The organism is Marisediminicola sp. LYQ134 (assembly GCF_046599635.1).
In the GTDB taxonomy this organism is placed as follows: Bacteria; Actinomycetota; Actinomycetes; order Actinomycetales; family Microbacteriaceae; genus Marisediminicola.
In genome coordinates this window covers 1,020,174-1,473,768 of the sequence record NZ_JBKIWP010000001.1, presented here as the reverse complement: position 1 = coordinate 1,473,768, position 453,595 = coordinate 1,020,174, and the positions used below count along the sequence as shown (strand labels likewise).

422 protein-coding genes, 3 tRNA genes, 3 rRNA genes, 1 pseudogene and 1 riboswitch (2 of these 430 only partly in view) are annotated in these 453,595 nt (G+C 68.3%); of the genes and pseudogenes, 289 read left to right on the top strand and 140 right to left on the bottom strand.

Annotation, left to right across the window (positions count from 1 at the left end):
* Positions 1–299, top strand: partial view of a chromosome segregation protein SMC gene (smc, locus tag ACLHIH_RS07120; RefSeq protein ID WP_411316006.1) — the end only. 3,310 nt of this gene lie to the left of the window's left edge; only the last 299 of its 3,609 coding nucleotides appear in the window; its start codon lies beyond the left edge, outside the window; it ends in the stop codon at positions 297–299.
* 182 nt (positions 300–481) lie between these two features.
* Here smc and ACLHIH_RS07115 read toward each other — a convergent pair whose 3' ends face one another.
* Both ACLHIH_RS07115 and ACLHIH_RS07110 read right to left on the bottom strand, forming a co-directional pair.
* Positions 482–2,149 (bottom strand): alpha-amylase family protein, encoded by a 1,668-nt coding sequence (locus tag ACLHIH_RS07115; RefSeq protein ID WP_411316005.1) that lies wholly within the window; start codon positions 2,147–2,149, stop codon positions 482–484.
* Positions 2,146–3,135 (bottom strand): TIGR03885 family FMN-dependent LLM class oxidoreductase, encoded by a 990-nt coding sequence (locus ACLHIH_RS07110; protein WP_411316004.1) that lies wholly within the window; start codon positions 3,133–3,135, stop codon positions 2,146–2,148. Before ACLHIH_RS07110 ends, ACLHIH_RS07115 begins: the two co-directional genes overlap by 4 nt.
* Before the next feature lie 269 nt (positions 3,136–3,404).
* On the opposite strand from ACLHIH_RS07110, the gene ACLHIH_RS07105 reads away from it, so the two are divergent.
* Positions 3,405–6,317 (top strand): M14 family zinc carboxypeptidase, encoded by a 2,913-nt coding sequence (locus tag ACLHIH_RS07105; RefSeq protein ID WP_411316003.1) that lies wholly within the window; start codon positions 3,405–3,407, stop codon positions 6,315–6,317.
* A gap of 37 nt (positions 6,318–6,354) precedes the next feature.
* On the opposite strand, the gene ACLHIH_RS07100 is transcribed toward ACLHIH_RS07105, so the two are convergent.
* Positions 6,355–6,921 carry a histidine phosphatase family protein gene (locus tag ACLHIH_RS07100; protein WP_411316002.1) on the bottom strand — a complete coding sequence of 189 codons (567 nt, stop codon included), beginning with the start codon at positions 6,919–6,921 and terminating at the stop codon, positions 6,355–6,357.
* A gap of 54 nt (positions 6,922–6,975) precedes the next feature.
* Here ACLHIH_RS07100 and ftsY point away from each other — a divergent pair, with 54 nt between their 5' ends.
* Both ftsY and ACLHIH_RS07090 read left to right on the top strand, forming a co-directional pair.
* Positions 6,976–7,854, top strand: coding sequence for a signal recognition particle-docking protein FtsY (gene ftsY / locus ACLHIH_RS07095; RefSeq protein ID WP_411316001.1), 879 nt, complete (start codon positions 6,976–6,978; stop codon positions 7,852–7,854).
* The gene (locus ACLHIH_RS07090; RefSeq protein WP_411316000.1) at positions 7,854–8,165 is read left to right on the top strand and encodes a hypothetical protein; all 312 of its coding nucleotides are present in this window, start codon (positions 7,854–7,856) and stop codon (positions 8,163–8,165) included. The genes ftsY and ACLHIH_RS07090 overlap by 1 nt, the downstream gene beginning before the upstream one ends.
* A gap of 31 nt (positions 8,166–8,196) precedes the next feature.
* On the opposite strand, the gene ACLHIH_RS07085 is transcribed toward ACLHIH_RS07090, so the two are convergent.
* The 3 genes from ACLHIH_RS07085 to ACLHIH_RS07075 all read right to left on the bottom strand — a co-directional run bounded on the left by ACLHIH_RS07085 (position 8,197) and on the right by ACLHIH_RS07075 (position 10,817).
* Complete coding sequence (locus tag ACLHIH_RS07085; RefSeq protein WP_411315999.1) at positions 8,197–8,706, bottom strand: gamma carbonic anhydrase family protein; 510 nt, start codon at positions 8,704–8,706, stop codon at positions 8,197–8,199.
* Positions 8,703–9,614: an LLM class flavin-dependent oxidoreductase gene (locus tag ACLHIH_RS07080; RefSeq protein WP_411315998.1), complete on the bottom strand. Its 912-nt coding sequence runs from the start codon at positions 9,612–9,614 to the stop codon at positions 8,703–8,705. Before ACLHIH_RS07080 ends, ACLHIH_RS07085 begins: the two co-directional genes overlap by 4 nt.
* Positions 9,615–9,701: 87 nt before the next feature.
* The gene (locus ACLHIH_RS07075; protein ID WP_411315997.1) at positions 9,702–10,817 is read right to left on the bottom strand and encodes a glycoside hydrolase family 6 protein; all 1,116 of its coding nucleotides are present in this window, start codon (positions 10,815–10,817) and stop codon (positions 9,702–9,704) included.
* Between the two features lie 136 nt (positions 10,818–10,953).
* On the opposite strand from ACLHIH_RS07075, the gene ACLHIH_RS07070 reads away from it, so the two are divergent.
* From ACLHIH_RS07070 to ACLHIH_RS07060, 3 genes are all read left to right on the top strand, one after another.
* Positions 10,954–11,370, top strand: a complete 417-nt coding sequence (locus tag ACLHIH_RS07070) for a GNAT family acetyltransferase (protein WP_411315996.1) — start codon at positions 10,954–10,956, stop codon at positions 11,368–11,370.
* Positions 11,371–11,435: 65 nt separating this feature from the next.
* Entirely contained in the window at positions 11,436–13,016 is a 1,581-nt protein-coding gene (gene ffh, locus ACLHIH_RS07065; RefSeq protein ID WP_411315995.1) for a signal recognition particle protein, read from the top strand.
* A gap of 60 nt (positions 13,017–13,076) precedes the next feature.
* The gene (locus ACLHIH_RS07060) at positions 13,077–13,874 is read left to right on the top strand and encodes an LLM class F420-dependent oxidoreductase (protein ID WP_411315994.1); all 798 of its coding nucleotides are present in this window, start codon (positions 13,077–13,079) and stop codon (positions 13,872–13,874) included.
* 135 nt (positions 13,875–14,009) lie between these two features.
* Here ACLHIH_RS07060 and ACLHIH_RS07055 read toward each other — a convergent pair whose 3' ends face one another.
* A complete protein-coding gene (locus ACLHIH_RS07055) occupies positions 14,010–15,140 on the bottom strand; it encodes a glutamate--cysteine ligase (protein ID WP_411315993.1) in 1,131 nt (376 codons plus the stop codon).
* Positions 15,141–15,394: 254 nt separating this feature from the next.
* Between ACLHIH_RS07055 and rpsP the strand changes: the two genes are divergently transcribed.
* Genes rpsP through trmD form a run of 4 tightly spaced genes read left to right on the top strand, consistent with a single transcriptional unit; the run spans position 15,395 to position 17,477 of the window.
* Positions 15,395–15,856, top strand: a complete 462-nt coding sequence (rpsP, locus tag ACLHIH_RS07050; RefSeq protein ID WP_411315992.1) for a 30S ribosomal protein S16 — start codon at positions 15,395–15,397, stop codon at positions 15,854–15,856.
* A gap of 3 nt (positions 15,857–15,859) precedes the next feature.
* Positions 15,860–16,096, top strand: a complete 237-nt coding sequence (locus tag ACLHIH_RS07045; RefSeq protein ID WP_411315991.1) for an RNA-binding protein — start codon at positions 15,860–15,862, stop codon at positions 16,094–16,096.
* Between the two features lie 25 nt (positions 16,097–16,121).
* Complete coding sequence (gene rimM, locus ACLHIH_RS07040; RefSeq protein WP_411315990.1) at positions 16,122–16,763, top strand: ribosome maturation factor RimM; 642 nt, start codon at positions 16,122–16,124, stop codon at positions 16,761–16,763.
* Positions 16,764–16,772: 9 nt separating this feature from the next.
* Positions 16,773–17,477, top strand: coding sequence for a tRNA (guanosine(37)-N1)-methyltransferase TrmD (trmD, locus tag ACLHIH_RS07035; RefSeq protein ID WP_411315989.1), 705 nt, complete (start codon positions 16,773–16,775; stop codon positions 17,475–17,477).
* Positions 17,478–17,490: 13 nt separating this feature from the next.
* On the opposite strand, the gene map is transcribed toward trmD, so the two are convergent.
* Positions 17,491–18,261 carry a type I methionyl aminopeptidase gene (gene map / locus ACLHIH_RS07030; protein WP_411315988.1) on the bottom strand — a complete coding sequence of 257 codons (771 nt, stop codon included), beginning with the start codon at positions 18,259–18,261 and terminating at the stop codon, positions 17,491–17,493.
* A gap of 38 nt (positions 18,262–18,299) precedes the next feature.
* Between map and ACLHIH_RS07025 the strand changes: the two genes are divergently transcribed.
* The 10 genes from ACLHIH_RS07025 (at position 18,300) to ACLHIH_RS06980 (ending at position 26,533) form a co-directional block, all read left to right on the top strand.
* Positions 18,300–18,821: an MFS transporter gene (locus ACLHIH_RS07025; protein WP_411315987.1), complete on the top strand. Its 522-nt coding sequence runs from the start codon at positions 18,300–18,302 to the stop codon at positions 18,819–18,821.
* Between the two features lie 161 nt (positions 18,822–18,982).
* Positions 18,983–19,324, top strand: a complete 342-nt coding sequence (gene rplS, locus ACLHIH_RS07020; protein ID WP_411315986.1) for a 50S ribosomal protein L19 — start codon at positions 18,983–18,985, stop codon at positions 19,322–19,324.
* Positions 19,325–19,387: 63 nt separating this feature from the next.
* Complete coding sequence (lepB, locus tag ACLHIH_RS07015; protein ID WP_411315984.1) at positions 19,388–20,155, top strand: signal peptidase I; 768 nt, start codon at positions 19,388–19,390, stop codon at positions 20,153–20,155.
* A gap of 1 nt (position 20,156) precedes the next feature.
* A complete protein-coding gene (locus tag ACLHIH_RS07010) occupies positions 20,157–20,837 on the top strand; it encodes a ribonuclease HII (protein WP_411315983.1) in 681 nt (226 codons plus the stop codon).
* 65 nt (positions 20,838–20,902) lie between these two features.
* On the top strand, positions 20,903–21,226 hold the full coding sequence (locus ACLHIH_RS07005) for a DUF2469 family protein (protein WP_411315982.1): 324 nt from the start codon (positions 20,903–20,905) through the stop codon (positions 21,224–21,226).
* 119 nt (positions 21,227–21,345) lie between these two features.
* Entirely contained in the window at positions 21,346–21,711 is a 366-nt protein-coding gene (locus ACLHIH_RS07000) for a YraN family protein (RefSeq protein ID WP_411315981.1), read from the top strand.
* On the top strand, positions 21,711–23,252 hold the full coding sequence (locus ACLHIH_RS06995) for a YifB family Mg chelatase-like AAA ATPase (protein ID WP_411315980.1): 1,542 nt from the start codon (positions 21,711–21,713) through the stop codon (positions 23,250–23,252). The genes ACLHIH_RS07000 and ACLHIH_RS06995 overlap by 1 nt, the downstream gene beginning before the upstream one ends.
* Entirely contained in the window at positions 23,249–24,571 is a 1,323-nt protein-coding gene (gene dprA / locus ACLHIH_RS06990) for a DNA-processing protein DprA (protein ID WP_411315979.1), read from the top strand. Before ACLHIH_RS06995 ends, dprA begins: the two co-directional genes overlap by 4 nt.
* A 25-nt stretch (positions 24,572–24,596) precedes the next feature.
* Positions 24,597–25,544: a phosphodiesterase gene (locus tag ACLHIH_RS06985; protein ID WP_411315978.1), complete on the top strand. Its 948-nt coding sequence runs from the start codon at positions 24,597–24,599 to the stop codon at positions 25,542–25,544.
* Positions 25,545–25,582: 38 nt separating this feature from the next.
* Positions 25,583–26,533 carry a tyrosine recombinase XerC gene (locus ACLHIH_RS06980; RefSeq protein ID WP_411315976.1) on the top strand — a complete coding sequence of 317 codons (951 nt, stop codon included), beginning with the start codon at positions 25,583–25,585 and terminating at the stop codon, positions 26,531–26,533.
* A gap of 5 nt (positions 26,534–26,538) precedes the next feature.
* Here ACLHIH_RS06980 and ACLHIH_RS06975 read toward each other — a convergent pair whose 3' ends face one another.
* Positions 26,539–27,123 (bottom strand): M23 family metallopeptidase, encoded by a 585-nt coding sequence (locus tag ACLHIH_RS06975; RefSeq protein ID WP_411315975.1) that lies wholly within the window; start codon positions 27,121–27,123, stop codon positions 26,539–26,541.
* Positions 27,124–27,409: 286 nt separating this feature from the next.
* On the opposite strand from ACLHIH_RS06975, the gene rpsB reads away from it, so the two are divergent.
* The 9 genes from rpsB (at position 27,410) to ACLHIH_RS06930 (ending at position 34,146) form a co-directional block, all read left to right on the top strand.
* Positions 27,410–28,462: a 30S ribosomal protein S2 gene (rpsB, locus tag ACLHIH_RS06970; protein WP_411315974.1), complete on the top strand. Its 1,053-nt coding sequence runs from the start codon at positions 27,410–27,412 to the stop codon at positions 28,460–28,462.
* A gap of 10 nt (positions 28,463–28,472) precedes the next feature.
* Entirely contained in the window at positions 28,473–29,300 is an 828-nt protein-coding gene (gene tsf / locus ACLHIH_RS06965; protein ID WP_411315973.1) for a translation elongation factor Ts, read from the top strand.
* A gap of 99 nt (positions 29,301–29,399) precedes the next feature.
* A complete protein-coding gene (gene pyrH / locus ACLHIH_RS06960; protein ID WP_411315972.1) occupies positions 29,400–30,116 on the top strand; it encodes a UMP kinase in 717 nt (238 codons plus the stop codon).
* 45 nt (positions 30,117–30,161) lie between these two features.
* The gene (gene frr / locus ACLHIH_RS06955; protein WP_411315971.1) at positions 30,162–30,716 is read left to right on the top strand and encodes a ribosome recycling factor; all 555 of its coding nucleotides are present in this window, start codon (positions 30,162–30,164) and stop codon (positions 30,714–30,716) included.
* A complete protein-coding gene (locus ACLHIH_RS06950; protein ID WP_411315970.1) occupies positions 30,717–31,703 on the top strand; it encodes a phosphatidate cytidylyltransferase in 987 nt (328 codons plus the stop codon).
* A gap of 49 nt (positions 31,704–31,752) precedes the next feature.
* Entirely contained in the window at positions 31,753–32,307 is a 555-nt protein-coding gene (locus ACLHIH_RS06945; protein WP_411315969.1) for a DivIVA domain-containing protein, read from the top strand.
* A gap of 76 nt (positions 32,308–32,383) precedes the next feature.
* Positions 32,384–33,079, top strand: a complete 696-nt coding sequence (locus ACLHIH_RS06940; RefSeq protein WP_411315968.1) for a lytic transglycosylase domain-containing protein — start codon at positions 32,384–32,386, stop codon at positions 33,077–33,079.
* A gap of 22 nt (positions 33,080–33,101) precedes the next feature.
* A complete protein-coding gene (locus tag ACLHIH_RS06935; RefSeq protein WP_411315967.1) occupies positions 33,102–33,407 on the top strand; it encodes a hypothetical protein in 306 nt (101 codons plus the stop codon).
* 28 nt (positions 33,408–33,435) lie between these two features.
* Positions 33,436–34,146: an alpha/beta hydrolase gene (locus ACLHIH_RS06930; protein ID WP_411315966.1), complete on the top strand. Its 711-nt coding sequence runs from the start codon at positions 33,436–33,438 to the stop codon at positions 34,144–34,146.
* Positions 34,147–34,152: 6 nt separating this feature from the next.
* Here ACLHIH_RS06930 and ACLHIH_RS06925 read toward each other — a convergent pair whose 3' ends face one another.
* A complete protein-coding gene (locus ACLHIH_RS06925) occupies positions 34,153–35,202 on the bottom strand; it encodes an AI-2E family transporter (RefSeq protein WP_411315965.1) in 1,050 nt (349 codons plus the stop codon).
* A 19-nt stretch (positions 35,203–35,221) separates the two neighbouring features.
* Positions 35,222–37,171: a DivIVA domain-containing protein gene (locus ACLHIH_RS06920; protein ID WP_411315964.1), complete on the bottom strand. Its 1,950-nt coding sequence runs from the start codon at positions 37,169–37,171 to the stop codon at positions 35,222–35,224.
* 258 nt (positions 37,172–37,429) lie between these two features.
* Between ACLHIH_RS06920 and ACLHIH_RS06915 the strand changes: the two genes are divergently transcribed.
* Both ACLHIH_RS06915 and ACLHIH_RS06910 read left to right on the top strand, forming a co-directional pair.
* Complete coding sequence (locus tag ACLHIH_RS06915; RefSeq protein ID WP_411315963.1) at positions 37,430–39,223, top strand: hypothetical protein; 1,794 nt, start codon at positions 37,430–37,432, stop codon at positions 39,221–39,223.
* On the top strand, positions 39,220–40,143 hold the full coding sequence (locus ACLHIH_RS06910) for a tetratricopeptide repeat protein (protein WP_411315962.1): 924 nt from the start codon (positions 39,220–39,222) through the stop codon (positions 40,141–40,143). Before ACLHIH_RS06915 ends, ACLHIH_RS06910 begins: the two co-directional genes overlap by 4 nt.
* Positions 40,144–40,228: 85 nt before the next feature.
* Here the strand turns inward: ACLHIH_RS06910 and glgB are convergent, their stop codons facing one another.
* Both glgB and ACLHIH_RS06900 read right to left on the bottom strand, forming a co-directional pair.
* Entirely contained in the window at positions 40,229–42,439 is a 2,211-nt protein-coding gene (gene glgB / locus ACLHIH_RS06905; protein WP_411315961.1) for a 1,4-alpha-glucan branching protein GlgB, read from the bottom strand.
* Positions 42,436–44,415, bottom strand: coding sequence for an alpha-1,4-glucan--maltose-1-phosphate maltosyltransferase (locus ACLHIH_RS06900; RefSeq protein ID WP_411316337.1), 1,980 nt, complete (start codon positions 44,413–44,415; stop codon positions 42,436–42,438). The genes glgB and ACLHIH_RS06900 overlap by 4 nt, the downstream gene beginning before the upstream one ends.
* Before the next feature lie 636 nt (positions 44,416–45,051).
* Here ACLHIH_RS06900 and ACLHIH_RS06895 point away from each other — a divergent pair.
* From ACLHIH_RS06895 to ACLHIH_RS06880, 4 genes are all read left to right on the top strand, one after another.
* Positions 45,052–45,606 (top strand): alternate-type signal peptide domain-containing protein, encoded by a 555-nt coding sequence (locus tag ACLHIH_RS06895; protein ID WP_411315960.1) that lies wholly within the window; start codon positions 45,052–45,054, stop codon positions 45,604–45,606.
* Between the two features lie 206 nt (positions 45,607–45,812).
* The gene (locus ACLHIH_RS06890) at positions 45,813–46,406 is read left to right on the top strand and encodes a hypothetical protein (protein ID WP_411315959.1); all 594 of its coding nucleotides are present in this window, start codon (positions 45,813–45,815) and stop codon (positions 46,404–46,406) included.
* Positions 46,406–47,659, top strand: a complete 1,254-nt coding sequence (locus ACLHIH_RS06885) for an RICIN domain-containing protein (RefSeq protein ID WP_411315958.1) — start codon at positions 46,406–46,408, stop codon at positions 47,657–47,659. Before ACLHIH_RS06890 ends, ACLHIH_RS06885 begins: the two co-directional genes overlap by 1 nt.
* Positions 47,660–47,666: 7 nt before the next feature.
* Positions 47,667–48,287 carry a signal peptidase I gene (locus tag ACLHIH_RS06880; protein ID WP_411315957.1) on the top strand — a complete coding sequence of 207 codons (621 nt, stop codon included), beginning with the start codon at positions 47,667–47,669 and terminating at the stop codon, positions 48,285–48,287.
* A gap of 16 nt (positions 48,288–48,303) precedes the next feature.
* On the opposite strand, the gene glgX (ACLHIH_RS06875) is transcribed toward ACLHIH_RS06880, so the two are convergent.
* Entirely contained in the window at positions 48,304–50,382 is a 2,079-nt protein-coding gene (gene glgX, locus ACLHIH_RS06875; RefSeq protein WP_411315956.1) for a glycogen debranching protein GlgX, read from the bottom strand.
* 58 nt (positions 50,383–50,440) lie between these two features.
* On the opposite strand from glgX (ACLHIH_RS06875), the gene ACLHIH_RS06870 reads away from it, so the two are divergent.
* From ACLHIH_RS06870 to ACLHIH_RS06830, 9 genes are all read left to right on the top strand, one after another.
* Positions 50,441–51,598 (top strand): cysteine desulfurase family protein, encoded by a 1,158-nt coding sequence (locus ACLHIH_RS06870; protein ID WP_411316336.1) that lies wholly within the window; start codon positions 50,441–50,443, stop codon positions 51,596–51,598.
* The gene (locus tag ACLHIH_RS06865; protein WP_411315955.1) at positions 51,591–52,196 is read left to right on the top strand and encodes a hypothetical protein; all 606 of its coding nucleotides are present in this window, start codon (positions 51,591–51,593) and stop codon (positions 52,194–52,196) included. The genes ACLHIH_RS06870 and ACLHIH_RS06865 overlap by 8 nt, the downstream gene beginning before the upstream one ends.
* An 86-nt stretch (positions 52,197–52,282) precedes the next feature.
* Positions 52,283–53,413 (top strand): tRNA 2-thiouridine(34) synthase MnmA, encoded by a 1,131-nt coding sequence (mnmA, locus tag ACLHIH_RS06860; RefSeq protein ID WP_411315954.1) that lies wholly within the window; start codon positions 52,283–52,285, stop codon positions 53,411–53,413.
* A 41-nt stretch (positions 53,414–53,454) separates the two neighbouring features.
* On the top strand, positions 53,455–55,755 hold the full coding sequence (gene ligA, locus ACLHIH_RS06855; protein WP_411315953.1) for an NAD-dependent DNA ligase LigA: 2,301 nt from the start codon (positions 53,455–53,457) through the stop codon (positions 55,753–55,755).
* Positions 55,756–55,909: 154 nt separating this feature from the next.
* Positions 55,910–57,322, top strand: a complete 1,413-nt coding sequence (locus tag ACLHIH_RS06850) for an alpha/beta hydrolase (RefSeq protein ID WP_411315952.1) — start codon at positions 55,910–55,912, stop codon at positions 57,320–57,322.
* Positions 57,323–57,403: 81 nt separating this feature from the next.
* Positions 57,404–57,703: an Asp-tRNA(Asn)/Glu-tRNA(Gln) amidotransferase subunit GatC gene (gatC, locus tag ACLHIH_RS06845; protein ID WP_411315951.1), complete on the top strand. Its 300-nt coding sequence runs from the start codon at positions 57,404–57,406 to the stop codon at positions 57,701–57,703.
* Positions 57,703–59,241, top strand: coding sequence for an Asp-tRNA(Asn)/Glu-tRNA(Gln) amidotransferase subunit GatA (gene gatA / locus ACLHIH_RS06840; protein WP_411315950.1), 1,539 nt, complete (start codon positions 57,703–57,705; stop codon positions 59,239–59,241). The genes gatC and gatA overlap by 1 nt, the downstream gene beginning before the upstream one ends.
* Entirely contained in the window at positions 59,241–60,755 is a 1,515-nt protein-coding gene (gene gatB / locus ACLHIH_RS06835; protein WP_411315949.1) for an Asp-tRNA(Asn)/Glu-tRNA(Gln) amidotransferase subunit GatB, read from the top strand. Before gatA ends, gatB begins: the two co-directional genes overlap by 1 nt.
* Positions 60,756–60,765: 10 nt before the next feature.
* Positions 60,766–60,996, top strand: a complete 231-nt coding sequence (locus tag ACLHIH_RS06830) for a hypothetical protein (RefSeq protein WP_411315948.1) — start codon at positions 60,766–60,768, stop codon at positions 60,994–60,996.
* Here ACLHIH_RS06830 and ACLHIH_RS06825 read toward each other — a convergent pair.
* Positions 60,993–61,412, bottom strand: a complete 420-nt coding sequence (locus ACLHIH_RS06825; RefSeq protein WP_411315947.1) for a VOC family protein — start codon at positions 61,410–61,412, stop codon at positions 60,993–60,995. The two genes, ACLHIH_RS06830 and ACLHIH_RS06825, sit on opposite strands and share 4 nt — an antisense overlap.
* Before the next feature lie 127 nt (positions 61,413–61,539).
* Here ACLHIH_RS06825 and ACLHIH_RS06820 point away from each other — a divergent pair, with 127 nt between their 5' ends.
* The 3 genes from ACLHIH_RS06820 (at position 61,540) to ACLHIH_RS06810 (ending at position 64,064) form a co-directional block, all read left to right on the top strand.
* A complete protein-coding gene (locus ACLHIH_RS06820) occupies positions 61,540–62,451 on the top strand; it encodes a zinc-ribbon domain-containing protein (RefSeq protein WP_411315946.1) in 912 nt (303 codons plus the stop codon).
* Between the two features lie 42 nt (positions 62,452–62,493).
* Positions 62,494–62,907, top strand: a complete 414-nt coding sequence (locus ACLHIH_RS06815) for a DUF3054 domain-containing protein (RefSeq protein ID WP_411315945.1) — start codon at positions 62,494–62,496, stop codon at positions 62,905–62,907.
* A gap of 320 nt (positions 62,908–63,227) precedes the next feature.
* On the top strand, positions 63,228–64,064 hold the full coding sequence (locus ACLHIH_RS06810) for an aldo/keto reductase (RefSeq protein WP_411315944.1): 837 nt from the start codon (positions 63,228–63,230) through the stop codon (positions 64,062–64,064).
* A 91-nt stretch (positions 64,065–64,155) separates the two neighbouring features.
* On the opposite strand, the gene ACLHIH_RS06805 is transcribed toward ACLHIH_RS06810, so the two are convergent.
* Positions 64,156–65,628 carry an MDR family MFS transporter gene (locus ACLHIH_RS06805; protein WP_411315943.1) on the bottom strand — a complete coding sequence of 491 codons (1,473 nt, stop codon included), beginning with the start codon at positions 65,626–65,628 and terminating at the stop codon, positions 64,156–64,158.
* A 112-nt stretch (positions 65,629–65,740) separates the two neighbouring features.
* A complete protein-coding gene (locus tag ACLHIH_RS06800; RefSeq protein WP_411315942.1) occupies positions 65,741–66,727 on the bottom strand; it encodes an LLM class F420-dependent oxidoreductase in 987 nt (328 codons plus the stop codon).
* 80 nt (positions 66,728–66,807) lie between these two features.
* Here ACLHIH_RS06800 and ACLHIH_RS06795 point away from each other — a divergent pair, with 80 nt between their 5' ends.
* On the top strand, positions 66,808–68,907 hold the full coding sequence (locus tag ACLHIH_RS06795; RefSeq protein ID WP_411315941.1) for a S9 family peptidase: 2,100 nt from the start codon (positions 66,808–66,810) through the stop codon (positions 68,905–68,907).
* Positions 68,908–68,913: 6 nt separating this feature from the next.
* Here the strand turns inward: ACLHIH_RS06795 and ACLHIH_RS06790 are convergent, their stop codons facing one another.
* The 3 genes from ACLHIH_RS06790 to ACLHIH_RS06780 form a co-directional block, all read right to left on the bottom strand.
* On the bottom strand, positions 68,914–69,354 hold the full coding sequence (locus ACLHIH_RS06790) for a nitroreductase family deazaflavin-dependent oxidoreductase (RefSeq protein WP_411315940.1): 441 nt from the start codon (positions 69,352–69,354) through the stop codon (positions 68,914–68,916).
* Positions 69,355–69,381: 27 nt separating this feature from the next.
* Positions 69,382–70,266, bottom strand: a complete 885-nt coding sequence (locus tag ACLHIH_RS06785; RefSeq protein WP_411315939.1) for an EamA family transporter — start codon at positions 70,264–70,266, stop codon at positions 69,382–69,384.
* Positions 70,267–70,372: 106 nt separating this feature from the next.
* Positions 70,373–71,038, bottom strand: coding sequence for a hypothetical protein (locus ACLHIH_RS06780; protein ID WP_411315938.1), 666 nt, complete (start codon positions 71,036–71,038; stop codon positions 70,373–70,375).
* A 107-nt stretch (positions 71,039–71,145) separates the two neighbouring features.
* Here ACLHIH_RS06780 and ACLHIH_RS06775 point away from each other — a divergent pair, with 107 nt between their 5' ends.
* Positions 71,146–71,469, top strand: coding sequence for a spore germination protein GerW family protein (locus ACLHIH_RS06775; protein WP_411315937.1), 324 nt, complete (start codon positions 71,146–71,148; stop codon positions 71,467–71,469).
* 59 nt (positions 71,470–71,528) lie between these two features.
* Here the strand turns inward: ACLHIH_RS06775 and ACLHIH_RS06770 are convergent, their stop codons facing one another.
* Positions 71,529–72,023 (bottom strand): FBP domain-containing protein, encoded by a 495-nt coding sequence (locus ACLHIH_RS06770; protein WP_411315936.1) that lies wholly within the window; start codon positions 72,021–72,023, stop codon positions 71,529–71,531.
* A 150-nt stretch (positions 72,024–72,173) separates the two neighbouring features.
* Here ACLHIH_RS06770 and ACLHIH_RS06765 point away from each other — a divergent pair, with 150 nt between their 5' ends.
* Complete coding sequence (locus ACLHIH_RS06765; RefSeq protein WP_411316335.1) at positions 72,174–73,691, top strand: sugar porter family MFS transporter; 1,518 nt, start codon at positions 72,174–72,176, stop codon at positions 73,689–73,691.
* Between the two features lie 34 nt (positions 73,692–73,725).
* Positions 73,726–75,342: a methyltransferase gene (locus tag ACLHIH_RS06760; protein WP_411315935.1), complete on the top strand. Its 1,617-nt coding sequence runs from the start codon at positions 73,726–73,728 to the stop codon at positions 75,340–75,342.
* A 1-nt stretch (position 75,343) separates the two neighbouring features.
* Here ACLHIH_RS06760 and ACLHIH_RS06755 read toward each other — a convergent pair whose 3' ends face one another.
* Both ACLHIH_RS06755 and ACLHIH_RS06750 read right to left on the bottom strand, forming a co-directional pair.
* A complete protein-coding gene (locus ACLHIH_RS06755) occupies positions 75,344–75,562 on the bottom strand; it encodes a DUF2945 domain-containing protein (RefSeq protein ID WP_411315934.1) in 219 nt (72 codons plus the stop codon).
* Positions 75,555–75,737, bottom strand: a complete 183-nt coding sequence (locus tag ACLHIH_RS06750; protein WP_411315933.1) for a hypothetical protein — start codon at positions 75,735–75,737, stop codon at positions 75,555–75,557. The genes ACLHIH_RS06755 and ACLHIH_RS06750 overlap by 8 nt, the downstream gene beginning before the upstream one ends.
* Before the next feature lie 130 nt (positions 75,738–75,867).
* Here ACLHIH_RS06750 and ACLHIH_RS06745 point away from each other — a divergent pair, with 130 nt between their 5' ends.
* Positions 75,868–76,899 carry an aldo/keto reductase gene (locus tag ACLHIH_RS06745; protein ID WP_411315932.1) on the top strand — a complete coding sequence of 344 codons (1,032 nt, stop codon included), beginning with the start codon at positions 75,868–75,870 and terminating at the stop codon, positions 76,897–76,899.
* Positions 76,900–76,909: 10 nt separating this feature from the next.
* Here ACLHIH_RS06745 and ACLHIH_RS06740 read toward each other — a convergent pair whose 3' ends face one another.
* Positions 76,910–77,887: an LLM class F420-dependent oxidoreductase gene (locus ACLHIH_RS06740; protein ID WP_411315931.1), complete on the bottom strand. Its 978-nt coding sequence runs from the start codon at positions 77,885–77,887 to the stop codon at positions 76,910–76,912.
* A 120-nt stretch (positions 77,888–78,007) separates the two neighbouring features.
* Between ACLHIH_RS06740 and ACLHIH_RS06735 the strand changes: the two genes are divergently transcribed.
* The 3 genes from ACLHIH_RS06735 (at position 78,008) to ACLHIH_RS06725 (ending at position 78,911) form a co-directional block, all read left to right on the top strand.
* Positions 78,008–78,181, top strand: coding sequence for a hypothetical protein (locus tag ACLHIH_RS06735; protein ID WP_411315930.1), 174 nt, complete (start codon positions 78,008–78,010; stop codon positions 78,179–78,181).
* 227 nt (positions 78,182–78,408) lie between these two features.
* Positions 78,409–78,645 (top strand): DUF3072 domain-containing protein, encoded by a 237-nt coding sequence (locus ACLHIH_RS06730; protein ID WP_411316334.1) that lies wholly within the window; start codon positions 78,409–78,411, stop codon positions 78,643–78,645.
* Entirely contained in the window at positions 78,642–78,911 is a 270-nt protein-coding gene (locus ACLHIH_RS06725; RefSeq protein WP_411315929.1) for a hypothetical protein, read from the top strand. Before ACLHIH_RS06730 ends, ACLHIH_RS06725 begins: the two co-directional genes overlap by 4 nt.
* 101 nt (positions 78,912–79,012) lie before the next feature.
* On the opposite strand, the gene ACLHIH_RS06720 is transcribed toward ACLHIH_RS06725, so the two are convergent.
* The gene (locus tag ACLHIH_RS06720) at positions 79,013–79,216 is read right to left on the bottom strand and encodes a cold-shock protein (RefSeq protein ID WP_411315928.1); all 204 of its coding nucleotides are present in this window, start codon (positions 79,214–79,216) and stop codon (positions 79,013–79,015) included.
* Positions 79,217–79,458: 242 nt separating this feature from the next.
* Between ACLHIH_RS06720 and ACLHIH_RS06715 the strand changes: the two genes are divergently transcribed.
* Positions 79,459–80,304 (top strand): DUF3097 domain-containing protein, encoded by an 846-nt coding sequence (locus ACLHIH_RS06715; protein WP_411315927.1) that lies wholly within the window; start codon positions 79,459–79,461, stop codon positions 80,302–80,304.
* Between the two features lie 29 nt (positions 80,305–80,333).
* Here the strand turns inward: ACLHIH_RS06715 and ACLHIH_RS06710 are convergent, their stop codons facing one another.
* A complete protein-coding gene (locus ACLHIH_RS06710) occupies positions 80,334–81,335 on the bottom strand; it encodes an NADP-dependent oxidoreductase (RefSeq protein ID WP_411315926.1) in 1,002 nt (333 codons plus the stop codon).
* An 88-nt stretch (positions 81,336–81,423) separates the two neighbouring features.
* Between ACLHIH_RS06710 and ACLHIH_RS06705 the strand changes: the two genes are divergently transcribed.
* The 7 genes from ACLHIH_RS06705 to ACLHIH_RS06675 all read left to right on the top strand — a co-directional run bounded on the left by ACLHIH_RS06705 (position 81,424) and on the right by ACLHIH_RS06675 (position 86,759).
* Positions 81,424–81,717, top strand: coding sequence for a hypothetical protein (locus ACLHIH_RS06705; protein ID WP_411315925.1), 294 nt, complete (start codon positions 81,424–81,426; stop codon positions 81,715–81,717).
* Positions 81,718–81,738: 21 nt separating this feature from the next.
* The gene (locus ACLHIH_RS06700; protein ID WP_411315924.1) at positions 81,739–82,359 is read left to right on the top strand and encodes a hypothetical protein; all 621 of its coding nucleotides are present in this window, start codon (positions 81,739–81,741) and stop codon (positions 82,357–82,359) included.
* The gene (locus tag ACLHIH_RS06695) at positions 82,359–83,045 is read left to right on the top strand and encodes a DedA family protein (RefSeq protein ID WP_411315923.1); all 687 of its coding nucleotides are present in this window, start codon (positions 82,359–82,361) and stop codon (positions 83,043–83,045) included. Before ACLHIH_RS06700 ends, ACLHIH_RS06695 begins: the two co-directional genes overlap by 1 nt.
* Complete coding sequence (locus tag ACLHIH_RS06690) at positions 83,032–83,559, top strand: GNAT family N-acetyltransferase (protein ID WP_411315922.1); 528 nt, start codon at positions 83,032–83,034, stop codon at positions 83,557–83,559. The genes ACLHIH_RS06695 and ACLHIH_RS06690 overlap by 14 nt, the downstream gene beginning before the upstream one ends.
* A gap of 67 nt (positions 83,560–83,626) precedes the next feature.
* On the top strand, positions 83,627–84,703 hold the full coding sequence (locus ACLHIH_RS06685; protein WP_411315921.1) for an acyl-CoA dehydrogenase: 1,077 nt from the start codon (positions 83,627–83,629) through the stop codon (positions 84,701–84,703).
* Positions 84,700–86,055 carry a PIG-L family deacetylase gene (locus ACLHIH_RS06680; protein ID WP_411315920.1) on the top strand — a complete coding sequence of 452 codons (1,356 nt, stop codon included), beginning with the start codon at positions 84,700–84,702 and terminating at the stop codon, positions 86,053–86,055. The genes ACLHIH_RS06685 and ACLHIH_RS06680 overlap by 4 nt, the downstream gene beginning before the upstream one ends.
* The gene (locus ACLHIH_RS06675) at positions 86,052–86,759 is read left to right on the top strand and encodes a glycosyltransferase (RefSeq protein ID WP_411315919.1); all 708 of its coding nucleotides are present in this window, start codon (positions 86,052–86,054) and stop codon (positions 86,757–86,759) included. Before ACLHIH_RS06680 ends, ACLHIH_RS06675 begins: the two co-directional genes overlap by 4 nt.
* Here the strand turns inward: ACLHIH_RS06675 and ACLHIH_RS06670 are convergent.
* From ACLHIH_RS06670 to ACLHIH_RS06655, 4 genes are all read right to left on the bottom strand, one after another.
* The gene (locus ACLHIH_RS06670; protein WP_411315918.1) at positions 86,753–87,286 is read right to left on the bottom strand and encodes a metallophosphoesterase family protein; all 534 of its coding nucleotides are present in this window, start codon (positions 87,284–87,286) and stop codon (positions 86,753–86,755) included. The genes ACLHIH_RS06675 and ACLHIH_RS06670 overlap by 7 nt on opposite strands.
* Positions 87,283–87,975, bottom strand: a complete 693-nt coding sequence (locus ACLHIH_RS06665) for a DUF998 domain-containing protein (RefSeq protein ID WP_411315917.1) — start codon at positions 87,973–87,975, stop codon at positions 87,283–87,285. Before ACLHIH_RS06665 ends, ACLHIH_RS06670 begins: the two co-directional genes overlap by 4 nt.
* A gap of 103 nt (positions 87,976–88,078) precedes the next feature.
* A complete protein-coding gene (locus tag ACLHIH_RS06660) occupies positions 88,079–88,636 on the bottom strand; it encodes a YceI family protein (protein ID WP_411315916.1) in 558 nt (185 codons plus the stop codon).
* A 111-nt stretch (positions 88,637–88,747) separates the two neighbouring features.
* A complete protein-coding gene (locus tag ACLHIH_RS06655; protein WP_411315914.1) occupies positions 88,748–89,758 on the bottom strand; it encodes an aldo/keto reductase family protein in 1,011 nt (336 codons plus the stop codon).
* Positions 89,759–90,045: 287 nt separating this feature from the next.
* On the opposite strand from ACLHIH_RS06655, the gene ACLHIH_RS06650 reads away from it, so the two are divergent.
* Genes ACLHIH_RS06650 through dinB form a run of 3 tightly spaced genes read left to right on the top strand, consistent with a single transcriptional unit; the run spans position 90,046 to position 93,080 of the window.
* A complete protein-coding gene (locus ACLHIH_RS06650; protein WP_411315913.1) occupies positions 90,046–90,783 on the top strand; it encodes a M23 family metallopeptidase in 738 nt (245 codons plus the stop codon).
* Positions 90,784–90,827: 44 nt separating this feature from the next.
* Entirely contained in the window at positions 90,828–91,751 is a 924-nt protein-coding gene (locus ACLHIH_RS06645) for an oxygenase MpaB family protein (RefSeq protein WP_411315912.1), read from the top strand.
* 51 nt (positions 91,752–91,802) lie between these two features.
* On the top strand, positions 91,803–93,080 hold the full coding sequence (gene dinB, locus ACLHIH_RS06640; RefSeq protein ID WP_411315911.1) for a DNA polymerase IV: 1,278 nt from the start codon (positions 91,803–91,805) through the stop codon (positions 93,078–93,080).
* 23 nt (positions 93,081–93,103) lie between these two features.
* Here dinB and treZ read toward each other — a convergent pair whose 3' ends face one another.
* Genes treZ through glgX (ACLHIH_RS06625) form a run of 3 tightly spaced genes read right to left on the bottom strand, consistent with a single transcriptional unit; the run spans position 93,104 to position 99,374 of the window.
* Positions 93,104–94,855, bottom strand: a complete 1,752-nt coding sequence (gene treZ / locus ACLHIH_RS06635) for a malto-oligosyltrehalose trehalohydrolase (protein ID WP_411315910.1) — start codon at positions 94,853–94,855, stop codon at positions 93,104–93,106.
* On the bottom strand, positions 94,852–97,185 hold the full coding sequence (gene treY, locus ACLHIH_RS06630; RefSeq protein ID WP_411315909.1) for a malto-oligosyltrehalose synthase: 2,334 nt from the start codon (positions 97,183–97,185) through the stop codon (positions 94,852–94,854). Before treY ends, treZ begins: the two co-directional genes overlap by 4 nt.
* Positions 97,185–99,374, bottom strand: a complete 2,190-nt coding sequence (glgX, locus tag ACLHIH_RS06625; protein ID WP_411315908.1) for a glycogen debranching protein GlgX — start codon at positions 99,372–99,374, stop codon at positions 97,185–97,187. The genes treY and glgX (ACLHIH_RS06625) overlap by 1 nt, the downstream gene beginning before the upstream one ends.
* Positions 99,375–99,505: 131 nt before the next feature.
* Positions 99,506–99,617, top strand: a riboswitch (TPP riboswitch).
* A 58-nt stretch (positions 99,618–99,675) separates the two neighbouring features.
* Between glgX (ACLHIH_RS06625) and ACLHIH_RS06620 the strand changes: the two genes are divergently transcribed.
* From ACLHIH_RS06620 to ACLHIH_RS06600, 5 genes are read left to right on the top strand one after another with little or no spacing between them, the layout of a single operon-like run.
* A complete protein-coding gene (locus tag ACLHIH_RS06620; RefSeq protein WP_411315907.1) occupies positions 99,676–100,305 on the top strand; it encodes an ECF transporter S component in 630 nt (209 codons plus the stop codon).
* Positions 100,306–100,352: 47 nt separating this feature from the next.
* Complete coding sequence (locus tag ACLHIH_RS06615) at positions 100,353–101,843, top strand: ABC transporter ATP-binding protein (RefSeq protein ID WP_411315906.1); 1,491 nt, start codon at positions 100,353–100,355, stop codon at positions 101,841–101,843.
* Positions 101,840–102,625: an energy-coupling factor transporter transmembrane component T family protein gene (locus tag ACLHIH_RS06610; protein ID WP_411315905.1), complete on the top strand. Its 786-nt coding sequence runs from the start codon at positions 101,840–101,842 to the stop codon at positions 102,623–102,625. The genes ACLHIH_RS06615 and ACLHIH_RS06610 overlap by 4 nt, the downstream gene beginning before the upstream one ends.
* Positions 102,612–103,208 (top strand): AAA family ATPase, encoded by a 597-nt coding sequence (locus ACLHIH_RS06605; RefSeq protein ID WP_411315904.1) that lies wholly within the window; start codon positions 102,612–102,614, stop codon positions 103,206–103,208. The genes ACLHIH_RS06610 and ACLHIH_RS06605 overlap by 14 nt, the downstream gene beginning before the upstream one ends.
* On the top strand, positions 103,205–104,122 hold the full coding sequence (locus ACLHIH_RS06600; protein WP_411315903.1) for a sulfurtransferase: 918 nt from the start codon (positions 103,205–103,207) through the stop codon (positions 104,120–104,122). Before ACLHIH_RS06605 ends, ACLHIH_RS06600 begins: the two co-directional genes overlap by 4 nt.
* A 48-nt stretch (positions 104,123–104,170) precedes the next feature.
* Here ACLHIH_RS06600 and ACLHIH_RS06595 read toward each other — a convergent pair whose 3' ends face one another.
* From ACLHIH_RS06595 to orn, 5 genes are all read right to left on the bottom strand, one after another.
* Positions 104,171–104,452, bottom strand: coding sequence for a metallopeptidase family protein (locus ACLHIH_RS06595; protein WP_411316333.1), 282 nt, complete (start codon positions 104,450–104,452; stop codon positions 104,171–104,173).
* 71 nt (positions 104,453–104,523) lie between these two features.
* On the bottom strand, positions 104,524–105,027 hold the full coding sequence (locus ACLHIH_RS06590; protein WP_411315902.1) for a DUF2017 family protein: 504 nt from the start codon (positions 105,025–105,027) through the stop codon (positions 104,524–104,526).
* Positions 105,028–105,037: 10 nt separating this feature from the next.
* Positions 105,038–105,328 carry an ATP-dependent Clp protease adapter ClpS gene (clpS, locus tag ACLHIH_RS06585; RefSeq protein WP_411316332.1) on the bottom strand — a complete coding sequence of 97 codons (291 nt, stop codon included), beginning with the start codon at positions 105,326–105,328 and terminating at the stop codon, positions 105,038–105,040.
* A 99-nt stretch (positions 105,329–105,427) separates the two neighbouring features.
* Positions 105,428–105,503 (bottom strand) — tRNA-His (locus tag ACLHIH_RS06580).
* A 107-nt stretch (positions 105,504–105,610) separates the two neighbouring features.
* Positions 105,611–106,234: an oligoribonuclease gene (gene orn, locus ACLHIH_RS06575; RefSeq protein ID WP_411315901.1), complete on the bottom strand. Its 624-nt coding sequence runs from the start codon at positions 106,232–106,234 to the stop codon at positions 105,611–105,613.
* An 89-nt stretch (positions 106,235–106,323) separates the two neighbouring features.
* Between orn and ACLHIH_RS06570 the strand changes: the two genes are divergently transcribed.
* From ACLHIH_RS06570 to ACLHIH_RS06560, 3 genes are all read left to right on the top strand, one after another.
* Complete coding sequence (locus ACLHIH_RS06570; protein WP_411315900.1) at positions 106,324–106,602, top strand: oligoribonuclease; 279 nt, start codon at positions 106,324–106,326, stop codon at positions 106,600–106,602.
* A gap of 21 nt (positions 106,603–106,623) precedes the next feature.
* The gene (locus ACLHIH_RS06565) at positions 106,624–106,884 is read left to right on the top strand and encodes a thioredoxin domain-containing protein (RefSeq protein WP_411315899.1); all 261 of its coding nucleotides are present in this window, start codon (positions 106,624–106,626) and stop codon (positions 106,882–106,884) included.
* 71 nt (positions 106,885–106,955) lie between these two features.
* Positions 106,956–107,031 (top strand) — tRNA-Arg (locus ACLHIH_RS06560).
* A 31-nt stretch (positions 107,032–107,062) separates the two neighbouring features.
* On the opposite strand, the gene ACLHIH_RS06555 is transcribed toward ACLHIH_RS06560, so the two are convergent.
* The 3 genes from ACLHIH_RS06555 to ACLHIH_RS06545 all read right to left on the bottom strand — a co-directional run bounded on the left by ACLHIH_RS06555 (position 107,063) and on the right by ACLHIH_RS06545 (position 109,468).
* Complete coding sequence (locus ACLHIH_RS06555) at positions 107,063–108,007, bottom strand: hypothetical protein (protein ID WP_411315898.1); 945 nt, start codon at positions 108,005–108,007, stop codon at positions 107,063–107,065.
* A gap of 117 nt (positions 108,008–108,124) precedes the next feature.
* Entirely contained in the window at positions 108,125–108,364 is a 240-nt protein-coding gene (locus ACLHIH_RS06550; RefSeq protein ID WP_411315897.1) for a hypothetical protein, read from the bottom strand.
* 102 nt (positions 108,365–108,466) lie between these two features.
* Complete coding sequence (locus tag ACLHIH_RS06545; RefSeq protein ID WP_411315896.1) at positions 108,467–109,468, bottom strand: aldo/keto reductase; 1,002 nt, start codon at positions 109,466–109,468, stop codon at positions 108,467–108,469.
* A 108-nt stretch (positions 109,469–109,576) separates the two neighbouring features.
* On the opposite strand from ACLHIH_RS06545, the gene msrA reads away from it, so the two are divergent.
* The 6 genes from msrA (at position 109,577) to ACLHIH_RS06515 (ending at position 113,848) form a co-directional block, all read left to right on the top strand.
* Complete coding sequence (msrA, locus tag ACLHIH_RS06540; protein ID WP_411315895.1) at positions 109,577–110,104, top strand: peptide-methionine (S)-S-oxide reductase MsrA; 528 nt, start codon at positions 109,577–109,579, stop codon at positions 110,102–110,104.
* 47 nt (positions 110,105–110,151) lie between these two features.
* Positions 110,152–110,370, top strand: a complete 219-nt coding sequence (locus ACLHIH_RS06535; RefSeq protein WP_411315894.1) for a methyltransferase — start codon at positions 110,152–110,154, stop codon at positions 110,368–110,370.
* 95 nt (positions 110,371–110,465) lie between these two features.
* On the top strand, positions 110,466–111,014 hold the full coding sequence (locus ACLHIH_RS06530; RefSeq protein WP_411315893.1) for a single-stranded DNA-binding protein: 549 nt from the start codon (positions 110,466–110,468) through the stop codon (positions 111,012–111,014).
* Between the two features lie 86 nt (positions 111,015–111,100).
* Complete coding sequence (locus ACLHIH_RS06525) at positions 111,101–111,601, top strand: DUF6993 domain-containing protein (protein WP_411315892.1); 501 nt, start codon at positions 111,101–111,103, stop codon at positions 111,599–111,601.
* A gap of 83 nt (positions 111,602–111,684) precedes the next feature.
* Positions 111,685–113,367 carry an energy-dependent translational throttle protein EttA gene (gene ettA / locus ACLHIH_RS06520; protein WP_411315891.1) on the top strand — a complete coding sequence of 561 codons (1,683 nt, stop codon included), beginning with the start codon at positions 111,685–111,687 and terminating at the stop codon, positions 113,365–113,367.
* Positions 113,368–113,371: 4 nt separating this feature from the next.
* On the top strand, positions 113,372–113,848 hold the full coding sequence (locus ACLHIH_RS06515; RefSeq protein WP_411315890.1) for an acyl-CoA thioesterase: 477 nt from the start codon (positions 113,372–113,374) through the stop codon (positions 113,846–113,848).
* 89 nt (positions 113,849–113,937) lie between these two features.
* Here the strand turns inward: ACLHIH_RS06515 and ACLHIH_RS06510 are convergent, their stop codons facing one another.
* Positions 113,938–114,852: an acyl-CoA thioesterase gene (locus ACLHIH_RS06510; protein WP_411315889.1), complete on the bottom strand. Its 915-nt coding sequence runs from the start codon at positions 114,850–114,852 to the stop codon at positions 113,938–113,940.
* Positions 114,853–114,935: 83 nt separating this feature from the next.
* Between ACLHIH_RS06510 and ACLHIH_RS06505 the strand changes: the two genes are divergently transcribed.
* On the top strand, positions 114,936–115,652 hold the full coding sequence (locus ACLHIH_RS06505) for a hypothetical protein (RefSeq protein ID WP_411315888.1): 717 nt from the start codon (positions 114,936–114,938) through the stop codon (positions 115,650–115,652).
* Positions 115,653–115,667: 15 nt separating this feature from the next.
* Here the strand turns inward: ACLHIH_RS06505 and ACLHIH_RS06500 are convergent, their stop codons facing one another.
* Entirely contained in the window at positions 115,668–116,405 is a 738-nt protein-coding gene (locus tag ACLHIH_RS06500; protein ID WP_411315887.1) for a maleylpyruvate isomerase family mycothiol-dependent enzyme, read from the bottom strand.
* A 38-nt stretch (positions 116,406–116,443) separates the two neighbouring features.
* On the opposite strand from ACLHIH_RS06500, the gene ACLHIH_RS06495 reads away from it, so the two are divergent.
* Positions 116,444–117,721 carry an MFS transporter gene (locus tag ACLHIH_RS06495; protein ID WP_411315886.1) on the top strand — a complete coding sequence of 426 codons (1,278 nt, stop codon included), beginning with the start codon at positions 116,444–116,446 and terminating at the stop codon, positions 117,719–117,721.
* 60 nt (positions 117,722–117,781) lie between these two features.
* Here ACLHIH_RS06495 and ACLHIH_RS06490 read toward each other — a convergent pair whose 3' ends face one another.
* On the bottom strand, positions 117,782–118,714 hold the full coding sequence (locus tag ACLHIH_RS06490) for an ROK family protein (RefSeq protein WP_411315885.1): 933 nt from the start codon (positions 118,712–118,714) through the stop codon (positions 117,782–117,784).
* Between the two features lie 159 nt (positions 118,715–118,873).
* On the opposite strand from ACLHIH_RS06490, the gene ACLHIH_RS06485 reads away from it, so the two are divergent.
* The 8 genes from ACLHIH_RS06485 to ACLHIH_RS06450 all read left to right on the top strand — a co-directional run bounded on the left by ACLHIH_RS06485 (position 118,874) and on the right by ACLHIH_RS06450 (position 127,131).
* Positions 118,874–119,473, top strand: coding sequence for an SRPBCC domain-containing protein (locus ACLHIH_RS06485; RefSeq protein ID WP_411315884.1), 600 nt, complete (start codon positions 118,874–118,876; stop codon positions 119,471–119,473).
* The gene (gene deoC / locus ACLHIH_RS06480; protein WP_411315883.1) at positions 119,436–120,449 is read left to right on the top strand and encodes a deoxyribose-phosphate aldolase; all 1,014 of its coding nucleotides are present in this window, start codon (positions 119,436–119,438) and stop codon (positions 120,447–120,449) included. Before ACLHIH_RS06485 ends, deoC begins: the two co-directional genes overlap by 38 nt.
* A 2-nt stretch (positions 120,450–120,451) precedes the next feature.
* Entirely contained in the window at positions 120,452–121,927 is a 1,476-nt protein-coding gene (locus tag ACLHIH_RS06475) for an aldehyde dehydrogenase family protein (RefSeq protein ID WP_411315882.1), read from the top strand.
* Entirely contained in the window at positions 121,924–122,778 is an 855-nt protein-coding gene (locus ACLHIH_RS06470; protein ID WP_411315880.1) for an aldehyde dehydrogenase family protein, read from the top strand. The genes ACLHIH_RS06475 and ACLHIH_RS06470 overlap by 4 nt, the downstream gene beginning before the upstream one ends.
* A 60-nt stretch (positions 122,779–122,838) precedes the next feature.
* Positions 122,839–124,320 carry an SDR family oxidoreductase gene (locus ACLHIH_RS06465; RefSeq protein ID WP_411315879.1) on the top strand — a complete coding sequence of 494 codons (1,482 nt, stop codon included), beginning with the start codon at positions 122,839–122,841 and terminating at the stop codon, positions 124,318–124,320.
* 100 nt (positions 124,321–124,420) lie between these two features.
* Complete coding sequence (locus ACLHIH_RS06460) at positions 124,421–125,056, top strand: GDSL-type esterase/lipase family protein (protein WP_411315878.1); 636 nt, start codon at positions 124,421–124,423, stop codon at positions 125,054–125,056.
* 21 nt (positions 125,057–125,077) lie between these two features.
* Positions 125,078–125,434, top strand: a complete 357-nt coding sequence (locus ACLHIH_RS06455; protein WP_411315877.1) for a DUF6804 family protein — start codon at positions 125,078–125,080, stop codon at positions 125,432–125,434.
* A gap of 113 nt (positions 125,435–125,547) precedes the next feature.
* Positions 125,548–127,131 carry a stealth family protein gene (locus ACLHIH_RS06450; protein WP_411315876.1) on the top strand — a complete coding sequence of 528 codons (1,584 nt, stop codon included), beginning with the start codon at positions 125,548–125,550 and terminating at the stop codon, positions 127,129–127,131.
* 62 nt (positions 127,132–127,193) lie between these two features.
* On the opposite strand, the gene ACLHIH_RS06445 is transcribed toward ACLHIH_RS06450, so the two are convergent.
* Positions 127,194–128,141 carry a phosphodiesterase gene (locus ACLHIH_RS06445; RefSeq protein WP_411315875.1) on the bottom strand — a complete coding sequence of 316 codons (948 nt, stop codon included), beginning with the start codon at positions 128,139–128,141 and terminating at the stop codon, positions 127,194–127,196.
* 324 nt (positions 128,142–128,465) lie between these two features.
* Here ACLHIH_RS06445 and ACLHIH_RS06440 point away from each other — a divergent pair, with 324 nt between their 5' ends.
* Entirely contained in the window at positions 128,466–130,625 is a 2,160-nt protein-coding gene (locus ACLHIH_RS06440) for a DEAD/DEAH box helicase (protein WP_411315874.1), read from the top strand.
* Between the two features lie 64 nt (positions 130,626–130,689).
* Here ACLHIH_RS06440 and ACLHIH_RS06435 read toward each other — a convergent pair whose 3' ends face one another.
* The 3 genes from ACLHIH_RS06435 to ACLHIH_RS06425 are packed head-to-tail and all read right to left on the bottom strand — an operon-like array spanning position 130,690 to position 134,605.
* Positions 130,690–132,081: a maltokinase N-terminal cap-like domain-containing protein gene (locus tag ACLHIH_RS06435; protein ID WP_411315873.1), complete on the bottom strand. Its 1,392-nt coding sequence runs from the start codon at positions 132,079–132,081 to the stop codon at positions 130,690–130,692.
* A gap of 40 nt (positions 132,082–132,121) precedes the next feature.
* Positions 132,122–132,397, bottom strand: coding sequence for a mycoredoxin (locus ACLHIH_RS06430; protein WP_411315872.1), 276 nt, complete (start codon positions 132,395–132,397; stop codon positions 132,122–132,124).
* Positions 132,398–132,406: 9 nt separating this feature from the next.
* Positions 132,407–134,605 (bottom strand): S9 family peptidase, encoded by a 2,199-nt coding sequence (locus ACLHIH_RS06425; protein WP_411315871.1) that lies wholly within the window; start codon positions 134,603–134,605, stop codon positions 132,407–132,409.
* A 90-nt stretch (positions 134,606–134,695) separates the two neighbouring features.
* Between ACLHIH_RS06425 and ACLHIH_RS06420 the strand changes: the two genes are divergently transcribed.
* The gene (locus tag ACLHIH_RS06420; protein ID WP_411315870.1) at positions 134,696–136,258 is read left to right on the top strand and encodes a CHAD domain-containing protein; all 1,563 of its coding nucleotides are present in this window, start codon (positions 134,696–134,698) and stop codon (positions 136,256–136,258) included.
* 84 nt (positions 136,259–136,342) lie between these two features.
* On the opposite strand, the gene ACLHIH_RS06415 is transcribed toward ACLHIH_RS06420, so the two are convergent.
* The 6 genes from ACLHIH_RS06415 to ACLHIH_RS06390 form a co-directional block, all read right to left on the bottom strand.
* Positions 136,343–137,086, bottom strand: coding sequence for a hypothetical protein (locus ACLHIH_RS06415; protein WP_411315869.1), 744 nt, complete (start codon positions 137,084–137,086; stop codon positions 136,343–136,345).
* Positions 137,087–137,140: 54 nt separating this feature from the next.
* On the bottom strand, positions 137,141–137,338 hold the full coding sequence (locus ACLHIH_RS06410) for a hypothetical protein (RefSeq protein WP_411315867.1): 198 nt from the start codon (positions 137,336–137,338) through the stop codon (positions 137,141–137,143).
* Between the two features lie 81 nt (positions 137,339–137,419).
* Positions 137,420–138,448 (bottom strand): glutathione S-transferase family protein, encoded by a 1,029-nt coding sequence (locus ACLHIH_RS06405; RefSeq protein WP_411315866.1) that lies wholly within the window; start codon positions 138,446–138,448, stop codon positions 137,420–137,422.
* Positions 138,449–138,537: 89 nt separating this feature from the next.
* Positions 138,538–138,726 (bottom strand): hypothetical protein, encoded by a 189-nt coding sequence (locus tag ACLHIH_RS06400; RefSeq protein ID WP_411315865.1) that lies wholly within the window; start codon positions 138,724–138,726, stop codon positions 138,538–138,540.
* Between the two features lie 81 nt (positions 138,727–138,807).
* Positions 138,808–139,254 (bottom strand): Hsp20/alpha crystallin family protein, encoded by a 447-nt coding sequence (locus ACLHIH_RS06395; RefSeq protein ID WP_411315863.1) that lies wholly within the window; start codon positions 139,252–139,254, stop codon positions 138,808–138,810.
* Positions 139,255–139,397: 143 nt separating this feature from the next.
* Entirely contained in the window at positions 139,398–139,694 is a 297-nt protein-coding gene (locus tag ACLHIH_RS06390) for a tryptophan synthase subunit alpha (RefSeq protein WP_411315862.1), read from the bottom strand.
* Positions 139,695–140,328: 634 nt separating this feature from the next.
* On the opposite strand from ACLHIH_RS06390, the gene ACLHIH_RS06385 reads away from it, so the two are divergent.
* Positions 140,329–141,774, top strand: a complete 1,446-nt coding sequence (locus tag ACLHIH_RS06385) for an aspartate ammonia-lyase (RefSeq protein ID WP_411316331.1) — start codon at positions 140,329–140,331, stop codon at positions 141,772–141,774.
* A 33-nt stretch (positions 141,775–141,807) separates the two neighbouring features.
* Here the strand turns inward: ACLHIH_RS06385 and ACLHIH_RS06380 are convergent, their stop codons facing one another.
* The 3 genes from ACLHIH_RS06380 to ACLHIH_RS06370 form a co-directional block, all read right to left on the bottom strand.
* Entirely contained in the window at positions 141,808–142,344 is a 537-nt protein-coding gene (locus ACLHIH_RS06380) for a hypothetical protein (RefSeq protein WP_411315861.1), read from the bottom strand.
* A gap of 66 nt (positions 142,345–142,410) precedes the next feature.
* Positions 142,411–143,160 carry a glycosyltransferase family A protein gene (locus tag ACLHIH_RS06375; protein WP_411315860.1) on the bottom strand — a complete coding sequence of 250 codons (750 nt, stop codon included), beginning with the start codon at positions 143,158–143,160 and terminating at the stop codon, positions 142,411–142,413.
* A 4-nt stretch (positions 143,161–143,164) separates the two neighbouring features.
* Positions 143,165–145,714, bottom strand: a complete 2,550-nt coding sequence (locus tag ACLHIH_RS06370; protein ID WP_411315859.1) for an ATP-dependent DNA ligase — start codon at positions 145,712–145,714, stop codon at positions 143,165–143,167.
* 134 nt (positions 145,715–145,848) lie between these two features.
* Here ACLHIH_RS06370 and ACLHIH_RS06365 point away from each other — a divergent pair, with 134 nt between their 5' ends.
* Positions 145,849–146,907 carry a Ku protein gene (locus ACLHIH_RS06365; protein WP_411315858.1) on the top strand — a complete coding sequence of 353 codons (1,059 nt, stop codon included), beginning with the start codon at positions 145,849–145,851 and terminating at the stop codon, positions 146,905–146,907.
* A gap of 5 nt (positions 146,908–146,912) precedes the next feature.
* Here ACLHIH_RS06365 and ACLHIH_RS06360 read toward each other — a convergent pair whose 3' ends face one another.
* Positions 146,913–148,442 (bottom strand): AlkA N-terminal domain-containing protein, encoded by a 1,530-nt coding sequence (locus ACLHIH_RS06360; RefSeq protein WP_411315857.1) that lies wholly within the window; start codon positions 148,440–148,442, stop codon positions 146,913–146,915.
* A gap of 93 nt (positions 148,443–148,535) precedes the next feature.
* Between ACLHIH_RS06360 and ACLHIH_RS06355 the strand changes: the two genes are divergently transcribed.
* The 5 genes from ACLHIH_RS06355 (at position 148,536) to ACLHIH_RS06335 (ending at position 155,658) form a co-directional block, all read left to right on the top strand.
* Positions 148,536–149,477 carry a ribokinase gene (locus tag ACLHIH_RS06355; RefSeq protein WP_411315856.1) on the top strand — a complete coding sequence of 314 codons (942 nt, stop codon included), beginning with the start codon at positions 148,536–148,538 and terminating at the stop codon, positions 149,475–149,477.
* The gene (locus ACLHIH_RS06350; protein WP_411315855.1) at positions 149,474–150,925 is read left to right on the top strand and encodes an FAD-binding oxidoreductase; all 1,452 of its coding nucleotides are present in this window, start codon (positions 149,474–149,476) and stop codon (positions 150,923–150,925) included. Before ACLHIH_RS06355 ends, ACLHIH_RS06350 begins: the two co-directional genes overlap by 4 nt.
* Positions 150,922–152,118: a PrsW family intramembrane metalloprotease gene (locus ACLHIH_RS06345; RefSeq protein ID WP_411315854.1), complete on the top strand. Its 1,197-nt coding sequence runs from the start codon at positions 150,922–150,924 to the stop codon at positions 152,116–152,118. The genes ACLHIH_RS06350 and ACLHIH_RS06345 overlap by 4 nt, the downstream gene beginning before the upstream one ends.
* A 93-nt stretch (positions 152,119–152,211) precedes the next feature.
* Positions 152,212–154,476 (top strand): HelD family protein, encoded by a 2,265-nt coding sequence (locus ACLHIH_RS06340; RefSeq protein WP_411315853.1) that lies wholly within the window; start codon positions 152,212–152,214, stop codon positions 154,474–154,476.
* A gap of 18 nt (positions 154,477–154,494) precedes the next feature.
* Positions 154,495–155,658 carry an acyl-CoA dehydrogenase family protein gene (locus tag ACLHIH_RS06335; protein WP_411315852.1) on the top strand — a complete coding sequence of 388 codons (1,164 nt, stop codon included), beginning with the start codon at positions 154,495–154,497 and terminating at the stop codon, positions 155,656–155,658.
* On the opposite strand, the gene ACLHIH_RS06330 is transcribed toward ACLHIH_RS06335, so the two are convergent.
* A complete protein-coding gene (locus tag ACLHIH_RS06330) occupies positions 155,659–156,597 on the bottom strand; it encodes a DMT family transporter (protein WP_411315851.1) in 939 nt (312 codons plus the stop codon).
* On the opposite strand from ACLHIH_RS06330, the gene ACLHIH_RS06325 reads away from it, so the two are divergent.
* Positions 156,596–158,008 (top strand): PLP-dependent aminotransferase family protein, encoded by a 1,413-nt coding sequence (locus ACLHIH_RS06325; RefSeq protein ID WP_411315850.1) that lies wholly within the window; start codon positions 156,596–156,598, stop codon positions 158,006–158,008. The genes ACLHIH_RS06330 and ACLHIH_RS06325 overlap by 2 nt on opposite strands.
* A 51-nt stretch (positions 158,009–158,059) precedes the next feature.
* Here the strand turns inward: ACLHIH_RS06325 and ACLHIH_RS06320 are convergent, their stop codons facing one another.
* Complete coding sequence (locus ACLHIH_RS06320) at positions 158,060–158,953, bottom strand: EamA family transporter (protein WP_411315849.1); 894 nt, start codon at positions 158,951–158,953, stop codon at positions 158,060–158,062.
* Complete coding sequence (locus tag ACLHIH_RS06315; protein ID WP_411315848.1) at positions 158,950–159,528, bottom strand: helix-turn-helix domain-containing protein; 579 nt, start codon at positions 159,526–159,528, stop codon at positions 158,950–158,952. The genes ACLHIH_RS06320 and ACLHIH_RS06315 overlap by 4 nt, the downstream gene beginning before the upstream one ends.
* Before the next feature lie 313 nt (positions 159,529–159,841).
* On the opposite strand from ACLHIH_RS06315, the gene ACLHIH_RS06310 reads away from it, so the two are divergent.
* Complete coding sequence (locus tag ACLHIH_RS06310) at positions 159,842–160,405, top strand: adenine phosphoribosyltransferase (protein ID WP_411315847.1); 564 nt, start codon at positions 159,842–159,844, stop codon at positions 160,403–160,405.
* Positions 160,406–160,664: 259 nt separating this feature from the next.
* On the opposite strand, the gene ACLHIH_RS06305 is transcribed toward ACLHIH_RS06310, so the two are convergent.
* Genes ACLHIH_RS06305 through ACLHIH_RS06295 form a run of 3 tightly spaced genes read right to left on the bottom strand, consistent with a single transcriptional unit; the run spans position 160,665 to position 163,041 of the window.
* On the bottom strand, positions 160,665–161,558 hold the full coding sequence (locus tag ACLHIH_RS06305) for an NYN domain-containing protein (protein WP_411315846.1): 894 nt from the start codon (positions 161,556–161,558) through the stop codon (positions 160,665–160,667).
* A gap of 39 nt (positions 161,559–161,597) precedes the next feature.
* Complete coding sequence (locus ACLHIH_RS06300; protein ID WP_411315845.1) at positions 161,598–161,951, bottom strand: protealysin inhibitor emfourin; 354 nt, start codon at positions 161,949–161,951, stop codon at positions 161,598–161,600.
* Positions 161,952–161,964: 13 nt separating this feature from the next.
* Positions 161,965–163,041, bottom strand: coding sequence for a M4 family metallopeptidase (locus tag ACLHIH_RS06295; protein WP_411315844.1), 1,077 nt, complete (start codon positions 163,039–163,041; stop codon positions 161,965–161,967).
* Between the two features lie 147 nt (positions 163,042–163,188).
* Between ACLHIH_RS06295 and ACLHIH_RS06290 the strand changes: the two genes are divergently transcribed.
* Together ACLHIH_RS06290 and ACLHIH_RS06285 are read left to right on the top strand one after the other, a co-directional pair.
* Positions 163,189–164,637: a phytoene desaturase family protein gene (locus tag ACLHIH_RS06290; RefSeq protein ID WP_411315843.1), complete on the top strand. Its 1,449-nt coding sequence runs from the start codon at positions 163,189–163,191 to the stop codon at positions 164,635–164,637.
* A 1-nt stretch (position 164,638) separates the two neighbouring features.
* Positions 164,639–165,088 carry an SRPBCC family protein gene (locus ACLHIH_RS06285; protein ID WP_411315842.1) on the top strand — a complete coding sequence of 150 codons (450 nt, stop codon included), beginning with the start codon at positions 164,639–164,641 and terminating at the stop codon, positions 165,086–165,088.
* Between the two features lie 51 nt (positions 165,089–165,139).
* On the opposite strand, the gene ACLHIH_RS06280 is transcribed toward ACLHIH_RS06285, so the two are convergent.
* Positions 165,140–165,982 (bottom strand): SDR family oxidoreductase, encoded by an 843-nt coding sequence (locus tag ACLHIH_RS06280; RefSeq protein ID WP_411315841.1) that lies wholly within the window; start codon positions 165,980–165,982, stop codon positions 165,140–165,142.
* A gap of 64 nt (positions 165,983–166,046) precedes the next feature.
* The gene (locus ACLHIH_RS06275) at positions 166,047–166,793 is read right to left on the bottom strand and encodes an RNase H family protein (protein ID WP_411315840.1); all 747 of its coding nucleotides are present in this window, start codon (positions 166,791–166,793) and stop codon (positions 166,047–166,049) included.
* Between the two features lie 433 nt (positions 166,794–167,226).
* On the opposite strand from ACLHIH_RS06275, the gene ACLHIH_RS06270 reads away from it, so the two are divergent.
* From ACLHIH_RS06270 to ACLHIH_RS06260, 3 genes are all read left to right on the top strand, one after another.
* On the top strand, positions 167,227–168,312 hold the full coding sequence (locus ACLHIH_RS06270; protein ID WP_411315839.1) for a quaternary amine ABC transporter ATP-binding protein: 1,086 nt from the start codon (positions 167,227–167,229) through the stop codon (positions 168,310–168,312).
* Positions 168,309–169,268 (top strand): ABC transporter permease, encoded by a 960-nt coding sequence (locus ACLHIH_RS06265; protein WP_411315838.1) that lies wholly within the window; start codon positions 168,309–168,311, stop codon positions 169,266–169,268. Before ACLHIH_RS06270 ends, ACLHIH_RS06265 begins: the two co-directional genes overlap by 4 nt.
* 112 nt (positions 169,269–169,380) lie before the next feature.
* A complete protein-coding gene (locus tag ACLHIH_RS06260) occupies positions 169,381–170,268 on the top strand; it encodes a glycine betaine ABC transporter substrate-binding protein (RefSeq protein WP_411315837.1) in 888 nt (295 codons plus the stop codon).
* 66 nt (positions 170,269–170,334) lie between these two features.
* On the opposite strand, the gene ACLHIH_RS06255 is transcribed toward ACLHIH_RS06260, so the two are convergent.
* Positions 170,335–170,895: a hypothetical protein gene (locus ACLHIH_RS06255; protein ID WP_411315836.1), complete on the bottom strand. Its 561-nt coding sequence runs from the start codon at positions 170,893–170,895 to the stop codon at positions 170,335–170,337.
* Between the two features lie 90 nt (positions 170,896–170,985).
* Positions 170,986–172,155, bottom strand: a complete 1,170-nt coding sequence (locus ACLHIH_RS06250; protein WP_411315835.1) for a MarP family serine protease — start codon at positions 172,153–172,155, stop codon at positions 170,986–170,988.
* A gap of 370 nt (positions 172,156–172,525) precedes the next feature.
* Between ACLHIH_RS06250 and ACLHIH_RS06245 the strand changes: the two genes are divergently transcribed.
* Genes ACLHIH_RS06245 through ACLHIH_RS06235 form a run of 3 tightly spaced genes read left to right on the top strand, consistent with a single transcriptional unit; the run spans position 172,526 to position 177,124 of the window.
* Complete coding sequence (locus ACLHIH_RS06245; protein ID WP_411315834.1) at positions 172,526–174,322, top strand: glycosyltransferase; 1,797 nt, start codon at positions 172,526–172,528, stop codon at positions 174,320–174,322.
* Positions 174,319–175,050, top strand: a complete 732-nt coding sequence (locus tag ACLHIH_RS06240) for an HlyD family efflux transporter periplasmic adaptor subunit (RefSeq protein WP_411315833.1) — start codon at positions 174,319–174,321, stop codon at positions 175,048–175,050. Before ACLHIH_RS06245 ends, ACLHIH_RS06240 begins: the two co-directional genes overlap by 4 nt.
* 4 nt (positions 175,051–175,054) lie before the next feature.
* Positions 175,055–177,124, top strand: coding sequence for a glycosyl hydrolase (locus ACLHIH_RS06235; protein WP_411315832.1), 2,070 nt, complete (start codon positions 175,055–175,057; stop codon positions 177,122–177,124).
* Positions 177,125–177,152: 28 nt separating this feature from the next.
* Here ACLHIH_RS06235 and ACLHIH_RS06230 read toward each other — a convergent pair whose 3' ends face one another.
* On the bottom strand, positions 177,153–177,950 hold the full coding sequence (locus ACLHIH_RS06230; protein WP_411315831.1) for a lysophospholipid acyltransferase family protein: 798 nt from the start codon (positions 177,948–177,950) through the stop codon (positions 177,153–177,155).
* A gap of 100 nt (positions 177,951–178,050) precedes the next feature.
* Complete coding sequence (locus ACLHIH_RS06225) at positions 178,051–179,178, bottom strand: hypothetical protein (protein ID WP_411315830.1); 1,128 nt, start codon at positions 179,176–179,178, stop codon at positions 178,051–178,053.
* A 186-nt stretch (positions 179,179–179,364) separates the two neighbouring features.
* On the opposite strand from ACLHIH_RS06225, the gene ACLHIH_RS06220 reads away from it, so the two are divergent.
* The 3 genes from ACLHIH_RS06220 (at position 179,365) to rpsO (ending at position 180,592) form a co-directional block, all read left to right on the top strand.
* Positions 179,365–179,652 carry a Fe-S cluster assembly protein HesB gene (locus tag ACLHIH_RS06220; RefSeq protein ID WP_411315829.1) on the top strand — a complete coding sequence of 96 codons (288 nt, stop codon included), beginning with the start codon at positions 179,365–179,367 and terminating at the stop codon, positions 179,650–179,652.
* Between the two features lie 27 nt (positions 179,653–179,679).
* Entirely contained in the window at positions 179,680–180,216 is a 537-nt protein-coding gene (locus ACLHIH_RS06215; RefSeq protein ID WP_411315828.1) for a DinB family protein, read from the top strand.
* Between the two features lie 106 nt (positions 180,217–180,322).
* A complete protein-coding gene (gene rpsO, locus ACLHIH_RS06210) occupies positions 180,323–180,592 on the top strand; it encodes a 30S ribosomal protein S15 (RefSeq protein ID WP_411315827.1) in 270 nt (89 codons plus the stop codon).
* Between the two features lie 71 nt (positions 180,593–180,663).
* On the opposite strand, the gene ACLHIH_RS06205 is transcribed toward rpsO, so the two are convergent.
* Genes ACLHIH_RS06205 through ACLHIH_RS06195 form a run of 3 tightly spaced genes read right to left on the bottom strand, consistent with a single transcriptional unit; the run spans position 180,664 to position 182,356 of the window.
* Positions 180,664–181,377: a CDP-alcohol phosphatidyltransferase family protein gene (locus ACLHIH_RS06205; RefSeq protein ID WP_411315826.1), complete on the bottom strand. Its 714-nt coding sequence runs from the start codon at positions 181,375–181,377 to the stop codon at positions 180,664–180,666.
* The gene (locus tag ACLHIH_RS06200) at positions 181,374–181,784 is read right to left on the bottom strand and encodes a DUF5684 domain-containing protein (protein ID WP_411315825.1); all 411 of its coding nucleotides are present in this window, start codon (positions 181,782–181,784) and stop codon (positions 181,374–181,376) included. Before ACLHIH_RS06200 ends, ACLHIH_RS06205 begins: the two co-directional genes overlap by 4 nt.
* Positions 181,781–182,356, bottom strand: a complete 576-nt coding sequence (locus tag ACLHIH_RS06195) for an HdeD family acid-resistance protein (protein ID WP_411315824.1) — start codon at positions 182,354–182,356, stop codon at positions 181,781–181,783. Before ACLHIH_RS06195 ends, ACLHIH_RS06200 begins: the two co-directional genes overlap by 4 nt.
* 76 nt (positions 182,357–182,432) lie before the next feature.
* Here ACLHIH_RS06195 and ACLHIH_RS06190 point away from each other — a divergent pair, with 76 nt between their 5' ends.
* The 7 genes from ACLHIH_RS06190 to ACLHIH_RS06160 all read left to right on the top strand — a co-directional run bounded on the left by ACLHIH_RS06190 (position 182,433) and on the right by ACLHIH_RS06160 (position 189,295).
* Positions 182,433–183,263, top strand: coding sequence for an aldo/keto reductase (locus tag ACLHIH_RS06190; RefSeq protein ID WP_411315823.1), 831 nt, complete (start codon positions 182,433–182,435; stop codon positions 183,261–183,263).
* Positions 183,264–183,274: 11 nt separating this feature from the next.
* The gene (locus tag ACLHIH_RS06185) at positions 183,275–184,102 is read left to right on the top strand and encodes an aldo/keto reductase (protein ID WP_411315822.1); all 828 of its coding nucleotides are present in this window, start codon (positions 183,275–183,277) and stop codon (positions 184,100–184,102) included.
* A gap of 84 nt (positions 184,103–184,186) precedes the next feature.
* A complete protein-coding gene (locus tag ACLHIH_RS06180) occupies positions 184,187–184,381 on the top strand; it encodes a hypothetical protein (RefSeq protein WP_411315821.1) in 195 nt (64 codons plus the stop codon).
* A 57-nt stretch (positions 184,382–184,438) separates the two neighbouring features.
* The gene (locus ACLHIH_RS06175) at positions 184,439–184,930 is read left to right on the top strand and encodes a VanZ family protein (protein WP_411315820.1); all 492 of its coding nucleotides are present in this window, start codon (positions 184,439–184,441) and stop codon (positions 184,928–184,930) included.
* Between the two features lie 14 nt (positions 184,931–184,944).
* Positions 184,945–185,718: a fructosamine kinase family protein gene (locus ACLHIH_RS06170; RefSeq protein ID WP_411315819.1), complete on the top strand. Its 774-nt coding sequence runs from the start codon at positions 184,945–184,947 to the stop codon at positions 185,716–185,718.
* Between the two features lie 388 nt (positions 185,719–186,106).
* Positions 186,107–188,380, top strand: a complete 2,274-nt coding sequence (locus ACLHIH_RS06165) for a polyribonucleotide nucleotidyltransferase (protein WP_411315817.1) — start codon at positions 186,107–186,109, stop codon at positions 188,378–188,380.
* A 183-nt stretch (positions 188,381–188,563) separates the two neighbouring features.
* Positions 188,564–189,295 (top strand): glutamine amidotransferase, encoded by a 732-nt coding sequence (locus tag ACLHIH_RS06160; protein WP_411315815.1) that lies wholly within the window; start codon positions 188,564–188,566, stop codon positions 189,293–189,295.
* Here ACLHIH_RS06160 and ACLHIH_RS06155 read toward each other — a convergent pair whose 3' ends face one another.
* The gene (locus ACLHIH_RS06155) at positions 189,296–190,993 is read right to left on the bottom strand and encodes a long-chain-fatty-acid--CoA ligase (protein ID WP_411315813.1); all 1,698 of its coding nucleotides are present in this window, start codon (positions 190,991–190,993) and stop codon (positions 189,296–189,298) included.
* A gap of 468 nt (positions 190,994–191,461) precedes the next feature.
* Between ACLHIH_RS06155 and ACLHIH_RS06150 the strand changes: the two genes are divergently transcribed.
* On the top strand, positions 191,462–192,466 hold the full coding sequence (locus tag ACLHIH_RS06150) for an aldo/keto reductase (RefSeq protein WP_411315812.1): 1,005 nt from the start codon (positions 191,462–191,464) through the stop codon (positions 192,464–192,466).
* 148 nt (positions 192,467–192,614) lie between these two features.
* Positions 192,615–193,673, top strand: a complete 1,059-nt coding sequence (locus tag ACLHIH_RS06145) for an aldo/keto reductase (protein WP_411315811.1) — start codon at positions 192,615–192,617, stop codon at positions 193,671–193,673.
* A 43-nt stretch (positions 193,674–193,716) separates the two neighbouring features.
* Here ACLHIH_RS06145 and ACLHIH_RS06140 read toward each other — a convergent pair whose 3' ends face one another.
* The gene (locus ACLHIH_RS06140; protein WP_411315809.1) at positions 193,717–194,349 is read right to left on the bottom strand and encodes a TetR/AcrR family transcriptional regulator; all 633 of its coding nucleotides are present in this window, start codon (positions 194,347–194,349) and stop codon (positions 193,717–193,719) included.
* Between the two features lie 248 nt (positions 194,350–194,597).
* Here ACLHIH_RS06140 and ACLHIH_RS06135 point away from each other — a divergent pair, with 248 nt between their 5' ends.
* Together ACLHIH_RS06135 and ACLHIH_RS06130 are read left to right on the top strand one after the other, a co-directional pair.
* Complete coding sequence (locus ACLHIH_RS06135; protein ID WP_411315808.1) at positions 194,598–195,944, top strand: M16 family metallopeptidase; 1,347 nt, start codon at positions 194,598–194,600, stop codon at positions 195,942–195,944.
* Positions 195,945–195,950: 6 nt separating this feature from the next.
* Entirely contained in the window at positions 195,951–196,553 is a 603-nt protein-coding gene (locus ACLHIH_RS06130) for a histidine phosphatase family protein (protein WP_411315807.1), read from the top strand.
* Between the two features lie 48 nt (positions 196,554–196,601).
* On the opposite strand, the gene ACLHIH_RS06125 is transcribed toward ACLHIH_RS06130, so the two are convergent.
* On the bottom strand, positions 196,602–197,102 hold the full coding sequence (locus ACLHIH_RS06125) for a GNAT family N-acetyltransferase (protein WP_411315806.1): 501 nt from the start codon (positions 197,100–197,102) through the stop codon (positions 196,602–196,604).
* 61 nt (positions 197,103–197,163) lie between these two features.
* On the opposite strand from ACLHIH_RS06125, the gene dapB reads away from it, so the two are divergent.
* Both dapB and ACLHIH_RS06115 read left to right on the top strand, forming a co-directional pair.
* Positions 197,164–197,904: a 4-hydroxy-tetrahydrodipicolinate reductase gene (gene dapB, locus ACLHIH_RS06120; RefSeq protein ID WP_411315805.1), complete on the top strand. Its 741-nt coding sequence runs from the start codon at positions 197,164–197,166 to the stop codon at positions 197,902–197,904.
* 23 nt (positions 197,905–197,927) lie between these two features.
* A complete protein-coding gene (locus tag ACLHIH_RS06115) occupies positions 197,928–198,344 on the top strand; it encodes a hypothetical protein (protein ID WP_411315804.1) in 417 nt (138 codons plus the stop codon).
* A 3-nt stretch (positions 198,345–198,347) separates the two neighbouring features.
* Here ACLHIH_RS06115 and ACLHIH_RS06110 read toward each other — a convergent pair whose 3' ends face one another.
* The gene (locus tag ACLHIH_RS06110; protein WP_411315803.1) at positions 198,348–199,274 is read right to left on the bottom strand and encodes a TIGR01777 family oxidoreductase; all 927 of its coding nucleotides are present in this window, start codon (positions 199,272–199,274) and stop codon (positions 198,348–198,350) included.
* Between the two features lie 160 nt (positions 199,275–199,434).
* Between ACLHIH_RS06110 and thyX the strand changes: the two genes are divergently transcribed.
* The 13 genes from thyX to dapF all read left to right on the top strand — a co-directional run bounded on the left by thyX (position 199,435) and on the right by dapF (position 212,521).
* Positions 199,435–200,133, top strand: coding sequence for an FAD-dependent thymidylate synthase (thyX, locus tag ACLHIH_RS06105; protein WP_411316330.1), 699 nt, complete (start codon positions 199,435–199,437; stop codon positions 200,131–200,133).
* Positions 200,134–200,418: 285 nt separating this feature from the next.
* On the top strand, positions 200,419–200,874 hold the full coding sequence (locus tag ACLHIH_RS06100; protein ID WP_411315802.1) for an endonuclease domain-containing protein: 456 nt from the start codon (positions 200,419–200,421) through the stop codon (positions 200,872–200,874).
* Positions 200,875–201,019: 145 nt separating this feature from the next.
* The gene (gene dapA, locus ACLHIH_RS06095; protein WP_411315801.1) at positions 201,020–201,997 is read left to right on the top strand and encodes a 4-hydroxy-tetrahydrodipicolinate synthase; all 978 of its coding nucleotides are present in this window, start codon (positions 201,020–201,022) and stop codon (positions 201,995–201,997) included.
* Positions 201,998–202,064: 67 nt separating this feature from the next.
* Entirely contained in the window at positions 202,065–204,923 is a 2,859-nt protein-coding gene (locus ACLHIH_RS06090) for a DNA translocase FtsK 4TM domain-containing protein (protein WP_411315800.1), read from the top strand.
* Positions 204,924–204,927: 4 nt separating this feature from the next.
* Positions 204,928–205,557, top strand: coding sequence for a CDP-diacylglycerol--glycerol-3-phosphate 3-phosphatidyltransferase (gene pgsA / locus ACLHIH_RS06085; protein ID WP_411315799.1), 630 nt, complete (start codon positions 204,928–204,930; stop codon positions 205,555–205,557).
* A complete protein-coding gene (locus ACLHIH_RS06080) occupies positions 205,554–206,105 on the top strand; it encodes a CinA family protein (RefSeq protein ID WP_411315798.1) in 552 nt (183 codons plus the stop codon). The genes pgsA and ACLHIH_RS06080 overlap by 4 nt, the downstream gene beginning before the upstream one ends.
* Before the next feature lie 167 nt (positions 206,106–206,272).
* A complete protein-coding gene (locus ACLHIH_RS06075) occupies positions 206,273–206,581 on the top strand; it encodes a helix-turn-helix domain-containing protein (RefSeq protein ID WP_411315797.1) in 309 nt (102 codons plus the stop codon).
* Positions 206,582–206,677: 96 nt separating this feature from the next.
* Positions 206,678–206,899, top strand: coding sequence for a DUF3046 domain-containing protein (locus ACLHIH_RS06070; protein WP_411315796.1), 222 nt, complete (start codon positions 206,678–206,680; stop codon positions 206,897–206,899).
* Positions 206,900–207,221: 322 nt separating this feature from the next.
* A complete protein-coding gene (recA, locus tag ACLHIH_RS06065) occupies positions 207,222–208,313 on the top strand; it encodes a recombinase RecA (RefSeq protein WP_411315795.1) in 1,092 nt (363 codons plus the stop codon).
* A gap of 60 nt (positions 208,314–208,373) precedes the next feature.
* Positions 208,374–209,108, top strand: coding sequence for a regulatory protein RecX (locus tag ACLHIH_RS06060; RefSeq protein ID WP_411315794.1), 735 nt, complete (start codon positions 208,374–208,376; stop codon positions 209,106–209,108).
* Between the two features lie 64 nt (positions 209,109–209,172).
* Complete coding sequence (gene miaB / locus ACLHIH_RS06055) at positions 209,173–210,711, top strand: tRNA (N6-isopentenyl adenosine(37)-C2)-methylthiotransferase MiaB (RefSeq protein ID WP_411315793.1); 1,539 nt, start codon at positions 209,173–209,175, stop codon at positions 210,709–210,711.
* A complete protein-coding gene (gene miaA, locus ACLHIH_RS06050) occupies positions 210,711–211,646 on the top strand; it encodes a tRNA (adenosine(37)-N6)-dimethylallyltransferase MiaA (protein ID WP_411315792.1) in 936 nt (311 codons plus the stop codon). Before miaB ends, miaA begins: the two co-directional genes overlap by 1 nt.
* Positions 211,643–212,521 carry a diaminopimelate epimerase gene (dapF, locus tag ACLHIH_RS06045; RefSeq protein WP_411315791.1) on the top strand — a complete coding sequence of 293 codons (879 nt, stop codon included), beginning with the start codon at positions 211,643–211,645 and terminating at the stop codon, positions 212,519–212,521. Before miaA ends, dapF begins: the two co-directional genes overlap by 4 nt.
* 26 nt (positions 212,522–212,547) lie before the next feature.
* Here the strand turns inward: dapF and ACLHIH_RS06040 are convergent, their stop codons facing one another.
* Positions 212,548–213,174 (bottom strand): class I SAM-dependent methyltransferase, encoded by a 627-nt coding sequence (locus tag ACLHIH_RS06040; protein WP_411315790.1) that lies wholly within the window; start codon positions 213,172–213,174, stop codon positions 212,548–212,550.
* Between the two features lie 41 nt (positions 213,175–213,215).
* On the opposite strand from ACLHIH_RS06040, the gene hflX reads away from it, so the two are divergent.
* Positions 213,216–214,778 (top strand): GTPase HflX, encoded by a 1,563-nt coding sequence (gene hflX / locus ACLHIH_RS06035; protein ID WP_411315789.1) that lies wholly within the window; start codon positions 213,216–213,218, stop codon positions 214,776–214,778.
* Here the strand turns inward: hflX and lexA are convergent.
* Positions 214,730–215,422, bottom strand: a complete 693-nt coding sequence (gene lexA / locus ACLHIH_RS06030) for a transcriptional repressor LexA (protein ID WP_411315788.1) — start codon at positions 215,420–215,422, stop codon at positions 214,730–214,732. The genes hflX and lexA overlap by 49 nt on opposite strands.
* Before the next feature lie 319 nt (positions 215,423–215,741).
* Here lexA and ACLHIH_RS06025 point away from each other — a divergent pair, with 319 nt between their 5' ends.
* From ACLHIH_RS06025 to ACLHIH_RS06000, 6 genes are all read left to right on the top strand, one after another.
* Positions 215,742–216,125 (top strand): LysM peptidoglycan-binding domain-containing protein, encoded by a 384-nt coding sequence (locus ACLHIH_RS06025; RefSeq protein ID WP_411315787.1) that lies wholly within the window; start codon positions 215,742–215,744, stop codon positions 216,123–216,125.
* Between the two features lie 46 nt (positions 216,126–216,171).
* A complete protein-coding gene (locus tag ACLHIH_RS06020; protein ID WP_411315786.1) occupies positions 216,172–217,263 on the top strand; it encodes a histidinol-phosphate transaminase in 1,092 nt (363 codons plus the stop codon).
* A 54-nt stretch (positions 217,264–217,317) separates the two neighbouring features.
* A complete protein-coding gene (gene hisB / locus ACLHIH_RS06015) occupies positions 217,318–217,923 on the top strand; it encodes an imidazoleglycerol-phosphate dehydratase HisB (RefSeq protein ID WP_411315785.1) in 606 nt (201 codons plus the stop codon).
* A 2-nt stretch (positions 217,924–217,925) separates the two neighbouring features.
* Positions 217,926–218,567, top strand: a complete 642-nt coding sequence (hisH, locus tag ACLHIH_RS06010; protein ID WP_411315784.1) for an imidazole glycerol phosphate synthase subunit HisH — start codon at positions 217,926–217,928, stop codon at positions 218,565–218,567.
* A 131-nt stretch (positions 218,568–218,698) separates the two neighbouring features.
* Positions 218,699–219,448: a bifunctional 1-(5-phosphoribosyl)-5-((5-phosphoribosylamino)methylideneamino)imidazole-4-carboxamide isomerase/phosphoribosylanthranilate isomerase PriA gene (gene priA / locus ACLHIH_RS06005; protein WP_411315783.1), complete on the top strand. Its 750-nt coding sequence runs from the start codon at positions 218,699–218,701 to the stop codon at positions 219,446–219,448.
* Positions 219,448–220,221: an SseB family protein gene (locus tag ACLHIH_RS06000; RefSeq protein WP_411315782.1), complete on the top strand. Its 774-nt coding sequence runs from the start codon at positions 219,448–219,450 to the stop codon at positions 220,219–220,221. Before priA ends, ACLHIH_RS06000 begins: the two co-directional genes overlap by 1 nt.
* Before the next feature lie 42 nt (positions 220,222–220,263).
* On the opposite strand, the gene ACLHIH_RS05995 is transcribed toward ACLHIH_RS06000, so the two are convergent.
* Positions 220,264–220,632 (bottom strand): DUF1844 domain-containing protein, encoded by a 369-nt coding sequence (locus ACLHIH_RS05995; protein ID WP_411315781.1) that lies wholly within the window; start codon positions 220,630–220,632, stop codon positions 220,264–220,266.
* 269 nt (positions 220,633–220,901) lie between these two features.
* Here ACLHIH_RS05995 and infC point away from each other — a divergent pair.
* The 19 genes and pseudogenes from infC to ACLHIH_RS05900 form a co-directional block, all read left to right on the top strand.
* Positions 220,902–221,456: pseudogene (gene infC, locus ACLHIH_RS05990) on the top strand (translation initiation factor IF-3); the annotation flags it as partial.
* Positions 221,457–221,981: 525 nt separating this feature from the next.
* Positions 221,982–222,176, top strand: coding sequence for a 50S ribosomal protein L35 (gene rpmI / locus ACLHIH_RS05985; RefSeq protein WP_411315780.1), 195 nt, complete (start codon positions 221,982–221,984; stop codon positions 222,174–222,176).
* 31 nt (positions 222,177–222,207) lie between these two features.
* A complete protein-coding gene (gene rplT / locus ACLHIH_RS05980) occupies positions 222,208–222,594 on the top strand; it encodes a 50S ribosomal protein L20 (protein ID WP_411315779.1) in 387 nt (128 codons plus the stop codon).
* Positions 222,595–222,669: 75 nt separating this feature from the next.
* The gene (locus ACLHIH_RS05975; protein WP_411315778.1) at positions 222,670–223,500 is read left to right on the top strand and encodes a TrmH family RNA methyltransferase; all 831 of its coding nucleotides are present in this window, start codon (positions 222,670–222,672) and stop codon (positions 223,498–223,500) included.
* Between the two features lie 78 nt (positions 223,501–223,578).
* Complete coding sequence (locus ACLHIH_RS05970; protein ID WP_411315777.1) at positions 223,579–224,334, top strand: amino acid ABC transporter ATP-binding protein; 756 nt, start codon at positions 223,579–223,581, stop codon at positions 224,332–224,334.
* A 70-nt stretch (positions 224,335–224,404) separates the two neighbouring features.
* A complete protein-coding gene (locus ACLHIH_RS05965) occupies positions 224,405–225,280 on the top strand; it encodes a glutamate ABC transporter substrate-binding protein (protein ID WP_411315775.1) in 876 nt (291 codons plus the stop codon).
* A gap of 96 nt (positions 225,281–225,376) precedes the next feature.
* Entirely contained in the window at positions 225,377–226,024 is a 648-nt protein-coding gene (locus tag ACLHIH_RS05960; protein ID WP_411315774.1) for an amino acid ABC transporter permease, read from the top strand.
* On the top strand, positions 226,021–226,947 hold the full coding sequence (locus ACLHIH_RS05955) for an amino acid ABC transporter permease (protein WP_411315773.1): 927 nt from the start codon (positions 226,021–226,023) through the stop codon (positions 226,945–226,947). The genes ACLHIH_RS05960 and ACLHIH_RS05955 overlap by 4 nt, the downstream gene beginning before the upstream one ends.
* An 18-nt stretch (positions 226,948–226,965) precedes the next feature.
* Entirely contained in the window at positions 226,966–228,006 is a 1,041-nt protein-coding gene (gene pheS, locus ACLHIH_RS05950; protein WP_411315772.1) for a phenylalanine--tRNA ligase subunit alpha, read from the top strand.
* Complete coding sequence (gene pheT, locus ACLHIH_RS05945) at positions 228,006–230,537, top strand: phenylalanine--tRNA ligase subunit beta (RefSeq protein ID WP_411315771.1); 2,532 nt, start codon at positions 228,006–228,008, stop codon at positions 230,535–230,537. The genes pheS and pheT overlap by 1 nt, the downstream gene beginning before the upstream one ends.
* Positions 230,534–230,689, top strand: coding sequence for a hypothetical protein (locus tag ACLHIH_RS05940; RefSeq protein ID WP_411315770.1), 156 nt, complete (start codon positions 230,534–230,536; stop codon positions 230,687–230,689). Before pheT ends, ACLHIH_RS05940 begins: the two co-directional genes overlap by 4 nt.
* A 65-nt stretch (positions 230,690–230,754) precedes the next feature.
* Entirely contained in the window at positions 230,755–231,801 is a 1,047-nt protein-coding gene (gene argC / locus ACLHIH_RS05935) for an N-acetyl-gamma-glutamyl-phosphate reductase (protein WP_411315769.1), read from the top strand.
* Positions 231,798–232,943, top strand: coding sequence for a bifunctional glutamate N-acetyltransferase/amino-acid acetyltransferase ArgJ (argJ, locus tag ACLHIH_RS05930; RefSeq protein ID WP_411315768.1), 1,146 nt, complete (start codon positions 231,798–231,800; stop codon positions 232,941–232,943). Before argC ends, argJ begins: the two co-directional genes overlap by 4 nt.
* Entirely contained in the window at positions 232,943–233,872 is a 930-nt protein-coding gene (argB, locus tag ACLHIH_RS05925; protein ID WP_411315767.1) for an acetylglutamate kinase, read from the top strand. Before argJ ends, argB begins: the two co-directional genes overlap by 1 nt.
* The gene (locus ACLHIH_RS05920) at positions 233,869–235,110 is read left to right on the top strand and encodes an acetylornithine transaminase (RefSeq protein WP_411315766.1); all 1,242 of its coding nucleotides are present in this window, start codon (positions 233,869–233,871) and stop codon (positions 235,108–235,110) included. The genes argB and ACLHIH_RS05920 overlap by 4 nt, the downstream gene beginning before the upstream one ends.
* Positions 235,107–236,057 (top strand): ornithine carbamoyltransferase, encoded by a 951-nt coding sequence (gene argF / locus ACLHIH_RS05915; RefSeq protein ID WP_411315765.1) that lies wholly within the window; start codon positions 235,107–235,109, stop codon positions 236,055–236,057. Before ACLHIH_RS05920 ends, argF begins: the two co-directional genes overlap by 4 nt.
* Positions 236,047–237,531: an argininosuccinate lyase gene (argH, locus tag ACLHIH_RS05910; protein WP_411315764.1), complete on the top strand. Its 1,485-nt coding sequence runs from the start codon at positions 236,047–236,049 to the stop codon at positions 237,529–237,531. The genes argF and argH overlap by 11 nt, the downstream gene beginning before the upstream one ends.
* Positions 237,528–237,671 (top strand): hypothetical protein, encoded by a 144-nt coding sequence (locus ACLHIH_RS05905; protein WP_411315763.1) that lies wholly within the window; start codon positions 237,528–237,530, stop codon positions 237,669–237,671. Before argH ends, ACLHIH_RS05905 begins: the two co-directional genes overlap by 4 nt.
* Before the next feature lie 15 nt (positions 237,672–237,686).
* Entirely contained in the window at positions 237,687–238,310 is a 624-nt protein-coding gene (locus ACLHIH_RS05900) for a DNA-3-methyladenine glycosylase (protein WP_411316329.1), read from the top strand.
* On the opposite strand, the gene ACLHIH_RS05895 is transcribed toward ACLHIH_RS05900, so the two are convergent.
* Positions 238,297–238,869, bottom strand: a complete 573-nt coding sequence (locus ACLHIH_RS05895; RefSeq protein WP_411315762.1) for a hypothetical protein — start codon at positions 238,867–238,869, stop codon at positions 238,297–238,299. The genes ACLHIH_RS05900 and ACLHIH_RS05895 overlap by 14 nt on opposite strands.
* Entirely contained in the window at positions 238,866–239,486 is a 621-nt protein-coding gene (locus ACLHIH_RS05890) for a DNA-binding protein (protein ID WP_411315761.1), read from the bottom strand. Before ACLHIH_RS05890 ends, ACLHIH_RS05895 begins: the two co-directional genes overlap by 4 nt.
* Positions 239,487–239,599: 113 nt before the next feature.
* Here ACLHIH_RS05890 and tyrS point away from each other — a divergent pair, with 113 nt between their 5' ends.
* The 19 genes from tyrS (at position 239,600) to cmk (ending at position 260,928) form a co-directional block, all read left to right on the top strand.
* The gene (gene tyrS / locus ACLHIH_RS05885) at positions 239,600–240,916 is read left to right on the top strand and encodes a tyrosine--tRNA ligase (protein ID WP_411315760.1); all 1,317 of its coding nucleotides are present in this window, start codon (positions 239,600–239,602) and stop codon (positions 240,914–240,916) included.
* Positions 240,917–241,525: 609 nt separating this feature from the next.
* Positions 241,526–243,046 (top strand): 16S ribosomal RNA (locus ACLHIH_RS05880).
* 446 nt (positions 243,047–243,492) lie between these two features.
* A 23S ribosomal RNA gene (locus ACLHIH_RS05875) occupies positions 243,493–246,614 on the top strand.
* A 106-nt stretch (positions 246,615–246,720) separates the two neighbouring features.
* A 5S ribosomal RNA gene (gene rrf, locus ACLHIH_RS05870) occupies positions 246,721–246,837 on the top strand.
* The 16S, 23S and 5S rRNA genes sit together here, the layout of an rRNA operon.
* A gap of 64 nt (positions 246,838–246,901) precedes the next feature.
* Entirely contained in the window at positions 246,902–247,852 is a 951-nt protein-coding gene (locus ACLHIH_RS05865; protein WP_411315759.1) for a hypothetical protein, read from the top strand.
* A complete protein-coding gene (locus ACLHIH_RS05860) occupies positions 247,852–248,850 on the top strand; it encodes an HAD-IIA family hydrolase (RefSeq protein ID WP_411316328.1) in 999 nt (332 codons plus the stop codon). The genes ACLHIH_RS05865 and ACLHIH_RS05860 overlap by 1 nt, the downstream gene beginning before the upstream one ends.
* A 35-nt stretch (positions 248,851–248,885) precedes the next feature.
* A complete protein-coding gene (locus ACLHIH_RS05855; RefSeq protein ID WP_411315757.1) occupies positions 248,886–249,029 on the top strand; it encodes a hypothetical protein in 144 nt (47 codons plus the stop codon).
* Positions 249,026–249,868, top strand: a complete 843-nt coding sequence (locus ACLHIH_RS05850; protein ID WP_411315756.1) for a TlyA family RNA methyltransferase — start codon at positions 249,026–249,028, stop codon at positions 249,866–249,868. The genes ACLHIH_RS05855 and ACLHIH_RS05850 overlap by 4 nt, the downstream gene beginning before the upstream one ends.
* 17 nt (positions 249,869–249,885) lie before the next feature.
* Entirely contained in the window at positions 249,886–250,809 is a 924-nt protein-coding gene (locus ACLHIH_RS05845; RefSeq protein WP_411315755.1) for an NAD kinase, read from the top strand.
* Entirely contained in the window at positions 250,806–252,503 is a 1,698-nt protein-coding gene (gene recN, locus ACLHIH_RS05840; protein ID WP_411316327.1) for a DNA repair protein RecN, read from the top strand. Before ACLHIH_RS05845 ends, recN begins: the two co-directional genes overlap by 4 nt.
* 59 nt (positions 252,504–252,562) lie before the next feature.
* Entirely contained in the window at positions 252,563–254,260 is a 1,698-nt protein-coding gene (locus ACLHIH_RS05835) for a CTP synthase (RefSeq protein ID WP_411315754.1), read from the top strand.
* Entirely contained in the window at positions 254,253–254,942 is a 690-nt protein-coding gene (locus ACLHIH_RS05830; RefSeq protein WP_411315753.1) for an NUDIX domain-containing protein, read from the top strand. The genes ACLHIH_RS05835 and ACLHIH_RS05830 overlap by 8 nt, the downstream gene beginning before the upstream one ends.
* A complete protein-coding gene (gene xerD, locus ACLHIH_RS05825) occupies positions 254,939–255,871 on the top strand; it encodes a site-specific tyrosine recombinase XerD (RefSeq protein WP_411315752.1) in 933 nt (310 codons plus the stop codon). The genes ACLHIH_RS05830 and xerD overlap by 4 nt, the downstream gene beginning before the upstream one ends.
* Positions 255,872–255,978: 107 nt before the next feature.
* Positions 255,979–256,869, top strand: coding sequence for a ParA family protein (locus ACLHIH_RS05820; protein WP_411315751.1), 891 nt, complete (start codon positions 255,979–255,981; stop codon positions 256,867–256,869).
* A complete protein-coding gene (locus ACLHIH_RS05815; protein ID WP_411315750.1) occupies positions 256,853–257,713 on the top strand; it encodes a segregation and condensation protein A in 861 nt (286 codons plus the stop codon). The genes ACLHIH_RS05820 and ACLHIH_RS05815 overlap by 17 nt, the downstream gene beginning before the upstream one ends.
* Positions 257,703–258,299 carry an SMC-Scp complex subunit ScpB gene (gene scpB / locus ACLHIH_RS05810; protein ID WP_411315749.1) on the top strand — a complete coding sequence of 199 codons (597 nt, stop codon included), beginning with the start codon at positions 257,703–257,705 and terminating at the stop codon, positions 258,297–258,299. The genes ACLHIH_RS05815 and scpB overlap by 11 nt, the downstream gene beginning before the upstream one ends.
* A gap of 133 nt (positions 258,300–258,432) precedes the next feature.
* Positions 258,433–259,188 (top strand): pseudouridine synthase, encoded by a 756-nt coding sequence (locus ACLHIH_RS05805; protein WP_411316326.1) that lies wholly within the window; start codon positions 258,433–258,435, stop codon positions 259,186–259,188.
* Positions 259,181–260,272, top strand: coding sequence for a prephenate dehydrogenase (locus ACLHIH_RS05800; RefSeq protein WP_411315748.1), 1,092 nt, complete (start codon positions 259,181–259,183; stop codon positions 260,270–260,272). Before ACLHIH_RS05805 ends, ACLHIH_RS05800 begins: the two co-directional genes overlap by 8 nt.
* Entirely contained in the window at positions 260,269–260,928 is a 660-nt protein-coding gene (gene cmk, locus ACLHIH_RS05795; protein ID WP_411315747.1) for a (d)CMP kinase, read from the top strand. Before ACLHIH_RS05800 ends, cmk begins: the two co-directional genes overlap by 4 nt.
* Here the strand turns inward: cmk and ACLHIH_RS05790 are convergent.
* Entirely contained in the window at positions 260,925–261,512 is a 588-nt protein-coding gene (locus ACLHIH_RS05790; RefSeq protein WP_411315746.1) for a hypothetical protein, read from the bottom strand. The genes cmk and ACLHIH_RS05790 overlap by 4 nt on opposite strands.
* Before the next feature lie 155 nt (positions 261,513–261,667).
* On the opposite strand from ACLHIH_RS05790, the gene ACLHIH_RS05785 reads away from it, so the two are divergent.
* The 4 genes from ACLHIH_RS05785 to der all read left to right on the top strand — a co-directional run bounded on the left by ACLHIH_RS05785 (position 261,668) and on the right by der (position 266,282).
* The gene (locus tag ACLHIH_RS05785) at positions 261,668–262,519 is read left to right on the top strand and encodes a class I SAM-dependent methyltransferase (RefSeq protein WP_411315745.1); all 852 of its coding nucleotides are present in this window, start codon (positions 261,668–261,670) and stop codon (positions 262,517–262,519) included.
* 70 nt (positions 262,520–262,589) lie between these two features.
* Positions 262,590–263,795: an MFS transporter gene (locus ACLHIH_RS05780; RefSeq protein ID WP_411315744.1), complete on the top strand. Its 1,206-nt coding sequence runs from the start codon at positions 262,590–262,592 to the stop codon at positions 263,793–263,795.
* Positions 263,792–264,535 (top strand): MerR family transcriptional regulator, encoded by a 744-nt coding sequence (locus ACLHIH_RS05775; protein ID WP_411315743.1) that lies wholly within the window; start codon positions 263,792–263,794, stop codon positions 264,533–264,535. The genes ACLHIH_RS05780 and ACLHIH_RS05775 overlap by 4 nt, the downstream gene beginning before the upstream one ends.
* A gap of 223 nt (positions 264,536–264,758) precedes the next feature.
* A complete protein-coding gene (gene der / locus ACLHIH_RS05770; protein WP_411315742.1) occupies positions 264,759–266,282 on the top strand; it encodes a ribosome biogenesis GTPase Der in 1,524 nt (507 codons plus the stop codon).
* A 134-nt stretch (positions 266,283–266,416) separates the two neighbouring features.
* Here der and ACLHIH_RS05765 read toward each other — a convergent pair whose 3' ends face one another.
* A complete protein-coding gene (locus ACLHIH_RS05765) occupies positions 266,417–266,989 on the bottom strand; it encodes a TetR/AcrR family transcriptional regulator (RefSeq protein ID WP_411315741.1) in 573 nt (190 codons plus the stop codon).
* A 117-nt stretch (positions 266,990–267,106) separates the two neighbouring features.
* Positions 267,107–267,844, bottom strand: a complete 738-nt coding sequence (locus tag ACLHIH_RS05760; protein WP_411315740.1) for a glucose 1-dehydrogenase — start codon at positions 267,842–267,844, stop codon at positions 267,107–267,109.
* Positions 267,845–268,043: 199 nt separating this feature from the next.
* On the opposite strand from ACLHIH_RS05760, the gene ACLHIH_RS05755 reads away from it, so the two are divergent.
* The 3 genes from ACLHIH_RS05755 (at position 268,044) to ACLHIH_RS05745 (ending at position 270,928) form a co-directional block, all read left to right on the top strand.
* Positions 268,044–268,532: an NUDIX domain-containing protein gene (locus ACLHIH_RS05755; RefSeq protein ID WP_411315739.1), complete on the top strand. Its 489-nt coding sequence runs from the start codon at positions 268,044–268,046 to the stop codon at positions 268,530–268,532.
* A gap of 138 nt (positions 268,533–268,670) precedes the next feature.
* Positions 268,671–270,740 (top strand): bifunctional metallophosphatase/5'-nucleotidase, encoded by a 2,070-nt coding sequence (locus ACLHIH_RS05750; protein WP_411315738.1) that lies wholly within the window; start codon positions 268,671–268,673, stop codon positions 270,738–270,740.
* A 114-nt stretch (positions 270,741–270,854) separates the two neighbouring features.
* A tRNA-Pro gene (locus ACLHIH_RS05745) sits at positions 270,855–270,928 on the top strand.
* A gap of 97 nt (positions 270,929–271,025) precedes the next feature.
* Here the strand turns inward: ACLHIH_RS05745 and ACLHIH_RS05740 are convergent.
* Complete coding sequence (locus ACLHIH_RS05740) at positions 271,026–271,769, bottom strand: SDR family oxidoreductase (protein WP_411315737.1); 744 nt, start codon at positions 271,767–271,769, stop codon at positions 271,026–271,028.
* A 57-nt stretch (positions 271,770–271,826) separates the two neighbouring features.
* On the opposite strand from ACLHIH_RS05740, the gene ACLHIH_RS05735 reads away from it, so the two are divergent.
* Positions 271,827–272,402 carry a TetR/AcrR family transcriptional regulator gene (locus ACLHIH_RS05735; protein ID WP_411315736.1) on the top strand — a complete coding sequence of 192 codons (576 nt, stop codon included), beginning with the start codon at positions 271,827–271,829 and terminating at the stop codon, positions 272,400–272,402.
* A 664-nt stretch (positions 272,403–273,066) separates the two neighbouring features.
* On the opposite strand, the gene ACLHIH_RS05730 is transcribed toward ACLHIH_RS05735, so the two are convergent.
* The 5 genes from ACLHIH_RS05730 to rhaI all read right to left on the bottom strand — a co-directional run bounded on the left by ACLHIH_RS05730 (position 273,067) and on the right by rhaI (position 279,352).
* Positions 273,067–273,348 carry a hypothetical protein gene (locus ACLHIH_RS05730; protein WP_411315735.1) on the bottom strand — a complete coding sequence of 94 codons (282 nt, stop codon included), beginning with the start codon at positions 273,346–273,348 and terminating at the stop codon, positions 273,067–273,069.
* 8 nt (positions 273,349–273,356) lie between these two features.
* Positions 273,357–274,595, bottom strand: coding sequence for an alpha-hydroxy-acid oxidizing protein (locus ACLHIH_RS05725; protein WP_411315734.1), 1,239 nt, complete (start codon positions 274,593–274,595; stop codon positions 273,357–273,359).
* 38 nt (positions 274,596–274,633) lie between these two features.
* Complete coding sequence (locus ACLHIH_RS05720; RefSeq protein WP_411315733.1) at positions 274,634–276,061, bottom strand: rhamnulokinase; 1,428 nt, start codon at positions 276,059–276,061, stop codon at positions 274,634–274,636.
* Positions 276,058–278,094 (bottom strand): bifunctional aldolase/short-chain dehydrogenase, encoded by a 2,037-nt coding sequence (locus ACLHIH_RS05715; RefSeq protein ID WP_411315732.1) that lies wholly within the window; start codon positions 278,092–278,094, stop codon positions 276,058–276,060. The genes ACLHIH_RS05720 and ACLHIH_RS05715 overlap by 4 nt, the downstream gene beginning before the upstream one ends.
* 85 nt (positions 278,095–278,179) lie before the next feature.
* The gene (gene rhaI, locus ACLHIH_RS05710; RefSeq protein ID WP_411315731.1) at positions 278,180–279,352 is read right to left on the bottom strand and encodes an L-rhamnose isomerase; all 1,173 of its coding nucleotides are present in this window, start codon (positions 279,350–279,352) and stop codon (positions 278,180–278,182) included.
* A gap of 237 nt (positions 279,353–279,589) precedes the next feature.
* Between rhaI and ACLHIH_RS05705 the strand changes: the two genes are divergently transcribed.
* The 7 genes from ACLHIH_RS05705 (at position 279,590) to ACLHIH_RS05675 (ending at position 289,378) form a co-directional block, all read left to right on the top strand.
* Positions 279,590–280,606 (top strand): LacI family DNA-binding transcriptional regulator, encoded by a 1,017-nt coding sequence (locus ACLHIH_RS05705; protein ID WP_411315730.1) that lies wholly within the window; start codon positions 279,590–279,592, stop codon positions 280,604–280,606.
* 86 nt (positions 280,607–280,692) lie between these two features.
* Positions 280,693–282,951, top strand: coding sequence for a family 78 glycoside hydrolase catalytic domain (locus ACLHIH_RS05700; protein ID WP_411315729.1), 2,259 nt, complete (start codon positions 280,693–280,695; stop codon positions 282,949–282,951).
* Positions 282,952–283,124: 173 nt separating this feature from the next.
* Entirely contained in the window at positions 283,125–284,444 is a 1,320-nt protein-coding gene (locus ACLHIH_RS05695) for an ABC transporter substrate-binding protein (RefSeq protein ID WP_411315728.1), read from the top strand.
* A gap of 71 nt (positions 284,445–284,515) precedes the next feature.
* Complete coding sequence (locus ACLHIH_RS05690) at positions 284,516–285,454, top strand: carbohydrate ABC transporter permease (protein ID WP_411315727.1); 939 nt, start codon at positions 284,516–284,518, stop codon at positions 285,452–285,454.
* Positions 285,451–286,284 carry a carbohydrate ABC transporter permease gene (locus ACLHIH_RS05685; RefSeq protein ID WP_411315726.1) on the top strand — a complete coding sequence of 278 codons (834 nt, stop codon included), beginning with the start codon at positions 285,451–285,453 and terminating at the stop codon, positions 286,282–286,284. The genes ACLHIH_RS05690 and ACLHIH_RS05685 overlap by 4 nt, the downstream gene beginning before the upstream one ends.
* Before the next feature lie 62 nt (positions 286,285–286,346).
* Positions 286,347–287,807, top strand: coding sequence for a threonine/serine exporter ThrE family protein (locus ACLHIH_RS05680; protein WP_411315725.1), 1,461 nt, complete (start codon positions 286,347–286,349; stop codon positions 287,805–287,807).
* Positions 287,808–287,935: 128 nt separating this feature from the next.
* Entirely contained in the window at positions 287,936–289,378 is a 1,443-nt protein-coding gene (locus ACLHIH_RS05675; RefSeq protein ID WP_411315724.1) for a DUF222 domain-containing protein, read from the top strand.
* A 124-nt stretch (positions 289,379–289,502) separates the two neighbouring features.
* On the opposite strand, the gene ACLHIH_RS05670 is transcribed toward ACLHIH_RS05675, so the two are convergent.
* Together ACLHIH_RS05670 and ACLHIH_RS05665 are read right to left on the bottom strand one after the other, a co-directional pair.
* The gene (locus ACLHIH_RS05670) at positions 289,503–290,093 is read right to left on the bottom strand and encodes an excalibur calcium-binding domain-containing protein (protein WP_411315723.1); all 591 of its coding nucleotides are present in this window, start codon (positions 290,091–290,093) and stop codon (positions 289,503–289,505) included.
* 306 nt (positions 290,094–290,399) lie between these two features.
* Positions 290,400–291,248, bottom strand: coding sequence for a helix-turn-helix transcriptional regulator (locus ACLHIH_RS05665; protein ID WP_411315722.1), 849 nt, complete (start codon positions 291,246–291,248; stop codon positions 290,400–290,402).
* 101 nt (positions 291,249–291,349) lie between these two features.
* Between ACLHIH_RS05665 and ACLHIH_RS05660 the strand changes: the two genes are divergently transcribed.
* A complete protein-coding gene (locus tag ACLHIH_RS05660; protein WP_411315721.1) occupies positions 291,350–292,108 on the top strand; it encodes an SDR family oxidoreductase in 759 nt (252 codons plus the stop codon).
* A gap of 263 nt (positions 292,109–292,371) precedes the next feature.
* On the opposite strand, the gene ACLHIH_RS05655 is transcribed toward ACLHIH_RS05660, so the two are convergent.
* From ACLHIH_RS05655 to ACLHIH_RS05635, 5 genes are all read right to left on the bottom strand, one after another.
* Entirely contained in the window at positions 292,372–293,556 is a 1,185-nt protein-coding gene (locus ACLHIH_RS05655) for an adenosine deaminase family protein (protein ID WP_411315720.1), read from the bottom strand.
* Between the two features lie 187 nt (positions 293,557–293,743).
* Positions 293,744–294,823 carry an extracellular solute-binding protein gene (locus ACLHIH_RS05650; RefSeq protein ID WP_411315719.1) on the bottom strand — a complete coding sequence of 360 codons (1,080 nt, stop codon included), beginning with the start codon at positions 294,821–294,823 and terminating at the stop codon, positions 293,744–293,746.
* A gap of 105 nt (positions 294,824–294,928) precedes the next feature.
* Positions 294,929–295,984 (bottom strand): ABC transporter ATP-binding protein, encoded by a 1,056-nt coding sequence (locus ACLHIH_RS05645; RefSeq protein WP_411315718.1) that lies wholly within the window; start codon positions 295,982–295,984, stop codon positions 294,929–294,931.
* Positions 295,981–296,778, bottom strand: a complete 798-nt coding sequence (locus tag ACLHIH_RS05640) for an ABC transporter permease (RefSeq protein WP_411315717.1) — start codon at positions 296,776–296,778, stop codon at positions 295,981–295,983. Before ACLHIH_RS05640 ends, ACLHIH_RS05645 begins: the two co-directional genes overlap by 4 nt.
* A complete protein-coding gene (locus tag ACLHIH_RS05635) occupies positions 296,775–297,599 on the bottom strand; it encodes an ABC transporter permease (protein WP_411315716.1) in 825 nt (274 codons plus the stop codon). Before ACLHIH_RS05635 ends, ACLHIH_RS05640 begins: the two co-directional genes overlap by 4 nt.
* Before the next feature lie 206 nt (positions 297,600–297,805).
* On the opposite strand from ACLHIH_RS05635, the gene ACLHIH_RS05630 reads away from it, so the two are divergent.
* Positions 297,806–298,759, top strand: a complete 954-nt coding sequence (locus ACLHIH_RS05630) for a LacI family DNA-binding transcriptional regulator (RefSeq protein ID WP_411315715.1) — start codon at positions 297,806–297,808, stop codon at positions 298,757–298,759.
* Positions 298,760–298,796: 37 nt separating this feature from the next.
* Here ACLHIH_RS05630 and ACLHIH_RS05625 read toward each other — a convergent pair whose 3' ends face one another.
* Entirely contained in the window at positions 298,797–299,888 is a 1,092-nt protein-coding gene (locus ACLHIH_RS05625; protein WP_411315714.1) for an NAD(P)-dependent alcohol dehydrogenase, read from the bottom strand.
* A gap of 173 nt (positions 299,889–300,061) precedes the next feature.
* On the opposite strand from ACLHIH_RS05625, the gene ACLHIH_RS05620 reads away from it, so the two are divergent.
* From ACLHIH_RS05620 to ACLHIH_RS05575, 10 genes are all read left to right on the top strand, one after another.
* Positions 300,062–301,591, top strand: a complete 1,530-nt coding sequence (locus tag ACLHIH_RS05620; protein WP_411315713.1) for an ABC transporter substrate-binding protein — start codon at positions 300,062–300,064, stop codon at positions 301,589–301,591.
* Between the two features lie 81 nt (positions 301,592–301,672).
* The gene (locus ACLHIH_RS05615; protein WP_411315712.1) at positions 301,673–302,614 is read left to right on the top strand and encodes an ABC transporter permease; all 942 of its coding nucleotides are present in this window, start codon (positions 301,673–301,675) and stop codon (positions 302,612–302,614) included.
* Positions 302,611–304,542 carry a dipeptide/oligopeptide/nickel ABC transporter permease/ATP-binding protein gene (locus tag ACLHIH_RS05610; protein WP_411315711.1) on the top strand — a complete coding sequence of 644 codons (1,932 nt, stop codon included), beginning with the start codon at positions 302,611–302,613 and terminating at the stop codon, positions 304,540–304,542. The genes ACLHIH_RS05615 and ACLHIH_RS05610 overlap by 4 nt, the downstream gene beginning before the upstream one ends.
* Positions 304,539–305,603: an oligopeptide/dipeptide ABC transporter ATP-binding protein gene (locus tag ACLHIH_RS05605; RefSeq protein WP_411315710.1), complete on the top strand. Its 1,065-nt coding sequence runs from the start codon at positions 304,539–304,541 to the stop codon at positions 305,601–305,603. The genes ACLHIH_RS05610 and ACLHIH_RS05605 overlap by 4 nt, the downstream gene beginning before the upstream one ends.
* Positions 305,600–306,493 (top strand): alpha/beta hydrolase, encoded by an 894-nt coding sequence (locus ACLHIH_RS05600; protein WP_411315709.1) that lies wholly within the window; start codon positions 305,600–305,602, stop codon positions 306,491–306,493. Before ACLHIH_RS05605 ends, ACLHIH_RS05600 begins: the two co-directional genes overlap by 4 nt.
* 45 nt (positions 306,494–306,538) lie before the next feature.
* Positions 306,539–307,285: an arylmalonate decarboxylase gene (locus tag ACLHIH_RS05595; RefSeq protein ID WP_411315708.1), complete on the top strand. Its 747-nt coding sequence runs from the start codon at positions 306,539–306,541 to the stop codon at positions 307,283–307,285.
* Positions 307,286–307,316: 31 nt separating this feature from the next.
* Positions 307,317–308,504, top strand: coding sequence for an FAD-dependent oxidoreductase (locus tag ACLHIH_RS05590; protein ID WP_411315707.1), 1,188 nt, complete (start codon positions 307,317–307,319; stop codon positions 308,502–308,504).
* Entirely contained in the window at positions 308,501–309,205 is a 705-nt protein-coding gene (locus ACLHIH_RS05585; RefSeq protein ID WP_411315706.1) for a GntR family transcriptional regulator, read from the top strand. Before ACLHIH_RS05590 ends, ACLHIH_RS05585 begins: the two co-directional genes overlap by 4 nt.
* Position 309,206: 1 nt before the next feature.
* Positions 309,207–310,448 (top strand): MFS transporter, encoded by a 1,242-nt coding sequence (locus ACLHIH_RS05580; protein WP_411315705.1) that lies wholly within the window; start codon positions 309,207–309,209, stop codon positions 310,446–310,448.
* The gene (locus tag ACLHIH_RS05575) at positions 310,445–311,077 is read left to right on the top strand and encodes an isochorismatase family protein (protein ID WP_411315704.1); all 633 of its coding nucleotides are present in this window, start codon (positions 310,445–310,447) and stop codon (positions 311,075–311,077) included. The genes ACLHIH_RS05580 and ACLHIH_RS05575 overlap by 4 nt, the downstream gene beginning before the upstream one ends.
* 59 nt (positions 311,078–311,136) lie before the next feature.
* On the opposite strand, the gene ACLHIH_RS05570 is transcribed toward ACLHIH_RS05575, so the two are convergent.
* Positions 311,137–311,994: an SDR family NAD(P)-dependent oxidoreductase gene (locus ACLHIH_RS05570; RefSeq protein WP_411315703.1), complete on the bottom strand. Its 858-nt coding sequence runs from the start codon at positions 311,992–311,994 to the stop codon at positions 311,137–311,139.
* A gap of 110 nt (positions 311,995–312,104) precedes the next feature.
* Here ACLHIH_RS05570 and ACLHIH_RS05565 point away from each other — a divergent pair, with 110 nt between their 5' ends.
* Positions 312,105–313,592, top strand: a complete 1,488-nt coding sequence (locus ACLHIH_RS05565; RefSeq protein WP_411315702.1) for an aldehyde dehydrogenase family protein — start codon at positions 312,105–312,107, stop codon at positions 313,590–313,592.
* On the opposite strand, the gene ACLHIH_RS05560 is transcribed toward ACLHIH_RS05565, so the two are convergent.
* The gene (locus ACLHIH_RS05560; protein WP_411315701.1) at positions 313,577–314,632 is read right to left on the bottom strand and encodes a LacI family DNA-binding transcriptional regulator; all 1,056 of its coding nucleotides are present in this window, start codon (positions 314,630–314,632) and stop codon (positions 313,577–313,579) included. The genes ACLHIH_RS05565 and ACLHIH_RS05560 overlap by 16 nt on opposite strands.
* A gap of 104 nt (positions 314,633–314,736) precedes the next feature.
* Between ACLHIH_RS05560 and ACLHIH_RS05555 the strand changes: the two genes are divergently transcribed.
* The 6 genes from ACLHIH_RS05555 (at position 314,737) to ACLHIH_RS05530 (ending at position 323,829) form a co-directional block, all read left to right on the top strand.
* Positions 314,737–315,663, top strand: a complete 927-nt coding sequence (locus tag ACLHIH_RS05555) for a carbohydrate ABC transporter permease (RefSeq protein ID WP_411315700.1) — start codon at positions 314,737–314,739, stop codon at positions 315,661–315,663.
* A 3-nt stretch (positions 315,664–315,666) separates the two neighbouring features.
* Entirely contained in the window at positions 315,667–316,599 is a 933-nt protein-coding gene (locus ACLHIH_RS05550; RefSeq protein ID WP_411315699.1) for a carbohydrate ABC transporter permease, read from the top strand.
* Positions 316,600–316,663: 64 nt separating this feature from the next.
* Entirely contained in the window at positions 316,664–318,004 is a 1,341-nt protein-coding gene (locus ACLHIH_RS05545; RefSeq protein WP_411315698.1) for an ABC transporter substrate-binding protein, read from the top strand.
* 86 nt (positions 318,005–318,090) lie between these two features.
* Positions 318,091–319,401 carry an ABC transporter substrate-binding protein gene (locus ACLHIH_RS05540; RefSeq protein ID WP_411315697.1) on the top strand — a complete coding sequence of 437 codons (1,311 nt, stop codon included), beginning with the start codon at positions 318,091–318,093 and terminating at the stop codon, positions 319,399–319,401.
* A gap of 124 nt (positions 319,402–319,525) precedes the next feature.
* On the top strand, positions 319,526–321,598 hold the full coding sequence (locus ACLHIH_RS05535; RefSeq protein ID WP_411315696.1) for a beta-galactosidase: 2,073 nt from the start codon (positions 319,526–319,528) through the stop codon (positions 321,596–321,598).
* The gene (locus ACLHIH_RS05530) at positions 321,595–323,829 is read left to right on the top strand and encodes an alpha-galactosidase (RefSeq protein WP_411315695.1); all 2,235 of its coding nucleotides are present in this window, start codon (positions 321,595–321,597) and stop codon (positions 323,827–323,829) included. The genes ACLHIH_RS05535 and ACLHIH_RS05530 overlap by 4 nt, the downstream gene beginning before the upstream one ends.
* Here the strand turns inward: ACLHIH_RS05530 and ACLHIH_RS05525 are convergent.
* Positions 323,826–326,915, bottom strand: coding sequence for a DUF2207 domain-containing protein (locus tag ACLHIH_RS05525; RefSeq protein ID WP_411315694.1), 3,090 nt, complete (start codon positions 326,913–326,915; stop codon positions 323,826–323,828). The genes ACLHIH_RS05530 and ACLHIH_RS05525 overlap by 4 nt on opposite strands.
* A gap of 176 nt (positions 326,916–327,091) precedes the next feature.
* On the opposite strand from ACLHIH_RS05525, the gene ACLHIH_RS05520 reads away from it, so the two are divergent.
* The 7 genes from ACLHIH_RS05520 to ACLHIH_RS05490 all read left to right on the top strand — a co-directional run bounded on the left by ACLHIH_RS05520 (position 327,092) and on the right by ACLHIH_RS05490 (position 334,445).
* Positions 327,092–327,649, top strand: coding sequence for a PadR family transcriptional regulator (locus ACLHIH_RS05520; protein ID WP_411316325.1), 558 nt, complete (start codon positions 327,092–327,094; stop codon positions 327,647–327,649).
* Positions 327,650–327,654: 5 nt separating this feature from the next.
* A complete protein-coding gene (locus ACLHIH_RS05515; protein WP_411315693.1) occupies positions 327,655–329,367 on the top strand; it encodes an ABC1 kinase family protein in 1,713 nt (570 codons plus the stop codon).
* Between the two features lie 48 nt (positions 329,368–329,415).
* A complete protein-coding gene (locus ACLHIH_RS05510) occupies positions 329,416–330,108 on the top strand; it encodes a GntR family transcriptional regulator (RefSeq protein WP_411315692.1) in 693 nt (230 codons plus the stop codon).
* 132 nt (positions 330,109–330,240) lie between these two features.
* Positions 330,241–331,230, top strand: coding sequence for a sugar phosphate isomerase/epimerase family protein (locus ACLHIH_RS05505; protein ID WP_411315691.1), 990 nt, complete (start codon positions 330,241–330,243; stop codon positions 331,228–331,230).
* Positions 331,231–331,270: 40 nt separating this feature from the next.
* Positions 331,271–332,980 carry a dihydroxyacetone kinase family protein gene (locus tag ACLHIH_RS05500; protein ID WP_411315690.1) on the top strand — a complete coding sequence of 570 codons (1,710 nt, stop codon included), beginning with the start codon at positions 331,271–331,273 and terminating at the stop codon, positions 332,978–332,980.
* The gene (locus tag ACLHIH_RS05495) at positions 332,977–333,441 is read left to right on the top strand and encodes a ribose-5-phosphate isomerase (protein WP_411315689.1); all 465 of its coding nucleotides are present in this window, start codon (positions 332,977–332,979) and stop codon (positions 333,439–333,441) included. Before ACLHIH_RS05500 ends, ACLHIH_RS05495 begins: the two co-directional genes overlap by 4 nt.
* Positions 333,442–333,491: 50 nt before the next feature.
* Positions 333,492–334,445, top strand: coding sequence for a 3-hydroxyacyl-CoA dehydrogenase family protein (locus tag ACLHIH_RS05490; protein WP_411315688.1), 954 nt, complete (start codon positions 333,492–333,494; stop codon positions 334,443–334,445).
* A gap of 80 nt (positions 334,446–334,525) precedes the next feature.
* On the opposite strand, the gene ACLHIH_RS05485 is transcribed toward ACLHIH_RS05490, so the two are convergent.
* Positions 334,526–335,929, bottom strand: coding sequence for a GntP family permease (locus ACLHIH_RS05485; RefSeq protein WP_411315687.1), 1,404 nt, complete (start codon positions 335,927–335,929; stop codon positions 334,526–334,528).
* 323 nt (positions 335,930–336,252) lie between these two features.
* On the opposite strand from ACLHIH_RS05485, the gene ACLHIH_RS05480 reads away from it, so the two are divergent.
* Positions 336,253–336,807, top strand: a complete 555-nt coding sequence (locus tag ACLHIH_RS05480) for a dihydrofolate reductase family protein (RefSeq protein WP_411315686.1) — start codon at positions 336,253–336,255, stop codon at positions 336,805–336,807.
* A 15-nt stretch (positions 336,808–336,822) separates the two neighbouring features.
* Here ACLHIH_RS05480 and ACLHIH_RS05475 read toward each other — a convergent pair whose 3' ends face one another.
* From ACLHIH_RS05475 to ACLHIH_RS05460, 4 genes are all read right to left on the bottom strand, one after another.
* Complete coding sequence (locus tag ACLHIH_RS05475) at positions 336,823–338,454, bottom strand: ABC-F family ATP-binding cassette domain-containing protein (RefSeq protein ID WP_411315685.1); 1,632 nt, start codon at positions 338,452–338,454, stop codon at positions 336,823–336,825.
* A gap of 224 nt (positions 338,455–338,678) precedes the next feature.
* A complete protein-coding gene (locus ACLHIH_RS05470; RefSeq protein WP_411315684.1) occupies positions 338,679–339,263 on the bottom strand; it encodes a YdeI/OmpD-associated family protein in 585 nt (194 codons plus the stop codon).
* A gap of 59 nt (positions 339,264–339,322) precedes the next feature.
* A complete protein-coding gene (locus ACLHIH_RS05465) occupies positions 339,323–339,979 on the bottom strand; it encodes a peroxiredoxin-like family protein (protein WP_411315683.1) in 657 nt (218 codons plus the stop codon).
* 158 nt (positions 339,980–340,137) lie between these two features.
* Complete coding sequence (locus tag ACLHIH_RS05460; RefSeq protein ID WP_411315682.1) at positions 340,138–342,180, bottom strand: DUF262 domain-containing protein; 2,043 nt, start codon at positions 342,178–342,180, stop codon at positions 340,138–340,140.
* Between the two features lie 158 nt (positions 342,181–342,338).
* Here ACLHIH_RS05460 and ACLHIH_RS05455 point away from each other — a divergent pair, with 158 nt between their 5' ends.
* From ACLHIH_RS05455 to ACLHIH_RS05430, 6 genes are all read left to right on the top strand, one after another.
* On the top strand, positions 342,339–343,112 hold the full coding sequence (locus ACLHIH_RS05455; protein WP_411316324.1) for a hypothetical protein: 774 nt from the start codon (positions 342,339–342,341) through the stop codon (positions 343,110–343,112).
* Positions 343,113–343,398: 286 nt separating this feature from the next.
* Positions 343,399–344,259 carry an SDR family NAD(P)-dependent oxidoreductase gene (locus ACLHIH_RS05450; RefSeq protein ID WP_411315681.1) on the top strand — a complete coding sequence of 287 codons (861 nt, stop codon included), beginning with the start codon at positions 343,399–343,401 and terminating at the stop codon, positions 344,257–344,259.
* A gap of 66 nt (positions 344,260–344,325) precedes the next feature.
* Positions 344,326–344,787, top strand: a complete 462-nt coding sequence (locus tag ACLHIH_RS05445) for a thioredoxin family protein (protein WP_411315680.1) — start codon at positions 344,326–344,328, stop codon at positions 344,785–344,787.
* Positions 344,771–345,376 carry a DUF4395 domain-containing protein gene (locus ACLHIH_RS05440; RefSeq protein WP_411315679.1) on the top strand — a complete coding sequence of 202 codons (606 nt, stop codon included), beginning with the start codon at positions 344,771–344,773 and terminating at the stop codon, positions 345,374–345,376. Before ACLHIH_RS05445 ends, ACLHIH_RS05440 begins: the two co-directional genes overlap by 17 nt.
* Before the next feature lie 4 nt (positions 345,377–345,380).
* The gene (locus tag ACLHIH_RS05435; protein ID WP_411315678.1) at positions 345,381–346,394 is read left to right on the top strand and encodes a PHP domain-containing protein; all 1,014 of its coding nucleotides are present in this window, start codon (positions 345,381–345,383) and stop codon (positions 346,392–346,394) included.
* Between the two features lie 67 nt (positions 346,395–346,461).
* Positions 346,462–347,169, top strand: a complete 708-nt coding sequence (locus ACLHIH_RS05430) for a spermidine synthase (protein ID WP_411315677.1) — start codon at positions 346,462–346,464, stop codon at positions 347,167–347,169.
* A gap of 24 nt (positions 347,170–347,193) precedes the next feature.
* Here ACLHIH_RS05430 and ACLHIH_RS05425 read toward each other — a convergent pair whose 3' ends face one another.
* Complete coding sequence (locus ACLHIH_RS05425; RefSeq protein ID WP_411315676.1) at positions 347,194–347,865, bottom strand: HAD family hydrolase; 672 nt, start codon at positions 347,863–347,865, stop codon at positions 347,194–347,196.
* A gap of 304 nt (positions 347,866–348,169) precedes the next feature.
* On the opposite strand from ACLHIH_RS05425, the gene ACLHIH_RS05420 reads away from it, so the two are divergent.
* The 3 genes from ACLHIH_RS05420 to ACLHIH_RS05410 all read left to right on the top strand — a co-directional run bounded on the left by ACLHIH_RS05420 (position 348,170) and on the right by ACLHIH_RS05410 (position 349,872).
* Positions 348,170–348,454, top strand: coding sequence for a hypothetical protein (locus ACLHIH_RS05420; RefSeq protein ID WP_411315675.1), 285 nt, complete (start codon positions 348,170–348,172; stop codon positions 348,452–348,454).
* 457 nt (positions 348,455–348,911) lie between these two features.
* Positions 348,912–349,106, top strand: a complete 195-nt coding sequence (locus ACLHIH_RS05415; RefSeq protein ID WP_411315674.1) for a hypothetical protein — start codon at positions 348,912–348,914, stop codon at positions 349,104–349,106.
* Positions 349,107–349,485: 379 nt separating this feature from the next.
* Positions 349,486–349,872 carry a hypothetical protein gene (locus ACLHIH_RS05410; protein WP_411315673.1) on the top strand — a complete coding sequence of 129 codons (387 nt, stop codon included), beginning with the start codon at positions 349,486–349,488 and terminating at the stop codon, positions 349,870–349,872.
* A gap of 98 nt (positions 349,873–349,970) precedes the next feature.
* On the opposite strand, the gene ACLHIH_RS05405 is transcribed toward ACLHIH_RS05410, so the two are convergent.
* From ACLHIH_RS05405 to ACLHIH_RS05395, 3 genes are all read right to left on the bottom strand, one after another.
* On the bottom strand, positions 349,971–350,579 hold the full coding sequence (locus ACLHIH_RS05405; RefSeq protein ID WP_411315672.1) for a S41 family peptidase: 609 nt from the start codon (positions 350,577–350,579) through the stop codon (positions 349,971–349,973).
* Between the two features lie 953 nt (positions 350,580–351,532).
* Positions 351,533–351,766, bottom strand: a complete 234-nt coding sequence (locus ACLHIH_RS05400) for a hypothetical protein (RefSeq protein ID WP_411315671.1) — start codon at positions 351,764–351,766, stop codon at positions 351,533–351,535.
* A gap of 206 nt (positions 351,767–351,972) precedes the next feature.
* Complete coding sequence (locus ACLHIH_RS05395) at positions 351,973–352,527, bottom strand: TetR/AcrR family transcriptional regulator (RefSeq protein WP_411315670.1); 555 nt, start codon at positions 352,525–352,527, stop codon at positions 351,973–351,975.
* A 68-nt stretch (positions 352,528–352,595) separates the two neighbouring features.
* Here ACLHIH_RS05395 and ACLHIH_RS05390 point away from each other — a divergent pair, with 68 nt between their 5' ends.
* Entirely contained in the window at positions 352,596–353,456 is an 861-nt protein-coding gene (locus tag ACLHIH_RS05390; RefSeq protein WP_411315669.1) for an enoyl-CoA hydratase/isomerase family protein, read from the top strand.
* 369 nt (positions 353,457–353,825) lie between these two features.
* On the opposite strand, the gene ACLHIH_RS05385 is transcribed toward ACLHIH_RS05390, so the two are convergent.
* On the bottom strand, positions 353,826–354,584 hold the full coding sequence (locus ACLHIH_RS05385) for a hypothetical protein (protein WP_411315668.1): 759 nt from the start codon (positions 354,582–354,584) through the stop codon (positions 353,826–353,828).
* Between the two features lie 106 nt (positions 354,585–354,690).
* Between ACLHIH_RS05385 and ACLHIH_RS05380 the strand changes: the two genes are divergently transcribed.
* Entirely contained in the window at positions 354,691–355,386 is a 696-nt protein-coding gene (locus ACLHIH_RS05380; protein ID WP_411315667.1) for an HAD family hydrolase, read from the top strand.
* A 790-nt stretch (positions 355,387–356,176) separates the two neighbouring features.
* Complete coding sequence (locus ACLHIH_RS05375; protein ID WP_411315666.1) at positions 356,177–356,386, top strand: hypothetical protein; 210 nt, start codon at positions 356,177–356,179, stop codon at positions 356,384–356,386.
* 620 nt (positions 356,387–357,006) lie between these two features.
* Here the strand turns inward: ACLHIH_RS05375 and ACLHIH_RS05370 are convergent.
* Complete coding sequence (locus tag ACLHIH_RS05370; RefSeq protein WP_411315665.1) at positions 357,007–357,330, bottom strand: hypothetical protein; 324 nt, start codon at positions 357,328–357,330, stop codon at positions 357,007–357,009.
* A gap of 162 nt (positions 357,331–357,492) precedes the next feature.
* On the bottom strand, positions 357,493–357,645 hold the full coding sequence (locus tag ACLHIH_RS05365; RefSeq protein ID WP_411315664.1) for a hypothetical protein: 153 nt from the start codon (positions 357,643–357,645) through the stop codon (positions 357,493–357,495).
* A gap of 210 nt (positions 357,646–357,855) precedes the next feature.
* Between ACLHIH_RS05365 and ACLHIH_RS05360 the strand changes: the two genes are divergently transcribed.
* The gene (locus ACLHIH_RS05360; RefSeq protein ID WP_411315663.1) at positions 357,856–358,353 is read left to right on the top strand and encodes a hypothetical protein; all 498 of its coding nucleotides are present in this window, start codon (positions 357,856–357,858) and stop codon (positions 358,351–358,353) included.
* Positions 358,354–358,694: 341 nt separating this feature from the next.
* Here the strand turns inward: ACLHIH_RS05360 and ACLHIH_RS05355 are convergent, their stop codons facing one another.
* Positions 358,695–360,491: a DEAD/DEAH box helicase gene (locus tag ACLHIH_RS05355; RefSeq protein WP_411315662.1), complete on the bottom strand. Its 1,797-nt coding sequence runs from the start codon at positions 360,489–360,491 to the stop codon at positions 358,695–358,697.
* Positions 360,492–360,588: 97 nt separating this feature from the next.
* On the opposite strand from ACLHIH_RS05355, the gene ACLHIH_RS05350 reads away from it, so the two are divergent.
* Both ACLHIH_RS05350 and ACLHIH_RS05345 read left to right on the top strand, forming a co-directional pair.
* Positions 360,589–361,968, top strand: coding sequence for a DUF2254 domain-containing protein (locus ACLHIH_RS05350; protein ID WP_411315661.1), 1,380 nt, complete (start codon positions 360,589–360,591; stop codon positions 361,966–361,968).
* Positions 361,965–362,756 (top strand): alpha/beta fold hydrolase, encoded by a 792-nt coding sequence (locus ACLHIH_RS05345; protein WP_411315660.1) that lies wholly within the window; start codon positions 361,965–361,967, stop codon positions 362,754–362,756. The genes ACLHIH_RS05350 and ACLHIH_RS05345 overlap by 4 nt, the downstream gene beginning before the upstream one ends.
* 42 nt (positions 362,757–362,798) lie before the next feature.
* Here ACLHIH_RS05345 and ACLHIH_RS05340 read toward each other — a convergent pair whose 3' ends face one another.
* The 4 genes from ACLHIH_RS05340 to ACLHIH_RS05325 all read right to left on the bottom strand — a co-directional run bounded on the left by ACLHIH_RS05340 (position 362,799) and on the right by ACLHIH_RS05325 (position 365,750).
* On the bottom strand, positions 362,799–364,400 hold the full coding sequence (locus ACLHIH_RS05340; protein ID WP_411315659.1) for a MinD/ParA family protein: 1,602 nt from the start codon (positions 364,398–364,400) through the stop codon (positions 362,799–362,801).
* A gap of 177 nt (positions 364,401–364,577) precedes the next feature.
* Positions 364,578–365,135, bottom strand: a complete 558-nt coding sequence (locus ACLHIH_RS05335) for a hypothetical protein (protein WP_411315658.1) — start codon at positions 365,133–365,135, stop codon at positions 364,578–364,580.
* Between the two features lie 53 nt (positions 365,136–365,188).
* Positions 365,189–365,320 carry a hypothetical protein gene (locus tag ACLHIH_RS05330; protein WP_411315657.1) on the bottom strand — a complete coding sequence of 44 codons (132 nt, stop codon included), beginning with the start codon at positions 365,318–365,320 and terminating at the stop codon, positions 365,189–365,191.
* 37 nt (positions 365,321–365,357) lie between these two features.
* Positions 365,358–365,750: a hypothetical protein gene (locus ACLHIH_RS05325; protein ID WP_411315656.1), complete on the bottom strand. Its 393-nt coding sequence runs from the start codon at positions 365,748–365,750 to the stop codon at positions 365,358–365,360.
* Between the two features lie 117 nt (positions 365,751–365,867).
* Between ACLHIH_RS05325 and ligD the strand changes: the two genes are divergently transcribed.
* On the top strand, positions 365,868–366,887 hold the full coding sequence (ligD, locus tag ACLHIH_RS05320) for a non-homologous end-joining DNA ligase (RefSeq protein WP_411315655.1): 1,020 nt from the start codon (positions 365,868–365,870) through the stop codon (positions 366,885–366,887).
* A gap of 55 nt (positions 366,888–366,942) precedes the next feature.
* On the opposite strand, the gene ACLHIH_RS05315 is transcribed toward ligD, so the two are convergent.
* The gene (locus ACLHIH_RS05315) at positions 366,943–368,001 is read right to left on the bottom strand and encodes an ATP-dependent DNA ligase (protein ID WP_411315654.1); all 1,059 of its coding nucleotides are present in this window, start codon (positions 367,999–368,001) and stop codon (positions 366,943–366,945) included.
* A 211-nt stretch (positions 368,002–368,212) separates the two neighbouring features.
* Here ACLHIH_RS05315 and ACLHIH_RS05310 point away from each other — a divergent pair, with 211 nt between their 5' ends.
* The 5 genes from ACLHIH_RS05310 to ACLHIH_RS05290 all read left to right on the top strand — a co-directional run bounded on the left by ACLHIH_RS05310 (position 368,213) and on the right by ACLHIH_RS05290 (position 375,732).
* Positions 368,213–369,289: an alkene reductase gene (locus tag ACLHIH_RS05310; protein WP_411315653.1), complete on the top strand. Its 1,077-nt coding sequence runs from the start codon at positions 368,213–368,215 to the stop codon at positions 369,287–369,289.
* A 187-nt stretch (positions 369,290–369,476) separates the two neighbouring features.
* On the top strand, positions 369,477–370,499 hold the full coding sequence (locus tag ACLHIH_RS05305) for a 3-oxoacyl-ACP synthase III (RefSeq protein ID WP_411315652.1): 1,023 nt from the start codon (positions 369,477–369,479) through the stop codon (positions 370,497–370,499).
* Between the two features lie 68 nt (positions 370,500–370,567).
* Positions 370,568–373,279, top strand: a complete 2,712-nt coding sequence (locus ACLHIH_RS05300) for an alpha/beta fold hydrolase (protein ID WP_411316323.1) — start codon at positions 370,568–370,570, stop codon at positions 373,277–373,279.
* Positions 373,276–374,244 (top strand): NAD-dependent epimerase/dehydratase family protein, encoded by a 969-nt coding sequence (locus ACLHIH_RS05295; protein ID WP_411316322.1) that lies wholly within the window; start codon positions 373,276–373,278, stop codon positions 374,242–374,244. Before ACLHIH_RS05300 ends, ACLHIH_RS05295 begins: the two co-directional genes overlap by 4 nt.
* A gap of 72 nt (positions 374,245–374,316) precedes the next feature.
* Entirely contained in the window at positions 374,317–375,732 is a 1,416-nt protein-coding gene (locus tag ACLHIH_RS05290; protein ID WP_411315651.1) for an SPFH domain-containing protein, read from the top strand.
* Positions 375,733–375,758: 26 nt separating this feature from the next.
* Here the strand turns inward: ACLHIH_RS05290 and ACLHIH_RS05285 are convergent, their stop codons facing one another.
* Positions 375,759–376,388, bottom strand: coding sequence for a DNA-3-methyladenine glycosylase I (locus ACLHIH_RS05285; RefSeq protein WP_411315650.1), 630 nt, complete (start codon positions 376,386–376,388; stop codon positions 375,759–375,761).
* A gap of 119 nt (positions 376,389–376,507) precedes the next feature.
* On the opposite strand from ACLHIH_RS05285, the gene ACLHIH_RS05280 reads away from it, so the two are divergent.
* Both ACLHIH_RS05280 and ACLHIH_RS05275 read left to right on the top strand, forming a co-directional pair.
* Positions 376,508–378,721, top strand: a complete 2,214-nt coding sequence (locus tag ACLHIH_RS05280; RefSeq protein WP_411315649.1) for a glycosyltransferase — start codon at positions 376,508–376,510, stop codon at positions 378,719–378,721.
* Entirely contained in the window at positions 378,718–380,052 is a 1,335-nt protein-coding gene (locus tag ACLHIH_RS05275) for a nucleotide disphospho-sugar-binding domain-containing protein (protein WP_411315648.1), read from the top strand. Before ACLHIH_RS05280 ends, ACLHIH_RS05275 begins: the two co-directional genes overlap by 4 nt.
* Here the strand turns inward: ACLHIH_RS05275 and ACLHIH_RS05270 are convergent.
* On the bottom strand, positions 380,045–382,066 hold the full coding sequence (locus ACLHIH_RS05270; protein ID WP_411315647.1) for a choice-of-anchor I family protein: 2,022 nt from the start codon (positions 382,064–382,066) through the stop codon (positions 380,045–380,047). The two genes, ACLHIH_RS05275 and ACLHIH_RS05270, sit on opposite strands and share 8 nt — an antisense overlap.
* A gap of 210 nt (positions 382,067–382,276) precedes the next feature.
* Here ACLHIH_RS05270 and ACLHIH_RS05265 point away from each other — a divergent pair, with 210 nt between their 5' ends.
* Positions 382,277–383,101, top strand: coding sequence for a Pr6Pr family membrane protein (locus tag ACLHIH_RS05265; protein ID WP_411315646.1), 825 nt, complete (start codon positions 382,277–382,279; stop codon positions 383,099–383,101).
* Here the strand turns inward: ACLHIH_RS05265 and ACLHIH_RS05260 are convergent.
* On the bottom strand, positions 382,985–384,385 hold the full coding sequence (locus ACLHIH_RS05260) for an FAD-dependent oxidoreductase (protein ID WP_411315645.1): 1,401 nt from the start codon (positions 384,383–384,385) through the stop codon (positions 382,985–382,987). The genes ACLHIH_RS05265 and ACLHIH_RS05260 overlap by 117 nt on opposite strands.
* A 381-nt stretch (positions 384,386–384,766) precedes the next feature.
* On the opposite strand from ACLHIH_RS05260, the gene ACLHIH_RS05255 reads away from it, so the two are divergent.
* Positions 384,767–387,202 carry a right-handed parallel beta-helix repeat-containing protein gene (locus ACLHIH_RS05255; protein WP_411315644.1) on the top strand — a complete coding sequence of 812 codons (2,436 nt, stop codon included), beginning with the start codon at positions 384,767–384,769 and terminating at the stop codon, positions 387,200–387,202.
* Between the two features lie 85 nt (positions 387,203–387,287).
* Here ACLHIH_RS05255 and ACLHIH_RS05250 read toward each other — a convergent pair whose 3' ends face one another.
* The 3 genes from ACLHIH_RS05250 to ACLHIH_RS05240 all read right to left on the bottom strand — a co-directional run bounded on the left by ACLHIH_RS05250 (position 387,288) and on the right by ACLHIH_RS05240 (position 389,389).
* Complete coding sequence (locus ACLHIH_RS05250; RefSeq protein ID WP_411315643.1) at positions 387,288–387,731, bottom strand: adenylyltransferase/cytidyltransferase family protein; 444 nt, start codon at positions 387,729–387,731, stop codon at positions 387,288–387,290.
* Between the two features lie 106 nt (positions 387,732–387,837).
* Entirely contained in the window at positions 387,838–388,506 is a 669-nt protein-coding gene (locus ACLHIH_RS05245) for a hypothetical protein (protein ID WP_411315642.1), read from the bottom strand.
* Positions 388,469–389,389 (bottom strand): glycosyltransferase family 2 protein, encoded by a 921-nt coding sequence (locus ACLHIH_RS05240; RefSeq protein WP_411315641.1) that lies wholly within the window; start codon positions 389,387–389,389, stop codon positions 388,469–388,471. The genes ACLHIH_RS05245 and ACLHIH_RS05240 overlap by 38 nt, the downstream gene beginning before the upstream one ends.
* A 152-nt stretch (positions 389,390–389,541) precedes the next feature.
* On the opposite strand from ACLHIH_RS05240, the gene ACLHIH_RS05235 reads away from it, so the two are divergent.
* Positions 389,542–390,507, top strand: coding sequence for a glycosyltransferase family 2 protein (locus ACLHIH_RS05235; protein ID WP_411315640.1), 966 nt, complete (start codon positions 389,542–389,544; stop codon positions 390,505–390,507).
* On the opposite strand, the gene ACLHIH_RS05230 is transcribed toward ACLHIH_RS05235, so the two are convergent.
* Positions 390,462–391,409 (bottom strand): glycosyltransferase, encoded by a 948-nt coding sequence (locus ACLHIH_RS05230; protein WP_411316321.1) that lies wholly within the window; start codon positions 391,407–391,409, stop codon positions 390,462–390,464. The genes ACLHIH_RS05235 and ACLHIH_RS05230 overlap by 46 nt on opposite strands.
* Positions 391,410–391,612: 203 nt before the next feature.
* Here ACLHIH_RS05230 and ACLHIH_RS05225 point away from each other — a divergent pair, with 203 nt between their 5' ends.
* On the top strand, positions 391,613–393,049 hold the full coding sequence (locus tag ACLHIH_RS05225; RefSeq protein WP_411315639.1) for a polysaccharide biosynthesis tyrosine autokinase: 1,437 nt from the start codon (positions 391,613–391,615) through the stop codon (positions 393,047–393,049).
* On the opposite strand, the gene ACLHIH_RS05220 is transcribed toward ACLHIH_RS05225, so the two are convergent.
* A complete protein-coding gene (locus ACLHIH_RS05220) occupies positions 393,046–394,332 on the bottom strand; it encodes a hypothetical protein (RefSeq protein ID WP_411315638.1) in 1,287 nt (428 codons plus the stop codon). The two genes, ACLHIH_RS05225 and ACLHIH_RS05220, sit on opposite strands and share 4 nt — an antisense overlap.
* Before the next feature lie 147 nt (positions 394,333–394,479).
* Between ACLHIH_RS05220 and ACLHIH_RS05215 the strand changes: the two genes are divergently transcribed.
* From ACLHIH_RS05215 to ACLHIH_RS05205, 3 genes are read left to right on the top strand one after another with little or no spacing between them, the layout of a single operon-like run.
* Positions 394,480–395,619, top strand: coding sequence for a glycosyltransferase family 4 protein (locus ACLHIH_RS05215; protein WP_411315637.1), 1,140 nt, complete (start codon positions 394,480–394,482; stop codon positions 395,617–395,619).
* On the top strand, positions 395,616–396,962 hold the full coding sequence (locus tag ACLHIH_RS05210) for a lipopolysaccharide biosynthesis protein (RefSeq protein ID WP_411315636.1): 1,347 nt from the start codon (positions 395,616–395,618) through the stop codon (positions 396,960–396,962). Before ACLHIH_RS05215 ends, ACLHIH_RS05210 begins: the two co-directional genes overlap by 4 nt.
* The gene (locus tag ACLHIH_RS05205) at positions 396,949–397,977 is read left to right on the top strand and encodes a glycosyltransferase family 4 protein (protein ID WP_411315635.1); all 1,029 of its coding nucleotides are present in this window, start codon (positions 396,949–396,951) and stop codon (positions 397,975–397,977) included. The genes ACLHIH_RS05210 and ACLHIH_RS05205 overlap by 14 nt, the downstream gene beginning before the upstream one ends.
* Before the next feature lie 80 nt (positions 397,978–398,057).
* On the opposite strand, the gene ACLHIH_RS05200 is transcribed toward ACLHIH_RS05205, so the two are convergent.
* The 7 genes from ACLHIH_RS05200 to ACLHIH_RS05170 all read right to left on the bottom strand — a co-directional run bounded on the left by ACLHIH_RS05200 (position 398,058) and on the right by ACLHIH_RS05170 (position 410,102).
* Positions 398,058–403,304, bottom strand: coding sequence for a PKD domain-containing protein (locus ACLHIH_RS05200; RefSeq protein WP_411315634.1), 5,247 nt, complete (start codon positions 403,302–403,304; stop codon positions 398,058–398,060).
* Between the two features lie 336 nt (positions 403,305–403,640).
* The gene (locus ACLHIH_RS05195; RefSeq protein WP_411315633.1) at positions 403,641–404,228 is read right to left on the bottom strand and encodes a hypothetical protein; all 588 of its coding nucleotides are present in this window, start codon (positions 404,226–404,228) and stop codon (positions 403,641–403,643) included.
* Positions 404,229–404,333: 105 nt separating this feature from the next.
* The gene (locus ACLHIH_RS05190) at positions 404,334–405,119 is read right to left on the bottom strand and encodes a CDP-alcohol phosphatidyltransferase family protein (RefSeq protein ID WP_411315632.1); all 786 of its coding nucleotides are present in this window, start codon (positions 405,117–405,119) and stop codon (positions 404,334–404,336) included.
* Positions 405,119–406,414: a glycosyltransferase gene (locus ACLHIH_RS05185; protein ID WP_411315631.1), complete on the bottom strand. Its 1,296-nt coding sequence runs from the start codon at positions 406,412–406,414 to the stop codon at positions 405,119–405,121. Before ACLHIH_RS05185 ends, ACLHIH_RS05190 begins: the two co-directional genes overlap by 1 nt.
* Positions 406,411–407,574: a DUF1972 domain-containing protein gene (locus ACLHIH_RS05180; RefSeq protein ID WP_411315630.1), complete on the bottom strand. Its 1,164-nt coding sequence runs from the start codon at positions 407,572–407,574 to the stop codon at positions 406,411–406,413. Before ACLHIH_RS05180 ends, ACLHIH_RS05185 begins: the two co-directional genes overlap by 4 nt.
* Positions 407,575–407,612: 38 nt before the next feature.
* Entirely contained in the window at positions 407,613–409,160 is a 1,548-nt protein-coding gene (locus tag ACLHIH_RS05175; protein WP_411315629.1) for a sugar transferase, read from the bottom strand.
* A gap of 447 nt (positions 409,161–409,607) precedes the next feature.
* Positions 409,608–410,102, bottom strand: a complete 495-nt coding sequence (locus ACLHIH_RS05170) for a hypothetical protein (protein WP_411315628.1) — start codon at positions 410,100–410,102, stop codon at positions 409,608–409,610.
* A 120-nt stretch (positions 410,103–410,222) separates the two neighbouring features.
* Between ACLHIH_RS05170 and ACLHIH_RS05165 the strand changes: the two genes are divergently transcribed.
* From ACLHIH_RS05165 to ACLHIH_RS05150, 4 genes are all read left to right on the top strand, one after another.
* Complete coding sequence (locus tag ACLHIH_RS05165; protein WP_411315627.1) at positions 410,223–410,840, top strand: CDP-alcohol phosphatidyltransferase family protein; 618 nt, start codon at positions 410,223–410,225, stop codon at positions 410,838–410,840.
* Between the two features lie 12 nt (positions 410,841–410,852).
* A complete protein-coding gene (locus tag ACLHIH_RS05160) occupies positions 410,853–411,329 on the top strand; it encodes an FHA domain-containing protein (RefSeq protein WP_411315626.1) in 477 nt (158 codons plus the stop codon).
* Positions 411,329–412,027, top strand: a complete 699-nt coding sequence (locus tag ACLHIH_RS05155) for a MerR family transcriptional regulator (protein ID WP_411315625.1) — start codon at positions 411,329–411,331, stop codon at positions 412,025–412,027. Before ACLHIH_RS05160 ends, ACLHIH_RS05155 begins: the two co-directional genes overlap by 1 nt.
* A 131-nt stretch (positions 412,028–412,158) precedes the next feature.
* Positions 412,159–412,707 (top strand): MerR family transcriptional regulator, encoded by a 549-nt coding sequence (locus ACLHIH_RS05150; RefSeq protein WP_411315624.1) that lies wholly within the window; start codon positions 412,159–412,161, stop codon positions 412,705–412,707.
* Positions 412,708–412,866: 159 nt separating this feature from the next.
* Here ACLHIH_RS05150 and ACLHIH_RS05145 read toward each other — a convergent pair whose 3' ends face one another.
* Entirely contained in the window at positions 412,867–413,682 is an 816-nt protein-coding gene (locus ACLHIH_RS05145; protein ID WP_411315623.1) for a ParA family protein, read from the bottom strand.
* 75 nt (positions 413,683–413,757) lie between these two features.
* Between ACLHIH_RS05145 and ACLHIH_RS05140 the strand changes: the two genes are divergently transcribed.
* The 3 genes from ACLHIH_RS05140 to ACLHIH_RS05130 all read left to right on the top strand — a co-directional run bounded on the left by ACLHIH_RS05140 (position 413,758) and on the right by ACLHIH_RS05130 (position 419,052).
* On the top strand, positions 413,758–417,162 hold the full coding sequence (locus ACLHIH_RS05140) for a pyruvate carboxylase (protein WP_411315622.1): 3,405 nt from the start codon (positions 413,758–413,760) through the stop codon (positions 417,160–417,162).
* 101 nt (positions 417,163–417,263) lie between these two features.
* Positions 417,264–418,547 carry a MinD/ParA family protein gene (locus ACLHIH_RS05135; RefSeq protein WP_411315621.1) on the top strand — a complete coding sequence of 428 codons (1,284 nt, stop codon included), beginning with the start codon at positions 417,264–417,266 and terminating at the stop codon, positions 418,545–418,547.
* Positions 418,548–418,560: 13 nt separating this feature from the next.
* Positions 418,561–419,052 (top strand): peptide deformylase, encoded by a 492-nt coding sequence (locus tag ACLHIH_RS05130; RefSeq protein WP_411315620.1) that lies wholly within the window; start codon positions 418,561–418,563, stop codon positions 419,050–419,052.
* A gap of 33 nt (positions 419,053–419,085) precedes the next feature.
* On the opposite strand, the gene ACLHIH_RS05125 is transcribed toward ACLHIH_RS05130, so the two are convergent.
* The gene (locus tag ACLHIH_RS05125; protein WP_411315619.1) at positions 419,086–420,912 is read right to left on the bottom strand and encodes an AMP-dependent synthetase/ligase; all 1,827 of its coding nucleotides are present in this window, start codon (positions 420,910–420,912) and stop codon (positions 419,086–419,088) included.
* A gap of 183 nt (positions 420,913–421,095) precedes the next feature.
* Between ACLHIH_RS05125 and ACLHIH_RS05120 the strand changes: the two genes are divergently transcribed.
* The 3 genes from ACLHIH_RS05120 (at position 421,096) to ACLHIH_RS05110 (ending at position 424,284) form a co-directional block, all read left to right on the top strand.
* Positions 421,096–422,046 (top strand): ROK family glucokinase, encoded by a 951-nt coding sequence (locus ACLHIH_RS05120; protein ID WP_411315618.1) that lies wholly within the window; start codon positions 421,096–421,098, stop codon positions 422,044–422,046.
* Between the two features lie 45 nt (positions 422,047–422,091).
* Positions 422,092–422,781, top strand: a complete 690-nt coding sequence (locus tag ACLHIH_RS05115) for a lysophospholipid acyltransferase family protein (protein WP_411316320.1) — start codon at positions 422,092–422,094, stop codon at positions 422,779–422,781.
* A 171-nt stretch (positions 422,782–422,952) separates the two neighbouring features.
* Complete coding sequence (locus ACLHIH_RS05110) at positions 422,953–424,284, top strand: class II 3-deoxy-7-phosphoheptulonate synthase (protein WP_411316319.1); 1,332 nt, start codon at positions 422,953–422,955, stop codon at positions 424,282–424,284.
* Positions 424,285–424,325: 41 nt separating this feature from the next.
* Here ACLHIH_RS05110 and pknB read toward each other — a convergent pair whose 3' ends face one another.
* Both pknB and ACLHIH_RS05100 read right to left on the bottom strand, forming a co-directional pair.
* Positions 424,326–426,257, bottom strand: a complete 1,932-nt coding sequence (gene pknB, locus ACLHIH_RS05105) for a Stk1 family PASTA domain-containing Ser/Thr kinase (protein ID WP_411315617.1) — start codon at positions 426,255–426,257, stop codon at positions 424,326–424,328.
* Between the two features lie 73 nt (positions 426,258–426,330).
* On the bottom strand, positions 426,331–427,608 hold the full coding sequence (locus ACLHIH_RS05100) for a LysM peptidoglycan-binding domain-containing protein (protein WP_411315616.1): 1,278 nt from the start codon (positions 427,606–427,608) through the stop codon (positions 426,331–426,333).
* A gap of 215 nt (positions 427,609–427,823) precedes the next feature.
* On the opposite strand from ACLHIH_RS05100, the gene ACLHIH_RS05095 reads away from it, so the two are divergent.
* Positions 427,824–428,165, top strand: coding sequence for an Rv2175c family DNA-binding protein (locus tag ACLHIH_RS05095; protein ID WP_411315615.1), 342 nt, complete (start codon positions 427,824–427,826; stop codon positions 428,163–428,165).
* 38 nt (positions 428,166–428,203) lie between these two features.
* Here the strand turns inward: ACLHIH_RS05095 and ACLHIH_RS05090 are convergent, their stop codons facing one another.
* Positions 428,204–429,328: a polyprenyl synthetase family protein gene (locus ACLHIH_RS05090; RefSeq protein WP_411315614.1), complete on the bottom strand. Its 1,125-nt coding sequence runs from the start codon at positions 429,326–429,328 to the stop codon at positions 428,204–428,206.
* Positions 429,329–429,406: 78 nt separating this feature from the next.
* Here ACLHIH_RS05090 and ACLHIH_RS05085 point away from each other — a divergent pair, with 78 nt between their 5' ends.
* The 22 genes from ACLHIH_RS05085 to hisD form a co-directional block, all read left to right on the top strand.
* On the top strand, positions 429,407–429,814 hold the full coding sequence (locus ACLHIH_RS05085; protein WP_411315613.1) for a DUF3040 domain-containing protein: 408 nt from the start codon (positions 429,407–429,409) through the stop codon (positions 429,812–429,814).
* 237 nt (positions 429,815–430,051) lie between these two features.
* Positions 430,052–430,483 carry a division/cell wall cluster transcriptional repressor MraZ gene (gene mraZ, locus ACLHIH_RS05080; RefSeq protein ID WP_411315612.1) on the top strand — a complete coding sequence of 144 codons (432 nt, stop codon included), beginning with the start codon at positions 430,052–430,054 and terminating at the stop codon, positions 430,481–430,483.
* A gap of 101 nt (positions 430,484–430,584) precedes the next feature.
* Positions 430,585–431,538, top strand: coding sequence for a 16S rRNA (cytosine(1402)-N(4))-methyltransferase RsmH (gene rsmH, locus ACLHIH_RS05075; RefSeq protein WP_411315611.1), 954 nt, complete (start codon positions 430,585–430,587; stop codon positions 431,536–431,538).
* Positions 431,535–432,155 (top strand): hypothetical protein, encoded by a 621-nt coding sequence (locus ACLHIH_RS05070; protein ID WP_411315610.1) that lies wholly within the window; start codon positions 431,535–431,537, stop codon positions 432,153–432,155. The genes rsmH and ACLHIH_RS05070 overlap by 4 nt, the downstream gene beginning before the upstream one ends.
* A 112-nt stretch (positions 432,156–432,267) precedes the next feature.
* A complete protein-coding gene (locus ACLHIH_RS05065) occupies positions 432,268–434,007 on the top strand; it encodes a peptidoglycan D,D-transpeptidase FtsI family protein (RefSeq protein WP_411315609.1) in 1,740 nt (579 codons plus the stop codon).
* A complete protein-coding gene (locus ACLHIH_RS05060) occupies positions 434,001–435,563 on the top strand; it encodes a Mur ligase family protein (RefSeq protein WP_411315608.1) in 1,563 nt (520 codons plus the stop codon). The genes ACLHIH_RS05065 and ACLHIH_RS05060 overlap by 7 nt, the downstream gene beginning before the upstream one ends.
* Positions 435,564–436,988, top strand: coding sequence for a UDP-N-acetylmuramoyl-tripeptide--D-alanyl-D-alanine ligase (locus ACLHIH_RS05055; RefSeq protein ID WP_411315607.1), 1,425 nt, complete (start codon positions 435,564–435,566; stop codon positions 436,986–436,988).
* On the top strand, positions 436,985–438,088 hold the full coding sequence (mraY, locus tag ACLHIH_RS05050) for a phospho-N-acetylmuramoyl-pentapeptide-transferase (protein WP_411315606.1): 1,104 nt from the start codon (positions 436,985–436,987) through the stop codon (positions 438,086–438,088). The genes ACLHIH_RS05055 and mraY overlap by 4 nt, the downstream gene beginning before the upstream one ends.
* Positions 438,085–439,605 (top strand): UDP-N-acetylmuramoyl-L-alanine--D-glutamate ligase, encoded by a 1,521-nt coding sequence (murD, locus tag ACLHIH_RS05045; RefSeq protein ID WP_411315605.1) that lies wholly within the window; start codon positions 438,085–438,087, stop codon positions 439,603–439,605. Before mraY ends, murD begins: the two co-directional genes overlap by 4 nt.
* Positions 439,562–440,827: a putative lipid II flippase FtsW gene (ftsW, locus tag ACLHIH_RS05040; protein WP_411315604.1), complete on the top strand. Its 1,266-nt coding sequence runs from the start codon at positions 439,562–439,564 to the stop codon at positions 440,825–440,827. The genes murD and ftsW overlap by 44 nt, the downstream gene beginning before the upstream one ends.
* Positions 440,824–441,915 carry a UDP-N-acetylglucosamine--N-acetylmuramyl-(pentapeptide) pyrophosphoryl-undecaprenol N-acetylglucosamine transferase gene (locus tag ACLHIH_RS05035; RefSeq protein ID WP_411315603.1) on the top strand — a complete coding sequence of 364 codons (1,092 nt, stop codon included), beginning with the start codon at positions 440,824–440,826 and terminating at the stop codon, positions 441,913–441,915. The genes ftsW and ACLHIH_RS05035 overlap by 4 nt, the downstream gene beginning before the upstream one ends.
* Positions 441,912–443,324, top strand: coding sequence for a UDP-N-acetylmuramate--L-alanine ligase (gene murC, locus ACLHIH_RS05030; RefSeq protein ID WP_411315602.1), 1,413 nt, complete (start codon positions 441,912–441,914; stop codon positions 443,322–443,324). Before ACLHIH_RS05035 ends, murC begins: the two co-directional genes overlap by 4 nt.
* Positions 443,321–444,391, top strand: coding sequence for an FtsQ-type POTRA domain-containing protein (locus ACLHIH_RS05025; protein WP_411315601.1), 1,071 nt, complete (start codon positions 443,321–443,323; stop codon positions 444,389–444,391). Before murC ends, ACLHIH_RS05025 begins: the two co-directional genes overlap by 4 nt.
* Before the next feature lie 128 nt (positions 444,392–444,519).
* Positions 444,520–445,689, top strand: coding sequence for a cell division protein FtsZ (gene ftsZ / locus ACLHIH_RS05020; protein WP_411315600.1), 1,170 nt, complete (start codon positions 444,520–444,522; stop codon positions 445,687–445,689).
* A gap of 6 nt (positions 445,690–445,695) precedes the next feature.
* Complete coding sequence (locus tag ACLHIH_RS05015) at positions 445,696–446,451, top strand: YggS family pyridoxal phosphate-dependent enzyme (protein WP_411316318.1); 756 nt, start codon at positions 445,696–445,698, stop codon at positions 446,449–446,451.
* A 33-nt stretch (positions 446,452–446,484) separates the two neighbouring features.
* On the top strand, positions 446,485–447,000 hold the full coding sequence (locus ACLHIH_RS05010; RefSeq protein WP_411315599.1) for a cell division protein SepF: 516 nt from the start codon (positions 446,485–446,487) through the stop codon (positions 446,998–447,000).
* A gap of 57 nt (positions 447,001–447,057) precedes the next feature.
* Complete coding sequence (locus ACLHIH_RS05005; protein ID WP_411315598.1) at positions 447,058–447,351, top strand: YggT family protein; 294 nt, start codon at positions 447,058–447,060, stop codon at positions 447,349–447,351.
* Between the two features lie 135 nt (positions 447,352–447,486).
* A complete protein-coding gene (locus tag ACLHIH_RS05000; protein WP_411315597.1) occupies positions 447,487–448,188 on the top strand; it encodes a DivIVA domain-containing protein in 702 nt (233 codons plus the stop codon).
* A complete protein-coding gene (gene lspA, locus ACLHIH_RS04995; protein ID WP_411315596.1) occupies positions 448,178–448,786 on the top strand; it encodes a signal peptidase II in 609 nt (202 codons plus the stop codon). The genes ACLHIH_RS05000 and lspA overlap by 11 nt, the downstream gene beginning before the upstream one ends.
* A 4-nt stretch (positions 448,787–448,790) precedes the next feature.
* Positions 448,791–449,711 carry an RluA family pseudouridine synthase gene (locus ACLHIH_RS04990; protein ID WP_411315595.1) on the top strand — a complete coding sequence of 307 codons (921 nt, stop codon included), beginning with the start codon at positions 448,791–448,793 and terminating at the stop codon, positions 449,709–449,711.
* 103 nt (positions 449,712–449,814) lie between these two features.
* Positions 449,815–453,276, top strand: coding sequence for a DNA polymerase III subunit alpha (gene dnaE / locus ACLHIH_RS04985; RefSeq protein WP_411316317.1), 3,462 nt, complete (start codon positions 449,815–449,817; stop codon positions 453,274–453,276).
* 44 nt (positions 453,277–453,320) lie between these two features.
* Positions 453,321–453,595 carry the 5' end (the start) of a histidinol dehydrogenase gene (gene hisD, locus ACLHIH_RS04980; protein ID WP_411315594.1) on the top strand. 1,036 nt of this gene lie beyond the right edge of the window, so 275 of the gene's 1,311 nt are visible here — the first part of the coding sequence; it begins with the start codon at positions 453,321–453,323; the stop codon falls past the right edge of the window.

Sequence of the window (453,595 nt, the reverse complement as noted above, 5' to 3'; positions counted from 1 at the left end):
GTGGTGAGCGATCCCTCGCGGCCGTCGCCCTCCTCATCGCGATCTTCAAGGCGAGGCCGAGCCCGTTCTACATCATGGACGAGGTGGAGGCGGCGCTCGACGACGCCAACCTCGGCAGGCTCCTCACGATCTTCGAAGACCTGCGCGAGACCTCCCAGCTCATCGTCATCACGCACCAGAAGCGCACGATGGAGATCGCCGACGCGCTCTACGGCGTCTCGATGCGCGCCGACGGCATCAGCGCCGTCGTCGGTCAGCGCGTCGCGCGGGACCGCGCCGACGACCGCGAGGCGAGCTGAGCGGAGGCTGCGGGGTCAGCGGTCAGCGGTCAGCTGCGCGTTCGCGGTGCTGCAGGAGTTTCGGGTGCCGCGAGCCCCGAAACTCCTGCGGGCGCTGCGGGTTCAGCAGAGACTCCCGCGATTCCGCGCGGCGTGAGCTGGGTGTCGCGGGCCGCGCGGCGGGCGACACAGCGCTCCGCTCCTCAGAACTGCGCGGTGTCGTGGTCCGCGACGATGCGCAGCCAGCGGTAGCCGTAGCCGTCGAGGTCGAGGGTGATGCCGTCGGCGGTGGCCGAGACATCCGCTCCCGACATCATGTCGACGACCCTCCTGCCCTCTCCCACGTCGAGCGCGACCGTGAGGTCGACGGCGTCGGCCGCGAAGTTGTGGGCGACGACCACGCGGCCCTCGCCCCACGTGAGCGAGTGCACGAGCACCGCGGGGGTGTCGTGCGCGACGACCGCGAAGTCGCCCCATCCGAACTCGGGCGAGTTGCGATAGTGCCGCACGAGCTCGCGCATGAAGCTCAAGAGCGAGTCGGGGTCGCGACGCTGGCTCGCGACGTTCACGTGCCGGGGTCCGTAGGCGCCGTCGACCACGGGGTTGCGCAGTTTGCGCCGCGGCGCCGACGAGAAGCCGCCGCTCTCTCCGGAGTTCCACTGCATCGGGGTGCGCACGGCCATGCGGCCCTCGAGGTCGAGATTCTCGCCCATGCCGATCTCCTCGCCGTAGAACAGGACGGGAGTGCCGGGCAGCGAGAAGAGGAGGCTGTAGACCATGCGGATGCGGCGGGGGTCGCCCTCGAGCATGGGCGGCAGTCGCCGCACGAGTCCGCGCCCGAACACCTGCATCCTCTCTTCGGGGCCGAAGGCCGCGAAAACCTCCTCGCGCTCCGCGTCGTTGAGCTTGTCGAGGGTGAGTTCGTCGTGGTTGCGCACGAAGTTGGCCCACTGGGAGTCGGCTCCGCCTCCCGTGCGGGATTCGAGAGCCTCGACGAGCGTCGCCGGGTCGTTGCGGGCGAGCGTGAGGTAGAGCTTCTGCATCGAGATGAAGTCGAACTGCATCGTGAGTTCGTCGCCGTGACCGTCGCCGAAGAAGATCGCCTGGTCGTCGCGCTCGAGGTTGACTTCGCCGAGCAGAACGCCGTCGCCCGTCCTCCGGCCGAGGAAGGCGCGCAGCGACGCGAGGTAGGCGTGGGGGTCGGGCAGCAGGTCGGGGCCACCCTCGACGGGCTCGGTCTCGAGGAGGAACGGCACAGCGTCGACCCGGAACCCCGAGAGTCCGAGCTGCAGCCAGAACCCCATGATGCGGGCGATCTCGTCACGCACGACCGGGTTCGTGATGTTGAGGTCGGGCTGGTGCTTGTAGAAGACGTGCTGGTAGTACTGGCCTGTTTTCGGGTCGAGCTCCCAGTTGCTGTCTTCCTGATCGGGGAAGACGGGTTCGCCGTCGTCGGCCGGCGGTTCGTCGCGCCACACGTAGAAGTCGCGATACGGCGAATCCCGGTCGCCGAGAGCGGACTTGAACCACGGATGCCGGTCGGACGTGTGATTGATCACGAGGTCGGCGATGACCCTCATGCCGCGATCGTTCGCCGTGCGGATGACCTCGACGAGGTCGCCGAGGCTCCCGAGGCGGGAGTCGACGGCGTAGAAGTCGGTGATGTCGTAGCCGTCGTCGCGGTCGGGGGTCGGATAGAACGGCATGAGCCACAGGCACGTGACCCCGAGCTCGGCGAGGTAGTCGAGTCTCTGGGCGAGTCCGGCGAAGTCGCCGATGCCGTCGCCGTTCGCATCCATGAAGGTCTCGACGTCGAGGCAGTAGACGACGGCGGTCTTCCACCACAGGTCGCCCGTGTCGGTGATCTTCACGCGTCGAATCCGATCGGTGCTTTCGTCGTCGGCGAGAGCGCGGGCAGCACTCGATCGCCGAAGACGTCGAGAAACTCGTCTTGCGTCGGTCCGACGTGGTGCAGGTAGATCTCGTCCGCGCCGAGTGCGATGTATTCCTCGATCTGGGCGATGTGGACGGACGGGTCGGATGACACGACCACCGAGTCGCGCATGTGCTCGGGTGTCACGTGCTTCGACGCCTCGTCGAACGCCTCGGGTGTCTCGAGATCCCAGGGGATGGGGGGCGAGAACACGTTCGTGCGCCACTGGTCGTGGGCGATCGCGAGGGCCTCGTCGTCGGTCTTCGCGTAGCTCAGGTGCACTTGAACCGCCACGGGACCGGTGCCGCCCGCGTCGCGATAGCTGCCGATCACGCGGCGGAGGGCCTCGGCGGGTTGCGCGATCGTGGCAAGGCCGTCTGCCCACCCGGCGACCCAGCCCGCCGTCTCGGCGCTCACGGCGGCGCCGATGATGGCGGGTGGGTGCTCGGCGCGGGTCCACAGCCGGGCGCGATCGACGACGACGTGCCCGTCGACGCTCATCTCTCTGCCTTCGAGCATGCCGCGGATGACCTCGACGCTCTCGAGCAACCGCGCGTTGCGGATGTCTTTGCGGGGCCAGCCGTCGCCCGTGATGTGCTCGTTCATCGCTTCGCCCGACCCGAGGGCGGCCCAGAATCGTCCGGGGTACATCGTCGCGAGCGTCGACATGGCTTGCGCGATGATCGCGGGGTGGTAGCGCTGGCCCGGGGCGTTGACGACCCCGAAGGGGAGGGTCGTGCTCTGCATCGCGGCACCGAGCCACGCCCACGCGAATGCCGAGTGCCCCTGCCGCTCGCTCCACGGCGCGAAATGGTCCGAGCACATCGCGGCGGTGAACCCCACCTCTTCGGCGCGCTGCACGGCGCGGAGCAGGTCGGAGGGGTGCAGCTGCTCGTGGGACGAGTGGAAGCCGATGACAGTCATCCCCCGACCCTAGGCAACTTCGGCGTTCCGCGCCCGGCCGACGTGAAGTCGGTCGCTCGACGGACGGCGGTGGTGAGCCCGACTCGGAAACTCGGGAGATACGCCGCGGATACATCCGGTTAACACCGCGCGCATAGCGTCGGCTCAGGCACCTGAGCATCGTGTGGTCCTCCGACCGCACTCGCGGGCACAACCCCGTCTTCCGTGATCGCGCGAGCGACATGCGCGCCTCGTCCTGCACGTCACGATCACGAACAGAGAAGGAACGAATGACGTTCACCCGTGTCGTCGCAGCAACCGGTGGCATTGCCGTCGCCGTTGCCGCGGTCACCATCAGCCCGCTCGCCGCCCAGGCGGACCCGAACACCTCGGCGACGCCGATCGTCCGGGCCACCTCGAGTTACATCGACATGCCCGAGAGCTACCCGTTCCAACCGGCGCTCGAGATCACGCCCGACCTGCCCACCGATGCCTCGCTCTCGCGAGGCCTCACCCCCTACGACGAGATCGCCCCGCAGCTCACCGAGTGGATGGCCGAGAGCGACCTCATCTCGGCGCAGGTCGTGGGCAAGTCGGGCCTCGGTCGCGACATCCACCTCGTGACGATCACGGCGCCCGAGACCGCCGAGCAGACCGCTCAGCAGGATGCCTGGCGCGACGAGGTCAAGAACGATGCGGCCGCTGCGGCCGATGACGCCGAACTCGCCGCGGGCTACAAGGTGCCGCTGTGGTTCAACAGCAACATCCACGGCAACGAGTGGGAGGGCACCGACTCGAGCCTCAACTACATCGACGACCTGCTGAGCGACGACTCGACCGAGACGGCCGAGCTGCTTGCCGGGCACCGCATCTACTTCACCCTCTCGACGAACCCCGACGGTCGCGCACTCGGGCAGCGGGCCGTGGCCGCGGGGTTCGACCCCAACCGCGACATGATCACGGGCGCGACGGCCGAGTCGGCGATCATCCGCGACCTCGCGAGCATCCTCCAGCCGACCAACTTCATCGACATCCACGGCTACACCAACGTGCTGCAGGTCGAACCGTGCGGCCCGCCCCACGGCGAGAACTACGAGTACGACCTGTTCCTGCCGTACGCCTACGACGCCGCGCTCGACATCGAAGCCGCCGTCGCCGCCGCCGACATCGAGGGCAACACCTACCTCGCCGCCGACGGCTCGGTGACGACGACGAACACCGGTCAGATCCGGATCCCCTACCGCGACATCCGCGCGGGCTGGGACGACTGGCCGCCGATCTTCGCCCCGCAGTACGTGGCCTTCCAGGGTGCGATCACCAACACCGTCGAGCTTCCGCTCGGTCGCGTGAACGACAACGTCCCCGAGGGCACCCGCCGCGGCGTCGTGAACACGGCCGTGGGCGAGGTCGTCATCGACTCGACCGTGCAGTACGTCGTCGAGAACGGCGACGCGCTCCTCGAGAACCAGATCGAGATCTTCCGCCGCGGAGACGCCGGAGAGCCGCTCCAGACGATCCCCGCCGACGTCGACCCCGCTTCAGTGCCCGAGCCCAACCAGTGGGCCGAGATCTGGGACGAGACCGACGTCTACCGCGCCGAGTTCCCGCGCGCCTACGTGATCCCGATGGGTGAGGGCCAGCGCTCGGACACCGACGCCTCGACCCTCGTCGACCAGTTGCTCGTCAACGACATCGAAGTGCAGCGCACGACCGCCGACCTCACCGTCGACGGGGTGACCTACGCATCCGGGTCGTACTTCGTCGACATGCACCAGCCCCTCCGAGGCCTCGCGAACGTGTTGCTCGCCGACGGGACCGACATCTCCGACCGCGTGCCCGACATGTACGACATCTCGGCGTGGAGTCTCTCGCTGCTGTGGGGGGCGGATGTCGCGGCCCTCGGCTCGACGACCGACCCCGCCATCGCGGTCACCTCCACCCCGATCGTCGACACCCCCGTCGACGCGACACTGCCCGCAGCCGGCGAGTACCTCGAACTCGAGCTGCGCGGTGTCGCCGAGTTCCAGGCGGTCAACGAGATGCTCTTCGACGGCATCCCCGTGTCTCAGTTCGACGACGGAACCGTCATGATCGGCCCCGACGACGCATCACGCGCCTCGGCGGCGAACGTCGTCGCCGAGTACGGCGTGACCTTCACGGTGGGCGACGGTTCGAGGCTCGACTCCGAGGAGAACGTCGGGCTCGCGTCGCTCACGGTCGGCTACTCGGGCCCCGCCTCGGGTGCGCAAGACGAGAGGGTGACGCTCGAGAAGCTCGGGTTCCGCTCACCCGTTCTCGTGAGCGCGGCGTCGATCACCTCGGGGGCCACCGACCTCTCGCAGATCGATGTGCTCTTCGTCGGGGGATCGCTCGTTTTCGACCCCGCGACACAGGGGGCCGGGATCGCGGCGGTGAACGACTACCTCGCCGCGGGCAAGGGTGTCGTCGGCCGAGCGGGCGCGGGAGCGACCTTCGCCAACACCTTCTCGCTGCTCGCGGCGACGACGGTCAACGGCACGAGCGGATCGAACGGCATCGTGAACATCGAGACGCCCGACGACGCGCTGCTGTCGACCTTCGCGCAAGACACGGCGTTCGTGTCGCCCGCGACGTGGTTCACGACTCTCGGTGCCGACGTGACGGTGGAGCAGAGCTACGCGGAGTCCGATCCCTTCGTCTCGGGCCACTGGTCCGACTCGGTCGGCCAGTCGCGCGCGTCGTCTGCGGGCCAAGCGGCGGCCGTCTCGTCGATCGCCCCGAGCGGATCGCGCACCTTCCTGTTCGGCACCACGCCGACCTACCGCACGCACCCCGTCGGCGCGTTCAGCGACGTCGCCGAGGCGCTCCTGTGGGCGGGGCCCGAGGGAGCCGCAGTCGCCGCGCCCGTCGTCGTGGAGCCCGAGCCGGAGCCCGAGCCGAGCCCGGGAGTGCCGGCACCCGGCGACCCCGCACCCGGCGACCCGAGCCCCGAGGCGCCGCCGGTCGACGGCGGCGTCGGATCGGTCGACGATGAGAGTGGCCCCGCATCCGATTCGGCGGGCGACGCGAGCGGCCCCCTGGCCGTCACCGGGGTCGACGAGGCGGGACTCGCGGGGCTCGCCACCCTCGCGGCGTTGCTCCTCGCCGCGGGCTTCGCGGCGATGGCGGTGGCGCGTCGCCGCGGTCGCCGCAACACCGGCGGAGTCGAGGTCACGGAGGGCTGACCCCGCTCTTCGATCAGCTCGGCGACGGGCCGTCCGCTCAGGCGGGCGGCCCGTCGTTGATCGAGACGACGTGCCAGCCGGTCTCCGTGCGCTCGATGACGCTCGAGGCGGCGTTGAGGATCGGCGGCACCTCCGCCCCCGAGAGCCTGCGCAGAACCTCGCGGATGAGTGTGCCGTGCGCCACGACGATCGCATCGCCGGCGCCGGGCTCGGCTGCGACATCCGCGGCGATCGCCTCGATCGCGGCGAGCCCGCGTGCGGCGACCGACTCCCGCGGTTCGAGCCGCGGATAGTCGAGGTCGGGCCACGCGACAGCGGCGTCGGCGAGCGTCATCCCCTCGGCGTCTCCGTAGTCGCGCTCGACGAGGTCGGGGTAGCTGCCGCGGTAGTCGAGCCCCGCCCCCGCCGCGATGATGCGGGCCGTCTCAGCAGCACGGGAAAGCGGTGACGAGACCACGGCCACCCACTCGCCCCCGTCGAAACGCTCGGCAGACGCCACCGCTTGAGCTCGCCCGGTGTCGTTGAGGGGGATGTCGCTCACACCCTGCAGGCGTCCGGTTCGGTTCCACTCGGTCTGGCCGTGTCTCGTTAGCGCGATTTTCACCCGTCGAGCCTAGGGCAGGCGGCCCGGTCGGCCGCGCCCGCTTAAGCTGGGGGCATGGCAGAGCGTTCGACACCGTGGTCCCTCGGCGGAGCCCTTCGCGGCATGTTCCAGAAGCCGACGATCGACGAGACCACGTGGGACGACCTCGAAGACGCCCTCATCACCGCCGACTTCGGCCCCGCGATCACCGAAGAGGTCATCGAGCACTTGCGCGCCCAGGTCAAACGCTTCACCACGACCGACCCCGTCGACCTCAAGCGGATGCTGCGCGAGACCCTCGAGGAGCGCCTCGCGCGACTCGACCCGACGCTCCACCTCAGCGCACGCCCCGCCGTCGTGCTCGTCGTCGGCGTCAACGGCGTCGGCAAGACGACGACGATCGGCAAGTTCTCGAAGTTCCTCGTCAATTACGGGCGCACGGTCATCGTGGGCGCGGCCGACACCTTCCGCGCGGCGGCCGTCGAGCAGCTCGCGACGTGGGCCGAGCGCGGGGGTGCCGCGATCCAGCGTCCGCAGCAGCAGGGCCAGGACCCCGCATCCGTCGCCTACCAGACCGTCGATCGCGCGATGCGCGAGGGCATCGAGATCGTCATCATCGACACCGCGGGCCGCCTGCAGACCAAGAGCGGGCTCATGGACGAGCTCGGCAAGATCAAGCGCGTGGTCGAGAAGCAGACCGAGATCGCCGAGGTGCTGCTCGTGCTCGATGCGACGACGGGCCAGAACGGTCTCGCCCAAGCCGAAGCCTTCATCCAGCACGCGGGGGTCACAGGCCTCGTCATCACGAAGCTCGACGGCTCGGCCAAGGGCGGTTTCGTGCTCGCCGTGCAGGAGAAGACCGGCATCCCCATCAAGCTCGTCGGCCAGGGGGAGCGCATCGGCGACCTCACCGGATTCACGCCGCACGTCTTCGTCTCCCACCTCGTCGGCTGATGCCCGTCGCGCGCCGGGACCCGAGTCCGCAGACCGCGCTCACGCGCACGGTGTCACTCGCGGCCGTCACCTTCGCGATCCTCGCGCCGCTGTTCTTCGTGATCATCTTCTTTCTCGCGAGCATCGGCTATTCGACCGCCGGTGCGACCCTCTCGCCGTTCGCGATCCTCTCGACGGGCCTCGGAACGATCGCGGCCGTGTGGGCCGTGTGCCTCGCCCGCACGCGCGTCGTCGGCATCACGACGCTCCTCGTGATGGTGCCGTGCCTGTTCCTCGCGTCGATCGCGTTGCTCACGCTCCTCGCGGGCTGAGACCGGAGGGTCGCGAGAGCATTTGCCGACGTCAGCTCGCGGCGTGCCGCCGGGCGATGCTCACGTAGCGCGTCGCGTTGTCGGCGATGTGCGCCCGCTCCTCGGCGGTCAATTCGCGCCGCACCCTCGCGGGCACCCCCGCGACGAGAGACCCGGGCGGAACCACCGTGCCCTCGAGCACGACGGCTCCCGCCGCCACGAGTGACCCCGCGCCGATGACGGCACCGCTCAGCACCGTCGAGTTCATGCCGATGAGGCAGTCGTCTTCGATCGTGCACCCGTGCACGACGGCGCCGTGCCCGACGCTCACGCCGTCTCCGATGACCGCGGGAGACCCGCCGTCGCAGTGCACGACGCAGTTGTCCTGGATGTTGCTTCTCCGGCCGATCGTGATCGTGTCGACGTCGGCGCGCACGACGGCACCGTAGAACACGCTCGAGTCGGCGCCGAGAGCGACCCGACCGACGAGAGTCGCGGTCGGTGCGATCCACGCCGTCGCATCGAGGTCGGGGGAGTGCCCGTCGAAGGGGAGTGCGGTCATCGGGCCGGCGCCGTCAGTGCGCGGAGGGTCGGGAGTCTCGCCGCGACCGCCTCGAGAACGTCGACCGACCCCGCGTACACGCCGTCGCGCCGCGGCCAGTGCACGACGACATCCGTGAAGCCGAGGGAGGCCGCGCGCGCCGTCGCGTCTTCGAACGCCGCGACACTCTCGAGGGCGAACGACCCTCCGCTGTCGAGCGAGAGGTAGCGATCGATCGCCGCGGGATCGCGCCCGGTCGCGGATGCCGCGGTGTCGAGTCTCTCCGCGAGCGCGGCGACGGCGTTCCACCAGTCCTGTCCCGTCGCCCCCTCCGGCCCCGTCGTGACCCACCCGCTGCCGTGTTGGGCGACCACACGGAGCCCCTTCGGCCCGTTGGCTGCGAGCACGAACGGCACGCGCGGCAGTTGAGCGGGTGTGCCGACCATGCGCGCGCCGTGCGCCTCGAACCACTCACCGGTGAGCGTGATGCCCTCCGCCCACGCGGTGGGCTCATGCCGCAGCAGAACGTCGAGGTGCTCGACGAACTCCGCGAACCGCTCGTGCCTCTTTCGCGCCGAGAGCTCGGGCTGCCCGAGCACCGTCGCGTCGAAGCCCGTTCCGCCCGAGCCGACGCCGAGGATGACGCGGCCCCCCGCGATGTCGTCGAGGGTAGCGATCTCCTTCGCGAACGGCACGGGGTGACGGAAGTTCGGCGACGACACGAACGTGCCGAGACCGATCGTCGACGTCACGGTCGCGGCGGCCGTGAGCGTCGGGATGGTCGCGCCCCACGGCTCACTCGCGAGCGAGCGCCACGACAAGTGGTCGTAGGTCCACGCGTGGTCGAACCCGAGTTCTTCGGTGGCTGCCCAGTGACGCCGGGCGACCGCCCACGGCTCCTGGGGGAGGACGACGATGCCGAAACGCATGCGTCGAGCCTATGCCGCTCATCGGTGTTCGGGGGCGGTGCTGGTCGGGGTCGGGGCCGATCGGGCTCGGAGCCGATCGGGCTGGCGTTAGCCGCGGGCGTGCGGCTGATTGCGCACGAGCGCGAGGGCGTAGTCGTCCCACCACTCGCCGGCGGGCGGGCCCCCGTTGCACGTTCCGTCGCTCTGACCCGGGTGCTTGATCCACAGGAGGGCGTCGAGAGCGGAGACCCCGGACGCGACGGACGGCGCGGCGCCGATAGCCGCGCCCGCGGGGTTGCACCAGGTTCCGCGCCATCCGGTGCCGTTGCGCGAGATGTCGATCACGTAGCGCTTGCCTCCGAGCAGCTGCGACACCGTGTCGGCGTAGCGGGTCTCGTCTGCCGTGGTCTTGAAGTTCGAGACGTTCGTCGCGAAACCGCGCGCGTCGTGCACCCCCGCGTCGACGAGGAGCGCGGCCATCTCCGTCGGCGGCACCCAGTTCGAATTGCCGGCATCGAGGTAGACCGAGAGTCCCGCGGCCCCGAGGATCTCCACCGCGTGCTTCACGAGGGGGATGCGGCGTGGCGCCTCGCCGGGGCACCGGTCGCCCGACAGCATCGCGAGAGCATCCGGTTCGACGATGACCACCGCTCCCGAACCCCGCAACGCGTCGGCGACGTCGCGGTTCCACTGCAGATACTCGGTGGGGGTGAGACCCCCCGCCGAGTAGTTGCCGCAATCGCGATTGGTGATGGCGTAGGTCACGAAGACGGGCGTCGTTCCCTGGGCCGCCGCCGTCGCGACGTGTCGCGTGATCCGCGAGGTGAGGACCGCGCCCCGGTACCACTCGCCGAGCCAGATCGCGGTCGGCCGGTCGCTGATCTGCGCGATGAGCTCCGCAGACGCGGCGTCGCCCGCGGCGAGGAAGCGCTCCTTCGCTCTCACCGCGCTCGAGTCGGTCTGGCGCATCGGGCCGCCAGGGAATATCTCCGACGGGGTCTTCATGTCGAGCGGTGACACGGGTCCGACGAACGACACGGCTGTTCCCTCTCCGACGACGGTCGCGGCCGGGGGCGTCAGGATCGACGGCGCGAGCGGGTTTCCCCCGCTCGCGGTGGCGGGCGGAGTAGCCGCCGTCGCCCCGAGCGTCGCCGCGAGAGCGGTCGCGACCGCGAGAACGACGGCGGATCGAATGGCCTTTCCGCGCAGTGCCGTCACGCGCATCGCGAGTCCCTCCCCCGAAGAACCGGGTCGCGCGCCACCCCCGTGGCGCGACCGGTCTCAGCAGGATCGCACGGCGTGAGCCGTGAAGACGGGGTTTGACCCGCTCTGGGGGTGCGGCGCCGATAACGTGGGAGCCGTGATCATCCGCAGCTACCGCACCGACGACACCGAGGCCGTCGTGGCCCTCTGGCGCGAGACCGACCTCACCCGCCCGTGGAACGACCCCTACCGCGACATCGAGCGGAGCGTCGCCGAGAGACCCGAGCTGTTTCTCGTCGGATCGCACAACGGTGCGGTCGTGGCCACGGCGATGGGGGGATACGACGGGCACCGCGGCTGGGTCTACTACTTCGCCGTGTCGCCCGCCCACCGCGGTTCGGGATTCGGACGCCGCATGATGGCCGAGCTCGAGCGACGGCTCACGGCTCTCGGATGCCCCAAGCTCAACCTCCTCGTGCGCGCCGACAACCCCGACGCCGTCGGGTTCTACGAGGCGATCGGCTACAGCCCCGACGATTCCGTGAGCCTGGGGCGCCGCCTCATCGAGGAGTGACCCCGGTCGAGGGCTCCCGGCACCGGGTGACCGTCGCACCGCGACGGGGTTAAACTCGACTCACCATGGCCACCTTCGGAAACCTCACAGATCGCCTCGCCGATACCTTCAAGAACCTCCGCGGCAAAGGAAAACTGAGCCCCGCGGATGTCGACGGAACCGTGCGCGAGATCCGTCGCGCTCTGCTCGACGCCGACGTCGCCCTCACGGTCGTCAAAGACTTCACGGCGCGCGTGCGCGAGCGCGCCCTCGGAGACGAGGTCTCGAAAGCGCTCAACCCGGCCCAGCAGGTCGTCCAGATCGTCAACGACGAGCTCGTCACGATCCTCGGCGGTGACCTCGACGGCGGCGAGCAGCGCCGCATCCGGTTCGCGAAGACGGCCCCGACGATCATCATGCTCGCGGGCCTCCAGGGGGCCGGAAAGACCACGCTCGCGGGCAAGCTCGCCAAGTTCCTCGCGAAAGACGGCCACACCCCGATGCTCGTCGCGGCCGACCTCCAGCGCCCCAACGCCGTGACCCAGCTCCAGGTCGTCGGCGAACAGGCTGGCGCCCACGTGTTCGCACCGGAGCCGGGCAACGGAGTCGGCAACCCCGTGCGCGTCGCGAAAGACGCCGTCAAGTACGCGCGAGATAAGCAGTACGACGTCGTCATCGTCGACACGGCCGGGCGCCTCGGAGTCGACGCCGACCTCATGAAGCAGGCCGCAGACATCCGCAAGGCCGTCGACCCCGACGAAGTCTTCTTCGTCATCGACGCCATGATCGGTCAAGACGCCGTCGCCACGGCCAAGGCGTTCCAAGACGGCGTGGACTTCACCGGGGTCGTGCTCTCGAAGCTCGACGGCGACGCGCGCGGAGGAGCGGCCCTGAGCGTCGCCTCCGTCACGGGTCGCCCCATCATCTTCGCGTCGACGGGAGAGGGGCTCGACGACTTCGAGCCGTTCTATCCCGACCGCATGGCGAGTCGCATCCTCGACCTCGGTGACATCCTCACGCTCATCGAGCAGGCGCAGCAGAACTTCGACGAAGAAGAGACGCGCAAGGTCGCCGAGAAGCTCGCGACGGCGACCTTCACCCTCGAAGACTTCCTCGCGCAGATGCAGCAGCTCAAGAACATGGGTTCGCTCAAGAACATGCTCGGCATGCTCCCCGGAGCCAAAGGCATGCGCGAGCAGCTCGACAACTTCGACGAGTCGGAGATCACCCGCACCGAGGCGATCATCCAATCGATGACCCTGCAGGAGCGACGCCAGCCGAAGCTCCTCAACGGGTCGCGTCGCGTGCGCATCGCGCGAGGGTCGGGAACGACCGTGACCGAGGTCAACGCCCTCGTGCAGCGATTCGACCAGGCGGCCAAGATGATGAAGACCGTCGCCAAGGGCGGAGTGCCGCAGGTGCCGGGGATGGGCCCCATCCCGGGAGCGGGGTTCGGCGGTGGCCGCGGCAAGAGCCAGCCCAAGAAGAAGGGCTCGAAGTCGGGCAACCCGGCCAAGCGTGCGGCCGAGAACGCCGCACTCGCGGCGGGGACCAAGCCGTCGGGAGCCCCCGCGGGCACCGGGTTCGGGCTCGGCGGCGGCACGGGGTCGTCGGGCGGCCCGACCGAAGAGGAGCTCGCCTCGCTGCAGAAGTTCCTCGGGCGCTGATCTTCGGCGCTGACTTCGGGCGCTGACCTGCCCTGCGGGTCGCGCGCCTAGTATGCGGGAATGACTTCAGCTCAGCGTCCCGTCCGCATCGGCGTGCAGATCGCGCCCCAACACGCGTCATACGAGAAGATCCGCGACACCGCGGCCGCCCTCGAAGACGCGGGCGTCGACATCCTCTTCAACTGGGACCACTTCTTTCCCCTCTTCGGCGAACCCGACGGCCTGCACTTCGAGTCGTGGACGATGCTCGCGGCGCTCGCCGAGCAGACGAGCCGCGTCGAGCTCGGGGCGCTCGTCAACTGCAACAGCTACCGCAACGCCAACCTCCAGGCCGACATGGCCCGCACGATCGACCACATCAGCGCGAAGGGCGGCACGGGCCGCTTCATCTTCGGCACGGGGTCGGGCTGGTTCGAGCGCGACTACGAGGAGTACGGCTACGAGTTCGGCACGGCGGGCCAGCGACTCGATGCCCTCGCTGCGGGGCTTCCCGTGATCGAGGAGCGCTGGGCCAGGCTCAACCCCGCACCGACCCGCGACATCCCCGTGCTCATCGGCGGCGGGGGAGAGAAGAAGACCCTCAAGATCGTCGCGACGCACGCCGACATCTGGCACAGCTTCGCCGACGTGCCGGCGCTCGAGCACAAGCTCGGCGTGCTCGGTTCGTGGTGCTCCGAGGTGGGCCGCGACATCCGCGACATCGAGATCTCGAACGAGCTCAAGGGGCGCACCGTCGAGACGGCCGACGAACTGCACGATCGCGGCACGACGCTCTTCACGATCGGTCTCTCGGGCCCCGACTACGATCTGGCTCCCGTGCACGACTGGCTCGCCTGGCGCGACGCGAAGAACGCCTAGCACCCCCCTGTACGCAGTTTCCGCGAGCGTACGCCGGATCCGGCGCACGCTCGCGGAAACTGCGTACATCGGCGGGGCTCGGCGGGGCTGCTCGGGTTGGAGCCGGGCGGGGCTGCGCGGGATTCGCGGCGCGCGTCAGAGGCCGTCGCGCAGCTCGCGCACGAGCGAGGCGACCACGGCCTTGAGGCTGCCGCCACTGCTCTCGGCGACGGCGAGCTGGCGCTGGTAGCTCGCGCCCCGGTCGAGGATGCGTTCGACACAGCGCAGCTCCTCGAGACACCCGAGCCTCTCGGCGATCGGCTCGAGGCGGGGGAGCATGGCGCGGATGTCGTCGGTCACGAGCGCTTCGTCGCCGGACGCGTTGCGGATGATGATCGCGTCGAGGCCGTACCGCGCCGCACGCCACTTGTTCTCGCGAACGAACCACGGAGGCATCGTCGGGATCTCGTGTCCGTCGTCGAGAGTCGTCGAGAACTCCTCGACGAGGCACTGTGTGAGCGCGACGATCGCGCCGACCTCCTCGAGGGTCGCCATGCCGTCGCACACGCGCATCTCGATCGTTCCCCAGCGCGCCGACGGGCGGATGTCCCACCGCAGCTCGTTGTAGTGGTCGATGACCCCCACGTGCGTCATGTCGTCGACCATGGCCTCGTAGTTCGCCCACGCCTGGAACTGCGGGGGGAGACCCGCGGTCGGCAGCTGCTGGAAGAGCATCGCGCGACTCGACGCGTAGCCCGTCGATTCGCCCGTCCAGTAGGGGCTCGAGGCGGAGAGCGCTTGAAAGTGGGGGATGTACGCGAGCAGCCCGTTGATGATCGGAAGCACTTTTTCGCGGTCTTCGACACCCACGTGCACGTGCACGCCCCAGATCATGAGCTGGCGGCCCCACCACTGCGTGCGGTCGATGAGGGTCGCGTAGCGCTCCTTGTCGGTCACCTGCTGCGCGAACCACTGGCTGAACGGGTGGGTGCCCGCGCACATGACGTCGACGCCCATCGGCTCCGCGATGGTGCGGACGGTGTCGAGGCTGCGCGCGAGGTCGGCGACGCCGGACCCCACCGTGCGATGAACGCCCGTGACGATCTCGACCGTGTTGGTGAGCAGCTCGGCGGTGATGTGCGGGTTCGCGGTGCCGTCATCCGGTTCCACGGCAGCGAGGATCTCGGGCGCCGCGGGGGCGAGTTCGCCGCTTGCGTGGTCGACGAGGGCGAGCTCCCACTCGATGCCGAGAGTGGAGCGGTCGGACCTCGCGAATTCGATCTGCACCAGCGTGCCCTCCGTCGTGACTGCGACCGATCGGTCGCGAGCGGTGCCCTCATCCTGACAGTCGCGCGGCGGTTTGCGCGTCGCCCGACGATCGTGTTCGGCGGTGTCGTCGTTTTTCTGACAGAATGGTCAGTCGAGTCCTCGCCCGCCCGACCCTCTAATCAGGCGGCGAATGGATTCCCTCAGAGCTCGTGTCGAGTGTGCCCCCACGCTCACGCCATCAGTTCGATCACTCAAATCGATTCAGGAGAATTGTGGCTGTAAAAATCCGTTTGAAGCGCATGGGAAAGATCCGCGCTCCTTACTACCGCATCGTCGTCGCCGATTCGCGCACCAAGCGCGACGGCCGTGTCATCGAAGAGATCGGCAAGTACCACCCGACCGAAGAGCCTTCGGTCATCCAGGTGGACTCCGACCGCGCGCAGTACTGGCTCGGCGTCGGCGCTCAGCCGACCGAGCAGGTCGCCGCGCTTCTCAAGCTCACGGGCGACTGGGGCATCTTCAAGGGCGACAAGAGCGCCTCGGAGAGCACCGTCAAGGTCAAGGAGCCCAAGGTCGGTTTCCAGGCCGACGAGAAGAAGAAGGCCGTGCTCAAGCCCAAGGCTGAGGCGCCCGCGCCCGCGCCCCAGGCCGATGAGGCACCCGCTGCACCCGCCGAGGCCGAAGCGGAGACCGAGTCGGTCGACGCTCCCACCGGCGACGCCGACAAGGCGTAGTCAGTGCTCGCTGGCGCACTCGAGCACCTCGTCAAGGGGATCGTCGATCACCCTGACGAGGTGCGCGTGGTCGAGAAGAATTCCCCCCGCGGAGATGTGCTCGAGGTGCGCGTGCATCCCGAGGACCTCGGTCGCGTGATCGGTCGCGCCGGTCGCACGGCGAAAGCGCTGCGCACCCTCGTCTCGGCTATCGCCGACGGCAAGCGAGTGCGTGTCGACGTGGTGGACACCGATTTCTAGTCCAGCGCCGTCGAACAAGACCCAGTTGCGGGTCGGTCGCCTCACAAAGGCCCACGGGCTCAAGGGCGCGATCAAGGTCGAGCTTTACACGGATGCCCCGGAACGACGTTTCGTTCCGGGCGCCGTGTTTCAGCTGCAAGTGCCCACGAGCTCCTCGTGGCACGGCAAGACCATCGAGCTCGTCGAGCTCAAGTGGTACAACTCTCACGCCGTCGCATTCTTCAAGGATGTTCCCGACCGCGATGCCGCCGAGTCTCTCGTCAAAGCCATCCTGTGGGTCGACCAGGACCTCGCCGAGAGCCCCGACGAAGAGGATGCGTGGTACGACCACCAGCTCGTCGGGCTCGCGGTCGTGCGTGATGGTGTGACGATCGGTCGAGTGACGCTCGTCGACCATCTGCCCGCGCAAGATCTGTTGCACGTGAAGACGGAGTCGGGCGACGTTCTCGTGCCGTTCGTCAAGGCCATCGTTCCCGCCGTCGACATCGCCGCGGGCACCGTGACCGTGACACCGCCTCCCGGTCTCTTCGAGGAGCTCCCTGACGAGCCGGAGCACGAGCCGGAGTCGGAGTCGACCGCCGAGCCTGCCGAGGCGGCAGCCGTCGAAGCGGCACCGGTCGAAGCGGCACCCGTCGATACGGCACCTCCGGCCGACCAGCCCACCTGATCGCTCGCGATGCGCATCGACATCGTCACGATCTTTCCCGAGTTCTTCTCGGTGCTCGACGTCTCGCTCCTCGGCAAGGCTCGCAAGGCGGGCCGGATCGAACTCGGCGTGCACGACTTGCGCGACTACGCCTACGACCGGCACCGCACCGTCGACGACACCCCCTACGGCGGGGGAGCGGGCATGGTCATGCGCCCCGAGCCGTGGGGCGACGCGATCGACAACATCCTCTACGCGAGCGAGGGACGCGGCATCGCCGACCCCGTCATCATCTTCCCGTCACCCGCGGGGGAACGCTTCACTCAGGCGATGGCAGTCGAGCTCGCGACGGAGCACCAGCTCGTCTTCGGTTGCGGCCGATACGAGGGCATCGACCAGCGCGTCGTGGACTACGCCTCGACGCGGGCGCGCGTGCGGCTCGTGAGCATGGGCGACTACGTGCTCAACGGCGGGGAGGTCGCATCCATGGCCATGATCGAGGCCGTCGGCAGGCTCATCCCCGGTGTCGTCGGCAACCCCGCGAGTCTCGTCGAAGAGAGCCACAGCGACGGCTTGCTCGAGTACCCGAGCTACACGAAACCCGCCGAGTGGCGTGGTCGAGCGGTGCCGCCCGTGCTCTTGAGCGGCAATCACGGGGCGATCGCGCAGTGGCGGCGCGACCAACAGCTCGAGCGCACTCGGAGGGTGCGTCCCGACCTGCTTCCGCCCGAGTAGAGCCCCTACCCGCCTAGCTCGAGCGGGCGGTCAGAACGACGGGGCCGTCATCCGTGATGGCCACGGTGTGCTCGGCGTGCGCGGCGCGTGATCCGTCCATCGACCGCAGCGTCCAGCCGTCGGGATCGGTGAAGATCTCGCCGGTCGACTGCATGAGCCACGGCTCGATCGCGAAGACGAGGCCCGCCCGCAGGGGAAACCCGCGCCCCGGGCGACCGTCGTTGGCGATGTGCGGGTCGCCGTGCATCGTGCGACCCACCCCGTGTCCACCGAAATCGGTGTTGACCTCGTAGCCCGCACTTCGCCCGACGGCGCCGATCGCCGCAGAGATGTCGCCGACGCGATTGCCGACGACCGCGGCCGCGATGCCGGCGTCGAGCGACTTCTGCGTGACGTCGATGAGCCGGAGGTCTTCCTCTTTCGCGGTTCCGACGACGAACGACACGGCGCTGTCGGCGACCCAGCCGTCGACCGAGACGGCGAAGTCGAGGCTCACGAGGTCACCGTCGCGTATGACGTAGTCGAAGGGGAGACCGTGCAGGGCGGCGTCGTTGACCGACGTGCAGAGCACCTTGCCGAACGGGCTCGCGCCGAACGACGGGTGGTAGTCGATGTAGCAGCTCTCGGCACCGCGCTCAGTGATCCTGCGGTGCGCGAGGCGGTCGAGGTCGAGCAGGTTCGTTCCGACGGCGGTCGCCGCGGTCAGCTCGGTGAGGACGTCGGCGACGAAGGAGCCCGCGGCCCGCATCTCGTCGATCTCTTTCGGTGTGCGCAGCTCGATCATCCCCCCATTCTCCCCGCTTCGACGCGTACCCTGGCACCATGTGGCTTCGTCGAGCGTTCTACTACGTGCAGATTGCCGCGATCGTCGCGGTTCCGCTCTGGATCGTCGTCGCCCGATCGATCGCGACCGAGGGGGTCGGCGCCATCGGCGCCCTCGTCTTCGTCATCTGGCCGACCCTCGCGATCGCGATGGTCGCGGTCCTCTTCCTCACGTGGGGTCGCAAGTCGGTGCGATCGACACGAACACTCTCGTGGATCGATGTCGGCGCCCTCTCGGCGTGGTACCTCACGGCGATCGGCTACGGCGTGGCGATCGCCGTCGCCGACTCCCTCTTCGCGGGCCTCCTCGCCGGCGTGCTCTTCCTCGTGACGGTCGCCGTGTTCTGGGTCGCCGTGTGGCAGCTCATCACCGCGGCGCGCAAGAGGGTCGAAACGGTTCTCGCGTCGCTCGATCAGACGGCGGTGCCCGCGGGGGAGTATCAGGCGACCCGATTCGCGCGGGGTGACGGCGACGTCATCCGCATCGACCCGCCTTCGGGATCCAGCAGCTCGCGTTCGTAGCGGTGCAGCGCGGTTCTGTGGCAGAATAACCCCTTGTGCCATTGCTCGGCCCTGCCACAGGGGGGTCCGCGCTGACGGTCGAACCGTCACTGCACACTCACACACTCCAGCTTCACCTGAACAGTGATCGACCCGTGGCGGTCACAGAGAGCGAATCAGCCATGCACATTCTCGACCACGTCGACGCCGCGTCACTGCGCAACGACATCCCCGACTTCCGCGCGGGAGACACCGTCAAGGTGCACGTGAACATCGTCGAAGGCACGCGCTCGCGAATCCAGGTCTTCCAGGGCGTCGTCATCGGCCGCTCGGGCGAGGGCATCCGCGAGACGTTCTGCGTTCGCAAGGTGAGCTTCCAGGTCGGCGTCGAGCGCACGTTCCCCGTGCACTCGCCCGTCATCGACCACATCGAGGTCGTCACCCGCGGCGCCGTCCGTCGCGCGAAGCTGTACTACCTGCGCGACCTGCGCGGCAAGAAGGCGAAGATCAAAGAGAAGCGCTGACGCTTCCCCCAGCATCACCCTGAGCTCCCCTCCGCGTACGATGGAGGGGAGCTCAGGGGTTTAATGACAGATACAGATCCTTCGTCGCGGCCCGCGGGCGCGACCCGGGATGACGAGGCGGCCGATCGCCCATCCGACAGTCGTTCGCGAGGCGTGTTGCTCTTCGTGAGAGACATCGCCGTCATCTTCCTCATCGCGATCATCGTCTCCGTCGGCATCAAGACGTTCCTCATCCGGTCGTTCTACATCCCCTCCTCGTCGATGCAGAACACCCTGCAGATCAACGACCGCATCATCGTCAACCAGCTCGTGCCCGCAGCCATCGACATCGAGCGCGGCGACGTCGTCGTCTTCCGCGATCCGGGCGGGTGGTTGCCCGATCGCCCCGAGCCCGAGGTCAACCCCGTCGCGGGTGCCGTCGACTGGTTCTTGACCCTCGTGGGGCTCAGCGCCTCCGACAGCAACGACCACCTCATCAAGCGAGTCATCGGTCTGCCCGGCGACGTCGTCGCGTGCTGCAACGAGCTCGGCCAGATGGAGGTCAACGGGGTCCCCCTCGACGAGCCCTACCTCGATCTGCCCGACGGCGTGACCAAGGTCTCGTTCGACGACTTCGAGGTGACGGTGCCCGAGAACTCGCTCTGGGTCATGGGCGACAACCGCTACAACTCGCGCGACTCGCGCTACAACCCTCAGCCGCCCGCACTCGGGTTCGTGCCGATCGACAACGTCGTGGGGCGCGCCTTCGTCGTCTCGTGGCCGATCAGTCACTGGAGCTGGCTCGACAACTACCCCGACACCTTCCGCGGCGTCGACCCCGCAGGCGACTGACGTGGCGGTGGCGGATCCGACCCTCGACCTCGAGGCTCGACTGCACTCCGACGGCCACCGCTTCGTGATCGGTTGCGACGAGGTCGGTCGCGGGGCACTCGCGGGCCCCGTCGCCGTCGGCTTCGCCCTCGTCGACACGGCGGTCGACCCCATCCCCGCGGGCCTGCGCGACTCGAAGATGCTGAGCGAGAAGCGCCGAGAAGAGCTCGCCCCGCTCGCGCACGCGTGGGCACGCTATTGCTCGGTCGGCATGGCTACGGCCCGCGAGGTCGACGAGATCGGTCTCTCGGCCGCGCTCGGCCTCGCCGGGCGGCGCGGGCTGCTCGAACTCCACGCTGCCGGAGCCGACATCTCGTCGTCGATCGTGCTTCTCGACGGAGCCTTCGACTGGCTCAACCCCGCCCTTCGAGCGCCGGTGCTCGTGGAGCTCTGCGTCAAAGCCGACCGCGACTGCGCGTCGGTCGCCGCGGCATCCGTCATCGCGAAGGTCGCGCGAGACCGGCTCATGATCGAGGCGGATGCCCGGCACCCCGGCTACGAGTGGGCGGGAAACAAGGGCTACGGTTCCGCCCGTCACCTCGACGCGATCGCACGGCTCGGTGCGACGGACCTGCACCGCCGCTCGTGGCTCAAGTCGGCGGCGCCCACGACCGCGCCCACGACCGTGGCTCTCGCGTCCTGAGCGATTCGCGAGGCGTTGCGGGCGCGGCGGTCGACGTGCTGCGCGAAGCGTAGGATTGCCGCAGCATGGACGACGACGTATTCGAGGATTACGACCGCGAGGTCGAGCTCGCTCTCTACCGCGAGTACCGCGACGTCGTCTCGCAGTTCCGCTACGTCGTCGAGACGGAGCGCCGCTTCTACCTCGCCAACGACGTCGCGCTCGTGAGGCAAGACACCGAGCACGACTTCTACTTCGAGCTCACCATGAACGACGTGTGGGTGTGGGACGTCTACCGCTCCGACCGCTTCGTGAAATCGGTGCGGGTCTTGACGTTCAAAGACGTCAACGTCGAGGAGCTCTCGTCGAAGGAGCTCGAGTTGCCCAAGGATCTCGCGCTCGACGAGTAGGGCGCACGCCGATCGTTCCCTTCCTCCCCAGGTCGGCCTAGCCCGGCGGATGCCTCCGCTGCGAGTTCGGCGCCGCCAGGCGCGCCGCACCTCCGCCACGCTCGATCGCGGAGGTGCTCATGGCGGCGAAAGACGAGCTCGGCAGGCGGGGTGAAGACCTCGCGGCAGCCCACTTGAGCGGCAAGGGGCTCACGATCCTCGAGCGCAACTGGCGGTGCCCGCTCGGCGAGATCGATGTCGTTGCGAGAGACGGTTCGACGATCGTGTTCGTCGAGGTCAAGACGAGGTCGAGTTCGCTCTTCGGGCATCCGCTCGAGGCGATCACGACCGTCAAGCTCGCGCGGTTGCGCCGGCTCGCGGGAGCATGGTGCGAGGCGCACCCCGGTGCGGGCGGCCGAGGCGCGCACGTCCGCATCGACGCCGTCGCGGTCATCGCGCCCTCGGGGGCCGAGCCCGTCGTCGACCACCTCGAGGGGGTGTTCTGATGGCCGTCGCGCGCACGAGGGCGGTGTCTCTGCTCGGACTCGCGGGAGCGATCGTCGACATCGAGGCCGACATCTCGAGTGCGCTGCCCGCGTTCGTGATCATCGGACTGCCCGACAGTGCCCTGTCCGAAGCCCAGCATCGGGTCCGCGCGGCCGCGGCCAACTCGGGGCTCGAGCTCACCACCCGCAAGCTCACGATCAACCTCTCGCCTGCCGCCCTGCCGAAACACGGGTCGGCGTTCGATCTCGGCATCGCGCTTGCGGCCCTCGCCGCCGGTCAGACGGTGTCTGCCGAATCGGTCGAGCGGGTTGTGCATCTCGGCGAGGTCGGGCTCGACGGACGACTGCGGCCCACCCCGGGCATCCTGCCGGCCGTTCTCGCGGCCGCGCGAGCGGGCGCCGAGACGGTCATGGTGCCGAAGGCGAACGCCGACGAAGCGAGCCTCGTTCCCGGGGTGCGCGTGGTCGGGGTCGCCTCGCTGCGCGACGCCGCCATCTGGCACGGGGGAGAGTTCGACCCCGTCCCCGTCGAGGCGGTTCCGCTCTCCGTCGACACCGGGCCTCCGAGCGACGACGACTCGCTCGACCTCGCCGACGTCATCGGCAACGACGACGCTGTCGAAGCACTGCTCGTCGCGGCGGCGGGTGGCCACCACATGTTCATGCTCGGCCCGCCGGGCTCGGGCAAGACGATGCTCGCCTCCCGGCTGCCCTCGATCCTCCCCGACCTCGACACCGACGCTGCCCTCGAAGTCAGCTGCCTGCGGTCGCTCGTCGGGATGCCCGTGGGCACGTCACTGCGCACGCGGCCCCCGCTCGAATCCCCGCACCACACGGCTACCGCCGCCTCCATCATCGGGGGAGGGAGCGGCACGATCCGTCCGGGCGCTGCGGCCCGCGCCTCCCACGGTGTGCTCTTCATGGACGAAGCCCCGGAGTTCGCGTCGTCGGTTCTCGACGCCCTGCGTCAGCCCCTCGAGAGCGGCGTCATCAGCATCCACCGGGCCAACTCCGTCGCGCACTTCCCGGGCAGGTTCCAGCTCGTGCTCGCCGCCAACCCCTGCCCGTGCGGTCACTTCGGAGACCGCGACGCCGAGTGCACGTGCCCACCGCACTCGCGACGCCGCTACCTCGCGAGGCTCTCCGGCCCGCTCCTCGACCGCATCGACATCCAGTTGCGCGTGCACCGCATCACCTCGGCGCAGCTCCGCCTCGTCGACGACGCGCCGCGGTCCCGCTCGGCCGACGCTCGAGCGCGCGTCGTGACCGCGCGAGCAAGCGCCCGTGAGCGCCTCGCCACGACAGGGTGGCAGCTCAACAGCCACGTACCCGGCGCGTGGTTGCGGTCGCCGCGAATGAGGCTCGGCACCACGACGACGGCGCCGATCGATCGCGCCCTCGAGCGCGGCGGGCTCACGATGCGCGGATACGACCGCGTCTTGCGCGTCGCCTGGACGTTGAGCGACCTCGACGGATCCCCCCTCCCCGGCGCCGACCACATCGGGCGCGCGCTCTACTTGCGAAAGGCCATGGCGTCATGACGATGTTCGGACTCACCGAGGCTGTCGTCGCACCCCTCGTGCGCGCGGTCATCCCCGACAACGGACTCGATGCGGATGCCGCGGTGCTGCGCTCTCCCGACCGCGACGAGATCGCCGACAGGTTCGCTCGCGCGACCTGGACCGGCATCGCCGAACCCGGCGACCGTGTGGCCGGCGTGCTCGTGAGGGTGCTCGGTGCGGCTCCCGCCCTCACCGCCGTCGTCGACGCGTGGCCCGTCGAGAAGCTAGCCGAGAGGCTCGCCGACCGTGCCGCCGAACGCGCCGCCGTCGCGGATTCCGCCGCACCCAGCTCGGTGTCGACGGACGACCTCGCGGCGGCCCTCGCCCGCTGGCGGCCGCGCGTCGTGTCGGCGACCGCTCTGACCTCCCTCACGCAAGCGCAACGCTACGGCGTGCGCCTCGTCCGCCCGGGAGACGCCGGTTGGCCTACGGGAGTCGACGACCTCGGCGACCACGCCCCGATCGCGCTGTGGATGCGGGGAAGGGAGACCACCCTCGAGACCCACGCCTCATCCATTTCCCTCGTGGGCGCGCGTGCCGCGACGAACTACGGCGAACACGTGACGATGGAGGCATCCGCGGGGCTCGTCGATCGCGGATACACGATCGTCTCCGGAGCCGCCTACGGGGTCGACGGGATGGCGCACCGAGCCGCGCTCGCGAGTTCGGGCGAGACGATCGCCGTGCTCGCCGGGGGAGTGGACCGGTTCTACCCGAGCGGACACGACGCCCTCCTCGCACGCATCGTCGAATCGGGGGCGGTCGTCTCCGAGCTCCCGTGCGGGTCGTCGCCCACGAAGTGGAGGTTTCTGCAGCGCAACAGGATCATCGCGGCGATGAGCGGCGCCACCATCGTGCTCGAGGCGGGCTGGCGGTCGGGCTCCCTCAACACGGCGGGCCACGCGGCCGCCCTCGGTCGGCCCCTCGGAGCGGTGCCCGGGCCCGTCACGAGTGCGGCGTCTGCGGGGTGCCACCGACTCATCCGCGAGTTCGACGCCGTGTGCGTCACGAGCGCGGAGGAGATGGCCGAACTCGCGCCCCTCGAGTCCCAGCTGCACTCCGAGCCCGACACGGCTACGGCCGGCGAGGCGCACAGCCGTCGGGGCCGCCGCAGCGACGGAGACCGACCGTCGGCCGAGCAGACCCGCGTGCTCGACGCTGTCACCTCGAGGTCGCCGCGCACCGTCGACGACATCGCCGCGCGCAGCGGCCTCGCGGTCGACACGGTTCGCGGAGTGCTCGGCACCCTCGACCTGGAGGGAGTCGTGCGCCGCGTCGAGCGTGGTTGGGTGCGGTGACGGCGGCCGCGTCTACTCTGGTCGCGTGACCAGCATCGGACAGCACCCCGCAACGCCAGCCGCTCCCGCGCACGTCATCGCCCACTTCAGCGACACCCACTTCCTCGGTGGCAACCGCCCGCTGCACGGGGCCGTCGACACGCAGAGCACCCTCGAGCTCGCGCTCAGCCAACTCGAGAGATCCGGAACCGCGCCCGAAGCGATCGTCTTCACCGGAGATCTCACCGACCTCGGCGAACCCGAGGCCTACGACCGACTCCGCAGCATCGTCGAACCGGCGGCCGCGCGCCTGGGTGCCGAGATCATCTGGGTCATGGGCAACCACGACGAGCGCCACCTCCTGCGCTCCCACCTCCTGAACGACTCGGGCGCCACCGATCCCGGCGCACCCTACGACCGCGTGCACACCCTCGGCGGGCTCCGCGTCATCGTGCTCGACACGACAGTGCCCGGCTACCACCACGGTGAACTCGCCGCCGATCAGCTCGCGTGGCTCCGCGGACAACTCGCGACTCCCGCAGCGCACGGCACCCTGCTCGCCCTCCACCACCCGCCGATCCCGACATCCATCGACCTCATGAGCGTTCTCGAACTGCAGCGGCAGCACGAACTCGCCGACGTCATCCGCGACACCGACGTGCGAGGCATCCTCGGGGGCCACCTGCACTACACGACGCACAGCACCTTCGCCGGGGTGCCCGTGAGTGTCGCCTCGGCGACGTGTTACACCCTCGACTTGAGTGCCCTCGCCGGCACCTTCGCGGGAGTCGACGGCGGGCGCGCGTTCAACCTCGTGCATGTCTACGACGACCGCGTCGTGCACTCCGTCGTGCCGATCGGCGACTCGCCCATCGTGAGCGGGTTCAGCGAGACCTTTCTGCGCAACATCGCGGCGATGACCCCCGACGAGAGGGTCGAGGTCTTCTCCAACAAGGCATCCACCGTGACCGTCGCCGACATCGAGAACCGGTGAGCGCGCCGTGACGACAGACCGATGATGCGCGGCACCCGATGACCGTCGAGCGGGAACCGAAGCGCGCGACCGCCCTCGAGCGCACCGTCGACGAATTCGCCACCCATCTCGTGGTCGAGCGCGGTTTGAGCGAGAACACCGCGCGCGCCTACCGATCCGACCTCGCAGACCTCGTGGACTTCGCCGCCGAACACGGCGTCGCGAGCGCGAGCGACGTCACCCTCGAGGTGCTGCGCGACTGGTTGTGGCGGGCATCGGAGCGGGGGCTCACGAGCGCGACCCTCTCGAGGCGATCCGCGTCGGCTCGAGCCCTGACCGCGTGGGCGATGCGAGCGGGGCACACGCCGACCGACGCGGGTGTGCGACTCAAAGCCCCGCGCGCCGACAACCACCTTCCGCGGGTGCTGACTCGCGATCAGGTCGACGCGTGCCTCGAGGTGCTCGAGCAGCGCGCAGCGACGGGCCACCCCGAGTCGATCCGCGACGTCGCGATCGTCGAACTGCTCTACGCGTCGGCGCTGCGCGTGAGCGAGCTCGCCGGTCTCGACGTGCGCCACGTCGACATGGCGAGGCTCACGGTGCGCGTCACCGGCAAGGGCTCGCGCGAGCGCGTCGTTCCGTTCGGCGTGCCGGCGAAGTCCGCCGTCGAGCGCTACCTCGTCGACGCGCGCCCCACCCTCCTGCCCGAGGCGAGCGATCGCCCCCGCATCGAGCCCGCACTGTTCATCGGATCGCAGGGGCGCCGCCTGGGAGTGCGCAGCGTCTATCGCGTCGTCGCCCGGATGCTCGCCGACCTCCCCGGTTCCGGATCGTCGGGGCCGCACACGCTCCGTCACACCGCGGCGACCCACCTCCTCGACGGCGGTGCCGACCTCCGCGCCGTGCAGGAGATGCTCGGACACGCGAGCCTCGGCACCACCCAGATCTACACGCATGTCTCCACTGAACGACTCAAAGACAGCTACCGTTCCGCGCACCCCCGGGCGTAGCGGGGTCACTCGAGCGGGCGGGTCGGCAGGAGCACGGCTCTCGGAATCCCCGTGAGATAGAGGAGCGGCGAGACGTATGCTCCGTCGAGCCTCGCCCCCAGGTGCAGGCAGGGTGCCGCGCAGTGGCCGGCCTCGAGCGTGCCGATCTGCTGCCCCCGCGCCACGATGTCGCCCTCAGACACCGACGGGTCCACGGGCTCGAAACTCGACACGAGCCCGTCGGCGTGTCTGATCGACACGACGGGTCGATCGACGACGACGCCGGCGAAGTGCACGGTTCCCGCTTCGGGTGCCGTGACCTCGGCCCCCTCGGCAGCCCCGACATCGATGCCGCGGTGCCCGGCCGAGTATGCCGTCGCCGGCGCGACGAACTCGCGCACGATGACGTGGGGGGAGGGCGCCGGCCACGCCCACCTCCCAGGCTCGCCCCGATTCGACGGGTCCGAGCCCGGCACGGTGAGGGAGACAGCCTCTCCCGCCCCGCCGCGCACCGACGGGGGCGGTGAAGCCCCCACGATCGCGAGGCACACGAGTGCCGTCGCGGCGAGGCTGAGCCGGGATACCTCGGCGAGGCGGGACGGGAGCGACATGGCACCGAGTCTCGGCCCGGGCGGCCGTCGGAAGATGCTCGCGGCGTCCGTCCGTGGATACCCGGCGACCGCGCCGGTTCTGCAGGACCGGTGCTAGTATTACTCTCGCAGCGCGCGTGCGCGCTGACTACGCGTGCCCATCCGGCCGCCACATCCACTCAGTCACTCTCCGACGGACTCGTCCGTCGCCGGTGCGGATGTGCGCCAGGGCACCAGGGATCGCGCCACACGGCCGCGACGACAAACTGAGTTGGCGGGCTTCGCCCTGCCGGAAAAGGAGACGGCCATGGCCGTTGTCACCATTCGCCAGCTGCTCGACAGCGGTGTCCACTTCGGACACCAGACCCGTCGCTGGAACCCGAAGATGAAGCGCTTCATTCTGACCGAGCGCTCGGGCAGCCACATCATCGACCTGCAGCAGTCGCTCGCCCACATCGACAAGACCTACGACTATGTCAAGGACACCGTCGCCCACGGCGGAACGATCCTCTTCGTCGGAACGAAGAAGCAGGCTCAGGGCTCCATCGCCGAGCAGGCTCAGCGCGTCGGCCAGCCCTACGTGAACCAGCGCTGGCTCGGTGGGCTCCTCACCAACTTCCAGACGGTCTCGAAGCGCCTCGCGCGCATGAAGGAGCTCGAAGAGCTCGACTTCGACGACACCACGAAGGGCTTCACCAAGAAGGAGCTCCTCATCAAGAAGCGTGAGCTCGTGAAGCTCAACCGCAGCCTCGGCGGAATCCGCAACCTCACCAAGACCCCGTCGGCGATCTGGATCGTCGACACCAAGAAGGAGCACCTCGCGATCGACGAGGCGCACAAGCTCGGCATCCCGGTCATCGCGATCCTCGACACCAACTGCGACCCCGACGACGTGCAGTACCCGATCCCGGGCAACGACGACGCCATCCGTTCGGTCGGACTCCTCACCCGCATCATCGCGGATGCTGCGGCCGAGGGTCTCATCCAGCGTCACCAGAAGCCCGACGAGGCCGACGCTCCCGTCGAGCCCCTCGCGGCGTGGGAGGCTGAACTGCTCGGACAGGCCGACGCGCCCGCCGCCGACGCTGCTCCCGCGGCCGACGCCGCAGCGACCGAGGCCCCCGCAGCGACCGAGGCTCCCGCAGCCGAGGAGCCCGCCGCCGACCTCCCGGTCGAAGAGAACGACGCCGACGCGGTCGCCGCGGAGAACGAAGCCGCCGCCGACGACACGATCGTCCCCGAGCACACCGTCGAGTCCGACGCTGAGACCGAGGCGAAGATCGAAGCCGAAGCGAGCGACGAGGAGAAGACCCCCGCCGCCCCCACGAAGCCCGCAGCTTCCGCTGCGTCGAGCAAGTAAGGACACCCAGATGGCAAACGTAAGCCTCGCTGACGTCAAGACCCTCCGCGACCGCCTCGGCACCGGGATGGTCGACACCAAGAACGCCCTCGTGGAAGCCGACGGCGACCTCGACAAGGCCACCGAGCTCCTCCGTCTCAAGGGAGCGAAGGGCAACGCGAAGCGTGCCGACCGCTCCACGAGCGAGGGGCTCGTCGCGGCGACTCAGGCATCGGGTGCGACGACAATGATCGAGCTCGCGTGCGAGACCGACTTCGTGGCGAAGGGCGACCGCTTCGGCGCGCTCGGCCAGAACGTGCTCGACTTCGTGTCGACCGCGGGTGCGACGACCGTCGAGGAAGCCCTCGCGGCTCCCGCCGGCAAGCAGTCGGTCGCCGAACTCATCGGTGACGAGGCCGCGGTGCTCGGAGAGAAGATCGAGCTCCGCCGCGTCGCCGTCGTCACGGGTGACAACTTCGAGGTCTACCTCCACCGCACGAGCAAGGACCTCCCGCCGCAGGTCGGCGTGGTCGTCGGCTACACGGGTGACGACGCCGAGACCGCTCGCGGTGTCGCGCAGCACATCGCGTTCGCCGACCCGCAGGTGCTCAGCCGCGACGACGTTCCGGCCGACGAGGTCGAGCGCGAGCGAGCGATCGTCACGGAGATCGCGAAGGGCGAGGGCAAGCCCGAAGCCGCTCTTCCGAAGATCATCGAGGGGCGCATCACGGGCTTCTTTAAGCAAGTGGCACTGCTCGAGCAGGACTACGCGAAGGACAACAAGCAGTCCGTCGCGAAGGTGCTGGAGAGTGCCGGCGTCACCGTCACCGGGTTCGCCCGCTTCAAGGTCGGCGCGTAACACCACGTGTGTCGAGGGGTCCGAGTCGCGTGAGCGGCTCGGACCCCTTTTCGATGCCCGACCCCCTACCCTGTAACGAGCCGCACGCGAGGAGCCCCCATGACATCAGACACCGGTAGACGTCGAGTCCTCCTGAAACTCTCAGGCGAATCCTTCGGCGGTGGCTCCCTCGGGGTCAACCCCGACGTCGTGAGCGCCCTTGCGCGAGAGATCGCCGAGGCCGCGCAGGATGTCGAGGTCGCGATCGTCGTCGGCGGAGGCAACTTCTTCCGCGGCGCCGAACTGAGCCAGCGGGGCATGGATCGTGGCCGCGCCGACTACATGGGCATGCTCGGCACCGTCATGAACGCGCTCGCCCTGCAGGACTTCCTCGAGCAGGCCGGTGCCGCCACGCGCGTGCAATCCGCGATCTCGATGACCCAGGTCGCCGAGCCGTACATCCCGCGTCGCGCCGAGCGACACCTCGAGAAGGGGCGAGTCGTCATCTTCGGTGCGGGAGCGGGGCTCCCGTACTTCTCGACCGACACCGTCGCCGCGCAGCGTGCCCTCGAGATCGATGCCGACGTCGTTCTCGTCGCCAAGAACGGGGTCGACGGCGTCTACTCCGCCGACCCCAACAAAGACTCCTCCGCCGAGCGGATCGACACGATCACCTACCAGGAGGCCCTCGTGCGCGGTCTCAAGGTCGTCGATTCGACGGCGTTCAGCCTGTGCATGGACAACGGCATGCCCATGGTCGTCTTCGGGATGGCCCCCGAGGGCAACGTCGCGGGCGCGATCCGCGGCGACCGCATCGGCACCCTGCTCTCCAACTGATCTGCCGCGACTAAACTCGACTCAAGCCCCACCGAAGGAGACAGCGTGATTGCCGACGTCATGACCGAAGCCAGAGACAAGATGGACAAGTCGGTCGAGGCCGCGAAAGACGACTTCAGCAACGTGCGGACCGGCCGGGCCAACCCCGCGCTCTTCCAGAAGATCCTCGTGGACTACTACGGCTCGCCGACCCCCCTCGCGCAGCTCGCGGGCATGCAGAACCCCGAGGCGCGCACGCTCCTCGTGACGCCCTACGACAAGAGCGCGCTCAAAGACATCGAGCGGGCCCTCGTCAGTGCGCCGAACCTCTCCGCGAACGTCGGCAACGACGGCGAAGTCATCCGCGTGACGCTCCCCGAGCTCACCGAGGAGCGCCGCAAGGAGTTCGTCAAGATCGTGCGCAGCAAGGGCGAGGACGCCAAGGTGTCGATCCGCAACATCCGCCGCAAGGCCAAGGACGATCTCGACGCACTCAAGAGCGAGGTCGGAGACGACGAGGTCAGCCGCGGGGAGAAGGAACTCGAAGCCGTGACCAAGGCGCACATCGACGCGATCGACGACGCGCTCAAGAAGAAGGAAGCCGAGCTGCTCGAGGTCTGAATGTCGGACTCTCCGGAAGGCCCCCAGACACCTCTCGCGAACAACCGCCCGCCCAGGCGTCGCGACGAGTTCGAGGCTCGAGCCTTCGCGACGCGCGACGACATCGTGGCTCAGGTCGCCGCGAGACGCGCGCAATTCGATCAGGCAAACGAGAGGCTCGAGGAGCGCACGGGGCGCAACCTCCCCCTCGCGATCCTGTTCGGGCTCGTTCTCGGCGTGAGCATGCTCTTGAGCCTCATCGTCGTCAAAGAGCTCTTCATGCTCGTGGCCTCGGCCCTCGTGGCGTTCACGGCGCTCGAGCTCGCGAGCGCGCTCCGTTTCGCGGGCCGCGATGTCCCCCGGTTCGCGGCCGTCGCGGTGTCGGTCGCGATGGTGCCCGCGATCTTCTACTTCGAGGGAGAGGGCCTGTGGTTCTCGTTCCTCGCGGCGGTCGTCCTGCTCGCCCTCGCGCGCACGGCCCAACTCGCGACCCCCACCGGGCGCGTCCCCGCCAAGCAGTTCTGGAGTGACATCGGGGCGGGAACGCTCATCGTCGCCTATGCGCCATTCCTCGGCGGGTTCGGGGTTCTCCTCACCGCTCAAGACGGCGGGGAGTGGTGGACTCTCGCCTTCCTGATCGTGGTCATCTCGACCGACACGGGGGCGTACGCAAGCGGACTGCTCTTCGGCAAGCACCCCATGGCCCCGCGCATCAGCCCCAAGAAGACGTGGGAGGGATTCGCCGGATCCGCCCTCGTCGCGGTTCTCGCTGGCGTGCTCCTCGCACTCTTCATGCTCGGGCAGCCCTGGTGGTTCGGGCTCATCTTCGGTCTCACGATGGTCGCGACGGCGACGGTCGGCGACCTGACCGAATCGCTCATCAAGCGCGACCTCGGCATCAAAGACATCAGCACGTGGCTCCCCGGGCACGGGGGCTTCCTCGACCGACTTGACTCGGTGCTCCCGAGTGCCGCGGCCGCCTACGTGCTCTACCTGCTCTTCGCGTGACCGTCCGCGGGGTTACGGCCCTCGTCGGGGCGTGCGGCAGAATGTCTGCGTGAGCACAACATTCCCCCGCACCCGTCGATCCGTTCTCGGTTACGACGTCGAGCAGGTCGAGGACTTCCTCGAGGATGCTCGACGCGCCTACGGGGCCGAGCCCGGTGAGCTCACGGTCGTGACCGCCGCGAGCATCCGCAACACGGCGTTCGCGATGCAGAAAGGCGGCTACTCGCCCGCGAGCGTCGATGCCGCCCTCGAGAGGCTCGAGGATGCGTTCGCCGTGCGTGAGCGCGAGGCCGCCGTGCAGGCGCTCGGAGACGAGGAGTGGTTCTCGCGCGCTCGGGAGCGCGCACAGGAGATCCTCGATCGACTGGCCCGACCCGAGGGGGCGAAGTTCGATCGCGCCGGTCGGTTGACGACGGGATACGACGTGCGCGACGTCGATGCGTTCGCCGAGCGTCTCACGAGGTACTTCCAAGACGGCGCGAGCGTGACCGTCGACGACGTGCGCACCGTCGCGTTCCGGTCGGTGCGACACGGCTACCGCGAGGCCCAGGTCGACATGGTCCTCGACGCCGTGGTCGACGTCATGCTCTCGGTTCGCGCGTGACGTGACCGACCTTCCGGGGCACCGGAAGCGGTCTCGATGCGGCGAATCCGACACTATGGTCTAAAATGTTATAAATATGGCCCGTCACACTGATCTCGTGTTCTCCACGCCGTCGCTCTCGACCGCAGGAGACTCCGCTCAACGACGAAAGATGCGTCGGCGCGGAACGACCCTCCCGATGTTCGCCTCCTTCGCGGCCCTCGCGTTCGTGCTCGTCTCGGTCACCTCGCCGATGTCGCAGAACGACGCCGCCGCGGCCGCGGTCATGGCGCAGATCGAGCAGGGAACGACTCAGAACCTCGCTGTCGGCACGGTCGAGACCGCGACGGTGTCGCGCGACTCCTACGGCGTCACCGGCAAGCCCGAGCCCGTCGAGGTCGCTGCTGCTCCCGAAGAGGCCGAGAGCGACGACGTCGTGTCTGCCGAGCCGGAGGCTCCTGCGACCGCTCCCGTCGCTGGCACGCCCGATCCCGGGTCCGCGCAGGCGATAGCCCACGACATGGTTCTCGCCCGCGGATGGGGTGAAGGCGAATTCTCCTGCCTCGTCTCGCTGTGGAACAAGGAGTCGGGCTGGAACACCTTCGCCGCCAACCCGAGCAGCGGTGCCTACGGCATTCCGCAGTCCCTCCCCGGCAACAAGATGGCGTCGGCCGGCGGCGACTGGGCGACGAACCCTGCGACTCAGATCACCTGGGGTCTCGGGTACATCGCGGATCGCTACGGAAGCCCGTGCGGTGCGTGGGGTGCGAGCCAGGCCCAGGGCTGGTACTGACCCTCCGCCGTACACTGGACGGATGCCCCGCAGCAACCGCCCTCGCTCAGCGCGAGGTCGCGGCAACGGGGGCGGCGCGAGCGATGAGGAGTACGACATCGCGAACGCATTGCGCGGTCGCGCGACCGTCGAGTCCAAGCGCGGTCGCTCCTTCACCGTGCAGCAGGTTCCCGCATCGACCAAGACCTACGTGTGCCCGGGGTGCTCGCTCGCGGTGACACCGGGAACGGCGCACGTCGTCGTCTGGCGCGCCGACGGACTCATGGGCGAAGCCGACGACCTCGCCGCGCGCCGTCACTGGCACACGCACTGCTGGCGGATCTCCTAGGGTCCGCGACAACGAGAGAGAAGACCCCGTGGAGATCAAGAGTTCTGTCGTGCTACCGGCGCGTCGAGAAGACATCGAACTCACGACGGCCGACGGGCTGACTCTCGTCGGAGAGCTCGCTCTGCCGGAGAGCGCGGAGCCCGTCGCCACGATCGTCGCCCTGCATCCGTTGCCGACCGCGGGCGGCTTCATGGACTCCCACATCATCCGCAAGGCAGCAGCGCGGCTCCCGGCCCTCGCCGACATCGCGGTGCTCCGATTCAACTTCCGGGGGGTGACGTCTCCCCGCGGAACCTCCGAGGGGGAGTTCGGCGAGGGCATCGCCGAACAGCACGACCTCGCAGCCGCACTCGACTTCGTCGCCGCCCGGGGTCTCCCCGCTGCATGGCTCGTCGGCTGGTCATTCGGAACGGAGGTCGCTCTCAAGCACGGGCGCTCCGCCGACGTCGAGGGAGTCATCCTGCTCTCGCCCCCGCTGCACCGCACGTCCGACGCGGAGGTCGCCGCGTGGGCCGACAGTGGCAAGAGGGTCGTCGCGCTCATCCCCGAACTCGACGACTATCTGCGTCCCGAGGCAGCCATCGAACGCTTCGCGAGCATCCCCGACGCCGAGATCGTGGCGGTCGAGGAGGGCAAACACCTGTGGGTCGGCGAGAATCAGACGAGGCGCGTGCTCACCGAGATCGTCGCGCGACTGAACCCCGGTGTGCTCCCGCTGCCCGAGGAGTGGAACGACTAGGGCTGACTAAAGCTCGTTCTGCCGTGGCACGACGACCTGCCGGATGACGAGCTGGATCGAGGCCGCGACGGGGATGGCCACGAGCGCCCCGAGGATGCCGAGCAGGGTTCCGCCGGAGAGAGCCGCGATGACGACGATGACGCCGGGCACCTGCACGGCCTGGGTCATGATGCGCGGATTGAGCACGTATGCCTCGATCTGCATGTAGACGAGGTAGTACCCGGCGACATAGAAGACCTCGGGGGTTCCGTTGAAGAGCCACACCGCGAGGGTGATCGTGATGGAGGCCGTGATGGTTCCGACGAGCGGGATGAGGGATCCGAGGAACGCGATGAAGGCGAGGAGCGCGGAGTACTCGACCCTGATCACGAACGTGAGAACGATGAACGACAGCACACCGTTCACGAGGGCGAGGGTGCCCTGGCCGACCACGTAGCGACCGACCGAGGCGCTGATCTGCTCCGTGATGTCGATGAACGCCGGTCGCTTCGACGCCGGCACGAGCGTGTAGATGCCGCGCTTGAGGTTGGCGAGCGAGGCGATGAAGTAGAGCATCAGGATGATCACGATGAGCGCGCCCGTGACTCCTGTCGCGATCGTGATGCCCGCCTGCAGCACTCCGCCGCCGAGGTTTCCGATGAACTGCGGATCCTGCACGGCGCTCGTGATCTCGTTGAGCACGAGGTCCACGTCGAGCCACGGGAAATTCTGCTTGACCTCGTCGATGAGCGACTCGTCTTCGATGCCCGCGATGAGGATGGGCACCTGCACGATGAGGGTGTCGACCTGATCGACGATCACGGGGACGATGGCGAGGACGAGTCCCGCGACCACCGAGAGCACGCCGACGAGAACGATGAGGATTGCGAACGGCCGCCTGATGCCCTTCTTCTCGAGCCACGTGACGAATGGATCGAATCCGAGGGCGAGGAAGATGGCCGCACCGATGTAGGTGAGGATCGTCGCGAGCGACGTGATGGCCGCCCCGATCGCGACTGCCACGAGCACGCCGAGTGCACCGAATAGACCGAATCGGAACGCGTTGTGGATCTTCACGGGGCCCCTCGATTTCCGCTCAGTCGGCGGAGGCTTCTTCCGCGTGATTCAACATGCCGCGGAGCCCCTGGAAGTAGCCGGCGACCGCTTCGCGCTCAATCCTAATCTTGGCCAGTCGCTCTTCCGCGTCGGACACGAGCGCCTGCGCGCGCGTCTCCGCCTCCGAGATCATCGCGCGTGCTCGCGCCTCGGCCGTCGAGATGACCTCGTTCGCCGTGGCGTCGGCCTCGGCCCGCGCCGCCGCCGCCCTCTCGCGGGACTCCCGTTCGAGCTCGTCGGCTTCGGCGCGCTGGTCGGCCACGCGCGCGGTGGTCTCGGCGAGCTGGCGGTCCGCTTCGTCCTGGAACTTCGAGAGCTGGGCGACGGCCTCCTGGTGCTTCGCGAGGAACTCCTGCTCCGCCTCGCCTCGCCTCGCGGTCAACTCGACGTCGAGGTCGATCCTCGCCTGGTCGGTGTCGGCGACGATGCGAGTGCGCGTCTCGTCGAGTTCGAACGCGAGAGCGGCGCGGGTCTCGTCTGCCTCGCGCCGCAGGTCGGCGCGCTCCTGAGCGACCTCGCGTGCGACATCCGCTCGCTGCTGATCGATGTCGTGCTCGAGCTGGGCCCGCGCGGTGGCGGTGTCGGCCTCGAGGGTCGCTCTGGCCGTCGCGATCTCGGCCGCGAGTTCGGCGCGAGCCTTCTCGGCTTCGGCGTCGACACGCGTCGTGGTCGCGGTCGTGGTCTCGTCGAGCACCGCGTAGGCCGCAGTCGTGCGGGCGTCGAGCTCAACTCGCTTGGCCTCGAGTTCTCGGTCGAGTTCGGCCCGTCGGTCGGTGACCTCGCGATCGAGCGCCGCTCTGCCGTCGAGGATGTCGCGCTCGAGTGCGGTGCGCTGCTGCTCCGTCTCGGCGGCGAGCCTCGCGTGTGCGTCCTCCATCTCGCGCGCGAGAGCGGCGCGGCCCTCGTCGATCTCGCGAGCGAGTTCGGCCTCCTGATCGGCCTTCGCCGCGGCGAGAGCCGCCCACGCATCGGCCGTCTCCCGCTCGAGCGTCGCTCGCGTCGTCGTCTCGTCGCGGTCGAGTTCCGTACGCCTCGTCGTCGTCTCGAGTTCGAGCGCGGCGCGCGTCTCGGTCACGTCGGCGTCGATGTCCGCTCGCGTCGCCTCGACCTCGCGAGCGAGCTCCGCCGTCACGCGAGCGACGGTCGCTTCGAGCTCGGCCGTCGTGGTCTCGACGTGCCGGGTGAGGTCGGTGGTCTTCTGCTCGACCTCGCGGTCGAGGTCACCCCGGCGCTTCGCGTCGATGCTCTCGAACTCCGCCCTGCCCTTCGCGGTGTCGCGTGCGAGGGCCGCAGCGTGCTCGCGAGCCTCGCTCGTCTCGCGTGCCGCGACGGCGCGGATCTCTGCGGCATCCCTGTCGGCGTCGGCGCGAACGGTGGCGACCTCGCGTCGCACGGTCGTTCTCGATTCTGCGGCTTCCGTCGCAACCGCTCCGCGGATGGCGGCGGCCTCGCGCACAGCGTCGTCGGTCAGCCGCTGTGCCTCGGCGGCGGCGCGCTCGAGCGTGTGCTGCGCCTCGTTCTCGGCGTCGTCGATGATCGCCGCGGCGCGCTCCTCGGCGCGGGCGACGAACGCCTCCGACGATTCCATCGCCTCGACGCGCAGGGAGTGCACCTCGTTCTGCACGCTCGTCCGCATGCGTTCGGCATCGACATCCGCTTGACCGATGAGCCGAGTCGACTGCTCCTCGGCGACCCGGAGCATGTTCTCGAGCTTCGTGCCGAGACCGCTGTATGTGGGGGCGCCGTTCTCCTCGATCTCCGCTTCGAGCTGGCTCACCGAACCCTGCAGTCGCTTGACCTCGGTGACCGCCTCGGCCTTGTCGCTGTTGGCCTTGATGAGCTCTCGGCGCAGATCGCCGAGCGCCTTGTCGACCTCGTCGCGGTTGTATCCGCGCATCGCGGTCGTGAAAGTCTCGTCGTCGCTCGCCACGGTATCTCCTTGCAGTTCGGCTCGACCCGGGTGCCGTCGAATCAGTCACGAGTGTAGCGACGGCGGCGTTTTCGTTGCCCGGTCAGCGAACCCTCGGCTACCGTTCGCGCGTCTTCGGCTATTCTTGACTGTCTTTGCCTGTTGCCTTCCGGTCGTCATCGGCCGGATCGACCCCCCACCGCTCCGCGCGCGACGCGTGCTTCGATGAGCGGACCGGGGTTCCGCTGTGCGGGTTCGGCAACACGAGAGGAGTAATCCGTGCGTTTTGTTCTGGCCATCGTGAGCCTCGTCATCGCGGTCGTGCTCGCGGGCTACGGGGTCGCTCAGCGCACCGTGCTCGCCGACCCCGACTCGCTCACCGCCTCGGTGCAGACGACGGGAGACGCAACCGTCACCGTCATCGACGGGGCGACCCTCGACGCCCTCGAGGGGCGCCAGTCTGTCGCTCTCGCCGGGTCGGACACCGTCTTCGCCTCCTACGGCCGCACCGGCGACGTGCTCGCGTGGATCGGCGACACCTCCTACAACACCGTGGCGTTCGACGCCGAGACCCAGTCGCTCGAATCGTCGGTTGTCGAGGGGGAGGAGATCGAGGTCCCGTCTCCCGCCGGTTCGGACCTGTGGTTGCGCGAGTACGAGGGGGAGGGATCCCTCGACATGCAGATGAGCCTCAACGACGAGCTCTCGCTCCTCGTCGTCTCCGACGGCGTCGCCCCCGCCCCGACGGATGTCTCGATCACCTGGCCGCTCGACAATCGCACGCCGTGGGCCGGTCCCCTCATCCTCGCGGGAGCCTTCATGCTCCTCCTCGCGCTCGTCTTCCTGCTGTGGGCCCTCCTGCACCAGCGTCGATCCCGTGGCCCGCGACGCAAGAGCATCGCCCCGCCGAAGCAACCGCGCATGCCGAAGCTCCCGAGACAGAAGAGCTACCGCGTGCGCAAGCCGAAGGCGGTCACGCAGACGAAGGGGCGCAGATCGATCCGCCGCATGACCGTCGTGCTTCCGACCGTGCTCATCGGTTCGCTCGCTCTCGGGGGATGCTCGACCGACCTCTTCGACGACTTCAATGCCGAGGATCTGCTTCCGTCGCCCTCCGCGAGCCCGTCACCGTCAGCGGTGACCGTCGAGGAGATCCAGCCGCCGACCGTGACGGTCGGGCAGATCGAGTCGATCGTGCGCGACGTCTCGGAGGTCGCGGAGAACGCCGACGCCTCGCTCGACGCCGACGAGCTCGCCGAGCGATTCGCCGGACCCGCGCTCGAGCTCCGCGCGAGCAACTACGAGATCCGCTCCGACGACAGCTCGTTCGCCGCTCTTCCCGTGATCCCCTCGGGCCCCGTCGAGGTGAGCCTTCCCCAGCAGCTTCCCCGCGACGCGGATGCCTGGCCGAGAACGGCTTTCGCCGTCGTCTCGGGAGCCGACGATGACGAGAACGCCGCGCCGATCGCGCTCACGCTCATCCAGGAGACCCCGCGCTCGATGTACAAGGTGCACTACGCCGTGACTCTCGAGCCCGACGTCGTCATCCCGCCGCTCGCCCCCGAGGGGGTCGGTGCGCCGCGACTCGGCCCCGAATCGCGATTGCTCTCGCTCGCCCCAGGTGAGTTGCTCCCCGCCTACATCGACGTTCTCAACTCCGGTGCCGACAGTGACTCGTTCGACCTCTTCGACGTCGAGAACGACGGGTTCGTCGCCAACGTCGGTGTCGAGGCGCGCGAGGCGCGCGAGGAGGCTCTCGACGAGGATGCCGCCATCGAGTTCTCGGTCGAGGCGGGCGACGCCGAGACCATCGCCCTCGCGACCAACGAGTCCGGCGCCCTCGTGTCGGTCTACGTGACCGAGACCGAGACGGTCACCCCCGTCGAGGACGGCGCGACGATCAACCCCGAGGGCGCGACCAAGACGCTCTCGGGAGTGACCGGCTCGGAGACGGGCGTCACCGCGACCTACGGTGACCAATTGCTGTTCTCCGTCCCCCCGGTCGGCAGTGACGAGAAGATCGTTCTTCTCGGTTTCAGTCAAGGCCTCATCAGCGCACAGGAGATTCCATGACCAACGTCCCGCCGTCTGCCGCGAGCCTCCGCGGCGCCGTCGACCTCTCATCTCTCGTCCGCCCGCCCGCGGGCTCCGCGGCGCCGGCCCCGGCGGGTGGCACGGCGGCGCCCTCGGGTCAGCAGCTCGTCGTCGAGGGCTCGGACGCGAGCTTCACGAGCGTTCTCGAGCTCTCGAAGACGGTGCCCGTCATCGTCGAGCTCTACGCGGGCGCCCCGAGTGAATCCCTCTCGACGCTCGTCACGTCGTTCGCGGGGCGTCTCGTGCTCGTGCGCGTGGATGCGACGGCGAACCCGCAGCTGCAGCAGGCGTTCCAGGCCCAGGTCGCCCCGACCGTCGCCGCCGTCGTGGGCGGACGCCCGCTCTCGCTCTTCGAGGGGGAGCTCCCCGAGGCCGAGGCACGCAGCGTGTTCGACCAGGTCCTGACCCTCGCCGCGCAGAACGGGGTGACCGGAACGGTTCCCGCTCCCGACGAGAACGACGCCGCGGAGCCCGTCGAGGAGCCCCTCCCGCCTCACCACCAGGAGGCCTACGACGCGATCGACCGCGGTGACTACTCCGCGGCGATCGCGGCGTATCGCACGGCGATCGCGCAAGACCCGCGCGATCAGCTCGCCGTCGCGGGGCTCGCGCAAGTGTCGCTCCTGCACCGCCTGGGCTCGCAGTCGGCCGAGAGCATCCGGTCTGCCGCGGCATCCGCTCCCGGTGACGTCGATGCCCAGCTCGCGGTCGCCGACCTCGACGTCTCGGGCGGTCACCTCGACGACGCGTTCGACAGGCTGCTCTCGCTCTTCCCGGATCTCGACGCTGCGGGCAAGAACGCCGTGCGCACCCGATTGCTCGACTTCTTCGAGATCGCGGGTGCCGACGACCCGCGGGTCACAGCCGCGAGGCGCCGCCTCACGATGCTGCTCTACTGAGCACCCGCCACGACGTCAGTACGAGCACGACGAAGCCCGGGAGTCATGTCGACTCCCGGGCTTCGTCGTTCCCGAGTCTCGTGCCTCAGGGCTCGCGTCGGAGCTTGAGCCACAGCCCCGCGAGGGGAGGCAGAGTCAGATCGGCGCTCGCGGGGCGACCGGCCCACGGCACGTCGGTCGCCGTGACGGTGCCGAAGTTGCCGACCCCCGAGCCTCCGAACTGCTCGGCGTCGGTGTTGACCACTTCTTCCCACACCCCGGCGAACGGGAGAGCCAGTCGATAGGGGCCCACGGGCGCACCCGAGAAGTTCATCACGACGGCGATCGGTTGACCGTCGGACGACCACCGGAGGAACGAGACGACGTTCTGGTCGGCGGCACCACCGTCGATCCACTCGAACCCCGTCTCGGCGTTGTCCTGCTCCCACAGAGCGGCCTCATCGCGGTAGACGCGGTTGAGCTCGGCGACGAGGCGCTGGAGTCCGCGGTGCACGGGCTGGTCGAGGATCCACCAGTCGAGACCCCGCTCCTCCGACCACTCGGACGGCTGACCGAACTCCTGGCCCATGAAGAGCAATTGCTTGCCGGGGTGCGCCCACATGAACGAGAGGTAGGCCCGCAGGTTCGCGAGCTTCTGCCACTGGTCGCCCGGCATCTTCGCGAGCAGCGACCCCTTGCCGTGCACGACCTCGTCGTGACTGATCGGCAGGAGGAAGTTCTCGGTGTACTGATACACCATGCTGAAGGTGATCTCGTTGTGGTGATAGGCCCGGTACATCGGGTCGGTCTGCATGTACGAGAGCGTGTCGTGCATCCAGCCCATGTTCCACTTGAGGCCGAACCCGAGACCGCTCACGGATGTCGGCTTCGTGACGCCCGGCCACGCGGTCGACTCTTCGGCGATGACGATGACGCCGGGGTTGCGCCGGTAGGTCGTCGCGTTGACCTCCTGGAGGAAGCTGATCGCCTCGAGGTTCTCCCGGCCGCCGTAGACGTTGGGGAGCCACTCGTCCGCCTCGCGCGAGTAGTCGAGGTAGAGGATCGACGCGACGGCGTCGACGCGGAGCCCGTCGATGTGGAACTCTTCGATCCAGTAGAGCGCGTTCGCGACGAGGAAGTTGCGCACCTGGGAGTCGCCGAAGTTGAAGATGTAGGTTCCCCAGTCCATCTGCTCGCCCCGGCGGGGGTCGGAGTGCTCGTAGACCGCTTCGCCGTCGAATCGGCCGAGGGCCCACTCGTCTTTGGGGAAGTGGCCGGGAACCCAGTCCATGATCACGCCGATGCCCGCCTGGTGCAGGCGGTCGATGAGATAACGGAGGTCGTCGGGGTGGCCGAAGCGGCTCGTCGGGGCGAAGTAGCCGGTGACCTGGTAGCCCCACGAGCCGCCGAAGGGGTGCTCGGCGAGCGGCATGAACTCGACGTGGGTGAACCCGAGGTCGATGACGTAGTCGATGAGCTCGTCGGCGAGTTCGCGGTATCCGAGTCCGGGACGCCACGACCCGACGTGCATCTCGTAGACGCTCATCGCGGAGTTGTGCGGGTCTTTCGCGGCGCGAGCGGCGAGCCAGTCGCCGTCATTCCACTCATAGTCGCTCACGCCGACGCGGGATCCGGTCGCGGGGGGCACCTCGGTGTAGCGAGCCATCGGGTCAGCCCGCGAGACCCACTCCTCGCTCTGCGTGAGGAGCTCGAACTTGTAGGTCGCACCGGGCTCGACGCCCGGGACAAAGAGCTCCCACACGCCGTTGTCGTCGAGTCGGCGCATGGCGTGCCCGACGCCGTGCCAGCCGTTGAAGTCTCCGAGAACCCTCGCCGCTTTCGCATGCGGAGCCCACACGCTGAACGACGTTCCCGCGACACCCTCGTGAGGGCGGTGGTGAGAACCGAAGACGGTCCACATCTGCTCGTGGCGCCCCTCGCCGAAGAGGTAGAGGTCGAGGTCGCCGACGGTCGGCGAGAACCGGTAGGGGTCGCCCGCTATCCAGTCGGGTCCGTCGGAGTACGACGTCTCGAGCTCGTATGCCGACGCGGGTGCCGGGGCGAAGCCCTGCCACAGCCCGTCGGAGACGTGGGTGAGCGCGATGCGTGAGCCGTCGGCCCGCACCGCCGTCACGCCTTCGGCGAGGGGCCGCAGGGCGCGGATGACGATGCCGCCCTCGAAGGCGTGCTGGCCGAGGGTGTCGTGCGGACGAGGATGTCTGCCCTCGACGATCGAGGCGACGAGGCCCGGGTGCAGGTCGGGGAGTGCTGGTCCGCCCGACGGTGTCGGGGGAGTGAGGTCGAGCGATCCGGTCATGGAGTGCCTTTCGGGAATTCGACGCGCAGGATGTGCGCGGGCTCGGTGAAGGCGTCGAGGCGCACGAAGTTGTCGAGGCCCCACGTGAATGTCTCGCCGGTGACGAGGTCGGTGACGTCGAAGAGCGAGGCGGGGTCGACGCCGAACCTCGTCGGGTCGAGGTGCACGGTCGTCTCGCGCACGGAGTGCGGGTCGACGTTCGCGACGACGATGATCGCGTCGCTCTCGCCCGACGCGGTGAACTCGCCGTCGATGAACTTGCTGAACACGAGGATCGAGTCGTCGTCACTCCAGTGCACGTCGAGGTTGCGCAGTTGGGCGAGAGCCGGATGCTGCGCTCTGATGCGGTTGAGGAGGGTCAGGTAGGGAGCGAGCGTGCGCCCTTCGGCCTCGGCTGCCGCCCAGTCGCGCTGCTTGAACTCGTATTTCTCGTTGTCGATGTTCTCTTCCGACCCGGGGCGAGCGATGTTCTCCATCAACTCGTAGCCCGAGTACACGCCCCAGGTCGGTGACGCGGTCGCGGCGATCGCCGCACGCACCTTGTAGGCCGCTTGGCCGCCGAACTGGAGGTAGGGCGGGAGGATGTCGTGGGTGTTGACGAAGAGGTTGGGGCGCAAGTAGTCGCTCGTCTCTTTCGACAGCTCGACGAGGTACTCCTCGAGCTCGACCTTGGTGTTGCGCCACGTGAAGTAGGTGTACGACTGCTGGAAGCCGACCCCCGCGAGGGAACGCATCATCGCGGGGCGGGTGAACGCCTCGGACAGGAAGATCACGTCGGGGTCGTCGTCGAGGATCTCCGCGATGAGGCGCTCCCAGAACTGCAGGGGCTTCGTGTGCGGGTTGTCGACGCGGAAGATCTTGATTCCGTAGCCGAGCCAGACCCGGAAGATGCGGAGCATCTCCTGGTAGATGCCCTCGGGGTCGTTGTCGAAGTTCAGGGGGTAGATGTCCTGGTACTTCTTCGGCGGGTTCTCGGCATAGGCGATCGTGCCGTCGGGAAGGGTCGTGAACCATTCGGGATGCTCGGTCACCCAGGGGTGGTCGGGGGATGCCTGCAGCGCGATGTCGATCGCGAGCTCGAGTCCGCTCTGCTTGCACGCGCGCACGAAGAACGCGAGGTCCTTCTCGGTGCCGAGCTCGGGGTGGATGGAATCGTGACCGCCGTCGGCCGAGCCGATTCCATAGGGGGATCCCGGATCGCCGGGGCCCGCGGTGAGGGTGTTGTTCGGTCCCTTGCGATTGGTCGTGCCGATCGGGTGGATCGGGGGGATGTAGACGACGTCGAAGCCCATGGACGCGATCGCGGGGAGGCGCTTGGCGGCGGTGCGGAAGGTTCCGCTCACCCACGAGCCGTCTTTCTTCTGCTTCGCCCCCTCGGAGCGGGGGAAGAACTCGTACCAGGCGCCCACCCCGGCGCGCTCGCGCTCCACCCTGATGGGGCGCGGTCCACTCTCGGTGATGAGGCTGCGGAGCGGAGCGGTCGCGAGAGCGGCGGCCACGCGGGCATCCGTCGCGACGCTGAATCGAGCCTCGACGGGGAGCCTCTCGCTCGCCATGCGAGTCGCCGCGTCGGCGAGCACGGTCGAAGCGGGGGTCGCCGCAGCGGCACGCGCGAGCAACTCCGCACCCATCGTGAGCATGAGGTCGACGTCGACTCCCGCCGCGATCTTGATCTCGGCGTTGTGGAGCCAGGTCTCCCAGTCGTCGAGCCACGCGCTCACGCGGTAGGTCCATTCACCCGACTCGTCGACGATCGCGCTCGCGTGCCAGCGGTCGGTTCCCGGCGCGCCCGGGCGCATCCGGTGCACGGTCTCGACGCCGCGAGGTGTCGTCAGAACGACGTCGACGCCGAGGACATCGTGGCCCTCTTTGAAGACCGTCGCCGCGAACGGGACGACCTCGCCGACGTAGGCCTTCGCCGGCCAGAGATTCTCGGGCTGTTGGGGGGACAGGTGTCTGATGGGAATACGGCCCATCTTCGTTTCGAGTGAGGTGGCCACCATTCGACCGTACCCGCTTATCCCGGCGCACGCGCCCTTCGCCCGACCTTGAGGGTGCCCCTATACCGCGGCGGGGGAAAGCGATAGGGCGATTGCGCGGCCGGGAGGGAGCACGTCGCGATCGCACCGCGGTCGGGTGGAGGGTCGCGAGATCTGCCGAGCACGCAGAGAACGCCGATAGACGACTCTGTCTAGTGCGCGAATGGTTTTGTACCCCATTGCCCGTCGCGTTGCTGTATGCAAACGCATATACAGAATGATTGCCTCGTTGCCCACGTCTCGAAGCGAAGAATCCGTTGATTGGCGTCGCAAAATCAACGATATCCGCACATTGATCACGCGGCCCGAGGGGCACATCCCGGCCCCCGTAGTGGGGGTCTTGTGTGGATAGACAGGGCGGTCTGTCCGTTCTACGGTTGAGTCATCGGGAAACGATGCGCTTGCATGAGATCGCTGAGATCGCAGCCACCCACTCTCCCCGGTCGGCACGACCTCACCACCCGAACATCCCCACCACCCGAACACCGCGACGCTGCGGGCATCGCGGCGATTGCTGCTGCGTGCCCGTAGCGCGGATCAGCGGCGCCGTCCTGCGCCACGAAAGGATTCACCATGAACAAGCTCGTCAAAGGCTCGATCGCCGGAGCTGCCGGAATCGCCCTTCTGCTCGGTGGCGCGGGAACCTTCGCGCTGTGGAACTCGACCGAGACCATGAACGTCGGTGCCGTCTCGGCCGGCACGCTCACCATCGACGCCGCGGCCGCGGGCACCTGGAAGAACGTCTCGAGCGACGCACCCGCCGGTGGCGAGGCCATCGCGAACATCGCGGACTACCGCATCGTTCCGGGTGACCGACTCGAGTTCGTCCAGACGGTCACGATCGACGCGACCGGCGACAACCTCGACGCGACCCTCACGCTCGTCCCCACGAGCATCAGCGGCGCCCTGCTCCCGTTCGTCGACATCGACGTCGCGGTCGCCGGCGACACGATCGACGAGGCGACCGCCCCCGGCGTCTACACGATCTCCGCAGACTCGGCGACGCCGTCGACCGCGACGATCACCGCGACCGTCGAGCTCCCCGCCGATGTGACCGGAGAGACCGCGCAGGGCGCGACTCTCGACCTCAGCGCCATCCAGTTCGCGCTGCAGCAGACCCGCGCCTAATCCGCGCGCGATCCGACGGTCGCGCTCGGCCCGAACCGAGCGCGACCGGCCGGATCCCCTCCCTCACGGGACACCGAGCCTCCTCCCCCCGAGGATGACGCAACACCCCGCACGACCCGCACCGCCCGAACGGTGCGGCACCCGAAGAGCACGACCCGCACCGCCCGAATGATGCGGCGCTTCGTGCGTCACCGAGAGGAGATCCCATGGCCAGGCACCGCGCGACCACGGCGATCTCCTCTCGGCCCCGTCTCTCCGCGATCCGCGCGCTTCTCGCCGCCGTCGTCGTCGTCCTCATCGCGGTCGTCATCGCCCTCGCCGCGACGGGCACGAGCTACGCGCTCTGGACCTCGAGCACCTCGGTCGACGCGTCCGTCGTCTCGTCGGGTTCGACCGCCGTCACCATCGACGGGTCGACGACCCACGACCTCGCGAGCCTCGATCTCTCGACCATCGGTCCCGGCCAGTCGGTCGCGGCGCCGCTCACCCTCCAGAACACGGGCACGACCCCCGTCGCGGCGAGCGTCGCGACGACCACGATCATCGCGCAGACCAACGCTCTCGCGAACGAACTCGCCGTGACCCTCGTCCCGACGGCCTCGTGCACTCCCGCCGTCACCGGAGGCATGACGGGTCGCCTCGTCGGCTTCACCACCTCGGCGTCGCCCGTCGTCCTCCAGCCGGGACAGTCGATGGCTCTGTGCCTCAAGGTCACGGTCGACCTCGACGCGCCGGCGTCGACCCAGAACAGCAGCGCGACGTTCCGCATGGACGTCTCGGCGACGCAGGTGCGTTCCTGATGCGGCCTACCCGCCGCATCGCGGTCATCGCCGGTCTCGTGGTCTTCGCCGTTCTCGGTGGCACGGGGGCGAGTCACGCCTACTGGAGCAGCACCGCGACGACATCCGGAACCGTCGCGACGGGGGCGGTCGGCGTCGGCCAATCCGGTTTCTCCTCGCTCGCCCACACCTACACCGCGAGCGCCCTCGCGCGCACCGTGCCCGTGACCCTCACCAATACGGGAAGCGTCGAGTCGACCCTGTCGATGACCTACAAGAGCGAGACGGGAAACAATCTCGCCCGCGCCGTCGACACGCAGACCTGGCCCGTCGCGGCCGCGAGCGCGTGCACCGCGAGCGCCCCCGTGCCCGCGACCGCGACCGCCTCGGCCAAACTCGAGCGCGGCGCAACCGTCTCGGCGACCGTCAAGGCCGGCGCGACGGCCGTCTACTGCGTGCGCACGTCGCTCACGGCGTCGACCGCCTCGGGGCTCTCGACCGATTCGACGCGAGTGCTCGCCACTATGACCGCCACCCTCGGGTCGTGGACCAGATCGGTCTCGGCGAACGCGACCCAGACGTCGACCGACTCGGCCGCCCCCTCGGCTCCCGGATCGTTCACGGCGAGCGCGACCACGCGCACCCAGACGACCCTCTCGTGGGCGGCGTCGACCGACAACGTGGGCGTCACCGGCTACGAGCTGCGACGGGACAACGTCGTCGTGTACTCCGGTAGCCCCGCGGCCGCTCCGTCGTACCAGATCACCAACACGTCGCTCACCGCGGGCACGACCTACCGCTACGACCTCCGCGCGCGAGACGCCGCGGGCAACTGGTCCGCCGTGTCGACGGTCACGATCACGACCCTCCCCGTGACCGAAGGGCGCTGGATGCGTCTCGCCAACCCCTCGACGGGCGTGTGCGTGACGACGACGAGCGGCAACGACGGAGCGCTGCTCTACGGCGCGTCGTGCTCCACGTCGACCGCGCAGCTCTTCCAGTTCGTGCAGCTGAACGACGGCACCTTCCGAGTGCACTCGGGCGTCAACACGAGCCGCGTGTGGGACGTCAACACCAACTCGCGCGGAATGCAGCTGTGGTCGCAGACCGGTGGAGCCAACCAGGCGTTCACTATCGTCTCCGCAGCGGGTGGGTACACCATCGTCAGCCGGGTGAATAATCAGTGTGTGACGTCAACCGGATCGGGATCGCAGATGAACACCGCGCCGTGCTCGGGTGCGGCCAACCAGCTCTTCACGATGACACCCCGCTAGGGCAGTGATGACGGACTCACCCCAGGCGCCGAACGACACCGCGCCCGTGCGAGGCGAGCGGCGAGCCAGGCGTGACGAGTCGCGTGAGCGCGGAATCGGCCACTACATCGGTCTCGGCGCGAGCGTGGGTCTCCTCGCCCTCGTCGTGGCGCTCGCCGCGATCCTCATCGTCGTTCCGAAGCTCGCGGGGGCGACTCCGCTCACCATCCTCACGAGCTCGATGGAACCGGGACTCCCGCCCGGCACACTCATCGTCGTCGAGCCCGTCGACCCCGACGAGCTCGTCATCGGAGACGTGGTGACCTACCAGATCCGTTCGGGGGACCCCACCGTGATCACGCACCGCATCATCGGTATCACCGCCGTGACCGACGGAACGCGCACGTTCCAGCTGCAGGGTGACAACAACTCCGACCCCGACCCCGAGGCTGTCCTCGAGGAGCAGGTGCAGGGTCGCGTCTGGTACTCCGTGCCCTACGTCGGCTTCGTCAACTCGGTCGTCAACGGGGAGAATCGTGCGGTCATCATCCCCGTCGTCGCAATCGCCCTCCTGGGATACGCCGCGGCCACGATCCTGCTCGGCATCAGGTCGAGCATCGTCGCGAAACGCGCGCGCTCGACGGAGTGAGTCCGACGCGCCCCGCTCACGCCGCCCGGTACAGCTGTATCGACGTGCCCGACACCTCGCGAGTGTCTCCGGGCGATGCCGTGCGGCCCTCATCGTCCTCCGGCTGGTCGCTGGGCCACGCGCTGTCCCACAGCAACCGGTACGACGCCACGCCCTCGTGACGGGGGAGCACGACGGTCGTCGGCGACGTCCGCCCGTGCACCACGAGGAGGATGCGGTTGAAGTCCTCGTGCTCCGGGGTCGACGAGGCGAGGTACTGCAGCGTGCGTGAGCCCGGCGCATCCCAGTTCTCACTCGACATCGCGGCGCCGTCCGAGCCGAACCAGTCCATCTCCGTCGCCGACGGCGTCGATTCGCCCAGGACACCGAACCGCACGGGCCGCAGCGCGGGATTCTCCCTTCGCAGCCTCAAGAGCGTCCGCGTGACCTCGGCGAGGTCGCGCTGCCACGGTTCGTGATCCCACGAGAGCCACGTGAGGTCGTCGTCGTGGCAATAGCCGTTGTTGTTGCCGTGCTGGCTGCGCCCGAACTCGTCGCCCGCGGTGAGCATCGGCACACCGGCCGAGAGCGCGAGGGTGCCGAGCAGGTTGCGCATCGTGAGGCGTCGCGCGTCGGTCACCGCGGGGTCGTCGGTCGGCCCCTCGACCCCGTGGTTGTGCGAGTGGTTGTCGTCGGTGCCGTCGCGATTGCCCTCGCCGTTCGCGAGGTTGTGCTTCTGGTTGTACGCCGTCAGGTCGGCGAGGGTGAAGCCGTCGTGCGCGGTCACGAAGTTGACGGATGCGAGCGGCCCCCGCTCGTGCGCGAACGCGTGCGCTGAGCCCGCGAGCCGTCTCGCCATGCCCCCGATGCCGTGCGGCGCCTCGCCGTGCGCCCTCTCGGCCGCGATGTCGGTGAGCCAGAAGTCGCGCATCCGGTCGCGGTATCCGTCATTCCACTCCGACCACCCCGTCGGGAACGAGCCCGTCTGCCATCCGCCCATGCCGACGTCCCAGGGTTCGGCGATCATCTTCACGCCCGCGAGGGTGGGGTCGGAGACGATGGCGGTGAGGAGCGGATGCCGGGGGTCGAAATGCACGTCGGTGTCGCGACCGAGGGCGGGCGCGAGGTCGAAACGGAAGCCGTCGATCTGCACGTCGTTCGCCCAGTAGCGGAGCGAGTCGAGCACGAGCCTCTGCGTGATCTCGCGGGAGAAATCGAGGGTGTTGCCGCACCCGGTGACATCGATGTAGTCGCCGTCGGGCATCTGCCGGTAGTAGTGGGCGTTGTCGAGGCCGCGAAAACTCGTGGTCGGGCCGTTCGGGCCCTCTTCTCCCGTGTGGTTGAAGACGACGTCGAGGATGACCTCGATGCCGGCCTCGTGCAGCAGCTTGACCATCCCCTTGAACTCGCGCAGCACGGCGCTCGGTCCGGAGAGCCTCGCACCGGGCGAGGCGTAGTCCGCGTGGGGCGAGAAGAAGCTCAGGGTGTTGTATCCCCAGTAGTTGCGCAGTCCCTGCTGCACGAGGCGCTCCTCGCTCGTGAACCGGTGCACGGGGAGGAGTTCGACGGCGGTCACCCCGAGGTCGCGCAGGTATGCGATCGAATTCTCGTGCGCGAGTCCCGCGTAGGTGCCGCGCAACTCGGCGGGCACGGCGGGGTTGAGCTTCGTGAACCCCGCGGCGTGCATCTCGTAGATGACGGTGTGATCGAGGGGGGTTCCCGGCTTGCGGGCGCCGTTCCAGTCGAATGCCTCGTCGGTGACGACGGACCGCACTCCGCCGTCTCGCGACTCGACGACACCGCGCGACCACGGGTCGAGCAGGTGGCGTTCTCGGTCGAAGCGGTGGGTCGGCCCGCTCGGGCCGTCGGCGCGGACAGAGTAGGTCGCCCCGACGGCGAGCCCGGGCGAGAAGCCGCTCCACACCGAGCCGGGCCCGGGCTCGAGGGTGATGCACTCGGCGACGTGCTCGGCCCCGCTGTCGGAGAACAGACACACCTCGACGCTCGTCGCGGTCGCCGACCACGCCCGGATCGTGCCACCGTCGATGGTGGCCGTCACTCCGAGGTCGCGCAGCGGGTCCTGAGAGGCGGGGGCGGAAGGCTCGGTGTCAGGCATGCGCCTTACAGTAGTGATTCCGCCGTCGACCACCGCGTCGCGCTTCCAGGAGAGTCTCATGCCCGTCTACCTCGATCACGCGGCGACGACGCCGATGCTCGGCGAGGCGATCGAGGCCTACACGGGGGCGCTCGGCATCGTCGGCAACCCCGCGTCCATCCACTCGCAGGGGCAGAACGCGAAACGACTGCTCGAGGAGGCGCGCGAACGCGTCGCGGCATCCGTCGGTGCCGACGCGATCGAGGTCGTCTTCACCTCCGGCGGAACGGAATCGATCAACCTCGGCGTCAAAGGTCTGTACTGGTCGAGGAACGCCGACGGGTCACGGCCCCGAGTGCTCGTACCGCGGGGCGAGCACCACGCGACCATCGACGCGGTCGAGTGGCTCGAGACCCACGAGGGTGCGACGATCGAGTGGATCGCCGTCGACGACGAGGGGCGCGTGCGCATCGACGTTCTCGAGGCCGCGCTCGGCGACGACGTCGCACTCGTGACGATGCTCGCCGCCAACAACGAGGTCGGGACCATCCAACCGGTCGCCGAGGTCGCGACGCTCGCCGCGGCCCACGGGGTGCCCGTGCACGTCGACGCAGTCTCGGCCTACCGCCACATGCCCATCGACTTCGCCGAGTGGGGCGTCGCCGCTCTGAGCGTGTCTGCGCATAAGATCGGCGGCCCGCTCGGCATCGGTGCCCTCGTGCTCGCGCGCTCCGCCACGGTCGAGCCGCTCATCCACGGCGGCGGTCAGCAGCGTCGCGTGCGATCGGGAACCCAAGACGCGCCGGCCGCGATCGCCTTCGGCGTCGCCGCCCGACACGAGCACGCGTCGCTCGTCCGCCTGCGCGATCGCGTCATCGCCGGGGTGCTCGAGCGGGTGCCGAGCGCGATCCTGCGCGGGTCGCGTCACGATCGCATCGAGAACAACGCGCACTTCACCTTTCCCGGGTGCGAAGGGGATTCACTGCTCTACCTCCTCGACGTCGCGGGGGTCTCGGTGAGCACGGGGTCGGCGTGCCAAGCGGGAGTCCCCGAGGCATCCCACGTGCTCATCGCCATGGGGCTCGACGAGGCGGACGCGCGCGGCGCCCTGCGCATCACCGTCGGCCACACGACGACGGATGCCGACGTCGACGCGATGCTCGACGCCCTCCCGGCCGCGGTCGAGCGTGCCCGTCGCGCGGGATACGCCGATCGTGCGGTGGGCTCTCGTGGCTGACCGCGGGCGCCGGGTCGCCGCGGCGGTTCGCGCGACGGCGCTCGCCGCGGTCGTCGCGCTCGGTCTCGCTGCGTGCACGTCCGACGAGATCGAGATCGCCGACCCCTCGCCCACGCAGACGACCCAGCCGGTGCCCGAGGGCACGGGGGATTCCGACGACGGGGAGCCGTCTCCGCTGCTCCCGGTCTTTCCCGACGGCGGAGAGCCGTGGACGATCGTCGCGGCGCAATCGGAGACCGAACGTGTCGCCGACAGGGTCGCGGGTCTCGTCGCGATCGCGGGTCTGCTCAACGACGATCTCGTGTCTCAAGAGGTCGAGGCGGCGACGGGCGGCACTTACTGGGGAGTCATCCACACGCTCACCCTCCAACCGACGGTCGACTCCGCAGGGCAAGCGGGCGATGTCGTCTCGGCCCTCGAGGGGGAGGGGTGGCTCGTCGAAGACGTCTCCGACACCGACGAGAGCTACCTCGCCGCCCTCTCAAGCGGCGAGGACGCGGACCGCGCCTGGTTCCTCGTCGTCGGCGCCGACTTCTCGGTGCCGGGCCAATCGGTCGTCACGGTGCAGCTCGCGAGCCCTCTGCTGTCGGAAGGCTGACCAGCGGTAGCGACCGCGCGGGGTGATTCCGCCGGCGGGGCTCCGCCGCGTGAGGCCGCCCAGCCGACCGCGCGTACCCTGGACTCATGAGAGTTCTCGCGGCGATGAGTGGTGGCGTCGATTCGGCGGTCGCGGCAGCGCGCGCAGTCGATGCCGGTCACGAGGTCGTCGGCGTGCACCTCGCGCTGAGCCGCATGCCAGGCACCCTCCGCACGGGAAGCCGCGGGTGTTGCACGATCGAAGACTCGATGGATGCCCAGCGTGCGGCGAACATCATCGGCATCCCCTATTACGTGTGGGACTTCTCCGAGAGGTTCAAGCTCGACGTCGTCGACGACTTCATCGCCGAGTACAGCGCGGGCCGCACCCCGAACCCGTGCATGAGGTGCAACGAGCGCATCAAGTTCGCGGCCCTCCTCGAGAAGGCGCTCGACCTCGGTTTCGATGCCGTCGTCACCGGTCACTACGCGAGTGTGCGCACGGATGCCGCGGGCAATCGCGAGTTGCACCGCGCCGCCGACTGGGCCAAAGACCAGTCCTACGTTCTCGGGGTATTGACGGCCGACCAGCTCGACCACAGTCTCTTCCCGCTCGGAGCGACGCCGTCGAAGGCCGAGGTGCGTGCCGAGGCCGCCGCGCGCGGTTTCAGCGTCGCGTCCAAGCCCGATTCCCACGACATCTGCTTCATCCCCGACGGCGACACCCGCGGGTGGCTCGCCGACCGGGTCGGGGCCGAGAAGGGTGTCATCCGCGATCGCTCCGGCGACGTCGTCGGCAGCCACGACGGCGCGACGGCGTTCACCGTCGGTCAGCGCAAGGGGCTCCACCTCGGGGTGCCGAGTGCCGACGGCCGCCCCCGGTTCGTGCTCGAGGTCAAGCCGTCGTCGAACGAGGTCGTCGTGGGCCCGAAAGAGGCCCTCGATCTCGCGCTCGTCGCCGGGTCGACATTCAGCTGGGCCGGCCTCGACCCGGTCGCCTCGGGAATCGTCGAGGCCGAGGGCGACGCGTTCGCGTGCACGGTTCAAGTGCGCGCGCACTCCGACCCCGTGCCCGCGACGGCGGCCGTTCGCGACGGCGAACTCGTCATCACGCCCGACTCGCCCCTCAACGGGGTCTCTCCCGGCCAGACGGCCGTCGTCTACGTCGGCACACGCGTGCTCGGACAGTGCACGATCGACCGCACGGTCAGCGCGGTTCCCGTTCCCGCGGGGGTCTGAACCTCTCGGGCGGTGTCGGGGGCCGTCCGTACACTGAGCGGGTGGCAGACACGAGCACGACAGACGCATTCGACGCGGCCAAAGACGAAGCGCAGCGCCTGACCGCGCGCATCCTCGAACTCCGCGACGCCTATTACGGGGCTGATGCGTCGACAGTCACCGACGACGACTACGACCGGATGGTGCGACGACTCGGTGAGCTCGAGCTCGAGCACCCCGAGCTGCAGTCCCAAGACAGCCCCACGCAGACCGTCGGCGGGCGGGCCGAGACGACGCTCTTCGCGCCCGTCACCCACGCCGAGCGCATGCTGAGCCTCGACAACGTCTTCAGCACCGAGGAGCTCGAGGAGTGGGCCGCGAAGGTCGAGCGCGACGCGGGCAAGTCGCGCGTGCGATATCTGACCGAGCTCAAGATCGACGGCCTCGCGATCAACCTCCGCTACGAGCGCGGTCGGCTCGTCACCGCGGCGACGCGCGGCGACGGCGTCGTCGGCGAAGACGTCACGCGCAACGTCGAGCTCATGGGCTCGATCCCCTTCCACCTCGAGGGGGACAACCACCCGGAACTCGTCGAGATCCGCGGCGAGATCTTCTTTCCCGTGGCGGCGTTCGACGAGCTCAACGCCAAGCAGGCGGCCGCGGGGGAGCGACTGTTCGCCAACCCCCGCAACGCCGCGAGCGGCTCGCTCCGTCAGAAGGAGGAGGGCAAGAGCGAGGAGAAGCTCGCGCTCATGCGCGACAGGTTGAGCCGCTTGCGCATGCTCGTGCACGGCATCGGGGCCTGGCCCGTGCGCGAGATCGAGAGCACCACTCCCGTCACGGCGCAATCGGAGGTCTACGGGCTGCTCGCGACGTGGGGTCTTCCGATCTCCACGCACTTCGAGGTGTTCGACGACATAGCGTCCGTCGCCGACTACATCCGGCGGTTCGGAGCGGCACGAGGCGGGGTCGAGCACCAGATCGACGGCATCGTCGTCAAGGTCGACGATCTCGACCTGCACCTCGAGCTCGGCTCGACGAGTCGTGCGCCGCGGTGGGCGACCGCGTTCAAATATCCGCCCGAAGAGGTGCACACGACGCTGCTCGACATCGTCGTATCGATCGGGCGCACCGGTCGCGCGACCCCCTTCGCCGTCATGGAGAAGGCGCTCGTCGCGGGCAGCGAGGTGCGTCAGGCGACCCTCCACAACCAGGACGTCGTCAAGGCCAAGGGTGTTCTCATCGGAGACACCGTCGTCTTGCGCAAGGCGGGCGACGTCATTCCCGAGGTCCTCGGGCCCGTCGTCGAGCTGCGCGACGGGTCAGAGCGTGCCTTCGTGATGCCGACGGACTGCCCCGAGTGCGGCACACCCCTCGCGCCCTCGAAAGAGGGAGACGTCGACTTGCGCTGCCCCAACGCGCGCAGCTGTCCAGCGCAAGTGCGCGGTCGCGTCGAGCACGTCGGCAGCCGCGGTGGTCTCGACATCGAGGGGCTCGGCGAGGTCGGTGCCGCCGCGCTCACTCAACCCGAGTATCCGGAGCAGCCTCCCCTCGTGACCGAAGCGGGGCTCTTCGAGCTCGCTCTCGAAGACCTCTTTCCGATCAGGGTCGTCGTGCGTGACAGCGAGACGGGGATGCCCAAGCTCGGTGACGACGGCGAGCCGAAGCGCGAGACACCGTTCCGTCGTCGTCGGCAGAAACGCGACGGCGAGTGGGATGCCTCGGCGCCCGGCTTCGGCGGTGACGCCCTCTTCGTGCCGTCGTCGAGCGCGACGCGGCTCGTCGAGAACCTCGAGCGGGCGAAGACCGCCGACCTGTGGCGTTTTCTCGTCGCGCTCAGCATCCGGCACGTCGGTCCGGTCGCGGCGCGCGCCCTCGCGACCTACTTCGGGTCGATCGCGGCTATCCGGGCGGCGTCGCGCGACGAGCTCGCTGCGGTGGACGGGGTCGGAGGCATCATCGCCGACGCTCTCATCGACTGGTTCGCCGTCGACTGGCACGGCGAGATCGTCGACAGGTGGGCCGCCGCGGGCGCTCGCCTCGAGATCGTCGGGCACGCGGGGCCGGGCGCCGCGGTCGGGGTCGGGGGAGTGCTCGACGGAGTGACGGTCGTCGCGACCGGGAGCCTCGAGGGCTTCACGAGAGAGGGGGCGCTCGAGGCGATCATCGCAGCGGGGGGCAAGGCGGCGAGCAGCGTGAGCAAGAAGACCGATTTCGTCGCGGCAGGCCCCGGAGCGGGCTCCAAACTCACGAAAGCGGAGACGCTCGGGGTGCGGATCATCGACGCCGCCGAGTTCGCCGTGCTCGTCTCGGAGGGGCCCGCGGCACTCGAGGCGACAGGCGACGACGTCGGGGAGAATTGACCGGTTCGTCGTCCCCCGAAGCGAACAGTGTGTTAAGCCTGCCCGTTCGCCTGGATCGCGGCGTGTCGACCCCCCTATCATGGGGGACAGATCAACACCACGCGTTCGCCCCCTGACCAGGATGCGGCCGCCCTGAACAGGGAACCATCCACGCTTGCTGATTGATGTCGCTGCGATTCTCGTGACCTCGGTCGCCCTGACGGGGCTCACCGGGGTGTCCGGCGCGCCTGAACGCCCGGTGTCGAGCGTCACCGGATCCCGGGTCCTCGCGACCGCCGACTCGACGGCGACGGCGACCGCGAGCCCCGAGCTCGCACGCGTCACGGGGTCGACCCTCGCCACGGTGACGGCCCGCGTCGATGCCGATGTGCTCCCGACCTTGCGGGGGCGCATGCTCCTCGACCAGTTGACCCTCATGACGTCGCGCGACATCGAGGCGTTCCTCGAGGGCGAGCCCGCCGCGGTGGCGGCACTTCTCGACAACCAACCATCCGCCCGCAGTGTCGCGACCTGGTGGTCGATCGCTCCCCGCTCGGCTCAAGCGCGATTGCTACAGAGCGCCCCCGAAGTCGTCGGCAACCTCGACGGCGTGCCCCCGAGCGTTCGAGACAGCGCGAACCGCCGTCATCTCTCCGAGTCGATCGACCGGGTGGAGAGCCTGCTCGACGGTCTCGGTCGCACCGAGCGGGCGGAAGCGTCGCAACAGCTCCACATGCTCCGGCAGATCGAGATGGCGATCGTGCCGAGCTCGAGCGGACCCGATCGTGACCTGCTCTCGGTCGACACGGAGTGGCCCGGCCGCGCCGCCGTCGTCGTCGGCGACCTCGAGAGCGCCGATTACGTGAGCTACATGGTTCCGGGGATGTTCTTCACGACCGATCGCCTCATCGTCGATTGGACGGTCATCGCCGAGGATCTCAACACCGAGCAGACGGCGTGGATCGACCGGTTGTCTGCCACCGACCCCGCACTCCTGGGGGCGACCGCGGCGACGGTCGCATGGATCGGCTACGAGACCCCCGGCATCCTCGACATCACCTCGCTCGATCTCGCGGAGGAGGGGGCGAAGCGCATCGGTAGCGCCGTCGACGGCCTCGAGGTCACTCGCGCGGGTGATGAACCCTTCATCACGCTCAACACCCACTCCTACGGTTCGACGGCGACGCTCATGGCGCTCGCCGACGGGAGCGTCGAGGCCGATGCGCTCGTCATCATCGGGTCACCGGGCGGCGCCGCACAATCCGTCGACGATCTCGGGATGTCGTCCGACAGCGTCTTCGTCGGCGAAGCCGCGTGGGATCCCGTCGTGCACACCGCCTTCTTCGGAAGCGACCCGGGCTCCGACTCGTTCGGCGCGAGCTCGATGAACGTCGGCGCCCAGCGCGACCCCGTGACGGGGCAGGCAACCGCGGCGGCGTTCGGTCACCTCGGATACTTCGACGCGGGATCGACCGCGATGCGCAACATGGCCCTCGTGAGCATCGACAGGGGAGACCTCGTGACGGATGATCGCGGCGAGACCCCGGTGCCGGGACGCCGCGAAGGGTCGGTGCGGGCGAGCGGGTGATCGCTCGCGTGACGAGTCGGGCACGCCGGGACCGGCGAATAGACTGGGGTGCCGAACACCGCCTCGATCGCACGGAGCCGCATGTCTGAAATCACCACCGAGCAGGTCGCGCACCTCGCGAATCTCGCGCGCATCGCTTTGACACCCGACGAGATCGCCAAGCTCACGGGTGAACTGGGCACGATCGTCGACGCCATCGCGAAGGTCTCCGAGGTCGCCGGTGACGACGTCCCCGCGACGAGCCACCCGATCGCCCTCTCGAACGTGTTCCGACCGGATGTCCCCGGCGACACCCTGTCGACGGAGGAGGCGCTCTCAGGCGCTCCCGAGCACGACGACTCGAGGTTCCGCGTGTCGGCGATCCTCGGTGAGGAGCAGTGATGTCGGTCACCCGTATGCCCGCGTGGGAGCTCGCCGAGAAGCTCACCGCTAAGGAGATCTCGAGCGTCGAGGTCACGCAAGCCCACCTCGACCGCATCGAGGCGGTCGATGGAGACGTGCACGCGTTCCTCCACGTGTCGCAGTCCGCCCTCTCGACCGCGGCGGGCATCGACTCACGACGCATCGCCGGCGAGGAGATGGGCCCGCTCGCGGGCGTGCCGATCGCCATCAAGGACGTGCTGTGCACGTTCGACATGCCGTCGACCGCCGGTTCGCGCATGCTCGAGGGCTGGGTGCCTCCCTACGACGCGACGGTCGTGCGCAAGCTCCGCGAGGCGCACCTCGTGCCGCTCGGCAAGACCAACATGGACGAGTTCGCGATGGGCTCGTCGACCGAGCACTCCGCGTTCGGCCCCACCCACAACCCGTGGGATCTCGAGCGCATCCCCGGAGGATCGGGCGGAGGGTCGGCGGCCGCGGTCGCGGCGTTCGAGGCGCCCCTCGCGCTCGGCTCCGACACCGGTGGTTCGATCCGCCAGCCGGCCGCCGTCACGGGCTCGGTCGGCGTCAAGCCGACCTACGGGGGAGTGTCGCGCTACGGCGCGATCGCCCTCGCGTCGTCGCTCGATCAGGTCGGCCCGGTCTCGCGCAGTGTCGTCGACGCCGCCCTCCTGCACGACGTCATCGGCGGTCACGACCCTCGCGACTCGACGTCTCTGCGCGACGAGTGGCCGTCGTTCGCCGATGCCGCCCGCACGGGCCGCGCCTCGCGATCCCTCGCGGGGGTGCGCGTCGGCGTCGTGAAGGAGCTCCAGGGCGAGGGGATGCAAGCGGGGGTGCAGCAGCGCTTCACCGAATCCCTCGAGATCATGGCCGCCGCGGGCGCCGAGATCGTGGAGGTCTCCGCACCCCACTTCGACTACGCGATCGCGGCGTACTACCTGATCCTCCCCGCGGAGGCGTCGAGCAACCTCGCGAAGTACGACTCCGTGCGCTTCGGCCTGCGGGTCAACCCCGACGGTGGCGGAACCGTGGAGGACGTCATGGCCGCGACGCGCGAAGCCGGTTTCGGCGACGAGGTCAAGCGCCGCGTCATCCTCGGCACCTACGCCCTCTCGGCGGGCTACTACGACGCGTACTACGGGAGCGCGCAGAAGGTGCGCACGCTCATCCAGCGCGACTTCGACGCGGCGTTCGAGAAGGCGGATGTTCTCGTGTCGCCCTCGGCACCGACGACCGCCTTCAAACTCGGCGAGAAGCTCGACGATCCGCTCGCCATGTACCTCAACGACATCACGACCATTCCCGCAAACCTCGCGGGGGTGCCGGGGATGGGACTCCCGATGGGTCTCGCGCCCGAGGACGGACTGCCGACGGGGCTCCAGATCATGGCGCCGGCGCGGCAGGACGCGCGCCTCTACTCGGTGGGAGGGGCGTTCGAAGCCCTCCTCGAAGACCGTTGGGGTCGCACACTCAGCAGCATGGCTCCCGACCTCGCTCCCGCCGAGATGACCGCAGCACAGGAAGGACGAGTCTGATGGCCAAGCCTGAACTCATGGACTTCGACAGGGCTCTCGAGATGTTCGAGCCCGTGCTCGGCTTCGAGGTGCACGTCGAACTCAACACGAAGTCGAAGATGTTCTCCGACGCGCCCAACCCCGCGACGCCCGAGGGCCACGGTGCTCCGCCGAACACCCAGATCACGCCCGTCGACCTGGGCCTCCCCGGCGCCCTTCCGGTGGTCAACGAGCAGGCCGTGAAGCACTCCATCAGCCTCGGGCTCGCCCTCGGGTGCTCGATCGCGCCGAGCTCGCGGTTCGCGCGCAAGAACTACTTCTACCCCGACCTCGCGAAGAACTACCAGATCAGCCAGTTCGACGAGCCCATCGCGTTCGACGGTCGGGTCGAGGTCGAGCTCGAAGACGGTCGGGTCTTCCAGATCCCGATCGAGCGGGCCCACATGGAAGAGGATGCAGGCAAGCTCACACACGTCGGAGGGTCGACCGGTCGCATCCAGGGCGCCGAGTACTCCCTCGTCGACTACAACCGCGCGGGCGTGCCCCTCGTCGAGATCGTCACGAACATCATCTACGGAGCCGAGAAGGATGCCCCGGCTCTCGCCAAGGCCTACGTCTCGACGATTCGCGACATCGTGCGTTCGCTCGGCATCTCGGATGCGCGCATGGAGCGGGGAAACCTGCGATGCGACGCGAACATCTCCCTGTCGCCGCGCGGGTCGGGAAAGCTCGGAACCCGCACCGAGACCAAGAACGTCAACTCGCTGCGCTCGGTCGAGCGCGCCATCCGCTACGAGATCCAGCGCCAAGCGGCGATCCTCGCGGCGGGCGGCACGATCGTGCAGGAGACGAGGCACTGGCACGAGGACACCGGTCGCACGTCGGCGGGTCGCCCCAAGAGCGACGCCGACGACTACCGCTACTTTCCCGAGCCAGACCTCCTCCCGGTCGAGCCGAGCGTCGAGCTCATCGACGAGCTGCGCGCGGCCCTCCCCGAGTCGCCCGTGCTGCTGCGTCGACGACTCAAGGCGGAGTGGGGTTTCGGTGACATCGACTTCCAGTCGATCGTCAACGCGGGGCTGCTCACCGAGGTCGTCGAGACCGTCGAGGCCGGGGCATCCCCGGTCGCTGCGCGCAAGTGGTGGATGGGCGAGATCAGTCGCACCGCGAACGACCGGGCCGTCGACGCCGCGAGTCTCGTGACGCCGGCCCAGGTCGCGGCGCTCGTCGCGATGGTCGACTCCGGAGAGCTCACCGATCGACTCGCTCGCCAGGTTCTCGAGGGGGTCATCGCGGGCGAGGGGACACCCGCCGAGGTCGTCGCCGCTCGCGGACTCGCGGTCGTCTCCGACGACACCGCGCTCATCGCGGCGATCGACGACGCCCTCGCGTCGCAACCCGACGTTCTCGCGAAAATCAAAGACGGCAAGGTGCAAGCGGCGGGAGCGGTCATCGGCGCGGTCATGAAGGCCATGAAGGGGCAGGCCGACGCGGCTCGCGTGCGCGAACTCGTGCTCGAACGCGCGAGCGTGTGACGGAGCCCGCGTGAACGACCGACATGACCCCCGCGAGGCGTCACCGCACGACTCGCGCGGAACGCCGTGGAGGCTCGTCGGCATGGTCGCGCTCGCCGTCGGTCTGCTCGGGCTCGCGACATCCTGGTCGACGATCTCGGCCGACTGGACGGGCGAGGGAGTGCCCTATCTCGTGATCAACGGGCTTCTCATCGGCGCCGGGGTCGCGTGCCTCGTCGCGTCCCTGCGCCGCACCGGCTAGTCCGCGCCGCCCTTCTCGGTCGCGTTGACCATCCACGTGACGCCGAATCGGTCTCGACAGATGCCGAAGGTGTCACCCCACGGTGCGGCAACGAACGGTTCGATCTCGGTGCCACCCTCGGAGAGACCCGTCCAATAGCCGGTCAGTTCGTCGAGGTCGTCCCCGCTGAGCGAGATCGAGATGGAGTCCCCGACGGTGAGGGGAGTGCCGCTCGGGGTGTCCGACACCATGAGAACGAGACCCGCCGGTGTCGTCAACTGGGCGTGCATGATCTTGTCGGCCTCGTCGGCGTCGCCCATGCCGTAGTCGCCGTAGGTGCTCAGCTCGGGGTCGCCCCCGAGAATCCGGCGGTAGAACTCGATGGCCTCGCGGGCTCTGCCGTCGAAGGCCAGGTAGGGATTGAGTGTCGTCGTCATCGTCGATGCTCCTTCGTCGTGCGCTCTCGCCGCGGGAGCGGGCCGCTCCCACGGGGCGTCGCCCACCCATCGTGGCACTCTCGCGCGGGTGTCGGTAGAGCGGATTACCGTGCTCGCGGGAGGATTCATGCCGGAGCAGATCGAGGCGTGGTGGCAGCGGCGTCAGAGGTCGAAGGGCACGGCGGTGCCCTACCCGATCGGTCGGTACCGCGACGCGTGGAAGACCTTCCCCGCGCTCGTGAGGCAGTACCACCCCGACCTCAACCGCGGGATCGTGCTGAGTCAGATTCCGCCCGCGGCCGATGTCTACGTGCAGTGGCAGTGCGATTCGGGTCACCTCTTCGTCGCGACCCCCGACGAGCAGCGGAGTCGACCCGGTTGCAGCAGACGCAAGTCGTCGTGGTGCCCGGAGTGCTCGGAGCTCGCTCGCGGCGGCGCTCGACCCCCGGTGTCGCGAGCGGTGGTGCCCGAAGCAGCGTCACCGCGAGCCAGGCCGTCGTCCCCCGCGGCGGGCAGCCCGCTGTGCTCCCGATCACCCGCGCCCTCTCTCGCCGTGGGAGAGGCGTTCTCGAGCCCGTGCGCTCCCCGTCCCGCGTCCGCCGTCGAAGGGTCGTTGCGATCTCGGCTCTTCGCGCGCCTCGACGTGCACGAGGGGTTCACCGCGGTGCGGCTCGCAACCCCCTTCTTCACCCACCTCGAGGCGTGGCCCGACCTCGTGATCGACGAACTCAAGATCGCGATCGAGCTCGACACCGTCGGGCGGGACGGCCTCGAGCACGTCGGTGCCCGCGAGACGGTGGATCGCCGCAAAGACCGTGCCCTGCGGTCGACGGGGTGGGAGGTCATCCGCGTGCGCCTCGCCCCGCTTCTCGCGATCGGTGAGCACGACATCCTCGCTGCGGGCGTCTCGGCGAAGCTCGTCGATCGCATGATCGACGAGATGGCGGTGATACGCGGAGACCTCATCGTGCGCTCTTACCTGCGGCCGACGAGCGCCCCCCGCGCGTCGGGCGCGGGCACGATGCTTCCAAGGTCCTGAACGCCGGCCCGGTCGCGCCACGGGGCGACCTACGCTGTGTCGATGACGACGAAGCGAGCGCGGATGTTCGCGGCCATCGCCTACCTCGTCGTCGACCTCGTCGTCATCGGACTCTTCATCACCGCCGGGCGGGAGACACGGCGAACCGATGTCGGGGGTTTCGTGCTCGAAGCACTGCCCTTCGTCACGGGCGCGCTGCTCGGCTGGGCGGTCGCGCGCGGGTGGCGCGCCCCGCGCGGGTTCATCCCGACCGCGCTCGCCGTGTGGTTGTCGACGAGTCTGGGAGGGCTCGCGATCCGCGTGGCAGTCGGAGAGCCGACCGACACGCGCTTCATGTTCATCACGACGATCGCGCTCGGCGCGTTCCTCTTCGGGTGGCGTGCCCTCGCCTGGGCGATCGACGCCGTCTTCGGGCCAGGCGTGCCCCGGGTGGTCGACGACAAGTACCGCAAGTGAGCGCGACCCCGACGGGCTGACGCAGCCCAGGCGAAACCCAGTCCTAGCCGGGGGGCGAGGGCCGGGCCGCGCCAGGGGAGATCTTTACCCGAAGACCTCCCCGACGCTCACGAAGCGGCTCACCCGAAGAGCTGGCTCCGTTGGGAGGACCGTACTCCTGCCGGGGGCACCGTGGGGGCCAATGGGGTGAACACCCAGGTGGGGGCACCACAGTGGGCCGAATCGGCCGAGTCAGGAACAATCCGCGCCTCGAGCGGCTTACTGTCCTGGTCGAGACGCCCGCGTTCAGCGCGGCGTCGACCCATCGAAGGAGAACCCGAATGACGTCCGTTCCCACCATCACCCTCAACAACGGTGTCGAGATCCCCCAGCTCGGCTTCGGCACGTACCAGATCGACCCCGCAGACACGAAGAAGGCGACCCTCGAGGCCCTCGAGGTCGGCTACCGCCACATCGACACCGCCGAGATGTACGGCAACGAGAAGGAGGTCGGTCAGGCCGTCGCCGAGTCCGGCCTCGACCGCGCCGACGTCTTCGTCACGAGCAAGCTCAACAACGGCTTCCATGACCGTGACGACGCTCTCACCGCGTTCGACGGCACCCTCGAGGCTCTCGGGTTCGACTACCTCGATCTGTTCCTCATCCACTGGCCGCTCCCGGCCGTCGGCGACTTCGTCGACACCTGGAAGGCACTCGAGGAGATGCACGCCTCGGGTCGCGTCAAAGCGATCGGCGTCTCGAACTTCCAGGCACACCACCTCGAGCGCGTGATCGCCGAGAGCGGCACCGTGCCCGCCGTCAACCAGATCGAGGTGCACCCGTACCTCACGCAAGACGCGCTCCGAGCCGTCAACACGAAGCACGGCATCGCGACCGAGGCCTGGTCCCCCATCGCCCAGGGCAACGTGCTGCACGAGGCGGTCCTCGGCGAGATCGGGGAGCGCTACGGCAAGACCCCCGCGCAGGTCACCCTCCGCTGGCACCTCGAGCGCGGCGACATCGTCTTCCCGAAGTCGGTCACCCGTTCGCGCGTCGAAGAGAACTTCGCCCTCTTCGACTTCGAGCTCACGGGAGAAGAGGTCGCGGTCATCGGCAACCTCAACAAAGACGAGCGCACGGGACCGGATCCCGACGAGTTCAACTACATCCCGGCGTAGCCGGTCCATCGGCGTCGTCGGGCGCCGAGACGACGAAGGGCGGATGCGACAGCATCCGCCCTTCGTCGTTCACTGCACGCGCAAGCGGGGATCAGTGCATCGCGACGGGACCGGTCGGCGCATCGACGGGCTTGCGCACGAAGAACGCGGCGGGGATCGCGAAGAGCGAGATGATCGCGCCGTAGAGGAAAGCGGTCTGGATTCCCGACGCCGTCGCGATGATCTCCGAGGTTCCGCCCGCGGTCAGGCGCTCGATCTGACCCGACATGACCGCGATGAAGAGCGCGGTACCCGCGGCTGCCGCAACCTGCTGCACCGTTCCGACGATCGCGCTCCCGTGGGAGTAGAGCGAGGGGCGGAGCGAGCCGAGGGCCGACGTGAAGAGCGGGGTGAAGAGCAGCGCGAGCCCGACGCTCAGCACGACGTGGGCGACGAGCACCATCCACACGGCGCTCGACTCGTCGAGCATCGTCATCGACCAGAGCACGGCGCTCACGATTATCGAGCCCGTGACGAGGAGGGTCGTCGGCCCCATGCGGTCGTAGATGCGCCCGACGAACGGCGCGAGCAACCCCATGGTGAGCCCGCCCGGGGCCATGAGCAGTCCGGCCCGGAGGGAGTCGAGGCCGAGCACGGTCTGCGTGTAGATCGGCAGCAGGATGATCGTTCCGAAGAGGGCCATCATGCTGATCGCGAGCATCGCGATGGCGAAAGCGAAGGTGCGTGACGAGAAGGTGCGCAAATCGAGCAGGGCTCGGTCGGCGCGCTGCAGGGTGCGCTGGCGCAGAACGAAGAGCGCGAGGGAGAGCACCCCGATCGCGAGGGCCGTGCCGCCGACGACGGGGCCGCCGCCCGCACCCTCGCCGAAGTTGCTGAGCCCGAAGACGATGCCGCCGAAACCGAAGGCCGACAGCACGACGGAGACGACGTCGACCTTCGTGGCGCGCGGGGTCGTCACGTTCTGCACGCGAGCGGCGCCGAGTGCGAGCGACCCCACGGCGATCGGGAGCACGAGGATGAATAGCCAGCGCCAGTCGAGCACGCTCAGAATGAGGCCCGAGATGGCCGGGCCGACCGCGGGCGCGACCGAGATGACGATCGAGATGTTTCCCATCGTGCGGCCGCGCGAGGCCGGAGCGACGAGCGTCATGACCGTCGTCATGAGCAGCGGCATCATGATCGCCGTGCCCATCGCCTGCACCACTCGACCGGCGAGCAGGACCTCGAAGCCGGGGGCGACGGCTGCGATGAGAGTCCCGACGCTGAAGAGCGCCATCGCCGTCACGAAGATCGGCCGTGTGTTGAACCGCTGGAGGAGGAAGCCCGTGATGGGGATGACGATCGCCATCGTGAGCATGAACGCCGTCGTGAACCACTGGGCGGACGTCGCCGTGATCGACAGGTCGTCCATGAGCCGCGGGAGGGCGACCCCCATGATCGTCTCGTTCAAGATCACGACGAATGCCGAGACGAGCAGGAGGCGGATGACGAGGGTGTTGCGCCTCGAGTTGTCGGCCGGAGACTCCGCCTCCGGAGGGGTGATCGTGGGGATGGTGTCGGTCACGAGTCGGTGGGCCTTCCGTCGGCGCGGTCTGGAGATCGGGCGCAGCGAAGGCGCACCGCGTCAGTCAACGGACGATGCGCGGCGGGTATTCCCGACCCGGCGGGATCGACTCCTAGGACAGTGCGGGGAGCACGGTGCGCTCGAACAGTTCGATGCCCGATCGGTCGTACGCGGCCTCGGGGAAGTAGAAGATGCCGTAGGTCATTCCGCGGCTCTGCATGTCGGTGAGGCGCTCGATGATCTGGTCGGGAGTGCCGACCGCGAGTGCGCCGTCGGTGTACTCGGCGATGAAGGCATCCGTCTTCTCTCCGAGGTACGGCGTGACGCGGGTGCGGATCGCTTCGATGCGCTCGTCGACCTCGGCCTGAGTCTCGGCGATGACCACGTTGTAGTTGGAGGAGCGCACGATCGAGTCGAAGTCGGTACCGAGCGCCTCGCAGTGCCCGCGGAGGATCGAGCTCTTGTGGTCGAACTCCTCGGGGTCGCCGGCGAAGTTCGTGTAGCTCGCATACTGCGCCGCGATCTTCAGCGTGACCTTCTCGCCGCCGCCGGCGATCCAGAACGGGATGCCTCCGTCTTGCAGGGGCAGAGGGCGCACGATCGCCCCGTCGACCTGGTAGTGCTTGCCGTCGAGTGTCGCCGAGCCCGTCGTCCAGGCCTGTTTCATGATGTCGACGCCTTCGCGGAGCATGCTGAGCCGTGTGCCCGCGGTGGGGAAGTCGTAGCCGTAGGCGCGCCACTCGTGTTCGTACCATCCGCCTCCGATCCCCATCTCGGTGCGCCCACCCGAGATGACGTCGATGGTCGCCGCGACCTTCGCGAGGTAGGCGGGATTGCGGTATCCCATGCACGTGCACATCTGCCCGAGACGCACGCGCGAGGTCGTCACGGCGAAGGCCGACATGAGGGTCCACGCCTCGTGGGTCGCCTCCTCGCTCGCGACCGGCACGGTGTGGAAATGGTCGTAGACCCAGATCGACTCCCACGCGCCCGCGTCGGCGTGCTCCGCGAGACCCTTCATCACGGCCCACTGCTCCGCGGGATCGATGTCGACGAGGTCGTGGCGCCAGCCCTGGGGAATGAAGAGTCCGAATCTCATGAGCCCAGCTTACGAACGGACGGGGTCGACGGTCGGTGCAAGGGGGTAGTGAGTCGGCGCAAGCGCGAAAGAATGGGGGCATGACGACAATCGCTCCCTACGGAACCTGGCGTTCACCCATCACCGCTCACGATCTCGCCGCGAGCGGGCACCCCGTGAGCGGGGCCCAGTGGGTCGGCGACGACGTCTGGTGGTTGGAGTCTCGCCCCGGCGAGGGCGGCAGGCTCGCGGTGCGCACCTCGGGGGCCGACGGGGAGCCCGTCGACATCCTGCCCGCGCCGTGGAACGCCCGCACGCGCGTGCACGAGTACGGCGGAGGCGCGTGGGCGGTCACCGACGCGGGGCTCCTCGTGTTCAGCGAGTTCACCGATCAGCGGGTGTACTGCCTCGACGCCGGAGCCTCGACGCCCATTCCGCTCACGCCCGAGAGTGGCGGCTTCCGGTTCGCCGAGCTCGCGGTGCGCGGCAGCGAGGTCATCGCGGTCCGTGAGACCCACGACGTAGGCGCATCGGGCGACCCCGTCGTCTCGCGCGACATCGTCGCCATCCCTCTCGACGGGAGCGCGGCCGCCGACGCCGCACGCATCAGGTCGATCGTCGCCGGCTCCGACTTCCTCGCCTACCCGCGCTTCTCGCCCGACGGCTCGCGTCTCGCGTGGATCGCCTGGGATCACCCGCAGATGCCGTGGGACGGCACCCAGTTGCGCGTCGGCGAGCTCGATGCCGACGGCCGGGTCGTCGCTCTCGGCATCACGGGGGAGACCGCGGGACCGGAGGGGACCGCGTCGGCGCCGTCGGTCGCCGCGGCGTTCGGATGGCGCGTGCTCGCGGGGTCGACGACCGAGTCGGTACTCCAACCCGAGTGGGTCGACGACGAGTCGCTCATCGCCATCTCCGACCGTTCCGGGTGGTGGAATCTCGAGACGGTCGGGCTCGACGGGTCACGCAACCCCGCGTTCCTCGAGGAGGCCGAGTACGGAGGCGCGCTCTGGATGCTCGGCTCCCGCTGGTTCGATCAGCTCGACGACGGTCGGCTGCTCGCCGTGCGCTCGAGCGGCGACGACACCCTCGTCGTGGTGAATGCGGAGAAGCACGACGCGGCGCGCATCCGGACGCCCCTCACGACCATCACTCTGGGCGCTCGCCGTCGCGGACGGGTTCTCGTGATCGGCGGGTCGTCGTCACTCGCGTCCGGGGTGCGCATCCTCGACCTGTCGTCGGGCGACCTCACCGATGTGCGTCTCGGAGTCGAGGCCCTCCCGGATGCCGACTACCTCCCGGTCGCGCGAGCGCGCACGTTCCGCGCCCGCACGGGCTCGGCCGCCTCGGCGTCGCTCGCGTCGGAGGCGACCTCGTCGCCGCAGCAGTTCCGCCCCGTTCTCGATGAGCCCGAGGAGCGACGCGACGTGCACGCGTTCGTCTACGCGCCGCGCAACCCCGATTTCTCGTCACCCGAGGGGGAGCTGCCGCCCTACGTCGCGTTCGTGCACGGCGGACCGACGTCGAAGGTCTCCGCGACACTCAACCCGACGATCGCCTTCTTCACGAGTCGGGGCATCGGGGTCGTCGACATCAACTACGGCGGGTCGACGGGGTACGGCCGGGTCTACCGCGAGCGGCTGCGGGGGCAGTGGGGCGTCGTCGACGTCGAGGATGTCGTCTCGGCCGTGCTCGGGCTCGCCGACGCGGGACTCGCTGACCGCGACCGCCTCGCCATCCGCGGGGGCTCGGCGGGCGGGTGGACGGTGCTCTCGGCGCTCACGAGTTCGACGGTGTTCGCCGCGGGAACGTCGTACTACGGCGTCGCCGAGCTCGAGAAGTTCGCGGAAGACACGCACGATTTCGAGTCGCGCTACCTCGACGGCCTCGTCGGGCCGCTCCCCGAGGCCCTCGACCTCTATCGATCGCGCGCCCCCCTCAACAACGTGAGCAGGCTCGCGACGCCCGTGCTTCTTCTCCAGGGTCTCGACGATCCGATCGTGCCGCCGTCGCAAGCCGAGATGTTCCGCGACGCCCTCGCGCACACATCGATACCGCACGCCTACATCGCCTACGAGGGGGAGTCGCACGGCTTCCGTCGCGCCGAAACCATCATCCACGCCGCCGAATCCGAGCTGTCGTTCTACGGCCAGACCATGGGGTTCGACCCCGTCGACATCGCGAAGCTCGACCTCAGCTGATCGGCGCTAGTCGGCCATCGGGGTGAGCACGAAGAGGGGGATCTCGCGCTCCGTCTTCGCCTGGTAGTCGGCGTAGTCGGGATACGCGGCGACCGCGCGGGCCCACCACTCGGTCTTCTCCTCGCCCGTCACCTCGGTCGCGGTGTAGTCGCGCTTGACGGCTCCGTCCTGCAGCTCGACGTGGGGCTGCGCGACGATGTTGAAGTACCAGACCGGATGCCGGGGTGCCCCGCCGAGCGACGCGACCGCGGCATACCGCCCCTCGTGTTCCACGCGCATGAGCGCCGTCTTGCGCAGCTTCCCGCTCTTCGCTCCCACGGTCGTGAGGATGATGACGGGCATACCGCGCATGGTGCCGCCTTCGGCGCCTCCCGTGGCTTCGTAGAGTTCCGCTTGTTCGCGGGCCCAGTCCGACGTGCTCGGTTCGTATTCTCCGGTGAGTGGCATGGGAGCTACAACGCGAGTCGAGCGGGTTTATTTCGCCCGGCTCGTCGGCGGACCGAAACTCCACCTCGTGATGACGGCGACGGCGAGGCCCCCGAGCATGACCGCTCCCCCCGCGAGTTCGGTGAGCGAGGGGGATTCGTCGAGGACGAGCCACGCCGTGAGGATCCCGATGACGGGAACGAGGAGGGTGAAGGGCGCGACCGCGCTCGTGGGGTAGCGCGCGAGGAGCGAGTTCCAGATCGTGTAGCCGATGAGCGAGGCGCCGATCGCGGTGTAAAGGGTGCTCGCGATCGCGACGAGCGAGAGGTTCGTGATGGCCGTGACGACGGTGTCGGGGCCGTCGAGCACGAGCGCGAGCGCGAGACTCGGCACCGGCACGACGAGAGCCGACCAGACCACGAGCGAGAGTCCCGACGCCGCTTTGGCGCGCCGACTGAGCACGTTGCCGATCGACCACGAGAGCGCCGCCGTGAGGGTCACGACGATGGGCAACCAGGGCGCCGTCGCCCCGTGCCCGACCACGACGATCGCGAGGCCGACCATGCCGATGACGATGCCGAGCAATTGCCGCCTCGTGGGGCGCTCGCGGACGACGATCGCCGAGACGAGCACGGTCAGGATGACCTGGGTCTGCAGCAGGAGGGACGCGAGCCCCGCGGGCATCCCGAGATCGATCGCGATGTAGAGCAGGGCGAACTGCGCGAAGCTCAAGAAGAGCCCGATCATCACGATGTTGCGCCAGCCGATCGCGGGAGGCGGGATGAAGAAGATCGCCGGGATGATGACGACGACGAACCTCAGCGCGAGGAACACGAGGGGCGGGACGTCGGCCTGCCCGAGGTCGATCGCGACGAAGTTGAACCCCCACAGGAGAACGACGACGAGCGCGAGAAGGGTATGGCGTCTCGTCACTCGCCTACTCTGGCACGCCGCAGGCCCGCCTCCCGACACCGCGGAACGAGCTCGAGCCGGCGCCCTCGATCGAGGGCGCCGGCTCGAGCGGTCTAGCGGTTCGCGGTCAGCGCCCGAGACCCGCTCGGTCGACCCTGCGGTGGAAGCGCATGCCCGCGATGCCTCCGACGACGGCGCCCACGAGGCTCGCGATCACGACGAGCACGAGTGTCACGATGCCCGCGACGGTGAGGTCGCCCTCGTTGAGCGGCACGCGCGGGAAGGCGTTGAGCCCGGCGAGGACGTCGAACTGGCTTCCCGCGATCGCGCCGACGACGGCGACGACGATCGCGATGATGAGCGCCCAGAGCCACACGGCGATGCCTTGCTTCACCCCGTCGAAGCGGGCCATCCGACCGGCGACGTAACCTCCGCAGAAGTAGGCGACGAAGATCACGACGAAGAGCACGATGCCTCCGACGATGCCGATCGTGCTCGCGTTGTCTGCGGCCTCGTCGATGTCGACCTCGGTTCCGAGGCCGATCGCGGTGCCCGCCCCCGCCACGAGCGCGGTGAGGATGACGGCGGCGCCGAACGACGCGAGCCACCCGAAGAAGGCCGCCCCGAACTTCATTCCGCCGAACTCCTGTTTCTCGCGTCCGACGACCTCGTCTCGGAGGGTCGCATCCGACGTGGAGCGAGCGCCGGGAGTGGCGCTCGTGTCGGCGTGGGCGGCTCGAGTCGACGCCGGGTCGTCGCCGGCGGCCGGGTAGGGGGGTGGTGTGTTCGTCATGAGGGTCTCCCTTGTGTGTCCTCCCACACAAAGCCCTGCGTCCGTTCGGCTCAAGGGGGTTGCGTTCGGGGGTTCTCTCCTGGTGGCTCGCGGGCTAGGGTCGGCGCATGGCTAACCTCGTAGAGAAGATCGCAGACTCCGTCACCTCGATCGGTGCCAAGCGCAGTTACGGTGACCCCGTGACCGTCGACGGCGTCGAGATGATCCCCGTGTCGCTCGTGTGGTTCGGCTTCGGTGCCGGAAACGACGAGAGCGCCGAGGCCGGCGGTGGCGGGGGAGGCGGCACCATCATCCCGATCGGCGTCTACACGAAGGGGCGCGACGGTCTCGTGTTCGAGCCCAACATCATCGCCCTTCTCGCCGTATCGATCCCTCTGACGGTCGTGGCGGGCAAGGCGCTCTCGAAAGTCATCCGCGCCCTCAAGAAGTAGTCGCGACCGCACGCGACCCGCCACGTCGTCGAGACCGTCCGGTCGGCACGATCGCCGTCTCAGGCGGTCTTCATGACCCCCGCGGTGAACGACTGCACTCGCGCGAGCAAGGCGACCGCGCGCGCTTCGACGACGGCTGCCGGGTCGGGCTGGATGGGCGACGCCGGCGGGGTGATGCGGATGATGATCGAACACGCGAGATCGGCGCAGATGTAGGTGCCGACGGTGTTGCCCTCCCTGCCGGCCTGGCCCGCGCGCGGCGCCGAGAACAAACGCACCTGGTCGCCGGGCTGAGCGGTGCGGCACAGGGAGCACATCGCCGAGATGCCGGGGTTCATCCGACTCGTCGACGCCCGGAGGGTCACGCCGACGGGGCCGTTCTCCGTCCAGTGCACGAGGTACCCGCGGCCGGGCGCTTGCGGATCGAGCCAGCCGAGGTACTCGCGCGACTCCCACATGACCTCGTGGAGTCCGGGGAGCGGCATCCGTTCGATCTCGCCGTGCGAGGCGTTGACGATGCTGCCGCGGATGTCGCGTGGATCGAGCGGTTTCACGGTCTCCTCGGGGATGGGGTCATCCAGCGTAACCCGCTGCGGCCGCGAGGACGAGGGGGCTGTCGACCGACGACGTCACGGCCCCGAGCGGGCGTAGGGTCGTCGTGACGAGAAGTCAGGACCGACAGTTCACGACCGACTCACGACCGAATCACGACCGAGAAGTCACGACCGAGGAGCACCATGGCAGACGACACCCGGCAGACGAGCACCAACGGCCGGGTCATCGGCCTCGCGATCGCCGGCGCGCTCGGCGGGTTCCTGTTCGGGTTCGACTCCTCCGTCATCAACGGCGCCGTCGACGCCATCCAGGGCCAGTTCGGGCTCACCGAGACCCTCACGGGGCTCGCCGTCGCGAGCGCTCTCCTCGGGTGTGCGGCCGGGGCCTACCTCGGCGGCTCGATCGCCGATCGGTTCGGTCGCATCCCCGTCATGCTCCTCGCGGCGGTGCTCTTCTTCGTGAGCGCGCTCGGGTCGGCCCTCGCGACGGGTGTCGTCGACCTCATCATCTGGCGTCTCATCGGGGGGCTCGGCATCGGCATCGCGTCGGTCATCGCTCCCGCGTACATCGCCGAGATCTCCCCGCGAAAGCTCCGCGGGCGTTTGGCCTCACTCCAGCAGCTCGCGATCACGATCGGCATCTTCGCCGCCCTGCTCTCCGACACGGTCTTCGCCGAACTCGCGGGTGGGGCGAGTGAGCCCTTCTGGTTCGGTTTCGAGGCCTGGCGGTGGATGTTCGCGGCCGAAGCCGTTCCCGCGGTCGCCTACGGACTCATCGCCCTGAGACTCCCGGAGTCTCCGCGCTTCCTCATCCTCAAAGACCGCGAGGAGGACGCCCGTCGGGTGTTCGCCCGGATCTGGCCCGCAGACGACGTGGATCGCGGCATCCGCGACATCTACACCTCGATCGAAGAAGACCGTCGAGCCAAGCGCACGGGGTCGCTGCGCGGGTCCGCGTTCGGGCTCAAACCGATCGTCTGGATCGGCATCACCCTCTCGGTGTTCCAACAGTTCGTCGGCATCAACGTGATCTTCTACTACTCGACGACCCTCTGGCAGGCCGTCGGATTCGAGGAGTCCGATTCGCTCGTCTACTCGGTCATCACGTCGGTCACGAACGTTCTCGTGACCCTCATCGCGATCGCGCTCGTCGACCGCATCGGGCGCCGACCGATCCTGCTCGCCGGGTCGATCGGAATGGCGGCGTCTCTCGCGACGATGGCTCTCGCGTTCAGCCAGTCGCAAGTCGTCGACGGCGAGCCCAACCTGCCCGGCGCGTGGGGGATCGTGGCCCTCATCGCGGCCAACGTGTTCGTCGTGAGCTTCGGAGCGTCGTGGGGTCCGCTCGTGTGGGTGCTCCTCGGCGAGATCTTCCCGAATAGCATCCGCGCCAAGGCGCTCGGTGTCGCGGCGGCGGCACAGTGGATCGCGAACTTCGCGGTGACCGTGTCGTTCCCGCCGCTCTCCGCGGCGTCGCTCACCTTCACCTACGGCATGTACGCCTTCTTCGCCGCCCTCTCGTTCGTCTTCGTGTTCTGGAAGGTGCCCGAGACCAACGGGATGTCGCTCGAGGAGGCGAACACGCTGCTGCCCCAGAAGGGGAGCGCGAAGGGGAGCGCGAAGAGCGGCGCGAAGGGCAGCGGCTCGTCGACGACCGCGGCGCGCTGACTGCTCGGCCCCGCGAGTGGCGTTGAATAGACGGATGTCCGCATCGCCCGCCTCCTCACCATCTGCACCCGCGTCGACGTCGGTGCCACATCTCGTCGAGGCCCTGCGCGCGGATCTCGCCGCCGCCGGTTTCGGGGTCGACACGCTCACGACGCTGTGGGGTGACGCGGCGGCGGCGGCGCTGCATCGCGGTCACCGCGTTCCGTGTCTGCGAGCGGTCGATCGTCTTCTCGACGACTCGGGCTCGGGCAACCGGCTCGCGGTGCTCGCTCGACTCCTCGTGCTCAACAGCGCCGTCTCCGAGGTCGCCCTCGCCGCGGCGCTCCCCACGCTCACGGTGCCGGGAGCGGTGACCCTCGGCATCGTCGCCGAGCCCGTCGGAGGTTCGGTGAGTCCGCTCGTCGATTTGCGCCCCTACTCGTTCGTCGACAGCACGGGGGTCGGTGGCTGGTGGATCGCCTCCGACCTCGGCGAGGTCGCCGTCGGCCGCCCTCTGCGCGAGGACCACGTGCTCGGAGTCGGCGGGGCGTCCACGACGCTCAGCGGTCTCATCGTGCACCGTCCCGTCGAGGCGGCCCTGGATCTCGGCACGGGGTGCGGCATCCAGGCACTGCATCTCTCGCGTCACGCCGCGCGCGTCGTCGCGACGGACATCTCGACTCGCGCCCTCGACTTCGCTCGATTCAACGCGGCCCTCAACGGTGTCGACTCGATCGAGTTCCGCCACGGGAGCCTCTTCGACCCGGTCGAGGGGGAGGTCTTCGACCACATCGTGTCCAACCCGCCGTTCGTCATCACCCCTCGGGCTCCCGGTGTGCCCCGATACGAGTACCGCGACGGGGGTCTCGACGGCGACGCCCTCGTCGAGAGTGTGCTCTCGAACGCTGTGCGCCACCTCCGACCGGGAGGGATAGCCCAGATGCTCGGCAACTGGGAGTACCGCGATCAGAACGCGGACGAGAACTTCAGCGGCGACGCCTTCGATCGCATCCGGTCGTGGGTCGCCTCGCCCGGAGCCGAACCCGTCGACGTGTGGGTCGTCGAGAGGGAGAGGCAAGACCCCGCGGCCTACGCGGAGACGTGGATCCGCGACGGCGGCACGCGGACCGGTGACGCGGCCGACGCTCTCGAGAACGCGTGGCTCGACGATTTCGCGACCCGCGGCGTCGTGACGGTCGGGTTCGGCTACGTCACCCTGAGACGGCCCGACGCGATCGCGTCGCCGCCGATCGTGCCGGGTGAGCGGTTCGAAAGGCTCTCGCGGCCCGTCGGTGCGGCGGGATCGCTCGGCGGGCACCTCGAGCATGCGCTCGAGGCTCGCGCGCGCATCCGCTCGATGGACGACGACGAGGTGCTGGCGACCGCCTTCGTCGTCGCGCCCGACGTGACCGAGGAGCGGCACTACTGGCCGGGAGCCGACGACCCCACGGTCATGACCCTTCGCCAGGGCGGCGGGTTCGGTCGGACGACCGACCTCGCCACCGAGACGGCGGCCTTCGTGGGCGCGTGCGACGGAACCCTCACGACCGTGGCGATCATCGCGGCGCTCGCCGAGATCCTCGATGCCGACGACGCCGGACTCCGCCACGTGATGCTGCCGCTCGTGCGGGAACTCGTCGAGACCGGGGTTCTCCTGCTCCCCGTGGCGTGAGCTACTTCTTCGCGAGTTTGCGCAGCGCGCTGCCCTTGTGAGCCGCTTCGGCCCCGGTCTTCTCCGACTCGACCACGAAGGCGGGGTCGTCGTCGCTCGCCGTGAATTTCTGACCGGCGAGCTGGAAGTCCTTCGTCTTGCGCTCGGTGACGGTGCCCTGGGTGCGGCCCTGCGGGGTGCTCCAACTCACGCGGTCGCCGACGGAGAGGGAGTCACTCATGAGCCGCCCCCTCGGTCGCGTTTCCGTCGGCGTCGTCTCCGGTGTCACGCCCGGTGCCGCGCTCCCCGATCGCGTGGATCGAGCGGACCATGTCCTCGAGTTCGGGGGAGGCGTTCGTCGAGGTGGTGTCAGGTGGGGTGGGCGAAGCGGATGCCGCGTCGTTGTCGGTGCTCATCGTTTCACGCTAGCCAGTGCGGGCCGCAGAATCGACCCCCGCCGGGAACACACAGAATTCCCCCGAGACGGCACCGGGGGGCTTACCGTCGAGTGCCGCCTCTCGACGAGGTGAGCGAGAAAGGACCATCATGCGATATCGCACCATGGGCAACAGCGGCACGATCGTGTCGGTGCACGCCCTCGGAACAATGACCTTCGGCGCCGAAGCCGACGAAGCGGCGTCGCACGCCGTGCTCGACGCCTACGCCGAGCGCGGCGGCAACTTCATCGACACCGCCGACGTGTATTCGGCGGGGGAGTCGGAGAGCATCATCGGTCGGTGGCTCGCGGTGCACCCGACCGAGGCGGCGAACGCCGTGCTCGCGACGAAGGGGCGCTTCCCCCGGGGCGAGGGGCCGAACGATCTCGGCACGTCCCGCCGCCACTTGAGAGTCGCGCTCGAGGCATCGCTCCGGAGACTCGGGGTCGATCACATCGATCTCTACCAGATGCACGCGTGGGACGCCCTCACGCCCCTCGACGAGACCCTCCGGTTTCTCGACGACGCGGTGACCGCGGGGCACATCGGCCACTACGGGTTCTCGAATTACCTCGGGTGGCAGCTCACGAAGGCGGTCCACGTGGCCGCGGCCGCGGGATACACGCCGCCCGTCACCCTCCAGCCGCAATACAGCCTCCTCGTTCGCGACATCGAGCACGAGGTCGTGCCCGCCGCGCTCGACGCTCGCATCGGGCTCTTGCCGTGGTCGCCGCTCGCGGGCGGATGGCTCACGGGCAAGTACCGCCGCGACGAGCACCCGACGGGGGCGACTCGGCTCGGCGAGGATCCGAAGCGCGGAATGGAGGCGTGGGAGGCCCGCAACGCCTCCGAGCGCACGTGGGACGTCGTCGACGCGGTCACCTCGATCGCCTCCGATCGCGGTGTCACCGCGTCGCAGGTCGCACTCGCGTGGCTCGATTCGCGCCCCGCGATGACCTCGATCGTGCTCGGGGCCCGCACGGTCGATCAGCTCGTCGACAACATGGGCGCCGTCGACGTCGACCTGTCGAGCGCCGAGCTCGACGCGCTCACGAGTGCGAGCGCGCCGAGCGTCGACGACTATCCCTACGGAACCGCGGGGGTCGCTCAGCGCCACCGCAAGATCGAGGGCGGTCGCTGACCGCGAGCGATCACGACGGGCTCGCGGCCCGCAGCTTCTCGAGAAGCGGTGCCGCGGCCTCGTCGAGAAAACGCTGCTGCAGCTCGTCGCCGACCTGCACGAGGGCGATGTCGGTGAAACCGGCCTCCCAATAGGCGCTCACCGATTCGACGATCGCGTCGAGGTCGGGGCCGCACGGGATGCTCTCGGCCACGTCTTCGGGGCGCACGAACTGGGTCGCTCCCGAGAAGCCCGCGGTCGTCGGGAGATCGGCGTTGACCTTCCACCCTCCCGCGAACCAGCGGAACTGGTCGTGCGCTCGGGCGATCGCCTCGTCTTCGTCCGGACCCCAGCTGATCGGGATCTGCCCGATCTTGCGAGACCCGCCTCCGGGGTGGAGTGCATCCCACTGGGAGACGAGATCGGCGTCGGGGTCGACCGCCACGAGGTGGTCGCCGAGCGGCGCGAAGCGCTCGACCGATTGCTCGCCCGAGACGGCGAGAGCGATCGGCACTCCGTCGTCGGGAAGATCCCACACGCGAGCCGAGTCGACCCGGAAATGCTGACCCTCCCACGTGACCAGTTCGCCCGCGTGGAGCTCGCGGATGATCGTCACGGCTTCCTCGAGCATGTCCTGTCGCACAGCGACGGCGGGCCAGCCCTCCCCGATGACGTGCTCGTTGAGGTTCTCGCCCGAGCCGAGCCCGAGGGTGAACCGCCCGTCAGAGAGGAGGGCCATGGTCGCGGCTTTCTGCGCGACGACGGCGGGGTGATAGCGCATGGTCGGGCACGTGACGTAGGTCATGAGGCCCACCGTCGTCGTGGCCTGAGCAACGGCCCCGAGCACGCTCCAGGCGTAGGGCGCGTGGCCCTGCGACACGAGCCAGGGGGAGTGGTGATCGCTCGAGACTTCGAAGTCGAAGCCGGCTTTCTCGGCATCGACGGCATATCCGACGAGCTCTTTCGGCCCGCTCTGTTCGGTCATGAGGGTGTATCCGAATCGTGTCATGCGGCCACGATGCCAGCAGGAGTGGGCGCGCTCAACCGCTTGCGCTCGGCACCCGGGGGGTACTAGCTCCGCGGGCGGCTAAACTCGACCGAGCGCACTTTCGACCCGCAGAGGAAACCCATGAACGTCGTCGCCTTCGTCATCGCCGCCATCCTGTTCGTCGGCGGGATCCTGCTCTTCGGCTATGCCTGGGACGGCCTCGCGTTCGACGGCATCATGTTCTCGGCCGGTCTCGTCGCGATCACCGGGAGCATCGTCATCCCGTTCCACATCCTCAAGCGCACGGATGGATGACATCGCCCGGTGATGCGGTCGGTGGACACCGGATCCACCTGGGAGTACAACCCCTGGTCGATGTCGGACCCTCGGTCTAGCGTCGGAGTATGTCAGACACATCAGACCAGAAAGCCCCGGACCAGATCGAGTCCGAACAAATCGTCACCGAGCAGACGCTAGCCGAACGCTCCGACGCAGACCCGAACGAAGGCGCCCCGACCGTGGGCGGAACGAGCGGCGACACCCTGGGGTCGTCCGGAGACACCCTCGGAGACGCGAGCGCTCCGGCCGGCAACACCGCAGAGAAAGATCCGTCCGACTGGGTCACGGGCGACGAAGCCATGACGGGCGCGCAGCGCAGCTACCTCGACACTCTCGCGCGCGAGGCGGGCGAAGAACTGCCCGCCGACCTCACGAAGGCCGAGGCCTCCGAGCACATCGACCGCTTGCAGTCGAAGACCGGTCGGGGCCAGGGCTCGTGAAGGCGGCAGACATCCGCTGGAACGACGAGGCGCGGGCGAAGATCCTCGACGACTCCGACGCGGTGCTCCGCGGCGCCGTGCTCGATGCTGCGACGACGATGAAGGGTGAGCCGTGGGAAGACGTCTTCGCCCACCTCAACGCGGCCATGAAAGACCGGTTCATCGACTTCGAGCCCGGCCCCGACATGCGCAAATACGCCGAAGCCGTCGCCGCGGGCGAGATCGAGGCAGACGACATCGAGTCTTCGGGCGAGCCGACGAAGTAGTTCGCACCGCAGAACCACGAATGGCCCGGTTCCGAGGAACCGGGCCATTCGTGTCGTGAGTCGGATCAGTGCGATCCGATCAGCTGACGTGAGTCAGAAGATCAGAGCGAACGGATGTTCTCAGCCTGGAGACCCTTGGGGCCCTGGGCGACGTCGAACTCGACCTTCTGGTTCTCGTCGAGCGACTTGTAGCCGTTGCCCGAGATGGCGGAGAAGTGCGCGAACACGTCGGCGCTTCCGTCGTCGGGAGAGATGAAGCCGAAACCTTTTTCAGCGTTGAACCATTTGACAGTACCGGTAGTCATTGCAAGCTCCTCCTGGAGTGCTATGCGGGACCCGAACGTCGGGGCCTCGCGCCGAGGAGCCCGCAAGTCGCCCTCACTGTGAGACGCCCCAGGGGATACCCGAGGCGATTGCGACGTGCGATGCACATCAACTTCTCAGTCAAGCGTAGCCCCATCCGGACGTTTTGCACCACACCCCGACGAACACACAGTTTTCGGGGTGTCGCGAGCACGGCCACCACCGGGTCGCTTAGCCTCGCCGGATGAACGACGACAGGTACGGCAGCGACGTGCTCGCCGGGTTCTCACGCAGGCCCGCGCCGCGAATCCTGCGCGAGGTCGCCGCCGACCGCGATCTCGTGGTCGAAGAGACCGCGACCGGATTCTGCGGTGCCGTCGTGCGACTCGAGGGCAAGCTCGTCTCGCTCGAGGATTACCGCGGAGCCGTGCGCGTCTTCCCGCTCGGTCCCGGGTTCCTGCTCGAGGGCGAGCCCGTGACTCTCGTCGCCCCGCGTCGCGCCCCGACCGGCACGGCGAGGTCGGCGTCGGGCTCGTTCGCCGTCGCCGACGTTCCCGCGCGAGTCGCGTCACCGAGCCGCATCTTCGTCGAGGGTCGCCATGACGCCGAACTCGTCGAGAAGGTCTGGGGCCACGACTTGAGGGTCGAGGGCGTCGTCGTCGAATACCTCGAGGGCATCGATGATCTCGACACGATCGTGCGGGACTTCGCTCCCGGGCCCGGTCGCCGCGTCGGCGTCCTCGTCGACCACCTCGTGCCGGGGTCGAAGGAGTCTCGCATCGCCGAGGCCGTGGCGCGCGGACCGCACGGTGCGCACGTGCTCGTCGTGGGGCATCCGTTCGTCGACGTCTGGCAAGCGGTGAAACCCGCGAGAATCGGGCTCGCGGCGTGGCCGGAGGTGCCGCGCTCGATCGAGTGGAAGCACGGCATCTGTGCGGCTCTCGGATGGCCGCACGAGGACCAGGCGGATATCGCGAGGGCGTGGCAGCGCATCCTCGCCTCGGTGCGCATGTACGCCGACCTCGAGCCCGTGCTCCTGGGCCGGGTCGAAGAGCTCATCGACTTCGTCACGGTGCCGTCGAGAGCGTGACGCGCCCGCGTCGCTGATCGCGCGCGAGCTCAGGTGTTCTCGTGCAGGTCGCGGGACTTGCGGCCGCCCATGCCGTGGAACGAGTTGTCGACCGGGCGCATGCCCAGCACGATCTTTCCGCGAGCGTGGCGCTGCTCGAGATCCTCGAAGGCATCCGTGACCCTGTCGAAGGGGTAGAAGCCCGAGATGAGCACGTCGATCGTGCGCTCAGCGGCGAGTCCCGCGAGTCGGGCGAGCACGCGCGTGTGCTCGATGGCGACGTCGGCCGGCGGCCTGATGGCGCGCAGTTCGATCTCGCGGCGGTTCTCGCTCGATCGGAAACGAGTGGGCGAGACGCCGAGTTCGGCGGCGACATCGGGATTGTCGCGCCCGAAGTTGTCGATGTACGCCGTGACACCCTGCGGCGCGAGCTCGCGGATCCTCTCGGCGAGACCGTCTCCGTAGACCACGGGCTTGACCTTGATCTGGCGCAGGTAGTCGAAGTTGCGCTCGCCACACGTGCCGATGACCGTCGCGCCCGCGTGCCGCGCGAGGTGTGCCTCGATACTCCCGACCCCGCCCGCTGCCGCCGAGATGACGACGGTGTCGCCCGCCCCGACGCCGACGGCGCGCACGGCATCGTCTGCCGCGAGGCCCGCGAGGAAGAGGCTGCCTGCGACCTCCCAGGAGAGGGCCGCGGGCTTCGCGACGAGATTCGCCGAGGGTACGACCACGAAGTCGGCGTGCGAGGCCATGACCGCGTGTCCGAGCACTTCGGCGCCCCGCGCGAAGGAGGCCACCCCCTCGCCCACCGCGACGACGAGACCCGCGAAGTCGCTGCCCTGACCGACGGGGAAGTCGACGGGGAACTCGTCCCGATAGTCGCCCGCACGGAGATACGCCTCGACGTGGTTGATGCCCGCGGCGAGCACTTCGACGAGCACTTCACCCGGCCCCGGGGCCGGTCTCTCGACCTCGACGACCTCGATTCTCTCGAGACCGCCGTATTCGGCGATGCGGACTGCCCTGTTCGGTCGACGTCGAGCGCTCATAGGCGACATCCTGGCCTCCAATCCTGAGTATCCCGAGAGACATCGCAACTCGGTTCGCACTCGGCGGCCGACGTGGTTGACTTCGATCATGTCGAGTGCCTCTATCGCTGCGGTCGGAATCGGCGCACAAGTGCACGTGCGCGATGCATCCGCCGCCGACGTCTGCCCCTGGCCGGGCGAGCCGACCGGGATCGTCGTGCGGTCGGCGGGCTCGGCCCTCGCGGGAGTGTGGGGACGCAGTGTCGGCCGGGTGTGGTGGGTCGAGTTCGACGAGCCGCAGACGCGCTCCGACGGTGAGGGACCGTTTCTCTCGGCCCCCGTGCACGAGAAGTACCTCGAGCTCGCACCCCCGCTGCTCGGCGACGCGTGGGCGCTCTCCTGAGCGCAGAAACGGAGAAATGACATGGGTTTCCTCGACAGACTGCTCGGCAGAGACGAGTCCGAATCCCCCCGCACCTCGGCGACGGCGTCGCCGGCAGCGGCGCGATCGGATGACGAGATCGCGGTCGAGCGCTACCGGTACCTCTTGCGTACCGCACCGCCCGAGACGATCGAGAGCGTGCACACCGAGGCCTTCGGAAAGCTGACGTCGGAGCAGCGCGATCTGCTCTTCGCCCAGTTGAGTGCGAACGCGACCGAGTCGGAGCGTCCCGCCGACGCCGCGCCCGCGAGCCTCGCGAAGGCCGCCACACGATCAGAGCTCCGCGAGCCCGGCTCTCTCGAGCGGGCGTTCGGCGGAGCAAACGGTTCGGCTCGCGACGGAGCGGGTCGCGCGCAGAACGGCCCCGGTTTCGGGTCGATCGTCGGCGGCTCGCTTCTCGGGTCCGTCGCGGGCTACGTGATCGGCTCCGCCCTCGTCGGCGCATTCCTCCCGCCCATCGACCCCGCGACGGAGGCGGGAGCCGACGGTGGCACCGAGAGCGGTGCCGAGTCGGGTGATGCCGCGGGCGACTCGGGCGGTGACTTCGGAGGCGGTGACTTCGGAGGCGGCGGCGACTTCGGTGGGGGAGACTTCGGCTTCTGATGCATCCGCTCTTCCTCCTCGCATCGTCGTCGTCGGCGGCGGCGGACGACCTCTCCGGTCTCGTCGGCATCGCGGCGCGCATCATCGCCGCGCTCGGTGAAGTGGGTGTCGGCCTCCTGACCCTCGTCGAGACGGTCTTCCCTCCCATTCCGAGCGAGGTCATCCTGCCTCTCGCGGGGTTCCTCGCCAACACGGGGGATCTCGACTTCGCGCTCGTGCTCGTGAGCGCGACCGCCGGGAGTTATCTCGGAGCACTCGCCCTGTACTACCTCGGGCTCTGGGTCGGTGAGGAGCGCACGATCCGCGTGCTGTCGCGATTGCCTCTCGTCGATCGGGAGGATTTCGAGCGGGCATCCGGCTGGTTCTCGCGGCACGGTCGTTCGGCCGTCTTCTTCGGCAGGCTCATCCCCGGCGTCCGTAGTCTCATCTCTCTGCCCGCGGGTGCCGCGCGCATGCCGGTCGGGGTCTTCTCCGTGTTCACCGTCGGCGGCAGCCTCGCGTGGAACGCCCTCCTCGTGGGGGGAGGGTTCGCTCTCGGGACGCAGTACGAGCTCGTGGATCGGTATTCCGGCGTGCTCGACGTCGTCGTGATCGCCGCGATCGTGCTCGTCGTCGTGCTCCTTATCGTGCGCAGGGTGCGCAAGGGGCGCGCGGTGACAGCGGGGGGCGACGATGCGCATTCGTGAACTCGTCGACACCGACCTCGAGCGCATCACGGCGCTCAACAACGCGGCGGTGCCGGCGGTGCCCCTCACCGACGTCGACGAGATGCGCGGGCTCGTCGCCCGGAGCGACCACGCCTTCGCGGCGGTCGACGACGAGAGCCCCGACCTCGTCGCCGGTTTCGTGATCGGGTTCGAGCCCGGGCGCGACTACGCGAGCGAGAACTACGTGTACTTCGATGCGCGATCGCGCGACTTCACCTACGTCGACCGCATCGTCGTGGATGCCGCGGATCGCGGTCGTGGCGTGGGGCGCGCGCTCTACCGGGAGGTGTTCGATCGCGCGCGCGCCGCCGATCGCCGGGAGGTGACGTGCGAGGTCAACGTCGAGCCGCCCAACCCGTCGTCCCTCGCCTTCCACGCCGCGCGAGGGTTCGTCGAGGTCGGTCGTCAGTCGACGAAGGGCGGAACCGTCGTCGTGGCGCTTCTCGCCGCGCGCGTCGGCGACGGCGCCTCCGACGCCCTCCCGCTCGCGTGACCTAGCTCACTCCGGGCTCGCCCGCAACGGCGCGCGCCCGCGCGATGTCGTCCGTTAGATTGACGACGTGATCGACGACGCCCTCTCCCGCAGGGCTGCGCTCGGTGTCGCCCTTCTCCCTGGTTCGCCTCTCGACTCCGCGGATCTCGACCGCCTCGTGCGCTGGCGCGACGACGCGCGGCTCCGGGCCGGCGACGCGGCGGAAGCCCTCGCTCTCGCCCGTGACATCGCACCGCACGTCGGCGGGGGCGTGTCGACGGCCACGCGGTGGAGCGCTCTTGCGACGATCGCCCGGGCCGACCTGACCGTCGCGCGCGCCGTCGAACCCCACCTCGACGCCCAAGACATCCTCGCGACCGCGACGGCCGTCGACCTCGCGGCGATCGGCGCCGGACCGTCGAGCACGTGGGGGGTCTTCGCCGCCGAGTCACCCGACACGCGGCTCGAGGCGCAGGACCGACCGCCCGCAGCCCGGCTCTCGGGCACGAAGCCGTGGTGTTCTCTCGCCGGTCGGCTCAGCCACGCTCTCGTGACGGCGCACACCGACCGCGGTTCGCGCGCGCTCTTCGCCGTCGCTCTCGGATCCGCCGCCATCACCGTGCGCGACGACGCCTGGGTGGCGCGCGGACTCTCGGGAGTGCCGAGCGGCCCCGTCGACTTCCACGACGTTTCCGCGGTGCCCGTGGGCGCCGACGGCTGGTATCTCGAGCGGGCGGGGTTCGCGTGGGGTGGCATCGGTGTCGCGGCGATCTGGTGGGGCGGGGCCCTCGGGCTCGCCGACAGTCTCGCGCGCTCGGCGTCGACGCGAGAGCCCGACCAGATCGCCCTCTCCCATCTCGGTGCCGTCGACGCCGCTCTGCACGCGGCAGGGGTCTCGCTCGCTCACGCCGCGGCGATCGTCGACGCGGGGGGCGCGACGAGGTCGGAGGCGCGCATCCTCGCTGCTCGCACGCGGTCGATCGTCGCGAGGGCGGTCGAGGAGACCCTCTCGCGGTGCGGGCACTCGCTCGGCCCCGCGCCCCTCGCCCTCGACGCGGAGCACGCGCGTCGGGTCGCCGACCTCACCCTGTATGTGCGCCAGCATCACGCCGAGCGGGACGACGCGGCACTCGGCCGCGCGCTCGTGACCGAGGGAGCCCGATGATGGATTTCGACCACCGCACCGAGGGGACCGCCGACGAGGTGTGGCTCGCGGCGCCGCAGTGGGCCGAGGTCCCCGCCCTCGTGCTCACCGACCTCGCGAGGCTCGTCGTCGTGTCGGCGCACCCCGACGACGAATCACTCGGCGCGAGCGGGCTCATCATCCACGCGGCCCAGCTCGGCGTGCCCGTGCACGTCGTCGTCGCGACGAACGGGGACGCCTCGCATCCCGACTCTCCGTCGACGACACCGGCCGAGCTCGCCGCGGTGCGTCGCGCCGAGCTGCTCTCGGCGGTGCAACACCTCGCCCCCGGGGCATCCGTCGATTTCCTCGAGCTCCCGGACGGTCGATTGAGGGAGCACGTGGACACCCTCGCGGCGCACCTCGGGTCGCTCGAGCTCGGGCCGCGCGACCTCATCGTCGCGCCGTGGCGCGGGGACGGCCACGGCGACCACGAGGCGGCGGGCGCGACGGCAGGCAGGATCGCACGCAATCGCGGCGCGCAAGTGCTCGAGTACCCCGTGTGGATGTGGCACTGGGCGACACCGACGGATGCCCGCGTGCCCTGGTCGCGGCTCGTGACACTCGCGCTCACCGAGGAGCAGCAGGAGCGCAAAGAACTCGCGATTCGCGCCCACACGAGCCAGAATGCTCCGCTCTCCGACGCGCCGGGAGACGAAGTGCTCCTCGGCGACCGATTCCACGACCACTTCTGCCGACCGTTCGAGGTCTTCGTCACCCCGCTCGGGAGCGCGACCCTCTCGAGCAGCTTCTTCAGCGATTTCTACGAGGGCAAGAGCGACCCGTGGGGATTCGAGACGCGGTGGTACGAGATCCGCAAGCGCCAGCTGACGGTCGCGTCGCTCCCGCGCCCCCTCTTCGCGTCGGGGCTCGAGATCGGGTGCTCGATCGGCGTGCTCACCGCCGACCTCGCCGGGCGATGCGCGAGCCTGCTCGCGACGGACATCGCCGAGCAACCGATCGCGACAGCGCGGGCGCGACTCATCGAGCAGAACCACGTCGAGATCACGCGAGCAGACGTGCCGACCGAGTGGCCTGACGGACAGTTCGATCTCGTCGTCGTCTCCGAGGTCGCCTACTACTGGAGCGCCGAGGATCTCGATCGGGTGCTCGAACGCATCGCCCTCGCTCTCACGCCCGACGGGGTCGTCGTCGCGTGCCACTGGCGCCACCCCGTCGAGGGCTACCCGCAGCGCGGTGACGACGTGCATCGCGCGTTCCGCGAGCACCCCGCGCTCGCGCTTCTGTCGGAGCACCGTGAAGACGACTTCCTCCTCGACGTGTTCGTGCGGCCCCCCGCTCTCTCGGTCGCGGCCGAGACGGGGCTCGTGTGAGCGCTCGCGCGACAGGCATCCGATCGGTCGCCGTCGTCGTGCCCGTGCGCAACGAGGAGGCTCTGCTCGGAGCGAGTCTCGACGCGATCGACGCGGCCATCGACGAGGTGCGGCGGTCGCCCACATGGCGATCGGTCGAGATCGTCGTCGTCGTCGTGCTCGACGACTGCACCGACGGATCAGCGTCGATAGCCCGCGAGCGTGAGGGTGTCGTCGTCGTCGAGGTCTCCTTCCGCTGTGTCGGCGCGGTGCGGGCTCACGGCACCGCGCACGCGCTCGGTGCCACCCGCGTCCACCCCGCGGCACTGTGGCTCGCGCACACCGACGGCGACTCGCGCGTTCCGCGCGAGTGGATCACGAGCCAGCTCGATCACGCCGCGACGGGCGCGACCGTCGTGCTCGGCTCCATCCGTCCCGATCCCGCCGACCTCACGCCGGCGCAAGTGCACACCTGGCAGCTGCGGGCAGAGTCGGATGACGCGCTGCACGTCCACGGAGCGAACCTCGGGGTGCGAGCCGACGTCTACCTCGAGGCGGGCGGATTCCACGCTCTCGCCGAGCATGAAGACGCCGACCTCGTCGACCGGCTGCGCTGCGGCGACGCGCGCATCGCGCGAGCGGCGGGAGGGCCCGTCGTCACGTCGGCACGCACGTCGGGGCGAACGCCGGGAGGGTTCGCGGCCTACGTGCGCGAGAACTACTGAACCGGAGCGGCAGCCGCGACGCCGACTCGGGGCACGATGTGCACCGCGACATCCGCGATTACGCCATCGTGCACGGTCGCCGACATGTACGTGCAGTGCGGTTGCCGTCGTCGGTCGGTGGGGGAGCCGGGGTTGAGGAGCCGGAGACCGTTCGGCGTCGTGGTGTCCCACGGGATGTGGCTGTGGCCGAAGACGAGCACGTCGGTGTCGGGGAAGGCGAGGTCTGCGCGGGTCTCCCGCCCCTCACGAGCTCCCGTCTCGTGGGTGACGGCGAAGCGCACCCCCTCGACCGCGAATCGCGCGGTCTCGGGCAGTCGCGCGCGCAGCTCGGCGCCGTCGTTGTTGCCCCACACCCCGACGAGTCGGGTCGCCGCCGCCTCGACCCGATCGAGGGTGGCGACATCCACCCAGTCACCCGCGTGAACGACGAGGTCGGCAGCCCGGATCGCGGTCCACAGCGGTTCGGCGAGGTCGCGCGCGCGCTTCGGCAGGTGGGTGTCGGAGAGGAGCACGAGCCTCACGCTCACGACTCCGCCGCGATTCGGGCGCGTGCCCGACGCTCGAGGGAGCCTCGCACGAGAAGCCCGACACCCGTGCCGATCGTGAAGGTGTTGAGCGGGTAGACCGCGACGCGCTCGACGAGCCCGATGCCGATGCCGAGCGGGTCACCGAGCGCGAGGGCGACCGCAGCGACGATGCCGATGACCGCGATGACGATCACCCCGATCGCGTAGCCGCGCCATGCGGGGAGGGCGAGGGCGAAGATGCCGAGGAGGAGGATTCCGACGTTGCCGGGGCCGATCGCGAGGGTCGCCGCGAGCACGTGCAGTCCGTTGAGCCCTGCGTCGTAGAGGGCGAGACTCTGGTGGAAGACCCCGACGAAGAAGGTTCCGACACCGGACACGACGAGCAACGAGGCGACGAGCACGCGTTGTGCCGCCTCGGCGAAGAGGATGCGTGCGACGAGAACGCCGCCGATCGTGAAGACCGTGCCCTGCACCATGAATCCGGCGTTCATGAGCGGATGCAGCGGGGAGCACAGTCTGTCGCCGTCGACGGTCGCGCAGTCCGCGAAACCGAGATCGGAGATGTAGTTGCGCACCCAGTCGTAGGGCGGATCGACCCACGCGGCTGCGGAGACGAACTCGAACACGAGGTAGACGAGACCGAACAGGAGAACGACGCCCGCGGTGCGTTGGCGTCGGGCGGGAGTCATCTCCCCACTGTAAGTGTGACGAGAGCACCGACTCGCTGCCCGGGAGGGCGGAGTCGGTGCTCTCGGGTGCTGCCTCGGATGAGGCGAGCGGGAGTGCGCGAGGTTACGCCTGGAGGGCGACCTGAGCGTCGATCGAGATCGTGACCTTGTCTCCGAGGGTCAGTCCGCCGGCCTCGACGGCCGCGTTCCAGCTCACACCGAAGTCGTGACGGTTGATGTCGGTCGTGAACTCGGCACCGGCGACGGTCTGGCCGTATCCGTTGACGATGACTCCGCCGAACTCGCCGCGGAAGGTCACGGGCTTGGTGACGCCACGGAGGGTGAGGTCGCCGTCGATGAGCCACTCGTCGCCGTCGTTGCGCACGCCGGTCGAGACGAACTCGATCGTGGGGTACTGGTCGATGGCGAAGAAGTCGCTCGTGTGGAGGTGGCCGTCGCGGTCCTTCTGGCCGGTCGTGACCGAGGCCACGTCGATCGTCGCGGTGAGCGTCGTGTCGAGCGGGTCGTCGGTCGTCACGACCGTGACGTCGAAGGTGCCGAAGGAGCCCTTGACCTTGGAGATCGCGAGGTGGCGCACCGAGAAGGTGATGGCCGAGTGGGTGGGGTCGAGCTTCCAGGTTCCGGCGACGTATCCGGGAATCGATTCTGCGGTGATGGTCATGGTGACTTCTTTCTCGAAGGGGACAGGGGCGGCGCTGAGCGCACGATTCTATGCAATCGCATCGACCGCGACTCTATTCCCACACGAGCGCGACTCGTGCACGCGCGGCCGTCAGGAGGGGCGCGATGTCGGCGCGGTGTCGCGCGTGCGCTGCGGGTCGTACTCGGCGAGCGAGCCGATGACCGAGTCGATTCGCTCTTGCGTCTCGAGCGAGAGGGGGACTCCCGCGGCCTTGACGTTCGACGTCACCTGCTCGGGTCGCGAGGCCCCGATGATCGCCGACGCGACGTTCGAATTGCGCAGCACCCACGCGATCGCCAGCTGGGCGAGATCGAGCCCGACATCCTTCGCGATGGGCTTGAGGCCCTGCACAGCCGAGAGCACGTCGTCGGTCATGAATCGCTTGATCATGTCGGCCCCGCCCTTGGAGTCGGTCGCGCGTGACCCCTTCGGGAGCGACCCTCCCGGCTTGTACTTGCCGGTCAACACGCCCTGAGCGATGGGGGACCAGACGATCTGGCTGATGCCGAGTTCGCGCGAGGTCGGTTCGACCTCCCCCTCGATCACGCGCCAGAGCATCGAGTACTGGGGCTGGTTCGAGATGAGCTGGAAACCGAGCTCGGTCGCGAGCGCGTGGCCCGCGCGCAGCTGGTCGGCGTCCCACTCCGACACACCGATGTAGAGCGCCTTGCCTTGGCGCACGACGTCGGCGAAAGCCTGCATGGTCTCTTCGAGAGGCGTCTCGGTGTCGAACCGGTGCGCCTGGTAGAGGTCGACGTGATCGGTCCTGAGCCTCGAGAGCGATCCGTCGATCGACTCCATGATGTGTTTGCGGGAGAGACCCGAGTCGTTCGGTCCCTTCGGACCGGTCGGCCAGTAGACCTTCGTGAAGATCTCGAGAGACTCACGACGTTCGCCCTTGAGGGCCTTGCCGAGCACCTTCTCGGCCGCGGTGTTCGCGTAGGCGTCCGCGGTGTCGAAGCTCGTGATACCCGAGTCGAGGGCGGCGCGCACGCACTGCAGGGCGGTGTCGTTCTCCACTTGCGAGCCGTGGGTCAGCCAGTTGCCGTAGGTGATCTCCGAGACTTTGAGTCCGCTGTTTCCGAGGTATCTGAATTCCATGGGTCAACGTTACGCGCCGGTCCCGCCTTCCGCTCCGCTCTCGCGTGGCCTACTGTGGGGAGGTCGGCGCACCACGATGGCCGGCACGCTCGCCCCCGCCAGCGATGAGATGCCCCGCTCTCGTCTGGCGCACGAACCGTGTGCGCCGACTACCAGAAACCGGTCCCGTTCTGCCTTCCCACCGCTCCACGTCACTCGTTCCGAAGAGAGCCGCCGCCACCCGCCGCGCGGCAGATCACGCCGCAGGCGCTCGCGCGCACCGGCCGGAGCGCTCGACCCTCGGTGTCATGCGTGCGGGGCGCAAGGTCCTCGCGATGATGGCCGTCGGTGCCGCGATGGCGATGTCGGTCTCGTACGTCATTCCGAACGCCGCGACCGTCGCGACCGCGAACCCCGCCGAAACCGCCTACGACGGAGCGGACGCGCAAGTCGCCGCGCCCGTCACTCCCGGAGCCGCCGGTGCCGCGATCGCGCGCGACTCCTACGGGGTGACCGACAAGCCCGAACCCACTCCGCCGCCCGTCGTGGCCGCCGAAGCTCCCGTGGCCGCCGCCGAAGCGCCGCCCGCAGCCGAGGTGTCCTACGCCCTCTCCCCGTCGACGTCGTCCGCCGAACTGCAGTGGCCTGTGCCGCCGAGCACCGTCATCGCGAGCAGCTACGGCCCGCGCAGTTGCGCGATGTGCTCGAGCTTCCACGAGGGCGCCGACTTCAGCGCTCCCGCGGGCTCGCCCGCATTCTCGATGGCCGCGGGAGTCGTGACCGTCATCAACGCCCCCAACTGGAGCGCCCTCGGAACCCACGTTCGGGTTCAGCACGTGATCGACGGCCAGCAGGTCGAGTCGGTGTACGCGCACTTGCAAGAGGGTTCGCTGCAGGTGTCGGTCGGAGACTCGGTGACCGCGGGGCAGCCCCTCGGAGCCGTCGGATGCACGGGCCGATGCTCGGGAACCCACTTGCACTTCGAGATCCGCCCCGGCGGCGCGGCCGTCGACCCGGTCGCGTGGCTCTCCGCGCGGCTCGGATAGCCGTTCGGGGACGACGCTCAGCGTCACGGGGCTAGCCTCGGCCCATGGGTCGATTCGCAGACAGCTGGCGGTCTCACCTGCTGACCACCCTCTCGGGCAACGACGAGGGTCGACCGCACTGGGTCGCGAAGATCGAGCAGGGCGACGACGCGGGGTTCTTCGGTCCCGGTTCCGCCGCCTGGGCCGTGCACGGCGGTATGCCGACGATGGTCGCGGGAATCCGCGCGCTCCTCATGCAGACCCTCCACCCCGGGGCGATGGCCGGCGTGCACGACTGGTCCCGCTACCGCGACGACCCCCTCGGTCGGCTCTCGGGCACCATCCAGTGGCTCATCACGGTGACCTTCGCCGACACGACACTCGCGACGGTCGAGTCGGGGCGGGTGGGCCGCTTCCACGATCGCGTCGTCGGCACGTACCTCGACGCGAACGGGGTCGAGAAACCGTATGCCGCGGGCGACCCCGAACTGCTCTCCTGGGTGCACGTCGTCTTCACCGACGCGTTCCTCTCCTCGCACGAGCTGTGGGGAGGGCCGATTCCCGGCGGTGCCGACCGCTACGTGTCCGAGTGGTCGAAGGCGGGGGAGCTCGTGGGAGTCTCCGACCCGCCGCGATCGCGCGCCGAGCTCGCGTCGCAACTCGACTCGTTCCGCGACCGCGGCATCCTCAAGACCGACGAGCGCGTCGCGGAGGCCGTGCGATTCATCCGCAACCCTCCGCTCCGGCCGACGATGATGCCGTTCTACCGCATCATGTTCGCGGGTGCCGCCGCCTCTCTCCCCGACCACTATCGCGAGATGCTCGGTCTCCGACGATCGCGATTGCCGGCCGTCTGGGCGACCGGAGTCATCCTCCGCCTCGTGCGCGGGCTCCTCGGGGAGTCGTCGACCTCGGAGGATGCCGCTCGAGCGCGTATCGCGCGCATCCGCTCGTCCCGACGCGAGCCGAGTGACGGTAGCGGCGGCTAGGGTCGTCAGCGTGGCGCGCGGCTCGGCAGCGCGCTCGACAGGAGGAGATCGGTGAGTCGGCAGGACGGCAGCGATCGCCAGGTGAGCGACGAGTCCGTCGACAGCTCGACCGCGACCATCCTGCACGTCGACCTCGACGCGTTCTTCGCCTCGGTCGAACTCCTCGACAGGCCGGAACTCGCCGACCGCCCGGTCGTCGTCGCGGGCAGGTCGATGCGATCGGTCGTGACCGCCGCCAACTATCCCGCGCGCAAGTTCGGGGTCCGCTCGGCGATCTCCCTCGCGCAAGCGATGCGCCTGTGCCCGCACGCCGTCGTTCTCGAGCCCCACCGGGAGAAGTACACGCACTATTCGAAGCTCGTGATGTCGATCTTCGACGACGTCACGCCTCTCGTGCAGCGCATCGGCATCGACGAGGCCTTTCTCGATGTGGCCGGGGCTCGCGGGTTGCTGGGGTCACCCGCCGACATCGGCCGCCTCATCCGGGCGCGCGTGCAGTCCGAGACTCGGCTCACGTGCTCGGTCGGCGCCGCGTCGACCAAGTTCGTCGCCAAGATGGCGTCGCAACGCGCGAAACCCGACGGCCTCCTCGTCGTGCCCGCCTCCGACACTCTCGCGTTCCTGCACCCTCTGCCGGTCGGCTCGCTCTGGGGAGTGGGGGAGACGACGGAAGACGCTCTCGTGTCACGCGGCATCCGCACGATCGGCGACATCGCGGCGACGCCCATCACGGCTCTCGAGCGCGCCGTCGGCGTCGCGGCGGGGGCGAAGCTCCTGGCCCTCGCGAACGGTCGGGACGGCCGCTCTGTCGTGCGGGAGGTCGACGAGAAGAGCGTCGGGCACGAGGTGACGTTCGAGGTCGATGTCGACGACGCCGAGACACTCAGGCGTGAACTACTGCGACAGTCGGATGCCGTCGCCGTGCGTCTGCGGCGTGCGGGGTTCGTCGGCCGCACGATCGTTCTCAAGCTCCGGTACAGCGACTTCCGCACCATCACGCGATCGCGCACGATCACGGAGCCGACCGACCTCGGCCGACGCATCTACGAGGAGGTGCGGGGCATCTACGACGCCCTCGGTGCGCACGACCGGGTGCGACTCATCGGCGTGCGGGTCGAGCAGCTGTCGCCGGCCGAGGCGCAAGTGGCCTCGCTGTGGGACGACGACGAGACCTGGCGTGAGACCGAGAAGGTCGTCGACGGGGTCGCCGAGAGGTTCGGCCGCTCGGCCCTCCGGCCGGCGTCGCTCCTCGGCCCCGCGACCCACCTCGTGAAGCGGGGCAAGCTCGGCGATGCGCGGCAGCGTCGAGTCGACCCCGACGAGGGGTGACCCGCGCCGCCGGCGTCACACCCTCAGCCGAGGATGACCGCGCTGTGCCCGGGGAGCGTCGTGGAGTCGGCGGAGACGTCGGCCGCGGCATCCGTCGACAAGAGCGTCGTTCCGCCCACCGCGAGAGTCACCGGTGACTCGCCGAAGTTGACGGCGATCGTCGTCGCACCGCGACTGATGATCATCGTCCGCTGCGCGTCGGTGTCGACGTGCTCGACCGACAGCTCGGCGAATCGCGGATCGGTGAGGTCGGGAACGGTGCGGCGCACGATCGCGAGTTCGCGGTAGAGCGCGAGAAGTCGCGCGTGATCGCCCGACTCCGCCTCTGCCCAGTCGAGCTTCGAGTTCTCGAACGTCGCCGGATCCTGAGGGTCGGGCACGACCGCGGGGTCCCACCCCATCTTCTCGAACTCGCGGATGCGACCCTCCGCCGTCGCGGTGCCGAGCTCGGGCTCGGGGTGCGACGTGAAGAACTGCCACGGCGTCGACGCCCCCCACTCCTCGCCCATGAAGAGCATCGGTGTGAAGGGACCTGCGAGCGTGAGCACGGCGGCGATCGCGAGCTCGCCCGTGTCGAGTGTCGCCGCAAGGCGATCACCCACGGCACGGTTGCCGATCTGGTCGTGATTCTGGTTCGCGACGACGAGACGCCACGTGGGCATCGACTCGGTGTCGATGGGCTTGCCGTGGTCGCGCTCGCGGAACGACGAGTAGGTGCCGTCGTGGTAGAAACCGCGCGTGAGCACCTTTTCGAGCGACTCGAGCTTCGCGAAGTCGCCGTAGTACCCGGTCGTCTCGCGCGAGAGCGCGACGTGCACGGCGTGGTGGAAGTCGTCGCTCCACTGCGCGAGCAGACCGTAGCCCCCCGCCTCACGCGGGGTGATGAGCGTGGGGTCGTTGAGGTCGGATTCGGCGATGAGGGTGAGCGGCTTGCGCAAGTGGGCCGAGAGCGCATCCGTCTCCTCCGCCATCTCCTGCAGGATGTGCGTATCGGAGGTGTCGACGAGCGCGTGCACGGCGTCGAGGCGCAGACCGTCGACGTGATAGTCGGCGAGCCAGAGTCGCAGGTTGTCGAGGATGTAGCGGCGCACGACGGGCTCGTCGAGGTTGACCGACGACCCCCACGTGTTGGCGCTCGCCTCGTGCAGGAAGGGACCGAACCGGGGGAGGTAGTTGCCGCTCGGGCCGAGGTGGTTGTAGACGACGTCCTGGATGACGGCGAGCCCGCGCGCGTGGCACGCGTCGACGAAGCGGCGGTAGGCCTCGGGGCCGCCGTAGCTCTCGCTCACGGCATACCAGAGCACCCCGTCGTAACCCCAGTTGTGCGTTCCGTTGAAGCCGTTGACCGGCAGCACCTCGACGAAGTCGACACCGAGAGACACGAGGTGGTCGAGTTTCTCGATCGCCGAGTCGAGGGTGCCACCGGGCGTGAAGGTGCCGATGTGGAGCTCGTAGATGACTCCGCCGCCGAGCTGCCTGCCCGTCCAGTCGGAATCGGTCCACGCGAAAGCGCCCGGGTCGTCGACGCGCGAGAGCGCGTGTACGCCGTCGGGTTGACGCCGCGAGCGGGGGTCGGGCAGAACGGTCTCGTCGCCGTCGACCCGGTAGCCGTAGTCGGCGCCGGGGGTCGCGTCGACCTCGCGCGCCGTCCACCATCCGCCGTCGGCCGAGACCATCGGATGCTCGGTGCCGTCGACCACGAGGGTCATCGCCGAGGCGAGGGGAGCCCAGATGTCGAACGGGTGTGCGGGGGACGACATCGGGGTCGAGGTCATGGCTGAACCGTTTCTGCGGGGACGAGCAAGGCGACGGGATAGGTGGCGAGGAGCTCGGAGAGCGGGATCGTGCCGCCGTCGAATCGACGGTTCGTGAGCACGTCGACGACGGGGCGACCGGCGAGCTCGATGATCGTGTCGTCCCAGCCGCCGTCGCGCGCGAGCCCGAGCGGCAGTCGAGTGGCGACGGTGATGGCGCCGCCGCGGTCGAAGGCGACGACGTTGTCGGCGCGAGCACCGAACGCGGGCACCCCGACGTAGCGGGTGAAGAGCTCGGGGTGGTCACGCCGGGTGCGCAGCGCGCGTGACACGACGAGGAGCTTGGCGACACCCGTCTCGTCGACCTCGGGCATGCTGCCGCCGTCGATCGCCGCGAGGTAGAGCGCGCGCAGACCGAAGTCCACCTCGCGCCTGTTGTCGGGGTCGACGAGCGAGGTCTCCCACAGCTCGCTGCCCTGGTAGACGTCGGGGACGCCGGGGGCCGTGAGCTGGAGGAGCTTGGCGGCGAGCGAGTTGCTCCACCCGGCCGCGGTGATGCGACCGAGAAGGCGATCGAGAACCGCCGCCACGCGCTCGTCATCGAACGCGCTGTCGATGAGCGCGTGCATCCGCGTCTCGAAGTCTTCGGCGGGCGCCGTCCACGCCGTCGAGTTGCCCGCTTCGCGCGACGCCTTCTCGGCGTAGGCGTGCAGTCGCTCGCGTGACGCCGGCCACGACCCGATGATCGCTTGCCAGAGGAGCGACTCGAGGGGACCGTCTCCGAGAGGCGAGAGTTCGCGCAGGTCGCCGAGCGCCCCGGCCCACTCGTCGGGGATCTCGGCGAGCACGCTCAGTCGGGCACGCACGTCTTCGCCGCGCTTGGTGTCGTGAGTCGAGAGGGTCGTCATCGAGGCGGGGTGATTCGCGTGGCGGCGTGCCTGCCTCGCGTGGAACTCCTCGGGTGCCACGGCGAACTCCGAGGGGTCGGCGCCGACCTCGGTGAGGGTTCCGAGCCTCGTGTAGCGGTAGAACGCCGTGTCTTCGACGCCCTTGGCCATGACCATCCCGGAGGTCTGCTGGAACCGCCGAGCGGCCGGGTGGCCGGGATTCTCGAGCACCGGAAGGAGTCGCCCGACCTCGTCGGCGAGGTCGGGCCGGTGGTGACGCGCGAGCTCGGCAGCCTCGTGGAGGTGGTGCAGACCGAGAGGCAGGTAGGAGCGGTAGACCGGGAAGCACGTGAGGACTTCGGCGATCGCGTCGGCCGTGACCCCGCCGACCTCGTCGGGGGCGACGCTACCGAGGTCGCGTTCGATGCGGAGGACTTCCGAGCGCAGGATGCCGTCGGCGATCGACCGCTTCGTCGTGTGGATGAGGGCGGTCCACGAGACCGTGTCGCCGCCCCCACGCAGCCTCGAGTCGAGCTCGTCGAGGCGCTCGCGCCCCGCGGGGTCGACGAGAACGCGGTCGATCTCGGCGAGAGCGTCGTAGCCTGTCGTTCCCGAGGTCGCCCACGAGGTGGGGAGGGGCTCGTCTCCCTCGAGGATCTTCTCGACGAGCACGTAGGCGTTCGCCGTCACGCCCGCGAGGCGATCGAGATAGCCGCCGGGGTCGGCGAGGCCGTCGGGGTGGTCGACCCGGAGCCCGTCGGCGAGCCCCTCGCTGAACCAGCGGGCGATCTCGACGTGCGACTCGTCGAAGACCCACGGGGTCTCGACCCGGATGCCCGCGAGAGTGTTGACGGCGAAGAAGCGGCGGTAGTTGAGCTCGGCGTCGGCGCGACGCCAGTTCATGAGCTCGTAGTTCTGCCGCGCGTGCACCTCGGCGGGCGAGGCTCCGTCGTCGGCGGTGCCGGGGGCGATCGGAAAGCGGTTGTCGAAGTAGCGCAACTCGCCCGCAACGATCTCGAGCTTGTCGAGCTCCGACGCGCCCTCGGTGTCGTCACCGAGCACGGGGATGCGCACCTTGCCCCGGCCGAACTCCCAGTCGACGTCGAACGCCTCGGCGTAGCGCGACTCGCGCCCGTGGGCCAGGAGGTCCCACCACCACACGCTCTGCGCGGGGGTCGCGACACCGACGTGGTTGGGGACGATGTCGACGAGCACCCCGAGCCCGACCTCGCGCGCGGCGGCCGATGCGGCCGCGAACCCGTACGCCCCACCTCGCGCGGGATCGATGCTCGCGTGGTCGGTCACGTCGTAGCCGTGATCCGAGCCCTTCTCCGCGGTGAGGATGGGCGAGAAGTACACCCAGTCGGCACCGAGGTCGTGCACGTAGCGCGAGACTGCCGCAGCCGACCGCAAGTCGAAGGACTCGCGGATCTGCAGCCGGTAGGTCGAGACGGGAACGCGCATCAGAGGCTCGACGGGTCGATCACCGGGATCGACTGGGTCATCGCGAGAGACGCGGCGACCGAGTGGTCCGGTTCGGCTTCGGGCTCGGTGAACGCGCGCAGGACGACGAGCGATTTGGCGCCGATCGGCACCATCGCGCCCGCAGCGAGCGGCGGACTGTCGGCGCCGGCGCCCGCGGTGTCGACGACCGTCTCCCACTGCCCCGAGTACTCGTCGGCCGGGAGCTGGAACTCCACGACGTCGTCGTGAGCATTGAAGTAGACGAGGAAGTTGACGTCGGTGATGCGCTCGCCGCGAGCATCCCGCCCGCGGATTCCGCTGCCGTTGAGGAACACGCCGATCGAGCGGCCGAAACCGGAGTCCCAGTCCTCGGGCTCCATGACGCCGCCGTCGGGTGTGAGCCACACGATGTCGGGGAGCGGCTCACCCTCGGTGCGTCGCACGGGGCGGCCGTCGAAGAAGCGAGCCCGGCGGAAGGTCGGGTGCTCGCGACGCAGCTTGGTGACGGCGGAGACGAAGTCGCTCAGCGGCTTGTCCGCACGATCCCAGTGCACCCACGAGATCTCGCTGTCTTGCGCGTAGGTGTTGTTGTTCCCGCCCTGGCTGCGCCCGAGCTCGTCACCGTGGAGCACCATCGGCACACCCTGCGAGAGCAGGAGAGTCGCGAGGAAGTTGCGCTGTTGACGCGCGCGCAGCGTCTGGATGCGCGGATCGTCCGTCGGCCCCTCGACCCCCATGTTCCACGAGCGGTTGTGCGATTCGCCGTCGTTGTTGTCTTCGCCGTTGGCGTCGTTGTGCTTCTCGTTGTACGACACGAGGTCGGTGATCGTGAAGCCGTCGTGCGCCGTGACGAAGTTGATCGACGCGACCGGGCGGCGGCCATCCTGCTCGTAGAGGTCGGCCGAGCCCGTGAACCGTGAGGCGAACTCGCCGAGCGTCGCGGGCTCGCCGCGCCAGAAGTCGCGGACGGTGTCGCGGTACTTACCGTTCCACTCGGTCCACTGCGGCGGGAAGTTGCCGACCTGGTATCCGCCGGGCCCGACATCCCACGGCTCGGCGATGAGCTTGACCTGAGACACGATCGGGTCTTGCTGCACGAGCTCGAAGAATGTCGAGAGCTTGTCGACGTCGTAGAACTCGCGGGCGAGCGCCGACGCGAGGTCGAAGCGGAAACCGTCGACGTGCATCTCGGTGACCCAGTAGCGGAGCGAGTCCATGATGAGCTGGAGCGAGTGCGGGTGGCGCACGTTGAGGGTGTTGCCCGTGCCGGTGTAGTCCATGTAGAACTGCTCGTCGTCTTCGACGAGGCGGTAGTACGCCTCGTTGTCGATGCCGCGGAAGCTCAGGGTCGGGCCCATGTGGTTGCCCTCGGCGGTGTGGTTGTAGACCACGTCGAGGATGACCTCGATGCCGGCGTCGTGCATCGAGCGCACCATGCCCTTGAACTCCTGCACCTGCTGGCCGAGATCGCCCGTCGAGGCGTACTCGTTGTGCGGGGCGAAGAAGCTGATCGTGTTGTAACCCCAGTAGTTGCGCAGACCCTTGTCGAGCAGCGTGGAGTCTTGAACGAACTGGTGAACCGGCATGAGCTCGATCGCGGTCGCACCGATGCGCTGGAGGTGCTCGATGATGACGGGGTGCGCCAGTCCCGCGTAGGTGCCGCGCTGCTCCTCGGGAACGTCGGGGTGCAGCTGCGTGAGCCCCTTGACGTGGGCCTCGTAGATGACGCTCTCGGCGTAGGGCACCTTCGGGTGACGGTCGCCCGCCCAGTCGAAGAACGGGTTGATGACGACGCCGAGCATCATGTGCGCGGCGGAGTCGTCGTTGTTGACCGAGAGCGGGTCGCCGAAGTTGTAACTGAAGAGCGACTGATCCCAGTCGAAGGTGCCGCATGTCGCCTTGGCGTAAGGGTCGAGGAGGAGCTTGTTCGCGTTCGCGCGCTTGCCCGATTCGGGGTCGTATTCGCCGTGCACGCGGTATCCGTAGCGCTGACCCGGCTGGATCTGCGGCAGGTAGCAGTGCCAGACGTAGGCGTCGACCTCGTGCAGTTGCACGCGGGTCTCGGTGCCGTCCTCCTCGAAGAGGCACAGCTCGACTTTCTCGGCCGCCTCGCTGAAGAGGGCGAAGTTCGTTCCGCTGCCGTCAAAAGTGGCGCCCAACGGGTAGGCGGATCCAGGCCAGGTTTCCATGCGTTTCCTTCGATGAGGGGTCGCCTAACCGTAACCGGTCCCCGCGTCGACGGCAGCGCGACCACGGGTGCTTGACACGGGGGCCGCGGAGGACATCGAAAGTGCCCGCGGCGGCGATCGCGTCGTATGCTGGTCGAGAACACGGGAGTCCGGTGAGCCGGGCTGAGAGGAAGCTTCTCCAAGCTTCGACCGTCGAACCTGATCTGGATCATGCCAGCGCAGGGAGGCAGATTCTCTCCGGGTCGTGGCAACCGCCGCGCCCCACACCCGTGCCCGCTTCAGAGACTGAAAGGGCACGACAGTGCACACCACAACACCAGGAACATCCACCCCCACCGGTCGCCGCATCACCTTCCGGTGGCGCGTCGTCGATATCGTCGTCGCGAGCGTTCTCGGAGTCGCCGCCGCCCTCGTCTTCTTCGCCTGGAATCAGCTCTACACCCCCGTCACCGCGCCGTTCGAGGCCTTCCTCCCCGGATCACAGGCGCTGCTCTACGGTGTCTGGCTCTTCGCGGGCGTTCTCGGCGCCCTCGTCATCCGCAAGCCGGGTGCCGCGCTCTACACCGAGCTCGTCGCCGCGGTCGTCTCGGCGCTGCTGGGTGCGCAGTGGGGCGGGTTCGCGACCATCCAGGCGGGCCTCGTTCAAGGCCTCGGGGCCGAACTGGTCTTCCTCCTGTTCTTCTACGCGAACTGGAAGGTCGGAGTCGCGATCCTCGCCGGTGCCGGCGCGGGCGTCGCGATGGCCATCAACGACCTCCTCCTCTGGTACCCCGGTGTCGGCTTCAGCTTCCAAGCCATCTACGCGGTCTCGGCCGTGATCTCGGGCGCGGTCATCGCCGGGCTCGGATCGTGGCTGCTCGCACGGGGACTCGCGAAGACGGGAGCGCTCGGCCGATTCGCCTCCGGCCGCGAGGCCACGGAACTCGTCTGAGCCCGCGAATCCATGCGTGAGGACGACCAGCGGATGACGGCGCCCGGATGACGTCGGCGGACGACGATCGAGGTGCCAGCGTCGATATCGCGGGGTGGGGATGGCGGCACGCCGGGCGCGCCGCCTGGGCGCTGCGCGGGGTGGACCTGCGCATCGAGCCCGGGGAGAGGGTGCTTCTGCTCGGAGCGTCCGGCGTGGGCAAGTCGACGCTCGTGCACGCCCTCGCGGGCGTTCTCGGGGGCGACGACGACGGCGAGAGCGAGGGGTCGCTCCTCGTCGACGGACTCGCCCCCGACGCGGTGCGCGGCACGGTCGGTCTCGTGCTCCAAGACCCCGATGCGAGCGTCGTTCTCGCGCGCGTCGGCGACGATGTCGCGTTCGGGTGCGAGAACCTCGGGGTGCCGCGCGCCGAGATCTGGCAGCGGGTCGACCGCGTTCTCGAGGCCGTCGGACTCGATCTGCCTCTCGCGCACCCGACAGCGCAACTCTCCGGCGGGCAGAAGCAGCGCCTCGCTCTCGCGGGAGTGCTCGCGATGCGGCCCGACCTCCTCGTGCTCGACGAACCGACCGCCAACCTCGACCCCGACGGGGTGCTCGAGGTGCGCGGCGCCGTCGACAGGGTGCTCGAGTCGACCGGGGCGACCCTCGTGGTCATCGAGCACCGCGTCGAGGTCTGGTGGAACCTCGTCGACCGCGTCGTCGTGCTCGGGCCGGGAGGGTCGGTGATCGCGGATGCCGCGCCCGACGTGATTCTCGAGACCGCAGCCGACGCGCTGACCGACATCGGGGTGTGGATTCCGGGGCAGAAACCCGATCGCGCCGAGCGGGAGCAGGCACCCGACGACGTCGTGCCTCTCCTCCGCGCCGCAGACCTCGCGGTCGGCCGGGCGAAGACCGTCGTGCACTCCGCTCTCGACGTCGAGGTGCTCGGCGGTCGGTGTCTCGCGATCACCGGACCGAACGGCGCGGGCAAGTCGACCCTCGGCCTCACCCTCGCCGGGCTGCTCGCCCCGGTCTCCGGAACGGTCTCGGCCACTCCCGCGCTCGCCGGATCACTCGCAGCGTCTCCCCTCTCGTGGCGATCGAGCGACCTCGTGGGCCGTGTCGGCACCGTCTTCCAAGACCCCGAGCACCAGTTCGTGACCGCGACGGTGCGCGAGGAGCTCGAGGTCGGCGCCCGCGCGACCGGGCTCGACGAGGCATCCGCCACCTCTCGCGTCACCGCTCTGCTCGACAGGCTCAGGCTCACCGCTCTCGCGCGAGCCAACCCCTTCACGCTGTCGGGCGGCGAGAAGCGGCGTCTCTCGGTCGCGACGATGCTCGTCACGGCACCGCGCGTGCTCGTTCTCGACGAGCCGACCTTCGGGCAAGACGCCCGCACCTGGCGCGAACTCGTCGACCTCCTCGCCGAGCTGCTCGATGCCGGCACCGCGGTCGTGTGCATCACGCACGACCGGGATCTTGTCGACGCCCTCGCCGACGTCGAGCTGCGGATGAGCGCGGACGGCCACATTCTCGCGACCGCGAGTTCGTCGTGAGCATCCTCACCCCCGTCGCGGGGCCCCAGGCGGTGTACCGCATCAATCCCGTCGCGAAGCTCGGGGCGGCGGCGATCGTCAGCATCGTTCTCGTTCTCAGCATCGACTGGGTCTCGGCGTCGGTCGCGCTCGCGTGCGAGGCCGTGCTCTTCCTCTTGGCGGGCCTCACCCCCCGCCGCTTCTTTCTGCGCACCCTGCCGATCTGGATCGCCGCGCCGCTCGGGGGCATCACGACCCTGCTCTACGGGCGCGAAGACGGCGAGGTCTTCGCGCGTTTTCTGCTCATCGTCGTGAGTGACGGGTCGATCGAACTCGCCATCGCGACGACCCTGCGCGTGCTCGCGATCGGGCTCCCGGCCGTCGTGCTCTTCGTCACCGTCGACCCGACCGACCTCGCCGACGGACTCGCGCAGGTTCTGCGGCTCCCGGCTCGCTTCGTGCTCGGGGCGCTCGCCGGCCTCCGACTCGTCGGCCTCTTCGCCGACGATTGGCGCTCGCTCGAGCTCGCGCGCCGGGCGCGCGGCATCGGCGACACGGGCAGGCTCCGGCGCTTCGCCGGGCAGGCGTTCGCGCTGCTCGTGCTCTCGGTGCGACGGGGCACCAAGCTCGCGACCGCGATGGAGGCGAGAGGGTTCGGATCGTCGACCCCGCGCACGTGGGCACGCGATTCGCGCTTCTCCTGGCCCGAGTGGACGCTCATCGCGATCGCCGTGGTCGTCGCGACCACGGCGACGACGGTGTCGGTCGCGCTGGGGGAGTGGAACTTCATTGTCGGCGGCTGAGGGTCACGCGAGTGCCGTCGAGGTCATTCTCGGGCGCGACGCCGCGCAGCACTCGCACGTCGAGGGGCTCTCCGGGCGTCCGCCGGTGGTGCTCATCGACGGCCGGTCGGGCGCGGGCAAATCCACGCTCGCCGAAGCACTCGTCGCCCGATGGCGCGACTCCCGCGTCGTCGACCTCATCCGGCTCGACGACATCTACCCCGGCTGGTCGGGGCTCCGCGCCGCGAGCGAACACGTCACCGAGCACGTGCTCGAACCGCACGCGCGAGGCGTCGACGGTCGCTGGAGACGCTGGGACTGGAAAGCGGATACCGCGGCCGAGTGGCACGGCGTCGACGCGGGATCGGCGCTCGTCGTCGAGGGCTGCGGCGTCGCGAGCGCGGCCAACCGGGCGCTCGCGACGACGACCGTGTGGGTCGAACTCGACGAACCCGAGCGCCGACGCCGCGCCCTCGAGCGCGACGGCGACACGTTCGCCCCGCACTGGTCGGCGTGGGCGCGCGACGAAGCCCGCTTCATCGCGCTCGAGTCGCCCCAGACATCCGCCGATCTCGTGATCGACGGCCGTACCATTGCGCCGTGACGACCGCAGCCCAGACCACCGCGCCCCCGACGATCTCCGCGCCGCAACTCGTCGCCCAGCTCGCGGGCCCCACCCCGCCCGTCGTGCTCGACGCGAGCTACCTCCTCGAGCACCCCGAGTTCGACGGCGACTACCGCTCGACCGACGCTCGTGAGGGCTTCGAGCGGGCCCACGTTCCCGGCGCGCTCTACGTCGACGTCGCGCGCCAGTTCTCCGACCCTCGCGGGTCGACGCACTACACCCACCCCTCGCCCCAGGCCGTCGTCGACGAACTCGCGCGGCTCGGCATCGGGGAGGGCGCGCCTGTCGTCGTCTACGACACGACGCAGACGATCTTCGCCGCGCGCCTCTGGTATCTGCTGCGCTGGGTCGGCGTCGACGCGCGCGTGCTCGACGGCGGGCTCGCCGCATGGACGACGGCGGGGCAGGACGTCGAGACCGGCCCGACGGCGCCGCCCGCCGCCGTCGCCCCGTGGTCGGCGCGCGAGACCCGCGCGGCCTGGGTCACGCGGACCGAGCTCGTCGCGCGGGCGACCGCCGACGAGCGCCCCCTCGTGTGCGGTCTGCCCGCGGGGAGCTTCGCGGGAACCGCCGTCAGCCGCTACTCGCGCCGCGGTCGCATCCCGGGGAGCGTCAACGTCTCCGCTCGCGCCCTCTTCGCCCCCGACGGCACAATGCTGCCGGCGGCCGAGATCGCCGAGGCCTACCGTGCGGTGGGCGTCGACGGCTCCGAGGAGGTGCTGCTCTACTGCGGAGGCGGCATCTCGGCGTCGGCGAACGCACTCACCCTCGCCGCGATCGGCATCGACTCGGTGCGCATCTACGACGGCTCGCTCGAAGAGTGGTCGACAGACGAGAGCCTGCCACTCGAGACGGATGCGGAGACACCCGGGACCGCGCACGCGGAACGCTGACCGCGCGCGGGCTCGCACCCGCACCCGCGCCGGCGCTCGGGGCGAAGCTCAGGCCCAGCCGAGCTCGTGCAATTGGTCGTCGTCGATGCCGTAGAAGTGGGCGATCTCGTGCACGAGGGTCACGTGGATCTGGTCGCGCAGCTCCTCGAGGTCGGCGCACGCGGCGAGCAGAGGCTCCCGGAACAGCACGATCCGGTCGGGCAACTCCCCGAAGCCGTAGGTGCCCCGCTCGGTGAGGGCGACACCCTCGTAGATTCCGAGGAGGTCGAGCGAACCGTCGTCGGGGCGATCCTCCGTGACGAACACGACGTTGTCGAGTCCGTCGACCATCTCGTCGGGGAGCTCGTCGAGCTCGGCGACGACGAGCCTGTCGAACTCCTCGCCGTCCACATCGTCGGGGCTCACGGCTCGTCCACGGCGTCGACGAGCGAATCCTGCACCCAGCCGAGCCAGTCGTAGATGTCGCCGAGCATGAGCAGCTCGTCGCTCGGAGGCGCGGGGTCGTCGACATCCGAATCCGAGATCCCGAGTCGCACGGCGAGCATGAGACGGATGTCGGTGAGCGAGCGCAGCCAGGCCCCGACCGCGGCCTCGTCGAGCAGCACGGCGGTCTCGGTCTCGGCCGTCAGGCACTCCGCGACGTCGGCGATGATGCGCTGCGCGTTGCCGATCTTGCGCGCGCCCAGGCCATCCGCGGTGAACCGACGGAACTCCGCGGCATCGTCACTGTCGGCGTAGGCGTCGGGCAGGAGGCGCGCGAGGACCGGATCGGCGGGCGCCGCGTCGTCGCGACGAGTGCTCAGCACCCCGGCGACCTGGCTCGCGAGCTGCGTCAGCAGGGCCGCCTCGACGGGCTCGAACTCGGCGGAGACCAGTCCGCGGTCCGCGCGCGTGAACGCCTTCACGATGCGGTGCTCACGAGTCGTCCCGCTCGAGGGTCGCCCAGAGGCCGAAATCGTGCATGGCCTCGACGTGGCGTTCCATCTCCTCGCGGGAACCGGTCGCGACCGTCGCGCGCCCGTCGTTGTGCACCCCGAGCATGAGGCGCTCGGCACGCTCGCGCGAGAAACCGAAGTAACTGCGGAACACCCACGAGACGTAGGTCATGAGGTTGACGGGGTCGTTCCAGACGACCGTCGACCAGGGCGGCGCCGTGCGCGGGGCCTCGACGACCTCGGGGTCGAGCACGCCGACGGGAGACGAGATCGTCACGACCGCTCCCTTCCTCCATGGTCACACCCGGCCGAGCCTCCAGCAGGCGGGACCCCCAACAGAAAGGCCCCGCCGAAGCGGGGCCCACTGTATTGGGGTGAACGACGGGGCTCGAACCCGCGACATCCGGCTCCACAAGCCAGCGCTCTACCAACTGAGCTACGCCCACCACGAGTCGCAACCGCAGAACTGCGACGACGACAACCACACCATCGTAATACACGAACGCCGACCGCGGCGAACGCGCCTGATGCGGCGAACCCAGACGCGGCGCTATCAGCCCAGGCGCGGGGCGAAACTCTCGACGACCGACGACGCGACCGCGGCTGCCTCGTCGCTCGACGGCCCGGGGTCGGCCACGAACGCGGCGAGACGGTAGTACTGCAACTCGCGAATCGACTCGAGGATGTCGGCGAGAGCGCGGTGGCCGCCGTTCTTCGACGGCGCATTGAAGTACACGCGCGGGAACCACCGCTTCGCGAGCTCCTTGATCGACGAGACATCCACCGAGCGGTAGTGCAGGTGACCGTCGACGCGCGGCATGAACTTGGCCAGAAACGCCCGATCGGTGCCGATCGTGTTTCCGGCGAGCGGAGCGAGCTGACCCGACGGCACGAACTTGAGGATGTACTCGAGCACCGCGAACTCGGCGTCGGCGAGGCTCACGCCGTTCGGCACCTCGTCGGCGAGGCCGGACGACGCGTGCATCTCGCGCACGAAATCGCCCATGTTGTCCCACGCAGACTGGTCGGGCCTGATGACGACCGAGAATCCATCGTCGACCGGCTCCAGATCGAAATCGGTCACCACCACCGCGACCTCGACGAGCTCGTCGACAGCGAGATCGAGTCCCGTCATCTCGCAGTCGATCCAGACGAGACGATCCGCAGCAGTACCCATGGGCCGAGTCTAACGTCGAGCCCCCGACGCCCCGGCCGAGCAGCAGGGTGGGGAGGAGACGGCGCATCGGAGCGTGGTAGGACTGGACTATGACAGAAACCACACCCTCCATCGAGCGCGGCGACGAATACCTCGTCATCTACGTCGGCGGACCCTACGACGGACAGACCGACCAGCGAATCAGCACCGACGGCTCGTGGGACACCACGGTGACCGCCATCGCGGCCGTCGACGGCAAAGAGACCCTCGAGAACTACGACATCGTCTCCGCCACCGAGGTCGACGGCAAAGTGCACGCCACCTACCGCTGGGACAAAGCCGACAGCGAGCCCGCCGAAGACCCCGAAGACCGCGGCGGCCGGCAGTAGCCGGCACACCCTCCGCGCGGCATGACACTGCTGTTCTTCTCCTCGGCGTTCTGCGACCCGTGCGCTGAAACGCGCGCCGTGCTCGTCGACGTGGAAAAGCTCGTGCCGGCCGTGCGCATCGTCGAGCTGGATGTCGCCGCCCACACCGCCGAAGCGGAGCGCGCCGGCATCCGCTCGACCCCCACCATCGTGGTGCTCGACGCGAGCGACGCCGAAGTCTTCCGCGCCGAAGGCGTGCCCACGCGCGACCACGTGCTCGTCGCCCTCGCGAAAGCGATCTGACCCCGACGACCGCTCGCGAGCGTCACGACCGCGCGCCACACGCGCTGAGGTATCGTGGGACCGCCCTCCGCGCCTCCGTAGCTCAGGGGATAGAGCAGGAGCCTTCTAATCTCTTGGTCGCAGGTTCGAATCCTGCCGGGGGCACCATCCCGCCGACGCGGGCCGCCCAGCCCTGCGCTTACCGGCCGTCGTCGCCCACGTGCGGCGGATTGATGCGCTTGCTCACGCTGTTCGCGTTGACGGGAGGCGAGTAGATGTCGTCGCCGCGGTCCTCCGCGAGATCGTCGTCCTCGCCGGCGGGCGACGGTCCCTGCGTCGGCGGCGTCGATGCGGACGCCGGACGCGGCGCCCCGGTCGGCTCAACGAGCTCGGGCGACGCCGGCATCGCGACAGTCGTCGCGGGATCGTTCTCGATGACGGCGGCGGGCGACTGAGCCGACGGCGCGCTCGCGACCGGGGGGGTCAGCGGAACCGGGTTCGACGCTCCCGCGCGAGGAGCAAGACTGCGCGGGGCAGCGGCGGGCGCGGTATCCGCGGGAGGAGGTGTCGCCGCTGAGCCCGAGCCGCTCGACGCCTGCCCGGCCGCCCACGCCTCCTGCTGTGTGACGAGATCCTTCGAGTTCTTGGAGTCCTCGTACGCCCACAGCTCGAGGTCGTTCTTGAAGAGCTTCTTCGCGCGCGACGGCTTCGCCTGCCACGTGACCATCCGGTCGCGGAACTCGAGGAGCGATTGCTCGGCCTGGAAGCTGAACGAGATCGAGTCGTTCTTCATGGACGCGATCTGGTGCGCGGCCCAATCGGCGGCGAGACCCGAACCGGGAACGGCGAGGAGTCGCACGCGCACATCGGCTTCGCTCGCCACGTGGTCGGCGTGCTGCTGCTCGGGCACGCTCAGGGTGTTCCACACCGACGCCTTGCGCGCGGCGCCGATCATCGTCGCGACGGCGGCGATGCGGTTCTCCCGGTCGTTGAGGGTGATGAGACGCTTCGTCGACCCGCGCCCGATGAGGGCCGCCACGAGGCCGGCGACGACGATCGCCACGAACGGGATGATCGCGCTCACGACGACGGTCTGCCCGTCATTCGAACCGAACCACTCGAGAAAGTCATTCCACCACTGCATAGGGGCAAGATAGCCCGCCGCGGACCCGCCGCGTCGGCCATCGCCCGAGTGTCACGACAATGCGGGTCGGATGAGGCTGCGGCTAGCGCCAGCGCAGGCGAGGGCCGCGCGTCGTCGTCAGCCGCGGAAGCACGCGAGAGCGTCGTTCATCGCCCAGAACTCGCCGTCGACCATGAATCGGCGTTGACGCGCGAGGAACCTCTTGGCACGGAACCGTTGGCCTGCCGGGGCCGTGAACCGCTCGACGTATCCGAGCACGTCTCCATCGGCGGTCGTGACCCTCCAGAGTTCGTCGTGCAGTTGCACGACGCCGAGGCCGGTCGGGCGGCGGATGTCGACGAAATCGAGAGTGGGCATCATTCCTCCTGTCGCGCCGCCGGCCCGGCTGCTGTGTCGACTCGACGCTAAACGCGACGGGCGACATTCAGGAGTGCGCGAACATCCGCCCGCGTCTGCGGGTCAGCGCGCGGTGCCGTCGACGGCGAACTCGTCGATCGCCGTCACCTCGTCGTCGGTGAGCGCGGCGCCGTCGAGGGCCCCGAGGCTGTTCTCGAGCTGCGTGACACTCGACGCGCCGATGAGTGCCGAGGTGACCTGAGGCTGACGCAGAACCCAGGTGAGCGCGAGCTGCGCGAGGGTCTGCCCGCGACCGCGGGCGATCTCCTCGAGCCCGCGGGCGCGCTCGAGGTAGGTGTCGCTGATGGTCTCCGAGTTGATCCATCGACCCTCGGCCGCGCGGGAGTCGGCCGGAATGCCGTCGAGGTAGCGGTTCGTGAGCAGCCCCTGGGCGAGCGGCGAGAAGACGATGCTGCCCATACCGAGGTCGTCGAGCACGGGGAAGAGCCCGTTCTCGATGTGCCTGTCGAACATGTTGTAGCGCGGCTGGTGGATGAGCAGGGGGATCTTGTGCTCGGCGAGAGCCGCGTGCGCCGCGGCCGTCTGCTCGGGGTCGTAGTTCGAGATGCCCGCGTAGAGCGCGCGGCCCGACTGCACGGCCGTGGCGAGAGCACCCATGGTCTCCTCGATGGGAGTCTCGGGGTCGGGGCGGTGGTGGTAGAAGATGTCGACGTAGTCGAGCCCCATGCGGTCGAGGCTCTGGTCGAGCGACGAGAGCAGATACTTGCGCGAACCGAAGTCGCCGTAGGGGCCCGGCCACATGTCGTACCCGGCCTTCGACGAGATGATCATCTCGTCGCGGTAGGGGCGGAAGTCGCGCGCGAACACCGTGCCGAAGTTGGACTCGGCGGCGCCCGCATCCGGTCCGTAGTTGTTGGCGAGGTCGAAGTGGGTGATGCCCAGATCGAAAGCGCGGCGGAGGATCGCCCGCTGGGTGTCGAGCGGTCGGTCGGAACCGAAGTTGTTCCACAGGCCGAGGGAGATGGCGGGGAGGCGCAGACCGCTCCGGCCCACTCTCGGGTAGTCGACGGACTCGTAGCGATTCTCTGCAGCGACATAGCTCATGCTGCCAGCCTAGGGCGGCGCGGGCACCGGGGAATGGTGGAGCGGCATCCGGTGTTCAGGTGAGAGGCCGCACAGGAGATCCCGCGGCCGGGAAAGTAGGGTCGAACCATGCAGACTTTCGTACTCGCCGGTGGATGTTTCTGGTGCCTCGACGCGGTTTACCGCGTACTCAAGGGAGTGGAGTCGGTCGTCTCCGGCTACACGGGAGGCGACACCGCCTACCCGAGCTACGAGGCGGTCTGCACCGGTCGCACCGGCCACGCCGAAGCGGTCGCCGTCACTTTCGACCCCGACGTCATCCCCGCCGACGTCATCCTCGACGTCTTCTTCACGCTCCACGACCCGCGCCAACTCAACCGCCAGGGAGCGGATGTCGGCACGCAGTACCGCTCGGCGATGTTCTACACGGACGACGCGCAGCGCGCTCTCTTCGAGTCCGCTCGGGACCGCGCATCCGAGATCTGGGACGGCGGAATCGTCACCGAGATCTCACCCCTCGGCGAGTGGTTCGAGGCCGAGTCGTACCACCAGGACTTCTTCGCCAAGAATCCCGGGCAGGGGTATTGCATGGCCGTCGCGCTTCCCAAGGTCAATAAGGTGCGCAAGTCGTATTCTGAATACATCCTCGCGTCCTGACGCTCCTCGCGTCGGTCGCCGAGGGTCACGAGAGAAGGGGCTCAATGATGAGCAACGACAACTTGACGATGGAGCGCCACACGTGGGTCGCGTTCGGCTCGGCCGGGGCGATCGGTTCGGTCCACCGGGTCGTGGGTGGTTACACGTTCCGCTTGCTGCGTGACGAGCGCGAGCGCGCGACCTACCCGTCGCTCGAGGTCGCGAAGCGCGCGCTGCACGCGAGCCTCGTGCCCGGGTCGGAGTGGCCGGAGTTCCGCGAGCACTGACTCGTCTTCCCCGCCCCAGGGCGGTGCGAGGGCGCAGCATCCACGGATGCGGGCGACCTCGGTTTCTCGCGAGCCCGGGCGCCGAGACTCTCGGCATGACAGACACCATCACCATCGCCGGCGTAGTCGGCACCGTTCCGCGTCACGTGCTCACGGGCGCGGGACTCGCCATCACGAGCTTCAGGCTCGCCTCCACACAGCGCCGCTTCGATCGCGCTCAGAACAAGTGGGTCGACGGAGACACCAACTGGTTCACCGTCACGACCTTCCGCCAGCTCGCGCTCAACGTCGCGACATCCGTGAGTAAGGGTGACCGCGTCGTCGTGCTCGGCAGGGTGCGACTGCGGGATTGGCGGGCCGACGACAAGTCGGGGACAACGGTCGAGATCGAGGCCGATTCGCTCGGCCACGACCTCGCGTGGGGGTCGGCGGTGTGGTCGCGCTCGACGACGAATTCGGGCGCGGGCGAGTCCACCCCATCCGCGGCGCCCCACGCTTCGGCGGGAGGGGGTGGCGCACCCCAGAGCGCGGCCGCGCACGATGCCCCGGCGAGCGTCGGTAGCGGCTCAGGCGAGGGCGCGGCGCAGAGCGAATGGGCGACCGCGTCGCTCGGTGACGGCGAGGTCTCCGAACCGCCGTTCTGAGTGAGCACGGCTCTCGGTCTCGAAGGTGAGAGCCCCACTACACTCGACCCGACGCGATCGCCTCCGATCGTGAGAGTCGGGAGTGCGTGGTGCGTCGCAGAGTCAACGAGAGTGGTCGGCGCGCGGTCCGAGGGCTCGCCCTCACGGGACTGATCGTCGCCGCGACCCTCGCCCTCGCGGGGTGTTCGACCGAGTCGCTCACGCCCGAGCCGTCGGCGAGCGCGGAGCCGACTCCGAGCCCGTCGGCGCCCGAGTCCGCCCCCGAACTCGTGCCCGACGGTTCGGCCGCCGACAACCGCGCCTACTTCGATCTCGTCAACTCCGATCTTCTCGACGACGGCGCACGCCCCGGAGGGCGACCCATCATCGACAATCTCGTCGAGGCGGGTTTCGACAAAGACCTCATGCAAGTGACGCCCGACGGCACGGTCACGGGCCTCGAAGCCGACTCCGTGCAGTTCTCGGTGCGGTTCGGCGATGAATGCCTCATCGGCCAGTCGAGCGCCTCCGGCTACTCGAGCAGCGTCGGTCCCGTCGTCGCCGAAACCCGATGCCTCCTCGGAGTGACCCGCGCCATCGACTGGTGACGACGCGCGGCGTTCGCGACGAGCGCGCGGCGAGATCGGAGCCGTGGGTCGGTGGCGAGGCTTCTCCCAAATAGACTGGGCAGATGGCCGAATACATTTACTCGATGGTGCGCGCCCGCAAGGCGGTCGGCGACAAGCTCATTCTCGACGACGTCACGATGTCGTTCCTCCCCGGAGCGAAGATCGGGGTCGTCGGGCCCAACGGTGCCGGAAAATCGACGATCCTCAAGATCATGGCGGGGCTCGACACCCCGAGCAACGGCGAAGCCCGACTGAGCCCCGGTTTCACGGTGGGCATCCTCATGCAGGAACCCGAACTCGACGAGTCGAAGACCGTGCTCGAGAACGTGCAAGAGGGCGTCGGGCCGATCAAGGCGAAACTCGACCGCTTCAACGAGGTCTCGGCCGCCATGGCCGACCCCGACGCCGACTTCGACGCGCTCCTGGCCGAAATGGGCACTCTGCAAGAAGAGATCGACGCGGCAGACGCGTGGGACCTCGACTCGCAGCTCGAGCAAGCGATGGATGCCTTGCGAACCCCTCCGGGCGACGCCTCCGTCACTAGCCTCTCCGGTGGAGAGAAGCGTCGCGTGGCCCTCACGAAGCTCCTGCTCTCGAAGCCCGACCTGTTGCTCCTCGACGAGCCCACCAACCACCTCGATGCCGAGAGTGTTCTGTGGCTCGAGCAGTTCCTCTCGAAGTACCCCGGCGCCGTGCTCGCCGTCACTCACGATCGGTACTTCCTCGACAACGTCGCGGAGTGGATCGCCGAGGTCGACCGCGGTCACCTCTACCCCTACGAGGGCAACTACTCGACCTACCTCGAGAAGAAGGGTGCCCGCCTCGAGGTGCAGGGCAAGAAAGACGCGAAGCTCGCGAAGCGCCTCTCGTCGGAACTCGAGTGGGTGCGGAGCAATGCGAAGGGCCGACAGGTCAAGTCCAAGGCGCGACTCGCGCGCTACGAGGAGATGGTCAACGAGGCGGAGAAGACCCGCAAACTCGACTTCGAGGAGCTCGTGATCCCCGTCGGGCCCCGCCTCGGCGCTCAGGTCATCGACGCGAAGAAGGTGCACAAGGCCTTCGGTGAGCGCGTGCTCATCGACAACCTCACCTTCACCCTTCCCCGCAACGGGATCGTCGGCGTCATCGGGCCCAACGGTGTCGGAAAGACGACCCTCTTCAAGACCATCACGGGCATCGAGCCCCTCGACGGCGGCGACCTGAAGGTCGGCGAGACCGTCGACATCTCCTACGTCGACCAGGATCGCGGCGGAATCGACCCGAACAAGACGCTGTGGGAGGTCGTCTCCGACGGCCAGGACTTCATCCAGGTCGGCAAGACCGAGATCCCGTCGCGCGGCTACGTCTCGCAGTTCGGGTTCAAGGGTCCCGATCAGCAGAAGAAGGCGGGTGTGCTCTCCGGTGGTGAGCGCAACCGCCTCAACCTCGCGCTCACGCTCAAGCAGGGCGGCAACCTCCTCCTGCTCGACGAGCCCACCAACGACCTCGACGTCGAGACTCTCGGCAGCCTCGAGAACGCGCTCCTCGAGTTCCCCGGATGCGCCGTGGTCATCACTCACGATCGGTGGTTCCTCGACCGCATCGCGACGCACATCCTCGCCTACGAGGGCACGGCGGAAGACCCGGCCAACTGGTACTGGTATGAGGGCAACTTCGAGGCGTACGAGCAGAACAAGATCGAGCGGCTCGGGCCCGACGCGGCGAAGCCGAGCCGCGCGACCTACCGGAAGCTCACGCGGGACTGACGGCATGACCCGCATCCACGTCGACATCCCGCTCCGCTGGTCGGATTTCGACGCGTACGCCCACGTCAACAACGCCGAGATGCTGCGCTTGCTCGAGGAGGCGCGCATCCAGGCGTTCTGGCGACCCGACTCGGGGGCGGCACCCGCTGTAGCCACGGCCATCCTCGACGCTCGCCCCGGAGCCGAACTCATCAGCCTCATCGCGCGTCAGGAGATCGAGTACGTCGCCCCGATTCCCTACATGCGCGCGCCCATCGACATCGAGATGTGGATCGGACGCATCGGGGGAGCGAGTCTCGAGATCTGCTACGAGCTCTACTCGCCGAGCGGCGTGACCCCGCGCATCCTCTTCACCCGGGCGGCGACCACTCTCGTGATGGTCACGGCCGCGACGGGCAAACCGACGCGCATCAGCGACGAGCTCCGTGACGCGTGGAGTCCCTACCTCGAGGAGCCCGTCGTCTTCACCAAGCGCTCCTAGCCCAAAGAACGCAGTTTCCGCGAGCGTGCGCCGGATCCGGCGCACGCTCGCGGAAACTGTGTTCGGTGGGGGCGGTGGCAGGGGCGGGGTCAGGCGCGCGGGGGGCGCACCATTCCCTCTTGCGCGACGCTCGCGAGCAAGCGACCCGCGCGGTCGAAGATGCGCCCGAGCGAGAGCCCGCGTCCTCCGATCGCGTTGGGTGACTCCTGCACGTAGAGCATCCACTCGTCGACCCTGCCGAACCGGTGCCACCACATCGCGTGGTCGAGGCTCGCGGCCTTGAGCCCCGGGGTCACCCACGCGAGACCGTGGCGCCGGAAGATCGGTTCGAGGATGGAGTAGTCGCTCGCGTAGGCGAGGGCGGCCCGGTGCAGGTTGGGGTCGTCGGGCAGCGTGCCGACCGACTTGATCCACACGGCCTGGTGCGCCACGTGAGCGCCCTCGACGCTCAAGAAGATGGGCGAGGGGACATGCCTCATGTCGAAGGGGCGATCGTTGGCCCAGTACTTGGCCACGGGGTGGTCGAGCGCGCCGAGCACCTCGGCGGCACTCGGCAGCGATTCGGGGTCGGGGAGGTCGGCGGGCATCTCGACCTGGTGCTCGAGGCCGGCATCCTCGATCTGGAACGACGCGATCATCGAGAGGATGGGGCTGCCGTCCTGGTAGGCCTGCGTGCGCCGCGTCGAGAACGAGCGGCCGTCGTGGATGCGGTCGACCGAGAACGTGATCGGCAGCTCGACATCCCCGGGGCGCAGGAAATACCCGTGCATCGAGTGAACGAAGCGGTCGTCGGGGATCGTGCGCATGGCCGCGACGAGAGACTGGGCGAGCACTTGGCCACCGAACACCCGACCGAGCGGAACCCACTGGCTCGGCCCCGTGAAGATGTCTTCGCTCGTTCGCGCCCCCGTGTCGGTGAGGTCGAGGGCGGTCAGGAGCCCGGCGAGCGGATCGGCAGCGTGCTCAGCGGTGTGCGGCTGATCGGTGTGTGGCTGATCGGTCATGGTTCTCCCCGACTGTCGATCGTGCGTGTGCGATTGTGCGCGTGGAGGGCGTGCTCCCCCGCGCAGAGTATTTTAGAGGGCACATGAGCCGTGACTTCTCTCTCACTGATTCGCTTTCCCTCGCAGACCTCCAGGTCTTCCTCGGCCGGGCGGGTCGCGTCGACGACGGTTCCGTGCGCCTCACGGCGAGCGGTCGCGTGCTCGCGGCCTACGTCGCGGTGCTGTATCCGAGCGGGCTGCTCGACGAGTCCCCGACGGTGCTCGGGTTGCGTACCTTCGCTCTCACCGAACCCGCCGAGTTCGACGCCGTCGTGCCCGTGCGGGGGCTCCTCGACCGCATCGTGCGGCTGCAGAACGAGTCGGTCGACGCCACGGCCGCCGTGCGGGTGTCGGTTCCCCCCGAGGTTCTCACCGCCACGTGGGCGGCCATCTCCGCCCCTCGCGGAGGGTGGTCGTCGATCGGATCGACGTCGAGCTCGGCACTCGAGGCGGCTGCTCGCGCGGGGATCGACGAGGTCGCTGCGGCGATCCCGTCCGGCACGGGCGAGCAGATCGTGCAGCGCGTGCGATCCGAGGTGTGGGGTCGCCCGCTCCCCGACAACGAGAGGGTCACGACGGGCGCGGCTTTCGCGGCATACTCGCTCGGTTTCCTCCCCGCCGTCGAGGGTCACGCCGCGGGGGATGTCGCTCCTGCCGCCGCGAGCGATGTCGCCGTGTTCGAGGCGGGACCGTGGACGCGACTCTCGACCGATCGCGGCCACGTGCTCGTCAAGCGGAGGACGCGCTTGGGTCTCGCCTGAGCCTCTCGTCGGCTTTCACCCGGTCGGTGGTGCAGCCGGCGCCGGGCCGACGCCGGGGGGAGCCGCCCGCGCGTCGTCGGCGTCGAGGGCGATGCGTCCGAAGAGGAAGAGGATGATCGTCGCCGCGGGCGCCGCGATCGCCTCGCCGCGCCCGACCGTCCAGTCGGCGTCCGTCGCTCGCAGGGTGCGCCTCGTGACGATGGGTTTGACGGTGCTCGGGGCATGGAGTGAGCGCGCGACGGCGACCGCCCCCGACGCGACGGCGGGGACCGTGAGGGGCAGGCCGAGGGCGTGCGAGATGTCGTAGCCGTGCACGACCGCTTCGGTGAGCTCGGCCAGATGCCCGCGACCTCGCCCTCGACCCTGACCGCTCTCGCTCGCCGTGACCCGTTCGCGAGCGAGGGAGCGGATGCTCGCGACGAGCTCCTCGGGCGTCGACCGCGCGGCTCGGCGGCTCAACTCGTCGACCACCCTCGAGGGCGGGATCCTCTCGCGGAACACCGCTCGAGCGCTCGACGTCGCGAGCTGAGTGACCGAGCTGCCGAGTCGCCACACAAGGTGACCGGCGACGTCGCGCACGCGCCATCCCTCGCACCTGCTGGGGGACTCCCACTCGGCGGGCTCGAGGCCCTCGAGGAGGTCGGCCACGACGTCGAGTGTCGACGCGGTGAGAGGCCGCCAGTCGCCGGTCACCCCGGTCTCGTCTGCGCCGCCGCTCTGACTGAACGGGAGGTGTCGGGAGATGTCGTTCATGAGCCCTCGATCGCACGTCGGTCGGTACACTCAGCCTAATGCGCACCCCCCGCCCGCTTCCCGTGTGGGCGGGCCGCACCGCGGTGCTCATCGGCATCGTCCTCGTCGCGCTCAACCTCCGCACCGCGGTCGCCGCGATCTCGCCGATCGTCGCCGACATCCGCGCCGACATCGCGATCGACAGCGTCGGTCTCGGCCTCATCGGGGCGCTTCCGCCTGTCGCGTTCGCGATCTCCGGTCTCGTCGGCGGCTCGCTCGCGCGGCGCGTGGGTCTCGAGCGCCTCCTCGTGCTCTGCATCCTCGCGATGGCTCTCGGTCACGTCGCTCGGGGGCTCGCGCCGTCGTACGGCGGTTTGCTCGCCGGGAGCGTCGTCGCCTTCGCGGGTATCGGCCTCGCGAACATCCTCTTGCCGCCCCTCGTGAAACGCTATTTCCCCGATCGCATCGGGCTTCTGACGACCGTCTACGTGTCGATGATGTCGATCAGCACGGCCGTCTCGGCGTCTCTCGCGGCGCCGCTCGCCGACGCGGCGGGCTGGCGCTGGTCTCTCGGCGTGTGGGCGGCGCTCGCCGTGGCCGCGCTCGTGCCGTGGGTCGCCGTGCTCGCGTCGAATCGCGGCGAGCGGATGTCGTCGCGCAACGCCGGCACCGCCAGCGATGCCGACACCTCCACTTCCGCCGCCCCCGGCACCGACATCCCCGTCGCGCCGACGGGCCGTCTCGCGGGGCCGGTGTGGCGCTCGCGCACGGCGTGGGCGGTCTCCGCGGTGTTCGCGCTGTCGTCGCTCAACGCCTACGCCGCGTTCTCGTGGCTGCCGCAGATCCTCACCGACGTGTCGGGGGTCACGCCCCTCGAGGCGGGAGCGCTCCTCGCCGTCTACGGTCTCGTCGGGCTGCCCGCGGCCATCCTGCTCCCGCCCCTCGTCGTGCGGGCGCGGTCGGTGACGCCGCTCGTGTTCGCGGGCATCGCGTGTTTCATCGGAGGGTACGCCGGCCTCCTGCTCGCGCCGACCGCCGTGCCGCTCCTGTGGGTCGTTCTCGCCGGCGCAGGTCCGCTCCTGTTTCCCGTCGCGATCGTGCTCATCAACCTCCGCTCCCGCACGGCGGCGGGCTCGGTCGCCATGAGCGGCTTCGTTCAGGGCGTCGGCTACACCGTGGGGGCACTCGGTCCCCTCGCCGTGGGGCTCATCCACGACGCGACCGGTTCGTGGACGGTGCCGCTTCTCGTGCTCATCGCGACCGCCGTCGCGTGCATCGTCCCCGCGATCGCCCTCGGCCGTGTCGCGTTCGTCGAAGACGAGGTCGAGAGGCGCTGAGACGCTGAGACGCTGAGACGCTGAGGTGCTGGGGCGGCGCATCGGCCGTCGTCGGGCGCCTCAGTCGATGTGGCTCTCGCGGTGCACGAGCGCGGCCGCGCCGATGAGGGGGCCGTCGCTCGAGAGCGCGCTCGGCACGACGCGCACTTTGGTCACGAACCCGAACACCGCTCGAGACGCCACAGCAGTGCGGATGTGGGCGAAGAGGTCGGGTGTCACGAGCGAGAACCCGCCCCCGATCGCGACGACATCGAGGTCGACGAGGGCAGTGGCGGAGGCGATCGCCTGACCGATCGCGCGGCCCGACCGTTCCACGGCCGCACGAGCCGTCTCGTCTCCGGCGGCGTAGTCCGCCGCGAGCTCTTCCCCGCTCGTTCCCGACCAGCCCCGGCTGCGCGCCCAGCGCACCGTGTTGGGGCCCGACGCGATGGCCTCGACGCATCCGATGCCGCCGCACGCGCACGGGTCGTCGAAGCCCGCGACCTCGACGTGGCCGATGTGGCCCGCGTTGCCCGTCGGTCCGGTGACGGTGCGCCCGCCGAGGATGAGGCCGCCGCCGATCCCCGTCGACACGATCATGCCCATGACGTTGTCGATGCCCCGCGCCGCGCCGATCCACTGCTCGGCGAGGGTGATGCACAGGCCGTCCATGCGCAGTCTGACCTCGGGGGCGGGCACGAGGTCGGCGATGAAGTCGCGCAGCGGGAAGTCGCGCCAGACGGGGAGATTGAGGGGCGAGATGAGGCCGGCGTGTTCGGTGATGGGGCCGGCGGCGCCGATGCCGACACCGACGAGATCCGCGCCCGCCGGCACCCTCGCGAGGGTCGCGAGCACCGACGACCGCACGGATTCGGCGAGTTCGTCGCTCGTTCGGGCGGGGCCCGTGCCGCCGCGGAACCGGCTGCCCTCGACGACGAGCCCCGCGGAGTCGACGAGGGCCGACTCGACCTTGGTGCCCCCGAAGTCGACCGCGAGAGCGAGCGCCGGCCTCATGCGCGCGTCATCCTCGACGGCGAGCTGGGGAGTGGATGTGTCGACGGTGACGGCGTGCCCATGGCCCGAGCTTACGGGTGGTTCGATCCGGGTGCGCGGAGTCGTGACGGCCCGATCGGCCCACCGTGCGCTGTCGGTCGCCGCGCGTACAGTGGGCGCGTGACCGACCCGACCGTCGCCCTGTCCCACCTCGTCGAGCTTCCGCGCTCGATCGTGTGGGATGCCCTCGTCGACCCCGACCTCGTCGCCGGGTGGCTCGGCGAGGCACGCATCGACCCTCGCGTCGGTGGGGCGTTCGACCTCGCGTGGGTCGCGATCGTCGACAGCGCACCCCTGAGCGGTCGCATCACGGTCTTCGACGAGCCCGCGCGATTCGCTGTCGAGAGCGACACGTTCGGACTCCTCGAGTTCGCGCTCGAGGAGGTCGCGGGCGGCTCCCGCGGCACGTCGACCGTGATCACTCTCGAGATCACCGCGCCCATCGAGCCGGCGTTCGTCCCGCGCGCGACCGAACGGTGGCAGCTCGCCCTCGCCCAGCTCTCCGACCTCGTGCGCGGTCATCCGGTGCTCTGGCGACGTGACGAGGGGGTGGCAGACGCCGCGCTGTCACCGGAGCACGCGAGCGATCGAGCGAGCGATGAGGCAGAATTGACTGTCGCCGCTCTCCCCGGGAAACTGCCCGGCCGGCTCGCACACGATCACCAAGGACTCGGTACACCCGATGACAGCTCACACCCGCACCGCCCTCGCTCCCGCTGAACGCGCGGTCGACCTCATCGGAGGGGACCTCACCGAGAAGAGCCTGCGACTGCACCTCGAGGGGCTTCCGGGCGTCGACGCCGTCGGCCTCGAGGCGCGCGCCGCCTCGCTCGGGTCGCGCTCGATCAAGGCCTCGTCGAAGGCCGCAGCGCTCGACACGATCATCAGGCTCATCGACCTCACGACTCTCGAGGGTGCCGACACCCCGGGCAAGGTCAGGTCGCTCGTCGCAAAGGCGATGACCCCGGATGCCGGCGACCCCGCCACTCCGCGCGTCGCGGCCGTGTGCGTCTACGGTGACATGGTCGGCGACGCCGTGGCCGCACTCGGCTCCGCCCACTCCGCCGGTCGAGACGACGGCATCAATGTCGCCGCGGTCGCGACGGCGTTCCCGAGCGGCCGTGCGTCGCTCGCGGTCAAGCTCGCCGACACCGCGGAGGCCGTCGCGGCCGGGGCCGACGAAATCGACATGGTCATCGACCGCGGCGCCTTCCTCGCGGGTCGCTACGGTCTCGTCTTCGACCAGATCGTCGCGGTCAAGGAGGCGTGCCGTCGCGACGACGGGAGCTTCGCCCACCTCAAGGTCATCCTCGAGACCGGCGAACTCACGACCTACGACAACGTGCGCCGGGCGTCGTGGCTCTCGATCCTCGCGGGCGGCGATTTCATCAAGACCTCGACGGGCAAGGTCGCCCCCGCCGCGACCCTCCCCGTGACACTCCTCATGCTCCAGGTCGTGGCCGATTGGCACCGACTCACGGGCGAGAAGATCGGCGTGAAACCCGCCGGCGGCATCCGCACGTCGAAAGACGCCATCAAGTACCTCGTAACGGTCGCCGAGACGGTGGGGGAGGAGTGGCTCGAACCCCACCTGTTCCGCTTCGGAGCGTCGAGCCTCCTCAACGACGTGCTCTTGCAGCGGCAGAAGCTCTCCACCGGCCGGTACTCCGGCTCCGACTACGTGACGATGGACTGACGATGACTTTTCTCGACTACGCCCCCGCTCCCGAATCGACCGCGGTGCTCAACCTCAAGGAGTCCTACGGGCTCTTCATCAACGGCGAGTTCGTCGACGGCCACGGTGAGCCGTTCGCGACCATCTCGCCGTCGACCGAGAAGCGCATCGCGAGCATCGCCCAGGCCGACGCCTCAGACGTCGACGTCGCTGTCGCCGCGGCCCGCAAGGCCTACGACCGCACATGGTCGCGCCTGTCGGGCGCCGATCGCGGAAAGTACCTCTTCCGCATCGCTCGGCTCGTGCAGGAGCGGGCCCGCGAGCTCGCGGTCGCCGAGAGCCTCGACAACGGCAAGCCCATCAAAGAGAGCCGGGACGTCGACATCCCACTCGTCGCTGCGTGGTTCTTCTACTACGCGGGCTGGGCAGACAAGCTCGACCACGCCGGGGTCGGCCCCTCACCTCGCCCTCTCGGTGTCGCCGCGCAAGTGATCCCGTGGAACTTCCCGCTGCTCATGCTCGCGTGGAAGATCGCGCCGGCGCTCGCCGCGGGCAACACCGTCGTGCTCAAGCCCGCCGAGACGACCCCGCTCACGGCCCTGCTCTTCGCCGAGATCCTCCAGCAGGCAGACCTACCCGCGGGGGTCGTCAACATCATCACGGGTGCGGGCGACACCGGCGCAGCGCTCGTCAACCACCCGGGCGTCGACAAGGTCGCGTTCACGGGGTCGACGGCCGTCGGCCGGGCCATCGCGCGGTCGACCGCGGGAACCGGCAAGAAGCTCACCCTCGAGCTCGGCGGCAAGGCGGCCAACATCGTCTTCGACGACGCCCCGCTCGACCAGGCGATCGAGGGCATCGTCGACGGGATCTTCTTCAACCAGGGTCAGGTGTGTTGCGCGGGGTCGAGACTGCTCGTGCAGGAGAACATCCACGACGAGGTCGTCGACAGGCTCAAGAGCCGTCTCGAGACTCTGCGCGTCGGCGACCCCCTCGACAAGAACACGGATGTCGGCGCCATCAACTCCCGGGCGCAGCTCGACCGCATCCGCGAGCTCAGCGACGTCGGAGAGGCGGAGGGGGCGGAGCGTTGGAGCCCCGCGTGCGAGCTCCCCGAGAACGGGTTCTGGTTCGCGCCGACGATCTTCACGGGCGTCTCCACGAGTCACCGCATCGCGCGCGACGAGATCTTCGGGCCCGTGTTGAGCGTGCTCACCTTCCGCACCCCCGCCGAGGCGATCGCGAAGGCGAACAACACCCCCTACGGCCTCTCCGCAGGAATCTGGAGCGACAAGGGGAGCCGCATCCTCGCCGTCGCCGACAAGCTCCGCGCGGGTGTCGTCTGGGCCAACACCTTCAACAAGTTCGACCCCGCGAGCCCCTTCGGTGGCTACAAGGAGTCGGGCTACGGGCGCGAGGGTGGCAGGCACGGCCTCGCCGCGTACCTCGAGCCGACCGGATGGTCGGCGCACGCCGTCGCGACAGGAGACTCCGAATGACCCGCATCGCCGTGCCGAAGACCTACAAGCTCTACATCGGCGGCAAATTCCCTCGCAGCGAGTCGGGTCGTGTCTACGAGATCCAGTCGTCGAAGGGCGCCTTCCTCGCGAATGCCGCGAAGGCGTCGCGCAAAGACGCGAGGGATGCCGTCGTCGCCGCACGCTCAGCGCTGTCGGGCTGGTCGGGTGCGACGGGATACAACCGCGGTCAGGTGCTCTACCGCATCGCCGAGCTCCTCGAGGGCCGCCGGGCCCAGTTCGTCGACGAGATCCGCTCCAGTGAGGGAGTGAGCGCCTCCGCCGCCGAGAAGCACGTCGACGCCGCCATCGACACCTGGGTCTGGTACGCCGGGTGGGCAGACAAATACACGCAGGTCGCCGGGGGCGCGAACGCCGTGAGCGGTCCGTACTTCAACATCTCGGTGCCCGAGCCCACCGGCGTCGTGGCCATCGTCGCGCCGCAGGCGTCGTCTCTGCTCGGGCTCGTGAGCGTCGTTGCTCCCGCGATCGTGTCGGGAAACACCGTCGTCGTGATCGCGAGTGAGCCCGCTCCGCTGAGCGCGATCAGCCTGAGCGAGGTGCTCGCGACGAGCGACGTGCCCGGCGGCGTCATCAACATCCTCACGGGGTCGCCCGCCGAGATCGCGCCGTGGCTCGCGAGCCACGCCGACGTCAACGCTCTCGACCTCGCGGGAGCGGAGTCGCTCGAGTGGGTGGACCTCCAGATCGCCGCGGCCGAGACGCTCAAGCGAGTGCTCCCGCCTGTGACCGGGGTGCCGCGGGCGTCACTCGAGCGCGTGACGTTCTTCACCGAGACCAAAACGGTGTGGCACACGAAGGCCCTCCTCTAGCCCGCCGCACGGATCGTTTTGCCAGGTGCGCGCCCGTGCGGCCGGTCTACAGTCGGTCTCATGAGGATGCTCGTCACGGGGGCCACCGGGTACATCGGTGGCCGACTCGTTCCCAAACTGCTCGAATCCGGCCACGACGTTCGCGCGTTCGTGCGCAACCCGGCGAAGATGCGTGACGTGCCCTGGGCGCGCGACGTCGAGGTCGTCGTCGGCGATCTCGGCGATCGGGACAGTCTCGCCGAGGCCATGCGCGATGTCGATGTCGTCTACTACCTCGTGCACGGCATGGGGTCGGGGGGCGACTTCGAGACCGCGGAGCGGGAGTCGGCGATGAACGTCGCGCGCGCCGCGCGGGCCGCGGGTGTCGCCCGCATCGTCTACCTCGGAGGCTTGCACCCCGACGGCGAGCTCTCGCCGCACTTGCGGTCGCGCGCCGAGGTCGGGCGCATCCTCATCGAGTCGGGGGTGCCGACGGCCGCACTGCAGGCGGGGGTCGTCATAGGCTCGGGCTCGGCGTCGTTCGAGATGATCCGCCACCTCACCGACGTCTTGCCCTACATGCCCGCGCCCCGGTGGGTGCGCAACTTCATCCAGCCCATCGCCGTGCGCGACGTGTTGCACTACCTCGTCGAGTCGGCCACCCTCTCGCCCGAGGTCAACCGCACCTTCGACATCGGCGGGCCGGACGTCTTGAGGTACGGACAGATGATGAACGGCTACGCCCTCGAGGCGGGCCTCAAGCAGCGTCCCATCGCGGCGCTGCCCGTGCTCACGCCGTGGCTCGCCTCGCAGTGGGTCAACCTCGTCACGCCGATCCCGCGGTCGCTCGCCGTGCCCATCATCGCCTCGCTGCAGTACGACTGCGTCATCCACGAGCACGACATCGGCTCCTACATCCCCGAGCCCGAGGGCGGCCTCACTCCCTATCGTCGTGCGGTGCGGCTCGCGCTCGAGCGCGTTCGCGACGGCGAGGTCGAGACGAGCTGGCAGAACTCCTCGGTCGACGGTGCTCCCGCGAACCTGCTCCCGAGCGACCCGGACTGGACGGGCCACACGGTCTACGTCGACCTCAAGTCCAAGACGACGGATGCTCCCGTCGAATCGCTCTGGCGGGTCATCGAGGGTATCGGCGGCGACAACGGGTGGTACTCCCTCCCGGTGGCGTGGGCGGCGCGCGGTGTTCTCGACAAGCTCGTCGGGGGAGTGGGCTTGCGCCGGGGCCGTCGCAATGCCGAACGACTCAGCAGCGGAGACGCCCTCGACTTCTGGAGGGTTGAGAAGATCGACCACGGTCGCTTCTTGCGACTGCGGGCCGAGATGAAGCTCCCCGGCCGAGCGTGGCTCGAACTCTCGGCCGACCCCACAGACGACGGCGGGTCGCACTACACCCAGCGCGCGGTGTTCTTCCCGACCGGACTCGGGGGCCGCCTCTACTGGTTCGCGATCCTGCCGTTCCACGGCATTATCTTCGAGTCGATGGCGGCCAAGATCACCCAGAAGGCTCTCGCGGACACCCCGTCTCCGACGCCGGCGAACGTGTGACGCCGGGCGGCCTCGCGCCGCCCAACTGGTGATTCACATCCCACTCGACCACAATGGGATGACGCTGCCCCCAGGGGCGACAACCGGTGAGGGTACTTCCATGACCGAACATTCCAACGGCGGCACCGAGTCCGCTTCGTACAACGACGAGCGCGAGACCGTGGCTTTCCTCGGCGACAGCCTCACCCGCGAGGGTGACTGGCAGGAGTGGTTCCCCGACGTCAACGCGATCAACATGGGTGTCGGCGGCGACCGCACCGACGACGTGCTCGATCGGCTCGACGAGGTCGTCGCAGCCCACCCCGATGAGATCCTGCTGCTCATCGGCACGAACGACCTCGGCATGAAGCAGAGCGTCGAGCACCTCGTGCGCAACGCGCAGTCTGTGTGCGTGCACTTGCGCAAAGAGCTCCCGGGATCACGGATGCTCGTGCAGTCGATCCTGCCCCGCGCGCGCGAGTACGCGCAGCGCATCCAGGAGGCCAACATCCACTTGCGCCAGTTCTCGTCGACGGTCAACGCGCAGTTCCTCGACCTGTGGCCGGCTCTCGCTCTCGATGACGGCGAGCTCAACCCGGCGTTCTCCGACGACCGCCTGCACCTCAACTCCGCGGGCTACGAGGCGTGGCTCGCCGAGCTGCGACCGGCGCTCGCGCGGTTGCGTGAAGCGCCCCCGATGACGACGCCCATCCAGATCATCCGACCCGACCAGTACGCGCGGCCCGAACCGCTCTGATCGAATGGGTAGCCTGGCGGAATGACCACCTACCCCACCCCGGAGTTCCGGCGCACGGCGCTGCCGCCGAGCATCCTCGCGTCGATCGTGCTCATCGCGGGCATCCTGCTCCTCGGGACCGGCGGTTTCGTGTGGATCCTCTACGCCGTGAGCATCCTCGCCCTCATCGTGCTCGTCTTCACCTGGCAGGCGCGCCAGTGGTGGTGGATCCCCGTGCTCGCGGCGATCGCGGTCGCGTGGAACCCCGTCGTGGTCTTCGACTTCTCCGGACCGGTGTGGCTCGGCGCCCAATTCCTCGCCGCCCTGCTCTTCGTCATCATCGGGTCGACGGTCAAGGTCGCGAACCCCGACGCCCCGAGGCGGCGCTCGCCGGGCTGACCCGGTCTCGGCCCTGCCCTCGAGGGGTGATAATGAGGTAGATGTGAGCCTCGACACTCCGACGGCTGCCCCCTCGCGACGTGATCCGTCGCCGACACCCGTGACAGGAATCCATGACAGACAATCTCGCACCCGTGGTGATCTCCTCCCTCTCCATCCCCGGGCTCATCAAGCGAGACGACGTCGTCATGCGAAAAGGACTCTTCACCCTCGTCAACGGTCATCTCACCCCCCGGGAGTCGATGATCGAGGATCTGCTCTTCCTGCGCTCGGTTCTCGACACCGCCGGCGTGCGCTACTTCCTCGTGCGCGGCGACAATGATCGCCTCGTTCTCGCGGTCGACTGGAAGGACCGCAAGACGCTGCGCGCGGCTCTCGCGACAGCGTGCGCCAACGAACCCTTCTACTCGCGCACCGAAGACCGCGACGAGCGCTCGCGCGTGCTCGTCGCCGAGGGGGCTCTCGGCACCGACCCGAAGTCCCGCGCCTTCACCCTCTACCGGCCCCGCATCGAGCCGCAGGGACGCTTGCGCTACGGCGTCGAGACCGGTGTGCGGCTCGAGCTGTGGGAGTGGAAGAAGGGCGTCATCGTCGCACCGAGCGACAACGCCCTCATGCGCACGACCGTGCCGGCGGCCGAGGTGCAGATCGGCGTCACGCGGCTCTACGATCTCGACTGGCCGACGATCGACGGGATGTTCGACCACCACGCGAGCGACATCACCTTCGACATCGACATCGTGTTCTCGTGGGTCGACGGGGCGTCGATCGAGTGGCAGCGCGCTCGGGCGAAGCGCATGGAGAGCTACGTCGTCGGCGAGGGCGACGACGCCGAAGCGCGCTTCCGCCAGATCGACGAGCTCAAGTACGCGCTGCGCTCGGTGCACCTCTTCGCACCCTGGATCCGCCGCATCTTCATCGTCACCGACTCTCCCGTGCCCCGCTGGTTGGACGACCACGAGGGTGTCACGATCGTGCGGAGCGAAGACTTCTTCGTCGATCCCTCGGTTCTGCCGACCCACAACTCGCACGCGATCGAAGCGCAGCTGCACCACATCCCCGGGTTGAGCGAGCACTTCCTCTACTCCAACGACGACATGTTCTTCGGTCGCCGCGTGACCCCCGACATGTTCTTCTCCCCCGGGGGGCTCACGAAGTTCATCGAAGCCCCCACCCGCATCGGTCTCGGTGACAGCAACCCCGACCGCAGCGGGTTCGAGAACGGTGCGCGCGTCAATCGTCGATTGCTCGCCGAGAGGTTCGGCCGTGTCACGACGCGCCACCTCGAACACGCGGCGACCCCGCTGCGCAAGTCGGTGCTCTTCGAGCTCGAACGCGAGTTCTCCGAGGACTTCACGCGCACGAGCGCGAGTGCGTTCCGGTCGGCGACCGACATCAGCGTCACCAACTCGCTGTACCACTACTACGCGCTCATGACCGGCCGTGCCGTCGTGCAGACGAACGCGAAAGTGCTCTACGTCGACACGACGATGCGCGAGGGGTTGCGCGAGCTCTCGCGCTTGCTCAAGCGGCGATCCCACGACTTCTTCTGCCTCAACGACGGGAGCTTCCCGGAGATCGATGCGGCGGAGCGGGCGACGGCCGTGCTCTCGTTCCTCGACCGCTACTTCCCCATCGCAGCGCCGTGGGAGAAGAGTGCCGCGAGCCTCGCCGACGCGAGGCCCGAGGTCGGCTGAGGCTCGAGCGAACGGTCGGAGCGGGACGTGAGTGACCGTCGGCCCCTCAGACCGACTTCCTGTCAGCGCGTCGAGGCGACGAGCGGCACCGGGAGAACCGAGGGCTGCTCCGGGGGCACGGGGGCGTTGATCCGGGCGGGGATCGTGATGCCCTCGGCCTCGAGGATGCGCGCCGTCTCGTCGGCCGTGACCCACGCCGAGACGGTCGGGTAGTCGCCGATCGGCACGACGGAGTGCAGCACGGTGTCGTCGTAGACGTGGATGAGGTTGAACGACTGGGCGCCGTCGCGGGCTCGCGTGCCGCCGACGGGAACGTTGAGGTCTTGCGTATAGCACGTGGCCGAAGCGACCGAGACGGGAACGCCCGCGAACGTGGCGGTCGTCGAGTAGTGCAAGTGGCCCGCGATGATGCTGCGGACATCCGATCCACGGATGACTTCGGCGAGCCCCGCCTGATCGCGCAGCTCGACCCGCACGGCGAGATCGAGAACGCTCGGCACGGGAGGGTGGTGCAGCGCGATGATGGTGCCGTGAGGAGCCGGAACCGAGAGCTCCTCCGCGAGCCAGTCGAGTTGCGCGTCGGCGATGTGGCCGTGGTGGTAGCCGGGCACGGTCGAGTCGAGCGCGATGATGCGTAGTCCGTTGACGTCGTACACGCGGTCTACCGGAGTCGTGAGGGGGATCTGGTCGAGCAGCTGTTCGCGGAACGTCGCGCGGTCGTCGTGGTTTCCCATGACCCAGATCACGCGAGCGCCGAGCCGTTCGGCGGCGGGCGTGATGATCGCCTTGAGCTTGGCGTACGCCGCGGCTTCACCCTTGTCGGCGAGGTCGCCCGTGAAGACGATCGCCTCGGGCCTGGCCCCCGAGGCCTCGAGCTCGGCGAACAGTTGTGTGAGCCGCGCCTCGCTGTCGACCTCGCCGTAGAGGCGGTCGCCGGCGACGAGGTGCGTGTCGCTCAAGTGGAGTATGAAATGGTCGGGCCGAGCGTGCTGGGCCGTGTAACCGGACATGACTCAACCCAACCACGCGAATCTTGCCGGTAGATGAACGGCAGACGGAGAGTCGCCGTCTCGAGTTCCAGTGGCGAGGGGCGGGTTTTCGAGCGTAGAGTGATACCGCGTCTGACGAATCCGGTCTCAAGCCCGACCGTGCTCGCACGTTGCTCGGTGTCGGAACCGTCGCGTATCGACCACGTCACCTCTCGACCACATCGCGACCTCGACCACTCGGGTCACGCGGTTCGACGCCACGCTCGATGAATGCCGTCGGGGCGAGGGGCGCAGCGACGAACCCACAGCGCGCAACCCCGAAGCGCACGAAACACCCGGAGGAACATGGCCAGGTCCAGCCAGTCGAAGGCGCCTCAGCGTGGTGCATCGACCAAGAAATCGGGGGCGCGGTCGCAGCAGCGTCGCGTGCGCCACGGCGACGAAGCCGGCCTCATCCCCGTGTTGGCGCGCGCCGTGCGGGAGATCGAGTCCGCGGCCGAGCGAGGCAAGGTCGGCCCCTCGAACCGCACCAAGTTCCAAGTCGTCGCCCTTCTCGTGCGCGAAGAGCGCGCGCGGGCCAAAGCCGACCGTGAAGTGAGTGACGCCGAGCGGGCCGAGGTGCTCAAGAGGCTCGACGGTGTCGCGACGATTCTCGCCAAGACCGCGGCGCGCGACACCTCCCTCATCCAACTGCTCGGTGAAGACGCGACCGTCTCCGACACCGCGAAGTCGCTCCGCCGCGACATGCTCATGGCGTCGGGGGTCGAGCTGTCGCCCGACGAGCTCATCATCGCGAAGGAGCCGGCTCCCGTCGTCCCGGCCGCCGAACGCCAGGTCGTTCCCCAGTCGGTCGTCGCGCGCCAGCTCTCGAACCCGTTCCTCGCTCCCGACTTCAGTCAGCCGGTCAAGCACAAGCCGACGACGCGGCGCCTCGCCAACTGGGAGCTCCTCGAGCCCCTCTTCCGCGCCTTCGAATACGGTTCGGGCGGCAACGTCGCGAGCATGGAGCTGCCCGAGCCCAGCGCGAACGACCGTCGGGTTCCCGGCGGCCGCGAACTCTTCCTCCACCAGGCCGAGTTCGTCGCGAGCGTGCGCGAAGGGCACCGCACCTTTCTGCTCGCCGACGAGCCGGGACTCGGCAAGACGGCTCAAGCGCTCCTCGCGGCATCCGCCTCCAACTCCTACCCGCTCCTCGTCGTCGCCCCGAGCGTCGTCAAGATGAACTGGGCTCGCGAGGTCGAGCTGTGGACGCCGAACAAGACGGCCACCGTCATCCACGGATCGGGTGAGAACCTCGACGCGTTCGCCGACGTCGTGATCGTCAACTACGACGTGCTCGACCGCCACATCGGATGGCTGCGCACCCTCGGCTTCAAGGGCATGGTCGTCGACGAGGCGCACTTCATCAAGAACCGGGAGTCGCAGCGGTCGAAGCACGTGCTCTCGCTCGCCGCGAGCATCCGTGCCCGCGCCCCGCGCGCCCTCATGATCGCGCTCACGGGAACCCCCCTCATCAACACGATCGACGACTTCCGCGCGATCTGGCAGTTTCTCGGATGGATCGACGGCGACCAGCCGACGGCCGACCTCATGGATCGTCTCGAGGAGAACGGCCTCACCCCCGCCGACTTCGGGTTCTTCGCCGAAGCCCGCCAGACCGTCATCGACATGGGGATCGTGCGACGCAAGAAGATCGACGTCGCGAGCGACCTGCCGGCCAAGCGCATCGCCGATATCCCCGTCGAGCTCGACGACGAGATCGGACGCTCCATCCGCGATGCCGAGGCGGCCCTCTCGGCGCGACTGCTCGAGCGCTACCGTCGGGGCATCGCGCTCTCGAAGAACCCCGACGACATCGACAGGGCAGCACTCGTGCGCCTCGTCGCGAGCGCCGAACTGGACGAGTCCAAGGCCGCGAAGTCGGGAGACAACGTCTTCACGATGGTGCGCAAGATCGGTCAGGCGAAAGCGGTGCTCGCCGCCGACTACACCGCGCAGCTCGCGCGCTCGGTCGGCAAGGTGGTGTTCTTCGCCAAGCACATCGACGTCATGGACACCGCGGAGGAGACCCTCGCTCGTCGCGGGCTCAAGACGGTGTCCATTCGCGGCGACCAGTCGGCGAGCTTCCGCCAGTCGCAAGTCGACGCCTTCAACACCGACCCGGATGTCTCCGTCGTGGTCGCGTCACTCACCGCCGCGGGGGTCGGACTCAACCTGCAGGCGGCGTCGAACGTCGTTCTCGCCGAGCTCAGCTGGACGAGCGCCGAGCAGACCCAGGCGATCGACCGCGTGCACCGCATCGGCCAGGACGAGCCGGTCACGGCGTGGCGGATCGTCGCCGCGCAGACCATCGACGCGAAGATCGCCGAACTCATCGACAGCAAAGCGGGACTCGCGGCACGCGCCCTCGACGGCGACGACTCGTCGGTCGCCGCAGAGTCGAGCCTCCAGCTCGACGCGCTCACCCACCTGCTCGAAGAGGCACTCGAGCGCGCCGGTCACTGACCCACGTCAGCGACCGCATTCGGTGGCCGCGGGTCGCTCGAGAGCGGCCCGCCGAGCGGCCGACCTACGCTCGCGAGGCGCGGTCGACGAGTCGTCCGATCGCGTCGAGCGGGATTGGCAGCCACGACGGCCTGTTGCGAGCCTCGTAGACGGCCTCGTAGAGCGCCTTGTCGATCTCGAAGGCGTCGAGCAGGGCACGGTCGGCGAGGAGGTCCCGGCCCGACCGCGCGGCGTACCCCTCGACGAAGCTCGCGCGGGCATCCGCAGCCCAGCCCTCGGGTGATGCCGCGGGGTCGCTCATCGAGACCGACCCGGCGACGTAGTCGAAGGAGCGGAGCATGCCCGCGACGTCGCGCAGAGGGGAGTCCTCGACCGACCTCTCGTGCATGGGGCGCAGCGGTTCGCCCTCGAAGTCGAGGATGACCCATCCGCGCTCGGGGACGGAGAGAACCTGGCCGAGGTGGTAGTCGCCGTGGATGCGCTGCATGGGCGGCCACGCGCTCGCCGAGATGCGGGAGTAGACGCTCTCGAGGGCGTCGCGATGCTCGGCGAGAGCCGGTACCTCCTCGACGGCCTGATCGAAACGCGATCGCATGCTCGAGACGACGCCGGCGATCTCCGCGGCCCCCGTCTCGTGCGTCGGAAGAGCGCGCGCGAGGGCCACGTGCACGTCGGCCGTCGCCTCACCGAGCGCGCGGGCTCGTGTGGCGAAGTCGTCACCGGCCGCGGCCGCGCTCACCGCGACGCGCCAGGCATCCTCGACCCCCGGAAGGAACTCCTGGGCGAAGGCGAGGTGACCGTGCGCGATGCCCGTGGGCCGCGCGCTGTCGCGCCACTCGCCCGTGATGTGCCCGATCGACCGGGGCACGACCGTCGAGCCGGCGACACCGAGGGCACTCAACAGGGTGACGTCGGGGTTGTCGCCGTGGTGCAGGGAGCGGAACACCTTGCAGATGACGGGTTCTCCCGGTGTGCCGTCGTCGTCGGCGACGTCGAAGATGATCGACGTGTTGGATTGCTCTCCGCTCAGCACGCGCGAGCCGACGACACGCGAGACGGGAACGCCCGGAGCGCGGTGGCCGCGCGCCGCGATGCCCGGAGCGCCGTCGTCGGGGAGAGCCGTCGACTCGTCAAGCACGAGTCGGAGGATCGCCTCGGCCCCGGCCGGATCGTGCGTTCCGTCGTAGACCCAGGTCGTGTGCCCGTCGGTCTCGATCGTGCCGACGAGAGCGTGAGCGAGCCCGTCGACGGGTGCATCGCGCTCGGTGAGGGGAACCTGGTAGAGCAGGGGCTGCGCCGAGTGGGCGAGCACGAAGTGCACGCCGACCCGGGCCTCGCCCGACGCGGTCGCGAGGCGGAACCCGCCGATGCGCTCGAGCGTGGAACCGGCCCCTTTGCCGGCGAACCAGCGTTGCGCGGGCATCCACGGGGTCAGAAGGTCGAGAAGATTCGGCACGGTCGCTCCGGGGGCTCGCGGTCGGGTGGGGAGGCGGAAGTCAGGCGAGTCGCGCGACGACGTCGCTGAGCGACGGGTTCGTCGCCGACGAGCCGTCGGGGAAGAGCACGGTCGGCACGGTCTGATTGCCGTTGTTGATCGAGGCGACGAGCTCGGCCGTTCCCTCGACCTCCTCGATGTTGACCTCGCGGTAGCCGATGCCCTGCTTGTCGAGCTGCGACTTCAAGCGAGCGCAATAGCCGCACCACGTGGTGGAGAACATCGTGATGGTGCCGGGGGTGGGAACGAAATCGGTGCTGACGGACTCGGTGCTCATGCGTCGAGCCTACGCGTCGAGAGTGGGTGCAACCGGTGCGCTCGACTCCAGATCGTCTCGTGCGCCGCGCGTGGCCGTGTCGATGACCCACGCGTATTCGAACGCGCGCTCGCGCCACGCGTCGTATCGCCCGCTCACGCCGCCGTGCCCGGCCTGCATCTCGATCTTGAGCAGGGCGGGAGCACCCACCTCGCGCAGTTTCGCCACCCACTTCGCGGGCTCCACGTAGAGCACGCGCGTGTCGTTGAGACTCGTGACGGCGAGGATCGGCGGGTAGCCGACATCCGACCGCACATTCTCGTACGGCGAGTACGAGCTCATGTAGTCGTAGACCGCGGGATCGTGCAGAGGGTCGCCCCACTCGTCCCACTCGATGACCGTGAGGGGCAGCTCGGGATCGAGGATGCTCGTGAGGGCGTCGACGAACGGCACCCCCGCGAGAACACCCGCGAAGAGGTCGGGGGCGAGATTCACCGCGGCCCCCACGAGCAGACCGCCGGCGCTCCGCCCCTCGGCGACGAGCCCGTCGGGCCGCGAGCGCCCGGACGCGACGAGGTGCTCGCCGACCGCCACGAAATCGGTGAACGTGTTGCGCTTCGTGAGCGTCTTGCCGTCGTCGTACCAGTGCCGGCCGAGCTCGCCGCCGCCGCGCACGTGCGCGATGGCGAACAGGATGCCGCGATCGAGGAGCGAGAGGCGCGCGATCGAGAACGACGGGTCCATGCTCGCCTCGTACGAACCGTAGCCGTAGAGCAGAGTCGGGGCGGGAGCGGACTCGTCGACGGCACCGGGCTTCCACACGAGGGAGATCGGCACGCGCGTGCCGTCTGCGGCGGTCGCCCAGTCGCGCGCTTGCGCGTAGTCCTCCGAGCGATAGCCGCCGAGCACGGGCATGCGCTTGAGCACGGTCGTCTCGCGAGTCGCCACATCCACCGACAGCACCGTCGAGGGCGTCACGAACGACGTGAAGCCCAGGCGGAGGGTCGGCTGCGTCCACTCGGGGTTCGACGACACCCCGACGTCGAAGAGCGGCTCGTCGAACTCGAGCTCGGTGAGGGCGCCGTAGCCGACGATCTCGCCGACCCTGAGCACCCCACCCGCGGCGATGCCGCCCGAGAGGGGCAGGATGCCCACTCGTGTGAGCGCGTCGCGACGGTACGACACCACGACGTGCCCCGCGAAGGCGTCGACACCGTCGATGCGGGTGTCGGTCGAGGCGGGGACGACGACGTCGCGGAGCCCCCGCGGATCGGCGGCCGCGACATCCACGACCTCGAAATTCTCGGCACCGTCGTTGTGGGTGATGAGCAAGCGGTCCTCGCCCGCGAGCACCACGTGCTCGACGTCGTACTCGACGCCCTCGACCCTCGGCCAGACCACCGCGAACTCGCCCATCGGGTCGGCGGCGTCGAGCAGGTGGACCTCGGAGGTGATCTTCGACCCCACCTCGACGACGATGTACTTGCGGCTGCGCGTGCGCCCGACCCCCACCCAGAACCGGTCGTCCGGCTCCGTGAAGACGGTCACGTCGGCGCCGCTCGACGACCCGACGGCGTGACGCCAGACCGTGTCGGGTCGCCACGCGTCGTCGACCGTGCAATAGAAGACGAACGCGCCGTCGGGAGAGAACATCGCGCCCGCGGCCGTGTTCGGGATGACGTCGACGTCGCTCACCGCGCGAGAGGCGAGATCGACGATGCGGAGGGTGTAGCGCTCGTCGCCCTCGGTGTCGACACCCCACAGGAGCGAGCGGCCGTCGGGGGAGACGTCGAAGGTCCCGAGCGAGAAGAAGTCATGACCCTCGGCCTCGACGTTGGCGTCGAGGAGGACCTCCTCGCCCGGCAGTGTCTGAGCGGGATCGACCGCGGGCGGAACCCAGTCGTCGGGCGACGCGACGGGGGCGCGGCAGAACACGCCGTACGACGAACCCTCGACGGTGCGCGTGAAATACCAGTGGTCGCCCTTGCGCACCGGAACCGAGAGGTCGGTCTCGAGGGTGCGGGACTTGATCTCGTCGAAGATCGCGTCAGCGAGAGGGGCGAGGTGGGATGTCTCGTGCGCGGTCCACTCGTTCTCGGCCTCGAGGTGCGCGACGACATCCGGGCTCGACTTGTCGCGCAACCACTCGTAGTCGTCGGTGAACGAGCGGCCGTGATGGGAGCGGACGACGGGGCGCCGGTCGGCGCGGGGAGCACGAGGAGAGATCACCCTTCACCGTACTCGCGTCGGCCGTCGGCGCGCGCGGTCGCGACGGGTATCGCGGTGTTGGCGGACGGCAGCGTGAGGTAGACAGGAATGATGACCGACTCACGCCACATCGAGATCGAACGCAAATACGACGTCGACGAGACCGCGACGCTCCCCGACCTGAGCGACATCGCCCCGACGGAGCCCGGCGGGGTCGTTCCGTTGCGAGCCGAGTACTTCGACACCGCCGACGGTGTGCTCGCGGCCCACCGCATCGTGCTCCGCCGACGCGAGGGCGGCGCAGACGAGGGCTGGCACATCAAGGTGCCCGCGGCGCTCGGGAGACTCGAGAGGCACTGGCCGCTCGCGCTCGAGGGTGCGGAGGGAGAGGAGCCTCGCGTGCCGGAGCCCGTTCTCGACGCCGTGCGGGCGCGCGTGCGAGACCGGCCGGTCGCCGTGATCGCCCGGTTGAACACGCGACGCACCCTCGTGCGGATGCTCGATGAGCAGGGACGTCGCATCGTCGAGATCGCCGACGACGTCGTCACCGCGAGCGATGTCGCGACGGGGATCGCGCGAGTGTGGCGGGAGTGGGAGGTCGAACTCGACGACGACGCCCCCGCCGACCCCGACGACGCCCGCGTGCTCCTCGACGAGATCGAGACGCGCGTGCTTCGAGCCGGAGCGCGCCCGGCGGCGAGCGCGTCGAAACTCGCGACGGCACTCGGTCGCACGAGCCTCGACGACGCACCGGCATCATCGGCGCGCTCGCAGACAGACCAGGGTGCTCTCACGAAGTCGAGCCCGGGCTCGGCCGTCGTCGTCGCGGCGCTCGCCGCCCTCGTCGACGACATCGTCGTCCTCGACGCGCGCGTGCGCGAGCGGCAGCCCGACTCGATGCACCAGTTGCGAACGAGGGTGCGGCGCATCCGCAGTCTGCTCACGACCTACAGCCCACTCTTCGCGACGACCGTCACTCAGCCCCTCCGCGCGGAGCTGCGCCACCTCGGTGCGGTGCTCGGCGAAGCGCGCGACGCCGAAGTGATGGAGGATCGCGCCCGCGCCATCGTCCGAGACCACGAGACGGTCTCGGCAGCTGTCGCCGACGAGCTCGGCGGTCGCTGGCACACCGCGGGCGAGGCGGCGATGGGGCGCGTGCTCGCCGAAATGTCGAGCGCGCGATACTTCCGGTTGCTCGACTCGCTCGACGCCCTCGTGGCCGACCCTGCGGCGCTCGCCGACGACACCTCGTCGGCGAAGGACATCCTGCCCTCGAGGCTCTCGCGAGACGCCCGACGCGTTCGTGCCCGGGCTCGGACGGCGGCCGACGACACCCTCGACGCGGCGACCCGCGACGAGGCCCTGCACGAGACGCGCAAAGCGGCGAAACGCTTGCGGTACGCCGCCGAGGCGGTGTCCTCGGGGCCCGGCGCCGTCTACGGAGGCAGGGTGCGCGCGCTCGCGTCGGCCGCCGAGGCCGTGCACGACCTGCTCGGAGAATACCGTGACGGGCGTGTCATGCAAGAGCACCTGCGGGTCGCGGCATCCACGAGCGCGTTCCCGTTCGACTACGGGGTGCTCCACGAGGTGGAGCGGCTGTCTGCGGCGCTGTGCCTCGACGACTACCCGGCGGCCCTCCGCTCGCTCGCGAAGGCCGCGGCCCGCCTCCCCTGACCCCGCACCCACCCCCACAGTGTGCGATTTCCGCGAGCGTGCGCCGGATCCGGCGTACGCTCGCGGAAATCGCGTGGTTTGGGGCTAGTGGAGGTCCCAGCCGGGGATGACGTCGAAGGTGGCGGTCGGGCCGACCCCGCGCTCGACGAACTGCACGAGGTCGTCGAGCGCCCGCTGCGTGCCCGACGAGACCCGGGGGAGCCGCGCCCAGCCGTCTGTGACCCCGCGGTAGCCGGGTTCCCGCACTCCGACACCGCCCGAGCGCAACGCCCGTTCGAGGGCGACCGTCTCAGCGCGGCTCGGGGAGGACTCGGAATCCTGGATGAGAGTCGTCGGCACCCCCGCGGGATCGACGGGGCCGACCTCCCGCGGCGCGATGAGCGCGACGCGGCGAACCTGCTGGCGGCTCGCATCGAGGGCGGCCGCCGCCGCCGAACCCTCGCCGACGACGGTCACGGGGAGCTCGGAGTCCACGAGAAAGCGAGCCCGCTCGACCGCCGCGATCGGGTCGTCGATCGAATCGACGATGACGACAGCCGCAGAGAGTCGCTTCGCGAGCGTCGCCGCGAGCCACCGCATCGCGAGCGGTCTCGGCGAGAAGATGACGACGACGGTGCGGAGACCATGCCCGGACGATCCGGATGCGCCCGTCGAACTCGGCGCCCCCGATGCATCCGCCACACCCGAAGCGCCCGACGTCACGACGAGCGTGCCTCCGTCGACCGCCGACGCGGTCGTGCCGCGAACGCGCGGCGCAGCGAGTCTCGTGGTGAGCCGCGGCGCGATGCGCAGTCCCCAGCGCGCAACGGTGATCGAGAGCGCGCTCACCGATCGACCGTCGCGGATGCCGCGGGTCGCGAGAGCGCCCGCGGCCGCGAGTCGCTACTGAACGGCGGGCTCGTCGTCGTCGACACCGTGCTCGCCGTCGGTCGGTCCCCAGTCGGGCAGCGGCGGGTTCTCCGCGTCGCCTTCGGCGCCATCCGCCCCCTGGCCGTTGGGCACGGCGTCGAGCCCGGCCGTGTCGTTCGTCGCGTCGTCGTCGTTCGAGGGAGTGGTTCCGATGCCTGATGCACTGTTCATGACTCCAGAGTAGGCACGCCGGGCTCGGCCACGACACCCCTTGCGGTCGACGTCATCGGGGGGCGTGGGAGCGCCCCACCGTCACGCGGCGCCGTGCCCCGCGGGAACACGCTCGGACTCGAGCGGTGCGTCGGGTGGGGTGCCGTCACCGAACGGACGCCCACCGAGCGACTCGCGCCCGTGCGCGTCGAGCCACCCCGACGCATCCGGGCCCGCGGGCACGATGCCGGTCGGATTGATGTCGGTGTGCACGAGGTAGTAGTGCTGCTTGATCTGCACGAAGTCGATGGTGTCGCCGAACCCGGGGGTCTGGAACAGGTCGCGAGCGTATGCCCACAGCACCGGCATCTCGGTGAGCTTGTTGCGGTTGCAGCGGAAGTGTCCGTGGTAGACCGCGTCGAACCGCGCGAGGGTCGTGAAGAGGCGGATGTCTGCTTCGGTGATCGTGTCGCCGACGAGATACCGCTGACCGGCGAGTCTGCTCTCGAGCCAGTCGAGTCGATCGAAGAGGCGGGTGTACGCCGCGTCGTATGCCTTCTGGGAGCCGGCGAAGCCCGCGCGGTACACCCCGTTGTTGACGTCGCGGAACACGAGGTCGTTGACCTCGTCGATCTCGGCCCGGAGGGCCTCGGGGTAGAGGTCCGGTGCGCCAGCACGGTGGTGCTCGGTCCACTCGGTGGCGAAGTCGATCGTGATCTGCGGGTAGTCGTTCGTCACGACACCGCCGCTCGCGATGTCGACGATCGCGGGCACCGTGATGCCTCGGGGGTAGTCGGGGTACCGCGTGAAGAAGGCCTGCTGGAGGCGTTCGATTCCCAGAACCGGGTCGACTCCGCCCTCATCGAGGTCGAAGGTCCAGCTGCGCGAGTCGTGGGTCGGCCCGGGCATTCCGAGGCTGATGGCGCTTTCGAGCCCGAGGAGGCGACGCGAGATGACGGAGCGGTTGGCCCACGGGCATGCGCGGGCGGCGACGAGGCGGTAGGTGTCGGCAGCGACCGGCCAACCGTCGCGACCGTCTTTCGTGATGCGGTCGGGGATGTAGTTCGTGTCTCTCGTGAACTCTTTGCCCGGCTCGACGTAGGCGGTCTGCGTGGCAGTGTCGTCAGTCATAGCGCGAGCCTACGGTCGCCGGCGGCGAGGACCCTGAGTCGTGTCGCTCGGGTGCAGCGCCAGAGGTGCCGGCGACCGGTCAGGGCGACTCAGTAGTGGCGCTCGGCGCGGTCTTTCTCGTCTTCCGCTTCGGGGTCGACCCCGGGCTCGGACGCCGTGTCGGATTCACCGTCGGCGTCGTTCGAGGTCACGAGGTCGGCGTCGGCGGGGATCGATCCGTCGTCGAGGGGAGAGTTGCTGTCTGCGGGGGTGCCGTCGGACGGGAGATTTGTGTTCATGCCCCCACCTTCGCCCGGCGGCCGTCGTGGTGCAAGGGGGTTGCGGCGCGGGAGCCGTCGACCGACGGCTCCCGCGCTCGGTCACGAGGTGACCGTCTCGCTCGAGATCGACGGGGCGGTGCTCGCGCCCGTGTTGTTCGTGACCTCGATCTTGCGCGGCTTGGCCCGCTCGCTCACCGGGATGGTGACGCTCAGCACGCCGTTGTCGTAGCTCGCCTCGATGTGCTCGGTGTCGATCCCCTGGCCGAGGTTGAGCTGGCGGAGGAACGAACCCGCTTGGCGCTCCCGCGAGAGCCAGTTGACCGAGCGCGAGTTGCTGAGGGTCCTCTCGGCGCGGATGGTGAGCAGCTGGCCGTCGACATCGATGTCGACCGACCCGGGGTCGATGCCCGGGAGGTCGGCGGCGAGCACGTAGTGGTCACCGTCGCGGTAGAGGTCCATCGGCATGAGTCGGGGCCCCTGTCGGGTGTCGAACAGGGCTCCCGCAACGCGGTCCAGTTCACGGAACGGGTCGAAATTCATGGCCATCGTCAACTCCTTCACGTTGATCGTTCGTGGTGTGTGAAGTTGAGTCGATGTGACTCAACTACCAAAATTGTAGGAATCGGATGGGCCCGATGCAACTCACAGAACGCTGAAAAAACCCTCGGGGTTCGACGGGAGAGGGAGCGTCAGCGCGACGGCAGATCGATCGCGCCGAGCATCCGCCACACGGTTGTCGTGAGGTCGGGGTGATCCAGTCCGATCTGTCGGAGGACGCGGTAGTCGCGCACGGCGCTCGGGAGGCGCGAGTCGTCGGCGACGATCGAATCGGCGCGCAAGAGGGCGACGACGAGTTCGTCGACCGTGGGGAGGTCGTCCATGAATTCCCACGGATCCTCGCCCGCGCGGCACCGATCGAGGATCACGGTGCGCAGTTCGTCTCGTGCTTCCGCCCGCAGAACCTCGAGGCTCGGCCCGCGCGTCACTCCGTCGCTCTCGTCGCCTCGGTTCCGCGACGAGAGTCGGTCGATGCAGTCATTCCTCGACCCTACGTCGCGCGCTCCCGCGAAGCCTGATCGCGTCACGAGCGAGCGAGCGAGCGAGCGTGCGAGGCCCGGCGATCGGCGCGGACCTCGGTCGCGATGTACCCCGTTCGTCCCCCTAATGCTGGACCCCCTCTCTGGGGGCCGCGGTCGTCAGAGCAGATCCATAGGCTGAATGACAACTAGCCGGGGGGCTAGGGATGACGGCGACTCTCGGTTGCCGGCGAGTCGCGGGGGCGACAGCGCCGCCTAACCACAATCGAGAAGTCGCCGTCATCGCAACACCGCTCGGCGGTGCATCCGCCACCGGTTCGGCGGCACGACCACCCACCGTTTTTCTCTCGCGCGGATGCCCCGGCGGATCCGACGCCCGCGATCACGCCGCGAGTAGAGTCGTCTCGTTCTCGGCCACAAGCCACGCGACCTCGACACCGGAGCGACCCTCGTGAATGACAGCGCACCTCAGCACCCCGCCGCCGCGACACTGCCCGCCGACGAGGGGTTCGAGGGGGCGGGGGAGTCGACCGCCGCGCCATCGCCGTCGTCGGGGCACTTCGGTCGCCCCTCGACGGGCCCCGTGCGCCTCGAGCGCGACTCGCTCGGGGAGATGGAGATCCCCGCCGAGGTGTTCTGGGGCATCCACACCGCGCGGGCCCTCGAGAACTTTCCGATCACGCGCCGACCCATCTCGGTGTACCCCGACCTCATCCGCGCTCTCGCGAGGGTCAAGCAAGCGGCGGCACGAGCCAATCGCGCGATCGGCGTGCTCGAGCCGGAGAAGGCGGATGTCATCGAGCAGGTCTGCCTCGAGATCATCGACGGCCAGTGGCACGACCAGTTTCTCGTCGGGGTCATCCAGGGCGGCGCGGGCACGTCGACGAACATGAACACCAACGAGGTCATCGCCAATCGCGGACTGCAGATCCTGGGTCGTCCGCTCGGCGACTACGCGAGCCTGCATCCGCTCGACGACGTCAACCGCAGCCAGAGCACGAACGACGTCTACCCGACGGCCATCAAGCTCGCGATGGTCTTCGGCCTCACGCGGCTGCTCGAGGAGCACAAGCGGCTCACCGTGTCGTTCGCGGCGAAGGGGTCGGAGTTCGCGGGCATCCTCAAGGTGGGGCGTACCCAGCTGCAGGACGCCGTTCCGATGACCCTCGGCCAGGAGTTCAGCGGGTTCGCCCACACCCTCGTCGAAGACCACGACAGGTTGAGCGAGGTCATCCCGTGGCTCAACGAGATCAACATGGGGGCGACGGCGATCGGCACGGGCATCACGGCCGACCCGCGCTACGCGAGGGCTGTGCTCGACGAGCTCATCGCCGTCACGGGCATCGAGATGGAGACCGCGGCCGACCTCATCGAGGCGACCTCCGACGCCGGCATCTTCATGACGCTCAGTGGCACGCTCAAGAGGGCGGCCGTCAAACTCTCGAAGATCTGCAACGACTTGCGCTTGCTCTCGTCCGGCCCTCAGGCGGGTCTCGGAGAGATCAGCCTGCCCCCGCGCCAGGCGGGGTCGTCGATCATGCCGGGCAAGGTCAACCCCGTGATCCCCGAGGTCGTCAACCAGGTCGCGTTCAGCGTGATCGGAGCGGATGCCACGGTCACCGCCGCAGCCGAGGGCGGCCAATTGCAGCTCAACGCGTTCGAGCCCGTGATCGCCCACAGCATCCTGCAGTCGCTCGCGTGGATGACGAACGCGTGCCGCACCCTGCGCGTCAACTGCATCGACGGGATCACGCCGAACCTCTCGAGGCTCAGCATGCAGGTGGAGACCTCGGTGGGGGTCGTGACGGCGCTCACGCCGTACATCGGCTACGCCGCGTCGGCCTCGCTCGCGCACACGGCGCTCACGACGGAGTCGTCGATCGCCGACCTCGTGGTCGCCGCAGGCCTCATGAGCAGAGAAGAAGTGACGCGAGTGCTGTCACCCGAGCGACTCAGCGGGATCGTGCCCATGACGGGCGTGATCTCGGTCGTGGCCCAGGACCGGTTCGCCGACGACCACGACGACTGACTGTCCGACGCCTGACCGCACAAGCGCCGCGCGTCAGCTCGGCTGAGGAGGCGTCGACGCGTCGCCCGCGGGCTCGGTCGTCGCGTCGTCGGGGGTGCGCTCGTCCGAGCTGTCGTCGGAACCGTTCGTGGCGCCCGTGATCTTCGCGGTGGCCTCCGACGCGGTCTCCGCGACCTTGCCCGACAGGTCTTTCGCGGTCTCGGCGACCTTCTCGGCGGCATCCTTGACGACCTCGGCGGCGACCTTGGTGCCCTCGGCGACACTCGTGCTCGCGATCTTGGCCGTCTCGGCGACCTTCTCGGCCGCGACCTTCGTGCCGTCGGCGGCGATCTTGGCCCCCTGGGCGACCTTGTCGCTCGCGACCTTCGCGCCTTCGCCGACCTTCTCGGCGACGATGGGTGCGTTCTCCTTCACGAAGTCCTGAGTCTCCGACACGGCCTTCTGCACGCGCGGGTCTTCCCAGGCCTCGTTCGCCTTCGCCTTGATCTGCTCGTAGCGACCGTGTCCGGCGCGAGCGCCGAGCACGTATCCCGCGATGAGTCCGACGACGAACAGGAATTTGAGTCTCATGGCGGGTCCTTTGGCTGTGAGGAGTGTGAGCCTCCCGTGGGGGAGCAGTTCTACGTTACGTCGTGGTCACCCTCGGCGCGACAGAGCGCGCACGACCCTCACGCGCCGCGACCACCGGAACGGCGGCAGTTCGCGCACGCCGTGCACCGCGATGGTGCGCACCGCGCGCCACGTGCGCAAGAGCATCGACGGGATGTTGCCGAAGGGTCGAGCCGAGACACCGACCGCGAGCGACCGGTCGAGGATGACTCGCGACCACGGGTCGAGGTGGTATCCGAGGTCGAAGTCGTCGTGCACCCCGGAGTCGTCACGGTGCACGTCGAGCCTGATGCGGTTCCACACGGTCGAGCGGATGGCGAAGCTCGAGCCGAAGAGTGGCCAGTGCCCGAGGGTCACGAGACCCATCGCGAAGTAGGCGCGCATGTAGACGAGGTCGGCGAGGGCGCGAGGGAACCGCGGCAGCTGATAGAACACGCCGGGGCCTGTCGCCGCGACGGCCTCGGGGTCGAGTGAGAGAAGGGTCTCGACGCGCTCGATCCAGTCGCGTCGGGGTCGCGAGTCCGCGTCGAGCCTCGCGATGATGTCTCCCGTCGCCTCGTCGAAGCCCCGAGCCGCGGCAGGCCAGATGCCCGGCGTGTGCTCGGTGTGCACTCGGGCGCCGTAGCGCACCGCGACGGCGGCGGAATCGTCGGCGCTGCCGTTGTCGACGACGATGATCTCGTCGGCCGGACGGGTCTGACGCTGCAGCGCTCGCAAGCAGTGCTCGAGTTCGACGGCGTCGTCGCGCACGGGAATGACGACGCTCACGCGAACCATCGGGTCACCCTTCCTCGGCGTCGCGGGGCGACGAGACGCCCGCGAGATCGAGAGACGTCGCATCCGAGGCTACGTCGTCGGGGGACTTGTCGCTGCGGATGCCGCGCCACGTCGCGTGCCGCAGTCGCCCGCTCGCGGTCATCTCGGCGTAGTGCACCTCGACGACGAGCCGCGGAGTGACCCAGTGGGCGTCGGAGGCGTCGGATGCCGGCACGTCGATGAACGGGGAGGTGCTTCGCGCGGCCGCCCGGAACGTCGTCGAGAGGGTCGCGAGGTCTCGCTCGGTGAGGCCCGTACCGACCCTGCCGAGGTAGCGGAGCCCGTCATCGGTCGGCACCCCGACGAGGAGCGACCCGATCGTCGAGGCGCGCGAGCCTCGCCCGTCTCGCCAGCCGCCCACGACGACCTCGAGTGACCGGTGGTGTTTGATCTTGAGCCACGCGCGCGATCGTCGCGACGGGGAGTAGCGGCCGTCGAGTCTCTTCGCCATGACCCCCTCGAGTCCCTGTTCGAGGCTCGTCGCGACGGCGGCAGCCACGTCGCCGACGAACGCGGGAGACACGAGCACGGCACCGCCGGGTGTCACCACCGAGTCCAGGAGCGCTCGGCGCTCGCTCCACGGCAGTGCTGTGACCACGGACGAGTCGTGCGAGAGCACGTCGAAGGCGATGAAGTGCACGGGGGCGTGTTTCGCCGCGGCCGCGACATCCTTCGGTCTCGTCACCCCCATGCGCGATTGCAGCTGACCGAAGTCGGGTCGGCCCCGCTCGTCGAACGTGACGATCTCTCCGTCGAGCACGGCGTCGCCGTCGACGGCGTCGGCGAGGATCGCGAGCTCGGGATACGACGCTGTGAGGTCGTTGCCGTTTCGGCTCGCCAGTCGAACCCGACCGTCGACGATCGTCACGATCGACCGGATGCCGTCCCACTTCATCTCGAACGCCCACTCGGCGTCGTCGTCGAGGTCGGCTTCGGTCGCGAGTGTCGCGAGCATCGGTGCGGTGTCGCTGGTCGCCGCGCTCCTCGCCGAACCGACGGTCGTTCGCGTGCGCTTCGGACCGGCCGTGCGGGGGGATGTCGCGGACGACCGTTTCGGCGAGGACGCCCCGGCGGGCTCCATGAGGTGGATGAGCCACGAGTCCTTGCCCGACCCGGACCCCGATCGCGACCCCGTGTTGATGAGCGCGTAACGGTGGGTTCCGTGCTTCTCGCCGTGGAGGGTCGCGATGACCTCCTTGCCCTCGCGCCACTTCTCGAGCTCGAAGGTGCCCGAATCCCAGATGGTCACGTCACCGCCGCCGTACTCGCCGTGCGGGATAGTGCCCTCGAAGACGCCGTACTCGAGGGGGTGGTCTTCGGTCTGCACGGCGAGGTGGTTGATGCCCGGATCGGTCGGCACTCCCTTGGGAAGCGCCCAGCTCACGAGCACGCCGTCGTGTTCGAGACGGAAGTCCCAGTGCAGTCGCGACGCGTGGTGCTCCTGGATGACGAAACTCGCGCCCGCGCCCGAGCCCGCGTGCGGTGCGTCGGTGGGAACGGGCTCGGGCGTCTTCGAACCGTCGCGTTTCGACCGGTAGATCTCGAGCCGGTCGCGGGATGCCGGCGTGGCATCGAATCCGTCGAGGCGAGCGGGCGACGGTTCGAGAGAGTCGACCCGTCCGCGCGACATCGGCGCGAGAGGGTCGCCGTTTTGAGCGACACGCTCGAGCACCTCGCGGAAGTCGAGGTGGGCGAGCTGCGCGGAGTCGAGTTCGTCCCAGGTTCGCGGTGCCGCGACCGTCGGCGAGGATCGCCCCCGGAGGGAATAGGGGGTCACGGTGGTCTTCGCGGCGCTGTTCTGGCTCCAGTCCACGAGCACTTTCCCGGTGCGGAGTGACTTCGTCATGTCACTGACGACGAGATCGGGGTGATCCGCCTCGAGGGCACGAGCGAGCTCGCGCGCGACCGCACTCACCGCTCGCGAGTCGATCGACCCGTCGAGGGCGGCGTAGAGGTGGATGCCCTTGCTCCCGCTCGTCACGGGCATCGGATCGAGACCCATACCGGAGAGGATTGCGCGCGCGGCACGGGCGACCTCGGCGCACTCCGCGAGACCGACACCCTCGCCGGGGTCGAGGTCGATCACGAGTCTGTCGGGGTTCTCCTGCTCACCGTCACGCGAGAACCGCCACTGCGGAACGTGCAGCTCGAGGGCGGCGATCTGGCCGAGCCACGTGAGGGTCGCGCGGTCGCCGAGCACGGGATACGCGGTGGAGTGGTCGGAGTGTTCGATGGTGCGGCGCTCGACCCACTCGGGCGCGGTGTCGTCGAGGTTCTTCTGGAAGAACACGGTGCCGGGTTTCGCGTCGGTTCCCACGCCGTCGACCCAGCGCTTGCGGGTCAGCGGGCGGGCGCGGGCGTGGGGGAGCAGAACGGGGGCGATGCGCGCGTAGTAGTCGATGACGTCGGCCTTCGTGGTTCCCGTCTCGGGGTAGAGCACCTTGTCGAGGCTCGTGAGGCGGATGCGACGGCCGTCGACCGAGACGACGGTCGCTGTCGCGCTCGAACCGGACATGCGGCGTCCTCCCGTGACGAGTCGTGACTTGACGTGGTGGCGGTCGTGCTCGCGACCGTCCTCCGATTGAGCCCTGCCGGTGGGCGCCGCGTCAACCGCTTACGCCGATCGGTTGCGCGACTCAGAATGGGTGTATGAGAGCCATCTGGACAGGCGCGATCACGTTCGGCCTCGTCAACGTGCCCGTCAAGGTCTACAGCGCGACCGAGGACCACGACATCTCGCTGCACCAGGTGCACGATGCCGACGGCGGGCGCATCCGATACCAGCGCCGGTGCGAGATCTGCGGAAAGATCGTCGACTTCGAGCACATCGACAAGGCCTACGACGACGGCGAGCGCACCGTCGTGCTCACGAGCGACGACCTCTCGTCGATTCCGGTCGAGAAGAGCCGCGAGATCGACGTCGTCGAATTCGTGCCCTCGGACCAGCTCGACCCGATCATGTTCGATCGCAGCTACTTCCTCGAACCGCAGACGAACGCGGCCAAGGCGTACACGCTTCTGCGCCGCACCCTCGAAAAGACGGATCGCACCGCGATCGTGCACTTCGCGCTGCGGCAGAAGACGAGGCTCGGTGCCCTCCGCGTGCGCGGCGACGTGCTCATGCTTCAGTCGCTCCTCTGGGACGACGAAGTGCGCGAGGCATCCTTTCCCGCTCTCGACGAGCGCGTGCGCATCTCGTCGCGCGAACTCGAGATGTCGGAGTCGCTCGTCGAGAGCTTCGCCTCCGACTTCGAGCCCGACAGGTTCAGCGACGACTATCAGGAGCAGTTGCGCGAGCTCATCGACGCGAAACTCGACAAGGGGGAGGCTCTCGACACCGACGAGACTTTCGGCGAGGGCGACGAGGACTCCGGTGGGGAGGTGCTCGACCTCATGGAGGCGCTGAGGCGCAGCGTCGAGAGGAACCGCTCGGGAGGGTCGTCGTCGGCGCCCGCGGCGAAGCCCGCCGCGAAGAAATCGACGGCCAAGAGATCGACGGCGAAGAAGTCGACGGCGAAGAAGCCCGCCGCCGATAAATCGGCAGCGAAGAAGTCGACCGCCGCGACGAAGGCCGCGAAGAAGTCCCCCGCGAAGAAGTCCCCCGCGAAGAAGTCCGCGGCGAAGAAGCCCGCAGCGAAGAAGCCCTCGACGACGAAGTCCGCAGCGACGAAGCCGGCCGCGGTCCGCCAGGAGAAGAAGAGCGCCTGACGGCGTCAGCGCCCCGTCGACCGCCACAGGTGCAGCCCCGCGTAACTGCGCCAGGGGGCCCAGCGCTCGCCGTGGGCCGCGAGACCGCGCTCGGTGTCGGGTAGGCCGAGTTCGCCGGCGCTCTTGCGCATGATGAGGTCGCTCGAGAGCAGAATGTCGGGTGCCCCGAGCACGCGCATCGCGACGTATCCCGCGGTCCACGGTCCGATCCCGGGCATGGCGGTGAGGCGCGAGACGAGGTCGGGCGTCGACATCCCGACATCCACGGCGAGGTCGCCCGACGCGAGGGCGCGAGCGACTCCGAGGATCGTCGCGACCCGCGACGCCGGACCCCGGATGACCCCCTCGCCTCGCTCGGCGATGTCGGTCGCGGTCGGGAACAGCCCCGAGTCGCCGCACAGCTCGGCGCTCACGCGGCCCAGCACCGTCGTCGCGGCCGTGACCGACACCTGCTGACCGATGAGGGTGCGGAAGAGTGTCTCGTGCGCGTCGAATCCGCCGGGCAGACGCGTGCCCGGGCTCGCCGCGACCGACGGTGCGAGGGCGGCGTCGGCTCCGAGGGCGTCGTCGATCGCGACCGAGTCGGCGTCGAGATCGAACACGCGACGGATGCGGGCGACGAGCGTCGAGAGGTCGGCGACGTCGTCGAGGCGCGCGACACACGACACCGCGTCGTCTCCCGCGAGCGCGAGGGTGACGTGCGCCGTTCCCCGCGGAAGCCGCACCCGCCGGGCGAAGGTGCGATCGTCACCCGTTTCGACACCGCGGATGGCGTGCACGCTCAGAAATCGCAGGAGCCCCGCCCCGTCGAAGGGCGCGCGCGCGGGGAGGCGAAGCGTGATCGTCGTCGAGCCGGGGAGCCCAGCATCCGGCCGGGTTCCGCCGCCGGCGGCGCCGAGGCCTGCGTGGGGCTCGGTGCCCGGTGATCGACCGCCGCCGCCGGCTCGCCGCACCTCGCTCGGGGAGCGCCCGAACACGGCGACCATCGTGTCGTTGAACTGGCGCACACTCGTGAATCCCGCCGCGAACGCGACATCCGTCACGGCGAGGTCGGTCTCGACGAGAAGGGCGCGAGCCGACTGGGCGCGGTGGGCGCGCGCGATAGCGAGCGGACCCGCACCCAGTTCGCGATCGAGCACGCGCGTGAGGTGCCGCGGGGTGTAGCCGAGTCGAGCGGCGAGTCCGGGAACGCCGTCGCGATCGACCGTGCCGTCGGCGATGAGACGCATCGCGCGCGACGCGATGTCGTCTCCCAGATTCCACTCGGGAGAGCCGGGCACCGCGTCGGGCCCGCACCGTTTGCACGCGCGCAGGCCCGCCTCGTGTGCGCCCGCGACGGTGCGGTAGAACGCCACGTTGCGTCTCAGCGGTGTGATGGCGGGGCAGCTCGGTCGACAGTAGATGCCGGTCGAGTGCACCCCCGTGACGAACTGCCCGTCGAAGCGGGCGTCCCGCGAGGCCATCGCCGAGAATCGTGCCTCGAACCGCGGATCGCCGTCGCGCACGACGGCGTCGCTCGAATCCTCGTCATCCATGTCCGCACTCTCCCACGGCCACCCGGGAGCCGGTAGCGGAAAAGAGACATCGCTCCGAGGTGAAGCCCGCGCCTGCCCACCTAAACTGTGCCGGTGACGACGAACGGCGCTTCCGACGCGAGGGTGATCGTCGTGGGCAGCGCCAACACCGACACGGTGTTCTCCGTCGACCGGGCTCCGCGGCCCGGGGAGACGGTGCTCGCGGGCGCTGCGGCAGAGCACCCGGGCGGCAAGGGTCTCAACCAGGCCGTGGCCGCCGCGCGCGCGGGAGCGCGGGTCGCTTTCGTCGGTGCCCTCGGCCGCGACGAGCGGGGCGACGCGCTCGAGAGCGTCATGGCGGCCGACATGATCGACTCGACTCTCGTGCGGCGAACCGAGCACCCGACGGGCCAGGCTTTCATCGTCGTCGACGCGTCGGGCGAGAACTCGATCGTCGTCGCGTCGGGGGCGAACGCCACGGTCACCGCGCTCACGGATGCCGACGGTCGCGCGATCCGCGCGGCGCGCGTGCTCGTGCTGCAGCTCGAACTGCCGCTCGCCGCGGTCGAGGCGGCCGCTCGGGTCGCGTCGGCCGCGGGCACCCTCGTCGTGCTCAACGCGGCCCCCGCGATGGCGCTCGGGCCCGACACCCTCGAGTCGGTGGATGTGCTCGTGGTCAACGAGCACGAGGCCCTCGTGGTCAGCGGGCTCGACGACCTCGATCGGGCGGTCGCCGCGCTCTCGGCGCGAGTGCGGCGACTCGTCGTGACGCTCGGTTCGGCGGGGTCGGTTCTCGTCGACTCCGGCGTCGAGGTCGCGAGGATCGCGGCGCACCGGGTGAGCGTCGTCGACAGCACGGGGGCGGGTGACACGTTCTGCGGAGCGTTCGCCGCGGCGCTCGCCGAGGCCGACGTGACGCCTCAGCTCGACGTGTCCCCGCTGGATCTGGAGCGGGCGGCGCGATTCGCGACGGTTGCGGCGGCGCTCTCGGTGACGGTCGCCGGGGCCGTGCCCTCGATCCCCGCGCGGGCCGACATCCTCGAGGCGATGTCGTGACCTCGCCTGCGGAGCGCGCGCTCGACCGCTTGCGCGGCGCTCTCGGCGATGTCGTCGACGGCGGGGCGGTCGACTCGACCCCGGCGACCGTCGAGGCGATGCGCACCGACAAATCCGGGCACGACTCGGGTTCGACTCCCGTCGCCGTCGTGACCGCCCGCAGCATCGCCGACGTGCAGGAGACGCTGCGCATCGCGAGCGACCTCCGCATCGGGGTCGTCACGCGCGGGGCGGGAACGGGGCTCGCGGGCGGGGCGATCGCCGGCCGCGACGAGATCGTGCTGTCGACCCTCGCGCTCGACGACATCACCGACCTCTCGGTCGCCGACGAGACCGTGGTCGTCGGGCCCGGCATCATCAACGCTGAGCTCAATCGTCGGCTCGAACCCCACGGCCTCTGGTACGCCCCCGATCCGGCGAGCAAAGCGATCTCGACGATCGGCGGCAACATCGCGACGAACGCGGGTGGGTTGCTGTGTGCCAAATACGGCGTGACGCGCGAAGCGGTTCTCGGCCTCACGATCGTGCGGGCCGACGGCACCGTCATGACGCTCGGTCACCGCACCGTCAAAGGCGTCACGGGCCTCGACCTCACGGCCCTCGTCATCGGCTCGGAGGGCACCCTCGGTGTCATCGTCGACGCGACCCTCAAACTCCGTCCGCTCCCGACGGGCGTCGTCGCGACGATCGGGGCCTACTTCGCCGACATCGTCTCCGCGGCCGGCGCCGCGGCCGCCATCACCGCCGCCGGGCTCCGCCCCGCCGCCATGGAGCTGCTCGACTCCCTCGCGCTCGAGCACATCGGCGTCCACCTCGACCTCGAGCTCGGCGACCGCGGCCGCGCGTTCCTGCTCGTGCAGACGGATGGCGACGCGAGCGTGTCGGAGGCGGAGCGAGTGCTCGCGATCATCCGTTCCCTCGGCGGCGACGCGGACCTCACGACCGACCCCGAGGAGGGCGAGCGGTTGCTCGCGATCCGGCGGGCGTTCCACCCCGCGCTCGAGGCGCGGGGCACCGTGCTCATCGAAGACGTCGCGGTGCCGCGCAGCGCCCTTCCGCAGATGTTCGCGGCGATCGCGACCATCGGCGAGCGGTTCGCGCTCGATATCCCGACCGTCGCCCACGCGGGAGACGGCAACCTCCATCCCAACTTCCTCTTCGCGGGAGACGAGGTGCCCCCGCGCGTGTGGGAGGCGGCCCACGAGGTCTTCCGGGCGGCGCTCGACCTCGGTGGCACCCTCACGGGGGAGCACGGGGTCGGAGTGCTCAAGCGTCGCTGGCTCGCCGACGAGCTCGGAGACGACCAGGTGCGGCTGCAACACGACATCAAGAGGGTGTTCGACCCGCTCGGCATCCTGAACCCGGGCAAGCTGTTCCCCGCCGACATCCGGCACGCCGACATCCGGCCCGCCGATTCAGGCCATCCCGAAACCGAGGACCACTCGTGAGCCAATCGCACCCCTTCTCGCCCGTCGCCGCCAACCCCAGCCCCGTCGGCGGTGGCGGAGCCGAGGCGACGAGGCCCGCGCGAGGTGCGGACGCGGCCGTCGTCGTCGCCGTCGTGGCCCTCGCAGTGCTCGGGATCGTCGCTCTGCTCGTATCGGGGTATCTCGTGCTCTCGTTCGGGAGCGTCGCCGTGGCGATCGGCGCGGTGCTCGCGCTCGTGCCCCTCGCGCTCGTGCTGTGGGCGATCCGGTGGATCGACCGGTGGGAGCCCGAGCCGCGCCTCGCACTCGTGTGCGCGCTCCTGTGGGGAGCCGCCGCGGCCGTCGCGATCGCGCTCGTGTTCTCGTTCATCACCCAGATCGGTCAGGCGCTCCTCGGTGTCGGAACGAGCACGGGAACCCTCTTCCTCTCGAGCGTCGTGCAAGCGCCCATCGTCGAGGAGATCGCCAAGGGCATCGGCGTGCTCGCGCTCTTCTGGGTCGCCCGATCGCGATTCGACGGCCCCGTCGACGGTCTCGTGTACTCGTCCGTGGTCGCCGTCGGTTTCGCGTTCACCGAGAACATCCAGTACTTCGCCATGACCCTCACGACCGGGGACATCGTCACGGTCACCGAGATCTTCTTCCTCCGCGGAGTGCTCTCTCCGTTCGCGCACGTGATGTTCTCCGCTTTCATCGGGCTCGCGCTCGGTTTCGCTTCGCGTCGCACGGGAGCGCTCGGAGCCATCGGATATTTCGCGGTCGGACTCGTGCCGGCGATCCTCTTGCACGCGCTGTGGAACGGCGCGGCCTTCCTCGTCTCCAACTTCTACCTCTACTACGTGCTCGTGCAGGTGCCGCTCTTCGTTCTCGCGATCGTCGCGGTCGTCGCCGTGCGTCGACACGAGCGGAGGCTCACCGCGCAGCGCCTCGACGAATACGCGGCCGCCGGGTGGTTCACGGCGACCGAGGTCGGCTATCTCTCGAGCGAAGCGGGCCGCCGCGCCGCACGATCGTGGGCGGCACGTCACGGCGCGGGAGCCGCGTATCGCCGCTTCGAGAACAACGCCACGCGGCTCGCGTTCGCGCGGCAGCGCGTCATCACGAGCCGGGATCGACTCGCCGCGACGAAAGCCGAATCCGAGCTGCTCGCCCGGATCGTGGCCGATCGCACCGCGATCGCCGCTGTTCCGCCCCTGCCGGTGCCCGCGCGCTAGACCGCGGAGTGCCGACGCCTCGGCGCGCTCGGGTGGTCGAGCTCGCAGGGTGCGACGAGTAAGCTCGTGTGCCGGAAACAAGGGGTGTGAAACGTGGCGGAGACCGAACTCGAGCGCGAGCGTCAGTATGTCGCGGGACTCTACGCGCGCCTCGACGAGCTGCAGCGCGAGGCGATCGATCAGCTCACCCTCGTGCGTAGGCAAGACGTGGGCGGCGGGCACCAGAGCAGGTCGGAGCGCGACGCCTTCGCCCGCATCTACGAAGACCGCATCGTGCAGTTGCGCGAGGTCAACGAGCGGCTCGCGTTCGGGCGACTCGAGCTCGACGGCGGAGCGGATGTCGGCGGCGACCCCGAGCGCTCCTCGAACGGCTCCCTCGTGCGCTACATCGGCCGCCTCGGTCTGCGCGACGCCGACCTCCGCCCGCTGCTCCTCGACTGGCGCGTTCCCCAGGCGAGCGCCTTCTACCAGGCGACCGCGGCCAACCCCCTCGGCGCACGAGCGCGGCGGCACCTCATCTCGTCGGGGCGCGACATCGTGCGCATCGAAGACGAGGTCTTCGACCCCGAGCTGCTCCGCGAGGGCGGAGTCGAGTTGCAGGGCGAGGGAGCGCTGCTCTCGGCTCTGACCGCCGAGCGGACGGGGCGGATGTCCGACATCGTCGCGACGATCCAAGCCGAGCAGGACCGCATCATCCGCTCCGAACTGCAAGGGGTGCTCGTCGTGCAGGGCGGCCCGGGCACGGGCAAGACCGCCGTCGCGCTGCACCGCGCCGCCTACCTGCTCTACTCGCACCGCGATCGCCTGAAGAACTCGGGGGTGCTCATCGTCGGGCCCTCGGCGTCGTTCCTGCAGTACATCGAGTCGGTGCTCCCGTCGCTCGGCGAGACCGGGGTCGTGCTCTCGAGCGTCGGCGGGCTCTTCCCGGGAATCGAGGCGACCGCGGATGACTCGCCCGACGTCGCCGCGGTGAAAGGCTCGGCCGACATGGCCGCCGTGCTCTCGCGTGCCGTGGCGTCGCGTCAACGCGTGCCCGCGGCGCCGCAGGAGCTCGAGGTGAGCGGAGACAGGCTCGTGCTCGACCCGTCTCTCATCCAGTCGGCGATCCAGCGCGCGGCGCAGTCGCGCAAGCCCTACAACCAGGCGCGCGTGACCTTCGTGAAGAACGCTCTCGGGGCGCTCACCCGCCAGTGGGCCGATCAGCTGCGGGCGCAGGGCAACTCGGTCGACGAGTCCGACCACCCGATGCTGCGCGAAGACCTGCGCACCTCCTACGACGTGCGCGTGGCCCTGAACACCGCGTGGTTGCCGCTCACGCCCGAGAAGCTCGTGCGCGACCTCTTCGCGCGGCCCGCGTGGCTCGCCGAGCTGACCCCGGGGTGGACCGACGAGCGCCGTGCCCTGCTGCGCCGCGATCGCGACGCGCCGTTCACCGTGTCGGACGTCCCCCTGCTCGACGAGGCTGCCGAACTCCTCGGCACCTACGACGACGCCGACGCGGCGCAGAAGCGCGAGGCGAAACAGCAGCGCAAGCGCGACGTCGAGAACGCCGAGCGCGCGATCGAGAACATGGACGTGCAGGGCCTCGTCAACGCCGAGAGCCTCGCCGACAGCTTCGCCGAGGTCGCCCAGCGCGGCACGACCGCCGAGCGTGCCGCCGCCGACCGCTCGTGGACATACGGGCACATCGTCGTCGACGAAGCCCAGGAGCTCTCGCCCATGCAGTGGCGCGTGCTCTTGCGTCGGTGCCCCCTGCGCTCGTTCACGATCGTCGGCGACATCGCGCAAGCGTCGTCGGCGGCGGCATCCGGTTCGTGGGACGACGCCCTCGCGAGTCTCACCGGGGGCAAGGCCGGGGCGCACCGCTGGCGCCTCGAGGAGCTCACCGTCAACTACCGCACGCCGAGCCAGATCAGCGCGGTCGCCGAGCGCATGGCCATCGCGCACGGCCTGCCCGTGACGCCGTCGACAGCGGTGCGCGGCAGCGAGTGGCCCATCCGCGTGTCCGACGACGTCGTCGAAGCCGTCGAACACGATCGCGCCATCACGACGGTGGGAACACTCGCGGTCATCACGACGACGGATGCCGTCGCCGCGACCGCTGAGCGCCTCCGCGAGGTGTTCGGCGACGCGGTCGGTCGCGGGCCGGCCGGTCTGCTCACAGACATCGCGGTGCTCGGGCCCCACGACGCGAAGGGCCTCGAGTTCGATGCGGTCGTCGTCGTCGACCCCGACGCGATCATGCGCGACACCGATCGGGGAGCCGGTGCCCTCTACGTCGCGATGACGAGGCCGACCCAGAGGCTCACCCTCGTGTCGGCCGGGGCGCTCCCGGAGGGCATCGAGCCTCTCGGGTAGCGGTGCGAGACTGGGGCGATGCCCGACCCCCGTTCGCCCGACCCGCTCTCGCCCGACCTGCTCGACCGCATCCGGTCGCGCGCGGCGGCGCACGATCGCGACAACACCTTTCCGCACGACGACCTCGCCGATCTCGCCGGTGCGGGGTATCTCCGCGCCCTCGTTCCCGCCGGATTCGGCGGTCTCGGGCTGAGCCTGACCGACGTCGTGCGATCGCAAGCGGCGCTCGCGGGGGCCGCGCCCGCGACGGCGCTCGCCGTGGGCATGCACCTCATCTGGACGGGTGTCGCGCGCACACTGTGGGATGCCGGCGACCCCTCGCTCGAGTTCGTGCTGCGCGACGCCGGTGCCGGGGAGATCTTCGCGTTCGCCATCAGCGAGGCGGGCAACGATCTCTCCCTCTTCGGCAGCACGACCGTGGCCGAGCCGATGCCCGACGGCGCCTACGCGTTCACGGGTACCAAGATCTTCACGAGCCTCTCGCCCGTGTTCACGAGACTCGCGACCTTCGGCCTCGACTCGGTCTCGCCCGACGCCCCGAAGCTCGTGCACGCCGTTCTCGAGCGGGACGACGAACGCATCGTCTCGCTCGCAGACTGGGACACCGTGGGGATGCGCGCGACCCAGAGTCATACGACGAGGCTCGAGAGGGCACGAGCCGAACCCTCGCGCGTGCACCGGCGCCTCGACGCGGGCCCGAGTGCCGACCCGCTCGTCGTCGCGATCTTCCAGAACTTCGAGATCCTCGTCTCGGCCGTCTACGTCGGCATCGCCGAGCGAGCGCTCGACCTCGCCGTGCTCGCCGCGCGGTCCCGCGTCTCCGCTCGCTCGGGTCTCTCGAAAGACGCCGATCCGGCGACGCGGCGGAGGGTCGCGGTCGCCGCTCTCGAGATCGATGCGGTGCGGCCGAGACTCGAGTCTCTCGCGCGCGCCGTCGAGTCGTCTGCCGATCACGGTGACCAGTGGTTCCGCGCTCTCGTCGGCCTCAAGCTCGCCGCGACGACGGCCGCTCGCGCCGTCGTCGGCGAGGCGATCACGGTCGCCGGGGGAGCGGCGTTCGCGTCGGACCACGAATTGTCCCGGCTCTATCGCGACGTTCTCGCCGGCGGCTTCCACCCGAGCAACGACGACGCGGCCCTCTCGACCGTCGCGACCGCGGTGCTCGGACCCCCACCGACCTGATCATGCAGCGGCGCGCGGGCGGGCAGGGGAACCCGCTCGCACCCGCACGGCGAGCCCGGCGAAGAGGATGACGGCCGCCCCGCCGAGCAGGGTCGGCACGGTGATGTGCTCGCGCAGGATGGCGGCGGCCCACACGATGCTCAGCACGGGTTGCGCGAGCTGCACCTGGCTCACGTGCGCCATCGGCCCGATAGCCAGTCCGCGGTACCACGCGAAGAACCCCAGAAACATGCTCACGACAGCGAGGTAACCGAACGAGAGCCACTCCGCGGCGCCTCCCGTCGGGGGCTCGACGACGATCGAGACGGCCGTGAGCGCGGTCGTGAGAGGCGCCGCGAGCACGAGTGCCCACGACACCGTCTGCCACGCGCCGAGCTCGCGAGCGAGGAGGCCGCCCTCCGCGTAGCCGATCGCGGCGGCGAGCACGGCGGCGACGAGCGCGAGGTCGGACCACGAGGCGTGCCCGAGCCCGCCACCCTGCATCGACGCGAAGGTGATCGCCGCGACGGCGCCGAGCGCGGCGAAGACCCAGAACGAGCGGGAGGGATGTTCTCCCCCGCGCAGAACGGCGAGCGCTGCGGTCGCGGCGGGCAGCACCCCGATGACGACCGCTCCGTGGTTGGCCGACGACGAGACGAGAGCAAACGATGTCAGGAGGGGGAACCCGACGACGACTCCACTCGCGACGATGGCGAGCCTGACCCACTGCCTCGGCGAGGGTCTCGATTGGCGCGTGAGCGCGAGAGCCGCGGCCGCGAGCACCGCGGCGATGACCGCGCGGCCCGACCCGATGAAGAGCGGCGACATCGTCTCCACGGCGACGCGCGTGAACGGAACCGTGAAGGAGAACGCGGTGACGCCTGCGAGCCCCCAGAGCACCCCGGATCGCGAAGAGAACACTCGCGGCATATAAGGTGTAACGCTACTGTGTCCTGACATGGGCCACGATAGCACCGAGCGCATCACCGCCGACCTCACCCGTTGGGTCGCGGCCGCGGCGCCGGGGGCGCGCGTGCCGTCCAATCGCGCTCTCGTGGCGCGATACGGGGCGAGCCCCGTGACGGTGCAGAGAGTCATGAGCGACCTCGCGGGGCGCGGTCTCGTCGAGAGCCAGCCGGGGGTGGGCACCTTCGTTCGCGTGGTGAGGGCACGGCGCCCCGCCGACTACGGCTGGCAGACGAGTGCCCTTCCGGCATCCGAACACCGCGGCACCTCGGTCTCGTCGACCCAGACGACCCCCGCCCCCGACTCCATCGCGCTGCACTCGGGGTACCCCTCGCGCGAGCTGCTCCCGGAGAGACTCGTGCGCCAGGCGCTCGCGCGCGCCGCTCGAGCGCCGAACGCGCTCGAGCGGTCGCCCGCGGCAGGCCTCCCCGAACTCCGGGCGTGGTTCGCTCACGAAGTCGCGAGCGTCACCCCCGCGGGGCTCGGAGCGCCGACGGAGCGCGACGTGCTCATCGTCGGCGGCAGTCAGAGCGGGCTCAGCTCGATCTTCCGATCGGTCGTCGGCGTCGGTCGTCCCCTTCTCGTCGAGTCGCCGACCTACTGGGGAGCCATCCTCGCCGCGCGGCAGGCCGGGGTCGTCCTCGTGCCCGTCGCGACGGGCCCCGACGGTCCCGACCCCGACGCCGTCGCTCGCGCCCTCGACCTCACGGGTGCCCGAGCGTTCTACGCGCAACCGAACTTCGCCAACCCGACAGGGGGCCAGTGGACCGCGGAGCGCGCGACGGCGGTGCTCGACGTCGTGACGCAGCGGGGCGCGTTCGTGATCGAGGATGACTGGGCCCACGATCTCGGCATCGACGCGGAATCCCGCCCTCTCGTGGCGCACGACGACGCGGGTCGCGTCATCTACGTGCGGTCGCTGACGAAGAGCGTTTCTCCCGCCGTGCGTGTCGCGGCGATCATCGCGCGCGGCCCCGCGCGCGACCGCATCCTCGCCGACCGCGCCTCAGACTCGATGTATGTGAGCGCGGTGCTGCAGACCGCCGCGCTCGACGTCATCACGCAACCCGCGTGGCGCGCGCACGGGCGATCGGTGCGCGCGAAGCTCGCCGACCGCCGCGAAGCCCTCCTGGGGAGCGTGCTCGACACGATCCCGGCGGCGCACGTCGAACGGCGCCCGGTCGGCGGCTTCAACCTCTGGGTGCGGCTGCCCGACGGCACCGACGTCGACCAGCTCGCCGTCGAGTGTCGTGGGCGAGGAGTGGTCGTCGCCCCGGGCACCGAGTGGTTTCCCGCCGAACCGTCGGCACCGCACATCCGTCTCAACTACGCGGCGTCCGACCCCGCGCGCTTCGACGACGCCACCTCGGTGATCCGCGACGTTCTCGCCGCCCACGCGCGCTGACTCACGCTCGCGTGCTCCACGCCGGCGTGCTCCGCGCCCGCCCGCTCCGCGCTAGTCGACGACTTCCGGCCGCGGGAGGGGCGGATCGGCGGGCTCCCGGCGCCCGGTCCGCTGGGCCGCGGCTCCCGCGGCGACGACGAGCGCGATCCCGAGGCCCTGTGTGATCGTGAGGGTCTGCTGGAGGATGAGAAAGCCGAGGAGCACGCCGACGGCGGGTTCGAGGGCCATGAGCGTGCCGAAGGCCGTGGCCGTCATCCGTCGCAAGGCGATCATCTCGAGCGCGAACGGGATCACGGGGAGGAGGAGTGCCAACCCTGCCGCGGCGAGGAGCACCTCGACGGTGATGTGCCCGATCGACTGAGGAACCCCGAGGATCCCGGCGGTCGCGGCCGCGACCGGCACGGTGAGGGCGAGGGCGCTGATGCCCGTGAAACTGTCGCCCACGCGTTGCGTGAGCAGGATGTATCCGGCCCACCCGAGTGCCGCGAGCGCCGCGAACCCGACACCCAGGAGGTCGACGCGCCCGTGCCAGGGTTCGGTGACGAGAACGACCCCCGCGAGAGCCACGGCGGGGAACACGAGGGCGACCTTGCTCTGCGCGCGGATCGCGGCGACGGCGAGGGGCCCGAGGAATTCGATGGCGACCGCGGTGCCGAGCGGGATGCGGTCGATGGCAGAGAGGAAGGCGATCGTGACGAGCCCCGTCGTGACCCCGAGCGCGAGGATGGCGGGCATGTCGCGCCGTCGGAGGGAGGCGAACGACGGCCGCACGATCGCGATGAAGACGAGCGCCCCGATGCTCAGCCGCAACCAGGCCGTTCCGGCCGGTCCGACGGCGTCGATGACGCCGACCGAGAGGGCGGACCCGAGCTGCACCGACGAGATCGCGGCGATCGCGAGGGCCCACGGCGGAATCGCGCGGGAGACCGCCGCGCCGCGCGTCACGACGGCGCCCCGGGGTCGGACACCGCGAGGGAGAAGAGAGCGCGCTCCCCGTTCGGGTTGGCGTAGGCGTGCGGCACGTCGCCGGGGAACGCGACGGCGTCGCCCGCGGCGAGCGTCACCCGTCGGCCGTCTGCGGTGACCGTGATCGAGCCCTCGAGCACGTGGATGAGCTCCCGAGTCCCGGGGGAGTGGCTGTCGCTCTCGCGAACGTCTCCGGGCGCGAGCATCCACTCCCACAGCTCGGTGACGTCGTGGCTGCCGGCCGACGCGACGAGGCGCCCGTAGCCTCCCGCGGGGGTGCTCCACAGCGTCGGCGCGTCGCCGTCGCGCACGACGGAGAGCGTCTCGGCGCGAGGAGGTTCGACGAGAGCGGGCAGACCCACCCCGAGTGCGCCGGCGAGCCGCAGGAGTGTTCCGATGCTCGGGTTGGCGCTGCCCTGCTCGACGTTGACGAGCATCCGGCGACTGACTCCGGCGGAGGCCGCCACCTGATCGAGCGTGAGTCTCCTGGTCGTGCGGGCATCGCGAACGCGATCGCCGATGGCTCGAGCGAGCGCGTCGTTTCCGTCATCCATGAGTGCACGATAGTGCACTGTTAGTGCAGCGCGTGAACGTCGAGCGATCGGGGGCTCGCCCAGCCGGTGTGCGAGGTCTTGCGGCACCGAGTGGTTCTCCGGTGCCGCAAGACCTGCCCCCCAACACGCTCGCACCCCCCGGGCGACACGAGTCGGAGCCCTTCGGGTCGGTTCCGCTCCGTGGTGTTGAGAGGTATTCGGAGTCCTCGGCGAAACGGTTCGGTCCCGGTCCCGGTCTCGGTCGCGGGCCGAATCGCTCGTGCCGGCCCCCCGGTGACCGGGTGTGTCTCGCCGCGTCGGTTAGCGTTGCCCGATGACCACCTCTGCTCGCCGCTTCGTTCACGACCTCACCGAGGCCCACCACGACTTCCCCTCGGCCGGTGTGCTCTTCCGCGACCTCACCCCGGTGTTCGCGAGCGCCGCCGCCTTCGCCGCGGTGATCGACGAACTGAGCGACGGTGTGTCCGCACCGTCAGTCGGGGACCCGGCATCCGAGCCGATCGCGCGCGTCGACGCCATCGCCGGAGTCGAAGCGCGCGGCTTCCTGCTCGCGGCTGCTACGGCCTACAAGGTCGGCGCGGGGCTCCTCGCCTTGCGCAAGCCGGGCAAACTCCCCGGCGAACTGCTCGCCGAGACCTTCGACCTCGAATACGGCAGCGCGAGCCTCGAACTGCAACCCGGGCGTCTGCCCGCCGGTTCCCGCGTGCGCCTGCTCGACGACGTCCTCGCGACGGGCGGGACACTCCTCGCCGCCGTCCGGCTCCTCGAGCGCGCGGGATACGAGGTCGAGAGCATCGCCGTCGTCGTCGAGATCGACGGGCTCGGCGGCCGCGAGGTGCTCGACGGCTACCCGGTGTCGAGCATCACGACTCTGTGAGACAGCGGAGGGGAGCACAGGAGGGTACGTCGTCCCCCAAATTGGGGGATAGGTGATCCCGGCCCCACCCCCCATGATGGACATACGCAGGCGTCCGGGGGGATGTCTGCGAGTCATCCGGGGGGAAGACTGAATCACAGCGCCACGCCGCGCGAAGAGGGGCCGGGAACGGGGGTTTCCGGCCCCTCTCTTTTTCTGCGGTGAGGCCTCGCGCCCGCCTCGCCCCTCGCTCCAGCGCGCACTCACTCCACGGCGCTGGTCACTCCACGGCGCGCAACCTCATCCGTCGCGAGGGGTGCCCGTCGTCGAGTTCGACGATGGGGTCGAGCGACTGCACGAACTCCGTGAACGATTTGTACCCCAGTGCCCGCTCCTGGAAGGTCGGGTCCATGCGCAGCATCTGATTCTTCGTCGTTCCGCTCGCCTGCCACTCGTCGTCGGTCTTGGCGCGCCCGAGCTCGAGGGCTCGCACGAGGAGATCGGCGGCCGAGTCTTGCGCGCTCTTCGGCTTCGATCGTCTGCCGCTGCGTGACCGCGGTTCCCGCGTCGCGGGTTCGGCCGGCTCGGGCTCTTCGACCACCGGGTTCACCCCGGGCAGGGCGTCGTAGTCGGCGAACTCGTCGCACGCCCAGCCGAGGGCCTTGCTCGTCGACCCGGCGACGCCGATGCCCACGACGTAGCGACCGAGCTGCTTGCTGCGCTGAGCGAGCGCGACGTAGTCGGAATCTCCCGCGACGATCACGACGTGGGTGAGGTCGGGCAAGCGGAAGAGGTCTTCGACCACGTCGACGGCGAGTCGGATGTCTGCGCCGTTCTTCATCGAGGCCACCGTCGGGAAGAGCTGCACGAGGTCCACCGCGCGCTCGATGAGTTGGCGCCGGTAGCTCGCGTTGACGGTCGCCGACCAGTCGGCGTAGGCGCGGCTGATCGCGATCGTGCCGAACGACGACGCGAAATCGAGGATCGCCCCGAGGTCGACGGTCGCCTTCTCGAGTCGCTTGGTGACATCCGAATCGGGGTTCGCCGCCGGATCGAACGAGCGCGCCTTGTCGGTGTGGAACTGACCGCGCTTGCTGCGCTGGTCGTAGCGGGAGATCACGATGTTGTCGAAGTCGATGTAGACGGCGACGCGGGGATCAGTGGTTTCTGCCATTCGTGGTGCCTTCCGTTGCGGTGCACCCAGTCTGGTGCGTTAGTCGTCGTGGTTCAGGCCGCCGGGCGGCGTGGGGTCGGGTGGCGCGGGCTCGGGCCGTCGGCGATCGCGCGAGGGCGACACGGGGGTGGGGTCGCTGATCGCGCGCACCCGATCCACGAGTTCGCGCCACGGGCCTTCGACGCGCGTCTCGGGCAGCGTGATGCGGCGCCGGGAGACCCTGATGCGGTAGACGAACCGATCGACGCCGTCCTGCTCCGCCGGTCGCTCGCTCCACGGCAACGCCTCGACGAGGGCGAACCATTCGTCGCGGTCGACCAGTTCGTCGACCTCGACCGTCCACCGGGTCGCGAGGCCCGCGAACCCTCCCGTGCGGATGACCGTGATCTTCACGATCAGCAGCCTGTCACGCGTCGGTCCCCGCGACCACCCCCACGGTGCGCCACGCGGCGGTGACGGCCGTGTGCTCGGCCGAGCCCGAGCCGAATCGGGAGCCTGCGGCATCCGTCGTCGCGGAAGCGAACTGTGCGAACGTGCAGTCGGCGCGGATCGACCCCGCTGTGAGGGTGTCGTACCAGATGCGCCCCGCGCCCTCCCATGCCGGACCGCCGATCGCGGTGGCCGCGAGATGGAATGCGCGGTTCGGAATACCCGAGTTGAGGTGCACCCCTCCGTTGTCGTCGGTCGTGTCGATGTAGTCGTCCATCGAGGCGGGTTGCGGATCCGTTCCGAGAACGTCGTCGTCGAAAGCCGTACCCGGCGCGCTCATCGACCGCAGCGCCGCTCCCTGCACCCGGTCGGTGAAGAGCCCGGCGCCGATGAGCCAGCTCGCCTCGTCGGCATCCTGCCCGAGCACGCGCTGTTCGACGAGCGCGCCGAAGACGTCGGCGATCGACTCGTTGAGAGCGCCGGACTGCCCGCGATAGATGAGCCCCGCCGTGAACTCGATGACGCCGTGCGCGAGCTCGTGGCCGATAACGCTCAGCGACGCGGTGAACCTGCGGAACACGATGCCGTCGCCGTCGCCGAAGACCATGCGCTCGCCATCCCAGAACGCGTTGTCGTAGTCGCGCCCGAAGTGCACGGTGCCGTCGAGGGGAAAGCCCGCGTCGTCGATGGATGCTCGCCCGAACACGTCGGCGAAGAGCGCGTGGGTGTGGCCGAAACCGTCGTAGGCCTCGGTCACCGCGACGTCGTCGGTCTCGGAGTCGCCCTCGCGACGCACGACGACGCCGGGGAGGGTCTCGGCGTTCTGAGCGTCGGAGATCGTGCGGTCGGGCCTCTCGGCGCCGGGCGATCGGGCACCGGGCCGCGGTGCTCGCCCGCCCTCCGGCGACTCCCTCGTCTCGCGGAAGGGCGTGTCGATCGCGAGCGAGTGGCGAGCCGCGTCGATCGCGCGCGCGAGGGTCGGGTCGTCGAGGCCCGAGGCACGGAGGCCGGACAAGTGGACGAGGAGGTAGGGGGGAACGATGAAGCGGCGCATGCCCCGATGCTCGCACGAGCCGACGACAGCCCACCCGGAGACGCGCTCGAGTGGTCGCGGGGCCCCGCGGGTGAGCGCCGAGGTGCGCCGCGTCAAGCCCGCGGGCAGTTTCGGGCCGGGTGCTCGGTCGACTGCCAGACTGGGCCGATGGACACTCCAGATGTGACCGTCGTCGGATCGGGCCCCAACGGTATGGCGGCAGCCGTGACGATGGCACGCGCCGGGCTCTCCGTGCACGTCGTCGAGCGAGCGGCGACGATCGGCGGGGGAGCGCGAACGACCGAAGCCACCCTGCCGGGTTACCGCCACGATCGGGGCTCGGCGGTGCATCCGATGGCCCTCGCCTCGGGGTTCTTCCAGAAGTTCGACCTCGTCGATCGCATCGACCTCGTCACCCCCGAGCTCTCTTACGCCCACCCCCTCGATTCGGGGCGCGCGGGTCTCGCGTGGCACGACCTCGAGCGCACCGCTCGGGGGCTCGGCGTCGACGGCGGAGCGTGGCGCTCGCTCTTCGCCCCGCTCGTCGACCGGGTGCAGGAGGTCGCGCAGTTCAGCGGCTCGAGCATCCTCCAGGTGCCGAGGCACCCCCTCACTGTCGCGCTGTTCGGTCTCCGTGTCCTCGAGCAGGGTTCGGCGGCGTGGAACCTGCGTTTCCGGGGACTCGAGGCGCCCGCGCTGCTCGCCGGGGTCAACGCGCACTCGATCAAGCCCATGCCGACCCTCTCCACCGCCGCCGCGGGTCTCGTGCTCGCGACGCACGGCCACGCGAGAGGCTGGCCCGTTCCCGTCGGCGGGAGCCAGGCGATCATCGACGCGATGGCTCTCGACCTCATCGACCACGACGGTCGCATCACCACGGGGGTCGACGTCACCCACGTCGACGAGCTGCCGCGGTCGCGCGCGATCATCTTCGACACGAGCGCGAGGGCGATGAGTCGCATCGCCGCCTCGCGACTCCCCGACCGCTATCGGTCGCGCCTCGCGCGATTCACCTACGGCAACGGCGTGGCCAAAGTCGACTTCGCCCTCTCGGCGCCGGTGCCGTGGACGAACGAGCACGTGCGCGACGCGGGAACGGTGCACGTGGGGGGAGACCGGGCCGAGATCGCCGCGGGCGAAGCGGATGTCGCGGCGGGCCGTCATCCGTCGAGTCCCTACGTTCTCGTCTCGCAGCCGTCGTCGTTCGACCCGAGCCGCGCGCCGGAGGGCAAGCACGTTCTGTGGGCCTACACCCACGTTCCGCGCGGGTCGACGCGGGACATGACCGAGGCGGTCACCGCGCAGATCGAGCGCTTCGCCCCGGGGTTCCGCGACACGATCCTCGCCTCGCACCAGTCGAGCGCGATGGGCATGCAGGAGTACAACCCCAACTACATCGGCGGCGACATCGCGGCCGGCGACGCGAGCATCGGGCAGCTCATCGCGAGGCCCGTCGTCTCGCGCGACCCGTGGCGCACCCCCGCCGCGGGCATCTACCTCTGCTCGTCGTCGAGCCCGCCCGGCCCCGGCGTGCACGGCCTCGCCGGCTACTACGCCGCACGAAGCGCCCTCCGTGCGGAATTCGGTCTCACCCCACCACGACTCGGAAAGAACTGACATGGCTGCGAACTACATCGAACTGAAGTGCTCGCCTGACGACGTCTTCCGTGTGCTCGACGACGGGTGGCTCTACGCGAGCTGGGTCGTGGGCGCGAGCCGCATCCGCGACATCGACGACCGCTGGCCCGACCCGGGCACGAGCATCAGGCACTCGTTCGGGCTGTGGCCCGTGCTCATCGACGACGTGAGCTACTCGGTCGAGTGGGACCGCCCGCATCACGCGCTACTCCGCGCGCGAGGGTGGCCCATCGGCGAGGCACTCATCGCCATCGACGTCAAGCCTCGCGGCGACGGATGCATCGTGCGCATGTACGAGGACGCCGTGAAGGGCCCGGGGCTCCTCGTGCCCAAGCTCGTGCGCGACATCATCATCCACTTTCGCAACGGCGAGGCGATCAAGCGCCTCGGGCACCTCGCCGAGGGCTACGCGGGCCGCCACCCCGGGTGACATGGCGCGGCGGGGTCGGGCGCTGCCCGACCCCGCCATCCACCGCACCGGTCAGATGCTGCCGCCCGCGACGAGGATAGTCGCGCCCGTCGTGTAGCTCGCGTCGTCACTCGCGAGGTAGACGTAGGTCGAAGCGATCTCGGCGGGCTGACCCGGGCGACCGTAGGGAGTCTGGGCGCCGAACTCGCGCAATTGCTCGTCGTCTCCCGCGTCGGGCTGGAGGTTGGTCCAGAACGGTCCCGGGGCGACACTGTTGACGCGGATCCCCTTCGGCGCGAGCTGCTGCGCGAGGCCCTTCGTGAAGTTGACGATCGCGGCCTTCGTGCCGGCGTAGTCGAGCTTGTCGGGGGAAGGCTTCTCCGCCTGGATGCTGCTCGTCGTGATGATCGTGCCGCCCGCGGGGATGTGGGCGAGCGCGGCCTTCGAGAGCCAGAAGAGCGAGAACACGTTCGTCGCGAAGGTCTTCTCGATCTGGCCGGTCTCGAGCTCGAGGATGTCGTCGACGTTGTTCTGGTAGCCCGCGACCATCACGAGGGTGTCGAGCCCGCCGATCGCGGCGACCGTCTCGGCGACGGCGTCGTAGCACTCCTGCTCGTCGGACGCGTCGAGCTTGATGGCACGGCCCGTGCGGCCGGCCTTCTCGATCTGCTCGAGGGTGCCGTCGGCACCGGCCTGGTCGCTGTGGAAGGTGAACGCGACATCCGCTCCCTCGCGGGCCATGGCGATGGCGGCGGCACGACCGATTCCGGAGTTGCCTCCCGTGAGGAGCACTTTGCGGCCGTCGAGTCTGCCCCGCCCGACGTAGGTGTCTTCACCGTGATCGGGCGTGGGGTCGGGCTCGCCGTCGACGATCTGGAACGGCGGGCGCGGGTACTGGTCGAGGGGATTCTTCATGCTTCCAGTAGATCGATGCCGCGAGGGGAGCGGAACCCCCTTGCGCTCCCAGGTCGTGCCCGCGTCAGATGAGGCCGCGCACGAGCTCGTCGATGCTCACGCCGCGCTCGCGAGCGCGGCTCACGAGCCTGGCGTGCTCGTCGGCCGTGAGTTCGAGGGTGAGCGAGACCGGGGGAGTCTCGGCGTCATCGAGATCGAAGAGCCCGGGTTGCACCGGCGCGGCCACGGGCGCGGTGGCCACGGGTGCGGTGGCCGCGGGTGCGGCGGCCGCGGGTTCGAACTCGGGCTCGGGCGCGCTGTCACGCGAGATCTCGGGCGCCCCCGCTCGCCCGGCACCCGTGAGCCCGGCACCCGTGAATCCGGGTCCCGCGTCGGGAAGCCGACCGCGCTGAAAGGCTTCGGCTGCCCCTCGCGCCCGCTCGTCCGCCGCCTCGTTGAGCGGATGATTGGCGTGACCCTTGACCCACTCGAAACGGTAACGGCGCCCCGCGAGAGCGGCGTCGAGCTCCTTCAGGAGCTCGAGGTTGAGCACGGGTTTGCCGTCGCCCTTGCGCCACCCCTTGGCCTTCCAGCCCGTCATCCACTTCGTGACCGAGTTGATGACGTATTGGCTGTCGCACAGCACGAGGAGGTCGTCGTCGACGTGCGCCGTCGCGCGGAAGAGCTCGAGCACGGCCTTGAGCTCGCCCTGATTGTTGGTCGCGTGCTTCCACCCGCCGGCCCCCCAGCATCCGTCGTCGACGTACCACGCCCACCCGGCCGGACCGGGATTGCCGAGTGCTGAACCGTCTGCGGCGGCGGTGATCGTCACGAGAGACCTTTCGAAAGGGGGAATGGCGACGACCAGTCTCCCACCGCCGGGGAGGCGCACCGATCGGGGCGCTTCTCTAACGAATAGGCAACGACTCGATCCCCGCCGTGGCGGGCATCGAGGCCTCTCGAGAGCTCGACAGGGCGTCGAGAGAGGGGGTTGACGCGAAACGCCACGGTGTGCTCCCGCTAAGCTTTCGTCAGGTCTTACCGACCTCACCCGCCAAGGACGCGGTCCGCTCGAACCTCCACGGTTCGCCGGATCGTACGGTGCGGCCCTGATGGACGCGATCCCACGATCGGTCCGGCCTCTGGCTCTCGACGTGCTCAGCACCGAGTGGCCAGGAGAGCGATCACGGCCTACCCGTCTGCCACCAGTGAGTCTCCGCGCGACCGACACCGGTCGTCACGGCGCTACTCCGGAGCACACCACCGTGACCACACACCCCGCCCTGCGCGCCGAAGGACTGTTCAAAGTCTTCGGCCGACGTCCCTCCGACGCCGTCACCCGCCTCCGCGCCGGCGAGCCCCGCTCCGCCGTCGAGCACCTCGGCACCCCCGCGGTGATCGACGCGAGCTTCGACGTGCAGCCCGGTGAGATCTTCGTCGTCATGGGGCTCTCCGGGTCGGGCAAGTCGACGCTCATCCGCATGCTCAACGGCTTGCTCGAGCCCACGGCGGGAACCGTGACCATCGGGTCGTCGCGCATCACGGGAGTGCCGGCCAAGAAACTCCGCGAGGTGCGGCGCACCCAGGTGTCGATGGTCTTCCAGCATTTCGCTCTGCTGCCGCACCGCTCCGTGATCGACAACGTCGCCTACGGGCTCGAGATGCAGGGGATGGCGCGCGAAGCGCGACTCGCGAAGGCGCGCACGATCATCACCCTCGTCGGCCTCGACGGGTGGGCGGACAAGCTCCCCGAGCAGTTGTCGGGAGGGATGCAGCAGCGCGTGGGTCTGGCCCGCGCGCTCGCCGCCGACACCGACGTGCTCCTCATGGACGAGGCGTTCTCGGCGCTCGACCCGCTCATCAGGCGCGAGATGCAAGAGCAGCTCGTCGAGCTGCAGGCGAGCCTCGGCAAGACCATCATCTTCATCACCCACGACCTCAACGAGGCGATGTTCCTCGGTGATCGCATCGCCGTCATGCGCGACGGTCGCATCGTGCAGATCGGCACGCCCGAAGAGATCCTCACCGACCCGGCCAACGACTACGTCGCCCAGTTCGTCGGCGACGTCGATCGCGCTCGCGTGCTCACCGCCGCGAGCGTCATGGAGCCTGTTCCCTCCGGCGTCGAACCGGGTCCGGGGCCGAGAGTCTCGCCCGACACTCTCCTCGTCGATCTCGTCGACCCGTCGGTCGCGAGCGCTCGCCCGATCTCGGTCTGCGACGACGGCGGACGGTTGCTCGGCACAGTCTCGAGAGTGGGCCTCCTCGCCGCCCTCGGCAACGTCACGCCCGACGCGCGTGAGATGACACACACCCCGCAGTCCAGCGAACTCGAAGGAGCCGACCGGTGAACGACTTCCGCATCCCCCTGGGCTCGTGGGTCGAGTCGGGCATCGACTTCGTCACCGACACGTTCGGGTTCCTCTTCGACTTCATCCGCGTCGTGTTCGAGGGTGCATTCGACGCCGTCGCCTACCTGCTCGGCGAACCGCCGTTCTGGATCATCATCGCGGTGCTCGCCGTGCTCGCGCTCCTGACCCGAGGGTGGGTGTTCGCCGCGGGCACCGCTGTGGGCCTGCTGCTCATCGTGGGGGTCGACCAGTGGGACAACGCGATGGACACCCTCGCGCTCGTCCTCGTGGCGAGTGCCATCGCGATCATCATCAGCATCCCGCTCGGAATCCTCGCGGCCAAGTCGTCGTTCGCCTCCGGGGTGATCCGGCCGGTGCTCGACTTCATGCAGACGATGCCCGCGTTCGTCTACCTCATCCCCGCCCTCATCCTCTTCCGCATCGGTGTCGTCCCCGGCATCGTCGCGACGATCATCTTCGCGATGGCTCCCGGCGTCAGGCTCACCGAGCTCGGCATCCGCGGGGTCGACCGCGAGGTCGTCGAGGCGGGCCAGGCCTTCGGGTCCTCGCCGTGGCGCATCCTGCGGCAGATCCAGTTGCCCCTCGCGATGCCGACGATCATGGCCGGGATCAACCAGGTGATCATGCTCGCGCTCTCGATGGTCGTCATCGCCGGCATGGTCGGGGCCGGTGGGCTCGGGCAGGACGTCGTCGCGAGTCTCAACCGCATCGACATCGCCCTCGGGTTCGAAGCCGGGCTGGCCGTGGTAATCCTCGCGATCTTCCTCGATCGACTCACCGCGGCACTCGGCAAGGGCGATACGCCCCTCACGCGGATCCTCGCGTCGGGCAAGGGCCGCCGAACGACGTCCGCGGTCGAACCACTCGCCGAACCACTCGCCGACCCGGCTGCCGACCGTGCCGCCGAACCCGTCGGCGCGTCAGCACCGCGCTGACCCCCTCCACTCGCGGATGCATCCGTATCCGTGCGAACCGCGCGCTCGACTCTGCGCGCACCAACCGTCAACCCCCCGTCACCGTCACCCGGTGGCACGAAAGGAAGACACCTTGAGAAACCTCACCAAGACATCGATCGCCGCAGCAGCGGTCGGACTCCTCGCCCTCACCGGATGCACCGCGTCCGACGACACCGCGGGCGACGGCGGCGAAGACATGGACATCACCATCGCCGTCTTCAACGGCTGGGATGAAGGCGTCGCGACCTCGTGGCTGTGGGCCAACATCCTCGAAGACGAAGGCTACGACGTCGAGCTCGAATACGCCGACCCCGGCCCCGTCTTCACGGGTCTCGCGAGCGGTGACTCCGACTTCACGACGGATGTCTGGCTGCCGAACACCCACGAGAGCTACCTCGAGGAGTACGGCGACGACATCACCGACCTCGGCGCGTGGAACGAAGACTCCAAGCTGACCCTCGCGGTCAACGAGGACGCCCCGATCGACTCGATCGCGGAGCTCGCCGAGAACGCCGACCTCTTCGGCAACCGCATCGTCGGTATCGAGCCCGGCGCGGGTCTGACCGAGGCGATGGAAGAAGAGGTCATCCCCGGATACGGCCTCGAGGACATGGAGTTCCTCACCTCGTCGACCCCCGCGATGCTCAGTGAGCTGACCGCGGCGACCGACGCCGGCGAGAACATCGTCGTGACCCTGTGGGAGCCGCACCGCGCCTACGCGCAGTTCCCGGTCAAGAACCTCGAAGACCCCGAGGGTGCCCTCGGCGGAACCGAGAGCCTGCACACCTTCAGCAGCACCGACTTCCCCGAGTCGTCGCCGATCGCTGCGGGCTGGCTCGAGAACTTCGAGATGGACACCGACACGCTCTACTCGCTCGTCGACGCCATGTTCGTCGACTACGAGGGCGACGACTTCGAGCCCGTCGTCGACCAGTGGATCGAAGACAACCAGGAGTACGTCGACTCGCTCACGAGCTGAATCGACGCCTGAACGACAGAACCCCGCCGTGCGTGCACGGCGGGGTTCTCGTCTGCGTGGAGCGTGTCAGCGCACCCAGTGGTAGACGATGTGCGGCGGAAGGCCCCGCTGTTCGGCGCGGCGCACGACCGTTCCCGATTCGTCGCGCTGCTCGGCGATGAGCACGAGCTGGCTCGCGGCATCCCACGAGAAGTCGGCGGCGGCGCGCGGCACCGTCGTGAGCGTGATCGTCGCGCCGAAGAAGCCGGCGTCGGCGGCGTTGACCGCAGGAAGCGAGATCGTCGCGGCGGGGAAGCCGTCGGCGTTCGCCCAGTAGAGAGACACCGGCGAGGTCTCCGACCACCCGGTGCCGAGGATCGACACGCGCGTCACCGACCCGGAGCCGTCTCCGTCGACGGAGTTCACCGACACGCGCGTGAGCGTGATGGAGGTGGGCCAGGTGAAGTCGCGGTCGTTCCAGATGCGCTCGACGGCGCTCACCATCTCGCCGGGAAGCGTCAGGGTGCGGTCACCGCCGAACGAGAGGTTCGCGGCGACGAGAGCGGGCGTGATCTCGAACGACTCCACACCCAGATCGAGGTCTGCTTCAGTAAATCCGGATGCGTTTCGCGTGGCGGTATCGGTCACATTCACTCCTTGTTCGTCGCTGCAAGTTAACACCCCCCGGTCTGCCCTTGTCGATTCGAGCAGGAGTCGGGTGCCGCCGTCGGGCCGAGCTCAGCCGCGCACGCAGGTTCCCGATGCGACGGAGCCGGTGAGCCCGGTCGCCGCGACCACGACGGGTTCGAGCTCGACGAGGGTCGCCGCGTACCCCACCCCCTCGGTCGTCGCGCCCTTCGCGAAGACGATGCCGACCGCGTCACCGGACGTCGCGAGCACCGGCCCGCCCGATTCGCCCTGCTGCACGTCGGAGGCGAGGGTGTAGACGTCGCGAGCGGCCGTGGACTCGCCGTAGATGTCGGGGACGACGAGAGGGCCGACGACGGCCACTTCGGCGGGGTGTGCGCTGAACGGCCCCCCGAAGGGATAACCGCCCACGATCGCGGTGTCTCCCGCGGTGAGCGGTGTGCCGAGCTCGAGGGCAGCCGTGTCGAGACCCTCGACCGCGATGACCGCGAGGTCGTCGACGGGGTCGAAATAGACGACCCTCCCGACTCTCGAGCCGTCTCGCGGCGTCTCGACGACGGGCTCGTCGACACCCGCGACGACGTGGGCGTTCGTGACGATGCGATCGGGAGCGACCACGAACCCCGACCCCGACTGGTTCTGCCCACACGCGAAGGCGGTGCCCGTGATGCGAACGATCGACGCGGCGGCTCGGTCGAGCTCGGGCGACCCGGTCTCGACGTCGGGGATGGTCGGTGCTGCCCCCGCGAACGCATCGGCGATCTGCGGAAGCGACTCCCGCACGGCGAACGACCGCGCTGCCGCGAGCATCCGCGTGAGGCCGTCCGGGGTCGATTGGCCGATGACGCGCAACACCTGGGAGTTCGCGATCGGCTGCGAGAGGAGGGGCACGCCGAGGGTTCCGATGCCGAAGGCGATCGTCGACGTTACGAGGGCGGCGGCGACGACGCTCGCGGCCGCGCCAACGAGGCGGTCGACGCCACGGAGCGGCGAGCGCGCGACGCGCGTGCGCATCGAGTCCCCGAGGGTCACGCCCGCGGTGAGCCCTGCCGCGATGAGGAGGAGGGACGCCCCGACGGTCACGACGACGCGCCATTCCGGCGATTCGACGAGAGCGCCCGCGAGGGGCGCGAGGACGTAGGCGAGGGCCCCGCCGACGACGATGCCGACGATGCCGCTGACGCTCCGCACGAGCCCACTGCGATAGCCGTAGACGAGGAACGACACGAGGACGAGCACGAGGAGCACGTCGAGAATCACACTGAGCGGCACTGTTCTCCCGGTTCGTCGGGGGGCCGGAACACGAAACCCCCAGGCGGAATTTACCCGACGGACATGTCCCGACCGCCCATTTTCGTGTTATCCCGGCTACAGTGGACGTCAACCCTAGCTCGACGACAGACCCCGCCTCATCCCGAACGCGTGGTCGACCCTCGTCGAAATGGATCCGCGCGCAGAAACTTACCCGTCTGCTCGAGGCTCCGGACGCCAATGATGTCGCTGTGTTGTTTCCGGCGTGCGACCCCGTCCGCTGTCGTCCCGACACAGTCCCGTCGATCGCCGACCCCCCTTACCCCGCTTTGTCTGCGATCGCCGTTCTCGCCTCTTCACCCCGAAAGAGACCCCCGCAATGACTGCCCTCTATTCCCGACCCCGATCAGGTTCGCCGTCTCCCGACGAAGTCGAGTCTCCGACCGCAGACGACCCGTCGACCGACGGAACCGTGCTCACGCGTTTCGCCCGCGACGACGTGAGTCGACCCCGCCCCACTCGCGAGACCCCGGCAGACCGCGTGCCCACCGCGGGTGAAGCCGTGCGAGCACAGTCGCCCTCGATGGTCATGCTCGTCCTCGCGGCGACCATCGGCATCCTCGCGTACGCCAACTTCCTGCTCAACCCCGCGAGCCGCGGTGACTGGTTGCCATACACGATGGTCATCGTCGCCGAGACCGTGCTCATCGGCCAAGCGCTCCTGTCGATGTGGACGATCCTCTCGGGGTCGCAAGACCCCCGCGATTTCGCGTTCCACTACGCCAAGGGTGCGCTCTTCCGCGATCGCGACATCGCCCTCGACCGTGCGAGCTCGCACCCCGAGACCTGGGCGCTCTACCTCGACGAGGCCGAGATCGGGGTGGATGTCTTCATCACGACCTACGGCGAAGACCCGGCGGTCATCCGTCGCACCGTCACGGCCGCACTCGCGATGCGCGGCAAGCACGCCACGTGGGTGCTCGACGACGGTCGCTCCGACGAGGTGCGGGACCTCGCCGCCGAGCTCGGCGCGCGCTACGTGCGCCGGCTGAGCAGCAACGGCGCGAAGGCCGGAAACGTCAACCACGCTCTCTCGATCAGCAAGGGCGACTACTTCGCCATCTTCGATGCCGATTTCGTTCCCGACCCCGAGTTCCTCGTCGAGACCGTTCCGTTCTTCGTCGACCGCAAGGTCGCCTTCGTGCAGACACCGCAGACCTACGGCAACCTCCACAACGTCATCTCCAAGGGCGCCGGCTACATGCAGGCGATGTTCTACCGCTTCATCCAGCCGGGTCGAAACCGCTTCAACGCCGCGTTCTGTGTCGGAACCAACGTCATCTTCCGCCGCACGGCGATCGACGAGGTCGGCGGCATGTACACCGACTCCAAGTCGGAGGACGTCTGGACGTCGCTCATGCTCCACGAGCGTGGCTGGCGCACGATTTTCATCCCCATGACGCTCGCCGTCGGCGATGCGCCCGACACCGTCGAGGCGTACACCAAGCAGCAGCTGCGCTGGGCGACCGGGGGCTTCGAGATCCTGCTGCGCCACAACCCGCTGAGCCCGAAGCGCAAGCTCACGCTCGACCAGCGACTCCAGTACGTCGTCACGGCGTCGTTCTACCTCACGGGCATCTGCCCGCTGCTCCTGCTCCTCGTGCCGCCCATGGAGATCTTCTTCGACCTCCGGCCGATGAACATCTCGACGACCGTCGTGACCTGGATGCTCTACTACGCGGGCTTCTACGTGCTCCAGATCGTTCTGGCGTTCTACACGATGGGGTCGTTCCGCTGGGAGACCCTCATGCTCGCGACCGCGTCGTTCCCGATCTACGTCGCCGCGCTCATCAACGTCATCGTGGGCAAGGAGCAGAAGTGGAATGCCACGGGAGACAAGTCGAAGGCGAGTTCGCCCTTCAACTTCATGATCCCGCAGGTGCTGTTCTTCGTCTTCCTCCTGCTCACCTCCGTCGTCGCCGTATGGCGCGACCTCGGCAACGGCTTCCTCTCGCTCGCCACAGCGTGGAACGTCACCAACACGATCATCCTGGGGAGCTTCGTCGTCGCCGCCGCGCGTGAAGCCCGCCACCTCCGCGCCGCAGGCAGTAGGGCGCGCCGCGCCGCTCCCGCCGCCGCGACAACGTCTTCTACCCGAAACCTGGTGACCTCATGACCTGGAAAAACCGCCTCAAAATGTTCCTCGGCACGGTCGTCGTGTTCGTGCTCGTCGCTGGGATGACGGTGATCTTCAATCAGCGGCAGGCTCAAGTCACGAGCGCCTCCGCGGCCATCGAAGCCGAGAGGTACCCGGTCGGAAGCGACTACGGCGGAACGGTTCTCGATCGCGAGGTCTCCGAGGGTGACCGCGTCGCCGCGGGTGATGTGCTCTTCCGCGTGCAGAGCCCGACCCTGCAAGCCGACCTCGCCGAGGGACTCCTGCGACCCGAGACGGTCGCCTACGCCGTGACCCCCGACGGCGTCATGACGCTCACGGCGACTGTCGACGGAACCGTCGGCGACATCACCGCCGAGCGCGGATCGTTCGTGCAGGCCGGTCAGATCCTCGCGACGATCGACCGCACGGGTTCGCTCTTCGTGAGTGCCGACTTCGTGCTCTCGAGCCGCGACTACGCGCGCATCGAGGATGGCGCGGCCGTCGAGCTCGTGCTCCCCAACCAGTCGCGCATCTCGGGCCAGGTGGAGTCGATCGACGTGCAGACCTCCGACGGTCTCGCCGAGACGACCGTCACGGTGTCGAGCGAGGGCCTCGTCGACGGCGCCGCCAACAACCTCATGACCCGGGGAACACCCGTGTCGGCGACGCTGCTCCTGCGCGACGACGGCCCGCTCGCGGGCGTCGGCGACGGGTTCTTCGACTTCATGCGCAAGATCGGGCTGTGACCCCGTGCCGACCACCTCTCGGGCGTTCGCGCCCCGCCGTGCCACCACGCGACTCGCCGTTCCCGTCGTCGCTCTGCTCGCGCTCCTCACCGGGTGCTCGGCAGTGGGGGTGACCGGCGACGGTGACACCGCGCCGGCCGCATCGGTCGACGCGATCTTCCCTGACGACGAGATCGGACCGCTCGTCGAGGCCCTCCCGCAGCAGACGATCAAGCCCCTCCCGTCTGCGCGTCTCGCCGAGGGCCTCGTTCCCCCGACCAACCGGTGGTTCTCGGGCCTCGTCTTCGGTGACGACTCGATGCCCGTGTTCCCCTCTCCGCTGTCGTTCCAACTCACCGACGGCGGGTTCGACCTCGGTCTGCCTCGCGTCACGACGGCGCCCAAGGTCATCATGGGCGGTCACGTCGCCCACATCGGAGTCAGCGTCGGGGCCGACGCGGCAGAGGTCTCGGCCTACGACACGGCATCCGTCACGATCACGCACCTCGCCGACGACGTCGCGGTCGGCGAGACGGTGATCGCGCGGGGATCACCGTTCGTGAGCTTCACCGCGCTCTCGGCGGCCGACGTGTCGACCGTCACGGCCTTCACCCCCTCGTCGGTCGACGGTGCGGCGACCGCCGTCATCGACGGCACGACCTACGGCCTCGTGAGCGACGCCGAACTCTCCTCCGACGGCACAGGACTCGCCCTCGCCGAGGGGGAGACCGCCACGTGGTTCGCCCTCGCCGACGGAGCAGAACTCGCCGACTTCGCCGACGCCGCGACGCACACGGTCACAGGCACGACCCTCGATTACACGACGAGCGACACCGAGGTCTCGACGACCATCGCCTACACCACTGCCGACGGCGAACCCACGATCGTGGCCGCCCTGCCGCACCAGCAGGCAGGCCTCGCCGATTCGGTCGCGTGCTCGTCGGCGACCTACTCGACGATCTACGGCGACATGACCGCGTGCACGACCGATGCGCTCACCTGGTCGAGCCCCGCGCTCGAACCGAGTGGTGCCCTCGATCTGTCGGCGCTCGACGACGCGGATCGCGATCGCCTCGCCGAGCAGGTCACCCTCGACATCGCCGAGACCGAGACGTTCGCCGATGACACCTATTTCGGAGGCAAGTCGCTCTATCGGGCGGTCAACCTCCTACAGATCGCCGAGGAGGTCGGGGCGGATGACGCCGCGGCGACAATGCGCGACCGACTCGTCACGACGATGTCGGAGTGGATGGATCCCGACCGCTGCGACGAACGCGACCTCCGGTGCTTCGTCTACGACCCCGAGGCGCGCGGAATCGTCGGGCTCGCGACATCCTTTGGCTCGGAGGAGTTCAACGACCACCACTTCCACTACGGGTACTTCCTCTACACCGCTGGTGTTCTCGCGGCCGACGACCCCGAGCTCGTCGAGAGCTGGGCGCCCGTGATGAACCTCCTCGCCGCCGACCTCGCCACCCGGGGAGAGAGCACCTACTTCCCCGAGCAGCGCAACTTCGACTCCTACGGCGGGCACTCGTGGGCGAGCGGCACCTCCCCGTTCGGCGACGGCAACAACCAGGAGTCGAGCTCCGAAGCGGTCACCGCGTGGAACGGCCTCGCCCTGTGGGCGGCGGCGAGCGACCAGGGAGACCTCGAGACCGAGGCGCGATGGATGCTCGCGGCCGAAGCGACTTCGGCGAAGGCGTACTGGACCGATTTCCCGCTCGACGACCCCATCATGGAGGGCTTCGAGCACACGATCACCTCGCTCGTCTGGGGTGGCAAGCGTGACTACGCCACGTGGTTCAGTGCCGAGCCGAGCGCGATGCTCGGCATCCTCGTGCTGCCGATGAGCCCCGTCGCCGACTACCTCGCCGGCGACCCCGAGCGCATCGACGCGAACATCGCCGATGCGGCTCCCGACGGCTTCGACGTGACATTCGGCGATTACCTGCTCATGTACTCCGCGCTCTCCTCGCCCGAGGCGGCGTCGCGTGCGCTCGAGGAGTCGCGAGAACTCCACGAAGACCGCATCGACGACGGGAACAGCCGCAGCTACATGCTCGCGTGGCTCATGGCGCACGCGGCAGCCTGACCGGGACGCCTTCGGGCGCCCTCCGGTGTCAGCGGCGCGCGGCGGTTCGCGAGGCGCGAGCCGCCGCTTCTGCTTCCCGTCGCACGCGGCGTGCCTCATCTGCTGCCGCCGCTTCGCCCGGAGTGGGGGCGGTTCCGCCGAGGTGGCGCGGCTGCCACCACTGCCCGGTGCCGTCGACGGGGTAGCGGGCCTGCAACCCCTCGACGAGCGCGACGATCGTGTCGCGCAGGGTCGCCGTGACGGCCTTGGCGTCGTCGGTCGGCGACACCGTGAGCGGCCGACCGAACGCGAAGTGCACGGGCACACCGAATCGCTCGCGGAATCCGATCCGGTGATTCTTCGTGAGGAGTCGGTGGCCACCCCACACGCCCACGGGTAGAAGCGGAACGCCCGCCTCGGCGGCGAGTCTCGCGGCGCCCGTCTTGAATTCGCGCACGGTGAAGGATGCGCTCACCCCGGCCTCGGGGAAGACTCCGATGAGTTCTCCGCGCCGCAGTGCCGCAACGGCTTCGGTGTAGGCCGACGATCCCGCGGCCATGTCGACGGGGATGTGTCTCATTCCCCGCATGACGGTGCCGACGAGGGGCTTGTGGAAGACCTCTTGCTTGGCCATGAAGCGGATGCGCCGCTTGCGATGCATCCACGTCGTCCACTCGACGAGAGCGAACTCGAGGTAGCCGAAGTGGGTCATGGCGATGACGGCGCCGCCCGTTGCGGGGATGTGGTGCGCCCCCGTCGTGCGGGGCTTGAGACGCCAGAAACCGAACAGACCGCGCCCGGCGAGGATCGCGGTGTCGTAGAGGGGCTCGGTGGTCCTGGCTGTCATAACGACAGGGTAGAGGCGCACCCTGGGCGGCCAGCCGCGCTCACGCACCCCGTATTCCCCGACCGACATACGCGCGGAATACGACGCGGGCGGTCTCCCGCTAGAGCGGGAAGCGGAGTGTCGCCGCGACGGGCGAGGCGTCGGGGAGGTCGGCCTCGCGCACGGCGCGCACCGTCGCGCCGGAGCGGAGCGCCCGCGACGCGATCTCGTCGATGACGTTGTAGGTGCCCGAGACGTCGTCGCCCGAGCCCGGTTCGGTCAGCAGACCCGACCCGTCGACCATTCCACGCACGTCGGCGTCCATGTCGAAGTGGATCTCCTCGATCGCACCGGCGGTCGCGGCGCGCGCGAGCTCGGCGACGTCGCTCGAGGCCCGCCCCCCGGCACGTCTCGACCCGAAGTCCTCGTTCCACTCGGCGAGCCCGCCGGCATAGTGGGCGTCGAGGATGCCGCGAGCCCGATCGTCGATGTCGTTCGCCGAGAGCGATGACGGGTGGGCGTCGATTCCGCGAGCCAGAAGCGATCGCAGCGTCGAGACGGCACGGTAGGCCGGCTCGAAGTCGTCGGATGCCGCGAGGATCACGGGAGTCGTCGTGGCGCCGATCACCCGACCGACCGCTTCGTCGATGATGCGGCAATAGCGCTGGTGCTCGATCCTCTGACCCGTTGTGCCTTGCGAGCGGGGCATGTCGGCTTGTCCATGATTCTCCGCGTGCTCGAGAACGCTCGACAGGTCGCCGGGGAGCTCGAGCGCGCGCTCACGCGGGCGGGATTCGGCCGAGAGCTCGATGAGACGCACGTCGGCGGGGTTCGCCGTCACCGTGACCACGAAACCGCTGTTCGCGAAGGTGACGGCGCGCAGCAACGGACCGACGTCGAGACGGTCGGCGACGACCACTCTCTCGGCGACGCGGTTGGCTATCCGGAAGACGGAGAATCGGTCGGGCGTCGCGAGGATTGCGAGCGATCGGGACTGGTTCTGCCAGAACTCGAGGTCGTCGTCGAGGCTCTCGAGCGGGTCGATCACCGACGCGACCTCGGTGGCGTCGGCACCGCGCTCGACGAGGGCTTTGCGCACCGTCGACGTCGCGTTCTTGAGGCTCAGTTTCACCGCCGCCGTCTCGCTCGATACGGGGGAGGAGGGGAGATAGACGGTCACGCTCGACGGGTGACGCTCGTCGGCGAGGGTGATGAGTTCTGTGGGCTGAGGTAGATCGACAGGAATCATCGTTCCACGGTAGAACACCGACCCTCGTGTGGCGAGAGTGCCGTTTGCTCTCGAGGCCGAAGTGCTGGAGACTCGGTGATTCCCTCGGCGGCGCGATCGATTCGACGGCGCGCTCGTCTATCACCGCGTGAGTCCGTCGACAGCGCCGAGGCCCCGAACATCTCCGACCCCACGCAAGGACACTCAATGCCCCTCACACTGACTGACAACGCGAGCATGATCGTCAAGGCCATCGCCGAGCAGACCGCCGGGACCACGGTCGCCGGCCTCCGCATCAGCCTCGAGCAGGAGACCGCGACCGACTTCGACATCTCGGTCGTACCTGACGCCGAGGACGGCGACACGATCGTCGAGAGCGACGGCGCGCGCGTCTTCCTCGACGTCGCGGCCGCCCAAGTGCTCACCGACGCGGTGCTCGACGCCGAGGTCGACGACGAGGGCTCGGTGCAGTTCTCCGTCGGCACGCAGGACTGACTCCGGCGCAACACGGAAAGGCGAATCGTGACGATAGTGCCCGACGACAAAGACTGGACGTGGGTGCTCTCGGAGCGGTGTCCGGAGTGCGGTTTCGACGCGAGCGTCGTGCCCTTCGCCCACGTGCCGCGGCTCCTGAGAGAGAACGCCGCCGCGTGGCCCGCTCTCCTGCGGTCGACCGACGCCGCGGTGCGACCGGACGCATCCACGTGGTCGACGCTCGAGTACGCCGCCCACGTGCGTGATGTGTGTCGCGTGATGAGCGAGCGCTTGGCGCTCATCCTCGCCGAAGATGCCCCGGTCTTCGCCAACTGGGATCAGGATGCGACGGCGGTCGCCGAGAGATATCACGAGCAGGACCCGGCCACCGTCGCCGTCGAGCTCGTGGCGGCGGCAGAAGAGGCGGCGTCGGCTTTCGGCGCCGTCGGCCCCGAGCAGCTCGACCGGGTCGGCACGCGGTCGAACGGCAGCGTTTTCACGGTCGAGACCCTCGGGATCTATTTCCTCCACGACCCGATCCACCACCTCGCCGACGTCACCGCGCACCGCTCCACGGTCGAGTGAGGTCGTCTGCTAATATCTCAAGGTTGCCGTCCAACGGCCGCGGACAAAGAGAGCTCCCCCATTCCGGGTAGGGCACCGCGCAACGAGCAGAAAGGGGATCCCGTCTATGGCTCTTGAAGCCAGCATCAAGAAGGCGATCATCGAAGAGTACGCAACCCACGAGGGTGACACCGGATCCCCCGAGGTTCAGGTGGCCATGTTGAGCCGCCGAATCAAGGACCTCACCGAGCACCTCAAAGAGCACAAGCACGACCACCACTCGCGTCGTGGCCTGCTTCTGCTCGTCGGACAGCGTCGCCGTCTGCTGGGCTACCTACAGAACATCGACATCGACCGTTACCGCTCGCTGATCGAGCGCGTGGGTCTGCGCCGCTAGTCGTCGCCAGTCTTGAACGGGCCGTCTCCTTCGGGAGGCGGCCCGTTTGTCGTTTCCGGCGGGTAGGTCGCCTAGCGGGAGCGGATCGAGCGGATGGTGCGCAGCACCGCTCGAGCGCCGAGCACGACCTCCATCGCCGCCGCGGGCCTGAACCACACCGATCGCGGCGCGTCGAGCATGCGGCCCTTGACGATGCTCGCGACCGTGATGGCGATCACGGGGGCCGCCCAGGCCGCGAACGTCGCGACGGCGAGCACGCGGCTCGGCTCGTGCCTCACGATGAACCAGGTCCAGAACGCCGTGTCGGCGAGGAAGTCCGCCTGAGTGCCGAACGGGGTCACGGTGCCCGTCGCTCGCGCGAGCTTGCCGTCGGCGAAATCGGTCGCGAGGGAGATCACGGGAAGCGCGGCACCCAAGCGGTGGTCGAGAGCGGGGAGCGTGCCGCGCGCGAGGGTGAGGGCGTTGGGGACACCGAGTGAGGAGCGGTCGCCGAGCATCCCGAGGTGCGTCGCCGCCATGACCCAGCTCGACGCGATCCAGACGAAGCCCCGGCGCCCCGCGATCGCCCCGGCGACGGCGTGGATGAGCGTGGCCTCGGCGAGGGCGCGGGGGTGGAGTCTGGCCTGGTGCACGGATCGTGCCGTCGCGAGCCACACGAACTCGGCCACCGCGCGAGGTCGCCCCCGTCCGTCACGCAGGAGCGCGAGCAGACGATCACTCGCTTCTCTGCTCGGGGCCTCGAGCACCTCGCTCGAGTCCGTGTCCGGCCCGGTGCCCTCGGTCACGCGTTCGGATCGATCGGGGCGGCTTTGGGGCGTGGTTGCGGTCGCCAGGTCGATTTGTCGAGGCCGAGCCACGCGGCCCACACGACGGGGAGGAAGATGTGCAGGATCACGAAGTACCCGCTCTTCTGGAACCCCTTGCCGACGTCGTACGCGGCGATGATGAGCGCGATGACCGCGATGATGTTCACGAGGGGCACGAGCAGAAGCAGGGCCCACCAGCCCTTCATTCCGCCCAGTTCGAAGAGCCTCCACACGTTGTACACCGGCACGAGGCCGGTCCAATACGGATAGCCCGCTTTCTGCATCACGAAACCGAGGAAGACGCTGAACAGGACGTAGTGTGCGACGGCGTAGACGACCTGCCACGTGAGGATGGTCGACGAGTCGAACTGGGAGAGGTCGTTCATGCAGCCTTCGCCTTGCGCGGGATGGTGAGGAGGGTCGTGACGCTCACGGCGATGAGCAGAGCCGACCCGATGAGCACGAGGGAGGTGATGCCCGCGGCGGGGAGGACGAACATCGCGATGCCCGCTCCGATCGCGATGATCCCGCTGACGAAGCCGAGCCAGCGCGGGATGATCGCGCCCCGCAGTGCCGACATGAAGTCGACGATGCCCTCAGCGATCCAGCCGAAGCCGATGACGACGGCGAGAACGACGAGCGAGTCGAAGGGATTCGCGAGGGCGAGGATGCCGGCGATGATGACGACGAGGCCGAGGAGCCCCGTGAGCCACCGGAGCGGCACGGTGAGGTGATCGGCGACGAGGGCCGCGGTGATGCGGAAGATCCCCGACGCGATGAGGTAGCTGCCGAAGAGCACCGCGACGGTGAGCAGGGTCACGTCGGGGAAGATGAGCCCGATGATGCCGAGGATGAGGCCGATGATCGCGACGGCGATGAGCTGACCGCGATGCACCTTGAGCATGCCGAGGGGCGCTCCGGTGAGGAGAGTGGGGGCGGGGTTCTGTGGCGTCGACATGGCAGTCATTGTCGCACTTCACCCCCGCAGCGGGTCAGCCCCCGCGCCGGAGCGACATTGGGGGCATGCTGGGGGGATGACTGCACCCACGATTGACCTCAACGACGGCCGCGCCATCCCCGCGATCGGTCTCGGAACCTACGGTCTGCGCGGTGACGACGGCACGGCGGCGGTCGTCTCGGCGATCGAGTCGGGCTATCGCCTGCTCGACACGGCCCTCAACTACGAGAACGAGCGCGAGGTGGGCGAGGCGGTGCGCCGCGCGAGCGTCGATCGCGGCGAACTCTTCGTGACGACCAAACTGCCGGGCCGCCACCACGGGTTCGACGAGACCCTCGCGGGCTTCGAGGAGTCGCGCGCCAACCTGGGCCTCGACTACGTCGACCTCTACCTCATCCACTGGCCGAACCCGAGCGTCGACAGGTTCGTCGACTCCTGGCGCGCGATGGTCGAGTTGCGCGAGCAGGGGCTCGCGCGGTCGATCGGGGTGAGCAATTTCACGCCGGCACACCTCGAACGCATCGTCGGGGAGACGGGAGTGACCCCCGCCGTCAACCAGGTCGAGCTTCACCCGCGTTTCGGGCAAGCCGACCTCCGGGCGTTCCACGCCGAGCACGGCATCGTGACGGAGAGCTGGAGTCCGCTCGCGCGGCGCAAGGAGCTCACGGCCGAGCCCGCCGTCGTCGCGATCGCCGACGCCCTCGGGGTCACGCCCACGCGCGTCGTGCTGCGCTGGCACATCCAGCTCGGAGCCGTGCCCATCCCGAAGTCGGGCGACGCCGCGCGGCAGCGCGAGAATGTCGACGTCTTCTCGTTCGAGCTCGACGACAGGCAGATGGCGACGATCTCGGGGTTCGAATCCGGCCGCCTCTGGGACGGCGATCCCGACACCCACGAGGAGTTCTGATCTCGACACCGGTGCCGAGCCTCGAACTCAACGACGGGCACCGCATTCCCGCCGTCGGCCTCGGCACGGCGGGCATGCGCCGCGAGGCGGGGGTGCAGGCGATCGTCTCGGCACTGCGCGGCGGCTACCGATTGCTCGACACCGCCCTGCGCTACCGCAACGAGCGCGAGGTGGGGGAGGCGCTCGCCGCATCCGGTGTGCCTCGCGACGAGGTCGTCGTCACGACGAAGCTCCGCGGACGACACCACGGGGCGGATGCCGCGAGACGCGGCCTCGAGCTCTCGCTCGCCAACCTGGACCTCGACCGCATCGACCTCTACCTCATCCACTGGCCTCTTCCGAGGATCGACCGGTACGTCGAGGCGTGGCGCTCGATGATCGCGATGCGCGACGAGGGCCTCATCCGGTCGATCGGGGTCAGCAACTTCACCCCGACGCACCTCGACCGACTCGAGCGCGAGACCGGTGTGGTGCCCGCGGTCAACCAGGTCGAGCTGCACCCGCACCTGCCCCAGCGGGGCCAGCGGGAATACCACGCGGCGCACGGCATCGTCACCGAGAGTTGGAGCCCGCTCGGACGAGGGCGCGTGCTCCGCGATCATCCGGTGATCACCGACATCGCCGCCCGGCACGGGGTGACCCCCACCCAGACCGTCCTGCGTTGGCATCACGAGCTCGGGAGCGTCGTGATCCCGAAGTCGCGCAATCCGCAGCGGCAGAGGGAGAACCTCGACCTCTTCGCCTTCTCGCTCGACGACGACGAGGTCGCTGCGATCTCCGCGCTCGAGACCGGCAGGCGGTTGTGGTGGAGCAACCCCGACCGTCATCACGAGTTCTGACGGGGAGTGCTGGCAGAATCGACGGATGACAGTGACACGCTCCGCCTCCACCGGATTCGCCGCGATGACGATCGGCGGTTCGCGATGAACCCGTCGACGAAGTGGTCCCTCGGGGGAGTGATCGGCCTCGTCGTGCTCGCTCTCCTCGTGTGGTTCGTCCTCGACGCCGTGTTCGGCGTCGTCTTCTTCCTCGTGCGTGTCGTCGTGCTCGTCATCGTCGTCGGGATCGCCGCGATCATCCTGCGCCGTCTCTTCACCCGGAGCCGCGGCGACCGATGACGACACGGGGTGTGTCGCGCGGACCGCATCCACAGATAGCCCTGCCAGGCTGATCGGATGTTCCGCCGCCACCCACTCCTCAGCCTCGCGACGTTCGCGTATCTCGGGTTCGTCGCGTGGATGACTCTCGGCCCGCAGCCCCTCGACGCGGGCAACAGCTCGCTCCTGTGGCGCGCGCTCGCCGTCTTCTCGCGCTACGAGGAGACCGACTGGATCACCTACCAGCGCGTCGAGTTCACGGCCAACGTGGGCATGTTCATCCCCATCGGCATGTTCTTCCTGCTCCTGTTCGGGCGCCGCCTGTGGCTCCTCGCGATCGCCGCGGGGGTGCTCCTGACCTGCTCTATCGAGTTCGTTCAGATGTTCCTCCCGACGAGGGTGTCCGACGTGAGCGACATCATCGCGAACTCCGCGGGCACCGTCGTCGGCGTCGTCTTCGTACTCATCGTCACGACTCCGGCCGCTCGGCGGGCGCGACGGGCCGAGGCGGGGCGCCTCGCCGCACGCGCGGCCGCCCGCCCCGAGACCCGCGCTCGATCGCGCGTCTGACACCGGCGCGCGACGTGATCGACTCGACCTTCGTCAAGCGGCGCCCCGGCGCCCCCGACGACTTCTTCGCCGCCGAAGCGGCCGGGCTCGCGTGGCTCGCCGAGGCTCCCGGCGCTCGCGTCGTCGGAGTCGTCGAGGTCTCGCGAGAGAGCATCGAGCTCGACCGCATCGTCGAGACGCGACCGACCGCCGAGGCCGCGCGGCGGTTCGGTGCCGCACTCGCGCGCACGCACGCATCCGGGGCTCCCGCCTACGGCGCGGCTCCGGCGGGCTATCCGGGCTCTCTCTACATCGGTCGGCGAGCGATGCCGAGTGCCGCGGATGCCTCGTGGGGCGGGTTCTACGCCCGGGATCGGGTTCTGCCGTTCCTGTCGATCGCTCGCGCGGCGGGGTCGCTCGACGCCGAGGGCGAGCGCGTCGTGCGGGCCGCGTGCGACATCGTCGCCGACGGCCGCTTCGACGACGTCACCGAGTCACCGGCCCGGCTCCACGGCGACCTCTGGAGCGGCAACGTGCTGTGGGCTGCCGACGGCGTCGTGCTCATCGACCCGGCAGCGCACGGAGGCCATCGAGAGACCGACCTCGCGATGCTCGCCCTCTTCGGTTGCCCGTTCCTCGAGACGATCATCGAGGGGTATGACGCCGAGGCGCCGCTCCGGGAGGGGTGGCGCGAGCGCGTTCCGCTGCACCAACTGCATCCGCTCGCCGTGCACGCCGCCGGCCACGGCGAGCACTATGGCGTCGCCCTCGTGAGCGCGGCGCGGAGAGTGCTCGACTCGGCAGGGTGAGTCGCGCCCGACGGGGCGACACGCCCTGCTGGTAGTCTTTCGAGTGGTCACCGCGAGGTGATCGCACAACTCAACAGCTTCCGACGCGGCCAGGCCGGGTCGGAGACGCACGGAGCAGGCCGGCAAGACGCTGGTCATCGGTGGTGAATTACTGGGTGGGGTCGAGCGGCCTCCGGACCAGTGACTTTCTACTGTTGGCCAGACATGCGCACCACTTCGGGTCGCCGCACGTGCACGAGTCCGCCCCGCGGGCACCGTGCCATCGAACCCGCTCCTGCTCCTGCACCGCCGCATCCACACGGGATAGCGGTGCGTCCCGGTGCCGCTCGCGACCAGCGCGAGTGGCCGGGCGGAGATTGGCTCAGCCAAAAAAGAGGAGAAAAACCCTATGGAGGGTCCAGAAATCAAGTTCGCCGAAGCCGTTCTCGACAACGGCAAGTTCGGCACGAGGACGGTCCGGTTCGAGACCGGTCGCCTCGCACAGCAGTCGCAGGGCGCGGTCGCCGCGTACCTCGACGAAGACACCATGCTGCTGAGCGCCACGAGCGCGGGCAAGCACCCGAAAGACAACTTCGACTTCTTCCCGCTCACGGTCGACGTCGAAGAGCGCTCCTACGCGGCAGGAAAGATCCCCGGATCGTTCTTCCGTCGCGAAGGGCGTCCCTCGACCGAGGCGATCCTCGTGTGCCGTCTCATCGACCGGCCGCTGCGCCCGTCGTTCGTCGACGGCCTCCGCAACGAGGTCCAGATCGTCATCACCGTTCTGAGCATCGCTCCCGGTGAGTTCTACGACGCCCTCGCGATCAACGCCGCATCGGCGTCGACGCAGATCTCGGGTCTCCCGTTCAGCGGCCCGATCGGTGGCATCCGCCTCGCCCTCATCGACGGCCAGTGGGTCGCCTTCCCGACGTTCGAGCAGCTCGAGCGTGCCGTCTTCGACCTCACGGTCGCCGGCCGACTCGTCACCGACGACCAGGGCAACGAGGATGTCGCGATCATGATGGTCGAGGCCGAAGCGACCGAGCACGCCTGGGGTCTCATCCAGGGTGGAGCGACGAAGCCCGACGAAGCCATCGTGGCTCAGGGACTCGAGGCGTCGAAGCCGTTCCTCACGCAGCTCATCAAGGCCCAGTCGGAGATGGCCGCCCAGTCGGCCAAGCCCGTCGCCGACTACCCGGTCTTCCTGCCCTACACGCAGGCCGCCTACGACGCGGTCGCCGAGCTCGCCTACGACGAGCTCGTAGGCATTTACCAGATCGCCGCCAAGACCGAGCGCCAGAACGCCGACGACGCCCTCAAGGAGCGCGTCAAGGCGCAGATCCTCGAGAAGGTCGAAGCGGGCCAGCTCGGGGGAGACATCCCCCCGATGGTGAGCGCGGCCTACAAGTCGGTCACCAAGACCGTCGTGCGCGGACGCATCCTCACCGAGGGTGTGCGCATGGACGGCCGAGGCCTCGCCGACATCCGACCGCTCGACGCCGAGGTGCAGGTCATCCCCCGCGTTCACGGTTCGGCGATCTTCCAGCGCGGGGAGACCCAGATCCTGGGTGTCACGACGCTCAACATGCTCAAAATGGAGCAGCAGATCGACAGCCTCGCGCCGGTCACCAAGAAGCGCTACATGCACCACTACAACTTCCCGCCGTACTCGACGGGTGAGACCGGTCGTGTGGGCAGCCCGAAGCGTCGCGAGATCGGGCACGGCTTCCTCGCCGAGCGCGCCCTCGTTCCGGTTCTCCCCGACCGCCAAGAGTTCCCGTACGCCATCCGCCAGGTCTCCGAGGCTCTCGGATCCAACGGATCGACGTCGATGGGCTCCGTGTGCGCGTCGACCCTCTCGCTCCTCAACGCCGGTGTGCCGCTGCGCGCCCCGGTCGCCGGAATCGCGATGGGTCTCGTGACCGACGTCGTCGACGGGCAGACGCGCTACGCGGCTCTCACCGACATCCTCGGTGCGGAAGACGCCCTCGGTGACATGGACTTCAAGGTCGCCGGCACGTCGGAGTTCGTCACGGCCATCCAGCTCGACACGAAGCTCGACGGCATCCCCTCGGCCGTGCTCGACGGTGCGCTCAAGCAAGCGAAAGAGGCCCGCACGGCCATCCTCGCGGTGCTCAACGCGGCGATCGACGCTCCAGACGAGATGGCCCCGACCGCGCCCCGCGTGATCTCGGTGCAGATCCCCGTCGACAAGATCGGTGAGCTCATCGGCCCCAAGGGCAAGACGATCAACCAGATCCAGGACGACACGGGAGCCGACATCTCGATCGAAGACGACGGAACCGTCTACATCGGTGCCGTCGACGGACCGTCGGCCGACGCCGCTCGCGCCGCCGTCAACGCGATCGCGAACCCGCTCAACCCCGAGGTCGGCGAGAGGTTCCTCGGAACCGTCGTCAAGATCGCGCCGTTCGGTGCGTTCGTGTCGCTCACCCCGGGCAAGGACGGCCTGCTCCACATCAGCGAGGTGCGCAAACTCGCCGGTGGCAAGCGCGTCGAGAACGTCGAAGACGTGCTCGGTGTCGGCCAGAAGATCCAGGTCGAGATCACCAAGGTCGACGACCGCGGAAAGCTCTCGCTCGCTCCCGTCATGGAGGAGAACGCCGGTGACGACACCGACGGCGCCCCCGTGGCATCCGACGCAGGTTCGTCGGAGAGCTAGAGCGCACAGGTCTGCCGGAGGCCGCTCGCCAGCGCTCCGGTAAGACGGAAGAGCCCGTCCCACTTCGGTGGGGCGGGCTCTTCTGCGTCCGGACCGGATTGACCGCGCATGAGCCCGTTCCACTTCGGTGGGGCGGGCTCTTCTGCGTCCGGAGTCACAGCGCGCCCGGGATACCCTGAATCGGTGAAACCGTTCCTGCTGCTCGCGACTCGCGCCGAGGATGCCGCGGCCGACGGTGAATACGCCGCCTTCCTCGAGGCGGGAGGCCTCGAGCCACCCGAACTCGTGAGGGTGCGCCTCGAGTCGCGGCCGCTGCCCGACCTCGACCTCGACGACTATTCGGGGATCATCGTCGGGGGGAGCCCGTTCAACGCGAGCGACCCGGTCGAGTCGAAGAGCGCCGTTCAGCGCCGCGTCGAGCGCGAACTCGACGCGCTCCTCGACACCGTCGTCGCGACCGACTTCCCCTTCCTCGGGGCCTGCTACGGCGTCGGTCTGCTCGGCACGCACCAGAACGGCACCGTCGACCGGCAGTGGCCCGAGCCCGTCGGTCCCACGCGCGTGACCGTGACCCCCGACGGTCTCGACGACGGCATCTTCGACGGCCTCGGGTCGCAGTTCGACGCGTTCGTCGGGCACAAGGAGGCGTGCGCGGTGCTGCCGGCGGGAGCGACGCTCCTCGCGACGGGAACGGCGTGCCCGATCCAGGCGTTCCGGATCAAGAGCAACGTCTACGCGACCCAGTTCCATCCGGAACTGACCGTCACGGGCATCGTCGAGCGCATCCGTGTGTACCGCGACTACGGCTACTTCGCCCCCGACGAGATGGACGATCTCATCCAGTCGATCGAGAGTGCGCCGTTCGACGGCCCGAGCGGTCTGGTCCGCTCGTTCGTCGAGCGATACGCCCGCTGATCAGCTCGCGGCGCCGCTGTCGATGAGGCCGTCGCGCACCTTCTTGCGCAGCACCTTGCCGATGAGCGAGGTGGGCAACTCGTCGAGTTCGACGACGCGCTTCGGAACCTTGTATGCCGCGAGGTGCTCGCGGCAGTGGTCGCGAACGGCACTCTCGTCGAGCGGGCTCGAGCCGTCGAGCACGACTGCGGCGACGACATCCTCGCTCCCGTCGGGACGGGGGATGCCCACGACCGCGGCGTCGCGCACGCCCGGGGCTTGACGCACGGTGCTCTCGACCTCCGACGGCGAGACGTTGAAGCCTCCCGTGATGATGAGTTCTTTGATGCGGTCGACGATCGTGACGAAGCCGTCACCGTCGACCGTCACGATGTCGCCCGTGCGGAACCAGCCTCCGGGCAGAAGCACCTCGCCGGTCTCGTCGGGCCGGCGCCAGTATCCCTGGAACACCTGCGGACCCTTGAGGAGTAGTTCGCCCTTCTCGCCCGGGGTGACATCATCGGTCGGCGACTCGGGGTCGACGACGCGCATGAGCGTGCTCGGAAACGGCACACCCACGGTGCCGGGGCGCCTCGTCGGGCCGATCGGGTTGCCGAGGGCCACGGGCGAGGTCTCGGTGAGGCCGTATCCCTCCACGAGGTAGCCGCCGGTGACGGCCTCCCAGGTGTCGACGGTCGTCACGGGAAGTGTCATCGCACCGGAGATCGAGAATCGCACGCTGCGCAGGTCGACCTTCTTCTCTGTCGCCGCTGCCGCGAGCCTCTCGTAGATCGGCGGCACCGCGGGCAGGAACGTCGGCGGATGCTTGCGTGCCGCCGTGAGAACGAGGTCCACGTCGAAGCGGGGGAACAGCACGAGCCGCGCACCGATGCTCATGGCGAAGGTGACGCACAGGGTGAGGCCGTACGCGTGGAACATGGGGAGCACGGCGTAGACCGTCTCCTCGCCGGGGGTGAGCCCCGGAACCCAGGCCCGGCCCTGCGCGGCGTTGGCCGCGAGGTTGGCGTGCGTGAGCATGGCGCCCTTGGGGTGCCCGGTGGTTCCACTCGTGTACTGCAGCACCGCGAGGTCGTCGACGGCGGGGCGGGGGTGGCGCTTCGACAGCTGGCGTGCGCTCGTGAGGGTCTCCCACGAGGTCGTCCCCTTGGCGGCGCCGGTCAGTGCGGATCGCGCCTCGCGAGCCTTCGGAACAGGGAGACGCAACTTGAGGCGCATCGAGAACGGCATCGACCTCGTGAGGTCCACCGAGATCACGGTGTCGAAGGCGATGTCGGCGGGGAGCGTCTGCAGGCGAGCCGCGACCTTGTCCCACGCGATCACGATCTTCGCCCCGTGGTCTTCGAACTGGTGACGCATCTCGCGATCGGTGTAGAGCGGGTTGTGCTCGACGACGACGGCCCCGAGCCTCAGCACCGCGTAGAACGCGACGATGTGCTGGGGGCAATTGGGGAGCACGAGGGCGACGCGGTCTCCCGCGGTCACGCCGACGCGGCGGAGGCCTTCTGCCGCTCGCGAGATCTGCTCGCCGAGTTCACCGTAGCTCGTCTCGGCACCGAAGAACTCGAGCGCCGGCCGCTTCGCGTAGCGCGTTGTCGAGTCGGTGATGACGTCGACGAGGGTCTCGGTGACGGGGGCGATGTGGTGCGGCACGCCGTCGGCATACTGCGAGGTCCAGGGAGTGGCGGTCGGCGCGGTCATGGGTCAAGACGTTACCGCCTCGCGGTGCGGGTTCGGCCGTGAAGAAGACCCGGCCATATATCGCCCGACGCATACACGCGCGTGCGGGCGCGAGCGGGATTCCGCGGGCGATAGGCGTGTCGCAACTCTCATCCTCTGGTCGAGCGTCACACTTCGAGGAACCAATGGCGGTGGACAGACGACGGGGGACGACGGATGGCGCGACACAGGGCACACCGGATGCGTCGGTCGACGCGCGCTCGGCACCGCGGGCACGGGCGCGTGCGGCGGTCGGTCGATCGCGGGGTGCACGCTGCCCTGATCTCGGCCGCTGCGGCCGTGATCGTGCTGACGATGTATGCGAGCGATCCCGGGGCTCACGCTCGCGTCTGATCACTCGGATCACTGTGCCTCGGTAGACCCCGTGTCAATGCCTATCAGGGCTGTATCCGCGGTACGTAGTGTTCGAAGAGAAAATCGGAGACCGGCATGACGACCATCCCTTCGGCGCCTGCCGAGCCCACGCGCGCGACGACGATCGCGCCCCTCACCGACGCGGTGACGCGAGACCTCACGCGCGGCTCGACGACTCCGTCGCGCCGCGCCGGGCGCTACCCGCTCGCACTCGACGGGAGCATCTTCGGCTGGGTCGCCGGTGCCGAGCAGACCGGAGAGGTCCTCGACGGATTCGCCCGAGCCGGCGGCTCCATCGTGAGCACGGCCGACCACTATGCGGGCGGCCGCAGCGAGATCATGATCGGGCACTGGATCGACACGGTCGCCGACCGCTCGTCGATCGTGGTCGCAACGAAGGTCGGCAAGCATCCGGACTACCCCGTCACCGACGCGCCGAGCCTGCTCGCGGCCGTCGACGCGAGTCTCGTGCGTTTGCGCACCGACCGGATCGACGTGCTGTCGTTCGACGGAGACCTCCCGGGCATCACGGTCGACGACCTCGTCGACGCCGCCCACGTGCTCGCGTCGAAGGGCCGTGTCGGCCGGTTCTCGTCGTCATCGCTCTCGGACGCCCGATTCGACCGGATCGACGGCGCTCTGCGCGCCGCGGGTCTCGCGGGGTTCGAGGCGGTGTTCAGCGAATACAGCCTCGTGCGCCGCGAGCCGTTCGAGTCACACCTCGCACCCCTCGTGCGCGAGAGGGCTCTCGACAGTTTCGCGCGACTGCCGCTCGCCGGCGGCTTCCTCACGGGGGCGTACCGTTCGCGCACCGACCTCCCCGACTCGCCCATGTTCGTCGGCGCGCTCGACCACGTCGGGCGCAAGGGCAAGAGGGTGCTCTCGGAGGTCGAGTCGATCGCCGACGAGCTCGGAACGACTGCGGGAGCCGTCGCGCTCGCGTGGGTCGTGGGGGCAGCGGACATGACGTTCGCCGTCGTGAGAGCCAAGGATCTCGCTCAACTCGATGGCCACGTATCCGCCCTCGCCGTCGACCTCACGCGACACCACCGACGTCGCCTCGATCGCGCCTCGGCCTGACCATCGGCCGGGCCGCGAACGGTTCGGTCGACACGCGCATAACGATTGAGCCTCCTGCCGAGCGCGGCCCTGCCGCTCCCGTAATGTCGACCACGATAGGGCCGCCGGCGCGGTGCCTTCACCCGAACATCGAGCTCAGGAACCCGGAATGACCAACGCACCGCCCCCGGCCCTCCCGCTCGCGCGCCGTCGCGCGGCGGATGCCGGGCTCCGTGACCGCGCGGTGATCGCGGCGCGCACCGTCATCCCGACGCCCGGTCCTCCTCCTGCGACCGGTCCCATCGTTCTCCGGCGTCGCACCATCGGGTCGACCGACCTCGTCGTCTACCCCCTCGCCCTGAGCGGCAACGTGTTCGGCTGGACGGCCGACGACGAATCCACGGGAGGCATCCTCGACGCCTACCGTGATTTCGGCGGCAACTTCATCGACACGGCCGACTCCTACGCCGCGGGTCGCAGCGAGATCATGATCGGCAACTGGATGCGACGTCGGCGCAATCGCGACGACATCGTCCTGGCGACCAAGGTCGGCAAGAGCGCCGACAATCCCGGTGTGACGCAAGAGGCGATCACCCGATCGGTCACGGCGTCCCTCGAACGACTGCGGTGCGACCACATCGACCTCCTCTACCTGCACACCGACGACAGTACGGTCGCGTTCGAGGAGACCCTCCTCGCCGTCGACGCGCTCGTCACGGCGGGCAAAGTGCGGCACTTCGGGCTGTCCGACCACTCGAGCAACAGGCTCATCGAGGCGCGGGTCATCACGGCCCAGATGGGAGTCGCCCCCGTCGCCGCCGTGCAGACGAGGTACAACCTCCTGCACCGATCCGACTACGAGGGCACCGTCGCGAGACTCGCGGGGCACCTGGGTCTCGGCGTCATGCCGAGATTCGCCCTCGCGAGCGGCTTCCTCTCGGGCAAATACCGCACGCGGGGCGACGTGGCGCGATCACGCCGGCAGGGAGACATCTCGAGGTATCTGAGCAAGCGGGGGCTGAGAACAGTCGCGGCACTCGAGGCGGTCGCGCGCGAGCATCACGTCGCCGCGGCGACCATCGCGATCGCGTGGTTGCTCAGCAAACCCCTCGTCGTCGCACCGGTCGCGAGCGCGAGCAGCCCCGATCAGATCGCCGATCTCATGGCGGCATCGTCCGTGCAGCTCACGCGCCACCAGGTGGCGCTGCTCGACGGAGCGTCGAGGTAGCCGGTCGCCGAACCCCGCGGAGCGATCCCGCGGTGGCGACGGGTCAGTCGGGGATGTCGGCGAGCACGCGCTCGACGTTGCGAACGAGGGCGGCCGACGCGGCGATCGCGTCTCCCGCGTAGCCCCCGCTCATCGCGCCGTCGCGTGCGAGCAGCAGTTCGTCGGCGGCATCCCCGGGGAGCGGATGGCCGGCGTCGCGAACGAGGTCGGTGAGTGTGGTGCTGTACCAATCGCGATGGTCTTCGATGATCCGGCGCACGGTCGATGAGGGATCCGGAAACTCGGCGGCCGCGTTGAGAAAGCTGCAGCCCCGAAAATCCGGGGATCCGATCTGCGTCGAGATCATCGCGGCGATGGCCCGGATGCGCTCGACCGGAGGCATCGCCTGGAGAGAGGCCGCCGTCTCGCGGATACGCTCGTGGCGCCCCCTAAGGTATTCGGCGATGACGGTGTCTTTCGAGCCGTAGTGCTTGTAGAACGTCGCCTTCGTGACAGCGGACTCGCTGATGAGCCTGTCGATACCGACGGCGCGGATGCCCTCGCTGTAGAAGAGTCGGTCCGCGGTGTCGAGGATTCGTTTTTTGGCTCCCGGCCCGTGCGGCACATTGAGAGCGTCTGCGGGGGCCGTCCCGTCGAGGGCACGCTGCGCGGTCGGATTCGAATCGACGACCGGCACAGCGTGGCTCCCTCAAACAGGTTGTCCTCAAACAGCCTTGAGGAAGCACACCGGGCCCCGCGGGGGAACGGGGACCGGTGTTTGCGAACACGTTCGCGGTGGTGCTGCGCACCACGTCGGGGGGCGGGTGGTGCGATGGATACGTTAGCATAAAACGGGACAGACAACTCTGTTTGTCCCCTTCTTTTTCTCACGGCTCGATCAGGCGGACCGAGTGCGAGTCGGTCGCCTCCCGTAGGCTCGGACCGATGAACGGCGCAGTGCAATTCCCCCTCGGCCTCGCCGACCTGTCTTTCACCGCCTCGGGAGACTCCCTCGTGCGCCGCACCGTGCTCCCCAGCGGTGTCCGCATCGTCAGTGAGCGTGTTCCCGGCGCGCGGAGCGCCACGATCGGATTCTGGGTCGCCGTCGGTTCGCGAGACGAAGACCCCGCGACATACGGATCGACGCACTTCCTCGAGCACTTGCTCTTCAAGGGCACGACGAGCCGCTCCGCGCTCGACATCGCGGTGAGCTTCGACGCGGTCGGCGGCGAGCACAACGCGATGACCGGCAAGGAATACACCTGCTACTACGCCAAGGTGCAGGATCGCGACCTCCCCATGGCCGTCGAGGTCATCGGCGACATGCTGACGTCGTCGGTTCTCGACCGCGACGAGTTCGAGACCGAGCGCGGCGTCATCCTCGAAGAGCTCGCCATGGCAGACGACGACCCCGCGGATGTCGCGAGCGAGCGATTGTTCGAGGCGGTCTTCGGCGAGCACCCCCTCGGGCGCCCCATCGGCGGCACTCCCGACACGATCGAAGAGGCGACGAGAGACGCGGTCTGGGAGCACTATCGCGCCAACTATCGCGCGGAAGACCTCGTCATCACCGTCGCCGGTGCCGTCGACCACGACGAGCTCGTGCGCGGAGTCGAGTCGGCTCTCACCTCGGCGGGGTGGTCGCTCACTCTCGAGGCTGCTCCCGTCGAGCGACGCGCCGCGGGAGCCGAGCGGGTCGAGCGGGGGAGTCCGCTCGTCATCGTCGATCGACCGGTCGAGCAGGCGAACGTGCTCTTCGGTGTCGTCGGTCTGCCCTCGGCCCACCCCGACCGCTCGACTATGGCCGTTCTCAATTCCGCATTCGGGGGCGGGATGTCGTCGCGGCTCTTCCAGGAGGTCCGCGAGAAGCGCGGTCTCGCCTACTCCGTCTACTCGTTCTCACCGAGCTACTCCGATACCGGACTCTTCGGCATCTACGCGGGTTGCGCACCGACGAAGCTCGAAGAGGTCTCCGACGTCGTCATGACCGAACTCGAGACGCTCGCGAGCGGAGGCATCTCCCGCGACGAACTCGACCGGGCCGTCGGTCAATTGAGCGGGGCATCCGCTCTCGCCCTCGAAGACAGCGACACGAGGATGTCGCGGCTCGGGCGCGCCGAGATCACGCTCGGGGAGTTCGTCGACCTCGATGAGTCGCTGCGTCGACTCTCCCTCGTCACGACGGACTCCGTCGCGAGCCTCGCGGCCGATCTGGCCTCGCGACCCCTCTCGGTCGCCGCGGTCGGCACGATCGATGCGGCGTCACTCGATCGCTTCGCCGAGAGGGAGTGACCCCCGATGCCGCACTTCCTCTACCTCGTCCGCCACGGTGAACAGCAGGATGCCGAGCACGGGCTGCCGGACGGTCCCCTCTCGGAGCGGGGCAAACGCCAGGCGAAGGCGATAGCGCAGCGCTTGAGCGGCGTTCCCTTCACGGGCGCGTGGCACTCGCCGCTCGACGGGGCGACCGAGACCGCGCAGATCTTCCAGTCGACGCTTCCGAGCCTCGACGTCCAGCCCTCGGCGCTCCTCTTCGACTGCATCCCCTCGGGGCCCACGCCCGACATGCCGAGCGCCTTCAAACCGTTCTTCGGTTCGGTGACCGAGGCGCAGATCGAAGCGGGCCAAGCTCAAATGGCGGATGCCGCGCTCGAATGGCTCGCGCCGTCGCGCGAAGACCGCCACGACCTCCTCATCACCCACAATTTCGTCATCGCGTGGTTCGTGCGCGAGGTGTTCGAGGCCCCCGCGTGGCGGTGGATGGGAACCAATCAGGCCAACGGCGGGCTCACGATCATCCGCGTGCGGTCGGTGAAGTCACCCGAGCTCATCACGCACAACGACCTCGCCCACTTGCCGGCCGAGATGCGCACGGGCCTGCCCGTCGCGCAGTCCCTCTGATCCCAGTCCTCCCTGATCGCCCGCGCCCATGGCACGTGCGACGTCGGGTCACTCGAGTTCGGTCGTGAGGTTCTTCGCGAACCAGTGGGTCGCGTTCGAGTTGTCGTTGTACGCCGCGATCTCGACGTAGCCGTTGCTGCGATAGAGACCTCCCGCGGCCTGCAGCGTCGCGTTCGTGTCGAGCACGATCTCGCTCGCCCCGAAGGCTCGCGCGCGCGCCTCGAGCTCGTCGAGCAGGAGCCGGCCCACGCCCCGCCCGCGCACGTGCGGTTGAACCCACAGGTGCTTGACCTCGAAGCGCGTCACCCCGGCACCGTGCTGCAGCAGACGGATGCCGCCGCACCCGACATCCGCAGCCTCGCCCGCGAGGTCCTCACCCTCGACGATGAGGAACACGCCGTGCGGGGGAGTGAAATCGTCTGGCGACGGGAACACGGTGTTGTACGTTCCGAGATCGGCGGGGAACGACTCGGCTCTGCTCGAGAAATACTCGGTGAGCAACGCGAGGGCCGCGTCATCTGCCACCGATGCGGTGCGGAAACTGACCATCCTCCAACCCTAGGGTGCTCGCTCTCCGTCGACGTCGAGCACCGCCCGGTAGATTGACCGGATGACAACGAAAGTCGCCGTCGTCGGCGCGACAGGCAAACTCGGCCAACTCGTCTCGCAGATCGTGCGCTCGGCGGACGACTTCGAACTCGTCGCCGAACTCGATTCCCAGGCCGAACTGACCGACATGCTCGGGGCGGACGTCGCGGTCGACGTGACCCTCCCCGGGGTGAGCCCGGGTGTCGTCGAGTTCGCGGTCGCCCACGGCATCAACGTGCTCGTCGGCACGAGCGGGTGGACGAGCGAGCGGATCGTCTCCCTCGAGAACCGCATCACCGGCACGCTCGCGGTCGGTGTCGTCATCATCCCCAACTTCTCGATCGGCTCGGTGCTCGCGACGACCTTCGCGACCATGGCGGCGCGCTTCTACGACTCCATCGAGATCGTCGAGGGCCACCACTCGTCCAAGATCGACTCGCCGTCGGGCACGGCCGTGCGCACCGCCGAGCTCATGGGCATGTCGCGGGCAGAGCTCGGCCCCGTCGCCGCGCCGCACACCGATCAGCGCGCCCGAGGCCAGCAGGTGTCGAGCATCCCCATCCACAGCTTGCGCATGCACGGCGTCGTCGCTCGGCAAGACGTGATCTTCGGGGGGAACGGCGAAGTGCTGACGCTCCGGCACGAGACCCTCGCCCCGAGTTCCTACGAGGCGGGGATCCTCCTCGCACTGCGTGCCGCGCGCACCGCGCGCGGCGTGACCGTCGGGCTCGACAAACTCATCGACCTCAACCCGGCGCCGTGAGAGGTCTCGCCGGAGCGGTCGTCATGACCGCTCTCCTCGGGCTCTACCTCGTCGTCGTCGCGCAACTCGCGGTGCGGTTGCTCATCGTCGACGAACCCGTGTCTCGGGGGATCGGGGTCGCGCTGCTCGTGCTGCCCCTTCTCGGTGCGTGGGCCCTCGTCGCCGAGATACTCTTCGGCATCCGCAGTCAGCGTCTCGGGTCGCTCGTCGACGCGGAAGGCGACATCCCGGCGGCCGACGTGCCCCGTCGGCCGAGCGGTCGGCCCGTTCGGAGCGCGGCCGAGGCGGAGTTCCCGCGCTACAAGGCAGCGGTCGAGGCGGCACCGGATGACTGGATGACGTGGTTCAGGCTCGGACTCTCCTACGACGCGTGCGGTGATCGCCGCCGTGCCCGCGGGGCCATCCGACGCGCGATCGCCGTCGAGCGCTCGTCACGCTAGCCGCTACCTCTTCGACACGAGGGCGTCGATGGCCGCCGCGACGGTCTGGTGACGGAACACGAAGCCGTCGTCGGTGAGTCTCTGGGGCACGGCCCGTTGACTCACGAGAAGGAGCTGGCGCCCGGCCTCGCCCATGACGGTCGAGATCACGAAGCGGGGGAGCACGAAGAGGTGCGGCCGGCGCAACCGCCGGGCGAGTGCGCGCGTCATCATCTCGAACGTCGACGGCACGGGACCCACGAGGTTGACCGCCCCCTCGATCTCCGAGGTGAGCAGGTGTCGGATGGCTGCGGCTTCGTCGTGGAGGCTGATCCACGGCAGATTCTGCGCGCCCGACGCGATGCGAGACCCGAGACCGAACTTCGTGAGGAGCAGGAGGGGTTTCATGCCCCCGCCGTCGCCGATGACGAAACCGGTGCGGAAGGTCACCACGCGAGTCGCGGCCGCCGCGATCTGCGCCGCGGACTCCCACTGCTCCACGACGTCCGCGAGAAAACCGCGGCCACGGGTCGACTCCTCGGTGAGCAGCTCACCGGGGCGATCGCCGTAGATGCCCACGGCCGACGCCGAGAGGAACACCGACGGAGGTTGCGTCGACCGGGCTATCGCGGTCGCGAGGGTGGAGGTCGTGAGCACTCGGGATTCGAGGATGGCTGCGCGATAGTCCCGCGTCCAGGGGATGCGCCCGAGGGAGGCGCCCGAGAGGCTGATGACCGCGTCGACGGAGTCGAGGGCGCCCGGGGCGATCGTGCCCGCGCGCGGTGACCACGTGAATTCGCCCGGTGCTGTCGCCTCGCGACGCACGAGCGTGCGCACCTCGTGGCCGTCGGCCCGCAACTGGGTGACGAGCTCGGTGCCGATGAGTCCGGATGCGCCCGCCACGAGGATCGTGAGCGGGGCGCTGTTCGACGCTGGTGTGGTCGCGGTCATGTCGTGCCCTTCGTTGGGACTTCAGCTTAGGGTTCGAGGCTGGGCGGGCCGGCGAGGCAGGGGCGCACGAGTCATCCGTCGCCGGTATCGTGATGTCGTGCCTGAGCCTGAGAAGAAGTCGCCCGAGAAGAAGTCGCCCGAGATGGTGTTCCGTTCCGACATGACGGTCGAGCTCGTCCGCTCGAACGCGAGCGACGCCGACGTGCTCTTCGCCGCTCGCGTGTCGACCCAGGGGGAGAAGACCCTCGACGCCGCGCGTGACGACCACGTCGACACGTCCCGCAGCAAGGGCCTCATCAACTACCTCATGCGCGACCGCCACGGTTCGCCTTTCGAGCACAACTCGATGACGTTCTACGTGCAGGCGCCGATCTTCGTGTTCCGCGAGTTCATGCGCCACCGCATCGCGTCGTACAACGAGGAGTCGGGTCGTTACCGCGAGCTCGGCCCCGTCTTCTACGTGCCCGGCGCCGACCGCAATCTCGTGCAGGTCGGCAAGGCGGGGGCTTACGAGTTCCTGCCCGGTACCCCCGAGCAGACCGCGCTCGTCGAGGCGGAGACCCGCCGCATGTCGACCGAGGCTTTCGCGTCGTACCAGCGGATGCTCGACGCCGGGGTCGCTCGCGAGGTCGCGCGCATCGTGCTCCCGCTCAACATCTTCTCGTCGATGTACGTGACGATGAACGCCCGCTCGCTCATGAACTTCCTCTCGCTGCGCACCAAGCGCGAGGGGACGCACTTCCCGTCTTTTCCGCAGCGCGAGATCGAGATGGTCGCCGAGCACATGGAGCAGTCGTTCGCCGAGCTCATGCCGCTCACCTACGAGACCTTCAACGAGAACGGCCGCGTCGCCCCGTAGGCCGGCTCGGCGGGGGTGCCTGGCGCAGCTCGTCCACTCCGGCCGGATGTGCGGCGGGTAGGAGTCTCCGAGCGACGCGCAGGCGAGTGAGCCTCCACTGCGGCTGCAGCCGACCGATCGTCACGTGCGTGATCCGGTCACGGGTGGGCCGCTCGATACCGGTGCGCGAGAGCTCGTCGTGCACTGGACGAGCGATCGCCCCTCGCCGGGACCGACGGATGCGCGCCCTGGCGCGAGGCGCTCGCCGACGTCATGCGGTGCGTTCCTCGAGACCTGGCGGTTGCGGTGCTCGAGTCGGCGCTCCACCGCACGCACGCGTCGCGCGACGACGTCTCGGCCACGGCACTGCGTGTTTCGACGGAGTGGCGATCGATCGCGCGCGAGCTCAGATCCGATGCCGAGTCCGGCAGCGAGTCGCTGTTCCGATTCGGGATGGCGCTGCTCGGCGTCGATGCACGGCCGCAGGTCACCGTTCCGGGTGTCGGTCGGGTCGACTTCGTCATCGGCGACCGACTGATCGTCGAGATCGACAGTGACGCGCACCACGGCAGCCGTGAACAGAGGCTTCGTGACCTCGGCCGGGACGCGGTGGCCGCGGGGCTCGGATTCGTCGCGCTTCGGTTCGACTACTCGCACGTGCTCAACGACTGGGGGTCCGTCGAGTCCGCGGTGCTGGCCGTCGTCGCGCGGGGCGAGCACGTGGCGCGCGGAGCCTCCCCCCGTGCTGCGAGGAGGACGTGAAGCGCGACACGCGCTGGTCGGGCACGCCGGTGCGGCGTGTCGACCGCAACTCCTACTCCAGGCCCGCACTCGCGCTCCGAGCGCCCGAGCGCCGGAGCGCCGGAGCGCCCGCGCCCGCCCAGCCCGCACCCGATACCCTGGAGGCGTGTCACATCGTGAGAACCCCTTCGGCCAAGTGCTCGTCGCCCTCGTCACGCCGTTCACGGCCGACGGTGAAGTCGATTGGCCCGGAGTCGAGAAGCACATCGACGACGTCATCAGCGCGGGGGCCGACGGCATCGTCGTCACGGGCACGACGGGGGAGACGTCGACCCTCACCGACCCCGAGAAGATCCGCCTCGTGGAGGTCGGCAAGTCGGTCGCCGATGGCCGCGCCAAGATCATTACGGGCGGTGGCTCGAATGAGACCGCTCACGCGATGCAGCTCGCGCGCCAGAGCGAGAAGGCCGGCGCCGACGCGAACATGATCGTCACGCCGTACTACAACAAGCCCACGCAGTCGGGAATCCTCACCCACTTCCGGATGATCGCGGATGCCGCCGACCTCCCCGTCATCCTGTACGACATCCCCGGGCGCACGGGCGTTCCCATCCGCTACGAGACGATTCTGCGGGCGGCGAAGCACCCCAACATCCGCGCCATCAAAGATGCGAAGGGTGATTTCAGCGAGGTCAGTCGCGTGCTGAACCAGACCGACCTGCTCTATTTCTCGGGCGACGACGCCAACGTGCTCCCGCACCTGTCGATCGGGGCCTCGGGTCTCATCGGGGTGACGGCGAACATCGCGGCGGCGCCCTACCGCGTGATCGTCGACGCCGTGAACGCGGGCGACCTGACCGCCGCCACGGCTGCGCACCAGGCCCTCGAGCCTCTCGTTCGCGCGGTCATGACTCACGTGCCCGGCACGGTCGCGGCGAAGTACATCCTGCACGGGCTCGGCCGCATCTCGAGTCCGCGCGTTCGACTGCCCCTCGTGGGGCCCGAAGACTTCGAGGCGGCGCAGATCGAAGACGAGATCGCCCTCGTGGGCGCGATCCCCGGCCTCGACCTCAGCAACTTCCGCCCCGACCGCAACGCGGCCGCGGGTGGGGCGCTCCCGAAGATCGCCGGCACGACGCGCTGAGGCCCTGACGCCCGGTCTCACGGGTGTCGCTCCGGGCTCACGTCTGACCCCGGGATAGCGTGGTCGCATGGCTACGAGCACCCGGTCGACCCCCCGCGCCAAACCGCGTTCCGGCGCGAAACGAGGCGCCGCGACGGCGAAGACCGAGGTGCTGCCCGCGTCGGGCCGCGGCTCCACGCGCAAACTCCCCGCGACGAAGGCCCCCGCGTTCGAGCCGGACAAGCCCGGCCTGCTCGCCTCGGCGTGGCTGGGGCTCGCGCACATCGTCGGCGGGGCCGCGCGAGTGCTCGGCAAAGAGACTCTCGCAAAGGAGGAGCGCCGTGACGGCGTGCCCTTCTTCCTCGTGCTCCTCGCCGTGGCGGGCGCCGCGGTGGAGTGGTTCAACCCCACCGACCCCGTCGCGGTCGCCCTCGACGCCTACACCTTCGGCGGTCTGTTCGGCCGGGTCGCGTTCGCGCTGCCCGTCGTCATGGTGCTCTTCGCCGTGTGGCTCTTCCGCCACCCCGCGTCGGTGCACGACAACGGGCGCATCGGCATCGGCCTCGCCGTGCTGCTCACGAGCATCAGCGCGCTGTGCCACATCGCGGGCGGGCAACCGGCGCCGTCGAGCGGGATGCCGGGTCTCGCGACGGCGGGAGGGGTGCTCGGGTGGGTGCTCGCTGCCCCGCTCATCGCCGTCATCACCGTGCCGGGCGCGATGGCCGTCATCATCCTCCTGCTCACTCTCTCGCTCTTCATCATCACGAAGACGCCGCCGAACAGGCTCGGGGCGAGGCTCCTCGAGCTCTACGCCTACCTCTTCGGCGCACAGCTGCCCGACGACGAGCAGCGTGCGGCGAAGAAGGCGGAGAAGGAGCGCGCGAGCCTCGGGGGCATCGACGATCTCGAGCTCGACGACGTCGACCCCGCCGAGCTCCCGTGGTGGCGACGCAACAAGACCCAGCGCGAAGAGGATCCGGCTTTCGACAGCCCCGTGATCGTCCGCGATCGCGATGAGACCGAGGTCATCGACCGCACCAAGCTCGAGGAGGTCGTGACGCCGGCCACAGCAGCGCCGACCGCGCAGGCGTCGGCGGTGAAGGCTCGGGCGGATGCCGCGCTCCTCGACGAGCTCGCCAAAGCGGAGTCGGCGGTCAAGAGGTTCAGTGGCGAGATCGACGCGCACCCGACGGGTATCCGTGACGATGCCGACCGCACGGCGACGCCGACCGAGCTCCCCGGGTTCGCGCCCGGTTCCGACGGTTTCGTCGAGCCGACGGATGCCGTGGCCGGCGACGGCCCGTCGGCTCCCTACCGCCTCCCCGGCATCGCCGCGCTCGCGATGGGCACGCCCGCGAAGTCCCGCTCGGAGGCGAACGACGTCATCGTCCGTGCGATCACCGAGGTGCTCAAGCAGTTCTCGGTCGACGCGAAGGTCACGGGGTTCAGTCGCGGTCCGACGGTCACGCGCTACGAGATCGAGCTCGGACCCGGGGTGAAGGTCGAGCGGGTCACCGCGCTGAGCAAGAACCTGAGCTACGCGGTCGCGAGCAACGAGGTGCGCATCCTCTCGCCGATCCCCGGGCGCAGCGCGATCGGCGTCGAGATCCCCAACACCGACCGCGAGATCGTGTCGCTCGGCGACGTGCTGCGGTCGAAGGCGAGCACGAGCAGTGCCCACCCGCTCACGATGGGGCTCGGAAAAGACGTTGAGGGGGGTTTCGTCGTGGCGAACCTCGCCAAGATGCCCCACTTGCTCGTCGCGGGTTCGACGGGGTCGGGCAAGTCGAGCTTCGTGAACTCGATGATCACGTCGCTCCTCATGCGCGCGACGCCCGCCGAGGTGCGCATGGTGCTCATCGACCCGAAGCGCGTCGAGCTCACGCCGTACGCGGGCATCCCGCACCTCATCACGCCCGTCATCACGAGCCCGAAGAAGGCCGCGGAGGCGCTCAGCTGGGTCGTCAAAGAGATGGACATGCGCTACGACGACCTCGAGAGTTTCGGGTTCCGTCACATCGACGACTTCAACCGCGCGGTGCTCGCGAACGAGATCGTGTTGCCCGCCGGCAGCGAGCGCAAACTCAAGCCCTACCCCTACCTCCTCGTCGTCGTCGATGAGCTCGCCGACCTCATGATGGTGGCCCCGCGGGATGTCGAAGACTCGATCGTGCGCATCACCCAGCTCGCGCGAGCATCCGGAATCCACCTCGTGCTCGCGACCCAGCGCCCGAGCGTCGACGTCGTGACGGGGCTCATCAAGGCCAACGTGCCGTCGAGGCTCGCGTTCGCGGTGAGCAGCATGACCGACAGTCGAGTGATCCTCGACCAGCCCGGCGCCGACAAGCTCATCGGCCAGGGCGACGCCCTCTTCTTGCCCATGGGTGCCTCGAAGGCCATCCGCGTGCAGGGGGCGTGGGTGACCGAGAGCGAGGTCAACGCCGTCGTGCAACACGTCACGAGGCAGGCTCAGCCCGAATACCGCAAGGACGTCGCGGCTGTCGCCGAGAAGAAAGAGGTCGACGGTGACATCGGCGACGACCTCGAGGTGCTGCTCGCGGCGGCCGAACTCGTGGTCAGCACGCAGTTCGGCTCGACCTCGATGCTGCAGCGCAAGCTCCGCGTCGGCTTCGCGAAAGCGGGCAGGCTCATGGACCTTCTCGAGTCGCGGGAGATCGTCGGGCCCTCCGAAGGGTCGAAGGCGCGAGACGTGCTCGTGACCGCCGAGCAGCTGCCGGGGGTGCTCGCGAGACTCCGCGGAGAGGATGCGCCCATCACCGCGCCCGCGAGCGCGACGAGCTCATCCGCCGGGTCCGTCGCGCCGGTTCCCGTGGGCTCCGAGTCGAGTGATCGCTACCACGGCGACCCGGTCGGTGAGATGACGAGCGGCTACGATGAGGTCGACGTTTCCGACGAGGACGCGTGGGGTCTGACCGGCAGGGAGTAGCGCCATGGCAGCAGCAGGCTCCTCGCATGCGCTCCACGGGCGGATGATCAGGTCGGGTGAGACTCGGGCGAGCGCGGCCAACGTGGCGAACATCATCACCGTGGTGCGCATCTTCATGGCTCCGGCCTTCGTGTGGCTTCTGCTCGCGGATGCGGGCGAGATGGGTGCCGCGCGTTGGATCGCAGCCGTGGTCTTCGTCGTCGCGATCCTCACCGACAGTCTCGACGGTTTTCTCGCGCGTCGACAGAACCTCGTCACCGATCTCGGCAAGATCCTCGACCCGATCGCCGACAAGGTGCTCATCGGCGGTGCCCTCGTGGCGCTCTCGATCCTCGACGAGGTGTTCTGGTGGGTCACCATCGTGATTCTGGTTCGCGAGTTCGGCATCACGGTGTTCCGTTTCGTCGTTCTCCGGTCGCGGGTCATCCCCGCATCGGCCGGGGGCAAACTCAAGACCGTCCTGCAATCGGTGTCGCTCTCCGCCTTCCTCTTCCCCATCGCGAGTGTCGTGGGGGAGTGGTTCGTGTGGGTCTCCGGAGGGCTCCTCGCTCTCGCCCTCGTCGTCACGGTCGTGACGGGGCTCGACTACCTCTACAAGGCGTATCGCTTCAACCGTGCTCCCGCGGTGTCGTGACCGCTGATTCCGTCGTCGCGTCGGAGGGCGCCCTCGACAGGGTGCCCGCCGAGACGCCCGGGGAGAGGATCGCCGACACCGTCGTTGCTCGACTCGCTGAGAGACACCTCACGATCGCCGTCGCGGAATCTCTCACGGCGGGGCTCGTGACCGCGGAACTCGCGTCGGTCGCCGGTGCCTCGGAGGTGCTCCTCGGATCGGTCACGGCCTACTCGACCGACATCAAGCACTCGGTTCTCGACGTCTCCGCCGATCTCCTCGCCCTCCACGGCCCCGTGCACCCGGACGTCGCGATGCAGATGGCGGCGAACGTTCGCACGGTTCTCGCTCGGCGAGGGGTTCCCGCCGATGTCGGCATCTCGACGACGGGCGTGGCGGGTCCCGGACCGCACGACGGGCACCCCGCGGGAACGGTCTTCGTCGGGATCGCTGTGGGCGGCGATGTCCGCGCCGTCGCGCTCCAACTCTCCGGTGACCGGGGAGCAGTCCGTTCGGGCGTCGTCTCCGAACTACTCACATCGCTTGCGTCGCGACTGGCCGAGCTGTGAACCGGCCGGGGTGCGGGAATGTTTCCCGTTTCCATCCGGTTACAGACCAGTGATTCACAAGCAAGGTACAGACTGGTCTCGCTAGAGTTTCCGGACCGGAGCAGGGGTCGACAGCCCCCGATCCGATCTGAAATTGAGTGGTTCGGTCATGAGGAGGAGGGTCCACAGTGGTATTGGTTCGCCAAGAAATCGGAGATGTGCTCCGGGACTTCCGCCTGCAGAAGGGCCGCACCCTCCGGCAGGTCGCGAGCAAGGCGAGCGTCGCGCTCGGCTACCTCAGCGAGGTGGAGCGGGGCCAGAAAGAGGCCAGCTCCGAGATCCTCGCGTCGGTGGCGGATGCGCTCGAGACGCCCATTTCGGTCATCATGCGTGAGGTCGGCGATCGGCTCGCTGTCGTGGAGGGTCTGAACCCCATCCCCGACACTGTTCCCGACGACCTCGTGGCAGATTTCGATGCCGACCTCGCGGTTCGGTAACACCTGAGTTTTCTCGAACGCCTCGACCTCCGGGTCGGGGCGTTCGCGCGTTCGTGGGTGCAGCCGATGTACCGTCGCGCTTGTTAGCGTTGTCGCATGCGCGTGAGTGAGTTCTGGCAAGCGGTTCGCGACGAGTTCGGCGAGCCCTACGGCCAGATGGTGACGCGCGACCTCGTTCTGACCGAGTTCGGTGACCGCACCTCCGTGCAGGCGATCGCGTCGGGTGAAGACACGAGGGCGGTGTGGATCGCGCTGTGCCGCGCATCCGATGTCCCGAAGTCCCGCTGGCACGGCGTCGGCCAGTTGCCGCAGCGCTGACCTCGACGCATCCGCGCGTCCCCGCTATCCGGCACGCGACACACCGGCGCGCTCTCGAACATCCGTTCGGATATCGATAGGCTCCTGAACAGGCGCAGTCGAAGACGGGTTGTGCACTGTGCGTCGGCGCGACCGAGAGCAATGTCGGGCGTGGAACGTACAGTCGCACTTGTTGGAGATGAACCAACGACAACGCACCATCGGCAGCTCAGTTGCCTGCACTACCAGCCTTGTCGCGGTCTGCCGGGCCTTGCAACATCGGTCTGGCACGAGAGCGGCAGCCTATAGGCGCACAACCCACGACGCACAAGGAGTCCCACCAATGGCATCACCAGCAGACCGCGAGAAGTCTCTCGAAACCGCCCTCGCCCAGATCGACCGCCAGTTCGGCAAGGGCTCCGTCATGCGCCTGGGGAGCGACGAGCGCGCTCCCGTCGCAACGATCCCCACGGGCTCCATCGCGTTGGATGTCGCGCTCGGCATCGGGGGGCTCCCACGCGGCCGGATCGTCGAGATCTACGGACCGGAGTCCTCGGGTAAGACCACGCTCACGCTCCACGCGATCGCGAATGCGCAACGCGCCGGCGGCATCGCCGCGTTCATCGACGCGGAGCACGCTCTCGACCCCGAATACGCGAAGAAGCTCGGTGTCGACATCGACGCTCTGCTCGTGTCGCAGCCCGACACCGGTGAGCAGGCTCTCGAGATCGCCGACATGCTCGTGCGCTCGGGCTCGATCGACCTCATCGTCATCGACTCGGTCGCGGCGCTCGTGCCGCGCGCCGAGATCGAGGGTGAGATGGGTGATTCGCACGTCGGCCTGCAAGCGCGTCTCATGTCGCAAGCGCTGCGCAAGCTCACGGGCGGGCTGAGCCAGACCAACACGACCATGATCTTCATCAACCAGCTGCGCGAGAAGATCGGAGTCTTCTTCGGAAGCCCCGAGACGACCGCGGGAGGTAAGGCGCTCAAGTTCTACGCGTCGGTGCGACTCGACATCCGCCGAATCGAGACGCTGAAAGACGGAACCGACGCCGTCGGAAACCGCACGCGCGTCAAGGTCGTCAAGAACAAGATGGCTCCGCCGTTCAAGCAGGCCGAGTTCGACATCCTCTACGGGGTCGGTATCTCCCGCGAGGGCAGTCTCATCGACTTCGGCGTGGAGCACGAGATCGTGCGCAAGTCGGGTGCGTGGTACACCTACGACGGCGATCAGCTCGGCCAGGGCAAGGAGAACTCGCGAAACCACCTCCTCAAGAACCCCGAGATCGCGGCCGAGATCGAGCAGAAGATCAAGATCAAACTCGGCATCATGGACGACCCCAATGCGGTGCCGGGTGCCGCCGCCGTGACAGATGCTCCCGTCGAGCAGATCGCGAAGAAGCTCGCGTCGCGCAAAGCCGTCGGGGCCTGATCGATGAATCCGGGCGAGGGACCAGACGAGTTGAGTGCCGCGAGGCGACGGAGCACACGCGTGCCCGCGTCGACCCGCAACGCTGAGCCCGACGACTCCCTTGCCCGGGTCACCTACCTCCCCGGTGCGCAAGGGCGACCCGACGGACCCCGGTTCGCCGACGAGACTCCCAAGCCCGTGCCCGTGCCCGTGCCCGAGCCGCACGACGTCGGATCGGGTCACGCTCGTGGCGCTGAACCGGTGACCGATGAGGAACGCCGCGAGGCACGGTCCGCGAAAGCGGCGGCGGCTCGCGACAAGGCCGCCGAGCGCAAGGCGAAGCGCGCCGAGAACGTGAGCATCCACGCGCTCACCCGGCGAGGCATGTCCCGCTGGGAGCTCGAGAAGACCCTTCTCTCGCGCGAGCTCGAACCCGACGAGGTGACCGCCGAACTCGACAGGCTCGAGAGCGTGGGTCTCGTCGACGACGGTGCACTCGCCGAAACACTCGTGCGAACCCAGCACGAGCGCAAGGGGCTCGGTCGAAGCGCACTCACCGCCGAACTGCGCCGACGTCATATCGACCAGCACCACATCGACGCGGCGCTCGAGCAGATCGCCGACAGCGACGAGCTCGATCGCGCGCGCGAACTCGCGAACCGTCGCGCCCCCCAGTTGCGATCACTCGACACGACCACCGCGGTTCGACGGTTGAGCGCCTTCCTGCAGCGCAAGGGCTACTCCTCCGGAGTCATCCGCATCGCCGTCGACGAGGCGCTCGCGTCCGGCCGCACGGCGACCGTGCGGTTCGAGTGACGTGCGTGCGCCCGTGCCCGCGCCCGATCTGAGGGGCCTCACGGCAGATTAGGCTGGCGGAACGATGACTCTCACGTTTCCCCCCTCGACCGCCACCCCGGTCACGACTCCCGGCCGCACCTACGAGGTGCGCACGTTCGGGTGCCAGATGAACGTCCACGACTCCGAGCGATTGAGCGGTTCGCTCGAGGCAGCGGGATACCAGCCGGCGACAGCGGATGAGCAGGCAGACGTCGTCGTCATCAACACGTGCGCCGTGCGCGAGAACGCCGACAACAAGCTCTACGGCAACCTCGGAATGCTGGCCTCGGTGAAGAAGAAGCACGAGGGCATGCAGATCGCCGTCGGCGGATGCCTCGCCCAGAAAGACAAGACCGTCATCCTCGAGAAGGCACCGTGGGTCGACGTGGTCTTCGGAACGCACAACATGGGCTCCCTCCCGACCCTCCTCGAGCGCGCACGCCACAACGGCGAGGCGCAACTCGAGATCCTCGAGGCGCTCGACGTCTTCCCGTCCACGCTTCCGACGAAACGCGAGTCCACGCACAGCGGGTGGGTGTCCATCTCGGTCGGGTGCAACAACACGTGCACGTTCTGCATCGTGCCCGCGTTGCGCGGCAAGGAGAAAGACCGTCGGCCCGGCGACATCCTCGCCGAGATCCAGGCCATGGTCGACGACGGAGCGATCGAGGTGACCCTCCTCGGTCAGAACGTCAACTCCTACGGGGTCGAATTCGGTGATCGCGCCGCCTTCGGCAAGTTGCTGCGCGCGGCCGGGCGCATCGCCGGGCTCGAGCGCATCAGATTCACGAGCCCGCACCCGGCGGCATTCACCGACGACGTCATCGACGCTATGGCGGAAACCCCCACGGTCATGCCGCAGCTGCACATGCCGCTGCAGTCCGGCTCCGATCGCATCCTCAAGTCGATGCGCCGCAGCTACCGCTCGACGAAGTTCCTCGGCATCCTCGACAGGGTCCGGGATCGCATTCCGCACGCGGCCATCTCCACAGACATCATCGTCGGCTTCCCCGGGGAGACCGAAGAGGACTTCGCCGAGACGATGCGCGTCGTCGAACAGGCGCGGTTCGCAACGGCGTTCACCTTCCAGTACTCGATCCGGCCGGGAACCCCCGCGGCGACGATGGACGAGCAAGTGCCCAAAGCGGTGGTGCAAGAGCGTTACGAGCGACTCGTCGCCCTGCAGGACCGCATCTCGTGGGAAGAGAACACGAAGGTCGTCGGTCGCACCGTCGAGGTGCTCGTCGGCGCCGAAGGAAAGAAGGATGCTGCGACGAACCGACTCTCCGGCCGCGCCGAAGACAGCAGGCTCGTGCACTTCGAGGTGCCGCCGCACAGCGCCGCCCCACGCCCCGGCGACGTCGTGACCGTGACGGTGACCGACGCGAAGCCCTTCCACCTCATCGCCGACACGCTCGACGGCTCGCCGCTCGTCATCCGCCGCACGCGCGCGGGCGACGCCTTCGACCGGGCCGAGGCGGAGAGCTGCGGTGTGCCGACTCCGGCCGGAGCCACCGCGTCACCGGGAGGGGCGCCTCGCGTGTCGCTCGGGCTTCCCGGGATGCGCCCGACCGACGCCTGATGCTCGTCGCGATCGTCGGAGCGACCGGAACCGGGAAGTCCGATCTCGCGCTCGATGTGGTCGAGCGTCTCGCGGCACGCGGAAGGCGCGCGGAGATCGTCAACGCCGACGCGATGCAGCTCTACCGCGGCATGGACATCGGCACGGCCAAACTGCCCGTCGCAGACCGGCGAGGTGTTCCGCACCACCTTCTCGACGTGCTCGACGTCACCGATGAGGCCACCGTCGCTCGCTACCAGAGCGAGGCGCGATCCGTCATCCGGCGACTCGAGGGTCGGGGAGACGTCGCGGTGCTCGTCGGCGGCTCGGGCCTCTACGTCTCGTCGGTGCTCTACGATTTCGAGTTCCCGGGCACGGATGCGCGCATCCGCGAGGCGCTCGAGGCCGAACTCGTCGAGCGTGGCCCCGGGCTCCTGCACGCTCGATTAGCCGTGGTCGACCCGCCCGCAGCAGCGGCGATCGGGGCCAGCAATGGTCGTCGCCTGGTCCGTGCCCTCGAGGTCATCGAGATGACGGGGAAGCCGTTCGGGTCGGGGCTCCCCGACCCGAGTGCCTTCTGGACAGACACTCGTGTCGTCGCGGTCACCGCGGAGCGCGCGACACTCGTCGAACGGCTCGACGAGCGGGTGCACTCGATGTGGCGGCGCGGTCTCGTTTCGGAGGTCGAGGGTCTGCTCGAGAACGGGCTCGACCGGGGAGTGACGGCGAGGCGGGCGATCGGCTACGCGCAGGCCGCCGAGCAGATCCGGGGCACCCTCACTCGCGAGGCGGCGATCGATCAGACGCAGGCACTCACCCGCAAGTATGCGAGACGACAGGTCGGCTGGTTTCGACGGTATCCCGCGACCGTGACCGTCGTCGGGGGTGAGCCGGCCGTCGGGGAGACCGTCGTGGATGCCCTCGTCAGCAGCGGCCTCAGTAGCATGGACCGGTGAGCCCGACACTGCACTTCACCAAAGGCCATGGCACGGGCAACGACTTCGTGCTCTTCAGCGACCCCGAGGGGTCGATCGAGCTGGAGTCCACGCAGCTCGCGGCCATCGCCGATCGGCACTTCGGCGTCGGGGCCGACGGCGTCATCCGAGCGGTGCGATCGGAGAACCTCGAGGCGGGGGCCGCCGCCCTCGCGGAGGACGACGCCGCGGAGTGGTTCATGGATTACCACAACGCCGACGGATCGCCGTCGGAGATGTGCGGAAACGGAATCAGGGTCTACGCCAGATATCTCGTCGACAACGGTCTCGCCGAACTGGGGCCCGGCGACACCCTCGTCATCGGCACGCGCGGGGGAGTGCGCGACGTCCAGAGCAACCGTTCCGGATACCAGGTCGATCTCGGTCGCTGGTCACTCGACGGAGGCGAGCCTCTCGTCCGCGCGAAGAATCTGCAGGTGGCGCGCCCGGGGCTCGGGATCAACGTCGGCAACCCCCACGTCGTCGTCGCGCTCGCGAGCGATGACGAACTCGAGAGCGCGGATCTCTCGTTCGTCCCCCTCGTCGAACCCGAGTTCCCCGCGGGAGTCAACGTCGAGTTCGTGGTGCCGCGTGAGCCCATGGTGCTCGACGGGGTCGGGCGCATCCGCATGCGCGTGCACGAGCGCGGCAGTGGAGAGACGCTCTCGTGTGGAACGGGTGCCGCGGCAGCGGCCCTCGCGACACGGCACTGGGCCGGCCCGGGGGCACCGAATCAGTGGAAGGTCGAGGTGCCGGGAGGCACCCTCGGGGTGCGGATGTTCGCGACCGAAGACGGAGAACACGTCGCCCTCTCGGGGCCGGCGGAGTTCTCGTTCGAGGGCGAGCTCACGATCTGATCGATGTATCGATCGACCGGGTCGGTTCAGAGGTCGGCGGGCAGAACTCGTCGCCGCACGCGCAGCACCCGGTATCCCTTGTGGGTTGCCGCGCGTGAGACGGCGAACCCGTCGGAGAGCTCACCGTCGAGCCACCGGTGCAGCGAGTCAGAGCCGAGGTTGCGCTGCACGACGAGCCACGCGTCGGACTCGGGTGTCAGGCGCGGAACCCAGCGCAACAGCAGGTTGTGCAGCTCGTTCTTGCCGACGCGGATGGGCGGGTTCGACCAGATCGTGGTGAAACCGAGATCGTCGGGAACATCCTCGGGGCGGCAGGCGTTGATATTGTCGAGGCCCAGCTGGTCGGCATTGCGCCTCACGAGATCGAGCGCACGCTCGTTGACATCGACAGCCCACACCGTCGCCCGCGGAGATTGCAGAGCCAACGTGTAGGAGATCGGACCCCATCCGCATCCCAGATCGAGGAGGTTGCCTCCCGGCGGAGCCGGCGGCACGTTCGCGAGCAAGACGGATGTTCCCGCATCGATGCGGTCGGGGCTGAAGATGCCCCCCGCGGTCGACACGTCGTGCGGGGTGCCGTCGATGGTCACCCGGATGCGACGGAGAGCAAGCTCACTCTCGGGATTCGCCGAGAAGTAGTGCTCGTTAGTCATCCCGAAAACCTACCCAAATACGAAGAGCTAAGGTTAACCCAATGACTGAAGTACACCCTTCCGAGCGAGACGACGACGTCATCGCCCGCGTACTCGCCAACTCGTCGTCGCGACCGGCCGGTCTCAGCCTGTTCGGGAGCGGTAGCGCGCAAGCCCTCCAGCAGACCGGAGCGTCGGCGACGACAGATGACGACCACGACGGCGACCAGTTCGATAGGGAGGATCGCCAGGCGCTGCGCCGTGTCGCGGGCCTCTCGACCGAACTCGACGACGTCACCGAGGTCGAGTATCGCCAGTTGCGCATCGAACGCGTCGTGCTCATCGGCATCTACTCGCAGGGCGGCGTCGTCGAGGCCGAGAACTCGATGCGCGAGATGTTCGCTCTCGCCGAGACGGCCGGAGCCGTCGTGCTCGACGGTCTCCTCCAGAAGCGTCCTCACCCCGACCCGAGCACCTACTTCGGTAAGGGCAAGGCGGTCGAGCTGCGGGATGTCGTCGCGGCGACCGGGGCAGACACCGTCATCGTCGACGGCGAGCTGGCTCCGAGCCAGCGTCGCGCGCTCGAAGACGTCGTGAAGGTCAAGGTCATCGACCGTACCGCGGTCATCCTCGACATCTTCAGCCAGCACGCGAAGAGCCGTGAGGGCAAGGCGCAAGTCGAACTCGCTCAGCTCGAGTACCTGCTGCCGCGGTTGCGCGGGTGGGGTGAGTCCATGTCGCGTCAGGCCGGTGGCCAGGTCGGTGCCGGAAACGGCATGGGTTCGCGCGGTCCGGGTGAGACCAAGATCGAGCTCGATCGCCGCCGCATCCACACGCGGATGGCGAAGCTGCGCAAGCAGATCGCCGGCTTCGCGCCGTCCCGCGAGGCGAAGCGCGCGAACCGGGTGCGCAACGACGTGCCGTCTGTCGCGATCGCCGGATACACGAACGCCGGCAAGTCGTCGCTGCTCAACAGGGTGACGCGGGCGGGCGCTCTCGTGGAGAACGCGCTCTTCGCGACTCTCGACACGGCCGTGCGCAAGAACGTGACGGCCGAGGGTCAGGCGTACACCCTCACCGACACCGTCGGATTCGTGCGCAACCTCCCGCACCAGCTCGTCGAGGCCTTCCGGTCGACCCTCGAGGAGGTCGCGGACGCCGACGTCATCGTGCACGTCGTCGATGGATCGCATCCGGATCCCGGGAGTCAACTCGCGACGGTGCGCGATGTGATCGGCGACGTCGATGCTCGCCACCTGCCCGAGATCGTCGTCTTCAACAAGGCAGATCTCGTCGACGACGATCAGCGCCTCGTGTTGCGCGGTCTCGAGCCGAGTGCGGTGTTCGTGTCTGCGCGGACGGGCGAAGGCGTCGAGGAGCTACTCGAGCGCATCGCCGAAGCGATCCCGTCGCCGTCGGTCGAGCTCGATCTGCTCATCCCCTTCGATCGGGGGGACGTCGTCACGCGCTTGCATGACAACGGCGTCGTTCTCGACACCCGCTACGACGAGAACGGCACGCGGATCCACGTGCTCGTCTCGGAGGAGGTCGAGGCTCAGGTGGAGCAGTTCACCGCTCAGACCGAGCGCAGCACCGCGACGACCTTGCCGAGCACTTCGGCGTAGTCACCGAGGATCGGCGCGAAGGCCGAGTTGCGCGGGAGCAACCAGGTGTGGCCGTCGCGCTGCTGGAACACCTTGACGGTCGCTTCGTCGTCGAGCATCGCGGCGACGATGTCGCCGTTCTCCGCGGTCTTCTGCTGGCGGACGACGATCCAGTCCCCGTCGCAGATCGCGGCGTCGACCATCGAGTCTCCGACGACCTTCACCATGAACAGGTTGCCTTTGCCGACGAGCTGGCGGGGGAGGGGGAAGACCTCGTCGACCTGCTGGTCGGCGAGGATCGGCACTCCCGCCGCGATGCGACCGACGAGGGGGACCATCGCGGCGTCTCCGACGGGGGTCGGCGCGTCGGAGACGACGGGGACGTCGGGGCGTTGCAGGTCGATGAGGATCTCGAGTGCGCGCGGTCGATTGGGGTCGCGGCGCAAGTAGCCGCTGAGCTCGAGCTGATTGAGCTGATGGGTGACGCTCGAGAGCGAAGCGAGCCCCACCGCATCGCCGATCTCGCGCATGCTCGGCGGGTAGCCCCGGCTCGAGACCGATCGGGAGATCACGTCGAGGATCGCGAGCTGCTTGTCGCTCAGACTCTTGCGGCGCCGGGTCGACGGCTTGTCCGCTTGCGGTGATCCCTGCTCGGTGTCGACCACGTCGTTCCCCTCGATGTGCACCTCGTGCGCCGTGAGAACGGCGAATGTCGGTGGCTCCTGATGGTCTGTCTTCAGACAATCGAAACTGTATCCATTCGACGGTCGCTTTCCAAACGTCTATTCGAGCGTGTTGCGCTAATTCGTTACCACACTTTCGAATATCGGCTTGATCTGGCGAGTATTCGAAGATATGTTCGGAACACGGGTTCGCATCCGGCTCTCCCGGCCGAGTGTCGGGTGCGACACCCGCCCACCATCACGAGCAGCACCTCCGAGAACACGACCCGCGAGTGATACCCCGACCTGAAAGGCAAGAACCATGAGCGCAGCGACTGGTATTGCTCCCCCCGCATCGTCCGCATCGTCCGCACAGGCACGGTCGGGGCGCGTGCCGCAACGCAGACTCCGTCTCACGAGGCGCGGTCGCGCGGTGTTCACGACTCTCGTCGCGGCACCGATCGTGCTCGCCGCGGGAGCATTCGCTCTCAACGGCGGAATGGCGACGGCGTCGAACGAAGACGGAGCCGACGTGGTCTTCGTGCAGGTCGAGAGCGGCGAGTCACTGTGGGAGCTCGCCGTCGGGCTCGCGCCCGAGGCGGACCCCCGCGAGGTGGTGTCCGACCTCGTGCACTTCAACCAGCTCGACTCGGCCGACGTTCAGCCGGGGCAGAAGCTCGCGGTTCCCGCCGCCTACGCTCGATAGTCGAGGGGCATCAGTCGTGGGGCATCGACAGCCCTAGTCTTGATCGGTGACTTCGCTCAACGACCTCCCCATCCGCGATGACCTCCGCGGCCTCACCCCGTACGGTGCGCCCGAGTCCCGAGTGCCGATCGCTCTCAACGTCAACGAGAACACCCACCCGATCCCGGAGTCGGTCGCCCACGGAATCATCAGTTCGATCGCTGCGGCGATCCTGTCTATCAACCGCTACCCCGATCGCGAGTTCGTCGCATTGCGCACGGCGCTGGCCGACTACCTCGGTCACGATCTGACCGCAGAGAACATCTGGGCGGCCAACGGGTCGAACGAGGTCCTCCAGCAGATCATGCAGGCGTTCGGTGGACCGGGCCGCTCCGTGCTCGGCTTCCCTCCGACGTACTCGATGCACTCGATCATCGCCTCGGGCACGGGCACCCGCTGGGTGTCGGGCGAGCGAGACGCCGACTTCGAGATGTCGCCGGCGACGGTGGTCGAGTGGATCGAGCGCACCGACCCCGACGTCGTCTTCCTGTGCTCACCCAACAACCCGACCGGAACGCCCGTGTCGATCGAAACGATCGACGCGGCGTATTCCGCGGCGCGGGGCATGGTCGTCGTCGACGAGGCCTACTCGGAGTTCTCGCCCGAGGGCGAGCCGTCGGCGCTCACACTTCTGCCCGGCCGCGAGCGGCTCATCGTGTCGCGCACCATGAGCAAGGCGTTCGCTTTCGCCGGTGCGCGCGTCGGCTACCTCGCGGCCGACCCCGCCGTGACCGACGCGCTCCGGCTCGTGAGGCTGCCCTACCACCTCTCCGCCCTCACGCAAGCGGCCGCGCTCGCGGCGCTCGAGCACGCCCCGGAGATGCTCGCGATGGTCGACGACATCCGCACCCAGCGTGATCGGTTGCTCATCGAGCTCGCGGCCCTCGGGTTCACCCCGTGGCGCAGCTGGGGCAACTTCGTTCTCTTCGGGGGAGTCGACGACCCCCACGCGGTCTTCACCGACCTGCTCGATCGCGGCATCATCATCCGCGACCTCGGCATGCCCGGACACCTGCGGGTGACGGCCGGCACCGAGCGTGAGACGACGGCGTTCCTGACCGCCCTCGCCGAGGTGACGGGGCGTTCGCGCGAGGCGTGACCGGGAGCGCGCGCTTCGCGGTCCGCGCCGAGTCGCGCTCGGTAGGATTGCCCCATGGCACTTGAGCGCACAGCGCACCTCACCCGCGAGACGAGCGAGTCGAGCATCGACCTCACCCTCGACCTCGACGGAACCGGTATCGCCGACATCCAGACGTCGGTGCCGTTCTTCGACCACATGCTCACCGCGTTCTCGAAGCACTCCCTCATTGACTTGCGCGTGCGCGCGACCGGTGACGTCGAGATCGACGTGCACCACACCGTCGAAGACATCGGAATCGTGCTCGGCAAGGCCATCGGGCAGGCTCTCGGCGACAAGCACGGCATCGCCCGGTTCGGTGACGCCCACGTTCCGCTCGACGAGGCCCTCGTGCGCGCGGTCGTGGATGTCTCGGGGCGGCCCTTCCTCGTCCACTCCGGCGAGCCGGACGGCTTCGAGTTCCACCTCATCGGCGGTCACTTCACCGGATCGATGGTGCGTCACGTCTTCGAGGCGATCACCTTCCATGCCGCTCTGACCGTGCACGTCACCGTGCTCGGGGGGCGCGACCCTCACCACATCGCCGAGGCGGAGTTCAAGGCGTTCGCGCGTGCCCTGCGCACGGCCGTCGCGGTCGACCCCCGAGTCACCGGCATCCCGTCGACCAAGGGAGCGCTCTAACCGTGGGTGCTCCCACGGTCGTTGTTCTCGACTACGGCTCGGGCAACGTGCACTCCGCCGTCAAGGCACTCGAGTTCGCGGGTGCCGACGTGACGCTCACGTCCGACCGTCGCGCCGTGCACGAGGCCGACGGACTCCTCGTGCCCGGCGTGGGCGCGTTCGGCGCCGTCGCCGACGCGCTCGCGGAGGTGCGCGGTGCCGAGCTCGTCGACCGGAGGCTCGCCGGATCGCGCCCGGTCTTGGGCATCTGCGTCGGCATGCAGATCATGTTCGAGCGCGGTGTCGAGCGGGGCCTCGAGTCGGACGGCCTCGGTGAGTGGCCCGGAGTCGTGACCGAACTGGATGCTCCGGTCCTCCCGCATATGGGCTGGAACACCGTGCGCGCCGGCGCCGACTCCGTTCTCTTCGACGGCATCGCCGACGAGCGCTTCTACTTCGTCCACTCCTACGCCGCGCGGGACTGGACGCTCGAGACGATGCCGCCCTTCACCCCGGCGACGCTCACGTGGGCGCACCACGGCACCGATTTCCTCGCGGCGGTGGAGAACGGACCCCTGTCTGCGACGCAGTTCCACCCGGAGAAGTCGGGGGATGCGGGCATCCGTCTGCTCGCGAATTGGATCGCGAGCCTCCGGAAGAACTAGGCTCTGGTGCCTGTCGGCACGAGTCGCGCCACGCGCACCCTGACCGACGTCGTCGGAGCCCTGCTCACCGCGACCGAACCCAGACCCAACCCGAACCGAGTTCCGCGTGCGCGGGCTCCAGAGAGAGCGACATGAGCGAGTTCAACCAGACCCCGAGACTCACGCTGCTTCCCGCGGTCGATGTCGCCGGCGGTAAAGCGGTGCGGCTGACGCAGGGCGCGGCCGGGAGCGAGACGAGCTACGGCGACCCGATCGACGCCGCCGCGGACTGGGCGAGTCAGGGAGCCGAGTGGATCCACCTCGTCGACCTCGATGCCGCGTTCGGGCGCGGGCACAACAACCACGTCATCAAGAAGGTCATCAAGCAGGTCCGCGGTTCGGTGCTCATCGAGCTCTCCGGCGGCATCCGCGACGATGAGAGCCTCGAGGCGGCGCTCGCGACGGGAGCCAAGCGCATCAACCTCGGCACGGCCGCTCTCGAGAACCCCGAGTGGGCCGCCCACGTGATCGCCGAATACGGCGAAGCGATCGCCGTCGGCCTCGACGTGCGGGGAACGACCCTCGCCGCTCGCGGCTGGACGCAGGAGGGCGGCGACCTGTGGCACGTCTTCGACCGTCTCGAGCACGCAGGCTGTGCCCGCTACGTCGTCACGGACGTGACGAAGGACGGCACCCTCCAGGGCCCGAACCTCTCGCTGCTGCGTGAGGTCGCCGACCGCACGGACAAGCCCGTCATCGCCTCGGGAGGAATCTCGAGCCTCGACGACATCGCCGACCTGCGCGAACTCGTGCCGAACGGCGTCGAGGGAGCCATCGTCGGCAAGGCGCTCTACGCGAAGGCGTTCACTCTCGCGGAGGCGCTCGACGTCGCAGGCGACTGATGCCCGATCACGGCGGCCAGGCAACCGATTCCGCCGGCACCCCGTGGGCGGGCCGGCAGTTCGACCACAACCCGTTCGGCGGTGACGACGGCTCGGCGTCGCCCGAGCTCGTCGCCGCTCTCTCCGCTTTCCGTCGGGGAGAGACGGGCGAGGATGTCGTCGTCGACGCGATTCGCGCGGCACGGTTGCTCGCCCCCCTCGTCGCCACTCTCGGCGAGAGCGAGTCGGGAGAGCACGGTCTCCTCGTCGACAAGTCGGCGGAGCTCGCGATCGTCACGGTCGCGGGGCCCGACGGGCGCCGGGTGCTGCCGATCTTCACCTCCGTCTCGGCGATGGCGGCGTGGAACCCCGCCGCTCGGCCGGTTCCCGTCTCCGCGGATCGCGCGTGCCTTGCCGCGGCGAGTGACGGCACCGAGCTCATGGTTCTCGACCCGACGAGCGACACCGAGTTCGTCGTTCGAAGGCCGGCTCTGCGAGCCATCGCCGAGGGCGCGGCATGGATCCCGAGCCACCGGGATGCCGACGTGCACGAGGCGATGCGCGCGGCGGTCGTCGACGTCGCGAGCGTGCGCGGCATCCGTTTCGCGTCGGGCGACCCGGTGTCCCGGCTCGCGGGCCCCGAGCTCGCGGTCACCCTCGAGCTCGCGCCGGGGCTCGACTCCGACGCGCTCTCCGTCGTGCTGACCCGCGTGAGTGAGGCTTGGAGTCGATCGGAGATCGTGGCGCTGCGGGTCGACAGTCTCGCCGTGACCCTCGCCGCGGCATCCCCCTGACGCGATTGCGTGCGCGAGCACCGGTGCCGGGCACCGGTCTCGTCAGGTGACCGGACCGGTGTACTTCTCTCCCGGGCCCTTTCCCGGAGCGTCGGCGATGCTCGACGCCTCGCGGAACGCGAGCTGCACCGAGCGCAGTCCGTCGCGCAGGGCTCGAGCGTGCTGGTCTCCGAGGTCGGGCGCCGCCGCGGTCACGAGGCCCGCGAGGGCGTTGATGAGCTTGCGTGCCTCGTCGAGGTCGAGTTGGGTCGCGGGGTCGTCGGCGAGACCGCACTTGACGGCCGAGGCACTCAGAAGGTGCACGGCCACGGTGTTGATGACCTCGATCGCGGCGACATCGGCGATGTCGCGAGCGGCGCCGTCCGACCCGTCGTCGTCGACATAGGCGTGTTCGTGCGGGCTGTCGCTCATCAGGGGTTCCTCTGCTAGACTTCTGTCGGCTCCGAGCCTCTACGGCTCGGATACGAAAGTGGAGATTCTCCCACCCGCGCTTACCGCTTCTTCAGGTTACCGGGTTGTTGGCACCCCGCCGACGTGCATGCGAGTGCACCGAGGTAGCCAGGGCGCCGTGCCAGAACCACCAGAGAAATGCGGGTCGAACCGCAACGGATCCGGTTGGTGCTGCGTGCGAATCACTCCTTTCGTCGAAAGCCATCGACATCACGACCAAGGAGTCACGCATCAGCGATCCCCGTACCAATGACCGAATCCGCGTTCCGGAAGTCCGACTTGTAGGCCCAGGTGGCGAGCAGGTCGGCGTCGTGCGCATCGAAGACGCTCTGCGTCTCGCCCAGGAGGCCGATCTGGATTTGGTTGAGGTTGCTCCCAATTCCAAGCCTCCCGTTGCCAAGATCATGGATTTCGGCAAGTTCAAGTACGAAACCGCCCAGAAGGCGAAAGAAGCGCGCCGCAACCAGGCGAACACGATCCTCAAAGAGGTGCGGTTCCGTCTCAAGATCGACGTGCACGACTACGAGACGAAGCGCAAGCGTGCCGAGGGGTTCCTCAAGGCGGGCGACAAGGTCAAGGCGATGATCCTCTTCCGCGGCCGTGAGCAGTCGCGCCCCGACCAGGGTGTTCGTCTTCTCCAGCGTTTCGCCGAAGACGTCTCGGAGTTCGGCTCGGTCGAGTCGACCCCGACGATCGATGGTCGCAACATGGTCATGGTCATCGGCCCGGCGAAGAACAAGTCGGAGGCGAAAGCCGAGGCCGAGGCCAAGCGCGCGGCGTCGAAGCCGCCTCGCGGCGACAAGCCGCCGGCGAGCGACAAGACCTACGGTTCACGCACGGATGCTCCCGTCGACGAGCCTGCTCCCGCAGCACCCTCGAGCGCACCGACCGCTTCCGCGGCACCCGCTTCTGCTCCGGCCAAGGCTGCGCCCGTCACGTCGGCCCCGAGCAGGGACGTCCCCGCGAAGGCGGCTCCGGCACCCGCCGCGGCTGCACCCGCTGCTGCTGCGAAGCCCGCTGCTGCTGCGAAGCCTGCTGCTGCCGCTCCGGCGAAGCCTGCTGCCGTGGCGAAGCCTGCCGCTGCTGCTCCGGCCAAGCCGGCCGCTGCGGCGAAGCCCGCTGCCGCGGCTAAGCCCGCCGCAGCCAAGCCGGCCGCGGCAGCCCCCAAGCCCGGCGCCGCGAAGCCCGGTGCCCCCAAGCCCGCGAGCCCCGGAGCATCCGCTTCGAAGCCCGCTCCCACGACTGCATCGGCCGACTCATCGTCGGCTGAGGCCGACGCCCAGTAATACGAAGAACACGAGGAGATCCACATGCCCAAGATGAAGACCCATTCCGGTACGAAGAAGCGATTCAAGGTCACCGGAAGCGGAAAGGTCATGAAGCAGCAGGCGGGAATGCGTCACAACCTGGAGGTCAAGTCCAGTGTCGTCACGCGTCGCCTGAACCAGGACAAGGTGCTGGCTCCGGCCGACGCCAAGGTCGTCAAGCGCCTCCTCGGCAAGTAACCCGCAGCCCCGATTCCAAGGATTTAGAACAATGGCAAGAGTCAAAAGGGCGGTCAACGCCCACAAGAAGCGTCGCGTCATCCTCGAGCGCGCCTCCGGTTACCGTGGACAGCGTTCACGCCTCTACCGCAAGGCCAAAGAGCAGCTCATCCACTCGTTCGTGTACTCGTACCGCGACCGTCGCCAGCGCAAGGGTGACTTCCGTCGCCTGTGGATCCAGCGCATCAACGCCGCGGCTCGTGCCAACGGCATGACGTACAACCGCTTCATCCAGGGTCTCGGCCTCGCCGGAATCCAGGTCGACCGTCGCATCCTCGCCGACCTCGCGGTCACCGAGCCCGCGACGTTCGCTGCGATCGTGGCGACGGCCAAGGCCGCGCTGCCCGCCGACACGAGCGCGCCGCGCACCGCGGCGTAAGCACTGCGCCTGCTGTCGGGCTCGATCCTCGCGCGCCTCCCGCACGAGGGTCGAGCCCGCCCATAGGCTGTCGACATGATCGACAACCCCCGTTCACCACGAGTGCGCGCGGTAGCCAAACTGGCTAAGAGAGACGCCCGGTCGCAGACCGGGCTTTTTCTCTTAGAAGGGCCGCAAGCCGTCGCCGAGGCTCTGACCTTCCGACCCGACCTCGTCGTCGAACTCTTCGCGACACCGACCGCCCTCGAGCGGCACGCAGACATCGCGACAGCCGCGGCAGACGCCGAGATCACCGTCGAATACGTCACCGAAGCGGTGCTCGATTCGATGGCCGACACGGTCACGCCCCAGGGGGTCGTCGCGGTCTGCCACCAGTTCCCGACGTCGATCAAAGACATCCTCAAGCCGGATGCCGACGGGGCGGGCCCGAAGCTCATCGCGATCCTCGAAGAGGTGCGTGATCCAGGTAACGCCGGAACCATCGTGCGTGCGGCCGACGCGGCCGGTGTCGACGGCGTCATCTTCAGCGGGCGCAGCGTCGACCTCTACAACCCCAAGGTCGTGAGGTCGTCGACCGGATCGATCTTCCATTTGCCTGTCGCCGTCGGCGCCGAGTTCGAGTCCGTCGTCGAGCGGGCTCGCGCCGCCGGTCTGCAGATCATCGCGGCAGACGTGAAGGGTGACGATCTGCTCGACGCCCGCGAGCGCGGGGTGCTCGACATCCCCACGGCGTGGGTATTCGGAAACGAGGCGCGCGGACTCACCGACGAGCACCTCGCCTTGACCGACCGGGCTCTCACCGTGCCGATCTACGGTCATGCCGAGTCGATGAATCTCGCGACGGCGGCATCCGTGTGTCTCTACGAATCGGCGTTCTCTCAGCGATCTCGCCGGCAAACCCCCTAGCACATTTGCGGATTACACTCGTGTTACGACTGCGGGCGCGGTTTGGCTCTCGTTCTCCGCGTGTGGTTGGGTAGCGGCATGGAGCAAGCACACGGCAGTGATTCTCTCGTGGTCATCGACCGTGTCAACAAGCATTTCGGCGCTCTGCACGTGCTCAAAGACATCAGCACCACCGTCACGCGCGGCGAGGTCGTCGTCGTCATCGGGCCGAGTGGCTCGGGCAAGTCCACACTGTGCCGCGCGATCAACCGACTCGAGACGATCGACGACGGCACCATCACGATCGACGGCAAGCACCTCCCCGAGGAGGGCGCCGACCTCGCCAAGCTGCGGGCCGACGTGGGGATGGTCTTCCAATCGTTCAACCTCTTCTCGCACAAGACCGTGCTCGAGAACGTGACTCTCGGGCCGATCAAGGTGCGCAAGATGTCGAAGAAGGCCGCCGAGGAGCGGGCCATGGCTCTCCTCGAAAGGGTCGGGGTCGCCAACCAGGCGAAGAAGATGCCGTCGCAGCTCTCGGGTGGTCAGCAACAGCGCGTGGCGATCGCCCGCGCCCTCGCGATGGAGCCCAAGGTCATGCTCCTCGACGAGCCGACCTCCGCTCTCGACCCCGAGATGATCAACGAGGTGCTCGACGTCATGGTCGGCCTCGCGAAAGACGGCATGACGATGGTCGTCGTGACCCACGAGATGGGGTTCGCGCGCAAGGCCGCGGACCGTGTGCTCTTCATGGCCGACGGCAGCATCGTCGAAGAGGCGACGCCGGAGAAGTTCTTCACCGACCCGCAGACCCCGAGGGCGAAAGACTTCCTCTCGAAGATCCTCACGCACTGACCTCGCCCTCCGACCTCAGCCACCGCGGGTGACTGACACCGCAGCACCACACACAGCACAAGGAGAAATCATGAGACTGAGAAAAGGACTGCTGATCACGGCCGTAGCCGCCGTCAGCGTGCTCGGCTTGAGCGCCTGTTCCGATTCCGAAGCCGGCGCACCCGAGCCCGAGGTCGAAACCGACGCCGAGTTCGAGGCGGGCACGACGATGGCCGAACTCAACGAGGCGGGAACCATCCGCATCGGCACGAAGTTCGACCAGCCGCTCTTCGGTCTCATGGGACCGGACGAGGTCCCCGTCGGATTCGACGTCGAGATCGGCAAGCTCATCGCGGCCGAGCTCGGTATCGCCCCCGAGGACATCGAGTGGTCCGAGGCGATCTCGGCCAACCGCGAGCCCTTCATCGAGAACGGCGAGGTCGACCTCGTGATCGCGACGTACACGATCAACGACGAGCGCAAAGAGGTCATCTCGTTCGCCGGGCCGTACTACAACGCCGGTCAAGACCTTCTCGTGACGGCGGAGAACAGCGACATCGAGGGCCCCGAGTACTTCGAGGAGAACCCCGACGCCGTCGTCTGCACCGTGAGCGGATCGACGTCCGAGGCGAACATCGCCGAGTACACCGACAACGTCATCACGACCGCCGGATACTCCGATTGCCTCGAGCCGCTGCGCACCGGCAACGCCGACGCGGTCACGACCGACAACGTGATCCTCGCGGGTCTCGCCGACAACAGCGACGGAGAGTTCGTCGTCGTCGGAAACCCCTTCACCGAGGAGCCCTACGGTATCGGTCTCGCGATCGACGACACCGAGTTCCGCGACTTCATCAACGACGTGCTCGAGGAGTCGTACGAAGACGGATCCTGGGCCGACGCCTGGGAGGCCACTGCGGGAGTCGTGCTCGACACCCCGGAGCCCCCGGCCGTCGACCGCTACTGATCCACTCGTGATCGTCGGCTCGCCCGCCTCGCGGGCGAGCCGACAGTCATGATCCGCGCACGACCCGACCCGAGACCCCACTGAGACGAGGACGACATGGATGCGGTGATCGACAATCTCGCGTTCTTCATCGACGGTTTCGGCCGCACCCTCGCGCTCCTCGGTATCGCGGGAATCGGCGCCTTCGCGCTCGGTGCTGTCGTCGCCGCGATGCGCATCTCGCCGGTCGCGTCTCTGCGCATGATCGCCACCGGGTACACCGAGCTCGTGCGCAACACCCCACTGACCCTCGTGCTCTTCGGGTGCGCCAACGTCGTGCCCTACCTCGGGGCACGCATCGACTACTTCACTCTCGCGGCGATCGGGTTGACGGTCTACACCTCGCCCTTCATCGCCGAAGCCATCCGCTCGGGGGTCAACGGCGTGCCGATCGGCCAGGCCGAGGCGGCGAGGAGCATCGGACTCACGTTCGGGCAGAGCCTCACGACCGTCGTTCTTCCTCAGGCGATCCGCATGGTCATCCCGCCCCTCATCAACGTCGTGATCGCCCTCACCAAGAACACCTCCGTCGCCGGAGCCTTCTTCGTCTTCGAGCTTCTCGCGGCCGCCCGACGTGTCATCAACCTCCGCGGTGACGAAACGATCATGATCCTTCTCGCCGCGGCGGTCTTCTACCTCGTCATCACGATCCCCCTCGGCCTCATAGCGGGCCGTATCGAGAACAAGGTGGCGGTGCTGCGATGAGTGCTTCCGTTCTGTACGACGCCCCGGGCCCGAAGGCCCGTCGGCGCTCCCGCATCGTCTCCGTAGTCGCGGCCGTTCTGCTCGTCGCGGGCGTGGCCTGGCTCGTGCTCTCGCTCGGCGCCGAGCGCACGACCGCCGCCGGATCCACTCAGCCCGGGCTGTGGGACGCCTCGCGCTGGGACATCTTCCTCGACCTCGCCGTCTGGCGGGCCATCGGCCGCGGCGTCGTCGCGACCCTCCAGATGGCCGCCGTCGCCGCCGTCTTCGCCCTCGTCATCGGTGTGCTCTTCTCGTTCGGACGCACCGCTCGCGCGTCGTGGATCCGCATCCCGACCGCGGTGCTCCTCGAGTTCTTCCGCGGCATGCCCGTGCTGCTCATGATGCTCTTCGCCCTCCTCGTGTTCTCGACCGGCTCGTTCTGGGCCGGGGTGTCGGCTCTCGCGGTCTACAACGGTGCGCTCATCGGAGAGATCCTGCGCGCGGGCATCCGATCGCTCCCGAAGGGCCAGGGCGAGGCCGGGCTCGCGATCGGTCTCACCCCGATTGCCACGCGATTCCTCATCGAATTTCCGCAGGCGTTCCGTCAGATGCTGCCGATCATCATCGCCCAGTTCGTCGTGCTCCTGAAAGACACGGCTCTCGCCTACATCGTCGGCTACGCGGAGCTGCTCCGCATCGGCATCAACCAGCTGTCGAACTTCTTCGGCAACCGCTACTTCTTCTCGCTCTTCTTCGTCGTCGTCGTGATCTACCTCGTGCTCAACCTCGTGCTGTCGGCCGTGGCGCGGTTCGTCGCGAAGCGCACGGGGAGCAAGTCGACGATCGACCCCGGTATCCCGTCGAGGAGCATCTTCAGCACCTCGCGGCGGAACACCGAGACCGTCGTCGACGATCACGAACCGGGTTCGACGAAAGCGCCCTGACCCGTAAACTCGTCTCTTGTGCCAGACGACCAACTCATCACCGAATCCGCTGTAAGCGCGGCCGTGGACGCCGCGATCGCGGCGATCTCGGTAGCCCCGAACTCGGCCGACCTCAAGGTCGTGCGCGCGGCGCACACCGGTGAGGCGTCTGAGCTCGCTCGGTTCAACGCCGCGATCAAGACGCTGCCCGGCGACCAGAAGGCCGCGGCGGGCAAGCTCGTCGGGGGAGCGCGCGGCCGGGTCGCCGCGGCGATCGCCGCTCGCGAGGCCGAACTCGTCGAAGCCGAAGAGACCGCGAGGCTCGCGGAGGAGTCGGTGGATGTCACGGCCCTCCGCCCGCGCATGACGCCCGGGGCGAGACATCCTCTGTCCCTGCTCATGGAGCAGATCGGCGACATCTTCGTCGGCATGGGGTGGGAGGTCGCCGAAGGCCCCGAACTCGAGAACGAGTGGTTCAACTTCGACTCGATGAACTTCGACGAAGACCACCCCGCGCGCGCGATGCAGGACACCTTCTTCGTCGACCCTGTCGACAGCCACCTCGTGCTGCGCACGCACACGAGCCCCGTGCAGACGAGGTCGATGCTCGACCGTGTGCCGCCGATCTACGTCGTGGCGCCGGGCAAAACATTCCGCACCGACGAGCTCGACGCGACCCACACTCCCGTGTTCCACCAGGTCGAGGGGCTCGCGGTCGATCGCGGTCTCACGATGGCGCACTTGCGCGGCACCCTCGAGCACTTCGCGCGCCTCATGTTCGGCGAGGAGGCGAAGATCCGCTTGCGCCCCAACTACTTCCCCTTCACCGAGCCGAGCGCCGAGATGGATGTCTGGCAACCCCAGGCCAAGGGCGGGCCGCGATGGGTCGAGTGGGGTGGCTGCGGCATGGTCAACCCCAACGTCTTGCGCGCCTCCGGCATCGACCCCGAAGAGTTCCAGGGCTTCGCCTTCGGAATGGGGATCGAGCGCACCCTGCAGTTCCGCAACGAGCTCAACGACATGCGCGACATGGTCGAGGGCGATGTCCGCTTCAGTCAGCAGTTCGGAATGGTGGTCTGATGCGTATCCCGATCAGTTGGCTCGGCGAGTTCGTCGAGATCCCCGAGGGCACGACCCCCGACGACATCCACGCTGCCCTCGTGAAGGTCGGCTTCGAGGAGGAGGGCACGCACGATTTCGCCCTCACCGGCCCCGTCGTCGTCGGTGAAGTGCTCGAGGCGACGCCCGAACCGCAGTCGAACGGCAAGACCATCAACTGGTGCCAGGTCGATGTCGGTCCGTCGGCGGGTTCCGGGATCACGCGCGACGTGCGCGGCATCGTCTGCGGTGCGCACAACTTCGTCATCGGCGACAAGGTCGTCGTGTCGCTCCCCGGCGCGGTCCTCCCCGGGCCTTTCCCCATCGCCGCGCGCAAGACCTACGGGCACGTGTCAGACGGGATGATCGCGTCGGCGCGCGAGCTCGGTCTCGGCGACGAGCACGACGGCATCCTGCGTCTCACCGAACTCGGGCTCGACCCCGAGCCGGGAACCGATGCGATCGCTCTCCTCGGGCTCGACGACTCGGCCGTCGAGATCAACGTGACACCGGATCGCGGCTACGCGTTCTCGATCCGCGGGGTCGCTCGCGAGTTCAGTCACTCCACCGGAGCGCATTTCACCGATCCCGCGTCCACCCCGCTCGCGGTCACGCCCGCGACCGGATTCCCCGTGACCCTCGCGGATGAGGCGCCCCTCCGAGGCCGCACCGGTGCGTCGGTGTTCGTGACCCGTGTCGTGCGCGGTGTCGATCCGACGCGGCCGACACCGGCGTGGATGGTCGCGAGGCTCGCCCTCGCCGGCATCCGCTCGATCTCCCTCGTCGTCGACATCACGAACTACGTGATGATCGAGCTCGGTCAGCCGACCCACGCGTACGATCTCGACGCACTCTCGGGGGGCATCACCGTGCGCCGCGCGCGCGCGGGCGAAACGCTCACGACACTCGACGACCAGTCGCGCACTCTGAGCCCCGAAGACCTGCTCATCACCGACGAGTCGGGGGCGATCGGTCTCGCGGGCGTCATGGGCGGTGCGAGCACCGAGATCGGCGACACGACGCGCGACGTGCTCGTCGAAGCGGCGAATTTCGACCCCATCTCGATCGCGCGCACCGCGCGCCGTCACAAACTACCGAGCGAGGCGTCGCGGCGGTTCGAGCGCGGTGTCGATCCGGCGGTCGCCGTTCCCGCGGCCGCACGCGTCGTCGACCTGCTCGAGAGCCTCGCGGGCGGAACCGCCGACACGCTCGGTTCGGTTCACTTCGAGCACGCCGTCCCCGCACCCGTCGACCTCCCCGCCGGCTTCGTCTCCGGCCTCATCGGCGTCGACTACACGGATGACGAGATCGTCTCGTCCCTCACGGAGATCGGTGCGGTCGTGGAGACCGGTGACGGCGACTCCGGTTCCCCGTCTCTCACCGTGACACCTCCGTCGTGGCGCCCCGACCTCACGGGTAAAGCGGATCTCGCCGAGGAGGTCGCGCGCATCGTCGGGTACGACCGCATCCCCGCCGTGCTCCCGACCGCGCCTCCCGGGCGGGGGCTCACGCGAGACCAGCGCTTGCGCCGGGCCGTCGCGCACGAGCTCGCCGCGGGCGGTGCGACCGAGGTTCTCGCGTACCCGTTCGTGTCCCGATCGCGCATCGACACGTTCACGAACCCCGTCGTGGGCGAGGTCGCCGCGCTCAGACTCGCGAACCCTCTCGACGGGGAGTCCCCCTGGCTGCGCACGTCACTGCTTCCCGGTCTCATCGAGGTCGCGAGACGCAACCTCTCCCGAGGGCTCGTCGACCTCACCCTCTTCGAGATCGGAACGGTCGTCCGGCCCGCCGCGGGCGTGGCCTACGGCAGCTCGACGCTGCCCCCGGCCGCCGCTCGCCCCGCCGACGACGTGCTCGACTCCCTCAACGGTTCCATCCCGCCTCAGCCTCGGCACGTCGCGGGGCTCGCGCTCGGCTCGGTCGTCGCGAAGAGCCCCGGTCGCCCGGCGGTCGCGGCGGGTGTCGGCGATGCCATCACCGCGGTCGCGCACCTCGAAGCGGCCCTCGGGATGTCGATCACGACGCGCCAGGGACAGCACCAGGCCATGCACCCCGGTCGCACCGCCGAACTCGTCGTCGGCGAGACGACTGTCGGGTTCGCGGGGGAGTTGCTCCCGGCCCTCGCGCTCTCGCTCGATCTGCCGCGCACGGTCGCGGTCTGGGAGCTCGACCTCGACGCACTCATCCGCCTGGCTCCGCTCGAGGTCGCGCCGGAACCCATCGCGACCCTCCCGGCCGCGACCCAGGACCTCTCGCTCGTCGTCGATCGCGAGGTGCCCGCGGGCGATGTGCTCGCGGCGATCATCGAGGGTGGCGGCGAGCTGCTCGAGCGGGCGACCCTCGTCGACGACTACCGCGGTGCCGGTCTCGACGAGCGAGCCAAGTCGCTCACGTTCGCGTTGCGTTTCCGCGCGCGCGACCGCACCCTCACGGCGAGCGAGGCGAGCGAAGCGAAACTCGCGGGTGCCGCGCTCGCGCGCGACCGCTTCGGGGCCACGGTGCGCGAGTGACGCGCTCACCCGATTCGCCCGCGACGCGCGGCGAGGAGTACGCTCTCCCCGTGACCGACATCCGCACCTCCGCCTCGCGCGCCCTCTCGGCGCGCCGCGTGGTGCGACGTCGTGTCGTGGGCGAGCGATTCTGGGCGCCGCTTCCGTCGTGAGCTGACCGCTCGCCGTGGAGTGTCGCCGGACCAGTCCCTTGTCCCTCCTCTCCTAAGGTTGAGCTATGTCCTTTGTCGTCGCGGTCGCCGGAGCGAGCGGCTACGCCGGTGGTGAGCTGCTGAGATTGCTCGCAGCGCACCCCGAATTCGAAGTCCGCACCGTCACCGGCCACTCGAGTGCCGGCCAGCGACTCGGTGAGGTGCAGCCTCACGTGCGCTCCCTCGCGCACCTCGAACTCGTCGAAACCACGCCCGAGGCCCTGCGCGGGCACGACGTCGTCTTCGTCGCCGTTCCCCACGGAAAGTCGGGCGCGGTCACGGCCGACCTCGACCCCGACACCCTCGTGATCGATTGCGGCGCCGATCACCGGCTCACGGATGCCGACGACTGGGCGCAGTTCTACGGCGGCGAGTTCTTCGGCGCGTGGGCATACGGGCTACCCGAACTCGTGCTCGAGCACGGCGGTTCGCAGCGGGAGAAGCTCGTCGGTGCCCGGCGCATCGCGGTGCCGGGGTGCAACGTCACGGCCATCACACTCGGTCTCGCTCCGGGCATCCGCGCGGGCGTCATCGCGCCCGACGACATCGTGGCGGTTCTCGCGGTCGGCACGTCGGGTGCGGGCAAGAGCCTCCGGCAGGACCTCTTGTTCAGCGAGCAGAGCGGGTCGGCGAGCGCGTACGCCGTGGGTGGCTCCCACCGGCACAACCCCGAGATCCGCCAGAACCTGACCGCGGCGGGCGGCGAGTCGGTGAGCGTCTCGTTCACGCCCATGCTCGTTCCGATGTCGCGGGGCATCCTCGCGACATCCACCGCCAAGTTCGCGCCGGGGATCCCGGCGTCGGATGTGCGCTCGGCGTGGGAGATCGCCTACGCCAACGAGCCGTTCGTGCACGTGCTCCCCGACGGGCGCTTCCCTCGGTCGGGCGACACGACGGGAGCCAACACCGCGCTCATCGGGCTCGCGATCGATGAAGCCGCCCACCGCGTCGTCACCGTCACGGCGATCGACAACCTCGTCAAGGGCACCGCGGGTGCCGCCATCCAATCGGCCAACATCGCCCTCGGTCTGCCCGAGACGCTCGGCCTCCCGACAGACGGAGTCGCCCCGTGAGCGTCACCCATCCCGCCGGTTTCACGGCTGCCGCGACCACGGCCGGTCTCAAGTCGAGCGGCGGGCTCGACCTCGCGATCGTGCACAACCTGGGGCCGGATCAGAGCGCCGCGGCGGTGTTCACGAGCAACCGCGCGAAGGCCAATCCGATCATCTGGTCGCAGCAAGCGGTGAGCGACGGCATCGTCTCGGCGATCGTGCTCAACTCCGGAGGGGCCAATTGCTACACGGGCTCCGCGGGATTCCAGGTGACCCACGCCACGGCCGAAGCCGTCGCCGAGCGGCTCGGGGTGTCGGCGACCGACGTGCTCGTGTGCTCCACGGGGCTCATCGGCCAGCAGTTGCCTCTCGAGCCGATCGTGGCCGCGATCCGCGGAGCCGAACTCTCGGCCGAGTCGGGTGCCGACGCCGCGCGCGCCATCATGACGACAGACAGCAGACCCAAGACCGCGATCGTCGAGCGCGACGGTTGGTCGATCGGCGGAATGGCCAAGGGTGCGGGGATGCTCGCGCCCGGCCTCGCGACGATGCTCGTCGTGCTCACGACGGATGCCGTCGTCGACTCGGTCACGCTCGACTCGGCTCTGCGGTCGTCGACGCGCGTCACGTTCGACCGCCTCGACTCCGACGGCTGCATGTCGACGAACGACCAGGTAACGCTCCTCGCGAGTGGGGCGTCCGGTGTCGCGCCGACCGCCGACGAGTTCACGGCCGCCGTCACCGAGTTGTGTCTCGACCTCGCTCTCCAGCTGCAGGGTGACGCCGAGGGGTCGAGCCACGACATCACGATCGAGACGATCGGGGCCGCGAGCGTCGAGGACGCCGTCGAGGTCGGGCGGTCGATCGCCCGCAACAACCTCTTCAAGGCGGCGGTGTTCGGCAACGATCCCAACTGGGGGCGTGTGCTCGCGGCCGTGGGCACGACGGCCGCGGAGTTCGATCCCTATGCGATCGACGTCGCGATCAACGGGGTCTTCGTGTGCCGCTCGGGCGAGCCCGGCGAGTCGCGAGACCTCGTCGACCTCGCGCCCCGCGCCGTGCACGTGCTCGTCGACCTCAAGTCGGGGGAGCACACCGCGACCGTGTGGACGAACGACCTGACCCACGACTACGTCCACGAGAACAGCGCGTACTCGAGCTGATGGCTATCGACATGGAGGAGCAAGAGCTCGCCGCCGTCAAGGCGGCGACGCTCATCGAGTCGCTGCCGTGGCTCAAGCGGTATTCCGGCAAGGTCGTCGTGGTCAAGTTCGGCGGAAACGCGATGGTCGACGACGACCTCAAGCGAGCGTTCGCCGAAGACATGGTCTTCTTGCGCTACGCGGGCCTCCACCCTGTGGTCGTGCACGGCGGCGGGCCGCAGATCTCGGCCGCGCTCAGTGCTCAGGGCATCGAGAGCGAGTTCCGGGGCGGCTATCGCGTCACGAGCACCGAAGCGATCACGGTCGTGCGCAAGGTTCTCGCCGAGGAGGTCAACCGCGAGATCGTCGATCTCATCAACGAGCACGCGGATGCCGGACATCCCACGCTCGGTGTCGGCGTCTTCGGTGACGGCCTCTCGCTCTTCTCGGGTCAGCGCAAGGGTGTCGTCGTCGACGGCGAGACCTTCGATCTCGGGCACGTCGGTGACATCACGAGCGTCGACCCCTCGAGTGTGCTCCGCGTCATCGAGCAGGGGCTCATCCCCGTGGTCTCGTCGATCGCCTCGAACGATGCCGATCCGACCGCCGCGCTCAACGTCAACGCCGATGCAGCCGCGGGGGCACTCGCGATCGCTCTCGCCGCGTCGAAGCTCGTGGTCCTCACCGATGTCGCGGGTCTGTACCGCGACTGGCCCGACCGCGAGTCTCTCGTCGACCTCATCACCGTCGATGAACTCACCGACCTGCTCCCGAGCCTCGAGTCGGGAATGATCCCCAAGATGACGGCGTGTCTCGACGCGGTCACGGGCGGGGTCGGCGGTGCGACGATCATCGACGGCCGCATCCCTCACGCCATCCTCCTCGAGGTCTTCACCCATCGCGGTGCCGGCACCGAGGTCATCCCCAACGCACGGAGGCTCCAGTCGTGACTACGACACCCGAAACCATCGTTTCCGGCGCTGCCCCGGCAGCCACCGAGGTCGACGGCGAGCAGTGGCGACCCCGATTCGGCGCGGCCCTCATGGGGTCGCTCTCGACGCCCGCGATCATGCTCGAGCGTGGTGAGGGGTGTTACGTCTGGGATGTCGACGGCACGAGGTACCTCGATTTCCTCGCCGGTATCGCGGTCAACGCGCTCGGGCACGCCCATCCCGTGCTCGTCGAGGCGGTGAGTCGACAGATCGCGACGCTCGCCCACGTGTCGAACTACTTCGCGACACCACCGCAGCTCGACCTCGCCGAGCGCTTGCGTCGCCTCACCGGTGCGGGAGACCGCGGCCGGGTGTACTTCGGCAACTCGGGTGCCGAGGCGATCGAGGCCGCGGTCAAGCTCGCGCGGCTCAATCGGGGTGACGGTTCGCGTCGGCGCATCATCACGCTCCAGAACTCGTTCCACGGGCGCACGATGGGCTCGCTCTCGCTCACGGGCAAGCCCGCGCTCCGTGAGGACTTCGAACCTCTGCTGCCGCACGTCGATCACATCGACACGACGATCGAGGCCCTCGAGGCGACGATCGACGACACGGTGGCCGCTCTCGTTCTCGAACCGATCAAGGGCGAAGCGGGAGTCATCGACCTCCCCGAGGGCTACCTCGTGCGCGCTCGCGAGTTGACCGAACAGCACGGCGCGCTCCTCATCCTCGACGAGATCCAGACCGGTGTCGGCCGCACGGGGGAGTGGTTCGCGTTTCAGCACGACGGCGTCGTTCCCGACGCGATCGCGCTCGCGAAGGGGATCGCGGGAGGCGTGCCGATCGGTGCGCTCGTGACGTTCGGGTGGGCTTCGGAGCTGTTTCAGAAGGGACAGCACGGCAGCACGTTCGGAGGCAACCCTCTCGCGACCGCGGCGGGCAACGCGGTGCTCGGTGAGATCGAGCGGGCGGGACTGGTCGAGAACGCCCGGCGCCGCGGCGAGCAGTTGCGCACCGCGATCCTCGCGCTCGGGTCGCCGCTCGTCACGGAGGTTCGCGGGCGCGGACTCCTCCTCGGCATCGGTCTCGCAGAGCCCGTCGCGAACGCGCTGTCCGCAGCGGCGCTGGATCGCGGACTCATCATCAACGCCCCCAACGACTCGAGCATCCGTCTCGCGCCGCCGCTCATCATCGGTGACGCCGAGGTCGACCTGTTCGTCGAACTCTTCGCCGCGGCTCTGGAGGCCGTCTCATGACCCGACACTTTCTTCGCGACGACGACCTCACGATGGCGGAGCAGACCGAGATCCTCGACCTCGCTCTCGAGCTCAAGAAGGACCGTTTCGCGGTTAAACCGCTCGCCGGGCCGCAGACCGTTGCGGTGATCTTCGACAAGTCGTCGACCCGCACTCGCGTGTCGTTCGCCGTCGGAATCGCGGATCTCGGCGGCGTGCCGCTCATCATCAGCACAGCCAACAGCCAGCTCGGTGGCAAAGAGACCGCGACGGACACCGCTCGCGTGCTCGAGAGGCAGGTCGCGGCGATCGTGTGGCGCACCTTCGCGCAGTCCGGGCTCGAGGAGATGGCCGAGTCGACGACCGTCCCCGTGGTCAACGGGCTCTCCGACGATTTCCACCCGTGTCAGTTGCTCGCCGACCTGCTCACCATCCGCGAACACCGGGGCGCCCTCGCCGGGTCGACGGTGACCTTTCTCGGAGACGGGGCGTGCAACATGGCGCAGTCGTACCTCCTCGCGGGAGCGACCGCGGGAATGCACGTGCGCATCGCGTCGCCGCCCGAGTTCTCGCCTACGCCCGCGGTCGTCGAGGCAGCCGAGGCCGCGGCAGCGAAGACCGGGGGCTCGGTCGAACTGTTCACCGATCCCGAGGCCGCGGTCGCGGGAGCGGATGTCGTCGTGACCGACACCTGGGTCTCCATGGGCAAAGAACAGGAGAAGACCGAGAGGCTCACGAGCCTCGGGGCCTACCGGGTCGACGCCGAGCTCATGGCGAAAGCCGCGAGTGACGCGCTGTTCTTGCACTGCCTCCCCGCCGATCGCGGCTACGAGGTGACCGCGGACGTCATCGACGGACCGCAGAGCGTCGTGTGGGATGAGGCGGAGAACCGTCTGCACGCGCAGAAAGCCCTGCTCGTGTGGTTGCTCGAGCGCACCGGCACCCGGGGGGCCGCTCGTGTCGGCTGACCACGGGTCGTCGGAGGCGCCGGCGGCCGAGCCGTCGAGCGCCGGAACGAACGAGGGCGCGCTGTGGGGAGCTCGATTCGCGAGCGGTCCGTCGCCCGAGCTCGCAGCGCTCAGCAAGTCCACCCACTTCGACTGGCAGCTCGCGCCATACGATCTCGCCGGGTCGCGCGCGCACGCACGGGCACTCGCCGCGGCCGGATACCTCACCGAGGTCGAGCTCGCGTCGATGACGGCGGCGCTCGAGACCCTCGCGCACCGCGTCGCCGACGGATCCTTGCAGCCTGCGGACAGCGATGAAGACGTGCACGGTGCCCTCGAACGCGCCCTCATCGAGGTCGCCGGCCCCGCGCTCGGCGGAAAACTGCGAGCGGGGCGCAGCCGCAACGATCAGGTCGCGACGCTCGTGCGGCTCTACCTCCTCGATCACGCGCACGCGATCGCCCGACTCGTCATCCAGCTCGTCGACGCGATCGCGTCGCAAGCCGAGCGTCACCTCGGTGCGCCGATGCCCGGTCGCACCCACTTGCAGCACGCCCAGCCCGTGCTGCTTTCCCACCATCTGCTCGCGCACGCGTGGCCTCTCGTGCGCGACCTCGAGCGACTTCGAGACTGGCGGGTGCGCGCATCCGTGTCGCCATACGGGGCCGGCGCTCTCGCCGGGAGCTCGCTCGGTCTCGACCCCGGCCTCGTGGCGAGCGACCTCGGACTGTCCGGTCCCGCCGAGAACTCGATCGACGCGACCGCGAGTCGCGATGTCGTCGCCGAGTTCGCGTTCATCGCCTCGCTCCTGGGCATCAACCTCTCGAGACTCGCCGAGGAGATCATCCTCTGGAACACTCGCGAGTTCGGGTTCGTGACTCTCGACGACGGCTACTCGACGGGTTCGTCGATCATGCCGCAGAAGAAGAACCCCGACATCGCCGAGCTCGCCCGCGGCAAATCCGGCCGGCTCATCGGCAACCTCGCGGGGCTCCTCGCGACTCTCAAGGGGCTGCCTCTCGCATACAACCGCGACCTGCAGGAGGACAAAGAGCCGGTCTTCGACTCGGTCGTGACCCTCGAGACCGTGCTGCCGGCGTTCACGGGGATGATCGCGACCGTGCGATTCGACACGGAGCGGATGGCCCAGCTCGCCCCCGAGGGGTTCAGCCTCGCGACCGACGTGGCCGATTGGCTCGTGCGCCGCGGCGTTCCCTTCCGCGACGCGCACGAAACGAGCGGGGCCCTTGTCGCGTTCTGCGAGTCCCGCGGCATCGACCTGCACGAGCCGACGGATGCCGAGCTCGTGGCGATCTCGCCGACCCTCGAACCCGGTGTGCGCGACGTGCTCTCGGTATCGGGGTCTATCGAGAGTCGATCGGGTGTCGGTGGAACGGCTCGGGTCCGGGTCGAAGAGCAGCTCGCCTCGTTGACGACGCGCGTGCGGGCCCTCTCGAGCGAGCTCTCGCCCGAGACGGTGAGGCCGGTCTCGTGACTCTGCGCAAAGACAGCGAGAGGCCGCGCAGGCAACCGCCCAAATCGAAGTGGGTCATGCCCGTGATCGTCGGATCGGCCGTCGTGGTGCTCGTGTTCGTCGGGGTCGTGCTGTGGCAATCCGGGCAATCGCTTTTCTGAGCCGGTGACGTGAGCGTGTTCGATCACTCTCTCCTCGAACAGGGAGCTCTCGCCGCCGCGCCGGCTCTCCTCGGGGTCACCATCCGCCACGGCGATGTCGCTGTCCGGCTCACCGAGGTCGAGGCGTACCTCGGAGAGGGCGACCCCGGATCCCACGCGTTCCGGGGGAGAACTCCACGAACCGCGGTCATGTTCGACCGCCCAGGTCGCCTCTACACGTATTTCAGCTACGGGATGCACACGTGCGCGAACATCGTGTGCTCACCCGTCGGGATCGCGTCGGCGGTGCTCATTCGTGCTGGCGAAGTCGTCGACGGCATCGATGTCGCTCGGTCTCGCCGCGCGACATCGAAGGGCGACGACGATCTCGCGCGGGGACCGGCCCGCTTGGCCGCGGCGCTCGGAATCACTCTCGAGCACGGGGGAGCGGATCTCGAGACGGGTCCGGTCACCCTCGACTTCGCATCGCGCCCGGCGGCAGGCACCGACATCCGATCGGGCCCGCGAACGGGCGTGGCGATGCCCGGCGGCTCCGACGTCTACCCCTGGCGGTTCTGGTTCGACGGGGATCCGACCGTGTCGCCGTATCGGCGCCACGTTCCCCGGCGGCGCGAGCGCGCCCCGGTCACACCCCGGTGACGAGCGAGACCGCGACGGCGCACACCGACGCCCAGGTGAGGCTCGCGAGAGTGCCGATGATGAAACGCTCTCGGGCGTGCTCGTTGTCGAGCTCGGAGAATCGGCCGAGGCCCTTGACCGCGACGATGATCGCGATCGCGGCGGGCTGACCCACGAGAACGGCTCCGATGAGCGCGAAGCGTTCGAGATAGCCGATCGTGATGCCGCCTCGAAGGATCTCCCGTTCGGGCAGCGGAGCGGAGGCGTCGCGAACGAGGATCCCTCCGTGCGCCCCCGGCCGCACCGCCCCTTTCGTCGCCGTCGCGAGCAGGAGGGTCACGGCGGGAGCTCCCCCGATGACGCCGATCCCGGTGAGCGCCGTGGCCATGAGAATCGCGATCGTGGGTTCGACGACGGGCGTGACGCCGACGGCCGAGGCGATGAGCACACCGATGATCGGGATCGCGCTCGCGGCGACGAGTCGGCGGCGGTCGGGACGTCCGGCGACGATAGCCGCCGCGACCGAGGCGAAGGTCAGGGCGATAGCGACGATCCACACCGTGATCTCGATCGTGGTCACGCCTCACTCCCCTTCTGCGCGAGGCGTTCGACTGCCTCGTCGAGGAGGCTAGCAATGGCCACCGTCGCTGCGGCGTCCGCCTTCACATTGGCTGCTCGGGCACGCTGACTCACGGATTGCGGACTGATGCCGAGTATCACGGCCACGTCGGTCTGGCTCACCCCGTTTCGCACGAGGTCGGCGACCTCCCAGCCCGCGGCGGATCGGCGGTGGCGGAGGATGAGGAGCATGTCGAGGAGTGCCTCGATGCGCTCGGCCACCTCGTGCGGGGGATCGCTCGCCACGGCGCAGTGGGTCGGACTCCGTTTGGACCGGTCGACGGCATCGCGCGCGGCGATGAACGCGGCCCCGGTGGCTTCACGCACACTCGGCGGAACGGGGGAGCGGATGTCGCCGAGCCCGAGTCCGACGCTCCACCTGCCCGTGCGCACGAGTTCGAGTGCGATCGCGAGAGCGGCGGAGCCGTCCGCGACGACCGTCTGGATCTCGTCGCCCGCCGTTCGTTCGGGAGTCAGCTCGATGGCGGTCCCGCCCACGCGCTCGATGATCTCGAGTGCGGCGGGCACAGCGTCGGACGATGAGCGACTGTCGCGTTGGTCTGCAGTGATGACGATCATGGTGCCTCCACAATCAATGCTACAGGCCTGATTGGCGACAATCAATGCTCAAAGCCTGATCAGCCCCGATCAGGTCTGAGGGCATGAGTGCGGGTCGCTGGTAGCCTGAGTCGGTGTCAGAAAAGCGGTTTCTCGAGTCCCAATCCAACGATCCGAGCTTCGATTCCGTGTGGGACGAACTCGTCTGGCGCGGACTCGTCCAGGTGTCGACCGATGCTGTCGCGCTCCGGACCGTCCTCGCCGGGCCGCCGATCACCTACTACTGCGGATTCGACCCGACCGCGCCGAGCCTTCATCTCGGAAATCTCGTGCAACTCCTCACGATGCGTCGACTCCAACTCGCCGGGCACCGACCTCTCGGGCTCGTGGGTGGGTCGACCGGCCTCATCGGAGACCCTCGACCGACCGCGGAACGCACGCTCAACACTCGAGACACCGTGGGGGAGTGGGTCGAGAGGCTGCGCGCGCAGGTGTCGCGGTTCCTGAGTGCCGAGGGCGCCAACGCCGTCCACCTCGTGAACAACCTCGACTGGACGGGCGGGCTGAGTGCCATCGACTTCCTGCGCGAGGTCGGCAAGCACTTCAGGGTCGGCACGATGATCAAGAAAGACGCCGTGAGCGCTCGGTTGAACTCCGCCGAGGGCATCAGCTACACCGAGTTCAGCTACCAGGTGCTGCAGGGCATGGACTTCTTGCAGCTGTACCGCGATTACGGATGCGTGCTCCAGACGGGTGGCTCGGATCAGTGGGGCAATCTCACCGGCGGAACCGACCTCGTCCACAAGGCCGAGGGGGCGAGAGTGCACGCGTTCGGAACGCCGCTCATCACGAACTCCGACGGCACCAAGTTCGGCAAGTCGGAGGGGAACGCGGTGTGGCTCGACCCCGCGATGACGAGTGCCTACGCGTTCTACCAGTTCTGGCTCAACACGGATGACGCGGATGTCATCCCCCGATTGAAGGTCTTCACGTTCTTGGGTCGCGCGGAGATCGAGCGCCTCGAGCTCGCGGTCGAGACCGAGCCGTTCCGGAGAGAAGCGCAGCGGGTACTCGCTCGAAGTGTGACCGATCTCGTGCACGGGGATAACGCGGCAGACGCGGCGATTGCCGCATCGAGTGCACTGTTCGGGGGTGGCGACCTTTCCGCGATAGCCGGATCGGATCTCGACGCCGCGATAGCGGAGCTGCCGTCGGTGTCGGCCGACTCGACGACATCGGTGATCGACGCGCTCGTCGCGACCGGTCTCGTCTCGAGTCTCGGCGAAGCGCGCCGAGCTGTCGCGCAGGGCGGGGTGTACGTCGATAACGTCGCCGTCGCCGATGCCGGCGCTCGTTTCGCGGACCTCGTCGACGGAGGGAGGCCCGCCGTTCTGCGGCGAGGCAAGAAGACTCTCGCGGGAGTGCGCTTCGATTCGGGCGCCGGTTCGTGAGCCCGTCGAGGTCTCTCGAGCTGAAAACCCCGGAAACACGGGCGACACGCCCGGGATGCAATCAGGATTTGCCGCGCCTCAGATAGCCCCGTAATGTCTTCTCTTGTCGCCCCAAAGGTGCGGGAAGCGGAAGAGCTTCTCGGCCTCAAGAGGGACCAAATCCAACAGACACACTGTCATTGACTAGTGTCACCTCGTCGAAGCTCCTCTTGTAGGAACGCCGGTACGAGATTAGGATGTAAGCCCCGTCTCCAGGTAGTTCAAATGGAACGGTTTCTGGCGCAATAGCGAGAAACCAGCCGATTTGACAAGCTGCCGCGAGATGGTAAGTTAGAGAAGTTGCCCAGCAGCAAGGCCTAGCGGCCAAGCACTGGAGCGTCCGATCCTTGAGAACTCAACAGCGTGCACAATGTCAAATGCCAAAAACCTCGGGCGTAGGACCTACATCTAGTAGGCACCGCGCAAGAGATTCCTTTGGAAAACATTTAAACAACAAAGCAAGTCAGTAATGATTTGTTCTGTCAGTTTCAAACTTGCATCTCGTCCGCCTATTCCGGTGGCGAGGTGCACTAGATGTGCCGTCGACTCCGGTCGATGTGCAATCAAACATTTACGGAGAGTTTGATCCTGGCTCAGGACGAACGCTGGCGGCGTGCTTAACACATGCAAGTCGAACGATGAAGCCGGAGCTTGCTCTGGTGGATTAGTGGCGAACGGGTGAGTAACACGTGAGTAACCTGCCCTTGACTCTGGGATAAGCGTTGGAAACGACGTCTAATACCGGATACGAGCTTCAGTCGCATGGCTAGGAGCTGGAAAGAATTTTGGTCAAGGATGGACTCGCGGCCTATCAGGTAGTTGGTGAGGTAACGGCTCACCAAGCCGACGACGGGTAGCCGGCCTGAGAGGGTGACCGGCCACACTGGGACTGAGACACGGCCCAGACTCCTACGGGAGGCAGCAGTGGGGAATATTGCACAATGGGCGAAAGCCTGATGCAGCAACGCCGCGTGAGGGACGACGGCCTTCGGGTTGTAAACCTCTTTTAGTAGGGAAGAAGCGAAAGTGACGGTACCTGCAGAAAAAGCACCGGCTAACTACGTGCCAGCAGCCGCGGTAATACGTAGGGTGCAAGCGTTGTCCGGAATTATTGGGCGTAAAGAGCTCGTAGGCGGTTTGTCGCGTCTGCTGTGAAATCCGGAGGCTCAACCTCCGGCCTGCAGTGGGTACGGGCAGACTAGAGTGCGGTAGGGGAGATTGGAATTCCTGGTGTAGCGGTGGAATGCGCAGATATCAGGAGGAACACCAATGGCGAAGGCAGATCTCTGGGCCGTAACTGACGCTGAGGAGCGAAAGCATGGGGAGCGAACAGGATTAGATACCCTGGTAGTCCATGCCGTAAACGTTGGGAACTAGGCGTAGGGTCCATTCCACGGATTCTGTGCCGCAGCTAACGCATTAAGTTCCCCGCCTGGGGAGTACGGCCGCAAGGCTAAAACTCAAAGGAATTGACGGGGGCCCGCACAAGCGGCGGAGCATGCGGATTAATTCGATGCAACGCGAAGAACCTTACCAAGGCTTGACATATACCGGAAACCTGCAGAAATGTAGGCCCCGCAAGGTCGGTATACAGGTGGTGCATGGTTGTCGTCAGCTCGTGTCGTGAGATGTTGGGTTAAGTCCCGCAACGAGCGCAACCCTCGTTCTATGTTGCCAGCACGTAATGGTGGGAACTCATAGGAGACTGCCGGGGTCAACTCGGAGGAAGGTGGGGATGACGTCAAATCATCATGCCCCTTATGTCTTGGGCTTCACGCATGCTACAATGGCCGGTACAAAGGGCTGCAATACCGCAAGGTGGAGCGAATCCCAAAAAGCCGGTCTCAGTTCGGATTGAGGTCTGCAACTCGACCTCATGAAGTCGGAGTCGCTAGTAATCGCAGATCAGCAACGCTGCGGTGAATACGTTCCCGGGCCTTGTACACACCGCCCGTCAAGTCATGAAAGTCGGTAACACCCGAAGCCGGTGGCCCAACCTTTTGGAGGGAGCCGTCGAAGGTGGGATCGGTAATTAGGACTAAGTCGTAACAAGGTAGCCGTACCGGAAGGTGCGGCTGGATCACCTCCTTTCTAAGGAGCACTCGAAGATGCCTCTGTCTACAGGGCTAGATACTTCGTAGCCATTTCGGAGACACATGTTCTCCGGTGGCGCTCATGGGTGGAACATTGACATTGTGACCAGGCAAGGAGCTTGCCTCTCAGTACTTCCTTCGGGAATGGAACGGAATCAAGCACTGCGTCTGGTCTTCTGCACGCTGTTGGGTCCTGAGGGACCGGGCCTCGTCTGCTCTTCGGAGCCGGCGGGAAACGAACCTCTGGATCCTGTTGTGGCTGACTCAGTCAGTCACGGAGGATACCGCCCGTATTTTGAGAACTACACAGTGGACGCGAGCATCTTAGAGACTGCTCGGCATCGAAACCAGGCTTGCCTGGAGACGGTTTCGAGTTGATCTCTTCATATAGATCTAGCAAAGAGTTGCTTAGGCAACTCAGCGCTGATCTTTGTGTAATTTTGTCATCAAGTTTCTAAGTGCAAACGGTGGATGCCTTGGCATCTGGAGCCGAAGAAGGACGTATAAATCTGCGATAAGCCTCGGGGAGCTGATAATAGAGCCTCGATCCGAGGATTTCCGAATGGGGAAACCCCGCTGGGCGCAGCAATGTGACCTAGTGACTCCCGCCTGAATATATAGGGCGGGTAGAGGGAACGTGGGGAAGTGAAACATCTCAGTACCCACAGGAAGAGAAAGCAAAAGCGATTCCGTAAGTAGTGGCGAGCGAAACCGGAAGAGGCCAAACCGATCATGTGTGATAGCCGGCAGGCGTTGCATGGTCGGGGTTGCGGGACTTTTTAGCAGTTACTGCCGTACTGCAACAGTTACAGCGCGATATAGACGAATGGTCTTGAAAGTCCAATCACAGAGGGTGCCAATCCCGTAGTCGAAATGTCGTAATGGCTGAAGAAGTATCCCAAGTATCACGGGGCCCGAGAAATCCCGTGTGAATCTGTCAGGACCACCTGATAAGCCTAAATACTCCCAGATGACCGATAGCGGACAAGTACCGTGAGGGAAAGGTGAAAAGTACCCCGGGAGGGGAGTGAAATAGTACCTGAAACCGTTTGCATACAAACCGTTGGAGCCTCCTTAGTAGGGGTGACAGCGTGCCTTTTGAAGAATGAGCCTGCGAGTTAGTGATATGTGGCGAGGTTAACCCGTGTGGGGTAGCCGTAGCGAAAGCGAGTCTGAATAGGGCGATTCAGTCGCATGTCCTAGACCCGAAGCGAAGTGATCTATCCATGGCCAGGTTGAAGCGACGGTAAGACGTCGTGGAGGACCGAACCCACTTCAGTTGAAAATGGAGGGGATGAGCTGTGGATAGGGGTGAAAGGCCAATCAAACTTCGTGATAGCTGGTTCTCTCCGAAATGCATTTAGGTGCAGCGTTGCGTGTTTCTTACCGGAGGTAGAGCTACTGGATAGCTGATGGGCCCCAAAAGGTTACTGACGTTAGCCAAACTCCGAATGCCGGTAAGTGAGAGCGCAGCAGTGAGACGGTGGGGGATAAGCTTCATCGTCGAGAGGGAAACAACCCAGACTACCAACTAAGGTCCCCAAGCGTGTGCTAAGTGGGAAAGGATGTGGAGTTGCAGAGACAACCAGGAGGTTGGCTTAGAAGCAGCCACCCTTGAAAGAGTGCGTAATAGCTCACTGGTCAAGTGATTCCGCGCCGACAATGTAACGGGGCTCAAGCACACCACCGAAGTTGTAGATTTCGTGTATTAGCTAGGCATCCTCTGCATGTCCAGGCGCACGGAGTGGTAGGAGAGCGTCGTGTGGCGAGCGAAGCGGCGGTGTAAACCAGCCGTGGACGCCACACGAGTGAGAATGCAGGCATGAGTAGCGAATGACGGGTGAGAAACCCGTCCTCCGAAAGAACAAGGGTTCCAGGGCCAGGTTAATCCGCCCTGGGTAAGTCGGGACCTAAGGCGAGGCCGACAGGCGTAGTCGATGGACAACGGGTCGATATTCCCGTACTGACGAAGAACCGCCCAAGCTAATCCAGTAATGCTAAGTGTCTGAATCCCATTGACGGATCCCTTCGGGGTGAAGCGTTGGGCCTAGCACACGACCCTACGCTGGTGCGGTTAGCGTATTAACAGGTGTGACGCAGGAAGGTAGCTGAGCCGGGCGATGGTTGTCCCGGTCTAAGGATGTAGGGCGAACGATAGGCAAATCCGTCGTTCACATAGCCTGAGACCCGATGGGTAGTCCTCACGGACGAAATCAGTGATCCTATGCTGCCAAGAAAAGCATCGACGCGAGGTTCAAGTCACCCGTACCCCAAACCGACTCAGGTGTTCAGGTAGAGAATACCAAGGAGATCGAGAGAATCGTGGTTAAGGAACTCGGCAAAATGCCCCCGTAACTTCGGGAGAAGGGGGGCCGGAGGCGTGTAGGGATTTACTCCTGAAGCGCTGTATGGCCGCAGAGACCAGTGGGAAGCGACTGTTTACTAAAAACACAGGTCCGTGCCAAGTCGCAAGACGATGTATACGGACTGACGCCTGCCCGGTGCTGGAAGGTTAAGAGGAACGGTTAGCCGCAAGGCGAAGCTGAGAATTTAAGCCCCAGTAAACGGCGGTGGTAACTATAACCATCCTAAGGTAGCGAAATTCCTTGTCGGGTAAGTTCCGACCTGCACGAATGGCGTAACGACTTCCCAGCTGTCTCAACCGCGAACTCGGCGAAATTGCACTACGAGTAAAGATGCTCGTTACGCGCAGAAGGACGGAAAGACCCCGTGACCTTTACTACAGCTTGGTATTGGTGTTCGGAGTGGCTTGTGTAGGATAGGTGGGAGACTTTGAAGCTGGCACGCTAGTGCTGGTGGAGTCATCGTTGAAATACCACTCTGGTCACTTTGGATATCTAACTACGAACCGTAATCCGGTTCTGGGACAGTGCCTGGTGGGTAGTTTAACTGGGGCGGTTGCCTCCCAAAAAGTAACGGAGGCGCCCAAAGGTTCCCTCAATCTGGTTGGTAATCAGATGTCGAGTGTAAGTGCACAAGGGAGCTTGACTGTGAGAGTGACAACTCAAGCAGGGACGAAAGTCGGGACTAGTGATCCGGCAGTGGCTTGTGGAAGCGCTGTCGCTCAACGGATAAAAGGTACCTCGGGGATAACAGGCTGATCTTGCCCAAGAGTCCATATCGACGGCATGGTTTGGCACCTCGATGTCGGCTCGTCGCATCCTGGGGCTGGAGTAGGTCCCAAGGGTTGGGCTGTTCGCCCATTAAAGCGGTACGCGAGCTGGGTTTAGAACGTCGTGAGACAGTTCGGTCCCTATCCTCTGCGCGCGCAGGAAATTTGAGAAGATCTATCCCTAGTACGAGAGGACCGGGATGGACGAACCTCTGGTGTGTCAGTTGTTCCGCCAGGAGCACCGCTGATTAGCTACGTTCGGAATGGATAACCGCTGAAAGCATCTAAGCGGGAAGCCAGCTTCAAGATGAGATTTCCATGACTTCGGTCGAGAGGCTCCCAGCTAGACTACTGGGTTGATAGGCGGGATGTGGAAGCGAGGACTAAAGACTCGTGGAGCTGACCCGTACTAATAAGCCGATAACTTGATAACACCAAAAATTCTGGTGCTTGCGTCCACTATGTGGTTCCTGATCTACGGTCGGGAATCAGCACAAACAGCAATTGTTTGTCTATTCACTTTTGTAAATCAATAGTGTTTCGGCGGCCATAGCGAGAGGGAAACGCCCGGTCACATTCCGAACCCGGAAGCTAAGACTCTCTGCGCCGATGGTACTGCAAGGGGGACCTTGTGGGAGAGTAGGACACCGCCGGACTTCTTTGTGAAATGGCCACCCTTCGGGGTGGCCATTTTGCGTTAACAGACGATGTAGGAGAACCATGAGCGACTCGTCAGATCGCCCGCGACGTTCGAGTGAGCGCCCCACCGGTGGGCGGCCGTCGCGCGGCCGACCCGCCAACGGTGGGTCGGATCGAGGACGCGTCGATCGCGCCAAGGGAAACCCCTTCACGCGAGGGGCCGCAACGGAGCGGGGCGGGCGTGAACGCGAACTCGAGGACCGCGATCCCTACGGCATCAAGTCGGTGCGGGGGCGCCACGACGACCCCGTCATACCGGATGACGTCAAAGCCGGCGATCTCGACCGGGTGGCCCGCGCGCAGCTCAAGACGCTGAGCAAGGAGAATGCCGAGGAAGTCGCGAGACATCTCGCCATGGCGGCACGGTTGATCGCCGATGATCCCGAGCTCGCCCACCAGCACGCGACATCCGCTGCTCGCCGAGCCGGTCGTATCGCCGTCGTGCGGGAGACCCTCGCGATCACCGCCTACGCGACCGGGGACTTCGCGCTCGCGCTCCGGGAATTGCGGACGTATCGCCGCATCTCGGGCCGCAACGACCAGTTGCCTCTCATGGTCGACAGTGAGCGTGGCCTCGAGCGTCCGGACAAGGCGCTCGAGCTCGGGCGCTCGGTCGATCGCGCGAGCCTCCCGGTGGAGGTGCAGGTCGAGCTCTCGATCGCGATGTCGGGCGCTCGTCTCGACCAGAGCAAACCCGATCTCGCCCTCATCGAACTCGAGATCCCGCAGCTCGACGCCAACCGCGCCTTCAGCTGGAGTCCCGCGCTCTTCGCGGCCTATGCCACGGTGCTCGAAGACCTGGGACGACAGGACGAAGCCGACTCGTGGTGGGCGAGCGCCGACCGCGCCGCGGATGCCCTCGAGGGCGGCGCCGGCTTGGACGAGGACGAGACTATCGAGATCGTCGAGGAAGACGTGCCTCTCTCCGAGGTCTCCGAGACGACCGCGTCGGATGACGAGGCGACACGGTGATCGTCCCGGGCTCGCCCCTCGCCGGGGTCGATATCGTGCTCGCCGACCTCGACGGTGTCATCTACGAGGGTGACAACGCCATCGATCATGCGGTCGAGAGCATGAACGCTGCGGCCTCCGACCTACCCATCGGGTACATCACGAACAACGCGTCGCGCACCGCGGCGTCTGTCGCCGAGCACTTGTCGAGGCTGGGGCTCAGCGTCGGTGAGACCGACGTCGTGACCTCACCTCAAGCGGCGGTGCGCCTGCTCGCGGACACGATCGGCGCGGGGTCGACGGTTCTCGTCGTCGGGGGAGAGGGACTCGTCGTCGAGGTCGAGCGTGCCGGGTTCGTCGTGACCCGCAGCGCGAACGACAGTCCGGCCGCGGTCATCCAGGGGTTCCACCCGACCGTCGGTTGGCCGGAACTCGCGGAGGCGTCGTTCGCGCTCCACGCTGGAATCCCGTGGATCGCGACGAACACCGATTGGACCATCCCGGTCGCCCGGGGGATCGCTCCGGGCAACGGAACCCTCGTGTCGGCGGTGCACTCCGCCGTCGGTCGCTTGCCCGTCGTCGCGGGCAAGCCCGAGGTGCCGATCTTCACGGAGGCAATGCGCCGGTTCGCGGTGAGCACGGCGCTCTTCCTCGGCGACAGACTCGACACCGACATCCTGGGGGCCAATCGCGCGGGCCTGACCTCGGCTCTCGTGCTCACCGGCATCGACCGCGCGAAGCAAGTGCTCGCCGCTGATGCGAAGAGCAGGCCCACCTATCTGCTCGACGACCTGAGGCAATTGCACGAGCCGTACCCCGTCGCTCGCGACGAGACGGACAGCACGGGGCACCGTCGCGTGCACGTGGGTGATGCCGTCGTGAGCATGGTCGGGTCGACCGTTCGCATCGACGCCTACGGGCGCAAACCCATCGATCTCTTGCGTGCCGGAGCTACGGCGATCTGGGGATCCGGTCTCGCGATCTACGGTCTCGACGTTCCCGAAGCGCTCTATGTCTGACGGGTGCCGCCCGGTGGGAACCGTAGGCTGAGCGGATGACCGACTCCGCGAACGACAGTGAGACCGACGCCCTCGTCTCGCGAGTGCGCCTCATCGAAGATCAACCGCTCGACTCGCGAGCGGCCGCCTTCGCTCGCATCCACGACGACCTCCAGGCCGCGCTCGATTCCGAGCAATGACCGGAGAGCGACTCGATCAGGCTCTCGCGAGTCGGGGGCTGGCGCGGTCGCGCACGCACGCCGCGCGCCTCGTCGCGGCGGGACTCGTTGCCGTCGACGGGATCGAGACGGTCAAGGTGTCGACGCGCGTCGGTGAGGCTCAGACCATCACGGTCGCCTCGACGGACCACTACGTGAGCAGATCGGCTCACAAGATCGTCGCGGCTCTCGACGCATTCGGTCTCGCGGTGTCGGGTCGTTCGGCGCTCGACGTCGGGGCGTCGACAGGGGGATTCACGCAAGTGCTTCTCGAGCGCGGAGCGGCGAGCGTCATCGCCCTCGACGTCGGCCACGGTCAGCTCGACGAGTCGATCGCCTCCGACGCGCGCGTGAGCGTCGTCGAGGGGTTCAACGCCCGGTTCATGACCGCGGCGTCGCTCGCCGAAGCGGTCGCCGCGAGCACTTCGCGCGCCGCCGCGCCGCCGAGCCGCGACGCGATCGCTCCTGTCGATCTCGTCGTGTGCGACGTGTCGTTCATCTCGATCACGACGATCCTCGCCGCGGTCAGGGCATCCGTTCGGGACGACGCCGATTTCGTCCTCCTCGTGAAGCCGCAGTTCGAGGTCGGTCGCGGGGGCATCCGCGAGGGGATCGTGAGGCAAGCGCACTTGCGCGCCGACGCCGTCAACGCCGTTCTGTGGGCTGGGTGGGACCTCGGCTTGCGCACGGCGGGCGCTCTACCCTCCCCGATCGTCGGAACAGCGGGGAACCACGAGTATCTGGTCAGGTTGAGTCAAACACGCGGCTCGAGTCCGACAGAATGGATAGACGAGGTTGCCGCCATGACGGAAGCCACCTGACCGGTGAGGAACGATCGATGACACACCGCCACATGTTGGTCGTCGCCCACACGGGCCGGCCGACGTCGCTGTCGGCGGCCGTCGATGTGTGCCGCCAGTTGCTCGACGCGGGGGTCGTGCCCGTCACGAGCACCGAGGAGCACGACGACATCCTCGCCGCCGCACCCGAACTCGGAGCGATCGAGACCCTCGGAGACGAAGTGGCGCTCGGAGACCTCGAACTCGTCATCGTGCTCGGGGGCGACGGCACGATCCTCCGCGCCGCCGAACTCGTGCGCGGGTCTTCGGTCGCGCTGCTCGGAGTCAACCTCGGACACGTGGGCTTTCTCGCCGAGTCCGAAGCCGACGACCTCACGGCGACCGTGCAGCGGGCTCTCGCTCGTGACTACCTCGTCGAAGAGCGCATGACCCTCTCGGTGCGCGTCGAGGTCGGCGCCGAAGTCGTCTACGAGACCTGGGCCCTCAACGAGGCGACCGTCGAGAAGGCGAGCCGCGAGCGGATGCTCGAGGTCGTCATCGAGGTCGACGGGCGGCCGCTCTCGTCGTTCGGAAGCGACGGCGTCGTCATGTCGACCCCGACGGGGTCGACCGCGTATGCCTTCTCCGCCGGCGGGCCCATCGTCTGGCCGAGCCTCGACGCCATGCTCCTGGTTCCCCTGAGTCCGCACGCGCTCTTCGCTCGCCCTCTCGTCGTCGGCCCGGAATCGGTCTTCGCGGTAGAGGTGCTCGACCGCACCCAGGGCTCGGGGGTGCTCTGGTGCGACGGCCGGCGCACTCGCGATCTCCCGGGAGGCGCCCGAGTGATCGTCAGGCGCTCACCCATCCCCGTGCGCCTCGCTCGACTCCACCAGGGGCCCTTCACCGATCGCCTCGTCAACAAGTTCCGACTACCCACCAACGGGTGGCGCGGACCGCACGAGCACGGGCGTTCCGCCTCGTGATCGAAGAGATCTCCATCCGCGACCTCGGAGTGATCGGAGAGGCGCGGCTTCCGCTCGGCCCCGGCTTCACCGTTCTCACGGGGGAGACCGGTGCGGGGAAGACGATGGTCGTCACGGCCCTCGGCCTCCTGCTCGGCGATCGCGCCGACGCCCACGCGATCCGCGCGGGCTCGGATCGCGCGGTCGTCGAGGGGCGGTGGAACGTGGCAGACGGCGGTCAGGTCGCCGAACGCGTGCGCGACGCGGGGGGCGAAGTCGACGACGGTGAGCTCATCCTCGCGCGCTCGGTCTCCAATGAGGGCCGGGGGCGCGCGATCGTCGGCGGTCGCACGGCGCCCGTCGGGGTTCTCGTGGAGCTCGGACACCAGCTCGTCGTCGTGCACGGCCAATCGGAGCAGTCCCGGTTGCGATCGTCGACCGAGCAGCGCCGAGCTCTCGACCGTTTCGCCGGCACCGAGCTGCGGGGCGCGCTCGACGACTACGTCGCCGCGTTCGAGCACTGGAACACCGTGCGGCTCGAGCTCGACTCCCTCGTGACCGACCGCGACAGGCGGGCGCGCGAAGCCGACGGGCTGCGCATCGCGATGACCGAGATCGACGACGTCGCGCCCGTCGCGGGAGAGGATGTCGAGCTCGCCGAGCGAGCCGAGCGTCTCGCGAACGCCGAAGACCTCCGCGCCGCCGCGACCGCGGCGCACGACAGCATCTCGTCACCCGACATCGGGGGCCCCGACGACGTCATCGGACTACTCGACGCGGCGCGCAAGAACCTCGAGCGCGTCTCGAGCCACGACCCCGCGCTCGACGGCATCATCGAGGCGCTCCACGAGGCCAACATCCTCGCGCTCGATGTCTCCGGGAGACTCGCGGCCTACCTCGGCGCCCTCGACGACGACTCCTCGCGAGAGCTCGAGGTCGTGAACGAGCGCCGCGCGGCCCTCACGACCCTCACCCGCAAATACGGTCCGACGATCGACGACGCTCTCGAGTATCTCGAGACGGGCAGCGCTCGACTTCTCGAGCTCGACAGTGACACCGACCGCATCGACGAACTGACCCTCGAGGTGGAGGCCGCCCGCGCCGCCGTCGAATCGCTCGCCGATCGGGTCACGGGCATCCGCGTCGCGCACGCCGAGAATCTCGCCGCGCGCGTGACCGACGAGCTCACCGCTCTCGCGATGGCGAATGCGGTTCTCACGATCGACGTGACCGATCGCGGCGAACTCACGCCGACCGGTCGCGACGCGGTCGCCTTCCTCCTCCGACCGCACTCGGGGGCCGAGCCTCGGCCGATCTCGAAAGGCGCGTCGGGGGGCGAGCTGTCTCGCGTGATGCTCGCGATCGAGGTCGTGATCGCGGCCACCGATCCGGTGCCGACCTTCATCTTCGACGAGGTCGATGCGGGAGTCGGAGGTGCGGCGGCCATCGAGGTCGGCAGGCGCCTCGCAGCGCTCGCCGCGACGTCGCAAGTGATCGTCGTGACGCACCTCGCTCAGGTCGCGGCATTCGCGACCAACCACCTGCGCGTCGTGAAAGACGACGAGGGCTCGGTCACGACCTCGAACGTCGAGAGGCTCGACGGCGAGGACCGCATCGCCGAGATGGCACGCTTGCTCTCCGGGCTCGACGCGAGCGGCAGTGCTCTCGCCCACGCTCGGGAGCTCATCGACACCGCCCGTTCGCTCACGACGTGATCGTGCGGCGATTCCGACCCTCGAATGTCGCTGCGGCGCTGATAGGCTAGAACCCCGTGGTGGATAAACAAGACGCGGACACGACCAAGCACATCTTCGTGACGGGCGGTGTCGTCTCGTCTCTCGGTAAAGGCCTCACGGCGGCCAGTCTCGGCAACCTCCTCTCGGCGCGGGGAGTGCGCGTCGTGATGCAGAAGCTCGACCCCTACCTCAACGTCGACCCCGGGACGATGAACCCGTTCCAGCACGGGGAGGTCTTCGTCACCGACGACGGTGCCGAGACCGACCTCGACATCGGGCACTACGAGCGCTTTCTCGACATCAACCTCGACCAGGCCGCCAACGTGACGACGGGGCAGATCTACTCGAGCGTCATCGCGCGCGAGCGTCGCGGGGAATACCTCGGCGACACCGTGCAGGTGATTCCGCACATCACCGACGAGATCAAGAGGCGGATGCGGTTGCAGGCATCCGGTCCGTTCACGGACGACAACCCTCGGCCCGACGTCATCATCACCGAGATCGGGGGCACGGTCGGCGACATCGAGTCGCAGCCGTTCATCGAGTCGGCTCGGCAGGTGCGCCACGAGCTCGGCCGCAACAACGTGTTCTTCGTGCACGTGTCGCTGTTGCCCTACCTCGGCGCGTCGGGCGAGCAGAAGACCAAGCCGACGCAGCACTCCGTCGCCGCGCTCCGCTCCATCGGCATCCAGCCCGACGCTCTCGTGTTGCGTTCCGATCGCCCGGTGTCGGAGTCGAACAAGCGCAAGATCGCGCTCATGTGCGACGTCGACGAAGCCGCCGTCGTGAATGCCGTCGACGTCTCGAGCATCTACGAGATCCCGACGATGCTCCATGACCAGGGGCTCGACGCCTACATCATCGACCACTTCGGTCTGCAGACCGGCGACGTGGACTGGTCGGGCTGGAGCGACCTCCTCGACGCCGTGCACAACCCCAAGCACGAGGTCACGATCGGCCTCGTCGGCAAGTACATCGACCTCCCGGACGCCTACCTCTCGGTGACGGAAGCGCTTCGCGCCGGCGGTTTCGACAACAGCGCCAAGGTGACGCTCAAGTGGGTCGCCTCCGACGAGTGCGAGACACCCGAGGGTGCGCTCCGCGAGCTCGGCGACCTCGACGGCATCTGCGTGCCCGGGGGCTTCGGCATCCGCGGCATCGAGGGCAAGCTCTCGGCGCTGCACTTCGCTCGCGAGAACGGTCTGCCCGTGCTCGGACTGTGCCTCGGCCTCCAGTGCATGGTCATCGAGTACGCCCGCAACGAGGCCGGACTTTCCGGGGCCTCGTCGTCGGAGTTCGACCCCGAGACAGAGTTTCCCGTCGTCGCGACGATGGCCGAGCAAGTGGACATCATCGCCGGGGGAGACCTCGGCGGAACGATGCGCCTCGGTCTCTACCCCGCGGACCTCGCCGAGGGGTCGCTTGCGCGCGAACTCTACGGGGCACCCGAGATCTCGGAGCGTCACCGTCACCGCTACGAGGTCAACAACACTTACCGCCAGCAGATCGCCGACGCGGGACTGCAGTTCTCGGGCCTTTCGCCCGACGGTCACCTCGTGGAGTTCGTCGAGCTGCCGCGCGACGTGCACCCGTTCTACATCGGCACGCAAGCGCACCCCGAGCTCCGCTCGCGCCCCAACCGTGCGCACCCGCTCTTCTCCGGGCTCGTCAAGGCCGCGCTCGAACGCCAGCAGTCGAGCCGCCTCTTCGAGGTCGCGGAGCCGGCGGATGTCTGAGACCCCCTCGCCGGCGACGTCCGCTCGGGATGAGGCATCCGCGGTGCTCGCCGACGACATCGTCGAGCACGCGGTGACGCGGAGCACCGTCGAGTTCGACGGTGCCGTCTGGAACATCCGCCGCGACGTCGTCGAATTCGGAGACAGCTCGATCACGCGGGAGTACGTCGAGCACACGGGAGCCGTGGCGGTGCTCGCGCTCGACGACGACGATCGCGTGATGCTCATCAAGCAATACCGGCACCCCATCTCGCGCCGCGACTGGGAGCTCCCCGCCGGCCTGCTCGACGAGGCCAACGAGAGCCCCCTCGCCGCCGCGAAGCGCGAGCTCGCTGAGGAGGTCGACCTCGAAGCGACCACGTGGCACGTGCTCACCGACTTCTTCACGACCCCCGGTGGGAGCAACGAGGCGCTGCGCGTCTTTCTCGCTCGCGGCGTCTCGAGCACCGCCACGCCGTTCGACCGGTTCGACGAGGAGGCCGAGATCGAGACGCGCTGGGTCGCCCTCGACGAGGTCGTCGACGCCGTGCTCGCGCGCACCGTGAGCAACAGCATCCTCTCGATCGCCGCCCTCGCCGCCGCATCGTCACGGTCTCGCGCGTGGTCGACTCTCGGCGATGCGGACGCGCCGTGGCCGTTCCTCCGCCGGGCGCAGGGACCAGCCGACCCCGACCCGTCATGACCGAGCGGGCGCCGACGACCCCGTCGGCGCTCGACCGAGCCGTCGACCAGTACCTGAGGCACGTCGCAATCGAGCGAGGGCTCTCGCGCAACACCGTCGCCGCCTACCGCCGTGATCTCGCGGGGTATCGCGAGTATCTCGAGGGCCGCGACATCCGCTCTCCCGACGCCGTCACGGCCGCCGACGTGAGCGACTTCGTGGTCGCCCTGCGCTCCCGCGCCGAGACACCGCTCGCGGCGAGCTCGGTCACGCGCATGCTCTCGTCGGTGCGCAGCCTGCACCGTTTCCTGCTCGACGAGGGAGCGGTCGACGAGGATGTCGCGGCCGACCAGTCACCGCCCAAGCTCGCTTCGACGCTTCCCGAGACCCTCACCATCGAACAAGTGGAGGCGCTGCTGGAGGCGGCGTCGGGGGACGACCCGCAATCGATCCGCGACCGGGCCCTCCTCGAACTGCTCTACGCCACGGGGGCGCGCATCTCGGAGGCTGTGGGGCTCAACGTCGACGACGTGATCGAGGGCGACGTCGTGCGCTTGCTCGGCAAAGGCAACAAGCAGCGCATCGTGCCCGTCGGGAGCTTCGCGCGCGCGGCCATCGACACCTACCTCGTTCGCGTTCGCCCGGCGTTCTCGGTGCGAGGGACCGCGACCCCCGCGCTGTTTCTCGGGGCACGGGGCGCGCGGGTCTCCCGACAGAACGCGTGGCTCATCATCCGCTCACGCGCCGAGAAGGCGGGCATCACCGAGCCGATCTCGCCGCACACTCTGCGCCACTCCTTCGCGACGCACCTGCTCGCCGGGGGCGCGGATGTGCGCGTGGTGCAGGAGCTGCTCGGGCACGCGTCGGTCGCGACCACCCAGCTCTACACCCACGTGACCGCCGACACTCTGCGCGACATGTACACGACGGCGCATCCCCGCAGCAGATAGTGCGTTCGGGTGCCTCGCGCACTGTGTGTCTGACCGGGCCGCGGTGCCCTCGCCGGTAGACTCGATGCACCGGCCGACGCCGGTCTCGAGCAGTGAGGAATGTCGGGATGACAGCGAAGAAGAAGGCCGATAGCGCCGTTCTCGACGGACTCGAAAGGCCCGTGCTCGGGCCGACCGGTCGCCCCGCGCGGGAGTTCGCCGTTCCGGAACCACTCGCCGCGCACGGCCCCGCCCGCATCATCTCGCTCTGCAACCAGAAGGGCGGCGTGGGCAAGACCACGACCTCGATCAACCTCGGGGCGTCGCTCGCCCACTACGGGCGCCGCGTGCTCGCGATCGACTTCGACCCCCAGGGTGCGCTCTCCGCGGGCCTCGGAGTGCAGACCCACGACGGCCCCAACATCTACGACCTCCTCCTCGGCACCGTCAAGGACGCCCACGACGCGATCCAGGAGACGAGCGTCGCCGGACTCCATGTCATCCCCGCGAACATCGACCTCTCCGCCGCCGAAGTGCACCTCGTCAACGAGGTCGCACGCGAGCAGATCCTCGCGCGCGTGCTGCGGCAGGTGTCCGACGAGTACGACGTCATCCTCATCGACTGCCAGCCGTCGCTCGGCATCCTCACCGTCAACGCCCTCACCGCGGCGCACGGTGTGCTCATCCCCCTCGAGACCGAGTTCTTCGCCCTCCGCGGAGTCGCTCTGCTCGTCGAGACGATCGAGAAGGTCAAAGACCGACTCAACCCCGCGCTTCGCCTCGACGGCATCCTCCCGACCATGTACGACGCGCGCACGCTGCACTCGCGCGAGGTGCTCGAGCGGGCTGTCGAGAGGTTCGGCGACGAGGTGTTCGACACCGTCATCGGCAAGACCGTGAAGTTTCCCGACGCGAGCGTCGCAGCGAGACCGATCCTCGACTTCGCGCCCGAGCACGCGGCGTCGCTCGCCTACCTGCAGTTCGCGCGCGAGCTCATCTCCCGTGGCGCCGTCGCGTAACGAGCAGGTCGTCGTGGCGGGGGAGCGACCGCTCCCGGGCGGTGACCCGGGGGATGCCGCCGACGCCGGGTTCTCGGTGAGCCTCGGCAACTTCAACGGTCCGTTCGATCTCCTCCTGACCCTCATCGGCAAACACGAGCTCGACATCACCGAGATCTCGCTCAGTCGGGTGACCGACGAGTTCATCTCCTACCTGCGCGGACTCGATTCGGCCGACGAGCTCGACGAGGCGAGCGAGTTCCTCGTCGTCGCCGCGACACTCCTCGACCTCAAGGTCGCGGGCCTGCTCCCTCAGGGCGAGCTCGTCGACGCCGAAGACGTCGCATTGCTCGAGGCGCGCGACCTCCTCTTCGCCCGATTGCTGCAGTACCGCGCCTTCAAAGAGGCGTCGGCGTGGTTCTCGGAGCGCTTCGACGCCGAGGCGACGCGGAGGTTCCGCTCGGTGCGGCTCGAAGAGACCTTCCGGCAGACGACCCCCGAACTCGTGTGGACGATCACCCCCGACGACTTCGCGGCCATCGCGGTGCTCGCGTTCACCCCGCGCGAGGTGCCGAGCGTGGGTCTCGAGCACTTGCACGCGCCCCTCGTGAGCATCCGCGAGCAAGCGAGCCACGTCGTCGCGCTCTTGCGCCGCGGCCAACCGATGACGTTCCGCGAGCTCATCGCGGGCGCCGTCGAGAAGGGTGTCGTCGTCGCCCGGTTTCTCGCCGTGCTCGAGCTCTACCGCGGCGCCTCGGTCGCGTTCGAACAGATCGAGCCGCTCGGCGAGCTCACCATCCGCTGGACCGCCGAACACTGGTCGAGCGACAGCCTCGCGAATCTGGGAGCGGACTATGGCGACTGACCACGACCCCCTGGTCGACGCGAACCTCACCGACCGCCGCATCGAGGCGATCCTCATGGTCGCCGACGAGCCGCAATCGGTCGTGCACCTCGCGACGGCCCTCGACGTTCCCGTGGCCGAGGTGCGCGCCGCGATCGCGCGCCTCGTCGCCGACTTCGACGGCGTCGACGCCGAGGGGGCGGGCGGCGGCATCCAGCGCGGCTTCGAACTGCGCGAGGTCGGCGGCGGCTGGCGCTTCTACGTGCGCCACGAGTTCGACGCCGTCGTGCGCGACTTCGTGCTCACGCAGTCGCCGACCAAACTGTCGCAAGCGGCCCTCGAGACCCTCGCGGTCATCGCCTACAAGCAGCCGATCAGCCGCGGCGCGATCGCTTCGATCCGCGCCGTCAACGTCGACTCGGTCGTGCGCACACTTCTCGGTCGCGGTCTCATCACCGAGGCGTTCACCGACAGCGAGACCGGCTCGATCCACTACGCCACCACCGATGTGCTCCTCACCCAGCTGGGGCTCAACTCGATCGACGAGTTGCCGCACATCTCCCCCCTGCTCGCCGACGGTTCGGACGGATTCGATGATGCACGCTGACAACACCACTCCCGGCTCCGCCGACACGGGGTTCGACGACGACGACGGTGCGGCCGCGACCGCCCGCCCGCCCCGTGCCGCCCGCGTGGAATCTGCGGATGCCGCGGACGACGGCATCCGCCTGCAGAAGCTCATGGCGGCCGCGGGTGTCGCCTCACGGCGCGTGTCGGAAGACCTCATCGCGGCGGGTCGCGTGGAGGTCAACGGCGAGACGGTGACCGAGGCGGGGCGCCGCGTGCACGAGACCGATCTCGTGTCGGTCGACGGGGTGGCGATCCAGCTCGACACCTCGCGCCGCTACCTCATGCTCAACAAGCCCGTGGGCATCGTGTCGTCGCTGCAAGACGAGCGCGGTCGCCCCGACCTCTCGCGATTCGTGTCGCAGTTCGAGGAACGCCTCTTCAACGTCGGCCGGCTCGACGCGCAGACCTCGGGTCTGCTCATCCTCACCAACGACGGCGACCTCGCCCACGTGCTCGCGCACCCGTCGTTCGGTGTGCTCAAGACCTACATCGCGCGGGTCGAGGGGCGCATCACGCCCGCGACCGTGGCGAAGCTCACGCGCGGCATCGACCTCGACGACGGCCCCATCGCCGCCGACAAGGTGCGCATCCTCGATGTCGACGCCCGCGGCCAGAGCATGGTCGAGGTCACTCTGCACTCCGGCCGCAACCGCATCGTGAGGCGCATGCTCGACGCGGTCGGGCACCCCGTGATCGAACTCGTGCGCCGTCAGTTCGGCCCCCTGCACCTCGGCACTCTCGGGATCGGCGAGATCCGCGACCTCTCGAAGGCCGAGCACGGGCAGCTGCTCACGATCTCGCGCGCCGCGAAAGCGGGAGCCGGCGATCGGTCGGGAGCGGCAGCGGACGAGGTCGTCGATGAGTGACACGCGCCTGACCGGGCCCGTGCGCGTCGTCGGATCGGGGCTCCTCGGCACGAGCATCGGACTCGGGTTGCGCGCGAAAGGCATCGACGTGATCCTCGACGACGCGTCGCCGGGCAACCTGAGCCTCGCGATCGACTACGGGGCCGGGCGTCGCGCCGAGGCCGACGATCGACCGCAGCTCGTCGTCGTGTGCGTTCCGCCCGACGTGACCGCCCGCGTGGTCGCCGCCGAGCTCGCCGCCCACCCCGACGCGATCGTCACCGACGTCGCGAGCGTCAAAGCCGGTCCCCTCGCCGAGCTGCGCGAGTCGGGCGCCGACCTCTCGCGCTACATCGGTTCGCACCCTCTCGCCGGCCGTGAGCGCGGCGGCGCCGTCTCGGGTCGCGCCGACCTCTTCCTCGGCCGCCCGTGGGTCATCGCCGGCCACGACGCAATCACCTACCGTGCCGGATCCCCCATCGACGACCTCATCCTCGACCTCGGTGCCGTCCCCGTCGAGATGAGCCCCGCCGAGCACGACGCGTCTGTCGCTCTCGTGTCGCACGTGCCCCAACTCGTGGCGTCGCTGCTCGCGGGCAGGCTGCAGGGAGCGAGCGCGGCATCCGTGGCCCTCGCCGGCCAGGGGCTGCGCGACACGACCCGCATCGCGTCGAGCGAGCCCGAGCTGTGGACGCAGATCCTCGGGGCCAACGCCCACGCGATCGCGCCCATCCTGCACGCCTACCGTGACGACCTCGATCGGGTCATCGGCGCGCTCGGTGAGCCCGACGCGCCCGGGGCCCGCCGGCTCGTGGCCGAGACGATCGCCGCGGGCAACGCGGGGGTCGCGGCTATCCCTGGCAAACACGGTCAGGATCGGCGCTACAGCCAACTGCTCGTGCTCGTCGACGACACCCCCGGCGAACTCGCCCGCCTACTGACCGAAATCGGAGCAGCGAACGTGAACATGGAAGACCTCAGACTCGAGCACTCGCCCGGCGCCCAAGTGGGGCTCGCCGAGATCTCGGTGCTCCCCGAAGCCGAGCAGCGGCTCGTCGACGAGCTCTCGTCGCGCGGCTGGCGCATCGCCGAGGGCACCCGTTGAGCGTCGTCGTCGCGATCGACGGGCCCGCGGGCAGCGGCAAGTCGAGCGTGAGCAAGGCTGCCGCGCGCGAGCTCGGCTTCGCGTACCAAGACACCGGCGCCGCCTATCGGGCTCTCGCGTGGCACGCGCTCGACCGGGGAGTGGACACGGATGACGCGGCATCCGTCATCGCGGCCCTCGACTCGTTCGACTACCGAATCGACCCCGAGACGCTCGCGGTGTTCGTCGGACGCACCGACGTCACGGCTGCGATCCGCGAGCCTCGCGTGACCGACGTCGTGAGCGCGATCGCCCGTGTGCCCGAGGTGAGGGCCTACCTCGTGGCGCTCTTCCGCACGACGATCCAGGTGACCGACCGGCCGGGGATCGTGACCGAGGGTCGGGACATCACGACCGTCGTCGCCCCCGACGCCGACGTGCGCATCCTCCTCACGGCGAGCGAGGAGGCGCGCCAGGCCCGACGTGCCGCCGAACTCACCGGCGACTCGGCGGAGCAGTCGGCCGCGAAGCTCACGTCGCGAGACAAGCAGGACTCCCGCGTCGTCGACTTCATGAACGCGGCTCCCGGGGTCACCCTCCTCGACTCGACCGACCTCGACTTCGAGCAGACCATCGCCGCGGTCGTCGAGCTCGTGCGGTCGGTCGATCGCGACTAGCGACCCCGCGCGAACATGCCGAGGCTGTAGGCGAGAACGTCCAGCGCCATCACGACCCCGGACGTGACCGCGGCGACGAGTGCGCCCGTCGCCGTGCCGACGAGCAGACCGACGGCGCCGAGAGCGACGAGCGTCGCCCCCAGAACGAAGAACATGCGCTCGGCAAACGCCCACGCGAACGGGATGAAGTGCAATCCGACCGCGAGCGCGATGAGCGCGGGTCGAAGGTCGGCGGCTCCGATCGAACCCAACCAGCGACTCCCCACGGCGATGAGCACGAATTCGATCACCACGGCGAGCAGGTAGACCCCGATCTGCCAGCGTCGGGCGGGCACGAACCGGCCGAGGTCCCGTGGGGACCCGAAGAGGAACCACAGTGTGGCGACCGAGGCGACGACGACGACGATGCGTGCGGCAGCCGACAGGGCATCGGTGAACCCCGCCGTATAGGAGAAGACGAACACACACGCGCCCACGAGCCCGACGAGCGCCCCGATGCGTCTGGGGTCGGCGAACGGCGGCGGCGCGTCCTGCGCCGTGGAGGTCGGTTCGGATCCGGTGGCGGGGGCAGTGTCGTCGATCACGGGACGACCCTCCCAGACATTCGCGTGAGAGTCACCCGGGACCGACGGGGACGCTGAAATCGACCCCACAGCTCCACACTGCCAACGAACGAGTTCCGCCCACGCCCACGCCCACGACCGGCGTCATCGCCCGTTCGGTTTCGTAGACTCTCCGGATGGCTGACGACGGTGTGGATATCGAGTGGGAGTCGGCGCGAACGGCGAACCTCGCGAACTGGGAAGACCGGGTGCCCCTTCACGAGGTGGCCTACGGAGTAGACGGTCTCGACGATTCGAGCCCGCTGAGCAGTGTCGTGCGCACCGACCTCCTGGCGCTCGAGCCGTTCCTGCCCGGCGGCTCGGTCTCGGCCCTCGACGTCTGTCACTTGCAGTGCCACATCGGCACCGACACGGTCTCCCTCGCGCGGGCGGGGGCGCGCGTGACGGGCGTCGACTTCTCGTCGGGGGCTCTCACGTCTGCCGCAGCCCTCGCGCGTCGGCTGGGAGTCGACGTGACCTGGGTCGAGACGGATGTCCTCGACGCCCGTGCCGCGGTGACCGGAGACTTCGACCTTGTCTACACGAGCATCGGAACCATCACGTGGCTGCCCGACCTCGAACGGTGGGCCGCGCAGGTCGCCGCGCTCCTGCGCCGGGGAGGCACCTTCTACATCCGCGACGGACAACCCGCGCTCTACAGCATCGACGAGAACGCCGACCATCTGCGCGTGCGCTACGCCTACTTCGGCGACGGGCGGGCCCAGGAGTGGAACGACGCGTCGACCTATGCCGGCGACGGAACGGTCGCGCATACCCGCACGTACGAGTGGCCGCATCCGATCTCGGAGATCGTGAACTCCCTCATCGGCGCGGGCCTGCAGATTCTGCGCCTCGACGAGCACGCGACCGTGCCGTGGAGATTCTCCCCGCGCATGGTCGAGGTCGGCGACGACTTCGCGTGGCCCGAGGGCGAACGTCGTCTTCTCCCGTGTAGTTTCACGATCGTGGCGCGGCGGCCGCTCGGCTAGTCCAGCGCGAGACCCGACGCGCGAACCCGGCACTTGACCCCGACGCTGCGTCATGGTTTCCACTGGAACTGTGCGTTACATCTCCTTCTCCTACCTCCTCTCCTACGGCCTGTCTCTGCTGGGCAACTCGATCGCCGCTGTCGCCCTGCCGCTGCTCGTGCTCCAGACCACCGGCAGCGCCCTCGCCACCGGAACCGTCGCCCTCGCGAGCGCGGTGCCCGCAGCGGTGGCGGGTCTGCTCATGGGCGTCGTCATCGACCGTCTCGATCGCCGATTCGTCTCCGTCTTCACCGACATCGTCTCCGCTGCATCGCTCGCCGCCCTCCCGCTCATCGACGCCTCGATCGGGCTCTCGCTCGGATGGTTCGTCGCGAGCGCCGTCATCGGCTCATTCGGTGACATCCCGGGGATGACCGCGCGCGAGACCATGCTCCCGGTCATCGCGCGCGACGGCGCCCTCGGTGCCGAGCGACTCGTCGGCATCAGGGAATCGCTCGGCGCCGTCGTACTGCTCATCGGACCGGCGATCGCGGCGACGCTCATCGTGCTCCTCGACCCCGCCTCGGTGCTGTGGATCACGGCCGGAACGTCCGCCCTCGCGGCCGTCGTCACCCTGACCCTGCCGCGCGACCCGAGGCGCGCGCGGCGAGGAGTGTCAGCCGAACGCGCGCGATTGCGTGACGGCGTCGTCGCCCTCATCCGCTCGAGATTCCTCGTCGCCACGACGGTGTTGACCGTGCTCGCGGCCGTCGCGCTGAGCGGGCTCCAGGGGCTCGTGCTCCCCGTCTACTTCACGATGGCCGAGCAACCGCACCTCCTGGGGTTCGTGCTGAGCTCTCTCGCCGCGGGGCTGCTCCTCGGAAGCGGCCTCTACGCGGGGCTGCACTCGCGCGTGCCACGACGGGTCTGGTTCGTCACGGGGGCCGCGCTCTTGAGCGTCGGCATGGGAGTCATCGCGACGCTCGCCTCGCCCGCGGTCATCTTCGTCGGAGCGTCGGTCACGGGGCTCGGAAGCGGCCTCTTCAGCAGCCTCCTCGGTGTGCTGATGATCGAGCGCATCCCCGACGCCCTCCGCGGCCGGATCATGAGCACGCAGAACGTCGCGCTCACCGTCGCCCCCGGCCTCGGAATCGTGGCCGTCGCGGTGGTGACCGAGGGGTTCGGCGTGCACGCCGCCGCACTCGGCGTCGCGGCGCTCATCGTCGTCACGAGCGTGTTCGGCATCGTGTCGCCCGCGCTCCGTACTCTGGAACCCCCGACGGAGGAGCAGGGATGAACAGCGGCGACCTGGCCCGGATGACGGGTGTGAGCGTTCGCGCTCTGCGGCACTACCACCGCATCGGAATCCTGCCCGAGCCCGAGAGGAGAGCGAACGGATATCGCGACTACGACGTGCGGGACGCCGTGACGGTTCTCCGGATCCGCCGACTCGCCTCTCTCGGCTTCGCTCTCGACCAGATCCCTCGCATGCTCGACGTCGACGACCGGGGGAGCATCGACGAGAGCCTCGACGCGATCGATGCCGAGCTCGAAGCGCAGATCACGCGGCTCACCGAGCAGCGCGCCGCGCTCGCCGCGGTGAGGGAGACCCGCGTCGCGCCGGATGTGCCCCCCGCTCTCGCCGGATACGTGACCCTCTCGGCGGCCGCGTACGGAAGCGCGACGGCGCTCGCCCGAATCGACCGCGACCTGGCCCTTCTCCTCGACCACCTCATCGACGACGACGGTCGGGCCGCGCTCAGCCGCTTCAGCGAACGGATGGCCGAGCCCGCGCTCGCGGCGGGGATGGCGCGACTCGCATCGGGGTTCGAATCGCTCGACGCGACGACCCCCGACGACGAGGTCGAGGCCTTCGTCGCCGCCGGTCGCGAGATCGTGCGGTCGATCGTCGAGGTGGCCGACTCCGAACCCGCGATCGAGGCGCCCGATTTCGTGGCCCTCTCCGCCGAATACCGTGCGCTCGCCCTCAACGCGCGGCAGAGCGCCGTGCTCGATCGGTTGCTCGACGGGCTTTGACCACGCCGTGGTGTGGCGCTCTGGCCGAGCGCTGCCCTGCGCTGCCGCGCGGGGAGGGACGGACGTCGAGCCTCATCGGATGACGGGGGTCGCCGCCACCCAGCGGTGTCGGAAGCGGTTCACGGTAGAATCGCAGGGCCGCCCCTCTCTGGCGTGCCCATTCTTCTTCTCCCCACACGTGTTCGTGTCGAGGGAGCTCCGCACAAACGCAAGGAATCCAGCCATGGCCGACCACGACGACGCCGAGCGCGACAGCTACCCGAAAATCGATGACAAACTCGTCGAACGCATCACCTCCCTCGACGACGAAGCCGCCCAGCAGCGCGCCGCGACCCTGCGCGCGGGGCTCAGCGACTACGACCTCGAAGACGACGACATCGATGTTCTCGACACCGACGACTTCGATCCCGACGCGGTCACGTACCTCCCCGCGCTTCCCGTGCTCGCCATCGTCGGGCGGCCCAACGTCGGCAAGTCTGCTCTCGTCAACCGCATCCTCGGTCGTCGCGAGGCCGTCGTGCAAGACACCCCCGGTGTCACGCGCGACCGCGTCACCTACAAGGCGGAGTACGGCGACCGCCGCTTCACCATGGTCGACACCGGAGGGTGGGAGCCCGACGCTCGCGGCATCAACGCGTCTGTCGCCGCACAGGCCGAGATCGCGGTGGACCTCGCCGATGCCGTGCTCTTCGTCGTTGACGCGAACGTGGGTGCGACATCCACCGACGAGCACGTCGTGCGCATGCTCCGCTCGACCAACAAGCCCGTGATCCTCGTGGCCAACAAGGTCGACGACACCCGCCAGGAGCCCGAAGCCGCCGTGCTGTGGAGCCTCGGGCTCGGCCAGCCGTGGCCGGTCTCGGCCCTGCACGGCAGGGGAGTGGCCGACCTGCTCGACCACATCATGACCGTGCTGCCCCAGGTGTCTGCGGTCGCCAAGGAGGAGGTCGGCGGGCCCCGCCGCGTCGCCATCCTCGGTCGCCCCAACGTCGGCAAGTCGAGCCTGCTCAACAAAGCCGTCGGTGAAGAGCGCGTCGTCGTCAACGAGCTCGCCGGAACCACGCGCGACCCCGTCGACGAGCAAGTGGAGATCGCTGGCAAGGTGTGGCGCTTCGTCGACACCGCGGGAATCCGCCGCCGCATGAACCTCGCCCAGGGTGCCGACTTCTACGCCTCGCTGCGCACGAGCGCCGCCCTCGAGAAGGCCGAGGTCGCGATCGTCGTCCTCGACGTGAGCGACGTCATCAGCGAGCAGGATGTGCGCATCATCGACCTCGTGCTCGAATCGGGCCGCGCGCTCGTGCTCGCCTTCAACAAGTGGGACCTCATGGACGACGACCGTCGTCGCTACCTCGAGCGCGAATACGAGCAGGATCTCGCGCACGTGGCGTGGGCGCCCCGCGTCAACATCTCGGCGAAGACCGGCCGTCACCTCGAGAAGCTCGTGCCCGCACTCGAGGTCGCGCTCGAGTCGTGGGACACCCGCATCCCGACCGGCAAGTTCAACGCCCTCGTGGCGGAACTCGCGGCCGAGCACCCGCACCCTCTGCGCGGCGGCAAGCAACCGCGCATCCTCTTCGGAACACAAGCGGCGATCCGCCCGCCGACTTTCGTGCTCTTCACCACCGGGTTCCTCGACCCGGGCTACCGCCGCTTCATCACGCGTCGACTGCGCGAGATCTTCGGCTTCCAGGGGAGCCCCATCAACGTCAACATGCGCGTGCGGGAGAAGCGCAAGCGCACGTAGGTGCTCGCCGGGCGGCGTAGCCCGGCGATCTCTGAGCACATCCGCCGCCCATTTCGGCGTCCGCCGTTGCACTATGCGCGGCGGACGCCGAATCGAGCGGCGCATCGGCGGTGCGCAGACCTGTCCGGGCCGGGCTACGCCGGGCGAGGCCACCAGGCGGGCATGAGCTGAAGCACCGTCGCCGAATAGTCGTGTGCGTCGTCGTCGGTCGCGCCGTCGCGCACCACCCAGTGCTCGATCGACCCCACGAGACCTCCGGCGATGTAGGCGGATGCCGCGGCGTTGTCGATCGTCGTTGCGACGCCCTTGCTCTCCCACACCGTCATCGCCACGAGAGCGCGTTCGCGTAGGCGCTCGGTGAGCGCGGTGCGCAGACGCGCACCGATGGTGGACGCGAAGAGGGTGCGATACGCGGAGCGTTCGGCGGCGACGTGCTCGAGAAGGTTCGTGAGCGACTCGGCATAGGCGGCGCGCACGGTTTCGACCGCGTCATCCGCTGCGGGGTCGATGTCGACGCGAGCGATGTCGTCGAGTTCACGCACGAACACGGATGCCGCGAACTCGCCCACGTCGGAGAAGTGCCCGTAGAACGTGGTGCGGTGCACGTTCGCCTCGCGGCACAGGGCCGACACCGTGATGTCGTCGAGCCGTTCGACGGCGAGGAGCCCGTGGAGGGCGGCGGTGAGGCTCGCTCGCGTTCGAGCCATGCGGGGTTCGACCGGGTCGCTCACTGAGATTGCACCTTTCGCGGAAATCGCTGAACCCGCCGACGGTGTGTCGGCGGGCTCAGGGTGTCACGCTACGCGCTCGGAACGCGCGAGACGCTACGCGTGGTGCGCGAGCCCCGCGGTCTCTCCGCCGTCGACGATGAACTCGGCTCCCGTGGAGAAGCTCGACTCGTCGCTCGCGAGGAAGAGGATGAGCTGCGACACCTCGTCGGGCTCGCCCGCGCGGTTGAGGGCGGTGTGGCGCTGGTCTTGCTCGAGCTCGGCCGTCATGGGTGTCTTGATCACGCCGGGGTGCACCGAGTTGACGCGCACGTTGTGCTTTCCGAGGTCGAGCGCCGCCGACTTCGTGAGCCCGCGAACGCCGAACTTGGCGGCGGTGTAGCCGGGGAGGGCCTCGTAGCCCTGGATGCCCGCGGTCGACGAGATGTTGATGATCGACCCGGCCTTCGACTTGGTGATGGCGGGCGTCGCGGCGGTGATGCCGAGGAACACGCCCGTGAGGTTGATGGCGATGATCGTGTTCCACGCGTCGACGGTGTACTCGCCGATGGGGGCGAAGTTGGCGATGCCGGCGTTGTTGATGAGCACGTCGAGCGAACCGTATTCGTCGACGGCGAGGTCGACGGCGGCCTGCCAGTCTTCGAGCTTGGTCACGTCGAGGTGGATGAACTGCGCGTCGGGTCCGATCTCGGCGGCGAGAGCGGTTCCCTCCTCGTCGAGGATGTCGCCGATCACGACCTTCGCGCCTTCCGCGACGAGCAGGCGCACATGGGCTGCGCCCATTCCGCGGGCGCCGCCGCTGATGAGCACGACTTTCTCGTTGACTCGAGCCATGGGGTTCTCCTTCGTTCGGGATGTGTGCGTCGGCGCCGCCCTCGTTGGCCAGTGCCGCGCATCCGATCGTTCTATTCTACAGGTGTCGATTAGCGCGGGCAATGAGGCTCGAGCGATGCGGCGCCGGACGGGCCGCGCCGGAGGGGCGCGGCGGGCGCGTTCCCCGGCCGCGGGCGGGCGCACGGTGCATGCTGGGGTGATGACCGATCAGTCGAGGCCGCCGCACGTGCCCGCCCACTTGCGCGACCCGGGCGACGCCTGGGTCGAGGCGCCAGACGGCACGCGGTACTGGGGCCGGTTCGGAGCGGCCGGGCTGCTCGTGTGGCACCGCTCGCTCGGCATCCTGCTTCAGCACCGGGTGTCGTGGAGTCATTTCGGGGGCACCTGGGGACTCCCCGGCGGCGCACGCAAACAGGGGGAGTCGGCGGATGCCGCGGCGATGCGCGAGGCTGCGGAGGAGGCGACCGTTCCGAGCGAGCTTCTGCGCGTGATCGACACGTCGGTGCTCGACCTCGGGTTCTGGTCGTACACGACCGTCGTCGTCGAGGCGATGGACGAGTTCGAGCCTGTGATCGCGGATGCCGAGAGCGCCGAGCTGCGCTGGGTCGCTGTCTCGGAGGTCGACGCGCTGCCGCTGCACCCCGGCTTCGCCGACGCGTGGCCCGTCTTGCGTGAGCGGCTTCGCTGACGCGCCGAGCTGCACGAGCGGCGGCGCCGACGGTTGAGGCGACCGCGAACACAACATGAGCGCCCCTCGTAACGTGCCGTTCACATGTACCCCGTACCGTCGCCGTCGTACCCCCTTTCCTCTCTCGACAGGACTTCCATGCGCCGTTCCCGCGCCGCGAGCACCGCTGCTCTCGCTTGTCTCACGCTGACCCTCGCCCTCCCCGCGTCGGCCGCCTTCGCGGCCCCCGGTGACCCCGGTGAACCGATCGAACTGACCGTCATGGCGACGACCGACACCCACGGTCACGTCTTCGACTGGGACTACTTCCGCAACGCGCCCTACGACACCGACGAGACCCTCGGTCTCACTCGCGTCGGCACCGCGGTCGAGGCGGCCCGGGCGGAGAAGGGCGACGAGTCGGTGCTCGTCGTCGACAACGGCGATGCTCTCCAGGGCACCCCCCTCACCTATTACTACGGTCTCGGTGATGGACGCGACGGCGTGCTCGACGGCACCACGACACATCCGGTCGCGTCGGCCTTCAACGCGATCGGCTACGACGCGACCACGGTCGGCAACCACGAGTACAACTACGGCCTCGACCTGCTCGACGCGTACGAGGGCGATCTCGACGCGTCGATGCTCGGCGCCAACGTGATCGACGTGGCCACGGGGGAGCCGTACCACGAGCCCTACGACCTCGTCGAGCGCACGATCGACGGCGTCGACGTGACCGTCGGGGTGCTCGGCCTCGTGACCCCGGGCGTGCGCGTGTGGGACAAGCAGTACGTCGACGGCGTTCTCGAGTTCCGCGACATGGTCGAGACCGCGCAGCAGTGGGTTCCGGAGATCGCCGAGCAGGCCGACGTCGTCGTCGTGCTCGCGCACACCGGCCAGGGCGACGTGGCAGACGAGGGATACGACCCCGCGCTGCTCGAAGAAGACGTCGCGGGCAACATCGCGCGCCTTGTCCCGGGCATCGACCTGCTCGTCGCCGGGCACTCGCACCAGGATGTGCCTCAGGATGTCGTCACCAACGTCGCGGGCGAGCAGGTGCTCATCACCCAGCCGCGCTACTGGGCCGGCAGCGTCTCCGAGGTCACGCTCAATCTCGTGAACGACACCGAGGGCGGACTCGACGTCGACTGGAGCGAGGGTTTCGCCCCGACGGTCGAGAAGCGAGACGGCACCGAGATCGCGACGGAGAGCGAAGCGGTCGTCGACGCGGTGGGAGCGCAGCACCAGACGGCGATCGACTACGTGAACACGGCGGTGGCGACATCCGTGACCGAACTCCCAGCCACGACATCGCGCTACGAAGACACCGCGATCATCGACTTCATCAACAACGTGCAGTCGGAGACGGTCGAGGCGGGCCTCGCCGACACCGAGTTCGCCGACCTCCCGGTGATCTCGCAAGCGTCGCCGTTCTCGCGCACCGCCGTCTTTCCCGAGGGTGAGGTGACCATCCGCGACATCGCGGGGCTCTACATCTACGAGAACACGCTCCTGGGCGTGCGGATGACGGGCGCCGAGGTGCGGGAGTACCTCGAGTATTCGGCGCGCTACTTCAGCCAGGTGGAGGAGGGAGCGGAGTTCGACCCCGAGACGGGAACGAACGCGAACGACATCCCCGACTACGCCTACGATGTGCTTTCGGGCGTGAACTACACGATAGACATCTCGCAGCCGGTCGGCTCACGCATCACCGGTCTCGAGATGCCCGACGGAACGCCGATCGCCGACGACGACGAGTTCGTCATGGCCGTGAACAACTACCGCCAGAGCGGCGGAAGCGGCTACCCCGCGATCGCCGACGCTCCCGTCGTCTACGACGAGCGCCTCGAGATCCGTCAGCTTCTCATCGAGTGGGCGAGCGCCAACAACATCGACCCCGCCGACTTCTTCGTCGAGAACTGGAGCCTTATCACGGCGCCGCTCGCCGTCGACCCGACGGACCCGACGGACCCGACGGACCCGACTGACCCGCCCGTGACCGCCCCCGGTTCCGGTGACGACGGAGCGGGAGCGCCCGGTGCGGGCGACGATTCGGGCGTGGGCTCGGACGGAGACACCGCGCCGGCGTCGGGCTCCGACGCCGACGACCTCGCCTACACGGGTGCGTCGACGTCAGGACTCCTCGTTCCCGCCCTCGCGCTTCTCGTCGCCGGTCTGGGCCTGTCGGCCTTCGGCTTCGCGCGCCGTCGAGCACGCATGACCGAGTAGCGGCCTCGCTGTCGGTCGCGCGGTGGCGACATCCGCTCTCCGGAGTGGATGTCGCCACCCGCGCGACCCGCTAGGATTGTCTCTCGGTGCCGCGCGCAAGCGCAGCACAAGTCACGGGCTGTGGCGCAGCTTGGTAGCGCACTTGACTGGGGGTCAAGGGGTCGCAGGTTCAAATCCTGTCAGCCCGACAGATGACGAAGAGGGCCGCGGATGACGCGGTCCTCTTCGCGTTAACTCGAGTGGCCCACCGTGTCGGCCGGTCGCGCAGGTCCGGGCGCGGAGACCTCAGCCCTGAACCGTGGGGCGGATGGTGAGGTCGCCGATCTCGACGTCTGCCGGCTGCTCGAGCACGAATCCGACGGCGTTCGCCACGGCCTGGGGATCCAGCCCGAACGAGCGCATACCGGCCTGGATCTCTTCGCGCGCCTCGGGCGCCATGCCGTCTGCGAGTTCGGTCTGCACGAAGCCCGGGGAGATCGACGTCGTCTTGATGACGCCGTCGGTCGACTCGGCGCGCAGGCCCTCCATGATCGTGCGGGCCGCGTTCTTGCTCGCTGCGTAGACCGCCATGCTGGGCGAGACGGTGATACCGGCGGTGGAGGCGATAGTCACGATGTGGCCGTGGCCCTGCTGCCGGAAGATGGGCAGCGCCGCAGCGAGCGCGTTGAGCAGCCCGTGGACGTTGACGTCGATCATGGCCGCCCAGTCATCGGTGTCTCCCAGCTCGAGAGGTCCCAGGCGGGCGATACCTGCGTTGTTGACGAGCGCATCGAGCTGGCCGAACTCTGCGACGGCCGCGGCGACGAGCGCACGAACGTCGCCGACATCGGTGACGTCCGTGGGCACGGCGATCGCTCGGCCGCCATCGGTTCGGATCGTCGCGGCGACGGCGTCGATGCGGTCGGTCCGTCGAGCCGCGAGCACGACGGCCGCGCCGCGCCGCGCGAGTTCGATCGCGGTCTGCTCGCCGATCCCGCTGCTCGCTCCCGTGATCGCGATGATGCGGCCCTGCAGAGATTTCGTGGTCATGGGGTCTCCTCGTCTAAGCTGACACGTGTCCGCTTCGTCGCCAGCCTAAACGGACACGTGTCCGTATTGCAAGGAGAAGGCATGCCAGAACGCAGGATCCGTGCCGACGCGGCCGAGAACCGGACTCGGATACTCGCGGTCGCGCGGGAGCAGCTGGACTCCACGCAGGACCTTCGTCTGAATGCCGTGGCCAAGGCAGCGGGCCTGGGGCAGGGGACGCTGTACCGGCACTTCCCGACCCGGGAGGCGCTGCTCGTCGAGGTCTACCGCGCCGACGTCGCGGAACTCGTCGAGGCCGCGGGGAGCCTGCTCGCCGAGCATGACGCGGTGACCGCGATGCGGCACTGGCTGGATCGTGTTGCCGACTACGCGCGCGTCAAGCGGGGTGTGCTCGCGGTGCTGGAGCCCGTGTCTGGCACGGAACTCGCGACGAGCCACACGCCGCGCATCGGCGAGGCGATCGCGCTCCTGCTCGAGGCCGGTCGAAAGGAAGGGACGATCCGCGACGACGTCGACGAGGCGGACGTGCTCGTCTTGCTCGGGTTCCTGTCACGGATGACGAACGCCGAGGCCGCTCCCCGCGCATCGCACTTGCTCGGGGTGCTTCTCGACGGGCTACGCGCGCGAGATTGACCTCCCGACAGGAGGCTGACGGCTTCGTCAGACACGCTTCTTGCGCGACCCCGCGACGGAGCCTGTTGCGCCCGTCGCGCCCGCGGCACGTCTCGTCTCGTCTCGTCACACCCGACGCGCAGCCCGCCCCCGAAGCGGCAGTCGCACACGTGACTCTCTCGGGGAGCACCGCGGCGAAGGTGACGCGTCTGGCTTCCGCGCGGGGCACGACTCCGGATTCCGTCGTCGCGCACGCCGTGGACACCCTGCCGGAGTGACCCGCGGTGTTGCAGGAGCGCTCCGCGATAAAGTCGTCGCAGTTCCCGAGCAGTGAGGCACGCATGAGTCGGTCGAAGCGAGACCAGCGGAGGTCCGGCACGTTCCTCTTCGTCCTAGGAATAGTCTGCTGCGCTTTGGGAATTTTCGCGATGTCGGTCTCGGGCGGCGCCGACCAGAGCTTCCGGAGCGTACTGGTGGCCGTGCTGGGTTTTCCGGTGGGGGTCGCGTGCATTGTGTTTGGTGTCGTCCACATGGCAGGGCAGGGTTTTCTGCGCTCGTCGGACGACTGAGGCACGCAGAAACGTATATCCAACGCTCGCCGCACGCATGCCGCTCGAACGCGAATCCCTCGAGGGGCGGCGTGCGGTACCCGCGGGCTCGGCGTGAGGGTGCCTGCGCCCTAGCCCTAACCGTCGCGGACCGGGGGCCGGGCGAGAGTCGCGGTGAGCGATCGCCGCCCGTCGCGAAAGGCAATGAGACCCGCCTCGAAGTCGAGGGCGGAGCTCACGAACAGGGCGCTGCCGTCGCGGGCGACATAGATCTTGCCGCCACCCCGCACCGCGTCGACGACGCAGACACCCCCTCCGGCGAGAGGGATGACTCTCAGCTCGGCGTGCGCACCGAGAGCGGCGAAGTACCCGCGAGCGACGGTCGCCAGGCGCTCGTGTTCGGGCGTGATGTCGGTCACCGCGACCGCTATACCCGCGGCCGGGGCACGAGCCGCTCGAGCTGGGTCACGTGCGCCGGCGTGAGCTCGTCGAGCGACGTCACGCCGAGAAGACGCATGGTGCGCCGGATCTCGGTGCTCAAGATCTCGATCGCGCGATCGACACCCTCGCGCCCTCCGGCCATGAGCCCGTAGAGGTAGGCGCGGCCGATGAGCGTGAACTTGGCGCCGAGGGCGACCGCGGCGACGATGTCGGCGCCCGACATGATGCCGGTGTCGAGGTGCACCTCGGTGTCGTTACCCACCTCTCGCACGACCTCTGGCAAGAGGTGGAACGGGATCGGCGCGCGGTCGAGCTGACGGCCGCCGTGGTTCGAGAGGATGATGCCGTCGACACCCAGCGCGGCGAGCCGCTTCGCGTCATCCAGATTCTGCACGCCCTTGACGACGAGCTTGCCGGGCCACTGGGCTTTGATCCACTCGAGGTCGTCGTAGGTGACGGTGGGGTCGAACATGGTGTCGAGCAGTTCGGCGACGGTGCCCGACCAGCGGTCGATCGAGGCGAAGGCGAGGGGCTCGGTGGTGAGGAAGTTGATCCACCAGGCCGGACGGGGCAGAGCGTCGATGACGGTGCGCGGGGTGAGCATCGGGGGAATGGTCATGCCGTTGCGCGTGTCGCGCAGGCGAGCACCGGCGACCGGGACATCGACGGTCACGAGCAGAGTGTCGAACCCGGCCTTCGCCGCCCGGTCGACGAGCGCCATCGAGCGGTCGCGGTCCTTCCACATGTAGAGCTGGAACCAGTTGCGTCCGGTCGGGTTCGCGGCGGCGACGTCTTCGATCGACGTCGTGCCCATGGTCGAGAGACTGAACGGGATGCCGGCGGCCCCCGCAGCACCCGCACCGGCGATCTCGCCCTCGGTCTGCATCATCCTCGTGAACCCGGTGGGGGCGATGCCGAACGGCAGGGCGGTGGGGCCGCCGAGCACGGTCGACGAGGTGTCGACCGTCGAGACGTCTCGCAGGATCGAGGGGTGGAACTCGATGTCGCGGAACGCCTGCCGCGCTCGCCGCAGCGAGAGCTCCGCTTCGGCCGACCCGTCGGTGTAGTCGAACGGGGCCGTCGGGGTGCGGCGCTTCGCGATGCGCCGGAGGTCCTCGATCGTGAGCGCCTCGTCGAGCCGCCGCTTCTTCGCGTTGAGCGTCGGCGTCTTGAACTTCATGAGCGGTGCGAGATCGCGGGGCTTCGGAAACTGTCGCTTCACCATGGTGTGATTCTCTCTGATGTCGTGCGGGGAGTGGGCTGTCAGGTGGTGCGGGGTCGATACGACCGGGGCGGCATAGACCGGCAGACGAGGTGGCGCAGGGCTTCGAGATCGCCGGTGACGAGACCGCGCGCCCGCGCCTGCACGAGCACATTGCCGATGGCGGTCGCCTCGACCGGCCCCGCGAGCACGGGGAGACCCGCGCGATCAGCGATGGTCTGACACAGGAGCGCGTTTCGCGACCCGCCGCCGACGATGTGGATCACGTCGACGCGCTTCGAGGCGAGGCGGCTCGCCTCGCCGACGGTGTGGGCGAACGCCGCGGCGAGACTCTCGATGATGCTGCGGACGACCTCCGCGTGCGTCGTCGGCACCGGCTCGCCGCGCTCGCCGCACAGAGCGGCGATGCGCGAGGGCATGTCCCCGGGAGGCAGGAGCCGCGCATCGTCGGCGTCGAACACGCCGACCGTCGTCGACACGGCGGCCGCGGCATCGAGCAGCGACGGGAGGTCGACGACCGAGCCGTCACGCTGCCAGTGCCGCACCGACTCGCTCAGCAGCCACAACCCCATGACGTTGTGGAGAAAACGGATGCGTCCGTCGACGCCACCCTCGTTGGTGAAGTTCGCGTCGGCGGCGTCGGTAGACAGCACGGGGACGTCGAGCTCGACTCCCACGAGCCCCCACGTGCCGCAACTGATGTAGGCGAAGTTCGGCGTCGTCGCGGGAACCGCCACGACCGCCGACGCGGTGTCGTGTGACCCGACCGCGACGACGTCGAGCGTGCGCGCGGCATTCACGCCGAGCTCGTTTCGCGCCTCGGGCGACAGTGCACCGATCGTCGTCCCGGCATCGACGAGCGGGGGAAGGATGTCGCGGGCGACACCCAGTCGCGCGATGAGGTCGTCGTTCCACTCGCGAGTGCGCACGTCGAGCAGCCCTGTCGTCGACGCGTTCGTGCGCTCGGCGACCGCGCGACCCGTGAACCAGAAGCCGATGAGGTCGGGGATGAGCAGCGCCGTGTCGGCGAGGTCGAGGAAGCCGGACGCCTCGTCGGCGGCGAACTGGAAGAGGGTGTTGAACGGCAGATGCTGCAGTCCGTTCGCGGCGAAGAGCGCCCCCTTCGGCACCGCGGAGTGCGTGCGCTCGATCGCGGTCGCCGTGCGCTCGTCGCGGTAGTGGTATGGCGTGGAGAGCATGCGCCCTCCCCTCATGAGGGCGTAGTCGACGGCCCAGGAGTCGATGCCGATGCTCGAGAGACCGGGCTCGTCGCGGGCGGCCGTCGCCACACCCGCGACCACGTCGCGGTAGAGCTCGAGGATGTTCCAGTGGAGGCCGTCGGCGGTGCGCACGGGGGTGTTCGCAAACCGGGCGACGTGACGGAGCGTGATGTCGTCGTCACCGACGTATCCGACGATGACCCGACCGCTCGTCGCGCCGAGATCGACCGCGGCGACCGCCTCGGTCATCGCAGGAACGCGGCGGCGACACCCGCGTCGACGGGGATGTGGAGTCCGGTGGTGTGCGACAGATCGCTCGAGCACAGCACGAACACCGCGTTCGCGACATTCTCGGGCAGAACTTCGCGCTTGAGCAGGGTGCGCTGCGCGTAGTACTCGCCGAGCTCCTCTTCGGGCACGCCGTAGACCGCGGCACGCTTGGCGCCCCAGCCCCCCGCGAAGATGCCCGAGCCGCGCACCACGCCGTCGGGGTTGATGCCGTTGACTTTGACGCCGTGCTCGCCGAGCTCGGCGGCGAGGAGGCGCACCTGATGGGCCTGGTCGGCCTTCGTTGCGGAGTAGGCGATGTTGTTCGGGCCCGCGAACACCGAGTTCTTCGACGAGATGTAGACGATGTCGCCGCCGAGCTTCTGGTCGATGAGCACGCGCGCGGCGGCGCGGGAGACGAGGAACGAGCCCTTGGCCATGACGTTGTGCTGCAGGTCCCAATCCGCGACCGTGGTCTCGAGCAGTGACTTCGAGAGCGACAGCCCGGCATTGTTGACGACGAGGTCGAGCCCACCGAAGGCGAGCACGGTGGCGTCGATGGATGCCTGCACCGCGGTCTCGTCGACGACGTCGGCCTGCACCCCCACCGCGACATCGGTGCCGCCGATCTCCGCGGCCGCAGCCTGCGCCTTCGCGAAGTCGAGATCGGCGATGACGACGCACGCGCCCTCCGCGGCGAGCCGCGTGGCGATGGCTTTGCCGATGCCCGACGCGGCACCGGTGACGAGGGCGATGCGGCCCGCGAGCGGCTTCGGGCGCGGCATCCGCTGCAGCTTCGCCTCTTCGAGTGCCCAGTACTCGATGCGGAACTTCTCCTCGTCACTGATGGGCGTGTAGGTCGAGAGAGCCTCGGCGCCCCGCATGACGTTGATCGCGTTGACGTAGAACTCGCCCGCGACGCGCGCGGTCTGCTTGTTGGGCCCGTAGGAGAACATGCCGACGCCGGGAACGAGCACGATCACCGGGTCCGCCCCGCGGATGGCGGGGGAGTCGGCCGTCGCGAACCGGTCGTAGTAGGCCTGGTAGTCGGCGCGGTACTCGGCGTGGAGTTCGGCGAGCCTCTCGAGCGACTCGTCGACCGTGGCATCCGCCGGCAGATCGAGCACGAGCGGTTTCACCTTCGTGCGCAAGAAGTGGTCGGGGCAGCTCGTGCCGAGGGCCGCGAGCCTCGGGTGCTCCGACGACGCGAGGAAGTCGGTGACCACGGCGTCGTCGGTGAAGTGCCCGACCATGGGGCGGTCGGTGGAGACCAGCCCGCGGATCGTGGCGGCGAGGGCCGCGGCCTTGGCGTGACGGTCTGCGTCGGGCAGGGCGGAGTATCCGTCGAGTGGTGCCCCGAACGGATCAGGGCGGCCGTGCTCGGCGATGAACGCCGTCGCCGTCTCGATGATCCAGAGCGAGTTCGCCTCTGCCTCGTCGCTCGTGTCGCCCCACGCCGTGATGCCGTGGCCGCCGAGGATGCAGCCGATCGCGCCGGGGTTCGCCGACTTGATCGCCGCGATGTCTTCGCCGAGCTGCCACCCTGGCCGTCTCCACGGCACCCAGACGACCCTGTCGCCGAACGCCCGCTCGGTCAGCCGTTCGCCGTCGGCGGCGGTCGCGATGGCGATCCCCGCGTCGGGGTGCAAGTGGTCGACGTGGGGCGCGTCGACGAGTCCGTGCATCGCGGTGTCGATCGACGGCGCCGCCCCGCCCGTGCCGTGGAGCGTGTAGTCGAACGCCGCGACCATCTCGTCTTCGCGGTCGACCCCCGGGTAGACGGCGGAGAGGGCGCGGAGCCGGTCGAGTCGGAGCACCGCGAGGCCCCCCTCGACGAGAGTAGCGAGGTCGCCCCCCGACCCCTTGACCCACAGCAGCTCCACCGGGTCGCCCGTGACCGGGTCGATTTCCGTGCCCTTGGCCGAAGTGTTGCCGCCGGCGTAGTTCGTGTTGCGCGCGTCGGCACCGAGACGGTTCGACCGAGCGAGGAGTTCGGCTGCGGTGGGGTTGGTCATCGTCGGAGGCTCCAGGGTGTCGTCGGTGTCGTCGTCGTGGTCGTCGGGGTGGGTGGAGGTGTCGGTTGCGCGAGGACCGGGAGGGTCAGGCCCCCCAGCCCGCTTGCGTGCCGCCGACGCGCTCGGCGTTGATGGCGGCCTGGTAGCCGCTTTCCGCGAACGCGGCCATGGGGTCGCCGGGGAGGCCGCGCGATTCGCGCCACTCGGCGAGCAGCGGGCGCACGTCGGTGTAGAACGCGTCCATGTAGATCGCGTTGGCGCCGAGCACGTCGTTGTCGCGCTGCGCGATGTCGAGGGCGTCGCGGTCGATCAGCAGGGCTCGGGCCGTCATCTCCTGCACGTTGAGCACAGAGCGGATCTGACCGGGGATCTTCGCCTCGACGTTGTGGCACTGGTCGAGCATGAACGCGACGGGGGAGTCGACCTCCAGCCCCCCACCGCGGATCACCTCGGCGATGATGCGGAACAACTGGAAGGGGTCGGCCGCGCCGACGATGAGGTCGTCGTCGGCGTAGAAGCGCGAGTTGAAGTCGAAGGATCCGAGCTTCTTCAGCCGCAGCAACTGCGCGACGATGAACTCGATGTTGGTGCCGGGCGCATGGTGACCGGTGTCGAGGCAGACGAGTGCCCGATCGCCCAGGGCCGCCACGTGCACGTAGGAGGTGCCCCAGTCGGGAACATCCATGTGGTAGAAACTGGGCTCGAAGAACTTGTATTCGAGCACCATCCGCTGGTCGGCGCCGAGCCTCTCATAGATGATCGCGAGCGACTCGGCGAGGTGGTCCTGGCGACTGCGGATGTCGTCTTGCCCGGGGTAGTTCGTGCCGTCGGCGAGCCAGATCTTGAGGTCGCGCGACCCGGTCTGATCCATGACGTCGATGCACTCGAAGTGGTGGTCGATGGCGCGCTGACGCACTCGCGCATCCGTCGACGCGAGACTGCCGAATTTGTATTCTTCGTCTTGGAAGGTGTTCGAGTTGATGGTCCCGATCTCGATGCCGTGCTCGCGCGCGAAACTGCGGAGGGCGGCGTAGTCATCGACCCGGTCCCACGGGATGTGGAGCGCCACCGTCGGGGCGAGACCGGTGACGGTGTTGACCTGGGCGGCGTCGGCGATCTTCTCCTGCGGGGTGCGCGGGGTTCCCGGCGTCGTGAACACGCGAAAGCGAGTGCCCGAGTTTCCGAGTGCCCACGACGGCAGCTCGATGGCCTGTCGCTCGAGGATCGGTGTGACGGCGGCGAAGTCAGACGTGGCCATGGGTTCCTGAACTCTCTGTCGAACGAGAAATGACCTCGTGCAACGCTGCAATGAATCGTTTCAACAATGGACTCCCGGTGAGCCGGTGTCAAGGTCGACCGCTGATCGCGCGGTTCGTCACCCCGCTGAGGCCCGCAGTGACGGGCTGCGGGCGCGCCGTCGTGCGGGATCCCGCCCCCGCCGCGGCGCTCTGACAGGATGGAACGGTTCAGACGCCGTCATCGAGAACGGGGCGCAATGGCCGCGACAAGCATCCGAGACGTCGCCGCGCGCGCGGGAGTCTCGGTCGGCACGGTGTCGAATGTGCTCAACCACCCGGACAAGGTCACGGCGCACGTCGCCGAACGCGTGCACGCGGCGATCGCCGAGCTCCGCTTCGTGCGCAACGATGCGGCACGGCAGCTCCGCGTCGGGCGCAGTCGGACCATCGGACTGATCGTGCTCGACTCGCACAACCCGTTCTTCACCGACGTGGCCCGGGGCGCGGAAGACCGGGCCGCCGACGCGGGTCTCGTCGTCATGCTCGGCAACAGCGGAGAAGACGTCGACCGCGAGTCGACCTACCTCGACGTCTTCGAAGAACAGCGGGTTCGCGGAGTGTTGATATCGCCCTTCGGTGACGTCACCGACCGGCTCGAAGCGATGCGACAGCGGGGGATGCGTGCTGTGCTCGTCGATCGCCAGAGCGACGACGCCGCCTTCAGCTCGGTGTCGGTCGATGACGTCGCCGGCGGAGCGCTCGCGGCCGGTCACCTCATGGAGACGGGGCGCCGACGTCTCGCCTTCGTGGGCGGCCCGCTCGAGATCCGCCAGGTGTCAGACCGACTCCGCGGGGCCAAGGGGGCGATCGCCGCGGCATCCGGAGTGTCTTTCGAGGTCATCGACGTGCCCGCGCTCACGGTGTTGGCCGGTCGCAGCGCGGGGGAGGCGATCGCCGCTCGAGCCCCCCGGGATCGACCGGATGCGGTCATCGCGGCGAACGACCTCGTCGCCATGGGGGTGCTGCAGGCTCTGACCATGCGGGGGTCGACCGAGATCGCCGTGCCGTCGGACATCGCACTCATCGGTTACGACGACATCGACTTCGCTCGGGCCGCGGTCGTTCCGCTCTCGTCGATCCGGCAGCCGAGCGAACTGATCGGGCAGACCGCCGTCGACATCCTGCTCGAGGAGACCTCGGATCCGTCGCTCGACGCTCGCACCGTCGTGTTCCAGCCGGAACTGATCGTGCGCGAGAGCACTCGCGGCAGCTAGACCAGGGGGCTGGGGAATGGCGCGCCGGCGTGCTACCTTCACGCTCATTGAAACGTTTTATTTTCGAGTTCGAAGGAGAACTATCGATGGTTGACGACTGGCAGGCCCGATTCATCGCCCCCGCGGGGAGCCTCGACGCAGCGCCCCTCTTTCGGCGGGAGTTCACCCTCGATGCGGGCCACGGGGAGGTCGCCGCAGCTCAACTGGAGCTCTCGGCCCTGGGGGTCTGCGAAGCCTTCCTCGACGGTGAGCCGGTATCTCCGGACGTTCTCACCCCGGGGTGGACGAGCTACGAGTGGCGAATCCGCCACTCGTCGACCGACGTCACCGAGCTGGTGAGGCGAGGAGCCTCGGTGCTCGGCATCGCGGTCGGAAACGGCTGGTACCGCGGGCGACTCGGGTGGACGGGCGGAGCCGCTTATTACGGCGACGATCGTGCCGCGTTCGCAGAGCTGCGGGTGACCTTCGCCGACGGACACCACCAGGTGATCGCGACCGACGAGTCGTGGACGGTCGGTGCGGGTTCCGGCGTCTCCGACGACCTCTACGACGGCCAGACGATCGACGCGCGCCGGCGCCGAACCGGGTGGAACCTCCCCGGTTTCGACGCGGACGACTTCGAGGCGGTACGCATCGTCGAGAAGGATCTGGGCCTGCTCGAGCCGTACGTGGGGCCGCCGGTCCGTCGCCAGGAGGACGTGCTGCCCGAGTGCATCTGGACGAGCCCCTCGGGGCGCGTGCTCGTCGACTTCGGTCAGAACCTCGTCGGGTGGCTGCGCGTGAGTGTGGCGGGTCCGTCCGGCGCCGTCGTCAGCATCCGTCACGCCGAGGTGCTCGAGAACGACGAGTTGGGGGTCAGGCCGCTGCGGAGCGCGAAGGCCACGGACACGTTCGTGCTGAGCGGAGAGTCCGACACGTTCGAGCCGACCTTCACTTTTCACGGCTTCCGCTACGCCGAGGTGACCGGGTGGCCGGGTGGCATCGAGGCCATCCGTGAGGGTGACCTGGTCGCCGTGGTCGTCTCGTCGGAGCTGCGGCGGATCGGGGCATTCGCTTCGTCGAATCCGCTGCTCAACCGTTTTCACGAGAACGTGGTGTGGGGCATGCGAGGCAACTTTCTCGACGTGCCCACCGACTGCCCGCAGAGAGACGAACGTCTCGGCTGGACCGGCGACATCTCGGCGTTCGCTGCGACCGCGGCCTACCTCTACGACGTCGAGAGCTTTCTCCAGGACTGGCTGATCGACCTCGCGGCCGAACAGACTCACCACGACGGAGTGGTGCCCTACGTGGTGCCCGACATCCTCAAATACGTCGGCAACCCCGCAGAGTTCGCTCCCTTCGACAGCACCGCGATCTGGAGCGACGCTGCCGTGTGGGTGCCCTGGGCGCTGTGGGAGGCCTACGGCGACGACACCGTGCTGCGGGCGACATTCGACTCGATGGCGTCGCACGTGCGCACGGTTCGATCGAAGCTCTCGGCCTCGGGCGTCTGGGATGCCGGATTCCAGTTCGGCGATTGGCTCGATCCGGATGCACCACCGGATGCGCCGGCAGAAGCGAAAGCCGACACCGGGGTCGTCGCGACCGCGTCTGCCTACCGGTCGGCCGACCTGACCGCGCGAGCGGCAGCCATCCTCGGCCGGGTCGAGGAGCAGGAGGAGTTCCGCCGGATGGCGGTCTCGCTCCGCGAGGCTTTCCACGCGTCGTACGTTTCGGACGAACGCATCCTCAGCGACTGCACCACGGTCTACACGCTCGCGATCGCGTTCGGCCTCCTCGACGAGAACGACCGGGTGTGGGCGGGTGAGCGCCTGGCTCGACTCGTGGCCGACAGCGGGTATCGCATCTCCACGGGGTTCGCGGGCACTCCCTTCATCACCGACGCGCTGACGTCGACAGGCCACGTCGACGCCGCCTACCGGTTGCTGCTTCAGGAGGAGAGCCCGAGCTGGCTCTACGCCGTGACGATGGGAGCGACGACGGTCTGGGAGCGGTGGGACTCCATGCTGCCGGACGGCTCCATCAACCCGGGAGAGATGACGAGCTTCAATCACTACGCGCTCGGCGCGGTGGCCGATTGGATGCATCGCGTCGTGGCGGGGATCGCGCCGCTCGAACCGGGCTATCGCACGGTTCTGTTCGCTCCGCGCCCGGGGGGAGATCTCACGTGGGCGGAGGCCTCGGTCGACACGCCCCTCGGTCTCGCGTCCATCCACTGGGAGCGCGAGGGCGACGGGCTCAGTGTCACCGTGCGAGTGCCGTCGGGGGCGAGCGGTGTGCTCCGACTCGAGGGGGAGAGCGACGTCGAGCTGTCTGACGGGGAGCACCGCTTCCGGAGGTGACCGCTCGTGTGCCCCACCGAGCGAGTCGCGGGGCCTCGATCTGAATCGTTACAAACTTCTCCGGAAGGTTGATTGACGAGGGCACATGCAATCGGTAGGTTGATCGCACTTGAATCGTTTCAAGGCAGTTTGAACCGGGACGAAGTCGTCCGGGTCTTTACAAGGAGGTAAGGATGAGAATTCACAGGACGAAGGCCACGGCCCTCGGCGCCGGCGCCATAGTCGCCGCGCTCACGCTCGCAGGATGCAGCTCGACATCCGGTGGAACGGGAGGTGACGGTGAGGCGATCGAGCTCTCCGTCTACATCGACAACGCCGAGTCGACCGTCGCCGCCTGGGACGGCCTCATCGCGGCGTACGCCGAGGTGAACCCCGACGTCACGATCTCGACCGAGATCCACCCTGCCGGCGGCGAGGGGGACAACCTCGTGAAGACCCGGCTCGGCACCGGGGAGATGAACGACATGTTCTACTACAACACCGGATCGCTGTTCCAGGCGCTCAACCCCGAGCAGACCCTCGTCGACCTGTCGGACGAGCCCTGGGTCGACGACCTGCTCGACGACTTCACCACGACCGTCTCGACGGACAACGGCATCTACGGTGCCCCGGCGGCCGCGTCGTTCGCCGGCGCGATGACCTACAGCAAGGCGGTCTACGAAGACCTCGGCCTCGAGATCCCCGAGACGTGGGACGACTTCATGGACAACAACGAAGAGATCAAGGCCGCGGGCATCGACCCCGTCGCGCAGACCTACGGTGACACGTGGACATCGCAAGTGACGATTCTCGGCGACTTCTTCAACGTCCTCGCCGAGGACCCCGAGTGGGCCGAGAAGTACACCGCGAACGAGGCGAAGTTCGCCGACCAGCCCGGGCTCGCCGGATTCGAGAAGCTCGAAGAACTCGGCGAAGCCGACTACTTCAACCGTGACTTCGCCTCGGCCACCTACGACGACGGCGTGCGCATGCTCGTCGAAGGCACCGCGGCCCACTATCCGATGCTCACGGGCAACGTCGCCGGCAACATCGGAGCCAACTACCCGGATGCCGCCGACGACATCGGGGTCTTCCCGATCCCCGGCGACGACGCCGGCAGCAACGGCGTGACCGTGTGGATGCCCAACGCCCTCTACATCCCGACATCCACCGAGGGGGCACAGCTCGAGGCGTCGAAGGAGTTCGCCGCGTGGCTCGCGAGCCCCGAGGGTTGCGACACCATCGCCGAGTCGACCACCATCGGCGGACCGTTCGTCGTAGACGGATGCGAGCTCCCCGAGGATGTTCCGGCCATCGTGTCCGACCTCCAGCCGTACTTCGACGAGGGACGCACCGGGCTCGCGCTCGAATTCCTCTCTCCCATCAAGGGACCGGCTCTCGAGCAGATCACCGTCGAGGTCGGATCCGGGATCCGGGGAGCATCCGACGGAGCCGCGCTCTACGATCAGGACGTCGAGAAGCAGGCACTGCAGCTCGGCATCGACGGCTGGTAAAGCCCCACCACACGAGCAGACGACCGGTGGGCGGCGCAGTGCCGCCCACCGGTCCCCAATGACGGGTTGCCATGACACTCATCGCCTCAGAACTCGCTCCCGAGGGGACGGACCAGCCGAAGGGCGGTCGCGCGCAGAAGCGCGGCAAGTCCACCGTTCGGAGTCCCTATCCCACGTGGTTCTACATCCCCGCCGGCGTGTTCTACGTCGCGCTCTTCCTCATCCCGACGGGTGCGTCGTTCTACTTCGCACTCACGCGGTGGAGCATCTTCGACGTCGAGTTCATCGGTCTCGCCAACTTCGAGCAGTTCTTCCGGGAGCCCGCGCTCGTGCAGGGGTTCGTCAACACCTTCACCTACGCGGTGATCACGTCGGGACTCAAGGTCGTGCTCGGAATGGCGCTCGGGGTTCTGCTGACGTCGCAGATCATCGCCCGCGGATACCTGCGCTCGGTCGTGTTCTTTCCGGTGCTCGTCAGCACCATCGGCGTGGGAGTCACCTTCCGTGTGCTCATGGACCCGTTCGACGGGCTCATCAACCAGTCGCTCGCGGTCATCGGAATCGAGGGCCCAGGCTGGCTCACCGACCCCGCGTGGGCCCTCTTCTCCGTCGCGCTCGTCGACGTCTGGAAAGGGGTCGGTCTCGCCACCCTCATCTACATCGCCGGCATCGTCGCCATCCCTCAGGAGTACTACGAGGCAGCGAAAGTCGACGGCGCGTCGTCGTGGCAGAACTTCAAGAGCATCACCCTCCCTCTCGCCCGACCGGCGACCGTCACCGTCGTGCTGCTGTCACTCATCGGCGGACTGCGATCGTTCGACCTCATCTGGGCGATGACGCGGGGCGGCCCCGGGTTCACAAGCGACGTCATCGGCTCGGTGATCTTCAAGCAGTACCAGGCCGGGTTCTACGGCCTCTCGACGGCGGGCAACGTCATCCTCTTCCTCGTCATCGCGGCCGTCATCTTTCCGCTCTCCTACTACTTCAACCGCAAGGGAGACGACTCGTGAACCGCGTCAAACCCACGGGGATCTGGGTCGGGACGATCGCGATCGTTCTCTCGATCGTCGTCTTCATCGTTCCCTTCGTCTTCATCGTCCTCACCGCCTCGAAGACGCAGCTCGAAGCATCCGCCCTCGAATTCTCTTGGCCGACAGAGTGGGCGTTCTTCGCCAACCTGACCGAGGTCATGCAGAACCGCGACGGACAACTCATCCGGGCGTTTTTGAACAGCGCGGTGCTCACCGTGGCGAGTGTGACCGTGATGGTGATCCTCGCGGCCATGGTCGGCTACGTGCTGCAGAGGCGGCAGTCCAAGTGGAACCCGCTCGTGAACGGGCTCGTTCTCGCCGGCCTGATCATCCCGCCCGCGGTCGTGCCCACCATCTACACGCTTCAGACCCTCGGCATCTTCAAAACGCTGTTCGGTCTCATCGCCGTGCACATCGCGTTCGGTCTGTCGTTCTGCATCCTCCTGTTCCGGGCGTTCGTCGCGACCATCCCGCGCGAACTCGACGAGGCGGCACTCATCGACGGAGCGAGCCCGCTGCGACTCTTCTTCTCGGTCGTCTTCCCCCTCCTGAAATCGGTGATCGTCACGGTCGTCGTCGTGCAAGCGGTGACGGTGTTCAACGATTTCACCTACGCGCTCTACTTCCTGCCGGGGGAGGAGAACTCGACGGTGCAACTGACGCTGTACAACTACCAGTCGCAGGGACTCAACCAGTGGAACCTGCTGTTCATGAACGTGCTGCTCATCACGATCCCGCCGCTCATCATGTACGTCTTCTTCAACCGTCAGATCGTGGCGGGCATGACGTCGGGAGCGGTCAAGGGGTAGGTCTTTTTCTCGAGGTGGCTGTCGCCGGCGAATCGCCCTCGAACGCCCCGTACCCTTAACCCGTGACAGATGGACCCGACGACCGACGAGAAGTGCACCGCAGACGAGTGAGCCGCTCGCTGCTCCAATTGGCCGGCGGCGCCATCCGCGGGCTCGAGACACCGACCCAGGTGATCTCGGTCGTCGCCGCCGACGACCAGTCGTCGCAGCGGCACGCTCGAGAGGTCATCGACCTGTGCCTGCGCGCGGGGGAGGCCATGCTCGCGACCGGGGCGTCGGCAGCGGATGTCGTCGCGACCGTCTTGCGCATGAGCAACGCCTACGGCATCAGCGCCATGCACGTCGACATCACCTTCACGTCGATCACCGTCTCCATCCACCGCGGGATGAACGAAGACCCCATGTCGGTCATGCGCATCGTCAAAGTGCGCACCACCGACTACTCGCGACTGCAAGACGTGTACCTCCTCATCGACGAGATCACGGGGGAGGGCGGAGGCCACGGCGGCCCCGTCGCCGTCGCCGAGGCGCGGGAGCGGCTCAACACGATCCTCACGAGGCCGCACCCCTACCGCCACTGGGTTGTCCGGGCGGGCAAAGCGGTGCTCGCCGCCGGGGTCGTCGTGCTCTTCAACGTGAGCTTCGTGCTCGTGATCGTCGCCGCCGTGACGGCCGTGATCTCCGACATCATCACCCGCCAGCTCGGCAAATGGTCGGTGCCCGGATTCTTCGCGCAGATGGCGGCCGCGATGGCCACCACGAGCATCGCCGTGCTGCTCTTCTGGTTGCGGTCCCTCGGAATCCAACTCCCCGGCTCCAACGCGCCGACCGTCATCGTCATCGCGGGCATCATCATGCTGCTCTCCGGGGTCGGCCTCACCGCCTCCGCGCGCGACGCGATCGACGGCTACTACGTCACCGCGACCGCGAGGGGCATGGAAGTCGTGATGCTCACCCTCGGCCTCGCCGTCGGCATCTCCATCGTGCTCGGCGCGGCACTGCGGATGGGCGTGCCCGTGACCGTCGCCACCTCGCTCGGCGACGACATCCGCTTCGTGCCCGGGGTGGTGGGATCTGCCCTCATCGGCGTCGGATTCGCGCTCACGTCGTATGTTCGATTCCGCTACGTGCCGCTCATGGCCGCCGTCGCGGCACTCGTGTTCGCGCTCTACGCGATCGTTCTGCCCCTCGCTTCACAACCCGGCCTCGCGCCGGGAGTTGCCGGAGTTGCCGCGGGCGTCATCGGCTACCTCATCTACCGCTGGCTCAAAGTGCCCGAAAGTGCGATGACGATGGCGGGGATCATCGCCCTCATCCCCGGGCTCGCGGTGTATCGCGCGCTCTACGGGTTCATGGACTCCGAATACGGCATCATCTCGGCTCTCCCCGACGTGGTGGTCGCCCTCGCGACGGGCATCGGTCTCGCGGCGGGCACGACCATCGGCGGATTCGGCGCTCGCCGAGTGTTCGGGCTCGACCGCCAGGCGACCGTCGCCTTGCAGCGCAACCGCGGGGTCCGGTAGGGGCGAGCGGCGCGGGGCCGTGCGGTTGAGGGTGGTGTCCTCTCCTGCCCAACTCCCATCGCGAGAACCTCTCTCCAGAACGATTCGCCTCACTTCCGAAGGTATGTTCGAACCCGGAGAATAGATGCATGCCCACCCTCCCCGACACCCTCCTCGAGCGAGCCGCCGCTGTCGCTGGGTTGGGTGGGTCGGCCACGACCTTCGCGGCACTCGACGGCGACGAGCTGACCCGGGCGGCCTCGGCGATCGCTGAGCTGCGGCACTGTGTCGATCAGTTCGCTGCCCTCGCCGCGGGTGAGATCGCCCACCGGTCGCGACAGGAACTCGGGCACCGGGGTCTCGCCCAGCAGGCGGGGTTCCTCAATCCGATCGCGATGATCCAGGCCGTCGCTCACGTGAGCAGACACGACGCGACACGACTCGTCGAGGCCGGAACGATGATCGCCGAGGCGGAGTTCGCCGAAGCGGTGTTCGTCAGCGCTGCGGCGGATGCTGGTGCGGCTGGCGCGGATGGCGCAGCGTCGCGTGTTCTCTCCTGGCGGGAGCGACTGGCGGCCGCCGTCACCGAGGGTGCGCTGTCTCTCGATGCGATGGACGCCATCCGTCGCGTTCTGTGCGAGGTCACCTCGTGCGACGACGACACGCTCAACGCGGTCGCCGACGAGCTCGTTGACGCCGCTCGCGGTCTGACGCCCGACCAAGTGCACCGTCGAGCGCGGCAGGCCCGCGACATCATCGACGCCGAAGGCATCGCGCGGCGGGAGAAGGAGCAGCGAGATCTGCGATCCGTTCGCACCTGGTGGGACGCCACGGGAATGCACCGCGGAAGCTGGCGGCTCGCCCCCGAAGACGGCGCTCTCGTCGCAGAAGCGTTCGCCCAGATCCTGTCACCCCGCCGCGGCGGTCCGCGGTTCGTCGACCCTGCGGCTCGAGCCACCGCCGAAGACCTCCTGAACGACGACCGCACCGACGAACAGGTCGCCGCCGACGCGTTCGTCGACACGGTGCGTCTCGCTGTCGATGCCGACCCCGGCACCCTCTTCGGTGTGCGGCGCCCGTGCGTGCGGGTGGTCGTCACCGCTGACCGTCTCGAGAAGCGAACCGGCCCCGGCCACCTCGAGGGTCGCAACGACGCCGTCTCCACGCCCACGATCGAACGAACGATCTGCAACACCGGCGTCATCAGCGTCGGCTTCGACAGCGACGGCCAATGCGTCAACGTCGGTCGCGACCGCCGGTTGTTCACCGAACGTCAGCGCATCGGGCTCGCGGTGCGAGACGGCGGATGTCGCTTTCCCGGCTGTGACCGCCCGCCCTCCTATTGCGAGGCGCACCACATCAACCCGTGGGCGTCGGGCAACGGACGCACGGATGTCGCCGACGGCATCCTGCTCTGTCGGCGCCACCATCTGCTCATCCACGACAACCACTGGGAGGTGCGCCGCGACCGGGCCGACTATCTGCTCGTGCCGCCTCGGAGCGTCGACCCCACCCAGAACCCGATTCCCCTGCCCAGCCGAAGTCCGGCGATGGGCGATCTGGCGCGACAACCGGCGCCCGCGAGGGCGTGACGTGGCCGAGGTCACGCAGTGGTGGTGACCGAGTGCCGGGAGAGGAGGTGAGATGAGAGAGGGAGCAGATGTCGCTGCGCCCAGGCGCTGCTGCCCCGGCCAGCACTTCTCGGTCAGTGCTCGATCACCTTTCGCACGCGACGCCGTCGCGATCGCGGTCCAAGCGCGGTGCCTCGTAGCCCGGTTGGCCCTTGTGCAGAGGTGCCTTGCCCGCCGCACGCACTGCATCGCAGTTCTTGTAGTACACCGCAGACGGTTTGGGCTTCGGCTTGGGCTTCACGGCCGGGGCCGGCTTCACGCAATTGACGTTGAACGTCTTCGACGCGACCACTTTTCCGCGGAACGACACCGACACCTTCGTGCGCTTGTCCTCCGGCAATTTGACCCGATTCTCGAACCGCGCGGTGCCACGGGCCGGAACACTGATCGTCGAAGACCCGGACTTCCTGCTGTGCGAAATAGCGACCTTGATGGCGGAACGGTTCGGGTTCGTAACCGCGACGATGAGCCCCTTAGAGCGGTTGCACTTGTAGGCAAAGCGGGCCGTAGGGCGCTTGGTCGGTTTTGCAACCGCAGTCGCAGCGTGGCTGGCCCCCGCGATGAGCTCGACGCCGGATGCCGCCCGAACAGTCGAACTCTGCAGGAGGGCGGGAGGAGCGCTCAAAGTCGAGAGCGCGAGGGCAGGAAGCAGCGCCAGGATTACGAGGAGTTTCATGAAGACCTATCAGTTCGGGTGATCTGACCATAGGGGAATCCACACCAGAATCACAGGAAAATCTCGCTGGGCCACCAGGGCCCACCGTAGGAGTTCGCCGACTATCCGTGCCACGCGAACCGGTGTGGCTAGGCTTCAACACCCACGACGGGATGGCCGACTCAGTCGCTGGGTGTTCAGCATCGAGTTCGACCCCGAGTCGTTCGCCCTCGAAAGCGACGAACTCGCCGAGACGAGCGCCTTGACGTCCTTCTCGAGACGAAACCGCGGGGGTCCGACGCGGTCCACCGCTCGATAGAGACCCGCTCAGCGACCTCGCGCGAAATCCTGAGTGCCGACGACTGCGAGCAGCCGGAGCTTCTGGTCCGCCTCCGTGTTCGGCGGCGCCGTGAGCACGAGCAGCACCTGCGACTCGTCCTCGGTGAACAGCGCCTGACAGTCGACCTCGATCTCGCCGAGCTCCGGATGCACGAGCACCTTGTGGTCCGCGAACCGCTTGCCCACCTCGTGCTCATCCCACAGCACCGCGAACTCGGGGGAGTTCGCAGCGAGATGCTTCGCCATCTCCGCCGCCCTCGACTTCGGGCCCGCCGAACCGAACGCCGCACGCAACGACGCCACCTGCGCTCGACTCTGCCGGTCGCGATCATCCTCCGGATACAACACCCGCTCCGTCTCGGGGTGCATGAACCACCGGAAGATCGCACTCCGCTCCATGCCGACCAACCCGCTCACATCACCGAAAAGGGCCTGCGCAGGCCCGTTCTGCACGAGCGTCTCCCCGAGAGCCGAGAGGATGAGCGCGGGCGAATCGGTCAGACGATCGAGCACCCTCAACAGAGCGGGCGCCACATGATCTGCACCCGCCACCCGATCCGGCGCACTGTGACCACACAACCGGAACAGGTAGTCCCGCTCCTGCGACGACAACCTCAGCGCCCGCGCGATAGACGCGACCATCTGCGTGCTCGGTTGTGGCCCGCGCCGCTGCTCGAGACGCGTGTAGTAGTCCGTCGACATGGATGCGAGCAACGCCACCTCCTCGCGCCGCAACCCGGCCGTGCGACGCCGCAGCCCCACACTCAGACCGACATCGGCGGGCTGCACCGCGTTCCGGCGCCGCACCAGAAAGTCTGCGAGAGAGTCACGATCCACCCCAGAAGTATCGCTGCACCGCCCGGAGCCGAACCAGGGATCGGCGATCCCCCGACGACCACTCCCTGAACGCCCCACCCGACACCGCCCACACTCGAGGCATGAACATCACCGGAAACACCATCTTCATCCCCGGCGCCACAAGCGGCATCGGGCTCGCCCTCGTCCTCCGCCTCCACGACCGCGGCAACACCGTGATCGTCGGCGGACGCCGCACCGAACTGCTGCAGCAGATCCGAGCCGACCACCCGGGAGTGCACACCGTCACCATCGACACAGCGGATGCCGCGAGCATCCGCACCGCCGCCGAACGCGTGATCGCCGACCACCCCACCCTCAACGTGCTCGTCACCATGGCCGGCATCATGCGCGTCGAAGACTGGACGACCCCCGCCGGTTTCGTCACGACCGCCGAAGAGACAGTCACGACCAACCTGCTCGGCCCCATCCGACTCATCGGCGCGTTCGTCGAACACCTGCTCGCGCAGCGGGATGCCACCATCATGACGGTCTCGTCGGGACTCGCGTTCGCCCCCCTGCGAGCGACACCGACCTACAACGCGACGAAAGCCGCCATCCACATGCTCAGCGAGTCGATCCGCCTCCAGCTCGCCGATTCGAGCGTCCGCGTCGTCGAACTCGAACCCCCGTCGGTGCGCACCGCCCTCATGCCCGGACAGGAGCAGAGCGACTTCGCGATGCCCCTCGTCGACTTCGTGGACGAAGTGATGACACTCCTCGAGACCCAGCCCGATGCGACCGAGGTCCAGGTCGAGAACGTCAAATTCCTGCGCTACGGCGAAGCGCGCGGCGACTACGACCACGTGGTGGCGACGATCAACCGGCTCGACCCGCACTAGGGCAGCGAAACACTGTCGGGACCCGCGCGCCGCGAAACCGCGCGGGCCCCGCTCTTCCGGTCACGCGCACACGGACGGTACGGTCGCGCGGCCGCACTCGACGGCGGATACACGGTGCTCGAACTGCCCTCGCGGGAAGCCACGCTCGAGTGGGCCGCGAAGCTCGCGGCCGCGTGCCGCGGCGCGCAGGAGGTGCGCGAGTTCATGTACGATCCGCTGTCCTGATCGGGAGGCGCGACACACGCACCCCGAGCACGAGGAACCTAGTCGCTTTCGAGCCCGAACTCGCTGTCGAGCGCCGCGATCTCCGCGACGACGGAGTCCCGTAGGCGCTGCTTCGCGTCTGCCGGGAGCCACGACGCGTGCACCCCTGTGAGGGCCATCGCCCGCAACGGGTCGGCGTCCACTCCGAGGTCGTCGGCGAGGATGCGGTACTCCGAGGCGAGCGTCGTCGGGAACATCCCCGGGTCGTCTGAACACGGCACGACCGTGAGCCCCGCGTCGATCATCGCGGCGATGGATGCCCGGCGCCACGGCCGCCACGACCGCCGCGACGTCGTCGACGCGACCGTGAACACCACTTGCTCGTCGCGCACCCGGTTCACGACATCGGAGTCTTCGAGCACGAAGTAGCCGTGGTCGATACGGTCGCACCCGAGGTCGTCGAGACACGTGATCGTGTTGAGCGCGCTCGGAGCGTGCTCCGACGAGTGGGCGGTGCGCCCGAGGCCCGCCTCGCCCGCGAGACGGTAGGCGTCGATGAACCGTTCCGGTGGGCCCGCCGTCTCGAGGTTGTCGAGCCCGATGCCCGCGACATACTCGTGCGGGTTGTCGACGACCTCCCGCACGCGAGCGAGCGCCTCCTCGCCGGAGCGACTGCGGTCGATCCCTGCGATCATGAGCCCCGTCATGCCGAAGTCCCTCTCGGCGAGACGGATGCCCTCCGCGTAGGCCTCGACGCTCCCGGCGTAGCCGAGCCCCGCGAGGTGCTCGGGAACACCGTCGAAGAAGAGCTCGAGGTGCCGTGTGTTGCTCGAGGTGTGGGCATCCTCGAAGGCCTCGTAGACGATGCGCGTGAGGTCGTCAGCCGACCGCAGCACCTCGACGACCCAGTTGGAGGCCTGGAAGAGAGAGAACGACACCGCGGGTTCGTCGGCCGACCTGCCCTGCGGCACGGGCACGACCGTGTTGCGGTAGAGCGCGGGGTCGGGCGGCAGCGAGTTGATGTCGGCGAAGATGCGTTCGGGGGTGTCGGGGAGTTCGAGCCCCTCGCGCCGGGCGAGCTCACCGAAGGTCGACGGGCGCACGGTGCCGATGAGGTGGCAGTGCAGGTCGACTTTCGGCAGTCGCGTGATCCAGTCGGCGGGGATGGCGCCGCCGGTCGGAGCGGTGGCGGTGCGTGCCCCGCGGGCGGAAGGCGTCGCGGCGGAGGGGATCTCGGTGGTCATGGGTGCTCCGGTGGTGCGGTCGAAAGTCGGACGGTCGGATCGCGGGGGATCGTGACTCGGGAGACGGGTCTCGCTGGGTGGTGACGCGCGAGTGCTGACTCGGGTGGTGACGCGCGGAAGGTGACGCGCAGGCAGTCGCGGGTCCCGGCACGACCTGATCTGCTGTGCCGGGACCGCCGCGCCGCGCCTACTGGGCCGTCACCTCGCGAGCGAAGCGGTCGACCCACTCGGAGCGCGTCGGCACGAGTTCGGTCGGGTCGAGGGTCTCGTAGCCGGCCGCGATCGGGTCGTCTGCGATGTCCCCGACGACCGCGGTGATCGAGTCGGGCACGGTGGCTTCGAGGTTGACGGGCAGGTCGCCGACGATCTCGGCAGACGCGGTCTGCGCCTCGACCGAGAGCAGGTAGTCGATGAACTGGTTCGCCGCCTCGGAGTTCGGTGCTCCCGCGGGGATCATCGCCCGGTTGGTCGCCATGTAGCGCCCCGAGTCGGGTGCGGTCCACGCGATCGGCTCGCCGCCGGCGACGAGGTCGGTCGCGAAACCGCTCAGCGCGTCGGCAGCCAGGATCTCGCCTTGGGTGAGGAGGTTCGTGACCTCGGTCGACGAGCTGTAGAACTGCAGGATGTTGGGTGACCAGCCCGAGAGCGTCTCGAGAGCCGTGTCGATGTCGTAGGGCCCGGCGCCGTAGGTCGCTCCGATCCCGCTCACCATGAGCTGCCCGGCCGTCACCGAGATGTCGGGGAGGGCGACACGACCGGCGTTCGCCGCGTCCCCGTAGATCGCCCAGTCGGCCGCTTCCTCCGCGGTGACGTCGTCGGTCGAGTAGAGCGTTCCGTTGAGCTGGTAGCTGTATGCCGGACCGACGTACTCCTCTTCGGTCGCGAACTCGGCGACCTCGTCGAGTGTCGGTACCGCGTCGGCATCCACGGGCTCGAAGAGGTCGTCTTCTTGCCCGAGGGCGGCGTAATAGTCGCTGATGAGCATGACGTCGATGCCCGGGTCGCCGCCCGCGAGCTGCAGCTGCGACAACCGGTCCGCGTTCGATCCGGTTTCGACCTCGACCTCGATGCCCGTCGCTTCGGTGAACGGGTCGATGATCGCCTCCTGGAACTGCTCGACCCCGAACGGGAAGGTGCTCACGACGAGGGTGTCGCTGTCACGCGCGGTGTCGGAAGAGCAACCCGCGAGCGCGATGCTGCCGATGACGACACCCGAGGCGACGGTGAGAAACCGCCGGGCGGCGGACGGAGACGTGGGACGAGGCATGACTGGTTCCTTTCGGTGGCCGAGCGGCCGAACGGGGAGGTAAGACATCGGGGTGGAACATCGGGGACGGGTGCCGACCGGCGAGGAAGCCGACCGGCGAGGGTGCTAGCCGGCGAGAGAGCTGTCGGTGTCGCGGGGTTCGAGAGTCGAGGAGGTTTCGTCGGGGAGCGACACGAGACGCGTCTCGGGTGCCGAGACGATGACGTCGTCACCGGGGGTGACCGTCGCTCGACCGTCGGCACGCACGTCGGAGACGAGGCGCACGCGTTCTCCGCTCGCGTCGACGACCGTGACCGTCACGAGGAGGTCGACACCGCGGTAGGCGACATCCATCACCGTGCCGTGGAGGGCGAGACCCCCGCTGCGAGTCGCCGCGCTGTCTGCACTCACCTCGAGATGCTCGGGGCGAACGGTGACGAGTCCGCCGTCTGCCGTGGTGAGGAAGTTCTCGTAACCGAGGAAGTCGGCGACGAACCTGTTGGCGGGAGCACCGAACACCTCGGTGGGGGAGCCCTGCTGCATGATTCTGCCTGCGCGCATGAGCACCATGTCGTCGCTCATCTCGAGCGCCTCGTCTTGGTCGTGGGTGACGAGCACGACCGTGAGTCCGGTCTCCGACTGGATGCGCCGGATCTCGGCGCGCATCTGCACGCGCAAGCGGGCATCGAGGTTGGAGAGCGGCTCGTCGAGGAGGAGCAGTTTGGGGCGGATGGCGATCGCTCGAGCGAGGGCGACGCGCTGCTGCTGACCGCCCGAGAGGGTTCGCGGCCGACTGCCGGAGAGGTGACCGAGGCCCACGAGGTCGAGGCTCTCGGCGACCCGCTTCTGGCGCTCGCCTTTCGTCAGGCCCCGCAGTTTGAGTCCGTACCCGACGTTGTCGGCGACAGTCATGTGCGGAAAGAGCGCGTACGACTGGAACACCATGCCGAGTCCGCGTTTCTCGGGCGGAGTGCGGGTCGAGTCGACCCCGTCGATGAGGATGCGACCGCTCGTCGGGGCCGTGTAACCGGCGAGCATACGGAGCGACGTGGTCTTTCCGCATCCGCTCGGGCCGAGCAGTGTCGTGAGCTTTCCGGGGGCGATCGAGAGGTCGATCGAGTCGACGGCCGTGAAGTCTCCGAAGACCTGGCTCACTCTCTCGAATTGCGCTGCGGCGTTCATCGGTTGATTCCTCCGAAGATCTTGGCGAAGCCGACGCTGCGCTCGGCGATGACGGCGACGACGACGGTCGCCGCGAGGATGAGGGTCGAGGTGGCCGCGACCATGGGGTCGTAGCTCTGTTGCACGTAGTCGAGCATCGTCACGGGGAGGGTGCGCGCGTCGCGACTCTGGAGCAGGAGCGAGAGGGGCACGTTGTTGAACGAGGTGACGAAGCCGAGGAGCGCCGCGGAGAACACTCCGGGCCGGAGGATCGGGAGCGTCACGGTGAAGAACGCGCGCAGCGGACTGGCGCCGAGCCCCCGGGCGGCCTCCTCGAGGGCCGGATCGGAGTTGGCGAGGGCGGCGCCGGTGACCCGCACCGCGTAGGGGAGAAGGATGGCCGTGTGCCCGACGAGCAGTACGGCCGCGTTGTCGATGCGGAAGGTGATGACGAGCTGCTGGAAGAGGGCGAGGCCGACGACGAGTTCGGGCACGATGAGGGGGGAGAGGAAGAGCCCCTCGATGAGGCCTTTGCCCGGCAGCTTTCCGCGGTAGATCGCGAGGGTCGCCGGCACACCGAGGAGCAGGGCGATCGCCGTCGACACGACCGCGAGTTGGGCGCTCGTGACGAGGGATTCGAGGAAGGGGCTGTACGAGAGCGCTTCGCCGAACCAGCGGAACGAGAATCCCTGCGGCGGGAAGCGCAGGGTCGAGCTCTCGGAGAATGCGGTCGCGACGACGAAGAGGATCGGCACGATCATGATGATGTAGCCCGCGACGGCGAGCGAGGCGGCGACCGGGCGGCGCGTGTTCACGACACCGCTCCGCGGCGGGCGACGAGCGAGGAGAGGCCCGAGACCAGGAAGACGAGAACGGTCATGATGATGGCGGTGGCCGAGGCGCTCGCCCAGTCGATCGTGACGCTCGAGTAGGAGAAGAGCTGGGTGCTGAGCATCCGCTGCCCCGAACCACCGAGGAGGTAGGGGGTCGTGTATGCCGTGACGGATCCGGCGAACACGAGGGTCGCCGCGACGACGATGCCCGGGAGCGAGAGCGGCACGACGACATCCCAGAAGGTGCGGGTGCGGCCGGCGCCGAGTCCGCGCGCGGCGTCGTCGAGGCCCGCGTCGACCTGCGACACGGCGGAGTAGCAGGAGATGATCGCGAGGGGGAGGAAGAGCTGGGTGAGGCCGAGCACGATCGCGAGCTCCGTGTAGAGGAGTTGCGGTGCCTGCTCGGCGAGACCGAGTCCGACGATGAGTTGCCCGACGGCGCCGTTCGCGCCGAGGATGACGAGCCACCCGAAGGTGCGCACGACGTTGCTCAGGAGGAGGGGGAAGATCGCGAGGGCGAGGAGCACCCCACCCCACCGTGACGTCGAGCGCGCGAGCAGGTAGGCGATCGGAAACCCGAGCACGACGCACACGAGGGTCACGACGAGGCCGATGCCGACGGTGCGCCCGATGATCCTGAGGTCGTAGGGGTCGGTGATCATCGCGCCGAGGCGCTCGAACACGTCGCTCGGGCCGGTGCCGGGTGGTGCGAGCAACATCACGAGCGACGGGATGGCGAAGAACAGCACGAGGAACGCGAGCCCCGGCAGGAGCAGGAGGAGCGGCCTCGATGTCGATCTCATTCCGCTCCTCCGATCCGCCGGTGCCCGCTCGACGGGCACGTGTGTCGACCGGCAATGTAACCGGTTGCATACACCGTAGCCACTTCGGCATTCCTCGGGGGATGCGTGCATGTAAATTCTGCGTTTCGTGCACCCACGATCCCGGGCGCCATTGCTGCATCCGGTTGCACGACCGCCGATAGGGTTAGGCAACGGGAAGGAGTCGTGTGTCGACGCTCGCCGATGTCGCCGCCCTCTCGCGGGTATCGAAAGCGACCGCTTCGCGCGCGCTCAGTCGACCCGAGATGGTGTCTCCCGACACGGTCGCGCGCGTGCTCGACGCCGCAGCGAAGCTCGGGTTCGAACCCAATCGCGCCGCACGCCACCTCGCGCGCGGGCGGAGCGGCATCGTCGCCCTCCTCGTTCCGACGCTCGACAACTCGTTCTTCACCCCCATCATCGGGGGCGCACAGCGACGCGCCGACGACGAGGGCTTGCAACTGACGATCGCCGTGCACTCCCTCGAGACGGTCGGCGAACTCGGCGCCGTCGAGCGACTCGCGCGGCAGGTCGACGGGTTCATCATCGCGGCGCCGCGCGGCGGTGACGACCTCGTGCTCGCCGCGGGCAGCCACAAGCCCACCGTTCTTCTCGATCGCGAACTCGAGGGTCTCACCTCCGTCGTGGCCGACACCGCGTCGGCCTTCGGGGGCCTCGTCGATCGGTTCATCGAGGAGGGGCACCGGAGGATCGCTTACATCGGGGGCCCGGGTGGGTCGTGGCAAGACCGCCAGCGCACCGCGATCGTCACCGAGACGGCTCGGGATCGCGCCGAACTGACGGTTCTCGGACCGTGCCCCTCGACCTTCGCCGCCGGCATCGGTGTCGCCGCCGCGGTGCGCGACTCGGGAGCGACGGCCGTCGTGCCCTACGCGACCGCGATCGGTCTCGGCGTGCAGTACGCCTTGCTCGCCGACCCGACGTTCGACCGAGACATCGTGGTCAGTTCGGAGCGGTCGGTCGTCGACACCCTGGGGCTCGTGGGGGTCCCCGCGGTCGACGTCGACGGCGACGAACTCGGCCGCGCCGCCGCGGAGCTCTTGCTCGAACGCATCCGCGATCCCGACGCCGAACCCACGAGGACGCGCCTGCCCGTTCCCGTGCAGTGGCCGGGCGCGTGACGGGCGCGTGACGCGCGCGTGCTGATGCGCGCGGCGCTCAGAGCAGCAGAACCGGCTTGATCGCCGTGCCCGAGTGCATGTCGGCGAGGGCGAGCCCCATCGACTCGAACGGGTACGTGCGCACGATGCGCTCGAGAGGCAACCGCCCGTCGAGTGCGAGACCCGCGAGCTGCGGAATGGATGTCGCAGGCACCGAGTCGCCCTCGAGAACCCCCGTGACCGTCTTGCCGACGAGCCGCGAGAGCGCGAGGGAGTCCGCGCCTCGACCGGAGGCGACGAGCGCGAGTGTGCCGCCCACGCGAAGCGCTGTGAGGCTCGCGTCGATCACGGAGGGGCGGCCGGACGTGTCGATCGCGGCATCCGCACCGTCGGGAAGGAGCCTCGCGAGCGCGGTCGGCACATCCATTCGACTCGCGTCGATCGTGTCGGTGGCTCCGACGGCGAGCGCGACATCCAGCCGTTCTGGTGCGACGTCGACGGCGATGATGCTCGCGGCCCCGGAGATGCGGGCCGCCATGATCGCCGATTGGCCGACCGCTCCCACACCGGAGACGAGCACTCGGTCGCCGGGCTGAACGCGCGCGACTCGCCACACCGCTCCCGCTCCGGTCTGGATACTGCACCCGAGTGGCGCCGCGAGTTCGTATGGCAGTTCGCCGGGGATGCGGACGACCGCTCGGCTGTCGACGACGGCGTACTCCGAGAACGACGACTGACCGAAGAATGATCCGTGCAGCGCGGAGCCGTCGGCGGCCTGCAGTGTCGCGCGCCCGTGCGGGTCGACCCCGGAGAAATTGCGTGCAATGAGTTCGGCGCACGCGGACGGGTGGCCGCCGGTGCACGCGCGGCAGGCGCCGCAGTGGGCGAACGACAGCGCCACTCTGTCGCCCACGTGGATTCCCGTGACGCCCTCGCCGACCGTTTCGACGTCGCCCGCCCCCTCGTGGCCGAGCACGATCGGCGTCGGCAGATCGCGATGGCCCGCGGCGACGGCGACATCGGTGTGGCAGATCCCGACGGCGCGGATGCGCACGAGCACGCTCCCCGGGCCCGGTTCGGGAACGCGGATGCTCCGCAGCGTGAACGGTGCACCGTGCGCGTCGACGACGGCGGCTCGAGAAGTGATCATGGCGGGCTCCTGTATGACGTCTGGTGTTTCTACCTCATTACATTGTGTGCAATCAGTGTTACGGGCGCGTGAAATAACGGACATTTCGCACCAGATTGCATGCACATCCCCTAGCGTCTCCAGCACGCACCATCGGTTCGCCTCCCCTCCTTGACCCTGCAGAAAGGACGCTCATGCGTTCGAAAACGATCCGCGTCGCCGTATCCGCCCTCGCCGTCGGCACTGTCGGCGTGCTCCTGGCCGGCTGTGGTGCCGGTGACTCCCCGGCCGAGGGCGAGTTCACCGTCACGATGGCCGCACTCCAGCCCGCGCCCTCGTTCGATCCCGCCGTCATCAACAACGGTCCCCTCTACAACTACGCCGCCTCCGCGTACGAGACGCTCGTGTTCCCCGAAGCCGACGGCACCCTCACCCCGGGGATCGCCACGGAGTGGGAGTACATCGACAACACGACGCTCACGATGGACATCCGTGACGACGTCGTCTTCGTCGACGGCACCGGGCTCGACGCCGATCTCGTCGTCGCCAACATCGAGCGCTATCGCACGACCCCCGGGCCGTACCAATCACGCATGAATTCGATCGACACCGTGACCGCGGTCGACGACGACTCGATCGAGTTCATCCTCAACACCCCCGACCTCTCCCTGCCCCAGGCGTTCTCGCTCACCCCGGGCATGATGGTGAGTCAGGCCGCGATCGACGACCCGAGCATCCTGCAGAGCGAGACGGCGGGATCCGGGCCCTGGATGCTCGACGAGTACATCGACGGCAGCGAATACACCTACGTGCGCAACCCCGAGTACTCCGGTCCGCTCGACGTCGAACCCGACGTTCTGCGCTACGTCGTCATCACCGACCTCACCGCTCAACTGAACGCCCTCCTCGCGGGAGACGTCGACATCACCGTCGCCCAGTGGACGCAGCGCGAGACCGCGGAGCAACAGGGCATGGCCGCCGTCGGCGGTGAGAGCAACGTCGGCGGGCTCTGGCTCATGGACAGGGAGGGCGAGGTCGTTCCCGCCCTCGGTGACGTCCGCGTGCGCCAGGCGATCAACCACGCGATCGACCGCGAGTCCCTCGGCGAAGCGCTGTGGAGCACCTTCCAGCGACCGACGGCGCAGGTGTTCGGCACGAGTACGAACGCCTACGACGAATCTCTCGACGACTACTACGAGTACGACCCCGACCGCGCTCGCGAGCTGCTCGCCGAAGCCGGGTACGCCGACGGCTTCGACCTGCCGATCCTCTCCCGCACGACGTTCGGCGACAGTGCGCGACTCGAGGCGACACTCCCGTTCCTGCAGGAGGTCGGCATCAACGCGACCATCGTCGACCGCACCAACGACTACTACGACGCGATGGCGGCGAAGGAGTTCGCGGCAGCGCAGTCACAGCAGAACGGAGTCACCGACGCCTACGTCGGCGCGTCGAACCTGCTCGTCGCGAATTCGCAAGTGAACCCGTTCGGAGTCACCGACCCCGAACTCGACGCGCTCATGGCGGATGCCGCAGCGGAACTCGACGCTGACGCCGCCGCCGAGAAGTGGCAAGCCGTGTCGGCGTGGGTCGTGGAGAACGCGTGGTTCGCACCGATCTCCTACTACCACACGCACAACCTCTACAACCCGGAGACGCTTGCGGGCGTCGAGCTCAGCGCCGGCCAGACCGTCGCCCTGCCGTTCACCTGGGTTCGTCCGTAACAGATCCCTCTCTCCCGCCGGGCCGACGTGATCGGCCCGGCGGGACCCCTCAACCGTCTCTCGCCTCGGGAAGGAGCAGCCATGCTCGGGTATCTCATCCGCCGTCTCGGCATCGCCGTTCTCATGGTCGGTATCGTCGGGTCGCTCGCATTCTTTCTCGTCGCAGCCATGCCCAACGACGTGACGCAGACCATCCTCGGTCCGGATGCGACGGCGCAGCAGCGCGCGGAACTACGCACGACCCTCGGCCTCGATCGACCCGTTCTCGTGCGGTTCGCGGACTTCTGGGGCGGGTTCGTGCAGGGCGACCTCGGGTCGTCACTCGTGACGGGGCGGCCGGTGATCGATCAGGTCATCGAGCGACTGCCCGTGACCCTCACGCTCGCGATGGGCGGAACCCTCGTGTGCGTCGTCATCGGTGTCGTCGTCGGCACGATCGCGGCGACGCGGGGCGGGGCGATCGACAGCGCGATCCGCGGCGTCTCGGGCGCCCTTCTCGCCCTGCCCAACTTCTGGTTCGCCGTCTTGCTCGTCTTCGTCTTCGCCGTGACCCTGCGCGTTCTGCCCGCGAGCGGATGGACGCCGTTCACGTCCGACCCCGCGCGCTGGGCCGTGCAACTGACCCTCCCGCTCGTCGCCATCGCGATCGGGTCGAGCGCCTCGATCACGAGGCAAGCGCGGATCGCGATGCTCGACGTGCTCCACCGCGACTACATCTCGACCCTGCGGGCCGCGGGAATCCCGGAGTGGCGGGTCATCTGGGTACACGCCCTCCGCAACGCGTCGATCCCCGTGCTCACGGTCGTCGGGCTGCAGTTCGTGAGCCTCTTCGGGGGAGCCGTCCTCATCGAGCAGGTCTTCTCCCTGCCCGGGGTGGGCCAATTGGCTCTCACGGCGGTCAACGTCGGCGACGTCCCCCTCATCCTCGGCATCGTCGTGTGCACGTCTGTCGTGATCCTCGCGATGAACCTCGTCGTCGACCTGCTCTACGGAGTCATCAACCCGAAGGCGAGACTCGCATGACCCGCACCACATCACCCGACAGCCCGCTGCGTCGGCTTCTCGCCCGCCCCGCGGCCGTCGCCGCTCTCGCGTTCATCGCGCTCCTGACGGTCGCGACGATCCTTCCCGGAGTCGTCGCCCCTCTCGACCCCATCGCCCAAGATCTCGGAGTCGCTCGTCAGCTGCCGAGCGCCGCCCACTGGCTCGGCACCGACGACTTCGGGCGCGACGTCTTCGCACGCATCGTGCACGGCGCCTCGCAGACCCTCGGAGGAGCGGCGCTCGCGACACTCATCGCGACCGTCATCGGCCTGCCGCTCGGCATGATCGCGGGATACAACCGCGGCGCCGCCGACGCGGTGATCTCGCGCATCGCCGACGTGTTCCAGGCGCTGCCGCTCATCATCCTGCTCATGGCGGTCATCGGCGTCTTCGGCAATGACAACCTCCCGGCGATGATCACGCTCGGCGTGGCCCTGAGCGACGGCTTCATCAGGCTCGCTCGCGCGACGACCCTCGGGGTGCGCGGTGAGCTCTACGTCGATGCCGCGCGCGTCGCCGGGATCGCCGTCGGTCGCATCCTCGTGCGGCACATCCTCCCCAACATCCGCGGGCCCCTCCTCGTGCAGGTGTCCCTCACCATGAGTACCGCCCTCCTCATTCAGGCGGGGCTCGGCTTCCTCGGGCTCGGCACCCCTCCGCCGGCACCGAGCTGGGGCGGACTCATCGCCAACGCCTCCGACCTCATCTACATCGCCCCGTGGTTGCTCGTGCCGCCGGGGGTCGTACTCATCCTGTCGATCCTCTCGTTCAACGTCATCGGCGACGCGCTCGCCGAAGATCGCCCGGGTGCGCGCCGCCGTGCGACGCGCATGCCGTGGTCGAAGCCGCTCCCCGTCGCCGACCAGCCCGTCGCGGTCGACCCCGCCTCGCCCGCCGACGACACCGCCGCCGTGAGCGTGCGCGGACTCGAGGTGTCGTTCGCAGACGCCGCCGGATCGTTCTCGGTCGTGCACGGGGTGAGCTTCGACGTCCGACGCGGTGAATCGCTCGGAATCGTGGGGGAGTCGGGGTGTGGCAAAACGGTGACCGCGAAAGCGCTCCTCGGCCTCATCGCGCCCGGCGGTCGCATCGCGAGCGGCAGCGTCCTCATCGGCGGGGTCGAGACCGTGGGGATGACGCCGAAGCAACTCCAGCGCATCCGCGGGTCGCGCATCGCCCTCATCTCGCAAGAGCCCATGGTGGCGCTCGACCCCACCTTCACCGTCGGGTCGCAATTGCGTGAGGCCGTTCGACACCACACGTCGCTGCGGGGTCGCGCCGTGCAGAATCGCGTGCTCGAACTCCTCGGTCTCGTCGGCATCGCCGACCCCGCTCAAGCGGCCGCGAGCTACACGTTCCAGATCTCGGGGGGCATGGCGCAGCGTGCCGCTATCGCCCTCGCCCTCGCGGGGGAGCCGGATGTGCTCGTCGCCGACGAGCCGACGACCGCGCTCGATGTGACGGTGCAAGCCGAGATCCTCGACCTGTTGCGCGAACTGCGCGACCGACTGGGGATGGCGCTCATCCTCGTGACCCACGACGTCGGGGTCGTCGCAGACGCGTGCGATCGCGCGATCGTGATGTACGCCGGCCAAGTGGTCGAAGCGGCCGCGGTCACCGATCTGCTCACGCGTCCGACGCATCCGTACTCCGTCGGCCTGCTCTCGTCGATGCCCGCCAACGCGACCTCGGGCGTGCCGATGCAGACGATCCCCGGGTCGGTGCCGCCCCCGCGCAGTTGGGCTGCCGGGTGCCGATTCGCCGACCGGTGCGCCCTCGCCGTCGACGAGTGTCGCACCGCCGTCGTTCCGCTCGCGCCCGTCGCGAACGCCGAGTCCCGCTGCATCCGCCCGCAGTCCGTCGCCGAGCTCACGCTCGCGCGCCACGACGAGAGGACCTCCGCATGACCGACCCGATCCTGAGCGTGCGCGGACTGCAGATGCGGTTCCGCCACCCCACGAAGCGCCGCACGTGGGTGCACGCCATCGACGACGTCGACTTCGATGTCGCCGAGGGCGAGATCGTGGGGATCGTGGGTGAATCGGGGTCGGGCAAGTCGACCATCGGGCGCTGCATCCTCGGACTCGAGACCCCGCTCGCCGGCGAGATGGTGTTCGGCGGCACCGACCTCGCGAAACACCAGATGCGACGCAACCGGCTCGACATCGCCCGACGACTGCAAGTGGTCTTCCAAGACCCCTACAGCTCACTCAACCCGTTCCGCACGATCGGCGAGATCCTCATCGAGCCCGTGCAAGCCACCCGGAGAGTGCCGACGGATGTCGCGCTCGAGCGAGCGCGCGACATGCTCGAACAGGTCGGCCTGCCTCGCGAGGCGGTCGACCGCTACGCAACCCAGTTCTCGGGCGGTCAGAGACAGCGCATCGGAATCGCGCGGGCTCTCATGATGGACCCACGACTCGTCATCTGCGACGAATCGGTGAGCGCCCTCGACCTCTCGACCCAGGCTCAAGTGCTCAACCTGCTGCAGTCGCTCGCTCGTGATCGCGGTCTCGCCTACATCTTCATCGCCCACGATCTCGACGTCGTGCGCTACCTCGCCGACCGGACGGTCGTGCTCTACCGCGGCCGTGTCATGGAGCAGGGCGACTCGGCGGCCGTGCACGCCGACCCTCTGCACCCCTACACGGCGGCCCTCCTCGCCGCCGTGCCCGTGACCGATCCCACCGAGCAGAGCGAACGGCGCGCGCTTCGAGCGACCGCACGTCGTGCCGCGGAGGCGACAGCGTCGGCGGCGGTCACGACGGGGCCGGCCACGGGCCACGCGGGGTGCCCGTTCGCGGCGCGCTGCGCCTTCGCCGAACCGGTCTGCACGACCACGCGCCCCGTCGACAGCGAGGTGGGGGAGCGCGCGGTCGCCTGCCACATGTATGCCGCGGCCAGCGGCCACACCCGCGCGGGGTTGGGCATGCCCAGCCTCGCGCCCCAGAAAGGACGCGCACTGTGACCACCCGACCGATCGCGACGACACTCGTCTCGCTCGAGACCGCCGACGGGTGGACGCTCGACGCCCTGCACTACCGCGACCCTCGACTCGACTCCGTTCCGCCGTCCGACCGGGTGGCGGTCGTGCACTTGCACGGCAAGGGCGGCAACATGACGAGCGGGATGTCCCGGTATCTTCCCGAACTGCTGCCCGGCGTCGAACATCTGAGCGTCAACATGCGCTGCCACGATCTGGCGACCTACTCGGGCCGCGGTGACGTTCCCGCGGGCGGGGGCATGTTCGAGTCACTCCGCGACGGCCACCACGACGTCCACGCCGCCGTGCGCTATCTCCGCGACGCGGGCATCGGAACCGTCGTGCTCGCGGGGTTCTCGTCGGGCGGCTGGTACGTCGGCGACTATTCGGCACGCCACCACGATGTCGACGCCCGTTTTCTGCTGTCGCCCCTCACCGACAACAAGACGCGACTCGCCTGGTGGTTTCCCGACGGAGACGGCATCGCCGAGCGCACCGAGCTCGCCGAAGCCCTCGTCGCCGCGGGCCGGCCCCACGAGCTCATCCCCGTGCCGAGCGACTACTGGGCCATCAGCGCCGACGCGTGGTTGCAGCGCGTCGGTGAGGAGGACGGCACCTGGCTCACCGCCCTGCGCGCCGACGACACCCCGGTGCTGCTCGTGTGGGGCACGGAGGAGTCGCGCGCGGAGCTGTGGCGCGAGCTCTACGACTCCTTTCCGGGCGCTCGCTCCCGCGCGGCGGTCGAGGGAGCGGAACACGACTTCGTCGGCTTCGAAACCGAGGTCGCGGGCCTCGTGAGCGAGTGGCTGTGGGATGTCTGCGCCGTCGACGCCGGCGCCCCGGGCACTGCGCGCACCGCACTGCACTTCGGCTGAGCCCACCCCACGACCACCCCCACCCCCACCCTGAGGAGATAACGCATGCCCGACATCACCGGATATCGCAAGAAGGTCGCCGTCATCGTGCCGTCGACCAACACCGTCGTCGAACACGACGTGGCGGCGCTGCGACCGCACGGTGTGACATTCCACACCGGCCGCATGTACATCGACAATCCCGACCTCGACAGTGACGAGGCGTTCGAGGCCCTGCTCGGCCAGATCCGCGCCTCGATCTCCGTCGCCATCCGCGACGTCATGACGGCGAAGCCCGACGTCATGATGATGGGGATGTCGGCCGAGACGTTCTGGGGTGGCGTCGAGGGCAACGCCTCGTTCATCGAGAGGGTCGAGGCGATGGCCGAGGGTCTCACGGTCTCGACGGGCGCGTCGGCGTGCCGGGCCGCTCTCGAGGCCATGGGGGTGACGAAGATCGCCGTGTTCTCGCCCTACCAGCCCGTCGCCGACGTCAACGTGCGTCGCTACTTCGAGGAGGCGGGGTTCGAGGTCGTCAACATCACGGGCTTGCGGTGCGCGTCGGCGACCGCCATCGCCGAGGTCACCCCGGAGCAGATCATCCGCACGCTCCGAGAGATCGACACTCCCGAGGTCGAGGCCATCGTGCAGGTCGGAACGAACCTGTCGATGCTCGGCGTCGCGGAGCAAGCGGAGCACTGGCTCGGCAAACCCGTGATCGCCATCAACGCCGCGACGGTGTGGCACTGCTTGAGAGGAGCAGGAATCACCGACACGTGGGGTGGCTACGGCTCCCTCCTGCGCGACTACTGATCCACTTCCACCGAGATTCGAGGAACACACCATGGCACCACAGTTCGACTTCGATGCGATCGTCGTCGGAGGCGGCCCCGTCGGCACGACGACCGCCCTCAAGCTCGCGAAGGGGGGCATGCGCGTCGCGATCTTCGAGAAACGGCAAGCGGCGACCCTCGAGCAGCGCGCGTCGACCTTCCACCCGCCGACCCTCGAGATGCTCGAGCCGCTCGGCCTCGCGCAACCGCTCATCGATCAGGGCATCGTCGCCCGGTCGTATCAGTTCCGGGACGCCAAACTGGGCAAGATCGTCGAGCTCGACTACGCGGTGCTCGAGAACGACACGCCCTACCCGTTCCGAGTGCAGGTCGAGCAGGGCAACCTCACCCGGGCCGCGCTCGCCGCCCTCACGTCCGAGCCTCTCGTTCAACTGCACCTCGGGAGCGAGGTCCTCGCGGTGCGCGACATCGACGGTGGATACGAGGTCGACATCGCGGGGGAGGGTGCAGGCACGCATACGGCGCGGTATCTCATCGGTGCCGACGGATCGCGCAGCGTCGTGCGGGAGACGCTCGGGGTCGCGTTCACGGGCCGTACCTACCCCGACCGCTATCTCGTCATCACGACGACGCTGCCGCTCCACGAGATCCTCGACGATCTGTCTGTCGTCAACTACGTCGCCGACCCGGTGGACTGGCACGTCCTGCTGCGCAACCCGAGCGGGTGGCGCGTGCTCTTCCCGACCTCGCCCGACACCCCGGACGAGACACTGCTCGACCCGGAGGAGGTGCGCTCCCAGCTCCGCAGGGTCGTGCCCGACTTCGACGGCTATCCCGTGGCGCACGTTACCCTGTACGAGATCCACCGGAAGGTCGCGGCGACCTTCAGGGTGGGGAGCACTTTTCTCGTGGGGGATGCCGCCCACGTCAACAATCCGCTCGGGGGGATGGGTATGAACAGCGGTATCCACGACGGGTTGCTGCTCGCCGACGTGCTGCTCGACACGGCCGCGGGCCGAGCGGACGACACCGCCCTCGACACCTGGGCCGAGCAGCGCAGGCACGTCGCCCTGAGCTACGTGGGCGAGGAGACCGAGGGCAACTGGAACGCGCTGCGGGATCGCGACGAGTCACGCCGAGCGATGCAGCGAGACGCGTGGCGCGCTCTCGGTGAAGACGACGCCGCCCGCCGAGAGTTCCTCCTCACCTCGTCGATGATCGCGAGTGTGCCTCGATGACGTCGTCGATGGAGGTCCCGTCGCTCGACAAGATGGAGTCGGCGACCGGGGGCGAAGTCGTGTTCTGGGAGCTGCGCTCCCGCATCATGAGCGGCGTTCTCGCACCCGGCGCGATCCTGCGGGCGCAAGCGTTCGCCGAGGAGTTCGGGGTCAGTCGCACCCCCGTGCGGGAGGCGCTTCAGAGGCTCGCCGAAACGGGGCTCGTCGAATACATCCCGAATCGCGGTGCGACCGTCATCGGATACACGCCCGAGCAGATGATCGAGACGTATTACGTTCGCGCGACCCTCGAGAGCCGTGCGGCCGCTCTCGCCGCGCCGCGGATCACGCCGGCCGAGCTCGCGACCCTCGCGCAGCTCATCGACGACATGGAGGAGTTCGTGCCCGGCGACACCGCGCAGGATGTCGGCGAACTCGGGCGCATCAACATCGACTTCCACAGGCTCATCGTTCAGGCCTCGGGAAGCAAGATGCTCGAGACCCTCGTGGGCACGGTCCGTCAGATGCCGCTCATGATCCGCAACTTCCAGAACTACGGCGAGACCTTCCGGCGGCGCGTCAACCACCAGCACCGCGACATCCTCACGGCCCTCGAATCGGGGGATGCCGAGTGGGCCGAGGTCGCGATGAAGTCGCACATCTTCGCGGCGCGCAACGCGGCGATGCGCGCGGGTCGCGCACACCACACCGCGGACTGCTGACGTGGCGCGCGAGTCCGGGGCCGGCGACGGTCCCGAGGACGGGCGTGCCCGCAAGCGCGCGAGGCCCGGGCGGATCGCCACTCTCGCCGCGGTCGGAACCACGGTCGTCACCGTGCTCCCGGTCTTCCTCGTCGGTGGTCTCTCGGTGCAGCTCGGCGCCGACACCGGCCTGGGTCCAGCCATGCTCGGCATCGTCGTCGCCGTCTACTGGGCGAGCTCGGCGAGCTTCTCGTCGGCCGCCGGTCGGCTCTCCGCTCGCATCGGGTCGCGCAGCGGCATGGCGGCCGCGGCCCTCGGCGGGGGAGTGGCCCTCGCCGGTATCGCCGCACTGACGCCGACGTGGCCGTGGCTGTGTCTCTGGCTCGTCGTCGCGGGAGCAGCCAACGCCCTCGGGCACCCACCGTCGAACGCACTCATCGCCGCCGAGGTGTCGAGGCGCAACCGGGCTCTCGCCTTCGGGCTCAAACAGGCGGCGATCCCGCTCGCGACCCTCAGTGCCGGGCTCGCCGTCCCCGTTCTCGCCCTGACCCTCGGCTGGCGCTGGAGCTTCGCGATCGCCGCGGGGTTCGCGCTCGTCATGGTCGTCGTCGTCGGTCTGACGGTTCCATCGCTCGCGAGCCCGAGGTCGGGGCGTCCGCCTCGCGGTGCCCGGATCCCCGCGTCACTTCTCCCCTTCCTCCTGCTGGCGTCGACCGCGAGCGGCCTCGGCGCGGCGCAAGCGAACGTCATCGGGGCGTTCACCGTCTCGGCCGCCTCGCAGTCCGGTTTCTCGGCCGCGAGCGCCGGACTGCTCTTGAGCCTCGGAAGCGTCGCCGGAATCGTGGCGCGCCCCCTCGCGGGTCTCGCCGCCGACCGGAGGATCGGGGGCACGATGGCGACAGTGTCGCTCATGCTCGCGACCGGTGCTCTCGGACTCGTCGGGATGGCGATCGGGTTGCCCTGGACCTTTGCCGTCGGGTGTGTGCTCGCGTTCGGTCTCGGGTGGGGGTGGAACGGGCTCGTGCACTTCGTCGTCACCGACGTCAGCCACCCGTTCGGCGCCCAGGCGACGGGTCTCGTGCAGGCGGGCGCCTACATCGGCAGCGCCGCCGGGCCCTTCGTGTTCGGGTTCGTCTTCGACAGTTTCGGGCCGAGCGTCGGGTGGAGCTGCGCCGCCGTCGTCGCGGTGCTCGCCGCGATCGTCGCGCTGCTCGCCCACCGCATCCGCCCCACAGACCATCCCCTCGAAAGGACAGAACCATGAGCGACACCACGGCACACGACTACCTCGAGAACGGCTTCAACGGGCGACTCGGTTTCGGCGAGCGCCCCGCGCTCGTCGTCATCGACTTCGTCGACGCCTACCTCGAGCCCGATTCGCCGCTCTACGCGGGGGTCGAGATCGAACTCGAGTCGGCGACCCGCGTTCTGCACGCGGCGCGGGCCGCGCGCATCCCGGTCATCTACACGGTCGTCGAACAGGAGACGTCGGGCGCCGGTGGCGGACTGTTCGCCCGCAAGGTCAGCGGGCTCTCGACGCTCGCGGCGGGATCACCGCTCGGGGCGATCGCCGCGCCGCTCACCCCCGAGCCCGGGGAGAGCGTCGTGAGCAAGAAGTACGCGAGCTCGTTCTTCGGCACGTCGCTCGCGTCCGACCTCACGGTGCTCGGGCGCGACAGCGTCATCCTCGTCGGGCTGAGCACGTCGGGATGCGTGCGCGCGACGGCGGTCGACGCCATGCAACACGGGTTCATCCCCCTCGTCGTGCGGGAGGCGGTGGGCGACCGCCGACCCGAACCCCACGCTGCGGCGTTGTTCGATCTCGACGCCAAGTACGCGGATGTCGTGTCGGAGGCGGACACTCTCGCACACCTCGGGGGGCTCGTCGCCTGAGCGGGCGCGGGACCGGCCGGGCGGGACCAGCCGGGCGCCGGCCGGTCCCGCCCGTGCGGTCAGTCGGCGGCCGGCCCGACGACGTGCTCCGACCGCGCGCCGGAGAGAGCGATCGCGTCGGGGAGGCTCGCATCCCAGTCCTTCGCGATGACGCGAGCGCCCGTCAGCACGCCGGAATCCGCCGAGCACAGCCACACGGCGGGCGCGGCCATGATGGCGGGGTCGAGCAGCTGACCGTCGGCGCCCGACGTCGCCGACGCGGGCAGCAGATCGGTGGCGCACGCACCGCCCGGAAGCAGGAGGTTCGCCGTGACCCCCGACCCGCGGAGGTCGTCCGCCCACGACCTCGTCATCGCCTCGAGCGCCGCTTTGCTCGGACCGTACGGCGCGTAGCCCCGCCGAGTCATCGTCACGGCGCTCGTCGACACGTTGACGATGCGTCCGTCTCGCTGCGCGAGAAGGTGCGGCATCGCCGCTTTCGCGAGCGAGAAGGGGCCGTTCACGTTCGTCGCGATGATGCCCGACCACGCGGCATCCGGAATCTCCCAGAAGTGCACGGGGTCGGTCGTGAAACTCTCACTCACGACCCGCATGCCGCGTCCCGCGTTGTTGACGACCGCGTGGAGGCCGCCGAAAGCCTCGAGGGTCGCGTCGACGACGGCGGGGCCGGTGGCGGGGTCGGCGGCATCGGCGACGAGAGACAGCACGCGGCCCTCATCCCCTGTCCGCACGACGGCCTCGCGGGTGAGGCTCTCGAGTTCGGGGGAGAGGGACGACGCGGTGACGGTGACCGCGTAACCCGCGTCGAGGAGGGCGAGCGCCATGACGCGCCCGAGCCCTCGGGCCCCTCCCGTGACGATCGCGACGCGTCTCGTGTGACTCGGTTCGGGGCTGCCCTCGGCACTCACAGTGTTCATGGCCGAAGCATTGCATGCAATATTGGCGGTTTGAACCACATTTAACGACGATGAAACACGAATCGCATACATTTTGACGCGGTGATACTCGCCGACCCCAAGGAGACCCCGTGCACATCGACTCGTTCATTGGTGGCCGCGCCGTGGCCGGCGTCGGGGGAGCGACGATCGCTCGTGTCGATCCCTCCGACGGTGTGACAGTCGTGGGCACGGTCGCAGACGCCTCAGCCGACCACGTGTCGGCGGCGATCGGCGCCGCTCGCGCGGCGGCTTCCGAGTGGGCCGCGGTGTCGGCGCTCGACCGCGCCTCGCTCGTGCGCGACGCGATCGGTGCCGCCGTCGACGCGGGACCCCACAGCGGCGACCTCATCGCGTCGGAACTCGGCAAGCCCGCCCACGAGGCGGCGGGGGAGTTCGCCTTCGCCCGCGCTCTCGCCGACTACTGCGCGGAGCACGCGGTCCACGTGTGCGCCGACACCACCGTGGATGATGCGGAGAGTCTTCTCGTCACGGTCTCGGAGCCCTTCGGTGTCATCGCCGCGATCACTCCGTGGAATGCGCCCGTGATCCTCGCGGCCCTCAAGATCGTGCCCGCTCTCATGACGGGCAACACGCTCGTGCTCAAGCCCTCCCCCCTCGCCCCTCTCGCGGTCACGAGCTTCGTCGCCGCGGTCGCGGCCCGGCTGCCCGCCGGCGTGCTCAACGTCGTCAACGGGGGAGCGGATGCGGGCGCCGCCCTCGTCGGCGACAGCAGGGTCGACCTCCTCACCTTCACGGGCGGCCCGTCGACCGCGCGGGTCATCGGCGCCGCCGCCGCGACGCTCATCAGGCCGACGGTCATGGAGCTCGGTGGCAACGACGCCGCGCTCGTGCTCGACGACGCCGTGTTCGACGACGAGCTGTACTCGCGCATCCTCGTCGGGGCGTTTCTGACGAGCGGGCAGGTCTGTATGGCGATCAAGCGGGTGTTCGTGCCCGCGGCGCGTCACCGCGAGTTCGTCGACGGGCTCATCGAGACGGCCGCTCGCACGGTCCGGGTGGGAGATCCGCACGACCCGACGACCACGATGGGTCCCGTCGTGAGTGGCGACCAGAAGGCGCGCATCGCGGCGCTCGTCGAGTCGGCTCGCGTCGCCGGCGGTCGCGTCGTCGAACTCGGCTCGATAGATCCGACCGTCGATCCCGGAGGATTCTGGATGCGCCCCGTGCTCGTGCTCGGGCTCGACGACGAGCACGAGCTCGTGCGGGAGGAGCAGTTCGGTCCCGCGCTCCCGATCCTCACCTACGAGTCCCTCGACGACGCCATTGCGAGGGCGAACAGCGTCGAGCACGCCCTCGCGTCATCCGTGTGGTCGACCGACACCGAGCGCGCGACCGGTGTGGCTCGGCGATTGCGCGCGGGAATGACCTTCATCAATTGCCACAACAGGTCGGGCATCTCGCTTCGCGCCGCGTTCGGCGGGCGCGGATTCTCGGGCCACGGTCGCGAGTTCGGCGAAGCGGGCATGCGGGAGTACCTGCAGTCCCACTCGATCAACTATCCCGTCGCGGCGCGACCCGGGCACGTGCTGAACGCGAGCGCCTACCCGGTCTCGTAAGACTCCGCCCGCACGTCCGAGCGCGGCGGCGCCGTGCTGTCTCGCAGCACGAGGTGCGTCGGCACGAGAGTCGTTCCGACCTCGACCGACCCCGTGCGCAACTGGGTGAGCACGCGCGCGACGCACTGTCGGCCCATCTCGGCGAAATCCTGGTGCACCGTCGTGAGCGGGGGAGAGAACGACGACGCCTCGGGGATGTCGTCGAACCCGACGATGCTCACATCGTGGGGCACGCGAAGACCGCGTTCGCCGAGCGCCCGATACAGGCCGAGGGCCATCTGGTCGTTGGCGCAGAACACGGCCGTGCACTCGGGGGTGTCGGCGATCGTCTGACCCGCGCGATAGCCGGACTCCGCGCTCCAGTCGCCGTGCAGGATGCCGGGGACCTCCCGACCCGCGGCAGTCAGGGTCGAGCGCCACGCCCGCGCGCGCCTCTCGGCCGAGAAGCTGTCCTCCGGCCCCGAGATGTGCCACACGGTCGAGTGGCCGAGGTCGAGCAGGTGCTGCACCGCTTGCCTCGTGCCGTCGGCCTGGTCGGTGTCGACGACGGGAAATCGATCGCCGGCGTCGGAATCGACGATGACGACTTTGGCGTTCGGCGGGAGCGTGAACGGCGCCGAGTCGAGCAAGTGCATCTCCATGACGACGATGACCGCATCGACGGCGGCTTCGTCGACTCGCGTAAACGCGGTGCGGATGCTGCCCTCGGTCGGGGCGCCCGGGATGAGCGTGATCGCGTACCCCGCTTCGGCCGCCGACGTCGCGATCGCCTCGAGGGTGCGCATGTTGCCCGTCGTCGCGAGAGTGAAGAGGATGACGCCGATCGTGCGGAACTCTCCGCGCTTGAGAGCGCGAGCCGCACTGTTGGGGCGGTAGCCGAGCTCCGCCATCGCGGTCAGCACGGCCGTGCGCGTCTCGTCGACGACGCCCTCGTAGCCGTTCGCGACCCGGGAGACCGTCTGAGCAGACACTCCCGCGCGCTTGGCGACGTCGGCCATCGAAACACGACGAGGGGCCTCCGCGGTCAACTCCGCTGTCATACCGCCACTCTACGGGCTGCGGCGGCGCTGTGGTTGCGCAAACATCGAGAACGTGCTCTCATGGTTGCGTAAACAATCGACGCAGATCGTAGACAGGTCAACGCATGACAGTGACGTCTCCCCCCGTGGTCGCTCCTCCGAGCGCCACGATGATGAAACCCCGCCGACAGCGCACCTCGTGGACGGGGTGGGCGTTCATCGGCCCCTTCGTCGTCGTCTTCGCGCTCGTCTTCCTCGCGCCGATCGCGTACTCGATCTGGCTGAGTCTCTTCCGCGACCAGCTCGTGGGCGGCAACGAGTTCGTCGGTCTCGACAACTACGTGCAAGCCCTCGGCGACGACCAGTTCTGGGCGGCCTTGGGAAGGGTCGCGCTCTTCCTCGTCGTGCAGGTTCCCGTCATGCTCGGTCTCGCGATGATCGCGGCCCTCGCCATCGACAGCGGCCGCCTCTACGGCAAGAGCTTCTTCCGCATCGCGATCTTCCTCCCCTACGCCGTGCCTGCAGTCGTCGCGGCACTCATGTGGGGGTTCATGTACGGCACCCGATTCGGGCTCGTCGGCAACATCAACGATTTCTTCGGCATCAGCCTGCCCAACCCGCTCTCGCCGGAGCTCGTGCTCGCGTCGATCGGCAACATCGTGACGTGGGAGTTCATCGGCTACAACATGCTCATCTTCTATGCCGCCCTGCGCGTCATCCCGACGTCGCTCTATGAGGCGGCGGAGATCGACGGAGCCGGCCAGATGCGCATCATCACGGCCATCAAGCTCCCGGCCATCCGCGGGGCCATCGTCATCGCGACGATCTTCTCGATCATCGGGAGCTTCCAGCTCTTCAACGAACCGGCGATCCTGCAGAACCTCGCCCCGAACGCGATCACGACGTCGTTCACCCCCAACCTCTACGCCTACTCGCTCTCGTTCGCGGGTCAGCAGTACAACTACTCCGCGACCGTCGCGATCATCATGGGCATCCTCACCATGGTCATCGCCTACATCGTGCAATTGCGCGGTATGAGAAAGGACGGATGACCCGTGGCCACCACCATCGCGACGAGACCGACCTCCGGCTCGACCCCCCGGCTCCGCCCGGCACGTCGCCCCAAGCCCATCGGGTCGATCGAGCGCCCGCGCCGGAGCGTTCTGCTCACGGTGCTCACGGGCATCATCCTCGTCTACTCGCTCATTCCCCTCGTGTGGTTGCTCGTCAACTCGACGAAGACCCAGGGGAGCCTGTTCACCTCGTTCGGGCTGTGGTTCAGCGGCGACTTCGCCCTCTTCACGAACATCCGCGACACCCTCACCTACAACGACGGCATCTTCGTGCGCTGGTTCGGCAACACGGTGCTCTACGTGGTCGCGGGAGCCGGCGGAGCAACCCTCCTCGCCGTGCTCGGCGGCTACGCCCTCGCGAAGTTCAACTTCCCGGGAAAGAAGGCGATCTTCGCGGTCGTCATCGGCGCGGTCGCCGTGCCCGGCACCGCCCTCGCCGTTCCGACGTTCCTCATGTTCAGCCAGATGGGCATCACGAACACCCCGTGGGCCGTCATCATCCCGTCGCTCGTCTCCCCCTTCGGGCTCTACCTCATGTGGACGTTCGCGAGTGAAGCCGTGCCGACCGAGCTCCTCGAGGCGGCGCGCATCGACGGGGCCTCCGAAGTGCGCACCTTCTGGCAGATCAGCGTTCCGCTGCTCGGCCCCGGCATCGTGACCGTGCTGCTCTTCACGATGGTCGCGACGTGGAACAACTACTTCCTGCCGCTCATCATGCTGCGCAACCCCGACTGGTACCCGCTCACCCTCGGGCTCAACCAGTGGAACGCGCAAGCGACGACCGCGGGAGGCGAAGCGATCTTCAACCTCGTGCTCACGGGCTCGCTACTCACGATCCTGCCGCTCATCGCCGCGTTCCTCGTGCTGCAGCGCTACTGGCAGTCCGGCCTCGCGGCCGGAAGCGTCAAGGAGTGACCCCGAGGCATCCGCGCCCCACGACCATCCCCGTGAACTCGACAACGAAGTGAGAGACACACCCGTGAAGACACCGACACCCACACCGACGAAGACACCGAACACCCTCCGGCGCCGAGCCCTCACCGGAGCGGCCATCGCGGCGACAGCGGCGCTGACCCTCGCGGGGTGCTCGGGAGGGTCGGGAGCCGACTCCGGCGCGGGCGCCGACGAGGGTGGCTCGATCACCGTGTGGTCGTGGGAGCCGACCCTCGATCAGGTCGTCGCCGACTTCGAAGAGGAGTACCCGAACGTCGAGGTCGACCTCGTCAACGTCGGAACCGGCCCCGACCACTACACCGCACTGCAGAACGCGATCGCCGCGGGCGACGGGGTTCCGGATGTCGCGCAGCTCGAGTATTTCGCCCTCCCGCAGTTCCGGCTCGCCGACTCCATCAGCGACCTCACCGAGTTCGGCGCCGACGAGCTCGACGGCACCTACACGGCGGGGCCCTGGAGTTCGGTGCAGTCCGACGGCGGCGTCTACGGACTCCCCATGGACTCCGGCCCCATGGCGATGTTCTACAACGAGGAGGTCTTCGACCGTCTCGGCGTCGACGTGCCGACCACGTGGGACGACTACCTCGAGGCGGCCCGCGAGCTCCACGCCGCCGACCCCGACGTCTACATCGCGAACGACAACGGCGACCCGGGTCTCACGACGAGCGCACTCTGGCAAGCGGGCAGCACGCCGTACTCGGTCGACGGCACGAGCGTGTCGATCGACTTCTCGCAAGAGGGCACGACGCGCTACGTCGACCTGTGGCAGCAGCTCATCGACGAAGAGCTCCTCGCCCCGATCTCGCTCTGGACAGACGAGTGGTACCAGGGGCTCGGCGACGGCACGATCGCGACCCTCAACTACGGAGCGTGGATGCCCGCGAACTTCTCGTCTGCCGTCGAGGCCGGGTCTGGCGCCTGGCGTGTCGCCCCGACCCCGCAGTGGCAAGAGGGTGAGACGAACACCGCGGAGAACGGCGGTAGCGCTCTCTCGGTGCCCGAGGCGTCGGAGAACAAGCAACTCGCCTACGACTTCATCGAGTACGCGAACGCGGGTGACGGCGTGCAGTCGCGCATCGAGAACGGTGCCTTCCCCGCGACCGTCGCCGATCTCGAGTCCGACGAGTTCTTGAACATCGAGTTCGAGTACTTCGGTGGTCAGAAGGCCAACGAGATCTTCGCCGAGTCGGCCGCGAACGTCGTCGACGGCTGGAGCTACCTGCCGTTCCAGGCCTACTCCAACAGCATCTTCGGCGACACCGCCGGCCAGGCCTACGTGGGGGGCGCGACCCTGCAGGAGGGCCTCGACGACTGGGCCGAGGCCTCGGCGTCGTACGCCGAAGAGCAGGGTTTCACGGTCGACTAGGCCGGCTCGCTCGCGCTCCACCACCCCCGCACCACACCGCTCCACTCCTCCGCAATCAACTCAACAACGAAGTGAGAGGCACCACCATGAAAAGCACCACCCGTCGCCGCGCCCTGACCGGCGTCGCACTCGCCGCAACCGCGGTGATCACGCTCGCCGGCTGCTCGTCGTCGTCTGACTCCGGCCCGTCGCCCGAAGAGGGCGGCTCGCTGCTCATCTGGGCGTGGGAGCCCACCCTCGAGCAGGTCGTCGCCGACTACGAAGACGAGAACCCCAACGTCGACATCGAACTCGTCAACGTCGGCACGGGCAACGACCACTACACGGCGCTGCAGAACGCCATCGCGGCGGGCTCGGGCGTTCCCGACGTCACCCAGCTCGAGTACTACGCGATGCCTCAGTTCACCCTCGCCGAATCCGTCGTCGACCTCTCCGAGTTCGGCGCCGGCGACCTCGCCGACAGCTACTCGCCCGGACCCTGGGGATCGGTGCAGTCCGGATCGGACGAGGGCGTCTACGGCCTCCCGATGGACTCGGGCCCCATGGCGATGTACTACAACGCCGAGGTCTTCGACCGCTTGGGCGTCGACGTGCCGACGACGTGGGACGACTACGTGCAGGCCGCACGCGACATCCAGGAGGCCGACCCCGAGGTCTACCTCGCCAACGACACCGGCGACGCCGGAACGACGACGAGCATGATCTGGCAGGCCGGCGGTGAGCCGTACACCGTCGACGGAACCGACGTCTCGATCGACTTCTCCGACGAGGGCACGACCCGCTACACCGACATGTATCAGCAGCTCCTCGACGAAGACCTCCTCGCCCCCATCACCGGGTGGAGCGACGAGTGGTTCCAGGGCCTCGGCAACGGCTCGATCGCGACCCTCACGGTCGGCGCGTGGATGCCCGCGAACCTCGAGTCGAGTGTCGAGGCGGGCGCGGGCGACTGGCGCGTCGCCCCGATGCCCCAGTGGGACGAGGGCGAGATGGCGACGGCCGAGAACGGCGGAAGCGCGCTCTCCATCCCCGAGCTCGGTGAGAACAAAGAGCTCGCGTACGACTTCATCGAATACGCCAACTCGGGTGACGGCGTGCAGACCCGCATCGACGGCGGCGCGTTCCCCGCGACGGTCGCCGACCTCGAGTCCGACGAGTTCCTCAATGTCGAGTTCGAGTACTTCGACGGGCAGAAGGCCAACGAGATCTTCGCCGAGTCGGCCGCGAACGTCGTCGAGGGCTGGAGCTACCTCCCCTTCCAGGCCTACTCGAACAGCATCTTCAACGACACCGCCGGCCAGGCGTACGTCGGGGGAGTGACGCTCCAGGAGGGCCTCGAAGACTGGCAGGACGCCTCGCTGTCCTACGCGGGCGAGCAGGGCTTCACGGTCGACTGAGTCTCGTCGACCACCGGTTCGGGGGCGAGGTCGACGACCTCGCCCCCGACGCACGACATCCATCACCACCGTCACCTCGGGCATCGCCCGGCGGTGACACGCCGACCACCGAGGAGAACCGACCATGTCGGAAAGCACCCTGAACCGACGCTGGGTCCGCCCCACGACCGACGCCGCACCGCGCATCGAATACGGTGCCGACTACAACCCCGATCAGTGGCCTCGCGAGGTGTGGGACGACGACATCCGTCTCATGCGCGAGGCGGGGGTCACGATCGTCTCCGTCGCGATCTTCTCGTGGGCACGCATCCAGCCCGCAGCGGATGTCTGGGACTTCGAGTGGCTCGACGACGTCATGGATCTGCTGCACGCCAACGGCATCTCGGTCGACCTCGCGACCGCGACCGCGTCGCCGCCCCCGTGGCTCACGACGGCGCACCCCGAGATCCTCCCGGTGACCCGCACCGGCGAGATCGTCTACCCGGGCGCGCGGCAGCACTGGCGCCCCACGTCCGCGATCTTCCGCGAGCACGCCGTGCGTCTCGTCGAAGCGATCGCGACGCGATACGCCGAGCACCCCGCACTCGCCGCGTGGCACATCTCGAACGAGCTCGGGTGCCACAACATCTGGGACTACTCCGACGACGCCGCGCGCGAGTTCCGCCTGTGGCTCGAGCGACGATACGGCACGATCGACGCCCTCAATGCGGCGTGGGGAACGGCCTTCTGGTCGCAGCGCTACGGAACATGGAACGAGATCCTGCCCCCGAGACTCACCGCCTCGCACCCGAACCCGACTCAGCAGATCGACTTCAAGAGGTTCTCGTCCGACGCCCTCCAGGACTACTTGCGTGTCGAGCGCGACATCCTGCGGCGCATCACGCCCGAGGTCCCGATCACGACCAACTTCATGGTCATGAACGAGACGAAGGGCATGGACTACGCCGCGTGGGCCGACGAGATCGACTTCGTCTCCAACGACCACTACGTCATGCCGGGGTCGCAGAACCTCGACGAGCTCTCGTTCTCGGCGAGCCTCACCGGCTACCTCGGCGGAGGGCGCCCGTGGTTCCTCATGGAGCACTCGACGAGCGCCGTCAACTGGCAGCCCATCAACGTGGCCAAGAAGCCCGGTTCGATGGCGCGCGACTCGCTCACGCACGTCGCCCACGGCGCTGACGCGGTGTGCTTCTTCCAGTGGCGCCAATCGGCCGCGGGTGCGGAGAAGTTCCACTCCGGCATGGTGCCGCACGCGGGGGAGCACAGTGCCCTGTTCCGCGACGTCGTCGGGCTCGGAGACATCCTCAAGACCCTCGCTCCCGTCGCCGGGTCGCACTCGGTCGCCGCTCGCGCCGCCATCCTGTTCGACTGGGACTCGTGGTGGGCCGTCGAGCAGGACTCCCACCCCACCGAGCTCCTCAACTACAAGAGCGAAGCCCTCGACTGGTATTCGGCGTTCCTCGACCTCGGCGTGCGCGCCGACGTCGTGCCGACGGGCACCCCGCTCGACGGCTACGACGTCGTCGTCGCGCCCGTGCTCTACGTCATGCCCCAGAGCACGATCGACGAGCTCACCGCCTACACCGAGCAGGGCGGTCACCTCGTGACGACCTACTCGTCGGGGATCGTCGACGAGAACGATCACGTGTGGCTCGGCGGGTACCCCGGCGCGCTGCGCGACGTGCTCGGCATCCGCATCGAGGAGTTCGGGCCGCTCCTCGCGGGCGAGACCGTGTCTCTCGACAGCGGAGCCGTCGGGTCGATCTGGACGGATCGTATCGACGTCACGAGCGAGGCGATCGAGGTGCTCGCGCGCTACGACACGGGCGACCAGGCAGGCCGCCCCGCCGTGACCCGCAACCCGGTCGGCTCGGGAACGGCGACCTACGTGTCGACGAGACTCGGGCAGGTCGGCATCGCGACCGTGCTGCGCCCCGTGCTCGAGCGCGCGGGCGTCGAGAGCGAGCTCCCCGAGGGCGTGCGCGGGCTCGTCGAGCTCGCGGTGCGCGGAGACGGCGACGAGCAGTTCTGGTTCCTCATCAATCGCACGGACGCCCCGGTGCCGCTCGACGGTGTCGAGGGAGAGGTGCTCGTGAACGTGAGTGCCGATGACCCCGTGGCAGGGGAGCTCGGAACGCGCGGTGTCGCTGTCGTGCGTCGACAGGCGAGCGACGCGCATCCGAAGACGGAGTCGTGAGCGACAGCGATCCCCGCGAGGGCGAACCGATCGAGACCGCACGGCGCGTGCGGCATTACCGTGCGGGCGGCGTGAGTCTCGTCGTCGACCTCGCGGACGGCACCCTTCCCCGGCTCGTTCACTGGGGTGCCGACCTCGGCGAACTCGGCTCTGCCGAACTCGCCGACCTCGTGGCGGTCACCGTTCCTCCCGTCGCGACGAGCGTGCCTGACGTGCCCGTGCGGCCCAGCATCCTGCCCGAACAGTCGAGCGGGTGGCTCGGCTCGGGCGGTCTCGCGGGCCACCGGTCGGGGCGACGGTTCTCGACGGCGTTCCGCGTCACGGGCTACGACGACGCGGCGCCGGCCCGCACGGACGATCGCGGGGGATCGGGCCCGCGCGACCTCGCGCACCGCATCGTCGTGACGGCGCACGACACCGAGACGCAGCTCTCGCTCACGCTCGAAATCGAGCTGACCGACGCCGGACTGCTGCGCACGCGAGCGCGCGTCGGCAACATCGGCGTCGACGACTACACGGTCGACGCGCTCACCCCCGTGCTGCCGGTTCCGCGCGAGGCCGACGAGATCCTCGACCTCACCGGGCGCCACTTGCGCGAGCGCAGTCCGCAGCGGCATGCCTTCACTATCGGCACCCACACGAGGGAGAGCTGGCGCGGGCGCACGGGTCACGACGCTTCACTCGTGCTCGTCGCCGGGCGCGCGGGCTTCGGGTTCCGCGAGGGCGAGGCGTGGGCCGTGCACACGGCATGGTCGGGCAACCACCGCACCCTCGCCGAGCGGATGCCGTCGGGCGACAGCCTGCTCGCGGGGGGCGAGGCTCTGCTCCCGGGCGAGGTCATCCTCGCGCCGGGCGAGCACTACGCGTCGCCGTGGCTCTACGGAAGCTGGGGGCGGGGTCTCGACGCGATCTCCGCACGCTTCCACGCGCACATCCGCTCACGCGAGACTCGCGAGCGCGGCCCGCGACCGGTGCTCCTCAACGTGTGGGAGGCCGTGTACTTCGAGCACGATCTCGACACCCTCACGGAACTCGCCGATCGCGCCGCCGAGGTCGGGGTCGAGCGCTACGTGCTCGACGACGGGTGGTTCCGCGGACGACGCGACGACAGCGCGGGGCTCGGCGACTGGATCGTCGACGAGACCGTGTGGCCGAACGGGCTCACCCCCCTCATCGACCACGTGACCTCCCTCGGCATGGAGTTCGGGCTGTGGTTCGAGCCCGAGATGGTCAACCCCGACTCCGACCTCGCGCGCGAGCATCCTGACTGGATTCTCTCCGCGGGCGAGCGGGGGCCCCTCCTCGCGCGCCACCAGCACGCCCTCAACCTCACGATCCCCGCCGCCTACGACCACATTCTCGGGAGGGTCGACGCGATCCTCTCGGAGAACGCGATCGACTTCGTCAAGTGGGATCACAATCGCGACCTCCTCGAGGCCGCGACGCGCTCCGACGGGCGCGCGGCCGTGCACGAGCAGACGCTCGCTTTCTACCGGATGCTCGACGAACTGCGGTCGCGGCATCCCCACCTCGAGATCGAGTCGTGCGCCTCGGGCGGGGGGAGGATCGACCTCGAGGTGCTCGAACGCACCGACAGGGTGTGGACCTCCGACACCATCGACGCTCTCGAGCGCCAGCAGATCCAGCGATACACGCAACTGCTCGTTCCGCCCGAGATCATGGGTGCACACGTCGGGGCGGAGCGCTCGCACACCACCGGGCGACGTCACGATCTCGCGTTCCGAGCGGGCACCGCGCTCTTCGGGCACCTCGGTATCGAGTGGGACCTGCGCGAGGCGACCACCGAGCAGCTCGACGAGCTCGCGGGCTGGGTCGCGCTGCACAAGAGACTGCGGCCCCTGCTGCACTCGGGCGAGACCGTGCGGGCGGATCATCCCGACCCTGCGCTCCTCGTGCACGGCGTCGTCGCGAACGATCGCTCGGAGGCGGTGTTCGCGCTCGTCATGGTGCAGTCGCCCGTCGCGTCACCCCCCGGTCGGGTGAGACTGCCCGGCCTCGACGCGGATGCGCGCTACCGCGTGGAGCGCGTGAGTTCCGCCCCGGCGCCGGTCGTGCCGCTCGCCGAGTCGGGCGCCGGGCCGGGCATCGGGATTCCCGCGTGGTGGGCGACGGCGCCCGTGCTGAGCGGCACCGTGCTCGCCGAGATCGGGGTGCAGGCCCCGGCGCTCTTTCCCGAGCAGCTCGAACTGCTCCACGTGCACCGCGTCTAACGGCGACGGGGGCCGCGCCGGCGGCGCCGCGCCGCACCGCCGCGACCGCTCGGTTCCTTCGCCCGGGCCCGGGCCCGGGCTTGGGCCTCGACCCGGGCGGGCTGCGGTGCCGTGCGCAGTCCCGCCCACAGGGAGACCCCGGCCCCGATGAACCCCACGACCGTCGCCGTCGCGAGGGGCGCGAAGAACGGGTCGTCCGAGGGGAGGGAGAACGTGAACCACACGAGCAGGAGACCCGCGCCGAGCGCACTCGCGGGAGCCAGCCATGTGAGGGCGTCTCGAGCAGGCCCCCGCTCTCGCGCGCGACCGCGACCGGCCCGGGTGAGAACCCATCCGAGCACCCCGAGCGCCGTCGCGAGCGCGCTGAGCGCGACGATGGCCACGGCGGGCCACACGATCTGCGCGTGCGCCGCCCTCAGCGCCGCCTCGTCCGGTTCCGAGAATGTTCCGCGCGGGAAGTCCAGGAGCACCCCGACGTCGTCGCGCGTGACCGTCGTCGGATAGAGGCCGCTGTCGGTGTGCCCGATCTCGAGCGACCGGGTGGCCGTGCCATCCGCGCTCCCGACCGCCTCGACCATGATGTCCGCCTGGATGTCGTCGCGGATGTCCCCGAAGGCGATAACGCCGTCGCGCCACTCGCGCCGGGCGTCCGCATCCGACGTGTCGACGACGAGCCACCCCGCCCGGGTCGACTCCGCGAGGAGCTCGTCTGCCGCCCTCAGCTCGAGCCGGAGCGGATCGACGAGATCGTCGCCGGCACCGTATTCGAAGGCCCACCCCGAGAGCAGCGCCGCCCATCGCACCCTGTCGACGATCGCGCCGTCACGACCCTCGTTCGTCGCGTAGGCCGCGGACGCGATCGTGTAGTCGACGCTCACCTCGTGCTCGCCGACGAACGGCTGCGCCATCGTCGTGCGCATGACGACCGTGTCACCCTCGGTCTGCGTGCGGAAGTCGACGGGCACGCCTCCCACGCGCACCCCGTCGATCGTGAGGTCGAGGCTCTGTCCCTCGACGACCCCCGGCCACTGCCGGACGACCTGGCCGGGGAGCGACCCGTCCTCGTCGAAGACGACGCCGAGCGTCTCGCGCGCGGTGATCACGGCGCGACCGTCGTCGCTGCGGCTCAACTCGGCGCTCACCTCGACGGAGGCGACCTCGGTCGAGAGCGAACCGGGCACGTCGCCCGTGTAGGCGAGGTAGGTGTCGGTGGGCTCGAGAGGGTTCGTCACGAGAATCGTGACCGCGATGACGCCCGCGATGAGAACAGCCGCGGTGCCGCGGATGGCGAGCCGCGCCGCGGTGAGGTAGTCGGCGGTGAGCCAACTGCGGCGGGGGAGCGGGCGGCCCCGCTCCCTCCCGACGCGCTCGGCGATGGCCCGACCGGCTCGGCGGGGCGGGGCGAGCAGAACGGCGTAGGGCAGCACCGAGTCGCGCAGCGTGCCGCGCTCGAGCACCTGCGTGCGCTCGGCGAACACGCCGATTCCTCGGAGGTGCTGCTTGACGAGAGCGCCCCGGTGAGTGAGCGGGCGGGCGGTGACCGCGAGCACGATCACGACGGAGGCGATGACCGTCGAGACCGCGACGAAGGCGACCGGCCACCAGACGATCGCAAGGGGGGCCTGGTGCGACAGTTGTCTCACGAGACCCCACTGCACGAGGGTGAGGGCGAGGGGAGCTGCGATGAAACCGTCGCGCACGAATCCGTCCGGGATCTCCCGCAAACGCAGTTCGAGTTGTCTCCTCACTTCGGGGCCGCGGGCGTAGAGCCGCAGAGCCCGGGGCAGGTTGCCGAGGCGACCGGTGCGCCGGGCCGCTCGCCCCGTCGCGAGGAGGTGCGCGTCGCCGATGGCGCCGTCGCCCCGTTTCGGACGAGCGGGAATGTTCTGCAGTTCTCGCGCGAGTTCGAGAGCGCGAGGGGAGCGCAGGATGTGCGCGGCCATCGTCGCCGAGATGTCGTCGGGAGTGTCGTACTGGGCGACGAACCACGGTCGACCCCGAGCATCGCTCCACGCGACGCGGCGCGCGGCGATCGCGAGCAGCAGTGTTGCGGCGAGGAAGGCGAGAGGGGCGAGGGGGCCGAACGTCTGAACGAAGAACACGGGCGAGCGCGGCGGCATCGTGATCGTGTCGGGCTCGACGACGATCGTGAACGCCGCCGTCGCGTTCGGGGGGATGCTCTGGTCGTTGCTGAAGGAGTATGCGGTGCGGCCCGGTGCACGGTCGGCTTCGGCGCTGAGCCACGCTCCCGCGCTCACGAACGTCCACGCGACCGAACCGCGGGGCTCGCGGATGAGTGCGTCATCGAGTTCGTCGGCGAGGCTCACCTCGACGTCGAGACCCGTGACTCCGTGCGGCCACGAGGGGCCGAAGACATCCCACTCGAGCATCTGCACGGGGTCACCGGTCGCCCGGTCGGTCGAGTCGTAGGCGAGGTGGTCGAGGGTGTAGCGCAGAACGAACTCGTGGTCGCCGTCGAGTCGTTCCCCGGCGTCGAGGTCGAGGGTGAGGCGCGTCGCCGAATCGTTCTGCCCGACCTCGATCGGCTCGCCGTCGAGGGTCGCCGAGATCTCCGACGGCCGCAGATCGTTGCCCTCGTATTCGGTCGCGATGACCCGCTCGATGCCGCTCTCGTCGACCTCGTCGCCGAAGAAGGCGGTGATGCGCTCCTCCACGGCGGTCGTGAGCGTGCCGTCGTCTGCGAGATCGACGGTGTAGTCGGCCGCGAAGTCGCGAGCGATCCACGTTTCGGTGGCCGTCGAGGCCGACGACGTGATGTCGTCGAGGGTCAACGGCGGATTGATCACGGGGCCGACGAGCAGAACGGCGCCGGCGATCGCGACGACCCCCCAGAAGGCGCGGATGGTCGTGCGCAGAGGAGCGCCGCCGTGGGACCTCAACCACGCTTCGAGCGCGAGGAGCCAGCCGGAGAGGAGTGCCCAGAGGTAGGTGTGCTGGGGTGGGTCGTCGGTGATGCGGTCGGAGTCGGGTGTGCCGTCGACAGGCTCGTCGAGCGATCCGCCGGATGACTCGACTCCGCCTGGTCCGTCGATCGGCTGTCCCCCCGATCCTCCGTGTGCCCCCACACCGCCGAGTCTAGGAGTGCCCGGACCCGCGGGACGGTAGGGGTGGACCGGGTCGTCTTCTCCCGCGTCGATCTCGAGCTGAGACGCGGGGCTCACGTTCAGAGACCCGGGCTATCGTCGACTATCGTTCGGTATCGTTCACGGGTCGCATCGTGACCCGTCACAAGGAGGTCACCATGAACAACGCGTATTCGCCAGGCGCATTCGGCGCGGGCAACAACATCGACGGCATGTGGCAGAAGTTCGAGGAGTTCCGCTCGTCGTTCGACAAGCGCACCGGCACCGGCACCGGCACCCGCGCGGGTCGCGGCGAGGTGCGCACGGCGGTTCTCGCGCTCCTCGCGGAGAAGCCGATGCACGGATACCAGATCATCCACGAGATCGAGGAGCGCAGCGGCGGCAGCTGGAAGCCGAGTGCCGGATCGGTCTACCCGACCCTCCAGCTCCTCGCCGACGAGGGCCTCGTGAGTGCCGAAGAGTCGAACGGGCGCAAGGTCTACTCGCTCACGACGGAGGGCCGCGACGTCGCGGCGGCGTCCGACCTCACCGCCGCGTGGGCCCAGGGTGGTTCGCCGGAGCAGGCCCGGTTCGGCGCGCTACCGAAATCGGGGGTCGACCTCGCCCAAGCGGCCGCCCAGGTCGGTCGCACCGGGTCACCCGAGCAAGTGCAGCAGGCCGTGGCCGTGCTCGACGACGCGCGCCGGCGGCTCTACTCGATCCTCGCTCAGGACTGACGGGGGTGCCCGCCGCTCGCCGGGGCCGCACCGAACCGGCGACCGGCGCGGGTGACACCCGCGCCCGCTACCGCCGCATCCTCCGCTTCGCGAGCTGGTATCTCGCCGTCACCTGGTTCTTCGAACTCGTGTTGCCCCGAATCGGGCTCACGGTCGTCACCACGCGTACGCGCACGCGGCGGATGCGGCGGTTCGCCCGTGGATTCCATGTGCTCGCGGCAGACCTCGGCGGGCTCATGATCAAGGTCGGCCAGTACATGTCGTCGCGGCTCGACGTGCTGCCCCCCGAGATCACGCGGGAGCTCGAGGGCCTGCAAGACGAGGTCGCCCCGGTGCCGTTCGCGCAGATCCGCGCCCTCGCGGAAGCCGAGCTCGGAGTGCACCTCGAGGCGGTGTTCGCGAGCATCGACGAGACCCCCGTGGCTGCGGCATCCCTCGGTCAAGCCCACCGGGCACGCCTCGCCCCCGCCGCGGCGGCCGACAGCGGCATCGACGCCGTCGTCGTCAAGGTGCAGCGCCCGGGCATCGACGAGATCATCGACGTCGACCTCGCGGCCCTGCGCAAGGTCGGGGGATGGCTCAGTCGAGTGCGCCTCGTGTACGACCGCGTCGACATGCCCGCTCTCGTCGAGGAGTTCGCCGCGACGAGTCTCGAAGAGATCGACTACGTGCACGAGGCCGTCAACTCCGAGAGGTTCGCGGCCGATTTCGCCGACAACGAGCGCGTGCGCACTCCCGCCATCGTGTGGGAGCGCACGACGCGACGTGTGCTCACCCTCGAAGACGTCTCGGCCATCAAGATCACGGATGTCGAGGCGCTCGCCCTCGCGGGCATCGACCCCGCCGAGGTCGCCCCCGTGTTCACCGAGGTCATGTTCGACCAGCTCTTCACCCACGGCTTCTTCCACGCCGACCCGCACCCGGGAAACATCTTCGTGACCCCCGTCGTCGACGCGTCAGGCGGGCGATCCTTCGCCCTCACGTTCATCGACTTCGGGATGATGGGCGAGGTCCCCGCGACGACGCGCAGCGGATTGCGCTCGCTGCTCCTCGCGGCGGCGTCGCGCGACGGACGCGCTCTCGTCGCCGCGATCCGCAACGTGGGAGTGCTGCTCCCCTCGGCAGACACGAACGAGCTCGAGAGGGCGATGACCGCGCTCTTCGCGCGCTTCGGCGGAATGGGGTTCGCCGAACTTCGCGAGGTCGACGAACGCGAGTTCCGCCAGTTCGCCGTGCAGTTCGGTGACGTCGTGAGGTCGTTGCCCTTCCAGCTGCCCGAGAACTTCCTGCTCGTCATCCGCGCGATGTCCCTGACCTCGGGGGTCGCGAGCGCCCTGTATCCGGCGTTCAACCTGTGGGATTCCGTCGAGCCGTACGCCTCCCAACTGCTCCGGGACGAGCGGGGCAACATCGCTCAGGATGTCGCGAAGCAAGCCGTCGAGACCGTCGGCATCGTCGCGCGCCTCCCGCAGCGGCTCGATGCGCTCCTCACGCGAGTCGACGACGGGTCGCTCGCGACCACGAGTCCGGGCGTCGAGCGCCGCATCGCCAAACTCGAGAGGGCGTCGCGTCGCGTGATCTCGGCCCTCGTCTTCGGCGCTCTCCTCATCGCCGGAGTACTCATGCGGCCCGACGACGTCGTCTTCGGCGCGGTGCTCATGGGGGCGTCGGGCATCCCGCTCCTGCATGCCCTCCTCGCCGGTCGCGACCGCAGCTGAGCGGGGCTCGAACCGGCCCCTCAGGGTGCGACGCCTACGATTAGGGTCATGACAGAGGCGAGCCCCACCGGTGGACAGCGACGCCTCATGCTCGCCGACCACGTCTACGACGAGTTGCTCACGGCACTCATCGACGGTCGCTACTCGGGTGGCTCCCCGCTCAGCATCGACGGCCTCGCCCGCGAGCTCGAGGTGTCGCAGACGCCCATCCGCGAGGCACTCGCCCGACTCGAGTCGACGGGTCTCGTGCGGCGCACGGCGCTCAAGGGATACCGCGTCGCCCCGCTCTTCACCACCGAGGAACTCGCCGAACTCACCGATGCGCGCCTCGTGATCGAGCCGGTCAACGCCTACCTCGCGTGCCAGCGCGTCGACGACGAGCTCGTCGCGCGCTTGCAGGACTCGATCGACGACCTCGCCGCCTCGCCGACGGGCCCGTCGTTCGCCGAGTTCCGCGGCTACTGGGAGGCCGACGAGCGGTTTCACCGGCTCATCGCCGAGCACGCGCACAACCAGTTTCTGCTCTCGGCCTACCGGGCTCTCGGTGGCCAGGTGCAGCGCTTCCGACTCTTCGTCGGACTCGGGGTCACCGATGCCGAGCACGCGATCGCGGAGCACACGGCGATCCTCGAGGCGTTCGCGCGCGGGGACGCCGACGAGGCGCGCGAGGCCATGCGCCGCCACATCGGGGGAGTCAAGCGGCGGTCACTCAACGAGAGCGTCGAGCGCGAAACGAGCTGACGACGCGACGCACCCTCTCACGGGGCACCGGCTGACCATCCGCCGCGAGCACGCGTTGTCGATGCCGTCGGCGGATGTCGCGGTATAGTGTTGATCGTATAGGAAACACGATCAACCCAATGGAGTGTGTTCATGGCCCTCACCGCCGAAAACTGGCCCATCACCGGCGCCCTCATCCAATTTCCGGGGGTCAAGCGCGACGGCACCGTCGTGCAAGACGCCGAACCCACCGAGTGGGTCGACACCTTCGAGCAGGTGCGTGACGCGGGCTTCAGCGCCGTCGACATCACCGACAGCTGGCTCCGACCGGGAGACCTCTCCGCCTCGCGGCTCGACGACCTCGCGCAGGCCGCGCGCGACGCCGACGTGACCCTCCCGGTGATCTCCGCCATCCGCCGCAGCGTCATCCACCCCGAGGACGGCGAAGACAACCTCGCCTACAGCCACCGCACGATCGATGCCGCAGCACACCTCGGCATGGCCGTCGTCTCGGTCGGACTCCACCAAGCTCTCACCCCCGAGCAGAAGAAGCAGCTCTGGTTCTGGACCGTCGAGGGCCACCAGGACCCCGAGAACGATCCGGAGACCTGGAACCTCGCCGTCACGCGGCTGCGCGAGCTCGGCAAGCACGCCGACGAGGTCGGCATCCTCCTCTCGCTCGAGATGTACGAAGACACCTACCTCGGGTCGGGGGATTCCTCCGCGCAGCTCGCGCAAGACATCGACCTGCACAACGTGGGGATCAACCCCGACGTCGGCAACCTCGTGCGCTTGCACCGCCCGATCGAGGACTGGTACTCCGTTTTCGAGAAGACGCTGCCCTACAGCAACTACTGGCACGTCAAGGGATACATCCGAGACGAGGATGTCGCGCGCGACCACTACGTCGCGATGCCCTCGCCGATGGAGAGCGGCCTCATCAACTACCGCGAGGCGTTCGCGCTCGCCATCGCGAACGGGTTCCAGGGGATCATCTGCGCGGAGAGCTACGGCGGAGACGGCTTGAGCGTGAGCGCGGCCAACCAGGACTACTTGCGTCGCCAGGTGCTGCCCAAGAAAGACGGCTACGCCCTCGGCACGAGCAGGGTCACCCAGCAGATCACCCCCGCGGTGCGCGGCTGACCGCCGGGCGCCCCCGAACAACACCGAGGAGAACCAAGCAATGACGCGCGTTTTCGATAAGCCCGAGGAGTTCGCCGAGAAGGCCATCGACGGACTCGTCGCCGCCAACCGCCAGTACGTCGCTCGAGTCGACGGGGGTGTCGTGCGCTCGACCGTGAGCCCCGAGGGCTCCGTCGCCCTCGTCATCGGGGGAGGGTCGGGTCACTATCCCGCGTTCGCGGGACTCGTGGGAACGGGCCTCGCCGCCGGTTCCGCGTGCGGCAACCTCTTCGCATCGCCCGCGGCGTCGCAGGTGTACCGGGTCGTCAAGGCGGCGAACCGGGGCGGGGGAGTGCTCCTGAGCTACGGCAACTACGCGGGCGACGTTCTCCACTTCGGCCAGGCGCAAGAGCGACTCAACGCCGAGGGCATCGAGACCCGCACGGTCGTCGTGACCGACGACATCGCGAGCGCGTCGAAAGACGAGATCCACAAGCGCCGCGGTATCGCGGGCGACCTCACCGTGTTCAAGGTCGCGGGTGCCGCGGCCGAGCGGGGAGACAGCCTCGACGAGGTCGAGCGCCTCGCGATCAAGGCCAACGACCGCACGAGATCGCTCGGTGTGGCGTTCGGCAGCCCCACCCTTCCCGGCGCACACGAACCGCTCTTCTCGGTTCCCACCGGTCAGTTCTCGCTCGGGCTCGGCATCCACGGCGAGCCGGGCATCAGCGAACACGCTCACCCCGCCTCGGCCGATCTCGCCGAGCTCCTCGTCACGACTCTCCTCGACGATCGCCCCGAGGGCGCGGGCGACCGTGTCGTGGTGCTCGTCAACGGGCTCGGCACGGTCAAGTACGAAGAACTCTTCGTGCTCTACGGTCACGTGGATCGGCTGCTCGGCGACGAAGGGCTCACGATCGTCGAACCCGAGGTCGGTGAGCTCGTCACGAGCCTCGACATGGCGGGGCTGTCGCTCACCCTCTTCTGGGTCGACGACGAGCTCGAGACCCTGTGGTCAGCGCCCGCCGACACCCCGGCCTTCCGCAAGGGCAACGCCGAACCCCGCGAGCGCATCCCCGAGGGCACCCTGCAGGAGGCCCTCGCCGTCGAGGTCGTGCCCGCGAGCGATGTGGAGAAGGACGCCGCGCGCGTCGCGGCCGGTCTCTTCGAGGTCGTCCGCTCCGTCGTCGAAGAGCACGAAGAGGAATTCGGCCGGATCGACGCGATCGCCGGAGACGGCGACCACGGAATCGGCATGCGGCGGGGTATCGAAGCGGCCACCGCCGCCGCCCACCGCGCGGTCGACGACGGGTGCGGGGTCGAACAGCTCGTGACACTCGCGGCAGCGGAGTGGTCGGAGAAGGCCGGAGGCACCTCGGGTGCGCTGTGGGGCATCGGGCTCACGGCATTCGCCCAGAGCTTCGCCTCGGCCGCCCAGCCCGACACGGCCGCCGTGGCCGCGGCATCCCGCGCGGCCCTCGACGCCGTGCAGCGACTCGGCAAGGCCGAGGTCGGCGACAAGACCCTCATCGATGTGCTCTCGCCCTACGTCGACTCGCTCGACGCTCAGGCTCGCGACTCGGTCGCGCCTGTCGCGGCCCTCCACGTCGCGGCGGATGTCGCGATCGCGGCGGCCGACGCGACCTCCGAACTGCGCCCCAAGGTGGGACGCGCACGACCCCTGGCGGAGAAGAGCATCGGTCACCCCGATGCCGGAGCGGTCTCGCTCTCGCTCATCCTCGCCGCACTCGCAAAGGAGATGGACTCATGACCGAAAACACCCCGTGGCGCATCGTCGTCGGAAACGACAGTGCCGGAGTCGAATACAAAGAGGCGATCAAGGCGATGTTCGAAGCCGACCCTCGCGTGGGGAGCGTCGTCGACGTGGGAATCAGCTCGAGTGAGAACACGGACTACCCCCACATCGCCGTCGACGCCGCGCGAATCATCGCGGCGGGCGACGCCGATCGGGCCCTCCTCATCTGCGGCACGGGCCTCGGCGTCGCCATCAGCGCCAACAAGGTCACCGGCATCCGCGCCGTCACGGCGCACGACCCCTACTCGGTCGAGCGGTCCGTACTCAGCAACAACGCTCAGGTGCTGTGCTTCGGCCAGCGAGTGATCGGACTCGAGCTCGCCAAGAAGCTCGCGGCGGACTGGCTCGATTACCGCTTCGACGAGACGTCGGCTTCGGCACAGAAGGTCGACGCCATCGGATCGTACGAGAGCTGAGCTCCCGCTCGCCCGCTCGAGAAGTTCCCCCCCACTAGAAAGAGGAAAGAATGTCACAGAAGACAATCGCCGTCGTCGGATCGGGATACATGGGTGGTGGCATCGCCCAGGTCCTCGCCCTCTCCGGTGCGACCGTCAAGATCGCCGACATCTCCGAGGAGATCGCGAAGAGCAACTACGACAGGCTCATCGAGGAGTCGCGGCAGTTCGTCGCCGACGGCCTGTTCCCCGCCGACGCGACCGAGCTCCTCGAGAAGAACCTGTCGCCCGCCGCATCCATCGAAGACGCCGTGGCCGATGCCGACTTCATCGAGGAGGCCGTTCCCGAGAAGATCGAGATCAAGCACGCGACCCTCGCGCGCATCAGTGCGGCTGCCCGCCCCGACGCCATCATCGGCAGCAACACGTCGACGATCCTGATCGGGACTCTCGCCGAAGCGGTGACCAACCCCGAGCGCTTCCTCGGCGTGCACTTCAGCAACCCCGCTCCGTTCATCCCGGGAGTCGAACTGATTCCGCACGCGGGAACCGACACGGCTCTCATCGCGACGGTCGAAGAGATCGTCGCGGCGACGGGCAAGGAGACCGCGCGCGTCAAGGACGCGACGGGTTTCGTGCTCAACCGACTGCAGTACGCGCTCTTCCATGAGGCCACGCAGCTCGTCGAGGAGGGTGTCGCGACCCCCGACGACATCGACACGATCGTGCGCACGACGTTCGGGTTCCGTTACCCGTTCTTCGGTCCGTTCGCGATCGCCGACATGGCGGGCCTCGACGTCTACGCGTTCTGCTACGCCTCGCTCCAGACCGAGTTCCCGGAGAGGTTCGCGACTCCCGCGATCCTCAAAGACCTCGTCGACGCGGGCAAGCTCGGCACCAAGACGGGCGCGGGATTCCTCGACGTGCCCGCCGAGCGCACTCCGGAACTCGTGGCGTATCGCAACAAGGCCTACGTCGCGATGAAGAAGCTCGTCGAAGACCTCGGGCCCGCGCCGATCCACTGATCGCCCGGCTCGCACAGACGAAAGGCCCCCGAACCACGGTTCGGGGGCCTTTCGCGTGCGGTGCGCTAACGGAACACGGGCTAGAGGAACAGGTAGATCACGAAGGTGATCGCGAACGCCATGAGGCCGACTGCCGTCGCGATGACGCTCCAGGTCTGCAACGCCGTCTTCGTGTTCATGCCGAGGAAGCGGCTCACGAGCCAGAAGCCCGAGTCGTTCACGTGCGAGAACGCGATTCCTCCGGCACCGAGGGCGACGACGATGAGAGCGAGTTGCAGGGCGCTCTGGTCGCCAGCAGCGATCACGGCGGGAGCGATGAGACCCGCGGCGGTCGTGGTCGCGACCGTGGCCGAACCCTGCGCGATCCGGATGATCGCGGCGAGCACGAACGCGGCGACGATCAAAGGCATGCCGATGTCGTTGAGGCTCTCGGCGAGTGCGCCGCCGATGCCCGTCGCGGTCAGAACCCCGCCGAACATCCCTCCGGCACCGGTGATGAGGATGATCGAACAGATGGGGGCGAGGGCGTCGTCGACGACCTCCTCCATCTTGGAGCCGACCGAACCCCGGTTGGGGATGACAATGAGGAGGATGATCGCGAGGAGCGACGTGATGAGCAGGGCGATCGGCGTGGCACCGACGGTCGTGAGCACGCCGTAGAGGGCGGTGTCGTTCTCGATGATGCCGTCGGTCGCGAGGGCTGCGGCACCCGTGTTCAGGAAGATGAGAACGAGGGGCAGAAGGAGCAGCATGATGATGGTCCAGAAGCTCGGAAGCTTCTGTCCGCTGCGATCTTCGGGGTCACCGAGCAGGTTGGGCACGGCGAAGTGCGGCTGGCGCTTCGCGAGCACGAGGGCGAGACGGTACCCCGCGACGTACCAGGTGGGGATCGCGATGGCGAGGGCGACCAGGATCACGAGGCCGACCTCGACACCGATGATGCCGCTCGCCGCCGTCGGGCCGGGGTGCGGCGGCACGAGTCCGTGCATCGTGAGGAACGCGCCCGTGGCGGGGAGGGCGTAGAGCAGCAGGCTGCCCTTCAAGCGTCGGGCGACCTGGTAGATGATCGGCAGCATGACGATGAAGCCCGCGTCGAGGAAGATCGGGAACGCGAAGAGGAACGACGCGAGCGAGAGAGCGAACGGTGCACGCTTGTCGCCGAACCGGCGGATCATGCTCTCGGCGAGCACTTGCGCTCCGCCGGAGATCTCGATCACCCGACCGAGCACGGCGCCGAACCCGATGAGCAGGGCGACGTTGCCCAGGGTCGTGCCGAAGGGTCCCTGGAGGGTTGTGAGGAGGTCGTTGATGCTCACGCCCGCGACGAGCGCGGTCAGGAGGCTCACGATGACGAGGGCGTAGAAGGGATGCAGACGCACCTTCATGATGAGGATCAGCAAGAGCGCGATGGCTCCGGCGGCGATGCCGAGAAGCACCGGCGCGGACCGCGTGGTCTCTGTCGCGGCTTCGAGAGCGAGAATCATGGGTCACTCGGTTCTGTTGGGGATGGATGCGGGGTCGTGCGACGAGCAGGTGCAGTGTCGGCGTGCCGCGAAAGGCGACCCGGGAGTGCGACGGCGGGGGATGCCGGTCGCGGATTCTCCCGAGTGTTCAAGCGCAGCTCCTTTGCCGGCGTGTGTGAAGGGTCGTGCGGGGTGCTCGGCGCGGGCCAACGGTGGTCCGATCCGAGCGGTCGCATATATCCTATGTGATTCTCGATGACGGGCCGAGCGGCCGATATCGTGACGCGTGTCGCGGCGGTTCGCTCCACGCCGTCGATGTCACACGGCAGCGATATCGTCCTGACATGCAACGCATCCTCTACGACACGGCAACGACGATGAACGGCTACATCGCCGACGACACGAACTCCCTCTCGTGGCTCTTCGCGGTCTCCTCGGACTCAGCCGACGGGCTCGTCCCGGGTGATGCGACCGTGCTCGTGATGGGGTCGACGACGTACGAGTGGGTGCTCGACGAGGGCGATATCCTCGCGAACCCCGCCAAGTGGAAAGAGTTCCACGGCGACCGTCCGACATTCGTATTCACGACGCGTCACCTTCCGCGACCCGAGGGGGCGGACGTCCGATTCGTCCGCGGACCGGTGATCGATGTGGTCCCCGCCCTTCGGGCCGCGGCGGATGACGGTGATATCTGGGTGGTCGGCGGGGGTGATCTGGCTGGTCAGTTCGCCGACAGCGACGCGCTCGATGGCATCGCCCTCTCGGTAGCCCCGGTCGTGCTCGACGGCGGTGCCGCGCTGCTGCCGAGGCGGATCGAGTCAGACCGCCTCCGGCTGGTGAGCGCTGCGGCCCACGGGCAGTTCGCGCGACTCGTCTACGAGGTCGCGCGCGCCGTCTAGCGATGTCCGGGGGCCTCAATCCCGGTGGCGGCGGTGGAGACGGCCCTCGTGATCGAGCTCGAGCACGCTGTCGATGCGGATGCGCGCGAGGAAGTCGTCGTCGTGGCTCACCACCAGAACGGCACCCCGGTAGGCGTCGAGGGCCTCGGCGAGCTGCTCCACGCTCTGCAGGTCGAGACTGTTGGTGGGTTCATCGAGAACGAGGAGTTGGGCGGGAGGATCGGCGAAGAGCATGCGCGCGAGGGACACCCGAAAGCGCTCCCCGCCCGAGAGGGTCGACACGGGCCTGTCGGCGGCGTGACCCCGCAACAGGAGTCGAGCGAGCTGGTTGCGGATGTCTCCGGCACTCGTGTCCGGCGCGCACTCCCGCACCGCGTCGACCGCCGAAAGGGTGTCGTCGACGTCGTCGAGGCGCTGCGGCAGGTATCCGACCCGATCGGTGAGGAGGCGCGCGCGGGGGCGTTCGGAGCGGTCCGGTCGCGCCTCGGCGCGACCCACGAGAGCCTCGAGCAGGGTGGTCTTGCCCGCACCGTTCGGCCCGACGAGCGCGAGGCGCTCCGGGCCCTGAATCACGACCGACTGCTGCTCGACACCGGGAGACCCCGCGACGCCGGTGATCTCGGCGAGCCGCCGACCTCGCGCGACACCCGGATCGGGAAGCTCGAGCCTGATGTGCTCGTCGTCGCGCACGCGCGCGTCGGCTGCGGTGGCGGCGTCGGTCGCGGCCGTGACCCTGTCGTCGAGTGTCGATCGGAGGGACGCCGCCGAATTCTCCGCCTTGCGGGCGAGACCGCCGGCCACGATGCGCGGCACCCCGCCCTCGCGCTGCGCCTTCTTGCCCGCCCGACGTCGGCGGGCGAGGGTGGTCTCGGCGTGCGCGCGCTGCCGCTTCTCCACGCGGACCGCCTGCTGCGCCGCCCTCGCGGCATCCGCCGCCGCGCCGTTCTCCCGGTCGCGGTGCTCGACCCACGCACTGTACGGCCCCCCGAAGACTTCGAAGCCGCCCCCGTAGAGCTCGGCGGTGGCATCCATCCGGTCGAGCAGAGCGCGATCGTGACTGACGATCACGAGAGTTCCCGGCCACGCGTCGACGAGGCGCGTAAGCGTCGAGCGCGCACCCCGATCGAGGTTGTTGGTCGGTTCATCGAGAAGCGTGATCGCCTTTCGAGACAGCCTCAGCCCCGCGATGGCGACGAGCACGGCCTCGCCCCCCGAGACCTCGCCGACCCTCCGGTCGAGGTCCGCCGCGGAGAAACCGATGTCGTCGAGCGCCTCGCTCGCGCGCGACTCGAGATCCCAGTCGTCACCGACCGCGTCGAAGTGCTCCACCGCCACATCTCCGGCCTCGATCGCGCGCAGGGCCCGCAGGGTCGAGTCGATGCCGAGCAGTTCGGCGACCGTCGCGCCCGAGTGCAGCGGAACGCTCTGACGGAGGTAGCCGACGTCTCCCGAGACGTCGAGCTCCCCGGAGGTCGGGGCGAGTTCGCCCGAGGCGAGTCGGAGGAGGGTGGACTTGCCCGAGCCGTTGCGACCGACGAGCCCTGTGCGGCCGTGACCGAACGACCCGCTGAGCCCTCGGAGGGCGAGCGCGCCGTCGGGCCACTCGAACGTGAGATCGCGAAACGTGATGGTGGACGAAGGCAACATGAGAGCGAGTCCTTGCGCCGGGGCGGCGAGCGCCGGCCGGCAATAGAAGAAAGAGGGGAGGAGGAGAATCACCCGGGAGAGAAGGTCATCCCGCAGAGAGTGATGGCCGCGCGGTGCGCGGCGGACTCGAGAGCCTCGTTACTTCATGGCAGAAACGCTACCACCGGGTGCAGCGGCGCGCGAGGGCGGTGCCGGTTCGGGCGGCACAGACCGGAGGGACGAGGTCAGCGACCGCGCGGCGCGTAGTGGTTCTCCCCTCGCGCCGCCTTCTCGACGACGTCGCGGATGCGCGCCTCCCGCACCGCCGGCGTCTTGATCGAGGCGAGGCGAAAATAGGTGTAGAACTTCTCGACCTTGGTGAGGCCGTCGTGGAATGCGGCCGCGGCCGGGTCGCGATCGAGGGCTTCCCGGAGGTCGGGAGGCGTCGTCGCGCCCTTCTGTCGATAGGCGGCATCCCACCGGCCGTCGGCTTTCGCCCGCTTGATCTCGGCGAAGCCGCCCTCGCGCATGAGCCCCGCGTCGATGAGTCGCGCGACATGCTCGCGATTGATCTGCGACCACGGGCTGTTCTTGCGCCGAGGCGAGAACGCCTGGAGCGTGTAGTCGTCGTCGAGCCGGGCGGTCTGGCCGTCGATCCACCCGAAGCACAGCGCGACATCGAGCGCCTCCGACCACGTGATGCCGGGAGCGCTCGACGACTTCTTGCGCAGCTTGAGGCGCACCCCCGCATCGGGCGGATCGTTCTCGAGGAATCGCGTCCACTCGTCGATCGTGAGATCGAGGATCGGTTTCTCGGCGAAACTCGCCACGGTGCGCACCGTCCTCCCGTCGTGCGGTCAGCGCGATCGCCGACCGCGACGATTCGAGGCTACAGCGCGTCGACGGCGTCGAGAATGGCGGGGACCTCGGTGCGGGAGGTGTAGTCCACGTGCACGTCGACCCAGCGGACGACACCGTCGGCATCGACGACGACGACCGTGGGGAACGGGATCGCCGGTGTCGCATCCGCGTTGCTGTCGGCGACCGCGAAACCGAGCTCGGTGTGGGCGGCCCGCGCGTCGGAGCTCGGCTCGGTGACGATGCCGAGGCGGCCGGCGAGCGCGTTGCCCGGGTCGGACAGCACTGTGAAGCCGAGGTCGTCTTTGAGGATCGCCGCTTCGGTGCCCTCGGGAGTCTGAGGGCTGATGGCGACGAGAGGGATGCCCCGACCCGCGAGGGCGGGCGCGAGGGTGTCGTTGTAGTGCTTGAGGGTGATGTTGCAATACGGACACCACGCGCCCCGATAGAACACGAGCACGGCGGCAGAACCCGCACGCACGTCGCTCAGGGTGTGCTCGGCGCCGTCGGCCGAGAGGAGAGTCGACTCCGGCACGCGGTCGCCGACCGCCACGGCGGTGTCGGGAACACCCGCGGCCTGGAGATCGGCTTGTTCGCGCGCGAAGACCTCTGAGAGAGTCGGGCCGACGGCTTCGGCGAAACCGACGTTGAAGTCGGACACGGTCGTGCGGATGGTGGGCTCGGTCATGGTCTCTCGATCTCCTCCCGCCGAGTCTCGAGACCCGGTCGAATCGAGAGAGTACGTCGACTCACTGAGCGGCGACGCCCAGGAAGGTCATGATTCGTCACACCGGGGTCGCCCGCGGTGCGGACCGCGATCGGTCTAGTCCCCGATCTCGCCCCGGTCTAGTCCATCGCCGCGCCGGTGTACGAATACATGACCGACACCTCCGACGCGAGACCCGCCTCCTCGAGCACCCCCTGCACCGCCGTGAGCATGTAGCGGGAGTCCCAGCCCATGTAGAGGAAGTGGGACTCGTCGAGTTCGTGCCACTGCCCGTTCCACGCGCGAGACTCGAAGATGGGGCCGCCACGACGTGCGCTGAACGAGACGACGGCGTCGCGAGCATCCGCCCAGAGTCTCTTGAACACGCGGTCGAACAGGTACTTGACGTCGTAGACCTCCCAGTGCTCGCCGCAGTACTCGACGTAGGAGAACTCGCGCTCCCACCCGCGCGGCCACCCGCGACGCTGTTTGGCGTCGAGGATCGGTGTGAGACCGTCGTCGTCGATCATCACGGTCGCGGGCTTCGCCCAGATCTCGAGGAAAGCCGCCGTGAGGCGCGAGGTGCGCTCGGCGATCGCGGGGGTTCCCCACGCCACGACGTCGGCGATCTCGCGCGACATCGGAACAGCGCTCGAAGAGTAGAGGGTGTCTCGCTTGACCGGGAACGACGCGTCGATCGCGCGCTCGGCGAGCTCCGGCTCGAGCAGGGTCAGGTTTCCGAGGGAGTCGGCGAGGGCGCGGTGACTGTTCTGCTCGTCGTCGGAGTAGTCGACCCACTCGCGCTCGCCGTCGCCGCTCCACTGCGCTGCGGGCGCGAGCGGAAAGACATGCTCGACGTCGAGGCCCCGCACGTCGTCGACGCCCGCGAGTCGCCCGAGCACGTAGGCGGGGTGGGGGAGAGCGCCGAACTTGAGGGCGATGCGCACGCGCTCGTCAGACGGCGTGATGCGAGCGAACGCCTCCCGCAGCGCTTCGGCACCGCGCTCGCGGGCGCGACACAGTCGGGCGACGAGACGATCTGTGTCGAGCCCGACGACGGTGCGCCGCAGCAGGAGGGTCTGGATGTTCTCGAGGGTCTCGATGAGGGCGCCGCGATCGATCTCGCCTCGCGCGAAGTCGCGGTAGGCGCGCATGACGAGCGGATACATCGCGCGACCGAAGGTGTTGACGTAGCCGAGCTGACGCGCGAGCTCGGGATCGGGTGCTCTCGACGGGTCGAGCAGCACCCGATAGACGGCCGACGACTCGCGCCACTCGGTCGCGAGCGCGCGCAGCGTCTCGAGCTCGAGGCGAGGAAACTCGTGGCGGAAGGCGTCGTACACCGCGCGGCCCCCGCGAGCATCGATCTCGCGCCCCGTCGACATCACGAGGTAGTGGCGCCAGAAGGTCGCGATCGACTCGCCCGTGTTCTCTTCGATGGGGAGCCAGAAGGATGCCTCGATCTCGCGCTGCTCGCCGTGCGAGAGACCCATGAGCACGTAGTTGTGGATGAGCTCGTGGTCGCGGAGGGGCTCGCCCGTCGAGTTGAGGCTCTCGAAGATCTGCTGGGCGTTCGCCTCGGCACCGAGGGTGATGGCGACGTGCTCGAGTCGCTGCAGACCGCTCCAGATGCGGGGGACCTCCTCGGGCGGGACCTGGCTGCGGAAGAACGCGTAGTTGTCGTCGAACTTCGAATCCCGCAGCTCGTCGCCGGGCTCGCGGCGATCGAGCACGACGCTCTCGAAGACGTCGGCCCACGCGCGATGCGGGCGCAGCTTCGTGCGGTCGCCACCGTGCGAACTCACGAGCACGCGCTCGAGCTCGGTGGCGAGTTCCGCGCCGCCCGCGACCTCGGGTTGCTGCAGCACCGTGTGGTGCAGCGCCGCGATCAGGAGCATGAGGGTCGTCACGCGCTGCTGACCGTCGATGAGCACGAGCTCCGCGGCATCCGACCCCGACTCGGTCACCGTCGTCGTCGCGCTCGAGAGGATCGAGCCGATGAAGTGGGTGTGGGTCTCGTGGGCTCCGGCGACCGCGCGGACGTCGGCGAGCAGTTGCTCGCAGCCGCCGATGTCCCAGCGGTACTGCCGCTGATAGACGGGAACGACGATCGTGGTGTCGGGTGCCGACAGCCAACCGATCGTGTTGACCGCGGTCGCGTCGATGTTCGTGGCAGTGGTCATGGCGGTGTTCGTCCTTCGGAGCGGGGTATCGAGTGGTGGCTGGGCGACGACTCGCGATGATGCCATCCTCCCACCCGCCGAACCGCTCGATGTTAGGCTTGCCTAAGTTGGGCCTGTTAAAACGTGCTGGCCCTCGACGAAAGGACATGACTTCGATCATGGGTTACATCAAATCTGCCGCACTCGAAGAGACCGGCTACGTCGTTCTCGATCAGTACAACCAGGAGCTCGACCCCAAGGAATGGCTCGACATCGAGTACGTCGACTGGAAGTCGTCGGGTGAGACCCGCTTCGCCCCGCTCGCGAGCGCCTTCGGCGAGATCGAGGTCAACGGCTTCTGGAACCACAAGCCCCCGCGCACCGACAAAGACGGTGTCTGGATCGACTCGCAGGTCGCCGCGGCGCCCAACCTCACCCGCCGCGCGCAAGAGCCCGGAGCCAACGTGGGCCGCTGCCGCGTCATCGAACTGATGCCTAACACCTATGCGGACTGCCTCTACAACCTGCACCAGGACGACAACAACCGTCTCAACCCCGACGGCACCGGCTGGGTCGTGCGCGGGTTCTTCAACCTCACCGACGACCAGACGAGCTACTTCGTTCTGCGCGAGAACCGCACCGACCCGAGCGTCGAGTACCGCATCGCGCTGCCCGCCGGTGCACAGCTCATCATCGACACGCAGCGCCTCTGGCACGCCGCGACGCACCTCGGCGCCGACCCGCGCTACTGCCTCATCACGTCGTGGGAGTCGGGCCCCGAGCTCGACGCCTACATCGCTCAGCACAACGGCGTGAATCGCGTGCCGAACGTCGAGGTGCCGCAGGACGAGCTCGACGCGGGACAGGCCGAGCAGGCTCGTCGCATCGCTGCCCGCGCCGCGTACTACGCCGCCAAGGGACAGGCCGAGAAGACCGCGATGAGCGAGGCCTGATCCGGGTCGACTGATCCGGATCGGCTGACGATCACCCGTCGAGCCCCGTGGGCCGCCGCAGCGCTGTGGCCCACGGGGCTTCGTCGATGCCGGGGCGCTGCGATCGCCGATCGCGGTCGCACATGGTTGCGGGGGCGACTCGAAACAACCAGACGCGACCGCGACACCGCGTCGATGCGGTCACAGCGGCGGCGAAAGCTCACCGGTTAGGCTTCGACCCGCCTCGCTCGGCCTCCGGTCGGGCAGCACGACACCGGGGCGGCACCCTTCATTCAGGAGCAGCAGCATGGCGACACAGCACACGAAGACGATTCTCATCACGGGGGCGTCCGACGGCATCGGCGCGGCATCCGCTCGACAGCTCGCCGAGCGCGGACACCGAGTGCTCGTGGCCGGGCGGTCGCGCGAGAAGACTGAGGCTGTCGCACGCGAGACGGGCGCGACCCCCTTCATCGCCGATTTCGGGAGCCTCGCCGATGTGCGGAGGCTCGCCGACGAGGTGAAGCAGCACCTCGCGACGAGCGACTCCCGCGGCACCGGGCTCGACGTGCTCGCGAACAACGCGGGAGGCATCTTCGGAACCCGTCAGCGCACCGAGGACGGCTACGAGAAGACCTTCCAGGTCAACCACCTCGCGCCGTTCCTGCTCACCCACGAGCTCATGGACGACCTCATCCGCGCCCGCGGGAGCGTCATCAACACGTCGAGCATCGCCAACACGCTCTTCGGGCGCATCGACCTCGACGACCTCGCGAACGACAAGAAGTACAGCGCCAACAAGGCATACGGCGACGCCAAGCTCGCGAACATCCTGTTCACGCGCGGGCTGCACGAGCGATTCCACGACGACGGCGTCTCGTCTGTCGCCTTCCACCCGGGCACCGTCGCGACGAACTTCGCTTCGGACACGACGAGCCTCATGCGCTTTCTGTATCGCACGCCGCTCAAGCGGTTCTTCCTCATCACGACGGAGAAGGGCGGCGACAATCTGACGTTCTTCGCCGACGGCACTCCTGGGGAGACCTGGCTGCCCGGCATGTACTACGACGAGAAATCGCTCTCGACGTCGGTGAATGCCCAGGTGCACGACGAGGCCCTCGTGGCCGGACTGTGGGATCGCAGCGCCGAGATGGTGGGCGTCGGCTGACCCTCGCGGGCGTCACGCGAGGTCACAACAGATCGCGTTCAGTCGTCTGCTGCCTAAACTCGGCGCATGGATCCCTTCACGAGCGCCGTCGTGGTGCTCGCGGTCGTCGCCCTCGCCGTCGTGATCGGCGTCGTCTCGCGCGCGCGGAGCGGACGCGCGCACGCGGTCTCGGCTCGGCCGACGGGGGCGAAGACCGGCGGCTTCGCCGAGCTCGGCCTCTCCGCCGACGACCCCCGTGGGTCGACCGCGACCCTCGTGCTCTACTCGACCGAATTCTGCGCCCAGTGCCCGGCGGCACGCCGCGTGCTCGCCGACATCGCGAGCTCCCGCGAGTCGGTCTCGACCGTCGACGTCGACCTCACCCATCGCCCCGACCTCGCGCGACGGTTGCGCATCCTCCAGACGCCCACGGTCTTCATCGTCGACAGCGCCGGGGTGCCGATCTCGCGGATGGGCGGGGCGCTGCGGCGCGACGCCGTCACCTCCGAACTCGACCGATGGGAGACATCCGATGTCGTTCAATCCTGATGCACCCGATTCCGGTTCGTCGGGGCCCGGTTCGTCGGGCCTCGGTTCGTCGGGCCCCCTCGGTGACGGAGGTGCGATCGACGCGCGCGGGCCGCGGTTCGGCGCCGTCATCACGTCGGTGCTCCTTCTCGTCGCCCTCTTCCTGGGCCTGACCGGGCTCAGCGGAGCCCGTTCGAGCGACGGGGGAGAAGGATGGGCCGTCGCGACGTCGTCCCTCGGCGATCGAGCGAGCGACCCGGGTTTCGTCGTGCTCGCCGCCATCGCGCTGCTCTTCGCGTGGGGTGCGATCGCGGGCATCCAGAGACACCCCTGGGCCGTCGTCTTCCGCACCCTCGTGCGTCCTCGCCTCGCACCCCCTGTGGCAACGGAGGACCCGCGGCCGCCGACCTTCGCGCAGGGGGTGGGCCTCGCCGTCACTCTCGCGGGTGTCGTGCTGCACCTCGCGGGCGTCCCGCTCGCGCTGCCCGTGTCTGCCGGGGCGGCCTTCATCGCGGCGTTCCTCAACGCGGCGTTCGGGCTGTGCCTGGGCTGCATGATGTATCTCGGTCTCGAGCGGGTGCGTCACTCCGGTCGACTCCGTCGCGCCTGACCACATGGATGCCGTCGCCGCGCTCAACGAGATCGCCTTCTGGCTCGAGCGCGCACTCGCGCCCTCGTTCAAGGTCTCGGCCTTCCGGTCGGCTGCCGCGATCGTCGCCGAGATCCCCGCGAACGAGCTCGCGGGTCGCGTGGCCGACGGTAGCCTGCAGAAGACGAAGGGCATCGGCTCCCGCACACTCGAGGTCGTGAGCCAGGCTGTCGAGGGTGGAGTTCCCGACTACCTCGCCGACCTCCGCGAGCGCGGTGCGACGCCCCTCGTCTCCGGGGGTGCCGACCTCCTCGCGGCCCTGCGCGGCGACCTGCACAGCCACAGCGAGTGGTCGGACGGCGGGTCGCCCGTCGCCCTCATGGCCGACACGGCGAGATCTCTCGGTCGCGACTACCTCGCCCTCACCGACCACTCGCCGTCGCTGCGCGTCGCCAACGGGCTCACGGCCGAGCGGCTCGAGAAGCAACTCGATCTCGTCGCCGACGTCGACGCCCGACACGACGACTTCCGCTTGCTCGCCGGTATCGAGGTCGACATCCTCGAGGACGGCACCCTCGATCAGTCCGACGAGATGCTCGACCGACTCGATATCGTCGTCGCGAGTGTGCACTCGAAGCTCCGCGCCGATTCGGCGACGATGACGGAACGGATGCTCGGCGGCATCCGTGACCCTCACACGACGGTGCTCGGGCACTGCACGGGCCGTCTCGTGTCGGGCTCTCGAGGCACGAGACCGCCCTCGGACTTCGATGCCGAAGCCGTGTTCGCGGCGTGCGCCGAGAACGATGTGGCGGTCGAGATCAACTCGAGGCCGGAGCGGCAGGATCCCCCCGACGACCTCATCAGGCTCGCGCTCGGCGCCGGCTGTCTCTTCAGTATCGACACCGACGCCCATGCGCCAGGGCAGCTCGACTTCCTCTCCTACGGCGCCGAGCGGGCTCAGGGGGCGGGGGTTCCCGCGGACCGCATCATCACGACGTGGCCCGTCGACGACCTCCTCGACTGGGCGCGGCGTTAGCGCGTCGAGCGGCGGCACCACTCCCGTAGGGTTGTCGGGCCGATCCGGGCGACAGAGCAGGGGCATGATGAGCGCACGATTCGCCGAACTCGACTGGCAGCAGACCCCGATGGGTGAGCTGACGCTGCGGCGACGATTCGACCCCGTGCTCGAGAAAGACGTCTTCGAGGTGATCCTCGGTGACGAGCACCTCATGTCGAGCCACTTCACGGTCGCCGAGATCGAGCTCGCCCACCTCGGTCTCGCGGTCGTCGGTGACGCGCACGAGGGCGGCCCCGGCCTCGACGTGCTCGTAGGCGGTCTCGGGCTCGGCTACACGGCTCGAGCGGTGCTCGAGCACGAGCGAGTGCGCAGTCTCACGGTCGTCGAGGCGATCGACGTCGTCGTCGACTGGCACGAGCGACTCCTGCTGCCGGTGTCGACCGAACTCGTCGGCGACCCTCGCACGACGCTCGAGGTCGCCGACTTCTTCGCCCTCATGCGAGCGGATGTAGTTGAGCGCACGTTCGACGCGGTCATCGTCGACATCGACCACTCCACGACCCACCACTTGCACCCGAGTCACGCCGACCTCTACACCGTCGAGGGCGTTCGCCGTCTGCGTCGGCACCTCCGACCGGGTGGAGCTTTCGCCCTGTGGTCGGACGACCCTCCGCACCCCGATTTCGTCTCCGTGCTCGAGGCGGTGTTCGACACCGTCGAGACTCACGTCGTCGCCTTCGACAACGCCCTCACCGGGGGAGAATCGACCAACTCGGTCTACGTCGCCCGCTGACCGTGGCGCACGGCGCCCCGCCGACTAGGAGGGGTCGAGTGACGCGATCGGGCTCGACTCGATGTTCGCGAGCAGGTCGGCGGCGTCGTCGTAGACGGCGATCGCCCCGGCGCTCGAGAGCTCTTTCTCGCCGCTCCCTCCCGAGAGCAGGCCGATCGTGCGCACTCCCGCATTCGTGGCCGCGCGAACATCCCACACGGCATCGCCGACCATGATGGCGTCGTCTGCCGTGACGCCGGCGCGCTCGAGTGCGATCTCGATGATGTCGGGTTCGGGCTTCGCAGTTTCGACGTCGTCACCGCTCGTGATCGCGTAGGTGTTGTCGTCGAGGTCGAGGACCTTGTTGATCTCTTCGAGTTCTTCGGGCGGAGCGGATGTCGCGAGCACAACCCGCACGCCGCGCCCGGCGACAGCGGCGACGAGGCCTTTCGCTCCGGCGAGCATCGACAGTCGCGGTGCGAGCTCTTTGTAGTACTTCGTGTGCAGCTCTTTGACGCGGTCGTGGGTCTCGTCGCTCGCGTCGCCCGCGAGCTGGCTCAGCAGCTCACTCGAGTCCGCGCCGATCGCGCGCTGGATGCGCCAAGCCGGCACCGTGAGCCCGACGTCGGTGAAGGCTCGCGCCCACGCCTCGATGTGCAGGAAGTTGGAGTCGACGAGTGTTCCGTCGATGTCGAAGAGGACTGCTGAAGGAGACACGGGTGACCGATCTGTCAGTGCGTTCGGGGGAGGACGGCGTCTGATGACGACCCCTTCACGCTAACGAGACCGTGTGCCGCGCGAAACCGCTTGACAGTAGGGGTGCTCGCCGCGCGGGCGCGACGACGGTTCGCATCCGTTCTACAGAGTCGTTCACGACGCACCGCTGAATGGCGGGCCTGGACAGCCGCCTGATCCAGGGCGGTCGCGATGCGGACTGCTCGGAACCGATCGTTTGAGTGACCGATGAGCAATTCATTCGCACGCTCCAGAACGACGTGGGGACGCTACCGTCGGAGCGTGGATGAAGAAAGAGGTACGCGCAATTGAAATGTTCTGCGATTACGACGCCGAGTGGCCACTTTGGGAAATCGGTATGGTCACCCCTCAATCTCTTAGACTCTCGCCGAGCCTGACAAGAAAGCTCCGCGTGTGGACCGACTATCACCTCGAGCATGCTCGACCGGATCAGGGGTGGTTGGTGTCAAATGAACGGGATGCCGAGTGGAGCGCCGAAGGGGAACGGCTGAGCGAGCACCTCGCGCGGGAGATGCAGGGCGTTGCTTCTATCAAGTACACGGGGATCTGAGCCGACTGGCGCCCGGGCCGGGATCGGATCTACGACTGAGCGCACCCGGCCGCAAACGATCAGTTCTGGGCAGCCCGTGTTTGTTGGAGGTTCTCGACACCTTCGTGCCAAGGGTCAGCGCGCGGCGAAGCTTGCTGCAGATACGGCACCCTTGCGGGCAACTTCACCGGACGGGGTATACGGGCATTGCAGTAACGACGGGCCCGGCGTCTCGGACGCTGCACGACGGCCGACCTGCTTACGAGCACGCGCGCCCTGCATGAGTCCGCTGACCAGTTCGGGGATGCAGGAACGAGGCGAACTCGCGTAAGGATAAGGTGGCGATACCTGACCAGCAGGCCCGAGCGTTACTAGCAAGTGGCCCGTTGCCGCTGCCTAACCTCTAAGGGGACTCGCGGGTCGGACGCGCCGACGCGAGGCTGAACCCCTACACACCCCAACAAACTGAGATTGATCTATGAACCCCTTTGCTACAACAGGCCTGATCGTTGGCGTCGTCCTTTTGGTAGTAGCAATCGCGCGCATCGTGGCCATTCGCCGCGCGACGGGCTTCAATTACACCCAACGATCACCGCAGATTCCGATGCTGCTTCTTGGCGGCGCAATCGGCATCATTGTTGCCTCGATCGGGTCGTGGATCTACACCTCATAAGGGATGCCTAGCGGCCCTCCTTCAGGGTCCGGGCTGGCGTCGGTGTCTGCGCGCGACGACCAGGGCGAGCACCAGTGCAACTAAGCACGCGATCAGCCAGACAACACTGACTGCGAATGGCAGGTCCAGCCAGGCGATAAGGAAGAAACCGAGCGCGGCCACGAAAGACTTCACCATGAGCCTCGCATGCCCTCTGTGCCGAACCGCCCGTGGCTGAGATTGATCCGTCATGCGCGAACCATATCCCCAACTCACCGTGTCGCGCGGCTTCCGATTCCGAAGCTGCCGACGCGTCCACTTAGGGATCGGCTATCGGGCGCGGTCTCGTCATCGTGCCCGGTTGCATGAGCCGCTATCAGGCGGCGTGCTCTACTGAATCGTGCACATAGAAGAACACACCTATCCGCCCGAAGACAACGAGCTCATTGAGAATCCGGAATATCGCATCGAGTTCTGGCGCTTGACGCAGGACGGTGATGTCGAAGTGGAGATGGTCTCTGTATTCGACGCGAAGGATTATCGCGAGGTGGACGAATGGGCCCGCGCTCGGCTGCCGCACCAATATGCCATCTACTGCAAGATTCAATCGTCCCGCGGGGAGCCCTCGGCAACACCGACCCGGACGATGTTTGCGCGAGTCGGTGGTTACGATCCATCCGGATCTGGTGCTCCTGTCGAGGAACTTGTTTCTAACCCCGAAGAGGCGGACCAGATCAAGACGGAGCTCGGAGAGTGGCCGCGGTCGATCCAGAACCGGTCTCTGTGACGCGACGCGATCGCCGCCGCCGAGCAAGGGAGGAAGCCTGTGCCCGCTGACGGATCCCTGGGTGCGCGGCTCGTGAGCGCCGAGTCAAATACTCAGACCTACTCCGCGCCGCAACTCTGATCGAGAAGGTCACGTGCCTCCAGGACACCGTCGTCGGTGTCAGCCAACTGGATGTCTGGAGCTATCGAACCTCCCAGAAGCAGTCCCGTCCGGTCGACGAACGTCGAGGTGGTCAGAATGATCTGCGCACCGTCGGTGAGTGACTCGGATTCGTTGCCCGTCGATAACCCAGCGGTGTCTCTACCCATCGTGGTTACGTCGTTCTGTCCGAGGAACGTCGCGACAATGGCTTCGCCGGAACTGGCCGTGGTCTCGTTGTGCAACAAGACGATTGAGGCCACCGGGACGGGGTCGGCCGGCTGGAAGGCGACCATCACCGACCCGTCGAGAAGGGCTCGGTCATCCTCGAGAATCACCTGCTGCAGGGTTCCGTCGACGCGTTCGAAACTCATCGGCGTCGAGGTGTCGATGAAGGGAGTGGCGACTGCCAGCATTGGCCACATATTGCCGCCGGTGTTCCCTCGGAGATCCAGAACCCAGCCGCATGTGACCTCCGGGCCAAGGCTTTCCTGGGCGGCGTGACCCGCGTCGATGTAGGCGGCGTATTCGTCGTCGGTTTGTGCGCTCGTCGCGGGGAGGGTGAGCACAGCTATTCCGTCCCCGAGGTCTCGTGCCTCTGGCACCAAACCCGAAGGTGGCTGTGGCGTTTCGCTCGGTCGGATGAAACGGCTGTGCGATCCGCCCGCGACCGCCACCGCTCGCTGGATTGGGAGATGCAACTGCTGAATTGTGTCCGCTTCGCGAGACGCAGCGACGAGCTCAGCGCGTGCCGTGTCCCACGCTTCACCTTCGGCGAAGAGGCCCGTGTCAATGAAATGCAGGGCCTCGTTGGCGTATGCCTGAGCCGCAACGGACTGTGGTTGCGGGGTGCAGCCGGGGAGGGTTACTGCCACCAATAGCAATGCGGTCACACTCGAGAGCGTGAAACGGCGAACGGGTTTCGCTGGTTCCCGCCGGCTGCCGAGAAAGCGAGGCATGGGCCCAGCCTAGGTTGGTACGCGCGACCGCCAGCTTGCAGGGAAGGTCGGCACGATCCGCATCCGCTTCAGCGCCCCCAAGCCGATCGCTCAGCGGGACGGTGACCTTTGCAACGACGCCACCGAACAGTTCATTACCTGCGGCCGCCGCAGCTGCAGCGACGGCTAACGAGACGATCGCGATTGGTCGGAAGCCGTCTTGGTCGCGCGACGGAGAATGACCGCTAGGCCAGCGCCGAAGAGCAAGAAGACAATTCCGATCAGTACCCCCCTGGGGTTTCCGCTGAGTAGCCAAAGAGAAGAGAAGACAACTTCGAGGATCAGTGAAAGAAGAATTACAGCCTTCCAGAAAACGATCTGGTTCCTACTCATGAAGCCTGCCTACCATCTGACCCAGCTGAGGACAACAGTTCCCGCGCGTCGACAAGTCCGGCCACACGTTTAGTCCGCCCAGACCGTGCTACCTCGGTTTCGAGCAGCGGCCCGATAGCCGGTCGGCTATCGGGCGCACGGCTGCATGAGACGTGCGACAGCGACTCGTGGCCAAGCGACATCCTCAGTCGCTAGACGGAGCCGGCCGAACCGTCAAAATGGGCATTGCGGGCCAAAACATCAGCAAATTGGGCTCTCGATCGCGCGACAGCCCCCGCTATCACCCACCCTCCGGCAAGAAGAACGGCCCACAGCGCGCCGCTCCACTCAGGCAGCAACAACGCAATGAGCAACGGCACAACAGCGAATAGGCCCGCCAGCACGAAGAACACCCACGAGACGAACGACCAAGCGGAAGAATGCACAGCTCTATCCTTCCAACAAACGGGCCGTGAAGCTTTTGCTGACGTCTGCATACCGATAGGGGATCCTTGAGCGGGCGTCGGACTGACCCCGTCGCGGCCCGAGGTAGTGAAGCCTTGACGCGCGCTAATCGATCGCTCGTCGTAGTGAGCTGCGAGGTGGATGCAGGCATGCCGTCGGCGGTGAGGGGACTGGAAGCTTGATGCTTCTAGCGATCAAGCGGGACCGCGCTCAGTGCGACTCTCGCGACGGATTCGAGTTCGCTCCGGGTAGCTCCTTCGAGAGCACGCGCTGCGAGACCTGCCAGAACACCGTTCACGTACTCGGCCATGTCTTCGGCGTCTGCGGCGCTCGCGAATTCGCTGCTGCCCGCTCCAGCTTTGAAGCGGTGTCGAATGGCCTCGCGGGTCTGTTCTCGGCGTGCGGCGAGTCTCGGTTCGCGCATCACCAGGCAGCCGTGGGGGGCGTCATCACGGGTGAACCCGATGACAGCCGACCGGAACAGTGCCTCGGCGACTTCCCGGATTGATGAGTGCGCGAGGTCAGCGCGTAGCGCATCGTCGAGGCCTCTGATGTAGAGCTGGGCAGCTTCATCGAAGAGGTCGGTCTTGCTGCCGAACGCTCCGTAGAGGCTCGGTTGGTTGATGCCGAGCTTCTGTGCGAGTTTCGCGGTCGTCACGCCGTCGAAGCCCTCAGCCCAGAATTCACGCATGGCGCCGTCGAGCGCGACGTCACGATCGAAGAGTCGAGGTCTGCCAGTCATAGACCTAGTTTAGCAGTCACTACAGAATGCTGATACATTCTGTAGTCCCTACTACAGAAAGAGTTTTGATGACGTACGAGAACTTTGAAGCGATCCGGGTAGCCGTGGATGGCGGGGTCGCGACCGTGACCTTGGACAATCCGCCGGTAAATGTCGAGGATGCCAAATTGGTCCGCGACCTCACCCAGTTCGCCCGGACCGTGGCCACCGACTCATCAGTGCAGGTCATCGTCTACCAAAGCGCAAACCCCGACTTCTTCGCTGCCCACGCGGACAACGGGTGGATGTTCGACCCCAGCGGCCTGGTGGCCCTCGCGGACCCTGACGGCGACCCGGGCCTGAACCCGCTGCAGCAGCTGCATGAGCGCCTACGCACCCTGCCCCAGGTGACGATCGCGAAGCTTCGCGGGCGTTTGCGCGCCGGGGGTGCGGAGCTCGCGATGACGGCGGACATGCGTTTCGCTGTGGCCGGTGAGACTTGGCTTTCTCAGCCAGAGTCGCTGATGGGCATCTTTCCCGGCGGTGGTGGCACGCAGTACCTCAACCGTCTCGTCGGCCGAGCCCGCGGTCTAGAAATCGCCCTCAGCGGTGAGCTGTACGACAGCGCCACCGCCGAGCGATACGGATGGATCAACCGAGAGATCCCGGCACAGTTCCTGGACGCGTGGGTATCCACTGTCGCCCGTCGAATCGCCGCCCTTCCTGCGGGTGTGGCCGCGGCAGCCAAGGAGGCCTTCGACGCCGCGGAAGCCAGCGGCCCCGTTCCCGACCTTCGTGAAGAGGCCAAGGCCCACAGCAAGGTCTACCCGTCGCCGCCTTCAGTTGTGGAGCGAGTCCGGGTACTGATGGCCCACGGCGGACAGCAGCCCATCGGCGAAATCGATCTCGAGGGTACCCTCCGCAGCATTCCCTGGCCCGACGCCGAGTAGACCATCGGGTGACCGGAATAGCCTTTTCGGTCACCCGCGGCCGTCTCGCCGCAACCGCCAGCGCGGGTCGCTCGCGATAAGCACGATGGCCGGTCGGCCATCGTGCACCCATGGGTAGCAACCGGGACGCCGGCCCCGTCGTTACTGCGATGCCCGTTTACCCCGCCCGAGGAAATTGCCCGCAAGGGTGCCCTCTCTGCAAAAAAGCCTCGCCCCGCGTCGACGCTTGGTGCAAAGGTGTCGAATACCTCCAACGCTTCTCGCTCAGCCGAAACTGATCGATTCTGGCTGTCTGCGACGCGTAGCTATGCCCCCTGAGCGGCAGTGCACCTTCGGCCGACCTGGTTCGTTCCATTCAAGCGGGCGTGTCTAATTTCCCTCGCAGGCGTAATTGCGACCAAGTACCTCGTGCACTCTCTCGCGTGCTTCTGGGGACCCCCACTCTTGAACCTCGCTGCAATCAGATGAACTCTGGCTCGCATAGAGGCCGTAGATGCCCACACTCACATACTCGTATTTGTTCCCCGTATTCCCGTTGGTTCTGAGGGACCCGGCGCCCAAGTCGGAGCTCGGCAAGGTCAAACGGGTTCCGTCTGGGAAGACGAGATCAGTACCCTGCGGTTCGCAGCCGAGTGGGGTGGGAGTGTTCAGGGATAAGACGTCGACGGGCTCATAAGAAAGACACGGCCCCGTACTGGATTCATCGGGACCGAGCATTGCCGGTTGCTCCGAGTTGCGCCCGGACAGGTCCACCGGCGCGCCACCGAACCAGAGAACCGGCAGCGCAAGAACGAGCAAGACACCGCCAGAGAAGATGCCGCGGATCGCACTGCCCCGACCAGCGTTGGCCAGTCCGGACGCACGGCGAAGTCCGATTGCGCCGAAGACTACGGCCGTAAGGGCAATCGCCCACACCACGAGCACGATCGGTAGCCACAAGGGAAACAGGTCCTGAGTGGGGAATTTGAAGAGGTAGTACGGCACCCAGACGAGGGCGAACAGGAGAGCGAAGAATCCCGCTCCGGTGTACCCGACGCGTTCCGCGATGGCTGCATTGCGGTTCAGCGTTCTAGTCCTGACGACACGCTCCAGCGATCTATTCTCCTGATGGATCGGCTGGGTCCCCATTCCGCGACTCTAACGCGACGACGTCTAGTCGATCCGTTACCGGCGGCTCACGCGCTGCAGGGCGTGAGCCGCGATGCTCGGACGCAGGCGCTATCTAAAATGATGTGTGGCCACCTTTCGAGCGGTCGGGTTCGATCTCGACGGCACTCTGTTCGACCATCGGGGCTCAGCTGAAGCCGGGGTCGACCAGTTCCTCCGGACCCTCCACGTCGTTCCTTCCGATGACGCCCGACAAGCTTGGTTCGCGGCAGAGGATGAACAATTCGAACGTTGGCGATCCGGACGCATCAGTTTCCAGGAGCAGCGCCGCGCGCGACTCCGCACGGTGTTGCCAGTGCTGGGGGTAACCCCGCCAGCGGAGGAATCGAAGCTCGATGAGCTATTCGAGGTGTACTTCGGCGCCTATAAGGAAGAGTGGCGCGCCTTTCCTGGCAGCGAGCAGCTACTAACCAGCCTGCGCGCGTCGGGCTATCGAATTGGTTTACTCACAAACGGGAATGAAGAACAACAGCGGGACAAGCTCTCCAACATGGGTCTCGGTGCCGCGTTTGACGTGGTCTGCGCGTCCGAGAACATTGGCGTGCAGAAGCCCGACGCGAGGGCGTTTCGCATCTTGGCGGACGGGCTAGGAGCAAGCCCGTCTCAGTGCCTGTACGTCGGAGACAACGCGGCGCACGATATCGCCGGAGCCGAGGCAGCAGGCATGCGCGCACTGCTTGTGGATCATTACACGAACGGTTCAGCCGCTGTCACCGAAGCTGTTCTCGCAGCTCTCAAGCTTGGACCGTCGGCGGTTCCCTAGCGGATCCCTAAGTGGACGCGTCGGCAGCTTCGGAATCGGAAGCCGCGCGACACGGTGAGTTGGGGATATGGTTCGCGCATGACGGATCAATCTCAGCCACGGGCGGTTCGGCACAGAGGGCATGCGAGGCTCATGGTGAAGTCTTTCGTGGCCGCGCTCGGTTTCTTCCTTATCGCCTGGCTGGACCTGCCATTCGCAGTCAGTGTTGTCTGGCTGATCGCGTGCTTAGTTGCACTGGTGCTCGCCCTGGTCGTCGCGCGCAGACACCGACGCCAGCCCGGACCCTGAAGGAGGGCCCGCTAGGGATCCTTCATCGAGACGCCACCAATCATCTGGATCGGGTGAAGTCGGCGTGTGCCCCTTTGACTTCACGGAGACAAGCAGTTGCCCGGGCGCAACGACGCGTGTGGCCTGCAGACGGCTGTCTCTGCTACCGATGTCGTAACTTTGGGAACGGCGCTTTGCCCGGCTGTGTTCTGCGAGACAGTTGGGCTTACCGTGGGTTCGCTTGTTCCTATCTAGCAGGCACGAGTCCAGCTGGAGAGACAGTGATCGAGAGCAATGAGGAGTATGAAGCGAGGTGGCGTCCGCGGTTGTGGATTGCCAGCGGCATCCTGGTCCTGATGAGCGGAGTGGCGTGGTGGGGGCTGTTACTCACTCAGCGAATTCCATTGGGCGACCGCCCGACGATGTTCATCCTCCTGGCTCCGGGTGGATTGGCTTGTGTGGCCTATGGGCTGGTACTCCTCCGGCGTTACCGCCAACAGCAGCGAATCAAGCAGGGGGACGAGTGAACGAGGACGTGAAGTCGTATCTGTTGTTCTCCGTCGCGGGAATTGCCGTCTTCCTCGGTGTCGGTGCGTTTCTTCGCTTCTTTGTTGGGCTGATCGAGGTCGCGTTGTGGATCGCGCTTGTCATCACGGCGATCATCTACTTCGGTGTCTTCGAGTTCTTTAGTCGGCGTCGCAAGCGCCGGAAGTCAGAAAATTCTGGTTCGTAGAGAACCCGCTCGCGAGGGCGTCCGGCGAACGATCCCCGAAGGAACGGGCGTCTTGATGGGTCGCGAACCGCATTTCGTTCGCGCGCGGCCAGCCCGATCCAACGTGCTCACCCCGGAGATACTCGACCGGCGGGCTCGCTTATGGTTGCTCGACATAGGAGACGAACACTGATCCGTTCGAAAAAGATGAAGAAGCAGGACGCATCATGGCCATCGCTGGGGTGATTATCGTCGCGCTCGCGCTAGCGGCGCGAGCTGGACTGATCGAGGCACGAATCGCGGGCGATCGAAGCATCCCTCTGTGGAGAAGCGGCAATTACCGAAAGCCCTGGGCGAGCACCCGGGCCCAGCTAACGGCCATCGCTGCAATCGCTATCGGGGCGACTTTCTGCCTAGTCGCGTGGGGAACCATCGCTCTCCTCGTCACCCCACTGGCGTTCGTTCCCCCGCTCATCGTCATCGCGCTTCACAACCGGTCTCTACGCGCGGGCGCCAAGCGCGGTGCTCGGGTCAATGGTTGAAAAAGCATTACGCACGAGAACGGCTGCCTGTAAGCGGATGGCTTACGGGCATCTCCGACGACCCGCACACTTCACACTGGGACACGGCCTGGAAACGCGTCAACGTATTTCGAAGAACGACCCGCCAGCAAGAATCCTGTCGACTACCTCGAGGCGCAGGAGTAGGTCCGCTGCGAGAACGTGTCGATGAACACCCCTCGCCGCAGCTTCTCGGATCAGTTGGCTTAGCTCTTCACCTTCTTCTTTGACCCGCGTCACGCTGTCAACAAAGGGGTGGATGCGCGCGGCGATTACTGCCACGCCGGGATCATCCCGAACACCCGTCGGCCCACGGGACATGTCGATGAACCAGTCGTGCTTGAAACGGGGACCCCCGACAAGCGGGTTCTCGGGCTGCTTCTTTTCATCCACGATGACATCCATCCCTCGAGGCTCCGTCCCCGATCCGGCCACGCTACTAGCGACCGGAGCGATATGCCGACTACATGGGTGTCCGTCAGGGGATCCCTTACCGAGACGCCACCAACCGTCTCGATCGGGTCAGGTTGGCGTGGCCCCACTGGCTCCATGCAGACGAGTCGTGGCCTAAGTAGGGATCTCTCCGTTGGCTATTCCCGCCATGACCCCGCCTGCAGCGAAGATAAGCCAGGCGCCGACGGTGATCGAGAACGGCACGCCCTTGCGGTCCGGGAATTCTTTACCGGTGCGCTTCTTCTGCTCTGTGAACCAGAAGACCATAGCCATGAAGGTCAGGCCACCGATTGCACACAAAATCAGGCCAGATGTGAACACAAGCTTGTCTCCCTCTCGTCACTTTCTGAAGCGCCAGAGCTTGACCCGGAGTGGCACCTGCGACCGACCGTCACTGTCGAAGGAATGTCGAGCGTCCGTCACGATACCCATCGCACCGCGAGCAAGCTCATATTATTACTAGTCCACCGAGACGACTTGCTCGCTCTCAAGGGTGCCGAGACACACACGGCAAGTATGCGAACAAAGCTGGTCAAAATCAGGCGATCGCGCATTTTCGACAGTTTTACAACACGTGAGGTGCGCAAAATGACCGGACCGGAAGAGACAATCACCGCCAAACGGAGCGACCGCGACTTAGCTGTCTTCTTAGTGCTCTATATCCTGCAGCTCTTTTGTAGCTTTGCCGCGTTCGGAATTGTTGTAGACGTCGTCCTGACGCGTTTGTACGGGTGCACTTCGTACGGCGGCGAGTGGGACTGCCTTGACCCTGGTCCAGTTGAGGGCATCACATTGTTTGTCGGGATCATCCTGGCGATCGTGGTACTGCCGTGGGGCCTTGCTCGAGTCCGGGAGGGCAAGCTCGCCTACTGGCTTCCGCTTCCTGCTATCGCTTTGGTGGCCGTCACTTTCGCGTGCACGTACGGCTATGCGGTATTCGCCTTGTCGGATCCCGCTTCCCGTTTCTCGTTCTAGCCACATAGAGACTCAGTCTCGGCGTTCCGCCAATTGCACGCGTGAATGGTTCGCGTAGCCTCATCTGTGGCGCGATGAGAGGTCCGTTCTCAATTCTGTGAATGACAAGCCCTTCCAGGGTCCAATAATTTCGATGATTCGCGGACTGCTCCAGTGGCGCCGTGCAGCTGGAGCACCACAGTAGCGACTCCCGACCGCATCGAGATTGCTCCGCCGACCAACGGTCGACGGGGCTCCTTCAATCAGAGAAAAGCCGACGGCTACCCCTCACGTGACGGCGCCGACGTGGCCACCCGGGCGCAGCTTGCGGCGTGCCGACGTGGGGTGCGTCGCGCTCCCGATCAGTAGCGCGGCTTGCGAGCCCGGTCGCCCCCGCGATCATCTCGGTCGTTCGACCGGCTCACCCCGCGTCGGTCGGGGCGGATCTCGATGAGCTTGCCGCTGATTCGGGTGTCACTGAGCTTCGCGAGCACGTCGCCCGAGATGTCGGCCGAGAGTTCGACGATCGAGAAATCGGGGCGGATCTGGATGGCTCCGAAGTCGTCGCGGCTCAAGCCACCCTCGTTGGCGAGGGCTCCGACGATCTGGCGTGGTTCGACGCGCTGGCGGCGGCCGACCTCGATGCGGTACGCCGACATGGGTTTCGTCGAGCGCGGGCGGCGTTCGGCCCGCTCGCCGCGGTCGGGCCGCGAATCGCTTGAGCCCCGATCGTCGCGCGAACCGCGGTCGTCGCGATCGAATCGCTGCTTGCGCTCATCTTCCGCCGACAGCAGGAGGGGGGTCTCGCCCTGGGCGACGACGGCGAGGGCCGCCGCGACATCCGCTTCGGGAACATCGTGGTGCTCGACGTAGTGGGCGATGATGTCGCGGAACGCCGCAATGCGGCTCTGCTGGTCGAGGGCCGCGGTGATCGCGTCGTCGAAGCGCGTGAGGCGCGTGACGTTGACGTCGTCGACCGAGGGCAACTGCATCTGGGTCAGCGGCTGACGCGTGGCCTTCTCGATGGCGCCGAGCAGGCGACGCTCGCGCGGGGTAACGAAGCTGATCGCGGCACCGCTGCGACCCGCGCGGCCGGTGCGGCCGATGCGGTGCACATAGGACTCGGTGTCGATGGGGATGTCGTAGTTGACGACGTGGCTGATGCGGTCGACGTCGAGACCACGCGCCGCGACATCCGTGGCCACCAGGATGTCGAGCTTGCCGCTCTTCAGCTGACCGACCGTGCGCTCACGCTGCGCTTGCACGACGTCTCCGCTGATCGCGGCGGCCGCGTAGCCGCGCGCCCTCAGCTTCTCGGCGAGCGTCTCGGTCTCGCTCTTGGTGCGAACGAAGACGATCATGCCCTCGAAGTTCTCGACCTCGAGGATGCGCGTGAGGGCGTCGACCTTCTGCGGGTACGACACCATGAGGTAGCGCTGGGTGGTGTTCGCCGAGGTCGTGGTCTTGCTCTTGACCGTGATCTCTTCGGCGTCGTCGAGGTACTTCTTCGAGATGCGACGGATCTGCGGGGGCATCGTCGCGGAGAAGAGGGCAACCTGCTTGTCGTCGGGGGTGTCGGCGAGGATCGTCTCGACGTCTTCGGCGAAGCCCATCTTGAGCATCTCGTCGGCCTCGTCGAGCACGAGGTACTTGAGCTCGGAGAGGTCGAGGGTGCCCTTCGCGAGGTGGTCCATGATGCGGCCGGGGGTGCCGACGACGACGTGCACACCGCGGCGCAGCGCCGAGAGCTGCACCCCGTATGCCTGGCCGCCGTAGACGGGGAGCACGTGCACACCCTTGAGGTGGGCCGCGTACTGCTCGAACGCCTCGCACACCTGCAGCGCGAGTTCGCGAGTGGGGGAGAGCACGAGCGCTTGCGGGGTCTTCTGGCTCACGTCGAGTCGCGACAGGATCGGCAGGGCGAACGCCGCGGTCTTTCCTGTTCCGGTCTGCGCGAGACCGACGACGTCGCGCCCGGCGAGGAGGGGCGGAATGGTCGCCGCCTGGATCGCCGAGGGGGTCTCGTAGCCGATGTCACGGATCGCCTTGAGCACCGCGTCGCTCAGGCCCAGGTCGGCGAACGTCGCCACGGCATCCGCGGGCAAACCGCTCTCGGTGGGGGCGGTCTCGGCGGCGGGGGTGGAGTCGGCGTTCGTCATTGTCTCAACGGTAGTGGGTAGCGGCGCGCGGTGGATGCGAAAGCAGGTCGGGGGTGCGTCATGCCGCCCTGCGAAAGCATCCGACTATCGTTCAGAGATGCGAACCAGCGCCTCGACCGTGAGCGATTCGATGCGGACCCAGCTCTGGCCCGTTCCCCTCGCGGCGGTCGTCGTCGCCTTCGGGCTCGGCCTGGCTCTTCCGTACGTCGACAGTCTCGTCGACCAGGACCTCTCGCCGCAGTGGAAGAGCATCCTGTTCGACGGGGGATCGGATGCCGCCAAATCCGTCATGGAGACGATCGCGGGCTCGCTCATCACGGTGACCGCGCTCACGTTCTCGCTGACCGTGGTCACGCTTCAGCTCGCGAGCAGTCAGTTCTCGCCCCGTCTGCTGCGCACGTTCAGTCGCGATCGGGTCGTGCACAACACCCTGGCCCTGTTCCTCGCGACCTTCACGTTCTCGCTCACGGTCTTGCGCAGCATCCGGGTCGACACGGAGGATCAGTCGGGACTCGTGCCTCGCATCTCCGTGTCGCTCGCCTTCCTCCTGGCGATCGCGAGCGTCATCACACTCGTGGGCTTCCTCGCCCATCTCGCGAAACAGATCCGTGTGGAGACCATGCTCAAAGACGTGCACTCGGAGTCGACGAAGACCGTCGAGCGCGTCTTCCCCGACGACCCCGATGGCACCACTCGACGCCTCGAGGTGCACGCGGGGCCAGGATCCGACGCTCGATCGTGGTCCCTCCTCGAGGCGGACACGTCGGGCTTCCTCCTCAGTATCGACACGAGGGCCGTGCTCGCTGCGGCCGTCGACGTCGACGCCGTGATCGTCGTCGACGCGGTTCCCGGCGATTCGCTCGTCACGGGGGTGCCGTTCGGCCGCGTCATCGCACTCGACGGGCGCGAGATCGACCGTGATCGCGTCGACCGAGCGCGTCGAGCACTCGCCGACGCCATCACCACGGGGTTCGAGCGCACCTCGACACAAGACGTGGGGTTCGGCTTGCAGCAGCTGCTCGACGTCGCGAGCCGGGCACTGTCGCCGGGCATCAACGACCCGACGACCGCCGTGCACGCGATCGGGCACGTCTCGAGCCTCCTCGTCTCGATCGTCGAGCGCCCGACGGGGGCGAAGACCCTCCTCGACGACGACGATCGCGTGAGGGTCGTCGTGGCTTTCCCGACCTTCGACGACCTGCTCGACCAGGCGATGCGGCAACTGAACGCCTACGCCATGAGCGACCCCCGCACGGCGGAACGCGTGATCCGGTTGCTGCGCGAGGTCGGCTGGCGTGACCGGTCGGGCACGTATTCGGAGGACATCTCCCGGCAGCTCGGCCTCGTTCGCGCTCAGATCGTCGACTCCGTCCTCAGCGCCGAGGAGAAACGGTCGCTCGTGGCGCGGTGCGACGACGTGACGGTCGCCATCGCCGGGGACTGGACCGTGGCAGAGACCCCGAGGTCGCGCCCGTGAGCGCCGCCGTGCACTCCACTCGCACCGGTTCGGGGGCGCCCCTCGTGCTCGTGCACGGCCTCGGATCGTCGTCGGCCAACTGGGCTCCCGTGCTCGGTGCTCTCGCCGCCCATCGCGAGGTCGTGACGCTCGACCTCCCCGGCTTCGGTGCGAGCGCTCCGCTCGCGGGCCCCGTCACGATCGCGACCCTCACCGACGCGTTGCAGCGATTCCTCACCGAGGAGGGGCTCGACGATGCGGATGTCGTCGGCAGCTCGATGGGCGCCCGCATGGTGCTCGAGCTCGCCCGCCGCGGACACCGGGGAGACGTCGTGGCGCTCGATCCCGGCGGCTTCTGGTCGGCCGGGCAGCGGGTCGCCTTCGCCGCGACGGTGCGCGCCTCCGTCGCGCTCGTGCGCGCCATCCAGACCCCGCTGCCGTGGCTCAGCCGCTCGGCGATCGCGCGCTCGCTCCTGCTCTTCCAGTTCAGTTCGCACGCGTGGAGGCTCGACCCCGACCTCGTGCTCACCGAACTGCGGGATTTCGCGCGCGCCACGAGCCTCGACGAGGCTCTCGACGCCCTCGTCTCCGGTCCCGAACAGCTCGGCGCGTCGACGACGCCGGGTCGCGTCGCGATCGGGTGGGGGCGCTTCGATCGCGTGACGCTTCCGAGCCAGGCATCCGTCGCTCTCGAGCGGTTTCCGTCGGCGTCGTTCCACGGCTTCGCGCGCTGCGGTCACTACCCCCACTGGGATCAACCGGCCGAGGCGGCACGCTTCATCCTGCGGTCGACGGGGCGCGTCGACTAGCGCGCGTCGACGGGCGCGCGTCGACTGGCGCGCGCTGTCCGGCTAGAGGGAGTCGGCGATCGTCGCGGTCGCGTGGAGCCACGCCTCCCGTGTCGCCGGCGCGAGGGCGTCGATGACGATGGGGCCGCCGCTCACGAGCGACGCGTCGTGCGGAACCTCCACGACGGCGCGCGTGAGCCCGCCGAAGTGGTCGTGCAAGCGCGACCGCAAGTGGGCGTCGACGGTCTTCTCGGGTGACGACAGAACGGTCACGGCCGAGCGAAGTTTGTCTTCGTGGCCCTTCTGGGCGAGGCCCTCGACCATCCATGCGGCACCGCCCGCGGTGTCTTCGCGCATCGCCGAGACGATCACGAGCTGATCGGCGGCGTCGACCGCGGCCTCCCAGTTCGAGGCCCTCATGTTGTTGCCCGTGTCGACGACGATGATGCGGTAGAACCTCTGCAGGGTCTGGTGCAGTCGCGAGAAGGCTTCGGCGTCGATCATCGACGACGCCGCGGCGTCTTCGTCACTCGCGAGCACGTCGAACTGGGCGTCGGCCTGCGAGCGCACGTAGTTGTCGAGGTCGCCGACACGCCCCGCGACGGGGTCGCTGAACCGGTCGAGGTCGCGCAGCAGGTTGACCGCGGTGTTGGTGTGACTCGCGCGCTGCGCCCGCCACCCGAGGGTTCCGCGCGTCTCGTTGTTGTCCCAGGCGAGCGTGTAACCGCCGCGGTGCACACCGAATGTCGACGCGATGAGCATCGCCGCGGTCGTCTTGTGCGCGCCGCCCTTGGGGTTGATGACGCAGATCGTGCGCGGGCCGTCGAGGCTCCGCGTCACCGCCGAGATCGCGTGCCGGTGCTGCATCTCTTTGGCGCCGGGACGCGGGGCGATCGACCCGAACGACAGTCGGCGAACGGTGCTCTGCCAGCCCTGTTGCGCGGGACCCGCGACGGGCGCCGGCTGGCTGGCCTGGAAATCCGCGAGCGTCGGGATCGTTCCCGCGTCGGCCGATGATCCTGCGGCAGGGGCGGCAGGGGCGGCAGGCGTAGCGAGGCTGGCCGGCGCGGAGGGAACAGTCGGCTCGGGCTCGGGAACGAGAGAGACGGATGATGTGGGTGACGCCGTGGACGACGCCGTGGGTGCCGCGACGGGGGACGGCGCCGTGACAGGGGAGGGAACGGGCGCCGCGATGGGTGGTGCCGAGATGACCTCGGTGAACGTCGACCGGTGCGGGACCGCAGCATCCGGATCCTGCTCCGAGTCCCGCCCGAATCGGTCGTCGTCGCCGCCGTCGTCCTCGCGTTCGGTCGGCGGCACGGCGGGGGCGGGCATCGGCGGGACGGTGTCGGTCACGAACGGCAGAAACCGCACGGCGGTGTCGATCTCGCCCGTTTCGGGAGCGGAATCCGAGTCTTGAGCGTGCTCCGAGATGTCGCCCTCGGGAGACACCGTGACCTCCCACCGGCCGTCGCTGTCGGTCGTGACGAGCAGCACGTCGCGCTGGGCGGACGCGGCGACGTCGACGGTGCGGCGCAGCACCTCGCGCCGCGCATCCTCTTGGCTGCCGCCCGTGATCTCGGAGGGCACGCCGTCGATCTCGAGTGTCGCCCCGGCGTCGTCGAATGTCGCGATGACCACGGGCTGGTCGGATGTCGGATGCATCTGTCGTCTCTTCTCTTCATCGAGCCGATGACGCTCGGGCGCGCCACTCGCGGGGTAGTCGCGAGAACGGTTCGAGAACAATTGAATACCGGATCGGCGGGTTTAGCGAACCACCGGGGCCGACGACAGCGGCGCTCACGCGAGCTGAGCGGTCCGCTGGCCCGCCGATCCGGGGGCTCAGCGGTGCGTGAGCCTCGAGACGCTCCGGTGCAGGAGGCCCGCGAACGGGCGCTGCTGTTCGCCCTGCTGAGCCGCGAGAACAATGAGCACACCCGTGAGCACGGGGGTCACCCACTGCAGGATCTTCTGCTGACGCTGAGCCGACGCGAGGGAGTCGGATGCTCCCGCCTTCGGTTCGGTCACCCCCGCTGCTCCCTCATCCGCGCGATCGGCCATCTTGATGCCGAGGACCCCGGAGTACACCGTCGACCCGACGGCGGCGAAGGTGAGAACGAGCTTGACCACGGTGTTGGTGCGGCCCTCGGACTGCACCCCGAGGCGCGACTTGTTCGCGATGATGAGACCGATGCCGCCGACGGCGTGAGCGGCGAGGGCGACCGCTTGCACCGGGGCCCAGCGCACCCATCCGTACGACGAGAGTTCGAGACGCTCCTGAGGGTCCTTCGCCGTGGCTGTCGCGCCGTTGAGACCGACAGCACCCATCAGGTTGCCACCGAACCAGGCGGCGAGGCCGAGGTCGTGGAGCGAGCGGATGACGGTGTTGCGCTGAGACATGGGGACTCCAGGGGAGATTGTGGTGCGTGAGGGTGCTGGTGGGGTGGAGCGGATCAGTCGGTCGCGTCGGCGGCGGTCGTGTCGAAGTCGCCCTCGTCACCCTCCGCTTGCGACGGCTTGTCGACACCGGGGGCGTCGACCCTGTCGTGGTTCTGCGGGTTGTCTTGCGGGCCTGTCGTGGTCATGCCGTGCCTTTCGCGGGGGGTGGATCGGGGAGGGAGATCAGTTGAGGGGAACACCGCTGTTGAGCAGCGGTTCGCTCACGCGGGGGAGGAGCGCGGAGACGACGCTCACGGCGCCGAGCGCGAAGAAGACGAAGAAGTCCATGAGGGTGAGCCCCGTCGGCAGCAGTCCGAAGACCGTGTCGTCGATGAGGCCGAGGAGGCCGAGTCCGATGAGCGCCACCGCGGTGATCCCGTGGACGGCGCGGAGGGCGAGCGTCGAGCTGTCGGTGAGACCGACCCAGAGGAGCATCGCCGCGAGGATCAGATAGGTCGCGTCGGCGAAGGGATCGACGTTGAAGATGCCGAGGAGGTGGGTGTCGTGGACGAAGAGTCCCACCGCCCCGTGGCTCCCGAGGATGACGCCCATCATGAATGCTGCTGCTCGGCCCATGGCGGGCTCCTTCCGTGTCGGTACTCGAGTGTCTACCCCAGACAACTGCGTCGGCGCGGTGAAGTGAAGGGACTTGACAGCGTCGCGCTGCCCGTCGGCTCGGCGTAGCGTGGCCCCATGGCCAGCGAAGCGACGACGCTCACCGTTCCCTCGGAGCACGGCGACCGGGAGATGCGGATCTCGAGTCCCTCCCGGGTGCTGTGGCCGGAGCTCGGGATCACCAAGCTCGATCTGGCCCGTTATCTCGTGGCGGTCGGCGACGCATTCGTCGCGGCCAACAGTGATCGTCCGATCTCGCTCCAGAGATTCTCGAGCGGAATCGACGGCGAGCAGTTCTTCTCCAAGAACCCGCCGAAGGGTGCCCCCGAGTTCGTGCGGGCCGTGCCGGTGACCTATCCGAGCGGTCGCTCGCATCCGCAACTCGTCATCGACGAACCCGCCGCCGCCGTGTGGGCAGCCCAGATGAACACGATCGTGTTCCACCCGTGGGCGTCGCGCGCCGAGCGCCCCGACGAGCCGGACGAACTGCGCATCGACCTCGACCCTCAGCCCGGCACCGACTTCGACGACGCCATCCCCGCAGCCATCGAATTGCGATCGGTGCTCGAGGAGGCCGGGCTCACGGCGTTCGTCAAGACCTCGGGCAACCGCGGTCTGCACGTGTTCGCCCCCATCGACCCCGTTCGGGAGTTTCTCGAGGTGAGGCACGCGGTCATCGCGGCGGCTCGGGAGCTCGAGCGACGGATGCCGGAGGCGGTGACGACCTCGTGGTGGAAAGAGGAGCGCGGCGAGACCGTGTTCGTGGACTACAACCAGGCCAACCGTGACCGCACGATGGCGGGGGCGTACAGTCCGCGGGCGCTCGCCCACGCACCGGTGTCGTGCCCGGTCACGTGGGACGAGCTCGAGAGCGTCGATCCGACCTCGTTCACGATCGAGACGGTGCCGGATCGCCTCGCCGCGACGGGAGACCCGTGGGCGTCGCTCCACGAGACGCCGGGTTCCCTCGACACCCTGCTCGAGTGGTGGGAGCGCGACGTGCGCGACGGCCTCGGCGAGCTGCCGTTCCCTCCCGACTACCCGAAGATGCCCGGAGAGCCCCCGCGCGTGCAACCGAGCCGGGCCCGCAAAGGCTGAGCGCGCGAGGGCTGAGCCCGCGAGCGCTGGGCGTGCGAGGTCGGGCGCCGCGGGCTCACGAGAGAACGCGGTCGAGGTCGTAGGCGGTCGGAACCTCGAGCTGCTCGAAGGTGCACGACCGGGCGTCGCGATCGGGGCGGGACCGCTCGAACTGCACGGTGTGCCTGAACCGCGAGCCCTCCATCTGGTCGTAGCGCACCTCGACGACCATCGACGGGTCGAGTTCGACGAACGAGACGTCTTTGCCCGACGAGAAGCGACTGCGCTCGCCGGAGCCGCGCACCGCGGTGCCGTCGGCGTCGCGCGTCACGAGGGGCTCGAGCTCGTCGACGAGTTCGAGGCGGCGGGCCGCGGTGAACGCCGAGGCACCACCGACCTGCCGCAACACGTCGTCGTCGTCGTAGAGCCCGAGCAGAAGAGAACCGACGCCCGCTCCGCTCTTGTGCAGCCGATAGCCGATGACGACGACATCCGCCGTGCGATGGTGCTTGATCTTGAGCATCACGCGCTTGCCCGGGGAGTACGGCGCCGCGGCCGGCTTCGCGATCACCCCGTCGAGCCCCGCGCCCTCGAACTCGGTGAGCCACCGTTCGGCGACCGACGAATCGGTCGTCGTCGTCGTGAGGTGGAACGGCGCGGGGATGCCCTCGGCGAACGTCTCGAGTCGAGCGCGGCGCTCGGCGAACGGGGCGTCGAGCAGCGAATCCCGGTCGATCGCGAGCGCATCGAACGCGATGAAGCTCGCGGGGGTCTCGGCCGCGAGAGTGCGCACGCGGCTCTCGGAGGGGTGGATGCGGGCCGAGAGCGCCTCCCAATCGAGACGCTCGGCCCCCGCGGCCCCGGAGCGCACGATGATCTCGCCGTCGAGCACGCACGGTGAGGGGAGGGTCGACGCGAGCGCGGCGGTCAGCTCGGGGAAGTAGCGCGTGAGGGGCTTGGATCCGCGGCTGCCGATCTCGACCGACGTGCCGTCGAATCTCACGATCGCGCGGAAACCGTCCCACTTGGGCTCGAAGACGAGGCCGCCCTCGACGCTCTGGGCGGCGGGAACGGTCGAGACGCCCTTCGCGAGCATGGGGGCGACAGGCAGCTCCACCGGGGGGATGACGGTCATGGGGTCTCCGCTCGATGTCGATACACGCCGTGACGCGACCCGCCGCGGCGTGAGACCACGATAGGCGCGGGAGGGGGCCGCGGGGTCGCTGCGAATCCTCCGAGGAGGGAATACCCCTCGGTGAGGCTGGTTGAGCCCTGGGAGCCGTGCGCCCCATCAGCGCGTGCGGCCGCGTCGCGAACGACGCCACCACTGCAAAGGAACTCCCCCCATGACCGACCTCTTCGCCCCCGCCACTCTCGGCGACCTCTCGCTGCAGAACCGCCTCGTCATGGCGCCGCTCACGCGCATGCGCTCCGACAGTGCCGGAGTCCCCGGCGACCTCGTCGTCGAGCACTACGCGCAGCGCGCGACGCTCGGCCTCATCGTCACGGAGGGCACGTTCCCGAGCCCCGCGGGCCGCGGGTACTCCGGTCAACCCGGTCTCGTCACGGCCGATCAGGCCGCAGGCTGGGCGCGCGTCACCGAGGCCGTGCACTCCGAGGGAGGACGAATCGTCGCTCAGCTCATGCATGCGGGCCGGGTCACCCACGGTGCGACCAACGGGGGACTCGATGTCGAGGCGCCGAGCGCGATCGCGATCGACGGCGAGACCTACACTCCCGAGGGCAAGCTCCCCTACCCGGTTCCCGTCGCGCTCGATGCCGAGGCTCTCGAGCGCGTCGTGCGCGACTTCGTCTCCGCGGCGCGCCTCGCGGTGGATGCCGGATTCGACGGTGTCGAGGTGCACGGGGCCAACGGCTACCTCCTGCACGAGTTCCTCGCGCCGAGCTCGAACGTGCGAGAGGACCGTTACGGGGGATCTCCTGAGAATCGCGCGCGCTTCGTCGCCGAGGTCGTCGAGGCTGTCTCGGCCGAGATCGGCGCCGCACGGGTCGGCCTGCGGATCTCGCCGTCGCACAACATCCAGGACGTCCTCGAGACCGATCCGGCGGATGTCTCGGCGACCTACGGTTCGCTGCTCGCCCGCATCGCCCCGCTCGGTCTCGCCTACCTGAGCATCCTGCACGACGCGCCCGCGGGAGACCTCGTGCAGTCGTTGCGCGACGTGTTCGGAGGCCCCGTGCTCCTCAACAGCGGGTTCGGCGTCGTGACCACCCGCGACGAGGCCGTGGCCCTCGTCGCCGACGGTGTGGCAGACGCCGTCGTCGTGGGCCGCCCCGCGATCGCCAACCCCGACCTCGTCCGCCGCTGGCGCGAGGGTCTACCCCTCAACGAGCTCGACGCGAGCACCCTCTACACCCCGGGAGCCGCGGGATACACGGATTACCCGGCGCTCGCCGAGTGACTCCGTATGCGTCGACCGGCATGCGTTCGCATGCTTCTCGACTCTTCGGGGGGCGAGGCGGAGGGCTCCGAGAACGTAAGCTGGGGCGCGGTTCGCCTCGCCCATCCCCGCCGGAGCGCACCAGCAGATCAGTCTTCACCGCGATCGCCAGACCCTCGATCACCAGCCAACCCGATAGGGAGACCCGTTGAACGGAAACGCAACGACGACGCATCGAAACGTCGCGCTGCTGTCGGTATCGAGCACGATCGCGCCCCGCATCACGACCTCGGAGGACATCGACGCGCGCCTCGCGCCCGTTCTCAAACGCCTCCGCTTGCCGCGCGGTCTGTTGCAGCGTGTCGCGGGGGTCTATGAGCGTCGCAATTGGAACGAGGGGCAGCGGTTCGACGATGAGGCCATCTCCGCGGGCAAGCGTGCCCTCGCCGAGGCCGGCATCGAGCCCGGCCAGGTGGGGTTGCTCATCAACACGTCGGTCACGCGCAAACACCTCGAGCCGTCGGTCGCCGTGCGCATCCACCACGGCCTCGGTCTGCCGTCGTCCGCGATCAACTTCGACATCGCGAACGCGTGTCTCGGTTTCGTCAACGGCATGAGCCTCGCCGCCGGACTCATCGACTCCGGCCAGATCAAGTACGCCGTCGTGATCGACGGGGAGGACGCCGACGAGATCCAGCACAACACGATCGAGCGGCTCACCAACTCCGACCTCGGTCGCTCCGACTTCATGAGCGAGTTCGCGAGCCTGACCCTCGGTTCGGGAGCTGCGGCTGCCGTGCTCGGCCCCGCCGACGCCCACCCCGAGGGGCATCGTCTCCTCGGCGGGGTGACTCGCGCCGCGACGCAGTTCAACGACCTCTGCGTCGGAAGCGTCGACGGGATGTTCACGAACGCGAAAGAACTGCTCAAGGGCGGTCTCGACCTCGTCGTCTCGGCGTGGAAAGAGGCTCAGCGCGATTGGAACTGGACGAGTATGGATCGCTACATCATCCATCAGGTCTCCGACGTGCACACCGACTCGATCGTCAAGGCGACGGGCATGGACCGCTCTCGAGTGCCGCTCACCTATCCCAAGTTCGGCAACGTCGGCCCCGCCTCGATTCCGATCACTCTCGTCGAGGAGTCGGCTCGACTCGATAAGGGCGACCGCGTTCTGCTCATGGGCGTCGGCTCGGGACTCAACACGGCCATGATGGAACTCGCCTGGTGACACGGCGACTGCCGTTCGCTGCGACGCGACGCGCCTCGGCGAGCCTCCCGCCCGCGGGCCTCGAGGGGATGCGACCCGAGTTCTCCCGTCTCGTCGTGGCCGCGGGTCACGAGTGGCATGTCCTCGACAACGGGCCGGTGCTCGCCGAGCGGGGGATCGAGCCGGTCGGCACCATCCTGTGCGTGCACGGCAACCCGACCTGGTCGTACCTGTGGCGTTCACTCGTCGCCGCCGCGACGGATGCGGCCTCAGCACCGGATGCCGCACCGGATGCCGCGCCGGATGTCGTCTCGGACGCGGCGGCACACAAGGAGTCAGCGCAGCCCGCCGCGAGCGCCGCGTGGCGCGTCGTCGCCGTCGACCAGCTCGACATGGGGTTCTCCGAACGCACGGGGCAGCACCGCGCGCTCGCCCAGCGTGTTCGCGACCTCGGTGATCTCACCGGCGAGCTCGGCCTCTCGGGGCCCGTGGTCACGATCGGGCACGACTGGGGTGGTGTCGTGTCGCTCGGCTGGGCGGTCGATCACCCCGAGGAGACGCGCGCGATCATGCTCCTCAACACCGCGGTGCACCAGCCCGAGGGTGACCCCATCCCCGCTCCGCTCCGGCTCGCTCTCGCCGGGCCGATCCTCGGGGCATCGACCGTGGCGACCCCCGCCTTCCTCGAGACGACCCTCGCCCTCGCTCACCCGGCACTCGGTGCCGAGGTCAAGGCGGGCTACCGCGCGCCATACGCGACAGCCGCCCGTCGGGGCGGCATCGGCGGTTTCGTCGCCGACATCCCCGCAGACGACCGCCACGAGTCGCGCCCCGAGCTCGACCGCATCGCCGTCGGCATCCGCGCGCTCGACGTGCCGTCGCTGCTGCTCTGGGGCCCTCGCGACCCGATCTTCAGCGACCGGTATCTCGACGACCTCAGCCGACGATTGCGCCGGGCCGACGTGCACCGCGTCGAGGGGGCGGGTCACCTCATCGCCGAAGACGTCGATATCGCGACCCTCGCGCTCTCCTGGCTCGACGACCGGGCACCGCACCTCGACGCGAGCGAGACGCCCGCTGAGCGACCGGGAGTCCCGCGCGCGACCGCCGTGACGGGCGCGGCATCCTCCGAGGGCCCGACCGCGCCGCACTATCAGCCCCTGTGGCACTACCTCGAGGCGTTCGCCGAGAGCGCCGACACGGCCCTCGTCGAGATGGCACCGCCGCGGTCGCGCCCGCAGCGCACCGTCAGCTGGCGCCTGCTCTCACGCCGCGTGCGCGAGATCGCCGCGGGGCTCGTCGCCTCCGGGGTGCGACCCGGCGACCGTGTCTCCCTCCTCGTGCCCCCCGGAGCCGATCTCACCGCCGTGCTCTACGCGTGCGTGCGCATCGGGGCGATCGTCGTCGTCGCCGATGCGGGGCTCGGGCTCGCCGGCCTCACTCGCGCGGTGCGGGGCGCACGCTGCCAGCACGTCATCGGTGCGACCAAGGGGCTCGCGGCGGCGCGAGTGCTCGGGTGGCCCGGGCGCCGCATCTCCGTCTCGACCCTCGACCCCGCGACAGCACGGATGCTCGGCGTCACGCACTCCCTCGCCGACCTCGTGGCGCTCGGGCGTGAGACACCGCTGCCCGCTGTGCCCGCGTCGGAAGCGGTCGCCGCGATCCTCTTCACGTCGGGGTCGACGGGCCCCGCGAAGGGCGTGGTCTACACGCACGCTCAGCTCTCGGGCATCCGTTCCGCCCTCGCCGCGCAATACGGTGTGGGGCCCGGCACCGGGCTCGTGGCGGGCTTCGCGCCGTTCGCCCTCCTCGGCCCCGCTCTCGGTGCGCGGTCGGCGACGCCCGATATGGACGTGACCGCGCCGCGCACGCTCACCGCGAAGGCGGTCGCGGCGGCGACGGCGGCCGTGGACGGCACGGTCGTGTTCCTCTCGCCCGCCGCGATCGCGAACGTCGTCGCGACGGCACCCGCGCTCGACGACGCCGATCGCGCGGCCCTCGGCGGCGTCGAGACGTTCCTCTCGGCGGGAGCGCCCGTGTCGGAGTCGCTTCTCTCCGCCGCCGCGGCACTCATGCCCGCGGCGACACCTCACACGCCCTACGGCATGACCGAGGGGCTGCTGCTTGCCGACATCACCCTCGACGGCATCCGCGACGCCGCGCGCTCCCGAGGTCGCGGTGCGGGCGGCGTGTGCGTCGGACGGCCCACGGCGACGACGACCGTGCGCATCGCCCCCCTCGCGAACGACGGATCCGCGGCCGACGAGCCCCTCGACATCGTCGACGTCACGGGCGAGATCGTCGTGTCGGCACCGCACATCGAAGACCACTACGACCGCTTGTTCTTCACCGATCGCGCGGCCCGTCGAGGGACCGTGCCCGGCGAGCGCTGGCACCGCACCGGTGATGTCGGCCACGTCGACTCCGAGGGCAGGCTGTGGGTCGAGGGCCGCCTTCCCCACGTCATCGTCACGGCGACCGGAGTCGTGACGCCCGTCGAGCCCGAATTGCGCACCGAGAGCGTCGACGGTGTCGCCCGCGCGGCGATCGTCGGGGTGGGACCGCGCGGCACCCAACACCTCGTCGCGATAGTCGAGACCGTTCCTCCCGCTCGCGCGGTCGGGATGGCCCACCCCGCCCTCGCCTCGCGCGTGCGCGACGCCGTCGGGTCGGCCCTCGCGGCGGTCATCGTCGTTCCGGCGCTGCCCACCGACATCCGCCACAACTCCAAGATCGATCGCGCCCGACTGTCGACGTGGGCGACCTCGGTGCTCTCCGGCGAGCGGATGACGCGACCGTGAGGGTTCTCGTCACGGGGGCGAGCGGTCTCCTCGGCTCGGCCGTCGCGGGCGAGCTCGTCGACAACGGCCACGAGGTGCGTACCTTCCAGCGTCGACCCTCGGGTGTCGAGGGGGCGACCGACGAGCTCGGGTCGCTCACCGACCGCGGTGCCATCGCGCGGGCCGTGCGCTCTGTCGATGCCGTCGTGCACCTCGCCGCCAAAGTGTCACTCTCGGGCCACGCCGACGAGTTCGACAGGGTCAACGTCAAGGGCACGACCGATCTCGTGGCCGCGGCATCCTCCGCGGGAGTCACGCGGTTCGTGTTCGTGTCGTCGCCGTCCGTCGCGCACACGGGCACGTCGATCATGGGTGACGATGCCCTCCCCGCCGACCCCGCCCACGCCCGCGGGGACTACGCGCGCACCAAGGCTCGCGCCGAGCTCGTCGCGCTCGGTGCGGATGCCGAGGGTTTCGCCGTCGTCGCCGTGCGCCCCCATCTCGTGTGGGGGCCGGGAGACACTCAGCTCGTCGAGCGCATCGTCGACCGGGCGGGCTCGGGCAGGCTCCCCGTGATCGGCAGCGGCGCGGCTCTCATCGACACGATCTACATCGACAACGCCGCTACCGGCATCGTCGCGGCGCTCGATCGCGCCGAGCACGTGCACGGCCGTTCCTACGTGCTCACGAACGGTGAGCCGAGGCCGGTCGCCGAGATGCTCGGCGGAATCTGCCGTGCCGCGGGAGTGGCGGCGCCGACCTGGTCGGTGCCCGCGCGCGTGGCGCTCGCTGCCGGATCGCTCGTCGAGAGGGTCTGGGCGGTGCGCCCGGGAACCGACGAGCCCCCGATGACACGCTTTCTCGCGGAGCAGCTCTCGACATCGCACTGGTTCGATCAGCGGCGCACGCGCGCCGACCTCCAGTGGGCGCCGTCGGTCACGATCGACGAGGGGCTCGAGAGGCTCGCGCGGTCCTACCGCGGCTGACGCGAGTTCACGCGCTCCCGATAGGGTGGCCGCACCGAGAACTTCTCAGCGTTGCCGCCTCGAAAGGCCACCATGCCCCTCGATTTCCTCTCCACCGGGCTCGTCATCGGCGTCATCGTCGTCGTCGCGCTCATCATCCTCTTCGTGCTCGTGCGGAGCATCAAGGTCGCGAAGCCCGACGAGGCGATCATCGTCACCTCGCGCCAGCGCACCGCCCGCCCCGGGGACACCGAGGCCGAGACGGAGAACGCCGGTCAGCGGGTCGTCTTCGGTTCGCGCGTCTTCGTCAAGCCGATCGTCGAAGCGCACTTCAAGCTCAGCCTCCGCAGCCGTCAGCTCAACGTGCAGGCCACCGCGCAGACGCGAGACGCCATCACCATCAAGGTCAATGCCGTCGCGGTCGTCAAGGTCGGGGGCTCGGAGTCGATGGTGCGTGCCGCCGCCCAGCGATTCCTCAACCAGCAGGATCAGATCGAGACATCCACCGAAGAGGTCTTGAGCGGTTCGGTGCGGTCGATCGTCGGACAGCTCACGGTGACCGAGATCATCACAAACCGGTCGGCTCTCCAGGGGCAAGTGCTCGAGGCCGTGCGGGAGTCGCTCGACGTGCAGGGACTGCAGATCGACACGCTCCAGATCAAGGAGATCGACGACGACAACGGCTACATCCGCGACCTCGGTCGTGGGGAGGCCGCGCGAGTGAAGCAAGTCGCCGAGGTCGCCGAGTCGGTGTCGCGCCAGGCATCCGAGGAGGCACGCATCGCGGCCGACCAGGCCGTGGCCGAGCAGCAGCGCAAGCTCGACCTGCGCAACGCCGAGATCCAGAAGGAGACCGACCGTGCCCGGGCCGAGGCCTCGGCCTCGCGTCCGCTCGCCGAGGCGATCTCGCAGCAAGAAGTCATCGCGCAGCAGGAGGTCACCGCGGGCAAGCGCGTCGGACTCCGCAAGCAAGAGCTCGACGCCGAGATCCGCGCCGTCGCCGACGCCGAGGCCTACGCCGTCGAGAAGAACGCCGAGGCGAGCGCCGCCGCGAACGTGGCGTCGGCCAACTCCGATCGCGCTCGACGCATCGCGGCAGCCGAAGCTCTCCGTGCCGAGGGTGAGGCCGAGGCGAACTCGATCCGCGTCAAGGGTGCCGCCGAGGCCGAGGCGACCCGCGCGCAAGCGGACGCCCTCGCCGAGCGCGCCGACGACCTACTGCGCCAGCAGATCATCGGCCAGCTGCCCGCGATCGTGCGCGCGGCGTCCGAGCCCCTCGCCGCGATCGCGAACATGACCGTCATCTCGTCGGACGGCAGCGGAGCGGACCGCGTCGGCGAGAGTGTCGCGGGCCAGCTCGCGACCTCGACGCAGATCATCAAGGACCTCGTCGGCATCGACATCGCCGAGATCGTCACGGGCAGGGCCACGGGAACCGCCGTGGGCGACGCCCTCGCGACCCCGGGCGCCACGAAGCAGGCGCCGACGACGCAGGCACCGAGCAACTAGTCACCGCTCCGGGGTGAGGGTGCGGCTCAGCCCGCCCACACCCCGGAGGCACCGCGACGGTGGCTGCCGACGAGATGGGTGTCGACGACGCCGATCGCTTCCATGAGGGCGAACATCGTCGTCGGACCGACGAACGAGAACCCTCGTGCTCGCAAGGCTCTCGCGAGGGCGAAGGATTCGGGCGACGACGTCGGCACCTCGCGGAGCGACCGGGGTGCAGGGGTCTCGCTGGGCCGGAACGACCACACGAAGTCGGCGAGCCCACCGTCGGCTCGGAGTGCGACCGTCGCGCGGGCGTTGCCGATGGTCGCGTCGATCTTGCGCGCGTTGCGCACGATGCCCGCGTCGGACATGAGCCTCTCGACGTCTCGCCCGTCGAATCGCGCGACGATGTCGGGGTCGAAGTCGGCGAACGCGTCGCGGAAGGCGGGCCGCTTGCGCAGGATGGTCGCCCACGAGAGACCGGACTGGAACGCCTCGAGGCTCACGCGTTCGAAGACGCCGCGCTCGTCGGTCACGGGCATGCCCCACTCGGTGTCGTAATACGAGCGCAAGAGGGCGTCGTTCGCGGCCCACGGCGGTCGTGCGAGGCCGTCGTCGCCCACGACGACGTCCGCGTCGGTGTCGTCGGGGCCGGTGTCGTTCGGCTCAGTCACAGCAAACTCCCTCCTCTGCACGCCAGACTTCGTGAGGCTGCGTTCGGCCGGCCACCGACCGTCGCAGTCCATTCTCCTGTCGCAACCCCCGCGGAACGAACCGCGAGAAAAGGCACACCGTGGGCACGCACACTTCGCTCGACGAACTCCGAGGTGCAGCCTCGATCCTCGACGGAATCCGACTCGCCGACGACCTCACCGTCGCCGCGAGCCGAGACGGCGGCGCTCGCGCCGTGAGGCTCCTCGCCGACGCGGCCGTCGACGACTCCGACCAGCTCACCGCCATCGCCGCGATCCACGCGCTCGGGCGGGTATTCGACGAGACCGCCGACGAGCACCTCGTGCGGCTGCTCGACCACGACGCCGCGTTCGTGCGAGAGCACACCGTGTGGGCCCTCGGGTCGCGGTTGCCGCGCCTCGACGCCGTCACGACGCTCGTCTCCCTCGTCACGCGCGGAGGCTTCGAGGGGATGCTCGCGCAACGCACCCTCGAACTGTGGGGAGCGTCGATACCCGCCCCCCTCGCCCTCGCAATCGACACCGCCCTTCTCGGCGTGCGGGATCCCGGCGAGCGCGCTCGACTGATCGAGACGATCGGCGTGCTTCCCGGGCGGATCGCCGACCGGGCGCTCCTGAGGGTCGCGATCGACGCCGACGAGCCCGACGCGGCTCGTGCCGCGGCGATCTCCGCGCTCGGCGATCGGCCCGCGACCGACCGCACCCTGCGGGAGATCGCCGATCTCGCGCGCGGCGACGACGAGCTCTCGAGCGTCGCCCGGCTCGCTCTCCTCGATCTCACGGCCGAGCCCGCCGAGCCGCGCGACACCGACACCGACACCGACGGTCTCACGGTCGCCCAGTTGTTCGTCCACGCCGACATCGACGGCGATCTCACGCGCGTCGGCGCCGGAGACAACGGGGGCATCGCGACGCTCCTCGTGCGGCTCGGCGACGCGCTCGTCGCTCCCGGCCGTGCGAGCTCGCACGCCGACGACACCGCGTCGCGCGTCACACGCGTGGTCACGCTCTCGCGCACGACCCACGACGGCGCGCTCGACCAGCTCGCGACCCTCCGCAGGGGAGCGCGGGGTCACGTGCTCGCGGGTGTGCCGTTCTTCGGACCGAGCGTGTCCATGAGCGACGCGTGGTCGCGCCGCATCGAGACGGAGCGCGGCATCCGTCGGGTTCTCCGTGCCGCCGGACGGGTCGACGCCATCCATCTGCGCATGGCGGATGTCGGCACCCTCGCGGCCAGTTCGGTCGCCCGGGACCTCGGCATCCCCGTCGTCTTCACCGTCGCTCCCGACCCGCACGCCGCCATCCGTTCTCGCGACACCGCGGGAGAGCTCACGCGCGGGAACCTCGGCGATGTCGACCGGGACGAGCACTACTGGTTCCGCGTGCGCCTCGTGCAGAGACTCGCCGCGGATGCAGCCCACACCGTGCTCTTCCCCCGCCCCGACCTCGAACGGGAGATGCTCGATCTCGTGGGGATCGACGTCACCGCACACCCCGAACGGCACACGGTCGTCGCCGAGGGGATCGACCTGAGTGTCATCGAGCAGTCCCGAGTCGACGCTCTCAGTGCGATGGTCGACCCCGGGGGGCTCGAGCCCGCGTCGTGCGCGGCGTTCGCCGAACTCGACAGCGTGCTCGAGTCGCTGCCCGAATCCCGTCGGGCGCTCCCTCTCGCCGTGAGCGTCGGTCGCGTGCACCGGGTCAAGGGAACGGCCGCCCTCGTCGAGGCGTGGGCGAGCGACCCTCGCGTGCGCCGCTCGGTGAATCTGCTCATCGTCGGGGGTGATCTCGAGCAGCCCTCGTCCGACGAACGCGAGCAGCTCGACAGGATCCACGCGATCATCCCGCCCGGAGACGCCGCCGAGGCCGGCCTCCTCCTCGCGGGACACCGGTCGAACGACACGGTCGGGCGCTGGCTCGCCGCGACGCGGTACGGGCGACCGGGGCGGGCGGCGTCATCCGGAATCTACGTGTGCGCGAGCGTCAAGGAGGAGTTCGGCATCGCGATCCTCGAAGCCATGGCGACGGGGCTCACGGTCGTCGCGCCCGACGGCGGAGGGCCCGCGACGTACGTCGAGGCCGGCGTCACGGGAGTGCTCGTCGAGACGACCTCCCGCGAGGCGCTCGCGAACGGCATCGTCGACGCCCTCGCCATCGCGCAGGGGCCCGCGGGCTTCGACAACGCGGAGCGCGCGAGTGCCATGGTCGCCGGGACCTTCGCGATCGGTGCCATGGCGTCGAGCCTCGCCGCGACCTATCGCGACGTCGCCTCCGCGGCCGCCGACCTCCGGGAATGGGAGCTGAGCCGCTCGTGACCCTGCTCATCATCAGCCCCGACTACGCGTCGCACCTCTACCCGCTCGCGACCCTCGGGGCGCCGTGGCGCGACGCGGGGGAACGCGTCGTCGTCGCGTCCGGACCGGCGACGGCGTCGATCGTCGAAGAGTTCGGCTTCGAGCGCGTGGACCTGCGACTGGGGCGCGGGTCGAATCCCGGCGTCATCCGTGCCGAGGAGCAGCCGCGCGGCGAAGACGACGCCCTGCGCGGCTTCTTCGACGCCACTCGTGTCGGAATGGTCGAGACTCTCGCGTTCCAGGCGCAGGCTCGCCGCAACGACTTGCTCTGGAACCCGCTCGAGATCGCGCGGAATGTGCTGCGGGTCGTCGACGAGGTGGCTCCGACCGAGATCATCGTCGACCACTTGGCTTTCAGCGCGAGGCTCGCGCTCGTGAGCGCCGGGATCGCGCACGCCGACGTCGTGTTGGGCCACCCCGCGACCCTCCCCGTCGCGGGTGAGGTCTACGGTTATCCGCCCGCGTGGCCTGCCGCGTTCGCCCCGTCCGTGCGCGAACTCGACGAGCTGCGGGCGCTGTGCGAGCGGGTTCGAGACGACTTCACGAGCGAGTGGAACACCGCGCTGCTCGAGCTCGACCCCGACGCGACGCCGAGTCGGGACGCGTTCGCCGAGACGGGCGACGTGCTGCTGCTCAACTACCCCGAGGAGCTTCACGACACCGCGCGAGCGCGAGCCCTACCGGCGCACGCGTTCCTCGGCTCCGCGGTGCGGGCGGAACCCGTCGATCACGAGGTGCAGGAGTGGCTCGCCGCCGATGACGCGCCCCTCGTCTACGTGAGCTTCGGCAGCTTCCTCTCGGTGCGCGGCGACGTGCTCGCTCGCGTCGTCGCGGGTCTCCGAGAGGTGACGGATGCGAGCGGCCGGCCCGTGCGCGTGGCTCTCGCCTCCGGATCGACCGACCCGTCCGAACTCGGCGAGATCCCCGACGGATGGCTCGTGCGCGAGTTCCTCCCGCAAGTGGTGTTGCTCTCGCACGCGGTCGCCGCGGTGTCGCACGGTGGCAACAACAGCGTGACCGAGGCCATGACGTCAGGTGTTCCGCTGCTCGTCCTGCCGTTCTCCACCGACCAGTTCGCCGGGGCCGCGAGTCTCGAGCACGCGGGGTTCGCCGAGTCCTCCGACCCGAACACGGTCACGCCGTCCGACGTGCGCGATGCGGTGTCGCGGCTCGTGCGTCTGCCTGCTGGCGCCCGATCTCGGCTCGACTCGCTCGCGCACTCGCTCACGAACACGACGGGTGCGAGCAGAGCGTTCACCGCCCTGCGCGCACCCGCCGGAATCGTCAGCTAGCCGACGGTGTGCGTCGGCGCGCGAGCGCCGCGCGGCCGAGCACGAGTGCGCCGCCGAGGAGCGTGAGCAGCGTCGCCGCGGTGATCGCGGCCCGGCTCGCGTCGGACCCCGTGTTGGCGAGGGTCGGCGCAGACGCATCATCCGTCGGGTCTGCGGCGCTGTCTCCGCCCGATCCGACGCCGTCGCCGCTGCCGTCATCCGTGCCGTCATCGGTTCCGTCGCCCGGGGCGGGCACGTCGGCGGCGAGCTCGAGGGCGTACATCGTCGTCGAGCCGGAGACCTCATTCGCGACGGCGAGCATCGGCTCGCCCGTCGACGACTCGTCGTCCGTGATGAACCGGATACCCTCGGTGCCGAGGTCGCCCGCTCCCGCGAGACCGTCGTCTTCGGCCGAGACCGAGAAGTCCCGGTTGTTGAGGTAGGTCACGAAGCGGGCGTCCGTCGGCACGGTGATGTCGAAGGCCGCGATCCCACCGACCCTCTCGAAACCGACGAAGGCGTAGGAGCGGCCGTCGATCTCGCCCACGGCGACCGCTTCGGGCTCGGGGCCCTTGTCGTCGCTGCGCCCGTCGAGGTTCGACTCGCTGTGGTTCGAGTTGAAGAACAGCGGCGAGGCCTCGGCGACGAGCTGCTCGAACGCGTCGGCCGAATCCCAGACGAGAGCGCCCGAGGTGTCGCGGATGCTGAACGAGCGTGCGCCGTAGGTGTACAGATCGCTGTAGCACTCGGCGTCGGGGTCGAGTCCGTTCGCCGTCGTGATGTTCAAGCGACCGAGGGCGTCGTCGGCGAGGAAGCCGTCGATGTCGGCCGGCAGACCGTTGGCCCCGAGCACGTCGTCGAAAGCGTCGGCACACACGGGCGCGAGACCGTCCGAGCCGAGGTCCTTGACGCGCGCGACCTCGCTGTAGCCGCTCCAGTCGCGCGAGTCTCCCTCGTTCGCGGTCACGATGTAGGTCGATCCGGCGGCCTCGTACGACACGATCGTGTCGGGCATGTAGTAGCCGAGGACGGGCCAGTTCGCGATCGCGATGGCTCCCTCGCCGTCGACGCCGTCACGATCGGAGGGGTCGAACGGGATGTCCATGCGGTCGACTGTTCCGAGGTCGAGGATCGACGTGACTGTCGCGCTCGCGAGGTCGACGACGGCGATGCCGTTGGCCTCCTGCAGCGACACCCACGCGGTCGACGAGTCGGGGGAGATGGCGGCGTACTCGGGCTCGAGGTTCTCCGACACCGGGAACTCGGGGGTGCCCGTGCCGGCATCCTCGCGGCCGCCGAAGATGCGGATGCCCGCGGGGAGTGTGAGGGCGCCACCCTCCTCGAACGCGGCGAACCCTGCCGTCGCGACATCCGTGTCGGTCGCGGACTCGACCGTCGCCGGTGCCGTGATGACGCTCACCGAGCCTTCGGGGTCGACCGAGTAGTCGTCGGCGGGCTCACCCTCGTTGGCGACGACGATGCGGGTGCCGTCGGGGGTGAAGGTGACCATGTCGGGGAGGGAGCCGACACCGACGGCGCCGAGGGCCTCGCCGTCGGCTGCGGCGTCGAAGAAGACGACCCACCCCGGGTCGGTCTTGAGCGGCGCCTCGACGGCGATGACGCCGAGTCCGTCGGGTCGCACGTCGACCGAGTTGACGGTCGCGCCCGCCGGGATCGCGACGCCGTCGGAGGCGACGACCCCCGCGGTCTCGAGGTCGAACAGCTTCTCGGGGGCGGCCGGGTCGGCGATGCTCAGCACCTCGACGAGGCCCGCTGAGGCGTTGACGACGAACAGGCGCTCGGCGGCTGCGAAGTACTCGACGATCTCGGCGGCGCTCTCGTCGAAGACGCCCGTGTCATACGAGCCGACGGGGTCGAGCGAGAACGCCGCACCGGCGGCGGTGACCTCGACGGGGTTGGGGGCGATCTCGGCCGACGCGGTCATCGCCGCGGTCGGGGCGAGAACGATCGCGAGGGCCGCGACCGCGGAGACTCCCGCAGATCGGGCGGAAACAGGTGTGGTGGTGCGGAGCATCATCGTCCTCATGACTCGGTCTTGCGACGGGGGTGGTGGGGGAGCCCCACAGTACGAACCCCGGGCGACCTCTCGGTGTCGCGTAGGTGAACAAGTCGCGGTCGACGCCTCGAGTCGGCCTGTAGAATCATCCGGTCGCCTGGGGCCGAGCCGACAGCACCGTGCCCGCCTCGTCGTCGGCGGGAGTTCTCGACCGGGCGGAGGAGTGTGATGCGCGCAGGAGGCAGGCGCAGAGCGGCGGCCGTCGCTCGGCTGTGCGCCGCTGTCGCGGGCGTTCTCGCTCTCGTCCTGCACCTCGACTACAGCCTCGGGTCGGGAGGTTCGGCGTTCGCCAACTTCTTCAGTTACTTCACGATGCAGAGCGCGTTCATCGGGGTGTTCGTGTGGACCGCCGGTGGCGTGATCTCCCTCCGTCGCCCGACCGACCCCCGCTGGCTCGTGGCGTGGCGGTTGCTCGCGACGACCTATCAGGTGGTTTCGGGAATCGTCTACACGATCATCGTCCTCGAGGCCACGGGTCGCGGGCTCTCGATCCAGGTTCCGCCGTCGAGTCAGGTGCTCCACTATTGGATGCCGGCCTACGCCCTGCTCGACTGGCTGTTCTTCCCCGGGCGTGGCCGCGTCTCGTGGCGCATCCTCCGCGTCGCCCTCGTGTTCCCGCTCCTGTGGGGCGGATTCACGATGATCCGGGGGGCTGCCGTCGGGTGGTACCCCTACTTCTTCCTCGACCCGTACCAGGTCAGCGGTCCCGTCGAGTTCACGATCTACAGCGTCATCGTGCTGTCGTTCATCCTCGTCATGACGGTCGCGCTCACGGCCGCGAGTCGGCGGCTCCCTCGCCCGTCGTGGGAGGGCGGAGACGACGGGCCCCACGCCGCGATCTGGTCTGCCGAGGATGTCGCGTCGATCACACCGACCTCAGGAGGAGAGGAACGGCTCGAGACTCGCTCGAGCCCGCACGACGATCTCGTCGTCGGAGAGCTCGGCGAGGGCGAGCGCACGCTCACCGCCGACCACCCCCACGAGCACCGCTGATCCCGTCGACGGCTCGAGGTTGATCCACTCGACGATGTCGAGGTCGCCCCCGACGACACTCCACCGCGACGCGGTCGACGACCAGAACGGTTCGTCGAAACGCAACCACACCGTGTCGATCGTGCCCATCCCGAGCATGACGGTCGCGACGGTGTGGCTCGTCGGCAGGGGAGGGTCGAACGTGAGGTCGCCGCTCTTGAGCACGCCGAGCGGCACGGTGACCACGACGCGGTCGACCTGGAGCGATTCGCCGGTCCCCAAGCGGATGCTCACGCCCTCATCGCCGTACACGATCGCGAGGACGACGCTCGCCGTCCAGACGTCGACGTCCTCGACAAGGGACTCGACGTAGCCCTGCAGGCTCCCGACCGCGAGACGGTCGGACTCGCGCCGCCCGTCGTCGAATCCGGAGAGCGCGGAGAAGTCGCTCGCATCCGCACCGTATTCGACGCCGACGCTCGACCGCACCGCGGAGTCGACCCACTCGGCGTCGGTGGGCGACGACTCGTCATCGCTGGTCGGAGTCGACCCGAGGTCGTTGAGGGCCGTCTCGAGAGAGACGTCGCCGACCGTGCCCGCGAGGCTGCGGCGCGCGAGGGTCACCGCCTCCGAGATCGTCGACGAGCCCACCTCCGACGGTTCGACGGCCACGCCGTCGGGGGAGCGCACGTCGACCGCTCCGTCGATCGCGAGGGTCGCGACATCCGCGAGTTCGAGGGCGTCGATGAGTTCCGCCGACGTCACCGAGTCGAGGGTGCCGGCCCCGAGTTCGACGGGGAGCGGCCAGTCGTCGTCCACTCGCGAGTCGATGCGCCCGCCCACGCGCTCGCGGGCCTCCAAGATGGTCACGTCGAACCCCGCGTCGGTGAGATCGCGTGCGCACTGGGCGCCCGCGATCCCGGCACCGATGATCGCGATCCTCTCGCCGGACGTCGCGGCGATGGCGACCTCGGATGCCGCGCGGGAACCGCTCGCGCGCGCCCCCGCGACGGTGCCCGGCCGCCCGCCCGAGGTCGCTTCACCGGCGAAGAACACGAGGTCGTGGACAGGCTGGGCGAGAAGCTCGCGATGGCGCTGCGTCGCGCCGACGGCGAGGTAGCTCGCGGCGCCGAGCGCATACGGGTCTGAACCCCAGTTCGACCGGCGCATCGCCGTCGGCTGCGGCACGAGCAGCTCGAGGTCGTCGGGGCCGACCCCGCCGCTCGGCTCCGGTGCGGGCGGAGGCGTCGGCGTGTCGTCGGGACCCGGCGTCGTGCACGCGGTGAGCGCGAAGAGGCCCGCCACGGTGGATCCGCCGATGAGGAACGTGCGTCTGTCGATGTCGTCCCCCTTCTGTCGCGATCTCGTGAAGACCCGCAGGCCCCCATCACCGATTCTCTCCTACTCGAGCCCGTGCGGTCTCGACGGGTCATATGGCGTCCGATAGAACCGAGGACCGCTCATACCCCCCTATTGGGGGCTTGCTTCGATGGTCGTGACTTGACACTCGACGTGAGAACACCAAGATTGAGGAAAGGATCAATCATGACGGCTCTGACCAGGCCGACGAAATCGCCATCTGGCCAGAAGGAAAACATGACCCGATCCATCGCGATTTCTGCGCGTCCACCCGTCCATCCGAAGGGCGCGACCCTTCGGCGAGCGCGAATCATGCTCGGTGCCGCCGTGACGGTGTGTGCGGTCTTCTCGGCGGGCACCGTCGTGGCGACGAGCGCATCGGCGGCGGAATCCTCCACCGTGGTGGACGGCTTCGGTCGATCGATCGCGTCAGGGTGGGGGAGTGCGCCCACAGGTGGGTCGTACAGCACCTGGGGTGGCCGGGGCGTCGCGTTCTCCGCCGTCGACGGGCGTGGAGTCATCTCGGGGATCGCTCCGGGGACGTCCGTGGGGGCGGTTCTGCGCGAGACGAACGCCCGCGACCTCGAGGTGCGCGGTAGCCTCGCCATCGACGAGGCCGACACGGCGATCTACCACGCGTGGGAGATCCGCAAGCAGGACGACGGGTCGGCGTATCGCGCTCGCACCGAGGTGTCGCGCAGCGGCCAGGTGAGCGTGAGCGTTTCTCGCGTTGATGGCAATCGGGAGACTCATCTCGGCCGCGCGCGGGTGCCAGGCACCGTCGGGGCCGGAACGGTGATGCAGACGCGGTTCGAGGTCTCCGGAAGTTCCGTCGTGGAGATCAAGGGAAAGGTGTGGCTCCCGGGAACGTCCGAGCCGGCGTGGCAGATCGAGACGCTCGACCGCTCGGCTGACCGCATCGCCGAAGCGGGTTCGATCGGCATCTGGCAACACGCGTCCAGTGGCAACTCCGGTCGCGCTGAGACCAGGCTCGACGATTTGAGGGTGTCGCCGATCTCCAGTGCGACACCGGCACCGGCACCGGCACCGGCACCGGCACCGGCACCGGCACCGGCACCGGCTCCTGCTCCCGCGCCGGCACCTGCACCCGCCCCCGAGCAGCCCGCGCAGTCGGGTCGAGGGTCGGCGCCCGTGGGCTCCGCTCAGTATCCGATTCCCAGCGGCGCGATGTTCGTCGATGGACAGCGCGGCGCCGACTCGGCGTCGGGTTCTCAGGCGAGCCCGGTCCGAACCATCGGCAGTGCCATCGCGAAGGCGCGGTCGGGGCAGACCATCGTGGTCCGCGCTGGCAGCTATCACGAATCAGTGGTCATCCCCTTCAACAAGCCGGTGACCATCCAAGCCGCTCCGAACGAGGCCGTGTGGCTCGACGGGTCGACCCGTCTGAGCTCGTGGACTCGGAGCGGCGACACGTGGGTGACCGGGGGCTGGAACAAGCGAGTCGACAACACCCTGCTCGGTGTCGCCGACAACCCCCGCTTCGTCGACCCCGCCTTCCCCCTGGCGGCGAGGCTCGATCAGGTCTTCGTCAACGGCACGCAGCTCCGTCAGGTGGGGTCCGCCTCGGCCGTCACAGCGGGGACGTTCTTCGTCGACCACGGCGCGGACACCATCCGAATCGGAACAGATCCCGCAGGCAAGGAGGTTCGAGCGAGCGATCTCGGACAGGCGATCCAATCGCAGGCCGCAGGCACGAAGCTCTACGGATTCGGAGTCCGTCGGTACGCGACCGCTTACTCGGATCGGGGAACCGTCCGGTTGGGGAACGTCGACTCGGTCGCTCAAGACATCACGATCGTCGACAATGCGATGACCGGTTTGGGCATCGAGAACAACAACACGCGTGTCACACGGGCGACGATCCAACGCAACGGGATGCTGGGCATCAACGCCAATGCGTCCTACGGTCTGCGGATCGCTGACTCGGTCGTGACTGCGAACAACACGCAATCGTTCAAGGCCGCTCCCGTCTCGGGGGGAATCAAGATCACGCGCTCACGCGACGTGACGGTCGTGAACAACGACACGGGTCGTAACAACGGGAGTGGCATCTGGTTCGACGAGTCGTGTTACGACCTGACCGTCGTGGGCAACTCGTCGGAAGACAACACCCACACTGGCATCCAGCTCGAACTCTCCGACACCGCGATCGTGGCCGACAATGTCGTGAGCGGGGGGATAACCGGCATGTTGCTGTTCAATTCGGGCAACGTGCGTGTCTTCAACAACTCGTTCTCGGAGCACGGGACGTTCGGGTTGAGCCTGAGGCAGGACGAGCGGCGGCAGAACGATCGTCGCTTCGCCGGGCACGACCCGCGTCGGCCGGCGGTGGACTCCACGGTCCCGTGGTTGACACGCAACATCACCGTCTCGAACAACGTCTTCGGCGACGGCGGCCGTTTCCAGTTCTACTCCCTCGACAATCGGACGGGGATCTCGACCGACGAGATGAACGTCAGGATCACCGGCAACCTCTTCAACCTGCGTCAGCAGACTGCTCAGGCATCGATGGTCGCGTGGGGAGCGGGCGACAACTCGACGCTCCAGCGGTATGAGTCTCCGCAGGCCCTCGCGAACGCCAAGGGCTCGTCGTGGACCAATGCGATCACGTCGAGCAACAAGCCTCTCCAGTCGATGGCGGCAGACATCTCCGCCGCGGCGCGACTCGCCGTCGGGTTGCCGACGGATATCGCCTCGGCGCTCGGCGTTCCCGCCGGTTCCAAGCGGGTGGGGCCCTTCTAACCCCGGCGTTCCCCGCGTCTCTCGTCGGCGCGCGCGACGAAAGGGCCCCTCGCTCGTCACGAGCGAGGGGCCCTAAGCCTCGGTCCTAACCCTGAGCGTCGTGCTGCAGCGGAACGGTGAGGGCATCCAGTGCTCGGCGCAGCTTCGTGCTGGAGGTCGAGACCGTGTAGGGGAAATACACGACCTCCACGCCGACCTCGGCGAACTCGCGTTCGAGCCTGAGGCCCTTGTCGGTGCCACGCCAATCGTCACCCTTGAAGAACACGTCGAACCCGACGTCTCTCCACGTGTCGAGTTTGTCCGGCAGGACCTCGGCTCGTGCCTCGTCGACGTAGGAAATGTGGCTCACTATCTCGAGGCGCTCGGCGAGGGGGACCACCGGAGTGATGCGCTTGTTCTGAAGCAGCATCTCGTCGGAGACGACCCCGGCGATGAGGTAATCGCAGGCGGATTTGGCATGTTTGAGGATGTTGAGGTGCCCGACATGGAACAGGTCGAAGGCACCCGCGGCATAGCCGATACGGGTCACGGGTTTGGTTTCTCTTCGGGTGAGAGGGGCGGGTAGCCCCGTCGACTAGGGGTTCGACGGGAAGAGAGCAGTTTATCGCCACCGTGGACGGAAACTCCAGAGGCACTTACAGGGCGAGATGCCGCGCCGCGTGCTCACTGAACCGCGTCGCGGCGGCGAAGAGGACGGGGAATATCGCCGAGTGGTCTCGCGCGGAGGATGTGTGACCGTCGATGACCGAGAACGGGTCGCGGTTCCGACGTCCCCGCCGAGCACGGTCCATCCAGGTTCGCGGTGCGGCGTCGAGCGGCACGAGCCCCCGGTAAAAGTTGAGCCGCGCGACGAGGTTCGAGAACGTATCGTCTTCGCTCGTCGTCATCGCTGTCTCGGAATCGACCCCCGCGAGGTGAGCGATCTCGAGCAGCGTGAAGACCTTCGATTGAACACCGGGAAGGGTGCGATTGATTCTCGCGCGGTGGTCGAGCTCGGCGACGAGAATGAGATCGGCACCGGCGATGAGTTCGACATCCAGAGCGCGGGAGACGTGCGCACCGAGACCGTCGGTGGCTGCGCCCTGGTCGGCGAGCAGCTGCTGAGCCAGTCCGCACATGGGTGCCCCGTCGATCGCGGACAGTCCGGCGCTCCTGACAGCGAACCTGGCTTCGAGTCCGGCGAAGGCGAACGATTCCCGCATCACCGCCTCCACATAGGGCGATCGACAGATGTTGGCCTCGCACACGACGAGGATGCTCGCGGGCTCAGGCACGACGTAGCGATCGGGCGAGGACGTATCCATCTAGGGTGCCGCGGATCGCTGCCCACGCGGGGCGCGGCGAACGGAGAAGCTGCCGGCGACCACCTTGCAGCAGGATCTCCCATGCGATCGGGAGCGAGTGGCGTGCCCACGCCCGCTGTTGGTTGTGGGGGAGGTGGAGGGCTGCGAAGAGCCAGCGATTGCGGATGTTGTAGTAGTAGTAGACCGCAGATTTCGGCTGTCCAGAGTGCTGGTGGCCGTCGGCGCCCTGCGTGCCTCCTTCCGCGTGTATCGCGGTGGCCGTCTCCACGACCTCGACCGTTCCGCCGTGGGCGAGAACTCGACGGGAGAGGTCGATGTCTTCCCAATACAGGAAGTATCGGTCGTCGAAGCCACCGATGAGCTCCCAGAGTCGGAGGCTGATCACGAGGCACGCGCCGCTGAGCCAGGGCATGGTGCGGGCGCCGGGAACTTCGTGGCGCCGTCGCGCGGACCGGACTCGGCCGTCATCGAGGTAGAGGTCGGATCCAGCGAACCAGGACGAGCCGTCCGGACGCGTCACGATCGGCGAGGCCAGCACGAGGTCGTCCTCGTCGATGCGTTCGACGAGCGCCCGGAGGCTGACTGAATCGATGACGGCGTCGGGATTGAGAAGCAAGAACGTCGTGTGTCCGAGAGCCTTCGCCGTATCGACTCCGACGTTCATGCCGCCGCCGAACCCGAGGTTGCCGTCGTTCAGAACGGAGACCCATCCCCTGCGTGAGCAGAGTTCGCTCACTCGACTTCGCTCACCGGCGTCGGAGAAGTTGTCGACCACGACGACGGTCGCGTCAGGCTCAGCACCCGCGACGGCGCCGAGGTTGACCTCGAGCAAACCCGATGACCGGTAGTTGACGACGATGACAGCCAAGTCGGAGTGGGGCACGGGTTCGCTCTCTGGCTCGATGGCTCGACGCTCGTTCGGCAGAACGCCGGAAAGCCCTCGACCAGGATAATGGTCTCAGGTCGCGCGGCGATCGAATCGCCGACGAACGGACATCCATGGACACCCCGCCCTCCGCACCCTCCGGGAGGGGCGTGACGACACTGACCATCGCGGTTCTCACGTATCAGCGGGATCGTGACCTCGCTGCCATCCTGCCCCTCCTCGCCGAGCATGCCAGCGAGGTGACGACGGACATCAGGTACATCGATGTCCTGGTCGTGGACAACGATCCCGTCGGAGGGGCGCACTCTCACGTGCAGAGTTTCGGCTCGTCCAGCGCGGCCCGTTCCATCGAGGTCCGATACGTCAACGAGACGCACCCGGGCATCTCCGCCGCGCGCAATCGCGCGTTGGCGGAGTGCGGGGCGAGTGATCTCCTCGTCTTCATCGATGACGATGAGAGACCGACCCCCGGATGGCTGACGAACCTTCTCGCTGCGCGGGAGAGATTTGACGCCACTGCGGTCGTGGGCCCCGTCATCTCCGAGTTCGAGAGACAGCCAGAGCCCTGGATCGTCGCCGGTCGTTTCTTCCAGCGCCGACGACTTGCAACAGGAACCCGCATCGATGTCGCGGCCACCAATAACCTGCTTCTCGACATGTCGTTCGTTCGACGTCACAACCTCGAGTTCGATCTCGCCTTCGGACTGACGGGCGGTGACGACACCATGTTCACGCGTCAGCTGCGGGCGTCGGGCGGCACGATGGTGTGGTGCGACGAGGCCATCGTCACCGACGTGGTGCCTCGAGCGAGGTCGACTCGACGGTGGGTGGTTCTGCGCGCATTCAGCAGTGGCAACAGTTGGGCGCTGACGGGCGTGAAGCTGGCGAAGACGAAGCGGACTGCCGCTCTCGTGCGAGCTCGCGTGACCGTCGAAGGGATCATCCGGATCGGAGTCGGCCTCGCACGCATCACGATCGGTTGCGCGACTCTCGACCAGGGTCACCGAGCGCGGGGCGTCCGAACGCTCGCGCGCGGAGCCGGAATGGCAGCGGGTTCGTGGGGGTTCGGCTACCGCGAATACGCGCGGCCGACGAGAGCCACCGCCCGGCGATAGGCCGCGACGTGATCTCGGCCCGCCGTGGACCATGCTCTGCCGCTCAGGTCGGGCGGGGTGGGCGGGCGCGGCGTCGCGGATCGGTGGGCCTCTTCGATCGCTGCCGACGTCAGATCACCCTCGTATTGCATGACCCAACCCGATCCGACTTCGGCCGCCAGACGGGCGTTGACGTCATTGGCGGGAACGAGCACGGGCGTCCCGAGCGAGAGCGCCGCCAAGGCTCCTCCCGAGTTGTGCATGAATCGGTAGGGAAGGACCACGAGTTCGGCTTCGGTGGCGATGGAGACGAGATCGGCGTCGGAGAGGTAGCGCAAGTCGAGGCTGATCCGGTCGTCCGCACCGGCAGCGTCCTCGAGGGTCTGTCGGATCTCCGCTGACGACGGTTTCCCGCCGATGTGGAGCGAGAAGGACGAGTCCAAGGTGTGGAATCTCTCGACGAGAAGTTCAACCCCTTTATAACGACGAATCAGCCCGAAATAGGCCAGCCGCCCCGGAACCGGGGGCCTCTTCTCGAACCGGCCGAACCAGTCGCGGTAGTGGCCGTGGGGGATGAGGGCGTAGTCGCGCCCCGCCTCCGTCGGCGTGCTGTCATTCAATCGGATGCGCAAGGTCGTCATCGCGTCCAATCGGCGCAGGACGAAATCATCGAACCGGGAGAGACCGGACGGGAGTTCGAGATTGTGCATGGTCCTCACGACCGCGACTCGCCCGACTCGCAGCTTGACCAAGAGCAGAAGCGTGAGAAAGCGCCGGACGCCGCTCTTGATCGTCGAGGAACCCGCCAAGAGGTTCTCCGGCCAGTGGGCGTGGAAGACGTCGAATCGTGTCAGCAGCGCGCTGCGCCAGGAGAACGTCTTCAGCTCGACATCGGGAGCCGCGACGAGTTCGTCCCTCAGCATCACGATGTAGGGATTCGTCGTTTCCCGCGGTGCGGGGAAAGACTGCTGAACGATGATCCGGGGCTCGCTACTGGGTGACACGATGCACTCCCGTCACATCCGCATAACTGATCTATGCCTAAGCTATCAATTCTTGGGTAGCGCCAAGATCACCACGGGGGTCGTGCCAGCGCGCCTGTGCCCACGATGAGCCGGAGGATTCAGTGGACTCGCCTGAATACGTCGCGACACTGCGCAAGTACAAATACCTGATCCTCGCGCTCGGCGTTGTGGGCACGATCGCCGGGCTCGTCTTCGCGTCGACGATGCCGACCCTGTATCAAGCGCGGAGCAGCGTTTTCGTGTCCTCACAGCGCGGAGAGACTTCGAGCGAGCTCCTCCAGGGGTCGACCTTCACCCAGAACCTGGTCCAGACCTACGCGACTCTCGCCACCACCCCCGCCGTCTTGAATCCAGTCATCGACAGGCTGAACCTCGACACGTCGCCGCAAGCGCTCGCGCGGTCCATCACCGCCGACGCGCCGATCAACACCGTCATCATCGAGATCACCGTGCAGAACGGGAGTGCCGCGCAAGCCGCGCGGATCGCCGACGCCGTCACAGACTCGCTCGCGCGCACCGCCGAAGACCTCTCACCGGCGGATGAGGAGGGCAACCCATCCATCATCATGGAGACGGTCTCTCCCGCACAGACCCCGAGCGCGCCCGCCTCACCCAACGTGCGTCTCATCGTGGTGTCGGGGCTACTGGCCGGGCTCGCGCTCGGAGTCACGTACGCCTTCGGTCGGGTGCTGCTCGACACTCGCGTTCGTTCCAAGGCAGATATCGCTCGCCTCACCGACGTTCCCGTTCTGGGCTCCATCGCGCAGATGAAGCGCGGGACGGCGGGTGTCGTCATGCGTGTTGCACCGCGATCGTCGGCGGCCGAGGACTATCGGCGACTCCGCACCAACCTCGCTTTCGCGGACATCGACGAAGTGTCTCGTTCGGTCGTCGTCACGTCGGCGAGCGCGGGTGCCGGCAAGACCGTCACCTCCATCAACCTCGCACTCGCCATGGCGGAGGCCGGTCGAACCGTCCTCCTCATCGACGCGGACCTCCGGCGTCCCGCCGTCGCCCAGTATTGCGAGATCGACGGAGACGTCGGACTCACGTCTGTCCTCCTCGGCACATCCTCGTTCGATCTCGCGGTCCAGAGGTGGGGCGACGCGATCGACATCATCCCCTCGGGAATCGTGCCGCCGAACCCGGTGCAGCTCCTCACCTCCGCCGCGATGGCCACGCTCATCGCCGAGATCGAACCGCACTACGACTTCGTCGTCATCGACAGCCCGCCACTGCTGCCCGTGAGCGACGCGCTCGCGCTGGCACCGCTCGTCGATGGGGCGATCGTTATCTCGCGCGTGGGCGTGACGAAGCGGAATGAGCTGACGTCGACACTCGAGGCGCTGGACGCGGTGAACAGCCGTGTTCTCGGGGTCGTCCTGAACCGCTCGAAGCCCTCGCGGGCGAACTCCTACTACGGGCGCGGTGAAGACCAGAAGGCCGCGACACCGCCGCAAGATCAGGCAGCCGCTCCCGTCGAGCCGAGTGACATCGAGCCCATCACTCCGACGGCCTCGCGCGGACCTCGACCCTAGACGGGTCGTCGAGGCCGACGCTTCGGCGATCGCTCTATTCGCGGGGTCGCGTCGGCGAGGGTGGGGGTGCCTCGAGCGGTCATTGCGAGGCCGAGCGCGAGGATGAGCAGCGGTGCGGAGGATGACAGGGGGCTGAAGGGAAGGTTCCACAGGGTCTTGAGGGCAACGAAGAGAAACAGACCGCTCGCTGCCGATGTGGCGATTCCGACGCTCATGCCTCTGACCACGAGCACGATCATCACCGCAGCCAAGGCGATCCCGGCGAGTCCGAACGCTGCCCACAGATTTCCCGCAATCGAGTGCAGTTCGAACTGCGACCCGAACATGTAGCGCTCGACGTAGCCGTTATTCGGCGCGTAATTGATGTCCGCCATGCCCGACTTGGCGGCCAGGATGTCGCTCAGGGACGGCTGAGTTCCTGAGCCGAATCCCCAGGGACTGTCCCGCATGAGGGCGAGAGTGGCGGCGATCTCCGGGCGTCCGCCCACGATGATGGATCCAGCGGCATTGACCTGTTCGGCGGTCCGTTGCTGAGTCGCTTCTCCGAGGTATCCGTCCAGGATCAGGGCCTGCCCGAGAGCGTAAACCGCGAGAATCAGCCCGGCGCCTCCGCTCGCGATCGCAACTGCCGAACGGGGACGACTGAGCGATGAGGGCCTGGACTGCCAGGCGACAAGCACAAGCGCGATCAAGACGATGCCGAAAGAGGACCGACCATCGGTGACCGCGGAGATCACCACGAGCGCCGCGAGGAGAACGACTTCAAGCCATCGCTTGCCGATCCGCTGTGCGAGCGCCAGCACGATGACGGTGACCGCGACAGAGAATCCGAACTTCCACGGGTTCGTCGCGAACAGCGGGCTCGAGGGGGAGACGCTTGCGAGAAGACCCAGCCCGAAGAGGAGCCCCACACTGTGATCGGACATCAGTGTTCTCGCCCACATGATCACACCAGCGCCGAAGACGATCTCGCCAACGAGCGACGAGTTGCGAAGCATGACACTCAGACTGACCGCATGGTCAACCGACGAGAATTCGGTGAGCCACAGCCCGGAAGCGATCGCGACGAGTCCGACGATCAGAAGAGTCCATGCCCCGGAATACTTCGCGAGCACCCGCAGCCACAGCGGCGCGAGAAGGATGCACACGATGAACCCGATGGTCACGCCATGGATGATCTCGACACGAGCCGCGAGCGCCACGATGGCCGCGCCTGCCGCAATGCGATTCATGGTCGTTGCAGAAGGTTGCGCTCGGAGAACCGACTGCGCTCGCTCGGCCACGGTGTGCATGGTTAATGTGCCATCTCTCTACCGCGGCGGGACCGGTCGGCCTCGATGCAGGACCGTGCTGCTCGAGAGTCCCGCGGCAGCGCCTTCCGGTACGACACCGCCGATATGATTATCGGATATCGGCAGGAGGAAAGCGATTTGTTTGCCCGAAACATTCGCATCGAAGCCCGTCGCGTTCGACTTTACCAATCGATCCGCACGGCACACCTCGAGCGCGCCCACGAGCTTGGCACCGCCGCGATCGTGTACCAGGTTCAGCGCTACGACTTCGATGAGAGCGCGGCGAAGGGCATCGAGCTCATGCGGGCGTCGCCGATCGAGACAGCCTTTCTCATCGCACGCTCCGACTTGGACGTCGTCGAGATCAACGAACCACTCATGTTGTCGAGTCTCCTCACGAGCTCGCTGACTATCGCGGCACTTCGCCTGCGGTACGCAGGCAACCCGCGACGTCGACCAGACGTCGTCACGTACGCGATCGGGAACTCCGACCCGTTCGCTCAGATGCCGACCGGCGCGCGACTGAGAACACGGTTGCGGCGACGGGGTGAGCGAGTTCTCGCACGGTACGTGATGAAGAGAGTCGATCGCGTGGCCTTCGGCACCTCGGACGCTCGAGCACTCTATGGTGACGTTCTGGGCGACGGCCGGTCGGGCGCTCGATCGACGGTCATCGAGGCCCTCCCTGCTGCGTGCGAATGCATTCAGGTCGCCCGAGACGCCGACACCGTCGTGTTCCTCGGCGCTCTCGTGGAGCGCAAAGGATTTCCGCTCGTGCTCGAAGCATGGGAGCACGTTCTCGCGTTGCATCCCTCAGCCCGCCTTCGCATCCTGGGAAAAGGTCCGCTCGAATCGGTCGCGCGCGCGGCGACAGACAGCACCGCGTCGGTCTCCCTGCACATCGACCCCGACCGCAGCGATATTCATACCGAACTGCGCAGATCGGCAGTGCTCGTTCTTCCCTCGCAGGCGAGCGCCACGTGGCGGGAGCAGGTGGGGCTCCCGATCGTCGAAGGATTGGCGCACGGCACAACGGTTGTGACGACTCGCGAAACAGGACTCGCCTCGTGGCTCGACAGCCACGGGCACGGTGTCGTCGACTCCGACGCGGGACCCGGCGATCTCGCTCGGGCCATCGTGGATCGACTCATCCGTCGCCGGTCAGCTGACGAGGTCCTCGCAACCCTCCCTGCGCGCGACGGTCGGCTCGAGGCCGACGATTGGCTCTTCGCAGCGCCGGAGACCCCCGTGATCAGCCGCGTCGGACCACCGCGGTGACGAGCACGGACCCGAGACCCCACCTGTGGAAAGTCGTCGGCAACACCGCCATGGCGAAGCTCGTCGTCATGGGGCTGTCGGGCGTTCTCGGAATCGTCACGAGCAGGCTCATCATCCAGCACTTCGGCACCGACGCCTACGCCCAGTACGGTCTCCTGGCGAGCTTCCCCGCGCTGCTCCCGTTCGCCGACCTCGGTATCGCGGCCGTCGTGATCAACGCGATCGCGGGGTCCAAGAACCCTCGCAGTGACGACTACGTGCGCAGGGCGGTCACGACGGCATTCCGCATCCTCATCGTGTCGGGGGGCATCATCATCCTCGTCGGCGTGGTCATCACCGCCCTCGGATGGTGGCCGCTGTTGCTGGGCAACGCCCTCCTCCCGGAAGGCGGTAGCCTCGCGGCGTTCCTGTGCCTCGCCGTTTTCGGACTCGTTCTTCCCCTCACCGTCGGGCAGCGCATCCTCGTCGGTTTGGGCAAGACGACGACCCAGGTGGCGAGCCAATCCGTTGTCGCCCCGTTCATGATCCTGAGCGTTCTCACTGTTCTCGCGCTCTCGGCGCCGGCGGGGAGCTTTCTCGCAGTCTTCTCCTACATCGGCAACGCGCTGGTCTCGGTCATCTGCCTCATCATTGCGGCGAAGGCGATGTCGCCTCAGTTGAAGAATGCGATGCGCGACGTTTTCCGATTGAAGAGCGTGCGCGGAGTCGCTGTCATCGGCCTCGCCTGGCCGATGCTCGTGCAGATGGTCGCCCTACCGGTGGCCATGCAATCCGATCGTCTTCTCCTGAGTCACCTGGCCGACAGCGACGAATTGGCTCGATACAACCTTGCCGCTCAGCTCTTCGGCATCATCCTCCAGACCATCGCCGCCGCAGGCGTCGCACTGTGGCCGATCTACGCCCGGGCGAGGTCAGACGCGAGAATCGATTCCCCTATCGTTCCCACCCTCTATTTCCTGCTGGGTGGGGTCGTCTTGGGGGGCGCCCTCGGCGTGGTCTCGCCGTGGATCGTCGCCTTCGTCTCGGACGGTCAACTCGAATTCGACGGCTGGTTGCTCGGCGGCTTCATCGCGTTCGTGGGCTTGCAGGCCGCCAAATACCCCATCGGTATGTATATGACAGACAAACAGGGCCTCGTGTTTCAGGTGGTTCCCATCGTCCTCATGATCCCCCTGAACATCGGTATCTCGTGGTGGTTGATCGGGCTTGTGGGGGCGGGAGGAACGGTCATCGGATCGGCCATAGCCGTTCTGCTGTGTCAGGTGCTCCCCAACTTGTTCTACGTGCTCAATGACCTCAAGAAACGCCGCGCTCAGGAGAATTCCACCTATGTCGATCAATGACTCTGGCCGAGTCGATATCGCCTTCCCCGCCGAGAGAAACGTCTCGGCCTGGTCAGATCGGAACGCGGCGGGAGAGGTGCCTGGTCGATGGCCGTACGGGCTCGAGGCGATCACCCACCCGACGAAAGCGGTGGCGATCCGTTCCCTCGACGCCCCCACGGTGTTTCAGAAGCTTCGCAACAGGGTGACTGTGCGCCCGATCTCCTCGCGGCGCGAGCGCACCGTCGGCGTGACCTGGGATGAGAACACCGCCCATCGAATGGTCCTCGCGGGGGGACACGCGCTGATGCACACCGGAGTCATCTGGCTGACTGATCTCCTCGAGCGATCGCCAGGTGGGTATTCTGCGATGCGCAGGAGCCTTCTCGCCATGGAATCGATCTGGGTACTGAGTCGCGCGCAGATCGATCCTCTACGACGATTCCTCGGCCCGTCGTCGCCTCCGATCGATTTCGTCAGATTCGGTGTGGACCCGCGGTTCTTCTCACCCTCGCCGTATCCGCGGTCCCCGATGGTCTTCAGCGCCGGGGGAGATCGGGATCGCGATGCCGGCACTCTCCTCGAGGCCTTCGAGCAGATTGCGATCGAGCGTCCCGACGCCGAACTCGTCGTCCAAACGACGTCAGCCCTCCCGGTACCGCCGGGCGTAGTGGCAATCCCGCACGTGTCTCACCGGGAGCTCCGGGACTTCTACCGCCGGGCGAGCGTCGTTGCGATTGCAACGCGTCCGAATCTCCACGTGTCGGGGATGACCGTCGCGCTCGAATCGATGAGCGTGGGGCGTCCGGTGGTGGTCACATCCACGCCCGGAATGGATGACTACGTCCAGGACGGTGAGACCGGTCGATTGGCTACCGTGGGGGATGGTTCGTCGGTGGCGGCCGCAGTGCTCGACCTCCTTCGAGCGCCGGATGTCGCCGCCGATCTCGGGCGGGCTGCCCGCGCGGCGGTGGAGGACGACATGACGACTGCGCATCTCGCCGGGCGGCTGTCGCGGATCATCGCCCGCAGCTGAGTGATTAGCACACGCGCCTTCTCGATACGGAAGAGGGGTGGATGGCTCTCGCCATCCACCCCTCGTGGTCATCGCGACCGTTAATTCTCGCGCGGGACTCCTGCCCAGACATCGTCGAAGGTCACGACCACCGGTGCGGTCGTCGAATTCGATGACAGCCAGGTCGCAAGACCGATGTGCCCGGGACTCTGAAGCGCCGCAGTCGTATCGGTCCTGCTGATCTGCCACGCGGCCGGCTCTTCGGCCCCGACGCGCCACACCTTCGCTCGAATGGTGGTCGGACTCGTTCCGACGACCTGCATCCGCATATTGAGCTGTTCACCGGGGACGTAGGTGAGTCCCGTCACACGGACCGCGTGGAGGGTGCTCGACCCCCGGTTCACCTCGAGATTGATGCGTCCGTCGGTGAGGAACCCGATCCTCGCGCGGTAGTCGGCGCCGGTGTCGAGTCGACGACCGATCACCGAGGCGTAGGTTCCCGAACCCGTCGCCGCCTGTGCCGCGGTCACAACCGCGCGCACCTCGGTATCGACCGACGCCGAGTCCGTGAGGTAGGCGTTGACGGTCGCTCCCGGGCTGCTCGCACGCAGTCGAGCGGCTCCGTCTGCGACGGAGTAGTTCGTCGCCGAACCGGTGACCGTCCAGGAGCCTCCCTTGCTGGCCGAGCCGAGACCTGCTTCGACTGTTCGAGCGAAGTCGTCGATCGCAAAGGCGTTCGGATCACCGGGTGCGGGCTCGGGCTCGGGCTCAGGCTCGGGCTCGGGCTCCGGCTCGGGCTCCGGCTCCGGTTGGGGGTCGGCGGGCGTCGTCGCGGGTGCAGTCACGGTCACGGGCTTCGTGATCGCGTTCGTGGCGCCCCGGTCGTCGGTCACCGTCAACGTCACCTGATAGGTGCCGGCCACGGCGAAGGCGTGCGAAACGGTTGTGCCCGAGACCGGAGCCGAACCATCACCGAAGTTCCAGGATCGAGCCGTGATGGTTCCGTCTGAGTCCGTCGAGCTCGACCCGTCGAAGGTTGCCACGAGATCGTTCACTGCCACCGTGTAGGCGGCGGCGGGGGCACGGTTCGCCGGTTCCTCGGCTACCGGAGGCTGCTCGGGGGTGGCGGGTGAGCCGGTTCCTCGGGTTCCGGGTGTTCCGGCCCAGATGTCGTCGAAGGTGGTCGTCGCGGGGGCACTCGTCGAGTTCGACGCGACCCAGGACGCGAGCCCGATGTGGCCCGGCGTTTGGAGTGACGGCATCGTGTCGGTGCGGCTGACCTGCCATGTCGAGGGCTCAGCACTTCCGACTTTCCAGACCTTGGCCTGAATCGTCGTGGGGTTCGTGCCGGTGACCTGCATCCGCATCTGGAGCTGGTCTCCCGCGGCATAGGTCAGGCCGGAGACACGCACGGCCTGAAGGGTCGTGCTGCCGCGGTTGACTTCGACGTTGATCCGACCGTCGGTGAGGAACCCGATCCTGGCGCGGTAGTCGTTGCTGTTGTCCAACCGACGACCGATGACCGACGCGTAGGTGCCCGAGCCTGTCGGTGTCTGCTGCGCAGTCACGATGGCCTGGACCTCGGTGTCGGTCGACGACACCGCGGTGAGGTAGGCGTTGACCGTTGCTCCTGCAGCACTCGAGCGGAGTCTCGCGACCCCGTCGGCGACGCTGTAGTTCGCGGCAGTTCCCGTGACCGTCCAGTTTCCGCCTCGATCGGCGGTGCCCAGACCCGAGCTGACCGTGCGACCGAATCCATCGACCGCGAGGGCAGCAGGGTCCCCGGGTTCGGGCTCGGGTTCAGGTTCGGGGTCGGGTGCGGGAGCCGTCACGGTGACCGCGGAGGTGCGGGTGGCGGTTGCTCCGGTGTTGTCGGTGACCGTCAGGGTCACCTGGTAGGTGCCGGCAGCCGCGAAGGTGTGTGTCGTCCTCGCCCCGCTCGCGGCGGGGGAGCCGTCGCCGAAGTTCCACGAATACGACTCGACAGTTCCGTCTGTGTCTGTCGAGGTCGATGCGTCGAACGCGACGGCGAGGTTACTCAGAGTCGACGTGAACGCCGCCGTCGGAGCCACATTCGGCGCTACCGCGGAGATCGATTGAACTGTTTTGGCCGTGAGACCCAGGTCGTCGGTGACGGTGAGCGACACGTCGTAGGTGCCGGCGTTGGTGAACTCGTGATTGACGATTTCACCCGAACCGGTCCGACCGTCACCGAAGTCCCACTGCCAACTCTCGATCGTGCCGTCTGCGTCTGACGATGCCGATCCGTCGAAAGCGCCGACGAGTCCTTCGAGTTCCGACGTGAACGATGCCGAGGGCGGCGCGTTGTTCGATCGCAGCGCGTGGTGCCGGGAAACGACGTCGGCAGACAGGGCGCCGTTGTAGATCGCAACCTCGTCGATCCGACCGTCGAAGTAGTTCGTCGACGAGCCTCCCCACGTGGTGTCTCCGCCCACGCGCCAGTAACCGTCGTAGCCTTCCGCTGCGGTCGCGGGGTTCGTTCCGACCGACTGTCCGTCGACGTAGAGACGCAGCCCAGCGGCGGACTGGGTCGCGACGACGTGGTGCCACTCGCCGTCGTTATACGTCGAGGGTGTCACGATGGTGTTCTCCTGGCCGGTCCATGTTCCGAAGACCAGACGACCGCTGTCCTGCATGTAGACGTGCCGATCATACGAACCGGAATTGCCCGACTGGTTCGATCCGAACCCGATGAGCTTGCCTCCGCGCGTCGTCGTCGTGTTGAACCAGAGTTCGGTCGAGTACGACTGCGGGTTGCTGAAGCGGTTCGAGGTCGAAACGAGTCCCGAGTTGCCGTCGAAGTCGAAACCGGTGTTGCCGTCGACGCTCAGAGCACCCTCGACGCCGCGTTGCACGCCGTCCGAAATGATGCCGGGCGACGAGTTGACGCCCGAATCCCGCGCCTCATTGCCGCTGGCCTCGTTGAATCGCCAGTAGAGCTCAGGCGACTCGCTCACGACGCTCGCGCCGTAGGAGTCGGATGGCGGGGCCGGAAGCGCTTCGCCTCGGCCGGAAGCGACGTAGTGGGTGTTGACCTGTCGCGCATTCAACGGCGCCGGATAGACGGCGACATCGTCGATGCTCCCCGTGAAGTAGGGCTGACCGCTCCATGTCGAGTCTCCACCGATTCTCCAGTGACCGGAATACGCTTGCGCCGAGGTCGTGTCTGTTCGCTGGCCGACTCGTTCACCGTCGACGTAGAGCTGCATACCCGCGGCGCTCAGGTTGCCGACCACGTGATGCCATTCACCGTCGTTGAATCCGGGGGCACTCTCGAGGATGCGCGAGCTGCCCGGGTACACACCGAAGAGCACGCGCCCGCCCTCGTCCATGTATACGTGACGGTCGTAGCTGTTGGAGTTGCCGGAGTTCGCGTTGCCGAAGCCGACGATCTTTCCCCCGGAGGTCGACGTGGTCTTGAACCAGGCCTCGACTGCGAAGGTCTGAGGCCCCTCGACGGGTGACTTGGTAGCGACGAGCCCCGTCGTGGTTCCGGAGAACGATGCGGCGGTGTCGGTGTCTCCGGCGATCGCGCCGGTCTGACCGAAAGTCACACCGGTGCCCGCAGCGGCATCGGAGACCCCGGCCCAATCGGCCACAGTGGCGGCGGTGGCATCGGAGCCGACCCGCCAGAAGTGGGAGGCGCCGTCGTTGAGTACGGCGGAGGCGTAATCGGAGAGGGAGCCCTCCGCCGCGACGGTCACGGGGACGGTGTCTCCGAGGACCGCGTTGCCGTTCGGATCGATGGCCCTCAATCGGTAGGTGTAAGTCTGTCCGGGAACCAGGTTGGTGTCGATGAACGACAGCGAGGGTCGGTCCCACCAGCCGGTGGATGCGGCGACCGTCGTGTGGACAGGCTCGGCGAGATTCCCGTTGCGAATGACCTGGTAGGTCAGGTTGCGATTGTCTCGGTCGGTGTTGGTCTGCCACGTCAAGCGTGCTTGTCCCTCGACTCGGGAGGAGACGTTCGGGACGAATTCCGCGCCGCTGTAGCGCGGACCGTCCTTCAGGGGTGCGACCTCCGGCATCGCGAAACGCACGAGCCCCTGCTGCGCTGCGCCGTTGACCGTGGGGAATTCTCCACCCAGGACGACGTATCGGTTGCCGGCGTCGATCGACCACGCTGCCTGATTCGATCCGGTGTACGAACCGATGGTCAGATCGGGAAGCCAGTTGAGGATGCTCGGCGCAGGCTGACCGGCGAAGTTGCCGGAGCCGAGAGTCTGCGTCGCCTCCATCGGGAACGCGTTGGCGCGCTGGAACGACCAGGGCTCGGTCTGCGGCCATCCCCCGATGCGGGAACAGTCGTGCGGGTGGCCCGCGGTGTACACCGCTCCCTCGTAGGGGACAGAGTCGTAGGTGTCACCCGCGCAATCCGCAATCCAGTCGATGGCGCCGCGGTCCCAGTCGGCCTTGAATGTGCCCTCGAGGTTGCCCCCGGAACCGAAGTGGTATCCGGTGCCGTACACACTGTCGCCATCCGACGAGAGGCTGTAGATCGCGGCGCTCGCACCGCCGTTGCGCACCACTTGCCCGACGTCCCACGGCAGCGACCCACCAGTTGTCGCGTCGAGCGCGGCGAGCCCGAAGCCCGGAGACGATTGGCCGTTCACCGAGGTGAAGCTGCCGCCGATGACGATTTTGGAGCGGTCGGGCGAGACTTCGATTCCGCGGACATAGTTGTCTGCGGCCGCGGCCGAAAAGGGGAGGACAGCCCCCGAAGTCGCATTGACGGCCGCGATGCGCAGGCGCGGGGTGGAATTGATGTTCGTGAACGATCCGCCCAGGTAGACCGTCGTCGGGGTGACAGCGACCGAGACCACGGGGGCGTTCGTGCCCGCGTTGAAGCCCGCGATGACCTGTCCGGTGGCCGTGTTCAGAGCGGCGACGCGGTACTTCGCGACGCCGTCGACACTCGTGAAGTTGCCCACGACATAGAGGCGAGACCCGTCGGCCGACACCTCGATGTCGCGAACGAGTGCATTGAACCGAGGAGCGATCGAATCGATCAACACGCCAGTGCGCAGGTCGTATGCGAGGAAGTTGCTCCTCTGCACCGTGTTCTGGCCCCGCGCGGATCCCGCGGGTCGAGCGGTCGTGAACTCACCACCCACGAAGACGACGTTCCCGACGATCTTCTGCGTCCACACGACACCGTCGATCTGCACTGTTGGCAGGGCGTCGGATGACACGGTCGTCGGCTCTGTCGAGCTGATCGGAGCAGTGTCTGCGGAGGCTGATTGCACGGCGACCAGCGGGCCGGCCGCGACGACAAGGGCGAGGAGCACGGCAAGGGGGCGCGCGCTACGAAGGGGGGTGAAACGCATGAAACTGCCTCAGTTCGGGTATGAGACGGCAAAGAGATGTGCCGGGGGTGCTGTAGTCGGGTTCTGCAGCACACCTCGGGTAAGGAGTGCTTTGTGGTTACACCGTCAGCGTCGACGGGATGGGGATTCGTCGATGATCAGCCACCGGGTAGTGGAGGATCGCGAGACGGGCCCGAGATTCGTCCTTCTTTGCCCCACTCGGGTGAAGGGGGCTGAGAGTAGAAGGAAAAGCGGGGGTAGCGATGCCGGGAGTGGGGGTAACACACCCAGACACCCCGAATCCTAAACGCTCAACCAGGCGGAATACAATACCCAGAGCGGCGTTTTCCGGGGGGACTACTCCGGGAAGGTGCCTTCGAAGACGAGCGGCGGAACGCCCACGAAGTAATCCACGATGATGCGTCCCGAGCCCCGCTCCTCTTCAGGCACGCGGAAGACGTACGTGCCCTCAACGGATTCGCCCGCCCCGACCTCCGTAGGGAGGGGGGATCCACCCGGCTCGGTCAGAGCAAGAGCCGGCGTCTGATCGGACCCGTAGGACACGTCGATCACGGTGTAGCGGAGATCGACACTCTCCTCGGTCGTATTGTCGATGGTCACGCGAAACCGCACCGAAGCTCCCGCGACCTCCCCTGGGAGGGTCGCTTCGCCCTCGACTGCCTCGAGTCGGCTGATCGACGCAGCCAATCCCGTCTCGAGTTCTCCGGGCTCATCGAGCGCGAGCGGCGGATCTGCGGAATCCTGACCGTCCTGCTCGCCGGGCTCTTCAGGGTCGAGCGGCTCGGCGGGTGTCGGGTAGGCGGAGGGGAAGGGCGCCGAAGTGGGGCCGGGGTCGACGTCGTCGTCGCCTGCCCCCCTGCCGTCAGACCTCTGCATGCCGAGGATGATCGCGACGATCACTATCGCGACCAGCGCGACTACCACGGCGCCGATGACGAGAGCCCTCGCGCCGGGACGTGAGCCGCCAGCGCCAGAACCCGTCGGGACATCAGGTGAATCGTTCACGGGATCGGTCATTGCCCCAGCCTCTCAAACGTTCGTCGAGGTGCGGTCGCCCAGCGTATCCATGTCGTTGAACCACTTTCGCAGGGCAAGCACGAGGTGCCCGAGTGCGGCAGCGAAGAGGAGTGAGTACCCCACGAAGAAGAGAATCGGCGCACCCAGCAGAACGAACACGATGCACACGACACCGTAGTCGGTGGGGAGTAGCAGCAGAGATCGGAGAGGGGAGTGAGCGCGAGGTGCCGGGGCTCCGGTGTCTTTGGCCGTGCCGCGATGAATCGTCTTCAGAAGATCGTTGAGGATCATCGCAAAGAAGGAGACCGACCCCACGAGGGCGAAACCGAGGGGTATGAGCAACCACGCGTCGCTATCCAGGTCGAAGAATCTGTACGCCGCAATCAATACCGCCCCGTGCAGTGCCACGATTTTCGTCGCGTCCACCACATGGTCGAGCCATTCGCCCGCGGGCGATCCTCCGCCGCGAAGTCGCGCGACCTGGCCGTCGGCCGAGTCGAACGCGTAGCCGCTCGCGAGGAGGAGCCAGACGAGCACGCCAAGCCACCAGCTGGGGTGCACTGTAGCGATGAGAACGATTGCCGCGAGCGACAAGAGTGCGCTGATGCCGGTCACCTGGTTGGGAGTCAGGCCGGCTCGATATGCCCACGCTGCGATGTAGCGCCCCACCTTCCGGTTGACGAAGACGGAGTAGGCCGGAGCACCAGGTGCCCGTTTCTTCTGGGCGGAGGCGAGACGGTGGACGGTATCGCGGTAGGACCCTGTATTGCGGGTCGCCTCGCTCGGTGCGTTGGTCATTACGGTGCATCTCTATTCGTGACGCCCGAAGGCATGGCCGATGTCGATACAGGGTAGTCGGACCGCCCTCGTCGAGGAGTTTGCGGCGCACTGTCGTGTACGTCATCGATCGTGCGGAGAATCTCGAGACCGTACTGGTCGGCATCGTGGCGTCGGAGTGCGAGCTGGCGGTCGGACCATGCATCCTGCCGGACATCGACCCACCTGCGCCGGACGTCATCGAGCGCGGAGGCGAGCGCGGAGGCGTCACCGGGCTGCACTCGAGCTGCCGACCGATAGCCGTCGACGGCTTCGACGAGGCCGCCGATCGCACTGGCCACGACGGGCCTGCCACTCAAGATGGCTTCGACCGCAGTGTTACCGAACGGCTCGGCCAGTCTCGACGGAACGACGACGACATCCCCCCGGCTGATGCCGTCCCACACATCGGAACAGAAACCGTGGAAACGCACCGAATCGACCATGTCGAGATCGACGATGCGGTCCCTCAGCTCCGCCTCGAACCATTCGTACCCTGCGAACACCGCACCGTAGATGTCGAGAACGGCGTTGATTCCCCGTGCACGCAATTGAGCAACCGCCTCGACGGCGACATCGACACCCTTACGGGGTGAGATGCGCCCGACATAGGTCACTCGCAAACCCGCGTTCGTCTCCGCGCGAGCCATCTCGGCGTGAGGAGGACCCGGCACGGCATTCAGTACGACGACCGAGGCAGAGCCGAGTCGTCGGATGGACTTGCCGAGCACGTCGGCGCTGAAACGGCTGTTCGCGATGATCTGGTTCGCGAGAAGCAGCGGTAGTGCAAGGAGATAACGCAGGAGCTTGGATGCACCGTCCTCCGCCTCGTGCACATGACACACGCTCGGAACCCGAGACATCCGTGACAAGACGAGCCAGAGCGGGATCGTCACGGTGTTGACGAAGATCAATGCCGGTCGCTCTCGCCGGAGCAGCCTGACCCCCTGCCACGTGCCGACAGCGAGATCGGCGACGAAGCGGGCGAACCCCCGAGGGCGGAGGATGCTTTTTCGGAGCACAGGGCTGCGCATCGTGACCACGCGAGCTCCGCGGGAGACGAGCTCCGAGCTCAACGGGCCGTGCTCGGGCAGCGCCACAACCACTCGGTCGTACCGGGTACCCAAGGCGGTGACCGTTTCGAGCAGAACGCGATCAGAACCGTACAGCTCCGCCCCGGGGTGTGCCACGACAACGGTCGAACCAGTCCTCCCGCGTCGTCCTGCACGCGTCGAGGGGCGAGGTTCCGACCGATGCGACGCCGTCTTGACGGTCATGGTGTTCTCGTGAGATTCGATCGGAGGGTGCGCGACCGCTGGCGCGCACCCGTGCTGCTCCCACGAGTCGTCGCGCCAGCGGCAATCTTTCGCGCGAGCGCCTCATATCCGTCGGTCACCCGATCCCAGTCGTAGACCGATCTCGCCCGTTCTCGGAGTCGTGCCCCGGCGTCCGACGAGGCGCCCGATCCGGAATCGGAGGTATCGATCTCGTGGGCCACGTCTTCGGGGAGGGAGAAGAATCGCCCGTGCCCGCCGAGGACCTCACGATTGAAGTCGACGTCGAAGGCGAGCACCGCGGCCCCTGCTCCCATGGCGCGGAGGAGAGAGGGGTTCGTGCCTCCGACGGAATGACCGTGGATGTAGGTCGCCGCGTTGCTGTAGAGCTCGTCGAGGAGCTCCTGATCCCAGATGCCGCCGACGAGTCGGATTCGATCGTCGCCCTCTGCGAGCCGCGCGATCTTCGCGGTGTACTCCTCGGCGTAGGGCGCAGATCCCACGACGACCAACGGCAGCGTCGATGCACTCTTGCGGTAGCCCTCGACGATGACGTCGACGTGGTTTTCCGGTTCGAACCGAGCCACGACGAGGGAGAACCGGCCCGGTTCCAGGCCGAGCTCCGCGAGACGGTCCGCGTGGGGATCGTCGATGATGGGCGCACCGTAGGTCAGAAGCTCAGTGGGGACGTCGAACTCCCGACGGTAGTAATCGGCGATACCTTGAGCGTCGGCGATGAGGGAATCCGCCCACCGCACCCCGAGCTGCTCTGCGAGGCGGTAGTACTTCTGTCCGGTCGGACCCCACTTACCCCGCTTCCACTCGAGGCCGTCCATGTGGAGTGCGACGGGAATTCGACGAAACCGCAGCAAGGGGAGGAACGGCGAATTGGCCGCGTTGAAGACGAAAGCGGCATCCGTCTTGCGACCGACGAGGGTGTGCACGATGGACAGGGCGGTGTGACTGAGCGTCTCGGCGACTTTGACGCGAAGCGCGGGGAGATGCACCAGTCTCATGCCGGCGTGAGTCCGCTTCTTCTCTCCCGGCGCGAAGCGGCAGTAGACGGTGACGCGGTGACCGCGGGCAACGAGCCGGCGACCGATCTCATCGATCGCCGTTTCGAATCCGCCGTACGCGGCGGGAACACCACGCGTGCCGATCATCGCAATGGACAGGGGACTGTCGCTGAGAGGCTTTCGCATCAGTACGCCCCCGATGCCCCGCGGAGCACCTTGAGAGTGCGCCACATGATGACGAGGTCGCCGGTGAGCGACCAGTTCTCCACGTAGTACAGATCGAGCCGCACGCTTTCATCCCAGTCGAGGTCGGAACGGCCGTTGACCTGCCACATGCCCGTGAGGCCCGGCTTGATGTACAGACGGCGGTGCACGCGGTCTTCGTAACTCTCGACCTCGCTCTTGAGCGGCGGGCGGGGCCCGACGAGGCTCATCTCGCCGATGAAGATGTTCCAGAGCTGGGGGAGTTCGTCGAGCGAGTACTTTCGCAGAACCTGGCCGATTCGGGTGACCCGGGGGTCGTTCTTGAGTTTGAAGAGCACGCCCGCCCCCTCGTTCTTATCGAGGAGCCCGGCGAGATCGTCTTCCGCGGTCTGCACCATGGAGCGGAACTTGAGCATGCGGAACGACTGCCCGCCGCGACCGATGCGCTCCTGGCGGAAGAGCACGGGGCCGGGACTGTCCCGCTTGACCGCGATGCCGATGACGAGGAGCAGCGGCAACAACAGGAGGAGGGCGGCGCCGGACGCGACGATGTCGAGTGCGCGCTTGAGAACGTGCTTGCCTCCGCCGTACTGGGGCAGTTCGACGTGCATGAGCGGCAGACCCTCGACCGGGCGGAAGTGGATGCGCGGGCCCGCGACGTTGGTGAGGCGCGACGCGACGACGAGTTCGGCTGTCGACCCCTCGAGATCCCAGCCGAGGTCGCGGATGAAGTTGGAGCCGCCGTTGGGCTGGCCCGCCACGATGACGGCGTCCACGCGGAGGCTCGACGCTGCTTGCGCGACATCCTGGAGGTTGGAGACGACGGAGACGTCCCGTGAACTCACGGTCATCGAGTCGACGTCGTCGGAGTCGATCGCGGCGCCGATGATGTCGTAGACCGAGACGGCTTTGCGGTCCATCTGGCGGATCACGTAATCGACGTCGAGGCGGTCTCCGACGACGATGGCCCGGGAGATGAAGTTTCCTTCCTTGCGGCGTCGCACCAGCCACTTGCGCCACAGGAGACGGCTCGTCATCAGACCGGCGAGGCCGAGGGGGAGAGCGAGAGCGACGAAGCCTCGAGCGATGTCGACCTTGAGGAGGAGGAACACGATGGCGAGCAACCCGAACGCGAGGACGCTCGCGCTGACCACGGCCCGGTATTCGGCGAGACCGGTTCCGACGATGCGGGAGTCGCGCGAGTGGAACGCCGCGAGCGTGCTCACCCATGTGACGATGATGACCGCCGTGATGAGCCAGTAGTCGAGCGACACCTGGCCGAAGGCCGCGACCTCGCCGAACCAGAAGCGAGCGACGAACGCCGTGATGACGGCCGCCGTGATGATGAGCACGTCGGTCGTGATGAGGCGCATGCGGTAGCGCCGTGCCCACGCGGGGCCCGTCGATGCGGTAGGCGCTGTGCTGCGGCTCACGAAGGGCGCGGGGTCTTCGACGATGCGCAACCGCGTGCTGCGCTCGGCGCTCCGAGGGCGACGATGCGGTGCCGGTGCGCGGCGGGTCTCGCTCACGACGTCGACATCGCGGTCGAGGAGAGCGTCGCCTGACCGACAGTCTCTGAGGCGCATCCGCGGGAATCACGGACAAACGGATTAAATACGGGTGTGGTTATGGGGGAGCTCACGAGGAAGCCTGCAATTCGGGTAACAGGTTCGCCTCCGGCGGCTGACCTGAACGGGAATCGCGAGGATGCACTGATGGCTCAGAAACATCGACAGGACGGCGCGTTCGGGTACGCGGCGAAGACTACGGGGGATGTCGGGTAATGGGTGAATCGAGCACGCCAGCGGGGTAAGGATCTGGCGCACCGTTGGTGGTGCGGGTTCAGTTGCGGGAATCGCGTGCGGGGACACGCTCTGCGACGAGCCGGGTGGGTACTCCGGCGCGAATCGCGTCCGATCATGCTATGGCATCGCCGCCGATTTGTGTGCCCCACTTTCGGGGGCGTGTTGCGACGACTAGTCTCGCGAGGCCCCGGATGCCGGGGAGACAACATCGCCTCCGCCGAGTCTCCAGCGCACGACGCCGCGCACCGTTTCGCTCTCGTCGAAGCTCAAGTGGGCGACGAGCGCGGCGGGAGTCGACGGGTTCGTCGCGACCCAGGCCCGCACCGAGTCGTCTCGGTCGCGAGCGAGCCCGTCGAGCACGGCGAGCGGAGCGGTCTCGTTTCTCGCGACCCACGACCGCACACCCGAATCGCCATCGTGCGCGAGAGTGTCGAGCACGGCGGCGGGGGCGTGTCTGTTGCTCGCGACACTCTCGCGGATCTTCGCGCTGGGGCTGCTCGCGAGAGCGAGCAGCCGGCGGAGCTTGCCCTCGGTGAACACGGGCACGCTCATCCGCGTCGCGACGTCGTCTGTCGCGTCAAGCGCGGTGTCGACGCCGGGCATCCCCGGGGCGGCGGCGCGGAACTGCTCACGCTGGGCTGTGGTGGAGAAGCGGATGCACGACATAGGTCGACGGTAGCGCGTGCAGCCCGGGGGCGACCGGGTGTCGTCGGAGTGTCCGCGGCATCCGCGCGGTGGGCGCCACCCCGAGTGTGTCCGCGGGCGCGATCGATAGACTCGCTGACCGTGAAGCCGAGCGCCAGTCCGACCGTCAGTTCGCGGATCGTCACGGTCCCGAATTGCCTGAGCGCGTTCCGGCTCGCGCTCGTGCCGGTGTTCCTCGTCTTCATCGTCCGCGGCGACGACGCGCTCGCCCTGCTCACACTCGTCGTGTCGAGCCTGACCGATTATCTCGACGGCATCATCGCGCGCCGCTTCAACCAGATCACGCGTCTCGGTCAACTGCTCGACCCCGCCGCAGACCGTCTCTTCATCTTCGCGACCCTCATCGGTCTGGCGACGCGCGAGATCGTGCCCTGGTGGCTCGTCGCGCTCATCCTCGGCCGCGACGTCGTTCTCCTCGGGCTCGGAGTCGTTCTCGCGAGTCACGGCTACGGGCCGCTCCCCGTGCACAATCTGGGCAAGGTCGCGACATTCGCGCTCTTCTATGCGCTCCCCATCCTCATGGTCGGGCAGGCGTTCCCCGCCGCCGCGTTCGTGACGGATCCGCTCGGGTGGGCGTTCGCGATCTGGGGAGCCTTCCTCTACTGGTGGGCGGGCGTCATCTACATCCGCGAGACCGCTCGGGTGATCAGAATCCCCCTGGCGGAGGGGCCCCCCGTTTCCGATACGCTGGGGCGCTAAAGGAGGTTCACGATGGCCACGTCACAGAACGATCATCAGGCCGCCGCGAACTCGGCGCGCGAAACTGAAACCACGAGTCACTACACGAGCGAGTTCGCAGCCCAGATCGCTGCACTCGCCTCCGAGGTGTCCGTCGAAGAGCAAGACGCCATCGCGTCGCTGCCCTCCGGTTCCGCACTCCTCGTCGTGAGGCGCGGTCCCGGCGTCGGCTCGCGATTCCTCCTCGACTCCGACGTCACGACCGTCGGTCGTCACACGAACGCCGACATCTTCCTCGACGACGTCACGGTGTCGCGCCGTCACACGGAGTTCTTGCGGCGCGGCACTGCGTTCGAACTCAAGGACCTCGGGTCGCTCAACGGCACCTATTTCGACGGCGCTCGCGTCGATTCCGCCGTGCTCACCGATGGCGCCGAGGTGCAGATCGGCAAGTTCCGCCTCACGTTCTACGCTTCGCGCAACGACCTCGTCGCTTCGGCGAGCCAGTAGTGGCGCAGCCCGCGAGCCAGGCGAGGACGCCTGGCCCGACAACTCTGTTGAGCATCGGCCAGGTGCTCGCGAGGCTCACGGGGGACTTCCCCGACCTGACCCCCTCGAAGTTGCGGTTCCTCGAGGAGCGGAAGCTCATCTCCCCGGCCCGAACGGAGTCCGGCTACCGCAAGTTCTCGCCATCCGACCTCGATCGTCTGCGCTTCGTGCTCACCATGCAGCGCGAGCACTATCTCCCGCTCAAAGTCATCAAGGGCTATCTCGACGATCTCGATGCCGGCCGCCAGCCCGAACTGCCGGGGGGAGCGGTCGCCGCCCCGTCGATGCTGTCGAGCGAACGAAGGCTCAGCCGCGACGAGCTCATCCGCGAGGCGGGCGCGACACCGCAGCTTCTCAACGACGCCGTCTCGTCGTCGCTCGTCGTCGGTGCCGATCACTACGGTGACGACGTCGTCGCGGTCTTGCGATCGCTCGTCGAGTTGCAGCGATCGGGAATCGAGCCGCGGCATCTGCGCACCTTCCGGGCGTCTGCCGAGCGGGAGCTCGGTCTCATCGAGAACGCCCTCATGCCGGTGACGCGGCGCAACGACGCGTCGAGCCGAGCCAAGGCCGTCGAGCTCGCGCGGGAGATCGCCGGGCAGCTCGAAATCGTCAGATCGAGCCTCATCCGGTCGGCGCTGACGCGCCTCGATCGGTAGACTTCCTAGACCGCCTCGACACGCCGAATCGTTTGATCGGATGTCGTTGCCGCCGGGCACCTCGATCGCTACGGTGGACCACAGGCTGGGGCGTTCGACCCCACCGATGCCGAGAGGCAGAAGGCAATCGCATGAGTGAAACGAGCAGCCGGAGCGAAGATTCTCGCTACGACCTGGGGCTCTTGTTCACCGACGGTATGCCTGACCTCGACGACAGCGCCGGTTATCGCGGAGCGGTCGCCGCCCGCGCCGCCGGCATCAGCTACCGCCAGCTCGACTACTGGGCTCGCACCGAACTCGTCGAGCCCACGGTGCGCGGTGCGGCGGGTTCGGGTTCGCAGCGCCTCTACGGTTTCCGCGACATCCTCGTTCTCAAGCTCGTCAAGAGACTGCTCGACACGGGTATCTCGCTGCAGCAGATCCGCACGGCCGTCAACCAGCTGCGCGAGTCCGGGGTGAGCGATCTCGCTCAGACCACGCTCATGAGCGACGGCGCGAGCGTCTACCTGTGCACGTCGAACGACGAGGTCATCGACCTCGTCAGCCGCGGGCAGGGTGTCTTCGGCATCGCCGTGGGTAAGGTGCTGAGGGAGGTCGAGAACAGTCTCGTCGACCTCGACGCCCAGCAGCCGCAGGCGACGGATGAGCTCGCCGCTCGTCGCGCCACCAAAGCGAGCTAGTCCGATTCACGGTCCAGATCGCCGACCGTTGTGGCCCTGGGTGCGCATCTCTGTGGCGCCGAAGCCTGAGAAGCCATCCCTTGCGTCACGGGATACCAATGTCGCGGCATGCCATCGTCACGAGATGCCGACACCGCCGAACGCTGAGGCCGCCAGGCTCTAGAGGCGCGCGTCGCTCGGCTCGGGGTCGGGCATCTTGGCGGTGCGCATGACGCGCTGCAACAATTGATCGAAGTTGCCCGCCATCTCCTGTGCGCTTTCGCCCGGCCACATGTGAAGCGGCTTCGCGGCACCCTGGGCCTGCTGGAGCGAGGTGCGCTCGGGCAGTTGAGGGCTCAGCACGAGCGGACCGAACATGTCGCGGAGTTCTTTGATGCGGAACTGGTGCTCGAGCGACTGCACGCGGGCCCGGTTGACGATGATGCCGAGCGGCTGGAGGCGGGGGGAGAGTCCTCGACGGATCTCTTCGATCGCCCGGAGTGCGCGATCGGCAGCGGCCACGGAGAACAGTCCGGGTTCGGTCACGACGGCGACCCGATCGCTCGCGGCCCACGCGGTTCGCGTGAGAGCGTTGAGCGACGGCGGGCAGTCGATGAGCACGAGGTCGTAGTCGCTCTCGACATTGGCGAGGGCTTCTTCGAGCTTCCAGATGTCGCGGATGCTCGGGTGCGGGCCGTCGAAGTTGATCGCGGAGGGGCTGCCGATGAGCACATCGATCTTGCCCTGGTGGCCTCTGGTCCACCCGCTCGGCGCGATGGCAGAGCGAACGATCTTCTCTTTGGGTGAGGCGAGGACGTCGGCGACGTTGAGGTGACCGGCGACATTGATGTCCATTCCGGTCGAGACGTCGGATTGCGGATCGAGGTCGACGACGAGGGTGCGGAGTCCCTTCGCGAACGAGGCCGATGCGAGTCCGAGCGTCACGGTCGTCTTTCCGACTCCTCCTTTGAGGGAGCTGACGCTGAGTACATGCACAACACGAAACGATACCTTCACTAGTCTGAAAGCACCTAAACGTCGGCCCCGGGTCGACGACAGCGAAGGGGCTCGATGTTCTCGAAGATTCTTGTGGCCAACCGCGGCGAAATCGCGATCCGCGCCTTCCGTGCCGCTTACGAGCTCGGCGCCGTCACGGTCGCCGTGTTTCCGCATGAGGACCGCAATTCTCTGCACCGCTTGAAGGCCGACGAGGCCTACCAGATCGGCACTCCAGGGCACCCGGTGCGGGCCTACCTCGACGTCGACGAGATCATCAGGGTCGCGGTGGAATGTGGAGCGGATGCGATCTACCCCGGTTACGGGTTCCTCTCCGAGAACCCCGAGCTCGCGGCGGCGGCGGCGGCTCACGGCATCACGTTCATCGGTCCCGGGCAGAGCGTGCTCGAGATGGCGGGCAACAAGGTCACGGCGAAGGAGCACGCGATCTCGGCCGGTGTGCCCGTGCTCGCGTCGACGCCCGCGTCACGCGACATCGAGGAGCTCCTCGCGGGAGCCGAGGCGATCGGGTTCCCGATCTTCGCCAAGGCCGTCGCGGGAGGCGGAGGCCGCGGCATGCGCCGCGTCGACACGGCTGCCGAGTTGCGCCCCGCACTCGAGGAGGCCATGCGGGAGGCCGACAGCGCCTTCGGTGACCCGACGATGTTCCTCGAGCAGGCCGTCGTGCGCCCGCGTCACATCGAGGTGCAGATCCTCGCCGACTCGACGGGGGAGACCGTCCACTTGTTCGAGCGCGACTGCTCGGTGCAGCGTCGCCATCAGAAGGTCGTCGAGATCGCCCCGGCACCCAACCTCGACGAGACCATCCGACAGGCGATGTATCGCGACGCGATCGCGTTCGCGAAGTCGATCGGCTATGTGAACGCGGGAACGGTCGAGTTCCTCCTCGACACCGCGGGTGAGCGCGCGGGCCAGCACGTGTTCATCGAGATGAACCCCCGCATCCAGGTCGAGCACACGGTGACCGAGGAGGTCACCGACGTCGACCTCGTGCAATCCCAGATGCGCATCGCCTACGGACAGTCCCTCGCCGACCTCGGCTTGCAGCAGAAAGACCTGCGCTTGCGCGGGGCGGCGCTCCAGTGCCGCATCACGACGGAGGACCCCGCCGCGGGGTTCCGCCCCGACACCGGCAAGATCACGACCTACCGCTCACCCGGCGGCGGAGGCATCCGTCTCGACGGTGGCACGATCAACCCCGGAACGCAGATCAGTCCGCACTTCGACTCGATGCTCGTCAAGATGACGTGCCGCGGACGCGACTACCCCGCGGCGATCGCGCGGGCGCGTCGCGGGCTCGCCGAGTTCCGCATCCGCGGTGTCGCGACCAACATCCCGTTCCTCCAGGCCGTCCTCGACGACCCCGAGTTCATCGCGGGCGACCTCAGCACGTCGTTCATCGACGAGCGCCCAAACCTCGTCAAGTCGAACCAGTCGAAGGATCGCGGCACCAAGATCCTCAACTGGCTCGCCGACGTGACCGTCAACCAGCCGAACGGCGACGGCGCCGGCACGCTCAATCCCGCGGTCAAGCTCCCCGAGACCGACCTCACGGTCGCGGCGCCCGCGGGATCGCGACAGCGGCTGCTCGAGCTCGGTCCGGTCGGCTTCGCCTCCGCGCTCCGGGCTCAGACCGCTCTCGCCGTGACCGACACGACCTTCCGTGACGCGCACCAGTCCCTTCTCGCGACCCGTGTGCGCACGCGGGACCTGACCGCGGTCATCCCACACGTCGCGCGCATGACTCCGGAGCTTCTGTCGATCGAGGCGTGGGGCGGGGCGACCTACGACGTCGCTCTGCGCTTCCTCGGTGAAGACCCGTGGGAGCGCCTCTCGACGATGCGCGAGGCACTGCCGAACATCGCCATCCAGATGCTCCTCCGCGGGCGCAACACGGTCGGCTACACGCCCTACCCGACGAAGGTCACGGATGCGTTCGTGAGGGAGGCCGCGACATCGGGTGTCGACGTCTTCCGCATCTTCGACGCCCTCAACGACGTCGCCCAGATGAGGCCCGCCATCGAGTCCGTTCTCGAGACGGGGTCGGCGGTCGCCGAGGTCGCCGTCTGCTACACGGGTGACCTCCTCGACCCCGCGGAAGACCTCTACACCCTCGACTACTACTTGCGTCTCGCCGAGGAGATCGTCGATGCGGGCGCACACATCCTCGCCATCAAAGACATGGCGGGGCTCCTGCGAGCGGGGGCAGCCGAGAAGCTCGTCACGGCTCTGCGTGACCGGTTCGACCTGCCCGTGCACGTGCACACCCACGACACCGCGGGCGGGCAGCTCGCGACACTCCTCGCCGCGAGCCGTGCGGGAGCCGACGCCGTGGATGTCGCGAGCGCGCCGATGGCGGGAACGACGAGTCAGCCGTCAGCGTCGGCCCTCGTCGCCGCTCTCGCGCACACCGAGCGCGACACCGGTCTCTCGCTGCAGGCCATTTCCGATCTCGAGCCGTACTGGGAGGCGGTGCGCCACGCGTACGCGCCCTTCGAGTCGGGTCTCGCGGGGCCGACGGGTCGCGTCTACAACCACGAGATCCCCGGGGGCCAGCTCTCGAACCTGCGCCAGCAGGCCATCGCGCTCGGTCTCGCCGACCAGTTCGAGAAGATCGAGGATCTCTACGCCGCTGCGAACCGCATGCTCGGCCGCCCGCCGAAGGTCACGCCGTCGTCGAAGGTCGTCGGAGACCTCGCCCTCGCTCTCGCCGCGGCAGACGCGGACCCCGCCGATTTCGAGGCGAACCCCGGCAGATACGACATCCCGGACTCCGTCATCGGCTTCATGGCGGGCGAGCTCGGCGACCTCCCCGGGGGGTGGCCCGAGCCCTTCCGGTCGAAGGTGCTCGAGGGTCGCTCGGTCAAGATCGGCGTGACGGAGGTGAGTGCCGAGGATGAGGCCGCGCTCGACGCGGACTCCGAATCCCGCCGCTCGACGCTCAACCGGCTGCTCTTCCCCGCTCCGGCGAAACAGTTCGAGCAGATCCGCGAGCTCTTCGGCGACCTCTCCGTCGTCGACACGACCGACTACCTCTACGGCTTGCGTCAGGGGCAGGAGCACGTCGTGCAGATCAGCAGGGGCGTGAGCCTCTTCGTCGGGCTCGAGGCGATCGGCGACGCCGATGAGAAGGGCATGCGCACGGTCATGACGACCCTCAACGGGCAATTGCGGCCCGTGTTCGTTCGCGACCGCAGCATCCGCGTCGAATCGAAGGCGGCCGAGAAGGCGGACCCGTCGAAGGCGGGCCACGTCGCGGCTCCGTTCTCGGGTGTCGTCACGCTCGGTGTCGCCGAGGGCGACACCGTCACGACCGGTCAGAGCGTCGCCTCGATCGAGGCGATGAAGATGGAGGCTGCCATCACCGCGACGATCTCCGGTGTCGTGAAGCGAGTGGCCGTGCCGAGCACCCAGCAGGTCGACGGGGGAGACCTCCTCGTCGAGATCGACCCCGCGTGACGTCGGGCCGTCGATGCGCCGGCCCACCGCGGGAACCCCGGTCGCCCTGAGCCGCACGGTAAACTGATCGGTCGGGGGTCGACGAAAGGTCTGGTGTTCTCGTGAGGAGTCCCGATAGCGGGGGCGCGGTCGACGGTCTCGACGGTGCCGACGGCGACGCAGACCGCGACAGCGGCCCTGACATCTCGATGCAGCAAGGCTCCGACCCGGTGCCGTCGATCGACGTCGCCCTGCCCCGACCCGTGCGGTCGGTTCCCGACGACGAAGCCGCCCTCTCGATAGACGACGTCTCGGTCGACCCGGGGTCGGTCGGAGTGCCCATCGTCTCGACACCCGCGATCCCCGTGGCGGTCACGTCGCCGAGGGCGCCGCGGAGCCCCGCGGTGTCGGGTTCGCGTGCGGAGTCGCGGGGCGACGCACCCCGTCACGCCACCTCGACGGGCCCCGAAGCGGCGTCGATGCTGACCCCCGAGCGCCTCCTCGGCGACGGCGGCACGAAGCGTGCGCCCGAAGGACGCTGGCAGGCGCTCGTCTATCGAGCGACGTTCGGGGCGATCGACCTCGGAGACGCCCCGGCGGTGCGCGCTCGCAAACTCGTGGATGCACGCATCCACAAGGACTTCGAGGGGGGCACCCGATTCGTCCCCGTGCTCACGCGCAAGGGCGGAGTCGGCAAGACGACGGTGACGGCGCTCCTCGGAATGGCTCTCGCCGACGCGCGGGAAGATCGCGTCATCGCGATCGACGCGAACCCCGACCGCGGAACCCTGTCGGAGCGCGTCGCGAAACAGACCCGCTCGACCGTGCGCGACGTCGTCACCAAGACCGCGTCGATCTCGACGTTCAACGACTTCAGCAAGCTCGTGTCGCGAGACGAGACGCGGCTCGACATCCTCGCCTCCGACACCGACCCGATGCTCTCGGAGGCCTTCGACGAAGACGACTACAACGTCGTCGCCGACCTCTGCGCCCGGTTCTACTCGATCGCCCTCACCGATTGCGGAACGGGCATCGTGCACTCGGTCATGCGGGCCACTCTGCAGCGGGCGGACTCGATCGTCGTCGTCTCCGGGGGGAGCGTCGACGAGGCGAGGCTCGCCTCGGAGACGCTCACGTGGCTCGAGGCCAACGGGTACGGCGAGCTCGTGCGCAACAGCATCGTCGCCCTCAACACCGCGACTCAAGGCACCAACCTCGTCAAGCTCGACGAGATCGAAGCGCACTTCCGGTCGCGCGTGCGAGAGATCGTGCGCGTTCCCTACGACCCGCACCTCGCGGCGGGCTCGGTCATCGACTTCCACGCCCTCAAACCCCTCACTCGAGACGCGGCGAGAGAGCTCGCCGCGCTCGTCGTCGACGGCTTGCCCGCGACGCGCGTCAACTGATCCGGAGAAGACCATGCCCGAACGACCGATCCGTATCTTCGGTGACCCCGTGCTCAAGACGGTGTCGACCCCCATCGCCCTCGGCGACCCGGCGGCAGGCACCCTCATCGCCGATCTCCTCGACAGTGTCGCTGTCGCTGGTCGCGCCGGCGTGGCCGCGTGCCAGATCGGGGTCAATCTGCGCGCGTTCAGCTACAACGTCGACGGCGTCATCGGATACGTCATCAATCCGACGCTCGTCGAGGTCTCGGGAGACCCCGTGCTCGTCGACGAGGGGTGCCTGTCCGTGCCGGGGTTCTACTTCGCGAGGTCGCGCTATCCGTTCGCTCGCGTCGTCGGCGTCGACCTCGACGGCGAACCCGTCGAATTGAGCGGCACGGGCCTCCTCGCCCAGGCCCTGCAGCACGAGACCGACCACCTCGACGGCAAACTCTTCATCGAGGGCCTCGAGAAGGAGACGAAGCGCGAAGCGATGCGGCTCATCCGCGAGAGCGACTGGTTCTGACCTCGACCCCGGCGCTCCCGCGGACAGGGTGACTCAGCCGACGATCGCGGTGCCCTCGGTCGCGGGGGCTGTGGCATACATCGTGTCGATGACACCCGCGAAGTCACTCAAGATGACATTGCGCTTGATGCTCATCTTGGGCGTCAGGTGACCGCTCGCCTCGGTGAGCTCCTTGTCGAGCACGACGAACTTGCGGATGGACTCCGCCCGCGACACGTCCGCGTTCGCGGCGTCGACGGCGCGCTGGATCTCGGCGAGCACCTTGGGGTTGCGCGCGGCGTCGGCCACGGACTGCGTCGCGTCTTCGCCGTTGTTGTTGAGCCAGACGGGGAGCATCTCCTCGTCGAGGGTGATGAGCGCCGAGATGAACGGCCGCTGCTCGCCCACGGCGATCACTTGACCGATGATCGGGTTCGCGCGGATCGGGTCTTCGAGCGCTGCGGGAGCGACGTTCTTGCCCCCCGCCGTCACGATGATCTCTTTCTTGCGGCCGGTGATCTGGATGAGTCCCTCCGCATCGATCTCGCCGATGTCACCCGTCTTGAACCACTCGCCGTCGAACGACTCCGCGGTCGCGGCGTCGTTGTTCCAGTAGCCACGGAAGACGTTGACCCCGCGAGCCTGGATCTCGCCGTCGTCGGCGATGCGCACCCCGCAGCCGGGGAGCGGCGGTCCGACTTTGCCGATCTTGAAGTTCGACGGGAGGTTGACCGAGATGGGCGCCGTCGTCTCGGTGAGGCCGTAGCCCTCGAGGATCGTGATGCCGAGGCTGCGGTAGAAGTGCCCGAGGCGCAGTCCGAGGGGCGCCGAGCCCGAGACGGCGTACTTCACGTTGCCACCCATCGCGGTGCGGATCTTTCCGTAGACGAGCTTGTCGAAGAGGGCGTATTTGACCTTGAGACCGAGGGGAACGCTTCCGGCGTCCACGGCCTTGGAGTGCGCGATCGCGACATCCGCAGCAGCGCGGAAGATCTTTCCCTTGCCGCCCGCCTCGGCTTTCTGCTCCGACGAGTTGTAGACCTTCTCGAACACGCGCGGCACCGCGAGGAGGAACGTCGGCTTGTACGACGCGAGGGAGGGGAGGAGGAGCTTGGTGTCGGGCTGGTGACCGACCTTCACACCACCGTGCACCGAGAGCACCGCGATGAACCGCGCGAAGATGTGGGCCGTCGTGATGAAGAGCAGAGTGGATGCCCCGGGGTGCACGACCTCGGAGATCGCCGTCGAGGCGTTGCGCGACAGCTCGACGAAGTTCGCGTGCGTCAGAACGCAGCCCTTGGGCTTGCCCGTGGTGCCCGACGTGTAGATGAGCGTCGCGATGTCGTCGGCGTTCGCGAGGGTGCGGCGGCGCTCGATCTCGGCGTCGGAGACGTCGACGCCCGCGGCGACGAGTTTGTCGAGGTCGCCGAGGTCGATCTGCCACCCTCGCGTCACGGCCGGGAGGTCGGCGCGCACCTCGTCGAATCGAGCGAAGTGGTCGGCGGTCTCGGTGATCATGGCGACCGCGCCCGAATCGGTGAGGTTCCACAGCAATTGGCTCGGCGAGGAGGTCTCGTACACGGGGACGAGCAGCGCACCCGCGAACCACGTGGCGAAGTCGATGAGGGTCCACTCGTAGCGCGTCTTGCACATGAGGCCGATCTTGTCGCCGGGCTCGATGCCCGCCGCGACGAGGCCTTTGGCGAGGGCTATGACCTCGGCGTGGAACTCGCGCGCCGTGACATCGCGCCACCCCCCGTCGGGCGTCGGGAGGGCGAAGATGGCGAGATCCGGCGTTTCTCGAACCCGGTCGACGAGCAGGTCCGTCGCGTTCGCTGTCGGATCCGCGTCGATGACTGCGGGTGTGTCGTACTGTTCCACGGCAACTCCTTTGGTACCCCGGTGGCTAGATGGCCCGAGTCTACCGGCTCGATGCGCGTGCGCCCGTGCGATGCCGAGGCATCTCTAAACTCATCGGTGGACGCCGAGCGCAGCACGAGCCCGCCCGGGTGATCCCGACACACGACGACGGCCAGACACACGACGACAGAAGGACGAGAGCGTATGGATGCGATCGGCATCGACATCGGAGGCACCAAGATCGCGGGCGCCGTGGTCACGGAGCTCGGCGAGATCGTGGTCGAGGACCGCGTCGCGACCGACGCGAGCAACTCCGACGCGATCATCGACGCCGTCGTCGACATGATCACGCGGCTCAGGGTCGGGCGCGACATCCGCGCGGCGGGCGTCGCCGCCCCCGGCTTCATCGATGCGGCCCAATCGACCGTCTACTACACGCCCAACATCCCGTGGCGAGAAGAGCCTCTGCGCGCCAAGCTCGACGCGCGGCTCGACCTCGACATCACGATCGACAACGACGCGAACGCGGCGGGCTGGGCCGAGTTCCGGTTCGGCGCCGGCCGGCTCGTGAGCGACATGACGATGCTCACGATCGGAACAGGTGTCGGCGGCGCGATCGTCTCGAAAGACGCCCTCTTCCGCGGCGGTTTCGGCGCGGGGGCCGAGCTCGGGCACATGCGCATCGTTCCCGGCGGCCTGCCGTGCGGGTGCGGCGCACGCGGGTGCATCGAGCAGTACGGCTCGGGCCGCGCGCTTCTGCGCATGGCCAATTCGATTGCGGATGTCGGCGGAATCGGTCAGGGCCTCGCGCGCGTCCGCGAGGCGCGGGGTTCGATATCGGGGCACGATGTGGCCGACCTCATCCGTGAGGGCGATCCGGGAGCCGTGCACGCGCTGCGCGAACTGGGGCACTGGCTCGGCGAGGCGTGCGCGTCGCTCAGCGCGGTGCTCGACCCGCAGCTCTTCGTCTTCGGGGGAGGCGTGTCGATCGCGGGCGATCTGCTGCTCGACCCTGTTCGGGAGTCTTTCCACGCGACCCTCCCGGCGCGGGGGTACCACCCCGAGCCGGAGTTCGTGATCGCCGAGCTCGTCAACGACGCGGGTGTCGTCGGCGCCGCCGACCTCGCGCGAGCCGGAGCCGAACGACGAGCGTAGTGTCGCGGCGGTACGATGGGTCAGTCTCTGAGAGGGCGGTCGCGGATGTTCTACTGGTTCATGAAGAACCTCATCGTGGGTCCGATTCTGCGAGCCGCGTTCCGGCCGTGGGTCACGGGGCACGAGAACATCCCGAAGACCGGGGGAGTGATCCTCGCGAGCAACCACCTGTCGTTCATCGACTCGGTGTTCCTGCCCCTCCTCATCGATCGCCAGATCAGTTTTCTCGCGAAGAGCGACTACTACACCGGCAAGGGTCTCAAGGGCTGGCTCACGCGCACGTTCCTCAAGTCGGCGGGGATGCTGCCGATTGACCGCTCGGGGGGCAAGGCGTCTGAGGCCTCCCTCCAGACCGGTCTCGGTGTGCTCGCGAAGGGCGAGGTGCTCGGCATCTACCCCGAGGGCACCCGGAGTCCCGACGCGAAGCTCTATCGTGGCCGCACGGGCGTCGCGAGGATGATCCTCGAGGGCGACGTGCCCGTCATTCCCGTCGCCATGATCGACACCGAGAAGGTCATGCCGATCGGTCGGCGCCTTCCGAAGGTGCGGCGCATCGGCGTCGTGATCGGTGAGCCGCTCGACTTCTCGCGTTTCCACGGCATGGAGGGCGACCGCTTCATCCTGCGGTCGATCACCGACGAGATCATGTACGAACTCTCGCGACTGAGCGGGCAGGAATACGCCGACGTCTATGCGACTTCGGTCAAGGACAAGCGCCCGTCGCTCTCGCGCTGATCGCGCATCTGCGCCGCCCACCGAACGAATAGGGTGGGCACGGCGAATAAGGGTGGACAGGGTCCGTCCCTGTCGCCATCGAAACCCCGCGGGTACCCACCCGCCCGTCAGCATCGAGGAATCATCGTGGCCAATCCGACCGAAGACACTGTCGTGCTCCCCGACCCCGCCGTGGTCGCCGGGCTCGACTACTGGCGGACGCTCCCGATCAAGCAGCAGCCCGATTGGCCCGACCCCGACGCCGTCGGCGCCGCGTCTGCCGAGATCGCCGCGCTCCCGCCCCTCGTATTCGCGGGTGAGGTCGACATCCTCCGGGAACGTCTCGCGACGGCCGCGGCAGGCAAGGCGTTCGTCCTGCAGGGCGGCGATTGCGCCGAGACGTTCGCGGGTGCGACCGCGGAGCAGATCCGCAATCGTGTGAAGACGATTCTGCAGATGGCCGTCGTGCTCACGTACGGTGCGTCGACCCCCGTCATCAAGATGGGGCGCATGGCCGGCCAGTTCGCCAAACCACGCTCGAGCGACAACGAGACGCGCGGCGACGTCACGCTTCCCGCCTACCGCGGTGACATCGTCAACGGCTACGACTTCACACCCGAATCGCGCCGCGCCGACCCGCGGCGCCTCGTGCAGGGTTACCACACGGCCGCGTCGACGCTCAACCTCGTGCGCGCGTTCACGCAGGGCGGGTTCGCCGACCTGCGCCAGGTGCACAGCTGGAACCAGGGATTCGCGCGCAACCCCGCCAACGCCCGATACGAGCTGCTCGCGCGCGACATCGATCGTGCGATCAAGTTCATGGAGGCGGCGGGAGCGGACTTCGACGAACTCAAGCGCGTCGAGTTCTACACGGCTCACGAGGGCCTGCTCATGGACTACGAGCGGCCGATGACCCGCATCGACTCGCGCACGGGCATGCCCGTCAACACGTCGGCGCACTTCCTGTGGATCGGGGAGCGCACGCGTGACATCGACGGCGCCCACGTCGACTACTTCTCCCGCGTGCGCAACCCGATCGGCGTCAAGCTCGGTCCGACGACATCCATCGACGACATGGAGAGGTTGATCGACAAGCTCGACCCCGATCGCGAGCCCGGCAGACTCACGTTCGTCTCGCGCATGGGGGCCGAGAAGGTGCGCGACGCCCTCCCGCCCCTCCTCGAGGCGATCACGCGGTTCGACGCGACGCCGCTGTGGGTATCCGACCCGATGCACGGCAACGGCCTCACGACACCCACGGGATACAAGACGCGTCGCTTCGACGACGTCGTCGACGAGGTCAAGGGGTTCTTCGAGTCGCACCGCGCAGCAGGCACCCACCCCGGTGGCATCCACATCGAGCTCACGGGCGACGACGTCACCGAGTGTCTCGGCGGATCGGAGCAGATCGACGAGGCGACCCTCGCGACGCGCTACGAGTCTCTGTGCGACCCGCGCCTCAACCACATGCAGTCACTCGAACTCGCGTTCCTCGTCGCCGAGGAGCTCGGCGCCCCGCGCTGAGAGGTCGTCGACCGCCCGAGGCCCCCGACCGCCCGAGGCCCTCAGCCGATGAGCTGGAGGAAGAGCGTCACGCTCGACCCCCGCGGCAGCACGGTTCCGGCCTCGGGGTCGGTTCCGGTCGCGCGAGCGCCGCTGAACGGCGCGAAGAGCGGGTTGTAGCTCACATCGAGGCCGAGGCCCTCGAGCGCGGCGATGGCCTCGTCTCGCGGAAGGTCGTTGACCTCGGGCACCGTGACGGGAGCGGGCCCATCGGAGACCGCGAGGGTGAGGGTGTCTCCGGGGGTCACGGGCCCGTCGCCGGGTGCTGCGGCGGAGAGCACCGATCCCTCGGGTATCGCGTCGTCGAAAGCGCGCTCGCCCTCGATCCCCGAGAGTCCGACGCCCTCGAGCGTCTCGAGCGCTTGGGCGAAGCCCTGACCGCGCACGTCGGGAACCGCACCGAGTGAGACGAGGAGGGTCACCGGTTGCTGCTCGCCGTATTCGTCGACGGTCGTGAGGTCGACGCCCTCGGCGCCCGTCGCCGCGATGACGGTGTCGGCGGGCACGTCTGACGAGAACTGCGTGGCCGAATCCTGGGCCGTGAAACCCGCGGACTCTATGGCCTCCCGGGCCTCGGCCTCGGTGAGACCGACGAGTTCGGGAACGGGGAGTTGTTCGGGACCGAGGTTGGTCAGGAGCGTCACGGTCGTCTGGCGGGCCAATTGGGCCCCGGCGTCCGGGTCGGTTCCGACGACCGATCCGACGGGGATCGAGGTGTCGGGATCGGTGATGCCACGCGTCTCGGCGGCCACCACGAGCTCGAGTTCTTCGAGGGTCGCGGTCGCGGTCGCGACATCCGACCCGCTCACGTCGGGAACCGAGACGAGGGCTCCGGGGCCGGCGTTGAAGTACCACCCGGTGCCCGCGGCGAGACCGGCGAGCAGGATGACGAGAGCGAAGAGCACGAAGCCCTTGCGTTTGCGACGGCTCGCCGTCTTCTGGAGTGCCGAGGCGCTGTCGGCGACGACGGGGCCCGTGCGTTCGCGTCGCTGCGGCCTGATGATCTGGGTCACGTCGTCCGACCCCGACGACGACGGCGCCGCCGTCGGCATGACCATCGTGCGGTGCGCCGCGGTCGCGGGAGCCGCCGTCGCGAGTTGGGCGCCCGTGTCGAGCAACTGGTCGAGCATCGTCTTGGCGTCGCGGGGGCGCTGATCCGGATCACGCGCGGTCGCCCACAGCACGAGCTCGTCGAGCTCGGTGGGCACCGCGGGGTTCTTCGAGCTCGGTGTTCCGACGGTGTCGTTCGCGTGCTGGTGGGCGATCTGGAAGGGTTGCTCGCCCTTGAACGGCTGCTCACCCGCGAGCATCTCGTAGAGCATGATGCCGACCGCGTAGATGTCACTGCGGGTGTCGGCGATTCCCCGCGTGACGAGTTCGGGGGAGAGGTAGGCGATCGTCCCGAGGAGGGCGTTGCCGGTCGCGGTGTTCGCCGTCGCCGCGCGAGCCAGCCCGAAGTCGCCGATCTTGATGCGGCCGTCGTCGGCGAGCAACACGTTCTCGGGCTTGAGGTCGCGGTGCACGATGCCGTTCTTGTGCGCCGCCGCGAGCCCCGAGAGCACGGCCTCCATGATGTCGAACGCTTGCATCGTCGTGAGCACGTGGTGCTCCTCGAGGAGGTCTCGCAACGTGATTCCGGGGAGGTACTCCATGACGAGGTAGGCCGTGTCGGCGTCTTGGCCCTGGTCGTAGACGTTGACGACGTTGGGGTGCGCGAGTCGCGCGGCCGAGCGTGCCTCCTGGATGAACCTCGCGCGGTACTGGCTGTCGTCGGCGAGGTGTCCGTGCATGACCTTGATCGCGACGCGACGCTCGAGGCGCAGATCGGTCGCGAGATAGACCGTCGCCATTCCGCCGCGAGCGATGCGCGATCGCACTTGATAACGACCGTCGACGAGACGACCGATCATCGGGTCCGTCGAGTTCGTGGTCACCCGTAGATTCTAGGGACGGCGTCGGCGTTCACCCGGTCGAAACACCGGGGCGGCGCGCCTTATCCGACCCGGGTCAGCCGATCTGCGCGAGCCACGAGCGCGCGGAGGTCTCCCACTTCGCGTAGGCGTCCGGGTAGGCCGAGATCTGCACCGCCTGGGCCGCCTCGGTGACCGGCAGATCCTGCCATCCCTCGATGTCGAGGAGGCCCCGAGTCTGCCCGGCGTTCGGGTTGGTGGGTCCGCCGAAGAAGACGGTCGCCGCGTAGACGGGGTCGGTCACCTGGCGGGGGGAGCCCCATCCGGTGCTCGGCCGCTGCTGGAACAGCCCGAGAGAATCCCTGTCGCCGTAATCGAGGTTGAGCAGACTCGACTCCTGCATGGCCGTCGCCAAGGCGATGACGAGTCCGTAGTCGCTCACGCCGAGCGATCGGCCGACGCTCACGATGGTCTTGGCGTTGGCCGCCATCTCCGGCGTGAGGGGCGTGACTCCCGACTCGGGCGACGTGACGACGGGCACTCCCGGGATCACGAGGGTGCGACCCGAGTAGATGATGCTCGACCAGCTCAACCCGTTGGCGTCGAGGATGGCGCTCGCGGTCGTGCCGTAGAGGGCCGCGATGCTCGCGACCGTCTCGTTCGCGCTGATGACGTGCGAGGTGTCGTCCACGCGAGTGTCGGGAGCCGGCGTGATCGAGACGGCGGGCTCGAATGGCGCGATCGTCTGGGCTGCGGGCGCTGTCGCGGGGATCGCGAGGGTGCCGCCGGGGTAGATGATGCTCGACTCCGAGAGGCCGTTCGCGCTCAGGACGGTTGCGGTGGGCACTCCGTAGCGCTCGGCGATGCCCGCGACGGTGTCGCCCGAGACGACCGTGTGGCGCTCGACCGATCCGGTGGGCTGGGGAGCGGTCACGCGAGGCGCGCTCGCGCCGTTCGTGAGGGTCAGCACTTGGCCGGGGAAGATCGTCGACTTCCAGCCGAGTCCGTTGAGGGCGAGGACGGATGCCGTCGGCAGTCCGTACTTCCCCGCGATCGAGCTGACCGTGTCGCCCGCGACGACCGTGTACGACGACGGCGTCGCGATGGCGGTCGTGGATTCGACGGGAGCGGACATCGCTTCGGCGGTGGACTTCGCGTGCGCTTCGGCGAGGGCTTCGCGGATGCTCTTGCCGAGTTCGCTGCCCTTGTCGCGGTTGCGCTCGTCGCTCTTGTCCTGCTCGGGGAGACCCGCGCCGAGGTTGAGGCTCATGGCCATCGTGCCGACGAGCACGATCGGAATGGTGGAGAAGAGACTCTTCGCGAGACGGCTGGGCTGCTTGAGCGCCGCGGGGAGGGAGGGCATCGTGCTGGTCATTTCGGGTCCTCGTTCATCGGCCGTGCTGAGTCGGGACGTCGCGGGCATTCGGGACCCGGTCTCGGACCGGGGGGCGCCCGAGGCATCGTCGGTCAAAGTTGACACACAACAATGCCCGTGTCAATCAAAGTGAATGGTGTGACTCGTGATACGAGAGTGACTCGATCGGGCGCCTCGGCGTGACTCTCCCGGCGAGGATCTGTCAGGCTGGTGCCGTGACCTCCCCTGTCGAAACCACCTGGCTCAGCGTTCCCGACCTCGTCGATGTGCTCGGGCTCGGCGTCAGCAAGATCCGCCGACTCATCGAAGACCGCTCCCTGCTCGCCGCGCGGGTGGACGGCGTGCTCAAAGTGCCCGCCGCGTTCATCCGTGACGGCGAACCCCTGCACGAGCTCAAGGGCACTCTCGTCGTGCTCGCCGACAACGGCTTCAGCGACGAGGAAGCGATGCGCTGGCTCCTCGACACCGACGACATGCTCGGCACGGCTCCCATCGAGGCCCTGAGGGCAGGACGCAAAGCCGAGGTGCGGCGCGTGGCACAGGCCCTCGCCTTCTAGCCCTGCTTCGCGGGAGTGCGGCCGCGTGAGAGGGGGGCTTACGCCGAACGCCGGGTGACCGTGTCGGCGAGTCTCTCCAACTGGTCGCGGGACGCCGCGCTGATGGGGGCGTCACGGAGGGCGGCGACGGCGAGATCGACGTTGTGCCTGATGAGTCGTTCGACCTTGTCGACCGCACCGCTGTGCTGGATCGAGGCCTGCAGCATGCTCACCTGCTGCTCGTCGAGGTCGGCGTCGCCGAGCAGTTCGTCGAGCAGCGAGCGCGCGTTCGCGGGCATGGCCGAGCGAGCGAGCGCGATGAGTACTGTTCTCTTGCCCTCGCGCAAGTCGTCGCCCGCGGGCTTGCCCGTCACGGCGGGGTCGCCGAACACCCCGAGCATGTCGTCGCGCAACTGGTAGGCGATTCCGAGCGGCAAGCCGAAGTCACGCAGCGTCGCGATCTGCTCGGGTGTCGCGCCCGCGAGGCACGCCCCGATCACGAGGGGAGCCTCGATGCTGTACTTCGCCGACTTGTAGACGATCACGCGGTGCGCTCGCGCGAGGAGGTCGTCTTCCGGAAGGGAGCGCCACGCGCGCTCGTCGAGGATGTCGAGGTACTGACCGGCGGTGACCTCGGTGCGCATCCGATTGAACTCCTGTCGAGCGGCGATGCCGGCCTCGCGGCTCGACAGAGCGGCCGTCGCCTCATCGAAGAGTTCGTCACTCCACCCGAGGAGGAGGTCACCGAGGAGGAGCGCCGCCGACTGGCCGAAGGTCGCGGGCTGGCCGACCCACTCGCCCTCGCGGTGCATCCGCTCGAACCGGCGGTGTGCGGCCGGAGCCCCGCGACGGGTGTCGGAGTTGTCCATGATGTCGTCGTGCACGAGAGCCGCCGCGTGGAAGATCTCGAGCGCGCTCGAGGCGAGCACGACCGCGGGGAGATCGTCGGGGGAGTCCTCGTCGCTCGACATCGGATCGTATTCGGGAGCGTGCCCCTCGGTCGCTTGCCATCCCCAGTAACAGAACAGAGCGCGGAATCGCTTGCCACCCCGGAGGAGGTCGCGGGAGAAATCGAGGAGGGGGAGCAGGTCGTCGGCGATCGACGTCAGGACAGGCTGCCTGTCGTCGAGAAACCGATCGATGTCAGCCTGGACAAGGTCAACTAACCGCGTACTCTCAGCCACACGCCTAGCCTAGCGATCGGGCTGCACTTAGACTGGGAAGCATCGTCCGCGTCTGTCTCGAGTGTGAAGGGAGCAACGATGCCTCTGTCTGAGCACGAGCAACGACTTCTCGAAGAAATGGAGAGAAATCTCTACCAGAACGACGCGGACTTCGTCGCGACCGTGGGTGCAGCCCGCGGGCGCACCAACTACACGCTCATCGTCGTCGGAATCCTCACCGCCGTTCTCGGCATCGGGCTGATCGTCACGGGCGTCATCACTCAGCTTCCCCTCGTCGGGATCCTCGGCTTCGTCATCATGTTCGGTGGCGCACTGCTTGCGATCTCGCCGGGACGCAAGACCGGGCCTCCCGTCGAGCCGAGCGCGGCCGAGCGGGAGCGCTCCTCGAACCGTATGCCGACGGCGGGTCGTTCGAGTGGCGGGTTCATGGATCGCATGAACGACCGCTGGGAGAAGCGCCAAGACGGAAGCGACGGCAGGGAGTAAGATCCACCTCGCACCACTTCGAAGGGCCGACCGCAAGGTCGGCCCTTTTTTTGTGCCCTGATCCGCTCCAGGACGCGTCAAAGCGCTCCATTTTCCTCCACCCCCGTGATGCCCGTCATCACGGGGGTTTCGTGTGTCACACACCCCCAATATGGGTCGTGCTCTTCTTTTTGTGGTGCTAAGTGGAGTAAAGTGGGGCCTGTTCAGCACGGCCGGCGAACGAAGGGGGTGGCGCGTGTGTTTCTCGGGACCTACACCCCACGCCTCGACGAAAAAGGCCGCGTCATCCTGCCCGCGAAATTCCGCGACGAGCTCGAGAGCGGAGTCGTCATCACGCGAGGGCAGGAGCACTGCCTCTACGTGTTCAGCAGGAGGGACTTCGAGGAGATCCACACGCGGATCCGTCAGGCCCCTGTCACGAGCAAGCAAGCGCGTGACTACTTGCGTGTCTTCCTCTCGGGCGCGAACGACCAGGTTCCCGACAAGCAGAACCGCGTCACCGTGCCCTCCTCGCTGCGCAGCTACGCGGGACTCGACCGGGACCTCACCGTCATCGGCGCAGGAAACCGCGCCGAGATCTGGGACTCTGCGGCCTGGGAGACCTACTACGCCGAGCAAGAGGCGAGCTTCGCCGACACCACGGAGGAGGTGATCCCCGGACTCTTCTAGCGCCTTGTCTTTGACTCCCAGCCGATGTCGGCCCTGCCTCACTTCCCCGGAGGCAGGTCAGACCGGATGGGGATCAAGGATCAGGGGCCGGGCCGGACGCCATGTCAGACAGCGAGATCCACATCCCCGTATTCCTCGACCGCACGATCGAACTGCTCGAACCCGCCATCACGAAAGCCGGCGCCGTCGTCGTCGACGCCACTCTCGGCATGGCGGGCCACGCCGAGGCGATGCTCGAGCGGTTTCCCGACCTCACGCTCGTGGGTCTCGACCGCGACCCCGACGCTCTCGAGATCGCCGGCCGACGTCTATCGCGCTTCGGAGGGCGGGTGCACCTCGTGCACACGGTCTACGACCTCCTCCCCGACGCGCTCGAGGGGGAGGGGATCGGAGCGGTCGACGGAATCCTCTTCGACCTCGGGGTGTCGTCGTTGCAGCTCGATCGCGTCGATCGCGGGTTCTCGTACTCCAAAGACGCGCCCCTCGACATGCGCATGGATTCGACCTCGGAGCTCACGGCCGAGACCGTTCTCGCCGACTACAGCGAGGCCGACCTCAAGCGCATCTTCCGTGACTACGGCGAGGAGCGGCTCGCGGGCCGCTACGCCAAGCGGATCGTCGACGAGCGAGCGCGCAGACGCTTGACGCGGTCGGCGGCCCTCGTCGAGATCATCACGGAGGTGACTCCCGTCGCGGTCCAGCGCAACGGACACCCCGCCAAGCGCGTGTTCCAGGCCCTCCGCATCGAGGTCAACCACGAACTCTCCGTGCTCGAACGCGCGATCCCGGCGGCTCTCGACAGCCTCGCGATCGACGGTCGCATCGTCGTGCTCGCCTACCAGTCCCTCGAAGACCGCATCGTCAAGAGGGCACTCGCGGCGGGATCGACGTCGTCGGCCCCCGAAGGGCTCCCCGTCGAGCTGCCCGAACACCGCCCCGAACTCCGTCTCCTCGTGCGCGGCGCCGAACTGGCGAGCGACGAGGAGAAAGACCGCAATCCCCGTGCCGCACCCGTGCGCTTGCGCGCAGCAGAGAGAATCAGGAGGGCCGCATGAGCGCGATCCCGGCACTGTATCCCGACCCGACTCCGCGCCGGAGAGGCGACGAACGCGAGCACATCGAGATCGTCTCGACGCGGGCGCAGCGCAAAGCCCGCCCCAAGCTCCTCACGGCGCTGCTCACCGTCACGGGGCTCTTCGCCATCCTCAGTGTGCAACTGCTGCTCACGATCGCGACGTCCGAGGGTGCGTACGAGATCTCCCGACTCCAAACCCAGCAGGCCGAGCTCGCTCGAGACGAGCAAGTGCTCGTCGAGGGGCTGCGCGTGCTCGACGCTCCCCAGCACCTCGCCGCAGAAGCGCAGGAGATGGGCATGGTCGTCACCTCCAGCACCGCGCAATTGCGGCTCTCCGACCTCACCGTGCTCGGAACACCGACGGCGGCGAGCGCGAGCGAGGCTCTGAGAACCGCGGACGACGGCAGCCCTCTCATCCCGAACCTGTTGCTCGAGGGGGTTCCGCTCTCCGGCGCGGCCGGTTCGGCTGCGGCGGGCGACGAAGCCGCTGCCGCAGGCTCCGACCCCGAGACCGATGCGGGCGCGCCTCCCGCTGGCGAGACCGACGACTCGGTAGCGTCGGCGCCGATGGGCATCCCGTCGCCGTCCACGCGATGACGCCGGATCGGACGTCCGCTCGCGAGTGTCCGGTTTCGACTTCTCACCGCGGGGACGCCGCACCCACCCGTCATCTGATCCAGGGGGAAGCACACGCGTGAATGTTCCACGAATGACCCGGCGTCGGCTCGCCGTCGCCATCATCACCGTCGTCGCCGTCATCGGTGTCTTCGTCGTCCGCCTCGTCGACATCCAGGTCGTGCGAGCCGACGAGCTCAACGCGAACTCCATGGACAGGCGAGCGGTCGCGCAGACGACCTACGCGGCGCGAGGCGACATCGTCGACAAGGACGGCAACGTGCTCGCCGGGAGCGTCATGCGATACGACATCACCGTGTCGCCGAAGACCATTCCCGCGACCTTCACGCGAGTCGACGACGAGGGCGTCGAGACCGAGGTGACACTCGAGGAGGCCGCGGCGGAGGTCGCCCGCATCACCGGCCAGAAGAAGGCCGAAGTCCTCGCCGCATTCACCGACAACCCCGAGTCGGATTTCGAGTACGTGATCCAAGAGGTTCCGACCGAGACCATGCGCGAGATCCGAGAGCTCGGCATCCCCGGCATCTACCCGCGACAGCGACCCGCTCGCATCTACCCGGGAGGATCCGTCGGGGGCAACCTCGTGGGATTCGTGGGGACCGACGGGCCGCAGAACGGCCTCGAGCGCACCGAAGACTCGTGCATCGCGAGCGAAGACGGGTCGTCGACGTACGAGCGCGGGGCCGACGGCATCCGTCTTCCCGGCAGCACCGTCACGACCCAGGAGGCCGTCGACGGGGGAACCCTGCACACGACGATCGACTACGACCTGCAGTGGACCGTGCAACAGACGATCGCCGAGCAAGCCCTCGCGATCGGAGCCGAGTCGGCGAGCGCGAGCGTCGTGGAGGTCGCCACGGGCGAGATCCGTGCCCTCGCCGACTGGCCGTCCGTCGATCCCAACAACGTCGACGGCACGCCCGTCACGAACCTCGGGTCACTCGCGTTCACGACGCCGTACGAGCCGGGGTCGACCTTCAAGCCGATGACCGCCGCGATGCTCATCGACAAGGGCGTCGCCGACCCGATGACCCAGGTCTCGGTGCCGGCCGTCTGGTTCTCGCCGGAGGGCAACCGGATCGCGGATGCCGCGCCCCACGCCGATCTGCAGCTGACGCTCACGGGCGTCATCGAGCAGTCGTCGAACGTCGGCATCTCCCAACTGGCGACCCGGGTCTCGAACTCGGACCGCTACGACTACATGCGCGCGTTCGGCATCGGGAGCAAGACCGAGGTCGATTTCCAGGGCGAATCCGCGGGGCTGCTCTCCGAGACGTGGGACGACCAGACCAAGTACAACGTGTCGTTCGGCCAGGGTGTCTCGGTCACGGGTGCGCAGATGGCGAGCATCTACCAGACCCTCGGCAACGGGGGAGTGCGCAAGCCTCTGACTCTCGTGACAGGGTGCGAGCTGCCCGACGGCACCATGACCGACGAGCCCTCCACCGAGGAGACCCGCGTCGTGTCGGAGGCCGCAGCAGACACGAGCGTCGCGATGATGGAGTCCGTGGCCAATACCGGCGGACTCGCCGCCCAACTCCAGATACCCGGATACCGGGTCGCCGCGAAGAGTGGAACCGCCGAGGTCGCCGCCGGGGGCGTCTACACGAGCGACCGCGTGGTCTCCGTCGCGGGGCTCGCGCCGGCCGAGGATCCGAAGTACGCGGTGATCGTGACGTTCGTGAAGCCAAGTACCATAAGGACGTCGGCAGCCGCGGCGCCGACCTTCCAGAAGATCATGACGCAGGTGCTCAAGACGTACCGTGTCACCCCCTCGTCGACACCCGCACCCTCTATGCCGACGACATGGTGAGAAATGAGACGCCCGTGAACGACCGGACACCCCCGGTTCTGCGACCCGAACACCCGTCGGCGCGATCCCTCGTCGGCCTCGTCGACGAGTTCGGGCTCGAGCACGTCGGCTCGCTCGACGGAGTCGAGGTGACGGGTGTCACCCTCCGCACGACCGAGGTGCAACCGGGCGATCTCTACGTCGGCGTACGCGGCGCGCACAACCACGGTGCGGCGTTCGCCACCCAAGCGGTCGAGGCCGGCGCGGTCGCGATGCTCACCGACGCCGAGGGTGCCGAGCTCGCGCGCGACAGCGGGCTGCCGATCGTTCTCGTGGAATCCCCCCGCACGGCCCTCGGCGACGTGTCGGCGTGGGTGTACCGGACGACGGAGTACCCGCCGCTCCTGCTCGGCATCACGGGCACCAACGGCAAGACCTCGACCGCGTACATCCTCGAGGGCATCCTCAAGCAGCTCGGTCTCGTGACGGGACTCTCGTCGACCGCCGAGCGTCACATCGGCGATCTCACCGTCGTCAGCAGGCTCACGACCCCCGAGGCGAGCGAGATGCACGCGCTCCTCGCCCGCATGCGGGAGAGCGAGGTGCGCGCGGTCGCCGTCGAGGTGAGTGCGCAAGCGCTGACCGCCAATCGCGTCGACGGCATCGTCTTCGACGTCGTCGGGTTCACGAACCTCAGCCACGACCACCTCGACGACTACGCCGACATGGACGAGTACCTCGCGGCGAAAGCCCTCTTCTTCGACAACGATCGCGGCAAGCGCGGCGTCGTCTCTCTCGACACCCCCTACGGTGCTCGCATCGTCGACCACTCGCACATCCCCGTGACGACGGTCTCGGCGACGCCCGGCATCACGGGGGAGTGGAATCTGACGATCGTCGACGAGACGCCGGCCTACACCGAGTTCACGCTCACGGGCCCGGAGAATCGCTCCATCACGACGCGCGTGCCACTCATCGGGTGGCACATGGCCGCCAACGCGGGGCTCGCGATCGTCATGCTCGTCGAGGCCGGTTTCGAGCTCGAGGCCATCGGACACGCTCTCGGTGACGGCGGCATCCAGGCCTACCTCCCCGGGCGGACCGAACGGGTCTCCGGCGATCGTGGTCCGTCGGTCTACGTGGACTTCGGCCACAGCCCCGACGCCTTCGTCAACACCCTCGCGGCCGTGCGCAAGTTCACCGACGGCAAGGTCATCATGGTCTTCGGTGCCGACGGAGACCGCGACGCGACCAAGCGTCACGACATGGGTCGGGTCGCGTCCGAGGGCTCCGACATCCTCGTCATCACCGATCACCACCCGCGCTTCGAAGACCCCGCCTCCATCAGGGCGACCCTCGTCGAGGGGGCCGCGCTCGCGAGCGACCCGGCGGAACTGCACGAGGTGAGCCCGCCCGAGCGCGCCATCCGGGTCGCAGTCGGGCTCGCGAAAGAGGGCGATTCGATTCTCTGGGCGGGCCCGGGGCACCAGGACTACCGCGACATCCGCGGTGAGCGCACTCCGTATTCGGCTCGTGCCGAGGCACGCGACGCCCTGCGCGAAGCGGGCTGGTCGTAGATGATCGCCACGACTCTCGCGGGCCTCGCCGACATGCTCGACGGTGACCTCGTTCTGGACTCGTCACGCCGTGCCGACGACGCCGTCTCGGGTCGTGTGGACACCGACTCCCGCATCGTGCAGCCCGGCGGGATCTTCTTCGCCCTGCACGGTGACACCGCCGACGGACACGACTTCGCGCACGCCGCCGTCGCGAACGGTGCCGCGGTCCTCGTCGTCGATCGGCGCCTGGAGATCGACGGAGGCGCGGGCGCGGGCGTCGCCCAGATCGTCGTCGACGACACCCTCGCGGGCCTCGCGCGGCTCGCGCGCCGCGTCGTCGCGTCGGTGAGGGAGGCCGGCCACCTCCGCGTCGTCGCGATCACGGGGTCGAACGGCAAGACGACGACCAAGAACATGCTGCGCGCGATCCTCGATCGCGTCGGCCCGACCGTCGCACCGCAGGGCTCGTTCAACAACCACGTCGGCGCGCCCCTGTCGATGCTCGGCGTCGACGAGTCGACCCGGTTCCTCGTCGTGGAGATGGGGGCGGCGGGCGCGGGGCAGATCGCTCGCCTCGTCGACATCGCCACTCCCGACATCTCGGTCGTGCTCAAGGTCGGGCTCGCCCACGCGGGGGAGTTCGGCGGCATCGAGGCGACCGCTCGCGCGAAGGCCGAGATCGTCACGTCGCTCCCGTCGACGTCCGTCGCGATCCTCAACGCCGACGACGACCGCGTCGCCGCGATGGCCGACCTCACCGAGGCGCGGGTCGTGACCTTCGGTCTCGACGACAGCGCAGACATCCGCATCGGCGACGTGGAGGCCACGGCGACCGGCACCGTGTTCGCCGTGACCGTCGAGGACCGCGAGCGGACGGTGTCGATGCGCATACTCGGCGAGCACCACGCCATGAACGCGACGGCCGCCTTCACCGTGGCCCGAGAGCTCGGCCTCGACCTCGACGACGCCATCGACGCGATCGAATCCCTCGAGCGTGCCGAACGCTGGCGCATGGAGCTGCTGCGCCGCCCCGACGGTGCCACGATCATCAACGACGCCTACAACGCGAGCCCCGACTCGACGGCCGCCGCACTCAAGACGCTCGCCCAGATCACGCGGGGCGGAGGCCGGTCGACGGCGATCCTCGGCGAGATGGCCGAGCTCGGCGAGTTCGCGCGCGAAGAGCACGATCGCATCGGGCGCCTCGTCGTGCGCCTCAACATCGCGCGGCTCGTCGTCGTCGGATCCGCCGCGCGCATCATCCACAGTGCGGCGGGCCTCGAGGGGTCGTGGGACGGCGAATCCGTCAACGTCGAGACGGCCGACGAGGCATTCGCGCTCGTCGAGCCGACTCTCGGCGAGGGTGACGTCGTGCTCGTCAAGTCGTCGAAGTCGGCGGGACTGCGATTCCTCGGCGACCGGCTCGCGGGAGTCGACGGATGATCGCGCTCCTCACCTCCGCGGCGTTCTCGATGGTGTTCACGCTCCTGCTGACCCCGCTCTTCGCTCGCGCGTTCCGCAGACTCAACCTCGGTCAGTTCGTGCGCGCGGACACCCCCACGACCCACGTCGTCAAGCGCGGTACGCCCTCGATGGGTGGCGTCGTGTTCATCACGGCGTCGGTGCTCGGCTATTTCGTCGGGCAGTTCGCCGGCCAGCAGCGCCCCTCGGGCTCGGGACTGCTCGTCATCCTCATGATGGTCGGGCTCGGACTCATCGGGTTCGTCGACGACTTGCTCAAGGTGCGGCTCAAGAACAGCATGGGGTTGAGCGGCCCCCTCAAGATCCTTGGAACGGTGATCGTCGGGAGCGTCTTCGCGATCCTCTCCATCACCTACGAAGACCCGAACGGACTCACCCCCGCGTCGACCGCGGTGTCGTTCCTCCGTGACCTGCCCTTCGACTTCATCGTCATCTTCGGTAGCGGCCTCGGGCTCGTGCTCTTCGTCGGCTGGATCGTGCTCATCACGACGAGCGTGTCGAACGCCGTCAACCTCGCCGACGGTCTCGACGGCCTCGCCGCGGGATCGGCCGCCTTCGCGATCGGCTCGTACATCATCGTCGGGTTCTGGCAGGCGCAGCAGTCGTGCACGTTCCTCGCCGAGTCCGCCGAGAACTTCTACAAGTGCTACACGGTGTCGTACCCGCTCGACCTCGCGACGATCGCGGCGTCGATCGTCGGCGCTCTCATCGGGTTCCTGTGGTGGAACACGTCGCCCGCGCAGATCATGATGGGCGACACCGGCTCGTTCGCGATCGGAGGAGCCCTCGCGGCACTTGCGATCCTCACGCGAACCGAACTGCTGCTCATCCTCATCGGCGGCCTCTTCCTCGTCATCACGGGTCAGGTCATCGTGCAGCGCATCTACTTCAAGGCGACGCGAGGCAAGCGCATCTGGCGCGCGAGCCCGCTCCACCACCACTTCGAGATGAAGGGTTGGGCGGAAGTCACGATCGTCGTGCGGTTCTGGATCATCTCCGGCCTCTTCGTCGCGAGCGGTGTGGGGCTTTTCTACGCCGAATGGCTCTACAGCACGCCATGAGGACGATCGACGACATCCGTGCGCTCTCGAGCTGGCACGACGATTGGCGCGGGCTGCGCGTCGCGGTTCTCGGCCTCGGCGTCACGGGGTTCTCGGTCGCCGACACCCTCGTCGAGCTTGGGGCAGCGGTCACGGTGTTCGCGGGCGCGGCGGACCCCGAGCGCGCCGAGCTGCTCGACGTCATCGGAGCCCGACTCGTCGTGGCCGACCTCGCCGTCGACGGTGTGCGCCTTGTCGCCGAATCGGATGCCGAGCTCGTCGTCGTCTCGCCGGGCTTCGCCCCGAGTCACCCCGTGGTGTCGGCGGTCTCGACCGCGGGGATCCCCGTGTGGGGTGACGTCGAGCTCGCGTGGCGCGTTCGCGACAAGACCGGCACGCCCGCGCAGTGGTTGCTCGTGACAGGCACCAACGGTAAGACCACGACGGCCGCGCTCACCGAGGCGATGCTGCTCGCCGGTGGTCGCCGAGCCCTCGCGTGCGGCAACATCGGGGTTCCCGTGCTCGACGCCGTGCGCGACCCCATCGGCTTCGAGGTGCTCGTCGTCGAACTCTCGAGCTTCCAACTCCACTACGCCGAGACCCTCTCGCCCTGGGCGAGCGTGTGCCTCAACATCGCGGCCGACCACCTCGACTGGCACGGCTCCGAAGCGGCCTACTTCGCCGCGAAAGCCAAGGTCTACAAGCGCACCGTCTCGGCGTGCGTCTACAACCGCGACGACGAGCGCACGCGCACGATGGTCGAAGAGGCCGAGGTCGTCGAGGGCTGTCGAGCGATCGGGTTCGGTCTCGGAGTGCCGGGGCCGAGCGATTTCGGCATCGTCGACGACATCCTGTGCGACCGGGCCTTCCTCGACGATCGCTTCACGTCGGCCCTCGAGATCGCGACCCTCGAGCAGATGGATGCCGCGGGGCTCGGCGCGACGCATCTCGTCGCGAACACCCTCGCCGCCGCGGCACTCGCCCGGTCGACGGGGGTGCTGCCCGAGGCGATCCGCACGGCGATCGCGGGCTTCACCGTCGACCACCACCGCACCGAGGTCGTGGCCGAGCGCGACGGGGTCACGTGGGTCGACGACTCGAAGGCCACGAACCCGCACGCTGCCGCGGCATCCGTCTCGGCGTTCGAGTCGGTCGTCTGGATCGTCGGGGGTCTCTTCAAAGGGGTCGACGTCGATGAGTTCGTCGCCGAGAAGCGGGACAACCTCGCCGCCGTCGTCGTGATCGGTGCCCACCGCGACGAAGTCGTCTCGGCATTCCAGCGACACGCGCCCCTTCTCCCTCTCATCGAGGTCGAGGAGACCGACACTGAACACGTGATGCCGACGGCCGTGAGGTCGGCGGCCGCGGTCGCTCGACACGGAGACGTCGTGCTCCTCGCCCCGGCGGCCGCATCCATGGATCAGTTCGAGGACTACGCCGATCGCGGCAGACGCTTCACCACCGCAGTGCACGACATGTTGGGAGATCGGCCGGATGACGACCAGCATCCCTCGCGACAGCCGTCGCCCCGGCTCTGACAGCGAGACCACCCCGACGGGCACATCGTCGACTCGAGATCGCGCGGCATCCCCGGGACCGGCCGCGATCGTCGCCGTCAAAAAGATCTTCGCCGCAGAGACGGGAAACTTCTTCCTCCTCCTCGGCACGACGCTCTTCCTCATCGTCTTCGGACTCGTCATGGTGCTCTCGTCGTCGTCGGTGACGTCGTACACCCAGTCCGCCGACTTCTTCTCGGGATTCGCCCGGCAGAGCCTCTTCGCGCTCATCGGACTGCCGATCATGCTCATCGCGTCACGCATGCCCGCGACGTTCTGGAAACGGTGGGCGCCCGTGCTCATCCTCGGGAGCATCACCCTCCAGTTGCTCGTCGTCGCGACACCCCTCGGTGTGTCGATCGGAGGAAACCGCAACTGGTTGAGGCTCAGCGACAGCATCTCCCTCCAGCCGTCGGAGGTCACCAAGGTCGCTCTCGTCATCTGGCTCGCGTGGATCCTCTCCCTCAAGGCCGACCGGCTGCACGACCTGCGCCAGCTCGCGTGGCCCATCGTTCCCGTCGCCGGTGCGGCCGTCGGTCTCGTGCTCTTCGGTGGCGACCTCGGCACGGGCATCATCATCATGCTCATCGTGTTCGGCGCGCTCTTCTTCGCGGGAGTGAAGCTGAGGTTCCTCGCGATACCGCTCGTGTTCATCGCCGTCGCCGTTCCGCTCGTGGGGTTGTCGAGCAATTCGCGGAGCGACCGCATCAGCGTGTGGATGGAGCAGTGCAGTTCGGCGAGCGACTACGCGTCGCTCTGCTGGCAGACGGTGCACGGCTGGTGGGCCCTCGCCGCCGGTGGAGTGTTCGGCGTCGGTCTCGGCAACTCGAAAGCCAAGTGGTCGTGGCTGCCCGCCGCGGACAACGACTTCATCTTCGCGATAATCGGCGAAGAGCTCGGGTTGCTCGGAGCGGTGACGGTGCTCGTGCTCTTCGCAGTGCTCGCGGTCGCGTTCATCCGCATCATCCGGGCGAACAGCGATCCTTTCGCGCGCATCGCCGTGAGCGCCGTCATGGTCTGGATCATCGGTCAGGCTTTCGTGAACATCGGTGTCGTCCTCGGGGTGCTCCCCGTGCTCGGTGTTCCGCTTCCCCTCATCTCCGCGGGAGGGACCGCTCTCGTGTCGTCGATGCTCGCGATCGGAATCGTGCTCTCGTTCGCTCGCCAGCCTGACGCCGCTCGCGCCGGAGTCGCATCGCGATGACGCGCTACCTGCTCGCCGGCGGCGGTACCGCCGGTCACGTCAACCCGTTGCTCGCCGTCGCAGATCGTCTGCGCGAGCGCGACCCCGACGCCGTCATCAGGGTTCTCGGCACCGCCGAGGGTCTCGAGGCGCGGCTCGTCCCCGCGCGCGGTCACGAGCTCGTCGTCGTCGAGAGGTTGCCGTTCCCCCGCCGACCCGGTGTCGCGGCGCTGCGTTTTCCGACGCGATTCCGCGCGCTCGTCGCGCACATCCGCGCCCTCCTCGTCGAACACCGCATCGACGTCGTCGTGGGGTTCGGCGGATACGTCTCCGCGCCCGCCTACCTCGCGGCACGCCTCGAGAGGGTCGCGATCGTCGTGCACGAGGCGAACGCTCGACCGGGTATCGCCAACAGGCTCGGTGCGGCGCTCACACCGCACGTCGGTGTGGCGTTCGCGGGAACGCGATTGCGCCGCGCTCGCACCGTCGGAATGCCGTTGCGCCCCGAGATCGAGAGGCTCGACCGGCGCGCCGCGAAGGCCGACGCGATGACCGAGTTCGGTCTCGACCCCCAGAAACCGACGCTCCTCGTGACCGGCGGCTCGCTCGGGGCCCGCGCGATCAACACGACGATCGCGACCTCCGTCTCGGTCGTGCTCGGGGCGGGCTGGCAAGTGCTGCACATCACGGGCACGCGAAGCGAGATCGACTACCCGGCTCTCGCCGGCTATCACGTCGTGCCCTATTGCGACCGCATGGATCTCGCCCTCTCAGCGGCCGATCTCATTCTCGCGCGAGCCGGCTCGTCGACCGTGAGCGAGGTGAGCGCCCTCGGGATACCCGCGGTCTACGTGCCCCTTGCCATCGGCAACGGGGAACAGCGGCTCAATGCGAAGTCCGCGGTCGACGGGTCGGCCGCCCTCATCGTCGACGACGCCGACTTCACGCCCGAGTGGGTCACCGACCGCTTGACCCGGCTGCTCGCCGACCGCGCCGCGCTCGCGTCGATGGCCGCCCACGCGAGCGTCGTCGGCACGCGCGACGGCACCGACCGGCTCATCGCACTCATCGATGACGCCGTGAGTGGAGAGGTAGCGTTGCCGTCGTGATCAAGACCGATTTCGCCCAGACGATGCCCTCCGAGCCGGGCACGGTGCACTTCGTCGGCATCGGTGGCGCGGGGATGAGCGGCATCGCGAGTCTCTTCGCGTCGGCCGGCCACACGGTGACCGGCTCGGACATCCGCGACACCGCGATCGTCGCGGCGCTGCGCGACGAGGGCATCACCATCACGATCGGGCACGACGCGCGCGCTGTCGACGGCGCCGACACCGTCGTCGTCACGGGTGCGATCGCCGAAGACAACCCCGAGTACCTCGCGGCCAAGGCGGCGGGACTCCCCGTGGTGCATCGCGCGGTCGCCCTCGCGTGGCTCTCGAGCGGCACCCGGCTCGTGGCGGTGGCGGGGGCGCACGGCAAGACCACCTCGACGGGGATGGTCATCGAGGGGCTCCTCGCCCTCGATCGGTCACCGAGTTTCGTCAACGGGGGGATCATCCGCTCGCTCGGGGTCAGCTCCGCCGCGGGAACCGACGACGTGTTCGTCGTCGAAGCAGACGAGTCCGACGGATCGTTCTCGCTCTACGACACCGCGATCGCCCTCATCACCAACGTCGACCCCGACCACCTCGACCACTTCGGCAGCGAAGAGGCGTTCCTCGACGCCTTCGTGCACTTCGCGTCGAAGGCGCGCGAGCTCGTCGTCATCTCGAGCGACGACCCCGGGGCGAGCCGGATCCTCTCGCGCATCACCGCCCCGAGAGTCATGACGTTCGGTCGAGCCGACGACGCGGATGTGCGCGTCACCGACCTCGACCTCGGACCGACGGCGTCGTTCACCCTGGTCCACGCCGGTGTCTCGCACCGGGTCGCCCTCGCCGTACCCGGCGTGCACAACGTGCTCAACGCGGCGGGAGCCGTGACGGTGCTCATCGGCCTCGGTGTCGACGCGCGCGCCGCGGCCGACGCCGTCGCGACCTTCGCGGGCACGGAACGTCGCTTCGAGCCGCGCGGAGATGTCGGAGGAGTGCGCGTGTTCGACGACTTCGCCCACCACCCGACCGAGATCCGCGCCGCCCTCTCCGCCGCTCGCGATGCCGTGGGGCCGGGTCGACTCATCCCGATCTTCCAGCCGCACCTCTTCAGTCGCACACGGATGCTCGCCCAGGAGTTCGCCGATGTGCTCGAGTCGCTCGCGGACGAGACGATCGTCGTCCCCGTGTACGGCGCGCGCCAAGACCCCGAGCCGGGGGTGACGGGGGAGCTCATCACCGAGAGGTTCGCCGACGCCTCTCGCGCGCGCTACATCGACGACTGGACGGAGGCGTCGCGCACCGCCGCCGCGATCGCCCGCCCCGGAGACTTCGTCATCCCCATGGGTGGCGGTGACATCTACCTGATCATTCCGACGCTCCTCGCCGAACTCGAGCGGGCGCAGGCGTCGAGCGCGCTCCGATGAAGCGACCGGAAGGGTTCGACCCCCGACGGTCGCCCGAACCGGATGCACCGTCGGGGCGTCCGGCCGCGCGTCGGGGAACCTCGCGCGGTCGTGCGGGCAGCCGCGACGACGATCGGGCGGCGTCGGCCTCGGTGTCGGCGTCGACCTCGGCGTCGGGGTCGAGTTCGCCCGCGGCTTCGAGTCCTGCCCCCGCCCCCGAACGGGATCCGTCGATCGCCGCCGTCACGGCGGCCGCGATCCGCAAGCGCATGCGCGCGGGGGAGCGCGCGCGGTCCGCCTCGGCGCCCGCAGCACCGGATGATCGCCACGCGGCCCGGATGGCGAGGCGTGCCGCCCGCGAGCGGCGACGGTTCGAGCGCGGCGAAGTGCGCCGGTTCACGCGGCGATCGCGTCGGCGCAAGATCGCGTGGGCGACGACGGCCGGGATCACGGTCGTCATGGTCGCTCTCGTCGCGGTCGCCGTCTATTCGCCCCTGCTCGCTCTCAAGACGATCGAGGTCGAGGGCACCTCGCGTCTCGACGCGGCGGCCGTGCGCGAGGCGATCGACGGTCAACTCGAGACCCCGCTCGCTCTCGTGGACTTCGACAGGATGACCGACGAGCTCGGGGTGTTCCCCCTCATCCGCAGCTACGTGACCGAGACGATTCCTCCCGACACGATCGTCGTGCACATCGTGGAGCGCGAGCCGATCGGGTCGGTCACGACCTCGTCGGGATTCGCGCTCGTCGACCCCGCGGGCATCGTCATCGAGCGCTCGGAGGCGCGCATCCCCGGTTTCCCGCTGCTCGATGCGAGCGAAGACGAGGTCGACGGTGAGGGGTTCGCGGCCGCGGTCGAGGTGCTGCTCGCGCTCCCCGAGTCGGTGCTCGATCAGGTCGACACGGTCGCGGCCGAGTCACGGGACGATGTCGAGCTCTCGCTCGTCTCGACCGGGGGCCGCATCATGTGGGGCGACTCCGACAACTCGGCATACAAGGCTCGCTTGCTCGAGGTCCTCGTCGCGAATTACCCCGACGCCTCGGAGTACAACGTCTCGGCGGAGGGCCAGGGCAGCATCACGCCGTGACAATCGCGACACGCGGGTCGGCCTCCTCGACTGCCGTGATGCCGCCCGTAGCCTCGGGTCAGGAAAACATATACCAAGTATAACTTTAAGCCTCTAGTAGAGGTTGACGGTTACCAGCGGAGGCCGACGTGAGCTCAAACCAAAATTACCTAGCGGTCATCAAAGTCGTCGGCATCGGCGGCGGCGGGGTGAACGCGGTCAATCGGATGATCGAACTGGGCCTCCGAGGGGTCGAGTTCATCGCGATCAACACCGACGCGCAAGCGCTCCTCATGAGTGATGCCGACGTGAAGCTCGACGTCGGTCGCGAGCTCACCCGGGGGCTCGGCGCCGGCGCCGACCCCGAGGTCGGTCGTCGCGCGGCGGAGGACCACGCCGAAGAGATCGAGGAGGCGCTCGCGGGTGCCGACATGGTCTTCGTCACCGCGGGCGAGGGTGGCGGCACGGGAACCGGAGGCGCCCCCGTCGTCGCGAGGATCGCGAAGTCGATCGGTGCCCTCACCATCGGAGTCGTGACCCGGCCCTTCGGCTTCGAAGGAAAGCGTCGCGCGGCACAGGCCGAGATCGGTGTCACGGCCCTCAAGAGCGAGGTCGACACTCTCATCGTCGTTCCCAACGACCGACTGCTCGAGATCAGCGACCGGGGCATCAGCTTCCTCGAGGCGTTCGCGACGGCCGACCAGGTTCTCCTCGCCGGTGTGCAGGGCATCACCGACCTCATCACAACCCCCGGTCTCATCAACCTCGACTTCGCCGACGTCAAGTCGGTCATGCAGGGGGCGGGCTCGGCCCTCATGGGCATCGGCTCGGCTCGGGGCGCGGACCGCGCAATCAAGGCCTCAGAGCTCGCTGTCGCATCGCCGCTCCTCGAAGCGAGCATCGACGGGGCTCACGGGGTGCTGCTCTCGATCCAGGGCGGATCGAATCTCGGCATCTTCGAGATCAACGACGCGGCTCGACTCGTGCAGGAGGCCGTGCACCCCGAGGCCAACATCATCTTCGGTGCCGTCATCGACGACACTCTCGGTGACGAGGTGCGCGTGACCGTGATCGCGGCCGGATTCGACGGGGGCGAGCCCGAAGCGAAGAAGCCCGAGCGTCGCGCCGCGCACATCGATGCGAGCATCCCCGCCGCGGTCGTCTCCGGTGGGATCACGAGCGCCGCCCCTGCCGCGAGTGACCAGCCGCAGGCTGTCGCGTCGTCGTGGAGCCCCGAGGCCTCGCTTCCCGCGGCCCCCGACCCCGTCTTCGACGCGGACGACGAGGACGACCTCGACGTTCCCGACTTCTTGAAGTAGCCCGCCATCGCCGACCAGCCGTCGGGCGCGGAACCGGGCGACGACGCGTCCTCCCCGGGGTCGAGCTCGGTCTCGACGCCCGCCCTCGCGGACAACCTCCGGGTCGTCCGCGAGGGCATAGCCGAGGCCTCGCGGGAGGCCCAGCGTGGCGCCGACGATGTCACGCTCGTGATCGTCACGAAGTTCCACCCTGCCTCTCTCGTGCGGAGCTTGCACGGGCTCGGCGAGCGCGCCTTCGGCGAGAATCGACATCAGGAGGCCCAGGCGAAGAGCGCCGAGCTCGCCGACCTCGACCTCGAGTGGCACTTCGTCGGGCAGCTCCAGAGCAAGAAGGCGCGCCAGGCGGCGGCGTATGTGCGCGCCATCCACTCTCTCGACCGTGACTCGGTCATCGACGCGCTCGGAGCTCGCGACCTCGACGCCGACTCCACCCTCATCGACGGTTTCGTGCAGATCAACCTCACGGACGATGCCGCGCGCGGCGGGGTCGACGAGGTCGACGTCGAACGATTCGCCGACCGTGTCGCGGCGACCCCCGGGCTCACGCTGCGCGGAGTCATGGCTGTCGCGCCCCTCGGCGTCGACCCCCGCAGGGCCTTCGCGCGCGTGCGGGAGATCTCGGAGTCGGTCGTGCGGAACCACCCTCAGGCCACCGCGATCTCGATGGGGATGTCGGGCGACTACCGTGACGCGATCCTCGAGGGCGCGACACACCTCCGTGTCGGGTCGGCAATCACGGGAAACCGGCCGGCCGAGCGTTAATGTCGAACCGAAGATCCCCACAGGAGGAACGAAATGGCGAACCCGCTGCGCAAGACCATGGTCTATCTGGGCCTCGCGGACGAAGAGTTCGACTATGACGAGCAGGATGCCGCTCAGCAGAACAAGCAGCAGCCTGCCGCGGCTCCCGCGGCGCACCAGCCTGCCGCGGCCTCCACTCCCGCGCCGGCGAACGCCGGTCGCGCCCCTGTGACCCCCCTGCGCCGAACCACGACGACGACGACGAAGAATGCGGCTCCCGCTGAAATGAATGAGATCCTCACAGTCCACCCGCGTCACTACAAAGACGCTCAGATCATCGCCGAAAGCTTCCGCGACGGCATCCCCGTGATCATCAACCTCTCGCAGATGACCGAGTCCGAAGCGCGGCGACTCGTCGACTTCGCGAGCGGGCTCTCGCAGGGTCTCTACGGGAAGATCGAGCGCGTGACCAAGCAGGTCTTCCTGCTGTCGCCCGCGCACATCGCCGTGAGCGGCGAGCAGGCCGACGCCGAGCCCGAGGTCGACGCCTCGTTCTTCGCTCAGAACTGAGCCGCCGAGCTCCCGCGTGGAGCGTCTGCCCCGACGTGATGGGCTAACGTCGGTTTCGTGATCGTCTCCCTCATCGCCGCCGTCGCGTACTACGCACTCCTGCTCTACTTCTTCGCGATGTGGGCGCGATTCATCCTCGATCTCGCGCGAAACTTCGCGCGGTCGTGGAGGCCTCGCGGGACCGTGCTCGTGCTCGCCGAGTTCGTCTTCACCATCACCGATCCCCCCATCCGGGCGGTGCGCAAGATCATCCCCCCTCTGCGATTCGGGGGAATCGGGCTCGACTTCGGGTGGAGCATCGTGATGCTCGGCGTGATCGTGCTCATGTACATCGTGCGCGCCTTCGCCTGAGGGCTGCAGCGTTCGTCGAGATCGACGGCGCGCGAGCGGGCGAATGGCGATCTGTCGTCGTCAGGAGTTTGCTAGCGTGGTCACAGTTGAAACCCGGTGCGAAACCGCTCGGTCCAAGAATCTTGAGGTGACACTATGGCCCTGACTCCCGAAGACGTCGTCAACAAACGCTTCCAGCCGACTAAATTCCGTGAGGGTTACGACCAGGACGAGGTCGACGACTTTCTCGACGAGGTCGTCGTCGAGCTGCGTCGCCTCGGCCAGGAGAACGAAGAGCTCCGTCAGCGCGTGAGCGCGGGAGGCTCCGACCTCTCTTCCGCCGCCGCTCCCGCTCCCACCGCGGTCGTCGAGACAGCTCCCGAGCCAGAGTCGGCTCCCGAGCCCGAGCCGACGCCCGAGCCCGAGCCGACCCCCGAGGTCGTCGCGGCCCCCGTCGCCGTGACCCCGGCTCCGACCACCACGGCGCCGAGCGCCGAGCTCGACCCCAACAACACCAACAACCTCCTGCAGCTCGCTCGTCGGCTGCACGAAGAGCACGTCAAAGAGGGAATCGAGAAGCGCGACGCTCTCATCGCCGAGGGTCGCGCGTCGGCGGAGCGCATCGCGAGCGACGCGCAAGCCGAGCAGAAGGCTCTCGTGGCACGCCTCGAGACCGAGCGTTCGGTCGTCGAGCGTCGCATCGAGGGTCTCCGCACCTTCGAGCGCGAGTACCGCCAGAAGCTCAAGGGCTACATCGAGGGTCAGCTCCGCGAGCTCGACTCGTCGAGTGGCGACATGACATCGTCGACGCCGGGCGCGAGCGCCGGCATCGGCAATCAGGCCTTCGGTGGCAACTGAGTCGCGAGCGGCGACTCCTCGGGCGAAGATCGACGTCAGGGCGCTTGTCGTCCTGGCGTCGATCGCTGTCGCCGTCTACCTGAGCGATCAGGTATCGAAGTATCTCGTCGTCGAGAATCTCGAGCTCGGTCGGCCTGTTCAGATCCTCGGTGAGGCACTCGAGTTCGTCTACGTCAAGAACCCCGGAGCGGCGTTCTCGCTCGCGAGCGGGTCGACGTGGATCTTCTCGATCGCCGCGTCGGTCGTCACGGTCATCATCATCGTGCTCGCCAGGCGCATCCGCTCGACGAGCTGGGCCGTGCTCTTCGGAATGCTCCTCGGCGGAACCGTCGGCAACCTCACCGACCGTCTGGTTCGAGAACCGAGCATCGGACTCGGGCACGTCGTGGACTTCATCCAGGTGGCGTACTTTCCGGCCGTCTTCAACATCGCCGACATCTTCATCGTCTCGAGCATGGGGCTCTTCATCATCCTCACCGTGCGCGGCACGGGCCTCGACGGGGTGAGGGAGTCGGAGCGCGCGAGCGACGCCGCTGCCGAGAACTCGGTCGACGGCACCGCGGGTAGCGCCCCGCTCGACGACCCCACGGTCCGGTAGAGACATGGAGTCCCGCAGTATGCCGGTGCCCGAGGGGCTCGGTGGAGAGCGCGTCGACGCGGCACTCGCCAAGCTCCTCGGCTTCTCGCGCACCTTCGCAGCGGAGGTCGCGGCGACGGGAGGGGTCACCGCAGACGGCGTGACACTCGGCAAGTCCGATCGGCTGCACGCCGACAGCTGGCTCGAGGTGACCTGGCAGGTCAAAGACGCCCCCGTGATCGAACCCGTCGTCGTGCCGGATCTCGCGATCGTCCACGACGACGACGACATCGTCGTGATCGACAAACCCGTCGGGGTCGCTGCGCACCCCTCGGTCGGGTGGACGGGCCCGACCGTGCTCGGTGCTCTCGCGGGTGCCGGATTCCGCATCTCGACGTCGGGTGCCGCCGAACGCGCGGGGATCGTGCACCGCCTCGACGCCGGCACGAGCGGCCTCATGGTCGTGGCCAAGTCCGAGCGCGCCTACACCGAACTCAAGCGCGCCTTCCACGACCGCGAGGTCTCGAAGATCTACCACGCCGTCGTGCAGGGGCACCCCGATCCGCTCGCGGGCACGATCGACGCGCCGATCGGCAGGCACCCCGGGTCGAGTTGGAAGTTCGCGGTCGTTCGCGACGGCAAGGACTCCGTCACCCACTACGAGACGATCGAGGCGTTTCCGAGCGCGTCGCTCCTCGAGATCCACCTCGAGACGGGGCGCACCCACCAGATCAGGGTGCACATGGCCGCCCAGCGGCACCCGTGCGTGGGCGACACGATGTACGGCGCCGACCCCACGATCTCGGCACGACTGGGCCTCTCGCGCCAGTGGCTGCACGCCCTCGAACTCGGGTTCAGGCACCCGGGGACGGGCGAAGACGTGACCTATCGCACGACCTATCCTCACGATCTGCAGCACGCTCTGGATGTGCTCCGCGGGGACTGATCGACCCGTAGTCTTGAGTCTGATTTCCACCTCGGCACAGCGGAGGCAACCCGTGGCATCCACCGATTCATTCGTCCATCTGCACGTGCACAGCGAGTACTCGATGCTCGACGGTGCGGCCAGGGTGGGGCCCCTCATCTCGGCGGCTGTCGACCAGGGGATGCCCGCGATCGCGATGACCGACCACGGAAACGTGTTCGGCGCCTACGACTTCTGGAAGACCGCCACGAGCGCCGGGATCAAGCCCATCATCGGCACCGAGGCGTACCTCACGCCCGGGACGCATCGCGGTGACAAGACGCGCGTGCGCTGGGGGAACGGCGGACAGGACGACGTTTCGGGCGCGGGGGCGTACACGCACCTCACGATGCTCTCGGAGTCGACCGAGGGCATGCACAACCTCTTCAGGCTCTCGTCGAAAGCGTCGCTCGAGGGCTACTACTTCAAGCCGCGCATGGACCGCGAGCTGCTGAGCCAGTACTCGGCGGGTCTCATCGCGACGACCGGCTGCCCGAGCAGCGAGGTGCAGACGCGCTTGCGACTCGGTCAGTACGACGAGGCGAGAAAAGCCGCGGCCGAGTTCCGCGACATCTTCGGCAGAGAGAACTACTTCTGCGAGATCATGGACCACGGTCTCGGCATCGAGCGTCGCATCATGGGCGACCTCCTGCGTCTCGCGAAAGACCTCGACCTCCCGCTCGTCGCGACCAACGACCTGCACTACACGCACTCGCACGACGCGACCTCGCACGCGGCCCTCCTGTGCGTGCAGTCGGGCACGACCCTCGACGACCCCAACCGGTTCAAATTCGACGCCGACGAGTTCTATCTCAAGACGGCCGAGCAGATGCGGCACCTCTTCCGCGACAACCCGTCGGCGTGCGACAACACCCTCCTCATCGCCGAGCGCTGCAACGTCGCGTTCGACGAGAGCGCCAACTACATGCCCGTCTTCCCGCTCCCTGAGGGCGAGACCGAGGCGACGTGGTTCGCCAAGGAGGTCGAGGCGGGGCTCGACCGCCGCTACCGTGACGGCGTCTCGACCGAGGTGCGCGAGCGTGCGGCATACGAGATCGGTGTCATCTCGCAGATGGGGTTCCCCGGCTACTTCCTCGTCGTCGCCGACTTCATCAACTGGGCTCGCCGCAACGGCATCCGCGTCGGCCCCGGTCGTGGCTCGGGAGCCGGCTCGATGGTCGCCTACGCGATGGGCATCACCGACCTCGACCCCATCCGTCACGGGCTCATCTTCGAGAGATTCCTCAACCCCGACCGCGTCTCGATGCCCGACTTCGACGTCGACTTCGACGAGCGTCGACGCGGCGAGGTCATCCGCTACGTGACCGAGAAATACGGCGACGATCGCGTCGCGCAGATCGTGACTTACGGAACCATCAAGGCGAAGCAAGCGCTCAAAGACTCGTCGCGCGTTCTCGGGTTCCCCTTCGGCATGGGGGAGAAGCTCACGAAGGCCATGCCCCCCGCGATCATGGGCAAGGACATCCCGCTCACCGGGATCATGGACAAGGACCACCCCCGGTGGAAAGAGGCGGGCGACGTGCGCGCCGTGCTCGACACCGACCCCGAGGCGCGCACGGTCTTCGACACCGCCCTCGGCCTCGAGAACCTCAAGCGGCAGTGGGGCGTGCATGCGGCCGGCGTGATCATGTCGTCGGAACCCCTCCTCGACATCATCCCCATCATGAAACGCGAGCAAGACGGCCAGATCGTCACGCAGTTCGACTACCCCGCGTGCGAGTCGCTCGGACTCATCAAGATGGACTTCCTGGGGCTCAGAAACCTCACGATCATCGACGACGCCCTCGACAACATCAAGGCGAACCGCGGTGAGACGCCGGTGCTCGAGGAGCTCGAACTCGACGACCCGCTCACCTACGCACTTCTCGCGAAAGGCGACACCCTCGGGGTGTTCCAGTTCGACGGCGGCCCGATGCGGTCGCTCCTGCGACTCATGCGGCCCGACAACTTCGAAGACATCTCGGCCGTCGGCGCGCTCTACCGACCGGGCCCGATGGGGGCGAACTCGCACACGAACTACGCGTTCCGCAAGAACGGGCAGCAGGACATCGACTACATCCACCCCGAGCTCTCCGAAGCGCTCCAGGATGTTCTCGGCACGACCTACGGCCTCATCGTCTACCAAGAGCAAGTGATGTCGATCGCGCAGAAGCTTGCGGGCTTCTCGCTCGGTCAAGCAGACATCCTGCGGCGCGCGATGGGCAAGAAGAAGAAGTCCGAGCTCGACAAGCAGTTCGAGGGCTTCTCCGCGGGTATGCAGGCCAACGGTTACTCGATGGATGCCGTGCAGACCCTCTGGAACATCCTGCTGCCGTTCTCGGACTACGCGTTCAACAAGGCGCACTCGGCGGCCTACGGCGTGCTCTCGTACTGGACGGCCTACCTCAAAGCGCACTACCCGGCCGAATACATGGCGGCCCTCCTGACGAGCGTCGGCGACTCGAAAGACAAGCTCGCGATCTACCTCAACGAGTGTCGGCGCATGGGCATCAAGGTGCTCGCACCCGACGTCAACGAGTCGATCGGGTTCTTCGCGGCCGTCGGTGACGACATCCGATTCGGCCTCGGCGCGGTGCGCAACGTCGGCTTCGCCGTCGTCGACCAGATCCGGGCCGCACGCGAGGAGAAGGGGCGGTTCTCGTCGTTCCACGACTTCCTCAAGAAGGTGCCGATCTCGGCGGCCAACAAGCGCACGGCGGAGTCGCTCATCAAGGCGGGCGCGTTCGACTCCCTCGGCTCGACGAGGCGTGCCCTGCTCGAGATCCACGAGGACGCCGTCGAATCGGCCGTGACCGTCAAGCGCAACGAATCCCACGGGCAGGTCGGCTTCGACTTCGACAGCCTCTGGGACGAGCCGGACGCCGTCGTTGCCGTGCCGGAGCGGCCCGAGTGGTCGAAGCGCGACAAGCTCGCCTTCGAGCGCGAGATGCTCGGCCTCTACGTCTCCGACCACCCTCTCGCGGGGCTCGAGCTGCAGCTCGCGAAGCACGCGTCGGCGACGATCGCCGAGATCCTCACGGGGGAGTCCACGGCCGACGGCGACACCGTGACGGTGGCGGGGCTCGTCACGAGCGTGCAGCACCGCACCGCGCGCAACTCGGGCAACCAGTACGGCCTCGTGCAGATCGAAGACTTCGGGGGCGAGATCACGGTCATGTTCCTCGGCAAGACCTACCAGGAGTTCTCGCCCGCCCTCGCGAACGACCAGGTGGTCGTGATCCGCGGCCGCGTGAGCATGCGCGACGACGGCATGAACCTCCACGCCCAGAACATGTTCTCTCCCGACCTGGGTCAGAGCCTCGGATCGGGGCCGCTCGTCATCTCGATGCCCGAGCATCGCGCGACGACACAGGTCGTGAGCGACCTCGGCGACGCGCTCATCAGGCACGTGGGCGACACCGAGGTGCGCCTCAAGCTCATCAAGGGCGACTCGGCGAGACTCTTCGAGATTCCGTATCCGGTCACCGTCTCGCCTGACCTCTTCGGCGAATTGAAGTCGCTCCTCGGACCCAACTGCCTGCAGTGATCGCGCGGTTCGCGCGCATCCTCACGCCCTACTGTTAAGACGCAATGATCCAGACCATCGACCTCCGCGGCCGCAGGCCCACTCGAGCCGAACTCCTCGCGGCTGTTCCCCGATCCCTCACCGACGTCTCCGAGGCATCGGATGCCGCCGCGGCGCTCATCGCCGACGTGCGGGCTCGAGGCACGGTCGCGCTCACCGAGCAGGCCGTGCGATTCGACGGCGCCGCCCCCGCGCACACGAGGGTGCCAGGCGAGTCGATCGCCCGGGCCGTCGACTCGCTCGACGCCGCCGTGCGCGACGCCCTCGAACTCGCGATCGA

What these genes read in the sequence shown, in the direction of transcription:
- ACLHIH_RS07110 (WP_411316004.1), bottom strand. Translation starts at nt 3,135, where the DNA reads ATGACTGTCATCGGCTTCCACTCGTCCCACGAGCAGCTGCACCCCTCC.
- ACLHIH_RS07105 (WP_411316003.1), top strand. Translation starts at nt 3,405, where the DNA reads ATGACGTTCACCCGTGTCGTCGCAGCAACCGGTGGCATTGCCGTCGCC.
- ftsY (WP_411316001.1), top strand. Translation starts at nt 6,976, where the DNA reads ATGGCAGAGCGTTCGACACCGTGGTCCCTCGGCGGAGCCCTTCGCGGC.
- ACLHIH_RS07090 (WP_411316000.1), top strand. Translation starts at nt 7,854, where the DNA reads ATGCCCGTCGCGCGCCGGGACCCGAGTCCGCAGACCGCGCTCACGCGC.
- ACLHIH_RS07085 (WP_411315999.1), bottom strand. Translation starts at nt 8,706, where the DNA reads ATGACCGCACTCCCCTTCGACGGGCACTCCCCCGACCTCGATGCGACG.
- ACLHIH_RS07080 (WP_411315998.1), bottom strand. Translation starts at nt 9,614, where the DNA reads ATGCGTTTCGGCATCGTCGTCCTCCCCCAGGAGCCGTGGGCGGTCGCC.
- ACLHIH_RS07075 (WP_411315997.1), bottom strand. Translation starts at nt 10,817, where the DNA reads ATGCGCGTGACGGCACTGCGCGGAAAGGCCATTCGATCCGCCGTCGTT.
- ffh (WP_411315995.1), top strand. Translation starts at nt 11,436, where the DNA reads ATGGCCACCTTCGGAAACCTCACAGATCGCCTCGCCGATACCTTCAAG.
- ACLHIH_RS07060 (WP_411315994.1), top strand. Translation starts at nt 13,077, where the DNA reads ATGACTTCAGCTCAGCGTCCCGTCCGCATCGGCGTGCAGATCGCGCCC.
- trmD (WP_411315989.1), top strand. Translation starts at nt 16,773, where the DNA reads ATGCGCATCGACATCGTCACGATCTTTCCCGAGTTCTTCTCGGTGCTC.
- map (WP_411315988.1), bottom strand. Translation starts at nt 18,261, where the DNA reads ATGATCGAGCTGCGCACACCGAAAGAGATCGACGAGATGCGGGCCGCG.
- ACLHIH_RS07025 (WP_411315987.1), top strand. Translation starts at nt 18,300, where the DNA reads ATGTGGCTTCGTCGAGCGTTCTACTACGTGCAGATTGCCGCGATCGTC.
- rplS (WP_411315986.1), top strand. Translation starts at nt 18,983, where the DNA reads ATGCACATTCTCGACCACGTCGACGCCGCGTCACTGCGCAACGACATC.
- lepB (WP_411315984.1), top strand. Translation starts at nt 19,388, where the DNA reads ATGACAGATACAGATCCTTCGTCGCGGCCCGCGGGCGCGACCCGGGAT.
- ACLHIH_RS07005 (WP_411315982.1), top strand. Translation starts at nt 20,903, where the DNA reads ATGGACGACGACGTATTCGAGGATTACGACCGCGAGGTCGAGCTCGCT.
- ACLHIH_RS07000 (WP_411315981.1), top strand. Translation starts at nt 21,346, where the DNA reads ATGGCGGCGAAAGACGAGCTCGGCAGGCGGGGTGAAGACCTCGCGGCA.
- ACLHIH_RS06995 (WP_411315980.1), top strand. Translation starts at nt 21,711, where the DNA reads ATGGCCGTCGCGCGCACGAGGGCGGTGTCTCTGCTCGGACTCGCGGGA.
- dprA (WP_411315979.1), top strand. Translation starts at nt 23,249, where the DNA reads ATGACGATGTTCGGACTCACCGAGGCTGTCGTCGCACCCCTCGTGCGC.
- ACLHIH_RS06980 (WP_411315976.1), top strand. Translation starts at nt 25,583, where the DNA reads ATGACCGTCGAGCGGGAACCGAAGCGCGCGACCGCCCTCGAGCGCACC.
- ACLHIH_RS06975 (WP_411315975.1), bottom strand. Translation starts at nt 27,123, where the DNA reads ATGTCGCTCCCGTCCCGCCTCGCCGAGGTATCCCGGCTCAGCCTCGCC.
- rpsB (WP_411315974.1), top strand. Translation starts at nt 27,410, where the DNA reads ATGGCCGTTGTCACCATTCGCCAGCTGCTCGACAGCGGTGTCCACTTC.
- tsf (WP_411315973.1), top strand. Translation starts at nt 28,473, where the DNA reads ATGGCAAACGTAAGCCTCGCTGACGTCAAGACCCTCCGCGACCGCCTC.
- pyrH (WP_411315972.1), top strand. Translation starts at nt 29,400, where the DNA reads ATGACATCAGACACCGGTAGACGTCGAGTCCTCCTGAAACTCTCAGGC.
- ACLHIH_RS06950 (WP_411315970.1), top strand. Translation starts at nt 30,717, where the DNA reads ATGTCGGACTCTCCGGAAGGCCCCCAGACACCTCTCGCGAACAACCGC.
- ACLHIH_RS06940 (WP_411315968.1), top strand. Translation starts at nt 32,384, where the DNA reads ATGGCCCGTCACACTGATCTCGTGTTCTCCACGCCGTCGCTCTCGACC.
- ACLHIH_RS06935 (WP_411315967.1), top strand. Translation starts at nt 33,102, where the DNA reads ATGCCCCGCAGCAACCGCCCTCGCTCAGCGCGAGGTCGCGGCAACGGG.
- ACLHIH_RS06910 (WP_411315962.1), top strand. Translation starts at nt 39,220, where the DNA reads ATGACCAACGTCCCGCCGTCTGCCGCGAGCCTCCGCGGCGCCGTCGAC.
- glgB (WP_411315961.1), bottom strand. Translation starts at nt 42,439, where the DNA reads ATGACCGGATCGCTCGACCTCACTCCCCCGACACCGTCGGGCGGACCA.
- ACLHIH_RS06900 (WP_411316337.1), bottom strand. Translation starts at nt 44,415, where the DNA reads ATGGGCCGTATTCCCATCAGACACCTGTCCCCCCAACAGCCCGAGAAT.
- ACLHIH_RS06895 (WP_411315960.1), top strand. Translation starts at nt 45,052, where the DNA reads ATGAACAAGCTCGTCAAAGGCTCGATCGCCGGAGCTGCCGGAATCGCC.
- ACLHIH_RS06890 (WP_411315959.1), top strand. Translation starts at nt 45,813, where the DNA reads ATGGCCAGGCACCGCGCGACCACGGCGATCTCCTCTCGGCCCCGTCTC.
- ACLHIH_RS06885 (WP_411315958.1), top strand. Translation starts at nt 46,406, where the DNA reads ATGCGGCCTACCCGCCGCATCGCGGTCATCGCCGGTCTCGTGGTCTTC.
- ACLHIH_RS06880 (WP_411315957.1), top strand. Translation starts at nt 47,667, where the DNA reads ATGACGGACTCACCCCAGGCGCCGAACGACACCGCGCCCGTGCGAGGC.
- glgX (WP_411315956.1), bottom strand. Translation starts at nt 50,382, where the DNA reads ATGCCTGACACCGAGCCTTCCGCCCCCGCCTCTCAGGACCCGCTGCGC.
- ACLHIH_RS06870 (WP_411316336.1), top strand. Translation starts at nt 50,441, where the DNA reads ATGCCCGTCTACCTCGATCACGCGGCGACGACGCCGATGCTCGGCGAG.
- mnmA (WP_411315954.1), top strand. Translation starts at nt 52,283, where the DNA reads ATGAGAGTTCTCGCGGCGATGAGTGGTGGCGTCGATTCGGCGGTCGCG.
- gatC (WP_411315951.1), top strand. Translation starts at nt 57,404, where the DNA reads ATGTCTGAAATCACCACCGAGCAGGTCGCGCACCTCGCGAATCTCGCG.
- gatA (WP_411315950.1), top strand. Translation starts at nt 57,703, where the DNA reads ATGTCGGTCACCCGTATGCCCGCGTGGGAGCTCGCCGAGAAGCTCACC.
- gatB (WP_411315949.1), top strand. Translation starts at nt 59,241, where the DNA reads ATGGCCAAGCCTGAACTCATGGACTTCGACAGGGCTCTCGAGATGTTC.
- ACLHIH_RS06825 (WP_411315947.1), bottom strand. Translation starts at nt 61,412, where the DNA reads ATGACGACGACACTCAATCCCTACCTGGCCTTCGACGGCAGAGCCCGC.
- ACLHIH_RS06820 (WP_411315946.1), top strand. Translation starts at nt 61,540, where the DNA reads ATGCCGGAGCAGATCGAGGCGTGGTGGCAGCGGCGTCAGAGGTCGAAG.
- ACLHIH_RS06815 (WP_411315945.1), top strand. Translation starts at nt 62,494, where the DNA reads ATGACGACGAAGCGAGCGCGGATGTTCGCGGCCATCGCCTACCTCGTC.
- ACLHIH_RS06810 (WP_411315944.1), top strand. Translation starts at nt 63,228, where the DNA reads ATGACGTCCGTTCCCACCATCACCCTCAACAACGGTGTCGAGATCCCC.
- ACLHIH_RS06800 (WP_411315942.1), bottom strand. Translation starts at nt 66,727, where the DNA reads ATGAGATTCGGACTCTTCATTCCCCAGGGCTGGCGCCACGACCTCGTC.
- ACLHIH_RS06795 (WP_411315941.1), top strand. Translation starts at nt 66,808, where the DNA reads ATGACGACAATCGCTCCCTACGGAACCTGGCGTTCACCCATCACCGCT.
- ACLHIH_RS06790 (WP_411315940.1), bottom strand. Translation starts at nt 69,354, where the DNA reads ATGCCACTCACCGGAGAATACGAACCGAGCACGTCGGACTGGGCCCGC.
- ACLHIH_RS06780 (WP_411315938.1), bottom strand. Translation starts at nt 71,038, where the DNA reads ATGACGAACACACCACCCCCCTACCCGGCCGCCGGCGACGACCCGGCG.
- ACLHIH_RS06775 (WP_411315937.1), top strand. Translation starts at nt 71,146, where the DNA reads ATGGCTAACCTCGTAGAGAAGATCGCAGACTCCGTCACCTCGATCGGT.
- ACLHIH_RS06760 (WP_411315935.1), top strand. Translation starts at nt 73,726, where the DNA reads ATGTCCGCATCGCCCGCCTCCTCACCATCTGCACCCGCGTCGACGTCG.
- ACLHIH_RS06755 (WP_411315934.1), bottom strand. Translation starts at nt 75,562, where the DNA reads ATGAGTGACTCCCTCTCCGTCGGCGACCGCGTGAGTTGGAGCACCCCG.
- ACLHIH_RS06750 (WP_411315933.1), bottom strand. Translation starts at nt 75,737, where the DNA reads ATGAGCACCGACAACGACGCGGCATCCGCTTCGCCCACCCCACCTGAC.
- ACLHIH_RS06745 (WP_411315932.1), top strand. Translation starts at nt 75,868, where the DNA reads ATGCGATATCGCACCATGGGCAACAGCGGCACGATCGTGTCGGTGCAC.
- ACLHIH_RS06740 (WP_411315931.1), bottom strand. Translation starts at nt 77,887, where the DNA reads ATGACACGATTCGGATACACCCTCATGACCGAACAGAGCGGGCCGAAA.
- ACLHIH_RS06735 (WP_411315930.1), top strand. Translation starts at nt 78,008, where the DNA reads ATGAACGTCGTCGCCTTCGTCATCGCCGCCATCCTGTTCGTCGGCGGG.
- ACLHIH_RS06720 (WP_411315928.1), bottom strand. Translation starts at nt 79,216, where the DNA reads ATGACTACCGGTACTGTCAAATGGTTCAACGCTGAAAAAGGTTTCGGC.
- ACLHIH_RS06715 (WP_411315927.1), top strand. Translation starts at nt 79,459, where the DNA reads ATGAACGACGACAGGTACGGCAGCGACGTGCTCGCCGGGTTCTCACGC.
- ACLHIH_RS06710 (WP_411315926.1), bottom strand. Translation starts at nt 81,335, where the DNA reads ATGAGCGCTCGACGTCGACCGAACAGGGCAGTCCGCATCGCCGAATAC.
- ACLHIH_RS06705 (WP_411315925.1), top strand. Translation starts at nt 81,424, where the DNA reads ATGTCGAGTGCCTCTATCGCTGCGGTCGGAATCGGCGCACAAGTGCAC.
- ACLHIH_RS06700 (WP_411315924.1), top strand. Translation starts at nt 81,739, where the DNA reads ATGGGTTTCCTCGACAGACTGCTCGGCAGAGACGAGTCCGAATCCCCC.
- ACLHIH_RS06695 (WP_411315923.1), top strand. Translation starts at nt 82,359, where the DNA reads ATGCATCCGCTCTTCCTCCTCGCATCGTCGTCGTCGGCGGCGGCGGAC.
- ACLHIH_RS06690 (WP_411315922.1), top strand. Translation starts at nt 83,032, where the DNA reads ATGCGCATTCGTGAACTCGTCGACACCGACCTCGAGCGCATCACGGCG.
- ACLHIH_RS06680 (WP_411315920.1), top strand. Translation starts at nt 84,700, where the DNA reads ATGATGGATTTCGACCACCGCACCGAGGGGACCGCCGACGAGGTGTGG.
- ACLHIH_RS06665 (WP_411315917.1), bottom strand. Translation starts at nt 87,975, where the DNA reads ATGACTCCCGCCCGACGCCAACGCACCGCGGGCGTCGTTCTCCTGTTC.
- ACLHIH_RS06660 (WP_411315916.1), bottom strand. Translation starts at nt 88,636, where the DNA reads ATGACCATCACCGCAGAATCGATTCCCGGATACGTCGCCGGAACCTGG.
- ACLHIH_RS06655 (WP_411315914.1), bottom strand. Translation starts at nt 89,758, where the DNA reads ATGGAATTCAGATACCTCGGAAACAGCGGACTCAAAGTCTCGGAGATC.
- ACLHIH_RS06650 (WP_411315913.1), top strand. Translation starts at nt 90,046, where the DNA reads ATGCGTGCGGGGCGCAAGGTCCTCGCGATGATGGCCGTCGGTGCCGCG.
- ACLHIH_RS06645 (WP_411315912.1), top strand. Translation starts at nt 90,828, where the DNA reads ATGGGTCGATTCGCAGACAGCTGGCGGTCTCACCTGCTGACCACCCTC.
- treZ (WP_411315910.1), bottom strand. Translation starts at nt 94,855, where the DNA reads ATGACCTCGACCCCGATGTCGTCCCCCGCACACCCGTTCGACATCTGG.
- treY (WP_411315909.1), bottom strand. Translation starts at nt 97,185, where the DNA reads ATGCGCGTTCCCGTCTCGACCTACCGGCTGCAGATCCGCGAGTCCTTC.
- glgX (WP_411315908.1), bottom strand. Translation starts at nt 99,374, where the DNA reads ATGGAAACCTGGCCTGGATCCGCCTACCCGTTGGGCGCCACTTTTGAC.
- ACLHIH_RS06615 (WP_411315906.1), top strand. Translation starts at nt 100,353, where the DNA reads ATGACGTCGGCGGACGACGATCGAGGTGCCAGCGTCGATATCGCGGGG.
- ACLHIH_RS06595 (WP_411316333.1), bottom strand. Translation starts at nt 104,452, where the DNA reads ATGGTCGACGGACTCGACAACGTCGTGTTCGTCACGGAGGATCGCCCC.
- orn (WP_411315901.1), bottom strand. Translation starts at nt 106,234, where the DNA reads ATGGGTACTGCTGCGGATCGTCTCGTCTGGATCGACTGCGAGATGACG.
- ACLHIH_RS06570 (WP_411315900.1), top strand. Translation starts at nt 106,324, where the DNA reads ATGACAGAAACCACACCCTCCATCGAGCGCGGCGACGAATACCTCGTC.
- ACLHIH_RS06565 (WP_411315899.1), top strand. Translation starts at nt 106,624, where the DNA reads ATGACACTGCTGTTCTTCTCCTCGGCGTTCTGCGACCCGTGCGCTGAA.
- ACLHIH_RS06555 (WP_411315898.1), bottom strand. Translation starts at nt 108,007, where the DNA reads ATGCAGTGGTGGAATGACTTTCTCGAGTGGTTCGGTTCGAATGACGGG.
- ACLHIH_RS06550 (WP_411315897.1), bottom strand. Translation starts at nt 108,364, where the DNA reads ATGCCCACTCTCGATTTCGTCGACATCCGCCGCCCGACCGGCCTCGGC.
- ACLHIH_RS06545 (WP_411315896.1), bottom strand. Translation starts at nt 109,468, where the DNA reads ATGAGCTATGTCGCTGCAGAGAATCGCTACGAGTCCGTCGACTACCCG.
- msrA (WP_411315895.1), top strand. Translation starts at nt 109,577, where the DNA reads ATGCAGACTTTCGTACTCGCCGGTGGATGTTTCTGGTGCCTCGACGCG.
- ACLHIH_RS06535 (WP_411315894.1), top strand. Translation starts at nt 110,152, where the DNA reads ATGAGCAACGACAACTTGACGATGGAGCGCCACACGTGGGTCGCGTTC.
- ACLHIH_RS06530 (WP_411315893.1), top strand. Translation starts at nt 110,466, where the DNA reads ATGACAGACACCATCACCATCGCCGGCGTAGTCGGCACCGTTCCGCGT.
- ettA (WP_411315891.1), top strand. Translation starts at nt 111,685, where the DNA reads ATGGCCGAATACATTTACTCGATGGTGCGCGCCCGCAAGGCGGTCGGC.
- ACLHIH_RS06515 (WP_411315890.1), top strand. Translation starts at nt 113,372, where the DNA reads ATGACCCGCATCCACGTCGACATCCCGCTCCGCTGGTCGGATTTCGAC.
- ACLHIH_RS06510 (WP_411315889.1), bottom strand. Translation starts at nt 114,852, where the DNA reads ATGACCGATCAGCCACACACCGATCAGCCGCACACCGCTGAGCACGCT.
- ACLHIH_RS06505 (WP_411315888.1), top strand. Translation starts at nt 114,936, where the DNA reads ATGAGCCGTGACTTCTCTCTCACTGATTCGCTTTCCCTCGCAGACCTC.
- ACLHIH_RS06500 (WP_411315887.1), bottom strand. Translation starts at nt 116,405, where the DNA reads ATGAACGACATCTCCCGACACCTCCCGTTCAGTCAGAGCGGCGGCGCA.
- ACLHIH_RS06495 (WP_411315886.1), top strand. Translation starts at nt 116,444, where the DNA reads ATGCGCACCCCCCGCCCGCTTCCCGTGTGGGCGGGCCGCACCGCGGTG.
- ACLHIH_RS06490 (WP_411315885.1), bottom strand. Translation starts at nt 118,714, where the DNA reads ATGAGGCCGGCGCTCGCTCTCGCGGTCGACTTCGGGGGCACCAAGGTC.
- deoC (WP_411315883.1), top strand. Translation starts at nt 119,436, where the DNA reads ATGACAGCTCACACCCGCACCGCCCTCGCTCCCGCTGAACGCGCGGTC.
- ACLHIH_RS06475 (WP_411315882.1), top strand. Translation starts at nt 120,452, where the DNA reads ATGACTTTTCTCGACTACGCCCCCGCTCCCGAATCGACCGCGGTGCTC.
- ACLHIH_RS06470 (WP_411315880.1), top strand. Translation starts at nt 121,924, where the DNA reads ATGACCCGCATCGCCGTGCCGAAGACCTACAAGCTCTACATCGGCGGC.
- ACLHIH_RS06465 (WP_411315879.1), top strand. Translation starts at nt 122,839, where the DNA reads ATGAGGATGCTCGTCACGGGGGCCACCGGGTACATCGGTGGCCGACTC.
- ACLHIH_RS06460 (WP_411315878.1), top strand. Translation starts at nt 124,421, where the DNA reads ATGACCGAACATTCCAACGGCGGCACCGAGTCCGCTTCGTACAACGAC.
- ACLHIH_RS06455 (WP_411315877.1), top strand. Translation starts at nt 125,078, where the DNA reads ATGACCACCTACCCCACCCCGGAGTTCCGGCGCACGGCGCTGCCGCCG.
- ACLHIH_RS06450 (WP_411315876.1), top strand. Translation starts at nt 125,548, where the DNA reads ATGACAGACAATCTCGCACCCGTGGTGATCTCCTCCCTCTCCATCCCC.
- ACLHIH_RS06445 (WP_411315875.1), bottom strand. Translation starts at nt 128,141, where the DNA reads ATGTCCGGTTACACGGCCCAGCACGCTCGGCCCGACCATTTCATACTC.
- ACLHIH_RS06440 (WP_411315874.1), top strand. Translation starts at nt 128,466, where the DNA reads ATGGCCAGGTCCAGCCAGTCGAAGGCGCCTCAGCGTGGTGCATCGACC.
- ACLHIH_RS06430 (WP_411315872.1), bottom strand. Translation starts at nt 132,397, where the DNA reads ATGAGCACCGAGTCCGTCAGCACCGATTTCGTTCCCACCCCCGGCACC.
- ACLHIH_RS06420 (WP_411315870.1), top strand. Translation starts at nt 134,696, where the DNA reads ATGACCGACTCACGCCACATCGAGATCGAACGCAAATACGACGTCGAC.
- ACLHIH_RS06410 (WP_411315867.1), bottom strand. Translation starts at nt 137,338, where the DNA reads ATGAACAGTGCATCAGGCATCGGAACCACTCCCTCGAACGACGACGAC.
- ACLHIH_RS06405 (WP_411315866.1), bottom strand. Translation starts at nt 138,448, where the DNA reads ATGACTGACGACACTGCCACGCAGACCGCCTACGTCGAGCCGGGCAAA.
- ACLHIH_RS06400 (WP_411315865.1), bottom strand. Translation starts at nt 138,726, where the DNA reads ATGAACACAAATCTCCCGTCCGACGGCACCCCCGCAGACAGCAACTCT.
- ACLHIH_RS06395 (WP_411315863.1), bottom strand. Translation starts at nt 139,254, where the DNA reads ATGGCCATGAATTTCGACCCGTTCCGTGAACTGGACCGCGTTGCGGGA.
- ACLHIH_RS06380 (WP_411315861.1), bottom strand. Translation starts at nt 142,344, where the DNA reads ATGAGACTCAAATTCCTGTTCGTCGTCGGACTCATCGCGGGATACGTG.
- ACLHIH_RS06375 (WP_411315860.1), bottom strand. Translation starts at nt 143,160, where the DNA reads ATGGTTCGCGTGAGCGTCGTCATTCCCGTGCGCGACGACGCCGTCGAA.
- ACLHIH_RS06370 (WP_411315859.1), bottom strand. Translation starts at nt 145,714, where the DNA reads ATGTCCGGTTCGAGCGCGACAGCGACCGTCGTCTCGGTCGACGGCCGT.
- ACLHIH_RS06365 (WP_411315858.1), top strand. Translation starts at nt 145,849, where the DNA reads ATGAGAGCCATCTGGACAGGCGCGATCACGTTCGGCCTCGTCAACGTG.
- ACLHIH_RS06360 (WP_411315857.1), bottom strand. Translation starts at nt 148,442, where the DNA reads ATGGATGACGAGGATTCGAGCGACGCCGTCGTGCGCGACGGCGATCCG.
- ACLHIH_RS06335 (WP_411315852.1), top strand. Translation starts at nt 154,495, where the DNA reads ATGCCCGACCCCCGTTCGCCCGACCCGCTCTCGCCCGACCTGCTCGAC.
- ACLHIH_RS06325 (WP_411315850.1), top strand. Translation starts at nt 156,596, where the DNA reads ATGGGCCACGATAGCACCGAGCGCATCACCGCCGACCTCACCCGTTGG.
- ACLHIH_RS06330 (WP_411315851.1), bottom strand. Translation starts at nt 156,597, where the DNA reads ATGTCAGGACACAGTAGCGTTACACCTTATATGCCGCGAGTGTTCTCT.
- ACLHIH_RS06315 (WP_411315848.1), bottom strand. Translation starts at nt 159,528, where the DNA reads ATGGATGACGGAAACGACGCGCTCGCTCGAGCCATCGGCGATCGCGTT.
- ACLHIH_RS06310 (WP_411315847.1), top strand. Translation starts at nt 159,842, where the DNA reads ATGACCACCTCTGCTCGCCGCTTCGTTCACGACCTCACCGAGGCCCAC.
- ACLHIH_RS06305 (WP_411315846.1), bottom strand. Translation starts at nt 161,558, where the DNA reads ATGGCAGAAACCACTGATCCCCGCGTCGCCGTCTACATCGACTTCGAC.
- ACLHIH_RS06295 (WP_411315844.1), bottom strand. Translation starts at nt 163,041, where the DNA reads ATGCGCCGCTTCATCGTTCCCCCCTACCTCCTCGTCCACTTGTCCGGC.
- ACLHIH_RS06290 (WP_411315843.1), top strand. Translation starts at nt 163,189, where the DNA reads ATGGACACTCCAGATGTGACCGTCGTCGGATCGGGCCCCAACGGTATG.
- ACLHIH_RS06285 (WP_411315842.1), top strand. Translation starts at nt 164,639, where the DNA reads ATGGCTGCGAACTACATCGAACTGAAGTGCTCGCCTGACGACGTCTTC.
- ACLHIH_RS06280 (WP_411315841.1), bottom strand. Translation starts at nt 165,982, where the DNA reads ATGAAGAATCCCCTCGACCAGTACCCGCGCCCGCCGTTCCAGATCGTC.
- ACLHIH_RS06245 (WP_411315834.1), top strand. Translation starts at nt 172,526, where the DNA reads ATGACTGCCCTCTATTCCCGACCCCGATCAGGTTCGCCGTCTCCCGAC.
- ACLHIH_RS06240 (WP_411315833.1), top strand. Translation starts at nt 174,319, where the DNA reads ATGACCTGGAAAAACCGCCTCAAAATGTTCCTCGGCACGGTCGTCGTG.
- ACLHIH_RS06230 (WP_411315831.1), bottom strand. Translation starts at nt 177,950, where the DNA reads ATGACAGCCAGGACCACCGAGCCCCTCTACGACACCGCGATCCTCGCC.
- ACLHIH_RS06225 (WP_411315830.1), bottom strand. Translation starts at nt 179,178, where the DNA reads ATGATTCCTGTCGATCTACCTCAGCCCACAGAACTCATCACCCTCGCC.
- ACLHIH_RS06220 (WP_411315829.1), top strand. Translation starts at nt 179,365, where the DNA reads ATGCCCCTCACACTGACTGACAACGCGAGCATGATCGTCAAGGCCATC.
- rpsO (WP_411315827.1), top strand. Translation starts at nt 180,323, where the DNA reads ATGGCTCTTGAAGCCAGCATCAAGAAGGCGATCATCGAAGAGTACGCA.
- ACLHIH_RS06200 (WP_411315825.1), bottom strand. Translation starts at nt 181,784, where the DNA reads ATGAACGACCTCTCCCAGTTCGACTCGTCGACCATCCTCACGTGGCAG.
- ACLHIH_RS06195 (WP_411315824.1), bottom strand. Translation starts at nt 182,356, where the DNA reads ATGTCGACGCCACAGAACCCCGCCCCCACTCTCCTCACCGGAGCGCCC.
- ACLHIH_RS06190 (WP_411315823.1), top strand. Translation starts at nt 182,433, where the DNA reads ATGACTGCACCCACGATTGACCTCAACGACGGCCGCGCCATCCCCGCG.
- ACLHIH_RS06180 (WP_411315821.1), top strand. Translation starts at nt 184,187, where the DNA reads ATGAACCCGTCGACGAAGTGGTCCCTCGGGGGAGTGATCGGCCTCGTC.
- ACLHIH_RS06175 (WP_411315820.1), top strand. Translation starts at nt 184,439, where the DNA reads ATGTTCCGCCGCCACCCACTCCTCAGCCTCGCGACGTTCGCGTATCTC.
- ACLHIH_RS06165 (WP_411315817.1), top strand. Translation starts at nt 186,107, where the DNA reads ATGGAGGGTCCAGAAATCAAGTTCGCCGAAGCCGTTCTCGACAACGGC.
- ACLHIH_RS06155 (WP_411315813.1), bottom strand. Translation starts at nt 190,993, where the DNA reads ATGACCGCGCCGACCGCCACTCCCTGGACCTCGCAGTATGCCGACGGC.
- ACLHIH_RS06150 (WP_411315812.1), top strand. Translation starts at nt 191,462, where the DNA reads ATGACGACCATCCCTTCGGCGCCTGCCGAGCCCACGCGCGCGACGACG.
- ACLHIH_RS06145 (WP_411315811.1), top strand. Translation starts at nt 192,615, where the DNA reads ATGACCAACGCACCGCCCCCGGCCCTCCCGCTCGCGCGCCGTCGCGCG.
- ACLHIH_RS06135 (WP_411315808.1), top strand. Translation starts at nt 194,598, where the DNA reads ATGAACGGCGCAGTGCAATTCCCCCTCGGCCTCGCCGACCTGTCTTTC.
- ACLHIH_RS06130 (WP_411315807.1), top strand. Translation starts at nt 195,951, where the DNA reads ATGCCGCACTTCCTCTACCTCGTCCGCCACGGTGAACAGCAGGATGCC.
- ACLHIH_RS06125 (WP_411315806.1), bottom strand. Translation starts at nt 197,102, where the DNA reads ATGGTCAGTTTCCGCACCGCATCGGTGGCAGATGACGCGGCCCTCGCG.
- dapB (WP_411315805.1), top strand. Translation starts at nt 197,164, where the DNA reads ATGACAACGAAAGTCGCCGTCGTCGGCGCGACAGGCAAACTCGGCCAA.
- ACLHIH_RS06115 (WP_411315804.1), top strand. Translation starts at nt 197,928, where the DNA reads ATGACCGCTCTCCTCGGGCTCTACCTCGTCGTCGTCGCGCAACTCGCG.
- ACLHIH_RS06110 (WP_411315803.1), bottom strand. Translation starts at nt 199,274, where the DNA reads ATGACCGCGACCACACCAGCGTCGAACAGCGCCCCGCTCACGATCCTC.
- thyX (WP_411316330.1), top strand. Translation starts at nt 199,435, where the DNA reads ATGACGGTCGAGCTCGTCCGCTCGAACGCGAGCGACGCCGACGTGCTC.
- ACLHIH_RS06090 (WP_411315800.1), top strand. Translation starts at nt 202,065, where the DNA reads ATGGCTACGAGCACCCGGTCGACCCCCCGCGCCAAACCGCGTTCCGGC.
- pgsA (WP_411315799.1), top strand. Translation starts at nt 204,928, where the DNA reads ATGGCAGCAGCAGGCTCCTCGCATGCGCTCCACGGGCGGATGATCAGG.
- ACLHIH_RS06070 (WP_411315796.1), top strand. Translation starts at nt 206,678, where the DNA reads ATGCGCGTGAGTGAGTTCTGGCAAGCGGTTCGCGACGAGTTCGGCGAG.
- recA (WP_411315795.1), top strand. Translation starts at nt 207,222, where the DNA reads ATGGCATCACCAGCAGACCGCGAGAAGTCTCTCGAAACCGCCCTCGCC.
- miaB (WP_411315793.1), top strand. Translation starts at nt 209,173, where the DNA reads ATGACTCTCACGTTTCCCCCCTCGACCGCCACCCCGGTCACGACTCCC.
- miaA (WP_411315792.1), top strand. Translation starts at nt 210,711, where the DNA reads ATGCTCGTCGCGATCGTCGGAGCGACCGGAACCGGGAAGTCCGATCTC.
- ACLHIH_RS06040 (WP_411315790.1), bottom strand. Translation starts at nt 213,174, where the DNA reads ATGACTAACGAGCACTACTTCTCGGCGAATCCCGAGAGTGAGCTTGCT.
- hflX (WP_411315789.1), top strand. Translation starts at nt 213,216, where the DNA reads ATGACTGAAGTACACCCTTCCGAGCGAGACGACGACGTCATCGCCCGC.
- ACLHIH_RS06025 (WP_411315787.1), top strand. Translation starts at nt 215,742, where the DNA reads ATGAGCGCAGCGACTGGTATTGCTCCCCCCGCATCGTCCGCATCGTCC.
- hisB (WP_411315785.1), top strand. Translation starts at nt 217,318, where the DNA reads ATGGCACTTGAGCGCACAGCGCACCTCACCCGCGAGACGAGCGAGTCG.
- priA (WP_411315783.1), top strand. Translation starts at nt 218,699, where the DNA reads ATGAGCGAGTTCAACCAGACCCCGAGACTCACGCTGCTTCCCGCGGTC.
- ACLHIH_RS06000 (WP_411315782.1), top strand. Translation starts at nt 219,448, where the DNA reads ATGCCCGATCACGGCGGCCAGGCAACCGATTCCGCCGGCACCCCGTGG.
- ACLHIH_RS05995 (WP_411315781.1), bottom strand. Translation starts at nt 220,632, where the DNA reads ATGAGCGACAGCCCGCACGAACACGCCTATGTCGACGACGACGGGTCG.
- rpmI (WP_411315780.1), top strand. Translation starts at nt 221,982, where the DNA reads ATGCCCAAGATGAAGACCCATTCCGGTACGAAGAAGCGATTCAAGGTC.
- rplT (WP_411315779.1), top strand. Translation starts at nt 222,208, where the DNA reads ATGGCAAGAGTCAAAAGGGCGGTCAACGCCCACAAGAAGCGTCGCGTC.
- ACLHIH_RS05975 (WP_411315778.1), top strand. Translation starts at nt 222,670, where the DNA reads ATGATCGACAACCCCCGTTCACCACGAGTGCGCGCGGTAGCCAAACTG.
- ACLHIH_RS05970 (WP_411315777.1), top strand. Translation starts at nt 223,579, where the DNA reads ATGGAGCAAGCACACGGCAGTGATTCTCTCGTGGTCATCGACCGTGTC.
- ACLHIH_RS05965 (WP_411315775.1), top strand. Translation starts at nt 224,405, where the DNA reads ATGAGACTGAGAAAAGGACTGCTGATCACGGCCGTAGCCGCCGTCAGC.
- ACLHIH_RS05960 (WP_411315774.1), top strand. Translation starts at nt 225,377, where the DNA reads ATGGATGCGGTGATCGACAATCTCGCGTTCTTCATCGACGGTTTCGGC.
- ACLHIH_RS05955 (WP_411315773.1), top strand. Translation starts at nt 226,021, where the DNA reads ATGAGTGCTTCCGTTCTGTACGACGCCCCGGGCCCGAAGGCCCGTCGG.
- pheT (WP_411315771.1), top strand. Translation starts at nt 228,006, where the DNA reads ATGCGTATCCCGATCAGTTGGCTCGGCGAGTTCGTCGAGATCCCCGAG.
- argC (WP_411315769.1), top strand. Translation starts at nt 230,755, where the DNA reads ATGTCCTTTGTCGTCGCGGTCGCCGGAGCGAGCGGCTACGCCGGTGGT.
- argB (WP_411315767.1), top strand. Translation starts at nt 232,943, where the DNA reads ATGGCTATCGACATGGAGGAGCAAGAGCTCGCCGCCGTCAAGGCGGCG.
- argF (WP_411315765.1), top strand. Translation starts at nt 235,107, where the DNA reads ATGACCCGACACTTTCTTCGCGACGACGACCTCACGATGGCGGAGCAG.
- ACLHIH_RS05890 (WP_411315761.1), bottom strand. Translation starts at nt 239,486, where the DNA reads ATGATCGTCATCACTGCAGACCAACGCGACAGTCGCTCATCGTCCGAC.
- ACLHIH_RS05865 (WP_411315759.1), top strand. Translation starts at nt 246,902, where the DNA reads ATGAGCGACTCGTCAGATCGCCCGCGACGTTCGAGTGAGCGCCCCACC.
- ACLHIH_RS05855 (WP_411315757.1), top strand. Translation starts at nt 248,886, where the DNA reads ATGACCGACTCCGCGAACGACAGTGAGACCGACGCCCTCGTCTCGCGA.
- ACLHIH_RS05850 (WP_411315756.1), top strand. Translation starts at nt 249,026, where the DNA reads ATGACCGGAGAGCGACTCGATCAGGCTCTCGCGAGTCGGGGGCTGGCG.
- ACLHIH_RS05845 (WP_411315755.1), top strand. Translation starts at nt 249,886, where the DNA reads ATGACACACCGCCACATGTTGGTCGTCGCCCACACGGGCCGGCCGACG.
- ACLHIH_RS05830 (WP_411315753.1), top strand. Translation starts at nt 254,253, where the DNA reads ATGTCTGAGACCCCCTCGCCGGCGACGTCCGCTCGGGATGAGGCATCC.
- xerD (WP_411315752.1), top strand. Translation starts at nt 254,939, where the DNA reads ATGACCGAGCGGGCGCCGACGACCCCGTCGGCGCTCGACCGAGCCGTC.
- ACLHIH_RS05820 (WP_411315751.1), top strand. Translation starts at nt 255,979, where the DNA reads ATGACAGCGAAGAAGAAGGCCGATAGCGCCGTTCTCGACGGACTCGAA.
- scpB (WP_411315749.1), top strand. Translation starts at nt 257,703, where the DNA reads ATGGCGACTGACCACGACCCCCTGGTCGACGCGAACCTCACCGACCGC.
- ACLHIH_RS05805 (WP_411316326.1), top strand. Translation starts at nt 258,433, where the DNA reads ATGGCGGCCGCGGGTGTCGCCTCACGGCGCGTGTCGGAAGACCTCATC.
- ACLHIH_RS05800 (WP_411315748.1), top strand. Translation starts at nt 259,181, where the DNA reads ATGAGTGACACGCGCCTGACCGGGCCCGTGCGCGTCGTCGGATCGGGG.
- ACLHIH_RS05785 (WP_411315745.1), top strand. Translation starts at nt 261,668, where the DNA reads ATGGCTGACGACGGTGTGGATATCGAGTGGGAGTCGGCGCGAACGGCG.
- ACLHIH_RS05775 (WP_411315743.1), top strand. Translation starts at nt 263,792, where the DNA reads ATGAACAGCGGCGACCTGGCCCGGATGACGGGTGTGAGCGTTCGCGCT.
- der (WP_411315742.1), top strand. Translation starts at nt 264,759, where the DNA reads ATGGCCGACCACGACGACGCCGAGCGCGACAGCTACCCGAAAATCGAT.
- ACLHIH_RS05765 (WP_411315741.1), bottom strand. Translation starts at nt 266,989, where the DNA reads ATGGCTCGAACGCGAGCGAGCCTCACCGCCGCCCTCCACGGGCTCCTC.
- ACLHIH_RS05760 (WP_411315740.1), bottom strand. Translation starts at nt 267,844, where the DNA reads ATGGCTCGAGTCAACGAGAAAGTCGTGCTCATCAGCGGCGGCGCCCGC.
- ACLHIH_RS05755 (WP_411315739.1), top strand. Translation starts at nt 268,044, where the DNA reads ATGACCGATCAGTCGAGGCCGCCGCACGTGCCCGCCCACTTGCGCGAC.
- ACLHIH_RS05750 (WP_411315738.1), top strand. Translation starts at nt 268,671, where the DNA reads ATGCGCCGTTCCCGCGCCGCGAGCACCGCTGCTCTCGCTTGTCTCACG.
- ACLHIH_RS05740 (WP_411315737.1), bottom strand. Translation starts at nt 271,769, where the DNA reads ATGACCACGAAATCTCTGCAGGGCCGCATCATCGCGATCACGGGAGCG.
- ACLHIH_RS05725 (WP_411315734.1), bottom strand. Translation starts at nt 274,595, where the DNA reads ATGGTGAAGCGACAGTTTCCGAAGCCCCGCGATCTCGCACCGCTCATG.
- ACLHIH_RS05720 (WP_411315733.1), bottom strand. Translation starts at nt 276,061, where the DNA reads ATGACCGAGGCGGTCGCCGCGGTCGATCTCGGCGCGACGAGCGGTCGG.
- ACLHIH_RS05715 (WP_411315732.1), bottom strand. Translation starts at nt 278,094, where the DNA reads ATGACCAACCCCACCGCAGCCGAACTCCTCGCTCGGTCGAACCGTCTC.
- rhaI (WP_411315731.1), bottom strand. Translation starts at nt 279,352, where the DNA reads ATGGCCACGTCTGACTTCGCCGCCGTCACACCGATCCTCGAGCGACAG.
- ACLHIH_RS05705 (WP_411315730.1), top strand. Translation starts at nt 279,590, where the DNA reads ATGGCCGCGACAAGCATCCGAGACGTCGCCGCGCGCGCGGGAGTCTCG.
- ACLHIH_RS05700 (WP_411315729.1), top strand. Translation starts at nt 280,693, where the DNA reads ATGGTTGACGACTGGCAGGCCCGATTCATCGCCCCCGCGGGGAGCCTC.
- ACLHIH_RS05695 (WP_411315728.1), top strand. Translation starts at nt 283,125, where the DNA reads ATGAGAATTCACAGGACGAAGGCCACGGCCCTCGGCGCCGGCGCCATA.
- ACLHIH_RS05690 (WP_411315727.1), top strand. Translation starts at nt 284,516, where the DNA reads ATGACACTCATCGCCTCAGAACTCGCTCCCGAGGGGACGGACCAGCCG.
- ACLHIH_RS05675 (WP_411315724.1), top strand. Translation starts at nt 287,936, where the DNA reads ATGCCCACCCTCCCCGACACCCTCCTCGAGCGAGCCGCCGCTGTCGCT.
- ACLHIH_RS05670 (WP_411315723.1), bottom strand. Translation starts at nt 290,093, where the DNA reads ATGAAACTCCTCGTAATCCTGGCGCTGCTTCCTGCCCTCGCGCTCTCG.
- ACLHIH_RS05660 (WP_411315721.1), top strand. Translation starts at nt 291,350, where the DNA reads ATGAACATCACCGGAAACACCATCTTCATCCCCGGCGCCACAAGCGGC.
- ACLHIH_RS05655 (WP_411315720.1), bottom strand. Translation starts at nt 293,556, where the DNA reads ATGACCACCGAGATCCCCTCCGCCGCGACGCCTTCCGCCCGCGGGGCA.
- ACLHIH_RS05650 (WP_411315719.1), bottom strand. Translation starts at nt 294,823, where the DNA reads ATGCCTCGTCCCACGTCTCCGTCCGCCGCCCGGCGGTTTCTCACCGTC.
- ACLHIH_RS05645 (WP_411315718.1), bottom strand. Translation starts at nt 295,984, where the DNA reads ATGAACGCCGCAGCGCAATTCGAGAGAGTGAGCCAGGTCTTCGGAGAC.
- ACLHIH_RS05635 (WP_411315716.1), bottom strand. Translation starts at nt 297,599, where the DNA reads ATGAGATCGACATCGAGGCCGCTCCTCCTGCTCCTGCCGGGGCTCGCG.
- ACLHIH_RS05625 (WP_411315714.1), bottom strand. Translation starts at nt 299,888, where the DNA reads ATGATCACTTCTCGAGCCGCCGTCGTCGACGCGCACGGTGCACCGTTC.
- ACLHIH_RS05620 (WP_411315713.1), top strand. Translation starts at nt 300,062, where the DNA reads ATGCGTTCGAAAACGATCCGCGTCGCCGTATCCGCCCTCGCCGTCGGC.
- ACLHIH_RS05615 (WP_411315712.1), top strand. Translation starts at nt 301,673, where the DNA reads ATGCTCGGGTATCTCATCCGCCGTCTCGGCATCGCCGTTCTCATGGTC.
- ACLHIH_RS05610 (WP_411315711.1), top strand. Translation starts at nt 302,611, where the DNA reads ATGACCCGCACCACATCACCCGACAGCCCGCTGCGTCGGCTTCTCGCC.
- ACLHIH_RS05605 (WP_411315710.1), top strand. Translation starts at nt 304,539, where the DNA reads ATGACCGACCCGATCCTGAGCGTGCGCGGACTGCAGATGCGGTTCCGC.
- ACLHIH_RS05595 (WP_411315708.1), top strand. Translation starts at nt 306,539, where the DNA reads ATGCCCGACATCACCGGATATCGCAAGAAGGTCGCCGTCATCGTGCCG.
- ACLHIH_RS05590 (WP_411315707.1), top strand. Translation starts at nt 307,317, where the DNA reads ATGGCACCACAGTTCGACTTCGATGCGATCGTCGTCGGAGGCGGCCCC.
- ACLHIH_RS05585 (WP_411315706.1), top strand. Translation starts at nt 308,501, where the DNA reads ATGACGTCGTCGATGGAGGTCCCGTCGCTCGACAAGATGGAGTCGGCG.
- ACLHIH_RS05575 (WP_411315704.1), top strand. Translation starts at nt 310,445, where the DNA reads ATGAGCGACACCACGGCACACGACTACCTCGAGAACGGCTTCAACGGG.
- ACLHIH_RS05570 (WP_411315703.1), bottom strand. Translation starts at nt 311,994, where the DNA reads ATGAACACTGTGAGTGCCGAGGGCAGCCCCGAACCGAGTCACACGAGA.
- ACLHIH_RS05560 (WP_411315701.1), bottom strand. Translation starts at nt 314,632, where the DNA reads ATGACAGCGGAGTTGACCGCGGAGGCCCCTCGTCGTGTTTCGATGGCC.
- ACLHIH_RS05555 (WP_411315700.1), top strand. Translation starts at nt 314,737, where the DNA reads ATGACAGTGACGTCTCCCCCCGTGGTCGCTCCTCCGAGCGCCACGATG.
- ACLHIH_RS05540 (WP_411315697.1), top strand. Translation starts at nt 318,091, where the DNA reads ATGAAAAGCACCACCCGTCGCCGCGCCCTGACCGGCGTCGCACTCGCC.
- ACLHIH_RS05535 (WP_411315696.1), top strand. Translation starts at nt 319,526, where the DNA reads ATGTCGGAAAGCACCCTGAACCGACGCTGGGTCCGCCCCACGACCGAC.
- ACLHIH_RS05520 (WP_411316325.1), top strand. Translation starts at nt 327,092, where the DNA reads ATGAACAACGCGTATTCGCCAGGCGCATTCGGCGCGGGCAACAACATC.
- ACLHIH_RS05510 (WP_411315692.1), top strand. Translation starts at nt 329,416, where the DNA reads ATGACAGAGGCGAGCCCCACCGGTGGACAGCGACGCCTCATGCTCGCC.
- ACLHIH_RS05505 (WP_411315691.1), top strand. Translation starts at nt 330,241, where the DNA reads ATGGCCCTCACCGCCGAAAACTGGCCCATCACCGGCGCCCTCATCCAA.
- ACLHIH_RS05500 (WP_411315690.1), top strand. Translation starts at nt 331,271, where the DNA reads ATGACGCGCGTTTTCGATAAGCCCGAGGAGTTCGCCGAGAAGGCCATC.
- ACLHIH_RS05495 (WP_411315689.1), top strand. Translation starts at nt 332,977, where the DNA reads ATGACCGAAAACACCCCGTGGCGCATCGTCGTCGGAAACGACAGTGCC.
- ACLHIH_RS05490 (WP_411315688.1), top strand. Translation starts at nt 333,492, where the DNA reads ATGTCACAGAAGACAATCGCCGTCGTCGGATCGGGATACATGGGTGGT.
- ACLHIH_RS05485 (WP_411315687.1), bottom strand. Translation starts at nt 335,929, where the DNA reads ATGATTCTCGCTCTCGAAGCCGCGACAGAGACCACGCGGTCCGCGCCG.
- ACLHIH_RS05480 (WP_411315686.1), top strand. Translation starts at nt 336,253, where the DNA reads ATGCAACGCATCCTCTACGACACGGCAACGACGATGAACGGCTACATC.
- ACLHIH_RS05475 (WP_411315685.1), bottom strand. Translation starts at nt 338,454, where the DNA reads ATGTTGCCTTCGTCCACCATCACGTTTCGCGATCTCACGTTCGAGTGG.
- ACLHIH_RS05465 (WP_411315683.1), bottom strand. Translation starts at nt 339,979, where the DNA reads ATGACCGAGCCCACCATCCGCACGACCGTGTCCGACTTCAACGTCGGT.
- ACLHIH_RS05460 (WP_411315682.1), bottom strand. Translation starts at nt 342,180, where the DNA reads ATGACCACTGCCACGAACATCGACGCGACCGCGGTCAACACGATCGGT.
- ACLHIH_RS05455 (WP_411316324.1), top strand. Translation starts at nt 342,339, where the DNA reads ATGGGTTACATCAAATCTGCCGCACTCGAAGAGACCGGCTACGTCGTT.
- ACLHIH_RS05450 (WP_411315681.1), top strand. Translation starts at nt 343,399, where the DNA reads ATGGCGACACAGCACACGAAGACGATTCTCATCACGGGGGCGTCCGAC.
- ACLHIH_RS05445 (WP_411315680.1), top strand. Translation starts at nt 344,326, where the DNA reads ATGGATCCCTTCACGAGCGCCGTCGTGGTGCTCGCGGTCGTCGCCCTC.
- ACLHIH_RS05440 (WP_411315679.1), top strand. Translation starts at nt 344,771, where the DNA reads ATGTCGTTCAATCCTGATGCACCCGATTCCGGTTCGTCGGGGCCCGGT.
- ACLHIH_RS05435 (WP_411315678.1), top strand. Translation starts at nt 345,381, where the DNA reads ATGGATGCCGTCGCCGCGCTCAACGAGATCGCCTTCTGGCTCGAGCGC.
- ACLHIH_RS05430 (WP_411315677.1), top strand. Translation starts at nt 346,462, where the DNA reads ATGAGCGCACGATTCGCCGAACTCGACTGGCAGCAGACCCCGATGGGT.
- ACLHIH_RS05420 (WP_411315675.1), top strand. Translation starts at nt 348,170, where the DNA reads ATGAAGAAAGAGGTACGCGCAATTGAAATGTTCTGCGATTACGACGCC.
- ACLHIH_RS05415 (WP_411315674.1), top strand. Translation starts at nt 348,912, where the DNA reads ATGAACCCCTTTGCTACAACAGGCCTGATCGTTGGCGTCGTCCTTTTG.
- ACLHIH_RS05395 (WP_411315670.1), bottom strand. Translation starts at nt 352,527, where the DNA reads ATGACTGGCAGACCTCGACTCTTCGATCGTGACGTCGCGCTCGACGGC.
- ACLHIH_RS05390 (WP_411315669.1), top strand. Translation starts at nt 352,596, where the DNA reads ATGACGTACGAGAACTTTGAAGCGATCCGGGTAGCCGTGGATGGCGGG.
- ACLHIH_RS05385 (WP_411315668.1), bottom strand. Translation starts at nt 354,584, where the DNA reads ATGGGGACCCAGCCGATCCATCAGGAGAATAGATCGCTGGAGCGTGTC.
- ACLHIH_RS05370 (WP_411315665.1), bottom strand. Translation starts at nt 357,330, where the DNA reads ATGGATGTCATCGTGGATGAAAAGAAGCAGCCCGAGAACCCGCTTGTC.
- ACLHIH_RS05365 (WP_411315664.1), bottom strand. Translation starts at nt 357,645, where the DNA reads ATGGTCTTCTGGTTCACAGAGCAGAAGAAGCGCACCGGTAAAGAATTC.
- ACLHIH_RS05355 (WP_411315662.1), bottom strand. Translation starts at nt 360,491, where the DNA reads ATGACGAACGCCGACTCCACCCCCGCCGCCGAGACCGCCCCCACCGAG.
- ACLHIH_RS05350 (WP_411315661.1), top strand. Translation starts at nt 360,589, where the DNA reads ATGCGAACCAGCGCCTCGACCGTGAGCGATTCGATGCGGACCCAGCTC.
- ACLHIH_RS05340 (WP_411315659.1), bottom strand. Translation starts at nt 364,400, where the DNA reads ATGCATCCGACATCCGACCAGCCCGTGGTCATCGCGACATTCGACGAC.
- ACLHIH_RS05335 (WP_411315658.1), bottom strand. Translation starts at nt 365,135, where the DNA reads ATGTCTCAGCGCAACACCGTCATCCGCTCGCTCCACGACCTCGGCCTC.
- ACLHIH_RS05330 (WP_411315657.1), bottom strand. Translation starts at nt 365,320, where the DNA reads ATGACCACGACAGGCCCGCAAGACAACCCGCAGAACCACGACAGGGTC.
- ACLHIH_RS05325 (WP_411315656.1), bottom strand. Translation starts at nt 365,750, where the DNA reads ATGGGCCGAGCAGCAGCATTCATGATGGGCGTCATCCTCGGGAGCCAC.
- ligD (WP_411315655.1), top strand. Translation starts at nt 365,868, where the DNA reads ATGGCCAGCGAAGCGACGACGCTCACCGTTCCCTCGGAGCACGGCGAC.
- ACLHIH_RS05315 (WP_411315654.1), bottom strand. Translation starts at nt 368,001, where the DNA reads ATGACCGTCATCCCCCCGGTGGAGCTGCCTGTCGCCCCCATGCTCGCG.
- ACLHIH_RS05310 (WP_411315653.1), top strand. Translation starts at nt 368,213, where the DNA reads ATGACCGACCTCTTCGCCCCCGCCACTCTCGGCGACCTCTCGCTGCAG.
- ACLHIH_RS05300 (WP_411316323.1), top strand. Translation starts at nt 370,568, where the DNA reads ATGCGACCCGAGTTCTCCCGTCTCGTCGTGGCCGCGGGTCACGAGTGG.
- ACLHIH_RS05290 (WP_411315651.1), top strand. Translation starts at nt 374,317, where the DNA reads ATGCCCCTCGATTTCCTCTCCACCGGGCTCGTCATCGGCGTCATCGTC.
- ACLHIH_RS05270 (WP_411315647.1), bottom strand. Translation starts at nt 382,066, where the DNA reads ATGCTCCGCACCACCACACCTGTTTCCGCCCGATCTGCGGGAGTCTCC.
- ACLHIH_RS05265 (WP_411315646.1), top strand. Translation starts at nt 382,277, where the DNA reads ATGCGCGCAGGAGGCAGGCGCAGAGCGGCGGCCGTCGCTCGGCTGTGC.
- ACLHIH_RS05245 (WP_411315642.1), bottom strand. Translation starts at nt 388,506, where the DNA reads ATGGATACGTCCTCGCCCGATCGCTACGTCGTGCCTGAGCCCGCGAGC.
- ACLHIH_RS05230 (WP_411316321.1), bottom strand. Translation starts at nt 391,409, where the DNA reads ATGCTGAGGGACGAACTCGTCGCGGCTCCCGATGTCGAGCTGAAGACG.
- ACLHIH_RS05205 (WP_411315635.1), top strand. Translation starts at nt 396,949, where the DNA reads ATGTCGATCAATGACTCTGGCCGAGTCGATATCGCCTTCCCCGCCGAG.
- ACLHIH_RS05200 (WP_411315634.1), bottom strand. Translation starts at nt 403,304, where the DNA reads ATGCGTTTCACCCCCCTTCGTAGCGCGCGCCCCCTTGCCGTGCTCCTC.
- ACLHIH_RS05190 (WP_411315632.1), bottom strand. Translation starts at nt 405,119, where the DNA reads ATGACCAACGCACCGAGCGAGGCGACCCGCAATACAGGGTCCTACCGC.
- ACLHIH_RS05185 (WP_411315631.1), bottom strand. Translation starts at nt 406,414, where the DNA reads ATGACCGTCAAGACGGCGTCGCATCGGTCGGAACCTCGCCCCTCGACG.
- ACLHIH_RS05180 (WP_411315630.1), bottom strand. Translation starts at nt 407,574, where the DNA reads ATGATCGGCACGCGTGGTGTTCCCGCCGCGTACGGCGGATTCGAAACG.
- ACLHIH_RS05170 (WP_411315628.1), bottom strand. Translation starts at nt 410,102, where the DNA reads ATGTCGTGCATCCGCTTCTCCACCACAGCCCAGCGTGAGCAGTTCCGC.
- ACLHIH_RS05160 (WP_411315626.1), top strand. Translation starts at nt 410,853, where the DNA reads ATGGCCACGTCACAGAACGATCATCAGGCCGCCGCGAACTCGGCGCGC.
- ACLHIH_RS05150 (WP_411315624.1), top strand. Translation starts at nt 412,159, where the DNA reads ATGAGTGAAACGAGCAGCCGGAGCGAAGATTCTCGCTACGACCTGGGG.
- ACLHIH_RS05140 (WP_411315622.1), top strand. Translation starts at nt 413,758, where the DNA reads ATGTTCTCGAAGATTCTTGTGGCCAACCGCGGCGAAATCGCGATCCGC.
- ACLHIH_RS05130 (WP_411315620.1), top strand. Translation starts at nt 418,561, where the DNA reads ATGCCCGAACGACCGATCCGTATCTTCGGTGACCCCGTGCTCAAGACG.
- ACLHIH_RS05120 (WP_411315618.1), top strand. Translation starts at nt 421,096, where the DNA reads ATGGATGCGATCGGCATCGACATCGGAGGCACCAAGATCGCGGGCGCC.
- ACLHIH_RS05115 (WP_411316320.1), top strand. Translation starts at nt 422,092, where the DNA reads ATGTTCTACTGGTTCATGAAGAACCTCATCGTGGGTCCGATTCTGCGA.
- ACLHIH_RS05100 (WP_411315616.1), bottom strand. Translation starts at nt 427,608, where the DNA reads ATGACCAGCACGATGCCCTCCCTCCCCGCGGCGCTCAAGCAGCCCAGC.
- ACLHIH_RS05085 (WP_411315613.1), top strand. Translation starts at nt 429,407, where the DNA reads ATGCCTCTGTCTGAGCACGAGCAACGACTTCTCGAAGAAATGGAGAGA.
- rsmH (WP_411315611.1), top strand. Translation starts at nt 430,585, where the DNA reads ATGTCAGACAGCGAGATCCACATCCCCGTATTCCTCGACCGCACGATC.
- ACLHIH_RS05070 (WP_411315610.1), top strand. Translation starts at nt 431,535, where the DNA reads ATGAGCGCGATCCCGGCACTGTATCCCGACCCGACTCCGCGCCGGAGA.
- ACLHIH_RS05065 (WP_411315609.1), top strand. Translation starts at nt 432,268, where the DNA reads ATGACCCGGCGTCGGCTCGCCGTCGCCATCATCACCGTCGTCGCCGTC.
- ACLHIH_RS05060 (WP_411315608.1), top strand. Translation starts at nt 434,001, where the DNA reads ATGGTGAGAAATGAGACGCCCGTGAACGACCGGACACCCCCGGTTCTG.
- ACLHIH_RS05055 (WP_411315607.1), top strand. Translation starts at nt 435,564, where the DNA reads ATGATCGCCACGACTCTCGCGGGCCTCGCCGACATGCTCGACGGTGAC.
- mraY (WP_411315606.1), top strand. Translation starts at nt 436,985, where the DNA reads ATGATCGCGCTCCTCACCTCCGCGGCGTTCTCGATGGTGTTCACGCTC.
- murD (WP_411315605.1), top strand. Translation starts at nt 438,085, where the DNA reads ATGAGGACGATCGACGACATCCGTGCGCTCTCGAGCTGGCACGACGAT.
- ftsW (WP_411315604.1), top strand. Translation starts at nt 439,562, where the DNA reads ATGACGACCAGCATCCCTCGCGACAGCCGTCGCCCCGGCTCTGACAGC.
- ACLHIH_RS05035 (WP_411315603.1), top strand. Translation starts at nt 440,824, where the DNA reads ATGACGCGCTACCTGCTCGCCGGCGGCGGTACCGCCGGTCACGTCAAC.
- ACLHIH_RS05025 (WP_411315601.1), top strand. Translation starts at nt 443,321, where the DNA reads ATGAAGCGACCGGAAGGGTTCGACCCCCGACGGTCGCCCGAACCGGAT.
- ACLHIH_RS05010 (WP_411315599.1), top strand. Translation starts at nt 446,485, where the DNA reads ATGGCGAACCCGCTGCGCAAGACCATGGTCTATCTGGGCCTCGCGGAC.
- ACLHIH_RS05000 (WP_411315597.1), top strand. Translation starts at nt 447,487, where the DNA reads ATGGCCCTGACTCCCGAAGACGTCGTCAACAAACGCTTCCAGCCGACT.
- ACLHIH_RS04990 (WP_411315595.1), top strand. Translation starts at nt 448,791, where the DNA reads ATGGAGTCCCGCAGTATGCCGGTGCCCGAGGGGCTCGGTGGAGAGCGC.
- dnaE (WP_411316317.1), top strand. Translation starts at nt 449,815, where the DNA reads ATGCTCGACGGTGCGGCCAGGGTGGGGCCCCTCATCTCGGCGGCTGTC.